The following is a 455,920-nucleotide window of genomic DNA, read 5'->3' as shown; positions in this document are numbered from 1 at the left end:
GCGCGGCGGCCGCGCGTGCGGCCGCCAGGGTGGCGGGTCGCCGCCAGGCGAACTGCTGACGCTTGCGCTTGACCCATCATCCATGGGGCGATGCCTGGTCGGCCGAGGCGGGGGCCGGGGCCGGGGCTGGGGCCGGTTGCGGTGGCGCATCCGGCTTGTTGGACAGGCCCCAGACCCAGGCGGTCAGGATCTTGATCTGCACCGGGGTCAGGACGTCGCCGTGCGCGGGCATGTGGTTTTCGCGGCCCTCCAGGATGGTTCGGACGATGGAGGCTTCGGAACTGCCGTAAAGCCAGATCTCGTCGGTCAGGTTGGGCGCGCCCAGCGCCTGGTTGCCCTTGCCATCGGCGCCGTGACAGGCCAGGCAGTACGTCTGGTAGCCCTGCTGGCCCCGCAATGCGCGTTCCGGATCCGCTCCGAGCCCCGACAGCGAACGCACGTAATGCGCGATGTCGCCGGCCACGTCGGGGGCGATGACGGACTTCCAGGGCGGCATGATGCCGATGCGGCCATTGGTGATGGTCTGCATGATGGTTTCGGGCGAGCCGCCATACAGCCAGTCGCTGTCGGCCAGATTGGGAAAGCTCGGGCCGCCCTTGGCGTCGGAACCATGGCACTGCGCGCAGGTGTTCAGGAACAGGCGCTGGCCGATTTCACGGGCGCCCGCGTCCGCCGCGATCTGCGGCACGGTCATGGTCTCGAAGCGCGCATAGATGGGGCGCACCGCCGCGGCCATCCTGGCCTGCTGCTGCGCCACTTCGTCGGCGCTGCTGTAACCCAGCTGGCCTGGGTACGAGCCCAGGCCGGGCATGAGGAACAGGTAGCCCAGCGCGACCCCGCACGCCAGCAGGAACATCCAGGTCCACCAGCCGGGCACGGGGTTGTTCAGTTCGGTGAGGTCGCCGTCCCAGACATGGCCGGTGTTTTCCACCTGGCCATCGACCGGCCGGGCGCCGAGCCAACGGCGTTGCGAGTACAGCAGCGTCACGCAGAAGACCACGCCGCCGACCGCGATGATCGAAATGAAATACCCCCAGAAGCCATCGATGAAATCGCTCATGAACGATCCGCTCCGTCTTGGTGAGTCGGCCCGAATTCATCCGGCAATGCGAACGGCAACATGGCCGATTCGCTGTTGGCGCGCTGGCGGCCGCGCGAGCAGGCCCACCAGACGATGCCGACAAAGGTTGCCATCGAGACGGCGGTGACGATCGCGCTCAGGAATGCCATGATCAGTCTCCGGTGGCCGCGGGTTGCACGGCGCTGGCCGGCGGCTGCGCGGCCTTCCTGGCTTCCTCGGCCTTCCTGGCCTGCTGCGCCTTGCGCACGCCGACGCCCAGCCCTTGCAGGTAGGCCACCAGCGCGTCCTCTTCGGTCTTGCCCTCGATGGCCTTGGGCGCCGCGGCGATCTCCTCGTCGGAGTACGGCACGCCCAGGGCGCGCAGCGCGCGCATCCTCTGGTCGACGTTCTGGCCGGTGATCACGGTCTTTTCCAGCCACGGATAGGCCGGCATGTTGGATTCCGGCACCACCTGGCGCGGGTTGCGCAGGTGGATGCGGTGCCACTCGTCGGAATAGCGTTCGCCTACGCGCGCCAGGTCCGGGCCGGTGCGCTTGGAGCCCCACAGGAAGGGATGGTCGTACATGGATTCCGAGGCCAGCGAGTATGGCCCATAACGTTGCACTTCGGCCGCCAACACCCGAATCTGCTGCGAGTGGCAGCCGACACAGCCTTCGCGGATGTAGACGTCGCGGCCCATCAGGCGCAGCGGGCTGTAGGGTTCGACCCCCGCGACCGGCTCCGTGGTGCTGTGCTGGTAGAAAAGCGGCACGATCTGCACCAGCCCGGCGAAGGACACCACCAGGATGCTGGCGATGATCATCCAGCCGATGTTCTTCTCGAGCGTCTGGTGGGAGAAAAAGCCTTGTTGCTTGTTGGCCATGATGTCCTCGTCAAGCCGTGGCCAGCGCGCCGGCGGCATGCGGGTCGTCCCGCGGAACGGCGGGGTCGACCGCCGTCGCGCCGCGCACCGTCTTCCAGACGTTCCAGGCCATGATCCAGATGCCCGACAGATACAGCGCGCCACCGAGCAGGCGGATCAGGTAATACGGCACCCGCGTCTTGAGTTCCTCGACGAAGCTGTAGACCAGCGTGCCGTCGGCGGCGGTGTCGCGCCACATCAGGCCCTGCTGCACCCCGGCGATCCACATCGCGGCGATGTACAGCACCACGCCGATGGTGGCGATCCAGAAGTGCAGTTCGATGGCCTTGACGCTGTGCATCTTCTCGCGGCCATACAGGCGCGGGATCAGGTAATAGAGCGAGCCGAACGAGATCATCGCCACCCAGCCCAGCGCGCCGGAGTGCACGTGGCCGATGGTCCAGTCGGTGTAGTGCGACAGCGCGTTCACGGTGCGGATCGCCATCATCGAACCTTCGAACGTGGCCATGCCGTAGAACGACAGCGCGGTCACCATGAACTTCAGGATCGGATCGGTGCGCAGCTTGTACCAGGCGCCCTGCAGCGTCATGATGCCGTTGATCATGCCGCCCCACGACGGCGCCAGCAGGATCAGCGAGAACGCCATGCCCAGCGACTGGGTCCAGTCGGGCAGCGAGGTGTACAGCAGGTGGTGGGGTCCGGCCCACATGTAGGTGAAGGCCAGCGCCCAGAAGTGGACGATGGACAGGCGGTACGAGTAGATCGGACGGCCGGCCTGCTTGGGCACGAAGTAATACATCATGCCCAGGAAGCTGGTGGTCAGGAAGAAGCCGACCGCGTTGTGGCCGTACCACCACTGCACCATGGCGTCCTGCACCCCGGCGTAGGCCGAGTACGACTTCCACAGCGTCACCGGCATCTCGATGTTGTTGAAGATGTGCAGGATGGCGATGGTGAGGATGTACGAGCCGAAGAACCAGTTGGCCACGTAGATGTGCTTGGCGCGGCGTTTGATGATGGTGCCGAAGAACACGATGGCGTAGGCCACCCAGACCAGGGTGATCAGGATGTCGATCGGCCATTCCAGTTCGGCGTATTCCTTGCTGCTGGTGTAGCCTAGCGGCAGCGTGATGGCGGCGGCCACGATGACCACCTGCCAGCCCCAGAAAGTGAAGGCGGCCAGCCAGTCACAGAAAAGGCGGGCCTGACAGGTGCGCTGGACCACGTAGTACGAGGTCGCGAACAGCGCGCTGCCGCCGAAGGCGAAGATCACGGCGTTGGTGTGCAGCGGGCGCAGGCGGCCGTAGCTGAGCCAGGCGGTGTCGAAGTTCAACTGAGGCCAGATCAGCTGCGCGGCGAGAAAAACGCCCACCGTCATGCCGACGATGCCCCAGAACACCGTGACCAGTGCGAACTGCCTGACGATCCGATAGTTGAAGGTATCGGCCTTGCTTGCGGTGGCGGCGTAATCGTTCATTACTCCCCCTTTTTTCAGAACAACAGCTTCAAGTTTCAATGATGGGGGGCGATATGAATATGGGATTCGATCCGAATCAGTCGCTGCCGCGAGTCCGGGGAGTCCATGCCTGGCAAAACACATGGCGGCATTCCGCGGTGCCGGCATGATCAGCGGTGAACCGCCGGCCCGTCGTCGTCGCGCAGGATGGCCGAGCCGGCGTTGTCGGTGTCGTCGTATTGGCCGTTGAACACCGCCCACCACAGCGATACTCCGATGGCCAGCACGAACAGCAGCGAGAGGGGCAGCAGCAGGTAGAGAACGATCATGATGCGGGGCCTGGCGCATGGGCCGACGCCAATGTCGCGGGCCAATCGCGGCGGGCCAACCGCCAGGCGTTGCACGCCACGGCCAACGATGACGCCAGCATGGTGATGGCCGCCAGCCAGGGCGTGACCCAGCCGACCAGCGCCAGCGGCGTCATCAGCAGGTGCCAGACCAGCGAGCCGTGCAGGTTCTGGCGCGCCTTGCGTTGCGCCTGGGCCAGCAGCGCGTCCAGCGCGGCGTCGGGCATGGACGGATGCGCCGCCAGCGCCGAATGCGCCGACGCCATGGCGGTGGGCACCGCCATCGACATGGCGCACGGGCAACTCATGACCAGCAGCGCCACCATCACCGGGATGCTGTGGGCCGGATCGATCCAGGCCCAGGCCGCCGCCGCGCCCAGCGCCAGCGCCACCTGCGCCATCACGAAGCGCGACGCCAGCCGGTCGGCGCCCGCGCCCAGCCGCTGGCGCTGGGCCTCGACCCGGGCATGGCGCTGGCCGCCGGCGGTGCCGCCGAACGACTGGCGCGCGCACAGCTCCAGGTAGCGCGCGGTCAGCAGGAAGGCGACGAACATGGTGACCGAATCGAAATAGACCTCGCCGTGGCCAGTGCAGGTGGCGTAGACGCTGGGAATGAAGGCGGCGACGATGCCCAGCGCCACCGGCACGTCCATGCCGGCGCGGCCCTGGCGCAGGTTGGCGCCGGCGTGGCGCCAGATCGGCCAGGCCGAATACAGCACCACCGGCACCGTCAGGGCCAGGCTGGCCCAGTTCATCAGCACGATGGCCCAGTCGAGCGTGTCCAGGGCGTCCTTGGGGATGCCCTCGTGGCGCAGGTAGCCGGGCCAGGCCAGCATCATCACCTGCATCATCGCCAGCCAGGCCAGCGACAGGCGCAGCAACGCATGCCGGCGCTGCCGCCTATCAGCGTCAGGCAGACTTTCGGGCAGGGCGAAAATCGATCGGCGTGGCATGCAGTGGAGGAAGCTGAAATGGCCGCCGGGACCCGGTCCTAGCGCTCGGCGCCCTGCGCCAGCTTTCCGCCGGACGGCGGCGCATCGCTGCCAAGCACGTGGCCGTTGATTTCAAGGCCGTACAGCGAATCCTCGGAGTCGTGATATTTGGCGCGGGTCCTGGCCACCGATTCGGTATAGCGTGGGTCTTGCGGACGCTCGTGCGCATTCATGAAGTAGGCCACATCCCAGGCTTCCTGATCGCTCAGCAGGCCGCCACGGCCCAATGGCATGTTGACCTTGATGAAACCGGCGGCGTTCTTGATCTGATGCATGCCTGCGCCCCAATTGAAGGAATCGGGCCCCCACAATGCCGGGAAGACCCAGTGTTCGCCATTTTTCTGGCCCTGGCCCTGATCGCCGTGGCATACGGCGCAGTTGCGCGCGTAGACCTGGCTGCCACGCAGGTAGTCAGCCTTCTGCGCCGGCGCCGGTAGCTTGGGATAACCGTGGCCCTTGAGTGGCACGCCGGTGGGAGCCTTGTCGGCCAGCCAGAACATGTATGTCTGCAGGGCGATCAGGACCGGGTCGTCAGCCGCCGGGGGCTTGCCGTTCATGCTGAAGCGGAAACAGCCCTGCAATCGTTCAGCGAGCGTATTGACGTGGCCGTTCTTGGCGCGATATGCGGGGTACATCACGTAGGCTGCCCACATCGGCGCGGCGTCGGGTCGACGGCCCGCGTCCAGGTGGCAACTGGAGCAATTCAGATTGTTCCCTGCGAATTGGGAGGCGTTCTGCGGCGTATGAAGGAAAATCTGCTCGCCGCGGCGGACGGTCTTGCCGAACTCCGTGTCGGGTAGCGACGCGGCCGAGGGCGGTGTGAAGGCCGGCCGGGTGTCCGGCCGCGGCGGGGCCGCCACAAGGGAAGCGGCGGGCGTTCGATCAGCAGGCGTATTGGCTGTCTGCGAGGGAGCGAGGACGGAGGGCAAAGTCGAGCCGCCGTTCCGGATTGCAGTGGTCAGAACGACCGCGCCCATGACACACAGGGCAAGCACGGCAACCTGCAGCGGTCGCGGACGGGAGCGTGACGAGATCATGGTTTGGCTTTCGCAGCGGTGCTGGCTTGTGTGGCGAGCGGGTCGGCGGTCTTGGGCAGACCGGCGTAGTAGGCCGACACCGCGTCGATTTCTGCGTCGGTCAAGCGAGTGGCGACGGAGGCCATCAGATCCAGCGGACCCGGCGGACGCCGGTTTTCGCGCCATAGGCGCAGTTGTTCCGCGATGTAGGTGGCGGGCTGGCCCGCCAGGCTTGGGAAATGCGCGCCCACGCCGATGCCGCCGGGGCCATGGCACTGGTTGCAGGCGGGTATGTTCCTGTCCCAGGCGCCGCGGACGGCGAGCCAGGCGCCGACGTCGTCGGCCTTGGGCGACTGCAGCGCGGTGGCGGCCAGCCGATCGGTGTCCAGAGGCAAGGGGAGCGAGGCGTAGAACCGCGCGACGGCTTCGCGTTGCGCCGGCTCGAGGGTTTTGGCGATGGCTGCCATGACCGGACTCACTCGCGAGCCGCTGGCGATGGCGTCAAGCTGTTCTTTCAGATAGGCGGCGCCAGCGCCCGCCAACCGCGGAAAGTTGGCCGCTGGATTGCCTTCTCCGTGAGCGCCGTGGCAGAGCATACAGGCGGGCGCGCCATTGGCGCCCTGGGTGCTTATGGATAGTCCGTCAGGTGCGCCGTGAGCCGTGCCAGGCAGCACAGACAGCACGCTGATGGCGACAATCGCTGCGCCCGCCCAATGGGCGACGGAGGGAAGGCGGGGGGACATGAAGAGAAGCTCTGCCAAAGATTTTGGCTCGACTATATTTTCAAATGCGGCGGCATAGAACCGTTGTGCATGAAAGGTAAGACACAAAGATTGTTTGGAGGCAGACGCCATGTATCCGTTGCCAGCGCTTGGTTGTCAGCCGGCTCCAGGATGGCGAGCACTTGAAGTGGGGCCGCCGCCACGTCGGCTTTGAGAAAATTCTTGGTTTTGGCAGTAATACGGAATTCTATGATCGGCGGCATGATCGTAGACCCCCGTACCCGGGAAGCCCCGACGGCGGCGGCGCCTGGCCTGTCCATGCTGTTGCTGCACCTGTTCGCCGTCGCGCTCGCGGGCTGCATCCTGGTGGGGACCGCGCTGTACGCCTACGGGGCGTTCACCGCCGAAGTCTCGAAGTACCGCCGCCGCATGAATGCCGGCGCCTACAACGCCCAGTTGTATTTCGATCAGCGCGAGGCGCTGCTGCGTTCCGTGGCCGCCTCGACCGTGCGCAACAGCCGCCGCCTGTCGTTGTCGCAGATGCCCGAAACGCTCGGCCCTACCGGCCAAATCCGCGTGGCGCCGCTGGCCGATGCGGGCGGCGCCTTTGAATGGGCGCTGATCCTCACCCCGCGCGACCGCGTCAACGTGGCGCAATTGCGCGCCCACATCGTCTATGTCCCGCCGTCCGGCGGCGCGGCCACGCGGCTGGCGATGCCGGCCGATGGCGGCGCCGCGCCGATGTCCGCCGACACCGCCCGCTGGCTGGCGCAGGCGCTGCGGCTGCGCAGCGCGCGGCCGGGGCCCGACGGCCGCACGCCGATCGTCTGGCTGCGGCCGCCGATGGATGCGGCCAACCGCCTGTTCCTCTACACGCCGGCCGACGTCGCGGGCGAGGAACGCACCTGGATCGGGCTCGAGGTGGGCGGCCTGGGCGCGGTGCTGGACCCGGTGGAGTGCGCCAGCGGCGAGGCCAGCTACGCGCTGTATGACGGCGACGGCGCCATGGCCCTGCATGGCGGCAAGCTGCCGCCGCGGGTCGAGGAGACGCCGGCCTACCTGTCGCACGATTCGTTCCGCCTGCGCGGCGCGGGCTGGTGGCCGCAGACGCTGGTGCTGGTCAAGTCGGTGGGCGAGGCGGGCTGGCGGCTGGCCTATTACGTGCCGATCAGCGACCTGATCGAGGATGGCGCGCCGGCGTTCCAGGCGGCCGCGGGCGTGGCGCTGGCGCTGCTGGTGGCGGTGTTGCTGGCGGTGCGCCATCTGCGCAACCACCTGGTGAAGCCGGCGCAGCGGCAGTACGCGGCGCTGGTGGACAGCGTGGCGCTCAACCGCAAGATCGTCGAGGTGGCGCCGGTGGGCCTGTGCCTGTTGCGGCGCGCCGATGGCGCCGTGCTGCTGTCGAACGCCGCCGCCCGCCAGTGGCTGGGCGAACGGGGCCACTGGCGCGAGACGCTGCTGCGGGCGGGCGCCGAGACCGGCGGCGAGGAATGCACGCTGGAGAACGGCCGCAGCGCCTACGTGGCGTTCGCCGCCACCACCTATCAATCCGAGGACGTCGTGCTGTGCGGCATCAGCGACATCACGGCACAGAAGAAGGTCGAGCACGCGCTGCGCCAGGCCAAGCTGGCCACCGACCAGGCCAGCGCATCGAAGGCGATGTTCTTTGCCACCATCAGCCATGAAATCCGCACGCCGCTCTACGGCATCCTCGGCACGCTCGAACTGCTGGCCATGAGCGGCCTGAGCGCGCCGCAGCGGCAGTACCTGGACACGATCCAGCAATCGTCGTCGACGCTGCTGCGCACCATCAACGGCACGCTGGACCTGTCGCGCATCGAGGCCGGCCGCGAGGAACTGGAGATCGGCGCGTTTTCGCCGGCCGAGCTGGTCGAGCAGGTGGTGGCGAACTACGCGGCGCGCGCCGCCGCCAAGGGGCTGACCCTGTACGCGCTGACCGAGGTCGGGATGCCGCTGACGCTGCGCGGCGACGCGGTGCGCATCCAGCAGATCCTCAACAATCTGGTCTCCAACGCGGTCAAGTTCACCGAGGCCGGTCGCGTGGTGCTGCGCGCCTGCGTCGCCGCCACCGGCGAGCCGGGGCAGGTGCGGCTGCGGTTCCAGGTGGCCGACACCGGCCCGGGCATCCGCCAGGACCACCGCGCGCGGCTGTTCGAACCGTACTTCCGCGTCCCGGCGGGGCAGGGCGGCGACAGCGGCGGCACCGGCCTGGGGCTGACGATCTGCCGGCGCCTGTCGGACCTGATGGGCGGCGGTTTGTCGGTGGTCAGCGAGGAAGGGCTGGGCACCAGCATCGCGTTCTGCCTGACGCTGGCGGCGGACGAGCCCGTCGGCGCGGCGCCGGTCACGCTGGCGCAGCGGCCGGTGTATGTCGACGGCGCGGTGCCCGAAGTGGTCGACAACGTGCGCGGCTGGCTGAGCGCGTGCGGCGCGGTCGCGCTGCCGTACCGCCAGGCGGGCGACGCCGCCGGGCTGGCGGACGCGGTGCTGGTGCGGACCTGGCCGCCGTCGACGCCGGCGCCGCGGTGGCGGCAGCGGCAGGTCAGGGTCTGGGCGCCCGGCGCGAGCCAGGACGCCTTCATGGCCGATGCGGCCGACGGCGTGGCGAGCGCGTCCGATCCCGTCAGCATCTGCCGCGCCGTGCGCATGGCGCAGGACGGCGCCGAACCCGGCACGCCCGGCGTGGCAGGGGGCGCCTCGCGCCCGCTGGACCTGCGGGTGCTGGTGGTCGAGGACAACGCCATCAATCAACGGATCCTGCGCGAGCAGCTGGAACACCTGGGTTGCGCGGTGACGCTGGCGAGCCAGGGCGACGACGCCTTGCGGCGGTGGCGCGCGCAGCCGTTCGACCTGGTGCTGACCGACCTGAACATGCCCGTGCTCGACGGCTACCAGCTGGCGCGGGCGCTGCGCGACGCGGGCCACGCCGGCCCGATCATCGGCCTGACGTCGGGTTCGAGCGCCGAGATCGCGCAGCGCGGGCTGGCCGCGGGCATGGATCAGGTGCTGGGCAAGCCGTTGCCCTTCCTGGTGCTGGCGCAGACCCTGCACGGGATCGCGAAGGATCCGACATGACCTTGCTGGCCGCCTGCCGGGCGCTGGTCCTGGACGATCATCCGTTGCAGTGCCTGGCGCTGCGCGACCTGCTGCGACAGGCCGGCGTCGGCCATGTCGACACCGCCGAGAGCGCCGTCGCCGCGCTCGAATGCCTGCGTCTCGCGCGCTACGACCTGGTGCTGACGGACATCCGCATGCCTGGCATGGACGGCGCGCAATTCATCCGCGAGCTGGCCGGACTGGCGCGGCCGCCGATGCTGGCGGTCGTCACGGGATGCGAGCGTGCGCTGGCCAACAGCATCGGCTTGATGGCCCGGGAAATCGGCCTGCCGCTGCTGGGCGTCTTCGTCAAGCCGGTCACGGACGAGCAGATCGCCGGCATGGTGGCGCAGTGGCATGCCCGGGCATCGGGGCGGGCGGCGGCGCGGCCCGGTGGCGCGGGCTACGCGCCGACGCGCGACGAGGTGGCGGCGGCCTTGCGCGATGGCGACATCCAGGCCTGGTTCCAGCCCAAGCAGTCGCTGGCGTCCGGCGCCATCGTCGGGGCCGAGGCGCTGGCGCGCTGGCGCCATCGCGACCAGGGCCTGTTGATGCCGGGCGCGTTCCTGCCGGCGGTGCGCCGCCACGGCCTGGAGCATGAACTGCTGATCCGCATGCTCGACGACAGCCTCGCGGCCAGCGGCGCCTGGCGCCGCGCGGGCTTTCGCATCCCGGTCTCGATCAACCTGCCGGTGCGCCTGCTGGACCGTCCGCGGCTGCCGGATGAATTGCTCGCGCGGGTCGTTGGGCGGGGCCTGGCGGCCGAGGACTTCACCTTCGAGCTGCTGGAAGACGACATGACGGTGGCGCCGGGCAATTATCATATGGGCGCCAGCCGGCTGCGGCTGCAGGGCTTCGGCCTGGCGCAGGACGACTTCGGCAAGGGCTACAGCTCGCTCTACAGCCTGATCTCGACGCCCTTCACCGAATTGAAGATCGACCGCGCCTTCGTTCACGGAGCCCCCGCGGACGAGTCCCGCGCGGCGGCGTTGCTGTCCGCGGCGCAGCTCGGACGGCAACTGGGGCTGCGGGTTACCGCCGAGGGCGTCGAGACCGAGGCAGAGCGGCAACTCTTGCGGCGCATCGGCTGCGATTGCGCGCAAGGCTTCCTGATCTCGCCGGCAGTGGACCCGGCGGCGTTCAGCGCGTTGCTGGGCGCGCAGCCCCTTTCCCATCACCCGATTCCACTTGTGAATCCCCGTGACCCGCGTGAGCCGGTCCGCGCCCCGCGCATGGCGCGGCGCCGGCCGGGCGCGTCCGGGCAATGACGCATCCATGAAACTGGACACACCGTTGATAAGAGTCATACGCGCATCGCGCCGATTGAACATCGTCCTGTTCGCCATCCTGTCCCTGCTGCTGGTGCTGGGCGGCGTGCTTTATTGGGGCGGACAGCGCATCCTGCAGCAGGAAGAGGAAAAACTGCGCACCGACTTCACCGTGCTGGTGGGCTATGTCCACGCCCACGAGACCGTGTTGCAAGGCCTGTATGCGCAGGGCCTGAACCCCGACGGGCGGCGGCTGGTGGCGGCGACACGGGTCAGCGAGACCGCCGGCTTCGAGCGCGCGTCGTGGGCGTTCTACGATGGCCAGCACGCGATCGCGGCGATGCCGTTTTCGCTGCTGTGCCAGAGCCCGGATGCGTGCCCGGTGGCGGGCGGCGTGTTCACCGGCATCGGCGATTACCTGTCGGACTTCTACGCCACGCGCTGGGCCGCGTCGGTGTATCCGGCGGCGCCGCTGTTCGTCATTTCCCCGAGCCAGCAGCTCAGCATGAGCGTGCCCGCGATCGCCACCATGTCCGGCTACGAGCCGCTGACCCGGCAGACCTTCCTGGCGGTGGTGGACGCGGTGCAGCGGGCGGCCGGGGCCTCCGACCCCGAGGACCGCTCGGGCAGCGAGGGACCGAGCGTCCTGTGGGTGCGCGACAAGCACCTGCCGGACGCGATGGTCGGCATGCTGCCGGTGATGCTGCCCCTGAACGCGCGCGGCGCCGAGCCCGCCACGCGGCGCAATGTCTACGCGGTGTCGTTGCTGAGCCGTGGCCGCGTCAGCATTTCCGAGCGGATCCGTCAGATGCCGCTGTTCGACCGCTTCTGGCTGGTGCGCCAGGGCGGCGAGGTGCTGTTGGGCGAGGGCGCGCCGCCGGTGATGGCGCCGGGCTTCCATTTCGGCCGCGACGGCCTGCTGCTGCGCATCGCCGACAAGAGCGGCCAGTGGACCGGTTACTACCAGCTGGCATACAGCGGTTTCTTTCGCGCCAACATGTGGTTGCCGGCCGCGGTGCTGCTGATGCTCGGCCTGGGGCTGGCGGCCGGCTGCGGCTACCTGTTCTGGTACAACCGGCGCGTCATCCATCCCGCCGAGACCGCCCATCTCGACATGGTCGAGAGCGAGGAATTCAACCGCACGGTGCTCGACACGGCGCCGGTGGCGCTGTGCGTGCTGTCGCGGCTGGAGGGCCGCATCGTGTTCGGCAATGCGCTGGCGGCGCAGTGGCTGGGCATCGGCGTGGGCGAGCAGCTGCGCGATTCGGCCGAGACCAACAAGCTGCTGCGCCAGGTGCTGGGCGCGTCCGGCCCGGGCACCCTCGAGACCTTCCGCACCCATGACGGGTGCACGCTGTTCGTCGCGTTCGCGCCGACCCGCTACAAGAAGCAGGATGTGGTGCTGTGCGCCTTCGCCGACATCAGCGCGCGCGCCGAGATGGAGCAGACGCTGGCGCAGGCCAAGCAGCAGGCCGACCGCGCCAACGAGGCCAAGTCGACCTTCCTGGCCACCATGAGCCATGAAATCCGCACGCCCCTGTACGGCGTGCTGGGCACGCTGGAGGTGTTGTCGCTGACGCCGCTGAACGAGGCGCAGCGCCGCCACGTCGACCGCATCCAGGATTCCTCGGCGATCCTGCAACAGCTCATCAGCGACATCCTCGACATCACCAAGATCGAATCGGGCCAGCTGGCGTTGCAGCGCGAGGGCTTCGACCCGCGCGAACTGGTCGAGAACTGCATCGCCTCGTACGCCGGCGTGGCCGAGCGCAAGGGGCTGGTGATCTACAGCGGCATCGATACGGCGACGCCGGCCTGGGTGATGGGCGACGGCGGCCGGATCCGGCAGATTCTCAACAACCTGGTCAACAACGCCATCAAGTTCACCGATTCCGGCCACGTGGTGGCGCGGCTGCGGGCCGACACGCTGGAGGGCGGGCGCGCGCGCCTGCACTTCCAGGTGGTCGACAGCGGCGTCGGCATCCGCGAGCAGGATCAGGCGTGCCTGTTCGAGCCGTTCTACCAGATCGACGGCGGCTCGCACCTGGTGCGGGGCGCGGGCATTGGCCTGTCGATCTGCGCGCGGCTGGCGGCCTTGATGGGGACCGCCATCCAGGTGACCAGCGAGCCGGGGCTGGGCAGCAGTTTCTCGATCGCCATCGACCTGGACCTGGCCGAGGCGCCGCCTGGGCCGTCGCCGCGGCTGCACGGGCTGCGCGTCTACGTGCGCAGCGCGCGCCGGGCGCTGAGCGTGAACCTGTGCGAATGGCTGGAGCATTGGGGCGCGCAGGCGAGCGTGGCGCCGGCCGCGCTGCCGCCGGACGAGACCGGCGAGCGCGTGCTGCTCGACGTGCAGATCGGCGCCGACGCGGCCGCGCCCATCGACTGGGACGGACCGGTGGTGCTGGCGGGCGGCCAGGACGACGCCGGCACGGCATTGCACCGCGCCGACCGACACTACCTGAACAGCATCGGCTTCGCGCTGGAGCGCTGGGCCAGCGGCGACGCCGCCGTCGCCACCCGGCAGGCCGCCGCGCCGCACTACGCGCCGCTGAACCTGCGGATCCTGGTGGCCGAGGACAACCCGATCAACCAGGTGACGATGCGCGACCAGCTGCAGCAACTGGGGTGCGAGGTGACGCTCGCGCCGGATGGAGCCGAAGCGCTGGCGCAATGGAACATCGGGCCGTTCGACGCCGTGCTGACCGACGTCAACATGCCGCGCATGAACGGCTACGAACTGGCCAGCGCGTTGCGGGCGCAGGGCGTGGCGGTGCCGATCATCGGGGTCACGGCCAATGCGCTGAAGGACGAGGAAGCCCGCTGCAGGGCCGCGGGCATGAGCAGCTGGCTGGTCAAGCCGCTCAAGCTGAGCCTGTTGTGGAGCGAGCTGCGCGCGCAACGCGGTGGGAGCGCCGAGGCGGGGCCGCCGCCTTCGGCCCCGGAAGCCGCGGCCGCATCCGCCACCGCATCCATCGCCGTCGCCTGCGCCGCGGGGGCGCCGCCGCTCGTCGGCAAGTACCGCGAGGTCTTCCTGCAGACCATGAACGAGGACCTGGCGCGGCTGGAGCGGGCGCTGGCCGCCGCCAATGTGCGTGACCTGAAGGCGGTGCTGCACCGGATGCGGGGCGGGTTCGGCGCGGTCCAGGCGATGGCGCTGTACCAGCAGGCCGAGGCGGCGGAAGCGCGGCTGGGCGCCGGCAAACGGCTGAGCGACCCGGCGCGCGGGCAGGTGGCGGCGCTGGCCGATGCGCTGCGCGCAATGCTGGCGGCGTTGTGAGCGCGCGAGTTCAGCCCAGCGCGTGCAGCAGCGCGCGCGCCTGCGCCACGACGTCGTCGTCGTTGGGGCGGAACACCACCGGCAGCGCCTGCGGCAGGCGCGTGAAGTGCGCCTGGCTGCTGCGGGCATAGGCCGGGTCGTAGTGGCGGTCGATGAGTTCACGCGCCAGTTCGGTGCGGCGGCCTTCGTCGACCAGGCGCAGCCAGCCGCCGACGGTGTCGCGGCTGTGCAGCCCGACCAGGCGCTGCAACTGCGACTTGAAGCCGGCCGGATCATCGAATAGCTGCGCGTAGTCCTGCTGCAAGAACCGCGCGCGGTCTTCGCGGCTGGCGCTGACGGCCACGCAGGCGCCCTGGTGCAGGGCGGCCAGCAGCGTGTCGGGCAGCGCCACCGCGCCGATCTTGCGGCTCTCGGCCTCGACGAACACGGGCCGGTCCGCATCCAGCGCGCGCAGCCGCGCCGCCAACTGCGTGTCGAAGCCCTTCTGCGTCGGTTGCGGCACGCCCGGCCGGGCGCCCAGCAGCGAGCCGCGATGCGCCGCCAGCGCCTCCAGGTCCAGCGTCTGCGCGCCGGCCTGCGCCAGGGCGTGCAGCAGCCGCGTCTTGCCGCTGCCGGTGGGGCCGGTCAGCACCACGAAGCGCAGCCCCGTGGGCAACGTTTCCAGCGATTGGAGGATGGCACGGCGGTAGGTCTTGTAGCCGCCGTCGAGCTGGCGCGCGCGCCAGCCGATCATGTTGAACATCACCGTCATGGAGCCCGAGCGCTTGCCGCCGCGCCAGCAATACACCAGGGGACGCCAGCTTTGCGGGCGATCGGCGAAGGTGGTGTCCAGATGGTTGGCGATGTTGCGCGCGGCCAGCGCGGCGCCCAGGCGCGTGGCCTCGAACGGCGATTGGCGGTACAGCGTGCCGACCCGGGCCCGTTCCTCATTGCTGAACACCGGCGCGTTCAGGGCGCCGGGGAGGTGGTCATCGGCATACTCGAGCGGCGTGCGCACGTCGATGATGTCGTCGAAGTCATCGAGCCGGTCCAAACCGGCCAGCAGGTGTTTCAAGGCGGGGCCATCCAGGAGGGAATGGCGAATTTTCGCACGGCGGCGGGCCGGGCTCGCGCCGGGGGGCGGAACGCGGGGGGCGTTTCTGGGACCGTGGGAAAGACCGAGCGCCGGGCGGGCATCGCTGCCCGCCCGGCGCTCGCGGGACGCTGTCGCCGTCAATGGAAGGCGATCAGGCGTCCAGGCGGCCGTCGATCAGGCGCTGAAGGTCAGCGCGTTGGTCAGGTCGCCCATCGGCTTCTGGCCGCGCGCGGTCATGGCGTCGTCGCGCGCCTTCAGGCCGTCGAGCGTCGGCAGGTCGAACAGGCGGGCGGCCAGGCGCAGGATCGAGCCGGTGTCGTAGATGGTGTGGTCGACGGTGCCCTTCTTGGCGAAGGGCGAGACCACCAGCGCCGGAATGCGCGTGCCGGGGCCCCAGCGGTCGCCCTTGGGCGGCGCCACGTGGTCCCACCAGCCGCCGTTCTCGTCGACGGTGATCACGACCACCATGTTGTCCCACTGCGAGCTCTTGCGCAGGCTGTCGACGATGTGGGCGATGTGGCGGTCGCCGGAATCGACGTCGGCGTAGCCCGCGTGCATGTTCAGGTTGCCTTGCGGCTTGTAGAACGTCAGCGGGGGCAGCTTGCCGGCTTCGGCGTCGGCCAGGAACTTGTTGGTCGACGACAGATCGCCGAGGCCGCCGTCACGCAGGTGCGCGGTGCGCGCGGCGGTGCCGGGACCGGTGCTCTGGAAGTAGTTGAAGGGCTGGTGGTGCGCCTGGAAGTTGGGCGACGACGGGAAGCCGGTGCTGGCGGTCGAATCGATCGCCGCCTGCCAGCCGCCCGCGTACCAGGCCCAGTCCAGGCCCTTGGCCGTCATCAGGTCGCCGATGTTGCTGTGCGTTTGCGGCAGCATGAACACCGAAGTCGGATCGGCCTGGGTCGGGTTGGCGGCATCGCGCGAGAACGCGGGCCAGTACGGAGGGCCCATGGTGTTCACGCCATAGCCGTCCGGCGTCAGGGCGCTGGCGCCGAACTGCGGCGCGCCGGTGAGCGCGCTGGCCGGCGAGGTCGGCTTGGGTTGCAGGTTGGGGTCGGTCGGATCGGCGCTTTGCAGCTGGGCGATCTGGCCGCGCACGTTGATCGAGGCGTTGGCCAGGTCCGGGTAGAACGGCGGACGGCCGGCGACCAGGTATTGGTGGTTCAGGAACGAACCGCCGAACGCGCCCTGGAAGAAGTTGTCGCACAGCACGAATTCCTGGGCCAGCTTCCACAGGCGCAGGTTGTAGGCGGAGTCGCTGTAGCGGCCCATGACCAGCGCGCCGGAGTCGGCCCAGGCGACGAAGCGGTCGTTCTTGCCGCCGTTGATCTGCATCTGGTTCTGGTAGAACACGTGCCACAGGTCGCGCGTGACCACGCCTTGCGGCAGCGGCTCGCCTTGCGGGCCGCGCAGGTCGAACGGCGCGTTGGGCAGGTTGTTCATGTAGGGCGCGTTCTCGGCGACCTGGTAGGTGACGTGGTTGGCCTGTTGCGAGGTCGGCACCATGCCGCCCCACACCGGCGGCAGCACCGACAGCGTCGTGCCGTCGCGGTCCTTCTGCGTGTAGTCGGCGGCGGTCAGCGCGGACAGCGGCTTTTCCACGCCGGGGAAGTTCGAGAACAGGTTGTTGAAGCTGCGGTTTTCCGCGAAGATCACGACCAGCGTCTTGACGTTCTTGCGCAGCTGCGTCGTGAGGTCCGGCGCGGGCGCGGCCGGGGTGTTGTTGTTGTCGTCGTCATCGCCGTCGCCGGAACAGCCGGACAGCGCGCCCATGGCGGCGGCGCTCGCGCCGAGCGCGGCGATACCGGTCAGGAAGCCCCGGCGGGTGGCGCGAACGGGAGTGCCCGCATCAGCGTGATCGGCGGCCGTCGACGTCGCGGCAGCCTGCGCGTTCGCGCTCTTTTCTTTTTCAGACATGGTTGTAGACCTTGCGGAGAGGGCGGCGCCCTGTCATTGCGCCACGAGGGTTGCCGGATGACAGCCGGCATTCACGGCGAGTAGCCTAGGTTTGCGACGTTGTATCAATGTGACCATCGGCTGTCGGCAAGCTGTACGCCAGGGAGACTGCCGCGAAATTCCCTTAGACTTGTGCCATGGCTGAAATCCGAGTGAAAGCAATGACCGACCATTCCGCAGGCGAATCCGCGCGCCAGGCGTCGCCTCGCACCAAGCCGCCCGAGGTCCGCCTGGATGAATTGATGGGCGCGGCGCAGGCGCTGTTCCTGGAAAAAGGGGTCGACGCCACCACCATCAGCGAGATCACGGAAGCGGCGGGCGTGGCCAAGGGCACGTTCTATGTCTACTTCCCGTCCAAGCACGAAATGCTGCAGGCGCTGGCCGAGCGCTACGTGCGCGAGTTCGTCGCGCAACTGGAAGGCGCGATCGCGGCCTGCGAGCCAGATGACTGGATCGGCAAGCTGCGCGCCTGGGTGCAGGCCAACGTCGCGACCTATCTGCGCACCTATCGGGTGCACGACATCGTTTTCACGCATCAGCATCACCACGCGCGCGAGGGGCATACCGGCAACGACGTGGTCAGGCAGCTGCACGGCATCCTGCAGGCGGGGGCCGAGGCCGGCGCCTGGCGCGTGGACAATCCGCGCATGATGTCGCTGCTGATCTATGCCGGCGTGCATTGCGCCACCGACGACGCGATCCTGTCGAAGCTGCCGGATTCCACCGACTTCGCGCGCGGCGTTGCCGACGCCTATCTGCGCATGCTCGGCGTGGCCGTGTAGACGCCGCGGTTTGTCAGGACGGCAGCCACGCCGCATCGATATCGCCGGCCCGGGCCAGGGCCCGCAGCTGCGCCGGCGATCCCGTGGCGACAAGACGCCCGTCGCGCATCAGCAGCAGCCTGTCGGCCACCCGCAGCGCGGTGGCGGCATCGGCCATGGCGATGACGGCGCGCAAGCCGTGTTCGGCGGCAATGCGCCGCAGCATCAGCGCGATGTCGGCCTGGTGGCATGGCGCGAGCGCGCGCTCGGGCTGATCCATGAGCAGCACGTCGGGCTGGCGGATCAGGGCGTGCGCGATCAGCAGGCGCTGGCGCGCCTCGGCATCCAGTTGTTCCACCAGCCTGTCGGCGGCCTGCGCCAGCCCGACCTGCCGCAGGCAGGCGCGGACCGCCTGGATTTCGCGCGTGCCCACCGCCCAGCGGTCGCCTTGCTTGTGCGCCAGCAGCAGGGCCTCGAAGGCGCGCAACGACGGCACCGCGGCGGCATGCCGCTCCACCATGATGACGCGGACGGGGGCTTCGTCCTGCGCCAAGTCGCGCGCGATGCGGGACAGCAGGCGTGTCTTGCCGGAGGCGGCGGCCCCCAATACCACCGTGAGCGCGTTGGCGGGCAAGGGGCCGGGATGCAGCGGCCCCGCCGTTAGCGACGGCACGATACGTTCGCCGGTGGCGGCCGGCATCGAGGCAAAGGGAGCGATCATGGTGGCGAGGGGAGCAAGGGGCGCACGGGCGGCGCGGGGTTAAAGAAATATAGATAATGACTGACCGCCAGTCAATGAGAATGAGAGTGGTTGCCGATGGCGGGCCGCCGTGGGCCGCCGTGGGTCGTCACGCTTGAGCCATGCATGGCAAGCGACTTGCACGCTTTGCGAAACAACGCTATGATGCAAGGCTTGCTTTTTAACGCGCCCGTAGCTCAGCTGGATAGAGTACCTGGCTACGAACCAGGGGGTCGTAGGTTCGAATCCTGCCGGGCGCGCCATCGAATTCCTTTGCTTGTTTTGTCATCACCGTTGCCGTAACCCGGCGCGGGAAATGGCAAAGAAAAAAAGGCATGCGATGGAATACTCAGGTCGAGCGCTTGAGTGAAAAAGACAAGAGCAGTGCAGTGGTGAAATTATTCTGATATAATCTTGCCTCTTTACCGGAGCGCCCGTAGCTCAGCTGGATAGAGTACCTGGCTACGAACCAGGGGGTCGTAGGTTCGAATCCTGCCGGGCGCGCCAACTCATTTGGATGGATATCACCACCGGATGAGTAAATCGGTAAAAAAAAACGCGTGAAAAAACGCGGCGAAAATGAAAAGGCCTTTGATCCTGGATCGAAGGCCTTTTTGCTTTTATCAGTGCGTGGCAGTGGCGCTCGCATCAGCGCTGGCCGGGGCGGCGGTTCCGGCCTTGGTATCGGCGGCGACGTCGTCATCTTCCAGTCCCCAGTTGCCCACGGTGTACCAGTCGTCGCCCAGCAGTTCGGCCGGGTGCATGGTGCGATCCGAGCCGTTGCCACAGGCCAGCTCATCGGTGGAACAGTAGCGGTCGCAGCCCCAGCAGATGCGTTCCGGGTGCTTGGGATGCAAGGGAAATTTCTTGGCCATGCTTCAGTCTCCTTGAATCCAGCGTAACGCTGCCCGGGAGCCTGGGGATTGATCTGGCGCAAGCCGCGCCGGGTGGCAACAGTCCACCACCGATTTGCGGACCGTCACGAATCCATGTTATAAACACGCCTCTTTAGCGCGCCCGTAGCTCAGCTGGATAGAGTACCTGGCTACGAACCAGGGGGTCGTAGGTTCGAATCCTGCCGGGCGCGCCACCTCATTCGATACGCGTCGATTCGTCGGCGTGGTGCTTGAAAAAAAGCAGAAAAAAAGCCTGGCCTTGCGCCGGGCTTTTTTGTTTTCAGCGTGCCGGAGATCTCGTCCGCATTCAAGATTCTCCGCATTGAGCCGCGCCAGGCGCGACGGCTTATTTCTGGATGTCCTGCCGCTGGCGCTGATAGCTGTCGTACGACGTGGACGCCGAGCCCATGCAGCGCTGGCGTTCCTGCGCGTCGGCGATCCTGTTGCATTCATTGCGTTGCCAGGCCTGGCCGGAATCGTAGGCCTGGCGCGACGAGCAGGCGGAGGTGAGCGTGGCGGCGGCCACGCACGCGAGCATCAGGGTGTAGCGCATGCGGTTCTCCCGAGAATGCGCTGAGTGTACATTCGCTTATTTGCACGGACACCATGAGCCGCATCGAGATCAGACTTGCCTGCCTGGACGACGCCACGCGCGTCGCGCCGCTGTTCGACGCCTACCGCCAGTTCTACGCGCAGCCGGCCGATCCGGCGGCCGCGCTGGCCTTCGTGCAGGCGCGGCTGGCGCGCCATGAATCGGTGATCCTGCTGGCCGAGGACGCCGAGGGCGCCGCGTTGGGTTTCTGCCAGTTGTATCCGTCGTTCTGCTCGGTGATCGCCGCGCCCATCTACGTACTGTATGACCTGTTCGTGGCGCCGGGGGCGCGCAAGAGCGGCGCCGGCCGCGCCTTGCTGCGGCAGGCCGAGGCGCATGCCCGCGCCGGCGGCTACGCCCGCATGGACCTGACCACCGCCCGGACCAACCTGCCGGCGCAGGCCTTGTATGAGTCGCTGGGCTGGGAACAGGATCAGGTGTTCCTCACCTACAACCGCCACCTGGCGGCGTAGGCGGGTCCTGGCCGGCGTTGCCGGCCCGGGCGCGGGTTTTACCAGACGCGGTACACGCGGCCGGTCTGCGCGCCCTCGACGCTGCGGCTGTAGGCCAGCGCCACGCGTTGGGCGGGCGCGGCCTCGAAGCCCAGGAAGTAGGGGCCGTAGCCTTCCCACGATTCCTGCAGCACGGTCGGGCTGACCGAGTTGATGCGCGCGCCTTGCAGTTCCACCGCCGCGCCGCGCACGAAGCCATCGATGGCCGAGTTGACGGCCGACGCGTTGGCGCCGAAGCGGATCGGCTCGTCGCTGACGATGCCGCTGGTCAGCGTGATCGAGCCGCCCTGGTTCAGGTAGTGCTGGCCGATCAGCGCCAGGTCGACCTGGCCCAGCAGCTTGTCGTGCAGGCCGATCTTGAACTGTTCAGCCGTCATTTCCGCCAGCGGGCCGAAGTGCAGCGTGCCGGCGGTGGAGACGATGGCGTCGACCTTGCCGATGCGTTCGAACAGGCCGCGGATGCTGTCGCTGCGGGTGATGTCGACCTGGTATTGGCCCTGGGTCTTGCCGACGGCGATGATCTCGTGGCGCTGGCCCAGTTCGTGGGCGACGGCGCGGCCGATGGTGCCGCTGGCGCCGATAAGTGCGATTTTCATGGGGACTCCTGGATTTGATGGGGCGCGCGGCATGGACGCCAGCGCATGAAAGCATTCTGCGATTTCCATTCCTGTGGAAAAATCCGGGAATGGTTGGAACACTTCATACCCAGGGTGCGTAATTCATGGACCGTCTGCTCAGCATGGAAGTCTTCGTGGCGGTGGTCGAGCTGGGCAGCCTGACGGCGGCGGCCACGCGCCATGAGATGTCCGCCGCCATGGCGGCCAAGCACATCAAGGGCCTGGAGGCGCGGCTGGGGCTGCGGCTGATGAACCGCACCACGCGGCGCCAGAGCCTGACCGAGGCGGGCCAGGCGTACTACGCGCGCTGCAAGGAGATCCTGGCCGACATCCGCGACGCGGAGCAGGGCGCCGAGGCGTTGCGCGTGGCGCCGCGCGGCAACCTGCGCATCACGTCGACGGTCTCGTTCGGTTCGTTCGCGCTGGCGCCGGCGATCGCCGACTACCTGGATCGCTATCCGGACGTCAGCGTCGAACTGGCCTTGAGCGATGCGGTCGAGGACCTGGTGGCCTCGCGCTACGACCTGGCGGTGCGCATCGGCGAGCCGCGCGATTCCGGCCTGGTGGCGCGCGCCATCGGCCGCTACCAGATGATCATTTGCGCCGCGCCGGCCTACCTGGCGCGCCATGGCACGCCCGAGACGCCGGCCGACCTGGCGCGGCACCAGTGCCTGGACTTCTCGTACTGGAGCCGCCGCACGGGCTGGCGGCTTGCGGACGGCGAGGGCGCGCAGGCCGACTATCCGCCGACCAGCCGCTTCGTTTCGAACAACGGCCAGGCGCTCAGGCAGGCGGCGCTGGCCGGCTTCGGCATCGTGCTGCAGCCCGAGCTGCTGCTGGCCGAAGACGTGCGCGCCGGCAAGCTGACGCCGATCCTGCAGCCGTACTGGCCGGACGCGCGGCCGGTCTCGCTGCTGTATCCGAAGGACAGGCAGGCGTTGCCCAAGCTCACGACGTTCGTCGAGTTCGTCGTGGCGCGGTTCACGGGGAAGGGCGGGCGGCGCTGAGCGGCTTCAGCCGCGTCGTCGGTCCACCGCCGTCAGGCACAGGCCGGTCTTGAGCAGTTGGTAGACCTGGCCGCCGAGCCAGGCGACCTTTTCGCCCGAGCTGGTGCGGCAGACGCAATGCGCCTTGGGGTCGAAGCGGGATGTGCCGAGCGCGGAGTAGGCGTCGGGGTCCGACACGAAGCGTTCGATGCGATACAACGTGCCGTCGGGGGCCGTGGCCAGTACATCGGTCAATCGTCTTGCGGTTCCGAGCATTTCAGGTACCTCCCCATGCGCGGCCATTCTTACGCGGCGCCAAAGTTGCTCGAACATCTCCATCGTTCAGGCTCAGGCGGCCCGCATCAATGGAAATGCCCTCCTAACGATGAATCATCGAGTTGGTCAGGCGTGACACCCAGCGCTGCCGAGATGCGGTCCAGGATGATCTGGCGCGGTCGCGGACGCGGCCTTTCCAATTCGATATAGATGGAGTGATCCACCCCCAGGCGGGCAGCCATGTCAGCGGTGCTGATGTTCAGGTGCTCGCGCCAGGCGCGTATCAGGCTCCAATCGTTGCCGGTTTTTAGTCTTGCTACAGCTGATGGTACGACGTTTTTTTGCGCCGCGTGTGATTCTTGCGCGGCAGCGGGACGGCAGGCATCGCGCACCGTGTTGCGGGCCTTGGCGTTCTTGCGTGCCTCGGCCATGGGGGGCGCGGCGCCGGGTTCTGCGGTGAAGATGACCCCGCCATTGACCTGACGGTACAGATTATCGCCGATCCAGGCCAGGGCCTCGCCATTGTCGAGCATGCATTCGCAATCCAGGTGGTAGTTGCTGGGAATGCTCTCGAGTTTGGCAATGGTTTCCGTGGTCGTGGCGTGCCGCACCACGCGGTGGAGGACACCGTCGGGTGAACGCACGAACACGTCGGGAAGTCTCCAGGAAAACGGAATGATGATCTCCATGGCTGCAATGGTTCGCTACCACTGTATCCCTCTGCGTGCGCGATGGAATTTGGGGTTTCCCCTGCATCGCGGACGTTTGTCCATGGTAGTCCTGATTCACTCAAAACATCTTCACAAATCTTCACGCGGCAGCCGGCTTTGGCGCGCTGGCGCGCCCGCAAAATGGCGGATTCGATGCCAGGGTTGCCGTGATGTTTTCCGTTGGAGCGGGCGCCTTTCGGACTGCGCCAACCGTGCCGCGCGGCCGCGTGCTGGCGGGGTGGGCCGCGGGCCTTTCGTGCGCCTTTCATGTGCTGGCCGCCTGCCTGTTGTGGTGGGCCGCGAGCGAGCGCGAAGCGCCGCCGACAACGGCATCGATCCGCCAGGACGATTTCTTCGTGACGCTGTTGCCACCCGTGCCCGCGCCGCGGCCGTCCACGTCATCGGCGACGTCCGCCGTGGCGCCGCCGATCGCGCCGCCTTCGCCCGCATCCGCCGAGTCCGCCAAGGCGTCTTCGCCCGTGTTGCCGAAGTCGTCCGCGCCGCCCCCTTCCGAGCCTGCGAAGCCCTCCGCGCCGCTTCAGGCGCCGCCCGCCAAGACACCTGCGGCCAATGCGCCCGCGGCCAATGCGCCGGCGGTGGCGCGTCCGCCGCCCGCGGCCGCCGGCGCCGCATCGCCCGCCGCGCCGCCACGCGATTTCCGCTGGCGTGACGAGGATGCCGCGGCGCAAGGCCTGCCGCGCGCGCGGGGCGAGGCGAGGGTGGACCTGGCGCCCAAGACGCGGGCCGAACCGTCGGCGCTGGCCAAGGGAATCGCGCAAAGCGCGCGGCCGCCTTGCCGCGACGCGCATGCCCATCTGGGGTTGCTGGCGTTGCCGTTCCTGCTGGCCGACACGGTGCGTGACGACGGCTGCAAATGGTGAGGCGGCGGCCGCGCGTCGCGGTGTTGCCGGCCGGGCTCAGAAGCCGGCGGCGGCCAGCAATCGCGGCATGACGTCGGCGGCCGCGCCGCGCAGGTTGAAGTCGGCGTGCGCGTCCAGCGGCGTGGGCGCCGGGTTGACCTGCACCACGGTCGCGCCGCCGCGCGCGGCGCGCAGCGGCAGTTCCGCCGCGGGATACACCAGCGCCGAGGTGCCGATGCTGAAGAACAGGTCGCAATCGTCGCACGCCTGCTGCGCCGCGCGCCAGGCATCGGCCGGCAGGCTTTCACCGAACCAGACCACGCCCGGCCGTATCGACGCGCCGCATTCGACGCAGGCGGGCGGCGTGATCGCGCGTTCTTCGGCGGGCGCGTCGCGGCCGTCGTCCGGCGCGCGCGGCGCGAAGCGGGCGGCGTGTCCGCAGGCGCTGCAGCGCGGCGCATGCAGGCTGCCGTGCAGGTGGATCACGGCGTCGCTGCCGGCGCGTTCATGCAGGTTGTCGACGTTCTGGGTGACCAGGGTCAGCGCGGGAATTTTCCGCGCCAGCGCCGCGATGGCGCGGTGGACCGCGTTCGGCTCGGCGCGCGCGACCTGCGCGCGGCGCCATTCATACCAGCCCCACACCAGGTCAGGCTGGGCCGCGAAGGCCTCTGGCGTGGCCAGGGCGCGGGCGTCGAAGCGCGCCCACAAGCCGGTGAGCGGATCGCGGAAGGTGGCGATGCCGCTTTCGGCGGACACGCCGGCGCCGGTGAAGACGGTCACGCGCCGGGCGCGCGCCAGCTGGTCGGCGAGCGCGGGCGGAATGGAGGGAAGCTCGGTTGCCATGCGGGGAATGCGGTGAAGGACGGGTTCGATACGCTGCACGCGTGGCCCCCGGGCTGTCAAGCGCGCAACGGCGCGCGGACGGGGCATTGCGGCGCGCATCCCAAATGATGGATACTGGATAGTCAAATTGGGATGTTCAATGGCATGGCCCGAGCGGCCGCGCCCGATCCGGAGAGATGCAATGCCCGAAGCCACCGCCGGCCTGGACCGGCTGCGCCATTTCATTGCCACCGCGACCCGCCTGGCCACGCCCGACGGGCTGGCGCAGTCGCCCGAACTGCAGGCCGCCTTCGCCGCGCTGATCGCGCACGACGACTGGCTGCCCGAGGCCTGTACCGCGCCGCATCCCCAGTACTACCAGCAGTACCTGCTGCATTGCGATCCGCTCGAACGCTTCTCCATCGTCAGCTTCGTGTGGGGCCCGGGCCAGCAGACGCCGGTGCACGACCACGAGGTGTGGGGCTATGTCGGCATGCTGCGCGGCGCCGAGGTCAACCAGCGCTACACGCGCGGCACCGACGGCCGGCTGGCGCCGCGGGGCGAGCCGGAGACCCTGCGTCCGGGCGACGTCGAACGCCTGTCGCCGCAGGAGGGCGACATCCACCGCGTCTCCAACGCCTTCGATGACAAGGTCTCGATCAGCGTGCACATGTACGGCGGCAACATCGGCGCGGTGTCGCGCCATGTCTACGACCCGGCCTCGGGCCAGGCCAAGCCGTTCGTGTCGGGCTATTCGGCGCCCAGCGTGCCCAACCTGTGGGACCGTTCGGCGGCGGTGCGCGCGGCCCTGCCCGCCCCGGGCCACTGAGGCCTGTTCGCCGGCCGCGGCCCGTGCTATGTTCGCGTCCTAAATATTGGGAAAACCAAAAAAATGGACAAGACACTGCTCAAGGGGTTGATGGTGTTGGAGGCGGTCACGGACGTGGACAATCCGCCCCGCACCATCGATGCGCTGGCCGCCCGGGTCGGGCTGACGCGCAGCAATACCCACCGTACCCTGCAAACGCTTATCCACGCCGGCTACGTCGTGCGCGACGAGGATGGCGGCGGCTATCGCGGCGCGGTGCGCCTGTTCGAGCTGGCGGCGCGCCAGCTCGCGCAGCTCGACCTGCGCCGGCTGGCCGCGCCGTTCATGCGCACGCTGGCCGACCAGACCGGCGAGACCGTGCACCTGTCGGTGCTGGACGGCTTCGACGTGGTCTACGTCGACAAGATCGACAGCCCGCAGCCGATCCGCGCCTATTCCATGGTGGGCGGCCGCGCGCCGGCCTACGCGGTGGCCACCGGCAAGGCGCTGCTGGCCTACCAGGCCGAGGGCTATGTCGAGCGCTACGCCGACCGGCTGGCGCGGCATACGCCGGCCACGCTGGTGTCGATGCCGCTGCTCAAGGAAGAACTGCGCAAGGTGGCGCGCACCGGCTACGCGGTCAATCGCGGCGAATGGCGCGAGGGCGTGGGCGGCCTGGCCGTGGCGCTGTTCAACAGCCTGGACCAGCCGGTGGCGGCGATCGGCATCTCCGGCCCGCTCGACCGCCTGAGCGCGGCCCGCATGAAGCAGCTGGCGCCGGACGTGGCGGCGTGCGCCCAGACGCTGTCCCAGGGCATGGGGTATCGCCGCGGGTTTCTCGGGCAATGACGGCGCTGCCCGAGCGGGGCGTGCGTCTTCGTAAATCCTAAATAATAGGATTCGATTTTCAATTAATGGTTTACCGCGGATTCTTCGCGGTGCTATGCTGGCCCGCGGCCTGGCGCCGCGTTTTCGCATCCGGAAAGAACGCAGGCAGGCGACACGATGCCACGGTATCGCGCGCGGCCTCGGATTCTTTTCCTCATTCCAAATACTGAATTGGCATAACGAGAGGTCGACCATGACATCTGGTTCGGCATTGGCCGGCATCACCGTGCTCGAGATTTGCAATGTCGCCGCGGGGCCGTTCTGCGGCATGCTGCTGGCGGACATGGGCGCGGACGTGATCAAGCTGGAGAACCCGGAGGGCGGCGACACGCTGCGCAGCTGGCCGCCGCTGAGCCAGGGCTACAGCGAGAACTTCGCCTCGCTCAACCGCAACAAGCGCTCGGTCACGCTGAACCTGAAGGATCCGGCCGACCTGGCCCTGGCGCGCGAACTGGCCGCCAGCGTTGACGTGCTGATCGAGAACAACCGGCCCGGCGTGATGGACCGCCTGGGCCTGGGCTACGCGGCCTTGCGCGAGGCCAATCCGCGCCTGGTGTACTGCTCGATCTCGGCCTATGGCCAATCCGGCCCGCGCGCCCAGGAGGGCGGCTTCGACCTCACCATCCAGGCCATGAGCGGCCTGATGAGCGTCACCGGCGAGGCCGGCGGCGAACCGGTCAAGTGCGGCGTGCCGGTGGCGGACTTCTCGGCCGGCCTGTACGGCGCCTTCGCCATCGCCTCGGCGCTGCGCGCCGCCCAGGCCAGCGGCCAGGGCACGCATATCGACGTGCCGATGCTGGGCGCCACGCTCGGCATCGCGGCGCTGCAGACCTCGGAGTTCTTCGGCAGCGGGCGCGATCCGGTCAAGCTGGGTTCGGCCCACCCGCGCAACGCGCCGTACCAGGCGTTCCGCTGCAAGGGCGGCTATTTCGGCATGGCGGCCGGCAACAACGCGCTGTGGAAGGGCGTGTGCGCGACGGTGGGCCGCGAGGACCTGCTGGCCGATCCGCGCTTTACCGATACCAGCGCCCGCGCCCGCAACCAGGACGCGCTGCGCGAGATCCTCGAAGCGATCTTCGCGGCCGACGACGCGGCCACGTGGCTGGCGCGGTTCCGCGCGGCCGGCGTGCCGTGCGCGCCCATCAACACCTATTCCGAAGTGCTGGCGGACCCGCAGGTCGAGCACATGGGCTGGGTGCAGCCGCTGGAACTGCCGAACGGCGTGGCCACGCGCACTTTCGGCCTGCCGGTGCGCTTCGACGGCCAGACCACCGCGCTGCGGCGTCCGCCGCCCGCGCTGGGCCAGCACAACGACGAGGTGCTGGGACCGCTGCGCGGCAAGGGGCGGGGCGCATGAGCGCGGCGCTGCAGGTCGAGCGGCGCGGCGCCACGCAGGTGCTGACGCTGGCGCGCCCCGACAAGATGAACGCGCTGTCGGCCGAGCTGGTCGAAGCGTTGATCGCGGCGGTCGACGCGGCGCCGGCGCAGGGCGCCGAGGTCATCCTGCTGCGAGGCGCGGGCCGCAACTTCAGCGCCGGCTTCGATTTCGGCGATCTGGACGCGCAGAGCGAGGGCGACCTGCTGCTGCGCTTCGTGCGCATCGAGACGCTGCTGCAACGCGTGGCGGCCTCGCCCTGCCTGACGGTGGGGTTGGCGCACGGCCGCAATTTCGGCGCGGGCGTCGATCTGTTCGGCGCCTGCAAATGGCGCGTCGGCGCGCCCGAGGCGAGCTTTCGCATGCCGGGCCTGAAATTCGGGCTGGTGCTGGGCACGCGCCGCTTCGCCGCGCTGGTGGGGGCCGAACGCGCCCGCGCCATCCTCGAACAGGCCAGCACGTTCGGCGCGGCCGAGGCCTACCGCGACGGCTTCGTCAGCCACGTGACGGCGCAGGAAGCCTGGCCCGAGATCGAACGGCAGGCCGAGCAGGCCGCCGCCGCGCTGACCGGCGCGGCCCGCGCGCAGCTGTATGCGGCCCTGTCGGCCGAGCAGCCCGACACCGACCTGGCGCGGCTGGTGCGCTCGGCCGCCGAGCCCGGCCTGAAGGCGCGGGTGGCGGCGTACCTGCAGGCGCGCTGACGCCGCCGGCCCGGCCGGCGCGACGATAAGAAAATCGAGGAGGCAGCATGGGTTCGGGATTCAATCAAACGCACAAGCAGCGCTCGCTGGCCGAGCTGGCGGCGCTGGTGCCGGACGGCGCGTCGGTCGCGCTGGGCGGCAGCTTCCTGCACCGGGGGCCGTTCGCCTTCGTGCGCGAACTGATCCGGCAGGGACGGCGCGACCTGGAACTGGTCAAGCAGTCGCCGGGCTACGACGTGGACATCCTGTGCCGCGCCGGCGCGCTGCGGCGCGTGCGCGCCGGCATCGTGGCGATGGAAGGCAATTTCGGCCTGGCGCCGTGGTATCGCAAGGCCATCGAGCGTGGCGAAGTCGAGCTTGAGGAACATGCCTGCGCCAGCCTGACGGCGGGGCTGCGGGCGGCCGCCTACGGCGTGCCGTTCCAGCCTTGCGGCGGCCTGCACGGCAGCGCGCTGCCGGTGCTGAACGGCTGGCATTGCCTGGACGACCCCTATGGCAGCGGCGAGCGCACCTGGGTGATTCCGGCCGTGCGGCCCGACTTTGCCGTGATCCAGGCATCGGAGGTGGACGCGCGCGGCAATGTGCGGGTACACGGCACGGCGCATTGGGACCGCATCATGTCGCGCGCCGCCGGCAGCGTGCTGGTGGTGGCCGAGAAACTGGTGGACAGCGCCGTGTTCGAGGCGCAGCCCGAGGCCACGCTGGTGCCGTACTTCATGGTGCAGGCATTCACGGTGCTGCCGCGCTCGGCCTGGCCCGGCTCATGCTGGCCGGACTACGCCATCGACTATCCGGCGGTGGAGGCCTACATGGACAAGCAGGGCGACCTGGCGGCCCACCTGGCCGCGGCGCCCGAGGCGAAAGCGGGAGCGGCGCATGGCTGAGCAATGGTCGGGATTCTCGTACATCGTCACCAACCTGGCGCGCTTCATCCGGCCCGACGAGATCACCTTCAGCGGCGTGAACTCGACCCTGCCGATGCTGGCCTGCCTGCTGGCCAAGCGCGCCTACGACTGGGACTACGTCTACATCAACGTGGCCGGCGGGGTCGATCCGCGGCCGTCCCACATTCCGCTGTCCAGCTCCGATCCGGTGCTGGCCGAGCATTCGGCGTCGATCTTCGCCAACGAGGATTTCTACGACCTGTGCACGCGCGGCCGCATGGACCTGGCGTTCCTGGGGGCGGCGCAGATCGACGGCGCGGGCCGCGCCAACAACTCCTGCATCGGCGACTGGCATGCGCCCAAGGTCCGCCTGCCGGGCGGTGGCGGCGGCGCCGTGATGACGCCGACGGCGCGTCGCTGCTGCACCTGGCGCACCGAGCATTCGCGCCGCGTGTTCGTCGAACAGCTGGATTTCGTCACGTCGGGCGGCGGCTTCGCGGGCGTGGCGACGCCGATCGCGGTGTTCATCAAGCGCGACGGCCGATTGGCGTTGCAGTCGTGGCACCCCGAGTCCAGCCTGGAGGAAGTGCGCGCGCGCACCGGGTTCGACTTCGACGCGCAAGGGGCGGAGCCGACGCCGCCGCCGACCGAGGCCGAGCGGCGCGCCTTGCGCGAGCTGGATGAGGATGGGCAGTTCGAGCGCGATGCGGCGGTGACGTTGCGCTAGAGGCGCCGCGCACGGCCCGGGCGAGTCAGTGGCCCGTGCCGCCGCGTAGGCGCGCCAGTTCGGCGGACAGTTCGGCGACCAGCGCCTGTGCGCGCGCCAGGGGATCGTGGCCGGCGGCGGATTCGGCGGGGGTGGAAGCCGGCGGCGCGGGTTCGCGCAGGCGCGGTTGCACGCTTTCGTGGCCGACGCTGACGTCGACGTCGAACACCAGTTGCTCGGCGCGGTGCCAGGTGCTGAACCATTCCAGCGGCCGGCCGTGCTGGTCCATGCCCTGGCCTTCCAGCATCAGCAAGGGCGTGCCGGCGGCGGTCTGCAGCAGGCCGGCGAGCGCCGCGTCGGCGGCCACCGCGCGGATCTGGTTGCGGCCGGCGCCGGGATGCAGGCCGAAGCGCCGGGTCAGCACGCCGTGCAGCGAGGCGTCGGCCAGGTCGTCGGCGCGCAGACCGGGCACCGCCGCGGCGGGCAGCCAGGTGCGCACATAGGCCAGCGGCGCGTCGGCCACGTGGCGCAGCCGTTCCAGCAGCAGCAGGTCGGCGCTGCCGAAGAATTCGGCGACCGCGGCCGGCGGTTCGGCCGGCGCCAGGCCCAGCACGCGGGTCTTGAGCGCCACGCCGGATTGCGCGAACTGCTCGTACAGGCCGGTGGAACGCTGCACCAGCCGGCGATGCTCGCGCGGCGCGGCCACCACCGCCGGACGGCCGGCCTCGCGCTGGATCAGCCCTTCCGTCGCCAGCGCCGACAGCGCCTGCCGCACCACGCTGCGCGCCACGCCGAAGCGCTCGCACAAGGCGGCCTCGCTGGGCAGCAATGCGCCAGCGCCGAGCTTGCGGGTACGGATATAACCGCGCAGCAGCGCCGCCACCTGGGCGTGCAGCGGCACGTCGCCGGAACGATCCAGCGCGGGCAAATCTTCAGCGTTGGCGGGCGCCATGCAATCAACCTCCTGTTTGGGCCCGCGCAGTTTCCCATACATGCGTCCAGCCCGGGGCCAGATGCGCGGCGCGCTCGGCGGCCAGGATCAGACTGTCTTCGCGGGCGATGCCCTGGCCCGCGATGTCGAACGCGGTGCCGTGATCGACGGACACGCGCACCACGGGCAGGCCGACGGTGATGTTAACGCCGTCGTCGCCGTAGACGGCCTTGAAGGGCGCGTGGCCCTGGTCGTGGTAACAGGCGATCACGAACTGCCACTTGCCGCGCACGGCCTGCGGGAACAGCGCGTCGGCCGGGATCGGGCCGGCGGCCAGGATGCCGGCGGCATTGGCCTCGGCCACGGCGGGCGCCAGGATGTCGGCGTCTTCGGTGCCGAAGATGCCGTTCTCGCCGGCGTGCGGGTTCAGGCCCGACACCGCCACCGGACGGTCGCCGCGGCCCAGGGCCTTGGCGAACGAGCCGGCCAGGCGCAGCACCGCGCGCATGCGCGCCGGCGTCAGGTCCTCGATGGCCTGGCGCAGCGACACGTGGGTGGTGGCGTGGAAGATGTAGAGGTCGCCGGCCGACAGCACCAGCGAGAAGGTCTTGACGCCGAATTCATGCGCCAGCAGTTCGGTGTGGCCGGGCCACTTGTGGCCGGCGGCGTGCATGGCGGCCTTGTTCAGCGGGGCGGTGACGATGCCGTCGACTTCACCGGCGCGCGCCAGGGCGCAGGCGGTGGTGACGAAGCGCACCGAGCCGTCGCCGGCGGCGGCGCTGATCTCGCCCAGCTTGACGTCGGCCAGCGACGGGCCGGCCTGCAGCACTTCGATGGTGCCGGGGGTGTTGGTGGCGTCGGCGGGGCGCTCGACGCGGCGCACGATGGCGGGATCGCCGCCCAGGCCGCGCACGGCGTTGACCATCACGTCGACGTCGCCGATCACGACCAGGCGCGCCTTCTGGCGCAGTTCGTCGTGGCCCATCAGCATCTTGGCCGTGATTTCCGGCCCGATGCCGGCCACGTCGCCGAGAGTGACCGCCAGCAGGGGCAGCTTGGGGGCGGGGGTTTGTGTCATCGCTTGAATCTCCTGTCGCGGATCGCGCGCACGGCGCGAACCAGTACGTCTTCGGTGCCAAAGCCGCCGGCCTTGGTCACCACGGGCAGGCCGTCGGCCGTGCCCCCGGTCAGCGTGCCCAGGGGCACGCCGCCCATTACTTCATCCACCAGGGCGATGCCGCCGGCGCCCAGCGCCAGCAGCACCTGGCGCGCGCCGTCGCCGCCGGTGGCGACCACGCCGGCCGCGCGGGTGGCGCCAATGGCCTGCGCGGCCAGCGAGCCCAGGCGTTGCGCCACGGTGTCGGAATCGAGCCCCGCGAGCTGGCCTTCGGGGGCCAGCAGCAGCAGGGGGGCGGCCTCCGCCGCGCCGTCCCGCGCCTGGGCCCGCAGCAGCGGTTCGCTCCAGGCGCGCCAGGCGGCGTCGTCGGCCAGGTCCGCCAGCGCGGGCGCCCAGGTGCGGGCGCCGGCGGCTTGCAGCGCGGCGGCCTGCGCGCGCGCGGCGCTGTGTTGCGAGGTTACGACCACCACGACCGGCGCGGTCTGGTCGGCGCCGGCCCAGACGCGGGCCAGCGGCACCGCCAGGCCGCCCGCGCCCACCGGCAGGGCGCGCCGGCCCAGCAGGCCGATGGCGCGCGCCAGCCGTTCCAGGTCGGCGTCGTCGCGGGCGTCCACCACCACGGTGGCGCCGGCCTGCGCGATGCGCGCGGCCAGCGATTCGGGCGTTTCGCCGGGAAAGGCCGCGACGTGGGCGCAGCCCAGCAGGGTCGGGATATGGCTCTCGGTCACGGGCGTGACCGGGTCGGTGGCGGCCGAGGTCTCGGTGACCGGCAGGCCGCTGACCATCAGCACGCCGTCTTCCACGGTGCGGCCGGTAGCCGGGAAGGCCGGGCACACCACCGCGATGGCGTCATCGCCCCAGGCCTCGCGCGCCGCGTCGATCTCGGCCTTGAAGGCGCCGCGCAGCGTCGAGTCCACTTTCTTGTACAGGCGCGCGACGCCGGCGGCGCGCAGCCGCTCGACGTTGCGCCGGATCTGCGCGCCGGCTTCGGGCGCGGGCAGGGCGCGGCTGTGGGTGGTGACGGCCAGCACGTCGACGTCGTCGGCGGCCGGCGCGGCCAGCGCCTCGTGCGCGCCGTCGATCGACAGGCGGGTGGTCCAGCCGGCCCGCACGAACTGCACGGCGGTGTCGCCGGAGCCGGTCAGGTCGTCGGCGACGATGGCGATGGCGGGATTCAAAGGGCCTCCCCGCGCGCCTCGCGGTAGCCGCCGGCCGCCGTCTCGTCGGCGGCGTCCTCGGATTTGAGTTCACCGGCGCGTTTGAGGAAGTACGACGCCAGCACCGGCGCCAGGATGGAACTGATCAGCACACACGCGGCGACCTGCGCGGTGGCGGTCGAGACGTATTGCTGGAAGTTGGGGTCGGCGGCCGCGACCACGGCGGGCGTGGCGATGGCGTTGCCGGCGGTGGTGCCAGCAGCGAAGCCCAGGCCGCTCTTGCCGCCGCGGCGCAGGATCAGGCGATAGCCCAGGTAGACCAGGCCGCCGGTGATGGGGCTGATGATGAGGCCCAGGATCAGGCCGCTGATGCCGCCGCTGACGACCGCGCCGAGGTTGATGCCGGTGCCCAGCGCAAAGGCGAAGAACGGGATGACGATGTTGGGCACGGGCTTGAGCACGTCGCGCCACTTGGGGTCGAGGTTGCCGACCACCACGCCCAGCAGGAACGGCACCAGCGCCGCCACCAGGGCGATCATGGGGATGTCGGCCAGGCCCGAGGCGCCCAGGAACAGCAGGCTGAAGAAGGGGCCGTCATTGACCGCGCTGGCGACGTAGGCGCCGCGGTCGCGGGCATCGCCGTACTGGCCGGTGTAGGCCAGCCACAGGCCGCCGTTGCTGTTGTCGAAGGCGGCCAGCATGGCCAGGATCGACACGCCCAGCACGCCGTCCAGGCCGACGTAGCTGCCCAGGATGATGATGAGGGTGGCCGGAACCAGCGTCTTCATCAGCAGGATGGTGCCGGCGGTGGCCAGGATCGGGCCGCCGGTGCGGGTGTTGACCTGGGTGCCGGTGGCGAAGATCAGCAGGGCGATCAGCGGCAGGGCGCTGTTCTTGAACAGGGCGGTGGTGAAGCCGCCGATGGCCAGCGCGTCGGGCGCGAAGGTGCCGATCAGCGAGCCCAGGATCAGCGGCACCAGCATCAGGCCGCCGGGGATTTTCTGCATCGTGCCAAAAAAGGGCGAGCGGGTGGTTTCGGTCGTCACTATCTCAGTCTCCAGGGGGATTTTCTCGCGGCGCAGACGTTCATGCGTGCGTCTGTCAGGGGGTTGAAAGCCGCCAGTGTACACCTGTACGTACAGCATGTACGTACAGGGTCTTCCCGTGTGGCGCGAGCGCGACGTCCGTCCGCCGGCTCAATCCAGCCCGACGAAACCGCCGGTCTGGTGGCTCCACAACCGCGCGTACAGCCCGCCCTGGGCGATCAGGCTGGCGTGGGTGCCGGATTCGACGATGCGGCCGCCGTCCAGCACCACCAGCCGATCCATGCGGGCGATGGTGGACAGGCGGTGGGCGATGGCGATGACGGTCTTGCCCTGCATCAGCGCCTCCAGGCTTTCCTGGATCGCGGCCTCGACCTCGGAATCGAGCGCCGAAGTGGCCTCGTCCAGGATCAGGATGGGCGCGTCCTTGAGCAGCACCCGGGCGATGGCGATGCGCTGGCGCTGGCCGCCCGACAGCTTGACGCCGCGCTCGCCGACGTGCGCGTCCAGGCCGCGGCGGCCGTCGCCGTCGACCAGCGCGTCGATGAATTCGGCGGCGCGGGCGCGCTCGATGGCGTCGCGCACCTGCGCCTCGGTGGCGTCGGGCCGTCCGTACAGCAGGTTGTCGCGGATCGAGCGGTGCAGCAGCGAGGTGTCCTGGGTGACCACGCCGATCTGCGAGCGCAGGCTTTCCTGGGTGACGCCGGCGATGTCCTGGCCGTCGATCAGGATGCGGCCGCCTTCCACGTCATATAGGCGCAGCAGCACGTTGACCAGGGTCGACTTGCCGGCGCCGGACGGGCCGATCAGGCCGATCTTCTCGCCGGCGCGCACCGTCAGGTCCAGGTGCGGGATGATCGGGCGGCCGCTGCCGTAGTGGAACGACATGTCCTCGAAGCGCACCTCGCCCTGGGTGATGCGCAACGGTACGGCGTCGGGCCGGTCGAGCACCTGGCGCGGCTGCGCGATGGTGGCCAGGCCGTCCTGCACCATGCCGACGTTTTCCGAGATGCCGTTTACTTCCCACATGATCCAGGCGGACATGTTGTTGATGCGGATCACCAGGCCCAGCGCCAGCGTGATCGCGCCCAGGCTGATGCTGCCGATGCTCCACAGCCACAGCGCCAGGCCGGCAGTGCTGGCGATCAGCACGCCGTTGAGCGTGTTGATGGAGACGTCCATGGCGGTGATGACGCGGGTCGACAGGCGCTGCTTCTCGGTCTGCTCGGTCATGGCCTGGCGCGCGTAGTCTTCCTCGCGGCGGGCATGGGCGAACAGCTTGAGCGTGGAGATGTTGGTGTAGCCGTCGACGATGCGGCCCATCAGCTTGGAGCGCGCTTCCGAGGCGATGACGGCGCGCGCCTGCATGCGCGGCACGAAGTACGCCAGCATGCAGCAGTAGATGGCGATCCACAGCACCAGCGGAATCACCAGGCGCCAGTCGGCCTCGGCGAACAAATACAGCGCGCTGGCCGCGTACAGGATGACGTGCCACAGCGCGTCCACCGATTGCACCGCCGAATCGCGCAGCGAATAGCCGGTCTGCAGCACTCGGTTGGCGACGCGGCCGGCGAAGTCGTTGTGGAAGAACGCCAGGCCCTGGTTGAGCACGTAGCGGTGGTTCTGCCAGCGCACCAGCGTGGTCAGGCTGGGCGAGATGGTCTGGTGCGAGAGCAGGTCGTGCGCCGCGATCGACAGCGGCCGCAGCACCATCACCACGAACGCCATCCACACCAGCGTGTAGGCGTGCTCGCGGAAGAAGTCGGCCGGCGGGGTGTGCTGCGCCATGTCGACCAGGTCGGCCAGGAAGCTGAACAGCGCCACCTCCACCAGCGCGCCGGCCAGGCCCACCAGCAGCAGGATGGCGAAGATCGGCCAGACCTGCCGCAGGTAATAGGCGTAGAAGCGCAGCACGCGGCCCGGCGGGGTGATGTCGGGGGCGTCGCGGAACGGGTCGATCAGGCTTTCGAAGTAGCGGAAGACGGGATTCGAGGCAGCGGGTGGTTTGGCGCCGGGCATGGGAGGTCCGTAGAAGGAGGCCGCCCAAGCGTATCAGGGTATCCCCTTAAAAATAAAGGGCCCGCGCGCCGTCAACCGTATTGCGCGCGCCGCGTCCCGCCCTCCCGGCGGCTGGCCTTTTCCGACACGATGTTGTCCTGCGCCATGCGCCGGCCGCGCTGCTCGATGCGGGTCAGCAGGTCGCGCAGCAGGGCGACTTCGGCGGCGTCCAGGTCCTGCACCAGCAGATCGTTCAGGCGCAGCACTTCCGGCAGCAGGGCGCGGTAGCGGTCCAGGCCGTCGGCGGTGGCCTCGATGCGCACCACGCGCCGGTCGACGCTGTCGGGCAGGCGCCGCAGCCAGCCCTTTTCGCACAGCGCGCCCAGGGTGCGCGAGGTGCGCGCCAGGTCGAGCTTGGCGGCGGCCGCCAGCTCGGCCGAGGTCATGATGCCGCCCTCGACCGCGCAGGCCAGCAGGCGCCATTCGCGCCGGGTGATGCCGAAGCGGCCTTCGCACAGGCGCACGAAGACGGGGTTGGACTGCGCCCAGGCCTGGTACAGCTGGTACATCAGCATCCCGGCCAGGGGGTGTTCGACGGGGTGGTTCATATCGTTATGCCAAGTACTGGATTAGATCAAGCAATCTCCACGGCGCTACAGTCTTCTCGCCTATCCAGGCCGAGGCCCGGCATACAGAAACATAACCGACAGCGGGCCGTTGTCACCAGGGAGACTACCGTGCGTAATTGGATATCCTGCGCCGCGTTCGCGGCGCTTGCGGCGGCTTCGGCCATGCCCGCCTGTGCCCAGCAGGCGCCGCTGGACGGCGCCCTGACCATCGTGGTGGGCTACCCGCCGGGCGGCAGTTCCGACCGCATCGCGCGGCTGGTGGCCGACCGCCTGAAGGACCGGCTGGGCGTCACCGTGGTGGTCGAGAACAAGACCGGCGCCGGCGGCCGCATCGCGGCCCAGGGCCTGCATGCGCTGGCCACGCGGCAGAACGTGCTGATGCTGGCCAACCCCGCGGTGATGGTGGTGGCGCCGCTGGTCTACGCCGAGCCGGGCTACGACGCCCGCCGCGACTTCCAGCCGGTGTCGCTGGTCAGCCGCTACAAGTTCGCGCTGGCGGTGGCGGCCAATTCGCCGATCCGCGACGTGGCGGGGCTGCGCCAGTGGCTGCGCGACAACCCGCGCCAGTTCTCGGTGGGCGTGCCGGCCACCGGCAGCCTGCCGCACTTCTTCGCGCTGATGCTGGGCCGCCAGATCGGCCAGGAGCCCGAGGTGGTGGGCTACCGCGGCTCGGCGCCGCTGATCTCCGAACTGATCGGCGGCGTGCTGCCGCAGGCGGTCGATACGCTGGATACGCTGCTGCCGCAGCACCGCGCCGGCAAGATCCGCATCCTGGCGACCTCGGGCGAGGCGCGCGATCCGCTGCTGGCGGACGTGCCGACCTTCCGCGAGGCCGGCGTGGACCTGGCGGCCGACGGCTGGAACGCGTTCTTCGCCTCGTCGGCGATGGCGCCGGCCAAGGCCGTCCGGCTGGGCGAGGACATCGCCGCCGTGATGCGCGAGCCGGCCATGCAGCAGGCGGTGCGCGAGTCTTACCTGGAGCCGGTGGCGGCCGACGCCGCCGCCACCGGGCGCGAGCTGGACGCCTACCGGGCCCAGTGGGAGCCGGCGGTGAAGGCCTCCGGCTTCACGGCGACGCAATAAGGCGGGCAACGATGAGCACGGTGCAGAATGTGTTGTTCATCATGGCCGACCAGCTGCGGGCGGACCACCTGAGCTGCTATGGCCATCCCTATTTGCAGACGCCCAGCCTGGACGCGCTGGCCGCGCGCGGCGCGCGCTTCGACCGCGCCTTCGTCAATTCCGGCGTGTGCGGCCCATCGCGCATGAGCTATTACACGGGGCGCTACCCCTCGCGCCACGGCGCCACCTGGAACCGGGTGCCGCTGTCGGTCAACGAGATCACGCTGGGGGAATACCTGGCGGGGCAGGGGCGCGACCTGGCGCTGGCGGGCAAGACCCACGTCATTCCCGACCGCGCCGGCATGGAACGCCTGTCGATCGACGGCGGCTCCGAGCTGGGCGCGCTGCTGTCGCGCGGCGGCTTCATCGAGGTCGACCGCTACGACGGCCACCACGAACCCGGCAAGGAAAGCGGCTACCCCGCCTTCCTGCGCAGCCAGGGCTACGACAGCGCCGACCCCTGGACCGATTACGTCATCGCCGGCGTCGACGCGCATGGCCGCGTGGCCAGCGGCTGGAACATGCGCAACGTGCACCTGCCGTCGCGGGTGGCCGAGCCGCATTCGGAAACCGCCTACATGACCGACCAGGCGCTGCGCTTCATGCAGCAGCGCGGCGGCCAGCCCTGGGTGCTGCACCTGAGCTACGTCAAGCCGCACTGGCCCTACATGGCGCCGGCGCCCTACCACCAGCGCTATACGGCCGACCAGTGCCTGCCGGTGCGCCGCAACCGCGAGGAACTGGCCGGCGCGCATCCGGTGGTGGCGGCCTACCGCCAGCACGAGGAAAGCGTCAGCTTTTCGACCGACGAGTGCGTGCGGGTGGTGCGCCCGGCCTACCAGGGCCTGATCCGCCAGCTCGACGATCACCTGGGGCGGCTGTTCGAGTACATGGAAGGCGCGGGCCTGATGCGCAACACGCTGATCGTGTTCACGGCCGACCACGGCGACTTCCTGGGCGACCACTGGCTGGGCGAGAAGGAACTGTTCTACGACACCGTGCAGCGGGTGCCGTTCATCGTCATGGATCCGTCGGCGGCGGCCGACGCCACCCGCGGCCAGGCGCTGGCCGACATGGTCGAGAGCGTGGACCTGGTGCCGACGGTGCTGCGCGCGCTGGACGCGCCGCGGCCCTGGCACCGGCTGGAGGGGCGCGAGCTGCAGACCGTGCTGCATGGCCGGGGGGCGGACGAGCCCTGGCGCGACTGCGTGTTCTCGGAACTGGACTACAGCTTCCGCCAGGCGCGCATCCTGCGCGGCAAGACGCCGCAGAACGCGCGCGCCTGGTCGGTGCGCACCGATCGCTGGCGCTACGTGTACTGGCTGGACGAACCCGAGCAGCTGTATGACCTGCAGGCCGACCCCGACGAGTTCGAGGACCTGGGCGCCAGCGCCGATCACGCGCCGGTGCGGGCGCAACTGCGCGAGCGGCTGTTCGACTGGATGCTGCGCGGCAAGCGCCGCACCACCATGAGCGATGCGGCGGTCGAGCAGGGCACCAACGCGCACAAGCGCGCCGGGGTGTTCTTCGGGCAATGGTGAGCGGCCAGGGCCGCGCCGCGGGCGGCGGCAAGCGGGCTGTCGCCCGCCGCCGCGCCCGGGCCGGCGTCAGGCGCCGGCCGTGTCCTTCTGCGGCGCGGCCGCGGCCGGCTTGAGCTCGCGCCGCAGGATCTTGCCGACGTTGGTGCGCGGCAGGTCGTCGCGGAACTCGACGTAGCGCGGCACCTTGTAGCCGGTCAGCTGGGTGCGGCAGTGCGCGATCAGCGTCTCGGCATCCAGGTTGGGATCCTTGCGGATGACGTACAGCTTGACCGCCTCGCCCGAGCGTTCGTCGGGCACGCCGATGGCGGCTACCTCGCGCACGCCGGGATGCAGCGCGGCGGCGTCCTCGACCTCGTTCGGATAGACGTTGAAGCCGGACACCAGGATCATGTCCTTCTTGCGGTCGACCAGGAACACGTAGCCGGTGTCGTCGACGTAGCCGATGTCGCCGGTGCGCAGGAAGCCGTCGGGCGTCATGACCAGCGCGGTCTCGTCGGGCCGGTTCCAGTAGCCGCGCGTCACCTGCGGGCCGCGCACGCAGATCTCGCCGCGTTCGCCCACGCCCACTTCGTGCCCGTCGTCGTCGCGGATCGACAGATCGGTGGACGGCACCGGCAGGCCGATCGAGCCGGTGAAGACCTGCACGTCCAGCGGATTGATGGTCACGGCCGGCGAGGTCTCGGTCAGGCCGTAGGCCTGCGCCAGCGCCCGGCCGGTGACGGCCAGCCAGCGCTCGGCCACGGCCCGCTGCACCGCCATGCCGCCGCCCATCGTCAGGCGCAGGCGCGAGAAATCCAGCTTGGCGAAGTCGGGATGGTTCAGCAGGGCGTTGAACAGCGTGTTGACGCCGGTGAAGGCGCTGAACGGCACCTTGCCCATTTCCTTGATCAGCCCGGGGATGTCGCGCGGGTTGATGATGAGCAGGTTGCTGGCGCCGATCTTCATGAAGGCCAGGCAGTTCGCCGTGAGCGCGAAGATATGGTAGAGCGGCAGCGCGGTGACGATGCACTCCTGGCCGTCCTTGACCAGCGGCTTGATCCAGGCATGGGCCTGGGTCACGTTGGCGGCCAGGTTGCCGTGCGTCAGCATGGCGGCCTTGGCCACGCCGGTGGTGCCGCCGGTGTATTGCAGGCAGGCCAGGTCGTCCTGGGTCAGCGCGACCTCGTCGAACGGCGCGTCGCGTCCGGCGCGCAGCGCGTCGCGCAGGCGCACGGCGCCGGGAATCGACCAGGCCGGCACCATGCGCTTGACGCGCTTGACCACGAAGTCGACCAGCCGGCCCTTGAGCGGGCTGAGCAGTTCGCCGATGGAGGTCACCAGCACGCGCTCGATGGCGGTGCCGGGCAAGGCCTTCTGCACGGTGGCGGCGAAGTTGTCGGCCACCACGATGGCGCGCGCGCCCGAGTCGGCCAGCTGGTGCTCGAGTTCGTGGGCGGTGTAGAGCGGGTTGCAGTTGACCACCACGCAGCCGGCCCGCAGCACGCCGAACAGGCACACCGGATACTGCAGCAGGTTGGGCATCATCAGCGCCACGCGGTCGCCCTTGCGCAGGCCGCTGGCGTGCAGCCAGGCGGCGAAGTCGCGCGTCAGGGCGTCGAGTTCGCCGTAGCTCAGGGTCTTGCCCATGCTGATGTACGCGGTCTTGTCCGCGAAACGCCGGCAGCTGTCGCGCGCGATCGAGGCCAGCGTGGTGGCGTCGTCCAGCTCGATCTCCGCGGGCACGCCCGGGGGGTAGCTCTTTTGCCAGATTCGTTCCATCTTCACGGGGTTCTCAGTAGGGCTTTTTTCAGGGAGGACTGCGCCGGGTTGTCGCCCAGCCAGACCCGCAGCAGGGCGCGGGCGAAGGCGGGGTCGTCGATGCGGCCGCGCTGCTTGCCGTTGTCGGTGATCGTGACGCCGCGGGCGTCGAAATCCAGGTCGATCACGTCGCCTTCGCGGGCCGAGCCGATTTCGGCCATCAGGGCCGACAGCCGGTTGGCGTGCTGTTGCAGGGCGGCGTGCTCCTGCTTGTCGGTATTGTCGCGCAATCCTTCCTGCAGCGCCGCGTCCAGGCTCTTGCTGTCGACATCGCGCAAGAGCTGCAGCCGCATGCGGCGCGGTTCATTGCTGTCGATCAAGGCCTTGGCGTCCTGGCTCCTGGCGCTGGCGTACAGCGCCGCCACGTAGACCTTGACGACGAACTTGGTGCGCAGGCCGGCGCCGTTGAGCACCAGCGCATGGCCGCCCTCCGACAGCTGCCCGGGGACGCGCACGCCGGCGACCTCGACGTCGGCGGCCAGCGCGGGGGCCGCCGCCAGGCAGGCGGCCAGGATCAGGCTCAGGGCGGTGGCACGCCCTCCGGGGATGATGTCACGCATGGGTCTCCTCCAGTCGTTTTCTGCTTGTAGTACTTCTTGTCGGCGATGTAGATCGTGCGTTCCACGACGGCGTAGACGACGCCGTCCTTGTCCTTCAATTCCACGGTGTAGGTCCGGGTGGTCTCGTGGCTGCGGGCCAGCGCGGCCCGTATGTCCGCGATTTCTCCCGGCGGCAGCCGGAAGTCCACATACAGCGTGGTGTAGGCGGGCTTGCGGTAGCGGATGGACGCCGCCTTGTCCCACACGATGTGGTCCGCGCCCAGCGCGGCCATCAGCATGGTGGGGTGGGCGCCGTCGGTCACCGCGAACAGCGAGCCGCCGTACATGGATCCGACGATGTTGCGCGTGCGCCGCAGCAGCGGCAGCTTGATGCGGATGTGCTGGAAATCGTGCGACACGTGCAACACCCGGCCGCCGGTGGCGCGGAACGCCGGATGCAGGTTGAATCCCACCCGCATCAGGCGCGCGCGCCAGGCCGGCGACAGGCGTTTGAACCAATAGGGCTTCACGGCTTTCCTATCCGGCCTTGGTCACATGGCCTCGAACAGGCCCGCCGCGCCCATGCCGGTGCCGATGCACATCGTCACCAGGCCGTACTTGCCGCCGGTGCGGCGCAGGCCGTGCATCAGCGTGGCGGTGCGGATCGCGCCGGTGGCGCCCAGCGGGTGGCCCAGCGCGATGGCGCCGCCCAGCGGGTTGACCTTGGCCGGGTCGAGCTTGAGTTCGCGCATCACCGCCAGCGATTGCGCGGCGAAGGCTTCGTTCAGTTCGATCCAGTCCAGGTCGTCCTGGGCGATGCCGGCGCGCGCCAGCACCTTCGGGATGGCGGCCATGGGGCCGATGCCCATGATCTCGGGCGGCACGCCGGCCACGGCGAAGCTGACGAAGCGCGCCAGCGGGCTGAGGTTGAACTCGCGCAGCACGCGCTCGGACACCAGCACCACCGCCGCGGCGCCATCGGACATCTGCGAGCTGTTGCCGGCGGTGACGCTGCCGCGGGCGGCGAACACCGGTTTCAGGCGCGCCAGGCCTTCGGCGCTGGAGTCGGGGCGCGGGCCTTCGTCGATCTCGACCAGGCGGCGGCTTTCGCGCACGTCGCCCTTGGACCCGCCGGGCAGCCGCGTCACCACTTCGAACGGCGTGGTCTCGGCGCGGAAGTGGCCGGCGGCGATGGCGGCGTTGGCCTTCTGCTGCGAGGCCAGCGCGAACGCGTCCTGGTCTTCGCGCGACACCTTCCATTGCTCGGCGACCTTTTCACCGGTCAGGCCCATGCCGAAGGCCATGCCGATGTTCTCGGGGTGCGAGAAGATGGCCGGGTTGAGCGACACCTTGTTGCCCATGATCTGCGGCATGGCGCTCATGGACTCGGTGCCCGAGCCGATCATGATGTCGGCTTCGCCGGTGCGGATGCGGGCGGCGGCGTCGGCCACCGCCTGCAGCCCGGAGGCGCAGAAGCGGTTGACGGTGACGCCCGCCACGCTTTGCGGCAGGCCGGCCAGCAACAGGCCGATGCGCGCCACGTTCATGCCCTGTTCGGCTTCCGGCATGGCGCAGCCGGTGATGACGTCGTCGATGCGGACCGGGTCCAGCCACGGCGTCTGCTTCAGCACACCCTGCAACGCCGCCGCCAGCATGTCGTCGGGCCGGGTGGTGGCATACACCCCATTGCGCTTGCCCACCGGCAACCGCGTCGCCGCAACGATGTAGGCCTCTTGAATCTGCTTGCTCATATCAATTCCTCGTATCCATAACAGTCACCCTGTGCCTGCAAGGAGCCCCCGTCAGCGGGGCCGCGCGGATCCGGCTCCGCCGGTCCGCCGCCGGCGCCCCCTGGGGGAGGCGCCGCAGGCGCTTCGGGGGGGGATCAGTTCCGCAATGGCTTGCCGGTGTCGAGCGTGTGGCGGATGCGGGCCTGGGTCTCGGGCGTGCGCAGCAGCGCCACGAATTCCTTGCGTTCCACCGCCAGCAGCCACTCCTCGTCGACCTTGGCGCCGGTCTCGATCTCGCCGCCGCAGAGCGCCACCGCGGCGCTGCGGGCCACGCGGTAGTCGTGGGCGCTGATCATGCCGCCCTCGCGCATGTTGACCAGCACCATCTCGAAGTTGGCGATGCCGTTGCGGCCGGCCACGGGCACGCCCTGCAGCCGCGGCGGCGGCACGTAGCCGGCGGTGGCGGCGGCGCGCGCCTGGCCGATGGCCACGAACAGCAGCTCGCCCGGATGGAACAGCACGACGTCATGGGCGCGGGCGAAGCCCAGTTCGACGGCCTCGATGGCGCTCTTGGCGACCCGCGCCATGGCGATGGTCTGGAACACCGGCTGCAGGAACGGGAACACCTCGCCGGGCGTGGCGGTGGTGGCCGCCAGCGCCGCGGCGCGGCCGGCGAATTCCTTGCTGCCGCCGCCGGCCGGGATCAGGCCGACGCCGGCCTCGACCAGGCCGATGTAGCTTTCGAGCGCCAGCACGCGGTGCGAGGCGTGCATCAGGAATTCGCAGCCGCCGCCCAGCGCCATGCCCTGCACGGCCGCCACGGTCGGGATCTGCGCGTACTTGAAGGCTTGCGAGGTGCGCTGGAATTTCTCGACGGTGGCTTCCAGCATGTCCCATTGGCCGGCGGCGCAGGCTTCCGAGACCTGCTGCAGGTTGGCGCCCACGGCGAACGGCGCGTCGTGCCAGATCACCAGGCCGTCGAACTCGCGCTCGGCGCGGGCCACGGCCTGCAGGATGCCTTCCAGCACCTCGGCGCCCAGCGTGTGGTTCCTGGACGTGACCGACAGGATGGCGATGCCGGCGTCGACCTCGGGCAGGTTCCACAGGCGCACGCCTTCGTTTTCCCACACCGTGGTGCCGCGGTCGTCGGCGCCTTCGCCGAACACGCGCTCGGGGAACAGCTGGCGCTGGTAGACCGGCAGCGCCGAGCGCGGGTGCAGCTTGCCGCTGCGCGCGGAATACGAGCCGGCGGGCGTGTGCACGCCCTGGCGGTCCGCTTCAAGGGCCCAGGCCGGCAGCGGCGCGTCGCTCATTGCGCGGCCGGCGGCGATGTCTTCAGCGACGGCGCGGGCGATGGCCTGCCAGCCGGCGGCCTGCCAGGTCTCGAACGGGCCCTGGGCCCAGCCGAAGCCCCAGCGCATGGCCAGGTCCAGGTCGCGGGCGTTGTCGGCCACCTGGCCGAGCTGCACCGCGCTGTAGTGGAAGATGTCGCGGAACAGGCTCCACAGGAACTGGGCTTGCGGATGCTCGCTGGCGCGCAGCGCGGCGAAGCGCTTGGCCGGATCGCGTTCCTTGAGCAGGGCGGCGACCTCGTCGGCCAGCTTGCCGGCGCTGGGGCGGTAGTCCTGCGCCTGCAGGTCCAGCACCTGGATCTCGCGGCCGGCCTTGCGGTAGACGCCGGCGCCGCTCTTCTGGCCCAGCGCGCCCTTGGCGATCAGGGCCGACAGCCAGGCGGGCAGCGTGAAATAGCGGTGCCAGGGATCGTCCGGCAGATTCTTGTCCATGGTGCCGACCACGTGGGCCAGCGTGTCCAGGCCGACCACGTCGGCGGTACGGTAGGTGGCGCTCTTGGGGCGGCCGATCTTGGGGCCGGTGAGGGCGTCGACCTCGTCGAAGCCCAGCCCCAGGCGCTGGGTGTGGTGCATGGCCGCCAGGATCGAGAACACGCCGATGCGGTTGGCGACGAAGTTGGGGGTGTCGAGCGCGCGGATCACGCCCTTGCCCAGCGTGGACGTCAGCCAGGTCTCGAGCTGGTCCAGCACCGGCGCCTGGGTGTGCGAGGTGGCGATGATTTCCACCAGCCGCATGTAGCGCGGCGGATTGAAGAAGTGGATGCCGCAGAAGCGGTCGCGCAGCGCGGCCGGCAGGGCGTTGGCCAGCGCGTCGATCGACAGGCCGGAGGTGTTGGAGGCGATGATGGCGCCGGGGGCGACGTGCGGCGCGATGCGCTCGTACAGCGCCGTCTTCCAGTCCATGCGCTCGGCGATCGCTTCGATGATCAGGTCGCAGCCGCGCAGCTGTTCGATATGGTCGTCGTAGTTGGCCGGGGTGATCAGGGCCAGGCGGGCGGGGCTGGCCAGCGGCGCCGGCTCGAGCTTCTTCAGGCCGGCCAGCGCTTTCTTGACGATGCCGTCGCGGTCGCCTTCGGGCGCCGCGAGGTCGAACAGCGTGACGGGCACGCCGGCGTTGGCCAGGTGGGCGGCGATCTGCGCGCCCATGACGCCGGCACCCAGCACGGCGACGTGTTTGACGACGAACTTGCTCAAGGAAGTCTCCTGAAAATGCGGGCGGAAGACGGGACCGGCCCGTCATCCGCCCCGGCAGGGCTAGAAGCGGGACGACAGCTGCAGGCCGAAGATGTGGCCGCTGCTGTCATAGGTGCCCGCGACGCGGCCCTTGGTCAGCTGGTTGCCGGACGTGGTGTCGATGTCCGTCTTGCGCAGGTAGAGATAGGTGTAGCCGAGGTCCAGCGTGGTGTTCTTGGTGGCTTGCCACTGCACGCCCGTCGAGAACCAGTAGCGGTCGTTGTCGGGCAGCGAGGTGGGACGGTCTTCGGCCTTGTGGACCGGCGACTGGTCATAGGCCAGGCCGAACTTCCACTTCCAGTCGGGCGCGAACTTGTAGGACGTGCCCACGGCGATGCGCCACGTGTCGCGGAAGTTCAGCGGCAGGTCGTCATCGCGCGCGCCGGTGCCGGAGTTGCGGATCTTCAGGTCGGGGATGCTGCTCCAGCCCGTCCACGAGATGTCGCCCAGCAGTTCCCACTTCTCGTTGAGCTGGTGAGTGGCGCTCAGGATCAGCGTGTCGGGCAGGTCGACCGAGGCCTTGGCGTCGAACGACACCGACTGGCGGGTCGGGCCGATGTTGTCGATATCGGTGTCGCCCTTGGCGGTGTGCTTGATCTTGGAGCGGTACGACAGGCCGATGCGCGTGTCTTCGGTGGGCTGCAGCATGAAGCCCACGTTCCAGCCCCAGGCGTCGCCCTTCAGGTTCAGGTCGGCGTCGCCGTTGGTGATAAAGGTGCCGCCGCCCGGCAGCGCCACGGGCACCACCGTCTTCTTCTTGTAGGTGGCGTCGATGTGCTGCCAGTTCACGCCGAAGCCCATCGAGAACTTGTCGTTGACCTTGTAGGCGATCGAGGGGTTGACGTTGATCGTCTTGATCTCGAACTTGTTCGAGTGGTATTGGCCTTCCCAGCCCTTGTCGTACTCGGTCATCAGGCCGAACGGCGCGCCGATGCCCAGGCCGATGAACCACTTTTCGCTCAGCTGCCACGAGCCGTACAGGTTGGGCACGACGCCCAGGTTGCCGGCGTCGCCGCCATCGCCGCCGGTGGGGCGGGTGCCGCCCAGCGCCGTCGGGTTGCGGCTGTTGCCGTTGTCCGAGAACTTGAACGAGGGCTTGATCAGATTGACGCCGCCCGAGACATTGATGCCCGGCAGGTAGGTCATGCCTGCCGGGTTGTAGTAGATGATGCTGGCGTTTTCCGGATTTGCCGCCGAGCCCGCGTAAGCGTTACCCAGGCCGCTGGCATTCTGCTCCAGGAGCTGAAAGCCGGCGCCGTGGGCGGCGCTGGTGGCGCCCAGGCCGACCACAATGGCGGACAGGGTGCTCAGGGACAATGAACGTCTGCTCATGGTACTGCCTCCTCATGTTGGATAGGTATGTCTCTATGGCACTGCCGGTCTCGTCGTCCCGGTCTATCCGGCTCAAGGGGGTCCAGGCCGGTTTGCTTTGTTACCGCTTTACTGCTGTTACTGCTTGCCGTTACTGCGGCGTCAGGCACTACTGCGACTGCTCTGGTAATGCAGGGGGCCGCCCGTGAACGGCGCGAACCCGGTTCCGAAAATCACGCCGGCGTCGGCCAGGTCGGCGTCGGCCACCACGCCGGCCTCGACCCGCTCGCGGGTGGCGTCGATCAAAGGCTGGATCAGGCGTTCGGCCAGGCCGTCGGGGGCGCGGGCGCCGCCCTGGCTGTCCTTGACCGGCTTGCCGTCGCGCCAGGTGTAGAAGCCGCGGCCGCTTTTCTTGCCCAGGTCGCCGCGCGCCAGCTTTTCGGCCAGGCAGCGCGGCGGCTCGGCGCCGCCGGCCAGTTCCTGGCCCGCCGCGCGGGCGATGTCCAGGCCGACGGTGTCCGCCAATTCGAGCGGTCCCATGGGCATGCCGAAGGCCACCATGGCCGCGTCCACGGCGGCGGGCGATAGGCCGTCGTCGATATTTCGCATGGCCTGAAGCATATACGGTGCCAGCACCGCATTGACCAGGAAACCGGGGGCGCTACGCACCGGCAGGGCCAATTTTCCGATTTGTCCTACAAAGGCGCAGGCGCGTGCCAGCGTGTCGGCGGCGGTGCCATCCGTGTGCACCACTTCCACCAGCGGCATCTTGGCCACCGGGTTGAAGAAGTGGATGCCGACCAGCCGTTCGGGCCGGGCCAGCCCGGCGCTCAAGGTTTCCAGCGACAGGCTGGAGGTGTTGGTGGCCAGCAGCGCATCGGCCTTCATGCGCGGTTCCAGCGACTGGTACAGGCCGCGCTTGGCCTCGGGATTCTCGCTGATGGCCTCGATCACCAGGTCGGCCAGCGGCACGCCGCCGCCGGTCGGATCGGGCACCAGCCGGTCGAAGGCGGCGCGGGCCGCGCGGCGGTCCTTCAGGCGGCGCGAGAACAGGGTCGCGGCGCGCTTGATGGCGGGCGCGATGCGGGCCATGTCCTGGTCCTGCAACGTCACCGTCATGCCCTTGAGCGCGCACCAGGCGGCGATGTCGCCGCCCATCACGCCGGCGCCCACCACGTGCACGTGGCGCACCGGGGCGATGCCGGCCTGGCGGCCGTTGGCCTTGAGGCGTTCCTGCAGGCGGAACACGCGCAGCAGGTTGCGGGCGGTGTCCGAGGCGATGATGCCGTCGATCAGCGCGGGGGCCTGCAGGGCGTTGCCGCCGTGCTTTTCCCACAGGTCGACGATGGCCGGGGCGGCGGGGTAGTGGCGCAGCGGATCCTTGGCGGCGATCTGCTTGCGGGCGCGGTTGGCGGCGATTGCCTTGAGCGGCCAGCGGTTGAGCCAGGCGCCCAGGCCGCGCGCGCGGCGCGGCGGCTTGCCGGACAGCACCATGCCGCGCGCCGCGGCCTGCAGCAGGCGGGTCGGCACGCGCGCATCGACCAGGCCGAGCGCGGCGGCGCGGCGCGCGTCGGCGCCGCGGCCGGTCAGCATCATGTCGAGCGCGGCGGGCGCGCCGATCAGCGCGGGCAGGCGCAGCATGCCGCCCCAGCCCGGGAAGATGCCCAGCATGACTTCGGGCAGCGCCAGCGAGGCGCCGGGCGCGTCTTCCACCAGCCGGTAGCGGCAGGCCAGCGCCAGCTCCAGGCCGCCGCCCAGGCAGTGGCCCTGGATCAGCGCCAGCGTCGGGTAGCGCACCGCCGCCAGGCGGTTGAACAGGTTCCAGCCGCGCGCCACCAGGGCGCGGCCCTGTTCCGGCGTATTCAGTTCGGCGAATTCGTTGACGTCGGCGCCGACGATGAAGCCGGTCGGCTTGCCCGAGCGGATCACCAGGCCCTTGGGCGGCTGCGCGTCGAGCGCGTCCAGCACCGCGGCCAGTTCCGCCATGGTGTCGGCGGACAGCGCGTTGACGGCGCTGCCGGCGCGGTCGAAGGTCAGCCACGCCAGGCCGTCGGCGTCGCGCTCCAGGCGCCAATGGGAGAGCGTATCCAGCGTGATCATTGGCGGTCCTCCAGGGTTTCGACCAGCATCGCGCCGCCCAGGCCGCCGCCGATGCAGATGGCGGCCATGCCACGCCGCGCGCCGCGGCGCTTGAGCGCGTCCAGCAGGTGCAGCACGATGCGGGCGCCGGAGGCGCCGACCGGATGGCCGATGGCGATGGCGCCGCCGTCCACGTTCAGGCGGGCAGGGTCGAGCGCGCCCCAGGCGGGCGTGCCGAAGTGCTCCTGGCAATAGGCGTCGTCCTGCCAGGCCGCCAGGCAGCCTAGCACCTGGGCGGCGAAGGCCTCGTTGATTTCCCACAAGTCCAGGTCATTGAGGCCCAGGCCGTGGCGTTGCAGGATCGGGGTGGCGGCGTGCACCGGGCCCAGGCCCATCATGGCCGGGTCGAGGCCGGCCCACTGGCTGTCGACGATGCGGCCCAGCGGCCGCAGGTTCCAGCGCTGCACGGCTTCCTCGGAGGCCAGCACCAGCATCGCGGCGCCGTCGGTGACCTGCGAGCTGTTGCCGGCGGTGATGTTGCCCCAGGGCTTGTCGAACACCGGCTTGAGCTTGGCCAGCTTTTCCGGCGTGGAGTCCTCGCGCACGCCGTCGTCGTCCGGGTACAGCTTGCCCTGGGTGTCGATCAGCGGAGAGATCTCGGCGAAGGCGCCGTTGGCGCGTCCGGCCAGGGCGCGCGCATGGCTCTGCGCCGAATAGGCGTCCATGGCCTGGCGGCTGATGCCGAAGCGGGTGGCGACGTTCTCGGCGGTCTGGCCCATCGACAGGCCCACCACCGGGTCGGTCAGGCCCTTGAGCAGGCCGATGACCGGCGCCAGGTGGCGCAGACGCAGGCGGCCGAGCGTGGCGAGCCTGGCGCCGATGCCGCGCGCGGCGTACCAGCTGGCCAGCCAGCGCACCATGTCGTCCGAGAACAGCACCGGGGCATGCGACAGGGCGTCGGTGCCGCCGGCCAGCACCAGGTGCGAGCGTCCGGTCTGGATGTTGGCGATGGCCGAATCCAGCGCCTGCATGCCCGAGGCGCAGTTGCGCATCACCGTCCAGCCGGGCACCTTGTTGCCGCAGCCGAGCCGCAGCGCGATCACGCGGCCGATATTGACTTCGTCGGCCGAAGGCGCGGCGCAGCCCACGATGACCTCGTCCAGGTCCGTGGGCGCGTAGGGTTGGCGCAACAGCAGGCCGCGGCCGGCCTGCACGGCCAGGTCGCCGGCCGCGAATGGGCCGGGGCCCGACCGCGCCTTCAGGAAGGGCGTGCGGGCGCCGTCGACCACGTATACCGGTTTGAATGCCATCCGATCTCCTCTGCGTGTTGACTGGCGCCCTCAGGCTGCCTTGCGTTCGTCCGCGGGTTTGACCGCGCCGGTGACGCCGAGGTCAAAGGGGAAATCATCCACTTTCACCACGGTATCGCGCAAGGTATTACGACGCTTGACCACCGCATATTCTTCGGCGGTGATGCCGCCGGCGGCGAACGCGGCGTCGGCCAGGTCGCGCACATTGGCTTGCGGGTTGCCTTCGAGCGCGCCGCTTTTCTCGAATTCGCGGATCTTCGATTCGATCGGTTCGGCCTCGAGCGTGGCCGCCAGCGCCTGTTCGATCGCGCCGACCGGTTCGTCGGCGCTCGCGGGCAGGTGGCAGCCGGCGGTCAGGCGGTCGCGGGTCGCGCCCGGGTTGATGAGCAGCCGCGCCACGTCCTGGCCCAATTGGTCCGACGGCAGCGCCTGCGGCCGGCCCCAGGGGAAGACGATGCGGCGCAGGCTCCAGGCGACCAGGCGGTTGGGGTAGTTTTCCAGCACGCCGTCGATGGCGTCCTGCAGGCGGAACAGCGCATCCTGCACCGACCAGTGCACCAGCGGCGCGTCGGCGTCCTGGCGGCCTTCGTCCTCGAAGCGCTTGAGCGCGGCGCTGGCCAGGTACATTTGCGAGAGGATGTCGCCCAGGCGCGCCGACAGGCGTTCGCGGCGCTTGAGGCTGCCGCCCAGCACCAGCATCGAGGTGTCGGCCAGCAGCGCGAAGGCGGCCGAATAGCGGCTCAGCAGCTGGTAGTAGCGCTTCATCCCGGGCGCGACGTCGGCGTCGATGGCGACCAAGCGGCCGCCGGTCAGGGCGGTGCCCAGCGCGCGCAGCTTGTTGCGCGCGACGAAGCCGACGTGGCCCCAGAAGGCGCGGTCGAAATCATCCAGGCCCTGCTTGCTGTCGGGCGACTGCGCCGCGCGCATCTCGGCCAGCACGTAGGGATGGCAGCGGATCGCGCCCTGGCCGAAGATGATCAGGCTGCGGGTCAGGATGTTGGCGCCTTCCACGGTGATGCCGATGGGGATCTGCTGGTAGGCGCGGCCCAGGAAGTTGGACGGTCCCAGGCAGATGCCCTTGCCGCCGATCACGTCCATGCCGTCGTTGACGACCTGGCGGGCGCGTTCGGTGACGTGGTATTTGACGATGGCCGACACCACCGAGGGCTTCTCGCCCAGGTCGACGGCGCCGGCGGTCATGCTGCGCGCGGCGTCCATCATGTAGGTGTGGCCGCCGATGCGGGCCAGCGCTTCCTCGACCCCTTCGAACTTGCCGACCGGGGTGCGGAACTGGCTGCGCACGCGGGCGTAGCCGCCGACCGCGCGGGCCGTCAGCTTGGACATGCCGGTGTTGGACGACGGCAGCGAGATCGAGCGGCCGGCCGCCAGGCATTCCATCAGCATGCGCCAGCCCTGGCCGGCCATGGCCGGGCCGCCGATGATGAAGTCCAGCGGCATGAAGACGTCGTGGCCGCGGGTCGGGCCGTTCATGAACATGGCGTTCAGCGGGAAGTGGCGGCGGCCGGTGTCCACGCCCGGATGGTCGTGCGGCACCAGCGCGCAAGTGATGCCCAGGTCCTTCTTGCCGCCCAGCAGGCCGTCCGGGTCGTACAGGCGGAAGGCCAGGCCCAGCAGCGTGCAGACCGGCGCCAGCGTGATGTAGCGCTTGTCCCAGCTGACGCGCATGCCGATCACTTCGCGGCCCTGCCATTCACCCTTGCAGACGATGCCGCTGTCGGGGATGGCGGCGGCGTCGGAACCGGCCCACGGGCTGGTCAGCGCGAAGGCCGGCACTTCCTCGCCGCGCGCCAGGCGCGGCAGGTAATGGTTCTTCTGTTCATCGGTGCCGTAGTGCAGCAGCAGTTCGGCCGGCCCGAGCGAGTTGGGCACCATCACCGACACCGCCAGCGCCGACGAGCGCGTCGACAGCTTGGTCACGATCTCGGAGTGGGCATAGGCCGAGAAGGCCAGGCCGCCGTATTCCTTGGGGATGATCATGCCGAGGAAGCCGCTGCGCTTGAGGTAGTCCCAGACCTCGGCGGGCAGGTCGAAGCGTTCCTGCGTGATGTTCCAGTCGTTGACCATGCGGCAGGCTTCTTCGGCCTGGTGGTCGAGGAAGTGCTGTTCCTCGTCGGTCAGGCGCGGGCGCGGATAGGCCAGCATGCGCTTCCAGTCGGGGCGGCCTCGGAACAGCTCGCCTTCCCACCACACCGTGCCGGCCTCGAGCGCGTCACGCTCGGTATCCGACATCTGCGGCAGCACCTTGCGGTAGAGATTGAAGATCGGCGTCGACAGCAAGGCGCGCCTGACCGGGCGCACGCCCAGCAGGACGACGGCCAGCAGCGCGATGACGACCAGCGCGACGATGACTGCGTTCATTTCCTTGTCTCCTTTCTCGAATTCTCTGGAACCGCCGCACCGCGCTGACCCAAGCGAGCCTAGGCGGGGTGCTGCGGCAGGGGAGCGCGCAGGCCGCCGAGCAGGAAGCTCATCAGGCGGGGCAGCAGCAGCTCGGGGTTATCGGGTTGCTCGGCTTCGTCCAGCGTCCAGCCGGTCACCGAGCGCAGCAGGTCGGTGCCGATGATGGCGTAGGAGGTGGCGCCGAGCATGAATTGAAAACGCCACACGATCTCGGCGCGCGGCACGTCGGGCAGCGCGGCGAAGAAGGCATTGCGGTAGCGCTCGAGCACGTCGGCGTATTCCTCGGCGAAGAGCGCGCGGATGAAGCCGGCCGGGTCGGTCATGGTGCGCTCGAGCAGCGGCAGGAAGGTGCTGCCGGCCTGTTCGGGGTCGGCGGCCAGCCGCAGCAGCGTGCCGAAGAAGGCGTCGACGATCTGCGACGGCTTGAGCGGCTTGCCCTGGGCCTGCGCTTCCAGTTCGTCCAGCAGCCGCAGGCGTTCGCGGTTGAGGACTTCCAGGCGGCGCTTGAGCACGGCCTGCACCAGCGATTCCTTGGAACCGAAGTGATAGTTGACCGAGGCCAGGTTGACGCCCGCCGCGCCGGTGATCTGGCGCATGGACGTGCCGTCGTGCCCCTGCTGCGCGAACAGGGCTTCGGCGGTGTCCAGGATCGATTCGCGGGTACTGGAGGATCTGAGTTCTTGCATTGGGTTGAATTCAAACGTTCGTTTGAAAGAAGTATGCGTAAAAGATGACAAGGATGCGACCCCGGCAATCCCGAATAGGGTTTACCCCTAAAAGTTGAGATGACACGGCGCTCGTTCCTTTGCATGAGAGGTCCTGCCGTTGACCGAGGCGGCGCGCCTCGTGTCGTCCAAATGGCGCTGCGCCGTTTGGCCTCGGACGTGCGTCCTAGGATGAAAGCCGTCTGGAAGGTCGCAGCGAAACGCCGCAGTATCACAGCGAGGACTTGATAGCGTGGCACCGTGGATGCGCCTGGCGAGCCCGATCGCCGTTCCGGTGCCGCAGGCCATATCGACCTGACACAGGAGCAGGAGACATGAAGACCTACAGAGTGGGGCTGTTGATCGATGGAACCGACCAGCCCGGCTGGATCCACGACATGGCTGAGTGGCTCGCGCGCAGCCAGGATTTCGATCTGTCCGCACTGCTGGTCATGGAGAAGGACGCCGCCGGTCCCGCGCCGCGCTTGGGTGCCAAGGCGCTGTTCGGCACGCTGTCGCGGCTGGAGTCGCGCCTGCTGCCGGCGCGGCAGCGGCAGATGCTGACCTGCCGCGACCTGCGCGACGGCCTGCCTGCGTCGACCACCGTGCTGACCCTGCCGCCCGGTCCGCAGGACAACGGGCGCGATGACGGCGTGGCGGCGCTGGGACTGGACCTGGTGATCATGCTGGGCGCGCTGCCGCCGCCGCGTGCGCGCGTGGCGAGCTGGACGCGGCACGGCATCTGGCGGCTCAGTTATTCCGATATCGCCGTATCCACCAGCCGCTATGCGGGTTTCTGGGAGGTCTACCAGCGCGAGGACCACACCACGGTGAAACTGTGGCGCGTGGGCGCCAGCACGGAAGAGGACGTGTTGCTGGACCAGCGCAGTTTCAATACCGAGGTGTTCTGGCTGAAGAACCAGACCCGCGCATTCAGCCTGGGCAACTTCATGGTCTACGACGCGCTGCTGGCGCTGGCGCGCGCGCGGCCGGGCGCGGCGCCGCCCGGCATGCAGATCATGAGCGGCCAGCGCCGCGACGATCCGGCCGAGTGGGACAGCGCCGCCTATATCGCGCGCCAGGCCTGGTTAATGACGGATTTGATTGTGCGGCGCGTCATGGGGCGCAATGTGCGTTGGCGGATCGGTATGTTCGCGTCGACCCGGCAGCAGGCAGTGGTATCCGAGGCGAAGGTATTGCAACCACCCAAGGGGCGTTTTTTTGCGGATCCATTTGTTTATATGCGGGGCGAAAATCCATATATATTTTTCGAAGATTACGATTTTCACTCGCGCAAGGGCACAATCTCGGTCGCCACCTATGAAAACGGGGCTTTCCAGCTACTGGGGACGGCCTTGAACCTGCCCTATCATTTATCGTTTCCGTATATATTCGAATACGAAGGCGTCACCTACATGGTGCCGGAAACGTGCGGAAATCGCAGCATAGAATTATGGAAATGCACGGAATTTCCATTGAAATGGGAATTGGATTTGACCCTGATGACCGATGTTTCGGCTGTCGATACCATTATTTTCAAACGCGGTGAATACTGGTGGCTATTAACCAATATCGACCGCACCGACGGCCAGAATCACTGCGATGAATTGTTCGCCTTCTTCGCCGACTCGCCGCGCTCGAGCCACTGGACGCCACACGCCTGCAACCCCATCGTGCGCAATCCGATGCGGGCGCGCAACGCCGGAATCGTTGTCTCGCCTGGCGGAGAGGTGATCCGCTGCGCGCAGTACCAAGGTTTCTGCCACTACGGCAAGGGCGTCTCGTTGAACCGGATCGAAGAACTGTCGCCGTCGACCTACGTCGAGACGGATGGCGAAATCCACTACGCCGGCTTCCTGAAAAAACGCCATGCTTCAATGCACCATTGGCATCATCAGGGTGGGCATACGGTATTTGACTTCGCATATATGGAGTAAATGACGCGAGCTACCGAAAAATAAAAATGTTACCTATATTTCGATTGCAGCGGAACGCCACGGGCATAATGTGTCGGTGGAAACATATCGACAAGTCTGTCGCCAAATATCGCCTGGTCTTGCTTCCATTTGAGGTGGCGCCGGCGCCGCCCCGTTTCATCTGTCCGTGCCCGGGATCCAGCCCTGCCGGCGCACGCCCGCTGGCGTGTCAGCGGCCTGGGGACTGGCTTTCCGCCCAGGCGGGCTCGGTGGAAACCCTAGCGGATGAAAGGATGAGAGAGGTGTCTCATCCTGTTTTATGAGAACGTTTACAGCTAACGAATGATTTCTGTTTTTGTCGGATTATATCGCTAGCCAGCGTCTTGATTTTGCCAATTTCGAACCATAAGATGGGTTCATGCCATCCGTTATGTTGGCTACGAAAGTCTCCCAACCCAAATGGCCCGGTGCAGCGTCATTAGATATTCCGGGAATCGCGGACCACCCCCGCGGGGTTGGAAAAAAAATAGTCTTCAGCACAGCGAAGATCCCTTCTAGGCCTGTTGAACAACCGGGAGGACACCATGGCCAAGATGGTCCTGATTGAAGCCCATCCGCTCCTGCGGCTGGGGTTGTGGCAGATTCTGAGCAAGTTGGACGATGTGTGGGAAATCGAGGGAATGGGGTTGGCCGATGTCTCGAAGGCCAACGGGGCGCATGCCGGCGCAGATCTTCTGATCTACGGCTTGCCCGTGGACAGCGAGGAAGCCTGGAGCACGCTGCATGAGATCCAGCGTGAACTCAGCCCGAAGCGCATCCTGCTGCTGACCGATGTCATGCCGCTGCCGATGCCGGTGCAGGGCTTGCCCGGCGCCAGCGTGTACGGTTGCCTGATGAAGACGGCGTCGGTGGAGATACTGGAAGCGGCCATCCGCCTGGTCATGGCGGGCGGGCAGTGCTTCCCGAGCGAGCAGGCGTTGCAGGCGCCGGCGCAGGCCAGCTGCGTGCTGCCGGCGCGCGAGGCCGACGACGGCGGCAAGGGCACCATGCCGATCAGCGCGGGCGCGCAGTTGCTGCAGATCACGCCGCGCCAGTACGAGGTATTGGTGTTGCTGGCCAGGGGTTACCCCATCAAGACGGTCAGCCGCATGCTCAACATCTCGGTCGCCACCGCCAAGACCCATGCCTGCACGCTGTACCAGCGCCTGCACGTCAAGAACAAGGGCGAGGCCGTGTACGCGGCGCTGCAACGCGGCGCCACGCTGGAATGGCATGAGCCCAATGGCCGCGACGTGGAAGCCGGGCAGCTGTATGGGCGCAAGCTGGGCTGAAGAACCGGGGCTGCCAGCCCCGGTTCGCGCGGTTTGCCAGGCGGTGCGCGGCCCGCGCCCATCGGCCTGGCCGGGCGCTCCCCGCCATCCCGCCTAGGGCATTCACTGCAGCATCGGCGGTCGCCGTGCCGCAGCATTCCTCCTCCAATCATCCTCCTGTACGAGATTCAGCGAACGTAGCCGCTGATAGCATGGGTTGTGTCCGCAAGCATGGGTTGAGACGGCGAATCACAATGCCCGCCCGAGCCACCCCGCGCAGCGGACGAGATTCCCGTGAGCCTGGTGACGCGCCGGAACCGTCGTCGCTGCCGTGCGCCGCCTTGCCATGGGAACCGTGTCTGGGCCCTGTGTCACAAGGTTCCCCCCGGGATGACAACCGTTCTGATCGAAGACTACGCGCTGCTTCGTGTCGCAATCCAGCATGTGTTGGAGCGCGTGCGCAATGCCGAGGACATCCTGGCGATCTCGCCAGCCCATCTCTTGAACATGCCCGGCTCGATCAACCGGCCGGTGGAATTGCTGGTCGTCGGCTGCAGCGGCGTGGCCGAGCCCGACATCGGCCTGCTGTCGCAGGCGATGGCGCTGTTCATGCCGCGCCTGGTGCTGGCGTTGTACTCGGTGCTGGACCAGCACGTCATGGCGGCGTGCGCGCGGGCCGGCGTGGCGGGCTATCTGCCCAAGGCCTCCAGCCCTGATGCGCTGGCGGCCGCCGTCAGCCTGGTGCTGGCGGGCGGGGAGTGCTATCCGCAGCCAGCGGCGCGGCCATTGGGCATCTCGCAGACGCCGGTGCCTGAATTACGTGAGCTGACGCAGCGGCAGGAGGAGATCCTGCAACTGCTGGTGCAGGGCAAGACCATGCGCGAGATCGGCCAGCAGGTGGGCATTTCGGTGGCCACGGTCAAGAGCCATGCGCGCACCCTGTACTGGAAGCTGAACGCGCGCAACCAGGCCGAGGCGGCCTACATCGCCGTGCAGATGGGCCTGGTGCGCGGCAGCGGCAAGCCCGGCGAACCTGCCTGAGGAACCCCATGAAAAAAGGCGGCGCGCCCGCAAGCGCGCCGCCCTGGATGGCGCCTGGCCGTGATGGCGGCGTCAGCGTCCGGTATCGCGGCGCACGGCGCTGGCGGGGCTGGGCGCGGCCGGCGCGGCGACGGGATCGACCACCGCGGCGAATTCCCGTTCGGCGGCCGCCAGCACCGCGTCGATGTGCAGATAGCGCAAGGCGTGGCGGCGCGCGGCGGTGCCCAGGGTCTCGCGGATCTGCGCATTGTGGGCCAGCTTGCGCACGGCCTCGGCCATGGCCGCGGCATCCTCGGGCGGGGTGACCAGGCCGCAGTGCGCCACCACGCCGGCCAGCTCGGTGCCGCGGGCGGCGCCGCACACCACGGGACGGCCGCTGGCCAGCATGCCGGTCAGTTTGGACGGCATGACCAGATCGGCGGCGCCGGCGCGTTGCGGCAGCAGGTGGATGTCGGCGGTGTTCAGCAGCGCGCCCAGCCGTTCGCAGGGCTGCAGGTCGAGAAAGCGCACCCGCGCCAGGCCCTCGCACTGCGCCTGCAGCGGCGCGCGTTCGGGGCCCTGGCCGCAGAACACGAACCACAGGCGCGGCTCGTGCTGCAGCAGCCGCGCCACCTGCGCCAGCGTCTGCAGGCCCTGCTTGCCGCCCATGTTGCCCGAATACAGCGCCACCACCGCGTCGGCCGGGATGCCGAGCTCGGCGCGCAGGTTGCCGGCGCGATCGGGGGCGATGGCGTTGACGTCGATCCAGTTGGGCAGCAGCACCGCGCGTTGCGGGTCGATGCCCTTGTACAACGCCAGGTCCTGCATGCGGCGAGAAATCGTCGACACGCGGTCGAAGCGCCGCATCAGCCAACGCTCGGCGCGCTGCACCAGGCCGCGCAGCCGCGCGCCCTTGAGCAGGCCCAGGTCGAAGGCGGCGTCCACTTCATAGTCCTGGATATGCAGCCAGGCGCGCGCGCCGCACAGCCGCGCCGCCAGCCACGCGGCCGGGGCGCAGAAGAGGGCGGGCTCGACCACCAGGATCAGGTCGGGCCGGCCGGCCGCCGCGCGCAGCAGCGACGGCAGGCTCGAGAGCGCGAAGCTGGCCAGGTGCAGCAGGCGCTTGGCGCCGCCGGGCTTGCGCGGCACCCACAAGGGGGCGCGCCGGACATCGACGCCGGCGCGGGTCTCGCGGCGGTAGCGGCCGGCGTGGTAGCCATCGTGGACCTGCCATTGGGGGTAGTAGGGCGGGGCGGTGACGACGCTGACCTGGTGGCCGCGTGCGGCCAGCCATTCGGCCATTTCCGCGTTGTACTTGCCGATGCCGGTCAATTCCGGCGCGTAGTTGATGCTGTACAGAAGTATCTTCATGCTGGCGGCTCCACGCGGGGTTTGACGGGACGGCAGGGGTTGCCCAGGCACACCATGGCCGGCGGCAGGCTGCGGAACACCGAGCTGCGCGCGCCGACCACGGCCTCGCGGCCGATGGTGACGCCCGGGCCGACGAACACGTCGGTGGCGACCCAGGCGCCGTCCTCGATGCGGACGGCGCGTTCGCGCAGCGGGAAGTCGGGCTTGCCGGCGTCGTGGTCGGCCGCGCACAGGTAGCTGCGCTGCGACACCACGGCATGGGCGCCGATATGGATCGGCCCCAGGCTGTAGATCACGGTGTCGTCGCCGATCCAGGCGTAGTCGCCGATTTCCACCTTCCAGGGATAGGTCACGGTGGCGCTGGGCCGGATCAGGACCTTGCGGCCGACGCGGGCGCCGAAGCAGCGCAGCAGCCAGCGCCGGAAACCGTAGGCCACCTGCGGCGACCAGCGGAACAGCGACCCCTGCACCAGCCACCACAGCTGCACCGTCAGCGCCGAGCGGCCGCGCTGTCCGGGCGCCAGGGCGAACTGGTCGAGCCGCTGCAGGGCGCTCATTTGGCCGCTCCGGCGACCGTTCCCCCCTGTTGGCGCTCCTCGGGCACGGCCAGCCGCGCCTTGCGGATTTCCTCGGTCTTGATGCGGATCTGCCAGTAGTACATGGCGCGGGCGATGGCGTAGTCGAAGCCGGCGCGGCCGTCCAGCAAGCCCAGGCGCAGCACGTACGAATGCAGGAACGAGATCGCGGCCTTGAACGGCATGGCCTGGAACACGCGCTTGAGCAGCGCCCGCGCGCCGACGTTGGCCTCGCGCGGGTCGTTCATCAGGCCCTTGGTGCGCAGGTTGGCCTCCCAGTCGGAGTAGCGGTTGTGCTTGTCGAAGTAGTGGTACAGCGAGTCATGGTCGTTGTGCACCATGCGCGCCCGCAGCGCGAAGGTCTCGCCCTGCACCTGGGGCTGGTAATGGCCCTCGACTTCCCACATGTGGGCCACGTCCAGGTCGTCGTAGTCGAGAAAGCGCGAGCGGTCGCGCGCCAGCAGCGCCAGCTTGTAGACGCGATGGCCATGGCGCAGCTTGCGGCCGCAGAACACATAGTCGAACGGCACGAAGGCGCCGCCGGCGCCGGCGGCGAAGCGCGGCAGCGCGGCGCGGATCTCGGCGGCCAGTTCGGGCGTCATCTCCTCGTCGGCGTCGACGTACAGCACCACCGGGTGGGTGAAGGGCAGCTGCTCCAGGCACCACTGCTTCTTCTTGGGATACTTGCCGTTCCACTGGAAGTTGCTGACCTTGGCGCCGAGCGCGGCCGCCATGGCGCAGGTGGCGTCGGTGCTGTTGGAATCGACCACGAAGACTTCGTCGAAGTCGGCCAGCGCCTTCAGGCACTTGGCGATGTTGCGTTCCTCGTTCTTGGTCATGACGACCACGGATACCGGTATCTTGGACATGAGGCTTTCCTTTCAGGAGGCGCCGCGCCGCATCAGCGGCTGGAACAGATCGATGACGTCGCGGCAGTGCCGCTCCAGTGAAAAGGCGTCGGCGCGCCCGGGGCCGTCGGCCGCCAGTCTCGCGCGCATGTCGCCGTCGTAGGCCAGGCGGCGCACCGCCGCGGCCAGGGCCGCCGCGTCGCCCACCGGCACCAGCAGCCCGTAGCGGCCGGCGTCGAGGATCTCGGCCGGCCCGTGCGGACAATCGGTGGATATGACGGGTACTCCCAGGCAGAGGGCCTCGACCAGCACGTTGCCGAAGCTCTCGCGCACCGAGGTCAGGGCGAAGGCGCCGGCGCTGGCGATCACGGGAAACGGGTTGTCGATGTGGCCGGCCAGCGTCACCGGGCTGCGCGACTCGCGCGCGTCGATGCGCTTTTGCAGGGCGGCGTGTTCCGAGCCTTCGCCCAGGATGGTGAAGCGGATGCCGGGGTCGTCCAGCAGCGCGGCCGCGTCGATCAGGGTGGCGTAGTCCTTGACGGCCTCCAGGCGGCCGACCGCGACCACGTGGTACGGCGTGGCCGCCGGCTCGGACGCCGGATGCGCCGCGCTCTGCTCGCGCACGTCGTCCAGCGGCACGCCGTTGTAGATGGTGCGCACCTTGCCGCGCAGCGGCGGGAACATGCTGACCAGGTCTTCCTTGACGCCGCGCGACACGCCGACGACGGCGTCGTGGCGGCGATAGGTCTGGCTCACCAGCCAGCACTTGAGCCGCCGCATGCGCGACGCGCCGTAATGGATGGCGGGGCTGCTGTGCTCGAAGGCGACGGTGGCGAACTTGCCGCGCAGCAGCTTCTTGGCCAGCACCACCAGCATGTTGCACAGCAGGCCGTGCGAGCAGACGATGGCGGGCCGGTCGCGGCGGATCTGCCGCAGCAGCCGCCAGAACGCCAGCGGCAGCATCAGCCGCAGCGAGGTGGGCGACTCGATCACCGGCAGGGCCCGCGTCACGCGCGGATTGGCGACCGGGTATTCGCGGTTGCGCGAACGCAGCAGGAACAGCGCGGCGTCCACGCCCCGTTCGGGCAGGGCATCGGCGATGAAGGCGACACATCTTCCGACGCCGCCGTGCAGGTCCGGCGCGACAAACAGGACATCAGGCATGGGGCAGTACTCGCGGTAGCGGCCGGCGCTGGGCGTCCGGACGGAGGCTGGGAGCCGCGGGTGCGGGCGGAGGCACGGGCATGGCCCGCGCATTGCGTATCAGCGACAGGCAGTAGCACAGCAGGAAGCCGGTGAAGGCGGTCTTGGGGGCGTACGCCAGGCCCCCCGAGAGCGAGTCGATGAAGATGTAGATCGGCGCCGTGGCGAGCAGGTAGCGCCGATGCAGTTCGAGTCCGGGATGGGCGTAGCGCCGGAACAGCGACAGCAGCAGGATCAGCAGGGGCGGCAGCATGATCATCACCGTGCCGACGATGCCGAACTTCATCAGGTAGAAGGCCCAAGAGTTGTGCGCGAAGGTGCTCAGCTCGAAGCCGTTCTCGCCCATCACCCAGCTGCGAAAGCCCGCGCCCTTGCCGAACACCGGACTCTCGGCGAACGAGTCCATCTGGCCCTGCATCTCCTGGATGCGGGCGCCGTAGCTGGAGTCCTCGTCCAGGCGCTCGACGCTGAAGACGCGGTTGGTCAGCACGTCCAGGTAGCCGATGCTGGCGAACACCAGGATGCCGGCCACCGCCGCCGGCGCAAAGATCAGCACCACCCGGCGGCGCACGTCCGAGCCGGCCGCCAGCATCACCGCCAGCAGCACCGACACCATCAGCTGCAGGTACTGGCTGCGGTTCAGCGAGAACACCAGCGCCAGCAGCATGTACACCGTCAGCGCATAGGCCTTGGGGCCGGACACGTTGAGCGTCTTGCGAAAGTACAGCAGCGACACCACGCCGAACGGAATCGCCCAGACGCCGAGCCGCACGTTGCGCAGCGGGTTGGCGACGCTGAAGCCCTGCAACTGCTCCAGCAGCATCAGCGTGGCCACGGCCAGGCACGCCGCCACGATGTATTTCTGCAGCAGCGCGTACGCCGCCGGGCTGTCGATATCCTTGTAGCAAAGGAACGGCACGCTCAGGAAGTAGAAGACGATGCGCAGGTCGCGCGCCACGTCGCCCGTTTCGATGCCGGGATGATGCAGCGAAACCAGCAGCAGGTAGATCACCGTCAGCACCTGCAGGCCCAGCAGCATGCCGAGCGTGCCGCGCGGCAGGGCATAGGCGGCGGGGTCCGCCAGCCGCAGCGCCTTGACCACCAGGATGGCGACGAACAGCACGTCGAACGGCGACAGCTTGAAGCTGCCGACCCCGAGGATGAAGTGGTCGTCGTTCAGCGCCAGCGCGGTGAAGGCGAACAGGCCCAGCAGGTGCAGCGTGGAAAGACGGCGGTGCGGATGCATGGCGGCTCCATGGCTGGGTGGGGTCAGTGCGCGGCCCAGTCGTCGCGTCCGAACAGCTTGATGGCCAGTTTCTCGACCAGGTATGACAGGTCGCCCTGGCGCGCGTGCGCCGCCACCTGCGACGCCCGGCACGACAGGCCGAACAGCTTGCCCATGCCCGGTTCGGTGCGGCGGATGCGCTCGACGATCTGCTGGCGTTCCTCCAGCAGCACGTCCTGCATCAGCGCGGTCTTGGTCTCGTCATGGGCGGTGTAAACGCCCATCGCGTCCGGCACGATCTGGTTGCGGCCTTCGCGCAGCAGGCGGCTCCACAGCTCCAGGTCCATGCAGTAGCGCATGCTTTCCTGCAGCAGGCCGTGCTTGAGCAGCAGGTCGCGGCGGAAGATGGCCGACTGGTTCGGGATCGAGGCCTTGACCACGGTCAGCGTGCCGCGGTTGACGGGGGTGTAGTGGATCTTGCGGAAGATGTGGTTGTCGGCGTCGGCCACGAACAGGTTGCCGCTGACGATCGGCGCCCGGCCCCGCGCCGCCGCCGCGCCCAGCTTGCGCAGCGCGCCCGGGTAGTACAGGTCGTCGGAGTTCTGCCAGCCGACGTAGTCGCCGGTGGCGCGCTCGAAGCCCTTGTTGATGGCGTGCGACTGGCCGCGGTCGGGCGCGCTTTCCCAGTGGGTCAGGTAGCGCTCGTACTTGCGGATGATGTCGACGCTGCCGTCGGTCGAGCCGCCATCGATGATGATGTATTCCAGCCGCGGATAGCCCTGGTTCAGCACCGACACGATGGTGCGTTCCAGGAAGCGGGCCTGGTTGAACGAGGGGGTCACGATGGTCAGTTTGGGCAACAGGCCGCCGGCGATCGGCGCGGGCGGACGCAGCTCGCTCACGAAGTCGATCAGTTGACGCGAGTACTCGTTGTGACGCTTGCGCATATAAGACCTCAGCATGTTCACTACCGGGTGGCCGCAGGCATTGCGCCCGGGTAGTCGGGCCGGGATTGACGGATGGCGAGCGCCACGCCGGCCAGCGTGATCGCCGCGTAGGCCATGCGGCCCCAGGCCGCGGCATGCTCGCCCGCCGCGTGCACCAGGACGGCCATGACGCACAGCATGGCCAGGCCGCCCAGGCCGTTGAGAATGGCGACCGCGCGCGAGTTGCCCAGCCCGAGCAGGGAAAAATGCGCCGCGGCGTTCAGCGACAGCAGCCCGGAGGCGGCGATCAGCAGACGGAAGGTGCCCAGGTGGCCCTCGGCCACCGCATGGCCCAGCAGCAGGTCCAGCAGTGGCTGGCTGACCGCCAGCACCACCAGGGTGGCGCCGGCCGACAGCAGCAGGTTCCACCACATCAGGCGGCGGATCTCTTCTTCGGCGGCGCCGGGGTGCGGCGGCGACGCGGCCAGGCGGCAGACGCGCGGCATGGCCTTCTGGAAGATCGCCACCGAGGCGGTGTGGATCATCTGGCCGACCTGCACGCCGACCGTGTAGATGGCCAGTGCGGCCGGGCCCATCAGGCTGCCCACCAGCACCCGGTCGACCGAGCCGAACGCCAGGGCGCTCAGGCTGTTGAGCCAGGACCAGCGCGAGAACTTGAACGCCGCCAGCATCGCGCCGCGGTCGCGCACCGGGCGCACCAGCGCATGGCCGTAGCGGCGCGCGAACACGCGCATCTTGACCGAGCCGGCCAGCAGCAGGCCGACCGCCTGGGCCAGGCCGGTCCAGGTGGGCGAGGCGGTCAGCCAGGCGGTGGCGCAGGCCAGGGCCATGGTGCCGCTGCGGCTGAAGACCTCGCACAGCGCGGTGGCGCGGAAATCCTCGCGCCCCTTGAGGCAGCCGGACATCAGCTGGTCGTATTGCTGCGTCAGGTAGACCGCCAGCGCCGGCATGGCCAGCAGCGTCACGGCGACCCCGCCGAAGGTGGCGGCGGGCCAGCCCAGCCACACCACGCCCCACAGCAGCGCCGCGGCCGCCGTCACCACGCCGAGCGCGCAGCCGATCAGCGACATGGCCACGCCGGCCGCGCGGTAGGCGCCGCCCGGCTCGTGCATGCGCTCGGACACCAGCTTGGTGGCGGTCACCGCGGCGCCGAGGTTGGCGGCATTGCCGAAGCCGGCCAGCGCGATGATCATCGAGTACTGGCCGAAGCCCACCGTGCCCAGCTGGCGGAACAGGATGGGCAGCGCCACCAGCGCCGCGACCGGGCCGATGCCGTATTCCACCAGCCCCCAGAACGAGGCATTGCCGGCGACGTGCTTCCTGATGAGTCGGTACATCGGTAGGCCTGTGCTCGGTTGGCGTGGCGCTCAGGCCACGGGCAGCGGCGGACGCGCCTGCTCGCGCAGGAAATGGCCATAGGCCAGCGTCACGCCATGGGTCAGCGAGATCTCCGGTTTCCAGCCCAGCGCGCGCACCCTGGACGAGTCCATCAGCTTGCGCGGGGTGCCGTCGGGCTTGCTGGCGTCGTAGACGATGTTGCCCTGGTAGCCGACCACCTGCGCCACCACCCGGGCCAGCTCGGCGATGGACAGGTCCTGGCCGGCGCCGATGTTGTACATGCCCTCGGCCGTCGGGGTTTCCATCAGCATCACGCAGGCCCGCGCCAGGTCGTCGACGTACAGGAATTCGCGCAGCGGCTTGCCGCTGCCCCACAGCGTCACGCTGTCGTCGCCGGCCTCGCGGCCTTCGTGGAACTTGCGGATCAGCGCCGGCAGCACGTGGCTGCTGTGCAGGTCGTAGTTATCGTGCGGGCCATACAGATTGGTCGGCATGGCGCAGACGAAGTGCGCGCCGTACTCGCGCTGGTAGGCCTCGCACAGCTTCAGGCCGGCGATCTTGGCGATGGCGTAGGGCTCGTTGGTGGCTTCCAGCGGGCCGGTCAGCAGCGCGTCCTCGCGCAGCGGCTGCGGCGCCTCGCGCGGATAGATGCAGGACGAGCCCAGGAACAGCAGCTTGCGCACGCCGGCCGCGTAGGCGGCGCGGATCACGTTGCACTGGATCATCAGGTTGCGATAGAGGAAGTCCACCGGATGGTTCTGGTTGGCCAGGATGCCGCCGACCTTGGCGGCCGCCAGGTACACCACGTCGACCGGCGTGGTCGAGAAGAAGCGGTGCACCTGGTTCTGGTTCTCCAGGTCCAGTTCGCTGTGGCTGCGCGTGATGACCTGGCGGTAGCCGCGGCCCTGGAGTTCGCGCACCAGCGCCGCGCCCACCATGCCGCGATGGCCGGCCACGAACACGCGTTGATCCTGATGGCTCATGGCGGGCTACTCCTTGTAGGCGTAGATTTCGTAGCCGTTCTGCTCCACCAGGGCATCGCGGCGCGCGTCCTTCAGGTCGCTCTCGACCATCTCCTTGACCAGCTGGGCGAAGGTGGTGCGGGGCGACCAGCCCAGCTTTTCGCGCGCCTTGGTCGGATCGCCCAGCAGGGTCTCGACCTCGGTCGGGCGGAAATAGCGCGGGTCGACCCGCACGATGACCTGGCCGGCCTTGATGTCGTGCACCGGGCTGAACAGCACCGTGGCCGTCTCGGTCAGGCCTTCGCCTTCCCACGCCAGCAGGATGCCCAGTTCGCGCGCGGCGGTATTGATGAATTCGCGCACGCTGTACTGCATGCCGGTGGCGATGACGTAGTCCTCCGGCGTGTCCTGCTGCAGCATCAGCCACTGCATTTCGACGTAGTCGCGCGCATGGCCCCAGTCGCGCAGCGCCGACAGGTTGCCCAGGTACAGGCATTCCTGCAGGCCCAGCACGATGCGGGCCAGGCCGCGGGTGATCTTGCGCGTCACGAAGGTCTCGCCGCGCTTGGGCGATTCGTGGTTGAACAGGATGCCGTTGCAGGCGTACATGCCGTAGGCCTCGCGGTAGTTCACGCTGATCCAGTACGCGTACAGCTTGGCCGCGGCATAGGGGCTGCGGGGATAGAACGGCGTGCTTTCGCGCTGCGGCGTTTCCTGCACCAGCCCGTACAGCTCGGAGGTCGAGGCCTGGTAGAAGCGCGCCTTGTCTTCCAGCTTGAGGATGCGGATGGCTTCCAGCAGGCGCAGCGTGCCCAGGCCGTCGGCGTTGGCGGTGTACTCCGGCTCTTCGAACGACACCCCGACGTGGCTCTGCGCCGCCAGGTTGTAGATCTCGTCGGGTTGCACCGATTGCACGATGCGGATCAGGCTGCAGGAGTCGGTCATGTCGCCGTGGTGCAGCACGAAGTTGCGCGGCTGGTCATGCGGATCCTGGTACAGGTGATCGATGCGCGCGGTATTGAACAGCGACGCGCGCCGCTTGATGCCATGGACTTCATAGCCCTTGGCCAGCAGGAACTCGGCCAGGTATGCGCCGTCCTGTCCGGTGACGCCGGTAATCAGTGCCCGTTTTGGCATGGTTTTATCCTTAAGACTTAGTCACTGCACGAAAAGAGCCGAAGGCTGCGGAACCGATGTTCAACGAGATTACTGTCGCACCCGCCGCGGAGATATCGGCCAGAAGGTCTAAGAGATCAGCTTGTCGATAGGCAAAAAAGGACTGGATGGTTTCGTCCAGCGCGCCCAGCGCCGTCACCGTGGCCAGCGCCGTCAGCGCGGGGCGGCGACGCACCGAGGCGTAGATCAGCACCGTCAGAAAGGCGTAGGCCGCAAGGTGCAGGCGCTTGTCGCCGAAGGTGGCCGACATCTCGGCCGCCAGGCCCGGCAGGTTGCCCACCGTGACCAGCGCCAGGAAGAACAACGCGGCCGCGGGCAGGCAGACCCGCGCCACGCCCGGGCGCCAGAAGGATGAGGCCGCGCGCCGGGGATCAGACACGGCCGTACATGTCCTGGAAACGGACGATGTCGTCCTCGCCCAGATAGGCGCCGGACTGCACCTCGATGATTTCCAGCGGGATCTTGCCGGGGTTCTCCAGGCTGTGGACCTCGCCCAGCGGGATGTAGGTCGACTGGTTCTCGGTCAGCAGGTATTGCTTGTCGCCGTTGTAGATGCGGGCGGTGCCCGACACCACCACCCAGTGCTCGGCGCGGTGGTGATGCATCTGCGAGGACAGGCGCGCGCCCGGCTTCACGGTGATGCGCTTGACCTGGTAGCGCGGCCCCTGACCCACCGAGTCATACGAGCCCCAGGGCCGCTGCACCTCGCGGTGGTGGTTGAGTTCGCGGCGGTGCTGGGTCTTGAAGACCTCCACCAGGCGCTTGACGTCCTGCGAGCGGGTCTTGTGCGCCACCAGCACGGCGTCGGCCGTTTCGATCACCACGATGTCGTCCAGCCCGACCGAGGCCACCAGCCGGCTGGTGGCGTGGATGAGGCAGTTGCGCGAGTCCTCGACCATTACGTCGCCGCTGGTGGAGTTGCCCTCGGCCGTCTTGCGGGCGATGCCCCAGACCGCGTCCCAGGCGCCGACGTCGCTCCATGGCGTGGCCAGGGGGATGACCACGGCGCTGTCGGTGCGTTCCATGATGGCGTAGTCCATCGAGTCGCTGGGGCAGGCCTCGAAGGCCGGACCGTCCAGCTGGAACAGGCTGTTCTCGCCATGGCCGGCGGCCACCGCCGCGCGCACCTGCTGCAGGATGCGCGGCGCCAGCCGTTCCATCTCGGCCAGGAACACCGAGGCCTGGAAGGCGAACATGCCGCTGTTCCAGTAGTAGCTGCCGGACTCGATGAAACGCTGCGCCACTTCGGGCGAGGGTTTCTCGACGAAACGGCGCACGCGCCGCGCCGGCGCCAGGTCGTCGGACTCGGCCGCCTGGATGTAACCGTAGCCGCTCAGCGGCGCCGTGGGCGTGATGCCGAAGGTCACCAGGGCGCCCTGGCGCGCGGCCTGGTAGGCCTCGGCGAAGGCGGCGGCCAGCACCGGGCCATCCTCCAGCACGTGGTCGGACGGCATGATCAGCATGACCGGATCCTCGCCGTCGCGCATCGCCCGCAGGGTGGCGGCGACGATGGCCGGCTCGGTATTGCGGGCGTGGGGCTCGAGCACGATCTCGGCGTCCTGGATGCCCAGTTCCTGCGCCTGTTCGGCCGCGATGTAACGGTGGGCGTCGTTGCAGACCAGCATCGGCCGCGCCTGGGCGCCGGCCGAGCCGAGCCGCAGCAGGGTGTTCTGCAGCAGGCTGCGGTCATCGGTCAAACGGATGAACTGCTTCGGCAGCAGTTCGCGCGACAGGGGCCACAGGCGCGAACCCGAACCGCCGCAAAGGATGACGGCCCGATAGGGGGGATGAGGGTGGGTCATGGCGCTGACTCCTTGAAGTAGGCCTGGGTGTTCGGATGCGCGCCGGGATCGGCGGCGATGGCCGCCGCGGACTGCCAGCGGTAGCGGCGGTGCTGGCCCAGCGGCAGGCTGGCGATGTCCAGCGTCAGGTCGGCCTCGTAGGCGAGGACGACGTAATGGGTGGAGCGGCCGGGCTCGCCGGCGAAATTGGTGTCGTAGAAGTGTTCGTACACGCCGCGCGGCCGCCAGGCGTGGGGCGGCAGCGTCACCCCCAGTTCCTCGCGGGCGATGCGCTGCAGCGCCCGCGCCAGCGTCTCGTTCTTGCGGATGCGGCCGCCGGGCACGAACCAGGCGCCCTGGGCCGGCGGGTTGCTGCGCAGCCCGGTCAGGTAGCGGCCCTCGGCGTCGCGCAGCAGCAGGTCGATGGACACCAGCGGCAGCATGTCCACCGCGCGGCGGAAGTCATCCTGGGCCAGCAGGCCGGGGGCCGGCGCGGCGGGGCCGGGCGCGAAACGCACGCGCGCCGGGACGATCAGGGGCCAGCCGAGCGGTTCAGTAGACATTTCGGCCCGTCCATCCGGACACCGCCGTGCGGGCGATGATGATCAGGTCCATCCGGAACGTCCAGTGCTGGATGTAATAGATGTCGTGCTCGACGCGGTCGCTCATCTTGCGCAGCGTGTCGGTCTGGCCGCGCAGGCCGTTGACCTGGGCCCAGCCGGTGATGCCCGGCTTGACGCGGTGACGCATCATGTAGCGCTGCACCAGGTCCTTGTAGAGCTCGTTGTGCTCCAGCGCGTGCGGGCGCGGGCCGACCACCGACATGTCGCCGCGCAGCACGTTCAGGAACTGCGGCAGTTCGTCCAGGCTGGTGCGGCGCAGGAAACCGCCGATGCGGGTGATGCGGGCGTCGTTGCGGGTGGCCTGGGTGACCACGCCGTGCTCCTGGTGCACGGTCATGGTGCGGAACTTGTAGACGTGGAACACCTTGCCGTCCACGCCCAGGCGCGGCTGGGTGAACAGCACCGGGCCGCGCGAGGTCAGCTTCACCAGGCAGGCCACCGTCAGCATCACCGGCGACAGCCCCACCAGCGCGCACAGCGCGAAGGCGCGGTCGAAGGCTTCCTTGGCCAGGCCGCGCACGCCGGCGGCCGGCAGGCTGTTGAGCTGGATGGCGGGCAGGCCGAGGAATTCGCCGATGCGGTGGCCCAGCAGCTGGATCGACATCACGTCGGGGATCCAGCGGATGTCCACCAGGTCGTTGCGCAGGTGGTAGAGCACCTCGCGCAATTCCTGGCCGGCCTCCATCGGCAGCACGATCCAGACTTCGCGCACGTCGTGCTCGCGCACGAAGCCATGCAGCGCGTCCAGCTCATGCAGGCGCCGGACTTGCGGCGGCAGGTTCTCGTGGGCCTCGGCGTAGATGCCGGCGACCTCGTAGCCGGCCTCGCGGTAGCGTTCGACGCGGCGCCACAGGTCGTGGCCGAGCGCGCCGAAGCCGACCAGCAGCACGCGCTTGCGGTCCAGGCCGCGGTCGCGCGCCGCGCCCAGGATGGTGTAGGCCGCCAGGCGCACGCCGGCCAGCGCCAGGGCGACGGAGCCGAACCAGGTCGCCGCCCACAAGCGCGATACCGCCGCGCTCTGGTGCATGAGAAAACTGACCAGAATGCCCAGCGCGAACACCAGGGCCCAGGCCGCCAGGCTGCGCACCACCAGGTCGGTCAGGCGCCGGCCGCGCCACGACACATAGAGGCGGAAGGCCGGGAACAGCGCGATGACGCCCACGCCGCACAGGTAGATCAGGAACAGGTGGATCTGCGGGGGATCCGCCATCGCCTCATCCGAGAACTTGAACTCGGTGACGGCGAGGCCGCAGATGATGACGATCGCGGCATCCAGCAGCCGGTACAGATAGCTGGATCGATTCGCTCTCGCCGACGTGTCCGTAAGGGACGGGTCCATCGCGTACTCCTTTGTTCGGGGAGTCGCCCTGCGGCCGCGGGGAAAACAACGGTGCACCGCCGCAAAGCATGTGGCTACCGTCGAAATCTTATTGAGTGCCCGGCGCACCCGAAACCTCCAAACGATGTAGGAGAAGGCTTAGGGCATCCGTCGAATGTGCGGGGGCTGGAAAAGAGAGTGGAATGTCGCAACCCGTTACGCATCGGGCTCCTTTCCAAGCAACGAAGTCATTCACAGTGGATTCGCCATGACGACATTTTTCGGAACGTTGAGCCGAGCCATCGCAGCGATCGCGCTCGTGTCCTCGCTGGGCGCCTGCGCCCTTTCTCCCGGCATGACCTTCAACGCCAAGCACCTGGTGGATCCGCTCGATCCAAACTCGGTGGCGCAGATCAAGGAGATCACGCCTTCCCTGGTGCTGGACGACAACCGCGCCCGCCAGGCGCTGCTGGACAACGACGGCATTTCGCGGCTGGTCGACAAGGCCGAACCCTATCGCATCGGCCCCGGGGACATCCTCTCGATCGTGGTCTGGGATCACCCCGAGCTCGTGCTTCCGACGCAAACCTACGCCATCGGCACTGGGGTGACCGAACTAGCCTTTGGAGACACCGCATCGGGCATTCCGGGGTATACGGTCTCCTCCACTGGATATATCCAATTTCCCTATACGGGACTGCTGAAAGTGGCGGGGTTGACTGAACTCCAGGCGCGCAATCTCATAGTCAATAGTTCGGGCAAATACATCCAGGACCCGCAGATCACGGTGCGCGTGCTGGGCTATCGCAGCAAGCGGGTCTACGTCGAAGGCGAGGTGAAGACGCCAGGCACGGTGGCGATCAACGACATTCCCATGACCTTGCTGGAAGCGATCAACCGGGCGGGCGGCGTACTGCCCACGGGGGATCGCAGCAGCGTCTATGTCATCCGCGAAGGCAAGAAGACGCGCGTGAATCTGCCCGCGTTGATCGACCGCGGCCAGGACCTGAATCAGGTCATGCTGAAGTCGGGCGACATCGTCCGGGTGACTCCGAGGGATGAGAGCAAGGTGTTCGTGACCGGCGAAGTGACTGTGCCGTCCACGATCGTGATGCGCGACGGCAGATTGACGTTGAATGAGGCGCTGGGCGTGGCGGGAGGGCCCAACCAGCTGACCGCCGACTCGTCGCAGGTGTTCGTGGTGCGCAGCACCGAGCAGGCCACGCCGCTGGTGTTCCACCTGAACGCCGCCTCGCCGCAGGCTTACGCGGTGGCGGAGAAGTTCGAGTTGCAACCCAAAGATGTCGTCTTCGTGGATACGGCGGCGCTGGTGCGGTGGAACCGCTTCATCAGCAATCTGTTCCCGAGCGCGCAAACGGTACAGACCGTGCATTCCATCAAGTAACCCTGGAGAGCTGCATGCCGTTGCCTATCGAATCGTTCGAGCCCTCCGTCCCGGCTCGCCAGCAGGAAACCCCGCTGTCCTCGCACGTGGACGCCATCTTCTCCAACCGCTGGCTGATCATCGCCATCACCCTGATCGCGCTGTTGGGGGCCGTCGCCTACGTCATGGTGACTCCCTCGGTCTATTCGGCCGACATCATCGTCCAGGTGGAGGAGGAGCTGCCGCAAGGCCAGAGCCGCAGCCTCCTGGGCGACGTGTCCGCCATCTTCGACACCAAGGCCGAGACCTCCGGCGAAATGGAAGTGTTGCGTTCGCGCATGGTGGTGGGGCCGGCCGTCGACAAGTTCATGCTTTACATCCACGCCAAGCCGCGCTACTTCCCGGTGGTGGGCGAATGGCTGGCGCAACGCCACGAGAGCCTGCCGTATCCGTCCGGGCTGCCCCGCGGCGGCTACGCCTGGGGCGGCGAGTCGATCTCGATCTCGCAGCTGGACGTGCCCAACGAATGGCTGGGCAAGCCCTTTCGCATCACCACCCTGGGCGAGGGCGCCTATAGCCTGAACGACAAGCTCACTGGCGCCACCTTCAACGGCACCGTCGGCAAGCCCGAGCATTTCCTGCTGCCCGGCGGCGGCGCGCTGGACGTGCACGTCGATGCGCTCAACGGCCGGCCCGGCACGGAGTTCACGGTCTCGCGCACCTCGCGCCTGGCGGCCATCGAGGACGTGCAGTCGCGCCTGGGCATCTTCGAGCGCGGCCGCACCTCCGGCGTGATCGGGGTCACGCTGGAAGGCAACGATCCGGTGCTGACCACGGCGGTGCTGAACCAGATCGGCCAGGAATACGTGCAGCAGAACGTCAACCGCAAGTCGGCGCAGGCCGAGAAGTCGCTGGCCTTCCTCGACCAGCAGCTGCCGCAGCTCAAGCGCGAGCTGGACGCGGCCGAGACCAAGTACAACTCGCTGCGCAACAAGCGCGGCACCATCGACCTGAGCGAAGAGGCCAAGCTGATCCTGGCGCAGTCGGTGGACGCCCAGACCAAGGTGATGGAACTGCGCGCCAAGCGCCAGGAACTGATCACCCGGTTCGCGCCGACCCATCCGAGCATCGTCGCCATCGACCGCCAGATCGCCTCGCTGACGGGCGATGTCAACCGCATCGGCAACAACATCAAGCAACTGCCCGACCTGGAGCAGGACGTGGTGCGGCTGGTGCGCGACGTGCGCGTCAATACCGAGCTGTACACGGGCCTGTTGAACAACGCCCAGCAGCTGCGCCTGATCCGCGCCGGCAAGGTCGGCAACGTGCGCATCCTGGATGCCGCGGTGCAGCCGGACAAGCCGGTGCGCCCCAAGGCCGCCATCATCATCGCCGTGGCCACGGCCATCGGCCTGATCATTGGCGTGCTGTGCGCCTTCGTGCGCAACGCGCTATTCGGGGGGCTGTCGGAGCCGGACGACGTCGAGCGCTACACCGGCCTGCCGGTGCTGGCCGCGATTCCGCACAGCGACCTGCAGGACAAGCTGTGGCGCCGCAGCCGGCGCAAGAACGCCACGGTGCCCGCGCTGCTGGCGCAGAGCCAGGGCAACGCGCCGCCGATCGAGAGCCTGCGGTCGTTCCGCAACGTGCTGCAGGCGTCGCTGCGCCAGTCGGCCAACAACATGGTCATGTTCACCGGCCCGGTGGCGGGCGTGGGCAAGTCGTTCCTGTCGGCCAACTTCGCCTTTATCCAGGGCGGGGTCGGCAAGCGCGTGCTGCTGATCGACGCCGACTTCCGCAAGGGCCAGCTCAATCGCTATTTCGGCGTGCCCAAGGAAGACGGCCTGTTCGAGGTGTTGTCGGGCACGCTGCCGCTGGAACGGGTGCGCAAGCACAGCGTCTCCGAAGGCGTGGACTTCATCGCCACCGGCGCGGTCAGCTTCGATCCGTCGGAGCTGCTGGCCTCGCCGATCTTCGGCCAGACGCTGCGCGAACTGGCCAGCCAGTACGACATGGTCATCCTGGACACGGCGCCGGTGCTGTCTTCGCCCGATGCCGCGGTGGTCGGCACGCATGCCGCGGCGGTCATGGTGGTGGTGCGGTCGGGCATGAATACCGTGGGCGAGATCCGCGAAACCGCCAAGCGCCTGATCCAGGCCGGCGCGCCGGTCGACGGCGTGCTGTTCAACGGACTCAAGCTGATGCCCGAGCGCTTCGGGTTCCGCTCCAAATATGGCGGATACCGCTATTCGCGGGCGGCCTACTACGGTGATTTCAAGCAGAACGGCCCCAAGTAACCCCCGCGGAGAACTGGCATGCATGGAACGTTTGGCTGGGAAACGCCGCAGATCCTGGATGCGGTCTTCAAAGCGTACGACATACGCGGCACGGTGCCCGACGAGATCGACGCCCGCTTCGCCCACAGCCTGGGCATGGCGGCCGGGGTGCGGGCGCTGGAGCTGGGCGCGCGCGCCATGGTGGTGGGGCGCGACGGGCGCCTGAGCAGCGTGGAGCTGGCGGCGGCGCTGCAGGCCGGGCTGCGCTCGGCCGGCCTGCACGTGATCGACATCGGCATGGCGACCACGCCGATGGTCTATTTCGCGGCCCGCCTGATGGACACCGGCGCCGGCATCGCCGTCACCGGCAGCCACAATCCGCCGGCCCACAACGGCTTCAAGATCGTGCTGGACGGCGCCTCGCTGTACGGCGACGGCATCACCGCGCTGCGCGACGCGATGCGCCTGCCGATCGAATCGGCCAGCGTGGCCGGCGGCCGCACGCAGATGCAGATCCAGCCGTGCTACGCGGCGCGGCTGGTGGGCGACATCCGCCTGGCGCGGCCGATGAAGATCGCCATCGACTGCGGCAGCGGCGTGGCCGGCGCGGTGGCGCCGGCGCTGTTCCGCGCCCTCGGCTGCGAGGTCACCGAGCTGTTCTGCGAGGTGGACGGGGCCTTTCCCGGCCATCACCCGGACCCGGCCGATCCGCAGAACCTGCAGGACCTGATCTATTGCCTGCGCTACTCCGACTGCGAGGTCGGACTGGCGTTCGATGGCGATGGCGACCGGCTCGGCGTGGTGACCAAGTCGGGCCAGATCATCTGGCCCGACCGCCAGCTGATCCTGTTCGCCCGCGACGTGCTGGCGCGCAACCCGGGCGCCGAGATCCTCTACGACGTCAAGTGCAGCCGCCACGTGGCGCGCGCCATCACCGAGGCCGGCGGCAAGGCCACCATGTGGAAGACGGGCCATTCGCTGATCAAGGCCAAGATGCGCGAGACCGGCGCGCTGCTGGCCGGCGAGATGAGCGGCCACATCTTTTTCAAGGAACGCTGGTACGGCTTCGACGACGGCATCTACGCCGCCGCCCGGCTGCTGGAGATCCTGTCCGGGGCGCCCAATCCGTCGGCGCTGCTGGAGAGCCTGCCGCAGTCCTGCGCCACCCCCGAAATCAAGCTGGAAACCACCCAGGGCGAGCAGTTCGAGCTGGTCGAGGCGCTGCGCGCCGGCGGCCAGTTTCCGGGCGCGCTGTCCATCAACGACCTGGATGGCGTGCGCGTCGACTACGCCGACGGCTTCGGCCTGGCGCGGCCGTCCAACACCACGCCCACGGTGGTGTTGCGCTTCGAAGGAGACTCCGTGGCCGCCCTGGCCCGCATCGAGGAGGACTTCCGCAATGCGTTCCGGCGCGTTGCCCCCCATATCCGTTTACCGTTCTAAGGAGCATCACGCGATGGGTAATGCGAATTTTGCGAGAGAGGCCGAGGCCGCGGTTGAGGCCGACAGCCTCGCCGCCAGCCTGGAATGGCGCGCTTTCGCGCAAGCGGCGCACGGCGCCGCGCTGGACGCGGGCGCATTGAAGGTGATCGAGGCGGCGGGCCTGTGCGTGGACCTGACCATGCAGCGGCAATCGCCCGCGCTGGAGGCGGCCGCGCTGGCGCTGCTGCGCGCCCGCGGGCTGGACGCGGCGCGGCAGGCGCTGTTCTCCGGCGGCCCGGTCAACTGGACCGAGGGCAAGCCGGCCTGGCACACCGCGCTGCGCGCCGGCCGCACCCGCGAACAGCCGGACGGCCAGGACCGGGACTCGGTCTGCGAGTATTCGCGCATGGCCGATTTCGTGCGGCACGTCGACCAGAACGCCGACTTCGCTACCGTGCTGCACATCGGCATCGGCGGCAGCGACTGGGGCCCGCGCCTGGCGATCCAGGCCTTCGGCGGCCCGGGCCAGCGCCGCCAGATCCGCTTCGTCTCCAACATCGACGGCCATGCCTTCCATGACGCGGTGGCCGGGCTCGACCCGCGCCGCTGCCTGGTGGTGGTGTCGTCCAAATCCTTCACCACGGCCGAGACCCTGCACAACGCCCGCGCCGCCATCGCCTGGCTGCGCCAGGGCGGGGTGGCCGACCCGTCGGCGCACCTGGCGGCCGTGACCGCCAACGCGCCCGCCGCGCGCGCCCTCGGGGTGCCGGCGAGCCAGGTGTTCCGCATGTGCGACTGGGTCGGCGGACGCTATTCGGTCTGGTCGGTGGCCGGGCTGTCGATTGCGCTGACGGTGGGCGCCGACGTGCTGATCGGCATGCGCGCCGGCGCCGAGGCCATGGACCAGCATTTCCAGCAGGCGCCGCTGGGCGCCAACGCGCCGGTGCAGCTGGCGCTGGCCGGCCTGGTCAATTGCAGCGTGCTGGGCCACGGCTCGCTCAATATCGCGGCCTACAGTGCGCGGCTGCTGCACCTGGTGACCTACCTGCAGCAGCTCGAAATGGAATCGCTGGGCAAGCGCGTCGGCGGCGACGGCGCCGCGGTGGACGTGCCGACCGCGCCGATCATCTGGGGCATGCCCGGCACCGACGGCCAGCACACTTTCTTCCAATGGCTGCACCAGAGCGCGCATGGCGCGCCGGTCGATTTCATCGCCAGCCTGCAGGGCCACCCGAACAGCCCCGACGCCCACCGCATGCTGCTGGCCAATTGCCTGGCGCAGCGCCAGGCCCTGTTGCGCGGCAAGGACCTGGAGCAGGCGCTGCTGGACGTGGCCCATGTCGAGGACCCCGGGCAGGCGCTGACGCTGGCGCACCACATGGTGCATCCGGGCGGGCGGCCATCCACGCTGATCGTGCTGCGCCAGCTGGAGCCGCGCGCGCTGGGCGCGCTGCTGGCGCTGTATGAGCACAAGGTGTTCGTGCAGAGCGTGGTGTGGGGCGTCAATCCGTTCGACCAGTGGGGCGTGGAACTGGGCAAGCGGCTGGCCACCGGCATCGAGCGCGAGCTGGCGGTGCCGGTGGCGGCCGGCGTGGTCGACTGGGGCCACGACGCGTCCACCTCGTACTGGATCGACCGCTATCGCGGCCACGCCCAGGCGCCGCAACCGCGCCATGCCCGGCTGCCCGGCGTGGCGGCGCATCTGTGACGGGGAGCCGGCCATGAGCGAGATGCGCGTGCTGGTCACGGGCGGCGCCGGCTACATCGGCGCCCACACCCTGGTGGCGATGCTGGCCGCCGGCCAGCGGCCGCTGGTGCTGGACAACTTCAGCAACGGCAGCCCGGAGGCGGTGCGGCGGGTCGAGCGCCTGTGCGGGACGCCGATCCCGCTGGTCGAAGGCGACATCCGCCAGACCGGCCTGGTGCAGGCCTTGCTGGCGCGCGAGGCGCGGCGCGGCGAGCCGGTGCAGGCGGTGCTGCACCTGGCCGGCTGCAAGGCCGTCGGCGAATCGGTGGCCGACCCGCTCAAGTATTACGACAACAACGTGGCGGGCTCGATCGCGCTGCTGCGCGCCATGCGCGACGAGGGCGTGACGCGGCTGGTGTTCAGCTCGTCGGCCACCGTCTATGGCGAGCCGCGCTCGCTGCCGTTCACCGAGGCGCATCCGCTGGCGCCGGCCAATCCCTATGGCCGCAGCAAGCTGATGGTCGAGCAGATGTTGCGCGACCTGTGCGCGGCCGAACCGGGCTTCGGCGCGGTCACGCTGCGCTACTTCAATCCGATCGGCGCGCATCCCAGCGGCCAGATCGGCGAGAGTCCGCGCGACGTGCCCAACAACCTGTTCCCGTACATCACGCAGGTGGCGGTGGGGCGGCAACCGTTCCTGAACGTGTTCGGCGACGACTACGCCACCGAGGATGGCACCGGCGTGCGCGACTACCTGCACGTCATGGACCTCGCGCAGGGCCACGTTCAGGCGCTGGCCTATGCCACCGGCCATCCCGGCTTCGTCGCGGTCAACCTGGGCACCGGGCGCGGCACCAGCGTGCTGGAACTGGTGCACGCGTTCGAGCGCGTCAGCCAGCGCCGCATCCCGCTGCGCACCGGGCCGCGCCGCCCCGGCGATATCGAGCGGATGTGGGCCGACCCGGCGTTGGCGGCGTCGCTGCTGGGCTGGCACAGCACCCGCGGGGTCGAGGCCATGTGCGCCGACGGCTGGCGCTGGCAGCAGGGCAACCCGCGCGGCTACGACACCGATCCGCCGGCGGCATAACCCCAACGCCGTGTCGGATGGGTTCCGCGAAGCGGGCCGAGCGGTTACAGTTGACGGATATATTGCAAAGCAGCATCGCCGCGCGGCCCCGCCGCCGTGGGCGATGCACCGTCATCGAGGCCCCCTCATGTTCGATTCTCTTCCGTCTGCCGTTCCGTCCGGCGCCCAGCAGGGGCTGTTCCTATGAGCGGCCCGGCCTATCTTCCTTCCGCCCACTGGAACCTGGACAGCATCGTCTCGGGCCTGCGCGAGGCGCGCGTGGCCTGGCGCGGCCCGCGCGGCCGCCTGCGCGAAGACGCCGGCCTGCGCGAGTTCCCGTCGCAGGAAAGCCTGCGCCAGATCATCAAGGACCTCTGTGGCGCCTTGTTCCCGATGCGCCTGGGGCCCATCGACCTGCGCGAGGAAGTCGAGGATTTCTACGTTGGCCACACCATCGGCGCGGCGCTGGACGCGCTGCTGCACCAGGTCGGCCTGGAGCTGCAATACGTCGGCCGCGATGATCCGGTGCTGCTGGCCGATTCGCAGCAGCGCGCCATCGAGATCGTGCGCCAGTTCGGCGCCGAGCTGCCGCGCGTGCGCGCCGCGCTCGACCTGGACGTGACCGCCGCCTACCAGGGCGACCCGGCCGCGCACAGCGTCGACGAGGTGCTGCTGTGCTATCCCGGCGTGGCCGCCATGATCCACCACCGCCTGGCCAACGTGCTGTACCGCCTGGGCGTGCCGATGCTGGCCCGCATCGTGGCCGAGATCGCCCACGCCGACACCGGCATCGACATCCACCCGGGCGCGACCATCGGCCGCAGCTTCTTCATCGACCACGGCACCGGCGTGGTGATCGGCGAAACCGCCATCATCGGCGACCGCGTGCGGCTCTACCAGATGGTCACGCTGGGCGCCAAGCGCTTCCCGCCGGGCGAGAACGGCGAACTCAAGAAAGGCCTGGCGCGCCACCCGCTGATCGAAGATGATGTGGTCATCTACGCGGGCGCCACCATCCTGGGTCGCGTCACCATCGGCAAGGGTTCGACCATCGGCGGCAACGTCTGGCTCACGCGCAGCGTGCCGCCGGGCAGCAACGTCACCCAGGCCAGCCTGGTCAGCGACATGCCGGATTGCGGCCTGGGCGGCTGATACGGCGTCCGCGTTTCGGCTGGGCGGCCCTGGCGCCGCCCGCTTCTCGCCTGGGCGGCACTGACGCCCGGGATTCGATACGGGAGCCTGGATGGACACACGTGTTTCGGATCTGGCCGCGCTGCGCGGCTTCGTCGACCGCCACCCGCGGCTGTTCGTGCTGACCGGGGCGGGCGTCAGCACCGATTCCGGCATTCCCGACTACCGCGACACCGACGGTGAATGGAAGCGTTCGCCGCCCATGACGCTGCAGACCTTCATGGGCACCGAACTGGCGCGAGCGCGCTACTGGGCCCGCAGCATGGTGGGCTGGCGCCGCTTCGGCAAGGTGCAGCCGAACGCCTCGCACCGCGCGCTGGCGCAATTGCAGCAGCGCGGGCGGGTGTCGGTGCTGGTGACGCAGAACGTCGACGGCCTGCACGAGGCCGCCGGCAGCCGCGACGTGCTCGACCTGCACGGCCGGCTCGACCAGGTGCGCTGCATGAACTGCGACTGGCGCGGCGGCCGCGACGCCTGGCAGGACGCGCTGCACCAGCACAACCCCGACTGGATCGCCTTCGAGGCCGACGACGCGCCCGATGGCGACGCCGACCTGGAGGGCGTGGACTTCGCCTCGTTCCAGGTGCCGCCCTGTCCGGTCTGCGGCGGCATCGTCAAGCCCGACGTGGTGTTCTTCGGCGAGACCGTGCCGCGCGAGCGCGTCGACCGCGCCAATGCCGGCCTGATGGCGGCCGACGCCGTGCTGGTGGTGGGCTCGTCGCTGATGGTCTATTCGGGCTACCGCTTCGTCACCGCGGCCTCGCGCAATGGCATGCCGATCGCGGCCATCAACCTGGGCCGCACGCGGGCCGACAACCTGCTGACGCTCAAGGTCGAGCTGCCCAGCGCCATGGCGCTGGAGGCGCTGACGGCGGCCTAGAAAGAGACGGGGTGGGGACAGAGCGGCGGCCGGTTTTTGACCGGTTTAACCAAGTGCCCGCCCTGTAAGGATTTTTTTGCGCCGTTACAGACCTTTCCATAGGGTTGTCCACAGATACTGTGGATAATTCCTAGGGATTACCCCGATTTTGCGAGGATTTCCCGGCGCGTTGGCGGCGAATGTCAAGTCTCGGCGTCGGGAATCGCGTCGCCCAGCAGGGCCTTGCGCGCCGCGTGCCAGCTGCCCGCGTCCGGGGCGTACAGCAGGCCGCCGCTGCGGTGGGTGGGCTTGTAGGGCGAGCCGTCGAAGCGCGCCGCGTAGCCGCCGGCCTCGCGGTGCAGCAGCCAGCCGGCAGCGTGGTCCCAGGCGGTCAGCTGGTTGTACAGCGCGATGTGGCTGTGGCCGGCCGCCAGCATGCGGTATTCGTGGGCGGCGCAGCGCAGGCAGGCGGTGCTGCCCAGGCGCGACAGGTTGCCATTGACCATGGTGCGCAGCGGCTCGGGCAGGAAGCCCGTGGAGATCAGGCCGTCCATGTCCTCGGGCGGGGCGGGGCTGGCGACCGCCAGTTTCGCCTGCTTGCCGTTCTCGTATTCCATCCACGCGCCTTCGCCGCGCACCGCCAGCGCGCTGTCGCGGTTGACCGGGTCGTAGATCACGCCGGCGATCACGTCGCCGCGATGGCAGGCGGCGATCATCATGCCGAACAGCGGCAGGCCGGCGACATAGTTGCGGGTGCCGTCGATAGGGTCGATCAGGAACGCCAGGTCGGCGTCCACCAGCATGTTGAGCAGGGCGGGGTTGCGGGTCGAGGCTTCCTCGCCGATCAGCACGGCGCCCGGATGCAGCTTGGACAGGCGCGCGGCGATCAGGCGCTCGGCGGCTTCGTCGGCATCGGTCACCAGGTCGCGCGGCGAACTCTTGTCGCGCACGCTGCCCTCGGGCAGGTTGCGAAAGCGCGGCATGACCTCCGTCTGCGCGGCTTCGGCCAGGATGCCGGCCAGCTTGCGGGTGTCCTCACGGGTAAAAGATCTGCTCATAGTCGCTTGTCCAGGGAACGCGCAAATCTATCACGCCTGGGCTGCATTTGATCGCGATTTATAACCGTATGAACTTAAAGGGGATTTTGTACCTGTGCAGGAGTTATCTGCCAGGTTGTCCACAATTCCTGGGGATAAACGGGACCGGAGCCCCGTTTATCCGCCCCGGGCGGGCGCCCGGGGGGAGGGTGGGCGCGCTCAGGCGCCCAGGTCGACGCAGAGGTACTTGATCTCGAGGTATTCCTCGATGCCGTACTTCGAGCCTTCGCGGCCCAGGCCGGACTGCTTGACGCCGCCGAACGGGCCGACTTCGTTGGAGATCAGGCCGGTGTTGATGCCGACGATGCCGTATTCCAGCGCCTCGGACACGCGCCAGATGCGGGCGTAGTCGCGGGTGAAGAAGTAGGCGGCCAGGCCGAAGATGGTGTCGTTGGCCATGCCGATGACTTCGTCTTCGGACTCGAAGCGGAACAGCGGCGCCACCGGGCCGAAGGTTTCCTCGGTCGCGAAGCGCATCGACTGGGTCACGTCGCGCACCACGGTCGGCTCGAAGAACGTGCCGCCCAGCGCGTGCGGCTTGCCGCCGGCGATGACCTTGGCGCCGTGCGCGGTGGCGTCGGCGATGTGCTCCTGCACCTTCTCGACCGCGCTGGCGTCGATCAGCGGACCTTGCGTCACGCCGTCGCCGAAGCCGTCGCCGACCTTCATGGCGTCGACCTTGGCCACCAGGCGCTTGGCGATTTCCTCGTACACGCCGGCCTGCACGTAGATGCGGTTGGCGCAGACGCAGGTCTGGCCGGCGTTGCGGTACTTCGAGGCCAGGATGCCGTCGACCGCGCGGTCCAGGTCGGCGTCGTCGAACACGATGAACGGCGCGTTGCCGCCCAGTTCCAGCGACAGCTTCTTGATGGTGGGGGCGCATTGCTCCATCAGCGTGCGGCCGACTTCGGTCGAGCCGGTGAAGCTCAGCTTGCGCACCACGTCGCTTTCGCACAGCGCCGCGCCGATGTCGCGCGAGCTGCCGGTGATGACGTGGAACACGCCCGCCGGCACGCCGGCCTCTTCGGCCAGCACCGCCAGCGCCAGCGCGGTCAGCGGCGTCTGCTGGGCCGGCTTGACCACCATGGTGCAGCCGGCGGCCAGGGCCGGGCCGACCTTGCGGGTGATCATGGCGGCCGGGAAGTTCCACGGCGTGATGGCGGCGGTGACGCCGATCGGCTGCTTCAGCGCCAGCAGGCGCTGGCCGGCCTTGGGGCTTTGCAGCACGTCGCCGTCGATGCGCTTGGCTTCCTCGGCGAACCACTCCAGGAACGAGGCGGCGTAGGCGATTTCACCGGCGGCCTCGGTCACGGGCTTGCCCTGTTCCGAGGTCATGATGGCGGCCAGGTCCTGCTGGTTCTGCATCATCAGCTGGGCCCACTTCAGCAGGATCGCGGCGCGTTCCTTGCCGGTCTTGGCGCTCCAGGCGGGCAGGGCGGCCTCGGCGCTGGCGATGGCCTGCTCGGTTTCCTTGCGGCCCAGCTTGGGCACCGACACGATGGTCTTGCCGGTGGAGGGATTGTCCACGGGGATGGACGGGCCGTTGCCGGCCGTCACCCACTTGCCGTCGATGTAGCAGGCGTCGCGCAACAGTTCAGGACGCGACAGGGGATGAGTCAACGAAGTCATTGCAAAAATCTCCTTGATGGGAACGCGGCCGGCAAAGCGGACGCGGGCGCGGCGCGCATCCCTGGGCGGAATCCGCCGGGAATGCTCGCCACGCCCGCAATCGTCATGCCTGCCAGCCGAAAAACCGGATGATCGGGTCTCGCGGCCTCAGGCGGCCAGGGCTTCGGCCAGGATGGCCAGCGCGCGGTCGAACTGGGCGTCGGGGATGGTCAAGGGGTACAGGAAACGCAGGACGTTGCCGTACACACCGCAGCTTAGCAAGATCAGGCCTTGCTCGATGGCGCGGGCCTGCACCTTCTTGACCGCCTCGGCGTCGGGCTTGCCGTTGGCGTCGTTCAGTTCCACCGCGACCATCGAACCCAGGCCGCGCACGTCGGCGATGCCCGGCACCTTGGCGCGCAGGCTCTCGAGGTGGGCGCGCAGCTTGTCGCCCAGTTGCACGGCGCGTTCGCACAGCTTTTCCTCGGCGATCACGTCCAGCACGGCGTGGGCCGCGGCCACCGCCAGCGGGTTGCCGGCGTAGGTGCCGCCCAGGCCGCCCGCGGCCGGGCCATCCATGACGTCGGCGCGGCCGACCACGCCCGAGATCGGGAAGCCGCCGCCCAGGCTCTTGGCCATGGTGATCAGGTCGGCCTGCACCGAGTGGTGCTCCATGGCGAACAGCTTGCCGGTGCGGCCGAAGCCGGTCTGCACTTCGTCGGCGATCAGCAGGATGCCGTGTTCGTCGCAGACCTTGCGCAGGGCCGTCATCAGTTCGGGCGGGGTGATGTTGAAGCCGCCTTCGCCCTGCACCGGTTCGATGATGATCGCGGCGACGCGCTTGGGATCGATGTCGACCTTGAACAGCAGGTCCAGCGCCTTGAGCGAGTCGGCCACGCTGATCGACTGGGTGCCGTTGGGGAACGGCACGTGGTAGATGTCGCCCGGCATCGGGCCGAACGACAGCTTGTAGGGGGCGACCTTGCCGGTCAGCGCCATGCCCAGCATGGTGCGGCCGTGGAACGAACCCGAGAAGGCGATGACGCCCGAACGGCCGGTGGCCGAGCGCGCGATCTTGATGGCGTTTTCGACGGCTTCGACGCCGGTGGTGAAGAAGGCCGACTTCTTCAGGCCGTCGATCGGGGCCAGGCGGTTGATGCGCTCGGCCAGCGAGACGTAGCCTTCGTACGGCACGATCTGGTAGGCCGTGTGGGTGAAGTTGTCGAGCTGGGCGCTGACGGCGGCCTTGACCTTGGGATGCAGGTGGCCGGTGTTCAGCACCGCGATGCCGCCCGCGAAGTCGATGTATTCCTTGCCGTTGGCGTCCCACAGCGTGGCGTTCTCGGCGCGCACGGCATAGAAATCGCACATGACGCCGACGCCGCGCGGCGTGGCCAGGGAACGGCGGGTATTCAAATCCTGATTCTTCATCTCAGCCTCGAATGGCAAGTGGGCGGTAAAACCCTACTTTAATGCTACTATGGCCCCATTGGTGGGAACCACTTTTATAAATCAGGTAGAACCAATTGCGGTCCATCGTCGGAGACTTGCTACAGCTGCGCCTGGCCGATGCCGCGGGCGGGCCGATGAACAAGCGCCTGTACCACGGTATCCGCGAGGCCATCCTGGATGGTTCCATTGCCGCCGACTCGCGCCTGCCCGCCTCGCGCGACCTGGCTACCGAGCTGGGCATCGCCCGCAATACCGTGGTGCACGTCTATGGCCAGTTGCTGGCCGAAGGCTATACCCGCAGCCTGCAGGGCAATGGCACCTTCGTCAACGCTTCGCAGCCCGACTCCTACCTGGCCAGCGGCCGCCAGTCGCGCCGCGCGCCGGTGCCGCAGCCGCGTCCGGCGCTGTCGGCGCGCGGCGCCGCCATCGTCGACGGCGTGTCGGCCTCGCCCTACCAGTGGGGCGCCTTCATGCCGGGCGTGCCCGACCTGACCGAATTCCCGCACAAGAAGTTCGGCCGCATCTTTTCCGCGCTGTGGCGCAATCCCGCGCCCGACCTGCTGACCTACGCCTACGGCGGCGGCCTGCCGGCGCTGCGCGAAGCGCTGGCGCAGCACCTGGCGCTGACGCGCTCGATCGATTGCGACCCCGACCAGATCCTCATCACCGAAGGCTCGCACCAGGCCATCGACCTGGCCACCCGCATCCTGGGCGAGGCTGGCGAGACCGCCTGGGTCGAGGACCCGGGCTACTGGGGCGCGCGCACGGTGCTGCAGGCCAACGGGCTGCACACGGTGCACCTGCCGGTCGACGAGGAAGGCATGCGCCTGCCGGACGCCGACGCGGCGCCCGGCATGGCGCCGCCGCGCTTCATCTTCGTGACGCCGTCGCACCAGTATCCGCTGGGGCCGGTGATGTCGCTGGCGCGGCGCCGGCAACTGCTGGCGGTGGCGCGCCGCCACGGCAGCTGGATCATCGAGGACGACTACGACAGCGAGTTCCGCTTCTCGGGGCGGCCGATCGCCTCGCTGCTGGGGCTGGAGCCGGACGCGCCCGTGATCTACATGGGCACCTTCAGCAAGACCCTGTACCCGGGCCTGCGGGTCGGCTACCTGGTGCTGCCCAAGCCGCTGACCGCGGCGTTCCAGGCGGCCCACGCCGAGCTCTACCGCGAAGGCCACCTGATGACGCACGCGGCGCTGGCCACCTTCATCGCCGAGGGCCACTACGCCGCCCACATCCGCCGCATGCGCATGTTGTACGCGCGCCGCCGCGCCATGCTGGTCAACCTGATCGAACGGCGCCTGGGGCCCGAGTGGCTGCACCGCGACGCCAGCCTGGCCGGCCTGCACCTGGTGCTGACGCTGCCGCCGCACCTGGACGACCTGCGGGTGGTCGAGGTGGCGCGCCGCAAGGGCGTGCTGACGCGGGCGCTGTCGCGCTACTACGTCGGCGCCGAAGGCCGCCGGCCCGGCCTGCTGCTGGGCTATGCCTGCGTGCCCGAGCACGACATCGCGCGCAAGTTCGAGGTGCTGCTCGAAAGCCTGGCCGAGGTGGCGCGCATGACGCCCGCCGCGCCGGCGGTGGAAGTGGCGCAGCCGGCCTGACGCGGGCGCTGAAAGCCGGCGGCGAACCGGGGGGGCGTCCCACGGCCCGCGCGTTCGGATCGCGCCGGCCCCCGTCAGTCCAGGCGGTTCTGTCCGCCGCCCAGCGCCGCCGCGAACGCCGTGGCGTTGCGCATGCCCTGGTCCTCGAAGTTGGTGTTGAACACCGCGTGCGCCTGTCCGCTTTGCCGCGCCAGTTCCTGGAAGCGGCGCGCCAGTTCGGCCAGCTCGGCCTCGGAATATTCATATTGGAAGCGCCCCGACGACGCGGCGCCGTTGGCGTTCCAGGTGGCGGCGTTGCGCCCGTGCAGGCGCAGCAGCGTCAGGTCGGGGTGGGTGCATGCCCACACCGCCGGCACGCTGTTGTCGAACCCCTGCGGCGCGTCCACCACGGTATGCACCAGGCCCAGCTCGCGCTCGAACGCCAGCGTGGCGTCCGTGGCCGGGGCCGAGTCGAACCAGCTGCGGTGGCGGAACTCGACCGACAGCAGGTGTTCCGGCAGGCGCCGCGCGCATTCGGCCACCAGCGCGTGGCCGCGCGCGTCGCGCCGCAGCCAGGGCGGGAACTGGAAGTGCACCGCGCCCAGCTTGCCGGCCATGCGCAAGGGTTCCAGCGCCAGCGTGTAGCGGCGCCAGAGTTCGTCGCGCAGGTCGCCCGGCATGGCGTGGTGGTAGATGACCGGCTCGGGCCAGTCGTCCAGTTCGCGGCGGATGTCGGCCGGCAGCGACGCCAGCGGCGTCTGGTGGCCGGTGAAGAGCCGGTAGGCCTTGATATTGAAGACGAAATCGTCGGGCGTGCGCTGCGCCCACAGATAGGCGTTGTCGGCGCTGGGCAGGGCGTAGTAGCTGGAATCGACCTCGGCCAGCCCGAAGCGGCTGGCGTAGAAACGCAGCCGTGACTGGGCGTCATGCGCCTCGCGCGGGTAGAAGCGGCCGCACGCCAGCAGCGTGGGGTCGGTCCAGGAAGCGGTGCCGGCAAGCAGGCGCATGGGAAAACGGGCGTAGCGGGAGCGGGAGGCGATGCGGTTATGATACCTGGATATATACCCAGGTATCGGGCCGCGCCGAGCGCGCCCGCCGCCGTCCATCCCGCGCCCCATGTCCGACCAGAATCCCGCCAACCCGTCCAGCCGTCCCGATCCCCTGGCCGACCTCAACCCCGCCCAGCGCGAGGCCGCCGAGTTCGGTGTCGGCGGCGCGGGCGACGACGGCCCGCTGCTGGTGATCGCCGGCGCCGGCTCGGGCAAGACCAACACCCTGGCGCACCGCGTCGCCCACCTGATCCTGAACGGCGCCGATCCGCAGCGCATGCTGCTGCTGACCTTCTCGCGTCGCGCGGCCCAGGAAATGGAACGGCGCGTCGGCAGCGTGCTGCAGCGGGTGATGAACCTGCGCGGCAGCCAGCAGGCGCCATCGCTGCCATGGGCCGGCACCTTCCATGCCATCGGCGCGCGCCTGCTGCGCGACTGCGCCCAGCGCATCGGCCTGTCCGAGGCCTTCACCATCCATGACCGCGGCGATGCCGAGGACCTGATGGGCATGGTGCGCCACGAGCTCGGCCTGTCGGCCACCAAGTCGCGCTTTCCGCTCAAGGGCACCTGCCTGGCGATTTACTCGCGCGTGGTCAACAGCCAGACGCCGGTGGCCGACGTGCTGCACGGCACTTTCCCGTGGTGCGCGCAATGGGAAGACGAACTCAAGAACCTGTTCCGCGCCTATGTCGCCGCCAAGCAGGACCAGCAGGTGCTCGACTACGACGACCTGCTGCTGTACTGGGCCGAGATGATGGGCGACGCGGCCATCGCCGCCGATGTCGGCGCGCGCTTCGACCACGTGCTGGTGGACGAATACCAGGACACCAACCGCCTGCAGGCCGCCATCCTGCTGGCCATGAAACCCGATGGCCGCGGCCTGACCGTGGTGGGCGACGACGCCCAGTCGATCTATTCGTTCCGCGCCGCCACGGTGCGCAACATCCTCGACTTCCCGGCCCAGTTCCCGCAGCCGGCGCGCGTCATCACGCTGGACCGCAACTACCGTTCGACCCAGCCCATCCTGACCGCCTCCAACGCCGTCATCGGCCTGGCGGCCGAGCGCTACGCCAAGGATCTCTGGAGCGACCGGCCGTCGTCGCAATTGCCCGAGCTGGTCACCGTCAGCGACGAGGCCGGCCAGGCCCGCTGGGTCGCCGACCAGGTGCTGGCGCAGCGCGAGGGCGGCGCCACGCTCAAGTCGCAGGCCGCGCTGTTCCGCACCTCCAGCCACAGCGCCGCGCTGGAACTGGAACTGACCCGGCGCAACATCCCCTTCGTCAAGTTCGGCGGCCTGCGCTTCCTGGAAGCGGCGCACGTCAAGGACCTGCTGTCGCTGCTGCGCTGGGCCGAGAATCCGCGCGGGCGCATGGCGGGGTTCCGCGTGGCCCAGTTGCTGCCCGGCATCGGCCCGGCCACCGCCGGCAAGCTGATGGACGCCATGGCGCAATCGGCCGAGCCGCTGCGCGCGCTGCGCGAATTCAAGCCGGGGGCGGCGGCGCAGGCGGAATGGGGCGCGTTCGCCGATACCTACGCGGCGCTGGCCGACCCCGGCCTGCGCTGGCCGGCCGACGTCGACCTGGCGCTGCGCTGGTACGCCGGCCAGCTCGAACGGCTGTACGACGATGCGCGGGTGCGCAAGACCGACCTGGACCAGCTGGCGCGCATCGCCGCCGGCTATCCGTCGCGCGAGCGCTTCCTGACCGAGCTGACGCTGGACCCGCCCGACGCCACCAGCGACGAATCCGGCGCGCCGTCGCGCGACGAGGACTACATGATCCTGTCCACCATCCACTCGGCCAAGGGCCAGGAATGGAAGGCGGTGTACGTGCTGAACGTGGTCGACGGCTGTATCCCGTCCGACATGAGCACCGGCAGCGCCGAAGAGATCGAGGAAGAGCGGCGCCTGTTGTACGTGGCCATGACGCGCGCCAAGGAACGCCTGCAGCTGATCGTGCCGCAGCGTTTCTACGTGCACCAGCAGACCGGCATGGGCGACCGCCATGTCTACGGTTCGCGCACCCGCTACATCACCAACGCCATGCTGCCGCTGTTCGACCACCTGCCCAAGCCGCCCGACCTGCCGGCGCGCGAGGCCAAGGCGCCGCAGGCCCCCAGCGTGGACGTGGCCAAGCGCGTGCGCAACCTGTTCGCCTAGCGTCGTCGGCCGATCCCGGGCGGCCCGCGCGGGCGCGCCGGTGGGCTATCATCGGCCGATACGTTGCACCCGCAGGGCTCGCATCGCCAGAGGATGTCTATGTCTACCGAAGAGAATGCCGCCGCCGCTGCGCCCAAGAGCGAAGTCGTGGCGTCCATCGCCTATGTGAATGGCCGGCGCGACCACGAGGTGCCCATCGAGGAGGTGGGCAAGCACGTCGATCCCAAGCACGGCATGCTGTGGATCGGCCTGCGCAATCCCAGCCCCGAGCGGCTGGCGGACGTGGTCAATCAGCTTGGCGCCTGCGACAAGAACCAGGAAGAAATGCTGGAATCGCACCGCCGGCCCAAGATCATCGACTACGGCAACATGGTGCTGATCGTCGCCATCACCGTCGAGGTCGAGGCCGAGCGTCCCATCTTCGGCGAAACCCAGTTCCTGATTGGCGAAGGCTTCCTGGTGACCGTGCGGCGCGGCGCCACTGCCGGCCACAGCCCCCTGCGCGAACGGCTCGAAGCCGCGCCCGACCTGCTCAAGCGCGGCAGCGATTACGTCGCCTCCGAATTGCTGGATTGGCTGGTGGACCGCTATGTGGCGGCGGCCGGCAAGATCGAATCGGTGGTCGAGGGCGCCGAACAGAAGCTGCTGATCCGCGGCGCCAAGGATTCGGACATCCGCAAACTGTACCGCCAGCGCCGCGACCTGCTGCGCATCCACACCGTGGTGTCGCCGCTGGCCGAGATCTGCCGGCGCCTGGCGCGGGTCGAGATGTCGGCCGTGGACGAGCACGCCCGGCCGTATTTCGGCGAGGTGGCCGACCGCGTGCTGCGGGTCGACGAGCTGTTCAATTCGCTGCGCGAGTCGCTGGCGTTCGCCTTCGAAGCCAGCCTGATGATCGGCCAGGCGGCGCAGAACGACACCACCCGCAAGCTGGCGTCCTGGGCCGCCATCCTGGCGGTGCCCACGGCCATCGCCGGCATCTATGGCATGAACTTCAAGTTCATGCCCGAGCTGGAGTCGCCGTTTGGCTATCCCGTCACGCTGGGCGTGATCGTCTCGGTCTGTTCGTTCCTGTACTGGCGCTTTCGCAAGTCTGGCTGGCTCTAGCGCGGCCCCGGCCGCGACCGTGACGGCGCGGGCGCACGAGGCCGCCCGGCGCCGCCCGGGCTGTGGCAAACTGCCTGCGTTTTCCTCTTCGGAGCCCGGCCCGTGCGCGGCAATTCCCCCTTTCGCGGCGGCAGCAAGCTGACCGCCCTCGTCGTCGCCCTGATCCTGGCGGCGGCGGGCGCTATCGTCAACTGGCTGCAGCCGTCCCGCCAGGGCGGCGAGCGTCCGGCCGAACGGCCCGGCGCCAGCGCGCCGGCTTCGCAGGGCCGGCCGGGCGCGGCCCAGGCCGGCGCCGTGCCGGCCGGCAGCTATACCCTGACCGGCATGATCGTCAACGTGGCCGACGGCGACACCGTGACGCTGCGCGCGCCCGACGGCCAGCGCCGCATCCGCATGGACAGCATCGACGCGCCCGAGGAAGGCCACGGCGCCGACCAGCCCGGCCAGCCCTACGCCGAGGCCTCGCGCCAGCACCTGGCCAGCCTGGTGGCCGGCAAGGCCCTGACCGCCCAGTGCTACCTGAAGGACCAGTACGGCCGTGACGTCTGCGCGCTGATCCTGGACGACGGCCGCTCGGCCAACCGCCTGCAGGTCGAGGCCGGCTACGCCTGGGCCTACACCGCGCGCCAGGGCGAATACCTGAACGACAAGGCCATGCCCGACCTGCAACGCCAGGCCAAGGCCGCCGGCCGCGGCCTGTGGGCCGGCAAGGAACCGATGCAGCCCTGGAAGTGGCGCTACGACTGCTGGCGCCAGCGGCAGTGCGGCTGATGGCCGCGGGGTAATCCGTCCTGGTGTGTGCGCGAAATCGCGTCCGCAAGTTCCCTAGGGGGATGCCAGGGTACTGGGGCGGATGCACCTTTGCTATCCTCTGTCGCACTGAATTGAAGGAAAGGTTTCCATGCGTGCTTTGATGCGGCTCTGGGCGGCGGCCATGATGCTGTTGCTGGCGTTGGCGGGCTGCTCCCGGGAGGGCAGTCCCATCAACAGCCCCTATCCGACCGGCGCCGAAGGCCAGAACACGCTGTATTCCGCTTTCGTCAAACGCTCGCCCAAGTACCTCGACCCGGCCAGCTCTTATTCCACCGACGAAACCCCATATACCTACAACATCTATGAGACGCTGTACGGCTACCACTATCTCAAGCGGCCCTACGAACTGATTCCGCGCGCCGCGGCCTCGATCGACCCGCCGGTCTACCTGGACGCGCAGGGCAAGGAACTGCCGGCCGACGCGCCCGGCGAGCAGATCGCCCAGAGCGTCTACGACATCAAGATCAAGCCCGGCATGCGCTTCGCGCCGCATCCGGCCTTCGCCCGCAAGACCGACGGTGGCTACGACTACTTCCCGATCGCGCCCGAGGAACTGGCCGACAAATTCGCCATTCCCGATTTCCCGCGCACCGGCAGCCGCGAACTCACCGCCGACGACTACGTCTACGCCTTCCGCCGCCTGGCCAGCCCGCGCGTGGTGTCGCCGATCTATTCGCTGATGGCCGAATACGTGAGCGGCCTGAAGGACTACGGCGACCGCCTGCGCGAGCGCGACAAGGCGCTGCGCCGCGATCTGCCGGGCGGCGCCGGCGCCTCGTGGCTGGACCTGCGCGAGGCCGATGGCTTCACCGGCGTGCAGGCGCTCGATCCGCACACGCTGCGCATCCGCGTCAACGGCAAGTATCCGCAGTTCAAATACTGGCTGGCGATGACCTTCACGGCGCCCGTGCCCTGGGAGGCCGACCGCTTCTACAACCAGCCCGGCATGGCCGAGCACGACCTGTCGCTCAATACCTGGCCCGTCGGCACCGGCCCCTACATGCTGGCCGAGTCGCTGCAGAACCGCCGCCACGTGCTGGCCCGCAACCCCAACTTCCATGGCGAGCCCTATCCCTGCGACGGCGAGCCGGGCGACCGCGCGGCGGGCCTGCTGGCCGATTGCGGCAAGCCCACGCCGTTCATCGACCGCGCCGTCTTCAGCGTCGAGAAGGAAGCCATTCCGCTGACCGGCAAGTTCATGCAGGGCTACTACGACCTGCCGCAGATCGAGCGCGGCGAATACGGCGTGGCCATGCTGGTGGCCGCCGGCGACAGCCAGGACAAGGCGCGCAAGTACGCCGAGCATGGCATCCGCCTGCCCACCACGGTCGAGACCGCCAACTGGTACATGGGCTTCAACTGGCTCGACCCGGTGGTGGGCAAGGGCGACACGCCCGAGCAGGCCGAGAAGAACCGCAAGCTGCGCCAGGCCATCAGCATCGCCTTCGACTGGGAAGAGTACGTGGCGGTGTTCGAGAACAGCCAGGCCTCGGTGGCCTACGGCCCGGTGCCGCCCGGCGTGCTGGGCTACCGCGAACCGCCCGAGGGCGTGAACCCAGTGGTCTACGACCTGGTCGACGGCAAGCCGGTGCGCAAATCCATCGACACCGCGCGCAAGTTGCTGGCCGAGGCCGGCTACCCCGATGGCCGCAACGCCGTGACCGGCGCGCCGCTGGTGCTGTACTACGACTCCATGACCGGCGGCGGCTCCAATCCGCAGTTCGACTGGATGCGGCGGCAGATGGCCAAGATCGGCGTGCAGATGGACGTGCGCTCGACCGACTACAACCGCTTCCAGGACAAGATGCGGCGCGGCTCGGCGCAGATCTTCCTGTGGGGCTGGAACGCCGACTACCCCGACGCCGAGAATTTCCTGTTCCTGCTGTACGGCCCCAACGCCAAGGCCAAGAACGGCGGCGAGAACGCCGCCAACTACGACAGCCCCGAATACGACAAGCTGTTCGAGCAGATGAAGTTCCTGGACGACGGCCCCGCAAAGGAAGCCCTGATCCAGCGCATGGTCGCCATCGTGCAGCGCGACGCGCCGTGGATGTTCGGCTACTTCCCGATGTCGGGCGGCGCCTACCAGCAGTGGGTTGGCAACGCCAAGCCCACCCAGATGGTGCGCAACACGCTGCAGTACATGAAGATCGATGCCGCCCTGCGCGAACGCAAGATCGATGAATGGAATTCCCCCATCTGGTGGCCGGTGGGCCTGTTCGTGCTGCTGATCGCGCTGGCGATCTGGCCGTCCTACGTGGCGCTCAAGCGGCGCGAACGCCAGACCGCCTTCGCCCAGGCGTCCCGCAAGGAGCATCAATCATGATCGGCTACGTCATCCGCCGGCTGCTGTACGGCGTGCTGATCCTGATCGGCGTGAACCTCTTCACCTTCATCCTGTTCTTCGCGGTCAACACGCCCGACGACATGGCGCGCCTGGCCATCGGCGGCCAGCGCATCAGCCAGGACGCGGTCGAGAAATGGAAGGTCGAGCACGGCTACGACAAGCCGCTGTTCTACAACGCCCAGGCCAAGGGCGCGTCGCAACTGACCGACACCGTGTTCTACCAGCGCTCGGTGCCGCTCCTGGCGATGGACTTCGGCGCCTCCGACGGCGGCCGCGACATCGGCCGCGAGATCCAGACCCGCATGGGGCCGAGCCTGGCGCTGGCGGTGCCGACCTTCTTCCTGGGGCTGTTCGCCAGCATCGTGTTCTCGCTGACGCTGGTGTATTTCCGCGCCACCCGGCTCGACTTCTGGGGCGTGGTGGTGTGCGTCATATTGCTGTCGATCTCCAGCCTGTTCTACATCATCGCGGGGCAGTGGATGTTCGCCAAGCTGCTGCGGCTGGTGCCGTTCTCGGGTTTCGAGGGCGGCCTGGACATGGTCAAGTTCCTGGCGCTGCCGGTGCTGGTGGCGATCGTCTCGCGCCTGGGGCCCGAGGCGCGCTTCTACCGCACCCTGTTCCTGGAAGAGATCGGCAAGGACTACGTGCGCACCGCGCGCGCCAAGGGGCTGGCCGAGCGCGTGGTGCTGTTCCGCCACGTGCTGCGCAACGCCATGCTGCCGATCTTGACCAGCACGGTTGCCGCCTTGCCGCTGCTGTTCATGGGCAGCCTGATCGCCGAATCGTTCTTCGGCATCCCGGGCCTGGGCAGCTACACCATCGACGCCATCAACGCGCAGGACTTCTCCATCGTGCGCGCCATGGTGTTCCTGGGCGCGTCGCTGTACATCGTGGGGCTGATCCTGGCCGATATTTCCTACACGCTGGCTGACCCCCGCGTCCGATTCGAGTAGCCGCCATGCCCAAGTTCGTATTCCTCTGGACCGACATTGCGCTGTGGCTGATGGTGCTGGGCGCGCTGGCCTATGCCTGGCACGTGCGGCGCAGCCCGAACCTGCGTTCGACCTGGTCGCGGGTGGCGCGCGACACGCCGGCGATGTGCTCGGCGGTGGTGCTGGCGGCGTTCGCGCTGGTCGGCCTGCTCGATTCCGTCCACTATCGCCCGCAACTGCCGCCCGCGCCGGGCGTCGCCGCCGACGCCGCGCCGGTCTACGCGCCGGCGGTCAAGTCGGCGCTGGATGGCCTGCTGCGCGGCAGCGTGCTGACCCAGCCCGAAAAGACCTACTCCAGCCCGCTGGCGGTGCGCCAGTTCACCAAGGAGACCCTGCTGGTCGACGACAAGCCGGTGCGCGACTTCCCGCGCTTGCGGGCGGCCGGCACGCACCTGGCCGACCCCGACCGCGACCACCTGGGCGACGTCTATTACCGCCTGGGCCTGGGGCTCGCGGCGGGGCTGGCCGTGTCGCTGATCGGCGCCGGCCTGCTGTTCGCCTGCCTGGCGCGGCGCGGCGGCGCGGCGACGGCGGCCGAGGCCCTGCTGGGCGGGCGCGCCGAGGTGCCGTGGCGCGCCATGGCCATCACCTTCACCCTGCTGTGCCTGGTGACGGGGGCGCTGGCCGGGCTGTCCAGCGGCTACCACGCCCTGGGCACCGACCGCATCGGCAACGACGTGCTGTGGCAGGCGCTCAAGAGCATCCGCACCGCGCTGGTCATCGGCAGCCTCACCACGCTCGCCATGCTGCCGCCGGCCATCGTCTTCGGCATCGCGGCCGGTTATTTCAAGGGCCGCGTCGACGACGCCATCCAGTATCTCTACACCACCATCACCTCGATCCCGGGCGTGCTGCTGGTGGCGGCCTGCGCCCTGATGATGCAGGTCTACATCGACAACCACGCCGACCTGTTCGACACCTCGGCGGCGCGCGCCGACCTGCGCCTGTTCCTGCTGTGCATGATCCTCGGCTTCACCGGCTGGGCCGGGCTGTGCCGGCTGCTGCGCGCCGAGACCCTCAAGCTGCGCGAGCTGGAATACGTGCAGGCCGCGCGCGCCTTCGGCGTCTCGCACTGGCGCATCATGACGCGCCACCTGCTGCCCAACGTCGCGCACCTGGTGCTGATCACCGTGGTGCTGGAGTTCTCCGGGCTGGTGCTGTACGAGGCGGTGCTGTCGTACCTGGGCATCGGCGTCGATCCCAGCATGAATTCGTTCGGCTCGATGATCGATGGCGCGCGCCTGGAAATGTCGCGCGACCCGATGATCTGGTGGAACCTGATGACCGCGTTTCTCTTCATGCTGGCGCTGGTGCTGGCCGCCAATCTGTTCGCCGACGCCGTGCGCGACGCCTTCGATCCGCGCACCCGCCGCTACAAGCCGGGCCGCCTGCCCGGCATGGGCTGGTTCGGCCGCCGCCCGGGGGCCGCGCTGGCGGCCGATGCCCGATCCACCAAACCGGGAGACGCGCCATGAGCCAGGATATCCGCCAAGACGCCCCCTTGCTGGCCGTGCGCGGCCTGGACGTCGACATCGCCGGCGAAAGCGGCATGACGCACGCCGTCAAGCGCCTGCAGCTGGCCATCTCGCAGCGCGAGACCTTCGCCCTGGTGGGCGAGTCCGGCTGCGGCAAGAGCATGACCGCGCTGGCGCTGCTGCGCCTGCTGCCGGACGCCGGCCGCATCGTCGGCGGCCAGATCGACCTGGATGGCGAAGACCTCAACCGCCTGCCCGAGAGTGCCATGCGCGGCGTGCGCGGCGGCCGCATCGGCATCATCTTCCAGGAACCTTCCACCAGCCTCAACCCGGTGATGCGGGTCGGCGACCAGATCATCGAAACGCTGGTGGCGCACACGCCGCTGCGCGGCGCCGCGGCGCGGGCGCGCGCCATCGACTGGCTGCGGCGGGTCGGCATCCCCGAGCCCGAGCGGCGCGTGGACGACTATCCGTTCCAGTTCTCCGGCGGCCAGAAGCAGCGCGTCATGATCGCCATCGCGCTGGCGGCCGAACCCTTGCTGCTGATCGCCGACGAGCCCACCACGGCCCTCGACGTCACCGTGCAGGCGCAGGTGCTGGCGCTGCTGGCCGACATCCAGCGCGAGATCGGCATGGCGGTGCTGCTCATCACCCATGACCTGGCGGTGGTGCGCAACGTCGCGCACCATGTGGCCCTGATGCGTGGCGGCGAGATCGTCGAAAGCGCCAGCGCCGAGGAATTCTTCCGCGCGCCCAAGCACCCCTACGCGCGCCAGCTGTTCGACGCCATTCCCACCTTCGAGAAGCGCGGCGTGCCGCTGAGCGAGGCCGGCCGCGCCGCCCTGGGCGCGGATGCGGCCGTGGCGCGCAAGCGTCCGCGCGAGCCCGGCGTGGTGCTGGACGTGCAGGACCTGAAAGTCCATTACCCGGTGCGCAAGGGGCCGTTGCGGCGCGTGGCGTCGTGGGTCAAGGCGGTCGACGGCGTGACCTTCAGCCTGCGCGCCGGCGAGACCCTGGCGCTGCTGGGCGAGTCCGGCTGCGGCAAGACCACCACCGGCAAGGCGCTGCTGCGGCTGATCGACGGCGCCCGCATTTCCGGCCGCGCCATGCTGCAGGGGCAGGACCTGCTGACCGCCGACCGCGCCCGGCTGCAGCGCCTGCGCCAGGACATCCAGATCGTGTTCCAGGATCCCTACGCCTCGCTCGATCCGCGCATGCGGGTCGGCGACATCCTCGACGAGGGCCTGGAATCGCTGCGCCGCGGCATGAGCGCGCAGGCGCGCCGCGACCGCGCCGTCCGGCTGGTCGAACGCGTCGGCCTGCCGGCCAATACGCTGGCGCGCTATCCGCACGAGTTCTCGGGCGGCCAGCGCCAGCGCATCGCCATCGCGCGGGCTTTGGCGGTCGAACCCAAGGTGCTGATCTGCGACGAGCCGACCTCGGCGCTGGACGTGTCGGTGCAGGCGCAGATCCTGGACCTGCTGCGCGAGTTGCAGGACGAGCTTGGCATCGCCTACCTGTTCATCACCCACAATTTCGGCGTGGTCGAGTACCTGGCCGACCGCATCGCGGTGATGGAGGGCGGCCGCATCGTCGAACTGGGCGAGGCCGACGCCGTGCTGCATGCGCCGCGCCAGGACATGACGCGCCGGCTGCTGGAAGCCGTGCCGCGGCTGCAATTCGGCCAGGCCTGATCCGGCGCCTTCCCTCGCCGCCGAGGCGGGGGCGCGCCGGAATCATGCGATACTGTCCTTTCGAACACCGCGAAAAACGATCCCGCGCGTGACGCCGCCGCCCGGCCGCGTGCCGCCCGGATCGCGCACACGTCACCCGGCCCGCCAGGCCAGGTCGGCCAGCGATTCCCCCGACAACCGTCGGAACGTCCCGAGTCATCGCGCCCTTGGCGCACATGGCTCGTTTCACTGGAATACGCCATGGACCGACCCTTCGCACCCCCGCTTTCCCTGCAACACGCCACGATCGCCATTGTCGGCGCCGGCCTCGGCGGCCTGACGTTGGCCCGCGTCCTGCACCGCCATGGCATTGCCGCCACGGTCTACGAGGCCGACGCCTCGCCCGAGGCGCGCACGCAGGGCGGATTGCTGGATATCCACCCGCACAACGGCCAGGCCGCGCTGCGGGCCGCCGGCCTGTACGAGGCCTTCCTGCCCCTGGTGCGGCCAGGGGAGGACGCCAAGCGCGTGGTCGACCGCCACGGCCGCGTGCTGCTCGACCGGCCGGGGCAGGGCCAGGCCCGGCCGGAGATCGACCGCGGCGACCTGCGCCGGCTGCTGATCGATTCGTTGCCGCCGCCCGCGATCCGCTGGGGCCACAAGCTCACCGCCGTCGCGCCGCAGGCGCCGGGCCGGCACCGGCTGGCCTTCGCCAACGGCGCGGCGGTCACGGCCGACCTGCTGGTCGGCGCCGATGGCGCCTGGTCGCGGATCCGTCCGCTGCTGTCCGACGCCGCGCCGGCCTACGTCGGCACGACCTTCTTCGAGACCACGCTGTTCGACGGCGACCGCCGCTATCCGGACAGCGCGCGCGCGATCGGCCACGGCACCCTGATGGCGGTCGAACCCGGCCAGGGCATCCTGGCGCATCGCTACGCCGATGGCACGCTGCGCAGCTACGCGGCCCTGAACTGGCCGCGGGCGGCGGTCGACGCGCTGGCCCGCGACGGCCAGGCGGCCATGCGCGAACGCATCGCCGCCGCGTTCGCCGGCTGGGCGCCGGCGCTGCGCGCGCTGGTCGCCGACAGTGATGTGGAGATCATCGCCCGGCCCCTGCACGCGTTGCCGGTCGGGCATCGATGGCCGCGCAGCGCCGGCGTCACGCTGGTGGGCGACGCGGCGCACCTGATGTCGCCGTTCGCGGGGGAGGGCGCCAACCTGGCCCTGTTCGATGGCGCCGAGCTGGGCCAGGCGCTGTGCCGCCATCCGGCCGACCTGGACGCGGCATTGGCGGCGTACGAACAGGCGCTATTCCCGCGCAGCGCGGCGGTGGCGGCGCGAACGGCGCAGAACCATCAGCGTTTCTTCGGCCCCGATGCGCCCGGCAGCGTCGTGGCGCTGTTCGCCGCGCATTGACGGGGGCGTTCCGAAACCACCCAATGAAAACCGCGCCCGGATCCTCGCGGATCGGGGCGCGGCGTGGCGAGGCTGGCGCCTCAGTCGTGGGCGTTGCGGGTCTCGAGCCAGACCAGGGTGTCGTGCCTCAGGGCGCGCACGCATTGCGCCAGGAAGGCATGCACCACTTCCAGTTCACCGGCGTCGTAGCGCCGGGCCATCAACACCACCGCCTCGGCCACCCACTGGCGTTCCTGGGCCAGTTGCTGGCACTGCTCTTCCACCGGCCGGATCACGATCATGCGGCGATCCAGCGGATGGCGGCCCCGTTGCACATAGCCAGCCGCTTCCAGGCGGTTGATCAGGGCGGTGGCGCCGCCGGAGCTGATGCCCATCAGCTGGGCCAGTTGGCCGGTGGGCAGGGCATCGAACTCCATCACCAGTTCCAGCGCTTTCAGATCCGCCAGGGGGATACCCATTTTCTCCGCCAGGGCCGATTGGCAGGCCGCGTTGTACACGGCGAACTGTCGGCCCAGCATCAGGGCGATATCGTCAAGCATTCCGGGCCGCAGATCGTTGTTGCGAGATTCAGGCATCACGGTCACATGCTCGTGGTGAACGATGGATTCTTGTTGCAGCATGGCGTCGCTCCCTCACGGATCCGGTTGATTACTTCTTGGCCGTCAGGCCGCCGAGCAGGCCGCCCAGCAGACCGCCGTTGTTGCCGCCGGTGCTGGCGTTGCCGCTGACGCCGGCCGTCACGCCGCCCAGCAAGCCGCCCAGGAGGCCGCCGTTGTTGGCCGAACCCGAGCCGCCGGCACCCGCACCCGCACCCGCACCTGCTCCGGCGCTGGCGCCGGCCGAGGCGTTGCCGCCGGTCAGGCCGCCGAGCAAGCCGCCCAGCAGACCGCCGTTGGCGCCCGCGGTGCCGCCCGCCGTGCCGCCCGCGCCGCCGGTCACGCCACCGAGCAGACCGCCCAGCAAACCGCCGTTGGCCGCGCCGCCCGTGGCGCCGCCCAGGTTGCCCGTCACGCCGCCCAGCAGGCCGGTCACCGGAGCCAGCAGGCCGCCGTTGCCGCCGGCCGCGCCGCCGGTCACGCCGCCCAGGATCCCGGTGATCGGGCTGAGCAAGCCGCCGTTGTTGCCGCCGACCGCGCCGCCCAGGCCCAGGCCGCTGGTCAGGGACGCGACCGCGCCGGTGGCATTGGCCAGGGTGGCGCCGAGCGGGTTGGGGTTGCCGGGGGTGGCGTTCAACAGGCCGCCGGCGCTGCTGACCGCGCCGCCCAGGCCTTGCAGCACGCCGTTCAGGCCGGCCACGTTGCCGCCAGGCAGTTGGGTGCCCAGGTTGCTGACCGTGCCGCCCAGCGTGTTGAGCAGGCCGGCGACCGGCGCGCCCAGCTTGGTGGTGGCGCCGACTTGCTGCGTCAGGCCGACCACGGTGCCCGCCAGGGGGCTGGCCGTCGGGTCGAGCGCCTTGCCGATGCCGCCCAGGGTCGGCTGCAGGCCGAGCGGCAGCACGTTGTCGACGGTCTTGCCGACATTACCCAGCGCGGGTTCGAGCAGCGGCTTGGAGGGGCCGCCCAGCACGCCGCCGGTAACGCCGCCGACCAATTGGTTGACGGGGTTCAGCAACCCGCCGGGGCCGGACAGGCCCGCGGTCAGCGCGCCCACCGCGTTGGTGGCATTGCCCAGCACCGTGGTCAACGGCTGCGGATTCTTGGGATCGGCATTGAGCAGGCCACCGGTGCTGGCGACCGTCTTGCCCAGGCCTTCCACCAGGCCACCGACGCCGGCGCTCAGGCCGCCGGGCAGGCCGGTGCCCTTGACCGTGGTGCCCAGGCCTTCGACCAGGCCGCCCACTTGCTTGACGGTGCCGTCGACGGGCTTTCCCAGGCCGGTGGTGGCGCCCACTTGCTGCGTCAGGCCGACGACGGTGTCGACGACCGGCTTGACGGTGGGATCGAGCGCCTGGCCGACGCCGCCCAGCGTGGTGCCCAGATTCAGGGGCAGGGTATTGTCGACGGCCTTGCCGGTATTACCCAGCGTGGTTTGCAGCAAACCGGTGGTGACCGGGTTGTTGGGGTTATTCGGCTCGTTCGGGCCGCCAGGGCCGCCAGGGCCGCCGGGGTTGCTGGGATTATCGGTGCCAGGCAGGCTGGCAGAACTCTTGTGACCACCACCACCGCCGCCGCATGCGGCCAGCGCGCTCATCAGAGCGGCCGCCATAACGGTGGAGGTCAGAATACGTTGTACGCGCTGCGTGTCAATCTTGGCATTCATGGCGAGCTCCTGTGGGGGAAGTGTCAGGCGTCGAAACTGCCCGATACATCCCTACATGCATAAACCATGCCAATATTTTTCAAACGCGATTCCGGTATCTGTTCAGGTCGTTTTTAGATAAGTAAAAATCCTTATAAATCAATGACTTGAATTTAAAACAGAGGGTTTGTACCAATATTGGGAATCCCCCATTTTTACGATCACGCCTGACCTGCGAATGTTACGTCCGGGCCCGTTTGAGCCGTTACGTTACGGCCCACGTTACGTAACGTGGTGTATGGAACAGGCAAAAAAAAGCGCCTGTCGAAACAGGCGCGGGTACTTTGGCGCGATCGCGGCGCGGCCGCCGGCGGCGCGCTAGAACGCGTCGTAATACAACGAGTAATTGGCGTTGAAGCGCACGTCGCGGTCATTGTTTATGGTGGCCGAACCGATCGGCTTGGCCACGTTGAAATCAAACAGGTAGTACTTGTCGTCGGTAAAGCGCAGCCCCAGCGCCACAGACGACAGGTGCCGCTGGTTCAGCTGCTGCAGGCTGGAATTGTTGTACCAGGTGCGGGCGTAGTCGATCAGCGCATAAGGCTGCACGTTGGACAGGTACTGCCAGCCGATACCGAAGCGGCGATTAACTTCGGCGGAAACGCCGACGCCTTTATCGCCGCTCTGCTCGCCTTGCGGATAACCCATCGCATACCGCCAGCTGCCGTACGACACCTGTTCCGACGAGGGCAGGATATTGCTGGAGTACTGGGCGGCGCCGGACAGCGTCAGGCCGAACTGCGCCGGCAGCGTGAAGGTCTGCTTGGCGTTGAGGTTGTAGCGGGTGAAGTCCAGGTCCAGGATCGGCACGGCCGAATAGCCGTAGTTGGTGTTGATCTCTTTCTTGGCCCCGGCGCCGGTGAAGCCCCGGGCCACCGCCAGCGTGACGTCGGTGGTCTTGGACTCGGACACCTGGATATAGCGCATCTCGAGGTTGGCGGCGCGCACCTGGGCGTCCTGCTGCAGCCAGCGGTCGGAATTCTTGGCCTCGTAGCGGTCCTTCGAGTTGGCCGCGTAGACCCCGAGCGTGCCGGTCAGCGAACGGGTGTTGTTCAAGAGGAACGGATAGCTGACGCCGATGCCGATGCGGTCGTTCTTGACCCGGCGGTTGAAGCCCAGGTATTCGATCGCCTCGTCCTTGGGCCGGGCGTCGTAGTGGTAGCCGTCGACCTTGACCGCCAGGCCGTCGTTGCCCAGCGGCACGCGGATTTCACCGGAAATGTATTTGACGTCGTCGGTGTTGAACGGCACCGACGCCGTCAGCTTGACCTGTTCGCCCAGCGGCGTGAGGCTGTTGGTGGCCAGGTTCACCAGCGGCTGCATGCCCGTGCCCAGGTCCGCCACCCCGCCGGTCAGGCTGACCGGCTGGCGCGAGGCCGCCAGCACCAGCTCGGTGGCGCCGTCGGCGCGCCGCGGCAGGTCGAGCGACGGCGTGAACTTCACGCCCGGCACCGTGCGCATCAGGTTCAGCACGCGTTCCAGCGTCGCCTGCTTCAGCGGTTTCTCTTCCTTCAGCGGCTCGGCCAGCGATTCCAGCCGGTCCTGGGCGTTGCCGAGATCGCCCTCGATGCGCACCGTGCCGATATAGCCTTCGACCACGGTCACCACCACCAGCCCGTTGGCGAAAGTCTGGTTCTGCACCAGGGCGAACGACAGCGGATAGCCGCGGTCGCGGTACAGCTGGGTGATCTTGTCGACCTGCTGCACCAGCTCGCCCAGGCTGATTTCCTTGCCGGACAGCGGCGCCAGCAGGGCGGAGACTTCCTCGAACGGCATGGCATGCACGCCGGTGACGTCGAAATGCTGGGGCACGATGCGTTGCGCCAGCCGGGCCTGCAGGGCCAATTGTTCGGGAGTGGGGGCCTGGACCACCGGCGGCGGCTGGGTGGCGCTGGGTGGCCGTTCGATCTGCGGCAGCGCATCCACCGGGTTGCCGCGCAACGGGCCGTCGGCGCGTGCCGTGCCGACGGCGGCCAGGGTGCAGATAAGGGCGAGGGAAAGCGGACCTGCGGGAAGCGTGCGTCTCATGCCTGGTTGTCTCTCTTTTGCCGCTGGCGCCGTTTAAACAGGGCACCCGTATTAAGGGTCTGGATAAAGGCTTAAATATATGGGGCCGCTATATAAGTAAACCGGTGGCGCGCCGCTCAGGCGGTATGTTGCCAGCGCGCCGAGGCAATGACAAATTATTTCATTGTGACTGGCCGGAAACGTGGATATAACAACAGAGCGACATACAAGGCAATCTTTTCACGGCCGGATTCAGGGTTTACCGGTACATTGAAAAATGACCCTGGCTAATTTCCGAGTATTCGTTACAAGTAAGCTGTCGCACTGTTGCGAATACTGGTATAAACCCTGATGTGTATTAATTGTTAATAGATAAGACTATATAAACGTATCAAAACACATCGGGTTTACCGGCTCTCGGGAGTCCACAGATGGACCAGGATGACCGCAACAAAATCGTCGCACGTCGGCCTGCCGCAAGCGCCTGCCGACCGCCGGCTCACAGGGGCCGCGCATGAACCCGGGCGATATCGTTCCCCTTTCCTTCAACGCCGGCCTGGTGGCGCTGTCGTTCCTGATCGCGGCGCTCGGCTCCTACGTTGCGCTGCTGGCCGCGGTGGGTATCCGCGCCGAAATGCAGGACGGCGAGATCCGCATCGGTTACATCATCATCGGCGCCCTGGCGATGGGCGGGGTCGGCATCTGGAGCATGCATTTCATCGGCATGCAGGCACAGGACTTGCCGTTCGCAGTGGGTTACCAGGTCGGATTGACCGCGCTCAGTTTCCTGGTGGCGGCGGGTTTTTCCGGCTGGGCCTTCTGGTATGTGGGCCGCGACCGCTTCACATTTATGCGCTGCGTGGTGGGTGGCCTGGCCGCCGGCCTTGGCGTGGCGGCGATGCATTATGTGGGTATCAGCGCCATGCGCATGCCCGCGGTATTTATCTGGAATCTGCCGATGGTTGTTTTATCGGTATTCATAGCGGTAATTGCCGCGTCAGCCGCATTGTGGCTGGCTTTCAATACGCAGAATGAGTTCCAGCGCATCGCGGCGGCCATTTTGATGGCGATCGCGGTATGCGGCATGCATTACACGGGGGCGGCGGCCGGCACGGTGGTCTGCACCACCCCGCGCGATTTTTCCAGCATGCACATCGGCGGAGTGATGCTGCCGTACATCGCGTTCGCGCTGTCGTTCGTCATGTTGCTGGTGATGCGCTGGCATTTGCAGCGAGCCTCGCGCCGTTTCCGCGCGCGCCTGGCGCAGCGCATCGACTCGATCATTGAATCGGCCCCCGTGGTCGATCCGGGCAGGACGCCCGGCTCGACACTGGGACCGGGTTGAGGGTCCGTTGGTAGTGACGGACCTGGCGGTACCCCGGAGACGCGAAGGTGTGGAACACGCCAGCGCGCCGACAGCACCGGGTTTAGGGGGCCACGCCGCTCCTGCGGCATGGCTCGATCATCAAGCGAGACCTGAGGAGCTCGACATGAAAGCGAAACTTGCGCAGTTCTGGAACGATGAAGAAGGTATTACCGCCCTGGAATACGGGCTGATCGCGGGCACCATCGCGGTGGCGCTGGTGGCGGCTTTGGCGACATTCACGGGCGCGCTGAGCGGCCTGTTCACGTCGCTGCAGGCCAAGCTCGCCAACGCGTCCAAGTGAGGCCGAAGACCCCGGTCGTCCAAGTGAGCCTGGCCTTGGCCAGGCGGCGCCGGACGGCCGGGTCTGCCGCCCCGCCGGGCGTGGAGCTGATGTTGACGACACTTCCCGCGCAGCGATTTCGGGCGGTTGCGGATTGACGGCGTTGCGCGCATCGGCTCCTGCGTACTGCGCGCCCATGTATTGCCAGATTGAACCCGAAACCGTCAGAAGGTCCTGCCTTGTATCCAGGGGAAGTGCTGTGGTGGCTGTTGTTCGCATGCTGGAATCTGGTGTTGATATACACCGATCTGCGCTATCGCCGCGTACCCAACACGCTTATCGTCGCGGGGTTCGCGGGACAGGCGCTGTGGCTGCTCGCGGCGTGGCTCGCGCCAGCCTGGGGCTATCCACCGCGCTGGGCCGGCTGGTCCATGGCATTGGCCGGATTCGCGCTGGCCTTGCCGTTCTTCCCGCTCTGGCTCAAGCGCCTGATGGGCGCGGGCGACGTCAAGGCGATCGCCGTGCTGGGGCTGCTGACGGGCTTCGCGCCCCTGGTCATGACGCTGGTGGCCGCGAGCCTGCTGGCCGGGCTGCATGCCTTGCTCTACCTGTTTCTTTCCCGAAGCTGGGCCTTGCCGCTTCGGGCTCGCCAGATCCCCTACGGAACCTACCTGGGCGCGGCCGCGCTCAGCGTGGTGTTTATTCCCTTGAATTCGGACTGGTATTCGTGGTGTTTTTCCTGGTGTTCTACGCGATCCTGACGTACGCCCTGGTGTTCACCGCGCAGCATTCGGTCACCCTGGCGGCGCAGGACGGCGCCCGCAAGGTCCTGCAATGGCAGCCGGGCGCCACCTCGCTGACCGTGCGCGCCAACGCCGGCCGCGACACGGCGCTGGACCGCTCCAGCTGGATCACCACCATGTCCTCGGCCGCGGTGGCGGTGGCGGTGTGCGGCGCCAGCGGCACGCTCAGCAGCACCGCCGGTGGCGCCTGCAGCGGCCAGCCGCTGAGCGCCGACCAGATCGAGGTGACGGTCAGCTATCCCTACGGCGCCAATCCGCTGATCCCGAATTTCCCGTTCCTGGCGCAGGCGCTGATGCCGCCGTCGAGCGTGCTGTCGGCCCGCGCCACGGTCCGCCTGGGCAACGGCCTGGACGGAGGCAACTGACATGAACGCGCGCCATGCCCCTGGCCATCCCCGCGGTCGCAAGCGCGGCCAGCGAGGCATTGCCGCGCTCGAGTTCTCGCTAATGGTGACGATGCTGCTGATGTTCGTCTGCGCCGTCGTCGGCTACGGCGTGCTGTTCTGGATGCAGCAGCAACTGGCCTCGGCCGCCTCGGAAGGCGCGCGCGCGGCGGTCCATGCGCGCTTCGCCGGCCAGGCCGACGTGCCCGGCGCCGCCTGCACCGCGGCGATGAGCGTGTTCGGCACCGGCTCGGCGGTGGCTTGCGCCACCACCAGCGCGCCGTGCGCCTGGAGCGGCTCGGGCGGCCAGACGGCCCAGTGCAGCACGGTCGCCATGACGTTCAACGTGCAGGCCTGGCCGGTGCTGTCGACCTTCCAGGCCTTGATCGCCATGTTGCCCGGGACGGACAAGAACTGGATACCGACCCGGCTGTCGTCGAAGGCCATCGTGCAAATCTCCCAAGGGACACCATGAGCAGTCTGAGCAAAATCATCGCGGGTGTGTTGTTGGCGGCGGGCCTGGTGCTGGCGTTCGTGGCCTGGCGCCTTGCCTCGGAGCCGTCGGCCCCGGCGCCGGTGCCGAGCGGCCCGGTGGCGACGGCTCCGGCCACGCCGGCCGAGCCGCCGGCCAAGCGCTATCCGGTGGTGGTGGCGGCGGCGCCGATACCGGCCGGCACGCGCATCGACGCCGACAAGATGCTCAAGGTGGACCAATGGCAGGTGGCGCTGTCGGGCGGCTACAGCTCGCCGACGCCGTTGCAGGGCGCCTATGTGCGCGTGGACGTCGCGGCCGGCGACCCGCTGCTGCCCGGCATGCTGGCGCAGGGGCTGGGCCGCCAGCTCAAGCCGGGCGAGCGCGCGGTGGCGATCGCGGTGGACGAAGTGGTGGGCGGCGGCAATCGCATTGCGCCGGGCGACCTGGTGGACGTGTTCTTCATGCTGGAGAAGGGCGTCGAGGTCCAGGGCGGACAGGCCCGCTTGCTGCAATCGCAGGTGCGGGTGCTGGCGTATGGCGCGTCTTCGGTGGATGGCCCGGAGGAGAAATCGGCGCTGCCGGGACCGCCCGGACAGCCCGCCAGGACCGCCGTGCTGGCGGTGCCGGTGGAACAGGTCAATGAGTTGATGCTGGCCAGCCGCTCCGGCCGCCTGCAACTGGCGCTGCGTCCGGTCGGCGACGACGGCAAGCCCGATACCCAGCTGTTCGCGCAGCGCGGCGCGGTGCTGCCGGCGCGGCCGGACCTGACGCCCGAGCAGCGCGAACAATTGCTGAGCGGCCCGAACCGCGCCTACGCCGGCGAAAGCCTGGCGCAGCTGGATGGCACCGTGCCCGTGCCGGCCGCCAAGCCGGCCCCGGTCCGCGCCACCGGCGGCGGCGGGGGCGGCCGTACCGTCGAAATCCTGCGAGGAGACAAATCCGAGCGCGTGCGCTATTGAAACGTGGCTGCGCGTGGCCTGGTGCCGCCCGCGGCTGGACCTTACCTGCCAAACCAGATCCAGCACAATGAAGAGATTCCAGCGCACCACCCTGATCTGCGTCCTGTCGGCCGCAGCTGCAATGACCTACGGCGTGGCCGGCATGGCGCAGACCGCCATCCAGTCCGACCCGGGCGCCAGCGCGCCGGCCCGCGACATCGCGGTCGCCGTGAAGGGCCAGCAGACGCTCATGCTGGACGGCGCGCCCGCCCGCATCGCCATCGGCGATCCCGAGGTGGCCGACGTCAAGGTGCTAGCGGCCTCCGGCAGGCGGCAGGCCTCGCTGCTGCTGTACGGCAAGAAGCCGGGCACCACGCAATTGCAGATCTGGACCGGCAACAACGCGGCGCCGCAACTGTGGACCGTGCGGGTGGCGGGCAACGTGCAGCAGGTCATGGCCGGACGCGGCATGGCCGGCGGCGCCAACGTCGACGTGGCCGGCGACCGCGCGGTGGTGTCGGGCCAGGCCGATTCGCCCCTGTCGCACCAGGCCTCGGTGGCCGCGGCCGGCGCGGTGGTGGGCGACAAGAACGTGGTGGACGTCTCGACCGCCGGCACCGGCGGCGTGGTGCAGGTCGAGGTCAAGGTGGTCGAGGTGTCGCGCTCGGTCATGAAGCAGGCCGGCATCAGCTTCGCCGGCCGCGCCGGCCCGTGGGGTGGCACCAACTCGATCACGCCCGATGGCTTCCCGGCGCCGCTGGGCTTCAGCAAGAGCGCGGCCCTGGCTTCGGGTTTCTCGCTGTTCTACGACTCCAACGATTTCAGCGCGCGCCTGCGCCTGCTGCAGAACAACGGCATGGCGCGCGTGCTGGCCGAGCCGACGCTGGTGGCCCTGACCGGGCAGAGCGCCAGTTTCCTGGCTGGCGGCGAACTGCCGATCCCGGAGGCCGGCGGCCTGGGGACGACCACGGTGACGTTCAAGCCGTTCGGCATCGGCCTGACGGTGACGCCGACGGTGCTGTCGCGCGAGCGCATCGCGCTGAAGGTGGCGCCCGAGGCCAGCGAACTGGACTATAGCAACGCCATCGCCGTTTCCAGCGGCACCAATACCACCACGTTGATTCCGGCCCTGCGCACGCGCCGCGCCGACACCACGGTCGAGCTGGGCGATGGCGAGAGCTTCGTCGTCAGCGGACTGGTGTCGCGCCAGACCAAGGCGCTGGTCAACAAGGTGCCGATGCTGGGCGACCTGCCCATCATCGGTTCGTTTTTCCGTAGCGTCGATTACACCCAGGAGGATACCGAGCTGGTGATCGTGGTGACGCCGCGCCTGGTGCGGCCCATTGCACGCGGCGTGACCTTGCCGCTGCCGGGGGCCAAGCAGGAGGCGGCCGACTCCACGTTCAACGCTTGGGGCTATTACCTGATGGGTCCAGCGGGTGGGCAGCAGATGCCGGGTTTTTCACGGTGAGCGATATGAAGACACATGCCAGGGAGTGGGTTGGCTTGCAGAACAGCAACCGGTTTTTATTTTGTTCCAAGGGTGACGGCGTGGCCGCGCAACTCGGGCAGGCGCTCGGCGACATGGGCATGCTGACCCAGGAAGTTCCGGGTGTCGAGGAACTGGGGCGGCGCCTGGCCGAAATCGAGCCGCAGGTGGTGTTCCTGGACTTCACCCTGAGCGAGGACGAGCCGGGCAAGCTGTTCAAATCGGCCGAGTTGGCGCGCCTGCTGGCGCGCATCGCGCCGGCGATTCCGCGCGTCGCGGTGGGGCTGCTGAGCCAGCCGGAAGGCGCCATCGCCGCGTTGCGCGCGGGCGTCAGCGATTTCGTCGACCCGACCGTGGCGCCGCAGGAAGTCAAGGACGTGGTGCAGCGGCTGCTGGACCTGCCGGCGGGCGGCGGCCGCATGGATGGCTCGCGCCGCAGCGTGCTGCTGCTGGGCGCGCGTCCGGGCGTGGGCACCAGCACGCTGGCCGTTCACCTGGCCGGCATGGTGCAGGATCGCCTCAAGCAGCAGCATGGCTCGCGCGCCGCGGCCGCGGGCGCCAAGGGCGCCAAGCCGGCCGCCGACAATGGCAGCCAGCTGCCCCTGAACAGCCGGGTGGCGCTGATGGACCTGGGCTGGCCGGTGGGCGATTGCCAGCTGTACCTGAACATCGGCGGCGATTTCGATTTCGCCGAGGCGGCGCGCAACCTGCGGCGGCTGGATTCGACCTTGCTCAGCTCGGCCATGTCGCACACCGCCAATGGCCTGAGCGTGCTGGCGCTGCCGCGCGACCTGGGCCAGATGCGCGATGTCTCGCAATCCGATTCGCTGCTGGTGTTCGAGCGCATGCGCCAGCACTTCGGCGTGGTGGTGGCCGATTCCGGCGGTTTCTCCAACCCCGAGTTCGTGGCGGGCCTGGCGCGCGCCTCGGAACAGAACTGGATCGTCACCGACCAGAGCGTGGGCGCGCTGGTGTCGCTGGCCGGCCTGCTGCAGGAGCTGGAGCAGTTGCACGTGGACCGCCGCAGCCTGGGCCTGGTCGTCAACCGCTACGACGAGCGCTACGGCATGACGGCGCAGCAGATCGCCGAACGCTTCCAGCTGGAGCTGATCGGCACGCTGCCGGACCGCACGCTGGCGCTGATGGTGTGCACCAACCAGGGTCACCTGCTGCACGAGGAGGCCGAGCGCGATGTCTACGTGCGCGCGGTGCAGGCGCTGGCCGAGAAGCTGAGCGCGGAAGAGAACACCCCGGGCGGCCGGGCAAGCTGGCTGGCCACGTGGCTGCCCGGCGTGCACCGCCGCATGGTGGTCGAGTAACGGAAGGCGGCGGAATCCCACATGATCATGACAGCGACCATAGAATTCGGCGGCGATGGCGATAAGGGTTTCGCGTCGTCCAACCGCTTCCAGGAAGTAAAGACGGCGGCCTACGAGCACCTGCTTTCCCGCATCGAGGAGCTGGGCGCGGAGTTCGGCCGCTGGGCGCGCTCGGCGATCCAGGAGTTCGTCGATATCGAGGTGGCCAGCTTCGTGCGCCTGCGGCGGGTGCCGATCAACGAAGGCGAGATGCGCCAGATCGCCGAGGCCCTGACCAAGGAATTGGCCGGCCTGGGGCCGCTGGAGGACCTGCTGGCCGATCCCGCGGTCGAGGACATCCTGATCAACGGCTACGACAACGTGTTCGTGTCGCGCCGCGGCGTGCTGGCGCGCGAGACGCTGCGCTTCACCGACAACCAGCACGTGCTGCGCATCGTGCGCCGCATCCTCGCGCCGATCGGCCGCCGGCTGGACGAGTCCAGCCCGATGGTCGATGCGCGCCTGCCCGACGGCGGCCGCCTGAACGTGGTGATCGAACCGCTGGCCGTGGACGGCCCGATGGTCTCGATCCGGAAATTCCGCCAGGATCCGCTCAAGCCGGCCGACCTGCTGACGCTGGGCACCTTCGACGAGGAAATCTACCGGCTGCTGCACGAGGCGGTGAAGAATCGCTGCAACATCCTGGTGTCCGGCGGCACCAGCTCGGGCAAGACGTCGCTGCTGAACGCGCTGGCCTTCTTCATCTCCGACACCGAGCGCGTGGTGACGGTGGAGGACACCGCGGAACTGTCGCTCAACCACCCGCACGTGGTGCGGCTGGAGTCGCGCCAGGGCGGCTTCGACGGCAGCGGCGCGGTCAGCATCCGCGAGCTGATCCGCAACAGCCTGCGCATGCGCCCGGACCGCGTGGTGGTGGGCGAAGTGCGCGGCGCCGAGGTCATGGACATGCTGCAGGCCATGAACACCGGCCACGAAGGCTCCATGGCCACGATCCACGCCAACTCGCCGCGCGAATGCCTCTACCGGATCGAGATGCTGGCGGGTTTCGCCGGCTTCCAGGGCAGCGAAGACAGCCTGCGGCGCCAGATCGCCAGCGCGCTCGACTTCATCGTGCAGATCGGCCGCCTGTCCAACGGCAAGCGGCGCGTGCTGTCGGTGACCGAGGTCACCGGCATGGGCGACAACGTGATCTCGACCCAGGAGCTGTACCGGCACGAAACCTTCGCCACGCCCGAGGGCGAGGAAAAGGACCGCTGGAACTGGCTCGGCATCCATCCGCACACCCCCAAGCTGGCCAAGATGCGCAACGAGCAGCGGCCGGCCGACAACGCGCCGCCCGAGTCCGACGGCGGCGGCTTCTGGAGCAGGAGGCGCTGATGCTGCAAGCCGGGGTGTTCGCGGGTCTGGCGCTGGTGCTGGCGTTGGCGGCGGTGCTGCTGTGGCGCCATGCCAACAGCGGCCAGCGGCGCGCCGCCAGTTCCGCCTTTCTCGAAGACCAGCTGCGGCGCGGCCGCGGCGCGCCGGTCAGCGGCAAGATGCCGTTCGCGCACGGCGCCCGCGCGCTGCGCAGCGGCTTCTCGCGCTGGGACATGCTGCTGCTGCAGGGCGGCGTGCGCCAGAGTCCGGCTTTCTACGCCAAGCTGACGCTGCCGATCCTGCTGGGGGCGTTGCTGGCCTGGGCCTTCCTGGGCTGGCTGTCGGGCGTGGTGGCGCTGGTGCTGCTGACCGTGTTCGCCTATTTCCTGCTGTGGCTGCGCGCCGACCGGCGCCAGCGCCGCCGGGTGTCGCAACTGCCGGCGTTCCTGGACAACATCGTGCGCCTGGTCACCATCGGCAACAGCATGGCGTCGGCCTTCCAGACCGCCGCGGCCACCACCGACGAACCGCTGCGCGAGGTGGTCGAGACCGCCGCCGCCCTTAGCCGTTCGGCCAAGGAACTGGACGCGGCGCTGGTGCAGGTTTCGCGCCAGTACGACATGAAGGAACTCTACATGGTGGCGGCGGTGGTGTCGGTGGCCCTGCGCTTCGGCGGCCGCAGCGACCAGGTGCTCGAACGCATGGCCGCGTTCATGCGCGACATCGGCCAGGCGCGCGCCGAACTGTCGGCCAGCTCGGCGGAAATCCGCCTGTCGGCCTGGATCCTGGCGCTGCTGCCGCTGGGCATCGCCGGTTTCATCATGGTGGCCAACAACGACCTGTTCATGGGCCTGTGGGTCGACCCGCTGGGCTTCAAGATGCTGATGACGGCGGTCTGCCTGCAGCTGGGCGGCTCCTACATCCTGTATCGCATGGCCAAGGCCATCTGAGGACGACGCGGATGCAAGCGATCGAATCCTGGAATGTCTCGACCGTGCTGGCGGTGGCGCTGATGCTGGTGGCCGCCGCCATGCTGATCCTGGGCCTGAGCATGACGCGGCGCCTGCGCGGGCAGGACCGCAGCCGGCAGGTGGTGGAGCAGGCGCTGGCCACGCGCGAGGGCCGCGTCAAGGCGGCCGCCGCGCCCGCCGCCGAGGGCGCGCAGGGCAGGCTGGCCGCGGCCACGCGCGCGGCCGACTCGTTCGGCAAGCGCCTGAGCGAAGGCCGTTTCGCCGAAGCGCTGCTGGCTGGCGAGGACCGCAAGCTGGTGGACATGGCGGGCTACGAAAACCCGGCCACGGCGCGGCTGCGCTTCATCGTCGCGCGCTTCACCCTGGCGCTGCTGCTGCCGGCGGCGGCCGTGGCGCTGGACCTGGGGCGCAATGTCGGCGGTTCGTCGCTGGGCCTGTTCGTGGCGGCCTTCTTCGGTTTCGCCATCGGCTACATGCTGCCCAAGTGGTTCGTGCGCCGGCGCCTGTCGCGCCGCCGCAAGCAGGCCGCCAATGAGCTGCCGCTGCTGATCGACCTGTTGCGGCTGCTGCAGGGCGTGGGCCTGTCGATCGACCAGAGCCTGCAGGTGCTGACCAAGGAATTCGACCAGGTGCTGCCGGTGCTGGCGTACGAGCTGCGGCTGGCGTCCGAACTGTATGTGCGCGGCCGCACCCGCGAACAGTCGCTGGCACGGCTGGCGGCGGGCTTCGACAACGACGACCTGTCGGCCATCTGCCGCCTGATCGCCCAGGTCGACCAGCACGGCGGCGCGGTGCAGGAACCGCTGAACCGGTTTGGCGAGCGCCTGCGCGAGAAGCGGCGCCTGGAACTGAAGGAAAAAGTGGGCAAGACCACCGTCAAGATGACGGCGGTGATGATCGTGACCCTGTTGCCGGCGCTGTTGATCGTGACCGGCGGGGCGGGGTTTGTGGCGGTATTGCGCGGCTTGTCGCGCATGGGGGGGATGTAATGGCGGGCGGTATGGAAAGCGCGCGGCGCGCATGGCGTTGGACCCTGGTGGCGGCGGTGGTTGCCGGCGCCGGGACGTTGGCGGGTTGCCAGAGCAACAACGCCGAGACCGCCTGGCAGTTGATCCAGCAACAGCAGCAGGAACAGGCGCTGGCGCGCCAGCGCGAGGACGAGGCGGAGAACCGCCGCAAGCCGGCCGAGCCGGAGATGATGCTGTCGATGATCGCCGAGTCGCAGCGCCAGGAGCGCTATTTCGCCTCGCTGGCCTACATCGAGGCGTTCCAGCAGAAGTTCGGCAATGATCAACGCATCGCGGTGCTGCGCGCCGAGGCGCTGCGCCAGACCGGCCAGACGGCCTCGAGCGAGCAGGCCTACCGCGCCCTGATCGGCACCGCGCAGGCGGCCGACGGCTGGCACGGGCTGGGCCTGATCGCCGGCTCGCGCGGCCAGTTCGAGCAGGCCGCCGACGACTTCGCCCGCGCCGCCAAGCTGGCGCCGATGGACCCGCGCATCCTGGGCGACCTGGGCTACGCGCGGCTGCGGGCCGGCGACCCGGCCGGCGCCCGCGTGCCGCTGGGCCAGGCGGCCGAGCTGGCGCCCGAAAGCGGCAAGGTGCTGGCCAACCTGGCGCTGCTGCTGCTGGTCGAGGGCGAGCCGGTGCGGGCCCAGCACGTGATGGACCGCGCCAAGCTCGGCGACGAGGCGCGCGGCCAGGTCCTGCGGCTGGCCTCCGAGATCCGCAGCCAGAGCGCCGCGCCGCGCGGCGTGGCCCCGTCGGCCGCGGCGGCCGATCCGTCGGCGACCCGGGTGTCCCGTGGCGAAGGCATCGTCATGCCGGTCATGAGCCCCTTGATGGACAGACTGGGCAACGGCCCGATCATGCGCTAACCAGGAATCCCAACATGTCTCGAACCGTACGCTTCGTTCCGTTTTCCCTGGCGCTGCTGGTGGCCGCCGCCATGCCCTGGGCCAGCCAGGCGCAGTCGAACGCGCCGCTGACCGGCGGCGCCATGAGCGGCGGCGTGGCCCAGGCCTCGCCCGTGTCGCCGGTGGCGCCGGCGGCCGCGCCTGCCGCCGCGCCCGCGGCGCAAATGCCGGCGCGGCCGGTGGTGCAGCAGGTGCAGACCCCGATGCCGCAGCCCGCCGCGCAGCCCGCGCCGCAAGCGGCGGCCGAGGCGCCGGAAGCCTTCGGCGACATCACCCGCGGCCTGCTGGCGGCGCAGGCCGACGGCCGCCGCGCCGGCGCCGCGCTGCCGGTGCTGGGCGCCGCGTCCACCGCCGCCTGGAACCGCTACGTCGACAGCTTCACCCGGCCGATTCCGGAGTGGTTCACCAAGCGGGTGCAGACCAACAACACCAACTAGGGCCCGTCTCGTCGAGTCAGGGAGCCGCGATCATGCCAGCCACTCATCTTCGTTCTGCGTTCCTGCCGCGGCAGCGCGGCAGCATGACGGTGGCCATCGTTTTCGTGGTCATCGTCGGCCTGGTGCTGCTGGGCGTGGCCCAGCTGGGCTACGCCTACTACATGAAGCGCGAGATGCAGAAGGCCTCGGACCTGGCCGCGCTGTCGGCGGTGCAGGTGCTGGGCATGGGCGCGCCCGCGGACTGCACCCGCGCGCAGGCGGCGGGGCGGGCCGCGGTGCTGGCCAACGTGCCCAACATCTTCGACACCTTCTCCGCGGCCGACGTCACGGTCGAATGCAAGGTGTGGGACACCACCCGCGCCGACGCCAGCGGCATGTACGTGTTCGACCCCGCCAGCGGCCAGGTGCCGAACGCGCTGCGCATCACCATCAACAAGACCCTCGCCAGCCTGATCCCCAGCTTCTCCGGCGGCACGGTGGGCGGCACCCAGGTCCAGGTGATCTCGGTGGCCACCAGCACCCAGCCGGTGGCGGTGTTCACCGTCGGCTCGCGCCTGCTGCGCCTGCAGAAAGGCGGCCTGCTGTCGCAGCTGCTGTCCACCGTGGGCGCCACCCCGGCCCAGCTCGACATTCTCGACGCGGCCGGCCTGGCCACCGTCAACATCACGCCGTCCGGCCTGCTGGAGGCGCTGGGCCTGCCGGTGTCGGTGGCCACCGGCGTGGGCACGCCATCGCAGCTGGCCGCGCTCAACAACCTGACGCTGGGCCAGCTGCTGCAGGCCACGCTGACCGTGATGAACAAGGCCGGCAACACCGCCGGCGCCAGCCTCGGGCTGCTGTCCAACGCCATCAACGTGGTGTTGAACGTGATGCCGGTGAACCTGCCGGTCAAGCTGTTCGGCAACGGCGGCATCCTCGACCTGAACGTGGTGGGCGGCGACATCAACTCGGCGCTGCAGGCCAACATCAACGCGCTCAACGTGCTGGAGACCGCGCTGGTCATCGCCAATGGCCAGAACCTGGTCAACCTGGGCCTGAACGTGCCGCTGCTCGGCGTGCAGTCGCAGGTGCGCATCGTCGAGCCGCCCACCATTGGCGTGGGCGGGGTGGGCACGCAGGCCACCAGCGCCGGTATCCGCGTCTACCTGCGCGCCAACACCAGCAACATCCCGCTGGTGGGCCCGCTGCTGGCCAATACGCTTGGCACCAAGATCGACCTGCCCGTCATCATCGACGTGGCGCAATCGACCGGCACCGTGTCCAAGCTGTGCCAGGCGCCGCTGACCGAGTCGCAGGCCACCATCGACGTGACCTCGTCGGTCGCCAATATCTGCCTGGGGCGCTTTCCCGGCATGGCCTCGGCGGTCGACAACGTGCAGGCCAATTTCCTGTCCATCACCAACAGCTGCCAGCCCAGTTCGTTCGCGGCGATCCAGCGCTACCAGATCCTGAACGTGCTCGGCATCCTGCCGCTGACCAGCAAGGTCACGCTGCCGATCTTCAATTCGACCGCGCCGGTGCCGGTGACGCTGACCGAGCCGCCGTCGCCCAACTCCACCGCCACGGTCAACGCCACTTCGATCAACCTGGGCGCGCTGGCCTCGAACCTGGCCGACGCCGTGGTCGGCGGCATCCTCGGCGACCTGGTCGGCACCGGCACGCCGCTGACGCCGGAGCAGCGCACTTCGCTGGCCACCACGCTGGTGGGCGGCGGCGGCAACAACGCCGGCAAATCCATTTCGCAGGTGGTCAACGACATGCAATGGTCCTCGACCGCGCTCAACCAGCTTGGCCAGCGCATGTCCACCGGCGGCCTGACCGGCGTGCTCGGCGGCACGCTGCAGCTGGTGGGCAACCTCCTCAATTCGTTGTTGCTGGCGCCGCTGAGCGACGTGACCTGCCTGTTGGCGATCACGCCGGACGCCATCCGCCAGTGCCGCGTCAACGCGGTCTCGTCGCTGGCGCTGAGCGGCGGCAACCAGGTGGGCGGCGTGCTGTCCATCGTGGTGACGCTGCTGCAGCCGCTGCTGGGCATGTTGTCGACCCTGCTGCAGCAATTGCTGGACATGCTTGGCCTGAGTGTCGGCCAGACCGATGTATCGCTGCTGTCGGTGGACTGCGGCAAGCCCCGCCTGGTGTATTGATGATGAAGCCCCTGATTTCCGCCCCTTCCTGGCCGGCCCGGTGGTCGCCATGACCCAGAAATTCTCGCGCGAAGAGTTCGACGTCTACGTCTGGGAGGGCACGTCCGACATCGCCAGCCGGGCCGAGCGCTGCCTGGCCGGCATGGACGTGTCGCTGGTGCGCGCCGATGCCGGCACCGCCTTTCCGCCGCCGCGCGATCCGTCGCGGCCCGCGGTGGCGCTGGTGTCGGTCTCGGTCATGGGCGACAACCGCTTCAGCGGCTACGACTGGCTGTCGGTGCAGGCCATGCCCGTCATCTGGGTGGCGTCCGAGGCCCGTGGCCGCGATCCGCGTTATTACCCGCCGGAATATTCCTATACGCTGCCGCTGGCCTTCACCACCACGGACCTGCGCAAACTGTTGTTCGAGCTGCTGGGCACGATCGACCAGCTCAACCGCGCCGCGCCGCGCCGCGAGCAGCCGCTGATCGCCGTGTCGGAGCCGATGCGGGCGCTGCTGGCCGAGGCCGACATGTTCGCCGACTGCCGCAGCAACGTGCTGATCCACGGCGAGACCGGCGTCGGCAAGGAGCGCATCGCGCGCTTGCTGCACGACCACGCCGCCTGGTCGGACGGCCCGTTCGTCGCGGTCAACTGCGGCGCCATCCCCGAAGGGCTGTTCGAGGCGCACTTCTTCGGCCACGCCAAGGGCGCCTTCACCGGCGCCGTGGGCGCGCACAAGGGCTATTTCGAGCAGGCCAACGGCGGCACGCTGTTCCTCGACGAAATCGGCGACCTGCCGCTGTACCAGCAGGTCAAGCTGCTGCGCGTGCTGGAACAGAGCGCCGTGACGCGGCTGGGGTCGACCGTGGAGGTGCCGGTCGATTTCCGCCTTGTGGCGGCGACCAACAAGGATCTGCGGGTGCTGGTGGGCCAGGACGAGTTCCGTGCCGACCTGTACTACCGGCTGGCGGTGATCGAGCTGCGCATTCCCAACCTGGAGCAGCGCGGCCCCGAGGAAAAGGCGGCGATCTTCCGCGCCTTGCTGGAACGGCTGGGCGCCGAGGGCGAGCCGCCCGGCTGGCTGCTGGAACGCGTGGCGCGGGCGCGCTACGCCGGCAACGTGCGAGAGCTGTCCAACGTGGCCGAGCGCGTGGCCATCGTGCGGCGCCAGTTCCAGGCCTGGGACCAGGCCCGCATCGAGCGCATTTTCGACCAGTTGGCCGAGCCGCTGGGCGGCCCCGCGGCCTTGGCGGCGGCGGGCGCCAATACCCAGTGCGAACCGCCGGTCTTCAGCGACGCCGAACGCGCCGAGCGCGCCCGCATCCTGGCCGCGCTGGACGTCAACGGCTGGCGCCGCCAGGACACCGCCAATACCCTGGGCATCAGCCGCAAGGTGCTGTGGGAGAAGATGCGCAAGCTGCATCTGGGCGGCGGCCAGGGCGAAACCGCCGACGGCATCGTCGAAGCGTCGTGAGGCGCAATAGGGAATGTCCCAGGGCGCGCGACACTATCGCCCCGTGTTATTCACGCGCGTCAGCTTCAAACGGAATAAATTGCTATAGTTCCGCAACGATTTTTTTGGGGAAGGCATGAACGTCCACTTTATCCGTGCCGCCGCTCGCATGGCGCTGTTGGGTACGGCCCTGTCCGGTCTGGCCGCGTGCGCCATCGCGCAACCCGAGCCCCCGCGCCCGACGGTGCAGCAGGTCGAGGACAAGCAAGCCGCCTCCACCCCGGTCACCCCGCCCGCGCCGGCGCCCGCCGCGCGCCCGTCCTCGACGGTGGCCGAGCTGCAGGCACTGATCCAGAACCGCCAGGTTTCCGAGCTGCGTACGACCTACAACGGCACGTACGGCGCCAGCCTGCTGTTCAAGCCGGACGACCTGACCTACTACGTGGCCCTGTTCCAGCAGAAGGATTTCTGGCGCGTGCTCAAGACCAAGTCGGACAAGCAGGCCGAAGCCACCTACCGCGCGTTCGCCGCGCAATCGGTGGAACTGGCCGACGTGGACATCCAGCGCATCAAGCTGCAGGCCGAATACACCCACGCCGAAAAGCTGCTGGCCAGCCGCAACGCCGAACTGAGCACGCTGCAGGCCGACCGCACCCTGCGCATGCAGCAGGAAGAGCAGGTCGCCGCGCGCCAGGAGCAATCGCGCCAGGAAGCCACCGCGCTGGCCGATCAGCAGAAGGACGTGCGCCAGCAACTGCGCGACCTGCAACGCCAGATCGACGCCTTGCAGGCGCAGCAGGCGCAGATCCAGTCGACGGCCGCGCCCAAGCGCGGCAAGTAAGCGCCAGGCATGGAAAAAACGGGCCCACGGGCCCGTTTTTGTTTGACCCCGCGCTTTCTTGTATTCTGGCCGCTAGCCCCCATATCCCTCCCATGGCTCTCAAAGTTTTCGACCTCCAGTGCGAGCACGGCCACATCTTCGAAGGCTGGTTCGGTTCGCACGAAGACTATGACGCGCAGCAGGCGCGTGGCCTGGTGTCGTGCCCGGTCTGTGGCTCGGCCAGCATCACCAAGCGCCTGTCGGCCCCGCGCCTGAACGTGGCGCACCTGCACGCGCCCGCCGCCCAGCCGGCGCTGCCGGCCGGCGCCTCCGACGCCGAGAAGATGGCGGCCCTGCAGGCGGTGGTCATGCGCCAGGTGCGGGCCGTGCTGCGCAACACCGAAAACGTCGGCGCCCGCTTCGCCGAGGAAGCGCGCCGCATCCACGAGGGCGACGCCGACGAGCGCCCCATCCGCGGCACCGCCACGCGCGAAGAGCGCGAAGCCCTGGCCGAGGACGGCATCGACGTCATGGCCGTGCCCGACTTCCTCGACGACGAACGCCTGCAGTAGCCGCGTTCGCCGCCGCCGGATTTGCGGCCGCGCAAGGCAAAAAAAAGCGCCAGACCCCGAAGGGCTGGCGCTTTTTCGTACCTGCCGCCGGATCAGTTGTTGACGCGGCTGCGGTATTCGTTGGTACGCGTGTCGATTTCGATCTTGTCGCCGATGGCGCAGAACAGCGGCACGTTCAGTTCGTAGCCGGTGTTGATCTTGGCGGGCTTGGTCACCTTGCCCGACGTGTCGCCACGGACGGCCGGTTCGGTGTAGGTGATTTCGCGCACGAGCGTCGTGGGCAGTTCCACCGAGATGGCGCGGCCGTCGTAGAAGACCACTTCCACGGGCATCGCTTCTTCCAGGTAGTTCAGGGCGTCGCCCATGCTCTCGGCTTCGATTTCGTACTGGTTGTACTCTTCGTCCATGAAGACGTACATGGGATCGCCGAAGTAGGAGTACGTGCACTCCTTGCGATCCAGCTGGACGACTTCGAACTTTTCGTCGGCCTTGTAGACCGATTCGCTGGCCGAGGCGGTCAAGAGGTTCTTGAACTTCAGCTTGACGACGGCGGCGTTACGGCCCGACTTGTTGTATTCGGCCTTCTGGACCACGAGGGGATCCTTGCCGACCATGACCACGTTGCCGACTCGCAATTCCTGAGCGGTTTTCATCGATAAAACTCCGGGGGGAAAGGGTGCACTCGCCGTGCTTGCAGAAAGCCGCCGCAAATGCGGGCGCCAGGCAACGGGGCGGGCCCGCCATCTGAGCCCGCGGGCCCTCGAAACAGGCCCGCACACTCGGCTTCATGCACACCCCGGGAGGCGTCATAGTTGAGGCGCCGACAATCCAGGGCGACTCAGAAAACTCTCTATTCTAGCGTTTCTTGACCAACTCTGCGCAAAAATCGGCCAGATTTTCCGCCAGATCGGGGCGGCCGGCCTGCGCCGCGTCCCAGTCGCGCGCCGCCTGCGTCCAGGCCTGCCAGGCGGGCGGCGCCAGGGCGGCGCCGATGGCGCGGGCCGCGGCGCCGGCGTCGGGCAGGTTCCAGGCGCGGATGGTGGCGGCCGCGGTTTCCGGGGCCGGATAGCGCGCCAGCCAGGCGTCCAGCTTTTCCAGGTGCACGTTCTCTTCCTGGGGGTAGATCTGCCAGACCAGCGGCCGGGCGGCCCAGGCGGCGCGCACGAAGGAGTCCTCGCCGCGCACGAAATTCAGGTCGGCGCACCACAGCACGCGGTCGAAATCGGGTTGCGCCACGAACGGCAGGCGCGCCACCACCGGACCGCCGGCCCGCGCGCAGGCCGCCTCGAGCCCGGGAGCGACGCCTTCCGGCGCCAGCAGCAGGGCGGGGCGCGCATCGGCCGCCAGGGCCTGCGCCAGGCCGTCGACCGGGGCGCTGGGGTAGCAAAACAGGGACACGGTGCGGGCGCCGTGGCGCCGTTGCGACAGCAGGGGCTCGGCCACGCCCAGCCCGCGCAGGAACGCCGCCTGCGCCTCGGGATCGGCCTGGAAGGCGTCGCGCTCGGCCGACAGGCCCGGTTCGCGCAGCAGGCCGCCGGTCGCGGGCGTGAACCCGGGAAAGAAAAAGTGCTTCACCAGCCCATCCGGCCGCTGCGACGGCAGGCCGTGGCAGCTTTCCACCCAGGCCTCGGCGCTCAGGTATTCCAGGTTGATCCAGGCCGGATGGCGCTGGCGCATGCTGTCCAGGAAGGCCTCGGGCGGATCGCAGGCGAAGGCCTCGATCACCACGTCGCGGGCCGCCAGCGCCGGATCCGGCGTGTCGGTCCAGCGCACGATGTCCACTTCTTGCAGCCGCTGGCGCGCGGCGCTGGCGTCGATGCCGGGCTGGATGCGCGCGAAGCTGGCCAGGTCGTCCACCCACAGGCGCACGTCCCAGCCACGGCCGTGCGCCAGCCGGCGCGCCAGGCGCCAGCAGACGCCGATGTCGCCGTAGTTGTCGACCACGCGGCAGAAGATGTCCGCTTGCATCGACGCGCTCAGTGGAACTTGGCGGGCGCCGCCTCGGCGTCTTCGGGCAGCTCGGCGTGCACCAGTTCGCCCAGGGGATTGGGGAAGTAGGGCGCGCCGCAGTCCTCGCAGTATTCCGGCGGCAGCACGCCAGGGATGCGACGCACGTCGCTCACGCCGTATTCCTTGAGCAGCGCCGCGATCTCGTCGACCACGTCGGGCTGGCCCTCGTCGGCCGGCAGGTCTTCCTCGCGGCCGTACAGCGGCCAGACGCAGCCGTAGTAGACGTCGTTGCTGTTGCGCGCGGTGAAGCTGACGCGGTATTCGTCGACCCGGCTTTCGCCGCAGCCGGCGACCACGGCGCGCAATTGGGAGGCCTCGAGATTGACCGCGCCTTCGAGCCAGCTGATGGCGGCGCGCAGCGACAGCGGCCGCACGCGGCGGTCGGCCTCGCGGTTGCTGACATAGTAGGCGTCGGGCAGCAGGGCTTCGAAACCGCAGCCGGGCAGCAGGCCGGCCAGCGTCGGCTGGGCCTGCGCGGCCCATTGCGCCAGGCAGGCGTCGCGGCTGGCCTCGGCGTCGCCGATCTGCTCCTGCCAGCGGAACACCGGCGCGAACTCGGGCACCGCCACGGCCGCCACGATGTAGCGCGTGTCGGCCAGCATGTTGGCGGTCTCGGCCTCGGCGTTGAGCGCCGGCTTGGTGGTCTCGGCGCCGAGCGCCTGCGAGCCCAGGCGCTGCAGCCATTGCCAGGTCTCGGCGAAGGTGCGCGGCATCTGGTCCACGCTCACCAGCATCGGCATCAGCGCGCTGCGGGCCTGGCTCGACAGCACGTGGCCATGCAGCTGCGCCAGCAGGGCCTGTTGGGCGCTGGCCGACACGGGGCCGGTCGGAATGGCATAGCGGGTCCAGGCCACGATGGGCGCGACGATCAGCAGGATGTCGTAGCGCACGCCGTTCTTTTCGATCTTCATCGATTCGGACAGCGTTTCGGCCTGCTCGATCAGGACTTCGTAGGCGCCCACGTCGCCCTGGGCGAGATGGTCCAGCGCGGCTTCCAGCGGGGCATCCTGGCCTGCCTTGAGCAGCTTCGGAATCGCTTCGCCAAGCTGATTCTCCCAGTACACGTCTTCGACGCGGCTGCCCGAGCGGTTGAGCGACTGGGCAAGCGTGATCAGGCGGGTGGCGTCGCGGGTCAAGCGGGGAGCGGATTGGCTGCGGGATCGGGCCATAACTTCGGAGGACGTCCAGTAAGTGTGTAACGACGTAGTTTAACGCCCGCCACGATCATGGGCGGCGACGCGCGCCACCGTGCCGGCCGGCCCGCGGCCTCTCGCCATATTGGTGCTGATCTGGCAACAGATCATCCCTTTTGCAGGGGTTTATTGCAGATTCGAAACGGCTGAAAATACCTGCATCACACTTGTTTTCTGGAGGCATCGCCATGCGCTGGCCTACGCTTTTCGTTTCCCACGGTTCTCCCATGCTGGCCGTCGAACCCGGCCTGACGGGCCCGGCCCTGGCCGCCTGGAGCCAGGCCCAGGGCCGCAAGCCGCGCGCCATCCTGGTGGTCTCGCCGCACTGGATGGGCCACGGCCTGGCCCTGTCCACCCGCGACCAGCAGGTGGCCTGGCACGACTTCGGCGGCTTTCCGCCCGAGCTCTACACGCTGCAATACGCCGCGCCCGGTTCGCCCGAATTGGCGGCGCGCACGCAGGCCCTGCTGGCCGAGGCCGGCATCGCCGCCGACCGCGATCCGCGCCGGCCGCTGGACCATGGCGCCTGGGTGCCGCTGCGCTACCTGTATCCCGAGGTCGACGTGCCGGTGGTGCAGCTGTCGCTGGACATGGGCCGCGACGCCGCCGGCCAGCTGGAACTGGGCCGCGCCCTGGCGCCGCTGCGCGACGAGGACGTCCTGATCATCGGCTCGGGGTCGCTGACGCACAACCTGCGCGACGTGCGCATGCCGCAGAACGCGCCGGCCACGCCCTACGTGCCGGCGTTCCAGGACTGGTATGCCCGCCACCTGGCCGCGCACGACGTGCCGGCGCTGCTCGACTGGCAAGCCCGCGCGCCCGGCGCGCGCCAGGCCCATCCGCACGACGACCACCTGATGCCGCTGTACGTGGCGCTGGGCGCGGGCGGCGAACAGGCCACGCGCCTGAACGACGAGGTGTCGTATGGCGCGTTGGCGATGGATGCCTACGCGTTCCAGTGAGCGCGCGCCGCCGCCGGCGGCCGCGCGCGCCCGCTACGTCACGACCCGGGCCGCCAGCAGGTCGATGAAGCCACGCACCCGCGCCGGCAGCGCGCGCGACGCCGTCAGCGCCAGGATGGGGCGGGGCGGCAGGGTCCAGCCGGGCAGCACCGGCAGCAGGACGCCGTCGCGCACGAGCCTGGCGGCGCGTCCGCGCGTCAGCGGCCCGATGCCCAGGCCGTCGCGCAGCAGGTTTTCCACCGCCAGCTGATTGTTCAGCACCAGCAGCGGCGAGACGTCCACCTGCGTGCGGGCGTCGCCGTTGGCCAGCGCCAGTCCCGGCCCGGCGTCCGGCATCAGGAGGCAGCGGTGCCGCGCCAGGTCGGCGGGATGCGCCGGCTCGCCGAAGTCATGCAGGTAGGCCGGCGAGGCATACAGCTGATAGCCGGCCATGCCGATGCGTCGCCGCACCATGCGGCTCGCGCGCGGTGGTTCGGCCGTCGCGATGCAGACATCGTAGGGTTCGGTGGCCAGGTCCGGCAGTTCGGCCGAGCAATGCAGCTCGAAGCGCACGCCGGGATGGCTGGCGCAGTAGTCGGCCAGCGCGGCTTCCGGAAAATAGGCGCTGAAATCGACCGGCGCGCAGACGCGCAGCTGGCCGGTGGGGCGGGCCATTTCCTCCTCGAGTTCGCCGCTGATCGCGCGGGCGCGATCGACCACTTCCGTGATCCGTTCCAGGTAGCGCTGACCGACGTCGGTGAGCGCCAGGCGGCGGGTGCTGCGATGGAGCAGCTTGACGCCGATCTGGCTTTCGAATTCCGAGATCCGGCGCGATAGCGTCGAGGCCGGCACGCCGGTGCTTTCCGCCGCCCGCGTGAGCGAGCCCAGCGCCGCCACCTGGACGAACAGGGCCATGTCGCGCATGCGATCCAGTTCTTTTTTCATGGTCGTTCCGCTTCGATGTCCACAGGCGGTCGGCGCCTATTCCCTGTAGTCCTGTTCGCCGGCCTTCCAGTACCCCTTGGCCGAGACGCGCGCGGGATCAAAGCGCAGGCGTCGCAGCCAATGCGCGCGCCAGGCCTTGACCCAGCCGGCCTGGCCGGCCAGCCAGACCTGGCCGGGACCGTCGGGCGCGAGCGCCGGCGCCTCGTCTTGGCCGGGGGGCTCGCTGTGCGCGGCCCATTGCGGGGTGTGCGCGCTGGCGATGGCGGGCCAGTCGGCGTCTTCGCCCGCCGGGTGGCGTACCCCCAGGACCTGGATGCCGGACGGCAGCGCTTCGATGATGCGGCAGGCCGCCGGCCAGGCGGAGGCGTCGGCGCCGAGCCAGACCCAGCGCGCGTCGGCCTGCAGCGTGAAGCCGCCGTCGCGCGGTCCGGCGATCGCGACGGCATCGCCGGGCCGGGCGCGGCGCGCCCACGCCGAGACGGTGCCGGCGGTGTCGTCATGCATCACGAAGTCGAGCTCCACGGTGGACGCGTCGAAGTCGATCGCGCGCAGCGTGTAGGCCCGGCCCGGCACGCCGGGCGGAAATACCTTGACCCAGGCGCCGGGCTGGTCGACGCCGGGGCGCGCCAGCCAGGCGCTCAGTTCGGGGCCGCCGAGCGTCAGCCGGCGCATGTCGCGCGCCACATCGCGCGCCCGCAACACGATGCAGGGCACGTCGCGGCGCGGCAGGGGAAAAGGTCGCATGTCGGATCTCCTTGGGGCGGTAAGCGCGGCGGCCGTCAGGCCTTGGCGGCGCGGGGATGGCGGGCCAGCCAGACGAGCGCGATCGACAGCGCGAACGCCAGGCTCGACCACAGGAAGAAATCGTTCAGGGCCAGCATGTCGGCCTGCGTCTTCAGGCCATTCCAGATCACGCCCCATGACTGCGGCTCGTCCAGGCCCGCGCCGGCCAGGGTGGCCAGGGTGTCCTGCACGGCGGGCCGGGCGGGCGTGGCGCTGTCGATGAGCACGTTCTGGTAGTAGCGCGAGCGTTCGTCCCAGTAGGTCGACGCGAGCGAGGCGACCAGGCTGCCGGCCATCATGCGGATGGCGGTCTGCAGGCCGGAGGCGGCGGCGATGCGTTCGGGCGGCAGACCGGCCAGCGACAGCGACACCAGCGGCGTGAGGAACAGGCCGATGCCGATGCCCTGCAGCAGGCAGGCCAGCGAGATCAGGCCGACGCCGACATCGGTGGTCATGGACGCGCGCCACCACGCCACCAGCGACCACGCCACGAAGGCCAGGCTGGCGAATACGCGGGCGTCGCCGCGCTGCACCCAGCGGCCCAGCAGCGGCGCCAGCAAAATGCCGAACACGCCCATCGGCGCCGTGGCCAGGCCGGCCCAGGTGGCCGTGTAGCGCATGTCGGTCTGCAGCCACAGGGGGATCAGCACCAGCGCCGCGAAATACAGGCCGAAGCCCACCGCCACGGCCAGCGTGCCCATGGCGAAGTTGCGGTGGCGGAACAGGCTCAGGTCGACGATCGGATGCGCTTCGCCCAGTTCCCAGATGATCAGGAACACGAAGCCCAGCGCCGACAGCAGCGCGGTGGTGACGATGAACGGCGAGGCGAACCAGTCCAGCGTGCGGCCACGGTCCAGTGTCAATTGCAGGCAGCCGATGGCCACGGCCAGCAGGATCAGGCCGCGCAGGTCCACCGGCAGCCGGGTGCTGGCCGTGTCGCGGCCGCGGAACATGGTGGCCGTCACGGCGACCACGGCGATGCCGACGGGCGCGTTCACCAGGAAGATCCAGGGCCAGCTGAAATCATCGGTCAGCCAGCCGCCCAGCACCGGCCCGGCCACGGGGCCGGCCATGTTGGTCATGGCCCACATCGACAGCGCCAGCGTGCGCTTGTCGGGCGGGAAGATGGCGACCAGCAGCGCCTGGCTCAGTGGCACGATGGGGCCGGACACCATGCCCTGCAGCACACGGAAGGCCAGCAGCGATTCGAAGTTCTGCGCCACGCCGCACAGCACCGATGCCAGCGTAAAGGCCGCCACCGACAGCACGAACAGCCGCACCTGCCCGAGCCGGCGCGAGAGCCAGCCGGTCAGCGGGATGCAGATGGAGTTGGCGATGGCGAAAAAGGTGATGGCCCATTCGCCGATTTCCGGGCTTACGCCCAGGTTGCCGGAGATGGTGGGCACCGAGACGTTGGCGATGGTGATGTCCACCACCGCCATGAAGGACGCCAGGCTGATGGCCACCGCCGCGATCACGCGCGGCAGCCCGGACATCGGTTCGATGGGACGGGGCGTGGCCGACATCACTGCCATCCCTGGCCGGCCTGCGCCAGCGTGTCGGCGGCCTGGCGCTGCTGCCGGTAGATGTCGGTGGTCTCGGCGCGCGCCGCGCTCGCCTGCGACGGGTCGCAGCGCGCCGTGTCCACGGTCACCTCGGCCGACAGCCCGATGCGCAGCGGATGGTCGGCCAGGTCCCTGGGCTCGAGATTGATGCGCACGGGCACGCGCTGCACCACCTTGATCCAGTTGCCGGTGGCGTTCTGCGACGGCAGCAGGGCGAAGGCCGAGCCGCTGCCCGCCATCACGTCGCCGACGTGGCCGCGATAACGCACCTTCGAGCCATGGGCATCGACGGTGACCATGGCCGGCTGGCCGGGGCAGATGCCGGCCAGCTGGATTTCCTTGAAGTTGGCGTCGATCCACATCTGGTCCAGCGGCACCACGGCCATCAGCTTGTCGCCGATTGCCACGCGCTTGCCCAGTTGCACGCTGCGTTGCGCCACCATGCCGCCGACCGGCGCGCGGATGGTGGTGCGCTGCGCGTCCAGCGCGGCGGCGCGCAGGCGTTCCTGGGCCAGGGCCACGTCGGGATGGGTCTCGGGCGTCACGCCGTCCACCAGGGCCTGGGCGGCGCGTTCGGCGGCCTGCGCCACCGCCAGCGCGGCGCGGGCGGTGTTGAGCGCGTCGGCGGCGTGGCGCGCTTCTTCCGAGGTGATGGCGCCTTGCGCGGCGATGCCGCGGCGGGCGGAGACGTCGGCCTGGGCACGGTCCAGTTCGGCCTGGCGCCGCGTGACTTCGGCGGCGGCCTGGTCGCGGCTGGCGAACAGCGCCAGCACGCGGCGCCGCGCGCGCGCCAGGTCGGCGCGAGCGCCGGCCAGCGCGATCTGGGCGTCGGCGGGATCCACCTCCACCAGCGTCTGGCCGGCGTTGATGCGGTCGGCGTTGTCGGCCCAGATGGCCGAGACGGCGCCGGCGACTTGCGGCGTGATGGCCACGACGTGGCCGTTCACATAGGCGTTGTCGGTGGTCTGGCTGGCGGCGCCGGCCAGGAATGTCCAGGCGGCCCAGCCGGCGCCCGCCAGCAGGGTGGCGCCGCCGGCGAGCATCAGGCGGGATTTGCGGGTCGAGGTCCGCGAGTCGGGAGTTTGCGTGGCAGTCATTTCAGGGCTTCGTTGTCAGAGGATTGGGAGGGCGACCAGCGGCCGCCGAGCGCGCCGGCCAGCGCCGTCTGGGCCAGGCCCAGGTCGAGGTCCGCCGCCGCCAGCGCGCTGTCGGCGCGCAGGCGGGCCAGGTCGGTGTCGATTTCGTCCTGGCGGGCGGACAGGCCGCGGCTGGCGCGCACGGCCTGCAGCCGCGCCAGCGTGGCGGCCTCGCGCAGCGAGACGCGGGCAGCGTGGCGCTGGGCGCGGGCCTGCGCCAGGCCGGCCAGGCCGTCGGCGACTTCCTGCAGGGCGCGCACCACGGTGGCGTCGTAGTCCGCCACCGCCAGGTCGTAGCCGGCGATGCGGTCTTGCAGTCCGGCGCGCAGTCGGCCGCCGTCGAAGATGGGCAGGGTCAGCGCGGGGCCGATGCCGGCCGCCAGGCTGTTGCCCTGCAGCAGGTGCGACAGGCCCAGGCTCTGCAGGCCGGCAAAGGCCTTCAGGTCGATATCGGGATAGAACTCGGCCTTGGCCGCGTCGATGCGGCGGTCGGCCGCTTCCAGGCGCTTGCGCTGCGCCAGCACGTCGGGCCGCAGCCCCAGCAGGCGCGCGGGCAGCGCCGCGGGCAGGGCGGGATCGGCGCGCAGCGCCAGCTGGGGGCGGCTCAGCGCATCTGCGTAGCCCGGGGCCTGGCCCGCCAACGCGGCCAGCGCGTGGCGTTGGCGTGCGATCTCGCGGTCCAGTTGTTCGACCTGGGCATCCAGCTGCGCCAGGCGGCTGCGCGCGTCCGCGACCGGGGCGTCGCTGCCCAGGCCGGCCTGGCGTCGCGCCTGGTGCAGGTCCAGCGCTTGCCGTAGCCGCTCGCGCTGTTGCAGCGCCAGCTGGTGCAGGCGGAAGGCGGCATCCAGGCGCAGGTAGGCGGCGGCGATGCCCTGCTGCAATGCCAGCTGCGCATCGGCATGGGCCAGGGCCGCGCCGTCGGCATCGAGCCGGGCGGCATCGGCCAGCGCGCGCCATTTGCCCCAGACATCCAGGCGCAGGCGCAGCGAGGCCAGCAGCGAGCCGCTGCCACCGGTGTTGTCGGCATAGGGCGCGCCGTAGGTGTAGTGGCCGGGGTAGCGGTCGGCGGTGACGGTGGCGCTGGCATCCAGCGTTGGCCGGCGCGCCGCGTCGGCGCTGCCGACGACGGCTTCGGCCTGGCGCAGGCGTGCCTGGGCGGCGCGGATGCCGGGCGCCTGCCGTTGCGCGTCCGCCATCAGGCGGTCCAGTTGCGCGTCGCCCCAGGCGCGCCACCAGGGCGCGCCGTCGTCGGATGTGTCGCGGACGGCGGCGGCGATGTCGCGGCCGGCATCCAGCGTGGCGGGGTCAATGGGTTTGCCGGCGGGCCGCAGGCCGCCGTGGCTGGCGCACCCGGCGACGCTGATGAGCGCCGCCAGCGCGGCGGCCAGCGGGGCATGCCGCAACCGCGCGCGGCCGGCGGGGCGATACCGTGTTGAGTGAATCATGGCGTGCTTCCGTGTTGAACTGGCCGCCATGGTGCCGCTGCGCTACAGTTGCGTATATGGACAAGCTGATAAGTAATAGTTGCGTTGGGTGCAATCCATGGATATGAACCTGCTGGTCGCGCTCGATGCGCTGCTGGCCGAAGGCAGCGTCACCGGCGCCGCCGAACGCCTGCAATTGAGCGTGCCCGCCATGAGCCGCACGCTGGACCGCGTGCGCCGCATGATGGGCGACCCGCTGTTCGTGCGGGCCGGGCGCGGCCTGGTGCCGACGCCGCGCGCCGAGGCGCTGCGCGAACCCGTGCGGGCCCTGGTCGCCCAGGCGCAGGAACTGCTGGCGCAGGACGCGGTGTTCGATCTCGGGACGCTGCGGCGCGTGTTCACGATCCGCGCCGACGATGGCGCCGTCAGCACGCTCGGGCCGGCCTTGCTCGACACGCTGGCCAAGGAAGCGCCGCGCGTCACGGTGCGCTTCATCTCGCAGGGCAAGCAGGACGTGCTGTCATTGCGCGAGGGCGCCATCGACCTGGACATCGGCGTGATCGAGGACATGGGGCCGGAGATCGTGCGCCAGCGGCTGTTTCCCGACCGCTTCATCGCGGTGTTCCGGCCGACCAACCCCCTGGCGCGCCATCGCAAGCTGACGCCCGAGCGCTTCGCCAAGGCGCGCCACGCCACCGTCTCGCGCCGTGGCGTGCTGAGCGGACCGGTGGACATCGAACTGGGCAAGGTCGGCCTGGCGCGCCACATCAGCACCGTCACGCATTCCTTTGCCGAGGCGCTGGCGATCACGCGCAATTCCGACCTGGTCGCCACCGTGCCCGACCTGCTCACGCTGCACCTGCGCGACGACCTGGTGATGCGCGCCTTGCCCTTCGAGACCCCCGCCGTGACGATCTCGCAGGCCTGGCATCCGCGCTTCAATGAAGATCCCGCCCACCGCGCGATCCGGCAGATGGTGCACCGGATCAGCCAGGCCATCAGCGGGCGGTGACGCTGTCGGCGTTGGTCACCGTGGCCAACGTTTGGTTACCCCATGCGGTCCCAAATGCTCGAGTGTCTATGCATAATGGCAGCCGCCCGCATCGCGGGCGTTTCCTTGTTCTGGACGCATGCCGGCGCCTGCCGGCCGGGAGTGTAGAGATCGTGAATGCGCATATCGTGAAATCCGCGTGTCTGGCCCTTGTCACCGCCACGCTGGCGGCGGCCTCGTCCGCCTGGGCCGAGGACGTCAAGGGATCGCGCGACCATCCCGCCCTGACCCGTTTCACGGGCGCCGAGATCCGGGCCTACGAGTTCAAGGAGTACGACGAGGCCGTGATGCCCGACCGGCCGATCACGCGGGAAGACGAGGCCAAGGGCCTGACGCTGGAAGGCAAGCTGACGCGCATCGCCTATCGCATCGACGGCAAGAAATCGGCGCTGGAGGTCTACCGCAACTACCAGGGCGCGCTGCAGGCCGGCGGCTTCAAGACCCTGTTCGAATGCAAGGGCGACGAGCAGTGCGGCGGCGACTTCCAGTCGTTCGTGCTGAACAGCGGCAAGGTCAGCCAGCCGGGGCAGGGCGACGCCGCGTTCGGCGGCAAGTACTACGCCGTGCTCGCCAGGAAGGAAGCGCCCACCGGTGACATCTACGTGTTCCTGGACGTGATGGACGACAATTCCAACAACATCACGCCGGTGTTCCAGCAAGTGATCGAGACCAAGCCGATGCAGACCGGCCAGGTCAAGGTGCTGGACATGGCGGCGATGCAGAAATCGCTGGCCGAATCGGGCCGCGTCGCGGTCTACGGCGTGTACTTCGATACCGACAAGGCCGAGGTCAAGCAGGAATCCAAGGCCGCGCTGGACGAGATGGGCAAGCTGCTCAACGCCAACCCGAAGCTGAAGGTCTACGTGGTCGGCCACACCGACAACCAGGGCACGCTGGCCGGCAACCTGGACCTGTCGCAAAAGCGCGCCGACGCCGTGGTCAAGGCGCTGGAGGCGGGCTACAAGATCCCGGCCGCGCGCCTGTCGGCGCGTGGCGTGGCCTCGCTGGCGCCGGTGGCCGCCAACGACGCCGAGGCCGGCCGCGCCAAGAACCGCCGGGTCGAACTGGTCGCCCAATGACGGCCTGACGCGCCGCGATGGCATGAAAAAGGGCCCCCACGCCGCGCCTTCGGCTTGCTGCCCCCCGAGGGGGCTTTTCATCTTGAGGCGGCTCGGCGATGAAAAAGGGCCCCCACGCCGCGCCTTCGGCTTGCTGCCCCCCGAGGGGGCGTTTTTCATCTTGAGGCGGCTCGGCGATGAAAAGGGGCCCCCACGCCGCGCCTTCGGCTTGCTGCCCCCCAAGGGGGCGTTTTTCATCTTGAGGCGGCTCGGCGATGAAAAAGCCCCTGGAACCTCGCGGTTCCAGGGGCTTTGCCTTTGCGGCCGGCGCGTTACGCGGCCAGCAGCTGGCGCAGCACGAAGGGCAGGATGCCGCCGTGCTGGTAGTAGTCGACCTCGATCGGGGTGTCGATGCGCAGCAGCACCGTCACGTCCTGCTTCGAACCATCCTTGCGGGTGATCGTCAGCGTCACGTCCTGCATCGGCTTGATGCCGTTTTCCAGGCCCGAGATGTCGTAGGTTTCCTCGCCGGTGATGCCCAGCGACTGCACGCTGTCGCTGCCCTTGAACTGCAGCGGCAGCACGCCCATGCCCACCAGGTTGCTGCGGTGGATGCGCTCGAAGCTGCGCGTGATGACGGCCTTGACGCCCAGCAGCTGGGTGCCCTTGGCGGCCCAGTCGCGCGACGAGCCGGTGCCGTACTCTTCGCCGCCGAACACCACGGTGGGCGTGCCGGCCGCGACGTACTTCATGGCCGCGTCATAGATCGACATCTGTTCGCCGGTCGGCTGGAACAGGGTTTCGCCGCCTTCGAAGCGGCTGCCGTCCGGACGCGCCGGGATCATCAGGTTCTTGATGCGCACGTTGGCGAAGGTGCCGCGCATCATGATTTCATGATTGCCGCGGCGCGAGCCGTAGCTGTTGAAATCGGCCTTCATGACGCCGTTTTCCTTGAGCCACTTGCCCGCGGGCGAGGTTTCCTTGATGGAGCCGGCCGGCGAGATGTGGTCGGTGGTCACCGAGTCGCCGAACACGCCCAGCGCGCGGGCGTTCTTGACGGTCGGCATCGCGCCCGGCGTCATACCGAAGCCGTCGAAGAACGGCGGCTCGGCGATGTAGGTCGAGTCGGGCCAGTTGTAGGTCTCGCCCGTGACTCCCTTGATGTTCTCCCACAGCTTGCCGGGGTTGCTCTTGACCTGGCCGTAGTTGGCCTCGAAGGCCTTCGGGTCCAGCGCGTACTTGAGCAGCGCCTCGACTTCCTCGGTGGTCGGCCAGATGTCGCCCAGCCAGATGTCGCCGTTCTTGCCGCGGCCGACCGGTTCGGTCATCAGGTCGCGCGTCACGGTGCCGGCCAGGGCGTAGGCCACCACCAGCGGCGGCGAGGCCAGGAAGTTGGCCTTGATGTTCGGGTGGATGCGCGCCTCGAAGTTGCGGTTGCCCGACAGCACCGCCGAGCACACCAGGTCATTGCTGGTGATGACGTCGTTCAAGTCGGGCGTCAGGTCGCCGGCGTTGCCGATGCAGGTGGTGCAGCCGTAAGCGGCCACGTCGAAGCCCAGCTTTTCCAGGTAGGGCAGCAGGCCGGTCTTGGTCAGGTACTCGGTGACCACGCGCGATCCGGGGGCCAGCGAGGTCTTGATGTGCTTGGGCACCTTCAGGCCGGCTTCCACGGCCTTCTTGGCCAGCAGGCCCGCGGCCAGCAGCACGCTGGGGTTGGAGGTGTTGGTGCACGAGGTGATGGCGGCGATCAGGATGTCGCCGTTCTTGACCTTGGTGCCGGTGCTGGTGGTGAAGGTCTGCTGCAGCTTCTCGGCCGGCTGGTTGAAGCCATTCTCGGCGACCGGCTTGGAGAACAGGTCGATGAAGGTGCTCTTGACGTTGCCGATCTCGATGCGGTCCTGGGGACGCTTGGGGCCGGCCAGCGACGGCGCCACGGTGGACAGGTCCAGCGTCAGCAGCTTGGTGAAGTTGATGTCCTTGGCGGCGGGCACGCCGAACATGTCCTGGGCCTTGAAGTAGGCCTCGAACGCGGCGATTTCCTCTTCCGTGCGGCCGGTGCCGCGGAAGTAGTCGATGGTGCGGCCGTCGACCGGGAAGAAGCCCATGGTGGCGCCGTATTCGGGCGCCATGTTGCCGATGGTGGCGCGTTCGGCCACCGACAGGCTGGCCGTGCCTTCGCCACAGAACTCGACGAACTTGCCGACCACTTTTTCACGGCGCAGCATTTCGGTGATGGTCAGCACCAGGTCGGTGGCGGTGACGCCGCCGCGCAGCTTGCCCTTGAGTTCCACGCCGACCACGTCGGGGGTCAGGAAGTACACCGGCTGGCCCAGCATGCCGGCCTCGGCCTCGATGCCGCCCACGCCCCAGCCGACCACGCCGATGCCGTTGATCATGGTGGTGTGGCTGTCGGTGCCCACCAGCGAGTCGGGGTAGTAGACGTTGTTCTTCTTGTCCTGGTGCACGCCGCGCGCCAGGTATTCCAGGTTCACCTGGTGGACGATGCCGAAGCCCGGGGGCACCACGCCGAAGGTGTCGAAGGCCTGCATGCCCCACTTCATGAACTGGTAGCGCTCCTGGTTGCGCTTGAATTCCAGCTTCATGTTCAGGTCGAGGGCGTTCTTGGTGCCGAAGTAGTCGATCATGACCGAGTGGTCCACCACCAGGTCGACCGGCACCAGCGGCTCGATGCTCTTGGGGCTCTTGCCCATCTTGTCGGCGACCGAGCGCATGGCGGCGATGTCGGCCAGCAGCGGCACGCCGGTGAAGTCCTGCAGCACCACGCGGGCCACCACGAACGGGATTTCATCCTCGCGCTTGGCGTTGGCCTGCCAGTTGGCCAGCTGGCGCACGTGTTCCTCGGTGACCTTCTTGCCGTCGCAGTTGCGCAGCACGGATTCCAGCACGATGCGGATGGAGACCGGCAGCCGCTGCACATCGATGCCCAGGGACTTGCCCAGCGCCGGCAGCGAATAGTACTGACAGGACTTGTTGCCGATCTTGAAATTCTTGAGTGTGTCGAGGGTGTTGTGCGGCATGATGGACTCCGTGGTTTTGCCCGCGTAAAGCCGGCATTTTCAGGCGTTTCGGCGCGTTTGTCATTCCGGGTGACAGCAGCGCGATGAGCTTTATGTCTTATATCTTATATAAGACTTGAGGGGCGCGTCAAAGTTCCGGCCCGCGCCCCCGGGGGGCGGGTCGCGCGGCGGCGCCGCCACCCCATACTGTGGAGCAGCCGTGCCGTCCCTGCAAGTCCCCTTTTTTTAACAAAAAAGTCCTACAGGCGCGTGGCGGGGGGCGGGCGACGGGCCGCCGCCGCTCAGGCCAGCAGGGTCGGCATTTCCGCCACCGCGAAATCCAGGAACCGGCGCAGGGCCAGCGGCGCGCCGCGGCGCGCCGGCATCACCGCGTAGATGCGGGCCGGCGCGGCCTGCCAGCCGGGCAGCATGTGGATCAGGTCGCCCTTGGCCAGGGCGCCGGCGCACAGGTAATGGGGCAGCAGCGCCACGCCCAGGCCGGCCCGGGCCATTTCGCGCAACGCCGCCAGGTTGCTGCTCAGGCAGCGCGGCAGGTATTGGACCGACTCGGCTTCGCCGGCCGGGCCGGTGAAGTGCCAGCTCTGCGGGCTGTCCTGGGTGGCATGGGCCAGGAGCGGCAGGGCGTTCAGTTCGCGCGGATGGCGCGCCGCCGCCTGCGCCATGGCCGGGGTGCCCACCAGGATCAGCGGCACCGGCGCGAGTTCGCGCGCCACCAGGCGGGAATCGGTCAGCGAGGCGCCCTGGGCGCGGAAGGCCAGGTCGTAGCCTTCGCCCACCAGGTCGATGATCTGGTCGCGGGTGTCCAGCAGCACCCGCACGCCGGGGTGTTTCAGGCAGAAGCGCGCCACCAGTTCGCCCAGCAGCGTCACCGCCAGCGCCGACGGCGCCGTCATGCGCAGCAGGCCGCTGGGCGTGTCGCCCATGGCCGCCGCCAGGTCGAAGGCGCTGCGGGCCTCGCGCGCCATGGCCAGCGCGTGCACGTAGATCTGCTCGCCCATGGGGGTGAGCGACACCCGCCGGGTGTTGCGCTGGAGCAACCGCAGCCCCAGGCGCGCCTCCAGTTCGGCCACGCGCCGGCTCAGCTTGGAGCGCTGCATGTTCAGCACCCGGGCGGCGGCGGAAAAGCCGCCTTTCTCCACCACCTCGCTAAAGAGCAGCAGGTCGTCGAGATGATGGAGATAGGAGTGCATGGGGTTTACGTGGGTGATTGTCCTACTTAACAGGACAATTATTCCTGAAATTGGCCTCTACTGTGCTGGCGGCAGAACCCATAAGCTCTGCGCCACGTAAAAACCTGGCAGCACACCCTTGACCATCCGCCTCAGTCCCCCCGTCGCGCGGCCCTTCGAACCGGCCGGCGACGCCTGTTCCATCCGCCAATTCCGCCATACCGATTTCCCCCTGGGCATGTCGCCGCTGGTGCTGGTCGACCATTTCGTCATGACCGGGCCGACGTTCGCGCCCCATCCCCACGCCGGCATGTCGGCCGTGACCCTGCTGCTCGAAGACAGCCGCGGCGTCATGCGCAGCCGCGACAGCGTCCACAACGACCACGAGATCCGGGCGGGCGACCTGCACTGGACGCTGGCGGGGCGCGGCATCGTGCATACCCAGCAACCGGTGGGCGAGGCGCGCCTGAACGGCCTGCAACTGTTCGTCAACCTGCCGCAGCGGCTCAAGGAGCTGCCGCCGGCGACGTCGCTGCTGCGCGCCTGGGAAATGCCGGTGCTGCAAAGCGACGCCGGCCGGGTGCGGGTGGCCGCGGGCCACTACGACGGCTGGGACGCGCCGCTGGAAACGCCCGAGCCGTTGCTGATCCTGGATGGCTGGCTGCGTCCGGGCGCGTCGCGCCTGGTGCGCTTGCCGGCCGGTTGGAACGCCTGGCTGTACGCGGCGCAGGGGGAACTGGGCGTGCGGGCGCGCCACCAGACCACGCCACCGCGGGCGTCGCCGGACGCCGTCCCGGCCGAACCCTCGCCGGCGCCGGTGGCTGCGTTCCGGTCGCCGGGACGCACGCGGATCGCCTGCAAGCCGGTCGCCGACCCCGACTTCGCGGTGCTGCCGCCGGGCGCGGCGTTGGCCGCCTCGGCCGACAGCGAGGGTCTGCTGCAGTTGATCGCGTCTGGCGCGCCGGTCCACTTCATCCTGGTGGCCGGGCCGGCCATCGACGAGCCGGTGATCCAGCGCGGCCCGTTCGTGATGGCGGACGCGCGCGCCCTGACGCGGGCCATGGCGGCCTATGAAGCGGGCGAGTTCGGGCAGTTGCGCCAGGAAAGCGGCGTTCCGGGTTAAGGCGTTCGCGGTCAAGGCGTTCCCGGCTAAGGCGGTGGGCCGGCGGCGGCCGGCCCGGCCCCGTTGCTCCATAGCAACAGAAACAGAATTCTATATAGGGGACGCAATGAGAATGATTCCCTTTTATTTAGAATCTCTAACGCACGATCTCAATACCCCTTGGAGAACGGGCTCGACAAGGCCGGGATGACCGGCTCCGCGGCAGTTCGAGTGGCAGGCCGTTACCCGCGCGTGACCCCATCGGGATTTTTGCGATTTCCTGCTTCTCGCGAAGCGCCCGCCTACAGACTCCCGATATGAAATTACGAACCCTTGCGTGCGTGGTTGCGGCCCTGCCGTACACCGCCATTGTCCACGCCCAATCCGCCACGCCCGCCAACGGCTCCGTCGTCTCGATGGACGCGATCAAGGTCGAGGCCAGCGCCGACGCCTCGGCCGGCGGCCTGGCCGAACCCTATGCCGGTGGCCAGGTGGCCCGTGGCGGCCGGGTCGGGGTGCTGGGCACGCAGGACATCATGAGCACGCCGTTCAGCATCACCAGCTACACCAACGAGCTGATCCAGGACAAGCAGGCGCGCAGCGTCGGCGACGTGCTGCAGAACGATCCGGGCGTGCGCGTGGCGCGCGGCTTCGGCAATTTCCAGGAGTCGTACTTCATCCGCGGCTTCATCCTGAGCTCCGATGACGTGGCCTACAACGGGCTCTACAGCCTGCTGCCGCGCCAGTACATCGCCACCGAACTGTTCGAGCGCGTTGAAGTGCTGCGCGGCGCCTCGACCTTCCTGACCGGCGCCTCGCCCGGCGGCGATGGCATCGGCGGCACGATCAACCTGGTGCCCAAGCGTGCGCCCAACGAGCCGCTCACCCGCTTCACCACCGGCGTTTCCAGTGGCGGCCAGTTCTCGGTGTCGACCGACATCGCGCGCCGCTTCGGTCCCGGCGACAGCACCGGCATCCGCCTGAACGTGGCCAACCGCAGCGGTGACACCGCCATCGACGACGAACACTCGCGCACCAGCCTGGTGTCGCTGGGCCTGGATTGGCGCTCGGCGGATACGCGCCTGTCGGCCGACATCGGCTGGCAGGAAAACAAGCTCAAGCGCGCTCGTCCGAATGTGTCGTTGCGCGGCGTGACCAGCGTGCCGGACGCGCCGGACGCCAGCTCCAACTACGCCCAGCCCTGGTCGTATTCGAACGAGCGCGACGTGTTCGGCACGGTGCGCGCCGAGCACGACTTCAGCGACAAACTGACCGGCTGGGCCGCCTTCGGCATGCGCCGCAGCGACGAGGCCAACTCGCTGGGCAACGTCACGGTGACCAACGGCAGCACCGGCGACGGCAACTTCTACCGTTTCGACAATACGCGCAAGGACAGCGTGAACACGGGCGAACTGGGCCTGCGCGCCAAGGTGCGCACCGGTCCGGTCGGCCACGAGTTCGTCGCTTCCGCGTCCTTCTTCGACCTCAAGAAGAAGAACGCGTATGTCATGGACTACCTGAACACCTTCCCGACCAATATCTACAACCCGGTCACCTACGACCGTCCGGCCTACAGTTCCAAGGCGCTGTTCGGCAACGACCTGGACGATCCCGCGCTGCAGGGCCGCACCCGCCTGAGCAGCTATGCGTTCGGCGACACCCTGTCGTTCCTGGACGACAAGGTGCTGCTGACGCTGGGCATCCGCCACCAGCGCCTGTCGCAGCGCGACTACGCCTACAACACCGGCAAGGAACAAAGCGCCTACGACGCCAGCCGCAACTCGCCCGCCGCCGGCATCGTCTTCAAGGTGACGCCGAGCGTGTCGCTGTACGCCAACTACATCGAGGCCCTGGTGGCCGGCGATACGGCGCCGCAGACGGCCAACGGCAAGCCCGTGCCCAACGGCGGCCAGAGCCTGCAGCCGTACGTGTCCAAGCAGAAGGAAATCGGCGTCAAGTACGACGGCGGCGGCCTGGGCGCCGGCCTGGCGCTGTTCTCCACCGACAAGCCGCGCGCGGCCTACAACGCCAGCAACGAATTCACCGCTTCCGGCAAGGATCGCCACCAGGGCGTCGAGCTGACCGTGTTCGGCGAACCGGTCCAGAGCGTGCGCGTGCTGGGCGGCCTGACTTTCCTGGACGCCAAGCAACGCTCCACCGGCAACAGCGCCATCGACGGCAACCGCGTCATCGGCGTGCCGCGCTTCCAGGCCAACCTGGGCGCGGAATGGGACATCCCCGGCGTGCAGGGCCTGGCCGTGGATGGCCGCGTGGTCTACACCGGCGCTTCCTACGCGGATGACGCCAACACCCTCAAGGTGCCCGGCTGGACCCGCTTCGACGCCGGCCTGCGCTACATGATGGACGTCGACGGCCACCTGGTGACGCTGCGCGCCCGCGTCGAGAACATCGCCAACCGCAACTACTGGTCGTCGGTGGGCGGTTACCCCGGCAACGGCTACCTGGTGCTGGGCGGCCCGCGCACCTTCTTGCTGAGCGCCAGCATGGACTTCTGATCGCCGGCTGACCCGTTGCGAGACGGGGGCCGCGACGCCCATGGCACAACGCCCCGCCGGCGCAACCGGCGGGGCGTTGTCGTTTGCTGGGCGCGGCCCGCGGCATGTCTCCGCCGGGGGGGCGGTCGCGCCAAGCCGTGCAGGGCAGGTGCCATGCTGGTGGCTGCCCCGCACCGCAAACGAGATGTTGCGGAACTCAGGTCATCAGCCAGCCGCCCGCCACGTCCAGCACCTGCCCGGTCACGAACCGCGCCTGGTCCGAGGCGAAGAACAGGCAGGCGTCGGCCACTTCCTCAGGCGTGCCGAGGCGGCGCAGCGCGGTCACGTCGGCCACCGCGTCGTTGATCTCCTTGGGTACGCTTTTCAGCAGCGGCGTGCTGATGCGGCCGGGCGCCAGGCCGTTGACGGTGACGTCGTGCTCGCCCAGTTCCGCGGCCCAGTGGCGCGTCAGGCCCAGCAGCGCGGCCTTGGTGGCGGCGTAGTGCGCGGCGACGATGTCGCAATAGGCCTTGCCGGCCACCGACGACATGTTGATCACGCGTCCCTGGCGCTGGCGCACCATGTGCGGTGTGGCCAGGTGGGTCATGTAGAACACGCTGTTCAGGTTGACCGCCACCACCTTGTCCCATTCGCCCGGCGTCATCTCCCACACCTTCAGCGCGCGGCCGTCGGTCTTGGGCGAGATGCCGACATTGTTGACCAGGATGGTGGCCGGGCCGAGGTCGCGGGTGATGCGGTCGTAGGCGGCCTGGCATTGGTCGAAGTGCGAGACGTCGGCGTGCACGAAGGTCACGGCATGGCCGCGTTTTTTCAGTTCTTTTTCGTAGGCCTGTCCGCCCTGCGAATTGAAGTCGATCAGCCCGACCTTGCCGCCTTCGGCCAGGAAGCCCTCGACGATGGCCGAGCCGATGCCGCCGACGGCGCCGGTGACGATGATGACCTGGTCCTGGAAGCGCGCGCTCATGCCCGCACCTTCAACATGATCTTGCCGATGTGCTTGCTGCTTTCCATCAGCGCGTGGGCCTGGGCCGCCTGTTCCAGCGGGAACACCGCGTGGATCAGCGGCCGGCAGCTTCCCTGTTCCATCAGCGGCAACACCTTGTCGGCCAGCGCCCGGGCGATGGCGCCCTTGTCCTCGTCGGAGCGCGGCCGCAGGGTGGAGCCGGTAAACGACAGCCGCTTTGTCATGATGGGCAGGGCGTCGATCTCGGCCTTGCTGCCTTCCAGGAAGGCGATCTGCACCAGCCGGCCGTTGACCGCCAGCAGGCGGATGTTCTTGTTGATGTAGGCGCCGCCGACCATGTCGAGGATCACGTCCACGCCCTGGCCGCCGGTGGCCTGGCGGATCTCGGTCTCGAAGTCGGTGTCGCGGTAGATCAGCGCGTGGTGGGCGCCGGCCTTCAGGCAGGCCTCGGCTTTTTCGCGGTTGCCCACGGTGGTCCAGACTTCGGCGCCGAAAGCGCGCGCTAGCTGAATCGCGGTCAGGCCGATGCCGCTGGAACCGCCATGCACCAGGAACTTCTCGCCGGCCGCGAGGCGGGCGCGCTCGAACACGTTGGTCCAGACGGTGAAATAGTTTTCCGGAATGGCGGCGGCCGACAGCAGGTCCAGGCCGCGCGGCACCGGCAGGCAATGGCGTTCATCGGCCAGGCAGTACTGGGCGTAGCCGCCGCCGGGCGTCAGGGCGCAGACCGGGTCGCCGACGCGCCACTGCGTGACGTCGGGGCCGACGGCGGTGACGGTGCCAGCGACCTCCAGCCCCAGGTAGGGCGAGGCGCCGGGCGGCGGCGGGTACGAGCCCGAGCGTTGCAGCACGTCGGGGCGGTTGACGCCGGCGTAGGCGACCTCGATCAATACCTGGCGGCCGGTGGGGGCGGCCATGTCGCGTTCGGCCAGGCGAAGGCAATCGGGCGCGCCGCCCGTGCCGTGGTCGATGAATGTGCAGCGTAAAGACATGAATGCGGTCCTTCGGATTCAGTGGCCCAGATAGGCCTTCTTGACATGGGGATCGGCCAGCAGCTCGGCGCCGGTGCCGGTGCGCACGATGGCGCCGTTCTCCAGCACGTAGCCGCGGTCGGCCAGGCGCAGGGTGCGGAACACGTTCTGTTCCACCAGCAGCACCGTGACGCCGTGGGAAGTGACGTCGCGGATGATGTCGAACATCTGCTGCACCAGCAGCGGCGACAGGCCCAGCGACGGTTCGTCGAACACCAGCAGCTTCGGATCGGCCATCATGCCGCGCGCGATCGCCACCATCTGCTGCTCGCCGCCGGACAGCGAGCCGGCGTACTGCGCCAGGCGCTCGCGCACCCGCGGGAAGATCTGCAGCACTTCCTCCAGCTTGCGCTGCACGATCGGGCGGGCGGCGCGCTTGTACGAGCCCATCAGCAGGTTGTCGCGCACCGTGAAGTGCGGGAACAGCTGGCGGCCCTCGGGGATCATGGTGATCCCGGCGTCGACGATGTCGTAGGGCGTGCGGTTGGTCAGGTCGCGGCCTTCGAACTCGACCCGGCCGGCGGTGGCGGCGACCACGCCGCACAGCGTCTTCAGGGTGGTGGTCTTGCCGGCGCCATTGGCGCCGATCAGCGTCACGATCTCGCCGGCCCGCACCTCGAAGTTCAGGCCGTTGAGCACCTGGCTCTTGCCATAGCCCGACGAAAGATCCGAAACCTTAAGCATCCTGGTACTCCTTGCCCAAATAGGCTTCGATGACGGCGGGGTTCTCGACCACGTCCTTGGGCGCGCCGCTCACCAGCACCGCGCCTTCGTTCAGCACGATGATGCGGTCGGACAGCGCCATGGTGGCCTGCATCATGTGCTCGATCAGCAGCACCGACACGCCCGAGTCGCGGATGCGGCGGATCATCTTGATCGACTTCTCGATGTCGGTGGGATTCAGCCCCGCCATGACCTCGTCCAGCAACAGGATGCGCGGCCGGATCGCCAGGGCGCGGGCGATCTCCAGCCGCTTCATGCCGCCCACCGTCAGGCTGCGGGCCTCGGTGTTCAGGTACTTGAGCAGGTCGGTTTCCTCGGCGACCTTTAGCGCGATCTGCTCGGCCTCGTCGCGGTCGGCGGTGCGGATGAAGGCGCCCAGCATGATGTTTTCCAGTACCGTCAGGCCAGTGAAGGGCTTGGCGATCTGGAAGGTGCGGCCCAGGCCCTGGTGCGCGAACTCGTCCGGCGTGCTGCACGAGACCCAGTTGCCGCGCGCGTCCATCATCGACACCGTGCCCTTGTCCGGCGACAGAAAGCCCGACAGCAGGTTGAACACGGTGGTCTTGCCGGCGCCGTTGGGGCCGATCATGCCCAGGATCTCGTACTGGTTCAGCGTCAGCGAGACATCGTTGGTGGCGCGCAGGCCGCCGAAGCTCTTGAACAGGTTCTCGGCCTTGAGCACCGGCTGCTCGCGCCGCGCCGCATCGGTCGAGCGGGCTGCCTCGGCCAGCTGGCGCCGGGCGCGCGGCGTGCCCAGGTACGGCAGCCGCGCCAGCGCGCGCTCGATCGCCGGGCCGAAGGCGCCGGCCAGGCCGCGCGGGATGGTCAGCACCACCGCCACCAGGATCAGGCCGTAGATCAGCCCGTGCATGCCGTTGCCCACGCTCGACAGCCAGCCGCGCGCCAGTTCGGCGATCGGCAGCACCAGGAAGGTGCCGGCGATGGGGCCGGCCACCGTGCCCAGGCCGCCGATCAGCGCGAACATCGCCACCTGGATCGACAGCTCCAGCGAAAAGGCCGAGCTGGGATCGACGAAGGTCAGGTAGGTGATGTGGAAGGTGCCGATCACGCTGGTCAGCATGGCCGACACCACCGCGGCGATGATCTTGACGCGCACAGTGTGGATGCCGACCGCCAGCGCCGCGTCCTCGCGTTCGCGGATGGCGATCAGGTAATGGCCGATGCGCGACTTGCGGATGTACCACGAAACCCAGGTCACCAGCAGGAACAGGCCGAAGGCGATGATCACGTAGTTGATCTTCTCGCGGAACACGATCCAGGCCCAGCCGATGTTCAGCGGCAGGCTGATGCCGCTGGAGCCGCCGGTCCAGCTTTCCTCGTGGATCACCAGCAGCCGCACCACTTCCAGGATGGCGATGGTGGCCAGCGCGAAGAACGGGCCGCGCAGCCGCAGCGTGGGGTAGCTGATGATGATGGCCACCACGGCCGAGATGAGCGCGCCCGCCAGCATGCCGAACCACGGCGAGATGCCGAAGTTCTGCGTCAGCAGGGTGGCGGTGTAGCCGCCGATGCCGTAGAACACCGCGTGGCCCAGCGACAGCTGGCCGGCGTAGCCGCCGACGATGTTCCAGGCCACCGACAGCGCGGAAAAGACGAACAGCAGGACGAACAGGTTGGTCCAGAAGGGCGTGCCCGTGACGACGGGCACGATGAACATGACGATCAGCAGGATCAGGCTGACGTAGGCTTTGGGGCTTCGAAAGTCGGGAAACACGTCTCGCTCCTTGTGGCTCTGATCACTCTGTGCCGACGCCGAACAGGCCGGTCGGACGCAGGACAAGGATCAAGAGGAAGATCCCGAAATAGACGACCTCTTTCAGGTCGGGGGCGATGTAGTAGCCGGCCAGCGTATCGACGATGCCGATGATCATGGACCCGGCCACCGCGCCGTACAGGCTGCCCAGGCCGCCCAGCACCACGATCACGAAGGCGGTCAGCACGAAATACGTGCCCACCGTCGGGAACACCGGGTACTGCGGCGCCAGCAGGCCCGCGGCGATGCCGACGAAGGCGGTGCCCAGGCCGAAGGCGATGGCGTAGACGTTGTTGACGTTCACGCCCATCAGCGTGGCGGCGTAGCGGTGCTGCGCCACCGCCCGCAGCGCGCGGCCCAGGTTGGTGCGGTGCATGAACAGGTGCAGCAGCACGGCCAGGCTCAGCCCGACCACGAAGGTCACCAGCTGGCCGGTGACCATGGAGTAGTTGCCGACGTCGATGGCGCTGGTGCCCAGTTGCACCGGGGCGCGGAACACGTTGGCGCCGAAGATCACCAGCGCCAGGTTCAGCAGGATGGTGGACACGCCCACCGTGGCGAAGATCTGGATGTGCTGGTCGGCGTTGAGCAGCGGCTGGATGATGCCCTTCTGCGTCAGCGCGCCCAGCGCGAACAGGATGACCGCCACCGGCACCAGGCCGATGTACGGATGCACGCCGAACTGCGCCGCGATCAGATAGACCAGGTACATGCCGATCATCAGGAATTCGCCGTGCGCGAAGTTGACGACGCGGACCACGCCGAAGATCAGCGTCAGCCCCAGGCTGATGATGGTGTAGGCGCCGCCCAGCAACAGGCCATTGATGACCAGTTGAATGAATATATCCATGGTGCAACCTCTAAGAGCGGGGTGCGCCCCGGCGCCGCGGCGTGGCCGACGGAACCGGGGCCCGCGGGCCCCAGTGAAACGCCGGACGCCCCCGAGCGTCCGGTTTGCTGGCTTGCCGTGCCGGGCCTGCCGGTTGGCGGCCCCGGCGTTCTATTTCTTGAAGACGGGCTTGCCGAGCGCGAGGTTGTCCGGCGAGATGGTGACCAGCTTGCCGTCCTGCCACTGCATCACGTAGAAGGTCGAGGCGTTGTTCTGGCCGTCCTCGCCGAAGTCGAAGGCCCAGCCGTTGGCGGTCTGGCCGGCGGGCTTCTTGTACGCCAGCACGGCCGCGCGGATCTTGTCCTTGTCGGTCGACTTGGCGGTGGCGATGGCTTCGAAGAAGGCCTTGGCGCCGACGTAGTTGGTCAGGCTGTGGCCGGACTGCGGATCGCTCTTGTAGGTGGCCTTGTAGGCTTCCAGGAACTTGTCCAGGCCCGGCGCGCCGGCCGGGTTGATGGACGATTGCGGGAAGTCCAGGTCGAACACGCCGTTCATGTCGGCGCCCACCGCCTTGGCGGTGTCGGCCAGCGAGTAGCCGCCGCCGGCGCCGATCACCACCTTGGGCTTGAAGCCGGCGGCGCGCGCCTGGCTGAAGTACAGGATGGCGTCGTTCTGGTAGGCGGTCTGCAGCACCACGTCGACCTTGGCGCCCTTCAGGCGCAGGATCAGCGACGACAGGTCGACCGTCTTGGCCGAGTAGGGCAGCACTTCGGCCACGGTGTAGCCGAGCTCCTGGGCGCGCTTTTTCTCGGTGGCGGCCACGTCGGTGCCGTAGGGGCCGTCCTCGTGGATGATGCCGATGCGAACTTCCTTGGGGTTCAGGCCCATGCCCGGCCCGATGATGTCGTGCAGGGCGTTGACCACCGACACGCCGTACAGCGCGGTGTTGGGGTTGCTGCGGAACAGGTACTTGTAGCCGCGCGTGGTGATCTTGTGGGCGGTGGCGCCCAGCTCGAAGTAGGGCACGCCGGCCAGTTCGGTCACGGGCGAGGCCGCGTACGAGATGCCCGAGGCGTAGCTGCCGAACACGCCGACCACGTTCGACGAGATCAGGCGCTTGGTCTCGGACACCGCCTGGGTCGGGTCGACCGCGTCGGCCTTGATGATCTGGATCTTCTCGCCGTTGATCCCGCCGGCGGCATTGATTTCGTTGACGGCCAGTTCCAGGCCGCGATAGCTCTCTTGTCCCAGCAGCGCCAGGGCGCCGCTGAACGGGAAGAGGGCGCCCACCTTCATGTCGGCCGCCGCGGCGCCGCTGGCCATGGCGCCGCACAGGCCCAGCGCGATGGCGAATTTGTTGATCTTGAACACGGTCTACGCTCCTTTGTGGGATTGGGATGCGGACTGCTTTGTGAATCGTCCGTCTGTTTTTGAATATATGATATATGCGCCGGCGGGGTGTGAAAACCTCGTCCTGGATTCTAGTGCCGGACTTGTCCGGCTGAATCGGGGATTTCCCTCAAGCCGCATGAATAAAGCGTTTGCGGGCAGTTTTGCATTGGGGGAAGGGCCAAATTCCGCTGGGCGGGTCCTGTTTCGAGGACCCTTTTCGGGCGTGGATCCTGGCAAGAAAGTTCCTCTTTGAATCATATATCCTATATGATCGAAAGGCGTTTGAGCATAAGAATCCAGGAGACAAGAGCATGTTCGAGGAAGTGGATTTCGCCGGAAAAAAGGTACTCATCACCGCCGGCGCCGATGGGCTGGGCCTGGAAATGGCGCAGGTGTTCCACCGCGCCGGGGCGGCGGTGCTGGTGTGCGACGTCAACCGCGAGCGGCTGGCCGCGCTGCCGGCCGAATTGCCCGGCGTGCGCGCGGTGCATGCCGACGTGTCCGACGAAGCCAGCGTGGCGGCATTGTTCGAGGCGGTGCGGCAGCAACTGGGCGGCCTGGACATCCTGGTCAATAACGCCGGCGTGGCCGGCCCCACCGGTTTCGTCGAGACGCTCTCCAAGGCCGACTGGGACCGCACTCTGGCGGTCAACATCACCGGCCAGTTCCTGTGCGCGCGCCAGGCCATCCCGCTGCTCAAGCAGTCGCGCGCCGGCGTCATGATCAACCTGTCGTCGGCCGCGGGCCACCTGGGCTTTGCCGGGCGCTCGGTCTATTCGGCGTCCAAGTGGGCCGTGATCGGCTTCACCAAGTCGCTGGCGATCGAGCTGGGCGGCCACGGCATCCGCGTCAATGCCATCCTGCCGGGCGCGGTCGAAGGGCCGCGCATCCGCGCCGTGATCGAAGCCAAGGCCAAAACGCTGGACAAGCCGGTCGACGAGATCGCCGCGCTCTACGAGAACCAGGCGGCGCTGGGCCGCATGGTCACCGCGCGCGACATCGCCAACATGGTGCTGTTCAATGCCAGCGAGGCCGCCCGCAGCGTCACCGGACAGGCCATCGTGGTCGACGGCTTCACTCAGAAGCTCTACTGATGGCGGCCGACCCGCAGCGGCGCCGCGCCGCCATCATCGGCACCGGCCTGATCGGCCAGGCCTGGGCCATCGTGTTCGCGCGCCAGGGCTGGCAGGTGCGGCTGTACGACGTCAACGCCGCCATGCTGGCCGAGGCCGGCGCGCTGATCCGGCGCCAGCTGGACGAATTGCAGGCGCACGGCCTGCTGCGCGACGCGGCGGCGGCCGCCGCCCGCATCGAAGTGGCCGCCAGCCTGCCGGAGGCGCTGGCCGGCGCCCGCTACATCCAGGAGAACTCGCCCGAGCGGCTCGATCTCAAGCGCGACCTGTTCGCGCAGCTGGACGCGGCGGCCGAGCCCGACGCCATCATCGGCAGTTCCACCTCCAGCATTCCCGCCAGCGAATTCACCGAAGGCCTGCCCGGCCGCCAGCGCTGCCTGGTGGCGCATCCGGTCAACCCGCCGTACCTGATCCCGGTGGTGGAGCTGTGCCCGGCGCCGTGGACCAGCGAGGCCGCCATGCGGGCGGCGCGCGACATCATGCTGGACATCGGCCAGAAGCCCGTGACGATGCGGCGCGAGATCGAGGGCTTCATCCTCAACCGCCTGCAGGGCGCGCTGCTGCACGAGGCCTTCCGCCTGGCCGCCGCCGGCATCGCCAGCGCCGAGGACATCGACACCACCGTCAAGGACGGCCTGGGCCTGCGCTGGTCGTTCATGGGGCCGTTCGAGACCATCGACCTGAACGCGCCCGGCGGCATCGCCGACTACTGCGCGCGCTACGGCGGCCTGTACCAATCCATCGGCGCCACCCAGGGCCAAGCCGTGCCCTGGGACGGCGCCCTGGTCGAGGCCCTGGCCGCCGAGCGCCGCGGCCTGCTGCCGGCCGACGACCTGACGGCGCGCCGCTACTGGCGCGACGAACAACTGATGCGCCTCATGCGCCACAAGCAACAGCAAGACAACGGAGACGAAAATGGCTAAACCCAAGCAGAAAGTCGTGATCACCTGCGCCGTGACGGGCGCCATCCACACGCCCAGCATGTCGCCGCACCTGCCGGTGACGGCCGACGAGATCGCCGAGGCCGCCATCGGCGCGGCCCGCGCCGGCGCCGCCGTGCTGCACCTGCACGCGCGCGACCCGGAAACCGGCAAACCGTCGCAGGACCCGGCGCTGTTCGAGCCGTTCCTCAAGCGCATCAAGGCCGAGACCGACGCCATCATCAACATCACCACCGGCGGCAGTCCGCACATGACGGTGCAGGAGCGCATGCGGCCGGCCACCACCTTCAAGCCGGAGCTGGCGTCGCTGAACATGGGGTCGATGAACTTCGGCCTGTTCCCGATGCTGGGCCGCTTCCAGGACTTCAAGCACGACTGGGAGCGCGAGCACCTGGAGAACAGCCGCTCGCTGATCTTCCGCAACACCTACCAGGACATCGAATCGATCCTGGAGCTGGGCAACGCCAACGGCACCCGCTTCGAATTCGAGTGCTACGACATCAGCCACCTGTACAACCTGGCGCACTTCGTCGACCGCGGCCTGGTGAAGTCGCCGCCGTTCATCCAGTCGGTGTTCGGCATCCTGGGCGGCATCGGCCCGCACCCGGAAGACCTGATGCACATGAAGCGCACCGCCGACCGCTTGTTCGGCAACGAGTACGAATGGTCGATCCTGGGCGCCGGCCGCAACCAGATGCCGCTGGCCACCATTGGCGCGGCCATGGGTTCGAACGTGCGGGTGGGACTGGAGGATTCGCTGTGGATCGGGCCGGGCCAGCTGGCCGAGTCGAACCGCTCGCAGGTCGAGCGCATCCGCACCATCCTGGAAGCGCTCAACCTGGAAGTGGCCACGCCGGCCGAGACCCGCGCCAAGCTGGGCCTGAAGGGCGGCGACAACGTGGCGTTCTGACACGCGCCGGCCGCGCCAGCGCCGCATTGCGGGGTGACGCCCCGACGCGGCGCATGGCTCGCGGGCCTTGGCGCCGGACGGAAGGTCCGGCCGGGCGCGGGTCAGGCGTGGCGGCGCAAGGCGTTGACGAGGGTCTTGATGTCCAGCGGGCGATCGAAATTGGCGGCATGGCGCGCGGCCAGCGTCAGCTCGGCGGCCCGCGCCAGTTCGGCGTCCGACGGCGCGGCCGCGCCCAGCGCGCTCAGCGTGGTGGGCAGGCCGACCTGTTCGTACCACTGCGTCAGGGTGGCCAGCATGCCGTCCTGGCGCGCCTCCAGGTCGAGCTGCACCAGCAGGCCGACGGCCACCTGCAGCCCGTGCGGCGCGTGGGCCAGGCCGGCGATCTTCGGCAGGCCGCGCGTCAGCGCGTGGGCGATCGACAGCCCGCCGCTTTCGAATCCCAGGCCGCTCATCAGGATCATGGCTTCCACCACCCGTTCGAACGCGGGCGTGGGCTGGCCGCTGCCGGCCGCCGCCAGCGCGTCGGCGCCGTCGGCCAGCAGCGTGCGCAGGCAGCCGTCGGCGATCAGCTGGGCGGTCAGCGGCGGGACGCCGTCGTACATGTTGCGCCCGCCATTGCGGGCGCATTGCTCGGCCTCGAATTTCTTCGAGATGGCGTCGCCCAGGCCGGCGCGGAAGAACGCCGCGGGCGCGGTGGCGATGACGGCGGTGTCCACCAGCACGATGGTCGGGTTGAACAGCATGTGCTCGACCGCCAGGAGATTGTGATGGGCGTCGTACAGCACGTAGTTCTTGCTGGTGGGCGCGTCGTTCGACGCCACCGTGGGCACGGTGACCAGATGGCAGTGCTCGGCCTTGGCCACCGCCTTGCCGGCGTCCAGCGCCTTGCCGCCGCCCACCGCGATGACCATGTCGATGCCGGCGGCCGCGGCCTGCGCGCGCAGCGCCGCGATCGAATCGGGCGTGATGTCGCCTTCGACCGGCAGGGCGGTCAGCGCCACGCCGTGGGCGCCGCACAATGCTTCGATTCTCGGGCCCAGCACGCCCTGCACGTAGCGGTCGATGACCAGGGCGGCGCGGCGGCCGAACAGGGCGGCGTATCCGCCCAGCGCGTCGAGCGCGCCGGCTCCCTGGATGTAGCGGCCGGGAGCACCGAAAATCTTCAGCATCGAATCTTCCTATTTGCGAGGCCCGGGCGGGCGGTAGTCGAGTTCTTTTTCGCGTTCGACCAGCCAGTCGATCATGATCTTGCCGCCCCACACCAGGTCGGCCTGGATCGCCTTGGTGGCGGCTTCCGGGTCGCGCGCCTCCAGCGCGGCCAGCACCGCCTCGTGGCGGTGTTCGTCCTGGGAGTAGTCGAGCCCGGCGGTCTTGATGTGGAACACTTTGAGGATCGGGCCGGTGATGACCCAGAACGATTCCACGGTGTTGCGCAGGATGGGCTTGTTGCTGGCTTCCAGGATGCCGAAGTGGAACTTGCGGTTCAGGTAGCTGGCGCGCTTGGGGTCGGTCGAGGTGCAGGAGATGAAGTCCTTCTGCAGCGCGATCAGGTTGTCCAGCTGCTTGCGCGTGATGTTCCTGGCGGCCTCGGCCGCGCCCATGCCTTCCAGGTGGAAGCGGATCTGCTGGATCTCGCGCAGCTTTTCCGAATTGACATAGGGCACGTAGACCGCGGTGGCGGCCTGCATTTCCAGGCCCTGTTCGCTGATGAGGCGGAAGATGGCCTCGCGCACGGGCGTGATCGAGACGCCCATTTCCTGGGCCAGCTCGCCAATGATGAGGCGCTCTCCGGGTTCGTACTGCCCGTTGATCAGGGCGTTACGGATCTCGTTGTAGACCTTGACGGAGAGGTTCTCTTTTTTTACCGGTTTAAGGCTGGGCATGACGGTCGAGGCTTGCGGGTTCGATGGAATGGACGGAAGCCGTGAAACGGCGCCCGGCTGAATTCTATCCCGCCCTGGCCAATTCAAGCGCGATGGGTATATTATATATCATATATTCTAATGAGCGAAGGAGACGCCATGCGCCAGGACCGGGGAGACCCAAGCGAAGACGAGGTCCGGATGTTGCGGGAAAAAGCCCGCCACATCCGGTTGGAAACCATCAGGCTGATCGAGATCGCCAAGGTCGGGCACTACAGCTCGGTCTTTTCGTGCGCCGAGATCTTTGCCGCGCTGTACTACGACGTGATGCGGCTGCGGCCGGGCGAGCCGGCCTGGCCGGACCGCGACCGCTTCCTGATGGGCAAGGGCCACGCGGCGGTGGGGCTGTTCCCGGTGCTGGCCGACCACGGCTTCATCCCGCACGAGTTGCTGGACGGCTACACCCGCCTGGGCAGCCCGCTGGGCGACCACCCCGACATGACCAAGGTGCCGGGCGTCGATTTCAGCTCCGGCTCCATCGGCCACGCGCTGTCCAACGGCGCCGGCATGGCGCTGGGCGGCCGCATGGGCCAGCGCGACTTCAATGTGTTCGTGATGCTGGGCGATGGCGAGATGCAGGAAGGCCAGGTGTGGGAAGCGGCGCTGTTCGCCGCGCACCACAAGCTGTCGCGCCTGGTCGCCATCATCGACCGCAACGGCTACCAGCTCGATGGCAAGGTCGACGACGTGATCGGCGTGGAATCGCTGCGCGACAAGTGGCAGGCCTTCGGCTGGGAGGTGCACGAGGTCGACGGCCACGACCTGGTGGCGCTGACCGCGCTGCTGCGCCGCCTGCGCGCCGACGAGGCGCGCGCGCGGCCCGCCTGCGTCATCGCCAGGACCATCAAGGGCAAGGGCGTCTCCTATATGGAAACCGAACCCGGCTGGCATCTGGGCTACCTGGCGCCGCAGGACGCGCAGGCCGCCATCGACGAAATCATGACCCGCGAGATCTGAATGGCACAGGCACAGACGCTTTCCCCCGATTCCTGGCAGTACCGCGCGCTGAACGCGGTGAACCCCGGGCTGTCGTATCTTTCCGACGCGCTGATCGACCTGGCGCGGGCCGGGCACCCGGTGATGGCCGGCTCGGCCGACCTGCAGTATTCCAACGGCCTGAACCGCTTTGCCTCGGCCTATCCCGACCGCTACGTGCAGTTCGGCATCTCCGAGCAGAACATGGTGTCGGCGGCGGCCGGCCTGGCCACCACCGGCGCCATGCCGTTCGTGGCCACCTTCGCCTCGTTCCTGGGCCTGCTGTGCTGCGAACAGATCCGCATGGACGTGGCCTACACCAAGCTGCCGGTGCGGCTGATCGGCCATCACACCGGCATCAGCCTGGGTTTCTACGGCACCTCGCACCACGCCACCGAAGACATCTCCACCATGCGCGCCATCGCCGGCCTGACCGTGGTGTCGCCGGCCGACGGCCCGCAACTGGCCGCCGCCATCAAGGCCTCGGTGGACTGGCCCGAGCCGATCTACTTCCGCATTGGCCGCGGCCGCGATCCGCAGGTCTACGAGGACGGCACGCCGTTCACCTTCGGCCGCGCCATCGTCCATTCGCGCGGCAGCGACCTGAACATCATCGCCTGCGGCATCACGCTGCACGCGGCGCTGCAAGCCGCCGCCCGGCTGCGCGAGGACGGCCTGTCGGTGGGCGTGATCGACATGCCCACCATCAAGCCGCTGGACCGCGAGGCGGTGCTGGCGGCGGCCGGGCAGGCGCGCGTCCTGCTGACGGTGGAAGAGCACAATGTGATGGGCGGCCTGGGCTCGGCGGTGGCCGAGGTGCTGGCCGATGCCGGCAGCGGCACGCGGCTGCGGCGCCATGGCATCTACGACGAGTACAGCCTGATCGCCCCGCCCACCACGCTGTATGCGCATTACCGGTTGGACGGCGCCGGCATCGAGGCGGTGGCGCGCGAACTCATCCGGCGATAGGGCATGCCAGCATTCAAGGGCGCCGGACGCCGGCGCCACGAAACGGAGACAGAGCAATGAAGGAAATCAGCGGCAATACCCGCCTGTTCGGCATCCTTGCCGACCCGATCTACCACGTCAAGACCCCGCAGCGCATGAACGAGCATTTCGCCCGCATCGGCTTCGACGGCGTGTGCGTGCCGTTCCATGCGCGGCCGGACAACCTGGCCGAGGTGGTGGCCGGGCTGCGCCGGCTGGAGAACCTGGGCGGCCTGATCGTCACCATGCCGCACAAGGCGGCGATCCTGGCGCTGGCCGACGACGCCACGCCGGTGGCGCGCAAGATCGGCGCCGCCAACGTGGTGCGGCGCGAGGCCGATGGCCGCCTGGTGGCGCACATGCTGGACGGCGAGGGCTTCGTGCGCGGCCTGCGCACGAACGGCGTGGCGCCCGAGGGCAAGAGCGCCTACCTGGCCGGCGCCGGCGGCGCGGCCAACGCCATCGGCTTCGCCCTGGTGCAGGCGGGCGTGTCGCGGCTGACCATCGCCAACCGCACGCCGGCCAAGGCCGAGGACCTGAAGGCGCGCATCCTGTCGCTGCATCCCGGGGCCGACATCACGGTCGGCACGGCCGATCCGTCGGGCCATGACCTGGTGGTCAACGGCACCTCGCTCGGCATGAAGCCGGACGACGCGCTGCCGCTGGACACCACGCGGCTGACGCCCAACCAGCTGGTGTGCGAGGTCATCATGCAGCCGGCCGACACGCCGCTGCTGGTGGCGGCGCGGGCGCGCGGCTGCAAGGTGCATTACGGCGCGCCGATGCTGGCCGGGCAGATCGAGCTGATGGCGGAAATGATGGGCGTGGCGCCGGCCGCGCAGTCGTGAGACGGAATGATGGGTGACTACGACTTCATTATCGCGGGCGGCGGCACCGCCGGCTGCATCCTGGCCAACCGCCTGTCGGCCGATGGCCGCCACCGGGTGCTGATGCTGGAGGCCGGGCACGAGGCGCGCAGCATGTGGATCTCGATCCCGGCGGGCTTTTCCAAGCTGCTGGTGAACCCGGACTACAACTGGCGCTTCGCCACCGAGCCGGAGGACAACGTCTACGGCCGCACCATCGCCGTGCCGCGCGGCAAGGGCCTGGGCGGCTCGACGCTGATCAACGGCATGATCTACGTGCGCGGCCGGCCAGAGGACTACGACGGTTGGGAGGCCGCCGGCGCCACCGGCTGGGGCGGCGGCACCGCCGAGCGCGTGTTCCGCAAGATCGAGTGCTTTGAGCCCGGCGGCGAGACCCGCGGCAAGTCCGGGCCGATGCACCTGGAGGAAGTGGCCGAGCGCTTTCCGGTGTCCGACGCCTTCCTGCGCGCGGCCCAGGAAGACGGCCTGCCGCTCAATCCCGACTACAACGCCGGCCGCCAGGACGGGGTCGGCTATTACCAGGTGGTGCAGCGCCGCGGCCGCCGCTGGAGCGTGGTGGATGGCTACCTGAAGCCCGCCGCCGGCCGCAAGAACCTGACGGTGGAGTGCGGCGCGCACGTGACGCGGCTGCTGTTCGAGGGCAAGCGCTGCGTCGGCGTGGCCTACCGCAAGAACGGCCAGGAATTCACCGTGCGGGCGCGGCGCGAGACGCTGCTGTGCCTGGGGGCGGTGCAGTCGCCGCAGCTGCTGGAGCTGTCGGGCGTGGGCAACCCCGCGCTGCTGCGATCCTTCGGCATCGCGCTGGTGCACGCGCAGCCGCAGGTGGGCGAGAACTACATCGACCACTTCGCCACGCGCATGAACTGGCGGGTCAGGAACACGGTGACGCTCAACGAGATGTCGCGCGGCTGGCGCCTGGCGCAGCAGGTGGCGCGCTACTACACCCGCCACAAGGGCATCCTGACGCTGGGCACGGGCCTGGTGCACGGCTTCGTCAAGAGCGCGCCGGACCTGCCGGCGGCCGACGTGCAGTACTTCTTTGTGCACGCCAGTTACGCCAACGCGGCCGAGCGCATCCTCGACCGCGCGCCGGGCATGACCATCGGCGTGGCGCAGCTGCGGCCGGAGTCGGTGGGCTCGATCCACCTGAAATCGGCCGACCCGCTGGCCGCGCCGTCGATCCGGCCGAACTTCCTGTCGGCGCAGGTCGACCGCGACAGCCTGGTGGGCGGCATGCGGGTGGCGCGGCGCATCGTGCAGCGGCCGGCCCTGCAACACTATGTGGAAAGCGAGTTGAGCCCGGGGGCGGCGGTCGACAGCGACGAGGAGTGGCTGGATTTCGCGCGCCGCAACGGCCAGACCATCTACCACCCGATCGGCACCTGCCGCATGGGCACGGATGCCGGCGCCGTCACCGACCCGCGCTTGCGCGTCCATGGCATCGCCGGCCTGCGGGTGGTGGATGCCTCGGTGATGCCGAAGATGGTGTCCGGCAACACCCAGGCGGCGGTGATGATGGTGGCCGAGCGCGGCGCCGAGATGATCCTGGAGGATGCCGCCGCCGCGTGAGAGGGCGGCGCCCTCGCGGGGCAAGCGCCTTCAGTTCAACCGTGGCGGCTGCGGTGCAGCGTCAGCTTGCCGATGCGGTCCCAGTCCCAGGCGATGCCCAGGCCGGGTTCTTCCGACGGGATGGCCCGGCCGTTCTCGATGCGCATGCCGTGTTCGGTCACCATGTCCAGCTGCGGGATGTATTCCAGCCAGCGGCTGTTGGGCACCGCGCAGCACAGCGCCACGTGGATTTCCATCAGGAAGTGCGGGCACACCGGCACGTTGTAGGCCTCCGCCATGTGCGCCACCTTGAGCCATGGCGTGATGCCGCCGATGCGGCCCACGTCCACCTGCACGATGGAGCAGGCCTCGCTCTGCAGGTAGTCCTTGAACTGCGACAGGCTGTAGAGCGATTCGCCCACGGCGATGGGCAGGGTGGTGGACTGGCTCAGCCGGCGATGGGCTTGCACGTCGTCGGCGTGGATCGGTTCCTCGAACCAGGCCAGGTCCAACGGCTCGAAGCAGCGCGCGCGGCGGATCGCCTCGGGCAGCGAGAAGCCCTGGTTGGCGTCGGTCATGATGTCCCAGCCGGCGCCGACGGCGGCGCGCACCGCCGCCAGCCGCGCCACGTCCTCGGCCACGTGCGGCCTGCCGACCTTGATCTTGGCGCCGCCGAAGCCGCCTTCGCGCGCCTTCAGCGCCTCGTCCACCAACTGCGACGGCTCCAGGTGCAGCCAGCCGCCTTCGGTGGTGTACAGCGGGATGTCGGGCCTGGCGCCGCCGGCCAGCCGGTGCAGCGGCAGCCGGGCGCGGCGCGCGCGCAGGTCCCACAGCGCGGTGTCGATGGCGGCCAGCGCGATCGAGGTCAGCGCGCCCACGGTGGTGGCGTGGACGCGGTACATCAGGTCGCGCCAGAGCCGTTCGATGTCGTCGGCCTCGCGCCCCAGTAGCAGGGGCGCCAGGTGGTCGTCCAGCAGCCGGATCACCGACGAGCCGCCGGTGCCGATGGTGTAGCTGTAGCCGGTGCCGATGACGCCATCGGCGTCGGTGATGCGCACGATCGGGGTTTCCTGGCGCTCGAAGCTCTGCACGGCGTCGGTGCGCCTGACCTTGGGTTGCAGGTCGACCTGCAGGATGTCGACGGAAACGATGCGGGCCATGGGGTCTCCTGTGCGGGGTCAGCCGCCGGTCTTGGTGACTTCCTGCGGCAGGTCGACGCCGTGGAATTGCTTGTAGATGGTGTTCAGTTCGCCGTTCTTGAGGTTGGCGCGCACCCAGCCGTCCAGCTTGTCCTTGAGCGCCGGCTCGTTCTTGCGCAGGCCGATGGCCAGCATGTTCAGGCGCATCACGAACTTCGATTCCATCTGCTTGGCGGGCGCCTTTTCATTGATGGTACGCAGCAGGGCGGGCGCGGTGGCGAAGATGTCGGCCTGGCCGCTGACGACCGCGGTGATCGAGGTGGCGTCGTCGTCGAAGCGGATGATCTGCGCGTCCTTGGGCGCGATCTTGGTCAGCTCGGTGTCGTTGGTGGTGCCGCGGGTGGCGATGACCTTCTTGTTGGACAGGTCGGCCGCGCTGGTCAGCTTCATGCCCTTGGGCGCGCCGACCACCGCCAGGATGGCGGCGTAGGGCGTTGAGAAGTCGATGACCTTCTGGCGCTCGGGCGTGACCGACATGCTGGAGATGACGATGTCGGCCTTGCCGGTCTGCAGGAATGGCACGCGGTTGGCGCCCGTGGTGGGCACGATTTCCAGCTCGACGCCCAGGCCCTTGGCCAGCAGGCGCGCGGTCTCGACATCGGAGCCGGTGGGGTTGAGCGCGGCGTCCTTCATGCCATAGGGCGGCACGCCCAGGTCGATGGCCACGCGCAGTTTTTTGGCCTTCATGATGTCGTCGAGCTGGTCGGCGTGGGCGGCGCCGGACAGGGCCAGGCCGCCGATCAGGGCCAGGCCGACGAAAGCGGCGCGCAGGCGCGGCGGGAATACGGGCTTGTTCATGCGGGTTGTCTCCAGTGTCGTTGTTATCGGGGCAGGGACGGGGCCGGCGGCCCTACAGTCCGCTGCCCAGGAACTGCCGCAGTTCCGGCGTGGCGGGGGCCGACAGCATGCTGGCCGGCCCCTGCTCCCAGACCTGTCCTTGGTGCATGAAGATGACCTTGTCGGCCACTTCGCGCGCGAACGCCATCTCGTGCGTGACCAGGATCATGGTCATGCCCTCGGCGGCGAGGTTCTCCATCACCTTGAGCACTTCGCCGGTCAGTTCCGGGTCGAGCGCCGAGGTCACTTCGTCGAACAGCATCACCTTGGGCTGCATCGCCAGCGAACGGGCGATGGCCACGCGCTGCTGCTGGCCGCCCGACAGTTGCTCGGGATAGGCTTCGGCCTTGTCGGCCAGGCCGACGTGCGCCAGCGCCTGCATGGCCTGTTCGCGCGCCTGGGCCGGCTTGACGCCCTTGACCGAGCGCGGCGCCAGCGTGATGTTCTGCAGCGCGGTCATGTGCGGGAACAGGTTGTAGCTCTGGAACACGATGCCCACGTCCTTGCGTAGCGCGCGCAGGTCCAGGCCGTCGCTGTCGTGCAGCGCGTGGCCGCAGACGCGGATGGTGCCGGCGTCGGTGGTCTCGAGCCGGTCCATGCAGCGCAGCGCGGTGCTCTTGCCCGAGCCGCTCTTGCCGATGATGGCCGCGACCTCGCCGCGGTTGACGGAAAACGACACGCCGCGCAGCACGTGGGTGCCGCCGAAGCGCTTGTGGACCTGGTCCAGTTCAACGACGGGATGCATTGAGTCTCCTTTCCAAGGTACGGCTCCAGCGTGACAGCGGGTAGCACATGAGGAAGTACAGGACGGCGGCGCAGCCGAAATAGACGAAGGGCTGGAAGGTCGAGTTGTTGAGGATCTTGGCGTTGTAGGCCAGCTCCGGATAGCCGATCACCAGCGAGGCGATCGAGGTGTTCTTGATGATCTGCACCAGGAAGCCGACCGTGGGCGGGGTGGCGATGCGCAGCGCCTGCGGCAACACCACCTTGGCCATGCGCTGCAGCCGCGACAGGCCCAGGCATTCGGCCGCCTCCCACTGGTTCTTCGGCACCGCCTGGATGCAGCCGCGCCAGATCTCGCCCAGGAAGGCGCTGGAATAGATCGTCATGGCCAGGCCGGCCGCGGCCAGCGCCGACAGCTCGCCCAGGCCGAACAGGCTGGGACCGAAGAAGCACAGGCCCATCAGCACCAGCAGCGGCGTGCCCTGGATCACCTGGATGTAGCCGGCGGCCGCCGCGCGCAGGGCGCGGCGTGGCGACACGCGAGCCAGCGCCAGCAGCAGGCCGGCCAGGCCGCCGCCGGCGAAGGTCCAGGCCGACAGCTTGACGGTGCCCCAGGCGCCTTCCACCAGGTACCAGGCGTGTTGCTCGGGAATGAAGAAAGCCATGGCGCGTCCCCTTACAGCGGCGTGCCGAGCTTGCGCCGGCGCGGGAACACGACCTGGGCCAGCAGCCAGAACCCCAGCCGCATCAGCCACGACAGCGCCAGGTACACGCCCCACAGCACGATGAAGACCTCGAAGTTGCGGTAGGTGTCCGACTGGATGCGGTTGGCCACGCCCAGCAGTTCCTCCGCGCCCACCGCCGACATGATGCTGGAGGCCAGCATCAGCAGCACGAACTGGCTGGTCAGCGACGGATAGACGCGCTCGACCGCGGGCCGCAGCACCACGTGCCAGAACACCTGCAGGCGAGAGAGCGCCAGGCATTCGCCGGCCTCGAGCTGGTCCTTGGGGATGGACTCGATGCCGGCGCGCACGATCTCGCAGGTGTAGGCGCCGATGTTGATCACCAGCGCCAGCACCGCGCCCGCCATGATCGGCATGGTGAGCCCGGCGCTGGACAGGCCGAAGATGAGGAAATAGGCCTGGATCAGCAGCGGCGTGTTGCGGATCAGCTCCACATAGCCGCCGGCCAGGGCGCGCAGCCAGCCCAGCCGGCTGTTGCGCGCCAGCGCGCACAGGGTGCCGAGGATGAAACCCAGCACCGTGGCGCAGAACGACAGCTTGACCGTGACCCATGCGCCCTGCGCGAGCAGGGGCCACTGTTCAAGCACCGAGGCGAAATCAAACGTGTAGTTCACTGTGTCTCACTCCTTCGGCGGCGCGGCGCGTCAGGCCGCGCGGCTGAGCGGCAGGCAGGACGGGCCGATCGGCTCGAACGCCTTGTAGGTGAGGATGAACTCGCGGTGGCCCAGGTCCTCGGACTTGCTGGGCGCGCCGTTGGCGACCGCCTGGACCTGGGCGTGGATCTCCTCGGCCACCTCCTGCAGCGAGCCGCGGCCCTCCAGGATGCGGCCGGCGTCCACGTCCATGTCCTCGCCCAGGGCGCGGTAGGTGTCGGGGTTGGCGCAGACCTTGATCACCGGCGACACCGCCGAGCCCACCACCGAGCCGCGCCCGGTGGTGAACAGGATCACGTGCGCGCCACAGGCGATCAGCTCGACGATCTCGGCGTTGTCGCTGATGTTGGGAAAGCCGAAGCGCGGTTCGCCGTCGGGCACCACGTCCAGCAGGTAGAGGCCGCCGAACGGCGGCACGTCGCCCGGCTTGATGATGCCGTCGATGGGCGAGGCGCCGCTCTTGGCGTAGGCGCCCAGCGATTTTTCCTCGATGGTCGATAGGCCGCCGTCGGCGTTGCCGGGCGCGAAGCTGCCGTGGCCCATGATGCTGTAGTAGCGCGCCGCCTTGTTGACGCAGGCCACGATCTCCTCGCCCAGCTCGGACGTGGCGGCGCGGCGCCGCATGTGGAATTCGCAGCCGACCAGTTCGCCGGTCTCCTCGAAGATACAGGTGGCGTCCTGCGCGATCAGCATGTCGAAGGCGCGGCCCACCGCCGGGTTGGCGGTGATGCCGCTGGTGCCGTCGGAGCCGCCGCAGATGGTGCCGATCACCAGTTCGTCGATGCCCATCGGCACGCGCTGCTGCCGCGCCAGGTCCTGGGCGGTGGCGCGGACCCAGGCGCGGCCCTCGGCCACCGTGCTGCGGGTGCCGCCGCGCTGCTGGATGGTGAGGGTGTGGACCGGCCGGCCGGAGTCGGCGATGGCCGCTTCCAGCTTGCGCTTGTTCATGCTTTCACAGCCCAGCGACACCAGCAGCGCTGCGCCGACGTTGGGATGGGTGGCGATGGCCGTCATCATGCGTTCGGCATAGGCGTTGGGGTAGCAGCCGGGAAAGCCCACCAGGTGCACCTGCACGTCGCCGGCCAGGTCGCGGAAATCCAGCGCGATCTCGCGCGCCACGTGATGGGCGCATTCGACCAGGTAGGCGACGACGACCACGTTGCGGATGCCTTTGCGGCCGTCGGCGCGCGGATAGCCCTGCAGGGGCTGGGACAGATCGGTCATGGCGGAGCCTCAGTGCCGGTCGGTGAAGGCGCGGCCTTCTTCCAACGTGTAAGTGGGGGTGTAGTCGCTGTCGAGGTTGTGGGTGTGGATGTGGTCCCCGGCCGCGACGGCGGTGGTCAGGCTGCCGATGATGGCGCCGTACTTCAGGATCTTTTCGCCGGCCGGCATGGCGCGGCGCGCCAGCTTGTGGCCCAGGCCCAGCGGCGCGGCGATGACGGCGCTGCCGTCCTCGAGCTGCACGCGGGTGCCGGCGGCCAGGGCGCGGCGCACGATCAGGCAGTTGTCTTCGGGGGAGATCAGCAATAGCTGAGGGTCCAGGGAGGCTTGTCTCGTCATGTTTTTTAGCGCTCGTTGTTTTGCATATAAAAGCAAGTTTCATATCTGTGGTCAACACAGGTTTGCCCTGATTTCTGAAAATCAGGATGAAATTCGGGTAATTACTGAGCATGAATGCCGACATTCCCGTTGCCTGATCTTGGAATTCCCGTATATTTCGTTTTATGAGTGAAAAGTTAGTTTCATAAGACAAATGCGGCGGCACGCAAAAACGCGCCGCCGCCCGGGTTCCCCCCACCGACGAGAAGAGACATGACCCTACGTTTGCAAGACAAGCGGGCGCTGGTCACGGCGGCCGGCAACGGCATCGGCCGCGCCAGCGCCCTGGCCCTGGCGCGCGAGGGCGCCCAGGTCTGGGCCACCGACATCAACGAGGCCGCGCTGGCCGACCTGGCCCGGGAGGCCCGCGAAGCCGGCCTGGACGGGCTGCGCACCCGCGTGCTGAACGTGCGCGACGGCGCCGCCGTGGCCGACTGCGCGCGCGAAACCGGCGCGGTGGACGTGCTGTTCAATTGCGCCGGCTTCGTCCACGCCGGCTCGGTGCTGGATTGCGAAGAGGCCGACTGGGACTTCAGCATGGACCTGAACGTCAAGACCATGTACCGCACCATCCGCGCCTACCTGCCGGCGATGCTGGAGCGCGGCGGCTCGATCATCAACATGGCCTCGGCCGCCTCCAGCGTGAAGGGCGTGCCCAACCGCTTCGTCTATGGCGCCTCCAAGGCCGCCGTGATCGGCCTGACCAAGGCGGTGGCGGCCGACTTCGTGGCGCGCGGCATCCGCTGCAACGCCATCTGCCCCGGCACGGTCGAGTCGCCCTCGCTGCGCGAGCGCATCGCCGCCCAGGCGCGCCAGCAGGGCAACGACGAGGCCGCGGTGCGCGCCGCCTTCGTGGCGCGCCAGCCGATCGGCCGCGTTGGCCGGGTCGAGGAGGTCGCGGCGCTGGTGGTCTACCTGGCCAGCGACGAATCCGGCTTCACCACCGGTACCATCCAGGTTATCGACGGCGGCTGGTCCAACTGACCCGCCGGCCCGCTTTCTTTTCCTTCAAGGACTCCGCATGAAACTCGTACGCTACGGCCAACCCGGCCAGGAAAAACCCGGCCTGATCGACGCCCAGGGCGCCCTGCGCGACCTGTCGGGCGTGGTCGCCGACATCGACACCGCCGCCATCGCCCCGGCGACGCTGGCCCGATTGGCCAAGCTCGACCCCGCCAGCCTGCCGCGCGTGGACGGCGCGGTGCGCTACGGCTGCCCGGTCAACGGCGTGGGCAAGATCGTCTGCGTCGGCCTGAACTACGCCGACCATGCCGCCGAGTCGGGCCTGCCGGTGCCGGCCGAGCCGGTGCTGTTCCTCAAGCCCAGCTCGTCGCTCAGCGGCCCGGACGATCCGGTGATCATCCCGCGCGGCTCGGTCAAGACCGACTGGGAAGTGGAACTGGGCGTGATCATCGGCAAGAGGGCGTCGTACGTGGAAGAGAGCGAGGCCATGGACTACGTGGCCGGCTACACCGTGGTCAACGACGTGTCCGAGCGCGAATACCAGATCGAGCGCGGCGGCCAGTGGGACAAGGGCAAGGGCTGCGACACCTTCGCGCCGGTCGGCCCGTGGCTGGTGACGCGCGACGAGATCGCCGATCCGCAGGACCTCGACATGTGGCTGGAGGTCAACGGCCACCGCTTCCAGAACGGCAGCACCCGCACCATGGTGTTCGGCGTCAAGACGCTGGTCAGCTACATCAGCCGCTTCATGTCGCTGATGCCGGGCGATATCATCAGCACCGGCACGCCGCCGGGCGTGGGCCTGGGCCAGAAGCCGCCGGTGTACCTGAAGGCGGGCGACGAGATGCGCCTGGGCATCGCCGGGCTGGGCGAGCAGCGCCAGGCCCTGCGGGCCTGGACCCGGGCCGAATAAAATCGGGTTTCAATCCAACGCCGACGCCATGACCGCTTCCAAGATTTCCCCCGCCGATTCCACTCCGACCGAGGCCGACGCCGCGGACTCGCCGGGCGCGCAACGCTACGCCGCGCCCGCCCTGGAAAAGGGCCTGGACATCCTGGAGGCGCTGGCGGCCAGCCCGGCCGGCTATACGCTGGCCGAGCTGGCGCAGAAGATCGGCCGCAGCGTCAGCGAGATCTTCCGCATGGCGGTCACGCTGCAGCGGCGCGGCTTCGTGCAGGTCGACGACAACGACCGCTACACGCTGACGCTGAAGATGTTCGAGCTGGCGCACCGCCAGCAGCCGCTCAAATCGCTGGTGAGCGTGGCGCTGCCGCTGCTGCGCGAGCTGGCCAACCGCGCGCGCCAGTCCTGCCACCTGGCGGTCTACCAGGCGGGCCGGGTGGTGGTGATCGCGCAGGTCGACAGCCCCGAGCGCTGGTCGTTCGGCCTGAAGGTGGGCGTGATGATGGGCCTGACCGATACGTCCTCGGGCCACGTGCTGCTGGCCTTCCGCGACGAGGTCGAGCGCACCCGCATGCTGGCGGCGCACATCAAGGTCGAAGGCGAGCTGGAGTCGGATCCGGGAGAACTGTTCCCGATCCTGGCGGACGTGCGCAAGAACGGCTGCGCCTGCATGGCCAGCCGCCAGATCCGCGGCATCACCAACGTCGCGTATCCGGTGATGGGCGTGGGCAACCACGTCATCGCCGCCATCAACGTGCCGCACATCGAACGCATCGACCGCAAGGAATCGCCCAGCATCGCACAGGTGCAGGAGATCGTCGGCAACGTCGCCAAGCGGCTGTCGACCCTGATGGGCTACAGCGGCTACCTGCCGGAACAGGCGTAGGAGCGGCAACGGCGTGAGCGGGGCGGCGCGCGCCGTCTTCGCCGACGCCTACAGCGCCCGCACCGGCACGCACAACTCGCACACGAAGCGCCCGCTGGCCGGATCCTGGTCGGCGGGCCGGAAGCGCTCGAACAGCGGCCGCTCGTCGCATTGCAGGCCGCTGCCCGGCAGCCATTCGCGGCACAGCGTCATCCAGGCGTCGGCGATCCGCGCGGGCGGCGCATTGAACGTGGCGGCCGCATAGCGGCCGCCGGGCAGCGTCGTGAGCAGCGCCTGGCCGCTCGGCTGGAAGCCCTCGGGCACCTCGACGCAGGCGTCATAGCGGCACTTGGCCGGCGCGGTGATGGCCGGATCGTCATGGCCGACGCCGAAGCACTCGGCATTGTCCAGGCCATGCGACAGCATCCAGGGCCTGACCACGCCGCGCCAGAAGTCGCCGATGGCGGGGCCGTAGGGACCGATCTTGCGCAGGTAGGCGACGCGGGTCGCGGGCAGGTCGATGAGTCTGACTTCCATGGTGGGCTCGCTGAAGGAAACGGAGCCGTCATGGTCGCGGGATTGCCCGTCCGGCGCCTGACCGGGCTTGCGGTCGGCCTGATCAGGATTGCTGTCCGCGCCGCGCCGGCGCAGGCGGCGCTCCTGGATGTCGGCCAGGCGGCGGGCGTCGGCGCCAGCGCGCCAGGCCGTGGGGGTGCTGCCGAACTTCTGCTTGAAGGCCCGCGCGAACGCTTCGCCGGAGCCGAAGCCGGTGGCCAGCGCGATGTCGAGCACGGCGTCGGCGGGACGGCAGCACAGCAGGAAGGCGCCGTATTCCAGGCGCCGCCGGCGCGCGTAGTCGCCCAGCGTTTCGCCCATCCAGGCGGCGAACACGCGATGGAAATGGAAGCGTGAGAAATTGGCCACGTCCGCCAGCTGCGCCAGGTCGAGCGGCGCGTCCAGGTGGCGGTCGATGTGGTCCAGCACCCGGTTCATGCGGCGCGCGTACTCGGCGCGGTGCAACGGCGAGGAAGAGGCGGAATCGGTCACGGCACGCGGCGGGAAAAGGGGAGGAAAGGCCAGGCGCGCCGGAAGGGGCGCCTGGCCGCGACTATAGATGATGGGACGCGGCCGCGCACGCCGCTACACCGCGTACACCACGCGATGCGCTTCCGTCGGCAGCGGCAGGTCCCAGCGGTGCAGCATGCCCAGCAGGGCCTTGTTCGGCAGCGACGAGTCGCGCCGGGCATTGCGCCGCAGCAGTTCGGCGCGCGGCTGTTCCAGGTACACCAGCTCGACCTCGGCGTGGTACGCGTACAGCAGGTCCAGCGTCTTCTTGCGCATCAGCGGGGTCAGGTTGGTGGCGTTCCAGACGAATGGCCGCCGCTGGCGCAGCAGGGTCTTGGCCTGGTCGATCGCCAGGTGCGCCACCTTGCCCTCGTTCTTGCCGTGCGGCAGGCCGAGCGCCTCGCGCGCATCGTCGAACGACACCACCGGCAGGTCGGGGTGATGCGCCGCCACCCAGCTGTTCTTGCCGCTGGCCGGCAGGCCCGACATCACGATGACGCGCGAGCCGGGCTCCTGGAACAGGGCGTAGTCGGGATGCACGTCGGCGCCGCGAAAGTAGCTGACCGCGGTGTGCGCATCGGCAAAACGCCGCGGCTGGCCGTAGCAGTCTTCCTCGCGGGCCGCTTCGCGGAACAGCGCGATGTTGTCCAGCACCTGCTGCTGGTCTTGGCAGATGCGGCCGCGCATGTCGGCCTCGGCCAGCATCGCCAGCAACGGAATGCTCAGTTGCCACGACAGCTCGCGCACGATGAACTCCACCGATTTGCCGCGGCGCGAGCCGGACAGCGCGAAGAACGGCACCTGGTGCACGGCGATCAGGCGGCAGACCGCCTCGCGGATGGCGAACGGCACGCCCGCGTCCCACAGCGCGATGCGCGCGTCGATCGCGCCCCGGGCGGAATGGCCCAGTTGCGAGATGGCGCCGCTGACCGGGTCGATCACCGTGGTGCCATGCTTGGCGATGTCGTGCAGCAGCGCCGCCAGGAACACGATCTCCTGATCGGCGCGGCGGGCCGCCTGGTACTCGGGCAGCGCCAGCAGGGCCTCGACCACCATGCGCGTGTGGGTCCAGACGTCGCCCTCGCCGTGATAGCGCGGATCCTGCGGCGTGACCTTGGCCAGCTCCAGCGCCGGAAAGGCCGCCAGGCAGGCCGCGAAGTCCGGCGCCTGGCCGGGGGCGGGCGCCAGGGCCCGCAGTTGTGCGTCGTTCATGATGTCTCCTTGTCGCCGCGCAGCGTGTCCCAATCCACGCGCGGCCGCGGGGCGTACAGGTCGACGCCGGGGGCGAGCTGGTTGGGGACGTAGGGCTGCTCGGAATGGTGTTTCTCGGATGCCAGGATGGCCTGGACGAAGTCGGCGCGCACCCACTTGTAGCGGCCCAGCGTCCTGCCGTCGGCCTCGACCTTGAGGTACAGGCCTTCGGAAAGATCCGACTTGTCGCATTGCTTCCAGGCCAGCGCCAGGTCCAGTCCTTCGCGCCGCACGGTGGCCTCGAACGCGTCGCGCCACCGCGCCGTCTTGGCCAGCGACGGCCGCAACAGGGCCTTCAGGTCGGCCAGGCGCGCGGGCGCGAGGCCTTCATACAGCACCGGCACCGACAGCACCGGGCCGCCAGCCAGCAGCGCGCGCCGCGCCGCGGTGGACAGGAAGTCGCCAGTGCGGCGGTCGAGCACGTCGAACTCGAAGAAGTGATGCGGCAGCGCGTCGTAGAACACCGAGTGTTTCTTGGACAGCGTCTCGCCATACATCACGTAGCGGTCTTCGAGCCGTTGCAGCAGCCAGTCGGCGTGGGCCTGGGCCCAGGCCTTGATGAAGTTGAACTGGCGCTCGCGTCCGCCGCCCACCAGGTAGTGGCCGCGCGATTGCAGCAGCAGTTCGCCCGCGGCGCTGAAACTGATGCCGGTGTTGGCGCCATCCAGTTTCTCTTCCACCACCAGGTGCAGGCCGCGCAGGTCGCGGTAGGGCACGTGGTCGTGGCCGTGGTCGCCCTCCTGCAGCCGCGAACCTTCGAGGTGCGGGGTGCGGGGATAGCGGAACAGTTCAAGGGATTGCGCACAGGCGCGGAAATCCGGTGTCATGGGTCTTCTCCAGGAAAAGTGGGGAAGCCGACGACACGGTCTTACGGGGGAGGAAAGCGAGGGGATGTGTTGCGCTTTCCGGAACCGCGCCTGCCGCGTGTTGGGCTCAAGACCTGCAAAGTCGAGCCACGAGAATGGGCAGGCTGACCGCGATTACCGGAAGGTAGTCGTCGGCGTTCAGGCGAATTGACGAATGGCAGACACGTTGGCACCCGGAAAGAAAGGGGTTGTCGAAAAGCAAGGGCGCATCCTAAGGCAACGGTGACGACGCTGTCAACGCCGTGTCCGCCGGGTGTTGCCCGGCGGACACGCGGCGCGGCGGCCAGATCCGTGCCGGCATGGCGTGGCGCTGGACCCCATTGCCGTATCACGGCGCTATCACATTTCTATCACATTGGTGATAGCTTCATGTCACAGCCGCGTCACCTGCAGCACCGCGTCGGCGAAGGCCTGGGGCGCTTCCTGCGGCAGGTTGTGGCCGATGCCGCCAGTGACGTCGACGTGCCGGTATTTGCCGGTGAACTGGCCGGCGTAGGCGGCGGGCGCGGGGTGTGGCGCGCCGTTGGCGTCGCTTTCCAGCGTGATGGTGGGCACCGCGATCTTCGGCGCCACGGCCAGGCGCTGTTCCAGCGCGTCGTAGCGCGCTTCGCCGTCGGCCAGGCCCAGTCGCCAGCGGTAGTTGTGGATGACGATGGCGACGTGGTCGGGGTTGGCGAACGAGCGGGCGCTGCGCGCATAGGTGGCGTCGTCGAAATGCCATTGCGGCGAGGCCAGTTGCCAGATCAGCTTGTTGAAGGCGTCGACGTTGGCGGCGTAGCCGGCCGCGCCGCGCTCGGTGGCGAAATAGAACTGGTACCACCACTGGAACTCGGCCTGCGGCGGCAGCGGCTTGCGGTTGCCGGCCTGGCTGCCGATCAGGTAGCCGCTGACCGACACCAGCGCCTCGCATCGCTCGGGCCACAGCGCGGCCATGATGTTGGCGGTGCGCGCGCCCCAGTCGAAGCCGGCGATCACGGCCTTGTCGATCTTCAGGGCGTCCATCAGGGCGATGATGTCGACCGCCACCACCGCCTGCTCGCCGTTGCGGGCGGTATCGGCCGACAGGAAGCGGGTGGAGCCGTAGCCGCGCAGGTACGGCACGATGACGCGGTAGCCGGCGGCGGTCAGGCGCGGCACCACGTCGATGAAGCTGTGGATGTCGTAGGGCCAGCCGTGCAGCAGGACCGCGACCGGGCCGTTGGCCGGGCCGGCGTCGACGTAGCCGATGTCCAGGTCGCCGGCGCGGATCTGGCGGATGGCGCCGAAGGTGGCGCCGGCGGCGCTGCGCGCTGGGGCGGGGGCGGTCTGCGCCAGCGCGCTGGCGTTCAGGCCCAGGTTCAGCAGGCTGGCGCCGGCCAGGGCCGAGGTGGTGCCGAGCAGGCGGCGGCGTTGGGTGTCGATGGGGGCGGGCATGGCGAGGTCTCCGAAAGGTTGGGGAAAGGCTGCAACCGGGTTGTAGCCAGCCTCGCGCCGCCGCGGGTGTCGCAATGTACGGCCCGGGCGGGGCGATACATTACGACGCGAATCCGGCCGGCCGGCGCGGCTTGGCCGTCGGGGAAAGACGCTCGTCGATGAATCTTGCGTGACACCTGGTTGTGCATTCGGCGCGGACTTGGCATGATCCGCGCCATGGCAACGGACCCGACCTCCCGCATGACGCCCGCGCGAGCCCGCCGCCCGGGCCGGACCGCCTGGCGGCTGGCCCTGGGACTGGCCGCGCTGGTGGCCGCCGCCTACGCGGCGACCACCGTGATGGAGATCCCGCCGCCGCACACGCTGTGGCGGCTGGAGGTGTCGGCGCCGTCGCGCCGCGGCGACCTGCTGCCGGTGCGGCAGGTGCCGGCTTCCGCCACGCCCTCGGCACTGGCGTCCAGTCCATGGCCGCCGCCGGCGACGGTGCCCTGGAAGGGCGCCGAGATACCGTTCACCCGATTCCTGCAGGACACCGCCACCAACGCGCTGGTGGTGCTGCGCGACGGCCAGCTGGAATACGAGTGGTACCGGCCGGGCGTGCGCGCCACCGACACGCAGTCGTCCTGGTCGATGGCCAAGTCGGTGGTGTCGCTGCTGGTGGGCCAGGCGATCGCGCGCGGCGAGCTGCGCGAGGACGACCGCCTGACCGCGCTGCTGCCCGAACTGGCGGGCGCCGGCGACTACGACCGCGTCACGCTCGGGCACCTGCTGGACATGGCCTCGGGCATCGACGTGTCGGAGAACTACCGCGCCTACTGGCCCTTCACCGGCACCGCGCGCATGTACCTGACGCGCGACCTGGCCGGCTTCGTGCGTGATCATCGCCAGATGCATTTCACGCCGGGCAGCGACGGCGATTACCGCAGCATCGATACCCAGCTGCTGGGCATGGCGCTGACGCGGGTGACCGGCAAATCGTTGGCCGACCTGCTGGCCGAGCGCATCTGGGGGCCGATGGGGGCGGAGTCCGCCGCCACCTGGAACCTGGACCAGCCCGGCGGCGTCGAGAAGGCTTTCTGCTGCCTGAACGCCACGGCGCGCGACTTCGCCCGGGTCGGGCAGCGGGTGCTGGAAGCGGGGCAGGGCGGCGGCCTGGTGCCGGCCGCCTGGGTGGCGCGCATCGCGCATCCGGCGCCGCATGCGGTCGATGGCTGGGGCTATGCCGCGCAATGGTGGCAGCTGGATCCGGCGGGCGGACCGGATTTCGCGGCCGTCGGCATCCACGGCCAGTACCTGTACGTCCATCCCGGCCGGCGCGTGGTGATCGTCAAGCTCAGCGATTACGGCGAGAACCAGGACGAGCGGGAGACCTATGCCGCGCTGCGGGCGATCGCCGACCGCTGAGGCGACGCCGCCCGGGGTGGCTGGGCGCGATCCCCGCGCCCGCTACAGCAGCCCCGAGGTCAGCGCCTTGAGCGTGGCGGCCGCGCGGGTCGAGCATTCCAGCTTGCGGAACACGCTTTCGACGTGGGTGCGCACGGTGCTGGGGCTGATGTTCAAGGCGCGCGCCGCTTCCTTGTTACTGGCCCCCAGGCTGATCTGCCGCAGCACCTCGAGTTCGCGTTGCGACAGCGGCGAGGCGACCCGGCGCGGAGCGGCGGTCTCGCCGCCCGCCGCGGCGATGGCGGCCTCGGCCACGTCGGCGTCGTAGCGGCCGGCGGCGGCGTCCTGGCGCAGTTGGCGCGCCGCGTCGGCCAGCGCGAACGCCGGACGCCAGGGGCGGTCCTCGAGCAGCGCCTGCAAGCTCACGCAGGTGGCCAGCACGCGCTGCGGCAAGCCCAGGGCCGCGCCCGCCGCGCCGCGGAAATAGCCGCTGCCGTCGAGCCGTTCGTAGGCATACGAAGCCAGCTCGGCGGCCTGGCTCAGGTCTTTGATCTGGCGCGCCGCGCGCGCGGTCCAGTAGGGCATCAGGCGCACCTGCTCCCACTGGTCCGGCGACAGCTTGCCGGCGGTGTTCCACAGGCGGTTCGGCAGCGCGGCGCGGCCGATGCCATGCACCAGCGCGGCGGCCTGCAGTTGCGCCTGCGTCGCCGCGTCCAGCTCCAGCCGCGCGGCGGTGGTCACGGCCAGCGCCGCCACCCGGCGCGAATAGCCGGCCAGCCAGGGCAGCTTGAGTTCGGCCACGTCGGCCAGCAGCGTCAGCGCGGCCGGGGCGCCGGCGCGTTCGCCGGCCAGGTTCCAGTCGGCGCCGTCGGGCGGATCGGCATCGATCCGGTCGAGCCAGGCCGGGCCGTGGCGCACGGCCAGCGCGGCGATGTCGGCGGGATACTTGGCGCCGGCCTGCTGGCGCAGGAAGTCCAGCGCGCTGTCGCGGCCATGGGCGCGGCTGAGGATCTCGAGGTCGCTGGCGGCGTTGACGATGAACGCCAGCGGCGAGACGGCGCCGCCGTCCAGCGCCAGCGGCATGCCCTTGCCATCGTGGCGCTCGAAGGCGTGGCGCAAGCCGGTCACGACCGCGTCGGGCATGCCCAGGCTGACGGCGACGTCGCCGGAAATCTCGCAATGGATCAGCGCCAGCGGCACGATCAGCGACTGCGTGCGCGCGTCCAGCGGCGGCAGGGTCTGCGCCATCATGGCTTCGCGCGAGGCGATGTCGTCGCCCAGCAGTTCGGCGAAGCCGCCGGCGTTGGCGGTGCAGCCGGACCAGCGCAGCAGCGCCACCGCGCGGGCGTGGTCTTGGCCCGCGGGATCCGCGCCGTGCGCCGCGGCCAGCAGGCCCGCCAGGCAGGCGGTGCGGCGCGAATGGTCGGTGGCCCGGCCCATGCTGAGGTCGCCGATGAAGGCCATGGCCAGCACGGCGTCGGTCAGTTCAATGGCGCTATCGGCGATCATGGGGCCAGGCGGGGCGGTAAATGGGGGTGGTGGCAAAAGCGGAGGGGCGCGAGGGCGGGGACCGGCGCATCGGTCAATCATCCGATACCGCGCGACCGGCGGGAAAACGACACTGGCGTCAACCAAGCGCCACGTCGGCGTTTGATCCCGAAAAAGGAATCTCCATGAAGCGCCATATTATCGCAGCCTCCCTCCTGGTCGCCGGCCTGTTCGCGGTGCCCGCCTCGCAAGCCCTGGCCGCCGGACCCGATTCGGCACGCCCCTCCGTCGTGATCGTGCACGGCGCCTTTGCCGACGGCTCGGACTGGGCCAAGGTGGTCGCCCTGCTGCAGGCCAAGGGCGTGCAGGTGCAGGCGGTGCAGAACCCGCTGGAATCGCTGGCCGGCGACGTCGCCGCCGCCAACCGCGCCATCGACAACCAGCCCGGCAAGGTGGTGCTGGTCGGCCACTCGTGGGGCGGCACGGTGATCACCGAGGCCGGCAACCATCCCAAGGTCGCCAGCCTGGTCTACGTGGCCGCGTTCGCGCCCGACGCCGGCCAGTCGGTGGCGACGCTGACCGAAGGCACCCCCAAGGCGCCGGGTTCGGACAGCATCGGCGCCGACAGCCACGGCTGGTTGAGCCTGTCGCCCCAGGGCCTGGCGCGCGACTTCGCGCAGGACGTGCCGGCCGCGCAGGCCAAGGTGATGGCGGCCACGCAAGGCCCGATCAAGGCCAGCGCCTTCGGCGAGCCGGTGTCGACCGCGGCGTGGAAGACCAAGCCGTCGTGGTTCGTGGTCAGCAACCATGACCGCATGATCCTGCCGGCGCTGCAGCACCAGATGGCCAAGCGCATCGGCGCCAAGGTCACCGACCTGCAGACCAGCCACGTGCCGCAGCAATCGCAGCCGGAAGCGGTGGCGCGGGTGATCCTGGACGCGGTGGCGAGCGTGAAGTGAGACGTTCGTGACAGCCCGGTGAGCTGACATCGGGCAGGCATCCATGAACGCCGCGCGTCCGTCGGGACGCGCGGCGTTTCAGCATCCGGAGGCCAGTTGTTCCAGCGGCGCGAGCCGCAGCACGTACAGCGTGCCGCGGCGGCTGGCGATGATGCCTTCGCGGCGCCACTTGGAGAAGATGCGGCTGAGCGTTTCGGCGCGCATGCCGAGCTTGACCGCGATCTGCGAATGACTCAGGGGCAGCGCCAGCGGCTGGTCGGCCTGGGGCTTGCCGGCGCGCAGCACGTATTCGGCCAGCCGTTCCTCGGCCGAGCTGGAGGTCAGCCAGTCGATCTGGTCGGTATGGTGGCGCACCAGGTTGGCGCCGTGCGCCATGACGCGGCAGGCGAAGCGGGCGTCATCCAGGCACAGCTGGCGGAAGGCATCGGCCTGCAGCAGGCAGCCCGTGCCCGCGGTGCGGGCGCGCACGCTGTGCAGGTGGCGCGGCGTGGTCTCGAACAGCGTCAGCGCCGACAGCCAGCCGCCCGGCCCGACGTGGCCGAAGACCTTGTCGCCGCCGTCGGCGGTGTAGCGCAGGCCCTGCACCGATCCCTCGCACACCAGCAGGCACGAGGTCGCGGCCTGGCCTTCCGAAAACAGCGTGTCGCCGGCCTCGAACCGCAGCCAGCGGCTGCGTCCGGCCAAGGCCTCCAACGCCGCGTCGCCGACGCCGTCGAACCACGGATGGCGGCGCAGCGCCGCCGTCAGGAGGGACTTTGACGAATTGACAATAGTCATTTGAGGGAGCGGCCCCGCCGCTTAGAATTAAATAAGATTGATTCTTATTTGTAATGGTACCACCGCGTCGTCCGGCCAGGCCGGCCGGCGCCCGTAGACCCTCATTCCCCATGGCTATCCGATTCCTGTGCAGTGCCGCGATCGCGGCGCTGGTCCTGTTGCCGCCTGCCGTCCTGGCGGCGCCCGTCGCCTTTACCGACATGCTGGGCAACCCGGTGCCGCTGGCCGCGCCCGCGAGCCGCGTGGTCACGCTGCCGATGCCCGCCGGCTCGCTGCTGATCTCGCTGGATGGCGGCGCGCAGCACCTGGCCGGGATGCACCCCAATGCCCATGAACTGATGAAGGACGGCCTGCTGGCCCGCATCTTCCCTGCGCTCGCCGCCGTTCGGACCGACATCACGCGGTCCGGCTTCGCGCCCAACGTCGAAACGCTGCTGCGGATCCAGCCGGACCTGGTGTGGCAGTGGGGGCACATGGGCGACGACCTGATCGCGCCGCTGCGCAATGCCGGCCTGCCGGTGGCGGCGCTGCTCTATGGCAACGAGGCGCGCACCCGTGAATGGATCCGGTTGATGGGCCTGTCGCTGGGGCAGGAGGCGCGCGCCTCGGCGCAACTGGCGTGGCGCGACCAGGTGCGCGCGGACATCGCCAAGGTGACCCACGGCCTGCGGCCGGACCAGCGTCCGGGCGTGCTGTACCTGGCGCGCTACGCGCCGCAGCTGCGCGCCTCGGGCGCCGGCACCAGCTTCGACGATGACATCCGCCTGGCGGGCGGCCGCAACGTGGCGGCGGCGATCGGCAGCGGGCAGACCATCAACATCGAACAGCTCATGGCGTGGGCGCCGGACGTGATCCTGCTGAACAACTTCGAGCCGGGGCTGACGCCGGCCATGCTGTACCAGGATCCGTTGTTCGCCGACATCCCGGCGGTGCGCAACCACCGCGTCTACAAGATCCCGGCCGGGGGCTATCTGTGGGATCCCCCCAGCCAGGAATCGCCGCTGTACTGGCAATGGCTGAGCCAGCTGCTGCACCCGGACCGCTTCGACTGGCCGCTGCGCGAACACATCGCGCAGGCCTACACGCGGCTTTACGGTCAGACGCCCGACGCGGCGGATATCGACACCGTGCTGCACGCGCGGCAGAACCAGGGAGCGACCGGCTATGACCGCCTGCGCTGAATCCGTGCCGCTCGAGGCGGGCGTGGCGCGCCGCCGCCTGGCCTGGCCGTGGCTGCTGATGGCGCTGGCGTTGCCGGCGTCGATGCTGGCGGCGTTGTGCGTGGGGCGCTATCACTTGCCGCTGGCGCATGTGTCCAGCGTGCTGGCGGGGCTGGCGCTGCCCGATGGCCTGGCCGGCTGGCTGCCGGCCGTCAGCGGGGCCGAGCAGCGCGTGGTGCTGCAGGTGCGGCTGCCGCGCGTGCTGCTGTCGGTGCTGGCCGGCTCCAGCCTGGCGCTGTGCGGCGCGGCGCTGCAGGGCGCGTTCCGCAATCCGCTGGTGGGGCCGCAGATCCTCGGCATCTCGTCCGGCGCGGCGTTTGGCGGCTGCGCGGCGATCCTGCTGTTCTCGTCGCTCTGGGCGACGCTGGGGCTGGCCTTCGCCGGCGGGCTGCTGGCGGTGGCCATCGTCTATCTGCTGGGGCGCTCGCAGGGGCGCACCACCATCCTGATGCTGGTGCTGGCGGGCGTGGTCACCAGCGCCTTCTTTTCGGCGCTGATCTCGCTGGCCACGTACTTCGCGGATCCCAACGACAGCCTGCCGGCGATCGTGTTCTGGCTGATGGGCAGCTTCGCCACGGCGTCCTACGTCAAGCTGGCCGCGGCCGCGCTGCCGATCGTGGCGGGCATGGGCCTGCTGTATGCGCTGCGCTTTCGCATCAACGTGCTGTCGCTGGGCGACGAACAGGCCAGCGCCATGGGCATCGCGGTCGAGCCGCTGCGCTGGCTGCTGCTGGGCTGCGCCACGCTGGTGGTGTCGGCCAGCGTGGCGGTGTCGGGCACGGTCGGCTGGGTCGGGCTGGTGGTGCCGCACATCGCGCGCATGCTGGTCGGCCCCGACCATCGCGCGCTGCTGCCGGCCAGCGCGCTCATCGGCGGCACCTACATGGTGTGGGTCGACACGGTGGCGCGCAGCGCCACCAGCGCCGAGATTCCGCTCGGCGTGATCACCGCGCTGATCGGCGCGCCGCTGTTCGCCTGGCTGTTGCGCCGCACGCAGGGCGGGGGAGCGCACCATGCTTGAACTCGATCGCCTGGCGGTGCAGGCCGGCGGCCGCCGCCTGCTGTCGGACCTGTCGCTGCAGCTGCGGGCCGGACTGATCCTGGCGGTGCTGGGGCCGAACGGCCGCGGCAAGACCTCGCTGCTCAAGACCCTGCTGGGCCTGCGGGCACCGGCCGCCGGCACGGTGCGGCTGCAGGGCCATGCGGCCTATGTGCCGCAGCGCACCGACGCGCTGTTCGCCTACGACGTGCTGGCGATGGTGACGATGGGCCGCGCCCGCCACTTGCGTTGGTATGCGTCGCCCGGCCCGCGCGATCGCCAGATCGCCCGCGACTGCCTGCGGGCCGTGGGGCTGGAGTCTTTGGCCGAGCGGCCGTTCCAGGCCTTGAGCGGCGGCCAGCAGCAACTGGTGTGCATCGCGCGGGCCATGGCCAGCGCCAGTTCCCTCATCGTGCTCGACGAACCGGGCGCGGCGCTGGACCTGCGCAACCAGGACATCATCCTGTCGCTGCTGCGCCGGCTGGCGCGCGAGCAGGGCCTGGCGGTGGTGTTCTCGACCCACCAGCCGCAACACGCGCAGCACATCGCCGACCAGACGCTGCTGATGCATGACGACGCCTGCGAAGTCGGCCCCACCGACCGCATGTGCACCGACGAACGCCTGAGCCGCCTGTACCGCATGCCGGTGCGGGTGGCGTCGCTGAGCGGCGAGGCCGGCGAGGTGCGCGGCGTGATTCCTCTTTTCCGTTGATCCATGATGACCTCCATCGTCTACCTGAACCACTGGAGCGGCAACGGCCCCGCCGCGCTCACCGGCGGCGAGCGGCCGCGCGCCGTGGCCGAACCGCTTTACGCGCTGGACCGGCTCGACCTGGCGCGCGTGCGCGCCTTGCTGGTGCCCGCCAACGTCGACCAGCGTTACCTGCTGGGGCAGCAGGGGCGGCTGGAAGCCTACCTGCTGGCCGGCGGCGCCATGGTGTTCAACGGCCACGTCGCCTATCCGTTCCTGCGCTGGCTGCGGCCGTTCGTGCCGGGCGCCGCGCGCGGCCTGGACGGCCTGCGGGTGCATCGCGCCGCCGCGCATCCGGTGTTCGAGGGCGTGGACCCGGAACACCTGACCTTCCGGCGCGGCGTGGCCGGCTTCTACGCCCGCGGCGGCAATCCGCCGCCCGATGGGGCGCGGGTGCTGAACACCCTGGGTCCGCAGGCGCTGGCGGTGGATTGGGTGCTGGCGCTGCCTGGCGGCGGCCGCCTGCTGACGCACAGCGGCAACGACCTGTGGATGTACGCAGGCAGCGCCGACAGCGCCGGGCGCATCGTGCCGCAGCTGTTCGACTGGCTGTGGGGAGACGCGGCATGACATCCGCCATGACTGCGCGCACGCCTGTGATCGCGGCGCTGGACGCCGGCACGTATTACCACCACCGCACCTTCCACACGCCGGAACTGATGCCATATCTCGACCGCCACCTTTACCTGCCGGAGCTGGATGACGCCGCCCTGGCGGGCTGCGATGCCCTGATCGTGTCGTGCCGCACCAATCCGGACCTGCTCGTGCCGCACCGGGAACGCTTCGCCCGCTTCCTGGCGGCGGGCAAGACGCTGGTGGCGATGGGCGAGACCGGCGCGCACCGGTGGCTGGACGGCGTGCGCTGGACCGATTGCGAAGTGAATTTCTGGTGGTGGAAGACGCCGGGCGCCGATTCGGGCCTGCGGCTGGCGCACCCCGCGCACTCGCTGTTTTCCCACCTGACGCTGGCTGACGCCACCTGGCACCAGCACGGCACCTTCACGCCGCCGCCCGGCGCGCGGTCGTTGATCGACAAGGCCGGCGCGGGTTCGGTGCTGTACGAGGACCGCCATAGCACGCCGGGGCGCCTGATTGTGACCTCGCTGGATCCGATGTACCACCACGGCAGCTATTTCATGCCCGCCGCGTCCCGTTTCCTGCGTGGCTTCCTGCCCTGGCTGAAAGCTTCGACTCCCGCCGCCTGATGCGGCTTCGCCCGACCCCTGGTCCTTTCTATCGCGTTCTCGTATGTCACGTCCTTTCCCACTTTCGCCCCTTGCCCGCGCCGGTCTGCTGAGCGCCGCGGCCATCAGCGCGCCGGCGGCCGCCGCCGAGGCGCCGCAACTGCCGGCCATCCAGGTCAGCGCGGAACGTCCGGCCGACGACGGCCGCCTGCAGCCGCTGGGCGCCACGCCCGCGCCCGCCACCATCGACCACGCGGTGACGCAGCCGGTCACCGTGATCGAGCGCCAGGACATCGATCGTCTCAACACCGACAGCACGCTCGACCTGTTGGGCCGCGTGCCCAACGCCACCGTCAGCCGCAGCGGCGGCATCGCCGGCACGATCTTCCTGCGCGGCCTGAACACCAACGACATGCGGGTGCCGATGTTCATCGACGGCGACCGCTTCCGCGGCCGCAACACGCTGCAGTTCATGCTGATCAGCCCGACCGAGATCGAACAGGTCGAGGTGGTGCGCGGCCCGAATTCATCGCGCTTCGGCAGCGACGGCCTGGGCGGCCTGATCAACTTCGTCACCAAGCGCGGTCATGGCAACCTGGATCAGCCGTTCAGCCTGAACGGCGGCGAGGCCTCGGTCACCTATCGCAGCAACGGCCACGGCGTGCAGAGCAACGTGGCGGTAGAAGGCGCGGGCGACGGTTTTGACCTGCGCGTCTATGCCACCGGCCGCCGCGCCAGCAACTACGACAGCGCCACGGGCGAGGTGCCCAACAGCGACTATCGCGGCGCCGGCGGCGGCATCGTGCTGGGCTACATGCCCGACGCCCGCCAGCGCATCGAGGCCAGCGCGCGCGTGGCCTATGTCAAGGATGGCGCCGCCGGCACCGTGCCGCCGTATCCCGCCGCCAGCAGCCGCCGCGATCCCAATCGCGTCAAGCAGGCCCGGCTGGCCTACAGCGGCGAATTCGACGGCGCCATCAGCGCGCTCAAAGCCAGCGTCTACGTCAACGAATTCGATACCTGGATGTCGGCGCGCAACCAGACCAACCCGGCGCGCCTGGTCGAGACCCGCAGCCACGTGGTCGGCCCGGTGGTCTATGGCGGCAGCGTGGCCGCGACGGTGCCGTGGGCCCAGACCATCACCACCTTCGGCCTGGACTTCATGCACGAACGCCGTCCGGGATCGGAAAGCCGCAGCGACATCACCGTGTACCGGCCCAACGGCACCTCGACCACCACCAGCACGCCCTATGCCAAGACCGGCCCCAACCAGTACCAGACCAACGTCGGCGCGTTCGTGACGACGGAATGGAAGCCGGCGCCCAAGTGGACGGTGACCGCCGGCGGCCGCTTCGACTGGTTCCGCTCGGACGTGGGCCTGGATGTGCTGCCATCGCCCAACCTGCTGCCGGCCTTCCGCGCCGCGCAGGACAGCAAGCAGACCGCCACCACCGGCAGCCTGGGGCTGTCGTATCGCGCCACCGACGTGGTCGAGCTGCTGGGCAGCGTGGGCACCTCGTTCCGCATGCCCTGGACGTCCGAGATGTTCAGCGCCGGCTATACCGGCACCAGCTACACCATTCCCAACCCCGAGCTGAAGCCCGAGCGCGGCAGCACCATTGAGGCCGGCACCCGCCTGCACTTCGACACCGCCACCGTCGGCCTGACCGCCTTCCGCAGCGACTACCGCGACTTCCTGGAGAACGCCACCACGACCTACCTGGGCCTGCCCGCAACCCAGCGCCGCAACGTCGGCAAGGTGCGCATCCAGGGGGTGGAGACCGACTGGCGCTGGCAGCTGACGCGCACCGTCAACCTGTACGGCAACGCCAGCTACCTGCATGCCACCAACCGCAACACCGACCGGCCGCTGGCGTCCATCGCGCCGCTCAGCGGCATCGTGGGCCTGCAGTACGTGGGCGCCAACGAGGCCTATGCGCTGAGCGGCGAGCTGCAATGGGCCAAGGGCCAGAGCCGCTACGACGCGCGCACCGAGTACCCGGCCGCGGGCTATGGCGTGGTCAACCTGTATGCGCAGCTGCAACTGGACCGCCTGGGCCTGCCGCAGCTGGGCAATACCCAGTTGGTGCTGGGCGTGAACAACCTGTTCGACCGGGCGTATCGCACCGCCGCCACCTCGTCCAACGTGGCCTATGCCATGACCGACCTGAATCCGCTGTTGGAACCGGGACGCAGCTTCAGCCTGACGCTGCGCACGCGTTTCTGACAGCCATCTTGTCGGCCGGCCGCGCGTCGCGGCCGGCCATTCTTTTATGGAGACCTTCATGACCATCCCGACCATTCCTGCCGGCAGCGAACTGCGCGTGCAAGGCGAACACGGCCCCATTCTGATTCCGTTCGAGGCCGTCATGGCCTACCACGGCCACGGCGCGCTCGCCATGCTGGCGCTGATCTTCCAGGGGCTGCGCGGCGCGCTGGCGCGGCTGGAGGCGGACGATGCGCCGATTCCGCGCGGTGAATTGAGCGTGGTCAGCGGCCACCCTGGACCCGGCGTGCGCGATGCGTTTGAATTTGCGACACGCGCCGTGACCCGCGGCTGTTACCAAGTGGATCTGTCGCTGCCCGAGGCGCGCTACAGTCGGGCGGCGGACAAGTCATACAGTTTCTGGCTGACGCGCGGTCAGCGGCGGGTGCAGGCGGTACTGCGCGAAGGCGTGCTGCCGCCGGAGTTCTTCGCCTTGCTGGGCGATCCGGCGCCGCAAGCCCAGCGTGAGCATGCGCGGCTGCGGGCGCGTATCGCCGAACGGGTGCTGGGACAGGCCCCGGAGGCCTTGTTCGTGTTTCGCGACCAAATGACCGCACACTGAGGGGCGGCGGGCAAGCCGCCGGTGATTTAGGAGCAATCCGATTTCCGGCCCCGCCATGCCTCGATACAGTGGCGCCAAGCAAGTTTCCTGGCTTGGCGCGCGCGCGGAACGGTCGCCGCGGTGGCGCTTTCCGCCCAATTCCGGCGGGGCCTCGTTCTTCGGCCTGTTCGATTGCCACCGCGATGAATGGTGCTCCCGAATTACGCAGTTCCCCTGACGAGCCAGGCACCGCGCCGCCACCGGCGGTCGCGCTGACCCTGGCCGAAGGGCTGAATACCTCGGCATTGTTGTCGATGTGGCTGCTGGCAAGGTCCAGCGAGCCGTTGCGTTCCACGGTGGTGCTGGCGCTGATGCGCACGCATGGCTGGACCAGCCTGCGCGCCTGGCGTCACTGGCGGGGGTATTCCAAGGCGCACATGGCGCGCCGCCTCGACGTCCATCCCTCGACCTATGAGTTGATCGAGGACGGCACCGTCGACCTGGGGCCGTGGCTGCTGCCGGCGGTGGAAAAGCTGCTGCTGGATTGAGGGCGGCGGGCAGGGAACCGTTTGCCCCGCGGTCGGTCTACAGACTACGGCTCAGCCGCGGGCCATTCTCTCGACGGCGCATTCAAGGAAGCTCACATGTTCGGTATTGGAATCGCCCTGGCCATTCTCGGGGCTGTTTGCCTGCACGCCGTCTATGGCACGCATCGGGCCGGTTGCGAGCGTCGCGACACGTATGCGCTGGCAGGCCTGGGGGCCGTGGCGTCCAGTGGCGGTGCCTTGCTGCTGCTCTAGTTTCCCTTCGCCTTCATTCTGCGCCGCGGCCATGCCGCGGCGTTTTCATTTCGCGACCCGGGTTTCGCTCTCCCTGGTCGCGCTGATCGTGCCCTGACGCAATCGCCAACGCGCGTTTTCAGATTTAGGAGCATTCCGATTTCGGCATGAAGTCGCTGCCGATACAGTGCGGTCCATGATGTTTCTTCGTGCGATGCGCGCCCCGGATCGGGGTTGCCGGCCGGTTCGATGGCCCTCGACAGACATCGCGTTCAGCCGCCGCCCACATGCATTAGCCAGGTTCCGGCGCGCAACATCCAGACCCGCGCCGGGCATCGTCACGCGGATATCCAGGCAGGCCGTCGCAGCAGTGGCCGCTGACCATGAATCAGCAAGTGAGCGTATTGTGAAGACCCAACCCTTTGCGGCCGCCAGTCTTGGCGTTCCCACCCACGGCACCGCTGCGCCTCGGTTTGGCGCAGGCATGATGGCGCAGGCCTTTTCCCCGTCGCTGGGCAAGCGTGTTCGAGCGATGTTGCGACTGGCCTGCCGGGTGCTGGGGTTGAAGCGCCGCAAGGGGCTGGGGCTGGCCTTGCTGGGCGCCATGGCGGTGGCGTTGATGGGCGCGGCGCCCGCGCAGGCGGCCAATGGCATTCACATCAACGCGAATGCCAGCGGCCCATGCGTCAGCATCAATGATCCGCAGTCGGTCTATATCGTGGGGGGCAGCACCGACGTGTACCTGCGCGAGAACGTCAACTTCACGGATAACGCGGCGCGCTGCAACCCTGTCAGCGGCGCCGATCAGTATGGCTACATCCTGTTTTCGCCGCGGGTCGACGTTACCGGCGTTGGCGCCACGTCGTTGACGCTGGGGGGGCAATTGTCCGTCAACAGCGGTCTCATCAAATTGGGCGATGACACGACCGGTCTGCGCATCGGCAATTGGAGTACCACGGCCGATCCGCTGGGGCTTTCGATCGGGAACGGCGCGCAGGCACAGAAATGGGGCATTGGCCTGGGCATGCTGGCCCGGGCCACGGGGGCCGAGGCCGCGACGACGGCCGGCAACAATACGCAGGCCTCCGCGAGTTATTCCACCGTGCTTGGCGTCGCCAGCAGTGTCAGTTCCTCGCATGCGAGCGCATTGGGAGCCAGCTCGGTCATCAGGGGGGAGTACGCCGTCGGCGTCGGCCGGTTCGCGCAGACCATCGCCGACAATGCCATCGCGCTCGGCAGGGCCACTGAAGCGCTCGCCGTTGACAGTGTCGTGATCGGCATGAGCGCCTATGGCGCCGACGGGGCGGCTATCGCCCTGGGCGGCGGCTCGCGAACCCAGGCGGCGGTCGCGCCGCAGGGTGTCCTGCTGCTCGGGGTTTCTCCCGCCTTCAGCGCCACGCACCTGGACGGGGTCGTCAGTGTCGGCAGTGTCATTCGGAATCGCCAGGTCATCAACGTCGCGCCCGGCGCGGTCCATGCGCAAAGCACGGATGCGGTGAACGGAGCGCAGTTGTTCGCCGCCTATGACGCGATCAATATCCTGGGCGCGACCGACCAGGCGCAGCAGGCCGCCATGGCCCGCAACGCGGCCGGCCTGGCCGCCGCGCGTGGGGAGCAGGCCGCGACGTCGGCTTCGTTCGCGCGCGCCGTTGGCGGCGGCGCCACCGTCGACGCGCAAAACCGCGTCGTCATGCCTGGTCCGGCGGCCAGCGCGAGCGGCGCGGCGGAGCCGCCCGCCACGGTGCTTGGCGCAGTCGCGGCGCTGGACCGCGGGATCAATCAGCAGGACGAGATGCTGGGAGAAACGTTCGACCAGGGCATGGCGTTGATGGACAAGGCTGATCGTGTGGCATCGCCGTTGCTGGGCCTGGGACCGGACGAAACGGTCGCGGGTCGTATCGACGATGTGAAGAAGGCGTTGCTGATGTGGGATCCGGTGGGTGGCGTCTATACGGCTACGCCGGTGCCCGATGAACAGCGCCGGATCTCGAACCTGGCGGCGGGCCAGGCGGCGACGGACGCGGTCAACAAGGGCCAGCTGGACCAGGCGATCACGGCGTTGCAAGACAGCAGCCTGGTGCGCGAGAGCGATGGCCAACTGCGGGTGGGTCAGGATTCCAGCGCCGCGAGCGTGAATCTCGCCGGTAGCGCGCCGCGACGCGATGCCAATGGCAATCCGGTGGTGGGCGCGGACGGCCAGCCGGAGACAGCCGCGGTGGATCGCCAGGTGACGGGCGTGGCGGCGGGCGTGAACACCAATGACGCGGTCAACAAGGGCCAACTCGACGGCGTGGCGCAAGCGGCCGCGGCGGCGCAAGGCGCGGCGGGGGATGCGCGCCAGGCGGCCGATGCGGCCGGCGCGGCGGCGTCGGCGGCGCAGCGCACGGCGGACGCCGCGCAAGGCGCGGCCGCTGGCGCGCAGCAGGCCGCCACCACGGCGCAAGGCGCCGCCGCGGCGGCGCAGTCGGCGGCCGATAACGCCAACGCCAAGTTGGCCGGCATCGGTGCCGGCGAGACGGTGGCCGGCCGTATCGAGCAGGCGGCCACGGCCGCCACCGATGCCGCCGGGCGCGCCGCCGGGCAGGCGCTGGCCGATGCCTTGGGGGGAGGGTCATCGGTGGGCGCGGATGGCAAGGCCAGCGCGCCGGCCTACGCGATCAGCCAGTTCGGCGCCGACGGTACGCCGGCGCAGGCACGGACCGCGACCAATGTCGGCGACGCGGTGGCGGCGCTGGATGCCAACGTCATCAAGGTCAATGAGCGCGTGCAGGCCCAGGATGCCAGGCTCGCCCCGTTGACGCAGGATCTGGCCGAGCTGCGCGACGACAGCCTGTTGTGGGACCAGGGTGCGCAGGCATTCAGCGCCAGTCATGGCGGCGCGTCGCCCAACCGCATCATCAATGTGGCCGATGGCCAGGCGGACACCGACGCGGTCAACAAAGGCCAATTGAGCACGGTGTCCCAATCCGTGGATGCCGCGGCGGTCGCGGCGGGCGCGGCCCAGTCGGTGGCGGACACGGCCCGGGATGGGGCGAACCGGGCGCAGCAGGCGGCCATGGCGGCGCAGGACACGGCTGCCAGCGCCCGGCAGGCTGCCGAAGCGGCGGATGGCGAAGTCGCCAGGACATGGCAGGCCGCCCAGGCGGCGCAAGGCGCCGCCGGGCAGGCGCAGCAGGAGGCCGCCTCGGCGCAAGGACGGGCAACGGATGCGCAACAGCGCGCCGAGACGGCTCGGCGCGCGGCCATTGACGCCGGGCAAGCCGCCGGTTCCGCGCAAGAGGCGTCGGCGCAAGCCCGCGATCTCGCCAGCGCGGCGCAGCATTCGGCCACGGCCGCAAGCGGGGCTGCCGTGGCGGCGGAACAGGCGGCAGGGGCGGCGCGCGTATCGGCCGATGACGCCAGCGCCAGGCTGGCCGGTATTGGCGAAGGCGAGACGGTGGCGGGGCGTATCGCGCAGGCGGCCCAGGCCGCGGTGGCTGCGGCGGGGCAGGCCGCGAGCCAGGCGCTGGCCGGCGTCCTGGGCGGCGGCGCCACGGTGGGCGCGGACGGCAAGGCGAGCGCGCCGGCCTACGCGATCAGTCAGTTCGGCGCCGACGGTACGCCGGCGCAGGCACGGACCGCGACCAATGTCGGCGACGCGGTGGCGGCGCTGGATGCCAACGTCATCAAGGTCAACGAGCGCGTTCTGGCGCAGGGCGCCGACGCCGCGAAGCTGACGCAAGACCTGGATGGCCTGCGCGACGATGGCCTGCGCTGGGACGCCGCTGGCGGGGCATTCAATGCGGCGCGCGAGGATGGCTCGTCCAACCGGATCGTGCAGGTGGCGGCGGGCGTGGCCGCCTCGGATGCGATCAATCTGGGGCAGGTGGCGTCGGTGGCGGGCACCGTCGCGGCGGCGGCGGACGTGGCGGGCACGGCCCGGCAAACCGCGGATGCCGCGCAGGTCGTGGCGTCGGCGGCCGCGCAGTCCGCCGACACCGCGCAAAGCGCGTCAGCCGCCGCGCAACGGTCGGCCGATGCGGCCAATGCCAAACTGGTCGGCATCGGCGAGGGCGAAACAGTGGCCGGGCGCATCGCGCAAGCGGCGGCGGCCACCAACCAGTCGCTGGCCGATGCGCTGGGCGGCGGCGCCGCGATCGGCGCGGACGGCGCCTTGCAGGCGCCCGCGTACGCGGTGACCGCGATCGGTCCGGACGGGCGGGCGCAGGCGCCGGCCACGGCCGCCGGCAATGTGGCTGACGCGGTCAGACAGCTGGATGCGAGCGTGGTGGCGGTCAACGACAACGTCAACAAGGTCGGCGCCGACGTGGCACAGGTGCGTGACCAGCTGGACGCGGGTGAATTGGGCCTGGTGCGGCAGGACGCGGCAACGCGTGACATCACGGTGGCGCGGCAGGCCGACGGCACGCGGGTGACGCTGGCGGGCACGGACGGCGTGCGCACGCTGTCCGGGGTGAAGGAAGGCGAGGTCAGCGCGGCCAGCACCGAGGCGGTGGTGGGGGCGCAGTTGTTCCGGGTGAACCAGGACCTGCTGGCCAACAGCCAGGCGGTGGGCGATCTGGAGGCCCTGACCGGCCAACAGGGCGTGACGCTGACGGCGTTGTCGGATCGGGTGGACAGCGGCAATGTCGGTCTGACGCGGCATGACCCGTCGGGCAACCGGGTGACGCTGGCGGCCGACCGGGGCGGCGATACGGTGGATGTGTCGGGCACGGATGGCGCGCGGCGGGTGACCGGCCTGCGCGATGGCGACATCGCGGCGGGCAGCACCGACGCGGCCACGGGCGGGCAGTTGCACGCCGTGACAGAACGCATCGACCAGCTCGATGCGCAAGCCGCGGGCATCGCGATCGACAGTCGTGGCGATGGCAGCGACCGTGCGCAGGTGAAGGCGGGCGGCCGCGGCGTGGCGGTGGGCGCCAGCGCGCAGGCCATGGGCGATAACAGCGCGGCGGTGGGCGCGGATGCGCGGGCCGCGGGCGCCAATGCCACGGCGATGGGCGCCAATGCCGCGGCGCAAGCGGCGGGCAGCACGGCCGTTGGCGCCAACGCCACGGCGAGCGCGCCAGGCAGCGTGGCGCTGGGCGAGGGCGCGCAGGCCACGCGCGCCAACACGGTGTCGGTGGGCGCGTCAGGCGCCGAACGCCAGGTCACCAATGTCGCCGCGGCCACGCACGGCACCGATGCGGTCAACCTGCGCCAGGCGATCCAGCTATCGCGCCAGGATGCGAACCAGGCGCGTCAATTGGCCAACCGCCATACCGACAGCCGCATCGGCCAACTGCGGCGCGAGACCCGCGCCGGGGTGGCGTCGGCGATGGCAATGGCGGCCTTGCCCGCCACCTCGACGCCGGGCAAATCGATGGTCGCCATGAGCGCCTCCAGCTATGGCGGCCAATCCGCCGTCGCGGTCGGGGTGTCGGCGCGCTCGCGCAGCGGCACCTGGGTCTACAGGCTGTCGCTCTCGGGCGCCGCGGGCGGCCAGACCGGCGCCTCCGCGGGCCTGACCTATGCCTGGTGAGGCGGGTTTGCGGATTTCGGAGCATTCCGATTTCGGCGGCCGTCTCGCATCGATACAGTGCAGTCATTCCCAGGCCCGCGCGGGATAGCGCTACGCGGGTGTTTAGACCGGCGCCACGACCGTGGCCGCCCGACCAGAACCAGCAAGTGAGCGTATTGTGAAAACCCATTCGATTGCGGCCGCGACGAGCGGCATTTCCTTCAACGGCGGCGCCAGGAGTGCCCGCGCCGGGCGGACGCCGTGTGGCCCGCTGGGCAAGCGCGTGCGCGCGATGCTGCGGCTGGCGTGCCGGGTATTGGGGCTGAAGCGCCGCAAGGGGCTGGGGCTGGTCTTGCTCGGCGCCTCGGGCCTGGCCTTGATGGGCGCGGCCCCCGCGCAGGCGGCAAACGGCATCCACATCAATGCGAACGCCAACGGCCCGTGCGTCAGCATCAATGATCCCCAGAGCGCCCCGTCGGGGGGGACGGATTTCAATCGCTATCTGCAGGCGAACGTCAATTTCACGGATTCCACCGAACGGTGCGACTCGGGCCGGACCAACCAGAAAGACTCGGTCTTGTTCTACCGCCCTTCGGGCGTGGCGGGGGTAGGCGCCACCTCGCTCATGCTGGGCGGGGACCTGTCGGTCAACAGCGGCTATATCAAGCTGGGCGATGAGACGACCGGTCAGCGCATTGGCGATGCGAACACCAAGGCCGCCGGACAAGGCCTGGCCATCGGCAACGGCGCCGAGGCGGCGTACCGGGGCATCAGTGTGGGGCGCCAGGCCAAGGCGACCGGGAGCGATGCCGCGCTCGCCCTGGGCAACAACGCGCTTGCCGGCGACGTCTATGCCACCGCGGTCGGCGCGGATGCCAGCGCCACGGCCAATCGGACCACCGCGTTTGGCGTCGGCGCCACGGCCAGCGCGGATAGCGCGACGGCGGTGGGGGCCACCGCGCAAGCCTCGGGGGCCAATGCCTTCGCGGCAGGCAAGGACGCGAAGGCGCAAGGCGTGGACAGCGTGGCGATCGGTCGGGGCGCGACCGCCACGCAGAACCTCTCGGTGGCCTTGGGGGCCGGCTCGACCACGCGGGCGTTCCAGGCGCCGGCCGCCGCGGTGCTCAATGGCAAGTCGTACGCCTTCGACAGCCAGAACCTGCAGGGGGTGGTGAGCGTGGGCAGCCCGACGTCGACCCGGCAGATCGTCAACATGGCCCCGGGCGAGGTCAGCGCAAGCAGCAAGGACGCGGTCAACGGCTCGCAGCTGTTCGCGGCCTATGACGCCATCAATGGCCTGGGCGAAGTGGACAAGACGCACCAGGCCGCGATCGACCGGGGCACCGCGGACGTGGCCGCCACGCGTGCCGCCCAGGCCGCCGCGACCGCGTCGGTGGCGCAGGCGATCGGCGGCGGCGCGAGCGTCGGCGCGGGCGGCACGATCGTGATGCCGACCGTGTCGTTGAGCAGCCTGGGGTCGGGCCAGCAGCAGCCGACCACCCTGATGGGGGCCATCACAAGCATGGATGGCGTTTTGCGGGACCATGGGGCCGCCCTGGGCGAGGTCAGGCAGATCGTCGACGTGGCGGATGCCAAGGCCAGTCAGGCCGAGCGTCAGTTGCAAGGCTTCGGGGCGGACGAAACGGTCGCCAGCCGGATCGACGACGTCAGGAAGAACAGCCTGGCGTGGGACGCGGACCAGAATGTGTACAACGCCGGCAACGCCACCGCCGGCCAGAACCGGATCTCGAACCTGGCGGCGGGCCAGGCGGCGACGGACGCGGTCAACAAGGGCCAGCTGGACCAGGCGATCACGGCGTTGCAAGACAGCAGCCTGGTGCGCGAAAGCGATGGCCAGTTGCGGGTGGGACAGGATTCCAGCGCCACGAGCGTGAATCTCGCCGGCAGTGCGCCGCGACGCGATGCCAATGGCAATCCGGTGGTGGGCGCGGACGGCCAGCCGGAGACAGCCGCCGTGGATCGCCAGGTGACGGGCGTGGCGGCGGGCGTGAACACCAATGACGCGGTCAACAAGGGCCAACTCGACGGCGTGGCGCAAGCGGCCGCGGCGGCGCAAGGCGCGGCGGGGGATGCGCGCCAGGCGGCCGATGCGGCCGGCGCGGCGGCGTCGGCGGCGCAGCGCACGGCGGATGCCGCGCAAGGCGCGGCCGCTGGCGCGCAGCAGGCCGCCACTACGGCGCAAGGCGCTGCCGCGGCGGCACAGTCGGCGGCCGATGGCGCCAACGCCAAGTTGGCCGGCATCGGCGCCGGCGAGACGGTGGCCGGCCGTATCGAGCAGGCGGCCACGGCCGCCACCGATGCCGCCGGGCGCGCGGCCGGGCAGGCGCTGGCCGATGCCTTGGGGGGAGGGTCATCGGTGGGCGCGGATGGCAAGGCCAGCGCGCCGGCCTACGCGATCAGCCAGATTGGTCCTGACGGCACGGTCGCGGCGCAGGCGCAGGCCGCCAGCAACGTCGGCGCTGCGCTGACGGCGCTGGATGCCAACGTCATCAAGGTGAACGACCGCGTGTTGGCGCAGGACGGCAAATTGAACACGCTGACGCAGGACCTGAGCGGCCTGCGCGACGACAGCCTGTTGTGGGACCAGGGTGCGCAGGCATTCAGCGCCAGCCATGGCGGCGCGTCGCCCAACCGCATCATCAATGTGGCCGATGGCCAGGCGGACACCGACGCGGTCAACAAAGGCCAATTGGACACGGTGGCGCAGGCCGCCGGCGCTGCCCGGTCGGCGGCGGACACCGCCCGCCAGAGCGCCGAGGCTGCTCAGAATACGGCGGCCGGCGCCCAGACGGCCGCCGATACCGCCCAGGGCGTGGCGGTGGCCGCGCGGCAGGCCGCCGAAGCGGCCCAGGGCACGGCGGCGGATGCCCGCCAGATGGCGGACGACGCGCAAGGAACGGCCCGCGGCGCGCAACAGACGGCACAGGTGGCCGGGGAGACGGCGGCGGGGGCACAGCGCACCGCCGAAGCCGCGCAGGGAGCCGCGCGCGATGCGCTGCAAACCGCCGACGCGGCGCAGGGGATGGCGGTCGAGGCCCGGCGCACGGCGGACGCGGCCGAGGGCACGGCCACGGCCGCCCAGCAGATTGCCGCCACGGCGCAAGGCACGGCAGCGGCGGCGCAACAGGCGGCCGATAGCGCCAACGCCAGGCTCGCGGGCATCGGCGCCGGCGAGACGGTGGCGGGTCGTATCGAGCAGGCGACTCAGGCCGCGGTGGCCTCGGCGGGGCAGGAAGCAAGCCAGGCGCTGGCTGGCGCCCTGGGCGGCGGCGCCGCGGTGGGCGCGGATGGCAAGGCGAGCGCGCCGGCGTACGCGATCAGCCAGATCGGCCCCGATGGCACGGTCGCGGCGCAGGCGCAGACCGCCACCAATGTCGGAGACGCGGTGGCGGCGCTGGATGCCAACGTCATCAAGGTCAATGAGCGCGTGCTGGCTCAGGACGGCGCGCTGACGCAGTTGACGCAGGACCTGCGTGACCTGCGCGGCAACAGCCTGCAATGGGACGACGATGCGCAGGCCTTCAACGCCAGGCATGGCGACACGGCCGTGAACCGCATCCTCAATGTGGCCGATGGCCAGGCCGGCACCGATGCGGCCAACAAGGGCCAATTGGATACCGTGGCACAGGCCGCGGGCGACGCCCGGTCCGTCGCGGATGCCGCGCGGCAGAGCGCTGTCCAGGCACAGGACGCCGCCACTGGCGCGCGCGACACCGCGCAGGGGGCGCAGGCGGCGGCGAGCGCGGCGCAACAGTCGGCCGACTCGGCCAACGCCAAACTGGTCGGCATCGGCGAGGGTGAAACGGTGGCCGGGCGCATCGCGCAAGCGGCGTCGGCCACCAACCAGTCGCTGGCCGACGCGTTGGGCGGCGGCGCCGCGATCGGCCCGGACGGCGCGTTGCAGGCACCTTCGTACGCGGTGACCGCGATCGGTCCGGACGGGCGGGCGCAGGCGCCGGCCACGGCCGCCGGCAATGTGGCTGACGCGGTCAGGCAGCTGGATGCGAGCGTGGTGGCGGTCAACGACAACGTCAACAAGGTCGGCGCCGACGTGTCGCAGGTTCGTGACCAGCTGGACGCGGGTGAACTGGGCCTGGTGCGGCAGGACGCGGCAACGCGTGACATCACGGTGGCGCGGCAGGCCGACGGCACGCGGGTGACGCTGGCGGGCACGGACGGCGTGCGCACGCTGTCCGGGGTGAAGGAAGGCGAGGTCAGCGCGGCCAGCACCGAGGCGGTGGTGGGGGCGCAGTTGTTCCGGGTGAACCAGGACCTGCTGGCCAACAGCCAGGCGGTGGGCGATCTGGAGGCCTTGACCGGCCAACAGGGCGTGACGCTGACGGCGCTGTCGGATCGGGTGGACAGCGGCAATGTCGGTCTGACGCGGCATGACCCGTCGGGCAACCGGGTGACGCTGGCGGCCGACCGGGGCGGCGATACGGTGGATGTGTCGGGCACGGATGGCGCGCGGCGGGTGACAGGCCTGCGCGATGGCGACATCGCGGCGGGCAGCACCGACGCGGCCACGGGCGGGCAGCTGCACGCCGTGACAGAACGCATCGACCAGCTCGATGCGCAAGCCGCGGGCATCGCGATCGACAGTCGTGGCGATGGCAGCGACCGTGCGCAGGTGAAGGCGGGCGGCCGCGGCGTGGCGGTGGGCGCCAGCGCGCAGGCCCTGGGCGATAACAGCGCGGCGGTGGGCGCGGATGCGCGGGCCGCGGGCGCCAATGCCACGGCGATGGGCGCCAATGCCGCGGCGCAAGCGGCGGGCAGCACGGCCGTCGGCGCCAACGCCATGGCGAGCGCGCCAGGCAGCGTGGCGCTGGGCGAGGGCGCGCAGGCCACGCGCGCCAACACGGTGTCGGTGGGCGCGTCAGGCGCCGAACGCCAGATCACCAATGTTGCCGCGGCCACGCACGACACCGACGCGGTGAACCTGCGCCAGGCGAGCGGCATTGCGCGCCAGGAAGCCGGCAAGGCCCTGGAACAGGCCAACCGCTACACCGACAGCCGCATCAGCCAGCTGCGCAGCGAGGCCAACGCCGGCATCGCGTCGGCGATGGCGATGGCCGCGTTGCCGTCGACCTCGACGCCGGGCAAGTCCATGCTGGCGATGGGCACATCCCTGTACGGCGGCCAGTCCGCGATCGCCATGGGCATATCGGGGCGCTCGCAAAATGGCGCGTGGATGTACCGGGCGTCCAGTTCCAGCACCAAGGATGGCGACATCGGCGCGGCGGTGGGCGTGGGCTACGAGTGGTAGCCGCCTGGGGCATGCGCGATGTCCGAGCCGTTCAGACGGCGTCCAGGTGGTCGCGCAGCTTGAACAGATCGTTGTTCGACGAGACGCCCAGCTTTCTGAACGCGGACGCCTTCTGGCTGCTGATGGTCTTGATGCTGCGGTTGAACTTCAAGGCGATCTCGCTGACGGTCATGCCTTCCAGATAGCAGCGGATCACATCCCGCTCGCGCGTCGACAGCGCCGAGCCGATGTCCGCCTGGGCATCTCGTTGCGCGCCGTCTTCGCCCGTCGTGCCCGTGCCCACATACACCGACCCGCGTGCCACGACGTCGATCGCGTTGATCAATTCGTGCATCGGCTGGCGCTTGCCGACGAAGCCGCTCGCGCCGGCGCGTAGCGCCTGCGATACGCGCGCCGGATCGGGATGGGCGGAAAACACCAGGACACGGGTGGCGGGAAACTTCGACCGCAGCGCCTGGATCAAGGACGCGCCGGCGAGTTGCCGCGGGCCCAGCACATAGTCCACCAGCACGATGTCCACCGGTTGCGCGCGCAGTCCGTCGATCAGCGCCTGGCTGCAGCCATGCACGCCGGTCAGCTCCAGGTGCATCTCGGAACTCAGGCGCACGATCAGGCCGGTGCGGACGACCGGATGGTCGTCCAGGAGGGCAATGCGCAAACGCTTGAAGGATCTGCTGGTCACGATGGATGGCCGTTGGGTGAAAGAAGGCGGCGCGTGCCCGGGAGCCTTGCCGCGTGAGGACGATGGCCGCTCGCGCGGCATCCCGGACGGCACTCTACGCAGGCTTGCCGGGCGCCTGAATCGGAGCACTCCTAAATGCTTGGATGCCAATACGGATTTAGTCCTAATCCGATGTGCGAGCACCAGGCGTGTTGCTACAGTCCGGCCCATTCCGCCCCAGCCAATCCCAGTGAGGAAAACATGGCGCCGCTCAAGGCCAACGCAGATTCCCGTCTTCACACGCTTCGCGTGCTATTGCTGATGCGAGAGGGGCCCTTCGTGCGGCGCACCGGCGCGGTCCTGGAAGGGCTGCGCGTGCGGCGTTGCACGCAGGCGGCCACGCTGGCCGCCGTCGCCTCGGTGCTGCGCGCACAGGAAACCGATGTGATCGTGGCCGAAGTGCACGCTGACTTCAGCGAAGGCCTGATGCTGCCCAGCCTGCTCAAGGAACTGAGCGCGGCAGGCCGCCTGGAGCGCGTGCCGCGCGTGTTGTGGGTGGGCGAGGCACGGCAAGCCAACGGAACCTCCGGCGCTTCGCTCGAGCCGGCGGCGGGGATGCGCCAGGGCTGGTGCGAGAACCTGAATGGCGTTTCACTCAACGCGCTGGCGTCGCACGCGCGCCTGGCCCGCGCCGCCGGCATCCCCGTCGAGATCGCGGGCGCGATCGAGGGTGACGGCTTGCGCCTGGCATTGGACGCGTTGCCCGACATGGCGGGCGCCGTCGAGCCGGTGCGCGCGCCGGCGGCGCCGGATGAAGAGGACGTGATCGCCGCGTTGGCCTCGGGCGAGGGACTGCGGGTCGTTTTCCAGCCGCAGTACGACTTGATGACGCGGCGCATGGTGGGGGCCGAGGCATTGATTCGCTGGCGCCATACGCGCCTGGGCGACGTGCCGCCATCCGTGCTGATTCCGATCGTGAACCGGCTGGGGCTGGATCTGTTGCTGTTCAGCCATATCGAGAAATGCGCCATCGAGACTTTGCTGGCGCTGGATCGGGCCGGTGTCGATATCCCGCTGGCGGTGAACGCGTCGGCCAATACGCTCTGCGCGCCCGGGCTGGCCGAGCGCCTGTCCAGCAAGATGCTGCGCGCCGGCCTGCCGCCGCGGCGGCTGAAGCTGGAGTTGACGGAGGACATGGCCGCCGCCGATGCGCTCTGCCTGTCCGCGTCGATCGCGGCGTTGCGGGCCAAGGGCTTTCAGGTATCGCTGGACGACTTCGGCGCCGGCGCCGCCACGCTGGCCTTGCTGTCGCAGATGCCGTTCGACGAAATGAAGATCGACGGCGCGTTGGTGCGTGCCGTGGCCCAGGCGCCGGCCTCGCGCGAGATCATCACGGGCATCGTGGCGCTGGCGCGCCTGTTCGACCTGCGCCTGGTCACCGAGGGCATCGAGGATGCCTCGACCATTGCGCTGCTGTGCCAGCTCGGTTGCCGCATCGGCCAGGGCTATGCATTGGCCTATCCCATGGAAAACGCGGAATTCCTGAGCAGCGCCGCCCAGCCGCCCGCTGCATAAGGCGAGGCTTGGCGGTCCCGGGGCCTTGCCATTCTTGACATTTGCCTCGCGGGCGTTAGGAGCAATCCGATTTTCGCCGGGAGGGGCGTTCCCTACAATTTTCGGGTGGCGATTGATCGCCCGCTTCCCGGCCCGCGATCGGCGCAGCCAGGAGGATAAACAGGGACGCATTCAAAGAAAATAATGTCGATTTGTTGCCAGCCATATCATGCTGATGCTATCAATAGGACTAATCCTAAAAATACGTCCGGCACTTTGCGAGTTCCAGATCCGCTATGAAACGCATACGCATTGCCTTGCTTGACGATCATGCGGTCGTGCGGCACGGACTGGTCAGCCATCTGGCCGCCGAACCCGACATCGAAGTGGTGGGCGCGTACGAGAGTAGCCGGGAGTTGATGCGCGCCCTGGCCCAGAGCCACGCCGATATCCTGCTGCTGGATTTTTCGCTGGGACGCGACGAACTGGACGGGGTTTCGCTGATCCGGGCGCTGCGCGCGCGCTTTCCCGATTGCCGCATCCTGGTGCTGTCCACCCATCACGAGCCCGCCACGGTCTCGCTGGCCTTGCGGGTCGGCGCCCGGGGGTTCGTCGGCAAGGGCGAGGACATGGGCAACCTGATGAAGGCGATCCGCGCGGTGAGCGCGGGCGCGATCTACCTGAGCGCCGAGATGTCCTACCAGGTGGCGGACGCGACCCTTTCGGGAACGATGGCGGAGGGCGACGAGGCCGACGACCCCTTGCGGGAAGCATCGCTGTCGGCGCGCGAGCAAGAGGTGATCCGCTGCTTCCTGGCGGGGATGACGGTCACCGAGATCGCCGAGAAATTCCACCGCAGCATCAAGACGATCAGTTCGCAGAAGGCGGCCGCGTTCCGCAAGCTTGGCGTCACCTCGAACAACGATCTGTTCCGCATCCGCCAGACCTTCGAATGAGCCAGCGCGTGGGCAACGTCCTGAGGTGGGCCGTGGCGGTCTGCCTGACCCTGGCGGCGGGCGCGACGGCCGCGCAGGCGTCGGCCGACTTCGTCCTGACGCCTGTCGAGCAGGCCTGGATCAAGCAGCATCCCGTGTTGCGGGTCAGTGTGCTGAAAGAGCTCGAACCGATCGAATACCTGAAGGATGGCGGCCTGCATGGGCTGTCGGCGGAGTTCCTTGGCGAGATTGCGCGCAAGACGGGGCTGCGTTTCGTCTATCTGCCCGCCGACACCAGCCAGGAACGGGTCGACATGGTGACGCGGGGCGAGGCCGACCTGATCTCGGCCATGCGGGTCAACGGTGACGTGGCGGCGCGTTCCGGCTTCCTGCACACCGACCCGTATCACATCAGCGCGGGCATCGTCATCACCCGCGTGAAAAGGCCCTTCCTGTTCGAGCCCGACCAGCTCAATGGCATGACGGTGACGTTGCCGTACCTGGATCGCTACCGCGACGAATTGCGGCGCAAGGCGCCGGATGCCAAGCTCATCAACGGCGGCTCGTCGCGCCGGATGCTGGAGCAGGTGGCCAGCGGCGAGGCCGACGCGGCCGTCGGCACCGAGGCGTTCCTGGTGCCTTACCTGTATCGCGGTTACCAGGGCCAGTTGCAGATCTCGGGCGTGCTGTCAGCGATGACAACCGAGATCGGCATGAGCGTGCGCGCCGACCAGGCGGTGTTGCACGGCATCCTGCAGAAAGCGCTGGGTTCGATATCGCCGGAGGATATCCGGCGGCTGCACGAGCACTGGCTCGACGAGCACATGAACGAGGACCCGACCTTCGCCGACATCACCCAGCACTTCTGGCACGAGCTGGTGCTGGCGGGGCTGGTGCTGGTGTTGCTGGCCAGTGTGGCCGGGGTGACTTACCGCATGCGCCTGAAGGCGGTGCGCAACGAACGCGAAAAGACCATGTTCCTGGCCGTCATGAGCCACGAGATTCGTTCGCCCATGAATTCGGTGCTGGCCGCCGTGGAACTGCTGTGCAATACGCCGCTGGACAAGCAGCAGCGGCATTACGCCGAACTGGCCAACCACGGCGCGCAATCGCTGCTGACATTGATCGACGATGTGCTGGACGTGACCAAGCTCGAGGCCGGACAGGTCAAACTGGAGCCCGAGCCGGTGAATATCGCCACGCTGGTGCGCAATGTGGTGGACCTGCACCAGTTGCGCGCGCGGGAACGGCATATCTCCCTGAGCTATGACGGCGACCCCGAGCCGCCCCTGTTGATGCTGGACGAGGCCCGGCTGGGCCAGGTGCTGAACAACCTGGTGTCCAACGCCATCAAATTCACCGAGAGCGGCGGCGTGACCGTGCGCTACGCGATCCAGGATAGCGAGATCCCCCGCCACCGCGAGCTGCGCCTGTCGGTCAGCGACACGGGCATCGGCATCCCGGAAGACGCGCAAGCCAAGCTGTTCCAGCCGTATGCGCAGGCGGCGCGTTCGTTCAAGCGTTCGGGGGGCACGGGCCTGGGGCTGGCGATTACCCGCGACCTGGTGGTGCTGATGCTGGGCAAGATCGCAGTGGTCAGCAAGCCGGGCGCGGGCACCACGGTCGATGTGTCGTTGCCGGTGTTGGCCGCGCCCAGGAATGCCGTCGTGGCGGAGCCGGTCGCGCGCCAGCCGGCCGGGGCGCGGCGGGCGCACGGCCTGCGCGTCCTGGTCGTGGAGGATACGCCGGCCAACCAGGCCGTGCTCCAGGCCCAGCTGGAAGGCTTCGGCTGCACCGCGGTGATCGCGCAGGATGGCGTGCAGGCGCTGGCCTGCTTTGCGCAGGGAGTCTATGACCTTGTGCTGATGGATTGCGACCTGCCAGACCAGGACGGCTATGCCCTGACGATGCGCCTGCGCCTGATGGAGCGCGAGGCTGGCCATTCACGCTGTCCGATCATCGCGATCTCGGCCTCGACCGGCGCCGAGCATACGGCCCGGTGCTTCGACGCGGACATGGATGGCATCCTGGGCAAGCCGATCCGGATGCGCAAGTTGCAGGACGCCATTGAACTCTGGTGCGGGGTCGAACTCGATCCGATCGCACAGCCGGCGCAAGGACGCGGCATGTTCGGTCCCGAACAGGTGGTGGAGGCGTTGCAGCGCGACCTGCATGCCTTGCTGGAACTGGCCGCGTTGCGCGATGTCGACGGCGCCCGGCGAGCGGCCCATCGCCTGCATGGCGCCGCGCTGACGGTCGAGTGGCCGGAAGTGGCGCGGCCCGCGGCTGCGCTGGAGCGGATGCTGGCCGACGCGCAGCCGTGGGGCGGGTCGGCCTGGGACGAGCAACTGCAAGCCTTGGCGAAAGCCTTCCGCGACAGCCGTCCGTTGCTGTCGCCCGACGCGGATGCCGAATCCGCCGCGGCATAACGCGCGCCGCGCCGGACAGGTCGCCCACGGTCCACGCGTCGTCCTGCCGGGGCAGGACGACACCGCCGTTACAGTGCCCGGCTGTGCTGACCGGCGCCCAGGGCGCCGCCGCGCTGGCGCGCCGCCTCGCGTTCAGGCGTGGGCAGGTAGATGGCGCACAGCAGGTTGGCGCCGGCGATGATGGCGAACATCAGCGCCATCGGCTGCCAGGTCAGGCCGAAGGTGTGGGCCACCCACAGGCCCACCAGCGGCGTGGTGCCGCCGAAGATCGCGCCGCACAGCTGGAAGCTGAGCGAGATGCCGGTGTAGCGCATCTCCACCGGGAAGGCCAGCGGCAGGTAGGGCGCCAGCACCGCGTAGTAGGCGCCGATCAGGAAGATCGCGGTGAGGATGCCGATGGCGATGTTCTGGATGTCGCCCGTCAGGATCAGCATCATCATCGGCACGGCCCACAGCGTCGACAGCGCGGTGACCCAGATCAGGAAGCGGCGCTCGCCGATGCGGGTGGCGATGTAGGAGGCGATCGGAAAGCTGATCAGCTCGACCACGCCGGCCCAGGTCACCACGTCCAGGATCTGGCTGCGCGTGATCTTCAGGTAGGTGGTGGTGTAGGTGATCATCAGGGTGGTCACGAAGTAGAACCCCGAGATGCCCAGCAGGCACAGGCCGATGCCCAGCAGCAGCGCGCGCTTGCGTTCGCGCAGCACCAGGCGGATGGGGGCGGTGCTTTCCTTCTTCTTTTCCTTCAGGCGCGCTTCCAGCTCGGGGCTTTCGTTGACGCCGCGGCGGATGACGAAGGCCACCAGCACCAGCACGCCGCTGATGATGAAGGGCAGGCGCCAGCCCCACGACAGGAAGTCCTCTTTCGGCAGGTCCGACACCAGGCGGAACACGCCGGTCGCCAGGATCAGGCCGATGGGGCTGCCGTACTGCGGCGCCGAGGCCAGGAAGGTGCGCCACTTGGGCGGCGCGTGTTCGGCCGCGATCAGCACCGCGCCGCCCCATTCGCCGCCCACCGCGATGCCCTGCACCAGCCGCAGCGCCACCAGCAGCACCACGGCGGCCAGGCCGATCGAGTGATACGACGGCAGCAGGCCGATCAGCGTGGTCGCCACGCCCATCAGCAGCAGCGTGATGACCAGGCTCTGCTTGCGCCCGACGCGGTCGCCCAGATGGCCGAACAGCACCGCGCCCACCGGCCGCGCGAAGAAGCCGATCGCGAAGGTGCCGAGCGAGGCCAGCGTGCCCATGAAGGGATCGTTGGTGGCGAAGAACACGTCGCCGAACACCAGGGCGGCCGCCGTGGCGTAGCAGTAGAAGTCGTACCACTCGATCATGGTGCCGAAGAATGCCGCGGCCGCGGCCCTGACCGGCTGTCTGCGGCCGTTTGAGTCGTTCATTTCATTCCCCTTGTTGGTCGCGGCTTGCCTGTCGGCGCCGCATTGAATACGGCGTTGACGATAGCAACTACTGGCTATATCTTGTATAGCCACAATCCAATCAGACATAGGTCCACTTCATGAAGGAAGTCCTGCTCGCCGATCTGCTCTCGGGCGCGCTGTCGCGCGAATCGGCGGATCCGCTGCAAAAGCAGATCTACGACATCGTGCGGCGCGGCGTGCTGGACCACACGCTGGTGGCGGGGCAGCGCCTGCCGTCGTCGCGCGTGCTGGCGCAGGACCTGGGCATTTCACGCATCACGGTGACGCTGGCTTACGAACGGCTGATCGCCGAGAACTACCTGAGCGCGCGCGGCGGCAGCGGCACCTTCGTCGAGAAGACGGTGGACCGGCCGCTGCTGCCGCCGGCCTCGCCCGAGCACGTGCAGCGCCACGTGCCGGGCCTGTCGACGCGCGGCGAGACCATCGCCGGCGGCGCGGCCGGGCTGGGCCAGCACACCGGCGCCTTCGTGCCGGGCGTGGCCGACGCCAGCCTGTTTCCGTTCCACCTGTGGCGCCGGCTGGTGTCGCGCCACCTGGGCAAGTCGAACCTGGCGCTGTCGGGCTACGCCAAGGACGGCGCGGGTTTCCTGCCGCTGCGCGAGGCCATCGCCAGCTATCTGCGGCTGGCGCGGGCGGTGGTGTGCGAGCCCGAGCAGGTCATCGTCACGGCGGGCACGCACCAGTCGGTCGACCTGTGCGCCCGCATGCTGGCGGGGGCAGGCGATACCGCGCTGGTCGAAAGCCCGTGCCACTGGGCCTTTCCGCCGGTGCTGGGAGCGGCCGGGGTGCGCGCGCACGCGGCGGTGGTCGACGAGCAGGGCCTGGACCTGGCGGCCAGCAAGCTGCCGCGCCGCGCCCGATTGCTGATCACCAGCCCGTCGCATCAATACCCCACCGGCGTGGTGATGCCGCTGGCGCGGCGGCTGGAACTGCTGCAGGCGGCGCGGGCGCGCGGGTTGTGGGTGCTGGAGGACGACTACGACAGCGAGTTCCGCTACGACGGCGCCCCGATTCCGTCGCTGCAGGGCCTGGATGCGGACGGCCGCGTGATCTACATGGGCACGTTCAGCAAGACCATGTTCGCCGGCCTGCGCATGAGCTACATGGTGGTGCCGCCGCAGGTGGCGGCGTCGTTCTCGCGGGCCTGCGCCAGCATCTACCGGCCGGGCCAGCTGCACCTGCAGGCGGCGCTGGCCGACTTTATGGCGGACGGCCATTTCTCGCACAACATCAAGCGCATGCGCACCGAGTACGCCGGCCGCCAGATCGTGTTGCGCGACGCAATCGCGGCGCGCGTGGGCGATCAGGTGCAGTTGTCGCAAGCGCGGGCCGGGCTGCATGTGTATGCGCGGCTCGACCGCAAGGTGTCGGTGCCGCGCCTGGCCGAGGCCGCCCGCGACGAGGGCATCGTGCTGGGCCAGCCGCATTACCTGCCCGATGCCGCGCGCGCGGCGGCGCCGGCGGTGGTGCTGGGCTATGGCGGCGTGCCGTGCGAACGCATCGACGACGGCGTGGCCCGCTTCGCGCGGGCGCTGGGCCGCGTCACCGAGGCCCGGCCGGCGCGCCGCGCCAGGCGCTGAACCGGCGCGGTGGCCGCGGCGGTGCGGGTCGCGCCAGGCCGCCGCGTCCGCTTGCCGCCTACAGTTCCGCCAGCGTCTCGTCCGCCGCCGCCAGCAGCAGGTCGGCATGCTCCCGCGCGAACGGCAGTTGCGGCCGCAGCTTGAGCACGTTGCCGTGCAGGCCGGTGGCGCTGAGCAGCACGCGGCGCTGGCGCATCAGGTTGACGAAGCGATGCGTTTCTTCCTTGGCCGGTGTTTTCGCGGCGCGGTCGCGCACCAGCTCGACGCCGATGAAGAGGCCGTCGCCGCGCACGTCGCCGATCAGCGCATGGCGTTCGGCCAGCGCGCGAAAGCCGTCGCGCAGGTACTGCCCGGTGCGCGCGGCGTTGGCCTGCAGCCCTTCGTCCTCGATCACCGAGAGCGTGGCCTGGGCCGCGGCGCAGGCCACCGGATTGCCGCCGAAGGTGTTGAAGTAACGCGCCTCTCGGCCGAAGCGTTCCAGGATGTCGGGGCGCGAGACCATCGCGGCGATGGGGTGGCCGTTGCCCATCGGCTTGCCCATGGTGACGATGTCCGGCACCAGGCCGTGGCGCTGGAAGCCCCACATGCACGAGCCGGTGCGGGCGAAGCCGGCCTGCACCTCGTCGGCGATGAACAGGCCGCCGGCGTCGCGGATGGCCTGCACCGCCGGCGCCAGGAAGCCGGCCGGATCGCTGTAGACGCCGTCGCTGGACAGGATGGTGTCGACCAGCAGCGCGGCCGGCTTGATGCCGTGGCGCCGCATGTCGTCGATGGCGGTCTGCACCTGCCGGCCAAACCATTCGCCCAGCGTGGCCGGATCATGGCGGTAGCTGTCGGGCGCGGCCACGGCGCGCGTGTCCACGCCCAGCGGCACGGCCTGGCCGAGCGACGGCGAAACGGCCGCCACGGCGGCGGTGACGCCGTGGTACGCCAGCTGCGTGACGATCACGCCGGTGCCGCCTGTGTGGCTGCGCGCCACGCGCAGCGCCAGGTCGTTGGCCTCGCTGCCGGTGCAGGTGAAGATGACCTGCGACAGCGGCTGCGGGAACGTCGCCAGCAGGCGCTCGGCGTAGTCGAGCACGCCGTCGTGCAGGTAGCGGGTGTGGGTGTTCAGCACCGCCGCCTGTTCGGCGATGGCGCGCACCACGCGCGGGTGGCTGTGGCCCACCGACGCCACGTTGTTGTAGGCATCCAGGTAGCGCTGGCCGTCGGCGCCGTGCAGCCACACGCCCTCGCCGCGCACGATGTGCAGCGGCTGGTCGTAGAACAGGCGGTAGGCCGGCCCCAGCACGCGCTGGCGGCGGGCGATCAGGTCGCGTTCGGCCTGCGGCAGCGCGTCGGCCGCGGCGGGGTCGAAGGCGTTGAGCATGGCTTGGTCTCGGCTCATACAAGAGTCTCCATCGGGGTCTGGCTGGCGGCCAGCAGGATGTCGCTGGCCTGCTGCCGGGGCAGGGCGTCCAGGCGCGCCAGGCCGGTCCAGGCCAGGCCGTTGTTGCGCAGGATGTACTGGCGGTTCTCGGGGTGCTGTTGCGCGCGCCAGCCGGTGATGGCCACCGTGATCAACAGGCGCGTGGCGATCAGGTCGGGCAGCAGCGCGATTTCGGTTTCGGTCAGGGGCAGCGTCTGGTGGTAACTCGCCAGGCACTGGCGCAGGCCCGCCGACAGCGGGTCGGGGGCGTCGTCCAGCAGGTAGGCGGCAGCCACGGCCAGGTCCTGCGCCAGGGGGGCGCGCACCATGTCGCCGAAGTCGAGCAGCGCTGCGATCTGTTCGGGGTCATCGCGCGCGACCATGACGTTGTAGGGATTGAGGTCGTTGTGGATGACCTGGCGCCGCAGCCCGCCCAGGCGCGGCCGCAGGTCATCGACGAAGCGTTCGAGCAGGCGTTCGGCCAGCCGCCGGCGGTCCGCCTCGGGGATCTTCGGCAGCAGGTCGGCGATGCGCTCGGCGTGCTGCAGGTCCCACAGCAGTTCGTGGTCGGCCATGGCGTGATCGAAGCTGGCCAGAGCCAGGTCGAACTGCGCCAGGGCGCGGCCCAATGCGCGGTATTGCGCCGGGCTGCGCGCCACCTGGTGCAGCGGCACGCCGTCCACGAAGGTCATCAGCCGCAGCGCGCGGCGCGCGCCGTCGCCGGCGTCATGCCAATGCACGTAGTCGCCTTGCAGACCCGGGATCAGGCGCGGCACCGGCGGTTCGCCATCGGCCCGCATCAGGCGCAGCTGCGCCTGGGTGTGGAAGTCGGTGACCGCCGGGTCCTCGGCGGGGTGGGTGGCCTTGAGCACGTAGGCGCCGCCGTCGGCCGCGCGCAGCAGGAAGTTCTGGTCGCGTTCGCTCGACAGCAGGGTGGCCTGGGTCGTCAGGCCGTAATGGCGCAGCGCCAGGGCTTCGGCCTCGGCCAGGGACAGTTTGGGCGGCTCGGCCGCGAACAGCGCCTGGCCGGCGCTGGAGGGGTTGCTGCGGCTCATGCTTGGCGCTCTTCCAGTCCGCACCATTCGGCGATGAACAGCGCGATGGTCTGGGTGACCTTGCGCACCGATTCCAGGTTGACCGCCTCGTCGTAGCCGTGCGGCATGCGGCATTCCGGGCCGTAGACGATGGCCGGGGTGTCGGCGTACAGGCCATAGAAGCGGGCGTCGGTCGCGGCCGAGGTGGCGTATTCGCGCAGCGGTTCGCCGAACACCTGTTCGTGCGCGGCGCGCAGCGCGGCCTCGGCCTCGTCGGCGTTCTGCAATTCATAGCCCTCGGCCATGAAGCCGTGGTAGATCACCTTGGGCGGGTGCTTGGCCAGGAACGGATCGCGCGCCGCCGCCTGGGCCACGAAGGCTTCGATCTCGGCGCGCGCGGCTTCCAGGCTCTGGCCGGGGTAGACCGCCACGCGCATGTCGAAGGTGCACCAGGCCGGCACGCTGGACGGCCAGTCGCCGCCGGCGATCTTGCCGAGGTTGAAGCGGATCGGGTGGGGGTGGTCGCAGAAGTGGCGGTGGTCGCACTTGTTGGCGTTCCAGCGCGTTTCCAGTTCGTCCAGCGCCTGGATCAGGAAGATCGCCTTCTGGATGGCGTTGGCGCCGGCGCCGGTGAAGGCGGCCGAGGCGTGCTGGGGGTCGCCTTCGACCTGCACCTGGAACCACATCGGCCCGACCTGGGCGCGCATCAGCATGGGCAGCAGCGGTTCCGGAATGAAGGCGGCGTCGGCGCGGTAGCCGCGCGCCAGGCAGGCCAGGGCGCCGTTGCCGGTGCATTCCTCTTCCACCACAGATTGCAGGAACACGTCGCCGGCCGGCGCCAGGCCGATCGCGGCCAGCGCGTCCATGGCCGACAGGCAGGCCACCAGGCCCGATTTCATGTCGCCGGCGCCGCGGCCGTGCATCCAGCCGTCGACGATGGCCGGGTCGTAGGGGTCGCGGCTCCATTGCGCCAGCGGGCCGACCGGCACCACGTCGATGTGGCCGTTCAGGATCAGCGAGCGGCCCTTCAGGCTGCGCGCGCGGTGCGCGCCGACCACGTTGTAGGCGTTGTCATAGGACACCGCCACCGGCGAAAATCCCGGCAGATGGCGGATGGCGTCGACGTCGATGCGCCAGCGGTCCACCGCGTAGCCGCGTTCCGCGTAGCGCGCCGCCATGAAGTCCTGCGCGGTGGCTTCCTCGCCGCGTTGCGAGGGCAGGCGCACCAGTTGCGCCGTCAGTTCGGTCTGGGCCGCGAAGCCCGCGTCCACGGCTTGGAGTATGCGCTGCCGGAGCGCCGGGGTCAGTTCTGGCATGGATGTGCTCGAGTTTGACTGTCAATCCGGCCATCCTAGGCAAAATTGGATCGGTGAAAAATAGCCAATCCTGGTTATTTGATATAGCCACTTTCGGTGCACGGCGCCCCGGCGCCGCCGCCCGCGTCAGTCCGCCAGCAGTTCCTCCAGCTTCGCCTTGAGCGAGGTGGCGCGCTCGGGGGCGCGCGCCAGCCCCGAGCGGGCAAAGGCGTGCGCCCGTGGCGTGTCGCCCAGGTGGCGGGCGATGCGGGCCAGGTTCAGCGTCCTGGCCGGGTGGATGGCGTCGGGATCGGTCTGCCGCAGCAGCCGCTCGCAACTGGCGGGGTAGGCGTCGTAATCGGCGAAGAAGGCATGGCCCTGGCGCGTCCATTCGCTGACGATGAATGCGACGTTTTCCTCGGCGCTGGCCGCGTCGGGGCCATAGGCCCAGCCGAACGCGGGTCCGGGCGGCGGGTCGATGCGCTCGCGGAACACGCAGTGCGATTCCTCGATCTCGGCCGGGGGCACGAAGGCGCCGCCTTCGCAGGGCAGGAAATCGTAGTGCGCGCCCAGGTTCAGGTAGCAGGCCTTGCCGCCGCTGGCGCCCTGCACGTTGAAGACGTGCACGATGGGGCCGCGGATGCGCCGCAGGGTCTGGCCCGAGCCTTCGAACCCCTCGGCCTTCAGAACGGGATAGAGGTGTTTGGTCAGGAGCTTGAGGAACGCGGTGCGGGTCATCGTGATCGCCATGTCGGATCGCCTGTGAGAGGGGCGGGGCCATTGGACCGCGGATGCGGGCGCGACGTGCGCCAAATCATGTCAGATGCAACGGGAATTGCCCCGGGGCGGCAACCCCGGGGGGGCGGTCACAGCAGGAACAGGAGCGATGCGGCCACCACGGTTGGCGCCAGCGCGCCGGCCAGCAGCCCGGGCATGCTGACCGCGCCGTTGTTGAAGCCGCCGCGCAGCAGCGCCACCCCGGCGGGGTTGGGCGCGTTGGCGATCACCGTCAGGCCGCCGCCAGCGACCGCGCCCGCCACCAGCATGTATTGCGCCTGGGCGGAAATGCCGTCGATCAACGATCCCAGGTAGGTCAGGGCGGCATTGTCGGTGACGGCGGTGAGGGCCAGCGCGCCGAAGAACAGCACGCGCGGTTCGAGTCCGCTGACGATGGGCTGCAGCCACCATTGCTGCATGCCGCCCAGCACCACCAGGCCGGCCAGGAAGAAGCCGACCAGCAAGGCCTCCTTGATGATGAGCCGGCTCTGGTGCGCCTTGTAGGCCTGGGTATAGCCCAGGAAGAACAGGAACAGCCCCAGGAAGATGATCGGATGGTGGGCGAACAGGACGATCGCCGCCAGGAACAGCAGGTGCACCGCGATGACCGTGGACGACATCGGCCTGGCGGTGTCGCCAAGCGACATGACGTCGCCGGAGTGCAGGTGCGGGCGCAGCAACCAGGTGACGGCGGTGGCGTTGATCAGCACGGCCAACGCGGCCTTCCAGCCGAACATCTTGAGCATGAAGGCGCTGTCCCAGCCCCAGGTGGCGGCGACCATCAGCACGGGCGGGGCCGCGTAAGAGGTCAAGGTGCCGCCGATCGAGATGTTCACGAACAGCACCCCCAGCGCGAGGTATTTGAGCCGCTCAGGCATGCCGCGGTGAAAGACCTGCGGCGCCAGCATCATCGCCGCGATGGTCATGGCGGCCGGTTCGGTGATGAGCGAGCCGGCCAAGGGCACCAGGGCCAGGCACAGCCAGGCCTTCGCCGTCCGGTCCGCCACCGGCAGCCAAGCGGCCAGGCGGTCCACCAGCCGCATGACCGCGGTGAGCACGGGCAGCGACGCGGCGATGACCATGACCACGAAGACAAAGGCGGGTTCGGTGTAGTTGCGCGATTCGGCATAGCCGAGCGCGGCGTCGCCGGAGGCGGCGAAGGCCATCAGCAGCAGCAGGATGGCGGCCCAGAAGCCGAACACGACCTCGACTTCGCCCAATAGGTGCAGCAGGCCTTCGTGGCGCTTGCTGCGATGCGCCAGCCGCAGGAAGAGGGGGGCGGAAAAGGTATGCAGCAGGGCGATCGCGAAAACGACCGCGGCAATGATTTCAATCGGCTTGTCTGTCACGCGCGAGATTCCTTGATCGTGTTTTCATGCCCGCGCGACTTCGATCCACAGCCGCGCCATCACCACGTGCCGCACCAGATCATACAGGTGCGCCGGCGCGTCCGCGGGAACCAGGACGCGGCGGATCAGCGCCTGCAGATCTACGCGCAGGCACGGCTGCGGCGGCGGGATATCGCGTTGGCGCACCGTGGCCATCAGGCGGATGAGGTCGAGCGACGGCATGTCGATTTCGAGCTCGGCGTTGGCGGGCGGCAGCACGGCGTCGCGCAGCGCCTCCAGCGTCGAGCAGATGTAGACGCCGGAAGGGTCCAGCTCGTCGCCTTCCAGGTGGCGGTGCCAGTCCTGGGTGCCGATGAGCGTGGCGCTGGCGCCGGCCATGGGCGGCTCGAAGCGCAGCCGGCTGAACTCGAGCAGTTCCATCAGCTCGACGAATGACAGCGCGCGGGCAACCTTCAGCGTGTGATCGTGGCCCGCGACGCGCGCGTGGCCGTCCTGCAATCCCCTCATGGCGTACTCCCGGTGTTGCGGCGGGGCCGCCCCGCGGCGGCCCCGTGTCCTGCCTTTTTTGTGATCAGGCCTGAGCCTGCGCGATCGCGCGCACCTTGCGCCGGTTGCGCACGGTGGAGTAGGCCAGCCACAGCGCCAGCGCGAAGATCGCGTAGACGAAGGCGGCGCTGATCGGGCGGTCGATGAAGATGCTCATCTGGCCGCGCGACAGCAACAGGGCGCGGCGGAAGTTCTCTTCGACCATCGGCCCCAGCACGAAGCCGAGCAGCAGCGGCGCGGGCGAGAAGTGCAGCTTCAGGAACAGGTAGCCGACCATGCCCAGCACTAGCACCATGCCGACGTCGAACAGGCTGTTGTTGGTGCTGTAGACCCCCACGCAGACGAAGAACAGCGCCGACGGGAACAGGTACTTGTACGGCACCTTGAGCAGCTTGGCCCACATGCCGATCAGGGGCAGGTTCATGATGACCAGCATCACGTTGCCGATCCAGAAGCTGGCGATCAGGCCCCAGAACAGGTCGGCGTGCTCGGTCACCATCTGCGGGCCGGGCTGGATGCCATGGATGATCAGCGCGCCGAGCATCAGGGCCATGACCGAGTCGCCGGGGATGCCCAGGCTCATGGTCGGGATGAAGCTGGTCTGCGCCGCCGAGTTGTTGGCCGCCTCGGGGCCGGCGATGCCTTCGATGGCGCCGTGGCCGAAGCGGTTGGGTGTCTTGGACACGCGCTTCTCGACCGCGTACGACATGAACGACGCGATGGTCGCGCCGGTGCCCGGCAGGATGCCCAGGATCGCGCCGATGGCGCTGCCGCGCGCGATCGGCATCGCCGATTGCTTGATGTCGCCCGGTTCGGGGCGCACGGACATCTTGGCCGAACTGCCGACCGTGGTGGCCTTGCCGATGCGGTTGACGTTGGCGAAGAAGTCCGCCAGGCCGAAAAGGCCCATCGCCAGCGCCACCAGCTGCACGCCGTCGCTCAGTTCAATCACACCGAAGGCGTAGCGGATGGTGCCGGTGTTGACGTCGGTGCCGACCACGCCGATCAGCAGCCCCAGGAACACCATGGCCACGCCCTTGATGGCCGAACCCTTGGCCAGGGTGGCGCCGGCGAACAGCCCCAGCATCATCATCGAGAAATACTCCGCCGGGCCGAACTTGAAGGCGACCTCCACCAGCACCGGCGAGAACAGGATCATGATGATGATGCCGACGCTCGCGCCGATGAACGAGGCCAGCACCAGCATGAACAGCGCCGAGCCGGACTTGCCGCGCCGCGCCAGCGGATTGCCGTCCAGGCAGGTGACGGCGTGGGATGGCGTGCCGGGCAGGTTGAGCAGGATGCAGGTGATGCCGCCGCCGTACTGGGCGCCGTAGTAGATGCCGGCCAGCATCATCAGGGCCGCGACCGGGGTCATGGCGTAGGTGAGCGGCAGCAGGATGGAGATCGCGGCCAGCACGCCCATGCCGGGCAGCACGCCGATCATGTTGCCCATGAAGACGCCGAATATCGACCAGAGCAGGTTGTCCCACTGGAAGGCGACGGTGAAACCGTGCAGAACGTTATCGAACAATTCCATGGCTTATCCCCAGCGCAGCATCGGGAACTGCAGCTGCAGCGCCCAAGAGAAAACGAGCGCGCCGAACAGCGTCATGGCGGCGGCGAGAATCGCGGCGGACTTGTACGTGTTCGACGTATCGCCCAGCGCGGATACGAACACCAGCGCGAAGGTGGCGGGCAGGAACCCGAGATACTGGCCGATCACGATGAACAGCGCGATGCCCGCGGCGATGCACGCCATGCCGCGCAGGCGTTCGCGCCGGGTCGGTTGCGGCAGCTGTTCCTCGATCTGTTCTTCCTGGATTTCGTCGGGATCGGGGCTGAACGGGATCAGGATGCCCAGGGCAACCAGGAAACATCCCACCAGCATCGGAAAGTACCCCGGCCCCATGCGTGCCAGTTCGCCGATGTTGTATGAGGTGGCCTCGAAGAGGGTCAACGCGCCGCAGAGGGCGATGAATGCGCCTCCCCACAGATCGCGCTTTCTAGAGAATATGGTGCTGCCCATGGCGTGCTCCCCGTTTTTTGTTGATGACAAGACCGCGGGCCGTGATTGCGCATGACCCGGGGAGCGGGGACTTTAAGAAGAGCGCCTTGCATTTTGCTTTCGAGCGGAGGCGCCGTTTTTACGGGATAACCATGAGGCCGTCCACCTCGCGATGCAGCGAGGTCAACAGGGCTGAACAACGTTCAATCTCGATGTTCACGAAAGTGAACATTGCGGGTCGGAAACAGCGGAAAATTCCGGTCGGCACGATTCTTGCCCGGCACCGCCGTGCTTTCGAAATCTTGCAAATTGGTGGGCCCGATCGACCACGGCATAATCACGTTTTCGCTGTCTGCGCCGTCGATCATGCTTCGCTTGCCGCTCACCGCGCGGATCCCGCTCGCGGTCTCTCTGCTGTTCCTGGTCATTTCGGCCGCGCTGATCTCGCTGGCGCTGCATGGCCTGTCGCGCCAGTTCGACAGCCAGGTCTCCAATCTCGGGCAGGTCTACCTGGACGGATTGTCGGCCGCGATCCTGCCGGCGGTGCGGGCCAATGACAGCGAGCAGATGACCGAGGTGCTCAACCGCGCGCTCGACACCCATCTGGGCGTCGTGGACCGCACGCTGGCGGTGATCACGGCCGACCATCAGCTGCTGGCGCACGTGGCGCGTTACCCCGAGGTCGAGCCGGTGCCGCTGGCGATCCTGCGCGAGCCCTCCGGCAGCCTGGTCAGCCTGCGCTCCGAGGGCGTCTGGACCTGGCGGCTGCTCGACAGCGCGCAGCCGCAACTGGGCACGGTGGTGGCCAACCTGGACGTCAGCGAATTCCTGCAGCAGCGGCGTGAATTGGCGCTGGAACTGGGGCTGGTGGGACTGGCTATCAGTGTGCTGGGGGCCGTGCTTTGCTATGGCATGGCGCGCCGCCTGCAACGCCCCATCATCTCGTTGACCGAGGCGTTGCGCGCCGGGCGCGAGGACCAGCCGCGAGCGATGGCGGTGCGCACCGGCGATCCCGAGCTGCAGGAGTTGCTTGCCGCCTACAACTGGATGGTGGAAAGCGTGCGCGAGCGCGAGGCCTTCGCGCAGCGCCATGCCCATATCGAGCGCGAAGCCATGCTGGGCCGCATGTCCGCCGCGCTGGCGCACGAGGTGCGCAATCCGCTGGGCGGCCTGCGCACCGCGGTGCAGACCCTGCGGCAGTTCGGCGACCGCGCCGACGTGCGGCAGGAATCGCTCGGCTTCATCGACCGCGGGGTCGAGGCGCTGCAGGCGGTGGTCGATGCCAGCCTGCGCACGTTCCGGCCCGGTACGGCTCGGTTGCGCCGCGAGGACATCGAGGACATCCCGCTAATGGTCCGGTCACAGGCGGGCAAGGGCGGCGTGACGGTGTCGCTGGCCTGCGCCGGGATGGGCGCAGAGGCATTGCCGCTGCCGGCCGGACCGGTGCGCCAGGTGCTGCTGAACCTGGTGCTGAACGCGGTGCAGGCGTCGCCGCAGGGCGGCCATGTGCGCATCGCTGCTCGCGCCGGGCGCCAGGCGCTGGCGCTGCACGTGATCGACGACGGCGCCGGCCTGCCGCCCGATGCGCGTTCGGCGCTGGCTGGCGGACCGCATGGCGGCGATGGCATGGGGCTGGGCATCGTCGCCGAGTTGGTGCGGGCCCTGCATGGCCGCTTGTGGGTCCGCAGCCTGGACCCGGGAACGCGGATATCCGTCCGCATTGCCTTGCCGCCCGAGGAGAAATCGCAATGAACGAGACACAGGTGTTGTTGATCGAGGACGATCCGGTGCTGGGCGGCGCGCTGCTGCAGCGCTTGCGGCTGGAAGGGCTGTCGGCGCAGTGGGTGCAGAGTTGCGCGCAGGCGGTGGAGTGGTTTCGCCGCTCGCGCCAGCGGCCCGCCTTCGTGCTGGCCGATATCCGCCTGCCCGACGGTTCAGGCGAGGATCTTTACCGCCGGCTGATTCCCCATCTGGCACAGGCAACCGTGGTGTTCGCCACCGCCTATGGCGAGATCGCCCAGGCGGTGAGGCTGGTGGCGGCTGGCGCCAACGACTATCTGACCAAGCCTTACGACACCGATGCGCTGGTGGCGCGCATACGCGCGGTCATCGCCGCGCAACCCGTGGGCGCGGCGCGCGAGGTGCATGAAAATCCGTTCGCGCTGGATGAACCGGCCAGCCCGTTGGCGCACGATCTGGAGCGGCTGGCCGCGAGCGACTTGCCGCTGCTGCTGGAAGGCGAGACCGGCACCGGCAAGGATCGGGCCGCGCGCTATGCTCACGCGCGCTCGCCGTTCGCGGCGGGGCCGTTCGTGGCCGTCAACTGCGCGTCGCTGCCGCCCGATCTCGCCGAAAGCCTGCTGTTCGGCCATGCGAAAGGCGCGTTCAGCGGCGCCAACACGGCGCGCGAAGGCCTGTTCTCGCAGGCGCGGTCAGGCACGTTGTATCTCGACGAGGTGGCGGAACTGGCGCCGCGGACGCAGTCCGCGCTGTTGCGGGTACTGGAAAACGGCGAATACCGGCCGTTGGGCGACCCCGAAAGCACCCGGACCCGCTGCCGCGTCATGGCCAGCACCTGCAGCATGCTGGACACCGAAGTGGCCGAGGGTCGGCTGCGGCCGGATCTGTACTATCGGCTGGCCGTGGCGCGCCTGACGCTGCCGCCGCTGCGCGAGCGCCAGGCCGCCATCGCGCCATTGGCCGCCCGCCTGCTGGACGAACTGGCGCAGGCGAACGGTATCCGGCTGTCGGCCGAAGCGCTACGCGCGCTGGACGATCACGACTGGCCGGGGAACATCCGAGAGATGCGGAACCGGATCGCGCGCGCGGTGGTCCAGGCCGAGGGGACCGAGTTGTCCGCCAGCGATCTGTTCCCCGAGCGCAAGCTCGGCGGCGCGGCGGATCTGGCGACCCGGCGCACCCATGCCGAGCAACGCGCGATCCAGCAGGCCATCGCTGAATCCGGCGGACACCTGGGCAGCGCCGCCAAGCGGCTGGGCATTTCGCGCACGACGTTGTGGAAGAAGCTGCGCGCCACCCGCGACGACGAGCCATCCCAGTCCTAGACCAGGCGTGCCAGGCGTCAGGCACGCCAATTGCTGCGGGTCGCGATAGCCGTCCGGCGGATTGTCAGCGTGGCCGGCGGCGGCGACAATCAGCCTAGGCGGCAACCGATTCAGCGGATGGGGCGCGGACCTGGCCCCGAAGGAGAGCGGCATCATGGCGACGCGAACCATCTGGAAAGGGGCGATTTCGTTCGGGCTGGTGCACATCCCGGTGGGCTTGCACACGGCGACGACCGAATCGGGCGTGGACTTCGACTGGCTCGACAAGCGCTCGATGGATCCGGTCGGCTACAAGCGCATCAACAAGCGCACCGGCAAGGAAATCGACAAGGACAACATCGTCAAGGGGGTGGAGTACGAGGACGGCCAGTACGTCATCATCTCCCCCGAGGAGATCAGCGGCGCCTATCCGCGCACCACGCAGACCATCGAGATCCAGCAGTTCGTCGATGCGGCCGAGGTGCCGTTCGTGTACCTGGAGCGGCCCTACTACCTGGCGCCGATCGACAAGGGCCAGAAGGTCTACGCGCTGCTGCGCGACACGTTGGCCAAGAGCGGCAAGATCGGCATCGCCAAGGTGGTGATCCAGACCAAGCAGCACCTGGCCGCGCTGATCCCGGCGGGCGACGCGCTGGTGCTGAACCTGATGCGCTGGGGCGACGAGGTCAAGGCCGCCGACGACCTGGACCTGCCCAAGTCCGGCGCCAAGGCCACGAGCCCCAATGCCAGCGAACTGAAGATGGCGCGGATGCTGGTCGAGGATATGTCCGGCCATTGGGATCCGGGGCAGTACAAGGACGAGTTCAAGGCCGCTGTCATGGACCTGGTGGCGCGCAAGGTCAAGGCGGGCAAGACCGAGACGGTGGTCGAGCCGCAGGAGGAATCGCCGGCCTATGCCGATAACGTCATCGACCTGACCGAGTTGCTGCAGCGCAGCCTGAAGGGGCGCGCGCCGGGCAAGGCGTCGAACGGCGGCGGGTCTCGGACGGCGGCGAAGAAGACCGCCAGGAAGGTGGCCAGCAAGGCGGCAACCAAGGCGACCAACAAGGCGACCGCGAAGACAGCGACGAAGGCTAAGGCGGCAGGCAAGGCCGGCACCTCGGCCAAGACCCGCAAGGCGGCCTGACCATGGCCGATACCCTGGCGAAGTACCGCGCCAAGCGCGATTTCAAGGTGACGTCGGAGCCGGCCGGCGGCGGCGAGGCCAACGCGGCCGCGCGCGCCTTCGTGATCCAGAAGCACTGGGCCAGCCAGCTGCATTACGACTTCCGGCTGGAACTGGACGGGGCCATGAAGAGCTGGGCCGTGCCCAAGGGGCCCAGTTTCGACCCGTCGGTCAAGCGCATGGCGGTGCAGGTAGAGGACCATCCCATCGCCTACAACCGCTTCGAGGGCGAGATTCCGAAAGGCCAGTACGGCGCCGGCAAGGTCATCATCTGGGACCGGGGCACCTGGACGCCGGTGGGCGACCCGGCCGACGGCTACGAACGCGGCCATCTCAAGTTCGACCTGCACGGGGTCAAGCTGCGCGGGCGCTGGGCCCTGATCCGCATGAAGGGGCGGGGATCCGAGAAGCAGCCGCCCTGGCTGCTGGTCAAGGACCGCGATGCCGCCGCCCGCGCCGAAAGCGAATTCAGCGTGGTCGACGAGCAGCCCGACAGCGTGGTGTCGGCGCCAACAGCGCGGGCGCGCCGGGTGCCCGAGGCGGCGCCGGCCGCACTGCCGGATCCGGCCGCTTCGCCGCCGCCCGAGGCAAGCGAGTCGCATCTGCCTGGCGTGGCGGCGCCATTGCCCGACCTGCTCAAGCCGCAACTGGCCACGCTGGTCGAAGGCGTGCCGCGCCAGGCCGACCAGGATTGGATCTACGAAATGAAGTTCGACGGCTACCGCCTGCTGGCGCGGCTGGACCACGGCGAGGTGCGCCTGTACACGCGCAACGGCCACGACTGGGCGCCGAAGCTGCCGCACCTGGCCGCGGCGCTGCGGCGCATGCCGCTGGAAACCGCGTGGCTGGACGGCGAGATCGTGATGCTGGCCGACAACGGCGCGCCCAGCTTCCAGGCCTTGCAGAACGCCTTCGACGGCGAACGCACCGGCGGCATCCTGTTCTATGTGTTCGACCTGCCTTACGTGACCGGCCGCGACCTGCGCGGCGAGCCGCTGCGGGTGCGCCGCGCGGTGCTGGCGCGGGTGATGGAGGCGGCCGGCGGCGACCCGCTGCGTTTCAGCGACGCGTTCGACGCGGCCCCGGCCGACCTGGTGGCCTCGGCTTGCAAGATGGGGCTGGAGGGCATCATCGCCAAGCGCCTGTCCTCGCCGTATGTGTCGCGCCGCAGCGACAGCTGGATCAAGCTCAAGTGCGCGCGGCGCCAGGAATTCGTCGTGGTCGGCTACACCGATCCCAAGGGCGCGCGGGTGGGGCTGGGCGCGTTGCTGCTGGCGTATCACGACGAGGCCGGCCAGCTGGTGTATGCCGGCAAGGTCGGCACCGGGTTCGACGACGCCGGATTGGCCGCGCTGCGGCAACGGCTGGCGGCGCTGGAGACGCGCCAGGCGAGCGTCAAGGCCGGCGGCATTGGCCGCGGCGCGCACTGGGTGCGGCCCGAACTGGTGGCGGAAGTGTCGTTCGGCGAATGGACGGAATCGGGCCATGTGCGCCATCCCGTGTTCCGTGGGCTGCGCACCGACAAGCCGGCGCGCGCGATTACCAGGGAGGCGGCGATGGGAGCGGATGCGATGCGAGAGGCCGGGGCGGGCGGAACGACGCGGCAGGGCAGCAAGGCGACTGCCAAGGCGGCAGGCAGTACCACGGCCAAGGCCGCTGGCAAGACGACCGGCAAGACGGCCACGACGGTGGGCCGCCAGGCCGCGCGGAAGGCGCCCGGCAAGGCCGCGAAGCGCGCTACCGCTGGCAAGCTGACCCACCCAGAACGCGTCATCGACCCGTCCACCGGCCTGACCAAGCTGGATCTGGCGCGCTACTACGGCCTGGTGGCGCCGATGCTGCTGCGTCACCTGAAGGACCGCCCGGTCTCGTTCCTGCGCGCGCCGGCCGGCATCGAGGGCGAGTTCTTCTTCCAGAAGCACCTGGAAGCGCCGATGCCGGGCGTGAAGCCGTTGCCGCAGGCCCTGGATCCGGACCACCCGCCCTTGATGGAAGTGCCGACGCCGCAGGCGGTCATGTCGGCCGCGCAGATGAACGTGGTGGAGTTCCACACCTGGAACGCCGTCAAAAGCGCCATCGGCAAGCCCGACCGCATGGTGTTCGACCTGGACCCCGGCGAAGGCGTGGCGTGGGACGCCGTGCGGCGCAGCGCGCAATTGCTGCGCGTGCTGCTGACCGAGATCGGCCTGCGCGGCTGGCTCAAGACCAGCGGCGGGAAGGGCCTGCACGTGGTGGTGCCGCTGCGCCGCCAATACGACTGTGACACGGTCAAGGCGTTCTCGCAGGCCATCGTGCAGCACCTGGCGCGCACGCTGCCGCAGGTGTTCGTGGCCAAGAGCGGCCCGAAGAACCGGGTCGGCCGGATCTTCGCCGACTACCTGCGCAACGGCTTCGGCGCCACCACGGTGGCGGCCTGGTCGGCGCGCGCGCGGCCGGGAATGGGCGTGTCCGTGCCGCTGGCGTGGGAGGAACTGGAGCAGGTCCGCGCCAGCGACCAGTGGACCATCGCCAACATCCACGAGCGCCTGGATGTGGGCGATACGCCATGGGACGACTATGCGCCGCAGGCCATCGCCGGCGCCATGAAGGCGATGGACTTCACGCCGGGTCGATGACCGGCCGGCGCGGCGCGGTCAGTCGTCGCCAGCCGCCGCCAAGGCAACGGATTCGCGCGTGCGCGTGCCAATACCGAACACCTGCGCCACGATGCCCATGGCGACGATGACGCCGGCCAGGATCGAGGTGTAGACCACTTCGTTGCGGTAGGTGCCCTCGATCACCATGGTGACGAGCGCGGCGATGATGCAGACGATCACCGCGTACGTCAGCCACGGGAACAGCCACATCCTGAATTCCAGCCGCACGCCGCGCGCCTGCAGGCGCTGGCGCATGCGCAGCTGCGAGCAGGCGATCGCCAGATAGACGAACAGCGCGATGGTGCCGGTGGCCTGCATCAGCACGTCATAGACGTCCATCTTCGAGGTCGCCATCATCCAGACGGCGGCGAAGGCGAACAGGCTGGAGATGATGACGCCGACATAGGGCGTGCCGGTCTTGCGGCCGGTGATCTGCATGACGCGGTGGGCGTCGCCGCGCCTGGCCAGCGAGTAGAGCATGCGCGAGGCGGTGTAGAGCGCCGAGTTGAAGCAGCTGCACACCGAGGTCAGCACGATGAAGTTGACGATCAGCTGCGCGTGCGGAATGCCCAGCGCGTCGAGCGCGACGTTGTAGGTGCCCTGGGTCGGCTCGGTCAGGCCGGGGGCGTTGTACGGCACCAGGCAGACCACGATGAAGATCGAGCCCACGTAGAACAGGCAGATGCGCCACACCACCGAGCGCGTGGTCTTGATGATCTCGCGGCCCGGATCGGCCGATTCGGCGGCGGCGACGGTGACGATCTCGGCGCCGATGAAGGCGAACATCACGCCCAGCAGCGCCACCACCACCGACTTGGGGCCGTTGGGCATGAAGCCCTGGCTGGTCAGGTGGCTCCAGCCGTTGGCGTCGCCCCACGGCCACACGTGCGCCAGCGCCAGGCTGCCCATGACCAGGAACAGGACGATGGCCACGACCTTGATGAGCGCGAACCAGAATTCGAATTCGCCGTAGTTGCGCACGTTCAGGAAGTTGACCACCAGCAGCGACACCGTCACCAGCAGCGCGTAGCCCCAGGCCGGCGCCATCGGGAACCAGCCGTGCAGGATCTGCCCGGCGACGTAGGCTTCCCAGCCCATCAGCAAGGCCCAGAAGTACCAGTAGAGCCAGCCGATGGTGAAGCCGGCCCAGCGCCCGATGGCGCGGTCGGCGTAGGTCGAGAATGAGCCGGTGTCCGGCTGCGCGACCGCCATTTCACCCAGCATGCGCATGGCCAGGATGACCAGGATGCCGCCGCCGATATAGGCCAGGATGACGGCCGGCCCGGCCAGGGCGATCTGCTTGCCGGAACCCACGAACAGCGCGGCGCCGATGACGCCGGCGATGGACATCATCGTGAGATGGCGGGACTTGAGGCCGCCCTTGAGTTCGGTATTGGGGGTGTTCTCCAACTTCTTCTCCTCTCCAGATGCGCGGGGGCCATGGCGTGCTCGCCATCGGAATGGAAAAGAGGCATGTCCCCTGCCGGTTTATCGCTTTTTGCTATTAAGCGTAGGAGCATACGCCCCATGCGAGCGGGGTTGGCGCGGGTGCCATGTCCTGTTGCAAGTGCCAGGTTTTGTTGCGCGTGGACGAGGGAATCAGACCGATGGAGGGACGCGCGATGCGTTGGGCACGCAATCGGCGCCCGTGTCCTGCATCAGGCACAACGCCACGGGCGCGTCGCACAGCAGGTCCGCGATGTCGAGCGTCGCTGCCTGATGCCGCCGGTCCGACACGATCTCGAGCAGGCCGCCTTCGATGCCGGATGGCAGGAGCACCCGGGTGTCCGCCCAATAGGCGCGGGCGGTCTTGGCATCGTCGCACGCATAGCCGGCGATGGCGGTGGCGCAATGGCGGGGCGCGATGACCAGCAGCGCCTGGCGCGCATGCTGGCGCAGGAAGGCCAGCAGGTGCGGCGCCTGCGGGCCTTGTATCTCGACGGGGATCAGCGCGCCCTCGCGCAACAGCGCGGGATGGCGGGCGCGCAGCGCCAGCGTTCGCTGGATCAGGGCCTGCTTGACCGCCCCGCTGCGCCATGCGGCGGCGCGGGTGTCGATGGCGCCTTCGCTTGCCGCCCGCGCCAGCAAGGCCGCGCGCTCGCCATAGTCCACGGGCCGGCGGTTATCGGGATCGACCAGGCTGAAATCCCACAACTCGGTGCCCTGGTACAGGTCGGGCACGCCTGGCAGGGTGTTGCGCAGCAGTGTCTGGGCCAGGCCGTTGATCAATCCGGCGGGCGCCAGTTGCCGGGCGAAATCGCCGATTTCCCGCAACAGCCCGCGGCCATCGGGCGAGTCCAGCAGATCGTCGAGCACATGGCGGGCCGCGTTTTCATAGGGCGCGTCGGGCGCGGTCCAGCGCGTGTGCAGCTTGGCTTCGCGCAGCGCCTTCTGCTGCCATTGCGCCACGCGTTCGATAAAGGCGGCGACGGCGTCGTCGTCCAGCGCCGCGGGCGCCAGCGGCCACGCGCCGACCAGCGTCTGCAGCAACAGGTAGCGATCGGCGCGCGAGGGCATGTCGTCGTGGCTGGCGAGGCGGTCGATCCAGCCGCGCGCGCGGGCAATCCACTCCAGCGGGATTTCGGTCAGCGCGGCCAGGCGGGCGCGGCTGTCTTCGCCGCGCTTGTGGTCGTGGGTGGCCGTGGCCAGCAAGGCCTCCGGATGCCTGCGCGCGCGCGCGCCGCAGGCATCCAGGAAGGCCGGCGCTTCCAGGGAGAAGACGGCGGGGGATGAGCCAACCTCGTTGCGCGACAGCAGGGGACCATAGCGGTAGAACAGCGTGTCTTCCAGGGCCTTGGCGGCCAGCGGCGGGGTGAGCTGCTGGAAATGGCGCAGCGCCCGCGAGCGCGCGCTGCGTAGCGCGTTGGCGGCGATGTCTTCCTGCGGCTCGCCCGGAGAACCGTCCAGCCATCGGTCCAGCAGGTCGAGCAAGCGGCCATCGGGACTGTCGGGCGGCGCGGGCAGGCTGGCGCGCGCGCCAGCCAGCGCGATCTGCCAATGCTGCCGATCGATCGCGCCGCGACCCCCATCCTCGGCATAGCTGCGGTAGGCGGGAAACGCCGCCAGCAATGCGCTCAGCACGCGGTCGATGGCGGGGGCTGTCCAGTCGCGGGTGCGCAGGTCCAGCCGCGCGATCCGGGTAAGCGCGCGCACCAGCACCAGCCGCTCCGCGGCGAAATGCCGCGCCAGCATCAACTGGCGTGCCCGCAGCAATTGGGCCGCTGGCGGCTGGCGGTCATCGGCGAGGGCCTGCCAGAAGGCTTCCAGCGGCGCGCGCGCGGCGGGCGCGTGCAGCAGCGCGCCCACCTGGTCCATGAAGTCGTAGCCGGTGGTGCCTTCCGCCGGCCAGCGCGGATCGAGGGGCTCGCCCGGGGCCAGTATCTTCTCCACGACCAGGTAGGGCGAGGCCGCCAGCCCGGCCTGCGCCCGCGCGCAGGCGGCTTCGGCCATGGCGGCGCGCAACCGCCGCAGGTACGCGCCCGGCATGGCCAGGCCGTCGATATGGTCGATGCGCAGGCCGTCCAGCAGGCCCTCGCCAAACAGGCGCAAGGGCAGGGCATGCACGGCGTCGAACACGACGTCGTCCTCGACCCGCACGCCGACCAGCTCGGTGATCTCGAAGAAGCGCCGCCAGTTGATCTGGTCGGGCGCGGTGCGCCACCAGGCCAGGCGGTAATGCTGGCGTTCCAGCAATTGGTGCAGCCGGCGCCGGCCTTGCGGCGTAGCGGGCGCGTGGGCCTCGCAGGTCCTGGCCGGGTGTTGTTCGGGTTGCGGCGCCTGCTCCAGGGGATAGTGCTGGCCGCCGACGGCGATGGCGTAGCCGTGGCCGGGGGTGTAGGCCAGCGTGATGGCGCCGTTTTCCAGGCAGATACCGTAAGGCTCCGGTAGTACCGGCAGCAGGACCTTGCCGCGCAGCGCGGGGTCGGGGGCGCGCCAGTCGATGTCGAAGCAGCGAGAGTGCGGACTGCGTTCGCCATGGCGCAGCACATCGGACCACCAGGCGTTGGCGACGTCGGCGGCCATGTGGTTGGGCACGATGTCGGCGATCAACCCCAGGCCGTTCGCGCGGGCGGCGGCCGCCAGGCGCCGCAGCGCCGCTTCGCCGCCCAGCTCGACATTGACCTGGCCGTGGTCGATCACGTCGTAGCCATGGGTGGAGCCGGCGCGCGCCTGGGTGATGGGCGACAGGTACAGGTGGCTGATGCCGAGCGCGGCAAAGTAGGGCAGTTGCGCGCGGGCGTCATCCAGCGTGAAGCCCGCGTGCAATTGCAGCCGCACGGTGGCGCGGGGGCGGTTGTCGGCGGCCGGCTGGCGCGGGTCGGCGGCGCTCATGGCTTGCGTCCTCGCAAGGATTGCAGCGGCGCCAGGCGTTCGCGCACCGCGGGATCCGCCAGGCAGTCCGCCGCCGCCAGGGGCAGGCGCTGGCGCCAATTGGGATGGCGGCTGTCCGCGCCCGGCAGGTTGGGCTGGTCCACCGCGCCGATGGCGTCTTCCAGCGGCACCAGCGCCAGCGGGCAGGGCGTGGCGGCGACGAACGCCAGCAGCGAGGCGCAGGGCGCCTGCGCCGGGGCGGGCGCGTCGGGCAGCTGCGCATGGCCGCGCACGGCCTGCCACAGGCGCTCGCGGTCGGCATCGCGTTGCGCGCGCAGGTCGGCTTCGCTTTCGTCGGCGCCGAGCAGGCCCAGGCCGGCGCGCCAATCGAGGTCGCGGCCTCGCCACCAGCCGGTGAGCGTGGGCAGGTCATGGGTGGTCGTCATGGCGGCGGCGGCAGGCGGCCAGGCATCGGGCGCGAGGAAAGCGGCCGCGGCGCCCGGGCCGGACCGTTCGCGCATGAACCACAGCACATCCATGCCCAGCAGTCCGTGATCGCCCAACGCCTCGTCAAAGCCTTCGGGCACGGTGCCCAGGTTCTCGCCGATCACCAGCGCCTGGTGGCGCCAGGCCTCCAGCGCCGTCAACCGCAGCAGCGTGCGCAGCGGATAGCGCAGGTAGGCGCCCTCGCCGGCGGCGGCGCCCGCGGGAATCAGCCACAGCCGCGCCATGCCCAGGATATGGTCGATGCGCAGCCCGCCAGCCTGCGCCAGGCCGGCGCGCAGCAAGGCGATGAAGGCGGCATAGCCGGATTGGCGCAGCGCTTGCGGCGACAGCGCGGTCAGGCCCCAGGCCTGGCCTTGCGGGTTGTGGATGTCGGGCGGCGCGCCCACGCCGGCCTGGCGCACCAGGTCGGCCTGGTGGCTCCAGGCATGACTGCCGGCGGGGCTGGCGCCGATCGCCAGGTCGGCGATCAGGCCCACCCGCATGCCCGCGCCCCTGGCCGCCTGCTGGGCCTGCGACAGGCTGACGGCGGCCAGCCATTGGGCGAAGATGTGGAAGTCCAGTTCGGCGCCCTGCGCCTGCGCGAACGCGCGCGCCTCGGCGAAGCGCGGGTTGCGCAGTCCAGCGGGCCACGCGCTCCAGGCGCGGGGCGCGCCGGGCATGCGGCCCTGGTGTTCGTGCAGCGCCTCGAACAGCGCGTGGTCGTGCAAGGATTGCCCGCCCGCCGCGCGAAACGCCTGCAAGGCGTGGCGTTGATCCGGCGTCGCCAGCCGCTCGAAGTCCTGGTGCAGTTCGCGCAGCAGCCGCTGGCGCGCGCGCGCGGCCTGTGGCCAGTCGATCAGGTCCTGGCTGTCCAATGCCTGCAGCGCCTGTTGCGCCAGCGGCCCCATGCGCGCCAGCGCGGTGCGCACCGGCATGTCGCCCAGCACGGCGGCGGGATCGGCGTACAGCGTGTTCAGGAACAGCCGGCTGGAGGGCGAATAGGGGCTGTATTGTTCGGGTTCCGCGGCGAACATCGCGTGCACCGGACTGATCGCCAGCGCGTCGGCGCCCGCGGCGCCGGCGCTCACGGCGAGCTCGCGCAGCGCGCCGAAATCGCCATAGCCGTGGGTCGCGTGGACGGGATCTTCCGCGCCGCGCCGCAGGCTGTAGACCTGCGCCGCCAGGCCCCAGGCGCGCGGCCGGGGCTGCCCCAGCAGCTGGGACGGCGTCGGCGCGCTGGCGGGCGCCACCGCCAGGAGAGCGGCGCCGATGCGCGTGGTCAAGGTGTAGTAACCGGGAACCGGCGGGACGGCGATCTCCGGCATGCCGGCGGCGTCCGTGGCGGTTTCCCCGGCCAGGGGCCGGGCATGCGCGGCGCTGATCTCATAGGGGCCGGCGCAGGCCGGCGGCATCTTCATCCTGCCGCCCGCGATGCCGACCAGCATGGCCGGCAACCGCGCCTCGCCGCGCGCGCCATCCAGCCGCTGCTGGCTGTCGCGGATGTCGGCGTCGCTGTCGGCGGGCAGGTCCATGGCGCGCAGCAGGGCGCGCAAGGTCTCGGGCGCGACGACGCGCGCCTGCTGGCGGGCATCGGTCCAGTGCTCGGCCAGCCCGGCGGCCTTGGCCAACGCGGACAGCGCGGCGGTCATGGGGTGTTCTCCAGCAGGTAGACCGCGCTGTTGCCGCACACGCTGCCCGTGCGCAGCGCGTCGAAGGCGCCCGGCAGGGATTCGAACAGCAGATCGCAGGCCGTCGCGGCCGGCGACAGGTCGGGCGGCAGAGACTCGCGCGCGTCGCCCAGGTTGACGTAGAGCGAGAGCACGGCGCCGTCGCCCAGCCGCCAGCGGGCCAGCACGGTGGCGGCGCCCAGGGCCAGCGCGCCCAGGCTCGCCGTGCCGCGCAGGCGCGGCGCGATCAGTTGCCGGCGCAGGTGCAGCAAGGCCTGGTAGTAGGTGCGCCAGGCCCGGGCATCGTCGCCGTCTTCGGCGGTCCAGGGCTGGCTGCGGGTGTAAGTGTCGAGGGCGCCGGGGTCGGGCGCCGCGGCCGGGTCGTTGTCGTCGAATCCGTCGAAGGACGAGAACTCGCGCCGCCGGCCTTCGCGCACCGCCCGCGCCAGCGCGGGATCGGCATGGCTGGTGAAATAGAGGAAAGGCGCGGTGCTGCCGCATTCCTCGCCCATGAACAGCAGGGGAATCTGCGGCGCCAGCAGTTGCAGGGCGACCGCCGCGCGCAGGCGGTCCGCCGACGGCACCAAGGTGGTCAGGCGTTCGCCCCGGGCGCGGTTGCCGGTCTGGTCATGGTTCTGCAGGAACAGCACGAAGGCGGTTGGCGGCAAGTGGGCGCAGGGCTCGCCGCGCGGCCGGCCGCCGCGGTAGGCGGAGGGCTGGCCCTGATATAGCCAGCCCTGTTCCAGGCATTGCGCCAGCGCCTGCGCCGGATACCGGGTGTAGTCGGCGTAGTAGCCTTGGGCTTCGCCGGTCAAGAGATGATGCAGCACATGGTGCGCGTCGTCGTTCCATTGCGCGTCATAGCCGGCGCCCAGCAGCGAGGCGCGGTTGTCGTCGTTCTCCACCACCAGGTGCACGTGGCGTTCGGGCAACTGGCCGCGCACGTGGCGGGCCAATTCCTCCAGCCATTCGTGGCCGACGATGGCGTGCACCGCATCCAGCCGCAGGCCGTCGAAACGGTATTCGCCAAGCCAATGCAGCGCGCTTTCCTCGAAGTAGCGGCGCACGGCGGCCTGGCGCAGGTCGATGGCCGCGCCCCACGGCGTGCGCACGTCGTCGCGGAAGAACGGCGCGGCGTATCGCGGCAGGAAGTTGCCGTCGGGGCCGAAGTGGTTGTAGACCACGTCCAGCATGACGCCCATGCCCAGGCCATGGGCGGCGTCGACCAGCGCTTTCAGTTCCGCGGGCGTGCCATAGGCCGTGTCGGGCGCGTACGGCAGCACGCCGTCATACCCCCAGTTGCGCGGCCCCGGAAAGTCGGCCAGCGGCATCAGTTCCAGCAGGGTGACGCCCAGGTCGGCCAGGGCCGGCAAGCGCTGGCGCAGGCCCGCGTAGCCGCCCGCCAGGCCGACGTGGACTTCGTACAGCACGCTTTCCTCCCAGGGCCGTCCGCGCCAGCCGGGATGCCGCCATGGGTAGGTGTCGGGGCCGGTGACCAAGCTGGCGTCGTGGACGTCGCCCGCATGCTGGCGCGAGGCGGGGTCGGGGACCCGCAGCGCATCGCCGACGCGATAGCGGTAGCGCGTGCCCGCGCCGCAAGCCACGTCCACCTGCGCATATCCTTGCGCGTCGGGATGCAGCGCGATCGGATCGCGTCCTTCGATCAGCAACGCCAGGCCGGGCGGCGCGGACGGGGCCCACAGGCGAAAGCGGGTGCGGCCGTCGGGCAGCGGCAGGGCGCCGAAGGAAAAGGGTTCGGGCCATGCCGTCATGGGGCCTGCTCCGGGATGTGGGCGGCGGCCAGCAACACCAGGCTCTGGGCCTGGACCGTGACCTCGCTCTCGTTGAGGGGGGCGGCCGCGGTCGGCGCGGAAGAATCCAGTTCGCGGATCCAGGCCTGCGTGGGCGGCGGCAGCGTGAAACTGACCGGTTCCGGGCCCGGATTGAGCAGCATCAGGGTGATGTCGGCGCTGCCGTCGTCGCGCAACGCGGCGCGGCGCAGGGCCATGGCCTTGGCGGCGCCGTCTTCCCAGGAGGCCGGCTCGATCGTTTGGCCGTCGGGGTTGAACCAGGCGATGGCGGCCACGCCCGGGCAGATCTCGCGTGCCGCATCGCCATAACGCGCGGCCCGCAGGGAAGGATGGCCGCGCCGCAAGGCCAGCGCGCGCGCCACCGCCTGGCTCAGCGCACGGCCTACCTCGCCCTGGGCCTGGGTCCAGTCGAGCCACGACAGCGGATTGTCCTGGCAGTAGGCATTGTTGTTGCCGTCCTGGGTATTGCCGAATTCGTCGCCGGCCAGCAGCATGGGCGTGCCATCGGACAGGCACAGCGTGGCCAGCAGCGCCCGCTGCACGCGGCCGCGCCGTTCCAGCACCGCCTCGTCTTCGCTGGGGCCTTCCTCGCCCCAGTTGCTGCTGTAGTTCTCGGGATGGCCGTCCTCGCCGTTTTCGCCGTTGGCCTCGTTGTGGCGGCCGTCATAGCTGACCACGTCGCGCACGGTGAAGCCGTCGTGCGAGGCGACGAAATTGACGCTGGCCCAGGGGCGGCGGTGGCGGCGGTCGAAGACGTCGCGCGAGCCGGTCAGCCGCGCCGCCATGTCGCCGCGCTGGCCCTCGTCGCCGCGCCAGTAGCGCCGCACGGTGTCGCGGTAGCGGTCGTTCCATTCGGCGAAGCCGGGCGGATGGTTGCCGAGCTGGTAGCCATCGGGGCCGATGTCCCAGGGTTCGGAAATGAGCTTGACGCCCGCCAGCTCCGGGTCCTGCAGCAGCGCGTCGAAGAATCCCGAACCCGGATCGAAGCCGGTGCCTTCCCGGCCCAGCGTGACGCCCAGGTCGAAGCGGAAGCCGTCCACGCCATAGGACCGGACCCAGTAGCGCAGGGAATCGGCCACCATCTGTAGCACCCGGGGATGGGACAGGTTGACCGTGTTGCCGCAGCCGGTGTCGTTGATGTAGTGGCGTTCTTCGCCTGGCACCAGGCGGTAGTAGCTGGCGTTGTCCAGGCCGCGCCAGGACAGCGTCGGCCCCAGTTCGTTGCCTTCGCAGGTGTGGTTGTAGACCACGTCCAGGATGACTTCCAGCCCGGCCGCGTGCAGCCGGCGAATGGCCTGGCGCAGGTCGTTGGGGCCCTGTTGCAGGTACGACGGCTCGGGCGCGAAGAACGACAGCGTGTTGTAGCCCCAGTAGTTGTGCAGCCCGCGCTCGAGCAGGAAGCGGTCCTGCAGGAAGGCATGCACCGGCAGCAGCTCGACCGCGGTGACGCCCAGGCGTTGCAGGTGTTCGATGAAGCGCGGGTCGGCCAGCGCCGCGCTGGTGCCGCGCAGCGGCTGGCGCAGGTCTTCGCGCAGCATGGAGGCGCCGCGCAGGTGCACCTCGTAGATGACGCTGTCGTTCCAGGCGGTGCGCGGCGGCTTGCTGTTGCCCCAGTTGAACGGCAGATCCTCCACCACCACCGCCTTGGGCATGGCGGGGGCGCTGTCGCGCCGGTCCATCGCCAGGTCGGCGCGGGCATGGTTCAGGCGGTAGCCGAACAGCGCGTCGCTCCAGTTGACCGGGCCGCTGAGCTGGCGTGCGTAGGGATCCAGCAGCAGCTTGTGCGGATTGAAGCGGTGGCCATTGCGCGGATCGTACGGGCCATGGGCGCGCAGGCCGTAAAGCAGGCCGGGCTGGGCATCGGGCAGGTAGCCGTGCCAGATCTCGTCGGTGCATTCCGGCAGGTCGAAGCGGCGCAGTTCCTTGCGGCCGCGGGCGTCGAACAGGCAGACCTCGACGCGCGTGGCGTTGGCCGAGAACACGGCGAAGTTCACGCCCAGGCCGTCGCTGGTCGCGCCCAGCGGATAGGGGTTGCCAGCGGTCATGCGGGTCAACAGGGAGGGATCCATGGTCATTCGCCTTCGTGCCTGAAGTAAAGGGTGGACAGGGGCGGCAGGGCCAGCGCCAGCGACTGGGCATGGCCATGCGCGGGTATCGGCTGGGTGCGCGCCCGCCCCAGGTTGCCGCCGCCGGCGCCGCCGTAGGCGCCGGCATCGGTATTCAGGACCTCTGCCCAATGGCCGGCCAGGGGGACGCCGACGCGGTAGTCGGCGCGCGCCACCGGGGTGAAGTTGCTGATCGCCAGCAGTTGCGCCGTGCCATCGCTGCGCAGGAAAGCGACCACGCTGTTGTCGGCGTCATCCAGCACCACCCAGGCGAACCCGGCCGGGTCGGCATCGCGCGCATGCAGCGCGGGCTGGGTCCGGTACAGCCGGTTCAGGTCGCCGACCAGGCGCTGCACGCCCTTGCGCGGCGGGTCGTCCAGCAGGTTCCAGTCGATCGGCATATCGTGATTCCATTCGGCGGCCTGGGCGATTTCGCCGCCCATGAACAGCAGTTTCTTGCCGGGATGGGCCCACATGTAGCCGAGGTAGGCGCGCAGATTGGCCAGGCGCGCGGCCGCGTCGCCGGGCATCTTGTTCAGCAGCGAGCCTTTGCCATGCACCACTTCGTCGTGCGACAGCGGCAGGACGTAGCGTTCGGCATAGGCGTAGACCATGCTGAAGGTCAGTTCGCCGTGGTGGTACCTGCGATGCACCGGGTCTTCGCGCAGGTAGCGCAGGGTGTCGTGCATCCACCCCATGTTCCACTTGTAGTGAAAGCCCAGGCCGCCGTCCGCCACCTGGGCGGTCACGCCGGGCCAGGCGGTCGATTCCTCGGCGATCATGATCGCGTCGGGGGCCTCGTCGCGCACCGCCTGGTTCAGCGCGCGCAGGAAATCGACGGCTTCCAGGTTCTCGCGGCCGCCGTGGCGGTTGGGTATCCACTCGCCGGGTTGGCGGCTGTAGTCGCGGTACAGCATCGACGCCACCGCGTCCACGCGCAGGCCGTCGACGTGGAAGCGTTGCAGCCAGTGCAGGGCGCTGGCGATCATGAACCCGCGCACTTCGGTGCGCCCCAGGTTGTAGACCAGGGTGTGCCAGTCGGGGTGATAGCCTTCGCGCGGGTCGTCGTATTCGTACAGCGCCGTGCCGTCGAAACGCGCCAGGCCGTGCGCGTCGTCGGGAAAGTGCGCCGGCACCCAGTCCAGGATCACGCCGATGCCGGCGGCATGGCAGCGGTCGACGAAATGCGCGAACGCCGCCGGCGGCCCGAAGCGCGCGCTGGGCGCGAACAGGCCCAGCGGCTGGTAGCCCCACGAGCCGCCGAACGGATGTTCCATGATAGGCATCAGTTCAACGTGCGAAAACCCCATCGACGCGGCATAGGCCGGCAGCTTGTCGGCCAATTGCCGCCAGGGGCAGGCGCCGGTGTCGTCCGTGGCCAGCCAGGAGCCCGCGTGGACCTCGTAGATCGCGATGGGCGCGTCCGGTTCGTGGCGCGCCCGGCGGGTCCGCATCCAGTCGCCGTCGGTCCAGGGATAGGGGGCGCCGTCATCCACGACCGAAGCGGTGGCGGGCGGCAGTTCGGCGCGGCGGGCGTGCGGGTCGGCCTTGAAGCGGATGGCGCCGGTCGCGTCGGTGACCGCGAACTTGTAGGCGGCGCCCGGCTCGACGTCGGGCACGAACAGTTCCCAGACGCCTGCCTCGTGGCGCAGCCGCATCCCATGGCGGCGCGGGTCCCAGCTGTTGAAGTCGCCGACCACCGCGACCCGGCGCGCGTTCGGCGCCCAGACCGCGCAGCGCAACCCTGCGATGCCTGCGACCGTGGCGGGCCGCGCGCCCAGCCATTCGAGGGCGGCGTGCCAGCCGCCGGCCGCGAGTTCCCGCAAGGCGTCGGCGGGCAGCAGGGGGCCGAAGGCATACGGGTCATGCGTGCGCTGCAGCGCGCCAGGCCACTCGATGTCCAGCCGATACGAGTCGGGCTCGCCGGCACGGCCGGGGCCGGCGGCGCCGCTGAACAGGCCATCGCCGTCATCGTGCAGCGGGTGGCGCGTTTCCTGTGGCCCGACCACGCTGACCGATCTCGCGCCGGGCGCAAGCACCCGCACCGTGCCGTCATGCGGGCCGAGGACGGCAAAAGGGTCGCCATGCTGGCCGCTGACCAGCGCGGCGCGTTGCGCGGGGTCGAGCGCGGGCGGCGTGGCGCTGGCGGCGGCCGGCGGCGGGGAGGCGTTCGCGCGGCCGGGGGCGTCGTGGGGGGATGCGGGGCGGCGGCTCATGGCGTCGGGTCCTCGGCGTCGAGGGCCGCGTTCCGCAGCAGCGTGTGCGCCAGGCCGCTCAGGGCGCACAGCGGGATGGACAGCCAGTCGGGCCGGTGGCCGGCCTCGTAGCCGATTTCGTAGGCGGCCTTTTCCAATTGCGCCAGTTGCAGCAGGGTGCGCCAGGAGGGCGCGGCCACCGTGGCGGTCTCTTCATAGCCCTGCAGGAAGGCTTCCGCCGCGCGGGCGCGAAAGCGCGCCAACAGCGCATCGCGCAACTGCGATGGCGAGTTCGTCGCAACGGGCGGCTCCACCGGCGAGGCGTTGGCGTCGGCCGGCGCGCCGCCCAGCGGGTCCTGGCGCGCCACGGCGGCCGCGGCGTAGTCGAACGAACGCAGCATGCCCGCCACGTCCTTGGCGGGCGAGGCCAGTTGCCGGCGCACCGCCAGCGGGTGGTCGGGTTCGCCCTCGAAGTCGATCAGGTAGGCGTCGGTCTGCGCCACCAGGACCTGGCCCAGGTGCAGGTCGCCATGCACCCGGATCAGCGGGCTGCCGGTGAGCGCCTGGGCCATGCGTTCGACTTGCGCCGCCAGGCGCTCCTGATGCTCGAACAGCCACTGGGCGCAGGCGCGCGATGGCGCTTCCAGCGTGTCGAGCCGGGCATGCAGCGCTTCGCTGGCGCGCGCGAGCTGCGCGGTGACGCGGGCGGCGAAGGCGTCGGCCTCTTCCTGCGATGCCTGCGCCGGCGCGAAGGCCGGGTCGTCGGTCGGCTGCGACAGGACCTGGTGCAACTGCGCCACGCGCCGGCCGATGGTGGCGGCCAGGGTGGCGTAGCCCTCCAGGCTGGCCTCGAATTGTTCCGGGCTGTCGCCGCCGAGCAGCGCCGTGGCCAGGGCGCGCTTGAGAAAGTCCAGGGTCCAGCTCCACGCATCGCCCTCATTGGCGATGAATGCGTACAGCACGGCCAGCGTGCAGGGCGTGCCTTCGCTGTCGGTGCGCCGCACCTCGCCCAGCAGCGCGGGAATATTGGCGTAGCCCGCGCGCGTCAGGTGACGCGTCATTTCCACTTCGGCCGACAGCCCGGGCTGCGCGTTGCGCAGCAGCTTGAGGATGGCCCGGCCGGCAATCACCACCGAGCTGTTGGACTGCTCGCCGCTGATCCACTGCAAGGCCGGCTCTGCGCCCAGGTCCATCGCGGCCAGGCCGGGCTCGGCGTGGCCGCGGATCACGCCGGGCCGCTCGCCCGCCTTGCCGCCCTGGCTGCCATCCCATTCGCGGCCGGTGCGCAAGGCGTCGACCACGCCCAGCACGAAGCCGGGCTGCAGGAAGGCGTCGGCCAGGATGCCGACCTCGGGCCCGCGCCGCACCCGGGCGATCGGGTACTGCACCGGCGCGGCCTCGTCCCACACCAGGGCGAACGGCACCTGCACCCGCTGCCCGTCTTCGGTATCGGCGGGCTCGGCTTCGGCCCAGTAATACTCCGCGCCATCGGCGCCGAAGGGCGTGGCGTAGGCCAGGCGCGCACGGGCCGGCGGCGTGGCGCCGGGAAACCAGCGCTGGCGCGCCAGGTATTCGGGCAGCACCTCGGTCTCCAGCGCGGCGCGCGAGGCGTCCGTCAGGACGGCGTTGGCATGGCCGCGCAAGACCAGCGTGACCAGTTCCGGCATGCGCTCGGGCAGGCTGGCGTGCCAGCCGGGCGGGGCGGCTTCGGCGCTCAGGTCCATCCAGTAGAAGCCGTAGGGCGGCAGCGTCAGCAGGTAGGGCAGTTCGCCGATCGCCGGAAACGGCGTGCCGCCCAGCATTTCGACCGGCACGCGGCCGTTGAAGGCCTGCAGCGGCAGTTCGACCGGCTGGGCGGCGTTGGACAGGTTGGCCACGCACAGGATGGTGGTGTCGCGCCATTGCCGCAGGTAGGCCAGGATCTTGCGGTTGCCGGCCTGGATGAAGCGCAGCGTGCCGCGGCCGAAGGCATGGGTCTGGCGGCGCTGCGCCAGCATGCGGCGGGTCCAGTTCAGCAATGAATGCGGGTCGCGCTGCTGGGCCTCGACATTGACGGCCTCGTAGCCGTACAGCGGCCCCATCAGCACGGGCAGCGGCAGCCGTTCGGGATCGGCGCGCGAGAAGCCGCCGTTGCGGTCGGGCGACCACTGCATCGGCGTGCGCACGCCGTCGCGGTCGCCCAGGTGCACGTTGTCGCCCATGCCCAGTTCGTCGCCGTAGTACAGCACCGGCGTGCCCGGCATCGACAGCAGCAGGCTGTTCATCAGCTCGACCCGGCGCCGGTCGCGTTCCAGCAGCGGCGCCAGGCGGCGGCGGATGCCCAGGTTGATGCGCGCGCGCGGGTCGGCGGCGTAGACGCTCCACAGGTAGTCGCGTTCGCGGCTGGTGACCATCTCCAGCGTCAGTTCGTCGTGGTTGCGCAGGAAGATGGCCCACTGGCAGGTGGCGGGGATGTCCGGGGTCTGGCGGATGATGTCGGTGATGGGAAAGCGGTCTTCCTGCGCGATCGCCATGTACATGCGCGGCATCAGCGGGAAATGGAACGACATGTGGCATTCGTCGCCATCGCCGAAGTACTCCTGCGCGTCCTCGGGCCACTGGTTGGCCTCGGCCAGCAGCAGGCGTCCGGGATACTCGGCGTCGATGACGGCGCGGATGCGCTTGAGCACCTGGTGGGTCTCGGGCAGGTTCTCGTTGTTGGTGCCTTCGCGCTCGACCAAGTAGGGCACGGCGTCCAGCCGCAGGCCATCAACGCCCATGTCGAGCCAGTGCCGCATCACCGCCAGCACTTCCTTGAGCACCTGCGGGTTGTCGTAGTTCAGGTCGGGCTGGTGCGAGTAGAAGCGGTGCCAGAAGTAGGCGTTGGCGACCGGGTCCCAGGTCCAGTTCGATTTTTCGGTGTCGCAGAAGATGACGCGGGTGCCGGCATAGGCCTTGTCGTTGTCCGACCAGACGTAGAAGTTGCGCGCGGCCGAGCCGGGCCGCGAGGTGCGGGCGCGCTGGAACCACGGATGCTGGTCGGAGGTATGGTTGACCACCAGCTCGGTGATGACGCGCAGGCCGCGCGCATGGGCGGCGCGGATCAGCCTGCGCACGTCGGCCACGGTGCCGTAGTCGGGATGCACGCCGCGGTAGTCGGCGATGTCGTAGCCGTCGTCGCGGCGCGGCGAGGGATAGAACGGCAGCAGCCAGATCGTGTCCACCCCCAGGTTGGCGATGTAGTCCAGCTTGGAGATCAGCCCCGGCAGGTCGCCGACGCCGTCGTCGTTGGAGTCGAAGAACGACCTCACGTGCAATTGGTAGACGACGGCGTCCTTGTACCAGAGGCCGTCGTCCTGGGGCGGGGTATCACTGTTCATGGTGGCAGGCTCCCTGGCGGCGTCAACCATGACGCGACAGCCGCCAGATGCGGTAGGGTTGATCGGGGGACAGCGCCACCTCGCGGGCGCCGCCTTGCCAGGATTCGCGCTGGCCGCCCAGCAGGTCCTCGGCCACCAGTTCGGCCGACCACGGCGGGCAGAACAGCGCGTAGGGCGGCTCGACGCGGGCGGTCTGGGGGTGGAACGGGTCCAGGCTGATGGCCGCCAGGATCACGTTGCCCTGGCCGGGCGTGGCCTTGGCGAAGGCGATGACGCGGTCGTTGCCGCTGGCGGCCAGCGTCAGGCCGCGGTGGCTTTGCAAGGCGGGGTTGGCGCGGCGCAACTGGTTCAGGCGCGCGATCTCGGCGCGGATGTTGCCGGGCTGGCGCCAGTCGCGCTGGCGCAGCTCGTACTTTTCGGAATCCAGGTATTCCTCCTTGCCCGGCACCGGCGCGGCCTCGCACAGCTCGAAGCCGCTGTAGACGCCCCACAAGCCCGACCCCAGCGCGGCCAGCGCAGCGCGGATGAGAAAGCCGGGGCGTCCGGAGGTCTGCAGGAACACCGGGTTGATGTCTGGCGTGTTGACGAAAAAATGCGGCCGGAAGAAATCCGCCGCCGGCGGCTGCGAGAGTTCCCGCAGGTAGTCCTCCAGCTCGGCCTTGTCGTTGCGCCAGGTGAAGTAGGTGTATGACTGCGTGAAACCCACTTTCGCCAGCCGGTACATCATCTTTGGACGGGTGAAGGCCTCGGACAGGAACAGCACGTCGGGATGGCGCGCATGGACCTCGGCGATCAGCCACTGCCAGAAAGGCAGCGGCTTGGTATGGGGATTGTCGACGCGGAAGGTGCGCACGCCCTGTTCCGCCCAGAACAGCACGATATCGCGCAGCGCGCGCCACAGGCCGAGCTTGCGGGCGCGCTTGGGGGCGGGGCCGTAGAACGCCACGTTGACGATGTCCTGGTACTTCTTCGGCGGATTCTCGGCGTAGCGCAGCGACCCGTCGGGCCGCCACGAGAACCAGTCCGGGTGCCGCGCCAGCCACGGATGGTCGGGCGAGCACTGGATGGCGAAGTCCAGGGCCATCTCCAGGCCATGGCCGCGCGCGGCGCGGACCAGCCGCAGGAAGTCCTCCAGCGTGCCCAGGCGTGGTTCGATGGCGTCATGGCCGCCAGCCGCCGACCCGATCGCATACGGGCTGCCGACGTCATCCGGCTCGGCCCGCAGGCTGTTGTTGCGACCCTTGCGGTTGGCCTGGCCGATGGGGTGGATCGGAGGCAGGTAGAGCACGTCGAAGCCCATTTCGCGGATGTCGGGCAGGCGCTGGATCACATCGTCGAAGGTGCCGTGGCGGCCGGGCTCGTCGGCCTGCGAGCGGGGAAACAGCTCGTACCAGGCGGCGTGGACCGCGCGCGCCCGGTCGACCCAGACGGGGCAGGGCGCGGACAGCGATTCGAATGGGCGGCTGTCCAGGCTGCGCATGGCCTGCGCCAACGCCGGGCTGAGCAGCATCTCGATCTGATCGGCCTCGGGCTCTTCGCCTTCGCGCCGGACGCCGCAGACCTTGAGGGCGCGCTTGACCAGCCCGGCGCCGGGACCGGATGCGCCGCCCTGGCCGGCGCGCTGGTCGGCCTCGCGCAGCAGTTGCAGACCTTCCTCGCGCTCGAGCCGCAGGCTGGCGCCGGCCTCGTGCTTGACTGCGAACTCGTGCTGGAACGTCGCCCAGCCGTCATGCCAGGCGATGACCTGGAAGGTGTGCGGGCCGATCCGGCTGGGGCGGAAGGCGGCGCGCCAGCGATCGTTGCCGCTGGGCTCCAGCGGCACGCTGCGCCAGCCGGCTTCGTCGTCGGCGCGCCAGCGCAGTTCGGCGGCCAGTCTGTCATGGCCGTCCATGAAAATGTCGGCCTCGACCTCTACCTGCTCGTGGACGCCGCATTTGACCGCAAAGGCCCCGCCGTCGACCGCGGGAGTGACTCGCTCGATCGCCACGCGCGCCTGGCCGCTTTCGCCGCGCGCGGCCGCGGCCGTGCGCGGCGCGGCGCGCACCGGCGACGCGGCGGACAGGAGATAGCGGGCGCAGCCGGCCGGCGCCAGGGCGTCGTCGGGGGGCGTCTGGTCCTGCGGCGAGAGGTCGCCTGGCGGCAGCAGGCCGGCCGCCAGGTCCCGGTCCAGGCGCGCGGTGGCCTTGTCGTCGGGGTTGAGCGCCAGCAGCACCGCGCCGTCGGCGGCCGCGTCGCGCGCCAGCAGCGTGGCGCCGCCGTCGCGGCCTACCACGAGCCGAGGCGGGCCGGCCATCAAAGTCTCCTGGAGCCAGGCGTTGATGTCGCCGGCGCCGCTGATGTCGTCGGCGAGCCAGCCGCAGCCGCTTAGCGCCGCGCTCCAGGCGCGCCGCGGGTCCGCGCCGGTTCGATGGGGCGCGGCCGGGTCCGCGCAGGGGCCGTCCAGCGCGCAGGTGGGCGCGATCACCGGCGCGATCGATTGCAGCCGGTCCCATTCCTCGGCCAGCCATGGCGCCCGGTAATCCCACCAGGGCAGCGATGAAAACACGCCATCGAAGGCCGCGTCGCGCAAGCCCGCCAACATGGCGGGAGCCAGGCCCGGCGTCCAGGCCAGGCATTGCAGTTCGCGATTGGCCTCGCGCGATGGCGCGAACAGCGCGCGCCAGGCGTCCGGCCCGAGGACGGGCGGCACGTGCACCACATAGCCGCCCACGCCGCTGCGCGTCCAGCGCCGCAGTCGCGCGGCCCAGGCGGCGATGAAGCCGGCCGGCGGGCCTTCGCGCAATTGCCGGACGCCCCGTTCGCTGGCGGGCAGCCGCGGGTCGCGCGCGGGATCATCGACGGGATCGCGGTACCAGGCGTCGGGGGCCGTGTCGTCGTGGGCATCGCGGGCCACGCGTTGCAGTTCCAGGCGCAACAGCAGCGTCATGCCGTGTCCGGCGACGCTGTGGGCGTCGCGCGCCAGCCGGGCATGCAGCGCTTCGGTGCCGCCGTCGGCGGTCGCGGCCTGGTCGGCATCGCGCGGCGCCAGCGTCAGCGCGCCGGCGGGACACAGCCAGGGGACGGGCACCAGCACGGCGTTGAAGCCCGCGCGGCGCGCGCTCGCCAGCAATGACTCGCGGGTTCCGTCGCCTGTTGCCGGCAAGCCGGCCCGCGCGTAGTAGATGCGGGGCCGGCTGGCGTGGGCCGAAGGCGCGTGCGGCGTGGCCATGGCGGCTCCCTACAGCGGCACGGGGGCCGCGAGCGATGCGGACTGGCGCGCGCGCCGCGGGGGCGCCGCGGCGCCGGCCGTGGCCGCTTGCGGGGCCGCGCTGGCCGGCGCCTCCGGGTGGCCGCTGAGCGAATCGAACAGCGCCAGGTATTGGGCCATTGCCGGCCGCCAGCTGAAGTCCGCGGTCATGGCGTTGCGCTGCATGGCGCGCCATACGGTCGCGTGGCCGCGCAACCGCACGGCGCGGGCGATGGCCGCGGTCATCTCGGCGGGCGCGCTGCCGTCGAACAACACGCCGGTGGCGCGGGTCATGGCGGTCAAGGGCTGTTGCGGGCCCGGATCCGCGATCGTGTCGGCCATGCCGCCGACGCGCGAGCCGATCGGCAACGTGCCATAGCGCATGGCATAGAGCGGCGTCAGGCCGAACGGCTCGAAACGGCTGCCATGCAGCAGCACGTCGCCGGCCGCGTGCAGGCGGTGGGCGCGGGCCTCGTCATAACCGATGCGCACGGCGCAGCGCCGCGGATAGCGCTGGCCCAGGTCGCGCAGCGCGCTTTCCAGGTGCCGCTCGCCCTGGCCCAGCACCGCCACCTGCAACTGCGGATGCGCGTCCAGCGCCTGCGGCAGGGACTGCGCGGCCACGTCGGCCATTTTCTGGCCGGTGAGCCGGCTGCACATGATCAGCAGCACTGCCTCGGGATCTTCCCGCAGACCGTATTCGTGCTGCGCGGCGGCCTTGCACAGCCGCTTGTTGGCCAGGTTGGCCGGGCCGTAGCGCAGCGGTCCCAGGTGCGGATCGCGCGTCGGGTTCCACAATTGGGTGTCGATGCCGTTGGGAATGGCCACCAGATCGGTCACGCGTTCGCGCAGGACGCCGTCGAGTCCGCAGCCGAACTCCGGGGTCAGGATTTCGCGGGCGTAGCGCTGGCTGACGGTGGTGATGCGATCGGCATAGCGGATTCCGGCCTTCATGAAATTCAACTGGCCCCAGGCCTGTGCGCCATCCTCGCCGCAAAAGGGGGCGGCAATGCCGAGCGCGGGCGCATCCTCGATCGGCGCCTGGCCCTGGAAGGCGAGGTTGTGGATGGTCAGCACACTCTTGACGTCTTCCACCCGCGCGGCCCGCAGCAGCAGGGGGATCAAGGCGGCATGCCAGTCGTGGGCGTGCACCACGTCGGGGCGCGGCAGCCCGGGCAGCCCCTGGGCGATGCGCACCGCCGCGTGCGACAGGGCCGCGTAACGCAGGGCATTGTCGCCATAGGGCTGGCCGCTGTCGTCGAGGTAGAGGCCTTCGCGGTCATAGAGCGCGTCGTTCTCCAGCAGCAGGAACGACAGCCCCGACTGGGGGCATTCCCCGGCCAGCAACTGGGCGTCGCCGCCCGGCAGGCCGGCCAGCCGGGCCACCGTCCGCGGCGCCCGCAGCCGGTGCGCGACGCCACGATAGGCCGGCAGCAGCAGCGTCGGCCGGGTCTGCGCCTGGGCCAGCGCGCGGGCCATGCCGGTGATGGCGTCGCCCAGGCCCCCGGTCTTTGCCAGGGGGAATGCTTCTGCCGCCACGATGAGGATACTTGTTGTCGCCATGCTCGCTCCGGAGTCGGCGGATGGTCCCGGGAACCGGGGCCCTATCCGCAAGACTTACCGCTACGCAAGCGGCATGCCTGGCGGCGCTACGGAGGAGGGCCGCGAAAAGGCGGCCATGCGCGCGTCGTTGTTGCCGCCCGTTTGTAATCATGGGCCGGGCTGCCGGTTGGTATCCGGCAGCCGATGGCGCCCGCGCCAGCCAAGGCGCGCCTCGACCGCGGCGAACGCCAGCAACGCCAGGCACAGCGGCGCCAGCGCATACAGCGCGCGGTAGCTCAACGCCGCGCCCAGCACTTCCGCCGCCGGCAGGCGTGATGACAGCGCCGCCACGAAGATCGCCTCGGTGGTGCCGAGCCCGCCGGGCACGCGGGTGACCACCGCCGCGAAGCTGGTGCACAGCAGAATCCCCAGCACCACGGGATAGCTGACCTTGGCCTGCAGCAGCAGGTACATGATGGCGCCCATCAGCAGCCACGACAGCGCCGCCGTCACGCTTTGCAGGACCGCCATGCGCCCGCCGGGCAGGCTAACCCGCTGGCCCATCCAGACCGCCGTCCGGCGCCTGGCGCGGGCGCAGATCCACACATACAGGGCGGCCGCCGCCAGCAGCCCCAGGCCCAGCAGGCGCAGCATGCCGCCGCCGATCTCCCAGCCGGCCGGCACCACGATCGCGCCGCTGGCGAACACCACGCCCGCCACCCAGCCATAGCCGATCCAGTTGGACACCGCCGAAAACACCGCCACGCGGGTGGCGGTAGCCTTGCGGCAACCCAGCCGGGCATACAGGCGCAGCCGCGTGCCCAGGCCGCCCAGCAGCACGCCCAGATTCAGGTTCAACGCATAGCTCAGCATGGCCACGCCCAACACCTTGGGCCAGGGCAGGGTGTGGCCGGTATAGCGCCGGCCCAGCAGATCCATGGCGGCGTACGCCAGATAGGCGGGTGGCACCAGGGCCGCCGCCAGCAGCCGCGTCTGGCGGGGAATGCGGCGCACGGCCTGCCACACGCCGGGCCAGTCGACCGAGCTGCCGAAGTAGGCAAGCAGGCCGACCGCCAGCGTCAGCACGGCCCAGGGCAGGATCCGCTTGATGCGCGGCCAGCGGTGGCGGGCCACGCGCGCCAGGTGCGAGCGGTACAGGCTCATGGCGCCTCGCTCTCGTGCTGGCCGTTGCCGTCCACGGTATGCAGGCGCGGTTTGTGCGCGGGCAGCGCGCCGGCCCAGGCCGGAAAGCGGCGCAGGAAGTGGAACACCACCACGCCGACCCACAGTCGGCGCAGGCGCCGCCGCGAGCCCGGCCGCATGCGCACCGGCGCACAGTCCTGCGCGATGAGGCGTTCCAGGCTGGCGCGCAGGGCGGCGTTCAGGGCGCTGTCGCGCGCCACCACGTTGGCTTCCAGGTTCAGCGCCAGGCTGAGCGGATCCAGGTTGCTGGAGCCCACTGTGGACCAGTCGTCGTCGACGCAGGCGACCTTGGCGTGCAGCGGGCGCCGGCGGTATTCGAAGATATCGACGCCGGCGTCGATCAGGTAGTCATAGAGCATGCTGGCGGCCAGTTGCGCCACCAGCATGTCGGGCTCGCCTTGCAGCAGCAGCCGCACGCGCACGCCGCGGCGGGCGGCGTTGGCCAGGTCGCGCAGCAGGCGGTAGCCGGGAAAGAAGTAGGCGTTGGCGATCAGCACGTCGTGGCGCGCGGCGCGCAGGCCGGCACGGTAATAGCGTTCGATGTCGGTGGCGTGGCCGTGGTTGTCGCGCACCACCAGGCGGCCGCCGCCATCGCCCGCCGGCATCGCTTCCAGGCGCGCGGCCCGGCGCCGTCGTGGCGGGCGCGCGCCGAGGGCGGCGCGCGCATGATCCGCGATATCGGCGGCCAGGGGGCCGTCGACCCGCACCGCATAGTCCTGCTTGGCTTCGGGGCCGTAGTCCGGCAGGTGGTCGGCCGAGAAGTTCATGCCGCCCACGAAGGCGCAGGCGCCGTCCACCGCCACGACCTTGCGATGCATGCGGCGGAACAGGTTGGTGCGCACCCCCAGCAGCCGCGGACGCGGATCGAACAGGTGCACGCGCACGCCGGCGTCGGTCAGCGGCGCCAGGAATTCCTCGGACAGCAGGTCCGAGCCGTAGCCGTCCGCCAGCAGGTCGACGCTGACGCCGCGGCGCGCGGCGGCGACCAGGGTCTGCCGCAGGTCGCGGCCGACCTTGTCGTCGAACAGGATGAAGGTCTCGACCAGGACCTCGTGGACGGCGGCGTCCACGGCGGCGCGCACGGCGGGGAAATAGGCCTCGCCATTCTCCAGCAGCGTATAGCGGTTGCCGCTGCGCCAACCGTTCGGGGGCAGCGTCATAGCGCCACTTCCGCGGCGATCGGCACATGGTCGGACAGGCCCGCCCAGACCCGCGAGGCCAGCGGCACGGGCCGCCAGTCGCGCACATTGCGCACGTAGATGCGATCGAGCCGCAGCACGGGCCAGCGCGCCGGAAAGGTGCGGGCGGGCCGACCCAGCCGCGATGTGAAGACTTCCCGCACCTGGCAGTCGCGCAGCAGGCCGTCGGCCTCCTGCCGCCAGTCGTTGAAATCGCCGGCGATGAGCAGCGGCGCGCCGGCCGGCACGTCGCGCGCCACCAGGCGGCACAGGCTGGCGATCTGCCTGGCGCGATGGCGGGCGCGCAATCCGAGGTGGACGCAGATCGCGTGGACGGCGCCGGCGGTTCCTGGCAGCTCGAGCACGCAATGCAGCAGTCCGCGGCTTTCGTGCCCGCCGACGCTGACGTCGTGGTTCTCGAAGCGCGTGATCGGGTAGCGCGACAGCACGGCGTTGCCGTGATGGCCCGCCGGGTAGACGGCATTGCGGCCATAGGCGAAATCGCGCCACAGCGTATCGGCCAGGAACTCGTATTGCGACGCCGCCGGCCAGCGGGGCGCGGCCCGCGCGGCCATGGCCTGGTGTTCGCCCACCACTTCCTGCAGGAACACCAGGTCCGGGGCGGCCATGCGCAGGGCGTCGCGCAGCTCATGCAACATGAAGCGGCGGTTGAAACTGGTGTAGCCCTTGTGGATGTTGACGGTCAGGACCGTCAGGGGGGCGAGGGGCTCGGCGGCCAAGGGGCTCTCCGGGTAGCGGGAATCTTTGCCCGCTAGCAAGTCCCGTGCCCGGCGCGCCTCGTTCTACAAGCCCAGGCCCAGCAGCATCAGGAAGGCGCCGAACAGCACGAAATGCGTCATGCCCTCGATCGCGTTGGTCTGGCCGTCGTTCAGATTGATGGCGGCCACCAGCAGCGTCACCAGCATCATCAGGGTCTGCAGCGGCGTCATGGCGATGTCGAAGCGCTGGCCCGACACCAGCGCCAGCGCTTCCATGGCGGGCACCGTCAGGATGACGGTCGAGAGCGACGCGCCCAGGGCGATATTGACCACCGATTGCATGCGGTTGGCCAGCGCCGCGCGCAGGGCGGTCAGCATTTCCGGGGCGGCCGAGATGGTGGCCACGATCAGCGCCACCAGGCCCGCGGGCACCTCGATCCCGGCCAGGCTGCGATTCAATGAATGCGACATCAGTTCGGCCAGCGCGCCCACCGCGACGATGCCGGCCGCCATGACGAGGATCGACTGGCGCCGGCTCGGGTAGCCGGAGGCCGGCGACGGCTGGCGGGTCTTCTTGTCCGGGTAGCTGTAGCTGAAGAAATAGCTGTGCGGACCTGTCTGCATGCGCAGGAAGACGCCGTACAGCAGCAGCATCGCCACGATGGTGAAGCCGCTGTAGGCGCGCCAGCGGTCCTCGGGAACGAACTCGGGGATGATCATCGACACCGTCACGGCGGTCAGGATCATGACACTGTAGGTGCGCGCGGAATCATCGTTGTAGGCCTGTTCGCCGTGCTTGAAGCCGCCGATCAGGGCGGCCACGCCGAGGATGCCGTTGATGTCCAGCATGACCGCCGAGTAGATGCTGTCGCGCACCAGGGTGGGCGAGCCCGCCTTGGACGAGACGATGGCCAGCACGATCACTTCCACCAGCACGGCGGATAGCGTCAGGATCATGCTGCCGTAGGGATCGCCCAGCTTGCGCGCGATGCGTTCGGCGTGGCGCGCCACGCTCAGCGACGCGGCCAGGATGGCCACCACCAGCAGCGCCGTTTCGATCAGGCCGGCGGTCCGTCCGTAGTCGGCCAGGCGGGCGTCGGCCGCGTACCCCGCCATCGCGATGGCGCAGGCCAGCAGCAGGTATTTCTCGGACTGCAGAATGGATTTCATCGGGATTCGGCGGACCGCAACAGTGCGAGGCTAGCACGCGTGGGGCCGCCCCGGGGCAATGGATGGGCACGAGGCTTGCTGCACGGCAGGCCTCGCCGGCCCGGATGGAACCCCCATGACAAGCAACCGCGTACCACGGCGAAAGCCGTCGTCGAAACGAACGTCTCCCGCGCGGGGGGACGGCCATGGCAATGCGGTATCGCGTTTCTTCGATCATTTTGCCGCGCACGTCACGAAATGGGCGGGTTCGCCCGTGGCATTCGGGGCGGCGCTGATCGCGGTGGTGGCGTGGGGACTGTCCGGTCCGGCGTTCGGCTATTCCGAAACCTGGCAACTGGTGATCAACACCGGCACCACGATCGTCACCTTCCTGATGGTGTTCGTGATCCAGCAGAGCCAGAACAAGGACAGCGAGGCCGTGCACCTGAAGCTGGACGAACTGTTGATCGCGCTGCGCGGCGCGGACGAAAGACTGGTCGATGCCGAACGCCTCGATGAAGACAAATTATTGGCGCTGGCCGCGGCCTGTACCGCGCGCGCCCGAACCCAGCGGCGCCAGCGCGCCCGCAGCCGGAGGCGGCCATGACCGACATCCTGCCCACCGTCCGCAAAGGGCAATACGCCGGCCAGCTGGACCGCGACACGTTCCGCGCGCGATTCATGGGCCGTTTCCGCGACCCCGCCTTCCGGGCCGAAGACGCGGCCCTGGCCCGGCTCGAGGCGATCGCCTGGGACGCCTATGCGGCCGGACGCAAGGCGCCCGAGACGGTAAAGGCAGGTCCGGACTACGCCGATCCCGATTACGACCTGTCGGTCGAATGGAAGGACACGCGCGACCGCCTGGCGCGCGCCGCCAGTGCGCAGCAGGACCCGCAGGCCCCGTCGCGCGTGCTGGTGATCGTCGGCGCGGCGCGCAATGACGGCACCTGTCCGGGCGAGGTGTCCAAGAGCTGGCGGCTGGCGTTGCTGGCGCAGGAAGAACTGCGGGCCGCCGGCATCCACGTCGACCTGCTCGATCTCAGCCGGCTGACGTCGGAATACGAATACCGCATCCATCCCTGCAAGGGCTGCGTCTCGACCGCGATGCCGTTGTGCCATTGGCCGTGCAGCTGCTATCCCAACCACGCGCTCGGCCAGGCCAACGACGCCATGGCGGGCATCTATGAGCAGTGGGTGGCGGCCCACGGCGTGATCCTGGTGGCGCCGACCTACTGGTACCAATCGCCCAGCCCGTTGAAGCTGATGATCGACCGGCTGGTGTGCGCGGACGGCGGCAATCCCGACCCCACCTCGACCGGCGGCAAGGATCCGTTCAAGGCCAAGCAGCTCGAACTGGCCGGCTGGCCCTATCCCAAGCATCTGGCCGGCCGCGCCTATGGCCTGGTGGTGCATGGCGACGTGGCCGGCATCGAGAGCCAGCGGCGCGCGCTGGCGGACTGGCTGGACTGGATGGGGCTGGTCGACGCCGGGGCGTCCGCCCGGCTGGAGCGTTATATCGGCTATTACCGGCCCTACGCCACCAGCCACGAGGAACTGGACGCCGGTGCGGCCGTGCGGCAGGAAGTGCGCAACGTGGCGCGGGCGCTGGTCAATTTCCTGCCGCGCCTGCGCCGAGGCGAGCTCGCCGGGCTGCGGGACGGGATCCGCGACCCCCGGCCGAAATGAGCGTAAGGCGCGATGCGCGACGGGGACGGGTGAGCCGTACGCATGCGGCGGCTCGCGGCGGACGCGGCACGGCGGTTGCTGGAGACAGCGGACGGCCACCCCCCGTGGCCCGCCTGTCACCGTGCAGGGAACCCATCGGAATCACTCAGGAGTCAGCCATGACACAAAAGACTTTGCAGGACCTGTTCATCCATGAACTGTCGGACATCTACAGCGCCGAAAAGCAATTGACGCGGGCCCTGCCCAAAATGGCGCGCGCGGCCAGCGAGGCCAAGCTCGCCGAAGCCTTCACCTCGCACCTGGAGGAAACCCGGGGCCAGGTCGAGCGCATCGACAAGATCGTCGAGGCCACGGGCCTGCGGCTCAAGCGCATCAAGTGCGCGGCCATGGAAGGCTTGGTGGAAGAGGGCCGCGACGTCATCGAGGACGTCGAAAAAGGCCCGGTGCTGGATGCGGCCCTGATCGCGGCGGCGCAGAAGGTCGAGCATTACGAGATCGCCAGCTACGGCACCCTGTGCACCTTTGCCAAGCAGCTGGGGCAGAACGACGCGCTGGCGCTGCTCAAGGAAACGCTGGCCGAGGAGAAGGCCGCCGATGAAAAGCTGAACATGCTGGCGCTGGAACAGACCAACGCCAAGGCGGCGCGCGCCGGCAAGGCCGCGTGATCCGGCAAGACGATCAAGGAGACCGCCATGGGCAACACCACGACCCAGCCAGACGCCCCGGAACCCGGCCGCAAGCCGCCGGCCCGGCCCGATACATCGCCCGCCGAGTCGCCCGACCCGCCGCCGCGAGACGACGAGGCGGACCGGCGCGGCCGTTGGCCGCCGGACAGCCTGCCCAACCCGATGCCCGGCGTCGACCCGCAGCAGACGCCGGGCATCGACCGGCTCGGCGATGCCGGCCCGCGACAGCAAGCATGGGTGCGCAGTGCACGCGCGCTCTAGGAACCCGCCATGGACATGTACGCACCGACCCCAGCCGTATCCTCCCGCCCCGCGCGCCGTGCGCGGCAACCGGCGCTTGCGTCCGGGCGCGCGCCCGCGCGTCAGGCGCTTGCGCGCATTCCGCTGAATGGGTTTTCTCATGCCCTGCCTGCGCCGCTGGCCGCGAGCCTGGCGCGGCGCCTGGCCACGGCCTCGCGCCAGCAATGGGTGCAACGCCTGTGGGCCGGCGACGCTTCGCTGTGGACCGGCCATGACGAAGGCCGGTGGCTCGGCTGGTTGCGTCCGGGCGCCGCGGGTGGCCAGGGCCGCCTGGCGGCCACCTGCCGTCGTCTGTGCGTGGCGGGGTTCACCGACGCGGTGATGCTCGGCATGGGCGGCGCGACGTTGGGCGCCGAGGCGCTGGCGCAGACCCTGGGCGTGGCGGGCGGCGGGCTGCGCCTGCACATTCTCGATTCCACCGACGTGGCGCAGATCCTGGCGTTGCAGGGCCGGCTCGACCTGGACCGCACGCTGTTCGTGGTCGCCAGCAAATCGGGCAACACGCTGGAATCCGGCATGTTGGCCGCCTACTTCGAGCAATGCCTGGCCCGGCGACTGGGGCGCCAGGAGGCCGCGCGCCGCTTTGTCGCCATCACCGACCCCGGTACGCCGCTGCATGCGCGCGCGCGGGCGGCCGGCTATGCCGCCATTTTCGCCGGCGATCCCGCGGTGGGCGGACGCTACTCGGTGCTGTCGCCGTTCGGCCTGGTGGCCGCGGCGCTGCTGGGCCACGACCCGGCCAACGTGCTACGCGCCGCCGAACCCATGCGGCGCGCCTGCTCGACGCATGGGTTCGGCGGCGCGCGCAACCCTGGCCTGCTGTTGGGGGCGCTGCTGGGCGAGGCGGCGTTGGCCGGATATGACAAGGTCACGCTGCTGGCCGACCCGGGCCTGGAAACGCTGGCCGGCTGGCTGGAACAGCTGCTGGCGGAATCCACCGGCAAGGCCGGCAAGGGGCTGGTGCCGGTGGCGCATGAACCGTTGGCCGCGCCTGGCGACTATGGCCGTGACCGCCTGTTCGTGCACTTGTCGAACGGGCCTGGCGCCGAGGCCGGCCTGGCGGTGCTGGCGCGCGAACTGGCCGCGGCGGGCCATCCGCTGTTGACGTGCCAGCTGGGGACGGGCCTGTCGGTGGCGCAGGAATGCTTCCGATGGCAGATCGCCACCGCGGTCGCGGCCGCCGTGCTCGGCGTCAACCCATTCGACCAGCCCGACGTCGAGGCCAGCAAGGCGCGCACGCGCCGCCTCGCGGCGGCCCCTGATGCGGATGCCCGCGGCGGCGCCTGCGCGCTGCTGCGGGTGGATGGGCCGCTGGCCTTTCACGGTGCCGCATCGCCAGCCGCCTCGGGCGCGGCATTGCTGGCCGCGCTCGCGGCGCGGCGGACCGCCGGCGGCTACGTGGGGCTGCTGGCATACCTGCCGCGCGACGCCGCGTGCGAACAATGGCTGGCGGCGGCGCGGGACGGCGTGCGTGCCGCCACCGGCGCGGCCACGCTTGGGGGATTCGGCCCACGCTACCTGCATTCCAGCGGCCAGCTGCACAAGGGCGGCCCGGCCGGCGGGGTGTTCCTGTTCGTCATCGCGGACGCGCCGCGGACGCTGGAGGCGCCGGGCCATGGCGCGAGCTTCGGCGCCACGCAGACCGCGCAGGCGCTGGGCGACATGCAGGAATTGACGGCGCGCGGCCGTCCCTGCCTGCGGGTCCATATCCGCGGCGATCTCGCCACCGGCCTGGCGCGCCTGGATGCGCTGCTGCGCCAGGCCTTGGGCGCGGGGGCCGGCGCCCGTTGCGCGCAACGTTCGATGCCCGTGGCCATTTCCGGCCCGGGCCTGTTCACCGGAGACATGCCATGAAGATTTCCAGACTCATCGTTACCACGATCACCGTCAACGCCTTGGCCTTGGCCTCGGCCGGCGCCTGGGCCCAGTCCCATTTGCCGGAACCACCCACGACGGCGCCCGGCAGCACCGCGCCGACGCCCAAGCCCATGCCCAAGGCGCAGCCAGGGCAGGGAAAGGCGCAGCCGCAGCCGAAGGCGCAGCCCGGGCAGGGCGGCTCACGCGCCGTGCCCAAGTCGCAGCCGCCGCAAGGCGAGCCGCGCCCGGCCAAGGATGACCGTCCGGCCCGGCGCCTGGATGGCGAGGGCGGCACCGACAGCCGCGGTCCGGCGCGTGGCCAGGGCGGCACCGGCTCGACCGGTCAGGGCGGCATGCCGGGTTCCGGCGCCTCCGCCGGTTCCGGCGGCACCACCGAGACGCGCTGAAGCAGGACCCGACGGCGGCGCGGGATCACGCCGCCGCTTCCTCCTCGCGGGCCGCGCGCCGCGCCAGGTGCAGGATGCTTTCGGGCAGCGCCAGGGCGATGCCGGCGGCATGCAGGTCGCGCATCACGCCCAGGTAGATCGCCTGCTGCAGGTCCATGTAGCGGTTGTAGTCGGCGCTCATGACGTAATACACCGCCTCGAATTCCAGCGCGCTTTCGCCCAGCCGCGCCAGGTGGGCGCGGTCGAAGCGGGTGTCCGGCTGTTGCTCGATCTGCGCGCGGATCAGGGCGGGGATGGCGGCGACCTGTTCGACCGGCGTACGGTACGTCACCCGGATCGAGAACACGATGCGCCGTTGCTGCATGCGTTTGTAGTTCTGGATCGTCTGCTTGAGCAGTTCCGTGTTCGAGCAGACGATCTGTTCGCCGCCCAGGCTGCGGATGCGGGTGGTCTTGAGGCCGACGTGTTCGATGCTGCCCGCCACCGCGCCGAAGACGATGAAGTCGCCGGCCTCGAACGGCTTGTCCAGGCCGATGGAGATCGATGCGAACAGGTCGCTCAGGATGGTCTGCACCGCCAGGGCCACCGCCACGCCGCCGATGCCCAGGCTGGCGACCAGCGCGGTGATGTTGACCCCCACGTTGTCCAGCATCGCCAACAGCACGATCACCCATACCAGCGCCCGCAGCAGGAAGGAGAGCAGGGTGGCGGTAATCGAGCCGGCGCGCCCGCGCGCCGCGACCGCATGGGTCAGGCCGACTTCGATGCCGCGATCCAGCCACAGCGCCAGTTGCAGCGCGATCAGCACGAACCACAGGTGGCCGGGTCCGGCCCGGCCGGGCAGCGGCGCACCCACCAGGTCTGCCGCCAGCAGCAACGACGCCAACGCCAGGACCACCCAACTGGTGCGCAGCAATACGCGTGACGCCGCGCCGGCGGCGCCCCGGCCTGTCGGCTGCGCCAGGCGGTCGAGCCGCGAGCGGGCCAGCCGCAAGGCCAGCATCATCAGGAAACACACGGCGGCGCCCACCGCCAGCGCCGCCAGCCACAAGGCAACGGGATGGCCGGCAAGCGCGGCGGGGTCGGAAAACCAGCGGGTAAGCATGTCGTCTCCGGAGGCGGAAGTTCCATCGCGCAGCAACCGCCGTGCCGGGGCGCGGCCCATGACAGGCCTCGTTCTTCGAAATGCGGGCGATACGATCAGTGAGGCGTGCTCCAGATCGATGCCTGCCGGTATTGTTCGGCCCGCGCCAGCGTCCGATAGAAATCGGCGCCGGCGCAGATCAGCGCCTCCATCTCGCGCGGCGTGAGCTTGTCATTCAGCGCGGCCAGGTATTCCGCATAATCGGAAAGCACCTCGGGCCAATCGCTGAGCGGCCGGTCGGAAACGGAGGTAGCCAGCATGCGCGCCAACAGCTCATCGCGGTCCATACGTCAGCCATGTCCGTGGCGCTCAGGGCTTCTCGGTCGCCTGCTTCACTTATCGGTCGCCTGTTTCAGGGTCTTGGCCATCTGCAGATGCTGCTGCAAGGTCGGCAGCGTCTGGATGGCGAACTGCTTCACATCCGGGTCCTTGACCTCGTTGGAAGCCTTCTCGAACAGCTTGACCGCATTCTCGTGCGCGTCCACGCCGATTTCGTCGGCATAGGCCTTGTCGAAGCCTTCGTCGCGCAGGCCCAGCGCCTTCAGCCGGGCCTTCTGCACCAGGGACGGCTCGGTGGGCACCTCATAGCCCTTGCCCTTGGCCAGGGCCGCCAGTTGCTGCCCGGCCTTGCCGTGGTCGTCGATCATTTTCTGCGCGAACGTCTTCACATCGGGGCTGTGGCCTTTCTCCAGCGCCATCTTGCTGCCTTCGACTTCCAGGTGGCCGGCCTGGGCCGCGCTTTCCAGGAAATCGCGATCGCCGCTGTCCAGCTTGGTGGTCGCCGGCGCGGCGGGCGCGGCTTGCGCCATGCTGGCCTGTGGACCGCCCAGCGCGAACAGCAGCATGGAAAGGGTGGTGAGATGGCGGATGCTCATGGCGTACTCCCGGTGGGGTTGGCGTGCGCGGCGCATCGGATATGGCCGCGCAGTCATCCAGCAATCCATGTTCCCGGCCTGCAGGGTTCATGCCGCGGGCGAGCGGCCGGGGAGGTACGAAAAGACCGGTACTTTTTACCGAATCCCGCCCGATCGCTACAGCCGCGGTCGCGAGCGTTGTTCGTCCTGCCAGCCGCTTTCCCAGGCGCGCACCTTTTCCAGCCACTGCCTGAGTGGCTCCCGGGTGCGGGAGGGCAGTGATTCCTGCTTGAGGTAGGGGCAGTCCAGCTTCCAGGCGCCCTGCATCGCGGCGACAGCCCCTAGCCTTCGGATGTCTTCATACATCGAATCTCTCCAAAAGGATGGGTGGAACGTCCAGCTTGCGCGCGCTGAGGACAGGCGTCGATGGTTATTACCGAACGACACACTGTTACGGGGCGTGGCGTCGGCTCGACGGTTCCGGCGCATCAGCGATGCCGCCATTGCGCACCGCATCGGGAGGGGATCGCGACACGCCCGCCTCGGCGCCGTCGACGACGTCATCGGGGCGGATGTCGGCGCCGGGATCGTCGTCAGGGGTGCGCGGGTTGGTCGTGGGGCGGGCGCCAGTGCCCTGCGCGTCGCTGTCGCTGTCGCGCGAGGACGATGGCAGGTCGCTGGGCGAATCCGAGGAATCGCTGGGGCCGGCGGGGGAAGAGGTGACGGAGTCGGGATTCGATGACATGGGAAAAGTCCTGGAGGTGGGGGGGAAGCGGCGGCCTCAGCCCAGCCGCCGGACCAGTCGCGCGACGCGAGCGATGCCGCCCGTGCCGCTGGCGGCGCGGCCGACCAGGGTGGTGCCGGCCAGTGTCCAAAGCATGCGGCGAAGCGGCGTCGTGCCGCGCATGCCGCGTAGCATCAGCCATGCGCCCAGGCCCAGCACCACCAGGTGTTCGCCGGGCAGGTCGGGGCGGGCGGCGTCGAACTCACTCAGGCGCCGAAGCGGGCGGGCGGCGGTGACGGGGCCGTCATCCGGACGCGGATCGTCGGCGGTCGAATCCGCCGGTTCGATGTCCTCGTCGGGGACATCGTCATTGCCTTTCTTCCCAGCATCATCGGGAACGGCCGGTTGTGGCGGGCGGTTAGCGGGTGTCGAAGGCGTTGGCGTGCGTGACATGGCGGCTCCTGAGGCGAGGCGGGATGATCCCCTCATCGCCAGCAAGCGCCGCTCCCGGGAAGCGCCGCAAACCGCCGGCCGGTCGCCGCGCTAGAAGCGCGGATGCTTGCCGAACGGCACTTCGGCGTCGCTCGGCGGGTCGAAGGTGGCGGTGTCGCCGTTCAAGTCGGCGACGTGGATCTGCGCCAGGCGGGTCGCGGCTTCAATGGCCGTCTGGGCGGACGAGAAGTGTTCTTCGATGGCGATCCGTTCCCCCGGCGCGTCGGCGCTCGCGCCCGGCGCGATCAGCGTGTAGCCGATGCGCCAGACGTCATTTTCCTGTTGCGGGTGTTCGATCTGGAAGTCCCATTTCGCTTGTTCCATGATGGCTCCTGGATGGGCGTTGAGGCCGAGGCGCGGCGGCGGGCACGGCGCCTCGGGGGGGCGGGCGGTCAGCGCGCCAGTCCGGACAAGGGGATGTCGAAATCGAACGGCAGCCGTTCCGTCTTGCCGGGAACCAGGGCGTCGAGTCGCGCGATCCTGCCTTGAAAATAATACGCCACCTGCGCGCCGCCGTCGGCCCCGGTCAGGCCGATGCGGCCGACTTCGCGCAGCGTGCCGCCGCTGGCGTCCGTGGCGTTCAGGATAAGGTCCTGGCGCGCTTCGGGCAGGCGCGCGGGGTCGAGCAGCACCAGGTTGTCGTTGACCGCGACGCCCGGCGGCAGCGCGTCCAGCGGCAGCGGCTTGCGCTCGATCGTGGCCATGTTCAGCACCGACAGCCGGCCTTTCGCGCGAACGGGCATCACCGGAAAACGACGCGGGTCGAAGGCAAAGCCGTCCTGCACGCGTTCGTAGGCCTCGCCTTCGCGCGCGTCGATCGGCCGGCCGCGGGCGTCCAGGAAGGTGATGGTGGCGGCGTCCGCCAGGCCGAAGCGCGTGGCGTTGGGGATGAAGCGGTCACTCAGCACGTCGGGATAGCCGAAGCGAATGACCGGCTTGTCGTCGCGCCGCACCAGGGCGACCGACACGCTGGCGGCCACGGCCCGCGGCTCGATGTCGGGCCGCAGCCTGGGCGTGTCGTGGTCGTAGACCGAGCCGGCCAGCGTGAGCGGGGTCAGGCCGACGCCTTCCAGGGTCTGCCCGAGCGGCAGCACCGAGGCGGACAGGCGCCGCGTCAGCGTGGGGCCGCCCGGCACCAGCAGCGTGACGCGCACGCTGGCGATCTTGCCCTTGAAGCCGAAGCGGGCCACCAGTTGGCCGTTGGCGTCCTTGAAGCCGGCCCTGGCCAGCAGGGTGGCGGTGTCGGGCACGGTGAGCTGGCCCGCGGCCGCCTGCGCGCTCAACTGGTCGAACTGGCGCAGGCCGCGCGCGAGCTGGTCGCGCGTGTCCCACAGGCGCAGGTGGTTCAAGAGCACCTGGCCCGCGGCGTCGCGCGCCTCGATGATGACGGCGTCGCTGCTGAAGCCGCGCGGCGCGCCGCCGCCGTTCTGGGTGACGCCGATCGTCACGCTGTGATCGTCCATCGCCTGCAGCGTGAAGGCGTAGTCGCCCAGCCGGCGCGGCTTGCCCAGCGCGGCGCGGGTGAAGTCGGCGTGCGGAGTGGCCTTGGGCAGCGCGATGCTCAGTTCGCCGTCGAGCGATTCCGGCAGGCCATGCTGGCCGTCGGGTTGCGAGATCGTCAGCAGCTGCCCCTGCTTCTGCACCGAGATGGCGACGCCGGCGCCGGCGGGCTGGGCGGTCGGTACCACGCTGCCATCCAGGAAGCGGATCGCCGACCAGTTGAAGGTGTGCGGATAGGGCAGCACAAACGGCTCGACTACGCCGATGTCGCCGCGCGCGTTCAGCACGCCGACCACGCCCGCGGCGTAGACGTCGGCGAGGCGGCCGGCGTCGCCGTAGTCGCCGATGACCGCCAGCCGCGAAGTGGCGAGCACCGTCTGCGCCGGCGGCTCCCGCAGCATGTCTGCGCTGCGCTGCTGCTGGTGCAGGATGAACAGCATCTCGCTCAGGGCGCGGCGGGTGGGCGCGTCGCCGACGGCGGCGATACGGGCCATGCGTGCGTCGTCGACGACGACAACCGGCGCGGCGGGCGCGCCGTGGGCGGCAGGGGCCAGGCACAGGCTTGCCCCAAGGCAGAGGCCGGCCACGATGGCGGGCAGACGCGTGGCGCTCACGAGCGGGACGCCTCCCGGGTCAGCCGGTGCCACCACCAGTCGTCGAGCTCGGGACGCGATTCGAAGAACGGCCGCCAGTCCTCGACGCTCGCGGCCGGATCACAGGGCTCGGCGCGCAGATAGGGGCGGTTGCGGTCGGTGGCGCAGGGGCCGCTGCCGCGCAGGTGCAGCGGCGGATCGCCGGGGCCGTGCACCGTGAACGTGGTGGCGTCGGCGCCGTCGATGATCTTCTTCTCGTCCAGGTACCAGACGTCGGTGTCGTCGGTGGCGTAGTCGTGGCCCAGTTCGCGGAAGGTCGCGGGGCGGGCGCCTTTGAGGCGGGCGCCGTAGAAATAGACGGATTCGCGGTCGCGCGCGAGGATGCTGCCGTCGCGCCGGAAGTCGCAGGAATGGTCGCGGTAGTTGAGGCTGACCTGCGCCACGATCTCGAAGGCCGCGGGGCTTTTCGTGCGGATCGTCTTGCCGGTGATGTAGTAGGCCCGTTCGCGGTCGCGCGCATAGCGCAGGTTGAGCGCCTCGAAGGTGGCGATATCGGCGCCCTCGACCTCGTACCAATACGTCTTGCGTTGCGCGCCGTATTCGCCCTGGCCGTAGACGCGATGCCGGTCGTGCAGCCAGCGGCCGCCGAAGGCCTTGAAGCTGCCGGCATCGACATCGAGCGGGTTGCCCTGCTTGTCCGCCAGCCGCTCGCCATTGAAATAGACATGCGCGCCGTCGTGGGTATAGCAACACAGCGTGGCCTCGGGATGCGTGGCGACGCAGGTCAGCGGCCAGCCGCAATCGGCGAAAGGCCCGATGTGGGGCGCGCGCCGCACGGCCTCGCGCACGTGCCAGGTGGTGCGCAGTTCGGCGGGCGCGCCGTCGGGCAGGCGCCAGCGGGGCGGCAGCACCAGTTGGCAGATGGCGGCGTCGTCCAGCCCGTCGAAATAGGCGCGCCGGGCGCGGCCATCGTACGTATACGGAAACCATCGGTAGGCTTCGCGCAGCGGCGCCCACTCCTGCTCGGTGAGGCCGATGCGCGGCAGCACTTCCTGGAGGGTGCGGCCGGTGGCCAGAAACAGGTTGGCGGCCTCGAAGGTGTCGTAGGGGATGACCGGTACCGACCGGGTGCCTGTCTGGTAGTCGGATCGTTCAGCCAACGGTCAAGCTCCTGAGTGGAACGGCATCGAGACCGCCGCGGCCAGGAGGGTCCGGCGCGGCGCGGGGGGCGCGAGCGGCAGTCAGGATAGCAAAGGACGGGCGAGGCTTCGCATCACGATTTACAACAAATGTTTCGATATGGATCGAATGGTGCACCGCGTTCCGGCGTGCGTTATCGTGGGCGGCGCGTCCCGGCGGAGCCGCGCTGGCGTTGCAGGATTGGGCAGGAATCTCGGCGGATTGCACTACCGGCGCCGGAAGCGATTCCGGAGAATGTCCCTTTTGGACAAGCACCAGGGAGTCTTCAATGCTTGTGAAAGCCTATGGCGCCTACGCCGCCGACAAACCGCTCGAGTCGCTCGAGATCACCCGCCGCGCCACCGGCGCCCATGACGTCCAGATCGACATCGCCTACTGCGGCATCTGCCACTCCGACCTGCACCAGGTGCGGGCCGAATGGGAAGGCACCCAGTATCCCTGTGTGCCGGGCCACGAAATCGTCGGGCGGGTCGCCGCCGTCGGCGCGCACGTCCAGGGATTCAAGCCGGGCGACCTGGTCGGCGTGGGCTGCATCGTCGATAGCTGCAAGCACTGCGCCGAGTGCGCGGACGGCTTCGAGAACTACTGCGACGGCATGGTCGGCACCTACAACGCGCCGACCGCCGACGAGCCGGGCTGGACGCTGGGCGGCTACACCCAGAAGATCGTGGTGCACGAGCGCTACGTGCTGCGCGTCAGCCACCCCGCCGAGCAACTGGCCGCGGTGGCCCCGCTGCTGTGCGCCGGCATCACCACCTATTCGCCGCTGCGCCACTGGAATGCCGGCCCGGGCAAGAAGGTGGGCGTGGTGGGGATCGGCGGGCTGGGGCACATGGGCATCAAGCTGGCGCATGCGATGGGCGCGCACGTGGTGGCCTTCACCACGTCGGAATCCAAGCGCGAGGCCGCGCGCGAACTCGGCGCCGACGAGGTGGTGGTGTCGCGCAACCCGGATGAGATGGCCGCGCACCTGCAGAGCTTCGACTTCATCCTCGACACCGTGGCGGCGCCGCATGACCTGGACGCCTTCCTGGTGCTGCTCAAGCGCGACGGCGCCATGACGCTGGTGGGCGCGCCCGCGACGCCGCATCCTTCGCCCAACGTGTTCAACTTCATCATGAAGCGCCGTTCGCTGGCCGGCTCGATGATCGGCGGCATTCCCGAGACGCAGGAGATGCTGGACTTCTGCGCGCGGCACGGCATCGTCGCCGATATCGAAATGGTGCGCGCCGACGAGATCAACGCCGCCTACGAGCGCATGCTCAAGGGCGAGGTCAAGTACCGCTTCGTGATCGACAACGCCACGCTGGCGGGTTGATGCGCAGGCCGGCGCCGGACATGAGGATGACGACATGACGCACGGGCGATGGCACGGGTGGCTGCGCTGGCTGGCCGGCACCGCCGCCATCATCGGTATGTCCGGCGCCGCGCAGGCGGCGCCCGGCAACGGCGACTTGATGGCGGCGATCGCGCGCGAGATCGTCGACTGCGGCGAGCTCGACGGCATCGCGTGGCAGGAGGTCTCGGCGGTGTTCGCCGTAGACGAGGACGGCGACGTCAACCAGAGCTACGGCTATGCCTACGACGCCGACGGCGCGCCGCATGCCGTCGCCTTTCTCTATGACCCGGTCGAGCGCGCGGTCAGGCGCTACCGCGAATGGCTGCGCCCCCAGCACGACAAGGGTTTCATCAAGATGCTGTTCCAGTTCAACCGGGTCACGCGCAAGGTCAACGCCGAATTCGAATACGACGACCCGGCGCGCTGGCAGGTGACGCCCGCGAACGTCGATCGCGTGACGGCGTCGTTGCGGCCCAAGCTGGGCCCCTGACAGGGCGCGCCGGCGATCCTGGCGAATCCGGCCTGCCGCCGCTCCGGGCGGGCCCGATGCGGGCCTGGGCCTGCCCGTCTCAGGCGCGGACTGGCCGGCGTTCGGTGCCGAGCACCAGGTCATCGAACAGCGTCGGTCCCCCCATCTGCCCGCCCTTGAGCATCAGCTCCAGCCCGTCGGTCAGCGGATCGTCGCTGCGCGCGACGCTGACGGTGACGCCGGGCGCGAGCGTGCCGTGAAATCCCAGGCCCCATAACCCCAGCGCCAACGCGGCGTGGCTGGACGTGTCGCCGCCGGCGATGCCCAGGCGCGTGAGCCGGCGGCCGGCGGCCGCGCTGGCTCGCACGATGCCGGCCGCCAACTGGCCCGTGGCGCGCGCGGTGGCGGCGGTCCGCGCCGGCGACAGGGGCTGGTCCGGCGCATCGGTATGCAGCAGCACGTTGTGCCCCTGGGCCAGGGCGCCGGCCGCGGCCTCGATGCGCGCCCGGGCATACGCCGGTTCGCCCAGCAGGCGCTCGACGCTCAAGGGATGCCGCGCATAGCGCTGGCAGGCGCCGATCTGCCGGGCCGTGACCGGCGACAGGCTGCCCGCCACCACCAGCACCGGGCCCTCGGCGGGCGCCAGCGTGGGGGGCGCGGACGCGGGGGCGAGTCCGGCGGCGTGCGTCAGCGCCTGTTGCACGCTGCTGGGGCCGACCGCCAGCAGCGGCAGCCCCGCGGCGGCGCGCCACAACAGCCGGCCGATCAGCGGCAGTTGTTCGTCGTCCACCAGGTCCAGCAGCAGCGGGCCGTCGACCGTGTTCACGATGTCGTCGATCCAGTCGTCGGCCGCGCGCAGGTCGGCGGGGCCGCGCAGCGGCGGGTAAGCGGTGTGGGGCAGCGACTCGATGCCGTCCAGCCCTTGCAGCGCCAGATGGCGGCGCAGGTCGGCTTCGTGCATGGGCGTGACGGGATGCGCGCGCATCACCGGGTGCCGGTCGATGCGGTGGACGTCGGGGGCGGCGCCGGCGCGCGCGAACAGGTTGGCGAAGCTGCAATAGCGCCCGATGCCGGGCTGGCCGCCGACGATGGGCACGAGCGGATTGAGCATGTGGCGCCGCAGCTCGGCCACGGCCGCGCCGATGCTGCCCACGTGCGGGGCGCTGTCGAAGGTGGAGCAGCACTTGTAGTGCAGGATGCGCGTGCCGGTGGCGGCCAGGAAGCGACCGGCGGCGCGCAGCTCGGCCGTCATCTCGTCGGGCGCCATGCCGCGCGCCGCGCCGGCGATGCCCAGGGCGTCCAGCGGGCCGGCGCGCTCAAGCTGCCCCGGCGTCGGCACGCCCAGGAACAGCAGGCTGCGCCAGCCGGCCAGCGCCACGTGCGCGAGGGTGTCGGTGGCGCCGGTGAAGTCGTCGCCGTACCAGGTGACGCGCGGCGCGGCGGCGCGGACGGGGCCGTCCGTCATGCGCGCGACCCGAAGTGTTCCAGCGCGCGCCGCAGCTCGGGCGCCTCGGCGGCGAAGGCGGCCAGGTCCTGGCCGGCGCGCACCGCCTGCCAGGCCTGGCGGATGCTCTGCACGCCGGCCGCCGGGCCGTCCGGATGCGCCAGGATGCCGCCGCCGGACATGAACAACAGGTCGTCGGTGCGCACCGCGGCCCAGGTGGCGGGCACCGTGCCGGCCCACTGGCCGGACGAGAACGCCGGCATCACCGCGTCGTCGATGCCCGGCGTGAGCGAGGCCAGGCAGTCGCGCGCGCTCTCGACCACTTCCGCGTCCGGCTGCGAGAACTTGCCCTGCAGGCCATGCACGTGCATGTGATCCACGCCGGCCAGGCGCCACAGCGTCTGGTAGGCCTGGAAGCCGATGCCCAGCAAGGGGTGGCGCGACAGCGCGCCGTAGCCGTTGCGATGGCCGTGCAGCGCCAGCGGCGTGTGGCGCCGCAGGGTCTGGATGGCGGAGTAACCGCACCAGTTCAGGCTGGCCATCACGCAGCTGCCTTGCTCGCGCTCGATCAGGTCGGCGTGGCGCCGCATGGCGTCGGTTTCGTCGGTGATGTTGAAGGCCACCATGACCTGGCGGCCGGTGCGCTCGCGGTGCGCCCGCACCACCGCCATCACGGCGGCCACGCGTTGCGCCAGCGGCGCATGGGCGGGGTTGGCGCAGACCTCGTCGTCCTTGATGAAGTCCACGCCGGCCGCGCACAGCCGCGCCACCAGGTGCGCGGTCTGCTCGGGCGACAGCCCGACGTTGGGCTTGATGATGGTGCCCACCAGCGCGCCATGGGCCACGCCGGTCAGCGCGCGCGTGCCGGCCACGCCGACGCGCGGCATGTCGAACTGGGCGCGGTAGTCGGACGGCAGTTCCAGCTGCTCCAGGCGCAGGCCGGTCACTTCGCCCAGGTCGTACAGGTTGCCGCCGACCGTGGCGGCCAGGGTCGGCAGGTTGGGGCCGATGTTGGCGACGGGAAAGGCGATGCGCACCCGGGCGCGGCGCAGCACGGTGGGCATGCCGCCCGGCTGGCGCGCGAGCCAGGCGTTGGGCAGGCTGGCGTGGCTGGTGGCGTCGAGTTCCCGCACCGATTCGACCTGGGCGCGGGCGCGCGCCCGCAGCTCGTCGGTCTCGCCCTCGACGCGGGTGAAGGTGCCGCAGGACTGCTCGCCCGCCATCACCTCGGCGACGCGCGCGGGGTCCAGCGGGGTTTCGATCAGGTAGGTGGCGCGGATGACTTGGGTGTTCATGGGTACGGCCGGGTCCGTAGGGGGTCTCAAAGCTGCTTCAGGTCGGGGAAGGGGCGGACCGGATCGCGGCCGTCCCAGTCGCGCGCGCTGTCGCGGATCAGGTCGAACAGGCGGCCCTTGGGGCCGGCCACTTCGGACAGCTCGATGACGGTGCCCGGGTGGTACTCGGTGTCGAAGTAGATGAAGCGGCCTTTCTCGCCGACCTCGCCCTGCATCTTCGGCACGAAGCCCTGCGCCAGCAGGCGCGCCAGGTCGGCGTCGTAGTCCTGGGTCCAGTACGCGACGTGCTGCAGCCCGGTGCGGCCGGCCTGCAGGAAGTCGCGGTACATCGACGGCACGTCGTTGCGGGTCTGGATCAGTTCGACCTGCACGAAGCCCGAATTGGCCAGCGCCACCGAGTTGTGCGGCTCGTACGGCGCGCCGTCGTAGCGGTAGTTCACGATCGGCACCTTGGGGTTGTAGAACCAGGGGCCCACGCCCAGCGTGCGGCTCCAGTAGTCCATGGCGGCCTCGATGTCGGGCACCACATAACCGAGTTGGCGGATTTCGCCCAGGAAACGACTCATGATGGATTCTTGTGTAGGAAGTGGCGGGAGTGCGCGGCCCGGGGCGGGCCGCGCGGCGTTCATGACGCGGATTTGAGAAAACCGATCGATATCCAGGGGAAGGCGGCGACGATGACCAGCCCGACCAGCAGCGCGGCGATGTAGCCCCAGATCGGGCGGATGCCCTCGTCGGGATCGACCCGGCTGATGGCGCAGGCGCCGTAGTAGCCCACGCCGAACGGCGGCGCGAACAGGCCGATGCCCATGGCGAAGATCACCACCATGGCGTAATGCACCTCGTGCACGCCGGCCTGCGCGGCCACCGGGAACAGCAGCGGCCCGAACAGCACGATGGCGGGAATGCCTTCCAGCACGCTGCCCAGGATGATGAAGGCCACGATCGACACGGCCAGGAAGCCGTAACTGCCGCCCGGCATGCCGGCCATCAGCCGCGCCAGGTCGCCGGAGAAGCCCGATTGCGTCAGGGCCCAGGCCATGGCGGTGGCGCAGCCGACGATCAGCATGATGGCGCCGGACAGCGAGGCGGTCTCGATCAGCATGGGCTTGAGCCGCGCCAGGTCGAAGCGCCGGTAGATCAGCGCGCCCACCACCGCCGAGTAGACGATGCCGATGGTCGAGACCTCGGTGGCGGTGGCCACGCCCTCGACCACCGCGGCGCGGATCACGAAAGGCAGCGCCACGGCCGGCAGGGCGATGACGAAGAAGCGGCCGATCTCGCGCGGGGCGAAGCGCTGCGCCAGGCTCAGGTCTTCCTTGCGGTAGCGCCACCACACCACCGAGCACAGCGCCAGCCCCAGCACCACGGCCGGCAGCAGGCCGCCGGTGAAGAGGGCGGCGATGGACACGCCGGTGACCGAACCTATGGTGATCAGCACGATCGACGGCGGAATGGTCTCGGTCTGCGCGCCGGTGGCCGACAGCAGCGCGACCAGGTCGCCGGGCTTGGCGCCGCGCTTGCGCATTTCCGGGAACAGCACCGGCGCGATCGCCGCCATGTCGGCGATCTTCGAGCCGGAGATGCCCGACACCAGGTACATCGCCCCGATCAGCACGTACGACAGGCCGCCGCGCACGTGGCCCAGCAGGCTGGCCAGGAACTGGATCATGGCGCGCGCCATGCCGGTCATCTCGATCAGCGAACCCAGGAAGATGAACAGCGGCACCGCCAGCAGCATCAGGTGCGACATGCCTTCGTCCAGGCGGCCCACCATCACCAGCATCGGCGTGTTGGTGGTCAACGCCAGGTACGAGAAGGTCGCCAGCGCGAACGAGAACGCGATCGGCACGCCCGCGAACACCGTGGCCGCGACGATGCCGACGAAGAAAATCACCAGGTTGAGCTTGCCCAGTCCGGTAAACAGCGGCTGCGCCAGCCAGAACGCCGCGACCATCGCCGCCGCGCCGGCCAGCGCCAGCAGCAGGTGAGGCAGGGTCTGCGTGCGCAGCAGCCGCAGCAGCGCCACCACCGCCATCAGGCCCATGCCGACCGGAATGGCGGCGGCGCGCCAGGCGTTGCTCAGCTCCAGCGCGGGCGTGATGATGAAGTGTTCCTCGTGCGCATACTCGATGGCGGGCGCCAGGATCAGGAACAGGAAGGCGAGCGAGGCGGCCAGCGCGCCGGCCTCCAGCTGCGCGCGGCGCGCCGGGCCGATGTGGTTGACCAGCGCCGTCATGCGCATGTGCTCGCCGCGGCGCAGCGCCACCACGGCGCCCAGCATCGACAGCCACAGGAACAGGATCGATGCCAGTTCATCGGACCACACCAGCGGGCTGTGGAACACGTAGCGCGCCACCACGCCGGCGAACAGCACCAGGATCTCGACCAGCACGATGGCGGCGGCCGCCAGTTCGACCAGGCCGCCCAGCGCCGCGTCCAGCGCATCGCCCGCGCGCCGCAGCGGATGGGCCGGCAGCGCGGGCGCGGCGGCGTGGGAAGAAGAGAGCGAGGACATGGGCGCGGCCTCAGGCGAGCTTGCCGACGGCCTGCTCCAGCAGGCCCCAGGCTTCCTGGCCGAAGCGCTGCTGCCATTCGCCGTAGAAACCGGCCTTGCGCAGCTGGTCGCGGAAGCTGTCGGCGGCGGGCTGGTTGAACGTCAGGCCCTTGCCTTCCAGGTCGGCCTGCACCGAGGCGTTGAGCTTCTTGATGTCTTCGCGCTGCGCCAGGCCGGCCTCGTTGATGCCGCGCGCCACCACCGTCTTCAGGTCCTGCGGCAGGCCTTCCCACATGCGGCCATTGGCGATGAACCAGTAGCCGTCCCAGATGTGGTTGGTCAGCGAGCAGTACTTCTGCACTTCGTACAGCTTGGCCACCTGGATGATGGGCAGCGGGTTCTCCTGCGCGTCCACCACCTTGGTCTGCAGCGAGGAATAGACCTCGCTGAACTGCAGGCTGGCCGGCGCCGCGCCCAGGCCCTTGAACATCGAGATGGGCAGCGGGCTGACCGGCACGCGGATCTTCAGGCCGTCCATGTCGGAGGCCTTGGTGACCGGCGCCTTGCTGCTGGTGGTCTGGCGAAAGCCGTTGTCCCACATCTTCTCGAAGGCGTAGAGGCGGCGCTGGGCGATGGCGGCGCGCACGTGGGCGCCGAGCGCGCCGTCCATGGCGCCCCAGACCTGGCCGTAGTCCTTGAAGGCGAAGCCGACGGCGTTGATGGCGGCCACCGGCACCAGCGTGGCGATCACCAGCGCCGACGGCGTGAAGAAGTCGATGCCGCCCGAGCGCACCTGGGCCAGCATGTCGGTGTCGCCGCCGAGCTGGTTGTTGGGGAAGATCTTGATGTCGACGCGGCCGTTGCTTTCCTTGAGGATGCGGTCGGCGGCTTCCTGGGCGCGGATGTTCAGCGGGTGCGAGACGGGCAGGTTGTTGCCGTACTTCAGCGAATAGTCGGCGGCCCGGGCGATCAACGGGAAACCGCCGCCCAGGGCGGCCGCGGCGGGAAGGGCGCACAGGCGGCGCAAGGCACTGCGGCGGGTGAGCAGCTTCATGGTTGTCTCCAGAATCTTGGTTATGATGTTTTTTGAGGTGCCGCAGAAGTCCATCGCGCTGAGGCATGACGGACAATAGTGAACCGGCGCCCGCATCGTCAAACCCCAACAATGATGGTTTTTGATGTGAATAAGCCTATTCGAGAACGCAAGCTGGCGACCCTGGCCGAGGTCGCGGCGCTGGCCGGCGTGTCCACCGCCACGGCCGACCGCGTGCTGAACCGGCGCCCCGGCGTGCGCAACAGCACCGCGCAACGCGTGCTCAAGGCCGCGGCCGAACTCGACTACCTGCCCGAGGCCGATCTGTACGCCGCCATGGCGCCCGAGCCCATGCGGCTGGTGATCCTGCTGCCGCGCGGCAGCAACCGCTTCCTGCGCATGCTGGGCGACAGCGTGAGCTACGCGCACGAGCATTTCGCGCCGCTCAACGCGCGCTGCCAGGTCGACTATGTCGAGAGCTTCAACCCCGAGGCCCTGGCGCAGGCGCTGCTGCATCACGGCCGGCGCGCCGACGGCATCGCCTTCATGGCGCTGGAGCATCCGGTGGTGCGCGAGGCGGTCAATGCGCTGGCGCAGCGCGGCGTGCCGACGGTGACGCTGATCTCCGACCTGGCCAACAGCGCGCGCGTGGCCTACGTGGGCCTGGACAACCGCGCCGCCGGCCGCACCGCCGGCTACCTGATCGCGCGCTTCATCGGCCCGCGCGCCGCGCACGTGGCGCTGATCGCCGGTTCGCGCCACTACCGCGCCCACGAGGAACGCGAGGGCGGCTTCCTGCAGCTATACGCCGAGCAGTTCCAGGCCATGCAGGTGGTGGACCTGCGCGAAGGCTACGACGACGCGCAGCGCAACTACGAGCAGACGCGCCAGCTGCTGGAGCAATACCCGCAGCTGGCCGGCATCTACAACATCGGCGGCGCCTCCGACGGCGTGGCGCGGGCGCTGAAGGAAGCCGGCCTGCAGCACCGCGTGGTGTTCATCGGCCACGGCCTGACGCCGGACACGCGCGCGCTGCTGATCGACGGCACCATGGACGCCGTCATCACGCAAAGCCCGGTCGAGGCGCTGATGAGCTGCGTGCGCATCTTCTGCAACGTGCGCGACAAGCGCAGCCCCATGAGCGGGGTGGAGATGAACCGCAGCCAGGTGATCCTGCGCGAGAACCTGCCGTGACGGGCAGAAGCCGGCGCTGTCGTCATTTTTGCTATAGTCGGCCGAAATCGTTTTCGTCCCGATGCGCGGGATGAGGCGGCAATCTTCGCACGCGAGACGGGAAGGGCATGAAGCAGCGGATGAACATCGTGGCGTTGGCGCGCCATCTGGACCTGGCCGTGTCGACGGTGTCGAAGGCGCTCAATGGCCGTGCCGACGTGAGCGAGGCCACCCGCGAGCGGGTGCGCGATGCCGCCAGGGCGCTGGGCTTCTCGCCCGATCCGGCCGCGCGCCGCCTGCGCAAGGGTGCTTCGGAGACCATCGGCTTCGTGCTGTCGCCGCCGCAAAGCCAATTCGCCCACCCGTTTTTCCTTGATCTGCTGCTCGGCATCGAGCAGGCGCTGGAGCCGACGCCGTACCAGTTGGTGATTGTCGCGGGCCGTTCGGTCGAGACCGAGCTGGACAGTTTCCGCCGGCTGGTCGAGCGGCGCCGCGTCGATGCCGTGATGTTCGGCCGCACGCGGCGCGACGACGAGCGGATCCGCTACCTGCAGGAGCAGGGCATGCCGTTCGCGACGCTGGGGCGCAGCGAGACCGGCGCGCCGTTCCCCTATGTCGATATCGATCGGACCGTGGCGGGACGCGACGGCACGGCGCGCTTCATCGGCCTGGGGCATCGCCGCATCGGCTTGCTCGCGCCGCCCGGCTATCTGATGTTCAGCCATCACCTGACCGAAGGCTATCGGGCGGCCCTGGAGGCGGCCCGGCTGCCGTTCGATCCCGGCCTGGTGGCCGCGTGCGGCCTGGCCGAGGCGGACGGGCTGGCCGGCGCGCGGCAACTGCTGGCCTTGCCCGACCCGCCCACCGCCTTCATGTGCGGCAACGACCTGATCGCCTGCGGCGCGATGCGGGCGATCGTCGAAACAGGCCGGCGCCCGGGCGTCGACGTCGGGGTGATCGGCTGCGACGACCATCCGCTGGGACCCTACCTGACGCCGCCGCTGACGACGTTTTCGGCGTCCGCGAAGGCGGCGGGGGCGCGCATGGTCGAGTTGCTGCTGAGCCATATGAATGGCACGCCGGCGGCCGCGTTGCAGGAAGTCTGGTCGCCTGAGGTGATCCTGCGGGCCTCGCACGGCGGCGCCGTGGGTTGACGGCCGGCCGGGGCAGGGGCCGCTGAGGGGGGGGCGCTTGACAGCGGAACGGTGTCGGCGGTACTTTTTCGAAAACGTTTTCGAACCTTCCTCTGCCATCTATCGTCGAGAAATCCCGGCAAGAATCGCATCGGAACAGGATCCTGCCTGCAAAAGGCAGTTTTTTTGATCTGTTTTCGAAAACGTTTTCGTTAAATCATCATCAGGCAATCTCCCAGGCGTCGCGGCTCTCGGTCCTGGCCCTTGCGCGGCGCACGGGGCGAGCCGCGCCGCCTGGCATTGCGTTGGCAAGGAGCCATCCATGAGTTTTCAAAGCATCAACCCGGCGACGGGACAACTGATCAAGGAATTCCCGCTGCAATCGGACGCCGAGGTGTTCGCCGCGCTGGAAACCGCCGACAGGCGCTACCGGGAGGACTGGCGCCTGCGTCCCGTCGCCGAGCGGGCGGCCATCGTGGCGCGCGCCGCCGCGATCCTGCGGGCCAAGCGCGACGAGTACGTCACCTATCCCACGCTTGAGATGGGCAAGGTGACGCGCTTTGGCTACCTCGAAATCGACCTGGTCGCCGACATCCTGGACTACTACGCCAAGCACGGCGAACGGTTGCTGGCGGCGCAGGCGCTGCCGGGCGAACCCGGCGCGACGTTGCTGTCCGAGCCCATTGGCGTGATCCTGGCCATCGAGCCCTGGAACTTCCCCTATTACCAACTGGTGCGGGTCGCCGCGCCCCAGCTCATCGCGGGCAATGTGGTCATGCTCAAGCACGCGGAGAACGTGCCGCAGTGCGCGCTGGCGTTCGCGCGCCTGTTCGAGGAGGCTGGCGCGCCGGCGGGCGTGTACACCAACCTGTTCTGCAGCGTCGACCAGATCGGCCGGCTGATCGAGGACTTTCGCGTGCGCGGCGTGGCCCTGACCGGCAGCGAACGCGCGGGCGTCTCGGTCGGCGAGCGGGCGGGGCGCAACCTGAAGAAGGTGATCCTCGAACTCGGCGGCAGCGATCCCGCGATCATCATGCCGGGCGCGTCGCTGGATCATGCGGTGGAGCAGGTCGTCATGGGCCGCACGTTCAACTCGGGCCAGGGCTGCGTCAACATCAAGCGCGTGATCGTGATCGGCAAGGCGCGTGGCGAGCGCATGCTGGCCGCGCTGAAGGAGAGATTCGCCGCGATCCCGGTCGGCGATCCCACGGACCCTGCGACGTTGCTCGGGCCGCTGGTCAGCGAACGGGCGCTGCAGGGCCTGCTCAAGCAGATCGACGATGCGATCGCCGCGGGCGCGCGCCTCGTCCAGGGCGGCAAGCGGGTGGCGCGGCCCGGCTTCTTCCTGGAGCCGACCATCCTGACCGACATCGCGCCGGCCAATCCGCTCTACATCCAGGAGGCCTTCGGCCCGGTGCTGTCGTTCTATGTCGTCGAGACCGAGGAAGAGGCGCTGCGCCTGGCCAACGCGACGCCGTATGGCCTGGGGGCATACGTCTTCGATGCGGACGTGGAGAATGCCAGGCGGGTCGCCTCGCATATCGACGCCGGCATGGTCTACATCAACTCGTGCTTCGCGGATTCGCCGGGGCTGCCGTTCGGCGGCGTGAAGAATTCGGGCTTCGGCCGCGAGCTGTCGGAGATCGGCATGGGTGAGTTCCTGAACCGCAAGCTGATCCGTGTCAGCCAGCCGGGCTGACACGGCGCGGGGCCGCGCGGGCGGGTAGCGGCCGCGTGGCCCCGCGCGCTGCGTGGCGCGGGCGCGGCCACGGGCATCGAGGCACGCCGCGCCTGCCGCGGCGTGCCTGCGGCTTATTGGCCGCGGGCTTCAGGACGGAAGGCGCGGAACGCCGTCCACATTTCGCGGGCGAAGATCGCTGGTTGCTCGAAGGCGGCGAAATGGCCGCCGGCCTCCACGCGGTTCCAGTGGAAGATCCGGTTCCAGGCTTGCTCCGCCCATTTGCGCGGCGGATTGAAGGTTTCCGACGGGAACAGGGTCGCGCCCATCGGGAGGTCGATCTTGCCGCCGCCCGAGCGGCTGGAAGAGAAGAAGGTGTGGCTGCGGATCGTCTCGCCCACCCCTTCCCAGTAAAGCCGCGACGCCGACGTGCCCGTGCCGGTGAACCAGTAGAGCGAGATGTCGTCCAGCATCTGGTCGCGGCTGAGGGCATCCTCGGGCTTGCCGCCGTTGTCCGTCCAGTCCCAGAACTTCTCGTACATCCACATCGCCAGCGCCAGCGGCGAGTCGTTCAGCGCGTAGCCGATGGTTTGCGGACGGGTGTTCATCTGGTCCGCGTAGCCGGTGCCCCGGGTCACGAAGTACTCGATGCCGGCCAGGGCCTTCATCTCTTCCTTGGTGGGATTGGCGGGCAGTTCGGCGGGCACGACCATGGGCAGGTTCACGTGCGCCGCCAGCAGCCCCCGCGGCTGTTGGCTGGCCAGCGCCGTGGTGATGGCCGAGCCCCAGTCGCCGCCCTGGGCCACCCAGTGCGCATAGCCCAGGCGCTCGGTCATCAGCACGGACCAGGCGCGCGCGATGCGGGCGGGATTCCAGCCCAGATCGCGCGGCTTGTCCGAAAAGCCATAGCCCGGAATGGCCGGCACCACGACGTGGAAGGCGTCTTCGGCCTGGCCGCCGAAGCGGGTCGGATCGGTCAGCCGCTCGATCACGTCGAGGAATTCGGCGACCGACCCGGGCCAGCCGTGCGTCAGCAGGATCGGCATGGCGTCGGCGTGCGGCGAGCGCGCGTGGATGAAGTAGATGCCGACGCCATCGATCCGCGTGCGGAATTGCGGGAAGTGGTTGAGGCGGGCCTCGAAGCGGCGCCAGTCGTGGCGGTGGCGCCAGTGATCGATCAGGTCCTGCGCGGCCGCCAGCGGCACGCCCTGGGACCAGTCGTCGACCAGTTCGCGATCCGGCCAGCGGATGTGGTCCAGCCGCAGCTTGAGATCGTCGATGGCGGCCTGGGGCACGTGGACCTCGAAAGGAACGACGGCGTCGGTCGCCGGGGGCAGGGTGTAGAGGGAATCGGGGGAAAGGGCGGGAACTTGCATGGAAACTCCAGATCAGGCGGCCGCAAGTGCATGCGCGGCCAGGGAAAAATGTTTGTATCGACCGCTACAGTATTGCCCCGGGATCGTGCCTGTCAATTATTTTTTAGCGACTGCTACATTTATGCTACGCTGCGCCATGGCCAGAAAAATTGCATTCGACTACGACCAGGCCGTCGCCACCGCGACGACGATGTTCTGGGAGCGCGGCTACGCGGAAACCGGGCTTCGCGATCTGCTCAAGGCCATGGGAATCGGCGAGGGCTCGTTCTACAACACGCTCAAGAGCAAGAAGCAGCTGTACCTGACCTGCCTCGACCGTTACGAGGACGAGGTGGTGGCCGTCCGCCTGCGGGCGTTGGCCGGGGCGCCGGGCGCGGTGGCCGGCATTCGCGCATTCTTCGCCGCCGCCTTCGACCTGCTCGACGACCCGCGCACGCCATCGCGGCTGTGCATGCTGGCGGCGATGGAGACCCAGGCCGTGCTGGACGATGACGACCTGCGCCAGCGGGCCGCGCGAGGCCTGTCGGACCTGCACGCTGCGTTCAGCGCGCGCTTGCGCGACGACCAGGCGGACGGGCGCCTGCCGGCATCGCTCGATGTGCCCATGGCCGCGTCGGTCATCGTGACGTTCCTGCAAGGAATGTGGCGCGTGGCGCTGGTGGCTTATGACCGCGCGGATCTCGAGCGCCAGCTGGAGGGCATGTTGCGGGGCCTGGGGCTGGCGCCGGCTCGCTGATCCGCGTGACTGTCGCCGACAAGCGGCGGCCGTTGCGTCTTGAGAAATCTGTTGCGTTTCCCCAGGAGGTTCATCCGCCATGCATGCACACCCGATCCGTCACGCCGTCGCCGCGGCCTTGCTGTTGCTGGCCATGCACGCGCAGGCCCAGGAGGGGCTGCCCGCGCCCGTCAACGGCATCACCTTCGAGGAATGGGCCGCGGGCAATGCCCGCCTGGCCAGCAACCAGCCCCTGGACGGCGTGCTGAAGATACTGAAGGTGGACGAAGGCCAGTGGAAACAGGCCGACGCCGCCTTCATCGAGGAACTGAAGCGGCGCGATCCCGGCTCGCCCACGTTCATGCGCTACGGCGAAGTGTTCGCCAACCCGGCCGTGGGGCGTTTCGCCAACGCCGGCGAACAACCCAAGGTGGAGGGCAAGCTGGCCACCTATGACGACTATGCGCGGCTGCAGGCGGACATGAGCGCGGGAGTGAAGGCGGGCAAGGATCCGCAGGCCATCCTGAGGGAATACGGCCTGAACACCTACCAATACTCGCAGGAGAGCGGCAAGTGGGTGCGGATGATGGCCACGGTCAATGACCCCGCCGAACTGGAGCGCCTGGCCGCGATCCGGGAAAAGTACCAGCGCGAAGCGCGGTCCAAGTATGGGTTGCCCGCGGCCGAGTGAGGGCGGACGCAGAGGCGGGCCTGAGCCTGCCTGGGGGACTTGCAGCCCCCTGCGCCAGGTATGACGCTTGCTGGTGTTGTACGGATCGAGCCATCGCCGGCCTATGCCGATCGAGCCGATGCGTACAAGGAGATATCCATGCCAGGCAAGAAATCCAGCAAGGTCGGCAAGCACGGCGCTGTCGATACCGCTTTCAACAACACGGACAGCGGACCCGCCGAGCCGCCCGGCAAAGGCGCCGTGCCCGCCGCGATGCAGCGGGCCGCCGCGGTGGCGGCGACCGCGCAGGCGCTGCCGCATCACCCCGACAAAGAGAAGGAATACGGCGAGGCGGGCGCGCGCTGTCCCTATCGAGGCGTGTCCGTCGCGACCGATGCCGCGGCGGCGGGCAGCTCATTGTCCGAACGCCAGTACACCGACAAGACGGGGGAGCCCTCGGCGGCTGGCGTCAACGCCGTCGATGGGCGGCTCGCGCGCGTGCGCGCGGATGCGCAGGGGCAGGCGCTGACCACGAACCAGGGCGTGGCCGTGAGCGACAACCAGCATTCGCTGAAAGCGGGCCTGCGGGGCCCCGCGCTGCTCAAGGACTTCATCCTGCGCGAAAAAATTACCCACTTCGATCACGAACGCATTCCGGAACGCATCGTGCACGCGCGGGGATCCGCCGCCCATGGCTACTTTGAATGCTATGAGCCGCTGGCCGACCTGACGCGGGCCTCGCTGTTCGCGGAGAAAGGCAAACGCACGCCGGTGTTCGTGCGCTTCTCGACCGTGGCCGGCGAGCGTGGCTCGAAGGATACGGCACGCGATGTGCGCGGATTCGCGGTCAAGTTCTACACCGACGAAGGCAATTGGGATCTGGTGGGCAACAACATGCCTATTTTCTTCATCCAGGACGCCATGAAGTTCCCGGACCTGGTGCACGCCGTCAAGCCCGAGCCGCATCACGGCATGCCGCAGGCGGCTTCGGCGCACGACACCTTCTGGGATTTCGTGTCGTTGATGCCGGAGTCGACCCATATGCTGATGTGGCTGATGTCGGATCGGGCGATTCCGCGCAGCTATCGCATGATGCAGGGCTTTGGCGTGCACACGTTCCGGTTCGTCAACGAACAGGGCCAGTCGCAGCTGGTGAAATTCCACTGGAATCCGGTGGCGGGCACGCATTCGCAAGTCTGGGACGAAGCCGTGAAGGTGGCCGGGGCCGACCCTGATTTCCACCGGCGCGACCTGTGGGAGGCGATCGACGCCGGCCATGGCCCGGCGTGGGAATTGGGCGTGCAGGTCTTCACCGAGGAAGACGCGGAGCGCTTCAGCTTCGACGTGCTGGACGCCACCAAGATCGTGCCGGAGGAACTGGTGCCGGTGCGCCCCATCGGCCGCATGGTGCTGGACCGCAATCCGGACAATTTCTTTGCCGAGACCGAACAGGTGGCGTTCTGTGCGGCGCATGTGGTGCCGGGCATCGACTTCACCAATGATCCGTTGCTGGCCGGTCGCATCCATTCCTATGTGGATACGCAGATCTCGCGGCTGGGGGGGCCCAATTTCCACGAGATCCCGATCAATGCGCCGCTGGCGCCGGTGCACAACAACCAGCGCGACGGCATGCACCGCCAGGCGGTGCACCGTGGGCGCGTCGCCTACGAACCCAATTCGCTGGGGGGCGGCTGTCCGTTCCAGGCGGGCATGGAGGGCTTCGTGTCCTTTCCGGAACCGGTGGCGGGCGATGAGCTGCGCGGCCATCCCGAGCGATTCGCCGAGCACTACAACCAGGCCACGCTGTTCTACGACAGCCAGGCGGATTGGGAACAGCGCCATCTGGCGGATGCGTTCGCGTTCGAATTGAGCAAGGTCACGGTCGCCGCCATCCGCCAACGCATGGTGGCTTCGCTGCGCAACGTGTCGGACGACCTGGCGCGGACCGTGGCCGACAAGCTCGGCATGGCGTTGCCCGATCCCATGCCGCGGGCCTTGCGCGACGTGCCTGCCGCCGAGGTGACGCAATCCCCCTCCCTGTCGCTGGCGGCGCGTCCTGGCGAGGTGGGCGTGACGACGCGCAAGGTCGCCATCCTGGTCGCGGAAGGCGTGGACGGCGCCGCCGTGTCGGCGGTGGCGCAGGCCCTGATGAAGGCTGGCGTGGTGGTGCGGCTGGTGGGGCGGCGCATCGGCGCGGTGGCCACGGCCGACGGCGCCACGCTGGACGCCGATGCCTCACTGGACAATCAGCCGTCCGTGCTGTTCGATGGCGCCGTGGTGCCGGCCGGCGCCGCCGCGCTCGAACGCTGGCGCCAGGATGGACGGGCCCTGGAATTCCTGCGCGACAGCTATCGCCACGGCAAGACGCTGCTGGCGCTGGCGGAGGGCAGCGGTTTACTGGAGGCCGCGGGCATCGACCCGGCATCGCCGGACGCCGGCCTGGTGGTCGGCGATGCGCCCGCGCCAGCCACGACGGCCTTCATCGAGTCGCTGGCGCGGCACCGGCATCCGGAGCGCGAGACCTGTCCTCCGCGCGTATGACCGCCGCGGCCGGAGGCTGGTCCGCTCCGGCCGCCGTGCGTAGCGCCGTGGCAAAGCCGCCTTCCACGCGCGAGTAGGGGCGGGCGCTGGTCGTGACGCGAGGCAGGGCGCTCCAGGCGACGGAGCAGCCCGCCTGCACCATCCGGTCCACCAGGCTCTGGTCCTCGCTGCAGGCCAGGGCCGCGAAACCGCCGGTGCGACGGTAGGCCTGGGCGGCGATGCCGAGGTTCGCGCCATGCACGTGGCGGTGGCCGTCGTGGTCCTGGTAATGGGCCGCAAAACGGCTTTGGGCGGCATGGGCGCGAATCCCGTGCGCGGCCCAGCCCGAGACGCCCACCGTGCCGCAAACCACTTCCGCGCCCAGGGACAACTGGTCCACCAGCCAGCGCGGCGACACCACGGTGTCGGCATCGGTGTGCGACAGCCAGCGCGCGCCGGCGTCCAGCAGCAGCTGGGAGCCGGCCGCGCGCGCGGCGCCGACGTTGCGCGCATGAATGGCGAGGCAGTGCACCGGCCAGGCGGCGGCCAGCCTGGCGGTGGCGTCGCGGCAGTGGTCCAGCACCACCACGATCCGCACCGGCTCGGCCAGCAGCAGGGGATGGCGCGCTGCACGGGTGACCGCGCGCAGGCACGCGGCGATATGGCGCTCTTCGTCATGGGCGGGGATGCAGATGCCGATCATTGGTCCGCTTCCCCGGTGGCGAAGTCCATGGCCCAGGCATCGAGCCTGAAGGCCGATTCGGTATGGCTGAACAGCGGCGTGGCGCCAGACAGCGCGCCCAGGCGGTCATGCAGCGCGTCCGTCGGTTGCCGCCGGTCGTCGAAGTGGCCGCGCCAGTGGCAGGCGATGAGTTCAGCCCCGGGCCGCAGGCTGGCGCGGGTCTGCGCCAGGAAGCGCGCCAGCGCGTCATCGTCCAGGTAATAGCCCATTTCCGAGATCACCATCAGGTCGAAGCCGCCGGGCGGGACCGCGGGCCAGGCGTCGGGCAGGTGCAGGGCCATCGCCTCCACCCCTCGGGCATGATTGGCCAGCATGTGCTCGCGGCAGCGGTGGATGGCGGTGGTGGCCACGTCGACGGCGGTGACCCGCCGGCAGCGCCCGGCCAGCGCCAGCGTCATGTCGCCGTTGCCGCAGCCTACTTCCAGCGCGTGGCCATAGCGGGCGCGTCCCAGGCTGGCCAGCAGCAGCCCGCGCTTGCGGCGCTCGTACCAGGCGCCGCGCACGTTCCAGGGATCGTCGAACGAACGGTACAGCGCTTCGAAATGCCGGGCTAGAGCGTCCATGTCGATTCCTCCGCCGCCGCGACCATTTCGCCGTGCGCGGCCTGGTCGCGTTCGGCATGGCTCTGGCGAATGTAGAGCGGCAGATCGGCCATGACCTGCGCCAGCGCCGGGTCCTTGCACAGCGGGCCGGCGCCCAGCGCGCGGGCGGCGCGGGTCATGATGTCCTCGGCCGCCGCCTCGACCGCGAGCCGGGCGCGGGCCGTTGCCACCGCACAGCCGTCATGGGGATTGGCGTCGATCGCCGCGGCGGCCGAGCGCAGGGCCCAGCGCGCCTGGCAAAGCGCCACATCCGCCGCGCCCAGATGGGCCAGCAGGAAGGGATCGGCGCGGCCCGTGGACGCGCTGGCGCGCAGCCGCTGGAAAACGCGGGCCAGGCCGCCGTACCAGCAGGCCGCGACGCCCGCGCCGCCGTGCAGGAATCCCGGGCGGTCGACGTACGCGCCCGGCGCGCCGAGCGGTGTGCCCCGCACCTGATGGAATGACACATCGACCGTCGCGCTATCGCGCATGCCGGGGGCGAGCCAGGTGCCGGGCAGGATCGTCACCCCCGGTTGCGCCAAGGCCACCGCCGCCAGGCCGGGCGCGCCTGCCGGCGTCCATCCGCTGACCAAGGCGTGGCTCGCGCCGGCGGCGCCGGAACACCAGGTCTTGGTGCCATCGAGCAGGACCTGGCCGTTGGCAGCGGGGGCCATGACCAGCCGCTGGCGCGCGGACTCCGCGCACCAGACGCCCCAGATGCTTGCCGGCGGCGGGGGCGTGGGCGCCGCAAGCTCGGCCAGGATCGCCAGCGCGTCGGTGTGTCCCTCGAAGCGCTTGGCCAGCGGCAGGTCGACGGCGGCCACGGCGGCAAGCGCCTGCCAACGCGTCAGCGTCTCGCCGCCGCCCGGCAAGGGCAGGCGGTCACAGCCCGCCTGCACCAGTCCGCGCAGGATCGCCTCGGATCCGAGCGTGGCATCGGCTTCGGCCAGCACGGCGCGCAGACGGTCGAGGTGGAACGAGGGCGAGCGCGCAATCGGGGGCATGGGACGGTTCGCAAGGAGGGGGAGTGCCCACTCAGCAAATGGCATGCCCGGGCCTCGTCTCGCGTCCCGCGTCCCCGCGCTGACGTCGGCAGCCGGTCAGGCAGGCGCGGGCCGTGGGAACCCGTATCGGTCCCGCTTCGGATCGACGGCCGGGGCGATCACGCCCCCGTTTCGGCGCGGTGGCACACCGCTTCGATGTTGTAGCCGTCGGGGTCCAGGATGAACGCGCCGTAGTAATGCGGGTGATATTGCGGGCGCACCCCTGGGCCGCCGTTGTCGCGACCGCCGGCCGCCAGCGCCGCACGATGGAAGGCCTCGACCTCGGCACGGCTGCGGGCGCGAAAGGCGATATGCACGCGTGGCGTGCTGGGCGTGCCCTGGTGGATCCAGAATTCGCCGCCCGGGTCGCCGGCGTCGTCGGGGGCGCCCACGCCAAACCCCATGCCGGTGGCTAGCGTCTTGCGCGGCACGTGGCCCATGGCCGCGAGCGCGCGCAAGTAGAAGTCGCGGCTGCGTTCGAAGTCGCTCACGTGAATTTCGACATGATCCAGCATGCTGCTTTCTCCGATGAGGCGGCCGCCGGGGCCGGGCCCCCCAGCATAGGCCGGACAAGCGGGCAGGGGCGCTTCGATTTGCAACGTCGAATCGCGCGACGGCCGCGCGGCGCGCCGCGCCGCCCGCCAACCTGCTTCAGTACTGATAACGCAGCGTCAGCATCACGCTGCGTGGCTGGCCGTAGTAGTTCTGCCGTGCGGCGCCGCCGAGCTTCTCGTAGTACTTGCGATCGAACAGGTTGTCGACCGTGAGCGTACCCTCGATGTGGCGGTTGTAGCGGTAGCCGATCTGGGCCGAGACGAGGGCGTAGCTGCCCTGGTCCCAACGTACCTTGCCACTCTGCAGATAGTTGCCGCTATTCCAGCGCACGCCCGTGCCCACGCTGAACCCCTCCATTGCAGGCTGGGTGAAGCGGTAGCGCGTCCAGAGGTTGATGGCGTGGCGCGGGGTGATCGTGCTGTACGAGAGACCTTCGGTGCCCGGGGCCGCCTCCAGGTACTTGGTCTGCGTGTAGGCATAGCCCGCCACGATGTCCCAGTTCGACAGCAGCGAACCGCTGACCTCGGTCTCGAAGCCCTGGCTGCGCACCTTGCCCGCCGCCACCGAATACATCGGATTGTCCAGGTCGGTCATCGCCCGGTTGCGGTCCAAGATCTGGAATAGCGCGGCATGCGCGTTCAGTCTGCCGTCCATGAACGCGCCCTTCAGGCCTGTCTCGATCTGGCGTCCTACGCGCGGCGCCAGCGTATTGCCCTGCGCGTCGATATCGGTCTGCGGCTGGAAGATGCTGGTGTAGCTCGCATAGGCGGACAACTGGGGGGTGAGGTCGTACACCACCCCGGCATACGGCGTGGTGCGCGCCGCGATGCGTGTCTCGGTCTGGCTGAAGTCGCCGAAGTACTGGTTGGCGTTGCGCGCGTCGTTCTTCCACCAGGCCAGGCGGGCGCCGGCGATGATCTTCAGATGGTCGGTCGCCTGGATATTGGCGCGCGTATACAGGCCGAACTCGCTGGTGCGCCCGTCATTGCCGTTGACCTGCTCCATGTCGGGCCGCGGCATGTCGATGACCGGCTGGTACACGTTGGTCGGGAATACCGTGCCGCCGCCGTAGGTGAACTGCTTGCGCGTGTAGCTGTAGTCGGTGCCCACCAGCAGGCTGTGCTCGCGGCCGAAAGCCTCGATCGGCAGGTTCAGATTGGCGTCCGCGCCCGTGGTTTTCCAGTGGTTGCGGTACGACCAGGCGATCAGGTTGGTGTCGCCGTTGAGCGGATTGACGGCCCGGTTGGGCCAGGTGGTCAGGCGCGTCGGCGTGTCGGTATCGCGATGGAACACGCTGGCCTTCACGACGCCGCCGCCAGCGAGGCGGTGCTCCAGGTCCGCGAAGATCTCGGTGGTGTCCTCTTCGATCTGGTTCCACGCCGCGCTGAGATTGGTGCCGCGGCGTATGTCGAGCAGCGAGCCATCGGCATAGGCCGGCAGGCCGAACGCGGGGGTGGAGCGGGCACGTTGATACGCCACGCCGGCCGCCAGCGTGGTGTGCGGCGTGAGGTCGGCCTCGACGATGCCGTAGAGCGTGGGCCGGGTCGAATTCACCCGGTCCACGAACGAGCCGCGATCTTCGTAGGCGGCGATGAAGCGTCCACGCACCTTGCCTTCGCTGTCGAAGGGCGTGCTCAGGTCGGCCACCGCTCGGTAGTAATCCCACGATCCGACGCTGGCCTGCGCGCCGAAGGCGAATTCCTGCAGCGGGCGCTTGCGCACGAGGTTCACGCTGCCGCCCGGTTCGCCGGTTCCCTGATACAGGCCGGACGGGCCGCGCAGCACTTCGATGCGATCGTAGATGGCGAGGTCGAAGCCCGCCGACAGGTTGCCCGCGCCCGCGGGCGAGCGCATGCCATCGACCTGGATCGAGTCGAGCGTATAGCCGCGGGAGATGAATCCGGAGATATTGCCGCCGCTCGCGAGCGTCTCGACGGTGATGCCGGTCACGTTGCGCATCGCGTCCGACAGGCTGTTGAGGTTCTGGTCATCGAGCTGCTGGCGCGTCACCACCGACACCGACTGCGGGATCTCCCGGAGCGTCTGCGCGCCCTTGCCGAGCGTGACCGCGTTGCTGGCGTACGAACCGGTGCCTTCGCTGGTGGCGCGCTCGGCCGCGCCGGTGACGGTCACGGCTTCCAGTTGCGTGACCCCGCCCTGCGAGGCGGCCTGCAAGGCATAGGTGCCCGCCCCGCTGGGCGCGGCGCGATAGCCGCTGCCCGCCAGCAGGCGGTCAAAGCCCTGCTGCACGCTCATCTCGCCCGAGATGCCCGGACTCTGGCGGCCCGCCAGCCAGGCGGGGTCATAGACGATCTGCACGCCCGCCGCGGCGGCATAGCGCGCCAGCACGGTATCGAGCGGACCCGCGCCGATCGCCACGCTCCGCATCTGCGAGGCCGGCGCCGCGCCGGCCCGCGGCGCGGACTGCGCGCCCGCCGTCGCGCTTGCCATGGCCGTGCACCAGAGCGCCGACCAGATCATTGCCTTGCGGGATCCCTTGCCCCGCGCTGCGCGTACACGTGCCATCACTCTTTCATCCTTTCATCGTCAAGCAGGAAGCGCCCGCATCCCCTCGATGCGGTCTCACTTCCTACTCCGCACGACAACGAAAAAGTGATCACCTCGATGCGAATTATTTTTTTTCCCGGCCCGTCTTGGCGGCCGCTCAGGCGTCCGCCGGCCCGACGGACACCCAGTAGCGCGTGACGCGCCGCACCGCGATCGGCAGGCGTTCGGCCAGGGCGCGCAGGGCCGCATCGGTATCGCGCAGCGACAACGCGCCCGACACGCGCAGCTCGGCGACCTCGGGCGCGCAGCGCAGAATTCCCGGACGATGGCGCGCGAGTTCCGCCACCACGTCCGCCAGGCGCTGGTCGCGCACCACCAGCATGCCTTGCTCCCAGAGCGCCGCGCTGTCGTCCACCGGCGCGAGCGCGCCGGCCCCGTCGCGGGTGAAGCTGCCGCGCTGCCCCGCGTCGATGCGCACCGCGGCGGCATGCGCCGGGCGCGCCAGCACCGCGTGCTCGAACACCATGACCTCGGTGCGATCATCGATCAACCGCACCGAGAAGCGCGTGCCCAGGGCCTGCACCTCGCCCTGCGGGGTCTGCACCACGAACGGCCGGTACGCGCGCTGCGTCTCCTGGCCGGTGGTCACCAGCACCTCGCCCGCCACCAACACCAGGCGGCGCTCGGCGTCGTTGTAGCGCAGGTCGACGGCGCTGCCGCTGTTCAAGACCAGCCGCGTGCCATCGTCGAGCGTGCGCGTCAGTTGTTCGCCCGCGGCGGTGCGCAGGTCCGCGCGCCAGGCGGGCGCCTGGCGCCACGCCATCCAGCCGGACGGCACCGCCACGCCAAGCCCGAGCGCCGCGCGCAGCACGGCGCGGCGGCCCTGCCGCTTGCGGGTCGCGCGCAGCACGTCATGGCCGATCCGGGCGGGCAACCCCTCGAACACGCCCAGCACCTGCTCGGCGCGGCCCCAGGCCTGCGCGTGGGCCTCGCCCTGCGCCAGCCAGCGCTCGAACGCCCGTTGGGTGCTCGCGTCGGCGGGCTCGTAGCGCAGCCGGATCACCCAGCTGGCGGCTTCCTCGAGCAGTTCGTCGCTCGGCGCGGCCGTCATGGCGTTGCCGCCCGGAGACGTGCGTGGGCGGCCAGCGTTGCGCTTCGCTCGTGACTGAAGACCCGACAGGCGGGGAGGATTACCAGCGGCGCGCTCATGCGGCGATGGCCATGCAGGCCATCAAGGCCTTGTGCAGATGGCGCCGGACCGTGATCACGGGTTTGCCGGTCTGTTCGGCGATCTCCCGCAGCGTGAGCCCGTCGAGCTGGGCGAGCAGGAACATGTCGCGCGTGGCCGCGGGCAGGCGTTGCAGCATGGCGTCGATCGCCACCAGCGTCTGCACGATCATCAGGCCCGCTTCTGGCGACGGCACCTGCGGTTCGGGCAGGTGCGCGATCGTTTCCAGATAGGCCTGCTGGACCGCCCGGCGGCGCCAATGGTCAATCAGCAGCCCCTTGGCGATGTGCGTGATCAGCGCGCGCGGCTCCTCGCGCAAGACGGGCGGCCGGCGCGCGGCCATCAGCCGCACGAACGTGTCGTGCGCCAGGTCGGCCGCGTCGCCGCTATCGCCCAGCTTGCGATGGAGCCAGCCTTGCAGCCAGCCATGGTGATGGCGATAAAGCTGCTCGACGGCGGGGAGGGAAATGGGGTCGGGGGATTGCAAGATGCCCGGTAGTGTAGCTAATGCGAATAAGAAACACTATTGATTGTGGGGAAAGAGGACGCTTCACGCGGCGTGGGCGCAACAGACCGCGGCGGAGTGGTGCTCAGGGATTCCCCCAATCACATTCTCCTTGCGGAAAATCAATGCTCTATAGGACACTTTGTGTCATAGCCGCAATCAAGCGGCGGACACAAGGGGAATCCCATGAAGCGCATCATCATGGCCGCCGCGTTGGCGCTGGCCGCAAGCAGCGGCGCGCAGGCCGCGTTTCCGGATCATCCGATCCGGCTGGTGGTGCCGTTCGGCGCCGGCGGCATCACCGATATCGTGGCGCGCCAGGTCGGCAAGGGCATGGGCGACGCGCTTGGGCAGAGCGTGGTGGTGGAGAACCGGCCCGGCGCCGGCGGCGTGATCGCGGCGCAGGTGGCGGCGACGGCGCCGGCCGACGGGTATACGATTTTCATGGGCACGGTGGGCACGCAGGTGGTGAACCCGCTGATCTACGCCAAGCTCAGCTATGACCCGGAAAAGTTCGCGCCGGTCGGGCTGGTGTCCGGTTCGCCCTATCTGCTGGCGGTGCGCGGCGACCTGCCGGCGGCGAATTTCGCGGACTTCGTGGCGTACGCCAAGGCGCATCCGGCCAAGCTGAATTTCGGTTCGGCCGGCACGGCCAGCTCGCCGCACCTGGGGCTGGAGCTGCTGAAGCTGACGGCGGGGGTGGACATCGTGCACGTGCCGTTCAAGAGCGGCAGCGAGGCGGTCAACGCGGCCATCGGCGGGCAGGTGGACGTGGTGATGGACGCCAGTCCGGTGATCATGCCGCACGTGGCGTCGGGCAAGCTGCGCGCGCTGGCGGTGGCGGCGGACCAGCGGTTGCCGTCGGCGCCGCAGGTGCCGGCCGCGGGCGAGGCTGGCGACGCGGGGCTGCAGATCAGTTCCTGGAATGCGTTCTTCGCGCCGGCCGGCACGCCGCCGGCGGTGCTGGAAAAACTCAACGCGGCGCTGCGCCAGACGCTGGCCTCGCCGGAGTTGAAGACGCGGCTGGCGGCGCAGGGCACGCAGCTCTATACCGGCGCGCCGGACGAATACCAGCGCTTCATCGCGGCCGAAAAGAAGAAGTGGGCCGAGATCGTCAAGCGCGCCGACATCAGGATGGATTGACCATGACGACACATCCCCTGGCGGGACAGCCGCTGGAACTGGCCGATACGCTGCGTTCGGGCAACGCCTGGAAGATCCGGCTGGCCTGCGGCTACATGGGGCTGGCGCTCACGCGCCGCACCTTCGACATCGTGCAGGGCGACCTCGAGACCGAGGCCTTCGGCCGCATCAATCCGTGGCGCCAGGTGCCGGCGCTGCGCACGCCGGAGGGCGTGTGGCTGGCGGAGTCGCAGGCGATCCTGTGGTATCTGGGGCAGGGCACGCCCTGGCTGCCGGACGGGCGGCTGGCGCAGGCGCAGGTGGCCAGCTGGCTGAGTTTCGAGCAGACCCAGCACATGCATGCCTTCGCGCAGCCGCGGCTGCTGATCCACCTGCGCGGCACGGCGCGGGTGGATGACCCGGCGATGGTCGAGTGGCGCCGCGCCGGCATGCGCGCGGCGGCATGGATGGAGGCGCATCTGGCGGGGCGCGATTTCCTGGTGGGCGAGGCGCCGACCATTGCCGACATCGCGCTCTATCCCTACACCAGCATGGCGGAGCAGGGCGGCTACGACCTGTCCGCCTTGCCCCACATCAACGCCTGGCTGGCGCGCATGCGCGCCCTGCCGGGCTTTACGCCGTTGTTGGAAACGGCATAGCGAGGAGTCAAAGATGGCCGATACGATGCACTTGGGAAAGGATGAACTGATCGCGCGGGCCAAGGCCGAGATGCAGCGCCAGTTCGACACGCCCGACTGGACGCTGCGCGAGCGCCTGGCGCTGACCTGCCGCATCCTGTTCGACGGCGGGCACGATTCGGGCCTGGCCGGCCAGATCACGGCGCGCGCGCCGGAGCCCGACCGTTACTTCACGCAGCGGCTGGGCCTGGGCTTTGACGAGATCACGGCCGGCAACCTGCTGCTGGTGGACGAGGACCTGCGGGTGCAGGAGGGCGGCGGCATGCCCAACCCGGCCAACCGCTTCCATTCTTGGATCTACCGGGCGCGGCCGGACGTCAACTGCATCATCCACACGCACCCGCTGCACGCGGCCTCGCTGTCGATGCTGGAGGTGCCGCTGGAGGTCTCGCACATGGACAACTGCCCGCTGTACGGCGACGTGGCGTTCCTGAAGGACTGGCCGGGCGTGCCGGTGGGCAACGAAGAAGGCGAGATCATCTCGGCGGCGCTGGGCGACAAGCGCGCCATCCTGCTGTCGCACCACGGCATGCTGGTGGCGGCGGGCACGGTGGAAGAGGCCTGCGTGCTGGCGCTGCAGTTCGAGCGCGCCGCGCGCATGCAGCTGCTGGCGATGGCGGCCGGCAAGATCCAGCCGATTCCGCCGGCGCTGGGGCACGAGGCGCACGACTGGATCCTGACGCCCAAGCGCTCGCAGGTGGGCTTTTCGTACTACGCCCGGCGGGCGTTGCGCCAGCATCCGGACGTGCTGGCATAAGGGCCCCGCGGCGCCGCAAGGCGCCTGCGCGCGGGGGCATGCCAGGTGCCCCGGCGTGCCGGCGCGGGCGGGGCAACGGGTGCGCCGGGCGGGCCGGCTCGACGGCGGGGCGGGTTTCGGGCATGCTTACCGGTCGTTACCGCGACTTTTCCCGCCCATGATCGACCTGCCTCACCGCCTGCGCGCGCTACGCCGCCAGCAGTCCCTGTCCCTGGAACAGCTGGGCGAGCGCACGGGCCTGACCAAAAGCTACCTCTCCAAACTGGAGCGGGGCCTGAGCGAGCCTTCGATTTCGACCGTGCTGCGGCTGGCCGAGGCCTATGGCGTGGGCGTGTCGCAACTGGTGGGCGGCGACGGCGCGGCGCAGGATGAAGTCGTCAGCCTGGTGCGGGTGGCCGACCGCGAGGTGTTGCAGCGTCGCGGCCTTGGCAACGAATACCACTATGAATCGCTGGCCGGGCGCCGCAAGGTCAAGGCCATGGAGCCTTTCATCGTGCACCCGCCGCGCGAATTTCCCGATGCCGCCGCGGTCTTTCCGCATCCAGGCGAGGAATTCCTGCTGGTGCTCAAGGGCGCCATCGAGGTCCAGGTCGGCGAACGCGAGTTCCGCCTGGACGCTGGCGATTCCCTCTATTTCGATTCCGAACTGCCGCATCGCATGCGCACGGTCAGCCGCGGCGCGGCCGAGGTGCTGGTGGTGGCGGCGCATTGATTCCAAGGAAAGCGCAGTGAAGCATGATCAATCGCGGCTGGTCCGCATCGATGCAGGCCCGATGAAGAACCCGGTGCCGGGCAAGCCCAAGCGTCCCCTCTCGGGCGACGCGGCGTTCCGTACCGTGACCGCCTTCGAGGGCAACGGCGGCCGCGCCGAGGCCGGCGTGTGGGAAAGCACCGCCGGCAGTTTCCAGTCCAACACCACCGGCTACATCGAGTTCGGCTATATCGTCGAGGGCGCGGCGCGCCTGGTCGATCCGGACGGCACGGTGCACCAGCTGACCGTGGGCGAGGCCTTCGTGATGCCGGAAGGCTATACCGGCCGCTGGGAAGTGGACCAGTTCGTCAAGAAGATCTATTTCATCAGCCGCACGGCCTGAGACCCGCTCGACGATCGCCCGCCGCGGCCCGCGGCCCGGACAGGGCCGGGCAGGCACGCGTGACGGCGCGCGCCCGGTTACGGCGCCGGCCGCTGCGGATAGGCCGAGGTGCCGAAGGTGTTGCCCATGCGGTTGCCGATGGTGGCGGGCGTGGGCAGGCCCATCTGGTTGGGCGGCTTCTGCGTGATGGTTTCCGAGCCCAGCGTGGGCGGCGGCTTGGGCGCGGCGTCGGGCGCCATTTTCTGGTTCAGGCAGTCATACGACAGGGCGCGATAGCCGTTGACTTCGGTGTCGATGCAGGCGCCGCCGGGCGCGGGCTTGGCCGCCGGCGGGGCGGCCTGCGGGACCGGCGTGGCCGTTGCCTGGGCGCCCGCCGCCAGGGGCGTGGCCGCCAGCGCCGCCAGCAACAGCAGGCAGGCGCGGCGCGAAGAGGGGCTGTGTGTGCGCATGCGGGCTCCTTTGAAAAGGCCCGGCGGCCTGGGGCCGCCATGCCATCAGTATAGGGACGGATGAGGCCGCGCAGGTGACGATTGCGTGGCGGCCCGCCGTGTCGCGGATGTGGCGTGTCACGATTGCGTCATTCGCGCGTCCTAGCATGGCGCCTTTCCTTCAAGGCGGGTGCGCGGGCACCCGCGACAACGGCCATGCCTGGCATCTTTCCTCCATGTTGGCGTCGATGACCTTCGCCTGTCCGCCGGGCAGGGGCTGGATGCGGCACGCCTGCCTGGCGTTGGGGTTGTGGGCGTTGGCCGGCGCGGGCCGCGCCGAGGCGCCGCCGCGCGAGATGGCGTTCGCCATTGCCGCGCAGCCGCTGGACCAGGCGTTGGCGCAATACAGCCTGGACAGCGGCCTGACGGTGCTGGTCGACAGCGCCCTGACCGCCGGACGCCACGCGCCCGCGGTGGTCGGCACCTATACCCCCGGAGATGCCTTGCGCAAGCTGCTGGCGGGGTCGCCGTTGGCGATCCGCTACGCCAGTTCGCATTCGTTCACGCTGGTGGCGGCGCCGCGCGAGACGGCTGCCGCGCGCGCGGCCAGCGCGGCGCGGCTGCGCGACACGCCGTACGCGGCCGCGCTGCAAGGCGCGCTCAAGCGGGCGCTTTGCAAGGGGCAGGGCGCCGAGCCGGGCCACTATCGCGCCCTGGTCAAGCTGTGGTTCGACAAGGCCTGGCGCGTCGACCGGGTGGATTGGGTTTCGGATACCGGATCGGTCCCGCTGAACCGGCGGCTGGAGGCCGCGTTGCGCGGCGTGACGGCCGGACCGCTGCCGGGCGGCATGCCGCAACCGGTGACGATCCTGCTGCAGGCAAGCGATGTGGATGACTGCGCCGCGCTGCGAGGGGCGAGCCATGCGGGATGACAAGCCGGCCGGTTCCCTGCGCGCGTTGTTCCTGGAGCGCTACAACGATTTTCGCAGCCAGCTCAAGCGTCGCCTGGGGTCGGACGACCTGGCGCACGATGCCATGCAGGAAGCCTTCCTGAAGGTCAACGACATGCCCTCGAGCTCGTCCATCCAGCAGCCGGCGGCCTACCTCTTTCGGGTGGCGGTGAACATCGCCGAAGACCAGCGCCGCCGCGATTCGCGACTGCTGACGGGGGTGGAGATCATTGAACTGGTCGGCGCGACGGACGAGGTCGAGGATCCCGCGCGCATTGCGCAGGGCCGCAGCCAGATCGAGGCGTTTCGCCGCGCCCTGCGCCAGTTGCCGGAGCGCACCCAGCAGATGCTGCTGGCCGCCCGGGTGCACGACGTGCCGCATGCCGAGATCGCCCGGCGCTATGGCGTGTCCGAGCGCATCGTGTCCAAAGAGCTCAAGCGCGCGCTGGCCCACTGCGGCAAGGTGCTGGAAGCCCTGGAGGTACCCGCGCGGGACGCGGGCGAGGAAGACGAATCATGGCGCTGATGATGCTGCCGGGAAGGCGCAAGGGCGGACGGGCATCGCACGATCGCGATGCGCGCCATTGGCTGCTGACGCTGACTTCGGGCGCCGCCACCGAGGCGGATGCGGAGGCGTTCCGCGCCTGGCTGCGGGCGGACCCGGGGCACGAGGCGGCCTTTGCCGAACAGAAGCGGCTGTGGCGGGCGCTGGGGCCGGCGGTGCGCGAAGAAGCGGCGGCGCGGGCCACGACGCGGCGCCCATCGCTGTCGGGCCGGCGCGCGTTCCTGGGCGGCGCGGTGGCGGCGTCGGCGGCCTATCTGGCATGGCGGCCGCCGTTGGGGCTGTGGCCCGGACTGGACGAGCTGGGCGCCGATTACCGCACGGCGACCGGCGAGCAACGCCGGGTGGCGCTGGGCGATGCGCTGGAATTGGAACTGAACACGCAGACGCGCATCAATGTGCGGTCGGCGGCCGGGGCTTCGGCGGGCGCGGTGATCGAGCTGGCCGCGGGCGAGGCCGAGGTCCGCGTCGGCCGGCAGGCCGATGCGAATCCCGCCATGCCGGCGCCGCTGGCGCAGGTGGTGGCGGGGGCCGGACGCGTCTCGGCGCGCGAGGCGCTGTTCAACCTGCGCTATCTGGGCGGCGAGGCCAGCCTGTGTTGCCTGGCCGGTAGCGTGCAACTGGCGCACGCGCAGGGCACCTACGAGGTCGTCGCGGGCCAGGAATTGCGCTACGACGACCGCCGGGTGATGCCGCCGGCGAAGGTGGACACCGAAGCCGTGACCGCCTGGCGGCGCGGCTGGCTGGTGTTCGACCGGGTGCCGCTGGCGGACGTCGTGGACGAGCTGAACCGCTACCGGCGCGGCCGGCTGGTGCTGCTGAACGCGCAGCTCGGCCAACGCCGGGTGCAGGCGCGCTTCGCGCTGGCGCAGGTGGCGGATGCCGAGCAGCTGATCCGCGACGCCTATGGCGCCGAGGTGACCCGGCTGCCGGGCGGCGTGGTGCTGCTGTCCTGAGCCGGCCGGCAACGCGAGCCGCTGGGGTTCGTGAATTATTTATGACAGGGTTCTGGTCGGCATTTTTCCATCCGTCTGTCTTGTTCTAGGTGGCGAACACCGCGATTGGAATAAGGAAAGACGATCATGCAGGCACGGTTGGCGCAACGCGGCGGTAAGGCATTCATGGCGCACGAGATGGGGCGCCGCCGTCCAGACTGGCGCCCGACGCCGCTGCGCCAGGTGCTGGCGGTACTGCTGATCGCCGGCGGCTGGAGCGGCACGGCGCAGGCCCAGGCGCGGGCCTTCAGCCCGGGCTGGTTCGCCGACAAGAACGCGGTGCAGTCGACCGCGCAGCGCACCGGCCGCATGCCGGATGGCTCGCTGGCCGGCATCGGCAACAGCGCCCGCCAGCAGGCGCAATCGCGCCAGCAGCTGCAGCGTTCGCTGGACAACCTGAACCGCACCGCGGCGGCGGTGGCCGCGCAACAGGCGGCGCAGGCGGCGGCCCGCGCGGCCGCGGCGGCCAGCGGCACGGACGTGCCGGACGGCCTGGCGCCCGGCGGCTTGTGGGTGGCCGAGGGCGCGCTGGCCAAATGGGAAGGGGCCAAGGCGCCCAAGCCCGGCGCCGAAGGCGGGCGCCAACTGGTGACCATCGAGCAGACGCAGTCGCGCGCGATCCTGAACTGGGACACGTTCAACATCGGCCGCAACACCACGCTGCAGTTCAAGCAGGGCGCGGACGACGCGGTGCTGAACCGGGTGGTCGGCGCGTCGGCCAAACCGAGCCAGATCCAGGGCGCGATCAAGGCCGACGGCACGGTGCTGGTGGTGAACCAGAACGGCGTGATCTTCAGCGGCACCAGCCAGGTCAACGCGCGCAACCTGGTGGTCGCGGCCGCCACCATCACCGACGCGCAGTTCCGCGACAAGGGACTGTATGCCGACAACGGCGCCCAGCCGACCTTCCTGGACGCGTTGGGCCGCGTCGAGGTGCAGGCCGGCGCGCGCATCGCGACCGCCGCGTCCACCACCTCGACCTCGGGCGGCGGCTACGTGCTGCTGCTGGGCAAGGAAACGACCAACGCGGGCGCCATCGACACGCCGGGCGGGCAGACGCTGCTGGCGGCGGGCGACAGTTTCGTCATCAAGCGTGGCCAGGGTACGGCGGGCAACCTGCTGTCGACCACCAAGGGCAACGAAGTCACGCCGGCCGGCGTACCCGGGCGGGTCGAGAACAGCGGCCTGATCCAGGCCGCCATGGGCGACGTGACCCTGACCGGTGGCGACGTGACGCAGCGCGGGGTGCTGCTGTCGAGCACGTCGGTGGACACGCGCGGCACGCTGCACCTGACCGCGGCCGGCGCGGACGGCGCGATCACGCTGGCCGAGGGAAGCGTCGCGGCGATCGTGCTGGACTCGCGCGGCGCCCTGGCGCTGGACAGCCAGCGCGACGGCCTGCGCGCGCCGCCGGCGGTGTCGACGTCGTCGTCGTGGCTGTCGGCCGGCGCCGATCGGCGCGAACTGTCGCGGGTGGAGATCAGCAGCACCGGCACGGTGGATTTCGCGCCGGGCTCGATCACGCTGGCCACCGGCGGCCAGATCGCCGTCCACGCGGCGCGGCGCAGCCTGCTGCGCGATGGCGCCATCCTGGACGTGGCGGGCGCGGTGGGCGTGGCGGTCGCCATGGAGAACAACAACCTCAAGATCAACGTACAGGGCAACGAGCAGCGCGACGCGCCGGTCAACCGTGAAAGCGGCAAGCTCAACAGCAATGACCTGTGGGTGGACATCCGCGACCTGGTGCTGGTGCCCGCGGGCACCAACGGCTACGCCACCGACCGCTGGTATACGGCCGGCGGGCTGCTGGAGGTCAGCGGTTACCTGGGCACGCAGGGGCATGCCGTCAACGAATGGATGGCGCAGGGCGGCAACGTCGAATTCACCGGCGGCGACGTGGTGACGCGCGCCGGCTCGCAGATCAACCTGTCCGGCGGCACGCTCGACGTGCAGGACGGCATGATCCGCCAGAGCTGGCTGCGGGGCGTGGACGGCCGGCTGTACGAGGCTTCGCGCGCGCCGGGCGACCTGGCCTACACGGGGCTGTACCAGGGCTACGAGGCCCGCAGCGAACGCTGGGGCCAGACGCGCCGTTTCTATAACCCGCTGATCGCGCCGCTCGAACGCTTCGAGACCGGCTACACCGTGGGCCGGGACGCGGGCCGCCTGCTGGTCGGCACCCGCGGCGCGGTGCTGGAAGGGGAGCTGATCGGCGCCACCTTCCAGGGCGACCGCCAGAACGTGGCCGCGCAGGCCGGCCTGGACGGCTATCAGCAATCGCAGCGCGCCGTGGCGCGCGGCGCGCAACTGGTGGTCGGCACCTACACGCCGTACTACAACAAAGCGACCGGCGCGATGCAGTACGCCCTGGGCCGCAGCGAGGACACCGTGCGGCAGGTGGTGCTGTCGGACCGGGTGGCGGCGATCGCCGCCGGCCTGGAACTGGGCGGCGCGCTGCCCGCCGACCGCAATGGCGTCCTGCTGCTGGACACCACCCGCCTGAACGGCTTCGGGCTGGGCGCGGTGCGCATCGCCGCCGAGGACATCGCCGCGCAATCCGATCTGACGGTGGCGCCGGGAGGCGACATCACGCTGTTCGCGAGCCGGGTGTCGGTGGACGGCACGCTGAGCGCGCGCAGCGGCAGCATCCGCCTGGGCAACGTGCTCAGCCAGGTGACGCCGTCGGGCCCGAACGATACCTCGATCGGCGCCACCCCGTCCGATCGGCTGACGCTGGGCGCGCGCGGGCGGCTGGATACGTCGGGCCTGTGGAGCAACCTGGCGCTGGCGCCGGGCATGACCGGCGCCATGCCCTATCTGAACGGCGGCAGCGTGTCGCTGCGCGGCACCGGTGACATCCTGCTGGAGCGCGGCAGCGTGATCGACGTCGGCTCGGGCGCGGCGTTGCGCGCCAAGGGCAAGCTGACCGGCGGCAAGGGCGGCAACGTCACGATCGAAACCGTGATGAGCGGCGCCGCCACGGGGCGCCTGGACCTGGGCGCCGACCTGCGCGGCTATGGCGTGGACGGCGGCGGCACCCTGTCGCTGACGGCGGGCAAGGTGGTGCTGGGCGCGATGCCGGCGGACGCCGGCGCCGACGTGCTGGCGCTGGCGGAGCCGTTCTTCCAGCGCGGCTTTGCGCGCTACGAGATCATCGGCAGCCGTGGCGTGGCCGTGGCCGACGGTGCCCGCATCGATGTGGCGATGCCGGTGTACCGGCCGGCCCCCGAGGCGGGCGGGGCGCCGACCGGCGCCGATAGCGCCACGGTGCTGCAAGCCTGGCTGCCGCCCGTCTATCTGCATGACGCGGTGGCGGGGACGGCAACGCGGCGGCGCGGCGCCAGCCTGTCATTGCAGAGCGGCCGCACCCTCGCGCCGTTGGGCGCCGATACCGATACGACACTGATGATCGGCCTGGGCTCGCAAGTGACCGTGGACCCGGGCCAGACCATCAAGTTGCGCGGCGCTGGCCAGATCACGGTGCTGGGCGGGCTGACGGCGGCGGGCGGCAAGATCGATATCCGGCAGTTGCGCCTGGGTGACATCGATGTGGCCGACTCGGTCGAGACCGCCGACGGCCAGCTGCACAATCGTTCGATCTGGATCGGCGAGCGGGCGGTGCTGGACGTGGCCGGCCGGGCGCAGTCGGGCATCGACGCGCAGGGCCGCCGCTATGGCGTGGCGGATGCGGGCGGCGTGATCGTGCTCGGCGGCGAGATCAACCACGACCGCGCCACCGCGACCGCGGCGGATGCCTACGTGATCGTGCGGCCCGGCGCGGTGCTGGATGCGTCCGGCGCCGCGGTCGACGTGGATATCAATGGTGTCGGCCCGTTGCGGCTGGAGCGCGATGGCGGCCGCATTTCCCTCAGCTCCTACAACGGCCTGCACCTGGACGGCACCCTGATCGCGCGCGCCGGCGGCGCCAGCGCCGCGGGGGGCACGCTGGACATCGCGCTGGAGACGCCGCTGTACCGCACCTGGGGCGATACCGTCGCCGGCATGGCGGTGCAGGTGCCGCGCGAACTTGTGCTGGCGGCTGGCGCGGGCAGCCTGCTGGACGCCGCCCTGACGCCTGGCGCGGCAGCGGCCGGCCTGCGCTACGGCCAGACGCGGCTGGATGCCGCGCGGCTGGTGGCCGGTGGCGGTTTCGACAACCTGGGGCTGCTGGCCAACGGCCAGATGTCGTTCGACGGCGCGGTCGACGTGGCGGTGGCGAACAGCCTGCGCCTGTACGCGGGCGTTTTCTCCGTGGCGCCGGGGGCCGAGGCGCGGACCCACGTGAACCTGTCGTCGTCCTATGTGCGCCTGTCCGGGCCGGGTCAGTACTACATCACCAACGGCACGCTGCGCCCGCGCGTGCTGTTCGGCGATGCGCCCGGCGTGGGCGCGGGCGGTTTCACGGTGCGCGCCGGCAACCTGCTGGAGGTGGGCAACAATGTCTCGTTCGGCACGCAGGGCACCATCAATCGCAGCGTGGGCGGCGCGCTGGCCGTGTCCCGCAATGGCTTCGACCGGGTGACGCTGAACAGCGGCGGCGACCTGCGCTTCCTGTTGAACAACGATGACCAGCCGCGCACGCGCCTGTGGACCCGGGGCGACCTGGACCTGGTCGCCGCGCAGCTGTATCCGGTGACGGGAGCCGAGGCCGAACTGCTGGCCGGCTACACCCGCAACCCGCAGTCGGGCGTCAATATCTTCGATCCCGCCCGCACGCTGCGGGTGGGCCGCGCGGGCGGCGCGACGAGCGCGCTGCCGCCGGTGCCGTATTCGGCGTTCGGCACCTTGCGCCTGGCCGCCGCCAACGTGGAGCAGGGCGGCGTGCTGCGGGCGCCGCTGGGCGCGATCGTGCTGGGCGACGTCAGTGGGGCGGTGGGCACGCAACGACTGACCCTGCTGCCGGGCAGCGTCACCTCGGTCAGCGGCGCCGGCCTGGTGATGCCGTATGGCGGCACCACCGATGGCGTGTCGTACAAATTCAAGGGCAACGAGGTGGCGCTGGTCGGAGTCGGCGGCGCGGTGGGCCAGGGCGGGGGCGCCTCGCTGCGCACCGGGATCACGCTGGGGTTCCGCGATGTGGATGCGCTGCCGGGGTCCTTGCTGGACCTGTCCGGCGGTGGCGAGCTGACGGGCGCCGGCTTTGTCTCCGGCCGTGGCGGCTCCACCGACGCGCGCTATTACCCGCTGGTCCGCAACGATCCGAAGGGCGGCTTTACGCTGCCGGGGCTGGCCACCAATCCCGTCTATGCCATCGTGCCCGGCGCGCAGCCGGGTTACGCGCCGGTGGGGGGCGACGCCGGCGCCTCGGCGCCGGGCGTGGGACGGCAGATCACCCTGGGCGATGGCGTGCCCGGCCTGCCGGCCGGCACCTACACCCTGATGCCGTCCACCTACGCCTTGCTGCCCGGCGCCTTCCGGGTCGAGATCAACGGCCTGGCGGCGGCCGGCGCGGCCATGGCGCCGCAGCGGCTGCGCAATCTGTCCTGGGCCGCCAGCGGCACCCTGTCGACCCAGGGCGCCGGCGCGGCCGACCGCCTGGCCAGCCAGGTGATCCTGACGCCGGCGAACGTGCTGCGCACGTATTCGCAGTACAACGAAATGAGCTATGCCAGTTTCGTGCGCGCCGATGCGGTGACGCGCGGCGTGCCGCGCGCCATGTTGCCGGCCGATGGGCGCACCTTGCGGCTGGCGATCCATGCCGGCTCGCAGGACGGACAGGCCCTGCGCTTCGAGGGACTGGCCGATTTCAAGGCGGCGCAAGGCGGTTTCGGCGGCGCCGCCGCGCTGGGCGGCGGCAGTCCCTCGATCGAGATCCTGGCGGCGGGCCAGGCGCCCACGGCGGGCTTCGCCGGCGCGTCGGTGCATGCCGACGCCTTGGCGGCGCTGGGCGCCAACCGCCTGGTGGTGGGCGCATTGCCGGTGGTGCTGTACGGGCAGGGCGGACGCTTTTATACCTTCCAGGGCGGCGCCAACGAGGTGGTGATGCGCGCCGGCGCGCAACTGGCCGCGCCCGAAGTGCTGATCTCGGCGCTGGCCATCGAAATCGAGGCGGGGGCGGGCATCTCCACGCTGGGGCGCGGCGCGCCGTCGGCGGATTCGAACAGCGGCTATGCCTTCCAGCCCGGCGCCACCGGGCTGCTGGCGGTGTCCAATGGCCGCCTGGACGTGCTGGCGCCCGACAGCCTGGCGGCGGGCGCCATCCGCATCGGGACCTGCGCGGGGGCCGCTTGCGAGGCGGCGACGAAGCTGTATTCCGAGGGCACCATCGCCATCGCCACCAACGGCCTGTTCGACCTGGGCGAGCAGGTGCGCTATGGCACCCGCAACCTGGCGCTGGCGGTCGGCGCCGTCAATGTCGGCACCACCACGGCGCTGGAACAGGCCGCCGCGCGCGGCGTGTTGCCCAGCGGCCTGACGCTGAACCAGGGGATCCTGGCGCGCCTGTTGCGCGGCGACACCAGCGCCGGCGCGCCGGCGCTGGAAGTGCTGACGCTGACGGCACGCGACTCCGTGAATTTCTACGGCACGGTGGCGCTGGATACGCGCGATCCGGCCACCGGCCAATACGCCATGGCGACGCTGGCGCTGGGCACGCCGGCGCTCTACGGCTATGGCGGAGCCGGCGACGTGGCGTCGATCCATGCCCGCAACCTGGTCTGGAACGGCGCCGTGCGGGCGCCCGGCGCGGTCGCGGCGGGCGGCGCGGGCACCGGCAGCGGGGCGCTGCGTATCGAAGCCGAGCGCATCGAATTCGGCTACGGCCAGGGCGCGCAACCCAATGGCCTGGACGACAACGCCAGGTTGGCGCTGGGCTTTGCCGGCGTCACCCTGAACGCCACCGACCGCATCACCGCCAACCATCGCGGCAGCCTGGCGGTGTACCAATCGCAGGGCGCCTACACCCCCGGCGCCGGCTATGCCTACAGCGGCGGCAATCTCACGCTGGACACGCCGCTGCTGACCGGCGCGGCGGGCTCCGTCAACCGCATCACGGCGGGCGGCAATGTGCGTCTGCTGGCCGTGCCGGCCGCCGCGGGCGCGCCGGCGGCGCAGCAGACGGTGCAGGTCCTGGGCGCCGAATTGAGCCTGGCCGGCGCCAATGTGCGGGTCGACGGAGTGATCGCCCTGCCCAGCGGCAAGCTGACGCTGCAGGGCCGCGACAGCGTGCTGCTGGCCGACGGCTCGACGCTGGACCTGGCCGGCCGCGCCATTGCGTTCAACGATGTGTTGCGCCATAGCTGGGGCGGCGAGCTGATCCTGGAGAGCAGCCAGGGCAGCATTCGCCAGGAGGCCGGGGCGCTGATCGACCTGTCGGCGCGCTACAACGACGCGGGCAACCTGCGCGCGGTGGCATTGGCCGCCGCCGACGGCCAGGTGGCGCTGCTGGGCCGCATCCTGGGCACCAGCACAGGCCGCTACGACGCGGGCGGCACCGAGGTGCCGTACCGCGCGGGCGGTGTCGAGATCCGGGCCCAGCGCCTGGGCGCGGCCGGCAACCTGAATGCGGATTTCGAGGCCCTGAACCGGCGCCTGAACGACGGCGGCGTGAGCGGCGCGCGCAGCTTCCAGATCAAGCAGGGCAGCCTGACGCTGGGCGATGCGCTGCAAGCCAACGACATCAACCTGTCCATCGACGGCGGCAGCCTGACCGTGGCGGGCCGGGTGGATGCGAGCGGCGAGCGCGTCGGCCGCATCCGGCTGGCGGCGCGCGACGGCCTGACGCTGGCCTCCGGCGCGGTGCTGGACGCGCATGGCACCGTGCTGCGCGTGGACAGCTATGGCCGCATCATCGACGCGCCGAACCGCGCGGTGGTGGAACTGAACTCCGGCCAGGGCGTGCTGACGCTGGCCTCCGGCGCCCGCATCGACCTGCGCCACGGCACCGCCGCCGCGGCCGGACGGCAGGACGGCGTGGCGCGCGGCACGCTGGAACTCATCGCGCCGCGTATCGACGCCGCCGGCAACACGGGGCTCAACGGCACCGGGGTGGCGGGCTCGGCCGCGATGTATGGCGACGTCGCCATCGAGGCGCGCGGACCGCTGGCGATCGACGGCGCCAAGACCATCAACCTGACCGCCATGCAGCGCTATGACGATGCCCGTCCCGGCGACCCCGCGGACCGCGCGAGCGGCCGCGATTACCAGATCATCGACCAGGCCTACCTGAAGGCCAAGGACGACGACAGCCGGGAATTCATCCGCCTTGCCCTGCTCAATGGCAATCTGCTCGACGCCAAGCTGGCGGGCCTGAACAACGCCACCTACCGCGATGTGTTCCATCTGCGTCCCGGCGTCGAGATCGTCAGCAAGACCGCCGACGGCGACCTGGTGGTGCAGGGCGACCTGGACCTGTCGCGCTATCGCTATGCCAGCCTGAACCCGCGTTCGCCGATGACCTCGGCCTACGGCTCCGGCGAAGCCGGCGCGCTGATCCTGCGGGCCAAGGGCAACCTGGATGTCTACGGCAGCATCAACGACGGCTTCGAGCAGCCGTCGGCCTCGCCCGACGATGACAACGGCTGGGTGCTGATGCCCGGCGCGCAACCCTATGGCGGCGATGTCGTGCTGCCGCGTGGCGGGGTGGAGCTGGCCGACGGCACCGAGTTCCCCGGGGGCAAGACGCTGAACTATCCCTTGCCCTTGCAGGCAAGCACGCTGGCGGCCGGCACGCGCCTGCCGGTGGAGGCGGCGCTGAACCAGCCGCTGTCGCTGGCCGCCGGCACCGTGCTGTCCGGCGACCTGCGGGACGGCGGCGGCCAGCTGCTGTACGCCGCGGGCACCGTCCTGGACCGCGCGCTGGACCTGCCGGCCGGCACGCGGCTGGGCGCGGGGACGCTGCTGACCGGCGGCACCGCCCTGAAGCCGTTCACCTGGCCGGCCAACGTCGCCTTGCCCAACCGCCACACCACCCAGGGCTACGAGCCCAATGTGCTGCTGATGGCGGGCAGCATCACGCTGCAGCAGGGCGCGTTGATTCCCTCGCAGACCAAGCTGGTGTTCCCGGCGGGCACGGACTATGTGGAACTGCGGCCGGGCACGGCGGCGGACCAGCGCCGCAACTGGGCGCTGGCCAAGATGCTGCCGGCCGGCAGCCAATCGTGGTCGCTGCAACTGACGGCGGGCGCCGACCTGGACGCGGCCGATCCGCGCCAGGTGCTGCCGGGCGTGGGCGCGGGCAAGTTGACCTTGGCCGATACCCACTACAACGCCAGCCTGGTGAAGGGCGCCAGCCTGGTGTGGGGGCCGAGCGCGGAGCCGTCCGGCTTCGAGCCGGGCAAGCCGGTGCCGGAGGATCTGATCTGGCTGTGCGATCTGGAGCCGGGGCTGTGCGTGCCGCCGCCGCGCTGGGTCTGGGCCAAGGACAACTGGTGGGGCCACCCCGAAGGCTCGCCGGTGGCCGATGCGGACCTGGGGATCTGCGAGGGATTCGCGGACCAGTGCGTCGAGAACAAGCAGTCGACCACCGTGGTCTCGCACGCGCAGAACTTCAGCGTGCTGCGCACCGGCACGGGCGACCTGAACCTGGCGGCGGGCGGCGATATCAGCCTGATGTCGGCCTACGGCGTCTACACGGCGGGCACGCAGTCGGCCAACGTGGCGCCGGGCTACCAGTTGCCGCGCGGCCGATTTGGCAGCACCGTGCTGGGCGCGGACTACGCCACGCTCTACGAACCCTTCGTCACCGCCGGGACGGGCTATCAGGCCTGGTATCCGGAGGCCGGCGGCAATGTCGGCCTGTACGCCGGCGGCGCGCTGCGCGGCGACGTCTGGGGCAAGACTATCTCGGGCACGTATGACGGGCGCGAGCTCGATCCCAGTGTCGGCATCGGCAACTGGCTGTGGCGCCAGGGCAGCGGCAGCGCCAATGGCGGCGACACGCCCACGGCGTGGTGGATCAACTTCGGCAGCTATGCGCCGGCGCGGCCGGAATTCAAGGACTCCACGCCTGTGCTGGTGGGCTTCACGGGCTTTGGCGCGCTGGGCGGCGGCAATGTCAGCGTGCGCACGGACGGCGATGCCGGCAACATCGAGGCGCGCGGATCGAACACGTATCCGCGCAGCCAGGGCCTGGTCGTCGCGGTGGGCGGCACGGGCCGCGTGGCGGCCGACGGCAGCGTGCTGCTGACGGGCGGCGGCGACATCGATGTCCGTATCGGCGGCCGCCTCAATCCGAACCAGAACGCGCGCGGCCAGGTGTCCTCCACCGGCGGCGCGGCGCCGTACTACGGCGCGCCGGCGCTGGATCTGCAGGGCGCCCTGATCAATCTGCGCGGCGACGTCAGGATGACGGGCGGCGCGATCGGCGGGCTGGACCTGCAATACGGCAACAGCGCCAACCAGCAGGATGCCAAGGACAGCCGCGGCTACGACCCCTACACCGCCACGCTGGCCAGCGCCACGGGCGGGCTGGTGCTGATCCCCGGCGACGCGGTCATCCGGCTGGACACCCGCGGCGACCTGGTGGTGGGCGGCGCCAGCGACCCGGGCCGCGTGGCCGTGCCGAACAGCACGCCGTTCCGGCTGCGCGATGGCACGCCGGTGACCGGCGGCGGCAACAGCTGGTTCTCGCTGTGGACGGAGAACACCGCGATCGAACTGTCGAGCGCGGGCGGCAACCTCACCCCCAGCCGGCAGACCTCGCACAGCGCCCAGGGCCTGGCCCTGCAGACCGGGCGCAACACGTCGGCGTCGGACGGGCGCTATCTGTATCCGTCGATCCTGCGGGCGACGGCCTACGACGGCAGCATCTACGCGGGCACGTCGGCGGCCTACCTGAACGCCGAATCCACCGGCGTGCCGTATTCGTTGACGCTGGCGCCTGGGGCGCGCGGGCAGCTGGAACTGCTGGCGGGCGATTCGATCTACGCGGGCGGCTACGCCATCAACCGCTCGGGCGCCGACCCCGCCAGCGTGGCGGGCGTATACGCCCCGGCTTTCGCCGGCTACACCTCGCAGGCCAGCGCCGTCATCGCCCTGGGCAATCAGGGCAACGGCAGCCAGGTCGAACGCGGCCAGCATTTCCCCCTGTTCTATTTCGGCCCGCCGACGGCCAGCGCGGCGGGATCGGGCGCGGTGACGCGCCTGTACGCCCGCGATGGCGACATCGTCGGACTGCGCAGCGGCGAAACGCTGACCTTGCTGAAGGGCGCAAACATCGGCCAGACCTGGTACGAGGCCGCGGGACCGGTCTGGATGATGGCCGGGCGCGACATCGTGGCATCGGGCACCGGCCCGGGCGTGCTGCTCGACGTGCCCAGCAGTAATGGCTACAGCCTGGGCGGCGGTGGCGGCGCTTCGGTGGGATCGAGCGGCAACCTGTTCCTGCACCGCGATGCGAACGATGTGTCGCGGGTGTCGGCCGGGCGCGACATTCTCTACAGTTCGTTCCAGGTGGCCGGACCGGGCGCCCTGGAAGTGTCGGCGGGCCGCCATGTGCTGATGGCCGACCGGGCATCGATCGTCAGCCTGGGCGCGGTGCTGCCCGGCGATCGCCGTCCGGGCGCATCGATCGCGGTGCTGGCGGGCGTGGGCGCGGCCGGGCCGGACTACGCCGGATTCCTGGAACGCTATCTGGATCCGCGGATGGCCGATCCGGGCCGTCCGCTGGTGGACCAGGGCCTGGCGTTCAAGACCTATGAGGCCGAGCTGCTGCTGTGGCTGACGCAGCGCTACGGCTTCGCCGGCAGCGCCGAGGACGCGCGCGCCTATTTCAACGCGCTGCCCGCCGAACAGCGCAGCCTGTTCGCGCGCCAGGTCTATTTCGCCGAGTTGCGCGCCGGCGGCCGGGAATACAACGACAAATCCAGTCCGCGCCACGGCAGCTACCTGCGGGGCCGCCAGGCCATCGCCGCGCTGTTCCCCGACACCGCGCCGGGGGCCTACCAGGGCGATATCACGCTCTATGGCGGGGCTGGCATCCGCAGCACCTTCGGCGGCGATATCCAGCTGCTGACGCCGGGCGGACAGCAGGTGTTCGGCCTGGAAGGGGCCGCGCCGCCCGCCAGCGCCGGCATCATCACCCAGGGCGAGGGCAGCATCCAGCTCTACGCGCTGGGCAGCATCCTGCTGGGCCAGAGCCGCGTCATGACGACCTTCGGCGGCGGCATCACCGCCTGGTCGGCGCAAGGCGACATCAACGCCGGCCGCGGCGCCAAGACGACCGTGCTGTACGCCCCGCCCAAGCGGGTCTACGACTCGGTCGGCAATGTGACGCTGTCGCCCAATGCGCCCGGCACCGGCGCGGGCATCGCGACGCTGGCGCCGCTGCCGGAAGTGCCGGCGGGCGACGTGGACCTGTATGCGCCGCTGGGCACCATCGACGCGGGCGAAGCCGGCATCCGGGTGTCGGGCAACGTCAACATCGCTGCCCTGCAGGTGGTCAATGCCGCCAACATCCAGGCCCAGGGCGAGAGCAAGGGCGTGCCGGTGACGGCATCGGTCAACACCGGGGCGATGTCGTCGGCCAGCGCCGCGGCGGCCTCGGCGGTGGGCGCGGCGCAGGAGTCGGCGCAACGCGCCCAGAGCCAGGCGCGGCAGAACCAGCCGTCCGTGATCAGCGTGCAGATCCTGGGGTATGGCGAGGAGCCCGTGGCCGGCGCCAGCGTGGCGCCGCCGCCGGGGCCGAGCGCGGCCGCGAACCGCTATGACGCCGCCAGCGCCGTGCAGGTGCTGGGCGCCGGCTCGCTGGACGACAGCGAGATGCGGCAACTGAGCGCGCAGGAGCGGGGCAAGCTGGCGATGTGAGCCGCGCCGGCGGCGTGATGCGTCCGTGACGGTTGTCCGCCCGATGGCCGGCAACCGTCACGAGCGCGTCACCCGACCGTCATATCCGCTCGCTACCATGCCGCTTCCGCCCTGCGTCCGGCCACCGCCGGCGCGCAGTGGCCACGCCATCTTAGAGACATCGGGGTGTTATGACAGTGACGCAGACGCCTGGGGCCGCTTGGGCGTTCGCCTGCTGGTTCGCGTTCGGCCTCGCGGTGCTGCCGCCGGCCGCGCTGGCCCAGCAGCGGGCGGCGGACACGGCGTTGATCCCGTTCGACATCGCCGCGCAGCCGCTGGACGCGGCCCTGGCGGCCTACACCCAGGCCACGGGCATGGCGGTGTTGGTGACCAGCCGCCTGACCGCCGGCCGCCAGGCCAGCGCGGTGCGTGGCCGGCTGGCGCCGCGCGAGGCCTTGCGCCTGTTGCTGACGGGCACCGGCCTGCAGGCCCGCTACACCAGCGCGTCCGCATTCACCCTGGTGGAATCGGCCGCGAGCGCGCCCGCGCCGCGCGCGCCGGCCACCGCGCCGTCGGCGGCGGCGGTGACGCGCTATGCCGGCGTATTGCAGAACACCGTGACGCGCGCGCTGTGCCAGTGGACCGGCGCGCAGTTCGGCCGTTACCGCGCCTCGCTGCAGCTGTGGATCGGCCGCAACGGCGTGGTGCGCCAGGCGCGGGTGCTGTCGGGCACCGGCGACGCGCGCCGCGACGAGGCGCTGGCCGGGGTGTTGTCCGGGCTCATCATGGATACGCCGCCGCCGGCCGACTTGCCGCAGCCGGTGACCATCGTGCTGGCGCCGCGGCCCGACCCGCGCGCCGATTGCCGCCTGGCCGGCGCCGCGAGCTGAGCGCCATGTCCATGACCGGCGACGCCCTGCGCAACCTGTTCCTGTCCAAGTACCAGGAATTCCGCAAGCGCCTGCGCATCCGGCTGGGGTCGGAAGACCTGGCCAACGACGCCATGCAGGAGGCCTGGCTGCGGGTCGACAGCCTGGCCGAGACCGCGCCGGTGGAGTATCCGGCCGCCTATCTCTTCAAGATCGCCTCGAACATCGCCGAGGACCAGCGCCGCGCCAATGCCCGCATCCTGTCGATGGCCGAGATCGAGGAGCTGTACGACATGGCCGACGAGGCCGCCGGCCCGGCCCAGGTGGCCGAGGGCCGCGAGCAGCTGGAGGCGCTGGAGGCGGCGCTGGCCGAACTGCCGCGCCGGCGCCAGGCGATCGTGATCGCGGCGCGGGTCGACGAGGTGCCGCACCGCGAGATCGCCGAGCGTTTCGGCATTTCGGTGCGGACGGTGGAAAAGGAATTGCGCGCGGGGCTGGAGCACTGTTGCGAGAAATTGGAAAAAAAGTATGTCCAGCGCTACGGTCCCCAGGCCCGGGAAACGTCTTAGCATCATGACGACCCTTTTCAGACGCTCCCGCCCCGGCGGCGACCCCGCGGCCGCGCTCAAGCGCGAGGCCCAGGCGTGGGTCGTGCGGCTGGCCTCGGGCCAGGCCAGCGTGGCCGATGGCGAGGCCTTCCGCCGCTGGTGCGGGCAGAGCGCCGAACACGCGCGCGTCTTCAAGGAAACGCGCGGCGCCTGGCAGCAGCTGGCGCCGGCCGCGCGCCTGGCGCAGGCCGCGCAGGCGCGCCGCGCCCGCGTCACGCGGCCGGCGCGGCGCGCGTTCCTGGGCGGCGCGGTGGCGGCCTGCGGCGCGTGGCTGGCGTTCAAGCCGCCGCTGGGCCTGTGGCCGGCGGTGGATGAACTGACCGCCGACGTCCGCAGCGGCACGGGCGAGCAGCGCCGCGTGGCGCTGGCGGGCGACGCCAGCGTGCAGCTGAACACCCAGACCCGCATCAACCTGTCGCGCAGCGGCCAGGCGCAGCAGATCGATCTGCTGGCCGGCGAGGTCGAGCTGCTGACGGCCGGCCAGCCGGTCAGCCTGACGGCGGGCGCGGGCCGTGTCAGCGCCACCTCGGGGTGCGTCAACGTGCGCTACACCGATGGCCAGGTGCGCGTGACCTGCCTAGAAGGCAGCGCCCGCGTCAGCCTGCGCCAGGAGTCGGTGGAATTGACGGCGGCGCAGCAGGTGGTGCTGGGCGCCGGCGGCGCCAGCGGGCCGCGGCGGGTGGACCCCGACCAGGTCACGGCCTGGCGCCGCGGCGTGCTGGAATTCAACAACGTGCCGCTGGCGCAGGTGGTCGACGAGATCAACCGCTATCGCCCCGGCCGCATCGTGCTGGTGAGCGACCGGCTGGCGGGCAGCCTGGTGCAGGCGCGCTTTTCGCTGGACCAGCTGGCCGATGCCGCGCTGTTGATCCGCGATGCCTACGGCGCCCAGGTCACGTCGCTGCCCGGCGGCATCGTGTTGCTGACCTGAACGCCGCCACGCGCGGCGCGGATCGTCCAAAACGTGAAATATGAATTTTTTGTGAAAAGGCGCAGTCGATGACGCTTGAAGCGGTCTAGGCACCCATGCGCAGAACTGCCCGGTCCGCGTCGCCGTTTTTTCCGGCGTACCGGTCCTGGCGCTGCAGATGCCAGATCCGATTCCACGAAGGAAAAGCCGTCATGCCCAGCCGTAATCACGCCCTCGTTTCCCGCAGTCCCCAGCGGCGTTCGCGCCGTCCCGCCTGGCGCCTGGCGCCGCTGACCCAGGCGTTGGCGGTGTTGCTGGTGGCGGGCGGCTGGAGCGGCGCGGCGCAGGCCCAGGCGCGGGCCTTCAGCCCGGGCTGGTTCGCCGACAAGAACGCGGTGCAGTCGACCGCGCAGCGCACCGGCCGCATGCCGGATGGCAGCCTGGCCGGCATCGGCAACAGCGCCCGCCAGCAGGCGCAATCGCGCCAGCAGCTGCAGCGTTCGCTGGACAACCTGAACCGTACCGCGGCGGCGGTGGCCGCGCAGCAGGCGGCGCAGGCGGCGGCCCGCGCGGCCGCGGCGGCCAACGGGGGGGGCGTGCCGGACGGCCTGGCGCCCGGCGGCCTGTGGATCGCCGAGGGCGCGCAGGCCAAATGGGAAGGCGCGAACAAGCCCACCACCGGCACCGAAGGCGGACGCCAGCTGGTGACCATCGAGCAGACGCAGTCGCGCGCGATCCTTAACTGGGACACGTTCAACATTGGCCGCAACACCACGCTGCAATTCAAGCAGGGCGCGGACGACGCGGTGCTGAACCGGGTGGTCGGCGCGTCGGCCAAACCGAGCCAGATCCAGGGCGCGATCAAGGCCGACGGCACGGTGCTGGTGGTGAACCAGAACGGCGTGATCTTCAGCGGCACCAGCCAGGTCAACGCGCGCAACCTGGTGGTCGCGGCCGCCACCATGAGCGACGCGCAGTTCCGCGAGCGCGGCATCTACGCCAACGCCGACGGCACCATCGCCACCTTCCAGGACGCGCTCGGCAAGATCGAGGTGCAGCCCGGCGCGCGCCTGGCCACCGCCACGCCCGGCAGCGCCACGCGCGGCGGCGGCTATGTGCTGCTGGCCGGCAAGGAAGTGCTCAACGCCGGCGAGATCAGCACGCCGCAGGGCCAGGCGCTGCTGGCCGCGGGCGACAGTTTCATCATCCGCCGGGGCCAGGGTTCGGACAGCAATGTCGCGTCCACCACCCGCGGCAACGAGGTGCAGACGGCCGGCGACGGCCTGGCGCGCAACACCGGCCTGATCCAGGCGCCGCAAGGCGATATCACCCTGGCCGCGCGGCGCGTGGAGCAGGCCGGCGTGCTGGTGTCGACCACGTCCGTGGATGCGCGCGGCACCATCCACCTGGACGCGCGCGGCACGGGCGCGGCCGTGACGCTGGCCGAAAGCGCGGTCAGCGCCATCCTGGTGGACGCCAGCCTGACCACCGCGCTGGACGGCCAGCGCGGCAGCCTGCTGCAGCCCGTCGTGGGCGGCAACACCGCCCTGGTGGCGGGCGACGAATTCCGCCGCGACCTGTCGCTGCTGCGCATCAGCAGCCAGGGCACCGTGGATTTCCAGGGCGGCTCGCTGTCGCTGGCCACCGGCGGCCAGGTGGCGGTGAAGGCCGACGGCCGCGCGCTGGTGCGCGACGGCGCGCGCATCGACGTGAGCGGCGCGGTCGGCGTGATCGTGTCGATGGAATCCAACAACCTCAAGATCAACCTGCAGGGCAACGAGCAGCGCGACGCGCCGGTCAACCGCGACAGCAAGCTGCTGAACAACAGCGAGGTGTGGCTCGACCGGCGCGACCTGGTGCGCCTGGCGGCGGGCAGCGGTGGCAACGACGCCGACCGCTGGTACACCGCCGGCGGCCTGCTGGAAGTGGGCGGCTATCTGGGCACGCTGGGCGTGCCGGTGAGCCACTGGCTGGCGCAGGGCGGCGTGGTGCGCTTCGATGGCGCCGAGGTGGTGACGCAGGCCGGCTCCGCCATCAATCTGTCGGGCGGGACGCTCGACGTGCAGAGCGGCGAGATCCGCCAGAGCTGGCTGCGCGGCGAGGACGGCCGCCTGTACCTGGCCGACCGCGCGCCGGGCGACCTGCTCTACAGCGGCCTGTACCGGGGCTACGAGGCGGTGTCGCGGCGCTGGGGCGAGAACGCCACGCGGCGCTTCTACAACCCGTTGATCGCGCCGCCGACTCGCTACGAATCGGGCTATACCGTGGGCCGCGACGCCGGCACGCTGGTGATATCGACCCGCAACGCGGTGCTGGACGGCGATCTCGTCAGCGATACCTACCAGGGCGACCGCCAGACGCGCGCGCCGGTGGCTGGCCAGGACGGCTACAGCCAGTCGCACCGCAACGCGGCGCGCGCGGCGCAGTTCGTGGTGGGCTCCTACAAACCGTACTACGACACCGCCGGCAACTTCCTGCGCTACCAGCTGGGCGCGACCGGCACGGCGGCCGAGGTGGCGGTGGGCAAGGGCCTGGGGCAGCGTTCCGCGGGCCTGGATCTGACCGACGCGCTGCCCGCCGACCTGCGCGGCAAGCTGACCCTGGATGCCGATCGCCTGAACGGCTTCGGCCTGGGCGCCATCCGCCTGGCCGCCGGCCGTGGCATCAGCGTCGATGCCACCTTGCGCAGCGCCGATGGCGGCGAGATCACGCTATATGCGCCCACCATCGACATCAACGCCGATCTGGTCAGCCGTGGCGGCCTGATCCAGGCGGGCAATACGCTGCGCCAGCCGGGCGAGAGCGGCCGCCTCGAAGAGGTCACGTTGCCGCCGGCCAATGGTGCCAAGGCCGCGCTGCGCGTGGCGGGCGGCGTCGTGCTGGATGCGCGCGGCGTGTGGAGCAACCTGAAGCAGGATCCGGCCGCGCAGCGCGGCCTGGCGGTCATCGATGGCGGCCGCGTGTCGCTGCGCGGCAGCGGCGACGTGGCGCTGGCGGCGGGCAGCCTGATCGATGTGTCGTCGGGCGCGGCGCTGCTGACCAGCGGCGCGGTGCAGGGCGGGCGCGGCGGCAGCGTGACGCTGGAGGCCAATGCGGTCAGCACGCAGGCCGAGTCGGGCGGCAAGGTGTCGCTGGCCGGCGTGGTGCGCGGCTATGGCGTCAATGGCGGCGGCGCCCTGAGCATCGCCAGCGGCGGCACCCTGGTCCTGGGCGGTCCGGCCGACGGCCTGCCGGTCAATGTCGTGCGGCTGGATCCGTCCTTGTTCCAGGCCGGCTTCGCCAGCTATGACATCAACGGCCATGGCGGCCTGCGGGTCGCCGAGGGCGCGAATCTCGACGTTGCCATGCCGGTATGGCGCATGCGCCGTGAAACCGGCGCGCTGCCGCCGACGGGCACCGACCCGGCCGAGGCCCTGCTGCTGTGGACGCCGCCGCTGTACGCGGAAGATCCCAAGCGCGGCAAGCTGACCCAGCGCGGCGGCGCCAGCCTGGCGCTGCGCTCGGACCGCGCGACCGTCGGCGGCGTGCTCGAGATCGGCGAGGGCGCGCGGGTCGCGGTGGATCCGGGCCAGTCGATCCGCTTGGTCGGCGGCGACCAGATCACCGTGCTGGGGCGCCTGGTGGCGCCGGGCGGCCTGATCTCGATCCTGGATACGCGGGTGGATTCGCAGCAGAACTACACCCCCAAGGCCAACGGCCGTTCGGTGTGGATCGGCGAGCGCGCGGTGCTGGACGTGGCCGGCGACAGCCACGTCGCGCTGGCCACCGACGGCCGCCGCTACGGCGTGGCGCGCGCCGGCGGCAATATCGAGATCGGCGGCATGCTGGACTGGGAAGTCGACGCCTTCGCCCCGCGCCGGCCGATGGACCGGCACCTGATCCTGCGTCCCGGCTCGCTGCTGGACGCATCCGGCGCGCAGGCGCTGGTGGACCTGCCCGGGCGCGGCGCCACGCTGCTGGCCTACAACGGCGGCAGCATCGTGCTGGCGTCGGCCAACAGCCTGTACCTGGACGGCGACTTGCGCGCCGCGGCGGGCGGAGCGGGCGCGGTGGGCGGCACCCTGGGCGTGGCGCTGTCGCCCGCCTTCTATCTGAGAAACCTGGCCGAGGCCGAGGTGCTGACGCCACGGGTATTGACGCTGGCGCAGCGCCAGGCCGGTTCGTTGCTGTCCGCCGATCTGCGTCCGGGCGAACTCGGCGGCAACCTGCGCTACGGCGTCGGCGGCCTGGGCGTGGACCAGGTCCAGGCCGGCGGCTTCGGCAACCTGGCGCTGTTCGCGTCGATGCGGGCCGAGAACAGCCTGACGCTCGCCATGCCGCAGAGCCTGCGCCTGTCGGGCCCGCTGATGCTGGGCCAGGACGCGCCCGCCGGCAGCCTGGTGCAGCTGTCGGCCCCGTACATGTTCCTGAATCACGCAGCCTATGCGCCGCCGCTGGGATCCGACAGCGTGGTTCAAGTCGGCGTGGTGACGCCGCAGTGGCTCAAGCGCGGGCATCGCCTGGTGCTGGACGCCGGCATGATGGATCTGCGCGGCATGCGCGATTTGCTCAGCTTCGATGATGTCCAGGTCAACCTGACCGGCGACCTGCGCCTGACAGGCGTGTCCATGGGCCAGGACTTCAATGGCAATACGCTGCTGGCCGCGCCCAACCGCCTGACCATCACCGCGGCGCAGATCTACCCCACCACGCGCGGTGGCGGCGGGATCGCCGCGGGCGAATACTACGGGCAGGGGGGCGGCGGCGCGGTGAAGAATCCGGATGCGGTGCTGACGATCCGGCGCGCCACGGAGGGCATGCCCGACATGCCGTATTCCGCCTTCGGCGCGGTGACCTTGTCGGGGCCAAATATCATCCAGGGCGGCGTGGTGCGCGCGCCGCTCGGCTCGATTCTGTTCATGGGGCCCGAAGGCGCGCCGTCCAGCGTGCGTTTCCTGGCCGGCAGCGTGACGTCGATCAGCGGCCAGGGGGTGGTCATGCCCTATGGCGGCACCACCGACGGCATCAAGTACCTGTACGGCGGGCAGGAGATCCGGACCACCGGCGTGGGCGGCAATGACACGAACGGCGCGCCATCCCGCATGATCCAGATCAACATGAAATCCATCGTGGCCGACGCCGGCTCGCTGCTGGACCTGTCCGGCGGCGGCGAACTGACCGGCGCCGCGTTCGTGCGCGGACGCGGCGGCTCGGTGGACGTGCTCAAGTACGCCATGGCGGACGCCAATCCCGGCTTCGGTTTCAGCAAGTCGGGCAATGCCGTCTATGCCATCGTGCCCGGCTTCGGCGGCGACTATGCGCCGGCCACGAAAGACGCCGCCATGCCTGCGTACGGCCAGCGCGTCACCATCGGCGCCGGCGTGCCGGGCCTGCCGCCCGGCACCTACACGCTGTTGCCCGCCAATTTCGCCATGCTGCCGGGCGCGTTCCGCGTCGAGGCAGGCGCGCCGGGCGTGTTCGACGCCGCGCAGGCCGCGCCGACCCGCGGCGGCTCCTGGGTGACCACGGGCCGGATGACGGCGCCGGGCGTCAACCCGGGCGCGGTGCCCGCCAGCCAGCTGCTGGTGACGCCGGGCGACGTGGTGCGGCGCCACGCGCAATACAACGAGACCTCGTACAACGCCTTCCTGGTGGCCAACGCGGCGCGCACCGGCACGCCGTTGCCGATGCAGCTGGCCGACGCGGGCATGCTGCGCCTGAAGCTGACGCCTGGCGCGGGCCGCGAAGGCACGCCGGCCCTGTCGTTCGGCGGCGAGGCGCGCTTCTCCGCGGCGCCGGGCAGCACCGGCGCGGGCGGCACCCTGGCCGTGGACGTGCGGGGCGGCGGCCTGGAAATCCTGGGCCCGGGGCAGGCGCCGGCCCTGGCGGGCCCTGGCGTGGCCGTCTCCGCGGACGCGCTCAACGCCTTGCGTCCGGCCCGCATGGTGCTGGGGGGCGCGATAGGCGCCTCCACCCAAGCCGATTCGCTCGGCGCGATCAGCCTGGCCGGCGACGCCCAGCGCGTGCTGGTGCGCGGCGGCGCCAGCCTGTACGCGCCGGAGATCGCGCTGGTCTCGCCCAACAACGGCAATATCACCATCGAGCAGGGGGCCGTCCTGTCCACCGTCGGGCTGGGGCCGGCGCCGCAGGACGCGCGTGGCGGCTATTACTATTCGGTCCAGACCAACGGCGCGTTGGTCCTGTCCAATGGGCTGGTCAACCTGCGGCCGCCGACGCAAGACGGCCGCGTGGCCATCGACATCGGCGCCTGCGCGGGCGTCTGCTCGGGAACCACGCGCCTGGTGTCGGAAGGCACCCTGGGCGCGGCCACCAACGGCGCCTTCATCTTGCGCGACAACGTCGAGTACGGCACGCGCAACCTGATGCTGAGCGTGTCCGGCCTGAACCTGGGCTCGCCGCAGGCGCTGGCCCAGGCGGCTGCGGCAGGACAATTGCCGCCCGGACTGGCGCTGGACCAGGATGCCCTGGCGCGGCTGCTGCGCGGCAATACGGCGTTGGGCGCGCCCGCGCTGGAAAGCCTGATCTTCAATGCCGCCGAATCCATCAACGTGTATGGCGCGGTGACGCTGGACACCCGCGCCGCGGCCGGTCCCTCGGCCTTGCGGCGGCTGGTGCTGGGCGCGCCGGCCGTGTATGGCTATGGCGCGGCGGGCGACACGGCGCGCATCAGTGCGTCGGAATTCGTCTGGGCCGGCTCGGTCAGGGCCTCGACGGCCGGCAACGTGCCGTTGGGCTACGACCAGCCCGCGGCGCCGGGCGGCGCGGTGCTGGATCGCCTGGGCAACGGCAGCCTGACCATCGCGGCCGATGTCATCCGCTTCGACTACTCGCCCTACACGGTGCCGGCCTCGCTGGTGCCGGCCAACCGGCTGGCGCTGGGCTTTGCCGCGGTCAACCTGGAGGCCGCCCAGATGATCACGGGCGTGTCGACCGGCAGCCTGCACGTCTATCACAAACAGAACGGCTATGTGGCGCAAGAAGGCTGGCGCTACCAGGGCGGCGATCTGACGCTGCGCACGCCGCTGTTGACCGGAGAGGCGGGCGCGACGCTGGCGTTGCGCGCCGGCGGCACGCTGGCGCTGGCGGGCACCGGCGCCGTGGCGCCCGCCCGCGACGTGCTGGGCGCCACGCTCGATCTGAAGGCGCAGCGCGTCGCGCTGGATTCGACCGTGGCGCTGCCGTCGGGCAAGCTGACCGTCAAGGCCGATGGCGACATCACCTTGGGCGCGGGGGCGCGCATCGACCTGGCGGGGCGCGCCTTCACGGCGTTCGATACCACCCGCTACAGTTGGGGCGGCGACCTTGAACTCAATAGCGTGACGGGCAATATCACGCAGGCGGTCGGGTCGGTCATCGACCTGTCGGCGCGCAACCAGCGCGGCGGCCGCATGCAGGCCTTGGCGCTGGGCGCGGCCGGCGGCCACATGGCGCTGGACGGCGTCATCCTGGGCGGGGCCAGCGGCGAGCACGACGCCGGCGGCACGCGCGTGCCCTATGACGGCGCCGAGATCACCCTGCGCGCGCAGACGCTGGCGGATTTCGCCGGGCTGAATCAGCGGCTGAACCAGGGCGGCGTCAGCGGCGCCCGCCGCTTCCAGCTCAAGCAGGGCGACCTGGTGGTGGGCGACGAGTTGCGGGCGCGCGTGGTCGAGATCAGCGTCGACGGCGGCAGCCTGACCATCAATGGCCGCATCGACGCCAGCGGCCGCCAGGTCGGCAACATCCGCCTGGCGGCGCGTGACGACCTGCGCATCAACGGCCTGCTGGACACGCATGGCGCGCGCCTGCGCCTGGACAGCTATGGCAAGGTGATCGACGCCGCCAACCGCGCCATCATCGAACTGACCTCGCGCGACGGCATGCTGGCGCTGGACGCCGGCGCGCGCTTCGACCTGCGCGCCGGCACCGACGACCCGAGCCGCCTGGGCGGCCGCCAGCTCGGCACGCTCGACCTGAACGCCCGCCGCCTGGGCGGCGGCGGCGAGCGCGGCGCCATTGCCGGCTCCGGCGACGGCGCCAATGACGTGGCCATCCGCATCACGGGCACGCCGCAGATCCTGGGCGCCAAGACCGTCGCCGTGAACGCCTTCCGCCGCTACGACGACGCGCCGCTGGCGCCCAAGCCCGACGTCAGCGGCAAGACGCCGCAGCTGATCACGCAGGCCTACCTGGACGGCATCGACGGCGAGAGCCTGGCCTACATGAACGCCGCGCTCGGCAATGGCGCGCTGACCGCCCGCCTGGCGGCCCTGGGCCCGTACCACCTGCGCCCCGGCGTCGAGATCGTCAGCGCCACGCCCGATGGCAACCTGACGGTGTCGGGCGACATCGACTTGTCGAACTACCGCTACGGCCCCAACGCCAACCGCACGGTGGCCGCGCTGCGCGGCTACGGCGAGCCCGGCAAGCTGGTGCTGCGCGCCGGCGGCGACCTGGCCATCCACGGCAGCATCAACGACGGCTTCGCGCCGCCGCCCGAGACGATCGACGACAGCGGCTGGAAGCTGGTCGAAGGGCGTTTCCTGGGCAATGGCCAGACGCCGTTCGGCGAGGATCTGGTGGTGCCCATCGATGGCGTTCAGCTGGAAACGGGCACGGTGTTCCCGGCCGGCCGGGCGCTCAATTACGACCTGCCGGCGCAGGCCGCCACGCTGCCGGCCGGCACCGTGCTGCCGATGGCGGCGACGCTGAACGGCCCGCTGGCGCTGCCCGCCGGCCTGGTGCTGACCGGCGACCTGACGCTGGCCGACGGCCGCGTGCTGCGCGCCGGCTCGGTGCTGCAGGAGGCGCTGACGCTGGGCGCGGGCGTCCGCCTGGGCGTGGGCTTCACGCTGCGCAACGAGGCGGCGCTGCAGGCCTTCACCTGGCCCAAGGGCGTGGCGCTGCCGGCGGCTCTCAAGGCCAGCGCGCGCCTGGACCTGGCGCGCGGTTCTTTGATCCCGTCGCAGACTTTCATCGAACTGCCGGGCCATCAACCCATCAACCTGCGTCCCGTCGGCCCGGACGGCCGGCAGGGCCGCAACTGGGCCCTGGCGCCGATGCTGGGCGAGGGCGCCAGCGCCTGGAGCCTGATGGCGGTGGCGGGCGCCGACCTGATGGCGGCCGACATGGCGGCGCGCCGGCCGGACGGGCAGGGCGACATCATCCTGGCCGACACGCACTACGGCCGGCTGGGCTTCGGCAACAAGACCGTCACCAATGTCTTCATCGGCGAGCGCGGGCTGACGCAGCTCGCCATCGACGAGTTGGGACTGGACCAGTCCCTGCTGGGAACCTCGCCAAAGGCCATTGCCGAAAGCTTCTTCATGACGGAGGACGACTTCTGCAACGGCACGGGCTATTGCGAGGCGGGCAAGCGCAAGCTGACGGCGGCGGGTTCGCTCTACTGGTTCGGCGACGAGTCGGGCAAGGGGCGCTACGTGGCGGAGCTGGAGGCCGAGTGGGGCGTTTCGGAGGAGGAATTCTGCGGGGCGGTCAGCTATTGTGAAGGCGGCGGCCGCACCGAGACCACCGTCACGCGCGACTACCGCTACGCCGACCGCGCGCCGCTGTTCAGCGTGCTGCGCACCGGCACGGGCGATATGTCGCTGCTGGCCGGGCGCGACGTCGGCATGGCGTCGGTGTACGGCGTGTACACGGCCGGCGCGCCCTCGTCGCTGGGGGCCGCGCTGGACGCGCGCTTCAACCTGCCGCGCGGCACCACCGTCGATGACGCCGTGCTGGGCACCGTCCAGTACGACGGCAAGTACGACGCGGCGCTGGCCGCCTACCGCGCCTGGTACCCGGACCAGGGCGGCAACCTGACCGTGGCGGCCGGCCGCGACATCTATGGCGACGCATGGAGCAAGAATTCCATGAACGCCCAGCCCTACGGCAGCCAGGACGCCGACTTCTCCAAGTATCCCAGCGCGGCGGTCAGCAACTGGCTGTGGCGCCAGGGCAGCGTGGGCATGCCGGGCGTGACGGACATCGCGTCGAGCTGGTGGATCAACTTCGGCGCGTATGCCAGCAATTCGGTCACCAACCGCGAGCAGCCCCGCGTGGTGGGTTTCACCGGCTTCGGCACCCTGGGCGGCGGCAATCTCAGCATCAGCGCCGGACGCGATGCGGGCGTGCGCGATGCGCGCGGCGACGCCCTGCTCAATAACAATCTGGCATCCGGCCGTTCGCAGGCCCTGGTGGCGGTGGTGGCCGGCACCGGCCGGGTGGTCGGTGGCGACCTGGTATTGACCGGCGGCGGCGATATGGACCTGCGCATCGGTGGCGCCTACAACCCCAATCTGCGCGCGATGCAGCAGACCGACGGCACCGCGGGCACGGGCACCGGCTATGCCGGCAACTTCGAGGATGTCGATCTGAACGGGCTGCTGGTCAATCTGCGCGGGCAACTGGCGTTGACGGCGGGCCGCGTCGGCGGCATCTCGCTGTTCTATGGCGACGGCGCTCAGCTGCGTGCGCCCGATATGTCCGCGGTGGGCGGCGGCAAGCCCATGGGCGGACCGCGCCTGCTGCTGGGCGATGCCGTGGCCTCGCTGGATACGCGCGGCGACCTGGTGCTGGCCGATGCGCCGGATCCCGGCCGTGTGTACCAGATCAACACCAGCCCCTATGTCCAGGGCAGCCTGTCCAAGGGCGGCGGCGCCGAAAGCTGGTTCACGTTGTGGACGCCGGCCACGGCCATCGACCTGTTCTCGGCGGGCGGCAACCTGACGCCGCTGACCACCAACAATACCTTCAAGCCGGGCACGGACCTGCTGACCGATGACACGACCCGGCTCGGCGGGCCGCGGCAGATGAGCTACCTCTATCCGTCCAAGCTTGGCGTGACGGCGGCCGGCGGCAATATCATCCTGGCCGCCACCGCGCGCGATGCGGAAAACGTCAATCACGTGCTGTTGCTGGCGCCGTCTTCCAGCGGTGAATTGTCGATGCTGGCCGGCGGCTCGATCTTCGCCGCGGGCGCCCATGCGGTGTCGATATCGGGCGCGGACACGCCACTGCCGACACCGTGGCGCCCCGGCTTCATGGCCGTCAATGGCGGCGAGAACAACACCCAGACGATTTCCAATATCTCTGTCGAAGGCAACGGGATCTGGCAGAACTCGCCCAAGCCCCTGTTCGTGTTCGGGCCCAACACGCCGCTGGATGCCTCGCCGCGTCAGGGGGAGGGAGAGGTGGCGCGTTTCCATGCCGTGAATGGCGATATCGTCGGCCTGCGCACCGGCGCCGAGACGCGGCTCGCGACAACCAGCCTGCAGGGCCGGTCCAGAACCGTGCTGACCTGGTACGAGGCCGCATTGCCGGTCTCGGTGCGGGCGGGACGCGACATCCTCGGGATGAGCGCGCTGGGCCTGCACAGCAACGCCAACGACCTGTCGCAGGTGATCGCCGGGCGCGACATCTTGCAGGCCGATCTGAAGGTGGCCGGCCCTGGCACGCTGCTGGTGCAGGCGGGCCGCAACATCCGCCAGGACGACGTGGCCAGCATCGTCAGCGTCGGCGCCATCGTGCGCGGCGACGCGCGCCCCGGCGCCAGCGTTGCCGTGCTGGCGGGCGTCGGCCCGCAGGGGCCGGACTACGCCGGCCTGCTGGCGCGCTACCTGGACCCGGCGCGGGCGCTGGCCGCCGGCCAGACGCTGGGCGCCAATCCGGACGGCGTAGTGCAATCCTACGCCGGCGAGCTGTCGCTGGCCGGCTGGCTGCGCCAGGTGTATGGCTACCAGGGCGACGAGTCGGGCGCGGCGGCCGAACTGGCGCAGCGCCAGGCACAGCTGGATGCCGAGGTGGCGGCCGATCCGTCGCGCAAGCGCCGCGACCTGATGCAGGACTATCGCCAGGAAAGCGAGCTGCACCTGGTCAACTGGCTGCGCGCGCATCATGGCTACGACGGCGGCGAGGACGGCGCGCGCGCCGCGCTGGATGCCCTGGCGTCCGAACAGCAGGGCATCTATGCGCGCCAGCTGTACTTCGCCGAACTGCGCAAGGGCGGCCGCGAGTACAACGACCAGGACGGCCCGCGCAGCGGCAGCTACCTGCGCGGCCGCCGCGCCATCGCGGCGCTGTTCCCGCAGACCGGCGCCGAGGGCGCGCTGCGCCTGTACCAGGGCGACTTCACCATGTACGGCGGCGCCGGCCTGCGCACGCAGTTCGGCGGCGACATCCAGCTGCTGACGCCGGGCGGACAGCAGGTGCTGGGCATCGAGGGCGCGGCGCCGCCGGCGACGGCGGGCGTGGTGACGCAGGGGCAGGGCGACATCCAGCTGTACGCGCTGGGCAGCGTGCTGCTGGGACAGAGCCGCATCATGACCACCTTCGGCGGCCACATCCAGGCATGGTCGGCCGAGGGCGACATCAACGCCGGCCGCGGCGCCAAGACCACGGTGATCTACACGCCGCCCAAGCGCGTCTACGACGCCCTGGGCAACGTCACCCTGGCGCCGACGGCGCCTTCCACCGGCGCCGGCATCGCCACGCTGGCGCCGATCGCCGAAGTGCCGGCGGGCGACGTCGACCTGATCGCGCCGCTGGGCACCATCGACGCGGGCGAGGCCGGCATCCGCGTGTCGGGCAACGTCAACGTCGCGGCGCTGCACGTGGTCAACGCGGCCAACATCCAGGTGCAGGGCGACAGCAAGGGCATCCCGGTGACGGCGGTGGTCAACACCGGCGCGTTGTCCTCGGCCAGCGCGGCGTCCTCGGCCGCGTCCGGCGCGGCCGAGGACTCGGTGCAGCGCGCCCGCCAGCAGTCGCGGCAGAACCAGCCGTCGGTCATCAACGTGCAGATCCTGGGCTATGGCGAGGAGCCGATGGCCGGCGCGGGCGCGACGCCGCAGCCGCGCGCGGCCACCCCGTCCTACCGTCCCGACGGCGTGGTGCAGGTGCAGGGCGTGGACAGCGGCGGCTGACCCCCGGGGTTGCAACCGGTCGGCAAAAAGCCGGCCGGTTGTCATGCCGCCGTCATCAAGACGACGTGCGAAAAGCGCATGAGGGCCCGGCGAAAGCCGGGCCCTGATTCTTTCTTGCGCACCTTTTCCCCGGGGCCGCGCTGTTTCATGAAATTTTTCTTACAACGCGCAGTCCGCGCCGTCCGGGAACGTCTAGTAACAAGCAGAAGCTGTAGACGCGGGTATGCGGGCAGAAAGCCGTAACAGGATTGTCGCAAGCGCGCTGCACGGTAGCGGCCGGTGCCAGACCGGCTATCACACAAGGAACTGAGTGCATCGCTATGCATGATTTCGAGAGCAGGGGCGGCGCGCTGCGCGCCATGATGCGCAGCGCGCCGGGAGCGGTGGTGCTGGCGTTGGCCGCGAACGTGGCCTGGGCGCAGCCGGCGCCGGCCGCGCAGGAGGCGCGTCGCGTCAACATCAACGAATACATCGTGCGCGGCAACACCGTGCTGGACGCGCGCGATATCGAGAAGGCCGTCTATCCCTACCTGGGGCCGGACCGCACGCTGGCCGACATCGAGTCGGCGCGCGAGGCCTTGCAGACGGTCTACCAGGAACGCGGCTACCAGTCCGTGTACGTCGACCTGCCCGAGCAGCAGGTGGCCGACGGCATCGTGTTCCTGCAGGTCGCCGAAACCAAGGTCGGCCGCGTGCGCGTGGTGGGCGCCAAGCACTATTCGCCGCTGACCATCCGCGACGAGGTGCCGGCGCTGCAGGAAGGCGAGGTGCCCAACTTCAACCAGGCGCAGGCCGAGCTGACCAACCTGAACAAGGGCGCCAGCCGCCAGGTGGTGCCGCTGGTCAAGGAAGGCCGCATCCCGGGCACCATGGACGTCGACCTAAAGGTCGAGGACAAGAATCCCTGGCACGCCAGCCTGGGTCTGAACAACGACTACAGCGCCGACACCACGCGCCTGCGCAGCACGGCATCGCTGGGCTACGACAACCTGTGGCAGCTGGGCCATTCGGTCAGCCTGACGTTCTTCACCGCGCCGCAGGAAACCGACAACGCCAAGGTCTGGTCCGGCTCGTACTCGATGCCGCTGGACAAGCAATGGAGCCTGCAGTTCACCGGCTACAAGAGCGACAGCAACGTCGCCACCATCGGCGGCACCAACGTGCTGGGCAAGGGCTACTCGTTCGGCATGAGCGCCATCTACACCATGGCGCCGCAGGGCGACTGGTACAACTCGCTGTCGGTCGGCCTGGACTACAAGAAGTTCGACGAGACCACGCGCTTTGGCGGCAACGAAGACCTGATCCCGCTCAAGTACGTGCCGTTCACGTTCTCGTACAACGGCTACCGCTATTCCGAGGCCTCGCAGAGCAGCGTCGGCCTGTCGATCGTCGGCGCCAGCCGCTCGTTCTTCGGCCTGGGCAGCGACTGGAAGGAATTCGACGACAAGCGCTACCGCGCCAGCCCCAGCTTCGCGCTGCTGCGCGGTGACGGCACCCACACGCAGAACCTGTTCGGCGACTGGCAACTGGGCCTGCGCGCCGGCTTCCAGCTGTCGTCGGGCGCGCTGGTCTCGAACGAGCAATTCTCCGCCGGCGGCAGCACCAGCGTGCGCGGCTACCTGGCCGCCGAGCGCACCGGCGACGACGGCTTCCTTGGCTCGGTCGAGTGGCGCACGCCGTCGCTGGCGCGCTGGCTTGGCAGCAACGTCAACGAATGGCGCTTCTATGCCTTCGCCGACGCGGCCACGCTGCGCCTGCGCGACCCGCTGCCCGAGCAGGATTCCAGCTATTCGCTGGCCAGCGTCGGCCTGGGCACGCGCCTGCAGGTGCTGGACTGGCTGTCCGGCTCGCTGGACTGGGGTTATCCGCTCAAGGACGGCCCCAACACCAAGAAACACGATCCCCGATTGAACTTCAGCGTCCGCGCCAGCTTCTGAGCGCGCGCGAAACCGTATTTACCCCGGAGTCCTGACCATGCAACGCTTATTGATGCTCCTACTGACCGTGCTGGCCGGCATACTGCCGTCCGCCGCCAACGCCTGGTGGCAGCCTGACTGGCAGTACCGCAAGCAGATCACCGTCGACAGCACGCCGCAAGGCTCGCCGCTGGGCGGCGCCGCGGGCCGCACGCCGCTGCTGGTGCGCCTGCATACCGGCAACTTCACCTTCGACGGCATCAACGAGAAGGGCGCCGACATCCGCTTCGTGGCCGGCGACGACCAGACCGTGCTAAACCACCAGCTGGAAGCCTTCGATCCGCTGCTGGGCATGGCGCTGATCTGGGTCGACCTGCCGGAACTGGCCGACGGCCAGCGCCAGGACATCTGGATGTACTACGGCAACCAGAAGGCCCCGGCGTCCGCCAACGGCCAGCTGACGTTCGACCCCAACTACACGCTGGTCTACCACTTCGACGGCGCCGCTGGCGCGCCGCCGCGTGACACCACCGGCAACAGCAACAACGCCCAGACGCCCATGGCCGCCGCGGTCGACGGCGTGATCGGCCGCGCCGCGCAATTCGCCGGTGGCGCGCCGCTGATGCTGCCCGCCAGCCCCTCGCTGGCCGTGCCCGCCGCGGGCGCCTTCACCTTCAGCGCCTGGGTGCGCGCCGACCAGCCGGCCGGCGAACAGCTGGTGTATGCCCGCCGCGACGCCGGCAACGCGCTGCTGATCGGGATCAACCAGGGCGTGCCCTTTGTCGAAGTGAACGGCCAGCGCAGCCAGCCCGGCCAGTCGCTCACGCCCGCCGCCTGGCAGCACCTGGCCGTGACGGCCGACGGCAGCCGCGTCACGCTGTACGTGAACGGCCGCGCCACCTCGTCGCTGGCCGCCAGCCTGCCGCCGCTGAACACGCCCGCCGCCCTGGGCGGTGACGTGCCGGCCCCGGCCGTGGCCGCCGCGCCCGCCGCCACCCCCGCCAATGGCGAAGCCGCCGCGCCGGCCGAAGCGGCCGCCGCCCCGGCGCCGCACGTGTACGCGCCGTTCGTCGGCGCCATCGACGAAGTGCGCCTGTCGCGCATCGCCCGTCCCGCCGCGCTGATCCTGGCCGACGCGATCTCGCAGGGCGCCGAATCGCGCCTGGTGGCCTACGGCAGCGACGAGGAACAGTCGGGCTTCGGCTTCGGCGGCCTGGGCTTCCTGCTCAAGGCGGTGCCGATCGACGCCTGGGTCATCATCGCCATCCTGGTGCTGATGATGGTGCAGTCGTGGATCATCATGATCCGCAAGAGCCGCAACGTGGCCCGCGTGGCCCGCGCCAATGAGGTCTTCCGCGAGTCCTTCGCCAAGGTCGGCCAGCGCCTGGAACTGCTGGCCGACGACAAGGCCCTGGCCACCCGCCTGGAGCACGCCTCGCTGTGGCGCCTGTACCGCGTGGCCATCAATGAAATCCGCACCCGCCGCGAGCAGGGCGCCGACACCAGCTCGATCTCGGCCGCCACCATCGAGGCCATCCGCGCGTCGCTGGATGCCGTGCGCACCAAGGAAAACCAGCTGCTGGGCGCCAAGCTCGGCGTGCTGTCCAACGCCATCGCCGGCGGCCCGTACATCGGCCTGCTGGGCACGGTGCTGGGCATCATGGTGGTGTTCCTGGGCACCGCCATGGCCGGTGACGTGAACATCAACGCCATCGCCCCGGGCATGGCCGCCGCGCTGCTGGCCACCGCCATGGGCCTGTTCGTCGCCATCCCGGCGCTGTTTGGCTACAACCGCCTGATCTCGCGCAACAAGGAAGTCAGCGCCGACATGCGCGTGTTCGTCGACGAATTCGTGACGCGCCTGGCCGAAGTGCATGGCGAAAGCCAGGCCCAGGAAGCCGCCCACCACAGCGCCGCCCGCGCGCCCGCCGCCAGCCGTCCGGCCGTGCGCGACGCGCAGCCGGCCGCCGCCGAAGCATAAGGAGAGGATTGCCATGGCTTCCGTATCCGCTTCCCAGGACGATGACGACGACGCGCCCGTGGACGGTATCAACATCACGCCGCTGGTCGATGTGCTGATGGTCGTGCTGGTCATGTTCATCCTGACCGCCACGGCGCAGATCGCCGGCATCAAGGTCAACCTGCCCAAGGCCAGCTCGTCCATCGCCCTGTCGCAGCCCAAGACCAAGGCGATTTCCGTCAACGACGCGGGCCAGGTGTTCCTGGACGCCTACCCGGTGACCCTGCCCGAGCTGGAAGACCGGCTGCGCACGGAGAAGGCACTGAATCCCGACTTTCCGGTGATCGTGCGCGGCGACTCCGCCGTGCAGTACCAGAAGGTGGTGGAAGTGCTGGACCTGCTGCGCCGGCTGGAACTGGCCCAGGTCGGGCTGGTCACCGGCAAGCCGAAATAGGGGCCGAGGCGACTGTCATGCCGCACCACGCATCCGATTCCCCGCGCACCCCCCATCCCGCGCGCCGCTGGCTCAAGCTGGCGGCGGTGGCAGTGGTGTTGATCGCGGCCGCCTACGCGCTCTGGCGCTGGGCCAACGACATGGCCGGGGTGCGCCGCGACGCGCCCAAGGTCACCGCGATCATCCCGCTGCCGCCGCCTCCGCCGCCGCCGCCCGAGCCGGAAAAGCCGCCGGAGCCCGAGCAGCCCAAGGAAGAGCCGGTGGCCACGCCCGAACCCGAGCCGCAGCCCACGCCCGAACCGCCCAAGCCGCAAGACGAGGCGCCGCCGCGTCCGTCCGACGACCTGGCCAACCCGATGCAGATCGACGGCGATGCCCAGGCGGGCAGCGACGCCTTCAACATCGGCGCCGGCCAGGGCAAGGGCATGGCGGGCGGCGGCGGTGGCCGCGCCGGCAACGCCACCTACAGCCAGTACCTCGCCTACGCGCTGCAGAAGATCCTGCGCGAAGACGAGCGCACGCGCAATCTGACCTTCCGCCTGCAAGCCAACATCTGGCTCACGGCCAGCGGCCAGATCACGCGTGTCGAACTGACCCGTTCCAGCGGCGATGCCGACGTCGACGCCCGCGTGGTGGCGGCGTTGCGCGCGGTGCCGGGCCTGGATGAACGTCCGCCGGCCTCGGCCAGCATGCCGATCCGGGCATCGCTGACCGGCCGCCGCCCCTCCTGAAGTGCTGAATTGAACCGATCCTGGAGTGCCAAGAGAATGAAGTTCCAATTGAACCGGTTGGCGGCATCGCTGGCCCTGGCCGCGGCGGGCGCCGCCGCGCTGCCCGGCGCCGCCACCGCCGCGCCCGCCCCGTCCGAGAACGCCACCATCAACCTGATCCGCCTGCTGGTGCAGCAGGGCGTGCTCAAGGCGGACCAGGCCGAAGCCCTGGTGGCCCAGGCCGAAGCCGAGGCCAAGGCCGCCCGCGCCGCGCCGCAGGACCGCGGCGGCGCCGTGGCCCAGGCCGGCGACGTGCGCGTGCCCTACATCCCGCAGACCGTGCGCGACCAGATCCGCGACGAGGTCAAGGCGGAAGTCATGGTGCAGGCCAAGGAAGAAAACTGGGCCCAGCCGAACACCTTCCCCGACTGGGTGTCGCGCATCACCATCGACGGCGACGTGCGCGTGCGCGACGAATCGCGCCTGTACTCGGGCAGCAACAGCAATGAAATCGTCGATTTCGCCAAGCTCAATTCGAAGGGTCCGTACGACCTGAACCGCAACACCAACAACAACTACCCGCCGATGCTGAACACGCGGGAGGATCGCCGCAACCAGCTGCGCATCCGCGCCCGCCTGGGCGTGCGCGCCGAGATCTCGGAATCCTGGTCGGCCGGCATCCGCCTGGCCACCGGCAGCGACGACAGCCCGGTCTCGACCTCGCAGACCCTGGGCGGCGGCATGGGCAAGAAGGACATCTGGCTGGACCAGGCCTACCTGACCTACCGCCCCGCCAAGTGGGCCACGGTCACGGGCGGGCGCATCGCCAATCCGTTCGAGTCCACCGACATGCTGTTCTCGAACGACCTGAACTTCGACGGCATCGCCGCGATCTTCAAGCAGCCGCTGGAAGGCCGCGACGTGACGCTGTTCGGCACCCTGGGCGCGTTCTCGACCGAGTACGGCTCGAACGGCTGGAACTCCTCGTCGTTCTCGGAAGGCAAGAGCGAGGACAAGTGGCTGCTGGCCGCGCAGGCCGGCGCCGACTGGAAGATCGACAACCGCAACAGCGTGCGCGGCGCGCTGGCCTACTACCACTTCGACAACATCGCCGGCAAGCGCTCCAGCGCCTGCTCGCCGTGGGCCGGCCAGGAAAACTGCGACACGGACTGGTCGCGTCCGGCCTTCATGCAGAAGGGCAACACGCTGTTCCTGCTGCGCAACATCACCTCCAACCCGCTCGATCCGGCCAACACGCCGCAGCCGCAGTACGTCGGCCTGGCGTCCAAGTTCGACCTGCTGGACCTGAACCTGCGCTGGGACACGCGCGTGTTCGACGGCCTGGGCCTGCGCCTGAACGCCAACTACATCCGCAACCTGGCCTACAGCAAGGGCAAGATGTGGAAGCGTTCGGAAGGCAACATCGTCAACAACTTCGGCGAGAATGGCGAAGTCGAGAGCGGCCCCAACGCCTGGATGCTGCAGGCCACGCTGGGCCGATCGTATGACCTGAAGGAAAAGGGCGACTGGCTGGCCTTCGTTGGCTACAAGTACATCCAGCCGGATGCGCTGCCCGACGCCTTCAACGATTCGTCGTTCCACCAGGGCGGCACCAATGCCCGCGGCTACTACATCGGCGGCGGCTATGCCTTCGACAAGAACGTGTACGGCGTCCTGCGCTGGATGAGCACGCGCGAGATCTACGGCGCGCCGCTGTCCATCGACACGATGCAGTTCGAGATCAACGCCAGGTTCTGAGGCCATGGACATGCATACCTTATGGGATGAATTGCGCCAGCCTCAGGCGCTGGGGCGCGGCCGGCGGCTGGCCGCCGCCGCGGCCCTGTGCGCCGCGGGCCTGAGCGTGGCGGCGCCGGCACAGGCCGAGAGCATGGAAGAGCGCCTGCGCGCGCAGTTGCGCAGCACCACCCAGCAACTGCAGCAGCTGCAGAGCGAGCAGGCCCAGGTCAACGCCGCCAAGGCCGCGGCCGAGGCCCAGCGCGACGCTGCCCAGAAAGAGCTGGAGGCGCTGCGCGGCCAACTGGCCAAGGCCAAGGGCCAGGCCGACAAGCTGGCCGAGCAGCAGGGCGCCGTCATGGAAAGCGCGCAGGCGCAGGTGGCCGCCAGCCATGCCCAGCTGGGCAAGTTCAAGGGCGCCTACGACGAGCTGTTGACGCTGTCGCGCGCCAAGGAAGCGGAACGCCAGACCCTGGCGCGCTCCCTGGCGCAGCGCGAGACGGAGGCCAAGGCCTGCGTCGCCAAGAACCGCGAGATGTACGAGGCCGGCAAGGAGATCCTGAACGCCTACGAACGCATCGGCACCGGCGGCATCCTGGCCATGAAGCAGCCGTTCGCCGGCAGCGCGCGGGTCAAGTTCGAGGAGCAGGCGCAGGCATACGGCGACAAGCTGTATGACGCGCAGGTCGGCGCCACCGCGCCCGCCGCTGCGCCGGCCCAACCCTGATATTGCAAGACCTGTCTTATTTTTTTCATCTAGGAAACCTGTAATGACCGACTCCAGCCTGATTCTCGACGTCAACGCCGAACGCCTGCAGGACCTGCTGCAATCCGCCGGCTACCGCGTCACCGTGTCCGAGCAGAACGGCATGGTGCAGCTGTTGAGCGCCAGCCAGGGCGTGGGCTTCGCCGCCCGCATGGGCAACCCCGCCGCCGAGCCCGGCCGCTACCTGGACTACACGTTGAGCTGCGCGCTGCGCGTGCAAGGCGAACTGCCGGCCGGCCTGGCCGACCGCTGGAACGTGGAAAAGCGCTTCGCCCGCCTGACGGTGCAGGGCGTGTTCCTGGTGCTGGAACTGGACGTGATCCTGGCCGGCGGCGTGTCCGAGAACTACCTGCGCGCCACCGCGGAACTGTGGGATCGCCTGCTGCAGGAATTCCTGCTGTTCCTGCGCGCCAACGCGACCGCCGAGGCCGGCGCTGAAGACGCCGCCGCCGCAGAACCGCAGGAAGAAGCCGCCACCGAGGCGGCGAACTGATCCATCCGCCAGGCACGGGGCCTGGCGTTCGGGACGGCGACGTCCCCAACCCGGCCGCCGTTCCCGGCGAATGGCGCATTCAAGCAAGCGAGGTTTCGACCATGAAGATTCTTTCCAACCAGCCCGCCCGGTTGCGGCTGACGGCGGCGGTGCTGCTGATCGCGGTGCTGGCCGGCGCCGTGGCGCTGATGCGCGGCAATCCGGCCCAGAGCAGCGAGTCGACGCCCGCGCCGGCCAAGGCCGCGGCCGCGCCCGCCAAGGCCGGCGCCGCGGCCGCGCAAGCCGCGCCGGCAACGCCGCCCGAGGCCAAGGGCCCCGCCGTGGCCACCCTGGGCGCGGTGCAGGTGGACCGTGACGAACTGGTGCGCCAGATCCAGGCGCTGCCGCCCGAGGCCCGCGCCCAACTCAAGGGCGACCGCGCCGCGCTCGATCAGTGGCTGCGCGGCCGCCTGGCCGAAAAAGCGCTGGTCGAGCAGGCCCGCGCGCAGGGCTGGCAGGACCGTCCCGAGCTCAAGCGAGCCTTCCAGGCCGCGCAGGAACGCATCGTGCTGCAGACCTACCTGGATTCGGTCAGCCGCGCGCCCGACGACTATCCGGGCGAGGCCGACCTGCAGGCCGCCTACGAGCGCGCCAAGCCGCAACTGGCGCAGCCGGCGATGTACCGCGTCAGCCAGATCTTCCTGCCGGCCGCGGTGGGCGACAGCGATGCCGTGGCCGCCGCGCGCAAGCAGGCGCAGGACCTGGTCAAGCGCGCCCAGGCGCCCAAGGCCGACTTCGCCGCGCTGGCCAAGAGCTATTCGCAGGACGCCACCACCCGCGCCCAGGGCGGCGACATCGGCTATGTGCCGCTGTCGCAGCTGACGCCGGAAATGCGTCCGGTGATCGAGCCGCTCAAGGCGGGCGAGGTGGCGGCGCCGGTGCAGTCGGCGGCGGGCTTCCACATTCTCAAGCTGGTGGATCTGCGCGCGGCCAGCGTCGCGCCGTACGAGCAGGTGAAGGACGCGTTGCGCAGCGCGCTGCGCACCCAACGCCAGGAATTGGCGGCGCGCGCATATCTGGAGGGGTTGCTGAATGCAGGAACCGTCAGCATTGATGGTGCGGCCCTCAATGCCGCCTTCGACCAAACCGCGGCTGCCGCAACGGCCCAGCCGGCCCTCGCCGCCCGCGCCGCGCCCTGAGGCGGCCGGCATCGCCGCGGCGCTGGAGGCGCGCCTGAGCCAGGCCCTGGGCCAGGCCGGGCCGCCCGCCAGCCTGCAGTGCGCGGCGGCCTTGCTGCAAGCCTTGCGCGCCACCTTCGCCGGCGACCTGCTGCACTGGCTGGCGCTGGTGCCGCAGGGGGAGCCGGGCAGGCCGCGCGACCCCAACCGCGACCACAGCCTGGACCTGGCCGACCTGCGCGTGCTGTACCGGGCGCTGCGGGTGGCGTGGCTGGCCGAGCTGGTGTTCGGCGGCGCCGACGGCGCGCGCCGCTGGCTCTGCAGCCCCAAGCGCCGGCTGCACGGCCGGGTGCCGCTGCTGTTGTGCCAGCACGGGCGCTACGCCGTCCTGATCGAGCAGTGGTTGATCAACATCGACGAAGGAAACGGCCCATGACCGCGCTCTGGCGCTTGAGCAACAGCCAGGACCTGATGCCGCGCGCCCGCCCCGCGGGCCGCTGGCATGCCGCCGGCGCGGCGGTGGTGGTGCTGGACGCCACCCCCGCCGCCGCCGTGTTCGCGCGCCTGGCGCAGGCCGAGGTGGCGCATCCGCGCGCCTTGCCGCGCAACTACTTCCTGCTGGAAGTGGTGGTGCCGGCAACGGCCGTGGCCGAGCCGCGGCCGCCGGCCGGCTGGCAGACCGACCTGCAGGCCTCGCGCGCCTTCGGCAACGCCTGGCTGGCGCGCGGCGACGCGCTGCTGCTGAAAGTGCCGTCGGCCGCCGGTGGCCACCAGTACCTGCTGAACGCCGACCATCCGCAGCTGGCGCAATGCCAGATCGTGTCGTCGCTGGGGTATCCGTTCGCGCCGTACCTGGCCGGCATCGACGACGCGGTGCTGGACGGCGCCGGCTGGCTGGCGTCGGCGCGCGATTGAGGCGCGGACGGGCTGGCGGGCGGGGGGGCCTTCGCCCCGGGGACTAGAATAGGGCGCATCCGTTTCTCCCCGGGAGCCCACCGTATGACCGCCATTCCCGCTGCCCCGACGCCCGGCGCAGCGCTGCCCGCCGTGACCGCGCGGGTGGACATCGTCTCGATCCAATCCCAGGTCGTCTATGGCTGCGTCGGCAACAACGCCGCCATGCCGATCTTCCGCCAGGCGGGCCTGCGCGCCATCGCGCTGCCCACCGTCATCCTGAGCAATACGCCGCACTATCCGACGCTGCATGGCGGCGCGGTGCCGCTGGACTGGTTCGAGGGCCTGTTGCGGGGGCTGGACGAGCGCGGCGTGACGCGGGTGGCGCGGGCGGTGGTCTGCGGCTACCTGGGCCAGCCCGGGCAGGCGGACCTGCTGGCGCAATGGCTGCCGGCGCTGCGCGCCGCGCGGCCGGACCTGCGGGTGCACATCGACCCGGTCATGGGCGACCGCAACGACGGCCTGTACGTGGATGCCGGCCTGGTGGCGCAGTACCGCCGCAAGCTGGTGCCGCACGCCCACGGCATGACGCCCAACCATTTCGAACTCGAGCAGATGGTCGGCCGGCCGCTGGCCTCGATCGACGAGGTCGCGGCAGCCGCGCGCGAACTGATCGCCGAAGGCCCCGACTGGATCGTGGTCACCAGCGCCGCGCCGCTGGCGGCCGCGCCCGGCACGCTGCAGCTGGCCGTGGTGACGCGCGACGCCTGCGAGGTGCTGAGCCATCACGAGATCGCCATTCCGCCGTCGGTGCATGGCACCGGCGACGTCTTCATGGCCGCCATCACGGCCCGGCTGCTGGCCGGCGACGCGCTGGTCGAGGCGGCGCGGGCGGCCGCGGCGGCGGTCACCGGCGCCCTGGCCCGCACGCGTGAGCTGGGCTGGGAAGAGCTGGCGGTGGATGGGTGACCCCGGCGGGCCGCATCAATACGTCTTGTACGGCAGGAATTTGCCGCTCATCACGATCTGCACCCGGTCGCCCTTGGGGTCGGCCTCGCGCGTCAGGTCCATCCTGAAGTCGATGGCGCTCATGATGCCGTCGCCGAACTCCTCGTTGATGAGCGCCTTGAAGGTGGTGCCGTAGACGTTGATCAGCTCATAGAAGCGGTAGATCAGCGGATCGGTGGGCACGCTGGTGGGCAGCGAGCCCTTGTAGGGCACCACTTGCAGCTGCACCACCGCGTCGGCGGGCAGGTCCAGCAAGCGGGCGGCGGCCACGGCCTGTTCCTCGGTCAGGGTCATCTGGCCCAGCAGGGCGGCGGTGGTCCATTCCTTGCTCTGGCCGACGGCCTCGGCGATGGCGGCCCAGGACAGTTTCTTTTCCAGGCGGCGGGTAACGATCAGTTCGGTGACTTCGGCGCGGGACATCATGGGGGTTCACTCCTTGTGGGAAGCCTTGTCGACCAGGAAGTCGACGAGATGGTTGCGGATTTCGTAGTAGCGCGGCTCGTGGTGCAGGCTGGCCCGGGTGCGGCCGCGCGGCAGGTCGACCTCGACGGACTCGGCGATGCGGGCATGGGGGCCCGCGCTCATCAGCAGGATGCGGTCCGACAGCAGGATGGCCTCGTCCACGTCGTGCGTGATCATGAAGACGGTCTGGCGCGTCTGCTGCACGATGGCGCGCAGTTCGTCCTGGATGGTGCCGCGCGTCAGCGCGTCGAGCGCGCCGAAGGGCTCGTCCAGCAGCAGCATGCGCGGCTGGATGGCGAAGGCCCGGGCGATGCCCACGCGCTGCTTCATGCCGCCCGACAGCTCGCAGGGCTTCTTGTCGGCGGCGCGCGCCAGGCCGACCATGTCCAGGTAGCGCAGGCTGTGCTCGCGCACCTGGCCGCGGGAATACTGTGGCCAGCGCGAACGCACGCCGAATTCGACGTTCTGCAGCGCGCTCAGCCAGGGCAGCAGGGCGTGCGCCTGGAACACCACGCCGCGCGCCAGCGACGGGCCGGCGATCTCGCGACCGTCCATGATGACGACGCCTTCGCTGGCCTCGTCGATGCCGGCCAGGATGTTCAGGATGGTGGTCTTGCCGCAGCCCGAGTGGCCGATGACGCAGACGAACTGGCCCTGCCCGATGTCGAAGTCGATGTTCTCGAACACCGGGGCGGCCGCCTGGCCGTTGCGGCCCGGGTAGCGCTTGGCCAGCGCCTGTACTTGCAGAAAGGGTTGGCTCATGGCGTTCACTCCCGGTAGCTGACCAGGCGCGCGGCGCGCGCCAGCACGGTGTCCAGCAGCATGCCGATCAGCCCGATGAACAGGATGGCGCAGATGATGTTGGCGATGGACAGGTTGTTCCATTCGTTCCACACGAAGTAGCCGATGCCGGTGCCGCCGATCAGCATTTCGGCCGCCACGATCACCAGCCAGGCGATGCCGACCGAGATGCGCATGCCGGTCATGATGGTGGGCGCGGCCGCCGGCAGGATGACCTGCAGGGCGGTGCGCAGCCGCGGCACTTCCAGCGTGCGCGCCACGTTCAGCCAGTCCTGCCGCACGTTGCCCACGCCGAAAGCCGTGTTCACCAGCATCGGCCAGAGCGAGCAGATGAAGATCACGAAGATGGCGGAGGTGTCGGCGTCCTTGATGGTGTAGAGCGCCAGCGGCATCCAGGCCAGCGGCGAGATCGGCTTGAGCACCTGGATGAACGGATCGAAGGCGCGGTAGACCGTCTTCGACATGCCGATCAGGAATCCCAGCGGAATCGCCGCCAGCGCCGCCAGCAGGAAGCCTGTCAGCACCCGCGCCACCGAATACGCCAGCTGCACGCCGATGCCCTTGTCGTTCGGACCGCGGTCATAGAAGGGATCCCGCAGGTGCTGCCAGAGCCGGGCGCCGACCTCGGCCGGGCCGGGAAAGGGCGTCTGCGAGCCGCTGGCGGCGGCATTGCCGACCAGCGCCGCATAGGCCGGGTCGACCGTCGCCGCGCCGGCGGCGGGGCGGGTGGCGACGTGCCACAGCAGCAGGAACAGCAGGAATAGGGTGACGGACAGGAAGGTCGCCCGCCAGGGTCGCTCGGCCTGCATCAGGTCCTCCGGATCTTGAAGCCGGCCAGGTAGGCCTCGGGTTCGGCGGGATCGAAAGGCTTGCCCATGATGCTGAAGGTCTTGTTGGCCTCGGCGGGCGGGGTCAGGCCGGCCTCGCGCATCAGGCGCACCGCGTCGGTGGCCAGGAAGACCTCGCTGGCGATCTTCTGGTAGTCCACGTCGCCCTTGACCTGGCCCCAGCGCTTCATCTGCGTCAGGATCCACACCGCGAACGAACCCCAGGGCATCGGATCGAAGTCGATGCGGTCCGGATCGGTCAGCACCTTGCCCAGGCCGTCGGCGTAGGTGCCGGTCAGCACCTGCTCGACCACGGTGACCGGCTGGTTCAGATAGTTGGGCGCGGCGATGGCGGTGGCGATCTCCTTGCGATGGGCGGGGGCGCGGGCGTAGGCGGTGGCCTCGATGATGGCCTTGAGCAGGGCCTGGTAGGTGTTGGGCTGGGTGGTCACGAATTCGCGGCTGGCGGAGAACGCGCAGCACGGATGGCCGTCCCAGATCGCCTTGGACAGGGTATGGATGAAGCCCACGCCGTCGTACACCGCGCGCTGGTTGACCGGGTCCGGCGCCAGGAAACCGTCGATGTTGTCCGCGCGCAGGTTGGCCACCATCTCCGGCGGCGGCACGGCGCGGATCTGCACGTCGGTATCCGGATCCAGGCCATGTTCGGCCAGGTAATAGCGCAACAGGTAGTTGTGCATGGAGTAATCGAACGGCACCGCGAACTTGAAGCCTTTCCAGTCCTTCGGATCGCGCCGGTCCTTGTGCTTCATCGACAGGGTGATGGCCTGGCCGTTGATGTTCTCCACCGCCGGCATGGTCCACGGCACCGCGCGGCTGGCGCCCACGCCCAGCGTGATGGCCAGCGGCATCGGCGACAGCATGTGGGCGGCGTCGTATTCGCCGGACATGGCCTTGTCGCGGATCAGCGCCCAGCCGGCGGTCTTGACCACCTCCACGTCCAGCCCCTGCTTGCCGTAGAACCCCATGGGGTGCGCCATGATGATGGGCGTGGCGCAGGTGATGGGAATGAAGCCGACCTTCAGCTTGCGCTTCTCCAGCGGACCGCCTGATTGGGCAAAGGCCTCCTTGGCCGCGGCCAGCGGGAACAGCGCCGAGACCGCGGCCAGCGCGGTGCCGCCGCCCACCGCGCGCAGGAAGCGGCGGCGCAGCGCGTCCCGCGGGAACAAGGCGCGCATGACGGCGCCCTCCACGGCGCGGTCGAGCGCGCCGCCGTCCGCCGCCGCGCTCTCGGCGCGCGCGTGTTCGGCCTGGGATGCATGGCGGCCGCAGGCGCAGGCCAGGCGGCTGCCGGGATCGAACGGATTGCTGAACAGGGACATGGAAGCCTCCAGGGTTCGGAATGCCTCCATCTTGGCGTTCGCCGCCGCCGGCCGGTATCGCCGGTTCGACGATATCCGTGTAGGGGTCGCACTACATGGTGCGTGGTCGCGCCGGGCCGGTGCGCGTCCCGCTCAACGCGCACCCAGCTGGTGCGCGCGGGCGTATTCCACCAGCTCGACCAGCGTGCGCACGGCCAGCTTTTCGAAGATGCGGGCGCGGTACGTGGAAATGGTGTTCACCGACAGCGCCAGCTGTTCGCCGATGGCCGACACCGATTTGCCGGCCACCAGCAGCTGCAGCACCTGGAATTCGCGGTTGGACAGCAGCTCATGCGGCGGCCGCGTGCTGTCCTGGCGCACGGTGTGCGCCAGCAGCTCGGCCACGGCCGGCGTGACGTACATCCGGCCGGCCGCCGCATTGACCAGCGCCGCCAGCAGTTCGTCCGGGTCGCAGCCCTTGTTCAGGTAGGCATGGGCGCCGGCGCGCAATGCCCGCACCGCGAACTGGGATTCCGGATAGACCGACAGCATCACCACGCCCAGCGCGGGATGGTCGGCGCGCACCGTCTTGAGCACGTCCAGGCCGTCGCGTTCGCCCAGCGCCACGTCCAGCACCATGGCGTCGTAGCGTTCCTGGCGCAGCGCGCGCAGGGCGGCGGGGGCGTCGGCGGCCTCGCTCACCAGGCCGACGCGCGCGTCTTCCTGCAGGATGCGGGCCAGGCCGCGGCGGATGATGAGGTGGTCGTCGACGATCAGCAGGTTCAGGGGCATCGCGCCGTCTCCTCAGGCCGCTTGCGGGTTCAGTCGCAGGCGGGCGCACATGCCGGCGCCGGGCGCGCTGTCCAGCTCCAGGTCGCCGCCGATGGCGCGGGCCCGTTCGCGCATGCCCAGGATGCCGAAGGTCTGGCGCGTCTCGGGCAACTGCATGCCGACGCCGTCGTCCTCCACCGCCAGCAGCAGGCCGTCTTCGCCCCAGACCGCGCTGACGCTGACGCTGCGCGCCCGCGCGTGGCGCTGCACGTTGGTCAGCAGTTCCTGCACGATGCGGTAGACGGCGATTTCCGCCGCCGGCTCCAGCCGGCGGCGCTCGGTGTCGGGCGGGCACAGGTAGCGGCAGCGCAGCCCGCTGCGCGCCTGCAGGTCCTGCAGCAGGGTTTCCAGCGCCGCCCACAGCCCCAGGTGATCCAGCACCACCGGCCGCAGGTCGTTGAGGATGCGGCGGGTGGCGTCCATGGCCGTCTGCGTCACTTCCAGCATGCGGTCCAGGTGGGCCTGCAGGGGCGGTTCGCCCGCCAGTTGCCGGCGCAGCCAGTTCAGGTCCAGCTGCAGCGCGGTGAACGAGGCGCCCAGATCGTCGTGGATGTTGCGGGCGATGTGGGCGCGCTCCTCCTCGCGCAGCGTGCTCAGGTGCGAGGCCAGCCGCCGCAGCGATTCATGGGCGGCGCTCAGTTCGGCGGTGCGCACCTGCACCCGCGCTTCCAGCTGCGCCCGGGTGGCTTGCAGTTCGCGTTCGATGCGCTTGCGCGCGGTGATGTCCGAAAACGTTACCACCGCGCCCACCACCTCCTGGTCGTTGCGGATCGGATACGAGGCATACTGGGCGTCGAAGCAGGAGCCGTCGCGCCGCCACAGCACCTCGTCGTCGACCCGCTCGCCGCGGCCGTCGCGAAACGCCTTGAAGATGCGGCAATCGTGCACCGGCATCAGGCTGCGGTCGGCGTGCGAGTGGTGGATCAGATAGTGCATGTTGCGGCCCACCACCTCGTCCGGGGTGTAGCCCAGCATCGCCGCGCCGGCGCCGTTGATGAAAATGCAGCGGCCCCGCAGGTCGATGCCGTAGATGCCTTCGCCGGCCGATTCCAGCAGCATTTCCAGCTGGCGGCGCCAGGCCGCGTGGTGCGACAGGTGTTTCAGATCCGCGAACATAGCCGTTTGACGGGCCTGTCCGGCCCGTTTCCCCTGTTTCGGGCGATGTTTGCCCTGTTTTTCTGTCCGGGCAGTGTACGGCAGGCGGGTCCGTTTCAACGCATTTATCAAACACACCGTTCCGCCAGGCCGAACAAGCGGGGTCCGGCGGGCGGGTAAAATCCAGGGTTGTCCACCACGCTGGGAGCAAGAGTGCAGCCGGTCATATCAGTTCAGGGCCTATCCAAGCGATACGCCTCGGGATTCCAGGCGCTGAAAAGCGTCGACCTGGAAATCCAACGCGGCGAGATCTTCGCCTTGCTCGGCCCCAATGGCGCCGGCAAGACCACGCTCATCAGCATCATCTGTGGCATCGTCAACCCGACCGAAGGCCGGGTGCTGGCCGACGGCCACGACATCCTCACCGATTTCCGCGCCGCGCGCACCGCCATCGGCCTGGTGCCGCAGGAAATCTCCACCGACGCCTTCGAAAGCGTGTGGAACACGGTGACCTTCAGCCGCGGCCTGTTCGGCAAGCCGGCCAACCCCGAATACATCGAGAAGGTGCTGCGCGACCTGTCGCTGTGGGACAAGAAGGACAGCCGCATCATGGCCCTGTCCGGCGGCATGAAGCGGCGCGTGATGATCGCCAAGGCGCTGTCGCACGAACCCAAGATCCTGTTCCTGGACGAACCCACCGCCGGCGTCGACGTCGAGCTGCGGCGCGGCATGTGGGACATGGTGCGGCGCCTGCGCGAGAACGGCGTCACCATCATCCTCACCACCCACTACATCGAGGAAGCCCAGGAAATGGCCGACCGCGTCGGCGTGATCCGCAAGGGCGAGATCATCCTGGTCGAGGAAAAGGACGCGCTCATGGCCAAGCTGGGCAAGCGCCGCCTGACGCTGACGCTGAAGGCGCCGCTGCCGGGCATCCCGACCGCGCTGGAGCCGTTCCACCTGGAACTGTCGGCCGATGGCCGCCAGCTGGTCTACACCTACGACAACCAGGGCGGCGGCGAGATCTCCGGCCTGCTGCGCCGCCTGACCGAACTGGACATCGAATTCACCGACCTCAATTCCTCGGAAAGCTCGCTCGAGGAAATCTTCGTCAGCCTGGTGCACGGACAATCATGAATTTCTACGCAATCCGCGCCATCTACCGCTTCGAAATGGCCCGCGCCTGGCGCACGCTGATGCAGAGCGTGCTGTCGCCGGTGATTTCCACCTCGCTGTACTTCGTGGTGTTCGGCTCGGCCATCGGCTCGCACATGGTGCAGATCGACGGCGTCAGCTACGGCGCCTTCATCGTGCCCGGCCTGATCATGCTGTCGCTCCTGACCCAGAGCGTGGCCAATGCCTCGTTCGGCATCTACATGCCGCGCTTCTCGGGCACCATCTACGAGATCCACTCGGCGCCCATTTCGTACCTGGAGATCGTCGCCGGCTACGTCGGGGCGGCGGCTAGCAAGTCGATCATCCTGGGGCTGATCATGCTGGCCACGGCGCGCCTGTTCGTGCCGTTCGAGATCGCGCATCCGTTCGCGATGCTGGGCTTCCTGCTGCTCACGGCCATCACCTTCAGCCTGTTCGGCTTCATCATCGGCGTCTGGGCCGACGGCTTCGAGAAGCTGCAGATCATCCCGCTGATGATCATCACGCCGCTGACCTTCCTGGGCGGCACCTTCTACTCCATCAAGATGCTGCCGCCGTTCTGGCAGGCCGTGACGCTGTTCAACCCGGTGGTCTACCTGGTCAGCGGCTTTCGCTGGGCGTTCTATGGCGTGGCCGACGTCAACGTCGGCATCAGCGCCGCCATGACGCTGGTGTTCCTGGCGGTCTGCCTGGTGGTGGTGCGCTGGATCTTCAAGACCGGCTATCGCCTGAAGACCTGAGCCGTGCCTTGGCGTGGCCGCCCGCCAGGGCGGCCCGCATCCGGCCGGCGCATGGCGCCGGCGCGTGCTCGACGGCGTGTATTTGACGGCTCGATTGCTCGTTCGACGGCTCGATTACTCGGGCACGGGCGCCTGCCGCGCCAGCCCGCCATGGGCGTCCAGCAGCCGTTCGCGCCAGGCGGCCACGGGGTCGTCGGCCGCCAGCAGTTCCAGCGCGCTGGTGCAGCGCGCCCACATGAAGAAACCGAACACCGCGTAATCCGCGTAGGCCGGCTGCTGGCCGCCCAGGTACGGCTGCCGCGCCAGCATCTGGCGCAGCGGCAAGAGCGAGGCGCGCAGGGCCGCCAGCTGTTCCTCCTGCATGGCGGGCAGGTCTTCGAGCGGGCCGAAGCGCTTTTCGCGGGTGTGGCGGAAGTAGTCCTTGTCCTTGGCGTCGATCAGCGCGTGGATTTCCGGCAGCAGCAGCCGCGCCAGCGTCGGCACCAGCGTGGTGTCGGCCCAGCTGTTGGCGAACAGGCTCAGCGCGCGGCCGGTGTCGCCGCCGAACAGGGACGGGCGTTCGGGAAAGGTGTCTTCCAGGTAGCAGGCGATCTGCCAGGAATCGCTGATCACGTGGTCGCCGTGCACCAGCACCGGCACCAGCTTCTGGCCCGAGAATTCGATCGCTTCCTTGTCGGTGAAGCGCCACGGCACGGTATTGGCGGACAGCCCCTTGTGGGCCAGCGCCATGCGCGTTTTCCAGCAATGGGGGCTGAAGCGCAGCGTCGGATCGGCGCCGGCCAGGTCGTACAGGGTGAGATCGGGGGTCAAGATGCCGCGCTCCTTGGAAGTATCCCGGACAGGTTCGACTAGGATACCGCCAAGGCGCGGCGAAGCGGGGAAAAGGGGCGGGGCCTACTGTACGGTCGCGCCGGCCTTGCCCATCTTCATCAGGCGCTCCTTGAGCTGCGGGTTCTGCTGCACGGCCTGGCCGATGCCATTGAACTCCTGCACGGATAGCCCGTCGGCCTGCACCAGCTTGACCATCTTGGCGTCGGCTTCCTGGATCACCTTCTGTTTTTCCGCGTCGGTCTTGGCGGCATCGACCTTGGGTCGGTATTCGTCCACCACGCCCGACACCTTCTGCGAGGCGGACGCGAAGCGCTGCAGTTGCTGGTCGGTGGGTTGCACCGCGGCCGGCGCCATGGGCGTCTGGCTGGCGGGCGGGGCGTTCTGCGCCAGGACGGGGGCACCGGACAGCGCGGCCGTCAACGTGATGGCCGACAGGATTGCGGTTTTGGAATACGGCATGAAACCTCCTTGTTCCGGATGAATGTCCGACCATGATGGCAATGCACCCGGGGGGGCTTCAAGTTTCGCAATGTGTTTTCCTGTGTCGGCAGGCCACGACGGGCCGGCCGCGCACAGGAGAGCGGCGCCCGGAGGCGCCGCGGAAACGTTTACGCGCAATTCTGTGACGTCTTTAAACGGGGGCGCGACCCTTTTTAGACGAGTTCGAGCGCGATCGCGGTGGCTTCGCCGCCGCCGATGCACAGCGTGGCGACGCCGCGCTTGCCCTGGGTGGCCTTCAGGGCGCCCAGCAGCGACACCATGATGCGCGCGCCCGATGCGCCGATGGGGTGGCCGACCGCGCAGGCGCCGCCATGGATGTTGACCTTGTCGCGCGGGATGCCGTGTTCCTTCATGGCGGCCATGGTGACCGCGGCAAAGGCCTCGTTGATCTCGAACAGGTCGACGTCGGCGGTCTTCCAGCCGACCTTGTCGTAGAGCTTCTTGATCGCGCCCACGGGCGCGGTGGTGAACCATTCGGGTTCCTGCGCGAAGCTGGCGTGGCCGACGATGCGCGCGATCGGCGTGCAGCCGAGCTTCCTGGCCGTCGATTCGCGCATCAGGACCAGCGCGGCGGCGCCGTCGGCATTGCCCGACGAAGAGGCGGCCGTGATGGTGCCGTTGGCGGCGAAGGCCGGCTTGAGGGTGGGGATCTTGTCGACGTTGAGCTTCTGCGGGCGCTCGTCCTGCTCGATCACCGTGTCGCCCTTCTTGGACTTGATGGTGACGGGCACGGTTTCCCATTTGAGCACGCCGTCGCGGGCGGCCTGCTGCGCGCGCGAGACAGACTCCACGGCGAAGGTGTCCTGCTCTTCGCGGGTGAAGCCGTACTTGGCGGCGCAGTCCTCGCCGAACGTGCCCATGGCGCGGCCCACCTGATAGGCGTCTTCCAGGCCATCGAGCATCATGTGGTCGTACATCGTCGCGTGGCCCGCGCGATAGCCGCCGCGCGCCTTGGTCAGCAGGTAGGGGGCGTTGGTCATGGATTCCATGCCGCCCGCCACCACCACGCCGTAGGTGTCGGCGATGATGCCGTCATGCGCCAGCATCGCGGCCTGCATGCCCGAGCCGCAGACCTTGGACACGGTGATGGCGCCCACCGACGACGGAATGCCCGCCTTGATCGAGGCCTGCCGCGCCGGCGCCTGGCCCTGGCCGGCCTGCAGCACGTTGCCCATCAGCACCGCGTCGACCTGCGCGGGCTTGAGTCCGGCGCGTTCGAGCGCGGCGCCAATGGCGATGGCGCCCAGCTCGTTGGCCGACAGCGTTGAGAATTCGCCCTGGAAGGCGGCCAGCGGGGTGCGCACGGCACTCACGATAACGATGGGATCAGACATGTGAACGCTCCTTGAAGACAGGGAAAAACCGTCAGGGGAAGATGCTTCAATGACCAATTTCCAAGGCAGTATAGACGTGGCCTTGTGCGCTGCGATAGCCGCATTGGAAGAGGTGACCCGGCCCGAATTCCGCGGTGGCCGCGCGCAGCAGGCGCAGTTCCAGGCGCTGCGCCGCCGGATCGATCCGGGTGATGGTGACGTCGGGAAAATCGAACGCCACGCGCGTGAGCGGCTGCATGCATTTGTAGAACGCCTCCTTGGCCGAGAACAGCAGCGTGGCGAACTCGGCGCGCGTCAGCGCGCCCGCGTCGAAGTGGCGCTCCTCCGGCCGCATGCAGACCGATTCGATGGCTTCGACTGCGCTGGCATCGGCGATGGCCTCGATGTCGATGCCGATCGCGCGTACGTCGCGCCGGCGCGCCACCGCCACGCCCACCAGCCGCCGGCTGTGGCTGATCGATCCGACAAAGCCGTCGGGCCAGATGGGTGAGCGGTCTTCGGCGACGCCGACCTGCGTGACGGGCGCGTCCAGCGAGGCCAGCAACTGCGCCGCCAGCCGCCGGCCCGCCTGGAATTCGGCCTGCCGGCGCTGTCCTGGAGGCAGGCCGCCGGGCGCGGTGGCGCCGGGGGTGATCCATGCCAGCCGCTGCGCCAAGCGGGCGCTTAAAGGGAGCGCGGGCAGCGGCTCGATCCGGCCGTCGGTCATGGCCGGCCGCCGCGGATGCGAGGGGCGAAAAGGGATGTCGCGAGCAGGTGCATGAAAGAAATGAAACGCCGTTGGAACGCACCGGGATACGACCGGGAAAACCCGCTTGAAACCGCTGGAAAAAGCCCATTCCAGGTGCCGAAAGCTTCTTATACACTGGCGCCTCGAAGCCCGCACGGACAAGATGCGGGCCGCCACAAAAGCGCAGCGGATTCCGTTGCGCAACGGCAAAACCGGCACGCTATCCGGGGAGACAATATGAGTGACTTTCACCTGACATTGCTCGCCTTCAAGGAATCTCCCGCGCCGCAAGTGATCTGCAGCGCGCGCAAGATCTCGGAATGCAATCACTCCTTCGCGAATCTGTTCGGCTACACGCGCAGGGAACTGGTGGGCAAATCGATTCTGCAGCTTTATCCCTCGCTGTCCGATTTTCACCAGATCGGCCAACGCTGCCTCAAACACCTGGAAAGCAATTGCTACTACGAAGACGAGCGCTTCATGCAGCATCGCAGCCGCGAGGTGTTCTGGGCGCGCGCGCGCGGCATCACCATGACGCCGGAGGACCCCTTCGACCTGATGATCTGGAGTTTCGAGCGCATCGCCGACAACTGCCTGCGCACGGCCAACCTGACGCGGCGCGAGCGGGAAATATCCGCTTACGTCGCCAACGGCCTGAGCTGTAAGGAGATCGCCATGCGGCTGGATATCTCCTACCGCACGGTGGAGGTGCATCGCGCCCGCATCATGCGCAAGCTGGACGCGAAGAACACCGCCGAACTGGTATCCAAGATCATCCTGGTCGACAACATGGCGTGACCGGCGCCGCGCGTTCCGCTTCATTTTCCCAGCATCATCTCGGGCAGGATGGTGACGATGACCGGGAAAAAGAACAGGATCAGCGTGGTGACCACCTCCATGATGACGAACCACCAGGCGCCGTGGAAGATCCGCGTCAACGGCGTCTGGCGGTCTATGCCCGCGATGACGAACACATTCAGCCCGACCGGTGGCGTGATCAGGCCGATCTCGCACATCTTCACGGCCAGGATGCCGAACCAGATCGGGTCGAAGCCCAGCGACACCACCGTGGGGAACATGATCGGCAGGGTGATCACCAGCATCGAGAAGGCGTCCAGGAACATGCCCAGGGGGAAGTAGGCCAGCAGCATCAGACCCACCACCAGCAGCGGCGGGATGTCCGAGGACACGATCACCTCGGCGATCTGCTGCGGAATCTGCACCAGGCTCAGGAACAGGCTGAAGATGCCCGCGCCCAGCATGGTGAACAGGATCATCACGGTGGTGGTGACCGCGTTGCGCAGGCTTTCGACCAGCTTGGCGCCCAGCTCGCCGCGCGCCTGCCGGGCGCACAGCAGCATGATGAACGCGGCGAACGCGCCGACCGCGGCGGCCTCGGTCGCCGTGACGAAGCCCAGGTAGATGCCGCCCAGCACGATCACGAACAGCACCAGCACCTGCCAGCCGTTGCGGACCGAGGCGACGCGTTCGCGCCAGGGGCTCTTGGGCAGCACCGTCGCGGCCATCTGCGGCGAAGCGCTGATGACGCGAATGCCCAGGATGAACACCAGCGTCGACAGCAGGCCCGGCAGCACCCCGGCCACCAGCATCTTGCCGGCCGAGACCTCGGTCAGGGCCGCATAGAAGATCAGCAGCACGCTGGGCGGGATCAGCACGCCCAGCACGCCGCCGGCCGCCACCGCGCCGGCCGACAGGCGCGGGTCGTAGCCGGCGCGCTTCATCTCGGGAATGGCCACCGCGCCCACCGTCGCCGCGGTGGCCACGCTGGAGCCGGAGGTGGCGGCGAAGCCGGCGCAGGTCAGCACGCTGGCGATGGCCAGCCCGCCCGGCATGTGGCCGACCCATTTGCGCGCCACGTCGAACAGCTTGCGTCCCACCCCCGCGTGGTGGGCGAAGGCGCCCATCAGGATGAACAGCGGGATGACGGTCAGCAGGTAAGAGGCCGACTGCGCGTAGGAATACGATTTGAGCCGGTTCAGCACGAAGGCGCTGTCCTCGACCAGGATCAGGCCGGTGATGCCCGCCAGCGCCAGCGCGGCGAACACCGGCGCGCCCAGCAGCAGGAACACGAAGATCAGGCCGGTGGCGACCAGGGTGATGGTGACGTCGTCCATGGAGGGGTTTCCCGCGGAAAGTATCAGTGCGAGGCCAGCGCCGGCGTGGCGCGGGCAACGGGTTCGGCGCGGCACAGGCTGCAGCCGGCCTGGGCCAGCATCTGCAGCGCGCCGAACCACAGGCCGATGGCCACGATGGCCTTGGTCCACCAGATCGGCACTTCGACGTAGCCCCAGCGGAATTCACGGATCTCGATCGACTCCAGCGCTTCGCTGGTGGCCGGATAGGCCAGCGTGGCCAGCACCACGGCGGCGGCGAGCCAGGCCAGCGCATCCATCCATTGCGCCACGCGCGGCGGCACCTTCTTGTGCAGCAGCGTGACGCGGATGTGGGCGTCGTCCATCTGGGTCCAGCCCAGGCCGAGGAACACGATCACCACCAGGCTCAGTTCGGACATCTCGAACACGCCCGGAATGGAATGGCCGTAGATGGCCCGCACGACGGCGTCGAGCGTGATGCCGAACATCAGGAACAGCAGGAACAGCGTGGCGATGGCGCCGAACAGGTTGTAGAGGGCGCGCAACACCACGCCCAGGCGGGAGGAATAGTCCATGGATGCTCTGCCGGTGGGCGGCCCGGCCGTTGGCCGGGCCGCGGGGGAAGGAAGCGGCCGTCAGGCCTCGGCGGCCAGTTCGTCGAAGCGCTTGAGGCTGCCCTGTTTGTCGTACTTGGCGATGGCGTTGTTCACCAGGGTCTGCATCGCCAGGCCGTCCAGGCCGGCGGGTTTGGCCACCCGGTCGACCCAGCCGTCGGTCTGGGCCGGTTGCACCAGCGCCCGGGCCTGGTCCTTCTCGGCCTGCGGCAGGGACGAGAACTTCGTCCCCTCGGCCTTGGCGGTCTTGACGTACTGGCGCGCCGCGGCCTCGTAGATGCGGGCGTATTCGCCGCCATAGATCTCGCCGACGATCTGGTCGCTGACCTGCTTGACCGGGTCGGGGAAGTTGTTCCACACGCGGGCGTTGATGATGGTCGCGGCCGGGCCGTGCGGGCCGTCGCCGATGTCGGTGAAGTACGGCGCGATCTCGTGCAGCTTGTAGGCCACCGCGGTGATGAAGTCGAAACCGTAGACGCCGTCGAGCACGCCGCGTTCCAGCGCGGTGTAGACCTCGGGCGCGGCCATCGGCACCGCGGTGCCGCCCAGGCGTTCGATGACCTCGTTGGCGGCGCCGTAGCCGCGGATGCGCTTGCCGCGGATGTCCGCGATTGAGTTGATCGGCTGGCGCGTCACCAGCGGCGCGTAGTACCAGTTGGTCCAGTACAGCACCTTGCTGTTGTAGCGGCGTTCCCATTCATCGCGCAGGGGCTGGTATTCGGCGTAGACGTCGCGGCACAGCCATTGCAGCGCGTCCGAGCGGTGCATGCGGTAGTACCAGTCCAGCCCGCGCGTGACCGGCAGCTGCGACTGGTAGTAGCCCGGCGAGATCAATGACATTTCCGACGTGCCGTCACGCACGGCCGACAGGTGCTCGCCCACCTTGTTCAGGGACTGCGCCCAGTAGCGGCGCACCTTGACCGCGCCATTGGTGCGGGTCTCCAGCTGTTTCAGGTACCACTCGTCCAGCCGCGACGGGCCCGAGGTCTCGCTGATGTAGCTGTCGAACTTGAGGGTCACCGGCTTGGCGGCGGCGGCCGCGCGGCCGGTCCAGATGGCCGGGGCCGAGGCGCCCGCCAGCAGGCTGGCCGCCTTGATGAAATCGCGTCTTCTCATGCTCTCCTCCTTGGGGGATTCCGGCTTCTGGTGCGCCGGTTGATCGGCCGGGCCTGATGGCGGCCCTAGCCGGTGGATTCGGCACTGCGCAATGCCTCGCGCAATGCGGTCTTGAGAATCTTGCCGTAGCTGTTCTTGGGCAGTTCTTCGTGGAACACGTAGCGCTTGGGCTTCTTGAACGAGGCGATCTCGCCGCGGCACCAGGCGTCCAGCTCCTCGGGCGCCAGCGTCGCGCCGGGCCGCGAGACCACGAATGCCACCACTTCCTCGCCCCATTGCGCGCTGGGGGCGCCGACCACCGCCACCTCGCGCACGCCGGGGTGGCGGGCCAGCGTCTCCTCGACCTCGCGCGGATAGATGTTGGAGCCGCCGGAGATGATCACGTCCTTGCTGCGGTCGGTCAGCGTCAGGAAGCCCGAGTGGTCGAGCCGGCCGATATCGCCCGTGCGCAACCAGCCGTCCACCAGTGTCTCGGCGGTGGCGGGGTCATTGCGCCAATAGCCCTGCATCACGGCGTTGCCGCGCACCAGCACCTCGCCCTCGGTACAGAACGGCACCGCCCGCAGCGCGGCGTCGACCACGCGCAGTTCCATGCAGCTTTGCGCGGTGCCGACCGAGGCCAGGCGCGCCGCGCGCTCGGGGTGGGCGGCGTCGGCGATCACCTCGCGCGACAGCGCGGTGATGGTCATGGGGCTCTCGCCCTGGCCGTAGATCTGCACGAAGCGCTGGCCCAGCACCGCCAGGGCCTCTTCCAGGTCGGCCAGGTACATCGGCGCGCCGCCGTAGATGATGGTCTTGATGCCGCGGCCGTCGCGGCCGCCGGCGCGCGCCTGCTCCACCAGGCGCTTGATCATGGTGGGCGCGGCGAAGAAAGACAGCGGACCGGTCTGCTCGGCCAGCGCGAGGATCTCGGCGGGCTCGAAACCGCGCGACTCGGGCACGATGTGGCGCGCCGCCTTGCGTACGTACAGCACGTGGTAGAGCCCGGCGCCGTGGGACATGGGCGCGGCGTACAGCATGCCGTCGCCGGGCTCCACGGTTTCCACGTCGACCGCGTAGCACAGCCCCATGGCCACCAGGTTGCGGTGGCTCAGCATCACGCCCTTGGGCCGGCCGGTGGTGCCGGAGGTGTAGAACAGCCACGCCAGCGCCTCGGCGGCCAGCGCCGCGGGCGGGGCCCAGGGGCCGGGCGCCGCGCAGGCGGCCGCGTAGCCGGCGCCGTCGATCTCCAGGTGGCGGCAGCCCGCTGGCAGGCAGTCCGCCGGCAGGTCGTCGAGCCGGTCGGTGAAGACCACGCTGACGTCGGCGTTGGCGGCGATCCAGCCGACCTCTTTCGGATGCAGCTTGGGGTTGATGGGCACCGCCACCGCGCCCAGCCACCAGGCCGCGTACAGCAGCTCCAGGTATTCGACGCGGTTGCGCGCGAACAGGGCCACGCGGTCGCCCGGGGCCAGGCCGTGCTCGCGCCGCAGCCAGTCGGCCAGGGCGGCGGCGCGGCGGGCGAAGTCGCGGTAGGTGGCGTGCAGTGTCAAACCGCTGTAGAGGGCCGGCCGCGCGCCGTGTTCCAGCGCGGCCGCCTGCAACCAGTTGGCGATGTTCATGCCGTCACGCCCGCACGGCTTCGAGCACCGACGCGTAGTTCGCGACGGCCATGCCACCCATGTTGAAGACCAGCCCGAGTTCGGCGCCGGGGCATTGCATGTCGCCGGCGCGGCCGGTCAGCTGGCGGTAGGCCAGGGCATGCATCGAGACGCCGGTGGCGCCCACCGGATGGCCCTTGGCCTTGAGCCCGCCCGACAGGTTGACGGGCAGGTCGCCGTCGCGCCGCACCGTGCCTTCGGCCAGCACGCGGCGGCCTTCGCCCGGCGCGGCCAGGCCCATGGCCTCGTAGATCAGCAATTCGGCGATGGTGAAGCAGTCGTGCACTTCGGCGAAGTCCAGGTCCTGCAGCTGGATGCCGGCGTCCGAGTAGGCGCGCTGCATGGCGCGGTGCGGCCCTTCGAACGCCAGCAGGTCGCGGCCTTCCAGCGGCAGCATGTCGTTGACCTGGGTGGCGGCGCGAAAGCGCACCTGGCGCGCGTAGCGCGGCGCGCGCCGCTCGCAGGTCAGGACGACGGCGGCGGCGCCGTCGCTGATGGGCGAGCAGTCGGTCATGCGCAGCGGCGACGCGATCATGGGATTGCGTTCCGAGATCGTGTTGCAGAAGTCGGCGTCCAGCTCGCGCCGCAACTGCGCCAGCGGATTGCGCAGCGCGTTGGCGTGATTCTTGGCGGCGATGGCGGCCATGACCGGCAGCGGATCGTCATAGCGTTCGGCGTATTTCTCGGCCAGGCGCGCGAACTGCTGCGGGAAGCTCATGCCGCTTTCACGCGGGTCGTTCTTGTAGCCGGCGCCGGCCAGGGCCTCGGTCACTTCCGGGGTGGTGCGCGACGTCATCTTCTCGACGCCGATCACCAGCACGGTGCCGGCCGTGCCCGATTGGATCGCGCGCAGGCCGGCGTGGATCGCCGCGGATCCCGAGGCACAGGCGTTCTCGCAGCGGGTGGCGGGCTTGAAGCGCAAGGCGGGATGCGCCTGGTGCACCAGCGAGGCGGGAAAGGCGTCGGGCACCATCCCCGCGTTGAAATGCCCCAGGTAGATGGCATCGATCTCGGCCGGGTCGACGCCGGCGTCCTCGATCGCCTCGTTGGCCGCCATCACGATGAGCTGCTCAAGATTCAGAGCGTCCAACTTGCCGAACGGCGTATGGCCGCTGCCCACGATCGAAACGCCCGAGTGATCGAACATGTCCTCTCCCCATGCACGGTGATGTGCGGCGGTGGTGTGCTTGTGCGAATCAAGTGTAGGACTGCCTCAATACGTATCTCTATACGTGCATCCACGTACGCGAATACGTAGTGGATCGCGGTTCGCGATGGCTCGTACGTACCGCGATCGCCGCCTCGCGAGCGCTGGAATCCGGCCGCGCCGAGGTGGCCATATGACGCATGAAATACGACGTAGAGGCCCGAATCCAGGCGCTTGCCGGCAAGTTCACCTGTGTTCTATCCGCTGCTTGAGACAGCCGATCGCAAGCCGGCTCGATGCGGATTTTTGCTCGAAGAAATGGGGGTGTACGTACGTGTTTGGAGGCAGTGACGCGTCTGGAATTTTCAAATCATCTGTATAAGAATTCGTCGACGCGAGCATGCGGGCGGCAGGCAACGCACTAGAAAAAAACGTGCTGCCGCCAGGGTCAGAATGTCTTTCATAGGAAGAACAGATCATGACGGGTTTCGTATCGCTTTTGGTTGGAGACGGCAGTGTCCTGGTTCGTTGCGGCGAACTGCTGATGGCTAAGGGACACCGCGTACAGGCAGTGATTTCAACGGATTTGACCGTGCGCGCGTGGGCCGCCAAGGCCGGCATCCCGCAGTACGCCCTGGAAGACGCGGTCAAGCCTGAATCCCGGTTGTCGGCCGACATCCTCTTCAGTATCGGCAACTACGCGGTGATCCCGGACGCGCTGCTCGAGCGCGTGCGGCGCATGAGCATCAACTACCACTATGGCCCGTTGCCGGAATACTCGGGCCTGCACGTACCGGCCTGGGCGGTGTACGACCGCGCCACCGACTACGCCATCACCTGGCATCGCATCGGCGAGATCATCGACGGCGGCGGCATCCTCAAGCGGGTCGCGGTGCCGATCGAATCGGCCGATACGGCCCTGTCGCTGGGCCTGAAGTGCGACGAGACCGCCATCCAGAGCTTTGGCGCGCTGGTCGACGACCTGGCCGCCGGCCATGAAAGCGAGACGCCGCAGGACCTGTCGCGGCGCCGCTATTTCTCGCGCCATTCGCAGTTCTCGGCCGAAGGCCTGATCGACTGGCACCAGGACGCGGAACAGATCGCGGCCATGGTGCGCGCCACCGACAACGGGCCGTTCAGCAGCCCGCTGGTGTGGCCCAAGGCGCTGATCGACGGCCGCGTGCTGGCCGTGCGCAAAGTCAGCATCGAGGCGCGCGCCGCGGGCGCGACGCCGGGCGATGTGGTGGCGGCCGACGCGTTCGGCGCCAGCATCGCCACCGGCAACCGCGCGCTGCGCCTGGAGGCGCTGTGCACGCTGGAAGGCGAGGACGTCGCCATCGCCGACCTGGTCAGCGCCGGCAGCCTGCAGGCTGGCGCGCGACTGGCCTCGGTCAGCGAGCAGGCCCGCGCCCAGGTCACGGCCGCCGGCACCGCCGCGTCAGGGTCGACGGCCTACTGGCGCGGCCAATGGACCGCCTGGCAACCCTATCGCCTGCCGTACGCGCGGCCGGCGGCGGCCGAGACCAATACGGCGCCGATCGTGGGCAAGCTGCCCGCCGCGCCGCAGGGCGCGAGCCGTGAGCAGGCGTTCATCGAACAGGCCGTGGGCGGCCTGTGCACCTTCCTGGCGCGCGCCTCGGGCGCGGCCGACGTCCACCTGGCGGTGGCGCTGCCGCGCGCCGAGGTGGCAGCGGACTGCCGCGACGTGTTCTGCGCGTGGGCGCCGGTGCTGGCGCGCCTGGATACGTCGGCGGCGCTGTCGGCCAACCTGGCCGCCGTCGCGGGCGCCCTGGCGCAGGCGCGCCAGCATGGCCTGATCCGGCGCGACCTGATCGGCCGCGACGCCTCCCTTGCGGCGCGCCATGCGCGCGGCGAATTGACGCCGGACGTGCTGGTGTCATGCCAGGTGCCGGCGGCCTATGCGGCGGACGAAGACCGGCCGGCGCTGGAATTCGTGCTGCTGGCCGGTAGCGAAGCCTTTGAGCTGCATTTCAATCCGCGCAAGATCGCGCGCCGCACCGCGGCCCAGCTGGCCGCGCAGGTGGCCGACTGGTGCCGCCGCGTGCCGGCCTCGGCCGATCGCGCGCTGGGTGACGTCGAGGCGCTGTCGGCGGGCGAGCGGCAATCGCTGCTGGAGCAGTTCAACGCCACCGGCGACGCCGCCACGCTGGGCGCGGTGGTGCATGAACTGTTCGAGCACGCCGCCGCCCAGCACGAGGGCAGGGTGGCGCTGCGCTGCGCCGACCAGGCCATGTCCTATGGCGAACTGAACGCCGCCGCCAATCGGGTGGCCGGCGTCCTGCGCGCCAAGGGCATCGGCCGTGGCCAGCTGGTGGGCGTGTGCCTGGACCGTTCCATCGACATGGTGGTGGCGCTGCTGGCCGTGCTGAAGACGGGCGCCGCCTACGTGCCGGTCGACATGGCGTTCCCGGCCGAGCGCATCCGCCAGATGCTGGAGGCCGCCCAGCCCGCGCTGCTGATCGCGCCGCCGGCGGCGCGCGACGGCAGCCTGAGCGCCTGGGCCGAACGCTGCCTCGACCTGGGCGCGGCGCTGGCCCAGGCCGGCGACGACAGCGCCAACGCGCCGCGCGCGGCGCAGGCCGACGACCTGGCCTACGTCATCTTCACGTCGGGATCCACCGGCAAGCCCAAGGGCGTGGAAGTCACGCACGGCGCGTTGGGCAACTTCCTGCTGTCGATGCGCGCCGCGCCGGGCTGCGAGGCCGACGACAGCCTGCTCGCGGTGACCACGATCTCCTTCGATATCGCGGCGCTGGAACTGTTCCTGCCGCTGATCAGCGGCGCCAGCGTGGTGATCGCGCGGCAGCAGGAAAGCCTGGACGGCCAGACGCTGCTGGACCTGATGCGCCGCCACGCCGTCACCATGATGCAGGCCACGCCCACCACCTGGCAGCTGCTGCTGCAATCGGGCTGGCCGCGCGCCGTGTCGCTCAAGCGCCTGCTGTGCGGAGGCGAAGCCCTGCCGCGCGCGCTGGCGGATGAACTGCTGGCGCGCGCCGAGTCGGTGTGGAACATGTACGGCCCGACCGAGACCACCGTCTGGTCCAGCGTCTGGCAGGTGCGGCCGGGCGAGGACATCGTCATCGGCCAGCCCATCGCCAACACCCAGTTGTACGTGCTGGACGCCAACCTGGCGCCGGTGCCGGCCGGCTTTGCCGGCGAGCTGTGCATCGGCGGCGCCGGCGTGGCGCGCGGCTATCACAAGGACCCGGCGCAGACGGCGGCGCAGTTCGGCGCCAACCCGTTCGCGCCCGGCGCCCTGTACCGCACCGGCGACCTGGCCTGCTTCAAGGAACCGGGCAGGCTGGTGGTGCTGGGCCGCAACGACGGCCAGATCAAGCTGCGCGGTTTCCGCATCGAGCTGGGCGAGGTCGAGGCCGCCGTGGCCAGCCACGACGACATCGGCCGCGCCGTGGTGGTGGGCCGCAACGACCAGCTGGTGGCCTACTGCCTGCGCAACAGCGCCCCGGTCAGCGCCGGGCAGGACCGCCGCGCCGAGACCACTGCCGTGACCGAATGGCGCGACGTCTGGGACCGTGCCTACGAGCCCGGCGCGGCGGATCCCACCTTCAATACCGCCGGCTGGCACAACAGCTATGACGGCCTGCCGTTCGCCGCCGACGAGATGCGCGACTGGCAGCAGCGCACCGTCGACCGCATCCTGTCCACCGGCCCCGAGCGCGTCTTCGAGGTCGGCTCGGGCACCGGCCTGGTGCTGTTCGGCGTCGCGCCCAAGGTCGCCCAGTACCGCGCCATCGACGCCTCCAGCCAGGCGGTCGACCAGATCAACCGCCACCTGGGCGGCTTGCCGCAGGCCTCGTGCGAACACCGCCTGGCCAACGACCTGCCCGAGGTGGCGCCGGGCAGCTTCGACACCGTGGTCATCAACTCGGTGGCGCAGTACTTCCCCAGCGCGGGCTATCTGCTGTCGGTGCTGGACTGGGCCACCCAGGCGGTGACCGAGGGCCGCATCTTCGTCGGCGACGTGCGCGACCTGTCGCTGCTGGAGGCCTTCCACGCGGACGTGGCGAATTTCCAGGGCCTGTGCAGCCTGTCGGCCGACGAACTGCGCCGGCGCGCCCAGCGTGGCCTGCGCGCGGAACGCGAGCTGGCGCTGGCGCCTGAGTTCTTCGCCAACCTGCCGGCGCTGTATCCGCGGATCTCGCGCGTCGAAGTGCTGCTGCGCGACGGCGCCTACGTCAACGAGATGTCGCGCTTCCGCTTCGACGTCATCCTGCACATCGGCGCGCCGGCCGCCGGCCGCGCCAAGCCGCAACGCCTGGTCGCGCTCGACTGGCGCGGCGACGGGCTCGACCTGGCGGCGCTGGCGCGCAGCCTGGGGCAGGGCGGCAAGCCGCTGGCCATCGCCAACATTCCCAATGGCCGGTTGGCCGACGTGCACCAGCGCGTGGGCCACGTGCTGGAGGCCAAGGCCACGGCCGAACCGGGCCAGTGGGTCGACCCGCGCGACCTGGCGCAGGCGGCCGAGGCGGCGGGCTACCGCATGGCCATGTTGCCGAGCCGCTCGCGCGACATCTGGGCTTTCGACGCCGTGTTCTGGCCGGCGGGCGAACAGCCCGACCTGACCTGGCAGGCGCCGCGGGCCGCCGATCGCGAAGCGCTGGCGCGCCTGGCCAACCAGCCGGCCGCCGGCGCCCCGCCGCGCCCGGCGCTGCAACGCGTGCTGCGGCCGTGGCTGGAAGCGCGCCTGCCGGGCTACATGATCCCCGACTTCTTCGTCGAGCTGGACGAGTTTCCGCTGACGCCGAACGGCAAGATCGACCGCAAGGCGCTGCCCGAGCCCACCGAGGTGATGCTGGAGCCGGCGGTGCAGCCCACCAACGAGCTGGAACAGCAGTTGCAGGCGGTCTGGGCCGAGGTGCTGGGGCACGACCGCATCGGCATCAACGACAGCTTCTTCAAGATCGGCGGCAATTCGCTGCGGGTGGTGCGGGTGCAGGCCGAGCTGCAGAAGCTGCTGGGCCGCAATGTGTCGACCTCGACGCTGTACGAGCACTTCACCATCAAGGACCTGGCCGCGCACCTGGCCGGCAACAGGAAGGCCGCGCTCAACACGCCCAAGCGCCGCAACGCGCTGGCCGACGAGCCCATCGCCATCGTCGCGATGGCCTGCCGCCTGCCGGGCAACGTCAACAGCCCCGAAGACCTGTGGAACCTGCTGGAGCGCGGCGGCGACGGCATCGTCGAAGTGCCGCGCGAACGTTGGGACGCGGCGGCCATCTATGACGCCGATCCGGACGCGCGCGGCAAGTCGTACTGCATGCGCGGCGGCTTCGTGACGCCGATCGACCTGTTCGACGCGCCGTTCTTCGGCATTTCGCCGCGCGAGGCGCGGGCGCTCGATCCGGCCCAGCGCATGATGCTGGAAGTCACCTCCGAGGCGATCGAGCAGGCCGGCTATTCGATGGACCAGCTGCGCGGCAGCCAGACCGGCGTCTTCATCGGCATCGGCAAGGGCTACCACGAGTACGGCTTGGCGCTGGCTGGCGGCCTGGCCGACCTGGACGGCTATGTCGGCACCGGCTCGGCCGGCAGCACCATGTCCGGCCGGGTCTCGTACGTGCTGGGCCTGGAAGGGCCCAGCATGACGGTGGACACCGCCTGCTCGTCGTCGCTGGTCACCACCCACCTGGCCTGCAATGCCTTGCGCCAGGGCGAGTGCGACCTGGCGGTGGCGGCCGGCGTGACGCTGATGCTGTCGCCCGACCTGCACGTGGAATTCAGCCGCCTGCGCGGCATGTCGCCGGACGGCCGCTGCAAGTCGTTCTCGTCCAGCACCGACGGCACTGGCTGGAGCGAAGGCGCCGCCGTGGTGGTGCTCAAGCGCCTGTCGGACGCGCAGCGCGACGGCGATCCGGTGCTGGCGATCCTGCGCGGCACCGCGGTCAACCATGCCGGCCACAGCGCCAGCCTGACCACGCCCAGCGGTCCCGCGCAGCAGCGCGTGATCCGCCAGGCGCTGGCCATGTCGGGGCTGCAGCCGTCGGACATCGACTACCTGGAAGCGCACGGCACCGGCACCAAGCTCGGCGACCCGATCGAGGCCAACGGCCTGGCCGCCGTGTTCGGCGGCAGCCACACGGCCGAGCGGCCGCTGTGGGTCGGCTCGGTCAAGTCCAACCTGGGCCACACCCAGGCGGCGGCCGGCCTGGCCGGCGTCATGAAGGTGGTGCTGGCCATGCACCACGACAAGCTGCCCATCACGCTGCACGTGGTCGAGCCGACCCCGGCGGTCGACTGGGCCGCGGCGCAGATGGCGCTGGTGCAGCAGGAACAGCCGTGGCTGGCGGGCGAGCGCCCGCGCCGCGCCGGCGTCAGCTCGTTCGGCATCGGCGGCACCAACGCCCACGTGGTGGTGGAGGAACCGCCCAAGGCCGCCGCGCCGGCCCGCGCCGCCAAGCCGGCGGCGACGCCGGAGTCGCTGCCGTTCGTGCTGTCGGCCTTCACCGTGCCGGCGCTGCGGGCGCAGGCCGACAAGCTGCACCTGCACATGGGCATGAACATCCAGGATCGCTTCCTGGACGTGGCGACGTCGCTGGCCACCACCCGCACGCACTTCCGCAAGCGCCTGGTGGTGTTCGCCAAGGGCAAGTCCGACCTGCTCGACGCGCTGGCGTCGTACGGCCGCACCGGCGAGGTGCCGGCGGGCGCCGTCAGCATGGTGGATGACCGCGACCGCGAATGCCGCCTGGCCCTGCTGTTCACCGGCCAGGGCAGCCAGCTGCCGCGCATGGGCCACGGCCTGTACCAGTCCAACCCGGTGTTCCGCCAGGCGCTGGACGACATCGCGCAGCGTTTCACCACGCTGGAAAAGCCGCTGCTGGAGGTGATGTTCGCCGAGGCAGGCAGCGACGACGCCGCCTTGCTCAACCGCACCGACTTCACCCAGCCGGCCCTGTTCGCGCTGGAGGTGGCGTTGTGGCGGGTGTGGGAAAGCTGGGGCGTGCAGCCCGAGCTGTTGCTGGGCCACAGTATCGGCGAGATCGCCGCCGCCCATGCCGCCGGCGTGTTCGACCTGGACGACGCCTGCCGCCTGGTGGCTGCGCGCGGCCGCCTGATGCAGGCGTTGCCGGCCGGTGGCGGCATGGCCTCGCTGGAGGCCAGCGCGGCCGAGGTCGAGGCCGCCCTGGCGGCGCTCGGCCTGGCCGCCAAGGTCTCGCTGGCCGGCCTGAACGCGCCGCAGCAGACGGTGGTGTCCGGCGACATCGGCAGTATCGAGCAGGTGGTGGCGCACTTCAAGCAGCAACAGCGCAAGGCCAAGCGGCTGGAGGTCTCGCACGCGTTCCACTCGCATCTGCTGGAACCGATGCTGGGCGCCTTCCGCCAGGTGGCGCAGTCGCTCAACTACGCCACGCCGAAGCTGGCCCTGGTCAGCAGCCTGACCGGCGAAATGGCCAGGCGCGGCGAGATGACGCAGCCGGAATACTGGGTGCAGCAGGCACGCCAGGCGGTGCGCTTCAACGCCGGCATGCGCACGCTCCACCAGCAGGGCATCAATGCCTTCCTGGAACTGGGTCCGCAGCCGGTGCTGTCCGGCATGGGCGCGGCCTGCCTGGCCGACGACGGCCCGGTGACGTGGGTGACCTCGCTCAACCCGGCCAAGGACGAGACCCAGGCCATGCAGAAGGGCCTGGCCGAGCTGCACGTGCTGGGCGCGGCGGTGGACTGGCGCGGCTTCTTCGCCCCGTATGGCGGCGAACGGGTCAAGCTGCCCACCTACGCCTTCCAGCGCGAACGCTACTGGCTCGAGCCCATGCCCACTCGCGCGGTCGGCGCCGGCCTGAACGACGCCAACCACCAGCTGCTGGGCGGCGGCGTGCAGATCGCCGGCACCGACATGACGATGTTCACGACGGTGGTGGCGGCCGACGAACCGGCCTGGGTGCAGGAGCACCAGGTGATGGACGCGGTGCTGATGCCGGGCACGGCGTTCTTCGAGGCGATGCGTGCCGCGGGGCGGCAGGTCAAGGGCCAATGGGACCTGGCCGATGTGATCATCCTGGCGCCGATGGTGCTGGCGCCCGGGGTGTCGCTGCGCATGCAGATCACGGTGGGCGCGGAATCGGGCGGGGCCCGCACGGTGCACGTCTACAGCGCGCCGGAGTCGGACGACGCCGGCGAATGGCAGCTGCACGCCGAAGGCAAGCTGGTGCCGGCCCAGGCCGCGCGCCAGGATTCGGTCGAACTGCCGCCGCCGGATGGCGATCCGATCGACGTGGCGGCGCTCTACCAGGACCTGCATGAACTGGGCTACGGCTACGGCCCGACGTTCCAGGGCATCAATGCCGCCTGGCACGTGGACGGCGATGTCTGGGCGCGGGTGGCGCTGCCGGAGGCCGCGGTCTCGTCGGCCATCCGCTATGGCCTGCATCCCGCGCTGCTGGATTCGTCGATGCACTCGCTGCTGCTGACCCAGCGCCTGAAGGCGCAGGTGGGCGACGATGTGTTCGTGCCGTTCGAGGCCGAACGCCTGTCGGTCTGGAAGGACGGCCTGGCCGAGGTCTGGGTCAAGGTGGCGGAATTCGAGATGGGCGAGGGCGAGTTCTGGGCTTCGCTGGACCTGTACGACACCAGTGGCGAGCACGTCGGCCGGCTGCAGCGCCTGCATGCGCGCCGCATCGACCGCGCGGCGCTGCGGCGCCTGGCGTCGGCCGGCATCGACCGCTTCCTGTTCCGCACGGAATGGCTGCCGGTCGAGGCGCAGGAAACCGTGTTCGGCGGCACCTGGGGCTTGATGGGCGGCAGCGGCACGCCGTGGGCCGACGAGGTGCGTACCCGTCTGATGCAGGCGGGGGCGCAGGTTGTCGACATCGCCCAGTTGAACGAGGCCGAGGCCTGCGATGGCGTGATCCAGCTGTGGGGCGGCGATGGCCAGGTGGTCGAACCGTCGCACCGCCAGGCCGCCAGCGCGCTGGTGCAGGTGCAGGAACTGGCGCTGGCCGGCTTCGCCAAGCCCGTCATCTGGTTGACGCGCGGCGCGGTCGGCACCAGCAGCGACGATCCGGTGTCCGATCTGGGCGCCAGCCCGTTGTGGGGCCTGTTGCGCACGGCGCGCAACGAGCATCCGGAACTGGCTCTGCGCATCGTCGACCTGGGCGAGACCGCGGCCGACCTGGACACGCTGGCCGCCGCGCTGGCGCTGGAGGGCGAACCCGAGTGCGCGCTGCGGGGCGCCAAGGTGCTGGCGCCGCGCCTGAAGAAGGCACCCGCCAACGCCGGCCTGGTGTTGCCGGCCGAGGGCAACTGGCGGCTGGAGATCGCCACCAAGGGCCGCCTGGACCAGCCGCTGTCGGTGAAGACGCTGGTGGACGAGCCGCTGGCGGCGGGCGAGATCCGCGCCGCGGTCAAGGCCACGGGCGTGAACTTCCTGGACGTGCTGAACGCCCTGGGCATGGTCGAGATCCCGGCGTTGGGCCTGGAGTTCGCCGGCGTGGTCACCGAAGTCGGCAGCGCCGTCAAGCACCTGAAGCCGGGCGACCCGGTGCTGGGGCTGGCGCGCGGCGCCTTCGGTTCCGCCATCGTGGTGGACGCGCGGCAAGTCGTGGCCAAGCCCGACAACCTCAGCTTCGAGGAAGCCGCGACCATCCCTATGACCTTCCTGACGGCATGGTATGGCCTGCACGTGCTGGGCAATATGCAGCCCGGCGAGCGCGTGCTGGTGCATGCCGCGGCCGGCGGCGTGGGCATGGCGGCGGTGCAGCTGGCGTTGCTGCATGGCGCCGAGGTCTACGGCACCGCCAGCGAACCGAAGTGGCCGGCGCTGCGCAAGCTGGGCCTGGCCGATGACCATATCGGCACCTCGCGCAGCCTGGACTTCGCGCAGACCTTCGCCGAGACGGCGCCGGGCCGCGCGTTCGACATCGTGCTCAACTCGCTGGCGCGCGAGTTCATCGATGCCAGCTTCGCCATGCTCAAGCCGGGCGGCCGCTTCCTCGAAATGGGCAAGATCGACCTGCGCGACCAGGCCTGGGTCGAGGCCAACCATCCGGGGGTGACCTACCGCGTCTACAACCTGCCCGAGGCCGGCGTCGAGCGCATCCAGGAAATGCTGGGCGCCATCGCCGCGCTGTTCGCCGAGGGCAAGCTCAAGCCGCTGCCGCTGCGCACCTTCCCGCTGGACAGTGCCTCCGACGCGCTGCGCTTCATCGCCCAGGCCCGCCACGTGGGCAAGGTGGTGCTGGTGCCGACGCAACGCCGCGGCATGGTCGATCCGGACGGCGCGGTGCTGGTCACCGGCGGCCTGGGCGGCCTGGGCCGCTACGTGTCGAAGTGGCTGGTGCAGAACCACCAGGTGCGCGAGCTGGTGCTGACCTCGCGCAGCGGCATGCGTTCGCCGGATGCCGAGGCCTTTGTCTCCGAGCTGGCCGAGCTGGGCGCCCGCGCCACCGTGGTGGCGTGCGACGCGGCCGATGCCGAGGGGCTGCAACGGGTCATGGGCGAGTTCGGCGAAGGCCGGCCGCTGCGTGGCGTGGTGCACGCGGCGGGGGTGCTGGACGACGGCATGCTCGCCGGCCAGACGCCGGAACGCTTTGACACCGTGCTCGCGCCCAAGGTCGACGGCGCATGGCACCTGCACCGCCTGACGCAGGACCTGCCGCTGGACTTCTTCGTGCTGTTCTCGTCGATCTCCGGCGTGACCGGCACGCCGGGCCAGGGCAATTACGCCGCCGCCAATACCTTCCTGGACGCGCTGGCGCATCACCGCCGCGCCAAGGGCCTGGCGGCGACCTCGGTGGCCTGGGGCGCCTGGGACGGGCAGGGCATGGCCGCGCGGCTGAGCGACGCCGACAAGACGCGCTTCAGCCGCCAGGGCATGGAGGCGCTCGGCCCGACCGAGGCGCTCGACCTGTTCGAGAGCGCCGTGATGAGCGATGCGCCGATGGCCGTGGCCGCGGCGCTCGACCTCGGCCGCCTGCAACGCACGCTGGAGGACAACAACGGCGGCAGCGCGCCGGCCCTGTACCGTGAGCTGTTCAGCCGCGCGGCGGGCGCGCGCGGCGCGGGCGGCGGCGGGGGCGGCGGCGCCGGCCTGCGCAAGCTGCTGGTGGAGACCGCGGTCGAGCAGCGCGAGGCCGCGGTGCTGGAAGCGGTGCGCGCCGAAGTGGCCAAGGCGCTGGAGTTCTCCTCGCCGGAGGATGTGGACGTCAGCCTGCCGTTGCAGGATATCGGCATCGACTCGCTGACCGCGGTGCTGCTGCGCAACCAGCTGTCGGACATGACCGGCCTGGCCTTGCCCGCCAAGATTGCCTTCGACCATCCCAACCTGCGGGCGCTGAGCCAGTTCCTGCTGGAGAAGCTGACCGAGGCGGGGCTGGACAGCCAGGAGGCCTCGGCCGAGGCTGGCGCGACGGCCAAGGAGGCGGCCGGCGGCCGTCGCCTGGACGATCGCGTGGCGCGGCGCGGCTACCTGGAGCCGGAATTGCAGTTCGACAACGTCATGACGATGGAGGCGGAACCGGAAGCGGTGTTCGTCACCGGGTCCACCGGTTTTGTCGGCGCCTTCCTGCTGCACGAACTGCTGCGCGCCAACATCATCGCCTATTGCCTGGTGCGGGCCGACGACGCCGAGAAGGCCATGGCGCGGCAGGTGGAGATCCTGCAGAAATACGATCTCTGGAAGCCGGAATACGCGGCCCTGCTGAACCCGGTGGTCGGCGACCTGACCCAGCCGCTGTTCGGCCTGTCCGAGCACGAGTTCGACCAGCTGGCCGGCCAGGTGGACGCGATCTGCCATTCGGGCGCGCTGGTCGACTGGATGCTGCCGCTGGACAACTACCTGGCGCCCAACGTGGTCGGCACGCACGAGGTGCTGCGGCTGGCCTCGCGCGGGCGCGGCAAGACGGTGCACTTCGTCTCGACCGCCGCGACGCTGCCGCGCCACCAGGGCTACGAGGTGTCCAAGGATGAGCGCGAGTACGGCTACCTCAGCTCCAAGTACATGGCCGAGCAGATGGTGGCGGCGGCGCGCTGGCGCGGGGCGCGGGCCTCGATCTACCGCCTGCCGTTCGTGGGCGCCAGCGCCACCAGCGGCCATTTCCGGCTGGACCGCGGCGACTTCCTGCACAACCTGATCTCGGGTTGCATCGCCATGGGCAGTTTCCCGCTGCTGGGCTCGGACATCGGCGGCGTGCTGCCGGTGGACTACCTGGCCGGGGTGATCGCCCAGGTGATGACCCGCGACCAGGACCGCATCGGCCAGGACTACGACTTCGCCAACCCGCAGGCGCCCGGCTTCAACAGCCTGGTGCAGTACATCCGCGGCGCGGGCGTGCAGGTCGGCAGCGTGCCGTTCGAGCAGTGGAAGGACGACGCGCTGGCGTACGCGCAGGCCAACCCCAAGAGCGCCATCGCGCGCATCGCGGCGGTGCTGGACGGCCTGGGCGTGCAGAGCGACCTGGAGCAGATGTTCGATTGCTTCCCGGTGGGGCGGCAGGTATTCGGCGGCGAGGTCTATCCGTGCCCGCCGGTCGATGCCAGGCATGTCCAACCCTATGTGGAGCGGATCGTGGCCGCCATGCCGGCCGCGCAGCAAGCGCAGGAGTTGTCGCCGGTATCCCAGCCGGCTTGAGCAAGTTCGACCCGTCGCCGGGGCAGCGCCATCCAGGCGCTGCCCGCCGGGCGGCGTCCTCAGACCGATTTCCACGACCCGTGGAGGATTTGAATGACTACCCTCGAATTGCAAGAGCAACCACAAACCGCCGCCCCGCAAGAAGCCCAGGGCACCGGCATCTGGCAGAAGACCGGCACCTTCCTGAACGAAGCGGCCGGCGTGCATGCCCGCCACCTGGTGCGCGTGCTGGACCGCTACACGGCGGATCCTGCCGCCGTGGCCTCGCGCCTGCCGCCGAACCGCGCCCTGAACACCTGCTGCTTCTACCCCGAGCACCAGCCCACCCAGGTCATTCCCATGAACGTGGATGCCGACCTGGCGGGCAAGCTGCGCCGCGAACTGCGGCTGCAGGCCAAGGTGGCGGGCAGCTTCTCGGACACCTCGGTGGGCACCTATTTCCCGCTTTCGACCATGTTCGAGAACAGCGCCCTGTTCATCCCCTCGGCCAAGCGCTTCTACGACCGCAACCAGGACAAGGTGATGGAGCACTTCCCGCAGGCGGCCACCACCGTGGTCAACGCCTTCGTGGTGCCCAAGGGCAAGAAGCCCTACGGCACCCATTCGGCCAGCGGCATCGCGCTGCAGATCCCGTCGCTGGTCAAGAAGGGGCTGGGCTTTCCCAAGCACTACAAGAGCTTCCACACCGCCCTGACGCCCACGCCGCTGACGCGCCAGCCGTTCGTCATCTTCGAGGACGCCGAGGTCGAGGCGCCCAACCTCAACTTCGTCTACATGAAGATGCTGGACATGGACCTGGAGCCCGAGGAAAGGGCCGCCATCGACAAGGCCCTGTACCTGTACACCGAAGGGCTGCTGTCCGAGATCGACCTGCCCACGGTGCGCGATTTCCTGATGGCCAAGTACTGGGAAAAGAAATACGCCGACAAGCCGTCCTCGGGCTGGTTCTGCGACTCCAAGGTGGGCCAGGCGCTGTTCTTCGACAACTACCGCGCGCATGCCGACAGCACCTTGCCGCAGGCCACCGAAGACCGCGTCACCATCGATTTCCGCTGCTTCTCCAAGGTGGAGTATCCGGCGGGCATGACCAGCGGCCTGGATTTCATCGTCGACCCCAAGGAGCGCGCCTACCAGACCAAGCGCAAGCGCGCCGGCATCGAATTCCTGCTGACGGCGCTGGGCTACCACGACATCGACGAATTCCTGAAGATGATCTTCGGCTCGCCCTACGGCCACATCAACCCGTTCGAGCTGCTGACCGACCTGCAGTTCGGGGTCTACAACAAGACCAGGCATCATCTGCTCGACCAGAACCTGGACGCGCACTACGAGCGGGTCGAACGCCTGTACGAGCAGATCGAGCGCGACGGCGAATACGTGCTGCCGGAGCGGGCGCGCCAGTGCCTGGCGGCGATGGCGGGGAGCTGAGCATGGCGCAGCCGACCCCCGACGCGAACCAAGATCCGGCCTTCGCCGCCATCCTGGACAGGTACTTCGCCATCACGCGGGTGCCGTATGACGAGTTCACCCGCGCCTTCCTGCGCCGTTGCCAGTCGTTCTCGGTGAAGGCCGACGGCGGCGTCTACAAGTACTACCGGCGCGGCGCGGGCCCGACGGTGGTGCTGGCGCATGGCATCCACAGCCACCTGGGCAGCATGGTGCCGATCGCCGAGCAGCTGCTGGACCTGGGCTACGAGGTGGTGCTGTTCGACATGCCGGCGCATGGCGAGGCCGCCGGCAGCGGCACCGACCCGGTGCAGGTGCGCGACTTCATCCGCAAGGTCTGCGCGCGCCTGGGCGAGGTCCACGCGGTGGTGAGCCATTCGCTGGGCGGGCTGTGGGCGTTGTCGGCCATGCACCAGGGGTTTCGCGCCGATGCCTTCGTCTCGATCTCCACGCCGTCCACCACGCGCTTCCTGGTCGAGAAGTTCGTCCAGCTCAACCAGCTGGACGGCGAGGTCGAGACCCGGCTGTGCGCCGAACTGGAGCGCCGCTACGGCGCCACGTTGTGGACCGACTACGCGCCCCGGCACATCGCCGGCGCGCTGGACGTGCCCGGCCTGGTGATCCATGGCGCCAACGACGACTTCGTGCCGCCGGCGCACGCGCAGGAACTGTATGACGCGTGGCCGGGGGCCACGCTGGAGATCGTCGATGGCGCGGGCCACTTCGAGATCCTGGGCCTGAGCGCCGTGGGCAGGCGGGTCGGGGCCTATCTGCAGGAGGCGCCGGTGGCCGCCGCGGCATGACCGGCCCGCCCCGGCGCCGGCGGGGCCGGGGCGTTTTTTCCATAAAACGCTTTTGACAGGACTTGGGATCTCAGATGAAACACGCGACGCAAGTAGAAACCCTGCGGAAAATGTTCAAGCTGCGCGAAGTGGACCGCGACGAGGACATGCTGGGCCGGGTGGTGCAAGTGCCGGCCAGCGTCTATATGGACAATGGCGTGCTGGAGCGCGAACTGGACACGGCCTTTCGCGACTATCCGCTGGTGGTGGGCGCTTCGAGCCAGGTGCGCGAGCCGGGCTCGTACCTGCTCAGCCCCTGGGACCGGCTGCCCTTCGTGGTGGTGCGCGACAAGGGCGGCGCGCTGCGCGCCTTCCTGAACGTCTGCCGCCATCGCGGCGCGCGCCTGGTGTCGGGCAATGAAAAGGAACTGAAGTTCTTCACCTGTCCCTTCCATGGCTGGGTCTACGGCCTGGACGGCGAATTGAAGGGCGTGACCAAGCCCTACAACTTCCCCGAGCTGGACTGCGGCAAGCACAAGCTGGTGGAACTGACGGTGACCGAGCGCTCGGGACTGGTCTGGCTGCATCCCACGCCGGGCGCCAGCATCGACCTGGACGCCAGCCTGGGCGCCGACATGAGCGACGAGATCGCCGGCTTCAAGCTCGACGAACTTTCCCTGCACAGCCGCAAGGTCAGCACGTTGAACGCCAACTGGAAGCTGCTGCTCAAGACCTACCTGGAGCGCTACCACGTGCCCATCCTGCACAAGAACACCATCGGCCCGGTGTTCGAGAAAGGGGTGATCGCGCACGTCGAGCACGGCCTGCACATCCGCATCGCCGCGGCCAAGACCAACCTGATGGACGCGGCCTCGGCCGATCCGCAATCATGGCGCATCCTGGACTACGCATCGGTGTTCTACACTCTCTTCCCCAATACGTTCCTGATCAACCACGCCAACATCGTGTCGCTCAATTCCTTCTATCCGATCGCGCCGGACAAGACCATCTGGACCCACGACATGCTGTACCGCGAGGCCGATTACGCGGGCGAGGAAGGGCAGGCGACGCTGGCGCAGCGTTTCGGCAACATCGACGCGGTGTTCCATCGCGAGGACTTCGGCATCGTCGAAGGCGTGCAGGCCGGCCTGCGCTGCGGCGCCAACCCGCAGCACACGCTGGGGCTGGAAGAGGGGTTGCTGGGCATGTTCCAGCACAACATCGACCGCGTGACCGCCTGACGGAGTGCCCGACATGACCGGCATCGATTGGGTCTTTCTCTTCGGCACCGCGGCCATCCTGCTGACGCCGGGGCCCACCAACACCCTGCTGGCCGCGGCGGGGCTGGCGCAGGGCTTGCGGCGGGCCGCGCCGCTGGTGGGATTCGAGCTGGCTGGCTACCTGGTCGGCATCACGGCCTGGGGCCTGTTCCTGGCCTCGGCGCAGACGGCCTATCCCTGGATCGGCATCGTGGTGCGGGTGGCCAGCAGCGTCTACCTGGCTTATGTCGCAATCAGGATCTGGTGCGCGGCGGGCGAGGACGTGACCACCCGCAGGGAGCCCATTGGCCCCTATGCCTTGTTCATCGCCACCTTGCTCAATCCCAAGGGCCTGGTGTTCGCCTCGACCCTGTTCCCGGCGCATGCCTTCGAGCACGTGCCCGGGTACCTGGCGGCGATGGCGCAGTTCGTCTGCCTGCTGGTGCCGATCGCGTTCATCTGGATCAAGTTCGGCGCCGTGCTCGCCGGACAGCGCATCGGCTTCATCAACCCGGAAAGATTGCAGCGCACCGCCGCGCTGGTAATCGGGGTATTCTCTGTATCGATTGTTGGGTCCGCCGTTCGCTTGTCTCTGCTACCAGGATAAAACGACGTATGACGACTGAAAACAAGCTCTCCGCCGTTGCCGCCGCCGACACGGGCGCCGCGCGCAAGCCTCGCAAGAAACCCTTCATCGCCAGCGTCATCGGCGCCGTGTTCGGCTTTGCCGGCACCGTGGCGCCCGGCGCCACCGCCAAGGTGGTGCAGAAGCTGCTGTTCACGCCGGCGCGGCTCAAGCCCTCGGAACCCGGGCGCACCGTGCTGGCCCAGGCGCGCGCCGAACCGCACGAGATCGACGGCCAGACGGTCTATTACTACGTATGGGGCGACAGCGGTCCGCGCGTGCTGCTGGTGCACGGCTGGGGCGGCGACGCCGCGCAGATGACGGCCTATGTCGAACCGCTGCGCCAGCGCGGCTACCAGGTCGTGGCCATCGATATGCCGGCGCATGGCCGCTCGACCGGCAAGCAGGCGTCGGTGCGCCATTTCGAGCCCTGCGTGGCCCACGCCGCGCAGGCCTATGGGCCGTTCCACGGCGTGATCGCGCATTCGCTGGGCGCGGCCGCCGTCACCTTCGCCCTGTCGCGCGGCTTCAGCGTCGAGCGCGCGGTGTTCCTGGGCCCGGTCAGCCGCTACGACAGCGTCTGGGAATACTCGCGGCGCATGATGAACCTGCCGCCCAAGGTCATGCCGCTGGTGCTCAAGCGCGCCCAGGACTGGCTCGGCATCACCTTCCCCGAGATGGAGCCGGCCCGGCTGGCGCCGTCCATGAAGACGCCGCTGCTGATCGTCCACGACCGCGGCGATCGCGAAAGCCCCTTCGACGATGCGGCGGTGCTGGCGCAGGCCTGGCCGGGCGCCGAACTGGTGGCCACCGAGAAGATGGGGCACACCCGCGCGCTGCGCGATCCGGCCCTGGTGGCGCAGGTGGTGGCCTTCGTCGCGCAATAGCCGGCGGCGCGGCGGGGCGCCCGCGCCGCGCTAGGCCAGCACCATGCTCAGCAGCACCAGCGCCAGCAGCGCGACATAGACCCGCGCGTGCAGCCGGTCGGGAATGCGCGGGATCAGCGGCGCCGCCAGCCGGATCCCCGCCAGCGAGCCCAACGCCAGCGCCGCGAAGGCCAGCAGATCGACATAGCCGATGATCCACGGCGCCAGCGGGGCGGGCAGCGCGCGCGCCGCCGCCATGTAGGCCAGCGTGCCGACAATCGCCACCGGCAGCGTCAGCGGATTGGCCATGGCCGCGGCCTTGGCCATCGGCAGGCCGCGGCGGCGCAGCAGCGGCACCGTCATCACGCTGCCGCCCACGCCGAGAAACGTGGCGATGACGCCGATCACCACGCCGCCGCCGACCGTCACGCCCTGGCCCAGCGGCCGCGCCGCGCGCGCCTCGTGCTGCGCCATGAAGCCCTGGCGCAGCAGGCAGTCGAGAATGGTCACGGCCTGATAGGCGATGAAGGCATAGCGCACCACGTCGCCGCTGGCGCGGGTGGCGGCCCAGGCGCCCAGCAGCGCACCCGCGCCGATGAAGGCGGCCAGCGGCCAGACGTAGGCCCGCACGATGTTGCCGGCGCGCTGGTGCTTGCGGGTCGCGGCCACCGAGTTGACGATCATCACGCAGGTCGAGGTCGCCACCGCGATGTGCATCGCCGCCTGGCCGATGGCGTCCTGCGCGCCGTGGGTGGCGGTCAGCACGCCGTACAGCACCGGCACCACCACGAAGCCGCCGCCAAAACCGAACAGCACCGTGGTCACGCCGCTCAACGCGCCGAACAGCGCCAATGTCACGTACAGCATTGCATGTGTCCTTTCCGGGGAAAACGCCACGATAGGGCGGCCGGCGGTGGCTTGCTTTCGAGGATTGGACAATAATGTTTGCATTCCGGCCAATCCCCGTCATGCGCAACAGCCACATCGACCTGCACGACCGCCTCGACCGCGCGGTGGTCGCCATCGGCAACGACTATCCGCCCGGCCACCTGCTGCCGGCGCACACGCACCGCCGCGCCCAGCTGCTGTACGGCGCCACCGGCGTCATGCACGTGGTCACCCGCGACGGCAACTGGGTGGTGCCGCCGCAGCGCGCCGTGTGGATCCCGGCCGGCGTGGCGCACCAGGTGCGCATGCAGGACGTCAGCACCCGCAGCGCCTATATCGAACCGGGCGCGGCCCGCGCCGGCAGCGCCGCCTGCGAGGTGGTCGAGGTGTCGCCGCTGCTGCGCCAGCTGCTGCTGGCGGCGGTCGACATGCCGGCCGACTACGACCCGGCCGGCCGCGACGGCGCGCTGGCGGCGCTGCTGCTGCACGAGGTGACGCGCGCGCCGGTGCTGCCGCTGCACATTCCGCTGCCGCGCGACAAGCGCCTGGCGCCGCTGTGCCGCGCCTTCATCGCCGCGCCCGACGTGCGCCAGTCGCCCGAGGCCTGGGCCGGGCGCCTGCACATGAGCCCGCGCACCTTCAGCCGCCACTTCCGCCAGCAGACCGGCATGGCGTTCTCGGCCTGGCGCCAGCGCGCCTGCGTGGTGCTGGCGCTGGCGCGGCTGGCGGCCGGCACGCCGGTGACGGCGATCGCGCTGGACTTCGGCTACCAGAGCCCGGCGGCGTTCTCCACCATGTTCCGGCGGGTGCTGGGCCGTCCGCCCACCGGTTATCTGCACCAGCCCGAATGAGTCGGCGGCGTTGGTACTATGCCGGCACCCCATCCGGCGCGACGCTTCCATGACGACTCCGCATTCCCCGTTATCCATCGGCATCGCCGGCGCCGGCAGCGCCGGGCTGGCGACCGCGCTGGCGCTGGCCCGCGCCGGGCATCGCGTGCGCGTGTTCGAGAAGCACCACGGCTTCACCACGGCCGGCGCCGGCCTGCTGCTGCAGCCGCCGGGCGTGCGCGGCCTGGACTCGCTGGGCGTGGACATCGCCGCGCTCGGGGTCGGCGCGCCGATCGACCGGTTGCTGGGGTTGTCGCATCGCGGCTGGCGGGTGGTGGACATCGACTATCGCGGCGATGGCGCGCGCGCCGTGACCCGCGCCGCGCTGGGCGGCGTGCTGTTCGAGGCGGCGCAACGCGCCGGCGCGCAATTCTCGTTCGGCTGTCCGGTGCAACGGCTCGACACGGCGCAGGGCCGTGCCCGCGTGCGGCATGGCGGCGGCGAATCGACGTTCGACGTGTTCGTGGTGGCCGACGGCGCGGCTTCGGCGCTGCGCGAGCAGGTCGGCCTGGCGGCCCGCTCGCGGGTCTACCGCTGGGGCGCGCTGTGGGGCCAGTTCTGGGTGCCCGAATGGGATGGCGCGTCGCAGCTGCTGCAACGCTTTGCCGGCACCCGCGAGATGATGGGGCTGCTGCCCACCGACCTGGGCCCGCGGGGCGTGCGCCTGTCGCTGTTCTGGAGCATCCGCCACGATGCCCTGCCGGCCTGGCGCGCCGCGCCGATCGAGGCCTGGAAGGCGCGCCTGCTGCAATTGTGGCCCGAGGCCGAGCCGGTGGTACGGCAGATCGGCGGCCACGACGACCTGGCGGTGGCCACCTATCGCCATACCTGGCCGCGCGCCTTGGCGCGCGGGCCGTACTGCGCGGTGGGCGACGCGGCGCACGCCATGAGCCCGCAACTGGGGCTGGGCACCACGCTGGCGGTGCTGGACGCGCTGGCGTTGGCGCGGGCGCTTGGCGAGCACGGCGCGCAGGCGGGGCCGGATCGCTATGCCCGCAGCCGGCTGATGCCATCGCGCCTGTACCAGACGCTGAGCCGCGCGCTGACGCCGTGTTTCCAGGCGTCCGGTCCGGGACTGTGGCGCGACCTGGTGTTTGCCGGCAGCCTGATGATGCCGGGCGTGCGCGGGTTGATGAAGCGCGGCCTGCTGGCCATGCCGCAGGCGCGCGAGCGCCGCGCCTGATACGGCGTCAGGCGCGCCTCAGGCGGCGCCCGCGCCGTACCAGAGCACGGCGAAGAAATGGCAGACCGTGCCGGCCAGCACGAACAGGTGCCAGACGAAGTGGCCGTAGCGCCAGCGGTTGTCGAACACGAAGAACACCACGCCGCCGGTATAGGCCAGTCCGCCGGCCAGCAGCCACCACAGGCCGCCGGTCGGCACCAGCTCCAGCATCGGCTTGACGGCGATGACCACCAGCCAGCCCATCGCCAGGTACAGCCCGGTGGACAGGGCGGGGCGGTCGAGCCGCTTGCTGGCCTTCAGGCCCACGCCCAGCAGCGCCATGCCCCACACCAGGCCGAACAGCGTCCAGCCCCACGGGCCGCGCAGCGCGCCCAGCGCGAAGGGCGTGTAGGTGCCGGCGATCAGCAGGTAGATGGCCGAGTGGTCGAGCACGTTGAACAGGCGCTTGGCGCGGTTGTCGGGCAGCGCGTGGTAGATGGCCGAGGCCAGGTACAGCAGGCACATGCTGGCGGCGAAGATCGCCGCGCCCGCGATGAAGGCGGCGTCGCCCTGGCGCACGGCCGCGACGATCAGGATCGGGGCGGCGGCCAGCGCGCCGGCCGCGCCCAGACCGTGGCTGATGGTGTTGGCGATTTCCTCGCCCAGGGTCTGGCGGCGGTCGTTCGGGAACATGGTTTGCTGGTGGGGGTAATTGGTCTTAGGGTTTCTACCATAAGGGTTTTGCGTCGCCGCCTCAAGCCGGCCGTGAGCGCAGGACGGCGCGTCTTGATTTTCTGCAAACAGGACGGCCGCCGCGGCGCTCGAAAAGCTGCGATGGCAAGTTACTGTGTGATACATTTCTCTCGCTAAATCAGCCGCCCGCAGAGGCGGCGCTTTGGCTGCGTACCGCGTTATCGAAGGGCTGCGCATCCGGCGAGCCCGCACAGACTCTTCAAGGGGAGGCGCTTCTATGATTCCGGCAATCGGCCTGATGGTTGGGGCATACATCGTCACGCGCATGACCGCGACGCTGACCCGGCCAGGCACCAGCAAGGTCGTCAAGGTGCTCTCCATCATCACGATCGCGGTGGCGCTGGTCTCCTGTCTGGAATTGCTGACGAGCGGCGCGGCGATCCAGTCCGGGCGGTTCTGAGCCGGGCCGGTCCCGGAGCATGATCAATGGCGCGCAGTCTTACCCATCTGTTTTTCACCGCCGCGAAGAAGCTGAGCCGCATGCAGCGCGCGGCCCTGCGCATCGCGGCGCCCAAGCGGGTGCGGCAGCGCGCCGCGCCGGCGCGGCCGGCCGCCACGACCCGCCCGGCCGCGCACAGCGCCACCGGCGTCGCGGCCCCCAGCCTGGGCAGCGGCCGCTGGGAAGCCTCGCGCCAATTCACCGACGCCCATGGCCGCGGGCTGTCCTTCGCCCGCTACACGCCGCTGGCCGCGCCGCGCCAGGGCATGCCGCTGGTGGTGATGCTGCACGGCTGTCGCCAGACCGCGCTGGCGTTCGCGCGCGGTTCGCGCATGAACCAGTGGGCCGACGCCGGCGGATTCATGGTGCTGTATCCGCAGCAATCGATGACGCGGCAGGTGCAGCGCTGCTGGCGCTGGTTCCAGCCCGACGCGCAGCACGGCGGCGCCGAGGCCGACCTGATCGCCGCCCTGATCCAGGCCGAGGTGGCGCGCCACGGGCTGGACCCGGAACGCGTCTACATCGCCGGCCTGTCGGCCGGCGCCAGCATGGCCGCGCTGGTGGCGCTGCGCCATCCCACCCTGATCGCCGCGCTGGCGATGCATTCCGGGCCGGTGCTGGGCGACGCCCACAACGCCGCGGCCGGCCTGAACACGATGCGCCGCGGCTCGGTCAAGCCGTTGCTGCCGCTGTTGCAGGGCGTGGCGGATCCGGCCGCGTTCGCGCTCGGCATGCCGGCCATGATCCTGCAGGGGCAGATGGATCCGGCGGTGGCGCCGCGCAATGCCAGGCAATTGTTCGAGCAGTTCCGCGCCCTGAACGGGCTGGCGGCGGACGAGCCGACGGTCGAGCGGGTGCTGGGCCTGGGCACCGAGAAGGCCTATCGCCGCGTCGATCTGCTGCGGGGCCGCAAGATCGTGCTGCGGCTGTGCGAGATCACCCGCGTCGAGCACGGCTGGAGCGGCGGCGATGCCTCGGTGCGCTATCACGCGCGCAGCGGCCCCGACGCCTCGGCGCTGATCTGGCGGTTCTTCCAGGGCCAGCGGCGCGTGGCCGCATAGGGCCGCATAGGGCGGCGCGGCCTCCCGGCAGGGCGCGGGGATGGCCGGACGCGGGCCGGCGCGTTATTGTTCAGAAAACGGAAACAGACATGTCGTCCCTGGCGCCGGCCGGCCGTCGCTGCGCGGCGCTAACATCGCGCCACGCCCGCAGACCTGGCGCCGTTCCCGGCGCCCGGCCGGGCAAGCCTATTTGGAACTCATCATCATGTCCCTGTCCATGTACCAGGCCTCGGTGCCTGTCTTCATCCGCGGTTTGAGCGTGCTGGCCACGCTGCTGGAAAAGGGCGCCGCCCACGCGGCCGCCAACGGCATCGATCCGGCCGAGCTGGTCAACGCCCGTCTGGCCCCCGACATGTATCCGCTGTCGGGCCAGGTGCAACGCGCCAGCGACGCCTCGAAGTTCGCCACTCAGCGCCTGTCGCAGGTCGAATCGCCCAAGTTTCCCGACGAGGAAACCACGTTCGAGCAACTGCAGAAGCGCGTCGCCGACACCATCGCCTACCTGCGTTCGGTGCCGGCCGAGGCCCTGGACGGCGCCGAGGGCCGCAAGGTCACGCTCAGCTTCGGCGAGTTCAAGCCCGAGTTCCAGGGCGACGCCTACCTGCTGACGTTCGCGCTGCCGAACTTCTATTTCCACGTCACCACCGCCTACGACATCCTGCGCCACGCTGGCGTGCCGATCGGCAAGCTGGACTTCCTGGGGCCGTACACGGCCTGACGCGGCGTCCGGGCGGCCCTGACGCCCGCGCCCGTCCGGACGAGCGTCGGACGGGCGCTCGCAGCGGCGCTTCAGCCCTGCTTCCTGGACGGGTCGCCGCAGCCTTCCATCTCGCCCATCTGGGCCATGTTGCGCTGGATTTCCTCGGGCGTCAGGTCTTCCTTGTGGGTGGCGATCGACCAGCGATGGCCGAACGGATCCACCACCTGGCCGTAGCGGTCGCCCCAGAACATGTCCGCCGCCGGCATGGTGACCTGCGCGCCCGCCGCCACCGCCTGCTTGATCGCGGCATCCACATCCTGCACGTACAGGTGCAGCGTCACCGGCGAGCCCTTGAGCGCCTTGGGCCCCAGGCTGCCCCATTCGGGGAAGTCATCCATCAGCATCACCACCGAATCGCCGATGCGGATCGCGGCGTGCATCACCTTGCCGCCGGGAGCCGGCAGGCGCGTCAGTTCCTCGGCGTTGAACGCCTTGCGGTAGAAGGCAATCGCATCCGAGGCGCCTTCGCACACGATGTGCGGGGTCAGGGTGTGCATGCCGTCGGGAATCGCTTTCTTTGCGGGGGTGGCCATGATGTGTCTCCGAAAACCGGGAAGGGGGTGGGGTACTTGGGGGCGGGTCGCGGGGGCGCCTGCGCGTTCCGGCCCGTCCTGTTCCCACGACGAATGGGCGGCGCCGGGATCGACAGGCCGCCGCGCTTTTTTTTCAACCGCGGGCCGACTTGGCCACCAGGGTGCTGAAGCCGCCCCAGCACATGCGCTTGAAATCGAACACGCCCTCGCAGGACATGCCCGTCAGGCGCGGGTCGGCCATGACCTTGGCGTTGATGCGGTCGCGTTCGGCCTTGCTGGCAAACGCGATCCACGAAAACACCACCGTCTCGCCCTCGCGCGCGCTGGCGGCGGCGCTGAACGAGCCGAAGCCCTCGCCGTCGATATCGTCCGCCACGCACTCGCGGAATTCCAGCGCGCCGTATTCCAGCCAGATCGAGCCGGCCAGCTCGGCCATCTTGCGATAGGCCTCGATGTTGGCCTTGGGCACGCTCAGCAGGTAACCATCTATGTACTGTTCCATCAGATGCTCCTTGACTCCGTGTTGTTGTACGCGCCGCCCGCAAGCCCGCATCGTCGCGGCGGCCGCGCCGGCAGCGATGCCGGTAGATGTCACTGTATCGGGATCGGCGGCGCTTTCAGATAGGCGATTGCGACATTCTTGAGGGTGGATTGCGACAGGTCTGTCGGCGTATGCTTGGCGGCATGAAAAACATCGCCTTCCTGCTGCCGTCCGGCGCCAATATCGCGTCGCTGGAAACGGCCCGGCACGGTTTCCTGGTGGCCAACGAATACCTGGCCGCGCAGGGGCGCGCGCCGCGGTTCCAGGTGCGCACGCTGGCCGCCACGCGCCAGGTCAGCCTGGACGACGGCCGCATCACGGTGCAGGCCGACCTGGTGCTGGACGAGGCCCGCGATATCGATATCTGTATCGCGCCGCCGTTGCTGGGCGCGGTGTCCGACGTGGTGCTGTCCAACCGCGAACTGGTCGAATGGATCGCCCGCCACTACCGCGGCGGCGGCGAAGTGGCCAGCCTGTGCCTGGGCGCGGCGCTGCTGGCCGCCGGCGGCCTGCTCGACGGCCAGCAGGCGGTGGTGCACTGGGCGGCGCGCAACCTGTACGCCAGCCTGTTCCCGGCGGTGGATTGGAGCATCGACCGCGTGGTCCATTCCGGCAATGGCATCTACACCAGCGGCGGCGCCTTCTCGGCCGCGCACCTGGTGCTGCACCTGATCGAGAAATACACCGACCGCGACACCGCCATCTGGTGCGCCAAGTACTTCCAGCTCGACTGGAGCCGCCAGAGCCAGCTGCCGTTCTCGGTGTTCATGGGCCAGAAGGCGCACGCCGACCAGGTGGTGCGCGCGGTGCAGGATTTCATCGAAACCCGCTACACCGAGAAAATCACCGTCGAGGACCTGGCCGACCGCCATGCGCTCGGCCGCCGCACGCTCGAACGGCGCTTTCGCCAGGCCACCGGCAACAGCATCGTCGAGTACGTGCAGCGCGTGCGCGTCGAGGCCGCCAAGCGGCGCCTGGAAAGCTCGCGCAAGAGCGTGTCGGAAGTGATGTACGAGGTCGGCTACAACGACACCAAGGCCTTTCGCGACATCTTCAACAAGTACTGCGGCATGTCGCCGGTGGGCTACCGCGAGCGCTACCAGTAGCCGGGCCGCCAGCGGCCGCCGTCAGCCCGCGCGCCGTCGGCGGAACGCCAGCCACGCCACGAACCCGGTGAACGCCGCCACCAGCACGCAGATGATCCAGAAGCCGTGATGGTCGTCCGACAGCGGGATGCCGCCCACGTTCATGCCGAACAGGCCCGCCATGATGTTGATCGGCAGCGCCAGCACCGTCACCAGCGTCAGCGTGAACAGGGTGCGGTTGTTCTGCTCGTCCAGCCGCGCCGTCATTTCTTCCTGCAGCAGCTTGATGCGTTCGACCAGGCCGGCCATGTCGCCCAGCACCACCGAGAATTCCTCGGTGGATTCGCGCAGTTCCTGCACGTCGCGCGGCCGCAGCCAGGCGGGCGGCCGCGCCAGCAGGCGGAACACCGAGCCCGGCTCCGGCGCCAGCGTGCGCTGCAGCCGCACCAGCACGCGGCGGGTGGCGGCCAGGTCCAGGCGCCCCGGGCCGCCGCGCGCGGCCAGGAAATGATCCTCGATGCCGTCGACATCGACGCTGGCCTTGCGCACGATCTCCATCATCAGGTCGGCCTGGTCGCGCATCAGGTGCGCCAGCAGTTCGGCCGGCGATCCGAACGGTTCGCCGCGCCGCACATGCTCGCGCAGGCGGTCGAGCGAGCGCAGCGGCTTGCGGCGCAGGGTCACCAGCAGCTTGCGGTGGGCGCAGACCCACAGGGTCGAGACCTGCGCCGGGGTGCGGTCGAAATCGAAGATGACGTCGTTGAAGACCGCCACCAGCGCGCCCTCCTGCTGCTCGATGCGGGTTGAATGGGCCTCGCCGCCCAGCATTGCGATGAAGGTGTCGGGCAGGTCCAGGTGGGCCTGCAGCCAGCGCACGCAGCCGGCCTGCGACAGGTTCAGGTGCAGCCAGAGAAAGGCGCCGTCCTCGGGCGCGTCGCCATCCTGCGCGATGCGCGCCAGCAGGTCGGCGACCGCGGGCGAGGCGATTTCCGTGGCGGGGCCGCCGCCCTTGAACCGGAACGCGCAGATCAGGCCGGAGATGTCGGATTGGTAGTCGGCCGCTGCCGCTGGGGTCGTCATGATGCGCGATGGTGACGCCGCAATGTGACAGTCCCGCGACAACGGGCCGCCGGCCCGCCATCCCCGCTGTGCCGGGGGACCGCGCCACGGGGAAACCCGATATAAAACTTTGCACAGCCTCCATGATCCAGCGTTATGCATGGGCCTCGCGGGCTTGCCGGACGGATCGGGAATTCGCCGTTGAATCAATGTGTTAGCCGTGGCGGGTGGTGGCCGCCCGAGGCCCGGCGCGGCCGCTTCCGGCCGTTTCCCAATTGCCCGGGCGCATGCATGATGGTGCCTCCTGTCGGGCCCGCCACGGCGCGCCTGTCCATGCATTGGGACATTCTTGATGACTGACTTCGATCTGACCTTGCACAATGGCCGCATCGTCACGGCCGATGCCGACTTCGTCGGCGACATCGGCATCGTCGACGGCGCCATCGCCGCGATCGCGGCGACGCTGCCGGCGGGCCGGCGCGCCATCGACGCGGCCGGCCGGCTGGTCATGCCGGGCGGCATCGACAGCCACTGCCACGTGGAGCAGCTGTCCAGCATGGGCGTGCTGTGCGCCGACGACTGGCACACCGCCTCGATCTCGGCGGCCCACGGCGGCAACACCACCATCGTGCCGTTCGCGGCGCAGCATCGGGGCCAGTCGCTGCGCCAGGTCGCCGACGCCTACGCCGCCTCGGCCGCCGAGAAATCGGTGATCGACTACAGCTACCACCTGATCATCTCGGACCCCACGCCCGAGACGCTCAACCGCGACCTGCCCGAGCTGATCCGCGCCGGCATCACCTCGTTCAAGGTCTTCATGACCTACGACAAGCTCAAGCTGGACGACCGCCAGCTGCTGGACGTGTTCGCCATCGCCGCGCGCGAGGGCGCGCTGCCGATGGTGCATGCCGAGAACAACGACGTTATCAGCTGGATCGCGCGCCACCTGCTGGCGGCCGGCCACACCGCGCCCAAGTACCACGCCGTCAGCCACGATCCGATCGCGGAAAACGAGGCCACCCAGCGCGCCATCAGCCTGGCCGCGGTGCTGGAAGTGCCGGTGCTGATCGTGCACGTCTCGACCCAGGGCGGCGCGCAGGCGATCCACGCCGCGCAGACGCTGGGCGCGCCGGTGTACGGCGAGACCTGCCCGCACTACCTGCTGCTGACCGCCGAGGACATCGACATCCCGGGCGTCGAGGGCGCCAAGTTCTGCTGCAGCCCGCCGCCGCGCGACCCGGTGTCGCAGCAGGCGCTGTGGCAAAGCCTGGACAGCGGCACGCTGGCGCTCTTGTCGTCCGACCACGCGCCGTACCGCTACGACGAATCCGGCAAGCTGCCGGCCGGCGACGCCACCACGTTCAAGCAGATCGCCAACGGCCTGCCGGGCCTGGAAGTGCGCATGCCGCTGCTGTTTTCCGAAGGCGTGCGCAGCGGCCGCCTAACGCTGCAGCAGTTCGTGGCGCTGACCTCGACCAACCACGCCCGCATGTACGGCCTGTACCCGAAGAAGGGCACGTTGGCGGTGGGCGCGGACGCCGACATCGCGATCTGGGATCCGGAAAAGACCGTGACCCTGCGCGCCGCCGACCTGCACGACGCGGTCGGCTACACCCCCTATGAAGGCCGCCAGGTCACCGGCTGGCCCACCACGGTGATCAGCCGCGGCGAGGTGATCGTGGACGACGGCGTGCTGCGCGCCGAACGCGGCCGCGGCCAGTTCATCGCCCGCGGCCTGCCCGCCCCGCTGCAGAAGGCGCGCGAGATCAGCCCGCGCGCCGCCTTGCTGCGCAAGATTTTCCCGGCCGTGATCGAGTCCTGAGCGACACGGCCCTCAACGCATAGCGATAGAACCCCCGGAGACTGACATCGTGAGCAACGCAACCCATGCGCGCAAAATGGACCTCGCGGTCGCCCAGATGGGCGCCGTCAACCTGGCCGACACCCGCGCGGTGGTGGTCCGCCGCCTCGTCGAGATGATGCGCGAAGCCGCGGCCCGCAAGGCGGAGTTCGTGGTCTTTCCCGAACTGGCGCTGACCACCTTCTTCCCGCGCTACTGGATGGAAGACGCCGAGGCGGTCGATCGCTTCTTTGAAAAGAGCATGCCCAACGCCGACGTGCAGCCGCTGTTCGACACCGCGCGCGAACTCGGCATCGGCTTCTACCTGGGCTACGCCGAGCTGACTCCGGAAGGGCGCCAGTTCAACACCGCCATCCTGGTGGACCGCCAGGCCAGGATCATCGGCAAGTACCGCAAGATCCACCTGCCCGGCCATTCCGACCACAAGCCCGAGGCGCCGTTCCAGCACCTGGAAAAGAAGTTCTTCGAAGTCGGCGACCTGGGCTTCGGCGTGTGGGAAACCAACGACGTCAAGATCGGCATGTGCCTGTGCAACGACCGCCGCTGGCCCGAGACCTACCGCGTGATGTCGCTGCAGAGCGCCGAGCTGATCGTGCTGGGCTACAACACGCCGTCGCTGAACATCCACTGGAACGAGCCGGCGCACCTGCGCACCACCACGCACGAGATCGTGCTGCAGGCCAGCGCCTACCAGAACGCGGTGTGGGTCGCCGCCGCCGCCAAGTGCGGCCACGAGGATGGCCACCACATGATCGGCAGCTCGATGATCGTGGCCCCGTCGGGCGAGATCGTGGCCCGTTCCAGCGGCGAGGAAGACGAAGTCATCACCGCCCGCATCGACCTGGGCATGGGCCAGACCTTCCGCGACCACGTCTTCAACTTCGCCAAGCACCGCAGCCCGCAGCACTACAAGCTGATCATTGAGCGCACCGGCGCCGGCGAGCCGCTGCCTGTTGCGGCAATCGACTAAGCCCGCTTGAGGATTGCCTGCGTCATCGCGGGCAATTCCTTTTTGACGATCTGGGAAAACTGCGTCAGGAAGGCCTTGGCGATGGACGGGGGCGGCTCGATCCGGGAATGAGACACGTACACGAACAGCGGAATCGCCGGCTCGATGCGGCGCACCACCAGCCCGTGCATCAGGGCGTCCGTGAGGCCATACGAGTCCACCAGCGCCACGCCGACGCCCTGGCGCACGAACGAGCACGCCGTCTGCGACGAACGCACCTCGATCGCCGGGGCCAGGAGGTTGTGGCCCTGCGGGTCGAGATGCGCGCAAAGCGTCTCGCCCAGCGGCGTGTCGCGGCTGTAGCCCACCAGCATCTCGCCGGCCAGCATGGCCGGCTGGATCACGTTTTCGCGCGCCAGGCGGTGGCCCGCCGGCAGCACGCAGACGATTTCGCCCAGCGCCAGCTCGGTGGTGATCAGGTTGGGATGTTCCGGCTTGAAGATGGAGATGGCGATGTCGGCGTAGCCCAGCAGCAGCTGCGGCAGCAGCGCGTCCATGCCCAGCGGCCGGTAGCGGATGCGCACGCCGGGGTTGCGGGCGCAGAACTTCGCCGTCGCCGCCGGGATCAGCCATTCGCCGAAGCTGGGGCTGGACACCACGCTGACCAGTCCGCCGCCATGGCCGGCCAGGCCCGCGGCCATGTCGTTCAGGCGGTTGACGCCGGCCTGGATCGATTCCACTTCCTGGAACAGCTTGCGGGCTTCCTTGGTGGGATGCAGGCGGCCCTTGAAACGCTCGAACAGCGCGTAGCCCAGGCGCAGCTCGATCGATGCCAGCACCCGGCTGATGGCGGGCTGGGTCACGTGCAGCAGCCGCCCGGCCGCGCTCAACGAGCCCGTGATCATGATGGCGTGGAATACCTCGATCTGGCGCAGATTCAACGGCGCGGAAGACCGGACCTTTCCGGGTAATTCAGACATGCTGCTTGATTTCCTCTTGACCTGGGCGATGCTCGGATGCTTCCCGGCCCGCCTCTAATGCAAGGATTCTACTCAATCGTGCCCAACGCCCGCATTCTCCTCGTAAACCCGAATTCCCTGGACAAGGTGACCGAGGCCATCGGCCGCGCCGTCCAGCCGTTTCGCCACCTGCCGCTGGATTTCCGCTGCCTGACCTCCACCGGCGGGCCGGCCGGCATCCAGAACCAGGCCGAGGCCGACGCCAGCATCGCGCCCATGGCCGAGCTGGTGCGGCGCGAGGCCGCCGACGCCGACGCCGTCATCGTGGCCTGCTTCAGCGATCCGGGGCTGCACGGCCTGCGCGACCTGGCGCCGGTGCCCGTGCTGGGCATCGGCGAGTGTTCGGTGCTGACGGCCATGAGCATCGGCACCCGCGTCGGCGTCATCGCCATCGCCGGCGCCGCCATCCCGCGCCACCTGCGCTACTTCCGCGCCATGGGCGTGGCCGACCGCATCTGCGGCGAACTGGCGCTGGACCTGCGCGTCAGCGACCTGGCCGACGCCGAACTGGCGTTCCAGCGCATGGCGGCGGTGGGCAGGACCCTGCGCGACGCCCATGGCGCCGACGTGCTCATCATGGGGTGCGCCGGCATGGCGGACCTGCGCGCGCGGCTGGAAGAGGCCTGCGGCCTGCCGGTGGTGGAGCCGACCCAGGCCGCCGTGGCCATGGCGGTCGGGCGGATCTTCGGCCGCGCCTGAACGGCCCCGGGGGCGGCAGGGCATCGGCCATGCGGGCGCCATGGCGCCCGCATGGCCGATTTGGCGTTACGCCGCCTGCTGCACGTAGTGGCCGGCGGCCACCTGTACCAGTTGCGTCACGATCGGGTCGTCGCCCACCTTGCGGATCGGGCTGGGAATGTCGCGCGCCGCGCGCACGCTGCGCTGGTGGCGCCGGGCGGGGTCGGGCACCGGCACCGCCGACAGCAGGCGCTGGGTGTAGGCGTGGCGCGGCCGGTGCAGCACCTCCTGGGTGGGCCCGATCTCGACGATCTGGCCCATGTACATCACGGCCACGCGGTGGCTGACCTTTTCCACCACCGCGATGTCGTGCGAGATGAACAGGTACGACAGGCCCATCTCGGCCTGCAGTTCCTTCATCAGCTCGATGACGCGCGCCTGCACCGACACGTCCAGCGCCGACACCGGCTCGTCGGCCACGATGATCTTGGGATTGACGCTCAGCGCGCGGGCGATGCACAGGCGCTGGCGCTGGCCGCCCGAGAACTGGTGCGCGTAGCGGTCCAGGAACTCGCGCGGCAGGCTGACCCGCTCCAGCAACTGGGCGGCGCGCTCGCGGCGCTGCTCGCGGGTGTGGCCGCCATGCACCTTGAGCGGTTCGCTGACCAGGTCCCAGGCGTGCAGGCGCGGGTTGAGCGACGCATACGGATCCTGGAAGATCATCTGGATGTGGCGCCGCATCGCGCGCATCTGCTCGGGCGTCATGTGGGTGACGTCCTGGCCGGCCAGGCGGATCGAGCCCGCGCTCGGCTGCACCAGCTTCATCAGCAGGCGTCCGGTGGTCGACTTGCCCGAGCCGGACTCGCCCACCAGGGCCAGCGTCTCGCCGGCGCGCAGGTCGAACGACACGCCCTCTACCGCGTGCACGTTGGCCACCACCTTGCCGAACGCGCCGGCCTTGACCGGGAAGCGCTTGGCCAGGCCCGACACTTCCAGCACGGGCGGGCGCTCCTGCACCACGGCCTCGTCGGGGGAGCCGTCGCCCAGCCGCGGCACCGCGGCCAGCAGGTCGCGGGTGTAGGGTTGCGTGGGCGCCTCGAACAGCGCCGCGGTGGCGCTTTCCTCGATCTTGTCGCCGTGCCGCATCACCACCACGCGGTCGGCGATCTCGGCCACCACGCCCATGTCGTGCGTGATGAACAGCACGGCCATGCCGACCTCGCGCTGCAGGTCGCGGATCAGGTCGATGATCTCGGCCTGCACCGTGACGTCGAGCGCGGTGGTCGGTTCGTCGGCGATCAGCAGCTGCGGCCGGCAGGCCAGCGCCATGGCGATCATCACGCGCTGGCGCATGCCGCCGGACAGGTCGCCCGGATACTGCGTCATGCGGCGTTCGGGTTCGGACATCTTCACCGCCACCAGCATGTCCTGCGCGCGCCGCCAGGCCTCCTGGCGCGAGATGTCCTGGTGCAGCAGATAGACTTCGGCCAGCTGGTCGCCCACCGTCATCACCGGGTTGAGCGAGGTCATCGGTTCCTGGAAGATCATCGAGATCTCGTTGCCGCGGATGCGCCGCAACGCCGATTCCTCCAGCCCGAACAGGTCCACCTCGCGGCCGTCGCGCGGCACGAAGCGGGCGCTGCCGCCGGCGATGCGGCCGCCGGCGCGCTCGATCAGGCGCAGGATCGACAGCGCCGTCACCGATTTGCCGGAGCCGGACTCGCCCACCAGCGCCACCGTTTCGCCGCGGCCGATGGTGAAGTCCAGCGACTTCACCGCCCGATACGGCCGGGCGCGGGCGCCGAACTCGACGCTCAGGCCCTGCACCGCCAGTAAGGTCTCGGTCATGGGGAGTCTCCGTCAGGCGCGGCTGGGAAAGACGCGCGGCGACATGGCGTCGATGTCGCGGCCGGCGTAGTCGCGCTGCGCCACGGTCGCGATGGTGTGCGCCTGGGCGCGTTCCACTTCCTGCATGGCGCGCTCGATGTCGATGGTCAGCAGCTTACCGTCCTTGACCACCTGGGCGCCGTCCACGTAGACGTCGCGGATGGCCCGGTCGCCGGCCGAGTAGATCAGGCTGCGCAGCGGCTCGCGGCCAGGCCGCATGTACGGATGCGACAGGTCGACCAGCGAGAAGTCGGCCTTGCCGCCGACCGCGATGCGGCCGATGTCGTCGCGGCCCAGCATGCGGGCGCCGTTGATGGTGGCGGCGTTGAACACTTCCTCGGTGGAGGCGGCGCGGAAGTGGCCGGCCTGCAGGCGGGCCACATAGCAGGCCAGCCGCATTTCATCGAGCATGTTGTGCGGGAAGGTATCGGTGCCGATGCCGACGTTGATGCCGGCGCGCAGGTAGCGGCCCAGGAAGCTCAGGGCGATGCCGCGCCGCACGAACACCGTGGGACAGTGCGCCACGTGTGCGCCCGAGCGTTGCAGCAGGCCGAAGTCGTCGGCGTGCGGCCAGTACAGCGCGCGGTGGTCGTTCAGGAAAATGCCGTGGCCGATGATGAGGTCGCCATCCAGCAGGCCCTGGTCATCGAGCCATTCGATCGGCGTGCGGCCGTGGCGGCGCGTCATCTCCGAGAACTCGACCACGCTCTGCGCGGCGTGGATCTGCATCGGTATGCCCAGGCGGCGCGCGGCTTGCTGCGCTTCCTTGAGCAGTTCGGGCGAGCAGGTGTCGACCTGCGAGGGGCACAACATGGCGCCCAGGCGGCCGCTGGGGTGGTTGATGGCGCTGTCGGCCACGGCCAGGGCGGCCTCGAACGACTTCTGCGCCGCCGCCTCGTCCCAGGTGTATTCGACCGAATGGCCGTCCGTCGTGCGCCAGGCGGCCGAGCGGAACATCGGGCCCAGCACGCCGCGGATGCCGGCGGCGGCGACCACGTCGGCCCAGCCGGGGCGCGGCAGCGACATGTCGACGAAGGTGGTCACGCCGCTCAGCAGCATTTCCGCCATCGCCACCTGGTTGGAATACTGCGCCGTCTCGATGCCCGAGCGGAACACCGGCATGTATTCGTACAGGGAACTCTGGCCCAGCTTGTCGCTGCCCAGCTCTTCCAGCAGGCCGCGGTTGCCGGGCTCGGAAGAGGGGTGGCTATGGACGTTCACCAGGCCCGGCATCGCCATCAGGCCGTTGCCGGCCACGACCTGGTCGGCCGGCCCGGCGTAGCCCGTGCCGGCGTGGATCACGGTGTTGCCGCGCATCACCAGGTCGGCGTTCTCGATATAGACGTGCGAGCCCAGCGCCTCGTCCCAGGCCACCAGGGTGGCGAGGTTCTTGAAATGGGTGATGCTGGCTTGATTGGTGTCGCTCACGGGAGACTCTCTGTGCTGCGGAATCAGGGGAAGGGCGGCGCGGCCGGGGCCGCGCCGCCCGTTGCGGCTTACTTCAACTCGATGTCCAGGCCCTTGTAGGCGGCGGCGCCGAAGATGCCGTGCGCGCGCATCGGCTTCAGGCGCGGCCCGCCCACCAGGTACAGCGAGTCGTGGTACAGCGGAATCCACGCCGCGCCGTCGGAGATCTTGGTCAGCGCCTTGGACAGGATGGCGTCGCCGCTCTTGGCGTCCAGCGCCTCGCTGCCCTCGGCCAGCCAGCGGTCGGTGTCGGCGTCCTTCCAGTTCATGCGGTTCGGCGTCGGGATGCTGTTGGACAGGAAGTAGCTGTTGAGCGCTTCGCCCGTGCTCATGTAGCCGAAGCTCATGCTGAATTCATCGAATTCCTGCGTGGCCAGCTTGCCCCAGGCCGAGGTCGAATCGAACAGCTGCACGCGCAGGTCCGCCCCGACCTTCTTCATGTCGCCCTGCACGGCTTCCATGATGTCCTTCCAGTAGCCGGTGATGCCGTAGTGCAGCAGCGAGAGCTTCTGGCCGTCCTTGTAGCGGTAGCCGTCCTTGCCCATCTTCCAGCCGGCCTCGTCCAGCAGCTTGTTGGCGGCGGCCGGGTCGTAGCGGTAGGCGTCGTTGGCGCCGGCCGGCGTGCCGGTGGCCAGCATGCTGGTGGCGGGCACGGCTTCGCCGAAGGTGATGGCCTCGGTCAGCGCCTTGCGGTTGATCGCCAGGTTGAGGGCGCGGCGCACGTTCACGTCCGTCAGCATCGGCTTGTCGATCTTGAAGCCCAGGAAGAAGGTCCAGTAGAACGGGTCGGCCTTGCTGACGAACAGGCGCTTGTCGGCCTTCAGGTCCTTGATGGACCACTGCGGCAGGTAGCGCGACAGGTCGGCCTGGCCGCTTTGCAGCGCGGTCAGGCGGGTGCTTTCCTCGGGCACGATCTTCCAGATGATCTTGTCGACCTTGGGCGTCGGGTCCTTGTAGATCGCCGGGCCCCACTTGTAGCCGGCGTGGCGGGTCAGCACCACTTCATTGCGCGGCGACCAGCTCTGGAAGCAGTACGGGCCGGTGCCGTCGAAGGCCTTGACGCCGTAGTCCTGGCCCAGCGCCTTGACCTGGTCGATGTTGATGACCGAGTGCATGTAGTGCGCCATCTGCTGCAGCAGCTCGTTGTAGGGCTTCTTCAGCTTGTAGACCACGGTGACGTCGTCGGGCGCGGTGATGCTGTCGACCGGGCCGGCGCGCCAGCGTTCCAGGCCCTTGGTCTCCGGGTCCAGCCAGCGGGTGTAGCTGGCCACCACGTCCTTGGCGGTCATCTTGCGGCCGCTGCAGAAGGTGACGTCGTCGCGCAGGTTGAAGGTGTAGGTCAGGCCGTCGGGCGAGATGGTCCAGCTCTTGGCCAGCGCCGGCACCGGCGTCTTCATGTCGTAGTCCAGGCCCACCATGGTGTCGGCGGCCATGAACAGCACCTCGGCGGCGCCGCGCGCGGTGGTGCGGTGCGGGTCGTACTTGTCGGTGTCCAGCTCGCGCAGGATCAGGACGGTCTTCTCGGCCTGCGCCAGCGCCGGCGCGGGCGCGGCCAGCAGGCAGGTCAAGGCCAGCGGCGCGAGGGCCAGTCCCTGGATGATCTTCATGATGTGTTTTCCCCTGTGTGGTTTGTGGTGTGGCCGGACGAGCCGCGGTTCAGAACCGCAGCTTGGGATCGAGCGCGTCGCGCAGGCTGTCGCCCAGCAGGTTGAAGGCAAGCACGATGAAGAAGATGGTCATCGTGGGAATGGTCGAGATGTGCGGGAAGATCTGCAGGAACTTGCGGCCGTCGGCGGCCATGCTGCCCAGTTCGGCGAAGGGCGGCTGCGGCCCCAGGCCCAGGAACGACAGCACCGAGCCCAGCAGGATCGTGTGGCCCAGCTGCAGGGTGGCGTAGATCATCAGCATCGACGAGCAGTTCGGCAGCAGGTAGCGCGTGATCAGGTAGAAGTTGCCGAAGCCCATGGCGTGGCCGGCTTCCATGTATTCCTGCTTCATCACCACCATGGCCGAGCCGCGCGCGATGCGCGCCATGCCGGGAATCGCCGAAATTCCCAGCGCCAGCACCATGCTGGTGGTGCCCGGGCCCATCAGCGCCGACAGGCTCAGGCCGAACAGGATCGCCGGGAACGACAGCAGCACGTCGACCACGCGCATGATGACGCCTTCCAGCGGGCGGTAGTAGGCGGCCAGGATGCCGAGCAGGGCGCCCAGGCCCGAGCCGCCGATCACCGCCAGCACGCTCAGCATCAGCGTGGCGCGGATGCCGTAGATCACGCGCGACAGGATGTCGCGGCCCTGCACGTCGGTGCCCAGCAGGTAGCTGACGCCATCGGCCGAGGTCCAGCCCGGCGCTTTGCGGGCGATGGCCATGTTGGTGGAATACGGATCGTGCGGCGCCAGCCAGGGCGCGAACAGCGCCACCAGCACGATCGCGATCACCGCCAGCAGCGACAGCAGCAGGATCGGATCGCGGCGCAGGCGCGACGCAATGCGTGTCAGCGGCGTGGCCATGGCCTGGGGCGGCAGTCCGCCCATCGAGGAAGTGGTGCCTGCGCTCATGATTTGTTGCCTCGCGGATCCAGATAGCCGTAGAGCAGATCCACGATCAGGTTGATGAGGATGAAGCCCAGCGCGGTCACCAGGATCGCGCCCTGGGCCAGCGGGAAGTCGCCGGCGAAGATGGCGCCCACCGCCATGCGGCCCACGCCCGGCCAGGAATAGATCTGTTCGGTGACCACCGCGCCGCCCAGCAGGTTGCCCACCTGCAGGCCCACCAGCGTCACGATCGGCAGCAGCGCGTTGCGCAGGGCGTGGCGCAGCAGCACGCGGCCTTCGCCGGCGCCCTTGGCGCGCGCGGTGCGCACATAGTCGCCGCTGAGCGTCTCGATCACGGCGGTGCGGGTGATGCGGGCCACCGGCCCGATCAGCACCGAACCCAGCGTCAGCGCGGGCAGCGCCAGCGATTGCAGGCCGGCCAGGGTCCAGATCGGGCCGTTGCGGCCGATGTACGGCAGGATGCCGGCGCCGCCGATGTGCTGCACCAGCAGCAGGCCGACCCAGAACACCGGCAGCGACACGCCCACGACCGACAGCGTCATGACGAAGCGGTCGGTCAGCTTGCCGCGGCGGTAGGCGGCCAGCGTGCCCAGCAGGATCGCCAGCGGGATCGACCAGACCACGCTGGCCAGCATCAGCTCGGCCGTCGCGCCGATGGTGCTGCCGATCTCGTCGATGACCGGCACGTTGGAGATCATCGAGCGGCCCAGGTCCAGGTGCAGCAGGCGCCACACGTACAGCGACAGCTGCTGGACGATCGATTTGTCCAGGCCCAGTTCCTGGCGCACCTGCGCCAGTTCCTCGGTGGTGGCGGTGGGGCCGGCGATGACGGCGGCGGGGTCCGCCGGCGCGACCTGCAGGAGCACGAAGCACACCACCACCACGCCCAGCAGGACGGGCAGCGAGATCGTGAAGCGGTTGAGGATCTGGCGGATCATGCGAGGCCCGCGCAAGTCATATGGGGTGGCTCGATGCGCGGTCCGCCGGTGGCGGGCCGCGTGGGGGAAAGGTGAACTGGTCTCGGCATGACACGACCTCGTCTCTGTGTGCGTCCAGGTGCTGCGGTGGCCAAAGAATGCCAGCGCGCCCTGGCGCCGGGGACCCAGGGAAATCCACTATGGGAGGACCGCGACGGATTTGCGTTATATCTTTCCAAGCAATTGAAATCAAAGGAAGTTTTCCGTTTTTGGGGCGAGGGGCGCGGCGCCTGCGATAACGGGGTGTTATGACGCCTGCCTAAAGATTGATAGACGGCGCGAGGGCCTGGAATCCGCGGGATGCCGCGCAGGGGGCCTTGCGCCCGCATATCCATAGTTGGAATCCTTCGTTGGCGCCGGCCGGCGCGGCTCTTAGCCTGTTCCCTGTGTAAAGCGGGCGTTCGACACCGACGGGGTGGCCGAGGCCGGCGCCGCGCGGCGCCGGACGCCCGCGGGCTTTGTGGAGCGTGCGGTTTGAAGTTCTCTCGTTTCTGGACCCGGGTGCAAGGCCTGGCGGCGGTATTCCTGTTGGGCGCGATGGTTCCGGCCAGCGCCGCCTATCCCGACAAACCCGTGCGGCTGGTGCTGCCGCTGGCCCCGGGCGGCGCCATGGACGTCCTCGGGCGCGGCCTGGCCGAGCGGCTCGGGGCGCTGTGGAAGGTGCCCGTCATCGTCGAGAACCGCGCCGGCGCCGGCGGCAACATCGCCGCCGACCAGGTGGCGCGCGCCGCGCCTGACGGCTATACGCTGCTGTTGACCGGCGACATGCTGGTGGCCAACCAGACCCTGTTCCAGGGCACCATCAACTACGACCCGGTCAAGAGCTTCGCGCCCATCAGCATCGTGGCGGCGACGCCGCCGGTGATCGTGGTGCGCGCCGATTCGCCCGTCCGCGATATCGCCGGCCTGCGCGTGGCGGCCAGTCAGCATGTCGTCAACATCGGCACCCCGGGCTATGGCAACAGCAACCACCGCGCGCTCACCCGCCTGCAGCAGCAATTGCCGGGCACCGTGCAGCACGTGCCGTACAAGGGCGCGGGGCCGGCGGTGGTGGCGCTGCTCGGCGGCGAGATCGACGCCGCCGTGGTGGCGTTGCCGGCGGTCTCCAGCCTGATCGCCAACGGCCAGGTGCGCGCGCTCGCCGTGCTGCAGGACAACCGCAGCGACACCGTGCCGCAGGTGCCGACGGCGGCGCAGGTCGGCCTGAAGATGGATGGCGACACCGGCTGGTTCGGCCTGCTGGCGCCGGCCGGCACCTCGCCGGACGTCGTCGACGACGTTTGGCGCGCCGTGCGCCAGGCCGTCAACGAGCCGGACTTCCGCGCGCGCCTGCTGGCCATCGGCTTCGAGCCGATCGCCGACCAGCCGCGTGCCTTTGCCGACCGCATCGCGAGCGATGCCCGCAAGTTCCCGGCGCTGCTGCGTGACAGCGGCGTGGCCCTGCAATGACGCTTTGCTGACGCGCACGAGGCCGCCATGCCCATCCTGAACATCGGCAACGCCGAACTCCATGTCGACATCCAGGGCCAGGGCGACGCCGTGCTGGCCCTGGCCCCCGGCGGCATGCTGTCGCATCGCGAGCTGTGGCGCGTGACGCGCGACGGCCGGCCGCGAGAGTATCCCGACCCGGTCGCCGCGCTCGCCAGCCGCTACCGCGTGATCGCCCCGGACCAGCGCAACGCCGGCCGCTCGCGCGCGCCGGTGCTGGCCAGCGACGGCTGGACCACCTACGCGCGGGATCACCTGGGCCTGCTGGACGCGCTGGGCGTGCAGCGCTTCCACGTGATCGGCTCCTGCATCGGCTCGTCGTTCGCGCTCAAGCTGTGCGAACTGGCGCCCGAGCGCGTGGCGTCGGCGATCCTGCAGCAGCCCATCGGCATCGCCGGGCAGGAGGGCAAGCGCGGGGAGTCCTTCGACCAATGGGCCGACACCCTGCGCGAGCGCGATCCCGCCATCGACGACCACGCGCTGGAGGGCCTGCGGCACAACCTGTTCGGCGGCGATTTCGTCTTCAGCGTCAGCCGCGACTTCGTGCGGCGAAACCCGATTCCGCTGCTGATCCTGGGCGGCAACGACCCGCTGCATCCGCGCGCCGTCTCGCTGGAACTGGCACGACTGGCGCCGGCGGCCACCCTGGTCGAGGACTGGAAGGCGCAGCCGCAACGCTATCTGGACGCCATCCAGGACTTTCTCGCGCGCCACCCGGCCTGAGCGGCGCGGCCGCTACGAGGCCGCCAGGGCCTGGCGGGTCCGGCGCGCCAGGCGTTCGAGCAGGGCGCTGGCCAGGCAACCGGCCAGCGCGAACGCCACCGCCACCCACAGGGCCCAGGTAGCGCCGGCGCGAGCATTGAAGGCAAAGCACGCCGCCACGAACGCCGCGCCCATCGTCTGGCCCAGCAGCCGCGCCAGGCCGGACAGGCCGCTGGCCACGCTGGCGCGGTGCGCCGGCACGCTGAACATGATGAAGCGCTGGTTGGGCGACAGGAACAGCCCGAAGCCGGTGCCGCACAACGCCATGGGCAGCATCACCGCCCACATCGGCGCGCCGGCCGGCAGCGCGCTCACGGCCAGCAGGCCGGCGGCCAGCAGCGCCAGGCCGATCGCGCCCAGCAGGCTGGCGGACATGCGGTCCGACCACTTGCCCGAGAATGGCGCCAGGCAGGCGCCCATCACCGGCCAGGGCGCGATCAGCATCCCGACCTCGGCGATGTCGCGGCCCAGCGTCTGGTTCAGCAGGAACGGCAGCGCCACCATGGCCGCGCCCTGCGCCGCGAAGGCCAGCACGCACACCAGCACGGCCATCGAGAAGGGCGCCAGGCGCAGCAGGTCCAGCGGCACGACCGCGTGCGCGCTCAGGCGTTCGCGGCGCAGCAGCAGCGCCCAGCTCAGCGCGCCGCAGGCCCAGATCAGGGCGGTGGCCCCGTCCGGTTGCGCCGCGCGTTCCAGGGCCAGCACGGCCAGCCCGAACGCCAGCGCGCACAACACGGCCGCGCCGGCGTCGAGCGCCTTGCCGTCGCCTGGCAACCTCGGCAGGTGCCGGCCGGCCAACAGCAACGCCACCAGGCAGAACGGCACGTTCACATAGAACAGCCAGTGCCAGCTCAGCACCGTCAGCATCGCCGACGCCAGCACCGGCCCGCCGGCCAGCGACGCGGCCGCGATCATGGCGTTCAAGCCCATGCCCCGGCCCAGTTCCTCCTTGCGGTAGATGGCGCTCACCAGCGCCATGTTGCAGCCCATCAGCGCCGCGGCGGCCAGGCCCTGCGCCGCCCGCGCCGCCTCCAGCGACCACAGCGACTGCGCCGCGCCGCACCAGACCGAGGCGGCCAGGAACAACCACAGCGCCGGCAGGAACACCCGCCGGTGGCCGATCTTGCCCGCCAGCGCGGCAAGCGGCAGCATCGTCGCCACCATGACCAGCTGATAAATGGTGACCACGCCGATCACGTCGGCCGCGCTGACGCCCAGCTGCGACGCCATCGACGGCAGCGCCGTGTTGGTCATGGAAGTATCGAGCGTCGCCATCGAGATCGACAGGGACACGGCCAGCATCGCGTAGCGGCGCGCGGCGGGTGTCAGGGGAGTGGGGGAGGAAGCGGGGGAAGCAGGCATCGCGGCACGCAGGGAGGCTGAAAAAGGGAGACCGAAAACGGGAAAACGGCCCCAGTATGAAAGTCACGCTTCTTGCGGTGAATAGCAAAATCCGGAAAGCAGCCTTGCAGATATGAAATACTGAAACCGTTCAGGATTGCCGCGGAAGGCGGCGAAAGCGAGGGCAGGGTGAACCGATCGGAAGGCATGGCGCTGCTGGTGGCGGCCGTGGACCAGGGCAGTCTCAGCGGCGCCTCGCGCGTCAGCGGGATTTCATTGGCCTCCGTCAGCCGGCGCATCAGCGCGCTGGAGGAGCGCGTGGGCACCCGGTTGCTGGTGCGCTCGACCCGCGCCCTGCGCCTGACCGAGGCGGGGCAGCGCTATTACGCCGAGGCCAAGCGCCTGCTGGCCGAGATGGACGAACTGGAAAGCAGCATGCGGATCGATGCCGCCGAGCCCTCGGGCCGGCTGCGCGTCACCGCGCCGACGCTGTATGGCCGGGTGCATCTGCAACCCTTGCTGGCGAAGTTCCTGGTGCAGCATCCCAAGGTCGCGCTCGACCTGCATTTGCTGGATCGCCCCGTCAACCTGCTGGAAGAGGGCATCGACCTGGCCGTGCTGGTCGGCGAACAGCCCAGCTCCAGCCTCGTCGCCCGGCGGCTCGGGTCGATCCGCTGGGTCCTGAGCGCGGCTCCCGATTACCTGGCGCGCCATGGCACGCCCGCCAGCGTGCAGGACCTGGCGCAACACGATGGCCTGGTCTACAGCCATCTGGCGACGGAGGATGCGTGGACGCTGATGGACAAGGGCAAGTCCATGACCGTGCGAGTGCGCACCCGCATGCGCTCGAACACCGTGGACGGCGTCGTCACGGCCGCGGCGGCCGGCGCCGGCATCGTCTATGCGCCGGCCTGGGCGATCGCGGACCACGTCGCCGCGGGCCGCCTGCAGCCGCTGCTGGTGGCCTCGGAAACCCCGCCCCGGCCGGTGTTCGCGTTGATGACCCACCAGCGGCTGATGGCGGGCAAGGTGCGGTCACTGGTGGAATTCCTTGCCCGGCACCTGCGCGAGAAATCCTTGAATGACCTGTGAGGCCGGGCGAGGGCGCGAGGCGTCCGGCCGGGGCTGAGAGAAGGTCAGCGTCCGTTCGCCAGCCTGCCGCGCAGGCATGCTGACGTTCAGGGACCGGGGTTGATCCACGGTTCCCGCAACCGGAGCCATGGCATGGCAGTGCCCCAAGACAAGCAGGAATTGCTGGATGCGATTCGCGTCACCTATGAGAAACTGGCCGCCGATCTGGCGAGCGTGCCGCCCGACCGCGCGCACGACGCCACGCTGGAAGGACACGCGCGTGGCACGACGATGAGCGTGGCCGATCTGGTCGCCTACCTGGTCGGCTGGAACCTGCTGGTGCTCAAGTGGTGCGAGGCCAGGGCCGAGGGGCGGGCCGTCGATTTCCCCGAGACGGGTTATCGATGGAACGAGCTGGGCCGCCTTGCGCAAAAGTTCTATGCGGATCACGCCGGGCAGCCGTATCCGGCGTTGCTGCAACAGTTCGCCGCGGTGCAGGCCCGCATCGTGGCCTGGGTGGCGCAGGCCAGCGACGCGGCCCTGTATGGTTCCCCCTGGTACGAGAAATACACCCAGGGCCGCATGATCCAGCTGAATACGTCTTCGCCTTACGCCAATGCGCGCGGCCGGTTGCGCAAGTGGAAGCGGGCCAACGGACTGGCGTGATCCCGGGCGCCGCCAGCCCGGGGCTCGGCGGCCGCCGTGGCGACTCGCCCCACAAATGCCTCCCGCGCTTGAACTTTGAGGATCGTGATGCCGGAAATTGATCGTCCAGCTCCCCTGGTCGACCCCTTGACACGAAACCAACCAACTAGTAGATTGTCTACCTCGTAGCGCCGTCGAGGCCGTTGCGTCGGCCGCCGGACGATCCCTCCGGCGCCGCCAACGACCCCGCGGCATATCTTCCCGCAATCCAGGCAATGCCCATGAATTTGGAACTTTCCCCCCGCGCCACCGAGATCGTCGAGCAGACCCGGTTGCTGCTTGCCACCGGCGGCTATCACGGGTTCAGCTATGCCGACATCTCCGAGCGGGTGCGCATCGGCAAGGCCAGCATTCATCACCATTTCCCGACCAAGGCCGACCTCGTGCTGGTCGTGATCAAGCGGCATCGCGAACAGGCCCGCACGGGGCTGGCGGCGCTCGATCAACATGTCGAGGATCCGCAGGCCCGGCTGACGGCCTACACCGAGTATTGGGCTGCCTGCATCCGCGACGGCAGCATGCCGATGTGCATCGGCGCGATGCTGGCGGCCGAGTTGCCGATGATTCCGCAGCCGGTCGCGGACGAGGTCCGCGCCTATTTCGGCGACCTGTCGGCCTGGCTCGGCTCGGTGCTCGCGGCCGGCGCCGCCAAGGGCCAGTTCCGTTTGCGCGACGGCGTGCAGGTCGAGGCGCAGGCGTTCATGTCGACGATCCACGGCGCGATGCTGACCGCGCGGGCGCTCGGTTCGCCCGAGGCTTTCGCGTCGATCGCGCGGGCGGCCATCAAGCAGTTGGCGCCGCCGGCCTGAGCATTGCCGCCGCGCGCCGCAAGGTGCGCTTTTTTTGTTCTGCTGTACCGATCAACTAGTTGGTTGTTTTCGATTCACCCCGGGCCTGCCGGTCCACCCCTGTCCCCCCCGCGCCGCTGCTGTCTTCAGCCGGCAGGCAATTTCAAGGAGTCTTAGCCATGCCCCATCCCATTTCGCCCCTCGGGGCCGCGCACACGCTCATCAGCCTCGTCCCCGCCTTCGCGGGCCTGTACAGCTTCGTGCGCTACCGCGGCATCGACAGCGCCACGCCGGTCGGCAAGGTCTATCTGGGCGGCCTGCTGGTGGCGGTGCTGACGTCGTTCGGCCTGTCCAGCACGGGCGGGTTCAACCCCGGGCATGCGCTGGGCATCCTGGCGTTGCTGTCGGTCGCGGGGGCGCTGTTCCTGTCGCGCCTGTCGCCGCAATCGGCGGCGCGGGCCCATCTGTCGCAGCTGGGGTTCGCGTTCAGTTTCTTCCTGATGTGGGTGCCGGGGATCGCGGAGACGCTGACGCGGCTGCCGGTGTCGCATCCCTTGGCCGACGGGCCGCAGTCGCCGCTGGTGCGCGGCGCGCTGGCGACGTGGTTCGCGATCTTCGTGCTGGGCGCCATCACGCAGCAATGGTGGATCCGTTCGCAGCGCCGCGGCGTGCCGTCCCGCTAGCCAAGTGATGCCGCGCGCGACGGCGCGCGCGGCCAAGGGAGTCGCCATGAGCGCCAACGTCATCGAACCGATCGACCCGCTGCGCATCGACGCGGTGCGTGACCCGTACCGTCTTGAACGCCTGCATGCGCAATCGCGGGCCGATCGCGCGATGCGCACGCGGGCAGCGGAATTCGCGCGTATCCACGCCGCGCACGCGCAGGCCGTGTCGGCGCCGCCAGCGACCGCCGCGTTCCAACCTGCGCCACCGGCCGCGTCCACCGCCACAGCGTCATCCGCGCCGCCCGCCGCGGCGCCGAAAAAGGACGCGCTAGGCATCGCGCTGGAACCCTTGCGCGACCAATACACGGCGCATTGCCTGAAGCTCGCGATCCAGGCGTTCCGTGATGAACAGGCCCGGCTGCAGGCGCGCACCGTCGCGACCAACCGGGCCGAACGCGATGCCCAGGCGGCGTTGCAGGCGCGCGCCGAGGCCGCCAATGACCTGGGCACGATCCAGGGCCTGCTGCCGCAACTGCCATATCGCTTCGTGGCGGGGCTGCCGGCGATCCTGCCGTCGCAGACCGTGGCGGCGCCCGGCCCCGCGCCCATCACGGTGGGGCCGGTGGCGCAGGCCGCGGCCTTGCGCAATGCCACCGACGATGCGCTGGCCGGCGATCCCGCCCAGCGCGCCCGCAACCGCCGCCCGCGCCCCAGCGAGGAATGACGCGCGGCCGGCGCAACGCCGGCGGTACGCGCCCAGCGCAGCCGTAACGGGCGCGGCCACAGCGGTCCGCGTCGCGGGCACATCGCAGACACGCACAAGCGCGGCCGCCAGGGCATGCCGGCCCGCGCGCGCCCCGGCTTCGCATTCAGCGTGCCGTAAATCACCTTTCAAATCGCCTCCAAACCTAGGGTTAGTTCGCGTATCCGGCCATTTTCGGAAGGACTACATTGACTCATTCCTTGGAACCAAGTCTCATTTTTTGGAACTTCATGGCCTCACTCGAAAACGCAGCCATCATTCTTCGCCTGATCAACAAGCTCAATCGCAAGGTCACGGTGACGGACCTGGTTGACCACCTGGAGATGCCGAAAAGCTCGGCGTCGCGCCTGTTGGCGCAGATGAAGGAACTGGGGCTGCTGGATCGTGAGGAAAGCACCCGCGCCTACGGTCCCGGGGTGATGATCCTGGAGCTCTCGCGGATGGTGCGCGAGACCACCTCGCTGTCCGCGCAGATGCAGGACGCCCTCAAGCGCCTCAGCGCGCAAAGCGGCCACACCGGCTACATCTCGGTGCTCGAGGGGCGCGACATCATGGTGCTGCACGTGCAGCAGGGCTCGCATCCGCTGCGCGTCACGACCTATCCCGGCCATCGCTCGCCCAGCTGGGCCACCTCGACTGGCCGCGTGCTGCTGGCGCGCGACAGCGACGACAAGGTGGCCAAGCGGCTGGGCAAGCAGTTGCCGTTCATCTCCGACGAGGCGCCGCGCACGGTGCCGGACGTGCTGGCCCGGCTGCGCGAGGTGCGCGAGTCCGGTTTCGCGGTGGCGATCAACGAAGCCATTCCCGGCGTGGCGTCCATCAGTTGCGCGGTGAGTGATCCCGTGTCGATGGAGCGCTTCGCCATGTGCCTTTCCTTTCCGGCGGCCCAGGCCGATGCCGCCAGCGTGCAAGCGCTGGCCGCGGACCTGCTGACGGAAGCCAGAAGCCTCGGCCGGATCGTCTGCGATCCGGCCTGGGGATCCCCCGTTCATGCCCTCCACGAGTCAGCACCATGATTGATTCCACCCCCCGCCACGCCGCCCAAGGCGGCGCCTCAGTGCAAGAAGACCCGCACCCGAGAGCGCTCTCGCTGTCCAACCTGGTCCTGTTGGCCGCACTGAGCGTGTTTGGCGCAGTGATCGGCATCCAGCTGATCGTGACGCTGGGCGTGACGCCCAATACGTCCATCATCGGCGCGCTGGTGGCGATGATCCTGGCCCGCGTGCCGATGCGCCTGCTGCGTTCCTACCGCTCGGTCCACACGCAGAACCTGGCGCAGACCGCCATCTCCTCGGCCACCTTCGGCGCCGCCAACAGCCTGCTGCTGCCGCTGGCCATTCCCTATCTGCTGGGCCGCCCCGACATGGTGCTGCCGATGTTCCTGGGCGTGGGGCTGGCGATGCTGCTGGACGCCTACATGCTGTACCGCCTGTTCGGCAGCTCGGTGTTCCCGGCCACCGGCGCCTGGCCGCCGGGCGTGGCCGCGGCCGAAGCCATCAAGGCCGGCGACCAGGGCGGCACGCAGGCCAAGCTGCTGGGCCTGGGCATCGTGGTGGGCGCGGTGGGCTCGTGGTTCAAGATCCCGATGTCGGCGTTCGGCGTGGCCTTCATCGGCAACATCTGGGCGCTGGGCATGTTCGGCCTGGGCCTGCTGCTGCGCGGCTATTCCGAGCCGCTGTTCGGCATGGACATCAACAAGCAGTACATCCCGCACGGCGTGATGATCGGCGCCGGGCTGGTGGCGCTGATCCAGGTGGCGATGGTCATGCGCAGCAAGGCCGGCCCCAAGGCCAGCGGCCCGACCGGCCCCAGCGTCGGCAGCAGCCTGCGCCTGGGCGGGGTGGGGTACATCCTGCTGTCCGCTGGCATCTCGCTGCTGGCGGGGCTGTATGCCGACATGCCGGTGCCGATGCTGTTGGGCTTCATCCTCTACGCCGCCTTCGCCGCGCTGGTGCACGAACTCATCGTCGGCATCGCCGCCATGCACTCGGGCTGGTTTCCGGCGTTCGCGGTGGCCCTCATCACCTTGCTGCTGGGCCTGTTGATCGGCTTTCCGCCGCATGCGCTGGCGATCCTGTGCGGCTTCTCGGTGGCGACCGGCCCGGCCTTCGCGGACATGGGCTACGACCTCAAGGCCGGCTTCATGCTGCGCGGCAACGGCGCCGACATGGCCCTGGAACTGGAAGGCCGCAAGCAGCAGCTGATCGCCGCCATGCTGGCGTTCCTGATCGCGATCCCGGTGGTGTATTTCAGCTACGACGCGCTGTTCGCGGGCGGCCAGCTGCCGCCGGTGGCCAAGGTCTACGTGGCCACCATCAATGCCGGAGCCACGCCCGGCATCGCGCAGATGCTGCTGGTGTGGGCCATTCCCGGCGCCATCATCCAGCTGATCGGCGGCCCCAAGCGCCAGCTCGGCGTGCTGCTGGCCACCGGCCTGCTGATCGCCAACCCGCTGGCCGGCTGGGCCGTGGCGGCGGGCATCGCGCTGCGCCTGCTGATCGAGAAGGTCGGCGGCGAAAAGCACCGCAACCACATGGAAGTGTTTGCCGGCGGGATCATCGCGGGCGACGCCATCTTCAGCTTCTTCAGCGCCGCCATCACCTCTCATTTTGGCAAGAAGTGATTCTCCCTTCTTGTCGTTTCACCCCGAAAGGAAATCCATCATGAGTCTTTCCCAGACATTGCAGGCCTTCGAGGCGCTGGACAGCGCGCACGCCTCGGGTCAAACCGTGGTCAAGCTGCTCGAAAGCTATCCGGACGTGAGCGTCACCGTCACCAAGATCACCGGCGCCAACGGCTCCACCGATTTCGTGCGCATCGTGATTCCCGGCGCCCAGGGCAAGCGCGCCGGCGGTTCGGCGCCCACGCTCGGCATCGTCGGCCGCCTGGGCGGCATCGGCGCCCGCCCGGGCCGCATCGGCCTGGTGTCCGACGGCGACGGCGCGGTCGCCGCGGTGGCCGCCGCGCTCAAGCTGGCGCACATGCAGGCGCAGGGCGACGTGCTGGCCGGCGACGTGATCATCGGCACGCACATCTGCCCCGATGCGCCCACCCGCCCGCATGAACCGGTGGATTTCATGGACTCGCCGGTCGACATGAAGGCCATGAACGAGCAGGAACTCAGCGCCGAGATGGACGCGGTGCTGTCGATCGACACCACCAAGGGCAACCGCATCATCAACCACAAGGGCTTTGCGCTGTCGCCCACGGTCAAGCAGGGCTACATCCTGCGGATGTCGGAAGACCTGCTGCGCATCATGGAGACGACCACCGGCCGTCCCGCCGCCACCTTCCCGATCTCGCTGCAGGACATCACGCCCTATGACAACGGCGTGTACCACGTGAACAGCATCATGCAGCCGTCGGTCGCCACCGCGGCGCCGGTGGTCGGCGTGGCCATCACCACCGAGAGCGTGGTGCCGGGCTGCGGCACGGGCGCCAGCCACGAGGTCGACATCGCGTCGGCCGCCAAGTTCGCGGTCGAAGTGGCCAAGGAATTCACCCAGGGCAAGTGCCAGTTCTTCGATCGCGACGAGTACGCGAAGCTGCTCAAGCTCTACGGTTCGCTGGCCCATCTGCAGGGCGAGCAGGCCGGCCAACACTGAACGCAACGCACCGGAGCGCCACCATGTCCGCCACGGCCAAGCTCGGCACCATCACCATCGGTCAGGCCCCCCGGCCAGACATCACGCCGATTCTCGAACGGCACCTGCCGCCCGGCACCGCCTGCGTGCACGCGGGCCTGCTGGACGGCCTGGCGCGGGACGAGATCGAACGGCGCTATGCGCCGCGGGCGGGCCAGGCCACGCTCATCACGCGGCTGCTGGACGGTTCGTCGGTGGTGGTGGACAAGGCCGCCATGCTGGCGCTGCTCAGGCAGAAGATCGCGGCGCTGGAGGCCCAGGGCTGCGCCTTCGTGCTGGTGCTGTGCACCGGCGCGTTCGACGACCTGCGCGCCGCGAGCGCGTGGCTCATCGAGCCGGACCTGATCGTCTCGCCCACGGTCGCCGCCCTGGCGGGCGCGCGGCAGGTTGGCGTGATCGTGCCGCTGGCGTCGCAGGTCGCGTCCGAGGCGCACAAGTGGCACGCGCTGCAACGCGCGCCGCTGTGCGCGGTGGCGTCGCCCTATGCCGACGACAGCGCGTCCCTGGCCGAGGCGGCGCGCGAGCTCGAGCGGCAGGGCGCCCAGGTGCTGGTGCTCGACTGCATGGGTTTCGTCGAACGCCACCGGGCGGCCGCCGCCGCGGCGTCCGGCCTGCCTGTGCTGCTGTCGAACGCGGTCATTGCGCGGTTGACGGCGGAATTGCTGGCGGGGGCGGATTGACGCGGAGGCAGTGAGCGGCGCGCCGCTCGCGGGCGGGAGGACGCGGCCGTCGACTGGCTTGTTTCTGCCGGCGGTCGACCGGCTTGTTTCTGCCCGCCCGCCCCGTCGGTCGCCCGGTCGGTCAGGCCGGCGGTCTGGCATGCTGCCGGTCTTGACGGCGGTTCGCTTGTAACGTATCTTTTTGCGCAGTTACTAGCCAGGGTCCGTCCATGCACTCCCGTTTCGACCGATTCCGCGCCACCCCCCTCGGGCAGCAGCTCGAGGCCCTGATCGACGAGCCCGGCCGCTACCTCGAGTACGCGGCGCTGTCGCGGGTCGGCGTGGCCGCCGTCGCCGCCATCAGCGACGATATCGAGACGGTGTTTCCCGAAGTCGCGGCGGACACCACCGCGCGGCAGTTCTGCGGCGCGCTCGTGGCCGACCTGATGCGGCGCCATGGGCACGAGGTGGTGCAGGCGCGCGGCCGCGTGGCGGGCGCGATCTTCAGCTATGGCGCGGTGTTCAGCCCGCGGCCCGTGGCGCTGCCGTTCGCCGGGGTCATCGACGGACTGGCGCGCCTGCCGGACGTCCTGGCCGGCCTGATGGCGCGCGTGCCGGCGCCGTGGCGCACCCGCCGGCCCGAAGGCACCGGATTCTCGGCCACCGAACACGTCTGCCACCTGCGCGATTTGGATACCGTGTTCGCCCAGCGCATCGCGGCCATCCTGGCCGCGCCGCTGCCGCGCATCGATTCCGTGGATGGCACGGCCCTGGCGGCCGAGCGCGATTACCAGGAGCAGGACCCGGACGCCGCGCTGGCCTCGCTGCGCCGCGGCCGGGCGCAGCTGTGCGCCTCGCTGCGCAAGCTGGACGCGGCGGCCCTGGCGCGGTGCGGCCTGCGCGACGGCCTGCACCGCATGACGCTCGAGCAGATCGCGCGCGAGCTGCTGGACCACGACCGCACCCACGTCCAGGAACTGGAAGAACTGCTCGCCGAACTGGCCCCGCCGGCCTGCCGCGGCCCTGCGGCGGCGCCTGGGACATGACGGCCAGTGAGCCGGGCGCATCGGCTATATTGCCAGCGCCCCTTTTTTTCTCGCGGGCCGTCGCCGGCCCCCACTGAATCCCATGCCCGAAAAACCCGTCGAACCGCAAGCCGTCCTCAGCCCCAACGCCCGCTACGCGATCTTCATCGTCGCCACGCTGAACCCCGGCGCCGACAACGCCGCCGCCGTGCGCGCCTGGTGTGAAGACGTCGGCAACCTGGTGCGCACCGTCGGCACGCGCGCGGTCGCGGCCGACCTGTCCTGTGTCTGTGGTTTCGGCTCGGCCGCCTGGGATACGCTGTTCGGCGCGCCGCGGCCCGCCGGCCTGCATCCGTTCCGCGAGATCGGCACGGGCGAGCGCGTCGCCGTGTCGACGCCGGGCGACATCCTGCTGCACATCCGCGCAGAAGCCATGGACGCCTGTTTCGAGCTGGCCACCTTGCTGGTGGCCGCGCTGGGCTCGGCGGCGACAGTGGTCGACGAAGTGCACGGCTTTCGCTATTTCGACCGTCGCGCCATCATCGGCTTCGTCGACGGCACCGAGAATCCGCAGGGCTTCGAACTGCCCGGCTACACCCTGATCGGCGACGAGGACGAAGCCTTCGCCGGCGGCAGCTACGTGCTGGTGCAGAAGTACCTGCACGACATGGGCGCCTGGGAAAAGCTGTCCACCGAACAGCAGGAACTCATCATCGGCCGCCGCAAGCTCACCAACGTCGAGCTGCCCGACGACGTCAAGCCGTCGTACTCGCACAGCGCCCTGACCACCCTGGAAGAGGATGGCCAGGAGATCAAGATCCTGCGCGACAACATGCCGTTCGGCCGCGCCGGCGCCGGCGAATTCGGCACCTATTTCATCGGCTACGCGCGTTCGCCCAAGCCGATCGAACAGATGCTCGAGAACATGTTCGTCGGCCGTCCGGCCGGCAACTACGATCGCCTGCTCGACTACAGCCGCGCCGTCACCGGCAGCCTGTTCTTCGTGCCGTCGGCCGAGCTGCTGGACGAGCTGGCCGAACGCGAAGGCTGATCGGCCTCAGTCGGGGATCTGCGGCTCCACCAGCCGCATCAGCTGCGCCAGCGATTCCTGCCAGCCCAGGTAGCACATCTCCGGCGGAATCACCGCCGGGATGTTCTCCTGCACCACCGTCATCTCCGTGCCGCAGGAGACCTTGCGCAGCGTAATGGTGGTCTGCATCTGCCCGGGCAGGTTCGGATCGTCGAACTGGTCCGTGTAGCGGATCTTCTCGCCCGGCACCAGCTCCAGGTATTCGCCGCCAAAGTCATGGGCGTGGCCGGTGCCGAAATTACGGAACGACATGCGGTGCTTGCCGCCCACCCGGGCGTCCAGTTCATGGACCTCGCAGGTGAAACCATAGGGCGGCAGCCAGCGCACGATGGCGTCGGGTTCGAGGAAAGCGCGGTACACGCGGTCGGGGGTGGTGCGCAGGACGCGATGCAGGGTCACGGTGCCAGTCGTCATGATGAATCCGCCTTTGAAGGGAAGTTGAGCGTACTGGGTCGACGTTCGAGCATCCCGCGGATCGACATGACTGGCATGGGGATAAACCCTAAGGTGTCCTGGCCTGGGCCTAGGACAGCCTGTGCCGTGGTCTGTCCGGCTATAGCTTCTTCCGCTCTCCGAGCTTGTCTATCTGCACTTCGGCTAGCTGGAGAAGGAGCGCGTAGCGGTCGAAGGCAGGATGCTTCGCTTCTGTTTCAGACGGAAGCGTCAACAGGCTTTGACAGAGGCTGAGACCCTTTTCAATGGCGCGGCCTCTTGGCAGCCACTCGAACAGCGGCCAAGCAACTGCTCCGGGCCGAAATCTGGACTCAAGTAGACCGTAGGCACAATCGCAGGTTTTCTCGAATGGGGTTGCTGTCGGCTCGAGCAATTGCTGTAATGCCAACGCTCGGGAAAATGCGACTATCTGAGCGGGTGATGGGGTGCCATTGCCTTCCAGAAACCGATTGATGGTGGCCGGGGCCGCCCGCAACTCCGCCGGAGTGACCGTCTCCCACCAGCCTGCGGAAGGGGGCGAATTGTCCTGCCTTTGGTAATCGGTCATTCGGCAATCTCCTGCCCACGGAGTCTAAGAAGGATGGCTCGCGCAAGCGCGTCCCGATCCACAGCCCTCAGTGCGCTATTGACGTGGCATAACGAAAAACGATATCCGGTCGTATCCGAGTGCCGCAGGTAGTCGTGGGCACTCTTGTGGAAGTGGTGGCTGTCCAGGGCGGTATCGCGCTTGTCCAGCAGCCATTTCCTCGGCCTGGGCCAGGTTGGGAGAAACCAGCGGCGAATTTCGTGGTGGATTCTCTGGGTGGTTCCACCTTGGTGCGGTTGGAGTAACTGGGGCGCGATGCCAAGCCCGGTCGCGGCGGCTTCGGCGGCCATCCAGCGTAATGCAATGTCCGATCGTTCACTGGCATCGGCCGGATATCCTCCTCCAACGTCCGCATGAGCGCCGGGAAACCAGACTTGCTTGAGATCACCGTGGCTCCCGGCTTTCCAAAGCAATGGCTCGAACAAGCCGCGCAACTCATGCAGTGCCAAGGCATGCCTGGCCGTGATGACGGCCGGGGGCACTTCGACCTGATGATATTCCGTGTAGGGAGCGGTCAACCAGGACAGGCGCGAGGGCAGGCCGAGTGAGGCAACCGTGTCCCAAACGCCGAGAAAGTGGATGGGGAGAAAGTATTCTCCATCCTGCGAGACGGCTCGTAATCCGGTCAGTTTTTCCAATTTGTTGGCCAGTCTGGCGTGTTTGGAATTCGCGCCCGACTCATATATTTCATAGGCATTCTCCAGCTCATCGAGATGGTTTGAGAGTAGCAGCCCGACTTGGCTTATGAAACCAGCCAGCGACCGAGCCGCGAATGCTCCGCGGCTGAATCCGAACAGAAAGACCCGATCACCACGCTTCTTGCTGTAGTGTTTGCAAAGAAAGCGGTATGCCGCCTTTATCCTCGAGGTGGTGCCTTTCCCAAAGCCGCCACCAATCGCGGATCGAAGCAGGGGTCCCATGCGCGAGGGAAACTCCCGCCGGAGCAGTTGATTCAACTCGTGGGCATAGTCGTCGTCAAGCCCGCTGCCCTGAGCCTGAGGCTTCTTTCCAACCCCTTGAATGTAGAGCTTGAACTGCTCACGCCCGGCGACGACACCGTCGGGTGTGGCATCGAACAATTTGCGTACGTTGGTGGCGTGAGCGGATCGATCGCTGTTCCAAGTGCCGTCGATGAATATGCAGAGGTTTCTGGGAACTTGAGTGGGAATCCGGTTGCTGGCCGTGGCTTTTTTCGACGTGCTCATGTCTATTGTTTCCCAGTGATGCGTGGCGGGGGCTGGTCATCACCGTTTCCCTTCCCGGACCGGTTATTGAACTGGGCTACAACTTACCTCAAAAAAAAGACAGAGCGCAGCAAACCGGATACTCCGTTTCGGTCACGCGGGCTCTCGCAGCAGCACATCCTCGTAGAAGGCGCCGATCGGCAGCGCGCGGTCGCGCACCTGGATCTCCAGCACCCAGATGCCGTCGGCGGGGATGAAATCCGCCTGCGCCAGCTGGTGCTTGCCGTACAGCGCGTGCGGAAAATCCGCCACCCGATGACCCGGGATTTCGCGCACCAGTTCGCAGCCGTGCCGGCGGGCATGGTCCTCGGCGCGGTCGTACAGGGCGGCGCCGGTCAGGCCCCGCAGCCAGTCCTCGCGGGTGCGCTCGAACACCTGGCGCGCGGCCTCGGCGCAGCGCTCGCGGTCGGCGTCGGCGCCCAGCACGAACGTGTCGCCGTAGTCGCCCTCGTAGCCATCCCAGACCGGGCCGATGTCCACCACGAACACGTCCTCATCGCGCAGGCGGCGCTGGAAATCGGTGGGCTGCACCGCCGGCGATTGCGAGTCCGGGCCGAACCGCACGTAGGTGGGATGCCAGTTGTGCGAGGAGCCCATGCGGCGCAGGTGCGCGTCGGCCGCGTCGACCGCCTCGCGCGTGGTCATGCCGGGCCGCATCAGCGCGGCGATCTGGCGCACCGCGTCGCGGGAACGGCGGCGCGCCGCGAGGATGCCGTCCAGGGTGAAGTGGCTGCCGACCCGTTCCCACGGATGGGCGGGGGCGGCCGGCGCGCCGGCGGCGGCCGCTTCCCCCGAGGGCAGGAACGCCTCGGCGTGGAAGCGGTCGCGCGCCAGGCCGGCCGCGCCCAGCCGCTCGCGCGCCGCGCGCACCATCGCGGGGTTGCCGCAGGCGTAGACCACGGCGCCGGCCCAGTCATGGCCGGCGGCCAGGGCGGCGTCCTGCACGTGCCAGGGCCGGGCGGCGTCCGCCCCGGGCGTTTCCGACAGCACGGCGTGCCAGGCGAAGCCGGCGCCCTTGCCCTGCAGCGCATTGAGCAGCGGGCCCGCGTAGCAATCGTCCTCCGTCCTGCCGCCCCAGTAGAGCGTGACGCGCTTGAAGCGCGGGTCCCGCAGCGCCTCCATCAGGATCGGGTGGATGCCGGCATAGCCGGTGCCCGTGGCCAGCAGCACCAGGTGTTCGATATCCGCCGCCCAGCCGTCGGCCGGCCAGACGCACGCGCCTTGCGGGCCTTCCAGGGCCAGCGTATCGCCCGGCATCAGGCGCGGCAGGATGCGTTCGGTGAAGCCGCCGCCGGGCATGCGGCGGATATGGAATTCGAGCTGCGCCGGGCCGGCGGCGGCGGGCACGTTGGCGATCGAGAAAGGGCGGTGGCTGCCGTCGTCCAGCAGGAAGCGCACGTGCTGGCCGGCCTGCCAGGTGAAGGCGGCGTCGCCGCGCACTTCGATGACCAGCCGGGTGACGTCGGCCGTCAGCGGCGCGCGCGACAGCACGGTGGCCTCGCGTCGCTGCATCGGCTGGGGCGGGGCCTGCCAATGCGGGAACTTCAGCGTCAGGTCGCTGGTGGCGCGGCATTGGCACATCAGCAGTTCGTCGTCGGCGGGGACGTAGGAACGCTCGTTGGGCGGCGTGATGCGTTCGTGCTGGCCGGCGGTGACCACCGCCCGGCAGGCGCCGCATTCGCCGCGCTGACAGGAGAAGGGCACCGCCGCGCCCTGGGCCAGCGCGGCGTCCAGGATCGAGGTGGCGCCATCGCAGGAGAAATGGCCGTTGGCGAGCGTGATGGTGTAGGTGGACATGGCACGGTTCCGAAAGACGGGTCGATGGGCGTAATGTAGGGATAGAATGGCTGGGTGAAATAGGGCCATTTCCATGAATATGAGCAAGCCACTTATATGAGCAAGCCACTTGTGCGCGATGCCCGGCTGGAATCCAGCCTCGACCTGCCGGTCGACCCGCCGCGCGCGGGAGAGTCCAAGCAGGCCTGGGTGTACCGGCAGATCCGCGAACGGATCCTGCGCGGCGTGCTGCCCTCGGGCGGGCGGCTGCCGTCCACCCGCGACCTGGCGGCGCGCTGGCACGTGGCCCGCTCCACGGTCGAGGCGGCGTACGACCAGTTGCGCGGCGAGGGGTATACCGCCGGCACGGTCGGGTCCGGCACCTACGTGGCGGCGGTCATCCCCGACAATTTCTTCCGTCGGGGCCTGCCGGGCGACGGCGGCGTCGCCAGCGCGCCGCGCGCGGCCGCGACGGCTGCCCGGGCTGCCGCCGTCGCGGGCGGGCCGGCCGCCGCGCCAGCCGGCAGCGCCGATCCGTCGGCGCCGTCGCCGCGCCGTGAAGCATCCTTCATGGCGCGCAGCGCCGATGCCTCGCTGTTCCCCATGGAAACCTGGCGCAAGGGCCTGATGGCCAGCGCCCAGCGCGTCACGCCGGCGCAACTGGCGCACGAGGATCCGCTGGGCTGGCATCCGCTGCGCGAGCAGATCGCCCGCTACCTGGGCGCCGCGCGCGGCATCGCCTGCGACGCCGGCCAGGTGGTGGTGCTGACCGGCATCCGCGACGGCCTGGACCTGAGCGCGCGCCTGCTGCTGACGCCGCAGGACAAGGTGCTGGTCGAGGATCCCGGCTATCTCAACGCCGAGCCGCTGTTCAGCCAGTACACGCGGCGCATCGTGCCGATCGCCATCGACGAGCACGGCTTTTCGGTCGCGCGCGCCCGGCGCCAGCGCGGCGCCCGGCTGGCGCACGTGACGCCGGCGCATCAGTCGCCCACCGGCGTCACCATGCCCGTGTCGCGCCGCCTGGAACTGCTGGACTGGGCCGCGCAGGCCGGCTGCTGGATCCTCGACGACGACTACGACAGCGAGTTCAGCTACGACGGCGCGCCCCTGGCGGCGCTCAAGAGCCTGGACGGCGGCGACCGCGTGATCCACTTCGGCAGCTTCAACAAGACCCTCTTCAATGCCCTGCGCATCGGTTATGCGGTGGTGCCGCGGTCGCTGGCGCCGGCGTTCTCCCGCGCGCTCTACGTCACCGGACGTTCCTGCAGCGTGATCGAGCAGATGACGCTGGCGGCATTCCTGGAGGACGGCGGTTTCGCGCGCCACGTGCGCAAGGCGCGCTCGGTGTACGCCGCCCGCCGCGACCGCGTCATGGCCATGCTGCGCGAGGCGGTGGGGCCGGCGCCGCTGCGCGTCAGCGGCGAGCAGACCGGCTTTCATTTGGTGTGGTGGCCGCCGTCCGGCTTCGACGTCGCGGCCCTGCTGGCCCGTGCCCGTGACTGGGGCGTGGGCATCCAGCCGGTCGCCGACTTCTGCCGGCGGGTGTCCTGGCCGGACGGCGTGGTCATCGGCTACAGCGCGCGGCAGGACGCCGACCTGGACCGGCTGGAGGCGCTGCTGCGCGAGGTCACGCGCCGCTAGCAGGGGGCGTGGGACAGGCCTTGGCACAGACGGGCGCCCGCTCGCCAGGCGCGGGCGGTTTTCGTAGCAAAATGCCGCACGGCGTGTCCGCGCACGCCGCCGACTTTCACCGCACTCGATTCACCGCATTCCAGGATCCTCCATGCCGCAACTCGATCTCTACCAGGTAGACGCCTTCTCCGCCGCGCCCTTCGGCGGCAATCCCGCCGCGGTGGTGCCGCTGGACGCCTGGCTGCCGGACGCCACGCTGCAACGCATCGCCGAAGAGAACAACCTGTCGGAAACCGCCTACGTCGTGCGCCGCGGCGACCAGTACGACCTGCGCTGGTTCACGCCCGCGGTCGAGGTCGATCTGTGCGGCCACGCCACGCTGGCGACGGCCTGGGTGCTGTTCGAGCAACTCGGCGCCAAGCACGAGGTGCTGCGTTTCGCCACCCGCAGCGGCGAGCTGCAGGTGCGCCGCGCCGGCGATGGCCTGGCGATGGATTTCCCGGCCAGGCAGCCGGTGGCCGAGGCCGTGCCGCCCGGCCTGTTGCAGGCCTTGGGGCTGGCCGAGGCGCGGGCGCTGTACCGCACCGACGACTACCTCGTCGTGATCGACGACGAAGCGCTGATCGACGGCCTCAAGCCGGACTTCGCCGCGCTGGCGGCCTTCGACGTGCGCGGCGTGGCGGTGACCGCGCCGTCCGCGCGCCACGATTTCGTGTCGCGCTGGTTCGGCCCGCGGGTCGGCGTGAACGAAGACCCGGTGACCGGTTCCGCGCACACCTCGCTGGCGCCGTACTGGGCGCAGCGGCTGGGCAAGACGGTCCTGAGCGCCGAGCAGGGCGGGGCGCGCAAGGGCCAGCTGCGCTGCGAGGTGCGCGACAACGGCCGCGTCATCATCAGCGGCCAGGCCGCCTTGTACTTGCGCGGCACGATTTTCCTCTGATGCGGCGCGGCGCCGGCCGCCATTACCGAAAACCTATCGCCTCATCAGCACTTCAAATACGCCCCGCGCCGGGGCGCGCCTAGAATCTGCCGTCACAAGATCAAGGACCGGCGCGCCCCGCGCCGCCGGTCACGACAACGAGGAGACGCAGGGCATGGATGCGGTGTGGATAGTGGCGATCGGCGCGGCCGCGGCGGGCTTCGTGCAGGGGCTGTCGGGCTTTGCCTTCGGCATGGTGGCCATGTCGTTCTGGGCCTGGGTGCTGGACCCGCGGCTGGCGGCGGCGCTGGCGGTGTTCGGCGCGCTGACCGGACAACTGCTGGCGGTGTTCTCGGTGCGCCGCGGCTTCAACTGGCCGCTGCTGTGGCCCTTCCTGCTGGGCGGGCTGGCCGGCATTCCGCTGGGCGTGCTGGTCCTGCCGCACCTGGACATGGACTGGTTCAAGGCGGTGCTGGGCGCGCTGCTGGCGCTGTGGTGCCCGGTGATGCTGATGGCGCAGCGCCTGCCGCGCATCGGCGGCAACCGCTGGGGCGACGGCGCGGTGGGCCTGGTGGGCGGCGTGCTGGGCGGCATCGGCGGCTTCGCCGGCAGCGTGCCGACGCTGTGGTGCACGCTGCGCGGCTTCAACAAGGACACGCAGCGCGCCGTGATCCAGAACTTCAATCTGTCGATGCTGTCGGTGACCATGGCGATCTACCTGGCCACCGGCATCGTCACGCGCGACATGGCGCCCATGTTCGCAGTGGTGGCGCCGGCCATGCTGATCCCCACGCTGCTCGGCACGCGCCTGTATATCGGCATTTCCGAAGTGACGTTCCGGCGCATGGTGCTCGGGCTGCTGACCTGCTCGGGCCTGACGCTGCTGGCGTCGTCGGTGCCGCAGCTGCTGGCGCGCTAGCCGCGCCGGCATCAAGCGCCTTGCATTGACCGCCCCAGGCACGCCGGGCTATGGTCGCCGGATCATCAAATTCGGCTTGAAGATCATGAATCCTTCCCGCATGCTGCCCGGCACGCGCGCCCTGCGGACGTTCGAGGCCGCGGGCCGGCTGCTGAATTTCACCCGCGCCGCGGACGAGGTGGGCCTGACGCCCGCCGCGGTCAGCTACCAGATCAAGGAAATCGAGGACCAGCTCGGCCTGGTGCTGTTCACGCGCAACAGCCGCAGCATCCAGCTGACGCCGGCCGGCGCGGTGCTGCTGGAAGCGACCGCCGATGCGCTCGACGGCCTGCGGCGCGCCGTCGGCCGCGCCCAGCGCATGGCGCGCGGTGCCGGCCACCTGCGCCTGTCGCTGGAAGCGCGCTTCGCCACCCACTGGTTGCTGCCGCGCCTGGCGCGTTTTCGCGCGGCCCATCCGGGCCTGGAACTGACCTTCGACATCAGCGACCAGGTGCGCGATTTCGAGATCGACGATATCGATGCCGCGATCCGCTTCGGCGCCGGCCGTTACCCCGGCGCGCGGGCCGACCGCCTGTTCGCCACCACGCTGGCGCCGATCGCCAGCCCCGCCTTGCTCGCCAGCGGACCGGCCATCGCGTCGCCGCGCGACCTGGCGCGCTACCCGCTGAGTCACGTCGATTGCGTGGCCGATGGCATGGTCTGGCCAGACTGGAAAATGTGGCTGGCGGCGGCCGGCGTCGGCGATGTCGACGCCAGCCGCAGCCTGGCGTTTCCAGATTCCAGCCACGTGGCGCAGGCGGCGCTGGACGGCAGCGCCGTGGGCCTGCTGGAACCGGCCATGGTGGCCGCCGATCTCGCCAGCGGGCGGCTGGTCAGGCTGTTCGATATCGACGTCGGCATGGCGCCGGACTTCGCCTATTACCTGGTCTATCCGCAGGGCAGCGCGGACGACGCGCGGGTGATGGCGTTGCGGGAGTGGCTGGCGCGGGAATCCTGCGCTACGGCAGCGCCACCGCTTCCCTGACGCTCGCCGCCAGCATCTGCGCGGTCGCCGCGGACAGCGTCCAGCCCAGGTGCCCGTGGCCGGTGTTGTAGAACACGCCGGGGCGCTTGCCCGGACCGACGCGCGGCATCATGTCGGGCATCATCGGCCGCAGTCCGCACCACGGCACCACGCGCGCGGTGCGCACGCCGGGAAAGTGGCGGCGGGTCCAGTCGACCAGGGGCTGGATGCGTTCGGCGCGGATGTCCAGGTTGAAGCCATTGAACTCGGCGGTGCCGGCCACGCGGAAGCGCTCGCCCAGGCGGCTGGTGACGATCTTGGCGGCTTCGTCCAGCAGGCTCACGGTGGGCGCGGCCGCCTGGCTCGCGGCGTCGTCCAGGTGCACGCTGATCGAATAGCCCTTGACCGGGTAGATGTTCAGGCGGTCGCCCAGCTGCCGCGCGAACTGGCGGCTGGCGGCGCCGGCGCAGACGACGATGGCGTCGGCCTCGTGCTGTTCGCGCCGCGCGCCGTCCTCGCGCGCCACGTCCAGCACGTAGGGCAGGCCGTCGCGGCTGATGGCGCGGATGTCGGCATCCTGTTCGAAACGCACGCCGCGCCGCAGGCACGCCTGCGCCAGGCCGCTGGTGAACTTGTGGATGTCGCCGGTGGCGTCGGACGGCGTGTAGAAGCCGCCGTGGCAGGGCGTGCTCAGCGTCGGTTCGATGCCGCGGATTTCCTCCGGCGTGACGGCGTGCCGTTCCAGCCCGCCCTCGCGCAGCAGCGCGTTGGCGCGGCGCGCGGTCTCGAAGCTGGCGGCGTCGTGGTAGATGTGCAGGATGCCGCGACGTTGCAGGTCGAAGTCGATGCCTTCCTCGACCGCCATGGCGTACAGGTGCTCGCGCGCCTCGATCGCCATGCGGGTGGTGGCGATGGTGTTCTGGCGGTAGTTGCGGATCTGCCCCATGAACTGGGCCAGCCACGAATACTTGTGCCAGCTCGGGCGCGGGTTGAGCAGCAGCGGCGCGTTGTGGCGGCCGAGCCAGCGCAGGCCCTTCATGACGGTGGCGGCGCTGTTCCAGACTTCGGCGTTGCTGGCGGACAGCTGGCCGCCGTTGGCGTAGGACGTCTCCATGGCGGGATAGCGTTGGCGGTCGTAGACGGTGACGTCGTAGCCCAGTTTGCTCAAGGCGTAGGCGGACGTGACGCCGGTGATACCGGCGCCAATGATGGCGATGCGGGGCATGATGGCTCCAGATGGCGTGGCCACGACCCAATGATCGTGGCACCCCATCTGTCTCTGTACCTGAGAGCTTCACCCGGGCGCGGCGGCGCGGGTTCCCCTTCGGTGGGCGCCAGGCGCCTCTCTCCAGATTGTCTAGACCGCGCAGTCCTGTTGCCTGAGAGTTTCCGGGGCGGTTGCTCCGTCGGCGCCCGCCACGGGGGACGGGACTCTTCTGCGGGGTTTTGAATCGACGAAACCGAGAATAGCCAAAATTCGTCGGGCGCGGCACTCAGGGTTAATACCAGGGTGGCGCGGGATTGGCTCTACACTGGGCGCCGACCCGCCGGCACGCGCCGGCCAAGAAAACGATAGGACGATCTCGCATGCGCGCTCCGGCAATGCCCCGTGTTTTCCCGCGGCCCAAGACCCTGACATCGGCCCTGGCCCTGAGCCTGGTGTTGGCCGGCGCCGCCTCGGCTAGCCCGGCCGCGACGCAGGCCGCCTCCCCAGCCGCCAGCGCACAGGCGCCCGCCGCCAGGTCATCCACGGCGCCGGCTGCCGCACCCGCCAAGGCCGATCGCGCCACGGCCGCCGTCGACGCCGCGGTGGCCGACGTCATGCGCCAGTACGGCATCGCCGGCATGGCCATCGGCGTCAGCCGCGACGGCGAGCAGCGCTTCTTCAACTACGGCGATGCCTCGCGCGAGCCGCGGCGCGCGGTCTCCAGCGACACGCTGTTCGAGCTGGGATCGATCAGCAAGACCTTCACCGTCACGCTGGCCGCCTACGCGCAGGCCACGGGCCGCCTGTCGCTGGCCGACAGTCCGGCCAAATGGGTGCCCGAATTGCAGGGCAGCGAATTCGCCAAGATGACGCTGGTGAACCTGGCCACGCACACCGCCGGCGGTTTCCCGCTGCAGGTGCCGGACGCGGTGCAGACCATGGCGCAGCTGATGGACTACCTGAAGGCGTGGACGCCGCAATACGCGCCCGGCACGCGGCGCACCTACGCCAACCCCAGCATCGGCATGCTGGGCGTGGTGGCGGCGCGCGCGCTGGGCGAGCCCTACGTGGTGGCGATGGAGCAGCAGCTGTTTCCCAAGCTGGGGCTGCGCGACACCTACCTGGAAGTGCCGCCGCGCAAGATGCCCGACTACGCCCAGGGCTACGACAAGCAGGACGCGCCGGTGCGCGTGAATCCGGGCGTGCTGGCCGACGAGGCCTACGGCGTGAAGTCCAGCGCCCGCGACATGCTGCGCTTCGTCGAGATCAACCTGGGCACCGCGCCGGTCGACGCCACGCTGCAGCGCGCCATCGCCGAGACCCACACCGGCTATTACCAGCTGGGCGCGATGACGCAGGACCTGATCTGGGAGCAGTACCGCTATCCGGTCTCGGTGGACGATCTGGTGCACGGCAATTCCGCCAAGGTCGCGTTCGAGACCCTGCCGGTCCAGGCGCTGCAACCGCCGCTGGCGCCGCAGCAGGCGGTGTGGATCAACAAGACCGGCGCCACCAATGGCTTCGGCGCCTACGTGGCGTTCGTGCCGTCGCGCAAGCTCGGCATCGTGATCCTGGCCAACCGCAACTATCCCAACGAGGCGCGGGTGCGGTTGGCGTTGAGGGTGCTCAAGGCGCTGGCGCCGTAAAGGCCGCGCCGGCCGGCGGGCGCCCGCCGCCGGCGTTCATGACCTGCCGGTTGCGGCTGTCTCGCCAGCCGTCCTGGCGCCATCGAACTTCGGCAGCAACCCCATGATCTCCAGCCGCGCGCACAGCTCGCCCAGCCGCCGCAGCTTGTACGCCTCCACGTCCATGCCGGCATAGTCGTAGAAGCCCTGGCCTTCGCGCAGGCCGTTACGCCCCTGTTCCATGTTGCGTTCGATGATGGCCGGGGCCGCGAAGCGCGGGTCGAGCGCGCCGGACAGGTAGCGCGAGGCGTAGTAGAGGATGTCGCCGCCGCCCCAGTCGATGAACTCCAGCAGTCCCAGCACCGAGAAGCGCAGGCCGAAGCCCAGTCGCACGGCGGTGTCGATGTCCTCGGCGCTGGCCACGCCTTCCTCGACCATGCGGGCGGCCTCGTTCATGGCCAGCGCCTGGATGCGCGGCACGATGTAGCCGGCCGCCGGGGCGCATTGCACCGGCGTCTTGGCGGCCAGACGCAGCACCGCCAGCAGCTCCTGCAAGGCCGCGTCGGCGGTCTGCGGGCCGCGGCTCACTTCCACCAGCGGAATCAGGTAGGCGGGGTTGAGCCAGTGCGCGTTGAGGAAGCGGCCGGGCTCGCGCACCATGCCGGCCAGCTCGGTGACCAGGAAGGTCGAGGTGGTGGAGGCGATGACGCTGTCCGCCGCGCAGACCTCGCCGAGCCAGGCGAAGGTGTCGCGCTTGATGTCCAGTTGCTCGGGCACCGCCTCGAACACCACGCGGGCGCGGGCCACGTCGGCCACGGCGTCCTCGCGCGCCACCAGGCGCACGCGGCCCAGCGCGGTGTCGGCCTGGGCGTCGTCCAGCAGGCCCAGCCGCACCAGCGTGCCCAGTTCGCGCCGCAGTCCGCCCAGCACGCGGGCGAAGGTCTCGGCCCGCTCGCCGCGCGCGCGCGGCTTGATGTCGATCAGCGTGACCTCCAGTCCGGCATGCAGGTACGACAGGGCGATGCCCATGCCCATGCGGCCGGCGCCGACCACGCACAAGGTCCGTTCCATGGTCAGCATCCTTGCGCGAGCAGCGCGGCCATGTCGGCGCGCGACAGGGTGTCCAGCCCCAGCGCTTCGAGCGTGCGGCCCTCGGCGTACAGGTCGCGGCCGGTGACGGCCGACGCCACGCTCAGCAGGCCCTGCGCCACCGGCGTGGGCACGCCGGCCCAGCGGCCGGTCGACACCAGGAACGACAGGCCCAGGCGCGTGTCCTCCAGCATGTAGCGGTGCGTGCCCAGGTCGATGGTCTCGCGCCAGTCGCCGCTGTCGGTCAGCTTGCCGTGGGCGCCGCGGCCGTACATCCACTCGTCGCCCTCGCTGGCGTAGTGGTCGGCCAGCGGAAAGTGCGGCGCGGCGTAGCCGAGCGCGGCGCGGATGGCGATGCGTTCGGCGTCCAGCGCGTCGGTCACGCGGCGGATCGACGGCTGCGTGCCTTCGTTGTGGATGTCCCAGCGCTCGAAGTGTTCGAGCGGACCGGCGTTCATCAGGATCAGTGGCGGATGGATCACCGGGCCGGCATTCATCAGGGCGCCCGACAGCGCGTCCTCGATCGGCTCGATGCTGGGGTAGGCCCGCGCCAGCGTCTCGAACGCGGGGCCGGCCAGGCGGCGGGGGAAAACGCCGGTGGGCAGGCGGGTGGCGTAGGCGCTGATGACGACGCGGTCGCCATGCTTGCGCGCCAGGTAGGGCAGCGTGCCGGTCTCGGCGAAGGCGACCTCGGCGCGGTTGCCGGCGTCCTTCAGGGCGCGGGCGAACAGATAGCTGCCGAAGGTGCCGGGCGGCAGGAACACCACCTGGCCGTCGCGCAGGTGCGGCGCCAGTTCGGGCGCCAGCGCGGCGTGCGTGGTGGACGGCAGCGGAATCACCAGCAGCGCCGCGTCCTCGGTGGCGCTGGCCAGGTCGGCGGCCAGCGCGATCTGGCCGGGCGCGTCGCCCAGCGCGATGCGGCGCGTGCCGCGATAGTCGGTGACTTCCAGGGCGCCGTCGCGGCGCAGGCCATCAAAGGCCGCGCCGTCGCGGCGCCACAGGCGTACCTGGTGTCCCTTTTCCGCCAGGTCGGCGGCCGCCGCGTAGCAGCCGTGGCCGCCTCCAATAACACCGATGCGCATGATCAAGCTCCTTCGAGAGAGCTTCGATGCTATCGACGGCGCGCGGGCGAGGCTGCGCCGCACGCGCAAGTTGCATACGGAATCGGCAACGAAATCGGCGCGGGCGGGGCGGTGCCGTCATGCCGCGACGCGGCGGGGGGCCGCGCGGCGTGGCGCCGCGCGCGTCAACAGGCGCGGGCGCGGCGTTGCTTGAGCGTTTCGGACGGCAGGCAGCCGTAGCGCTTGCGGTAATGCGTGGCGAAGTGGCCGAAGCTGGTCACGCCGCAGCGCAGCAGGATGTCGGTGACGCTGTCGCCGTCGCGCGCCTCGACCAGCGCCGCGTGCGCCCGCGCCAGGCGGCGGTTGCGCAGGTAGTCGCTGGGGCTTTGCTTGAGGAACTGGGCGAAGCCGTTCTGCAGCGTGCGGATCGAGACGCCGCAATGGGCCGCCAGGTCGGGCAGGGCGATGGGGGCGTCGATGTGGTCTTCGATGTAGTCGCGCGCCCGCCGCACGTGCAGCGGCAGCGGCTGGCGGCGGTCGGCGCGCAGGGCCTCGGAGTAATTGTGCGGCAGCTGCATCAGCAGCAGCGACGCCAGGTAGTCGGAAAAGCCCGCCGCCAGCGTCTGCGTCACGCCCTCGATGGCGGGATGGCGGTACAGCCGGCACAGGTAGTCCAGCGTCTCCTGCACCGCGGCCAGGCCGGGCGAGCCGGGCGCGGCTTCCAGGTCGAACACCAGCGCCTGCCGCAGGGGGCGCTCCAGCAGCTGCTGCAATTGCCGTTCCAGCGCCTCGCGCTCAATGCGCAGGATCAGGCTGCGGCAGTCCTGGCCGATGCGCAGGATGCTGCGCTCGGACGGCGACGAGATGGTCAGGCCGCCCTCGCGCAGGGCGGCGCTGCGCTTGCCCAGCGTGACTTCGCCCGCGCCTTGCAGCGTGACGCGCACCAGGTAGTAGCGGGCGATGTCGCCGGCATCGATCTCGACCTCGGCGCCGTAGTGCAGGTCGAACAGCGCGGCGCTGCCGAAGAACACCCCGTACAGGCGCGATTGCAGCGGTTCGCCCGGCGCCACGCACATGCGGTGCGACCACAGGTGCTGGCTGACCTGGTCGGTGATTTCGGAGACATTGCCCGAATCCAGCAGGCAATGGCGTTGCAGCGGATAGGTATCGTGGAACATGCTTTCCTGCGCCCCGGGAATAGCCGTTGCGCGCCCGGTATAGAGCCGGCCGGCGCAAAGGCCTACAACAGATGCAGCCATCGAAATGGCGAACCAGACAGCGGGACGCCGCCGCCCTGAAAGGGGGCGCGATCCCGATGCGATACAAGGGAAAAACATGACGGCCGATACCGGAAACGACGCGGCGCAAAAGCGCTATGCCTACGAGTGGTATGTCGTCCTGATCTGCATGCTAGCGTACATATTTTCGTTCGTCGACAGGCAGATCCTGGCCCTGATGATCGAGCCCATCAAGCGCGACCTGCAGCTCTCGGACACGCAGTTCAGCCTGCTGCACGGACTGGCCTTTTCGCTGTTCTACGCCTTCATGGGCATCCCCATCGCGCTGCTCGCCGACCGCTATTCGCGGCCCCGCATCATCGCCATCGGCGTGGCCTTCTGGAGCGTGGCGACCGCCGCCTGCGGCCTGTCGAAGAACTTCGGCCAGATGTTCCTGGCGCGCATCGGCGTGGGCGTCGGCGAGGCCGCGCTGTCGCCGGCCACCTACTCCATGCTCAGCGACATGTTCCCGCGCCACAAGCTGGGCCGCGCGGTGGGTATCTATTCGATCGGCTCGTTCATCGGCGGCGGCCTGGCGTTCCTGATCGGCGGCTACGTCATCGACCTGCTCAAGAGCGTGGACAGCGTGCACGTGCCCGGGGTGGGCGAACTGCGGCCGTGGCAGGTGACGTTCTTCATCGTCGGCCTGCCCGGCGTGCTGGTGGCGCTGCTGATCCTGCTGACCGTGCGCGATCCGCAGCGCAAGGGCCTGCGCCACGACGCCAGCGGCCGCGTGCAGAAGCCCACGGCGGGCGAGGTGTTCCGCTTCCTGGGGCGCCATCGCGGCACGTTCTGCTGCCACTACCTGGGCTTCTCGTTCTACGCCATGATCCTGTTCTGCCTGCTCGGCTGGACGCCGGCCTTCTACATGCGCAAGTTCGGCATGTCGCCGGTGGAGGCGGGCTACATGCTGGGCACGGTGGTGCTGGTGGCCAACACCGCCGGCGTGTTCTGCGGTGGCTGGCTGATGGACTGGCTGGCGCGGCGCGGCTACAGCGACGCGCCGCTGCGCGCCGGCGTCATCGGCGCGATCGGCATGGCGCTGCCGGCCGTGGCCTTCACCCAGGTGGACGGGCTGTGGCTGTCGGTGGGCCTGCTGCTGCCGGCGATGTTCTTCGCCTCGTTCCCGATGCCGACCTCGACCGCGGCCATGCAGATCCTGCCGCCGAACCAGCTGCGGGCCCAGGTGTCGGCGCTGTTCCTCTTGATCTCCAACCTGGTCGGGCTGGGCCTGGGCACCACGGCGGTGGCGCTGCTGACCGACCGCCTGTTCCACAACCCGGCGGCGGTGGGGCATTCGATGTCGCTGCTGATCGGCGTGGCCACGCTGGCCTGCATCGGCCTGCTGGCGGCCGGCTGCGGCAAGTACCGGCGCAGCCTGGCGCGGGAAGAGGGCGAGCGCGCCACCGAAACGGCGACCGCGGTGCCGGCGCCGGCCCGCGCGCCGGCCGGGCAGACGCCGTGAGGCGGAACCTGGGCGCCGGACTGCGCCTTTGTCCTGGCGCAAACCTGTCGGACCCATGCCTGTCCCGCGGCGCGCCGCTGCGGCGATAATCGCGCGCATGACCTACCAATTACTCAAAATGCTGCATGTCGCCGCCGTGGTCGCATGGCTGGGCGGCTCCCTGTTCGTGTCGCTGTTCCTGCTGTCGTCGCAACCGCCCGACAGCGACGAGGCGCCCAAGGAACGCAAGATGCTGGGCGCGCTGCGCCGCTGGACGCTGTGCGTGACCACGCCGGCGATGGTGCTGGCCTGGCTGGTCGGCCTGCACCTGGCGGTGACCTTCGGCTGGTTCGCGATGACCTGGATCTGGATCAAGATCGCGCTGGCGCTGGTGCTGTCGGGCCTGCTGGGCGTGCAGAGCGCCGCCTTGCGCCGCCAGTCCCAGGGCAGCGCGAAGCGCGCGCCGCTGGTCGATCTGTACGCGCCGCTCACGGTGGTGGCCGCTGCGGTCATCGTGACGCTGGTGGTGGTCAAGCCGTTCTGAGATATGGCGCGGCGTGACCATGGGGCGCCGCCACTTATGCGCCGACGCCATATCCAAACACCCCTGTAATAACGACTCAACCAACTATTCGTTCGCGCGCGCAGGGGCCATCCCTAGAATCGTCTGCTCATAACCGTATCGACTGAGAGGCGATTTCCATATGACTCCCCGTACTTACACCGCCCGCGCGGGCACGTTGGCCAAGGCCCTGCTGGGCGCCGTGCTGGCCGCCGCCGCCATGTTCCACGGGCCGGCTTTCTCCGCCGATCCCAAACCGCTCAAGGTCGGCGTGCGTGGCGGCGTCGATGAACAGATCTGGGAGGTGGTGGCGCAGGTCGCCAAGAAGAACGGCCTGGCCGTCGAGCCGGTGATCATCACCGGCACCGCCAGTCCCAACGAGGCGCTCAACAACGGCGACCTGGACGCCAACGCGTTCCAGCACATCCCGTTCCTGAACGACCAGATCAAGCAGCGCGGCTACAAGCTGGTGTCGGTCGCCAATACCCTGATCTCGCCGATTGCCTTCTATTCGAAGAAGTACAAGTCGCTGCAGGCCCTGCCCGAGGGCGCCAAGGTCGGCATCCCCAACGACCCCAGCAACCAGACCCGCGCGCTGGTGATCCTGCGCGACCAGGGCCTGATCACGCTCAAGGACGGCTTCGACCCGGCCACGGGCACCGCCACGCTGGCCGACGTGACCTCCAACCCGCGCAAGCTCGACTTCGTCGAAAGCGCCTCGGTGGTGCTGGCGCGTTCGCTGCCCGACGTCGACACCGCCGCCATCGTCAACAGCTTCGCCTACCAGGCCGGGCTGATCGCCACGCGCGACGGCATCGCGGTCGAGAAGAAAGAGAACAACCCGTACGTCAACATCATCGCCGTGCGCGAGAAAGACAAGAACGCGCCCTGGGTGCCCGAACTGGTCAAGGCCTACCACTCCGAGGAAGTGCGCCAGTTCATCCTGAGCAAGTACGAAGGCTCGGTCATCCCGGTCTTCTGAGCCGGAAGGCACGGCGTCGCCGGCCGGCGCCGCCTCCATCCTCGCTCGCGGGGCGGCAGGCGCCGCCGCGCGGGCGGCTCGGGAACACAGCATGATGCAACACGAAATCCCCCTGGCGGATCCGGCCCTGCGGCCCGCCGCCGACGCGGCGCCGGACGCCCACATCGTTTTCGACGGACTGCAGAAACGCTACCAGGGCCCGCAGGGCACGGTAACGGCGCTGGCCGATATCTCTTTTTCCATCGGGCGCGGCGAGGTGTTCGGCATCATCGGCCGCAGCGGCGCCGGCAAGTCGACCCTGCTGCGCTCGATCAACATGCTGGAGCGGCCCAGCGCCGGCCACGTGCGGGTGGACGGCGTGGACGTCGGCAGCCTGGACGAGGACGCGCTGGTCGGCCTGCGGCGCCGCATCGGCATGATTTTCCAGCACTTCAACCTGCTGTCGGCCAAGACGGTGGCGCAGAACGTGGCCTTGCCGCTGCGCGTCGCGGGCGTCAAGCCGGCCGAGGCGCGCGCCAAGGTCGAGGCGCTGCTGGACCTGGTCGGGCTGCGCGACAAGGCCGACACCTATCCGTCCAAGCTGTCCGGCGGCCAGAAGCAGCGCGTCGGCATCGCCCGCGCGCTGGTGCATGACCCGGAAATCCTGCTGTGCGACGAAGCCACTTCCGCGCTCGACCCGGAAACCACGCAGTCGATCCTGGCGCTGCTGCGCGACATCAACCGCAAGCTGGGCCTGACCGTGGTGCTGATCACGCACGACATGGCGGTGATCCGCGAGGTCTGCCACCGGGTGCTGGTGCTGGATGGCGGGCGCAATGTCGAGCATGGCGAAGTCTGGCGCGTCTTCGGCAATCCGCAGGCCGACGCCACCCAGGCCTTGCTGCGGCCGTTGCAGCACGACCTGCCGGCCGACCTGGCGGCACGGCTGGTGCCGGACCTGGCGGGCCGCCCGGGCGTGGCGGTGCTGCGGCTGCGCTTCACCGGCCAGGGCCGGCCGCAAGGGGTGTCGCTGCAGGCGCTGGCCGCGCTGGGGCCGGGCGCGACGCTGCTGCATGGCGGGCTGGACCGCCTGCGCGGTCATGCCCAGGGCAGTCTGCTGGTGTCGGTGCCGGCCGCCGTTCTACAGGAAGAGGCCGCGCGCGCCGCGCTGGTGGCCGATCAGATAAAGGTGCTGGGTTATGTCGCTGCCGATGCTTGATAAATACCTGCAGGCGTTCCTGCAGACGCTGGCCATGGTGAGCGTGTCCACGGTCATCGCGATCGTCGCCGGCCTGGCGCTGGCGGTGGTGCTGACCGTGACCGCGCCGGGCAACCTGTATCCGCGGCCGCGCCTGAACAAGGCGCTGTCGATCACGGTGAACACGTTCCGCGCCATCCCCTTCATCATCCTGCTGGTGGCGATGCTGCCGTTCACGCGCATGCTGGTCGGCACCACGCTCGGCACCTGGGCCGCGATCGTGCCGCTGTCGGCCAACCTGGTGCCGTTCTTCGCGCGCATCGCCCAGGTCAGCCTGAACGACGTCGACCATGGCCTGGTGGAAGCCGCCCGCGCCATGGGCTGCCGCCGCTGGCACATCGTGCGCCACGTGCTGCTGCCCGAGGCCCTGCCGGGCATCATCGGCGGCATGACCGTCAGTGTCATCGCCATGATCAACGCCTCGGCCATGGCTGGCGCCGTGGGGGCCGGCGGCCTGGGCGACCTGGCCATCCGCTACGGCTACGAACGCTATGAAACCCGCGTGATGTTCGAAGTGATCGTGATCCTGATCGCGCTGGTCTCGATCGTGCAATTCACCGGCGAATGGCTCTCGCGCCGCGCCGACCACAAGCGCTGACGGCGGGCGCTGTCCGCCCGCCCGAACCGATTCCTGGAGATTTCCCATGTCCGACTCGCAACACCACGGCTTTGCCACCCGCGCCATCCACCTGGGCTACGACCCGCTGGACGAGCAGGGCGCGCTGTCGCCGCCGCTCTACCTGACGTCCACCTACACCCAAGACAGCATCGAGGCCTTCGACCGCATCCGCCTGGGCGAGCAGTCAGGCTATGTCTACGGCCGTACCCGCAACCCGACCCAGGCGCTGCTGGAAGAACGGCTGGCCTCGCTCGAAGGCGCCGAGGCCGGCGTGGTCACGGCCTCCGGCATGGCGGCGATCTCGGCCACGCTGCTGTCGCTGCTGCAAAGCGGCGACGAGATCGTGGTCGACCAGATCGTCTACGGCACCGCCTTCACGCTGTTCGCGCAGGGCCTGCCGCGCCTGGGCATCAATGCCGTGTTCGCCGATTTCACGCGGCCGGAGACGGTGGCCGCCGCCATCGGCCCCAAGACCCGCGCCGTCTACTTCGAGACGCCGGCCAACCCCAACCTGCGGCTGGTCGACATCGCCGCGATCTCGGCCATCGCGCGCGGCAAGGGCCTCTTGACCATCGTCGACAACACCTTCGCCACGCCGGTGCTGCAACGTCCGCTGCAGCACGGCGCCGACATCGTGCTGCATTCGGCCACCAAGTACCTGGGCGGCCACGGCGACCTGCTGGCCGGCGCGGTGGTCGGCCGCAAGCAGCACATCGATGCGATCCGCCTGCAGGGCCTGCGCTACTTCACCGGCGCGACGCTGTCGCCGTTCACCGCCTTCCTGGTGCTGCGCGGCCTGAAGACGCTGGAGCTGCGGGTCGAGCGCCACAGCGAATCGGCGCTGAAGGTGGCGAAGTTCCTGCGCGAGCACGCCGCGGTGGCCGACGTGTTCTACCCAGGCCTGGCGGGCACCGCCGGCGCCGAGATCGCGCAGCGCCAGCAGGCGGCCGGCGGCGGGCTGGTGGCGTTCGAACTGAAGGGCGGGCTGGCCGCGGGCCGGCGGTTGCTGAACAGCCTGAAGCTGGCGCGCATCGCCGTCAGCCTGGGCGATCCGGAAACGCTGATCCAGCATCCGGCCACCATGACGCACGCCAGCTATACCGCCGAAGACCGCGAGAAATACGGCCTGTCGGAAGGGCTGCTGCGCTTGTCGGTCGGGCTGGAAACCGCCGCCGACATCCTGGCCGATCTCAAGCAGGGGCTGGATCAGGCAGGGAACTGACGCGTGATCGCGCCCGGCTCGCCTTCGCGTCCGGGCGCCGACGGGTCGCGTCAGCGCAGCACCGAGGTCAGACTGTCGAACTGCTGCGACTCCAGCCGCGCGCGTTCCCCGGTCAGCTGGCGCACCGCCAGCTGGTGCGCGCGGAAGCGGTTCAGCAGGCTGTCGCGGTCGAACACGATCTCGTTGTGCTCCACGCGCCACGAGCGGCGGTTGTCGTCGAGCAGGTTGATCATCTTCTCGAACTCGTCCAGGGTCTGGCGCTCCAGGTCCCAGTTGCGGGCCAGCGTCGCCTTCTGCTGCGGGCGCGCCTTGATCGCGCCTTCGACCATGCGGTCCTTCTGCTGATCGCTCAGGTCGAGCGAGCGGATGGTGATGGGCACGTCGGCCAGCAGCCGCTGGTTCTGCTGGCTGTACTTGCGCACCACGCGTTGCGACTGCTCCAGGATCAGCCGGCTTTCCACCATGCCGCGGTCGCGCGCCAGCCGGTTGGGAATGAAGAGGTCGGACAGCCGCACTTCGTCCAGTTCCTTCATGTAGGCGCGGTACTGCGCCACGCGTTGCCCGAGGATGAGCTTCACGCCGCGCTCGATCTCGCCGTAGACGCCTCGCGCCTTGGGCGTGGCGTCGATGTCCGGCACGTCGCCGGGCGGATGGTCGGGAGCGTTGAGCGCGGCGCGCATCCATCCGCCGGTGCGGCGGATCTCGGCCAGCGCGGTGGCCTTCTGCGTCTCGCGGTAGGCCGAGAAGCCGGCCAGGGCGGCGGCCGCGACCGCCAGCAGCAGGCCGGTGGCGAAGGCCGCGCGCATGCGGTGCAGCGGCGTGCGAAAGCGCTTGAACAGCGACATGACCAGGATCACGACGGCGGCGGGCAGCAGCAGCGAGATGGCGCTGCCGACCGCGCTGCCGAAGCGGTAGCCCATCGATTCGGCCGTGGTGGGGGCGCTGGACGCGCCGTCGGGCTTGAAGATCACCACCAGCACCCACAACCCGATGTACAGCAGCCAGGTCCACGTCCGCAGGGCGCTGCTTGGCCGCGGCAGGCCGGGCGCGGCCGACGTCGGGGGCGGCCGCGGCGCGTCGGCGTCGTCCGGGCTCAGGGTGGGTTCTCTACGCGTGTGCACGGCGGGCGGCAGCCACGAAATATTTAGACGCAGATGTTACCGTGGGGGCTTTTCAGGCGCAATGTGGATCGCGCCGCCAGGCCACCCAGATGCCTTCGCCCTCGAAGTGATGCAGGCCGCGCTTGGCCACGGCCAGCCCGTCGCGCAAGGGCTGCAGGTCCAGGCCCGGCATGTGGCGCAACAGGGCCGGGGGCAGGGCCGCGAGGTCGAGATGTTCCTGGCCGAACGCGACCGCCATCAGCGAGCCTTCGTCGCGGACCCGCACGTACCACAGGCCTTCCATGTAGTCGCCGACCCACGGGTCGGGAAACAGCGCCTGGGTGAAGTGGAAGCCGAACTCCTCGATGGCCTCCCACGGCCAGAACTGGCGCCGGCCGCCGGCGTCTTCCGGGCCCATGGCGCGGGTGAAGCCGCTGTCGTCGAAGCGGATGGTTTCGGCGTAGGGATCGGGCGGCGCGGGCGGACCGACGAACAGCCGTTTGAGCAGGGACCACATGGCGGCAAGGGGGCAGTCGAAAGAGGACAGCGGGCAGTGTACCGGCGCGCAATACTGCGGCAATGTTACAAGCATTGATCCACGTCAACGCCCGGCCCCGGCACGCCAGTTAGGGTAGATGTTTTTTCCTGACGGGTCGCCGGCGACTGGCCGGCCGCCGCGGCTCGGACTTCACGCGCAGCAAGGATTGCAACGATGACAGACAAGACCCCGCAAGCTTCCGTATCGCCCGGCGAGAACAAGGACGACGCCGTGTCCCCGCGCGCCGCCAAGCGCACCGCCGCGCCGCGCAAATCCGCGCGATCCGCCCCGGCCGCCAAGCACGCGCCGGCCGCAACGCGGTCCGCCGGTGGCGCGGCGGCGCCCAAATCCGCGCGCGCCGCCCGCGCCGCCCAGCCGGCCAAATCCACCAAATCCGCCCAGCCTGTCCAGCCGCCGGCATCCGCGCTGGCGACGCCGGCTGGCCTGCCGGCCATCGACCCGGCGATCCAGGCGCGCAAGCGCGTCAATGCGCGCGAAGTCGCCGCGCGCCAGGAAACCTCGGCGGTGCTGGCCGACATCGCCCGCCGCTACCAGATCGGCGAATCGGGCGAGGCCCATGCGGCGTTGCGCTCGGTGATCGAGGAACTGTCGCCCGACGACGCGGTGGCGGTGCATCGCGCGCTGCTCGAAGCCAACGCGCAGGCGCCGGCCGTGCGCCGCAACCCCGACGAGGAACTGGCGACCGACTGGCGCGAAGGCATCTATCCCTACCGCCACCGCATGCTGCGGCGCAATTACGAAAAGCAGAAGTACGCGTTGCAGGTCGAGCTGCTCAAGCTGCAGGCCTGGGTCAAGGCCACCGGCCAGCGCGTGGTGATCCTGTTCGAAGGCCGCGACGCGGCGGGCAAGGGCGGCACCATCAAGCGCATGATGGAACACCTGAACCCGCGCGGCGCGCGCGTGGTGGCGCTGGAAAAGCCGTCCGACACCGAGCGCGGCCAATGGTATTTCCAGCGCTACGTGCAGCACCTGCCCACCGCCGGCGAGATCGTGATGTTCGACCGCTCCTGGTACAACCGGGCCGGCGTCGAGCGCGTGATGGGATTCTGCTCGCAAGACGAATATCTGCAGTTCCTGCGCCAGGTGCCCGACTTCGAGCGCCACCTGGTCACCAGCGGCATCCACCTGGTCAAGTTCTGGTTCTCGGTCAGCCAGGAAGAGCAGCGCCGCCGTTTCCTGCAACGCAAGGTGCATCCGCTCAAGCAATGGAAACTGAGCCCGGTGGACCTGGCCTCGCTCGACAAATGGGACGACTACACCCGCGCCAAGGAAGCGATGTTCGCGCACACCGACACGGCCGACGCGCCCTGGATCGTGGTGAAGTCCGACTGCAAGAAACGCGCCCGCCTGAACGCCATGCGCTACGTGCTCAGCCGCCTGCCGTACGAAGGCAAGAGCGGCGTGCCGGAGCTGGCGCTGGATCCGTTGATCGTGGGGCGGGCGCTGTGAGTAGGCTCCGCATAATCTGCCTTCGAGCCTTCGGCTAGCGCCCCACCGCCCAAGCCGGGCGCCGCCGGCGGGCCGCGGGAATCCCGTCGCCTACTTGCCCCGCATCTGATCGATCAGCCGCCGGTCGCGCTTGGTCGGCCGGCCGGCCGCGATGTCCAGCGCCGGCTCGGGCGCCAGGCGCCGCATTTCGGCGGCGCGTTCGCGCGCCGCGGCGCTTTCCGGGGTTTCCTCGTACAGCTGGCGCGCCACCGGCGCCGGGCCGCGCACGCCGCTGACCGCCACCACGCGCACGTGCGTGGCCGGGTCTTCCTTGCGGATGCTGACGACGTCGCCGGCGCCGACCTCGCGCGCCGGCTTGGCGGGCTGGCCGTTGACCTGCACGCGGCCCTTGCCGATTTCGTCCACCGCCAGGCTGCGCGTCTTGTAGAAGCGCGCCGCCCAGAGCCATTTGTCGAGCCGTATCCTGTCCATCGTCATTGCCGCCGTCAATCGGGTCATCAGTCGGACATGATAGCGGTTCGCGTCAGCGCGGCACTTCGCGCAGCAGCGCGGCGAAGGCGCTGGCGGGCAGCGCGCGGCTGAACAGGAAGCCCTGCATCGCGTCGCAGCCTTCCTCGATCAGCATCTGGCGCTGCGCCTCGGTCTCGACGCCCTCGGCCAGCGTGCGCATGCCCAGCGAATGCGCCAGCCGCACCACGCCGCGGATCACGGCGGTGGCGGTCGGCACCTTGCCCAGCGCCCAGACGAACGACTGGTCGATCTTGAGCGTGTCGATCGGCAGCCGCACCAGGTAGGCCAGGCTCGAATAGCCCGAGCCGAAGTCATCCAGCGACGCCGAGATGCCGGCCTCGCGCAGCGCCGCGAGGATGCCGGAGGCCTTCTCGACGTCGCTCATCAGCGAGTTTTCGGTGACCTCCACGTCCAGCAGCGTCGGCGGCACGCCGTGCACCTGCGCCAGGCGCACGATGGTGTTGGCCAGGTCGGGCGCCACCAGCTGGCGCGCCGACAGGTTGAACGAGATGCGCGGCACCGGCAGGCTCTCGGCCAGCCATTCGCTGATGTGCAGGCAGGTGGCGTTGGCCACCCATTCGGTCAGCGCCGACTCCATCGGCGAATCCAGGATCACGTCCAGGAACGCGGCCGGCCCCAGCAGGCCGCGGGTGGGGTGGCGCCAGCGCAGCAGCGCCTCGGCGCCGCACAGCGAGCCGTCGTGCATGCTGATCTGCGGCTGGAAGTGCAGTTCGAACTGGTTGTTGGCCAGCGCGCCCTGGATGTCGCCGCGCAGCGACAGGCGCGCGCCCAGTCCCTGCATCAGTTCGCGGTGATAGACCCGCACCTGGAAGCGGCCGGCCGATTTGGCCGCGTACATCGCCGCGTCGGCGTAGTTCAGCAGCATCTCGGCCGATTCGCCGGGCGAGTTCATCAGCGCGATGCCGATGCTGGCGCCCAGCGAGACCGAGCGGCCGTGGATGTCGCTGGGCGTCGACAGGGCGTTCAGGATCGAATTGGCCAGGGCCTCGGCCGCGCGCTCGTTGGTGCCGCGCAGCACCAGCAGGAACTCGTCGCCGCCGACCCGGGCGCAGAAGATCTCGGGCGTGAGGAACTTGCGCAGCCGCTCGGCCACGTCGCACAGCAGCAGGTCGCCCTCGGCGTGGCCGAAGGCGTCGTTGACTTCCTTGAAGCGGTCCAGGTCCAGGAACAGCACCGCCAGGGTGGGGCCCTGCGCGGCCAGCGCGGGCTCGGCCTCGGCGATGGCCGCGGACAGCGTGTCCATGCACTGGCGCCGGTTCGGCAGGCCGGTCAGGTAGTCGTGGGTGGCCTGGTACTTGAGCTGGGCGGTCGCTTCGCGTTCGCGCGAGACATCGCGGAACAGGACGGCCAGGCCGCGCTCGTGCGGAAAGGCGCGCGCCTCGAACCAGCTGGCCAGCGGCGCGTAGTAGCCGGTGTGATGCGTGGGCTGGCCGGTCTGCATGGCGCCGCGACAGGCGTCGTAGTAGCCGGTGCCGACCAGGTCCGGACAGCTGTCCCACAGGCCGTGTCCCACCAGGTCCAGCCTGCTGCGTCGCAGCAGGCGTTCGGCGGCCGGGTTCAGGTAGCGCACGCGCCAGTCGCGATCGAGCGACAGGAAGCCGTCGGCCAGGCCGTCGAGCGTGGCGCCGTCGGCGCCGGCCGCGATGCCGGCGTCGGCGGGTGGGGGGAAGGAGGAGGGCTCGTTGCTGTCGTGGTTCATCTCGCTGCGGATTTCCCTGAGCACGCTTGAAGTGCTGTTGTATCGCATCGGGGAGCCGCCGTAAAACCAAAAAAAAGGGCGCCCCGAAGGGCGCCCAAGACCGGCATTCCGGTTGACGGGCGGCATGCGCCCGGCAGTACTCAATCCAGTTTCAGGTCGGCTTCCTTGACCACGCGCTGCCACTTGGCGATCTCGGCGCGGCGGAACGTGTCCAGGTCGGCGGGCGTGGAGCCGATGGGCTCGGCGCCGATGCCTGCGAGCTGTTCGGCGATCTGCGGGTCCTTCAGCACTTTGGCCAGCGCCTGCGACACCTGGTTGACGATCTCCGGCGGCGTGCCGGCCGGCGCGAACACCGCGTTCCACTCATAGGTTTCGTAGCCGGGCACGCCGGATTCGGCGATGGTGGGCAGGTCCGGCGCCGCCTTGGAACGTTCCGAGCCGCCCACGGCCACCGCGCGCAGCTTGCCGTTCTTCACGTGCTGCCAGGCCGAGCCCATGCTGGCGAACATCACCGGCACCTGGCCGGACATGACGTCGATCATGGCCGGGCCGCCGCCCTTGTAGGCGACGTGCTGCAGCTGGGTCTTGGCCAGCAGGTTGAACAGTTCGCCGGCCAGGTGCTGGGCCGAGCCGGGACCGGCCGAGGCGAAGTAGACGTGTTCCTTGCTGTCCGGCTGGCCCAGGCGGATCAGGTCGGCCACGGTCTTGACCTGGTACGACGGCGTCACCACCAGCACGTTGGGCACGCGCAACAGCAGCGACACCGGCGCGAACGCGGTCAGGGTGTCGAACTGCATCTTGGAGTGCAGCGCGGGGTTCTGCGCGTGGTTGGAGGCGTCCAGCATCAGCGTGTAGCCGTCGGGCTGAGCCTTGGCGACCACGGCGCCGCCGATCATGCCGCCGGCGCCGCCGCGGTTTTCGATGACCACCGGCTGGCCCAGTTCAGCCGCCAGCTTGGGGCCGATCAGGCGGGCCACCACGTCGACCGTGCCGCCGGGCGGGTAGGTCACCACCAGCGTGATGGCGCGCTCGGGGTAGGCGGCGGCAGCCGTGCCGGCGGCGCCAGCCAGCAGACCGGCGGCAGCCAGCAGGCTGGCGCGGCGCGCGAGGCGTTTGAACAGAGGGGTCATCGGAATTCTCCTTGGAATTGGAACAGCCGCAACGGTGTCTCGGCGAGTACGGCGCGCCGTTGCGTGGGGTCGTCGATCCAGTCGTCCAGCCACTGCGTTGCCGCGGGGTAGGACGCCAGGTGGCGATGCTCGGTGTGGGGCCAGTCGCTGCCCCACATGAGGCGGGCGGGCGTGTAGGCGTCCAGCAGTTGCCGCGCGGCCTCGCGGCCGGCGCCGGTACAGGCCGGCGCGGTCCAGTTGCGGTAGGGGGCCGACAGCTTGACCCAGACCTGGCCGCTGGCGGCCTGCCGCAGCAGGTAGTGAAAGCCAGGGTCGGCCACGCCGAGCGCCGGGTCGGGACGGCCGAAGTGGTCCACCACCACGCGGCAGCCGGCCTGCAACAGCGCCGGCATGATATCGGCCAGGCGCGCGGCCTGCACGTGGATCTCGACGTGCCAGCCCAGCGCGTTGACGCGCGCCAGCAACTGTTGCCAGGGCGGCGTCCGCAGGTCGGGCAGGGCCAGGCCGATCAGGTTGAGCCGGATGCCGACCACGCCGGCGGCGGCCAGGGCCTGCAGCGCGGCGTCGTCGATTGCCGTGTCCACCACCGCCACGCCGCGCAGCCGCGCCGGCGCGGCGCGCAGCGCCTGTACCAGGTGGCTGTTGTCGGTGCCCAGGAAGCTGGGCTGCACCAGCACGCCGTGCGACAGCCCGTGCGCGTCCAGCAGGCCCAGGTATTGGGTCAGTGGGGCGTCGTAGTCCGGGGTGTGGCGGCGCGTGTCCGCCAACGCCAGGCCCTGCAGGAATACGTGGGCGTGGCTGTCGACGGCGAGGCCGGTGACGGAGGGGGGCAAGGCAGTCTCCTGGGCGGGGTCCGTGCCCCGCGCGTTCTGTAAGGTTCTGTAAGCGGGATTCTATGTAGACAAGGTATAGTTTTCCATTCTGGAAAATTGCTTTATTTATATTGGATTGATATGGAAACCCGGCATTTGCGCTACTTCCTGGCGGTGGTGGACCACGGCAGCGTCAGCCGCGCCTCGGAATGGCTGGGCATCGCCCAGCCGGCGCTGAGCCAGGCCCTGGGCCGCATGGAAAAGGACCTGGGCGTACGCCTGTTCGAGCGCTCGCGCCAGGGCTCCACGCCGACCCCCGCGGCCGAGGCCATCCTGGAGGACGTGCGCGCCAGCGTCGCGCGCATCGACGCCGCCGCGCGCCGGGCCCGCGAGATCGGCCGCGGCAGCGCCGGCCAGTTGACGGTGGGGCTGGTGTCGTCGGCGCTGTTCAACACGCTGCCACGGGCCTTGCGCGAGATGCGGCGGCAGGCGCCCGGCGTGCGCGTGATCCTGCGCGAGATGAGCAACGCCGAGCAGGCCGAGGCGCTGCAGACCGGCGAGATCGACATTGGCCTGATGCACACGCCGGTGGCGGTGGGCGGCCGCATGCGCGAACGCCAGCTGCTGCGCGACCGGCTGGTGGCGGCGGTGCCGGACGAGTTCGACGTCGACCCCGACGGCCAGGTCTCGATGGCGCAGATCGCCCAGGCTGGCCTGGTGATGTATCCGCAATCGCAGCTGCCGGCGTTCTACGCCGACATCCTCGACGCCATGCGCAAGGGCGGCCACGACGCCCACGTGGCGCAGGAAGCCAACCGCACTCTGACCGTGCTGGCGTGCGTGGCCGGCGGCTGCGGCGTGGCGCTGCTGCCCAGCTGGATCCGCTCGATGGATTTCCGCGGCGTGCGCTTTTGCGAAGTGCGCGACGGCGAGCGCCTGCCCAGCTTCGACCTGAGCGCGATCTGGCCGGCCCGCTCGGTGCCGACGCTGGCGGACCTGTTCGCCAACCTGGACCTGGGCGGGCACTGACCTTTCACTGCGCATTCAATCGCGCCGACGAACACTTAAGCCACGCTTAAGACGGCGTTTTCCCCGGAACCGCGACGCCTCCGCCGCTCTAAACAGGAACGACGTGAGAGGGGCTGTTCATGGATCTGAACTGGCAGCAGCAGCTGTGGGAAAGCGCGCTCTGGCTGGCGCGCGCGTTCGCCATCAGCGCGGTCGCGCTGGCGCTGGCGGCGATGGTGCTGGCGCGCTGGACCGATTGGGGGCGCAAGTTCTGGCGCCTGGCCTGGCCCTACCTGACGCCGCGGCACAGCTGGCGGCCGCTGCTGACGCTGGCCGCGCTGTTGTTCCTGGCGATGTTCGCGGTCCGCATGACCGTGCTGTTTTCGTTCTGGTACAACGGCTTCTACAGCGCGCTGCAGGCGCTCGACCCGAACGCGTTCTGGCGCTTCCTGGGCATCTTCTCGGTGCTGGCCACCGTGCACGTAATCCGCACCCTGATCGACAGCTATGCCGGCCAGGCCTTCGACATCCACTGGCGGGTCTGGCTCAACGACCGCCTGACGCGCGACTGGCTCGGCGCGCGCGCCTACTACCGCGGCCACTTCGTCGGCGAGCCGGTGGACAACCCCGACCAGCGCATCGAGCAGGACATCGCCCTGTTCGTGAGCGGCTCGCGCTCGCTGGCGATCGGCGCGCTCAGCGCGGTGGTATCGCTGGTGGCGTTTACCTCGATCCTGTGGAACCTGTCGGGCGCGCTGGAGGTGGCCGGCGTCGAGATTCCGCGCGCCATGGTGTTCATGGTGTACCTGTACGTGATGGTGGCCACGCTGTTCGCGTTCCGCATCGGCCGGCCGTTGATCCTGCTGAACTTCCTGTCCGAACGGCTCACCGCCAATTTCCGCTATGCCTTGCTGCGGCTGCGCGAAAACGCCGAGAACGTGGCCTTCTACCAGGGCGAGGAGGTCGAGCGGGTGACGCTGTGGACGCGCTTCTCGGCCTACATCGCCAACCTGTGGGCGCGGGTCTACCGGGGCCTGAAATTCGACGGCTTCAACCTGGTGGTGAGCCAGATCGCGGTGGTGTTCCCGTTCCTGCTGCAGGCGCAGCGCTTCTTCAGCGGCGCGATCAAGCTGGGCGACGTCATGCAGACCTCGCAGGCGTTCGGCCAGGTGCAGGATTCGCTGTCGTTCTTCCGCACCTCGTACGATTCATTCGCGCAGTACCGCGCCACGCTCAACCGCCTGGCCGGCTTTCTCGACGCCAACGCGGCGGCGCGCGAGCTGCCCGCGATCGAGGCGCAGCCGCTGCCCGACGCGCTGGAGATATCGGGCCTGGACGTGTCGCGTCCCGATGGCCACGCGTTGCTGCGGCAGCTGGATCTGTCGCTGCGTCCGGGGCAGGCGCTGCTGATCAAGGGCCCGTCCGGCAGCGGCAAGACCACCTTGTTGCGCGCGCTTGCGGGCTTGTGGCCCTACGCCCGGGGCGTGGTGCGGCGTCCGCAGGGCACGGCGGCGCTGTTCCTGTCGCAACGCCCCTATCTGCCGCTGGGCAAGCTGCGCGATGCCGTGGCCTATCCGGGACAGGCGCACGCCGGCGACGATGCGCGCCTGGCGACGGCGTTGCGGCTGGTGAACCTGGGGCACCTGGCCGGGCGGCTGGATCACGAGGCCGACTGGTCGCGCATCCTGTCGATCGGCGAGCAGCAGCGGGTGGCGTTCGCCCGCGTGCTGTTCAACCGGCCGGCCATCGTGTTCCTGGACGAGGCCACGTCGGCCACCGATGAAGGGTTGGAGCACATGCTGTACGGCTTGCTGCGCGAGCACCTGCCGAGCGCCATGCTGGTCAGCGTCGGCCACCGCAGCACGCTGGATGCGTTCCATACCCATCGGCTGGACCTGGATGGAATGGGCGGCTGGACGATGGGGCCGCTGGCCGCGGCGCCCGGTCCGGTATTGACGTGGGCGGCGGCCTAGCGGGCTGACACGGGCACGGGCGGCGCCCGCCGTGCCCGGCGCCTGTCAGGTGCCGACCCGCAGCGGGCCGGTCAGCTTGCGCAGCGCCGCGATCACGCTTTGCGCGGTGATGCGGCCGGTCTTGGGATTGGCCGACGGGATGTTCTGGATCTCCATCGAGAACGAGGCCGAATCGGACACCACCTCGACGCGGTGCACGTTGCGCTCCAGCGAGGGATCGGCCCAGATCTCCAGCGTGGTGCGGTCCGGGCCGATGCCGGCCAGCGACACGCTCACCGCCACGTTCAGGTTGGCCGGGAAGCCCACCGCCGCCTCGCGCGGCGAGCCGCGGAAGATCAGGCGCGGCTCGGTGATGCCGTCGATGTCGATGTTGTTGTCGGTCAGGTAGGGCGCGCCCAGCAGGCCGCGCACCGGCTTGCGCGTGATCATCGTGACGGAGTGGATCTCGCCTTCGGCGGCGGCGGTGATCGCGTCCAGGCCCAGGATGGCGCCGGACGGCACCAGGATCTGGCCCTGGTGGCGGCGCGCCAGCTCGATCAGGTCGTCGTGGCGCAGCAGCGCGCCGGAGCTCAGCACCACCAGCTTCTTGCCGGCCTTGAGCACCGGCTCGGCCAGTTCGCGGAACACGGCGGCGGGGGCGCACTCGACCACCACGTCGCAATGCTCGGCGAGCTCGCCAATGGTGGTGAACACCGGCTTGGCGTTCTGCCAGGCCACCGCGGGCGCGGCCTTGGGGTCGCGCACGGCCACGGCGGCCAGCGTCAGGCCGGGCAGGCCGGCATCCAGGGATTGCGCCACGGCCTGGCCGATGGCGCCGAAGCCGGCGATGCCGACGCGGTAGCTGTTCATGGAAGATTCCGGAGTTGGGGCGCGAGGCGCCGTCAGGTTCGCAGGCCGGCCGGCGGCAGCGTGGCCGGCCAGGGTCGGCGGTCACTGTAGCGAGGGGGCGGGCGGGCGTCAATCATCGCGGGGCTTACACTCGCGGTCTGCGCCATGCATTCATCGCCAAGGAGAAGGGCCATGCGAATTTCCGCCGAAACCCCCGAGGATATCGACGCCATCTTCGCGTTGACCCAGCAAGCCTTCCAGGACCATCCCCACAGCCAGCAGACCGAGGGCTACATCATCGACGCCCTGCGCGCGGGCGGCGCGCTGACGCTGTCGCTGGTGGCGCGCGAGGGCGGGCGCGTCGTGGGCCATATCGCGTTCTCGCCGGTGAGCGTCAGCGATGGCGCGGCCGACTGGTACGCGCTGGGGCCGGTGGCGGTGCTGCCGGCGGAGCAGGGCCGCGGCATCGGCAAGGCCCTGATCGAGGCTGGACTGGCCGCGCTCAAGGCGCAAGGCGCCGCCGGTTGCGTGGTGGTGGGCGAGCCGGCGTACTACACGCGCTTCGGCTTCGCGCGGATGCCGGCGTTGACCTATGCCGGCGTGCCGGCGCAGTACTTCATGGCGCAGGCGTTCACGCGGCCGGCGGCCGGCGAGGTGACGCACCACGCGGGTTTCTCCGCCGCCGGTCCGGTGCGCGGCTGAACCGGCGCTGCGCTTGCGGCGCGGCCGCATCCGCCCGCGGCCCGCGCGTATCAGGCGATCGCGGCGCGCGGCGCGAACTCGCGCCCGCTGTAGTCCCGCGCCACTTCGATCTCGCCGCGCGCCAGCCGCGCGGACCATTCATCCAGCACGCGGCGTTCCTCGGCGCCGACGTCCGCGCCCAGCACCAGCCGCAGCGCATCGCCCGCTTCCAGGCCGAAATGCGTGACGGCGCCGACCCGCAGCGCGCCGGCGGCGTGATCGGCCGCGGCGCGTTCCACGCACAGGCCCGAGTCGGCCAGCGCCGACGCCAGGTACACGGCCGGATCGCGCGCCACCCAGTCCAGCACATTGCCGATCTGCCACAGGCCATGGCGGCGGCAGGCGCGGCTGATGCCGTCGCGGCCGCCGTCCATCATCGCGAACACCACGCGGGCGCCGTCGGCGGCCAGCGCGTCGGTCCAGGCCTCGGCCAGGGCCGGGTCGTGCTGGTTGCCGCAAAAGCCGGTCAAGGGATCGCGTCCGCGCACGCGGCGCACGCCATCGGCATACGCCGCGCGGCCCTTCAGCCCGGGCCGCACGCGCTCGCCCGACAGATGCGCGGCGCCGTCGCGCAGGCCCGCCAGCACGCCGGCCAGGAAAGCGCTGTGCTCCTGCAGGATTTCATAGGATGCGACGTTGGCGGCGTGACGGCTGCCCTGGGTGATGGCGAACTGCGTGCGCCCAAAGCGCGGCGCCACCCGCGCCACCGGCACGTCGCCCTGGCCGCCATGCACGATGACCAGGTCCGGGTCGGCGGCGCACAGGTCCGCGAGGCGTTCGGCGCGCGCGTCGGGGTCGTGGGCCGTGATCCATTCCACCTGCAATGGCTGGCCCGCGCGCGCGGCGCGCGTCGCGCCGGCCACCGCGGCCTCGTTGAAGCCGCCGCGGCCGGGTTGACCGAACAGCACCAGCAACCGGCGCGCGCTCACAGGCTGGCTCCGGTGGCGCGCACCACCGGCCCCCAGGCCTCGGCCTGGCGCCGCACGAAATCGGTGAATTCGCTGGACGACTTCTGCTCCAGCACGAAGCCCTGGCCTTCCAGCTTGGCGCGGATCTCCGGCGTTTGCAGCACCTGCGCCAGCGCCGCGTGCAGGCGTTCGCTGACGCCGTCGGGCAGGCCCGCCGGGCCGGACAGGCCGACGAAATTCTCGGCCACCAGGCCGGGGTAGCCCAGTTCGCCCACCGCGGGAATCTCGGGCGCCTGCGGCACGCGCTGCGGCGTGGTCACCGCCAGCAGGCGCAATTGGCCGGTGCGCAGGAACGGCAGGTTCTGCGGCAGGGCGTCGACCGCCACGCGGATCTGGCCGCCGAGCAGGTCGTTGCGCATCGCGCCCGAGCCCTTGTACGGAATGTGTTCGAGCCGCGCGCCTGTCTGGCGCGCGTACAGTTCGCCGACGATCTGGCCGACCGACGCGAGGCCGCCGCTGCCGTACTGCACCGGCGCGGGCTGCGCCTTGATCCACTCGGTCAATTGCGCGAAGGTCTCGACCGGCACCGACGGATGCACCACGAAGGCGGTGGGCACCGCGCCCAGGTAGGCCACGTGGCGGAAGCTGGCCAGCGGGTCGTAGTGGTGTTGCGGCATCAGCGCGGGCGAGATCGACAGCGGCGCCGAGTTCGACATCAGCAAGGTGTAGCCGTCGGCCGGGGCCTGCGCCACCTGCGTCGCGCCGATGGTGGAGCCGGCGCCGGGACGGTTGTCGATGACGATCGACTGGCCCAGCAGGTCGCCCAGCGCGGGCGCGATGACGCGCGCGGCGATGTCGCTGGCGCCGCCCGGCGGAAAGGTCACCACCAAGCGGATGGGCCGTTCGGGCCAGGCGGCGGCGCGCGCCCGGCGCGGCCGCGCAAGCGGCAGGGCCAGCGTGCTGGCAAGCAGGAATCGGCGGCGGGTGATCGGCATGGCGGGTCGGCGCTTTGGCGGCAAAGGGCCGTACTGTAGGAAACCGCGCCGCGTCCCACAAAGACTTTATGGCGGTTTGCTTATGCCCGCCGTACATCGCGGCGGACGCGGCGCGCGCATTGCACGCGCGCCGCTTGGGGGGGCGCCTGTGGCGCCGCCTGTAGCGCCGCCGGCTGCGCGCCGGCGGCACGGGGCCCGTGGTCAGCTGCCCTGCTTGGCCTTGGCCATGTAGTCGACCGTCAGGTTCGACAGGGCGCGCACGCCGTTGATGAGCCCCGATTCGTCCACGTAGAAGCGCGGCGAATGGTTGGGCGCCGCGGTCTCGGGATTGACGTCCTTGGGCGTGACGCCGAGATAGAAGAACATGCCCGGCACCTTCTCCTGGTAGAACGAGAAGTCCTCGGACGCGGTCGACTTCGGTTGCAGGCCGTAGTTGCCTTCGCCCGCCACGCGCCGCAGCGTCGCGCCCATTTCCTCGGTCAGGCCGGGGTTGTTGACGGTGGCGTTGTAGAGCTCCACCACCCGCACGTCCGCCTTGGCGCCCGCGCTTTGCGCGATCTGCGTGGCGGTGCGCGCGATGCGCTGGTGGATGTCCTTCTTCATGCCCTCGTCATACGTGCGGATGGTGCCCGTCATGGCCACGCTGTCCGGCACGATGTTCATGCGGTTGCCGCCATGGATGGCGCCCACGGTGATGACGGCCGGCTCCAGCATGCTGTTGATCTGGCGGCTGGGAATGGTCTGCAGGCCCAGGATGATCTGCGAGCTGACCACGATCGGGTCGATGCCCGACCAGGGCCGCGCGCCGTGCGTCTGCTTGCCGGTCACGTCGATCCAGAACTGGTCGGCCGCGGCCATCGCCGGGCCGCTCCGCCACGACAGCTTGCCCACCGGATAGCTGCTGGACACGTGCAGCCCGAAGATCGCGTCGACCTTGGGATTGTCCAGCACGCCTTCCTGCACCATCATCTTGGCGCCCCAGATCTTCTTGCCGTCCGGCTCGAAGTCGGCCGGGCTTTCCTCGGCCGGCTGGAAGATGAACTTGACGCTGCCGGGCAGCTGGTCCTTCATGCCGGCCAGCACTTCGGCGGTGGCCATCAGGATGGCGGTATGGGCGTCGTGGCCGCAGGCGTGCATCACGTCCACTTCCTTGCCCAGGTAGGTGCCCTTGGCCTGGGAAGCGAACGGCACGTCGACCTGTTCCTTGACCGGCAGCGCGTCCATGTCGGCGCGCAGCGCCACCACCGGGCCGGGCTTGCCGCCCTTGAGCAGCGCCACCACGCCGGTACCGGCCACGCCGGTCGTCACTTCCATGCCGAGCGCGCGCAGGTGGTCTGCCACCAGCTTGGCGGTGCGCGTTTCCTGGTTGCCCAGTTCGGGGTGCTGGTGGATGTCGCGGCGCCAGGCGATGAGCTTGTCTTCGATGGCCTTGGCGCGCTGGTCGATCTGCGTGGCCAGTTCCGGCATGGGCGCCGGCGCCAGCGGCCCTTGCGTGCCGGGCGCGCTTTGCGCGGCGGCGGGGCCGCTCAGCGCCAGGTGCGCGGCCAGCGCCAGCGGCGCCAAACGGAACAGGATCTTGCGGTGTTGCATGGCATGTCTCCTCTTGGTTGTTAACCTGTTATTGGGCGGAGATATTACCGGAGCGCTACCGCGGCGGCGTGCTTGTTACGCCTGCTTAAGAACGGCCTGATTTGATTCCGGGCGTTGGAATTCCATGCGCTGGAATTCCGCGCCAAGCCTGGGTTTCATGCGCGCGCTCGGGCATTCATTCAGGCCGCGCGCAACACCGGCCGCGCGCCGCGCGTGACCCACAACAGCAGCAGCGCCGCCAGCAGCGAGGCCGCGCCGGCGCCGGCCATCGCCGCATGGAAACCGCCCGCCAACGCATCGGCGAACAACGCCGCCACGCCATCGGGTTGCGCCGGCAGCACGTGCTGGGTGACCGCGATGCGCGCCACCGCCTGCGCGTCCGGCTGGCCCAGCCGCGTCAGCGCCGCGGCCAGGCTGTCGACCGCGCGGCCGCTCATCAGCGCGCCGAGCAGCGCGATGCCGATGGTCATGCCGGTCTGGCGCAGCGCGTTCATGGTGGCCGAGGCCATGCCGGAACGCTCGCGCGGCACGGTCGCCATCACCGCCATGCTGGTGGCCGGCACCGCCAGCCCCATGCCCAGGCCCAGCAGCACCATCAACGAGCCCGACAGCGCATAGGGCGTGTGGGCGTCGAAGCTCATCATGCCCAGCATTGCCGCGCCGACCATGCCGTAGCCGGCGATCATCAGCCGCGGCAAGCCGAAGCGCAGGTTCAGGCGGCCGAACACCGTCGACACGATCCCGGTGGCCACGAATTGCGGCGCCAGCTGCCAGCCCGCTTCCAGCGGCGACAGACCGCGCACGTGCTGCAGGTAGAGCGAGAAGAAGAACAGGCTGCTGTAGGCGCCGAACCCCATCACGAACGACGCGAAGTTGGTGCTGGCGAAGCCGGCGTCGCGGAACAGGCCCAACGGCAGGATGGGGCGCGCCACGGTGTGCTCGACCCACAGGAAGGCGATCAACCCGATCGCGGCCACGGCCAGCGCCGCCAGCGTGCCGGGCGCCTGCCAGCCGTGTTCGCCGGCGGCGATCAGGCCATAGGTCAGCGCGCCCAGCCAGATCACGCTCAGGGCCTGGCCGGCCGGATCGAAGGCGGCGTGCTCGGGATGCGCGCTTTCCTGGATGCCCCAGGCGCCCAGCGCGATCGCCACCACGCCCACCGGCAGGTTGATCAGGAAGATGCTCTGCCAGCTGAAATGCGCCACCAGCAGGCCGCCCAGCATCGGGCCGACGATCAGCGAAATGGCATTGCACGAGGCCCACAGGCCGATGGCGCGGGCGCGTTCGCCGGGATCGGGAAAGGCCTGCGTCAGCAGCGACATCGCGCCCGGGATCAGCAGCGCGCCGGCCACCCCCTGCACCGCGCGGCCGGCCAGCAGCAGCGGCAGATTGTCGGCCATGCCGCAGAACGCCGAGCCCAGCGTGAACAGCGCCACGCCCGCCAGCCACGAGCGCTTGCGGCCGTAGCGGTCGCCCAGCGGGCCGGCCGACAGCATGAAGGCCGACAGGAACAGGGCGTAGGCGTCCACCACCCATTGCAGGCCGGCCATGTCGATGCGCAGCGCGGCCTGCATGGTGGGCAGGGCGACGTTGACGATGCTGATGTCCAGGATGGTGATGAAGCTGCCCAGGTTGACGGCGAACACCAGGGCGCGGCGGCGATTGGGGGTCATTGCGGATGGCCGGGAAAGGGGGGAAACCGTATTCTATTAATCGACTGACCGTCGGTCAATAATTAAAAAGACGCATTTCCAAACGGCGCGCCAGGCCCGTCCTCTACACTGGAGATCGTTGAAAATGAAAGGATTCCCGCTCGCGATGGCCCCTTCCGCCAAGTCCGCCACCCGCTCCACCGCCGCCCCCGCGCCGCGCACCAAGCCCGCGCCGGTGCGCCTGAACGAATTGATGGCCGCCGCCGAGGATCTGTTCGTGCGCCAGGGCGTCGAAGCCACCACCATCGACCAGATCGTGGCGCAGGCCGGCGTGGCCAAGGGCACCTTCTATCATTACTTCTCGTCCAAGGCGGACGTGCTGGCGGCGCTGCGCATGAAGTTCTCGCAGGGGTTCCTGGACCGCATCGACGCGGCCATGGCGGCCTGCGCGCCGGACGACGGCGTGGCGCGGCTGCGGGCCTGGACGCGCGCGGGGGTGCACGCCTATTTCGACGGCTACGCGCTGCACGACGTGGTGTTCCACGACGTCAACCATCCGCATCGCGGCGCGACCGAACGCGCGGCGGTGCTGGCGCAGGCCGAGGCCATGCTGCGCGCCGGCCAGGCGGCCGGCTGCTGGCGGCTGGCGCAGCCCGCGCTGACCGCCATCCTGCTCTACCACGGCATGCATGGCGCCGTGGATGACAGCATCGCGCGTGGCGCGACCGACGCCGAGGCGCTGGCCGCCAGCCTGATCCCGCCGTTCCTGCGGCTGGTGGGCGCGCCTACTGCAGCTTGATGCCCAGTTCCTTGATCAGCGGCGCCATCTCGGCGCGATCGGCGGCGATGGTGTCGGCCAGTTCCTGCGCGCTGCCGCCGATCGGAATCATGCCCAGCGTCGCCATCTGCGCCCGCATCGCGGGCTCCTTCAGGATTTCCGCCACCGATTGCTGGATCCGCGCCACGCGGTCGGCCGGCACCCCGGCGGGCGCCATCAGGCCGATCCACGGCTGCGGCGCGTAGTCGCCCATGCCCGATTCGCGCAGCGTGGGCGTGTCGGGCAGGCCGGGAAAGCGTTCCGGGCTGGTGATGGCCAGCGCGCGCAGGCGGCCGCTGTCGATCAGGCCCTTGGAGCTGGACGGCGCGTCCAGCCCCACGTCGAGCTGGCCGCCGATCAGGTCGTTCTGCGTCTTGCCCGACGAGGACGACGGGATGTACAGCGCCTTGATGCCGGCGCGCCGCGCCGTCTGTTCCCACACTAGGTGGAACGCGGTGCCGATGGAGAACGAGCCCACCGTCAGGTTGCGCGTCTTGCTCTCGCGCACGAAGTCCTGCCAGGTCTTGATCGGGCTGTCGCTGGGCACGATGAAGATGAACGGCGTGCGCGCCACCAGCGCCACCGGCTGCAGGTCCTTTTGCGGATCGAAGGGCAGGTGATCGACCGCGAACGGCACGATGGTCACCGACGAGGCCACCACCATGCCCAGCGTGTAGCCGTCCGGCGCCGACTTGACCAGCGCGCCGGTGCTGATGATGCCGGACGCGCCGGGCTTGTTCTCCACCACCACCGCCTGGCCCCAGGCGGTGGACAGCTTGCTGGCGAGCACGCGCAGCATTACGTCCACCGGCCCGCCCGGCGGATTGGAGACGATGATCTTGACCGGCTTGTCCGGATACGCCGCGCCGGCGGCCGCGGGCAGCAGCAGGGCGAGCGCGATGGCGAGTTGCTTGAGCATTGGTATTCCCCTTGTCGATGTTGGACGCGCCGGGTCATGCGCCCGGCGCGGTGCTTCAGGCCAGCGGTTCCAGGTGCGGCGCGGGCGGCCAGGCGGGCGCCTCGCCGCGGATGAAGGCGATCCAGGCGCGTTGCGTGGTCCGCGCCAGCGCGGCGGCCTGCGCCGGCGCCAGGCCGCGCAGCATGGGCGCGGCGGCGAAGGCCTCGAGCGTGCCGAAGGCGAATGGCAGCTCGATGCAATGGCAGGCCTGGAAGCGCGCCGTGGGCGCCACGTCGAAGCGCGCCAGCCACGCCTGGCGGCCCTGGGCGGCGGCATCCGCGGCCCACTGCCGCGAGGGCGCGCCGAACACGGCTTCGCTGGCCAGCGCGCAGTCGGGGCCGTCGCCGCCGGGAAAGGCGGCCATTTCGTCGCGGGTGTAGCTGACCAGCACGTCGGCGCGGCCGGCCGCCTGCCACAACGCCGGGGCGATGTCGGCGGGCAGCACCGCGCCATCGAGCACCGGGCCGAACAGGCTGCGGCGGCTGCCTTCGGCCTGCAAGGCCGCCGTCACCTCGGGCGCCTGCTGCGCGGCCAGCAACCGCTCGACCGGCAGCGCGCGGGCCTGTTCGAGCGTGTCGGCGCCGGCGGCGGCCAGGAACACCCGGCCCAGCGCCGCGGCCTGCGCGCTGCTGCGAAAGCCGCGGCCCAGCGCGGCGCTTTGCAGGATGGCGCGGCCAAAGCGCGGCCGCCGCGCCAGCATGGCGCAGATCGACGAAGCGCCGGCCGACTGGCCCATCAGCGTGACGCGGGCCGGGTCGCCGCCCAGGTCCTGGATGTGGTCCAGCACCCAGTCGATGGCGCATTCCTGGTCCAGCAGCCCGACGTTGGCGGTCTGGCCCGGGAGGTGCAGCCAGCCCAGCGCGGCGAGCCGGTAGTTCACCGCCACCACCACCACGTCGCCCAGCGCCGCCAGGCGCGCGCCGTCGTACCAGTCGAGCGCGCCGCCGCCGCTTTGCCAGGCGCCGCCATGCAGCCACACCACCACCGGCCGGCGGCGCCCGTCGGCGGCGGGCGTCCACACCGTCAGGTGCAGGCAGTCTTCGGATTGCGGCGCGTCGAAGTCGCCCATGGCGCCGCGCAGGCGCGAGGGCAGTTGCGGCGCCACGCTGCCGGGGCGGGTGGCATCGCGCGGCCCGCGCCAGCGGGCCGGCACGGGCGGCGCGAAGCGCAGCGCGCCCACGGGCGGTGCGGCGTAGGGGATGGCGCTGAAGCGGCAGACGCCGCCCTCGCGCAGGCCGGTCAACCTGCCGGTGCGCAGGTCGGCCTGAACGGTGTCAGTCATGGTCTTGTCCCTTGTCGTCCTGGTTTCCGGCGGACGGCGTGCAGGGCCGCCGTCCGCTCGGGACTATGGTAGGGACGAATGGGGGCGGGCAGGCATGCCGGTTTCGATCCGGGCCATGCGCAACCCGCATACCTGCGCGGCCGGGCCTACTTCAGGATGCGCGCATCCATGCTGTTGTCGGCCAGCGCCTGGGCCTGCGCCTGGCTCATGCCCAGGTGCTCATACAGCGCGTGGAAGTTCTCGGTGACGTAGCCGCCGAAATAGGCCGGATCATCGGAATTGACCGTGACCTTCACGCCGGCGTCCAGCAGCGACAGGATGTTGTGCTGCGACATGTGCTCGAACACGCGCAGGCGGGTGTTCGACAGCGGGCACACGGTCAGCGGGATCTGTTCGTCGATCAGGCGCGCCATCAGGCGCGGGTCCTCGGCGGCGCGCACGCCGTGGTCGATGCGCAGCACCTTGAGCAGGTCCAGCGCTTCCCAGATGTACTCGGGCGGGCCTTCTTCGCCGGCGTGGGCCACGGCCGGCAGGCCTTCGGCGCGGGCGCGGTCGAAGACGCGCTGGAACAGGCGCGGCGGAAAGCCCTTTTCGCTGCTGTCCAGGCCGACGGCGATGAAGGCGTCGCGATACGGCAGCGCTTCTTCCAGCGTGTGCATGGCCTGTTCCTCGGGCAGGTGGCGCAGGAAGCTGAGGATCTGGCCGCTGCTGATGCCAAGCTTCTTGCGGCCGTCTTCCAGCGCCTGGCTGATGCCGTCCAGCACCACCTTGAACGGCACGCCGCGGTCGGTGTGGGTCTGCGGATCGAAGAAGGGCTCGGTGTGCACCACATTCTGCTCGTGGCACTTGACCAGGTAGTCCCAGGTCAGGTCGTAGAAGTCCTGTTCGGTGCGCAGCACGTCGGCGCCGCGGTAGTACAGGTCGAGGAATTCCTGCAGGTTGCCGTAGTCGTAGGCGGCGCGCAGGGCGTCCATGTCCGGCCACGGCAGCGCCACGCCGTTGCGGTGGGCCAGCCGGAACAGCAGCTCGGGTTCGAGCGTGCCTTCCAGGTGCAGGTGCAGTTCCGCCTTGGGCAGGGTGTTGAGCCAGTCGTACATGGGCGCTCCTAAGAAGAAGATTGGATGGCCTGGGCCAGCGTGTCGGCGAAGGCGCGGGCCTGGCGGGTGCTGGGCCGGTCGCGGCGCCAGATGGCCGCCAGCGGCGAGCGCCGCAGGGCGGGGCGGGGCGCCAGCACCACCACCTCGCCGCGCGCGGCGCGCACCGCCGCGACGCTGCCGGGCAGCATCCACAGGTAGGGTCCGACCGTCAGCAGTTCGCGGCCGAATTCCAGAGACAGGGCGCCGATCATATCCGGAATCGGCAGGCCCTCCCGTAACAGCAGCATTTCCAGTTCGCCGCGGATGCGGCTGCCGGGCAGCGCCGTGATCCACGGGTACGCCACACAATCGGCCAGCGTCGCTTCGGGCCGCTCCGCCAGCGGATGGCCCGGCGCGCAGGCCAGCACCACGGCGTCCTCCAGCAGGTTGGCCGAGCGGTAGATGCTCGGATCGACCGTGGACGAGAAGCGGCTGATCAGCACGTCCAGCGCGCCGGCGTCCAGGTCTTCGATCAGGCGCTCGTGGGTGCCGATCTCCAGCGTCAGCGTGATGCGCGGATGCCGTTCGCGAAAGCGCGACGCGGCCTGCGCCACCGGCCAGCCGGCGAACATCGAGAAGCAGCCCACCGTCAGGCTGCCCTCGTCGCCGCGCGACAGCGCCGCCAGGTCGATCTCGGCCTTGCGAAAGCCGGTCAGCAGCTGGCGCGCGTGGCGGCACATGGCTTCGCCCAGCGGCGTACAGCTGGTGCCGCGGGCGGTGCGCTCGAACAGGCGGGCGCCCACCAGTTCCTCGATCTCGGCGATGGCGCGCGACAGGCCCGACTGCGTGCTGTGCAGTTGCGCCGCAGCCTTGGACAGGTTGCCCAGCTCGGCGACCGTCAGCACGATCTCCAGGTGCCGGGTGCGGAGTTTTCCTTTGAAGGGCGTCATGGCGGGCGGGGCAGTGGCGATGCGCCGATTATTCTCCGGCGCCGCAGCCTTGGCAACGCGGGGGACGGGTTTCGGTATAGTTGCTCGCCATGGAGACGGACGGGAGCGGGCGATGACGGCGGGATCTGGCGCGAGACTGGCCCTGGCCGCGCGGCGGTTGGCGGCGATGGCGGCATTGGCGGCCCTGGCCGGATGCGGCGTGTCGACGGTGGACGAGGTGCGGGTCGACTGGCCGCCGTTCAAGGACGGCGCGCCGCTGGTGCTGCCGTCGGACCCGGCGCAATGCCCCGACCTGTCCGGCAGCTACCGCGCCGCCGGCGAGCTGCGCGCCGGCAAGGCCGATCCCGGCGTGGCCGACTTGCAGCGCCTGCTGGCCAACACGCTCGGCCTGGCCGGCTTGCGCGATACCGCCGCACGGACCTGGCGCCCCACGGCGGCAGCCAGCGTGACTTTCCGCGCCGCGCCGGACGGCTGGCGCATCCAGGCCGACGACGGCCAGGGCGACGGCAGCGCCGACCTGCTGCCGCTGCGCGCTGGCCGGGCCGGGGCGGATGCGGCGGCGGATGAGCGCTCGCCGGACCCGTTCGGCCTGCAACGCTTCAGCGGTTGCACCCAGGGCCGTTTCTGGATCAGCGCCCGTCGCGACTGGCGCCAGCACGAGTCGATGGGCATGTACCGCACCATGGCGCTGCTGCGGCCGCTGGCGGGCGGGCTGCTGGTGAGCGTGCAGCGCGAGTCGCAGAGCATCGGCCTGCTGCCCTGGTATTCGTCGGACGAGGACCGTTCGCAATATTGGTTCGCGCCGCGCTAGGAGCCATCGCTTGAACGCTGTTGCCGCCGCCATGCCCGCCCGCTTCGTCTCCGGACCGTTGCGCGGCCATGTGCTTGAAATGGTGCTGACCGGCTGGGCCAGCATGCTGGCGGTGTTCGCCGTGGAATTCCTGACGCTGCTCTATCTGGGCACGCTGCGCGATGAGGCCGTGCTGGCGGCGGTGGGCTTCGGTTCGATGACGCTGTTCACCATCACGTCGATCTGCATCGGCGTGACCGTGGGCGGTGCGGCGCAGGTGTCGCGCGCCCTGGGCGCTGGCGACGCCATGCGCGGGCGCCGGCTGGCGGCGGCCTCGCTGGTGCTGATGGCCGCGGCCACGGTGCTGTCGGCAGCCGTGTTCCTGCTGGCGATCGGGCCGTTCACGCGGGCGGTCGGGCTGGCGCCGGATGTACGGGCGCTGCTGCTGTCCTATGTGGCCATCACCGCGCCGTTCTCGGTGGCCATGGGCCTGGGCATGATGCTGTCCAACCTGCTGCGCGCCGCCGGTCGCGGACGCCAATCGATGTGGGTGCTGCTGGCCGGCACCGCCACCGTGGCGGTGCTGGATCCGCTGGTGATCTTCGTGTTCGACGGCGGCATGCGCGGCGTGGCCTGGGCCGGCGGCGTCGGCCGCGTGGCGACCGTGGCGCTGGGCGCCTGGCTGGTGTTCGGCCGCTACCGGCTGGTGGCGCGGCCGGCGCGCGCGAGCCTGCGCGCCGACCTGGCCGCCGTCGGCGGCATCGCGCTGCCGGCGACGCTGAGCGCGCTGGCCACGCCGGCGGCCGTCGTCTTCACCGCGTCCACCTACGCCGGATTCGGCCCCAGCGTCATGGCCGGCGCCACGGTGGTGGACCGGGTGCTGCAGCTGTCGTATTCGCTGTTCTTCGTGTTGCCGGGCGCCATCGGCCCGATCCTGGGCCAGAACCTGGGGGCAGGGCAGTGGCCGCGGGTGCGGCAGACCGTGCGCATCACGCTCGGCCTGGCCCTGGCGTACGGCTTTGGCGCGGCGACGCTGCTGGCCTTGCTGGCGCCGTGGATTCCCGACCTGTTCCAGGTCACCGGACCGGGCCGCGACCTGGTGCTGGTCTTCTGCCGCTACGCCAGCTTCATCTGGGCGCTGAACAGCGTGTTCTTCGTGTCCGTGGCGGTCTTCAACAACCTGGGCTACGCCACCTATGCCACCGCCATCGGCTGGCTGCGCGCCACCGTCGGCACCCTGCCATTCGTGTGGGTCGGCGCCTATTACGGCGGCGCGCAGGGCGTGCTGCTGGGGCAGACGCTGGGCTTCGCCCTGTCGAGCCTGCTGGCGCTGGCGCTGTGCCGGCGCGTGCTGCGCCAGCCGCCGGCCAGCCTGGCGCCCGGCGCGGCCTGAGACGGGCGCCCCGCGGTGGTTCCGGCCCGACCACGGGCCGGGCGTCGCGGCCGTTCCAGCATGGCCCGCGGGGGCAATCCACGGTCCGGCGGCGCCCCGTCCAGGTCATTCGATTTCGGCGGCCGGTCGCGGTACGATCCGGGCTGACTTCGATTTTTCAGGATAGCCATGCGACAGCGTCTCCTTCGCGCCCGGATCGATCCCCTTGCGCGCGCGGTCCTCGCCGCCGCGCTGAGCCTCGCCGCTTGCGGCGCCGCCCAGGCCCAGTCGCCTTCTTCCGCCACCGGCACGCGCAGTCCCGGGGCCCAGCCGACCCCGTCCGGCCCGACGCTGACGCCCAAGCGCAGCTTCGACGACCCGTCCACGCCTGCCCCGGCCGCCGCGCCCGCGCCCGTGCCCGTGGTCACGCCGGACGATACGCGCGCCGCCCCGCCGACGAACGTCCACGCGCCGGCGCCCGCACCGGCCCCCGCGCCCGCCACCGCGGCCCCGGCCGCGCAGCCAGCCGCCGCGCCGGCCCAGGTTCCCGCCGCGACCGCCGCCCCGGCAGCGCCCACGGTCATCATCCCGACCGAGCTCGACACCAAGGCGTGTATCGCCAAGCTGCGCAAGGGCGCCACCGCCAACGGCCTGACCCTGGCCGATTGGGACAAATACACCGCCAAGGCCAAGCTGCTGCCCACCACCGTGGCGTCCGCCCAGGGCCAGCCCGAGGGCCGCGAAAGCTGGTGGGACTACATCGCCAAGACCGTCGACGACGAACGCGTCAGCGACGGCCGCGCGGTGCTCGCCAAGTACGGCAAGCAGCTGGGCGACATCAGCCAGCAATACCAGGTCGACCCGGCCACGCTGGTCGCCATCTTCGGCATCGAGACCAACTACGGCCGCCAGGTCGGCAAGACCGACGTGCTCAATGCCTGGCTGACCCGCGCCTGCACCGAGAACAAGACGCTGTGGGAAAAGAACGCCTACGCCTCCGTGCGCCTGCTGCGCGACGGCGTGGTGCCGGCCGACAACTTCGTCGGCTCCTGGAGCGGCGCCTTCGGCATGACGCAGTTCATCCCCACCTCGTTCTACGAGTTGGCGGCCGACGGCGATGGCGACGGCAAGATCGACCTGTACAACTCGCTGCCCGACGCCCTGGCCTCGACCGCGAACCACCTGCGCAAGCGCCGCGCCAAGTGGACCCACGGCCTGCCGGCGGTGGTGGAAGTGCGCGTGCCGGCCGACGTGGCCGCCGCCATCCCGCCCGCGCCCGATGCCGAATACGTCGGCTCGCAGGACCGCCGCACCATCGCGCAATGGGCCCAGGCCGGGCTCAAGCAGGGCGACGGCTCGGCGCTCAAGCTGGCCAGCGGCAACGACCAGCAGGCCTACCTGTTCGCGCCCACCGGCGCCAAGGGGCCGGTGTTCCTGGCCACCGTCAATTTCGACGCGATCCTGCACTACAACCAGTCGCGCCGTTATGGGCTGGCGGTGTCGCTGCTGCTGAACCGCCTGCAGGGCGGCCCGGCGCTGGCCACGGCCTGGCCGACGGACGATCCCGGCCTGTCGCGCGCGCAGATCAAGGAAGTGCAGGAGATGCTCAACGCCCGCGGCTATGACGTCGGCACCGCCGACGGCATTCCCGGCGCCAAGACCCGCGACGCGGTGCGCGCCGAACAGGAAAAGCGCAACCTGCCGCAGGACGGCCGCGTCGGCAAGCGCATCTACGACGCGCTCAAGGCCAAATGAGCGCCGCCGATTCCGCGCAAACGGTCGACCGCAGCGGGGCGGTGGTCTCGGGCACCCAGGGCTACGGTGAGAACGCCGCGGCCCTGGCCGAGCAGTACGAGAGCATCGCCTTCGCCGACGTCCACCGCGACGTGGCGCACCTGATCCCGGCGACGCCGTCGCGCATCGCCGACATCGGCGCCGGCTCGGGCCGCGACGCCGCCGCGCTGGCCCGCATGGGCCACCAGGTGGTGGCGGCCGAGCCCACGCCCGAGCTGCGGCGCGAAGGCCAGCGGCGCCATGTGCTGCCCAACCTGGAATGGGTCGACGACGCCCTGCCGGACCTGCCCGGACTGCGCGGGCGCGAGTTCGACGTCATCATGCTGACCGCGGTCTGGATGCACCTGGACGCGGACGAGCGCGCGCGCGGCATGGCGGCACTGGCGGCCCTGCTGGCGCCCGGCGGGCAGATCCTGATGTCGCTGCGCCACGGCCCGGTGCCGCCAGGCCGCCGCATGTTCGACGTCTCGGCCGAGGAAACCATCGCGCTGGCGGCCGGCCATGGCCTGTCGGCGCATCACTGCGTCACGCGCGAAGACATGCTCGATCGCGCCGACGTGCGCTGGAGCTTCCTGGGCCTGCGGCGGGGGTAAATGGGTATGATGCAGGGCATCCCGTGTGCCCTGTGTCCGCATCATGCCGTCCGCCCTGTTGCCCGAATCCTTCGTCACCCAGCGCCTGCGCGCCGAGCGCATGACGCCGACCCACCTGCCTTTCATCACCGGGATGCACGCCGACGCCGCCCTGATGGCGACCATGGGCGGCACCCGCGACGCCACCGCCAGCCGGCGCTACGTCGAGCAGAACATGCTGCACTGGGCCGAGCACGGCTACGGCATGTACGTGCTGACCGAGCGCGACAGCGGCGCGCTGGCGGGCCGCGCCGGCCTCAAGCTGGCGCTGTCGGGCAAGATCGAACGGGTCGAAGTGGCCTACGCCTTTCCGCCTTCCTGTTGGGGCCGGGGCTACGCCTCGGAAATCACCCGCGCGCTGCTGGCGCTGGGCTTCGAGCGCCTGCCGGTGGACGCGCTGAGCGCCGTGGCGGTGCAGGCCAACGCCGCGTCGATGCGCGTGATGGAAAAGTGCGGAATGAATTGGATCGAGACCACCGGCGAGGGCGAGGCGCGCAAGCTGCGCTACGAAATCCGGCGCCAGCAATGGCGCGCGCTGGCGGACGCCGATCAGCGCTAACATGCGGGGATGAGTTCCCCGCATACCCCGAACACCGCATCGCCCGTCGATAACGATCCGCCCCCCGTGCCGCCCGAGGCGCCCGCGCCCGAGGAATGCTGCAACAGCGGTTGCATCCCCTGCGTCTACGACACCTACAACGAAGCCATGGATGAATACCGCGCCGCGCTCAAGGCGTGGCGGGCGCGGCATGGCGAGGTGGGTTGAGGTTGCCCAATGAAAAAGGAGCCCGCATGGGGCTCCCTGGCGGTTACGGCCTCAGGCCATCCCGGTGCGGGCGGTTGCCTTACCCCGCCAGCTTCATATGAATGATCGGCCGCGGCCGGCCGGCCGCGTCGGTCTCCGAACGGCCCACGTCGACGAACCCGTAGTGCTTGTAGAACCCATGCGCTTGCGGGTTCTGTTCGTTGACGTCGACCCGCAGGCTGCCGTGCAGCGACAGCGCGAAATTCAGCAGGCGGCGTCCGGCGCCCTTGCCGCGCTTGTTGGCATCGACGAACAGCATCTCGACCTTGTTGTCGTTCAGGCCCATGAAGCCGGCGACCTCGCCGGCATCGTCCTCACAGACCCAGACCCGCACCGACGGCAGGTAGGTGTTGAGCACCTGCGGGTACATGGCCTGGATTTCCTTTTCGGTCAGGAAAGTATGGGTGGCGCGCACCGACCGGAGCCAGATATCCACCAGGGCGAGGTCGTCGCCGTGGTTGCGTTCTCGGATGTTCATGTCAGACGGGCGGCGTTAGTGTCCGGCGCGGTGGATGTCGGTCGCCGCCAGGACGGTTTCCATTTGCACAGTATGCGCGAAAACGAAGCGGTCCCCGTACACGGTTTCATCCGGAAACTCGGAGATCAGCGCCATCGGCAGCTCTTCCCGGTCGGTTTCCGTGACCTGCACGGGGATGCCGTTCAGCACATCGAATCCGGTTTCGAGCGCGTGCGCGTGGAATAGTTCAAGCTGGCGCGCATTGAATTCGACCAGGCCGGGCACCTTGCGGGCCAGCCGCGCCGTCACGCCCTCGATCAGGCGGCGGGCGCGTTCGCTCCAGCCCGGGTGGTGGCGCAGCACCAGGAAGAATCCCTTGGGGATGGTCCACAGCTCGAAATTGCGCGGCAGGTAGCCCGAAAGGGGGCGGGTCCACTCGTGGGCCGGATAGCCGTGCAGGTTGATGTGCAGCTGCGCGCCGCTGATGGCATGGGCCTGGTGGCGGCCTTCGCGTTCGAAGAACGGCGCGTGCTCGCGGTAGGCGATGTCGTCGCCCAGCGCGCTGTAGCGCGAGGCGTGCAGCATGTGGCGCGGATGCTGTTCGCGCAGGCGGTTAAAGAGCGCGTAGCCGTCCGGGTTCTCGGAGGCGATCAGCGCGAAGTGCGCGTCGCCGCGCGCCTTCAGCGCCTGCGCCGCGCGCAGCGCGCCGACCACGCCGGAGGTTTCGTTGGCGTGCTGCGCGCCCGAGATGAAGACCGCCGGGCCCGAGCCGCGCAGATAGGTGCCCAGCACCGGGCGGCCCTGGCGCGAGACGGCCTGGAAGGCGTCGCCGCCCAGCGCGGCCATGCAGCCGGCGATCTGCGCGGCCGCCAGCGGCTGGCGCAGTTCGGCCAGCGGCGCGTCGAGCGCCGCGGGCGTCACCGGCGCCGGCGGCGCGAACGGCTCCAGCGTCACCAGCACGCGCGCCGCGCCGTCGTGGCGGCGGATGTCGGGAATGATCTGGCCGGGTTGCAGGCCGCGGTCGCCGGAGGGGCGGCCGGAGTGGTGCTGGAAGTGTTCCAGCAGCGTGAAGTACAGGTCTTCGTGCAGCGCCTCGAAGGTGCTGACGATCTCCTCATCCACCGGCAGGGCGAAGTCCATGCCGGGCAGGTCGACGCGGATTTCCAGGCGGTCGAAGTACGGCTCGTGCGCGCCCCAGGGATGGTTGCGCACCGTGTCGACGATGCTGCGGAAGGCTTGCTGGTATTCGGTGGACTGGGCCGCGTCGGTCTGCATGGCGCCGTCGGCGTTGCGCACGCGCAGCCAGCCGGTGGGCGACAGTTCGGGCGTGCCGTCCTGCGCCTGGCCGAGCTGGTTGGGCGCGAACACGCGCGCCTCGCGGCGGCTGCCGTCGGCGTAGGCCAGGGCGACGTCGTAGTGCAGGTCGGACGCGCCCGGCTTCATCGTCACGCGCACGCCCGGCAGCAGCGCCACCAGCGGATAGGCCTCGAGCGTGAAGCGCTTGGCCTGGGCGTTTTCATGCAGCGGATAGCGCAGGTCGACCGACACCAGGCCGTCGCGCTCGACCTCTTCCAGGAAGTAGTGCAGCAGCGGCTTGTAGGCGCTGCGAAAGCGCGCCGTCACGCCGGCCTGGGCCAGCCGCGCCTCGGCCTCGCGGCGCGCGTCGACGCCCTCGAACAGCCAGCCTTCGACGGCCGCGCCGCGCCAGGCGGGGGCCTTGTAGGCATGGATCCAGGCGTCCAGGGTGCGGTCGAATGTCTTTTCCAGTAATGCCATGATCTTCAGATTTTTCCAGTCGGGTCCAGACGGTCGCGCAGCCAGTCGCCCAGCAGGTTCAGGCCCAGCACGGTCAGCATGATCGCCAGGCCGGGAAACACGCTCACCCACCATGCCGTCTGCATGTAGGTGCGGCCATCGGCCAGCATACCGCCCCAGCTCGGGATCATCGGATCCACGCCCAGGCCCAGGAAGGTCAAGCTGCTTTCCAGCAGGATATTGTTGGCGACGTTCAGCGTCATCAGGATGACCAGCGGACCCAGCAGGTTGGGCACGATGTGGTGGCGGATCATGGCCAGGTCGCGCACGCCGAAGGCGCGCGCCGCCAGCACGAACTCGCGTTCGCGCAGCGCCAGCACCTGGGCCCGCACCAGGCGCGCATATTGCACCCACTGCGAAATGATCATGAAGAAGATCACGTTGAACAGGCCGCCGCCGAGGATGGCGATGAAGGTGATGGCCACCAGGATGAACGGCAGCGCCAGCTGCACGTCGGCGAAGCGCATCACGATCATGTCCCAGAAGCCGCGGTAGTAGCCGGCGATCAGGCCCATGACGATGCCGAGCAGCGCGCCGCCCAGCACCGACGCGAAGCCCACCAGCAGCGAGATCTTGCCGCCGACGATGACGCGCGCCAGCACGTCGCGGCCCAGCGGGTCGGTGCCGAACAGGTGGGCGGCGCTGGTGAAGGGCGCCATCAGGCGGGCGGTCAGGTCCATGGACTCGCCGCCATCGGGGAACAGCCAGCCCGAGGTCAGCACCAGGACGATCATGACGCCGGTCAGCGCGGCGCCCAGCACGAATTCCAGCGAGCGGTAGCGGCTGCGCGGCTTGGCGGCCTTGGGGGCGGCGGGGGAAGTAGTGGTCTGCATGGGGCTCAGCGCGTGCGGATACGGGGATCGACGATGCCGTAGGCGATGTCGACGATCAGGTTGACCAGGACGATGACGGCGGCCAGCACGGTGACCGTGCCCTGCAGCACCGGGTAGTCGCGGCCGGAGATGGCGTCGAACGCCAGCGTGCCCAGGCCGGGCCAGTTGAACACCATCTCGATGACGACGATGCCGCCGATCAGGCCGCCGAACTGCAGCCCCAGGTAGGTGATGAGCGGAATGGCGCAGTTGCGCAGCGCGTGCTTGTACAGCACGATGCGTTCCTTCAGGCCCTTGCTGCGCGCGACCATGATGTACTGGGCCGACAGCGTCTCCAGCATGGTGGTGCGCACCAGGCGGATGTTGGTGGCCGACAGGATGATCGCCATGGTCAGCGACGGCAGCACCAGGCTGGCCGGACCGCTCCAGCCCGACGGCGGCAGCATCGGGAAGGTGATCGACAGCAGCAGCACCAGCATCAGCGCCAGCCAGAAGTTGGGGAACGACAGTCCCACCAGCGACAGGATGCGGATGGCCTGGTCGGTGGGCTTGCCGCGCTTGATGGCGGCCTGGATGCCCAGCGGCAGCGAAAGCAGGATCGAGGCGATCAGCGAGGTGAACGCCAGCATCAGCGTGGCCGGCAACGCGTCGCCGATCAGCTTGGCGACCGAGGTGCCGCCCATGAAGCTGCGGCCGAAGTCGCCGTGCAGCAGGCCCTGCATGTAGCTCAGGTATTGCTCGTGGAACGGGCGGTTCAGGCCCAGCGCCTGGCGGATGTTGGCCAGGTCCTGCTCGGTGACGCTGCCCGAGCCCTGGCTGAGCATCAGCGCGGGGTCGCCGGTCAGGCGCACGGCATAGGAGACGAGCAGCGTCACGGCCACGATCACGAAGACCGCCTGCAACACGCGTTTAATCAGAAATCCGGTCATGAGGCTCCGCCAGGGCTTTCGCCCCGGCGAATCAGTAGGGTTAATGCTTCAAATGCTTCAAGTGCGTCACACAAATCACGATGCCCAATCAAGCACCGCCCCCCCTAGCGGGATGCCGGGGAGCCGGCTTTGCCGGTCCCCTGGCATGCCCCCTTTGAGGGGGGAAGCGCGCAGCGCTTCGGGGGTGGGCTTTACTCTACGGCAGTTTCCAGGAACCGGAAGCGGATGTCGCCCGGCACTTCCAGGCCCTTCACGCGCTTGTTCACGCCGACGATGGTGTTCAGGCTGTACAGCGGCAGTTCCAGCGCCTGGTCGGCCACGTAGCCGGCGATCTCCTGCAGCATGGCTTCGCGCTTCTTCACGTCATAGACGGTGCGTTGCGCTTCCAGCATGGCGTTCAGCTTGGGATCGTTGTCGTACGGGTTCCACTTCTGGCCCGAGTGGTACATCAGGTAGGCCGTGTTGTCGTAGTCGTAGGTCCAGCCGCCCCACTGGTTCTGCCACATCTCGCCGGTCTTGCCGCCGGGGATGATGTCGTTGAGCAGCACGCCGGTCTCATACGGCTTGATGGTGGCGCGCACGCCCACCGCCTGCAGGTAGCCCGACACCGCCTGGGCCACTTCGCGGAAGTTCGAATCGCTGCCGCGCACGTCGATCTGCACCGTCGCGCCCGGCTTGATGCCGGCGTCGGCCAGCAGCTTCTTGGCTTCGGCGGGGTTGAAGGGCAGGGGCTTCTGCTCGGGGTTGTAGCCGAACGACTGCGGACCCTGGAAGCTGGCGATGGTCTTGGCCTGGCCCAGCAGCAGCTGCTTGACGATGGTGTCGCGGTCCACCGCCATGATCAGCGCGCGGCGCACGTCGCGGTTCTGGGTGATGCCGTTCTTGGTGTTGTAGCGCAGCGCGAAGGCCACCGGGCCGCCGGTCGAGATGACGTCGGCGTTGCCCGACTTCTTGACCGTCTCGATCAGGCCCAGCGGGATCAGCGTGGCGATGTCGACGCGGCCGGCCTGCAGCTCGGCGACCTGGGTGCCGGGCTCGCTGATGAAGCGGTAGAGCACCTTGTCCAGCTTGGGCTTGCCGCCCCAGTAGTCGTCATTGCGCGCCAGGGTCACGTTGACCTTGGGCTGGTAGCTCTCGAACTTGAACGGGCCGGTGCCGACCGGGTGGGTGTTGAAGTTCTCTTCGCCCTTTTCCTGAATGTACTTGGGCGGCACGATCATGGCGCCGTAGCCGGCCAGCTTGGTCAGCAGCACCGGGTCGGGTTGCTTGAGGATGAAGTCGACGGTGTACTCGTCCACCACCTTGACCTCGCCGATCGAGTCGTAGTTCGACTTCTGCGGGCCCTTGGCGCCTTCCGCGCCCAGCAGGCGCTCGAAGGTGAACTTGACGGCCTCGGCGTTGAACGGCTCGCCGTTGTGGAACTTGACGCCCTGGCGCAGCGTGAAGCGCAGGCGCTTGTTGTCGTCCAGGTATTCCCACTTGGTGGCCAGGCCCGGTTGCAGCTTCAGGTCGGCGCCGCGCATGGTCAGGCCGTCGTACAGGTTGCTGCCGACCGAACCCCAGAACGTCACGAAGGTGTCGATCGGATCCCAGCTGCCCGGGTCCTGGTTGATGGCGACGTTGAGCGTGCCGGCGGCCTGGGCGGTCGACAGGACCGCGGGCAGCGCGCCGCCCAGCGCCAGGGCCAGGGCGGTGGCGGTGAAGGTTTTGCGTAGGGAGAGCATGTTCAACTCCAGGGACGGGAAATCGGCCGGGCCGACGTGTGTGTAAGGGGGGAGGTTCAGGCGGCGCGGGCCACGCGGTGGCCGGGCGCGAATTCAACCAGGGGAATGATCGCCGGCTCGTCGCCCACGCGCCGCACCGGGCTGGGGATTTCGCCCTCGATCAGCGAGGTGTCGATGTGGCGGCCGGGCTCGGCCACCGGCACGGCGGCCAGCAGCTTGCGGGTGTAGGCGTGCTGCGGCGATTCGAAGATCTGGCGGCGCGTGCCCAGTTCCACGATCTGGCCCAGGTACAGCACCGCCACGCGGTGGCTGACCTTCTCCACCACCGCCATGTCGTGGGTGATGAACAGGTACGACAGGCCGCGGTCCTTCTGCAGGTCCATCAGCAGGTTCAGGATCTGCGCCTGGATCGACACGTCCAGCGCCGACACCGATTCGTCGGCGATGATCAGCTTGGGGTCGCTGGCCAGGGCGCGGGCGATACAGACGCGCTGGCGCTGGCCGCCCGAGAATTCATGCGGATAGCGGCGCGCGTGCTCGGGCTTCAGGCCCACCTGTTCCAGCAGCTCGCCGACGCGGCGCGCGATGGCGGCCTCGTCGGTCAGCAGGCGGTGCGTGCGGATCGGTTCGGCGATGCTGAAGGCCACGGTCTTGCGCGGGTCCAGCGAGGCGTATGGATCCTGGAAGATGTACTGGATCTCCTGGCGCAGGCGCTGGCGGCCGGCGGCGTCCATCGAGAAGATGTCCTTGCCGTTGTAGCGCACTGCGCCGGAGGTCGGCGCCACCAGCTGCTGCAGGGTCTTGCCGATGGTCGACTTGCCGCTGCCCGATTCGCCCACCAGCGCCAGCGTCTCGCCGGGGTAGACGTCAAAACTCACTTCCTCGACCGCGTGCACGCGATGGGTGACGCGGCCGAACAGGTTGTGGCCCACGTCGAAGCGCGTGGTCAGTTTCTCGACGCGCAGCACCGGCTCGTCGTAGCGCGCCGTGTCCTGCTCGCGGGTCTCGCCCACTTCGCGCAGCGTGTCGCCTTCCAGCACCGTCTGCGGCGTGCGCAGCGGCAGGTCGCGGCCGGTCAGGCTGCCCAGGCGCGGCACGGCGGCCAGCAGGGCGCGGGTATAGGGATGCTTGGGCGCGCGGAAGATCTCTTCCACCGGACCCTGCTCGACCTTCTTGCCGCGCAGCATCACCACCACGTCGTCGGCCATCTCGGCCACCACGCCCATGTCGTGCGTGATGAAGATCACGGCCGTGCCCAGGTCGCGCTGCAATTCGCGGATGGTGTTCAGGATCTGCGCCTGGATCGTCACGTCCAGCGCCGTGGTCGGCTCATCGGCGATCAACAGGCGCGGCTGGCACGACAGCGCCATCGCGATCATGACGCGCTGGCGCATGCCGCCCGACAACTGGTGCGGGTAGCGGTCCAGCAGCTGCTCGGCGTCCGGCAGGCGCACCTTTTCCAGCAGCGCGCGCGCCGCCTTGCGGGCGGCCGAGCGCGACAGCTGCTGGTGCAGCATGATGGCCTCGATGATCTGGTCGCCGATGGTGAACACCGGGTTCAGCGAGGTCATCGGCTCCTGGAAGATCATGGCGATGTCGTTGCCGCGGATCGCGCGCATCTGCTCGTCGGACGCGGCCGTCAGGTCGACCTCGCGGTCGGCGCTGTCGCGGAACAGGATCTGGCCCGTGGCGATGCGGCCGTTGTTGTAGTCCGTCAGCCGCATGATGGCCATGGACGTGACCGACTTGCCCGAACCGGACTCGCCGACGATGGCCAGCGTCTTGCCCGGCCGCACGTCGAAGTCCAGGTTCTCGACGGCGCGGAACACGCCGTTGTCGGTATTGAAGTCCACCGAGACGCCGCGCACGGAGAGCAGCGGCTGGGCGGAAGAGGCGGAAAGGCTAGACAACGTGGATTCTCACAGCGAGGTGGCGGCGCGGGCGGCCTGGTCGTACAGGCCCGACAGGGCGCGCAGGGTATTGGCCAGCTGGTGGCTGGCATCGTCCGCGGCGGGGGAGTCGATGAAGGGTTTCACCAGGCATTGCTCGCGCACTTCGGCGTAGCGCTGGATGGCGGCCGCGCCGGCATCGGTGGCGGTGTAGATCACTTCCTTGCCGGTCTTGGCGCTTTGCACCACGCCCAGCCGCTCCAGCTTCTTGAGCGAATAGTTCACCAGGTGGGTGTCTTCGACATTGAGCGTGAAGCAGATGTCCGCCAGTTTCTTGCCGCGGCCGCGGTGGAACACGTGGTTCAGTACCAGGATGTCCAGCGAGGTCAGCTCGGGCAGCCCGGCACAGGCCATGCAGCGGACCATCCAGCGGTTGAAGGCGTGCGAGGCGATGATCAGGCCGAACTCCACCTCGGACAGCTCCGGGGCGGAAGAGGCGAGATGGGAGGAGGAAACAATGGCGTCCCGGACGGAAACAGACATGGGTGGCAGTTGGGGACGGATCGACAATAAAACGTTGGCGAATTATTGACGATTTGTAGATATGCAGGCATCCGGGATAACCCGTGGATATAAGCCGCCCCGGGAGACATGACTGCAAGTAATTCAAGCGGCGGCGCCGCCGTGGCCGTCCGGAAACCCGCCGCCGGGCGGCGTCACATTGCGTCCGTGGATGTCCTGACGGCCAGGTTGCCCGCGCGTGCGCCGCGGCTATCCCGCGTGGGCCATTGCTACGTCGTGCCCGCGGACTCGTGCAGCAACCCCAGGTCGGGCGGCCGGTTCTCGATGATGGCTTCCATGCTGAAGAAGCCCGTCACCGTGGACAGCTCGAAATCGGTGATCAGCTTCTGGTAGAAGCGGTCGTACCCCGCGATGCCGCGGCAGACCACCTGGATCAGGTAGTCCCAGTCGCCGCCGATGCGATAGAACCCGGTCACTTCAGGCAGGCGCTCGACGTGCTTGCGGAAACCGTCGGCCCATTCCTTGGCGTGGTGGCTGGTGCGGATCATCACGAACACCGTCAGGTCCAGCCCGAGCTCGGCCAGGTTCACCTCGGCGCGGGTGCCGCGGATGATGCCGCAGGCGTTCAGCCGCTGCAGCCGCCGCCAGCACGCGTTCTGCGACAAACCGACGCGGTCGGCCAGCTCGCGTTGCGACAGCGAGCCCTCGCGCTGCAGGCAGGAAATGATATTCAGATCAAACTTGTCAATTTTTTCCATAATCCAGTTCAAATGATCTGTTTTTGGCTATTTTAAGGAAAATTTAGGTGAGGTTTCAAATTTCCTTCCATCGTATGATATTTCGCTAACTTTCCTGCCAGACGTTTCCCCGTATCCGCACCATGTCTACCCAAGCGACCCCGGCCATCACAGGGCCGTTGCGCCAGTTCCAGCAATCCCTGCAATCCTCCGACATCGTCGCCAGCCTGGCCGACGGGCTGATCGGCAAGGACGCCGTCATCGAGGGACCCTTCGGCCTCAAGCCGCTGGTCTACGCCGACTACGTGGCCTCGGGCCGCGCGCTCATGCAGGTCGAACGCTTCGTGCTCGAGCACGTGCTGCCGTACTACGCCAATTCGCATACCGAGGCCTCGTTCTGCGGCGGCTTCATCACACGCCTGCGGCGCGAGGCGCGCGCCGTGGTCGGCCGCTGCTGCGGCGCGGGCGACGAGCATGCCGTGATCTTCTCCGGCTCCGGCGCCACCATGGGCATCAACCGCCTGGTGCACCTGTTCGGCGTGCCGGCCGCGCTGGCGGCGGGCCGCAAGGTGCGCGTCGTCATGGGGCCCTACGAACACCACTCGAACATCCTGCCGTGGCGCGAATGCGGCGCCGACATCGTCGTGCTGGCGGAAAGCCCGCAAGGCGGCCCGGACCTGGCCGCCCTGGACGCCGCGCTGCAGGCGCCGGACGACACGCTGGTCATCTGCGCGCTGTCGGCCGCCTCCAACGTCACCGGCATCGTCACCGACGTCGAAGCCATCACCCGCCGCGTCAAGCGCGCCGGCGCCCGGATGATCTGGGATTACGCCGGCGGCGCGCCGTACCTGGACATCCGCATGACGCCTGCGGCCGATGCGGCCATCGACGCCATCGTGTTCTCGCCGCACAAGTTCATCGGCGGTCCTGGCGCGTCCGGCATCCTGATCGTGCGACGCGATGCCGTGGTTTGCGCCACGCCCACCTTCCCGGGCGGCGGCACCGTCAAGTTCGTCTCGCCCAGCGGCCACGACTACAGCGCCAGCCTGGAGGCGCGCGAAGAGGCCGGCACCCCCAACGTGGTCGGCGACATCCGCGCCGCGCTGGTGCTGCTGGTCAAGGACGCGCTCGGCGCCGAGCTCATGGCGCGGCGCAATGCGGCCTTCGTGCAGCGCGCGCTGGCCCGCTGGCAGGATGACCCCCGCCTGGAACTGCTGGGTTCGCTGAGCGCCCCGCGCCTGCCGATCTTCTCCTTCCGCGTGCGCAACGGCCAGGGCGGCTACGTGCACCAGCAACTGGTCACGCGCATGCTGAGCGACCGCTTCGGCATCCAGGCGCGCGGCGGCTGCGCCTGCGCCGGCCCGTACGTGCATCACCTGCTGGAGATCGACGAGGCCGAGTCGGCGCGCATGCGCCAGGCCATCCTCGATGGCCGCGAGATCGAAAAGCCGGGCTTCATCCGCCTGAACTTCAGCGTGCTGCTGTCCGACGCCAAGGCCGACTTCATCCTCGACTCGGTGCTGGCACTGGCCGCCGACGCCACCGACTTCGAAAGCCGCTACGACTTCGATCCCGGCCGTGCCATCTTCTTCCCGCGGCCGGCCCCGGCGGCGGTCGCCTGACGCGGCAGGCCGTCATCCGTAGCGGTGGCGCGGCCCGCGTTGCGCCGCGGCCGCGCTATTGCTTCATGTACGGACCGCAGGTGTCGATCCAGGCGGTCTTGCGCGCGGCCAGGTTGTCCGGCTGGCTCTGCATTGCAGTCACGGTCTTCTCGGGGAATTTTCCGCCGTCGCGCGCGCACTGCTCGTAGTCATCGACCAGCTCGAACTCCATGTCCAGCAGGTCCAGCCGGCCCTGGCACAGCGGCGCGTTCAGCTCCTGCCAGTTGGCGGTCTCGCGTCCCTTCTGCACCTTCACGGCCTCCTGATAGCGGGCCATGCTGGCATCGAACCGCGCCACGCATTCCTCGGCCGCGTGGGCGGCGCCCAGGGGCAGGGTGGCGGCGAGCAGGAGCAGGGCGGACAGGGGGCGAGGCAGGATCATGGGCGGGGGCTTCCGGCGCGGCGGGGCCGCGCGATTAATGCGATGGGCGCATCATAACTGCCGGGCGCCGCGCCGCCGGGTTCAGGCCGGGGTTTGCACCGCGACGCGCAGCGCGGGCGCCTCATCCGCCCACTCCACGCGATTGCGTCCGGACATCTTGCCGCGGTACAGCGCGGCGTCCGCCTGCCGCATGATGTCGTCCAGCGCCTGCGTGCCGGCAAAGCCGTGCGACACCCCGATGGTCGCGGTGCAGCGGATCGGCCCCTGCGCGCGGCCGCCGGGCACCTGGGCGTGGGCGATCGCCTCGCGCAGCCGCTCCGCCAGGTGCATGGCGCCTTCGTGGTCGCTGCCGAGCGCCACCACCACGAACTCTTCGCCGCCCAGCCGGCACACCAGGTCGCCCTGGCGCACCGTGTGCTGCAGCACCTGCGCCACCCGGCTCAATACCTGGTCGCCGATCTGATGGCCGTGGGTGTCGTTGATCTGCTTGAAGCGATCGATGTCCACGATCAGCAGGCGCGAGGGGGCGGCGTGGCGGACCCGGAAGTGCGCCTCCAGCCCGTCCATCAGGCCGCGCCGGTTCAGCAGGCCCGTGAGCGGATCGCGCGTGGCCATGGTGCGCAGTTCGTCGGTCAGGCGCCGCAGGATCAGCCACACCACGGCCGGCGGCAGCACCGTTCCCAGGAACGACATATAGAGGTAGAACGCCGTCTGGAACGAACTCTGCATGTCCAGGGCCGGCATGCCGCCATCCAGGATCAGGACGAACTTCGCCGCGTTGAGCGCGCAGATGCCGCCCACCAGGAAGGAGAACACGATCATCTCCAGGCGCAGGTCGCGGGCGAAGGTGCGCGCGCCGTAGAGCAGCGCCAGCGTCATCGCCAGGAACAGCAGCGCGCACGAGGCCGCCAGCAGCGCATGCCGCGCCGCCGTGCCCCACACGGCTTCCACCAGCACTTGCGCGGCGGTGTAGACGGCCGCCACGGCCAGCATCGGGTACAGCACGGGAATGGGCCGGTTGAAGAACCGGATCGCGCCGAAGACGTAGGCGATCGGGGCGCACAGCGTCAGCGTGTGGTTGACGATGCTCATGCCCCACGAGCCGGGCGGCGGGGCCAGCAATTGCAGGATGTAGGCGATGCCCAGCAGCAGGTGGCCGGCGGCGAACACGTCCGTGCCCATCTTCTTGTCGCGCAGCCGCCGGCTGATCAGCAGGAACATGGCGCAAAAGCAAAGCAAGTGCACGCAGAGCATGCCGAGAATGACGGAAGCAACCATGGCGTGGCGCGCTCGGGAGGGGGGCGGCAGGAACCGCAATCGCTGGAGGATGGCGGCCGCATGCGCGTGTTGGCATCGCAAACCGCCGCGTTGAGCCGCGTTGGCGCCAGATGGGCCCTTTTAGGCTCGCGAAGTGTAAGTGGAAGTTTCACGCAGCGTCAAGGTTGGAGGCGCGATGCGGCGCCGGGCGGGCGCTGTCCTGCGCGGCCGTGTGCTGCATGGAAAACCAGTATGGCAATCGCTCCAAACGCGTCTACCATCGTTCACACGTCAAGGAATCGAAGATCCAATCCACGCACGCGAAATTGGACGCGCCCTCCGGCTGAAGTTCTGTTTTATCAACACGTTACGTTGGAGATGAAAGAGAATGACCGACACCCTCATCCAGGTCGACCTGACCCAGTCCCCGTACGAGAACAAGCAGATCCACAACCGCTGGCACCCGGACATCCCGATGGCCGTCTGGGTCAAGCCCGGCGACGATTTCATCCTGGAAACCTACGACTGGACCGGCGGCGCCATCAAGAACGATGACAGCGCCGACGACGTGCGCGACGTCGACCTGTCCACCGTGCACTTCCTGTCCGGCCCCGTCGGCGTCGAAGGCGCCGAGCCCGGCGACCTGCTGGTGGTGGACCTGCTGGACATCGGCGCCAAGCCCGACAGCCTGTGGGGCTTCAACGGCTTCTTCAGCCGCACCAACGGCGGCGGCTTCCTTACCGATCATTTTCCCCATGCGCAGAAATCCATCTGGGATTTCCACGGCATGTTCACCTCGTCGCGGCATATCCCGGGCGTCAATTTCGCTGGGCTGATCCATCCCGGCCTGATCGGCTGCCTGCCCGACAAGAAGCTGCTGGACACCTGGAACCAGCGCGAGCAGGCGCTGATCGACACCAACCCGAACCGCGTGCCGCCGCTGGCCAATCCGCCGGCGCCCAAGACGGCGCACATGGGCGCGCTGCAGGGCGCCGACCGCGACCGCGCGGCGGGCGAGGGCGCGCGCACCGTGCCGCCGCGCGAGCACGGCGGCAACTGCGACATCAAGGACCTGTCGCGCGGCGCGCGGGTGTTCTTCCCGGTCTACGTCAAGGGCGGCGGCCTGTCGGTGGGCGACCTGCATTTCTCGCAGGGCGATGGCGAGATCACGTTCTGCGGCGCCATCGAGATGGCCGGCTGGGTGCACATGCGCGTCACGCTGATCAAGGGCGGCATGGACAAGTACTCCATCCGCAATCCGATCTTCAAGCCCAGCCCGATCACGCCGGCCTACAAGGACTTCCTGATCTTCGAAGGCATCTCGGTGGACGAGGGCGGCAAGCAGCACTACCTGGACGTGAACGTGGCCTATCGCCAGGCCTGCCTGAACGCCATCGAATACCTGAAGAAATTCGGCTACTCGGGGGCGCAGGCCTATTCGCTGTTGGGCTGCGCGCCGGTGCAGGGGCACATCAGCGGGGTGGTGGACATTCCGAACTCCTGCGCCACGCTGTGGCTGCCGACCGAGATCTTCGATTTCGACATCCAGCCGTCGGCGTCGGGGCCGGTCAAGCACGTCAAGGGCGGCGTCGATATGCCCTTGTCGCGCGACCGCTGAGGCCGGGACGAAGGAGACCCCTATGCCCATGTATGACTACGCCTGCGCCGACTGCGGCGAGTTCGCGGCGCTG

General features: G+C 69.6%; 373 protein-coding genes, 3 tRNA genes and 2 riboswitches (2 of these 378 only partly in view). Of the genes, 183 read left to right on the top strand and 193 right to left on the bottom strand.

Features of this window, described 5'->3' with window-relative positions:
* The 9 genes from ccoG to AC1HFW_RS15245 all read right to left on the bottom strand — a co-directional run.
* Positions 1-84, bottom strand: partial view of a cytochrome c oxidase accessory protein CcoG gene (ccoG, locus tag AC1HFW_RS15285; protein ID WP_479284193.1) — the start only. 1,407 nt of this gene lie to the left of the window's left edge; 84 of the gene's 1,491 nt are visible here — the first part of the coding sequence; the start codon lies at positions 82-84; its stop codon lies off the left edge, out of view.
* Positions 77-1,060: a cytochrome-c oxidase, cbb3-type subunit III gene (gene ccoP, locus AC1HFW_RS15280; protein ID WP_479284189.1), complete on the bottom strand. Its 984-nt coding sequence runs from the start codon at positions 1,058-1,060 to the stop codon at positions 77-79. Before ccoP ends, ccoG begins: the two co-directional genes overlap by 8 nt.
* Positions 1,057-1,233: a cbb3-type cytochrome oxidase subunit 3 gene (locus tag AC1HFW_RS15275; RefSeq protein WP_116520052.1), complete on the bottom strand. Its 177-nt coding sequence runs from the start codon at positions 1,231-1,233 to the stop codon at positions 1,057-1,059. Before AC1HFW_RS15275 ends, ccoP begins: the two co-directional genes overlap by 4 nt.
* Positions 1,233-1,943, bottom strand: a complete 711-nt coding sequence (ccoO, locus tag AC1HFW_RS15270) for a cytochrome-c oxidase, cbb3-type subunit II (RefSeq protein WP_479284187.1) — start codon at positions 1,941-1,943, stop codon at positions 1,233-1,235. Before ccoO ends, AC1HFW_RS15275 begins: the two co-directional genes overlap by 1 nt.
* 10 nt (positions 1,944-1,953) lie before the next feature.
* Complete coding sequence (gene ccoN / locus AC1HFW_RS15265; protein WP_479284184.1) at positions 1,954-3,420, bottom strand: cytochrome-c oxidase, cbb3-type subunit I; 1,467 nt, start codon at positions 3,418-3,420, stop codon at positions 1,954-1,956.
* Between the two features lie 149 nt (positions 3,421-3,569).
* On the bottom strand, positions 3,570-3,728 hold the full coding sequence (gene ccoS, locus AC1HFW_RS15260; RefSeq protein ID WP_061073861.1) for a cbb3-type cytochrome oxidase assembly protein CcoS: 159 nt from the start codon (positions 3,726-3,728) through the stop codon (positions 3,570-3,572).
* Complete coding sequence (locus AC1HFW_RS15255) at positions 3,725-4,699, bottom strand: hypothetical protein (protein WP_479284181.1); 975 nt, start codon at positions 4,697-4,699, stop codon at positions 3,725-3,727. Before AC1HFW_RS15255 ends, ccoS begins: the two co-directional genes overlap by 4 nt.
* 38 nt (positions 4,700-4,737) lie before the next feature.
* A complete protein-coding gene (locus AC1HFW_RS15250; protein ID WP_479284179.1) occupies positions 4,738-5,775 on the bottom strand; it encodes a c-type cytochrome in 1,038 nt (345 codons plus the stop codon).
* Entirely contained in the window at positions 5,772-6,497 is a 726-nt protein-coding gene (locus AC1HFW_RS15245) for a c-type cytochrome (protein WP_104021857.1), read from the bottom strand. The genes AC1HFW_RS15250 and AC1HFW_RS15245 overlap by 4 nt, the downstream gene beginning before the upstream one ends.
* Before the next feature lie 240 nt (positions 6,498-6,737).
* Here AC1HFW_RS15245 and AC1HFW_RS15240 point away from each other — a divergent pair, with 240 nt between their 5' ends.
* Genes AC1HFW_RS15240 through AC1HFW_RS15230 form a run of 3 tightly spaced genes read left to right on the top strand, consistent with a single transcriptional unit; the run spans position 6,738 to position 14,141 of the window.
* On the top strand, positions 6,738-9,572 hold the full coding sequence (locus AC1HFW_RS15240; protein WP_479284176.1) for an ATP-binding protein: 2,835 nt from the start codon (positions 6,738-6,740) through the stop codon (positions 9,570-9,572).
* The gene (locus AC1HFW_RS15235; RefSeq protein WP_479284173.1) at positions 9,569-10,861 is read left to right on the top strand and encodes an EAL domain-containing response regulator; all 1,293 of its coding nucleotides are present in this window, start codon (positions 9,569-9,571) and stop codon (positions 10,859-10,861) included. Before AC1HFW_RS15240 ends, AC1HFW_RS15235 begins: the two co-directional genes overlap by 4 nt.
* 55 nt (positions 10,862-10,916) lie before the next feature.
* Positions 10,917-14,141: a hybrid sensor histidine kinase/response regulator gene (locus tag AC1HFW_RS15230; protein ID WP_479284171.1), complete on the top strand. Its 3,225-nt coding sequence runs from the start codon at positions 10,917-10,919 to the stop codon at positions 14,139-14,141.
* 10 nt (positions 14,142-14,151) lie between these two features.
* On the opposite strand, the gene mnmH is transcribed toward AC1HFW_RS15230, so the two are convergent.
* Both mnmH and acpA read right to left on the bottom strand, forming a co-directional pair.
* Positions 14,152-15,195, bottom strand: a complete 1,044-nt coding sequence (gene mnmH, locus AC1HFW_RS15225; RefSeq protein WP_479284169.1) for a tRNA 2-selenouridine(34) synthase MnmH — start codon at positions 15,193-15,195, stop codon at positions 14,152-14,154.
* 195 nt (positions 15,196-15,390) lie between these two features.
* Positions 15,391-17,130 (bottom strand): acid phosphatase, encoded by a 1,740-nt coding sequence (gene acpA / locus AC1HFW_RS15220; protein WP_479284166.1) that lies wholly within the window; start codon positions 17,128-17,130, stop codon positions 15,391-15,393.
* Between the two features lie 200 nt (positions 17,131-17,330).
* On the opposite strand from acpA, the gene AC1HFW_RS15215 reads away from it, so the two are divergent.
* Positions 17,331-17,951, top strand: coding sequence for a TetR/AcrR family transcriptional regulator (locus tag AC1HFW_RS15215; RefSeq protein ID WP_006390344.1), 621 nt, complete (start codon positions 17,331-17,333; stop codon positions 17,949-17,951).
* A gap of 13 nt (positions 17,952-17,964) precedes the next feature.
* On the opposite strand, the gene AC1HFW_RS15210 is transcribed toward AC1HFW_RS15215, so the two are convergent.
* A complete protein-coding gene (locus AC1HFW_RS15210; protein WP_479284164.1) occupies positions 17,965-18,651 on the bottom strand; it encodes an ATP-binding cassette domain-containing protein in 687 nt (228 codons plus the stop codon).
* A 204-nt stretch (positions 18,652-18,855) separates the two neighbouring features.
* Between AC1HFW_RS15210 and AC1HFW_RS15205 the strand changes: the two genes are divergently transcribed.
* Positions 18,856-18,932: transfer RNA gene (locus AC1HFW_RS15205), tRNA-Arg, on the top strand.
* A gap of 167 nt (positions 18,933-19,099) precedes the next feature.
* Positions 19,100-19,176: transfer RNA gene (locus AC1HFW_RS15200), tRNA-Arg, on the top strand.
* Between the two features lie 116 nt (positions 19,177-19,292).
* Here AC1HFW_RS15200 and AC1HFW_RS15195 read toward each other — a convergent pair.
* The gene (locus AC1HFW_RS15195; protein ID WP_479284163.1) at positions 19,293-19,544 is read right to left on the bottom strand and encodes a DUF3079 domain-containing protein; all 252 of its coding nucleotides are present in this window, start codon (positions 19,542-19,544) and stop codon (positions 19,293-19,295) included.
* Positions 19,545-19,682: 138 nt separating this feature from the next.
* Between AC1HFW_RS15195 and AC1HFW_RS15190 the strand changes: the two genes are divergently transcribed.
* Positions 19,683-19,759 (top strand) — tRNA-Arg (locus tag AC1HFW_RS15190).
* Between the two features lie 152 nt (positions 19,760-19,911).
* Here AC1HFW_RS15190 and AC1HFW_RS15185 read toward each other — a convergent pair.
* Positions 19,912-20,118 carry a hypothetical protein gene (locus AC1HFW_RS15185; protein WP_006390341.1) on the bottom strand — a complete coding sequence of 69 codons (207 nt, stop codon included), beginning with the start codon at positions 20,116-20,118 and terminating at the stop codon, positions 19,912-19,914.
* A gap of 53 nt (positions 20,119-20,171) precedes the next feature.
* On the opposite strand from AC1HFW_RS15185, the gene AC1HFW_RS15180 reads away from it, so the two are divergent.
* Positions 20,172-20,630, top strand: a complete 459-nt coding sequence (locus tag AC1HFW_RS15180; protein WP_006390340.1) for a GNAT family N-acetyltransferase — start codon at positions 20,172-20,174, stop codon at positions 20,628-20,630.
* Positions 20,631-20,668: 38 nt separating this feature from the next.
* On the opposite strand, the gene AC1HFW_RS15175 is transcribed toward AC1HFW_RS15180, so the two are convergent.
* The gene (locus AC1HFW_RS15175; protein WP_061073870.1) at positions 20,669-21,265 is read right to left on the bottom strand and encodes a short chain dehydrogenase; all 597 of its coding nucleotides are present in this window, start codon (positions 21,263-21,265) and stop codon (positions 20,669-20,671) included.
* Positions 21,266-21,390: 125 nt separating this feature from the next.
* Here AC1HFW_RS15175 and AC1HFW_RS15170 point away from each other — a divergent pair, with 125 nt between their 5' ends.
* Positions 21,391-22,293, top strand: a complete 903-nt coding sequence (locus tag AC1HFW_RS15170; RefSeq protein ID WP_035359238.1) for a LysR family transcriptional regulator — start codon at positions 21,391-21,393, stop codon at positions 22,291-22,293.
* 6 nt (positions 22,294-22,299) lie between these two features.
* Here the strand turns inward: AC1HFW_RS15170 and AC1HFW_RS15165 are convergent, their stop codons facing one another.
* Positions 22,300-22,527, bottom strand: coding sequence for a hypothetical protein (locus AC1HFW_RS15165; protein WP_006390337.1), 228 nt, complete (start codon positions 22,525-22,527; stop codon positions 22,300-22,302).
* A 107-nt stretch (positions 22,528-22,634) separates the two neighbouring features.
* Positions 22,635-23,237, bottom strand: a complete 603-nt coding sequence (locus AC1HFW_RS15160; protein ID WP_479284160.1) for a helix-turn-helix domain-containing protein — start codon at positions 23,235-23,237, stop codon at positions 22,635-22,637.
* Positions 23,238-23,527: 290 nt separating this feature from the next.
* On the opposite strand from AC1HFW_RS15160, the gene AC1HFW_RS15155 reads away from it, so the two are divergent.
* The gene (locus tag AC1HFW_RS15155) at positions 23,528-24,139 is read left to right on the top strand and encodes a hypothetical protein (protein WP_479284159.1); all 612 of its coding nucleotides are present in this window, start codon (positions 23,528-23,530) and stop codon (positions 24,137-24,139) included.
* 36 nt (positions 24,140-24,175) lie between these two features.
* On the opposite strand, the gene AC1HFW_RS15150 is transcribed toward AC1HFW_RS15155, so the two are convergent.
* Positions 24,176-24,961 (bottom strand): SIR2 family NAD-dependent protein deacylase, encoded by a 786-nt coding sequence (locus tag AC1HFW_RS15150; RefSeq protein ID WP_479284157.1) that lies wholly within the window; start codon positions 24,959-24,961, stop codon positions 24,176-24,178.
* A 181-nt stretch (positions 24,962-25,142) separates the two neighbouring features.
* Between AC1HFW_RS15150 and AC1HFW_RS15145 the strand changes: the two genes are divergently transcribed.
* The 6 genes from AC1HFW_RS15145 (at position 25,143) to AC1HFW_RS15120 (ending at position 30,323) form a co-directional block, all read left to right on the top strand.
* On the top strand, positions 25,143-25,769 hold the full coding sequence (locus tag AC1HFW_RS15145) for a cysteine dioxygenase family protein (protein WP_479284155.1): 627 nt from the start codon (positions 25,143-25,145) through the stop codon (positions 25,767-25,769).
* Between the two features lie 63 nt (positions 25,770-25,832).
* The gene (locus AC1HFW_RS15140; protein ID WP_006390331.1) at positions 25,833-26,597 is read left to right on the top strand and encodes an IclR family transcriptional regulator; all 765 of its coding nucleotides are present in this window, start codon (positions 25,833-25,835) and stop codon (positions 26,595-26,597) included.
* A gap of 232 nt (positions 26,598-26,829) precedes the next feature.
* Positions 26,830-27,993: a CaiB/BaiF CoA transferase family protein gene (locus AC1HFW_RS15135; protein ID WP_238890550.1), complete on the top strand. Its 1,164-nt coding sequence runs from the start codon at positions 26,830-26,832 to the stop codon at positions 27,991-27,993.
* Positions 27,990-28,712, top strand: coding sequence for an enoyl-CoA hydratase/isomerase family protein (locus AC1HFW_RS15130; RefSeq protein WP_241075538.1), 723 nt, complete (start codon positions 27,990-27,992; stop codon positions 28,710-28,712). Before AC1HFW_RS15135 ends, AC1HFW_RS15130 begins: the two co-directional genes overlap by 4 nt.
* 47 nt (positions 28,713-28,759) lie before the next feature.
* Positions 28,760-29,596, top strand: a complete 837-nt coding sequence (locus tag AC1HFW_RS15125; RefSeq protein WP_061073875.1) for a CoA transferase subunit A — start codon at positions 28,760-28,762, stop codon at positions 29,594-29,596.
* Positions 29,589-30,323, top strand: coding sequence for a CoA-transferase subunit beta (locus AC1HFW_RS15120; RefSeq protein ID WP_061073876.1), 735 nt, complete (start codon positions 29,589-29,591; stop codon positions 30,321-30,323). The genes AC1HFW_RS15125 and AC1HFW_RS15120 overlap by 8 nt, the downstream gene beginning before the upstream one ends.
* A 25-nt stretch (positions 30,324-30,348) precedes the next feature.
* Here AC1HFW_RS15120 and AC1HFW_RS15115 read toward each other — a convergent pair whose 3' ends face one another.
* From AC1HFW_RS15115 to AC1HFW_RS15090, 6 genes are all read right to left on the bottom strand, one after another.
* On the bottom strand, positions 30,349-31,254 hold the full coding sequence (locus AC1HFW_RS15115) for a GntR family transcriptional regulator (protein ID WP_241070287.1): 906 nt from the start codon (positions 31,252-31,254) through the stop codon (positions 30,349-30,351).
* A gap of 4 nt (positions 31,255-31,258) precedes the next feature.
* Positions 31,259-32,311, bottom strand: coding sequence for a 4-hydroxythreonine-4-phosphate dehydrogenase PdxA (pdxA, locus tag AC1HFW_RS15110; protein WP_006390323.1), 1,053 nt, complete (start codon positions 32,309-32,311; stop codon positions 31,259-31,261).
* Positions 32,308-33,528 (bottom strand): D-threonate kinase, encoded by a 1,221-nt coding sequence (gene dtnK / locus AC1HFW_RS15105; protein WP_479284151.1) that lies wholly within the window; start codon positions 33,526-33,528, stop codon positions 32,308-32,310. The genes pdxA and dtnK overlap by 4 nt, the downstream gene beginning before the upstream one ends.
* The gene (locus tag AC1HFW_RS15100; RefSeq protein WP_006390322.1) at positions 33,525-34,553 is read right to left on the bottom strand and encodes a 2-keto-3-deoxygluconate permease; all 1,029 of its coding nucleotides are present in this window, start codon (positions 34,551-34,553) and stop codon (positions 33,525-33,527) included. The genes dtnK and AC1HFW_RS15100 overlap by 4 nt, the downstream gene beginning before the upstream one ends.
* Before the next feature lie 150 nt (positions 34,554-34,703).
* Positions 34,704-36,569: an ABC transporter ATP-binding protein gene (locus AC1HFW_RS15095; protein WP_061073878.1), complete on the bottom strand. Its 1,866-nt coding sequence runs from the start codon at positions 36,567-36,569 to the stop codon at positions 34,704-34,706.
* Between the two features lie 71 nt (positions 36,570-36,640).
* Positions 36,641-37,156 (bottom strand): MarR family winged helix-turn-helix transcriptional regulator, encoded by a 516-nt coding sequence (locus AC1HFW_RS15090; protein WP_479284150.1) that lies wholly within the window; start codon positions 37,154-37,156, stop codon positions 36,641-36,643.
* A 183-nt stretch (positions 37,157-37,339) separates the two neighbouring features.
* Between AC1HFW_RS15090 and AC1HFW_RS15085 the strand changes: the two genes are divergently transcribed.
* Together AC1HFW_RS15085 and AC1HFW_RS15080 are read left to right on the top strand one after the other, a co-directional pair.
* A complete protein-coding gene (locus AC1HFW_RS15085) occupies positions 37,340-38,260 on the top strand; it encodes a tripartite tricarboxylate transporter substrate-binding protein (RefSeq protein WP_225856757.1) in 921 nt (306 codons plus the stop codon).
* An 11-nt stretch (positions 38,261-38,271) separates the two neighbouring features.
* Positions 38,272-39,840: a sulfatase-like hydrolase/transferase gene (locus AC1HFW_RS15080; protein ID WP_479284148.1), complete on the top strand. Its 1,569-nt coding sequence runs from the start codon at positions 38,272-38,274 to the stop codon at positions 39,838-39,840.
* Between the two features lie 66 nt (positions 39,841-39,906).
* Here the strand turns inward: AC1HFW_RS15080 and AC1HFW_RS15075 are convergent, their stop codons facing one another.
* The 10 genes from AC1HFW_RS15075 to AC1HFW_RS15030 form a co-directional block, all read right to left on the bottom strand.
* Positions 39,907-41,598, bottom strand: coding sequence for an AMP-binding protein (locus AC1HFW_RS15075; RefSeq protein ID WP_116519918.1), 1,692 nt, complete (start codon positions 41,596-41,598; stop codon positions 39,907-39,909).
* Positions 41,599-41,600: 2 nt separating this feature from the next.
* Positions 41,601-42,197: a chalcone isomerase family protein gene (locus AC1HFW_RS15070; protein ID WP_479284147.1), complete on the bottom strand. Its 597-nt coding sequence runs from the start codon at positions 42,195-42,197 to the stop codon at positions 41,601-41,603.
* A complete protein-coding gene (locus AC1HFW_RS15065) occupies positions 42,158-42,706 on the bottom strand; it encodes a DUF4442 domain-containing protein (RefSeq protein WP_006390315.1) in 549 nt (182 codons plus the stop codon). Before AC1HFW_RS15065 ends, AC1HFW_RS15070 begins: the two co-directional genes overlap by 40 nt.
* A gap of 21 nt (positions 42,707-42,727) precedes the next feature.
* Complete coding sequence (locus AC1HFW_RS15060; RefSeq protein WP_006390314.1) at positions 42,728-43,927, bottom strand: acetyl-CoA C-acyltransferase; 1,200 nt, start codon at positions 43,925-43,927, stop codon at positions 42,728-42,730.
* Positions 43,928-44,061: 134 nt separating this feature from the next.
* A complete protein-coding gene (locus AC1HFW_RS15055) occupies positions 44,062-46,452 on the bottom strand; it encodes a 3-hydroxyacyl-CoA dehydrogenase NAD-binding domain-containing protein (RefSeq protein ID WP_479284146.1) in 2,391 nt (796 codons plus the stop codon).
* Positions 46,453-46,512: 60 nt separating this feature from the next.
* Positions 46,513-47,823 carry an OmpP1/FadL family transporter gene (locus AC1HFW_RS15050; RefSeq protein WP_035359229.1) on the bottom strand — a complete coding sequence of 437 codons (1,311 nt, stop codon included), beginning with the start codon at positions 47,821-47,823 and terminating at the stop codon, positions 46,513-46,515.
* A 141-nt stretch (positions 47,824-47,964) separates the two neighbouring features.
* A complete protein-coding gene (locus tag AC1HFW_RS15045; protein ID WP_479284145.1) occupies positions 47,965-49,902 on the bottom strand; it encodes a 3-hydroxyacyl-CoA dehydrogenase NAD-binding domain-containing protein in 1,938 nt (645 codons plus the stop codon).
* A complete protein-coding gene (locus AC1HFW_RS15040) occupies positions 49,899-51,191 on the bottom strand; it encodes an acetyl-CoA C-acetyltransferase (protein WP_241073129.1) in 1,293 nt (430 codons plus the stop codon). Before AC1HFW_RS15040 ends, AC1HFW_RS15045 begins: the two co-directional genes overlap by 4 nt.
* A gap of 30 nt (positions 51,192-51,221) precedes the next feature.
* Positions 51,222-53,570 (bottom strand): acyl-CoA dehydrogenase, encoded by a 2,349-nt coding sequence (locus AC1HFW_RS15035; RefSeq protein WP_479284143.1) that lies wholly within the window; start codon positions 53,568-53,570, stop codon positions 51,222-51,224.
* A gap of 59 nt (positions 53,571-53,629) precedes the next feature.
* Positions 53,630-54,298, bottom strand: a complete 669-nt coding sequence (locus AC1HFW_RS15030) for a TetR/AcrR family transcriptional regulator (protein ID WP_061073888.1) — start codon at positions 54,296-54,298, stop codon at positions 53,630-53,632.
* Between the two features lie 353 nt (positions 54,299-54,651).
* Between AC1HFW_RS15030 and AC1HFW_RS15025 the strand changes: the two genes are divergently transcribed.
* The 3 genes from AC1HFW_RS15025 (at position 54,652) to AC1HFW_RS15015 (ending at position 58,583) form a co-directional block, all read left to right on the top strand.
* On the top strand, positions 54,652-56,253 hold the full coding sequence (locus AC1HFW_RS15025) for a glucosamine inositolphosphorylceramide transferase family protein (protein ID WP_479284141.1): 1,602 nt from the start codon (positions 54,652-54,654) through the stop codon (positions 56,251-56,253).
* A gap of 563 nt (positions 56,254-56,816) precedes the next feature.
* A complete protein-coding gene (locus tag AC1HFW_RS15020; protein WP_479284139.1) occupies positions 56,817-57,563 on the top strand; it encodes a response regulator transcription factor in 747 nt (248 codons plus the stop codon).
* A 369-nt stretch (positions 57,564-57,932) separates the two neighbouring features.
* Positions 57,933-58,583 carry a response regulator transcription factor gene (locus tag AC1HFW_RS15015; protein ID WP_479284137.1) on the top strand — a complete coding sequence of 217 codons (651 nt, stop codon included), beginning with the start codon at positions 57,933-57,935 and terminating at the stop codon, positions 58,581-58,583.
* A gap of 72 nt (positions 58,584-58,655) precedes the next feature.
* On the opposite strand, the gene AC1HFW_RS15010 is transcribed toward AC1HFW_RS15015, so the two are convergent.
* The 13 genes from AC1HFW_RS15010 to AC1HFW_RS14950 form a co-directional block, all read right to left on the bottom strand.
* A complete protein-coding gene (locus AC1HFW_RS15010) occupies positions 58,656-59,933 on the bottom strand; it encodes a WcaI family glycosyltransferase (protein WP_479284135.1) in 1,278 nt (425 codons plus the stop codon).
* Positions 59,930-60,490 carry a putative colanic acid biosynthesis acetyltransferase gene (locus tag AC1HFW_RS15005; protein ID WP_006390302.1) on the bottom strand — a complete coding sequence of 187 codons (561 nt, stop codon included), beginning with the start codon at positions 60,488-60,490 and terminating at the stop codon, positions 59,930-59,932. Before AC1HFW_RS15005 ends, AC1HFW_RS15010 begins: the two co-directional genes overlap by 4 nt.
* Positions 60,487-61,377, bottom strand: coding sequence for a glycosyltransferase family 2 protein (locus AC1HFW_RS15000; RefSeq protein WP_479284133.1), 891 nt, complete (start codon positions 61,375-61,377; stop codon positions 60,487-60,489). Before AC1HFW_RS15000 ends, AC1HFW_RS15005 begins: the two co-directional genes overlap by 4 nt.
* Positions 61,378-61,389: 12 nt before the next feature.
* The gene (locus AC1HFW_RS14995; protein ID WP_479284131.1) at positions 61,390-62,520 is read right to left on the bottom strand and encodes a glycosyltransferase; all 1,131 of its coding nucleotides are present in this window, start codon (positions 62,518-62,520) and stop codon (positions 61,390-61,392) included.
* The gene (locus AC1HFW_RS14990; protein ID WP_116519928.1) at positions 62,513-63,805 is read right to left on the bottom strand and encodes an O-antigen ligase family protein; all 1,293 of its coding nucleotides are present in this window, start codon (positions 63,803-63,805) and stop codon (positions 62,513-62,515) included. Before AC1HFW_RS14990 ends, AC1HFW_RS14995 begins: the two co-directional genes overlap by 8 nt.
* Before the next feature lie 23 nt (positions 63,806-63,828).
* Positions 63,829-64,731, bottom strand: coding sequence for a glycosyltransferase family 2 protein (locus AC1HFW_RS14985; RefSeq protein WP_006390298.1), 903 nt, complete (start codon positions 64,729-64,731; stop codon positions 63,829-63,831).
* Between the two features lie 20 nt (positions 64,732-64,751).
* Positions 64,752-66,068, bottom strand: a complete 1,317-nt coding sequence (locus tag AC1HFW_RS14980) for a lipopolysaccharide biosynthesis protein (protein WP_479284128.1) — start codon at positions 66,066-66,068, stop codon at positions 64,752-64,754.
* 30 nt (positions 66,069-66,098) lie between these two features.
* On the bottom strand, positions 66,099-67,052 hold the full coding sequence (locus AC1HFW_RS14975; RefSeq protein WP_006390296.1) for a GDP-L-fucose synthase family protein: 954 nt from the start codon (positions 67,050-67,052) through the stop codon (positions 66,099-66,101).
* A 6-nt stretch (positions 67,053-67,058) separates the two neighbouring features.
* On the bottom strand, positions 67,059-68,168 hold the full coding sequence (gene gmd, locus AC1HFW_RS14970; RefSeq protein WP_006390295.1) for a GDP-mannose 4,6-dehydratase: 1,110 nt from the start codon (positions 68,166-68,168) through the stop codon (positions 67,059-67,061).
* A 10-nt stretch (positions 68,169-68,178) separates the two neighbouring features.
* The gene (locus AC1HFW_RS14965; protein WP_225856577.1) at positions 68,179-68,586 is read right to left on the bottom strand and encodes a VanZ family protein; all 408 of its coding nucleotides are present in this window, start codon (positions 68,584-68,586) and stop codon (positions 68,179-68,181) included.
* A complete protein-coding gene (locus tag AC1HFW_RS14960) occupies positions 68,579-70,009 on the bottom strand; it encodes a mannose-1-phosphate guanylyltransferase/mannose-6-phosphate isomerase (RefSeq protein WP_479284126.1) in 1,431 nt (476 codons plus the stop codon). Before AC1HFW_RS14960 ends, AC1HFW_RS14965 begins: the two co-directional genes overlap by 8 nt.
* Positions 70,006-70,467: a GDP-mannose mannosyl hydrolase gene (locus AC1HFW_RS14955; RefSeq protein WP_225856758.1), complete on the bottom strand. Its 462-nt coding sequence runs from the start codon at positions 70,465-70,467 to the stop codon at positions 70,006-70,008. Before AC1HFW_RS14955 ends, AC1HFW_RS14960 begins: the two co-directional genes overlap by 4 nt.
* 73 nt (positions 70,468-70,540) lie before the next feature.
* Positions 70,541-71,950 carry an undecaprenyl-phosphate glucose phosphotransferase gene (locus AC1HFW_RS14950; protein WP_238890512.1) on the bottom strand — a complete coding sequence of 470 codons (1,410 nt, stop codon included), beginning with the start codon at positions 71,948-71,950 and terminating at the stop codon, positions 70,541-70,543.
* Positions 71,951-72,197: 247 nt separating this feature from the next.
* Between AC1HFW_RS14950 and AC1HFW_RS14945 the strand changes: the two genes are divergently transcribed.
* From AC1HFW_RS14945 to AC1HFW_RS14915, 7 genes are all read left to right on the top strand, one after another.
* Positions 72,198-73,334, top strand: coding sequence for a polysaccharide biosynthesis/export family protein (locus tag AC1HFW_RS14945; protein ID WP_061073898.1), 1,137 nt, complete (start codon positions 72,198-72,200; stop codon positions 73,332-73,334).
* A 14-nt stretch (positions 73,335-73,348) separates the two neighbouring features.
* A complete protein-coding gene (locus AC1HFW_RS14940; RefSeq protein ID WP_061073899.1) occupies positions 73,349-75,610 on the top strand; it encodes a GNVR domain-containing protein in 2,262 nt (753 codons plus the stop codon).
* Between the two features lie 18 nt (positions 75,611-75,628).
* Entirely contained in the window at positions 75,629-77,032 is a 1,404-nt protein-coding gene (locus AC1HFW_RS14935; RefSeq protein WP_006390288.1) for a phosphomannomutase/phosphoglucomutase, read from the top strand.
* 13 nt (positions 77,033-77,045) lie between these two features.
* The gene (gene pgi, locus AC1HFW_RS14930; protein WP_479284122.1) at positions 77,046-78,719 is read left to right on the top strand and encodes a glucose-6-phosphate isomerase; all 1,674 of its coding nucleotides are present in this window, start codon (positions 77,046-77,048) and stop codon (positions 78,717-78,719) included.
* 13 nt (positions 78,720-78,732) lie between these two features.
* The gene (gene galE, locus AC1HFW_RS14925) at positions 78,733-79,785 is read left to right on the top strand and encodes a UDP-glucose 4-epimerase GalE (protein WP_035360708.1); all 1,053 of its coding nucleotides are present in this window, start codon (positions 78,733-78,735) and stop codon (positions 79,783-79,785) included.
* Between the two features lie 183 nt (positions 79,786-79,968).
* Positions 79,969-80,916, top strand: coding sequence for a serine O-acetyltransferase EpsC (gene epsC, locus AC1HFW_RS14920; RefSeq protein ID WP_006390285.1), 948 nt, complete (start codon positions 79,969-79,971; stop codon positions 80,914-80,916).
* 91 nt (positions 80,917-81,007) lie between these two features.
* Positions 81,008-81,835 carry an NAD-dependent protein deacetylase gene (locus AC1HFW_RS14915; protein WP_479284119.1) on the top strand — a complete coding sequence of 276 codons (828 nt, stop codon included), beginning with the start codon at positions 81,008-81,010 and terminating at the stop codon, positions 81,833-81,835.
* Between the two features lie 182 nt (positions 81,836-82,017).
* Here the strand turns inward: AC1HFW_RS14915 and AC1HFW_RS14910 are convergent, their stop codons facing one another.
* The 3 genes from AC1HFW_RS14910 to AC1HFW_RS14900 all read right to left on the bottom strand — a co-directional run bounded on the left by AC1HFW_RS14910 (position 82,018) and on the right by AC1HFW_RS14900 (position 85,950).
* Positions 82,018-82,872, bottom strand: coding sequence for an inositol monophosphatase family protein (locus tag AC1HFW_RS14910; protein ID WP_479284118.1), 855 nt, complete (start codon positions 82,870-82,872; stop codon positions 82,018-82,020).
* A 198-nt stretch (positions 82,873-83,070) separates the two neighbouring features.
* The gene (locus AC1HFW_RS14905; RefSeq protein ID WP_061073902.1) at positions 83,071-84,540 is read right to left on the bottom strand and encodes an NAD-dependent succinate-semialdehyde dehydrogenase; all 1,470 of its coding nucleotides are present in this window, start codon (positions 84,538-84,540) and stop codon (positions 83,071-83,073) included.
* A gap of 147 nt (positions 84,541-84,687) precedes the next feature.
* Complete coding sequence (locus AC1HFW_RS14900; RefSeq protein ID WP_479284116.1) at positions 84,688-85,950, bottom strand: 4-aminobutyrate--2-oxoglutarate transaminase; 1,263 nt, start codon at positions 85,948-85,950, stop codon at positions 84,688-84,690.
* A 95-nt stretch (positions 85,951-86,045) separates the two neighbouring features.
* Here AC1HFW_RS14900 and pdxR (AC1HFW_RS14895) point away from each other — a divergent pair, with 95 nt between their 5' ends.
* On the top strand, positions 86,046-87,578 hold the full coding sequence (gene pdxR, locus AC1HFW_RS14895) for a MocR-like pyridoxine biosynthesis transcription factor PdxR (RefSeq protein ID WP_479284114.1): 1,533 nt from the start codon (positions 86,046-86,048) through the stop codon (positions 87,576-87,578).
* A gap of 74 nt (positions 87,579-87,652) precedes the next feature.
* On the opposite strand, the gene AC1HFW_RS14890 is transcribed toward pdxR (AC1HFW_RS14895), so the two are convergent.
* The gene (locus AC1HFW_RS14890; RefSeq protein ID WP_006390279.1) at positions 87,653-88,564 is read right to left on the bottom strand and encodes a DUF72 domain-containing protein; all 912 of its coding nucleotides are present in this window, start codon (positions 88,562-88,564) and stop codon (positions 87,653-87,655) included.
* A 109-nt stretch (positions 88,565-88,673) separates the two neighbouring features.
* On the opposite strand from AC1HFW_RS14890, the gene AC1HFW_RS14885 reads away from it, so the two are divergent.
* From AC1HFW_RS14885 to AC1HFW_RS14850, 8 genes are all read left to right on the top strand, one after another.
* Positions 88,674-90,764: an ATP-dependent helicase gene (locus tag AC1HFW_RS14885; RefSeq protein ID WP_479284112.1), complete on the top strand. Its 2,091-nt coding sequence runs from the start codon at positions 88,674-88,676 to the stop codon at positions 90,762-90,764.
* Positions 90,765-90,863: 99 nt separating this feature from the next.
* Positions 90,864-91,871 carry a magnesium and cobalt transport protein CorA gene (locus tag AC1HFW_RS14880; RefSeq protein WP_061073904.1) on the top strand — a complete coding sequence of 336 codons (1,008 nt, stop codon included), beginning with the start codon at positions 90,864-90,866 and terminating at the stop codon, positions 91,869-91,871.
* A 102-nt stretch (positions 91,872-91,973) separates the two neighbouring features.
* On the top strand, positions 91,974-92,642 hold the full coding sequence (locus tag AC1HFW_RS14875) for a thermonuclease family protein (RefSeq protein ID WP_479284110.1): 669 nt from the start codon (positions 91,974-91,976) through the stop codon (positions 92,640-92,642).
* Positions 92,643-92,772: 130 nt separating this feature from the next.
* Positions 92,773-95,010, top strand: a complete 2,238-nt coding sequence (locus AC1HFW_RS14870) for an ABC transporter substrate-binding protein (RefSeq protein WP_085943696.1) — start codon at positions 92,773-92,775, stop codon at positions 95,008-95,010.
* The gene (locus tag AC1HFW_RS14865; RefSeq protein ID WP_006390274.1) at positions 95,007-95,984 is read left to right on the top strand and encodes an ABC transporter permease; all 978 of its coding nucleotides are present in this window, start codon (positions 95,007-95,009) and stop codon (positions 95,982-95,984) included. Before AC1HFW_RS14870 ends, AC1HFW_RS14865 begins: the two co-directional genes overlap by 4 nt.
* Before the next feature lie 5 nt (positions 95,985-95,989).
* Positions 95,990-97,498 carry an ABC transporter permease gene (locus AC1HFW_RS14860; protein WP_479284107.1) on the top strand — a complete coding sequence of 503 codons (1,509 nt, stop codon included), beginning with the start codon at positions 95,990-95,992 and terminating at the stop codon, positions 97,496-97,498.
* Between the two features lie 8 nt (positions 97,499-97,506).
* A complete protein-coding gene (locus tag AC1HFW_RS14855) occupies positions 97,507-99,192 on the top strand; it encodes an ABC transporter ATP-binding protein (RefSeq protein WP_104021858.1) in 1,686 nt (561 codons plus the stop codon).
* 240 nt (positions 99,193-99,432) lie between these two features.
* Positions 99,433-100,587: an FAD-dependent oxidoreductase gene (locus tag AC1HFW_RS14850; RefSeq protein ID WP_479284105.1), complete on the top strand. Its 1,155-nt coding sequence runs from the start codon at positions 99,433-99,435 to the stop codon at positions 100,585-100,587.
* An 80-nt stretch (positions 100,588-100,667) separates the two neighbouring features.
* Here the strand turns inward: AC1HFW_RS14850 and AC1HFW_RS14845 are convergent, their stop codons facing one another.
* From AC1HFW_RS14845 to AC1HFW_RS14835, 3 genes are all read right to left on the bottom strand, one after another.
* Positions 100,668-101,207 (bottom strand): MarR family winged helix-turn-helix transcriptional regulator, encoded by a 540-nt coding sequence (locus AC1HFW_RS14845; RefSeq protein ID WP_006390271.1) that lies wholly within the window; start codon positions 101,205-101,207, stop codon positions 100,668-100,670.
* Positions 101,208-101,235: 28 nt separating this feature from the next.
* A complete protein-coding gene (locus AC1HFW_RS14840) occupies positions 101,236-102,846 on the bottom strand; it encodes a collagen-like triple helix repeat-containing protein (RefSeq protein WP_479284103.1) in 1,611 nt (536 codons plus the stop codon).
* Between the two features lie 357 nt (positions 102,847-103,203).
* Positions 103,204-104,913, bottom strand: coding sequence for a ShlB/FhaC/HecB family hemolysin secretion/activation protein (locus AC1HFW_RS14835; RefSeq protein WP_035359213.1), 1,710 nt, complete (start codon positions 104,911-104,913; stop codon positions 103,204-103,206).
* Positions 104,914-105,406: 493 nt separating this feature from the next.
* Between AC1HFW_RS14835 and AC1HFW_RS14830 the strand changes: the two genes are divergently transcribed.
* The 17 genes from AC1HFW_RS14830 to AC1HFW_RS14750 all read left to right on the top strand — a co-directional run bounded on the left by AC1HFW_RS14830 (position 105,407) and on the right by AC1HFW_RS14750 (position 121,595).
* Complete coding sequence (locus tag AC1HFW_RS14830) at positions 105,407-106,237, top strand: MHYT domain-containing protein (RefSeq protein ID WP_006390267.1); 831 nt, start codon at positions 105,407-105,409, stop codon at positions 106,235-106,237.
* A 145-nt stretch (positions 106,238-106,382) separates the two neighbouring features.
* The gene (locus AC1HFW_RS14825; RefSeq protein ID WP_006390266.1) at positions 106,383-106,559 is read left to right on the top strand and encodes a Flp family type IVb pilin; all 177 of its coding nucleotides are present in this window, start codon (positions 106,383-106,385) and stop codon (positions 106,557-106,559) included.
* 233 nt (positions 106,560-106,792) lie between these two features.
* The gene (locus tag AC1HFW_RS14820; protein ID WP_479284100.1) at positions 106,793-107,299 is read left to right on the top strand and encodes an A24 family peptidase; all 507 of its coding nucleotides are present in this window, start codon (positions 106,793-106,795) and stop codon (positions 107,297-107,299) included.
* Entirely contained in the window at positions 107,266-107,706 is a 441-nt protein-coding gene (locus tag AC1HFW_RS14815) for a TadE family protein (protein WP_479284098.1), read from the top strand. Before AC1HFW_RS14820 ends, AC1HFW_RS14815 begins: the two co-directional genes overlap by 34 nt.
* Position 107,707: 1 nt before the next feature.
* Positions 107,708-108,199 carry a TadE/TadG family type IV pilus assembly protein gene (locus AC1HFW_RS14810; protein ID WP_479284096.1) on the top strand — a complete coding sequence of 164 codons (492 nt, stop codon included), beginning with the start codon at positions 107,708-107,710 and terminating at the stop codon, positions 108,197-108,199.
* The gene (gene cpaB, locus AC1HFW_RS14805) at positions 108,196-109,158 is read left to right on the top strand and encodes a Flp pilus assembly protein CpaB (RefSeq protein WP_479284094.1); all 963 of its coding nucleotides are present in this window, start codon (positions 108,196-108,198) and stop codon (positions 109,156-109,158) included. The genes AC1HFW_RS14810 and cpaB overlap by 4 nt, the downstream gene beginning before the upstream one ends.
* Before the next feature lie 67 nt (positions 109,159-109,225).
* The gene (locus AC1HFW_RS14800; RefSeq protein WP_479284093.1) at positions 109,226-110,608 is read left to right on the top strand and encodes a type II and III secretion system protein family protein; all 1,383 of its coding nucleotides are present in this window, start codon (positions 109,226-109,228) and stop codon (positions 110,606-110,608) included.
* A complete protein-coding gene (locus AC1HFW_RS14795; RefSeq protein ID WP_035359209.1) occupies positions 110,605-111,945 on the top strand; it encodes a pilus assembly protein CpaE in 1,341 nt (446 codons plus the stop codon). The genes AC1HFW_RS14800 and AC1HFW_RS14795 overlap by 4 nt, the downstream gene beginning before the upstream one ends.
* Positions 111,946-111,966: 21 nt before the next feature.
* On the top strand, positions 111,967-113,322 hold the full coding sequence (locus AC1HFW_RS14790; protein ID WP_054431924.1) for a TadA family conjugal transfer-associated ATPase: 1,356 nt from the start codon (positions 111,967-111,969) through the stop codon (positions 113,320-113,322).
* Positions 113,322-114,251: a type II secretion system F family protein gene (locus tag AC1HFW_RS14785; RefSeq protein WP_006390259.1), complete on the top strand. Its 930-nt coding sequence runs from the start codon at positions 113,322-113,324 to the stop codon at positions 114,249-114,251. Before AC1HFW_RS14790 ends, AC1HFW_RS14785 begins: the two co-directional genes overlap by 1 nt.
* Before the next feature lie 11 nt (positions 114,252-114,262).
* The gene (locus AC1HFW_RS14780) at positions 114,263-115,261 is read left to right on the top strand and encodes a type II secretion system F family protein (protein ID WP_104021744.1); all 999 of its coding nucleotides are present in this window, start codon (positions 114,263-114,265) and stop codon (positions 115,259-115,261) included.
* Positions 115,262-115,272: 11 nt separating this feature from the next.
* On the top strand, positions 115,273-116,148 hold the full coding sequence (locus AC1HFW_RS14775; protein ID WP_006390257.1) for a tetratricopeptide repeat protein: 876 nt from the start codon (positions 115,273-115,275) through the stop codon (positions 116,146-116,148).
* A gap of 14 nt (positions 116,149-116,162) precedes the next feature.
* Entirely contained in the window at positions 116,163-116,624 is a 462-nt protein-coding gene (locus AC1HFW_RS14770; RefSeq protein ID WP_006390256.1) for a DUF3613 domain-containing protein, read from the top strand.
* Between the two features lie 32 nt (positions 116,625-116,656).
* Complete coding sequence (locus AC1HFW_RS14765) at positions 116,657-118,768, top strand: pilus assembly protein TadG-related protein (protein WP_479284089.1); 2,112 nt, start codon at positions 116,657-116,659, stop codon at positions 118,766-118,768.
* 49 nt (positions 118,769-118,817) lie between these two features.
* Positions 118,818-120,224 (top strand): sigma 54-interacting transcriptional regulator, encoded by a 1,407-nt coding sequence (locus AC1HFW_RS14760; protein WP_006390254.1) that lies wholly within the window; start codon positions 118,818-118,820, stop codon positions 120,222-120,224.
* Between the two features lie 115 nt (positions 120,225-120,339).
* Positions 120,340-121,044: a DUF2968 domain-containing protein gene (locus tag AC1HFW_RS14755; protein WP_035359207.1), complete on the top strand. Its 705-nt coding sequence runs from the start codon at positions 120,340-120,342 to the stop codon at positions 121,042-121,044.
* Between the two features lie 92 nt (positions 121,045-121,136).
* On the top strand, positions 121,137-121,595 hold the full coding sequence (locus AC1HFW_RS14750; RefSeq protein WP_241073143.1) for a DUF1178 family protein: 459 nt from the start codon (positions 121,137-121,139) through the stop codon (positions 121,593-121,595).
* 92 nt (positions 121,596-121,687) lie between these two features.
* Here the strand turns inward: AC1HFW_RS14750 and efp are convergent, their stop codons facing one another.
* The 3 genes from efp to AC1HFW_RS14735 all read right to left on the bottom strand — a co-directional run bounded on the left by efp (position 121,688) and on the right by AC1HFW_RS14735 (position 124,774).
* Positions 121,688-122,248: an elongation factor P gene (gene efp, locus AC1HFW_RS14745; RefSeq protein ID WP_006225610.1), complete on the bottom strand. Its 561-nt coding sequence runs from the start codon at positions 122,246-122,248 to the stop codon at positions 121,688-121,690.
* A gap of 202 nt (positions 122,249-122,450) precedes the next feature.
* Positions 122,451-123,563 carry an elongation factor P maturation arginine rhamnosyltransferase EarP gene (gene earP, locus AC1HFW_RS14740; RefSeq protein WP_479284086.1) on the bottom strand — a complete coding sequence of 371 codons (1,113 nt, stop codon included), beginning with the start codon at positions 123,561-123,563 and terminating at the stop codon, positions 122,451-122,453.
* Between the two features lie 8 nt (positions 123,564-123,571).
* On the bottom strand, positions 123,572-124,774 hold the full coding sequence (locus AC1HFW_RS14735; RefSeq protein WP_006390250.1) for a DUF2863 family protein: 1,203 nt from the start codon (positions 124,772-124,774) through the stop codon (positions 123,572-123,574).
* A gap of 212 nt (positions 124,775-124,986) precedes the next feature.
* On the opposite strand from AC1HFW_RS14735, the gene AC1HFW_RS14730 reads away from it, so the two are divergent.
* Positions 124,987-125,760: a DODA-type extradiol aromatic ring-opening family dioxygenase gene (locus AC1HFW_RS14730; protein WP_083827787.1), complete on the top strand. Its 774-nt coding sequence runs from the start codon at positions 124,987-124,989 to the stop codon at positions 125,758-125,760.
* 33 nt (positions 125,761-125,793) lie between these two features.
* Here AC1HFW_RS14730 and AC1HFW_RS14725 read toward each other — a convergent pair whose 3' ends face one another.
* Genes AC1HFW_RS14725 through AC1HFW_RS14705 form a run of 5 tightly spaced genes read right to left on the bottom strand, consistent with a single transcriptional unit; the run spans position 125,794 to position 131,613 of the window.
* A complete protein-coding gene (locus AC1HFW_RS14725) occupies positions 125,794-126,684 on the bottom strand; it encodes a LysR family transcriptional regulator (protein ID WP_061073919.1) in 891 nt (296 codons plus the stop codon).
* Between the two features lie 36 nt (positions 126,685-126,720).
* Positions 126,721-127,428 carry a siderophore-interacting protein gene (locus AC1HFW_RS14720; RefSeq protein ID WP_479284083.1) on the bottom strand — a complete coding sequence of 236 codons (708 nt, stop codon included), beginning with the start codon at positions 127,426-127,428 and terminating at the stop codon, positions 126,721-126,723.
* 35 nt (positions 127,429-127,463) lie between these two features.
* A complete protein-coding gene (locus AC1HFW_RS14715) occupies positions 127,464-128,993 on the bottom strand; it encodes a DHA2 family efflux MFS transporter permease subunit (protein ID WP_006390246.1) in 1,530 nt (509 codons plus the stop codon).
* The gene (locus AC1HFW_RS14710; protein ID WP_225856578.1) at positions 128,993-130,129 is read right to left on the bottom strand and encodes an HlyD/EmrA/EmrK family protein; all 1,137 of its coding nucleotides are present in this window, start codon (positions 130,127-130,129) and stop codon (positions 128,993-128,995) included. Before AC1HFW_RS14710 ends, AC1HFW_RS14715 begins: the two co-directional genes overlap by 1 nt.
* Positions 130,126-131,613, bottom strand: coding sequence for an efflux transporter outer membrane subunit (locus AC1HFW_RS14705; protein WP_479284080.1), 1,488 nt, complete (start codon positions 131,611-131,613; stop codon positions 130,126-130,128). Before AC1HFW_RS14705 ends, AC1HFW_RS14710 begins: the two co-directional genes overlap by 4 nt.
* A gap of 97 nt (positions 131,614-131,710) precedes the next feature.
* Here AC1HFW_RS14705 and AC1HFW_RS14700 point away from each other — a divergent pair, with 97 nt between their 5' ends.
* Both AC1HFW_RS14700 and AC1HFW_RS14695 read left to right on the top strand, forming a co-directional pair.
* The gene (locus tag AC1HFW_RS14700) at positions 131,711-132,604 is read left to right on the top strand and encodes a LysR family transcriptional regulator (RefSeq protein WP_479284078.1); all 894 of its coding nucleotides are present in this window, start codon (positions 131,711-131,713) and stop codon (positions 132,602-132,604) included.
* A gap of 167 nt (positions 132,605-132,771) precedes the next feature.
* Positions 132,772-133,722: an OmpA family protein gene (locus tag AC1HFW_RS14695; RefSeq protein WP_479284077.1), complete on the top strand. Its 951-nt coding sequence runs from the start codon at positions 132,772-132,774 to the stop codon at positions 133,720-133,722.
* Positions 133,723-134,033: 311 nt separating this feature from the next.
* On the opposite strand, the gene acnA is transcribed toward AC1HFW_RS14695, so the two are convergent.
* Complete coding sequence (acnA, locus tag AC1HFW_RS14690) at positions 134,034-136,739, bottom strand: aconitate hydratase AcnA (RefSeq protein ID WP_238890470.1); 2,706 nt, start codon at positions 136,737-136,739, stop codon at positions 134,034-134,036.
* 281 nt (positions 136,740-137,020) lie between these two features.
* A complete protein-coding gene (locus tag AC1HFW_RS14685) occupies positions 137,021-137,929 on the bottom strand; it encodes a LysR substrate-binding domain-containing protein (RefSeq protein WP_479284075.1) in 909 nt (302 codons plus the stop codon).
* Between the two features lie 118 nt (positions 137,930-138,047).
* Here AC1HFW_RS14685 and AC1HFW_RS14680 point away from each other — a divergent pair, with 118 nt between their 5' ends.
* Both AC1HFW_RS14680 and AC1HFW_RS14675 read left to right on the top strand, forming a co-directional pair.
* A complete protein-coding gene (locus AC1HFW_RS14680; RefSeq protein WP_479284073.1) occupies positions 138,048-139,031 on the top strand; it encodes a pirin family protein in 984 nt (327 codons plus the stop codon).
* A gap of 296 nt (positions 139,032-139,327) precedes the next feature.
* Entirely contained in the window at positions 139,328-141,526 is a 2,199-nt protein-coding gene (locus AC1HFW_RS14675; RefSeq protein WP_479284071.1) for a TonB-dependent receptor, read from the top strand.
* Between the two features lie 196 nt (positions 141,527-141,722).
* Here the strand turns inward: AC1HFW_RS14675 and AC1HFW_RS14670 are convergent, their stop codons facing one another.
* The 6 genes from AC1HFW_RS14670 to AC1HFW_RS14645 form a co-directional block, all read right to left on the bottom strand.
* Positions 141,723-142,490: an SDR family oxidoreductase gene (locus AC1HFW_RS14670; protein WP_006390235.1), complete on the bottom strand. Its 768-nt coding sequence runs from the start codon at positions 142,488-142,490 to the stop codon at positions 141,723-141,725.
* On the bottom strand, positions 142,487-143,482 hold the full coding sequence (locus tag AC1HFW_RS14665) for an NAD(P)H-quinone oxidoreductase (protein ID WP_061073929.1): 996 nt from the start codon (positions 143,480-143,482) through the stop codon (positions 142,487-142,489). The genes AC1HFW_RS14670 and AC1HFW_RS14665 overlap by 4 nt, the downstream gene beginning before the upstream one ends.
* Before the next feature lie 18 nt (positions 143,483-143,500).
* Positions 143,501-144,205: an ABC transporter ATP-binding protein gene (locus AC1HFW_RS14660; protein ID WP_006390233.1), complete on the bottom strand. Its 705-nt coding sequence runs from the start codon at positions 144,203-144,205 to the stop codon at positions 143,501-143,503.
* Positions 144,198-145,979, bottom strand: coding sequence for a branched-chain amino acid ABC transporter ATP-binding protein/permease (locus AC1HFW_RS14655; protein WP_479284068.1), 1,782 nt, complete (start codon positions 145,977-145,979; stop codon positions 144,198-144,200). The genes AC1HFW_RS14660 and AC1HFW_RS14655 overlap by 8 nt, the downstream gene beginning before the upstream one ends.
* Before the next feature lie 22 nt (positions 145,980-146,001).
* Positions 146,002-146,868, bottom strand: a complete 867-nt coding sequence (locus AC1HFW_RS14650) for a branched-chain amino acid ABC transporter permease (protein ID WP_479284066.1) — start codon at positions 146,866-146,868, stop codon at positions 146,002-146,004.
* Between the two features lie 150 nt (positions 146,869-147,018).
* Positions 147,019-148,218 (bottom strand): ABC transporter substrate-binding protein, encoded by a 1,200-nt coding sequence (locus AC1HFW_RS14645; RefSeq protein ID WP_006390230.1) that lies wholly within the window; start codon positions 148,216-148,218, stop codon positions 147,019-147,021.
* A 332-nt stretch (positions 148,219-148,550) separates the two neighbouring features.
* Here AC1HFW_RS14645 and AC1HFW_RS14640 point away from each other — a divergent pair, with 332 nt between their 5' ends.
* From AC1HFW_RS14640 to kce, 3 genes are read left to right on the top strand one after another with little or no spacing between them, the layout of a single operon-like run.
* A complete protein-coding gene (locus tag AC1HFW_RS14640) occupies positions 148,551-149,333 on the top strand; it encodes an SDR family oxidoreductase (protein WP_006390229.1) in 783 nt (260 codons plus the stop codon).
* Positions 149,333-150,295 carry a 3-hydroxyacyl-CoA dehydrogenase gene (locus AC1HFW_RS14635; protein WP_479284064.1) on the top strand — a complete coding sequence of 321 codons (963 nt, stop codon included), beginning with the start codon at positions 149,333-149,335 and terminating at the stop codon, positions 150,293-150,295. Before AC1HFW_RS14640 ends, AC1HFW_RS14635 begins: the two co-directional genes overlap by 1 nt.
* The gene (gene kce / locus AC1HFW_RS14630) at positions 150,288-151,223 is read left to right on the top strand and encodes a 3,5-dioxohexanoate:acetyl-CoA acetone transferase (RefSeq protein WP_006390227.1); all 936 of its coding nucleotides are present in this window, start codon (positions 150,288-150,290) and stop codon (positions 151,221-151,223) included. The genes AC1HFW_RS14635 and kce overlap by 8 nt, the downstream gene beginning before the upstream one ends.
* Positions 151,224-151,324: 101 nt before the next feature.
* Here the strand turns inward: kce and AC1HFW_RS14625 are convergent, their stop codons facing one another.
* Both AC1HFW_RS14625 and AC1HFW_RS14620 read right to left on the bottom strand, forming a co-directional pair.
* A complete protein-coding gene (locus AC1HFW_RS14625) occupies positions 151,325-152,392 on the bottom strand; it encodes a glycerol dehydrogenase (RefSeq protein ID WP_241068371.1) in 1,068 nt (355 codons plus the stop codon).
* A 9-nt stretch (positions 152,393-152,401) separates the two neighbouring features.
* Positions 152,402-153,106 (bottom strand): GntR family transcriptional regulator, encoded by a 705-nt coding sequence (locus tag AC1HFW_RS14620; RefSeq protein WP_006387160.1) that lies wholly within the window; start codon positions 153,104-153,106, stop codon positions 152,402-152,404.
* A gap of 180 nt (positions 153,107-153,286) precedes the next feature.
* Between AC1HFW_RS14620 and AC1HFW_RS14615 the strand changes: the two genes are divergently transcribed.
* The 4 genes from AC1HFW_RS14615 to AC1HFW_RS14600 are packed head-to-tail and all read left to right on the top strand — an operon-like array spanning position 153,287 to position 157,563.
* The gene (locus tag AC1HFW_RS14615) at positions 153,287-154,102 is read left to right on the top strand and encodes a transketolase (RefSeq protein WP_006390225.1); all 816 of its coding nucleotides are present in this window, start codon (positions 153,287-153,289) and stop codon (positions 154,100-154,102) included.
* Entirely contained in the window at positions 154,103-155,089 is a 987-nt protein-coding gene (locus AC1HFW_RS14610) for a transketolase family protein (protein WP_479284061.1), read from the top strand. It begins immediately after the preceding gene.
* A 56-nt stretch (positions 155,090-155,145) separates the two neighbouring features.
* Positions 155,146-155,955, top strand: a complete 810-nt coding sequence (locus AC1HFW_RS14605; RefSeq protein WP_479284059.1) for a shikimate dehydrogenase family protein — start codon at positions 155,146-155,148, stop codon at positions 155,953-155,955.
* A gap of 9 nt (positions 155,956-155,964) precedes the next feature.
* A complete protein-coding gene (locus AC1HFW_RS14600; protein WP_479286505.1) occupies positions 155,965-157,563 on the top strand; it encodes a GMC family oxidoreductase in 1,599 nt (532 codons plus the stop codon).
* A 35-nt stretch (positions 157,564-157,598) separates the two neighbouring features.
* On the opposite strand, the gene AC1HFW_RS14595 is transcribed toward AC1HFW_RS14600, so the two are convergent.
* From AC1HFW_RS14595 to AC1HFW_RS14565, 7 genes are read right to left on the bottom strand one after another with little or no spacing between them, the layout of a single operon-like run.
* Complete coding sequence (locus tag AC1HFW_RS14595; RefSeq protein ID WP_006390221.1) at positions 157,599-158,702, bottom strand: mandelate racemase/muconate lactonizing enzyme family protein; 1,104 nt, start codon at positions 158,700-158,702, stop codon at positions 157,599-157,601.
* 18 nt (positions 158,703-158,720) lie between these two features.
* Positions 158,721-159,539: a transporter substrate-binding domain-containing protein gene (locus AC1HFW_RS14590; RefSeq protein WP_238890458.1), complete on the bottom strand. Its 819-nt coding sequence runs from the start codon at positions 159,537-159,539 to the stop codon at positions 158,721-158,723.
* Positions 159,540-159,591: 52 nt separating this feature from the next.
* Positions 159,592-160,323 carry an amino acid ABC transporter ATP-binding protein gene (locus tag AC1HFW_RS14585; RefSeq protein WP_006390219.1) on the bottom strand — a complete coding sequence of 244 codons (732 nt, stop codon included), beginning with the start codon at positions 160,321-160,323 and terminating at the stop codon, positions 159,592-159,594.
* Positions 160,307-160,966: an amino acid ABC transporter permease gene (locus tag AC1HFW_RS14580; protein ID WP_061073940.1), complete on the bottom strand. Its 660-nt coding sequence runs from the start codon at positions 160,964-160,966 to the stop codon at positions 160,307-160,309. Before AC1HFW_RS14580 ends, AC1HFW_RS14585 begins: the two co-directional genes overlap by 17 nt.
* Before the next feature lie 11 nt (positions 160,967-160,977).
* Positions 160,978-161,661 carry an amino acid ABC transporter permease gene (locus AC1HFW_RS14575; protein WP_061073941.1) on the bottom strand — a complete coding sequence of 228 codons (684 nt, stop codon included), beginning with the start codon at positions 161,659-161,661 and terminating at the stop codon, positions 160,978-160,980.
* A gap of 30 nt (positions 161,662-161,691) precedes the next feature.
* Complete coding sequence (locus AC1HFW_RS14570) at positions 161,692-162,924, bottom strand: UxaA family hydrolase (protein WP_479284057.1); 1,233 nt, start codon at positions 162,922-162,924, stop codon at positions 161,692-161,694.
* Positions 162,925-162,933: 9 nt separating this feature from the next.
* Positions 162,934-163,260, bottom strand: coding sequence for a UxaA family hydrolase (locus AC1HFW_RS14565; RefSeq protein WP_061073942.1), 327 nt, complete (start codon positions 163,258-163,260; stop codon positions 162,934-162,936).
* A 252-nt stretch (positions 163,261-163,512) separates the two neighbouring features.
* Between AC1HFW_RS14565 and AC1HFW_RS14560 the strand changes: the two genes are divergently transcribed.
* Genes AC1HFW_RS14560 through AC1HFW_RS14550 form a run of 3 tightly spaced genes read left to right on the top strand, consistent with a single transcriptional unit; the run spans position 163,513 to position 166,052 of the window.
* A complete protein-coding gene (locus AC1HFW_RS14560) occupies positions 163,513-164,283 on the top strand; it encodes an SDR family oxidoreductase (protein WP_061073943.1) in 771 nt (256 codons plus the stop codon).
* 37 nt (positions 164,284-164,320) lie between these two features.
* Positions 164,321-165,175 (top strand): fumarylacetoacetate hydrolase family protein, encoded by an 855-nt coding sequence (locus AC1HFW_RS14555; RefSeq protein WP_479284055.1) that lies wholly within the window; start codon positions 164,321-164,323, stop codon positions 165,173-165,175.
* Positions 165,176-165,203: 28 nt separating this feature from the next.
* Positions 165,204-166,052 carry an IclR family transcriptional regulator gene (locus tag AC1HFW_RS14550; RefSeq protein ID WP_006390212.1) on the top strand — a complete coding sequence of 283 codons (849 nt, stop codon included), beginning with the start codon at positions 165,204-165,206 and terminating at the stop codon, positions 166,050-166,052.
* A 48-nt stretch (positions 166,053-166,100) separates the two neighbouring features.
* Here the strand turns inward: AC1HFW_RS14550 and AC1HFW_RS14545 are convergent, their stop codons facing one another.
* From AC1HFW_RS14545 to AC1HFW_RS14530, 4 genes are all read right to left on the bottom strand, one after another.
* Positions 166,101-167,078, bottom strand: coding sequence for an AraC family transcriptional regulator (locus AC1HFW_RS14545; RefSeq protein ID WP_479284052.1), 978 nt, complete (start codon positions 167,076-167,078; stop codon positions 166,101-166,103).
* A 93-nt stretch (positions 167,079-167,171) separates the two neighbouring features.
* Positions 167,172-168,308: an AAA family ATPase gene (locus tag AC1HFW_RS14540; protein WP_479284050.1), complete on the bottom strand. Its 1,137-nt coding sequence runs from the start codon at positions 168,306-168,308 to the stop codon at positions 167,172-167,174.
* On the bottom strand, positions 168,305-169,174 hold the full coding sequence (locus AC1HFW_RS14535) for an RNA ligase family protein (RefSeq protein ID WP_479284048.1): 870 nt from the start codon (positions 169,172-169,174) through the stop codon (positions 168,305-168,307). The genes AC1HFW_RS14540 and AC1HFW_RS14535 overlap by 4 nt, the downstream gene beginning before the upstream one ends.
* Before the next feature lie 411 nt (positions 169,175-169,585).
* Positions 169,586-170,626: an alpha/beta hydrolase gene (locus AC1HFW_RS14530; RefSeq protein ID WP_479284046.1), complete on the bottom strand. Its 1,041-nt coding sequence runs from the start codon at positions 170,624-170,626 to the stop codon at positions 169,586-169,588.
* Between the two features lie 216 nt (positions 170,627-170,842).
* Here AC1HFW_RS14530 and AC1HFW_RS14525 point away from each other — a divergent pair, with 216 nt between their 5' ends.
* A complete protein-coding gene (locus AC1HFW_RS14525; RefSeq protein WP_479284044.1) occupies positions 170,843-172,030 on the top strand; it encodes a serine hydrolase domain-containing protein in 1,188 nt (395 codons plus the stop codon).
* Positions 172,031-172,072: 42 nt separating this feature from the next.
* Here AC1HFW_RS14525 and AC1HFW_RS14520 read toward each other — a convergent pair whose 3' ends face one another.
* Entirely contained in the window at positions 172,073-173,518 is a 1,446-nt protein-coding gene (locus AC1HFW_RS14520) for an HD domain-containing phosphohydrolase (protein WP_479284043.1), read from the bottom strand.
* A 164-nt stretch (positions 173,519-173,682) separates the two neighbouring features.
* Here AC1HFW_RS14520 and AC1HFW_RS14515 point away from each other — a divergent pair, with 164 nt between their 5' ends.
* Positions 173,683-174,456 carry an alpha/beta fold hydrolase gene (locus AC1HFW_RS14515; protein WP_061073948.1) on the top strand — a complete coding sequence of 258 codons (774 nt, stop codon included), beginning with the start codon at positions 173,683-173,685 and terminating at the stop codon, positions 174,454-174,456.
* A gap of 78 nt (positions 174,457-174,534) precedes the next feature.
* On the opposite strand, the gene AC1HFW_RS14510 is transcribed toward AC1HFW_RS14515, so the two are convergent.
* Positions 174,535-175,233 carry a Crp/Fnr family transcriptional regulator gene (locus AC1HFW_RS14510; protein ID WP_061073949.1) on the bottom strand — a complete coding sequence of 233 codons (699 nt, stop codon included), beginning with the start codon at positions 175,231-175,233 and terminating at the stop codon, positions 174,535-174,537.
* Between the two features lie 110 nt (positions 175,234-175,343).
* Here AC1HFW_RS14510 and AC1HFW_RS14505 point away from each other — a divergent pair, with 110 nt between their 5' ends.
* The 8 genes from AC1HFW_RS14505 to AC1HFW_RS14470 all read left to right on the top strand — a co-directional run bounded on the left by AC1HFW_RS14505 (position 175,344) and on the right by AC1HFW_RS14470 (position 182,782).
* Positions 175,344-176,414 (top strand): ABC transporter substrate-binding protein, encoded by a 1,071-nt coding sequence (locus AC1HFW_RS14505; RefSeq protein ID WP_479284041.1) that lies wholly within the window; start codon positions 175,344-175,346, stop codon positions 176,412-176,414.
* Complete coding sequence (locus AC1HFW_RS14500) at positions 176,398-177,474, top strand: FecCD family ABC transporter permease (RefSeq protein WP_479284039.1); 1,077 nt, start codon at positions 176,398-176,400, stop codon at positions 177,472-177,474. Before AC1HFW_RS14505 ends, AC1HFW_RS14500 begins: the two co-directional genes overlap by 17 nt.
* Complete coding sequence (locus tag AC1HFW_RS14495) at positions 177,467-178,204, top strand: ABC transporter ATP-binding protein (protein ID WP_479284037.1); 738 nt, start codon at positions 177,467-177,469, stop codon at positions 178,202-178,204. The genes AC1HFW_RS14500 and AC1HFW_RS14495 overlap by 8 nt, the downstream gene beginning before the upstream one ends.
* Before the next feature lie 3 nt (positions 178,205-178,207).
* Positions 178,208-178,813 (top strand): hypothetical protein, encoded by a 606-nt coding sequence (locus tag AC1HFW_RS14490; RefSeq protein ID WP_479284035.1) that lies wholly within the window; start codon positions 178,208-178,210, stop codon positions 178,811-178,813.
* The gene (locus AC1HFW_RS14485; protein ID WP_479284033.1) at positions 178,810-179,448 is read left to right on the top strand and encodes a hypothetical protein; all 639 of its coding nucleotides are present in this window, start codon (positions 178,810-178,812) and stop codon (positions 179,446-179,448) included. Before AC1HFW_RS14490 ends, AC1HFW_RS14485 begins: the two co-directional genes overlap by 4 nt.
* A 43-nt stretch (positions 179,449-179,491) precedes the next feature.
* Entirely contained in the window at positions 179,492-181,654 is a 2,163-nt protein-coding gene (locus AC1HFW_RS14480; RefSeq protein WP_479284032.1) for a TonB-dependent receptor, read from the top strand.
* A gap of 58 nt (positions 181,655-181,712) precedes the next feature.
* Positions 181,713-182,255, top strand: coding sequence for a hypothetical protein (locus AC1HFW_RS14475; protein ID WP_479284031.1), 543 nt, complete (start codon positions 181,713-181,715; stop codon positions 182,253-182,255).
* Between the two features lie 182 nt (positions 182,256-182,437).
* On the top strand, positions 182,438-182,782 hold the full coding sequence (locus tag AC1HFW_RS14470) for a helix-turn-helix domain-containing protein (protein ID WP_479284030.1): 345 nt from the start codon (positions 182,438-182,440) through the stop codon (positions 182,780-182,782).
* Between the two features lie 51 nt (positions 182,783-182,833).
* Here the strand turns inward: AC1HFW_RS14470 and AC1HFW_RS14465 are convergent, their stop codons facing one another.
* Complete coding sequence (locus AC1HFW_RS14465) at positions 182,834-183,067, bottom strand: hypothetical protein (RefSeq protein WP_479284029.1); 234 nt, start codon at positions 183,065-183,067, stop codon at positions 182,834-182,836.
* Positions 183,068-183,227: 160 nt separating this feature from the next.
* Between AC1HFW_RS14465 and AC1HFW_RS14460 the strand changes: the two genes are divergently transcribed.
* Both AC1HFW_RS14460 and AC1HFW_RS14455 read left to right on the top strand, forming a co-directional pair.
* Positions 183,228-188,534, top strand: a complete 5,307-nt coding sequence (locus tag AC1HFW_RS14460) for a YadA-like family protein (protein ID WP_479284028.1) — start codon at positions 183,228-183,230, stop codon at positions 188,532-188,534.
* Between the two features lie 157 nt (positions 188,535-188,691).
* On the top strand, positions 188,692-193,800 hold the full coding sequence (locus AC1HFW_RS14455) for a YadA-like family protein (protein ID WP_479284026.1): 5,109 nt from the start codon (positions 188,692-188,694) through the stop codon (positions 193,798-193,800).
* Positions 193,801-193,831: 31 nt separating this feature from the next.
* Here AC1HFW_RS14455 and AC1HFW_RS14450 read toward each other — a convergent pair whose 3' ends face one another.
* Positions 193,832-194,482 (bottom strand): response regulator transcription factor, encoded by a 651-nt coding sequence (locus tag AC1HFW_RS14450; protein WP_241075774.1) that lies wholly within the window; start codon positions 194,480-194,482, stop codon positions 193,832-193,834.
* A gap of 300 nt (positions 194,483-194,782) precedes the next feature.
* Between AC1HFW_RS14450 and AC1HFW_RS14445 the strand changes: the two genes are divergently transcribed.
* The 3 genes from AC1HFW_RS14445 to AC1HFW_RS14435 all read left to right on the top strand — a co-directional run bounded on the left by AC1HFW_RS14445 (position 194,783) and on the right by AC1HFW_RS14435 (position 199,379).
* Positions 194,783-196,036, top strand: a complete 1,254-nt coding sequence (locus AC1HFW_RS14445; protein WP_241075775.1) for an EAL domain-containing protein — start codon at positions 194,783-194,785, stop codon at positions 196,034-196,036.
* Positions 196,037-196,311: 275 nt separating this feature from the next.
* The gene (locus AC1HFW_RS14440; RefSeq protein WP_061073962.1) at positions 196,312-196,971 is read left to right on the top strand and encodes a response regulator; all 660 of its coding nucleotides are present in this window, start codon (positions 196,312-196,314) and stop codon (positions 196,969-196,971) included.
* On the top strand, positions 196,968-199,379 hold the full coding sequence (locus AC1HFW_RS14435; RefSeq protein ID WP_479284023.1) for an ATP-binding protein: 2,412 nt from the start codon (positions 196,968-196,970) through the stop codon (positions 199,377-199,379). Before AC1HFW_RS14440 ends, AC1HFW_RS14435 begins: the two co-directional genes overlap by 4 nt.
* 68 nt (positions 199,380-199,447) lie before the next feature.
* Here AC1HFW_RS14435 and AC1HFW_RS14430 read toward each other — a convergent pair whose 3' ends face one another.
* Positions 199,448-200,779: an MFS transporter gene (locus AC1HFW_RS14430; protein WP_238890428.1), complete on the bottom strand. Its 1,332-nt coding sequence runs from the start codon at positions 200,777-200,779 to the stop codon at positions 199,448-199,450.
* Between the two features lie 119 nt (positions 200,780-200,898).
* Between AC1HFW_RS14430 and pdxR (AC1HFW_RS14425) the strand changes: the two genes are divergently transcribed.
* Positions 200,899-202,401, top strand: coding sequence for a MocR-like pyridoxine biosynthesis transcription factor PdxR (pdxR, locus tag AC1HFW_RS14425; protein WP_479284022.1), 1,503 nt, complete (start codon positions 200,899-200,901; stop codon positions 202,399-202,401).
* Positions 202,402-202,459: 58 nt separating this feature from the next.
* On the opposite strand, the gene AC1HFW_RS14420 is transcribed toward pdxR (AC1HFW_RS14425), so the two are convergent.
* The 9 genes from AC1HFW_RS14420 to AC1HFW_RS14380 form a co-directional block, all read right to left on the bottom strand.
* Positions 202,460-203,788, bottom strand: coding sequence for an aspartate aminotransferase family protein (locus AC1HFW_RS14420; protein WP_479284020.1), 1,329 nt, complete (start codon positions 203,786-203,788; stop codon positions 202,460-202,462).
* Positions 203,785-204,864 (bottom strand): phosphotransferase, encoded by a 1,080-nt coding sequence (locus AC1HFW_RS14415; protein ID WP_479284018.1) that lies wholly within the window; start codon positions 204,862-204,864, stop codon positions 203,785-203,787. The genes AC1HFW_RS14420 and AC1HFW_RS14415 overlap by 4 nt, the downstream gene beginning before the upstream one ends.
* Entirely contained in the window at positions 204,861-206,159 is a 1,299-nt protein-coding gene (locus tag AC1HFW_RS14410; protein ID WP_198483039.1) for an ArgE/DapE family deacylase, read from the bottom strand. Before AC1HFW_RS14410 ends, AC1HFW_RS14415 begins: the two co-directional genes overlap by 4 nt.
* Positions 206,160-206,285: 126 nt before the next feature.
* On the bottom strand, positions 206,286-206,888 hold the full coding sequence (locus AC1HFW_RS14405; protein WP_479284016.1) for a DUF4304 domain-containing protein: 603 nt from the start codon (positions 206,886-206,888) through the stop codon (positions 206,286-206,288).
* Positions 206,889-207,004: 116 nt separating this feature from the next.
* Positions 207,005-208,264 (bottom strand): putative Na+/H+ antiporter, encoded by a 1,260-nt coding sequence (locus AC1HFW_RS14400; protein WP_479284015.1) that lies wholly within the window; start codon positions 208,262-208,264, stop codon positions 207,005-207,007.
* Positions 208,265-208,288: 24 nt separating this feature from the next.
* Positions 208,289-208,771 carry a hypothetical protein gene (locus AC1HFW_RS14395; RefSeq protein WP_479284014.1) on the bottom strand — a complete coding sequence of 161 codons (483 nt, stop codon included), beginning with the start codon at positions 208,769-208,771 and terminating at the stop codon, positions 208,289-208,291.
* 64 nt (positions 208,772-208,835) lie between these two features.
* Positions 208,836-210,350 carry a tripartite tricarboxylate transporter permease gene (locus AC1HFW_RS14390; protein ID WP_006390187.1) on the bottom strand — a complete coding sequence of 505 codons (1,515 nt, stop codon included), beginning with the start codon at positions 210,348-210,350 and terminating at the stop codon, positions 208,836-208,838.
* Positions 210,351-210,353: 3 nt separating this feature from the next.
* Positions 210,354-210,839: a tripartite tricarboxylate transporter TctB family protein gene (locus AC1HFW_RS14385; RefSeq protein WP_479284012.1), complete on the bottom strand. Its 486-nt coding sequence runs from the start codon at positions 210,837-210,839 to the stop codon at positions 210,354-210,356.
* A gap of 182 nt (positions 210,840-211,021) precedes the next feature.
* Complete coding sequence (locus AC1HFW_RS14380; protein ID WP_479284010.1) at positions 211,022-211,186, bottom strand: hypothetical protein; 165 nt, start codon at positions 211,184-211,186, stop codon at positions 211,022-211,024.
* Here AC1HFW_RS14380 and AC1HFW_RS14375 point away from each other — a divergent pair.
* From AC1HFW_RS14375 to ligD, 4 genes are all read left to right on the top strand, one after another.
* Positions 211,185-212,570, top strand: coding sequence for a sensor histidine kinase (locus tag AC1HFW_RS14375; protein ID WP_479284009.1), 1,386 nt, complete (start codon positions 211,185-211,187; stop codon positions 212,568-212,570). The two genes, AC1HFW_RS14380 and AC1HFW_RS14375, sit on opposite strands and share 2 nt — an antisense overlap.
* Positions 212,567-213,883, top strand: a complete 1,317-nt coding sequence (locus tag AC1HFW_RS14370) for a sigma-54-dependent transcriptional regulator (RefSeq protein ID WP_479284007.1) — start codon at positions 212,567-212,569, stop codon at positions 213,881-213,883. Before AC1HFW_RS14375 ends, AC1HFW_RS14370 begins: the two co-directional genes overlap by 4 nt.
* A 154-nt stretch (positions 213,884-214,037) precedes the next feature.
* On the top strand, positions 214,038-215,009 hold the full coding sequence (gene ku, locus AC1HFW_RS14365) for a non-homologous end joining protein Ku (RefSeq protein ID WP_479284005.1): 972 nt from the start codon (positions 214,038-214,040) through the stop codon (positions 215,007-215,009).
* 2 nt (positions 215,010-215,011) lie between these two features.
* Entirely contained in the window at positions 215,012-217,663 is a 2,652-nt protein-coding gene (gene ligD, locus AC1HFW_RS14360) for a DNA ligase D (RefSeq protein ID WP_479284003.1), read from the top strand.
* Positions 217,664-217,681: 18 nt separating this feature from the next.
* Here ligD and AC1HFW_RS14355 read toward each other — a convergent pair whose 3' ends face one another.
* The 13 genes from AC1HFW_RS14355 to AC1HFW_RS14295 all read right to left on the bottom strand — a co-directional run bounded on the left by AC1HFW_RS14355 (position 217,682) and on the right by AC1HFW_RS14295 (position 242,656).
* Positions 217,682-219,094 (bottom strand): amino acid permease, encoded by a 1,413-nt coding sequence (locus AC1HFW_RS14355; protein WP_479284001.1) that lies wholly within the window; start codon positions 219,092-219,094, stop codon positions 217,682-217,684.
* A gap of 189 nt (positions 219,095-219,283) precedes the next feature.
* On the bottom strand, positions 219,284-222,016 hold the full coding sequence (gene treY, locus AC1HFW_RS14350; RefSeq protein WP_479283999.1) for a malto-oligosyltrehalose synthase: 2,733 nt from the start codon (positions 222,014-222,016) through the stop codon (positions 219,284-219,286).
* Positions 222,013-224,130, bottom strand: a complete 2,118-nt coding sequence (malQ, locus tag AC1HFW_RS14345) for a 4-alpha-glucanotransferase (protein WP_479283997.1) — start codon at positions 224,128-224,130, stop codon at positions 222,013-222,015. The genes treY and malQ overlap by 4 nt, the downstream gene beginning before the upstream one ends.
* Complete coding sequence (gene treZ, locus AC1HFW_RS14340) at positions 224,127-225,920, bottom strand: malto-oligosyltrehalose trehalohydrolase (RefSeq protein ID WP_479283995.1); 1,794 nt, start codon at positions 225,918-225,920, stop codon at positions 224,127-224,129. The genes malQ and treZ overlap by 4 nt, the downstream gene beginning before the upstream one ends.
* Positions 225,917-228,028 (bottom strand): glycogen debranching protein GlgX, encoded by a 2,112-nt coding sequence (glgX, locus tag AC1HFW_RS14335; protein WP_479283993.1) that lies wholly within the window; start codon positions 228,026-228,028, stop codon positions 225,917-225,919. The genes treZ and glgX overlap by 4 nt, the downstream gene beginning before the upstream one ends.
* Before the next feature lie 2 nt (positions 228,029-228,030).
* Entirely contained in the window at positions 228,031-230,280 is a 2,250-nt protein-coding gene (glgB, locus tag AC1HFW_RS14330) for a 1,4-alpha-glucan branching protein GlgB (RefSeq protein ID WP_479283992.1), read from the bottom strand.
* Entirely contained in the window at positions 230,277-233,618 is a 3,342-nt protein-coding gene (gene treS, locus AC1HFW_RS14325) for a maltose alpha-D-glucosyltransferase (RefSeq protein ID WP_479283990.1), read from the bottom strand. The genes glgB and treS overlap by 4 nt, the downstream gene beginning before the upstream one ends.
* A gap of 22 nt (positions 233,619-233,640) precedes the next feature.
* Entirely contained in the window at positions 233,641-236,826 is a 3,186-nt protein-coding gene (locus tag AC1HFW_RS14320; RefSeq protein WP_479283988.1) for an alpha-1,4-glucan--maltose-1-phosphate maltosyltransferase, read from the bottom strand.
* Positions 236,827-236,835: 9 nt separating this feature from the next.
* On the bottom strand, positions 236,836-238,407 hold the full coding sequence (gene glgA / locus AC1HFW_RS14315) for a glycogen synthase GlgA (RefSeq protein ID WP_479283986.1): 1,572 nt from the start codon (positions 238,405-238,407) through the stop codon (positions 236,836-236,838).
* A gap of 147 nt (positions 238,408-238,554) precedes the next feature.
* Positions 238,555-239,550: a lysylphosphatidylglycerol synthase domain-containing protein gene (locus AC1HFW_RS14310; RefSeq protein WP_479283984.1), complete on the bottom strand. Its 996-nt coding sequence runs from the start codon at positions 239,548-239,550 to the stop codon at positions 238,555-238,557.
* Entirely contained in the window at positions 239,547-240,749 is a 1,203-nt protein-coding gene (gene clsB / locus AC1HFW_RS14305; protein WP_479283982.1) for a cardiolipin synthase ClsB, read from the bottom strand. The genes AC1HFW_RS14310 and clsB overlap by 4 nt, the downstream gene beginning before the upstream one ends.
* On the bottom strand, positions 240,746-241,507 hold the full coding sequence (locus AC1HFW_RS14300; RefSeq protein WP_479283981.1) for an endonuclease/exonuclease/phosphatase family protein: 762 nt from the start codon (positions 241,505-241,507) through the stop codon (positions 240,746-240,748). Before AC1HFW_RS14300 ends, clsB begins: the two co-directional genes overlap by 4 nt.
* 63 nt (positions 241,508-241,570) lie before the next feature.
* The gene (locus AC1HFW_RS14295) at positions 241,571-242,656 is read right to left on the bottom strand and encodes a calcium:cation antiporter (RefSeq protein ID WP_479283979.1); all 1,086 of its coding nucleotides are present in this window, start codon (positions 242,654-242,656) and stop codon (positions 241,571-241,573) included.
* Positions 242,657-242,771: 115 nt separating this feature from the next.
* Between AC1HFW_RS14295 and AC1HFW_RS14290 the strand changes: the two genes are divergently transcribed.
* The 6 genes from AC1HFW_RS14290 (at position 242,772) to AC1HFW_RS14265 (ending at position 247,571) form a co-directional block, all read left to right on the top strand.
* Positions 242,772-243,242 carry a low affinity iron permease family protein gene (locus AC1HFW_RS14290; RefSeq protein WP_116520012.1) on the top strand — a complete coding sequence of 157 codons (471 nt, stop codon included), beginning with the start codon at positions 242,772-242,774 and terminating at the stop codon, positions 243,240-243,242.
* On the top strand, positions 243,239-244,321 hold the full coding sequence (locus AC1HFW_RS14285) for a flavodoxin family protein (protein WP_479283977.1): 1,083 nt from the start codon (positions 243,239-243,241) through the stop codon (positions 244,319-244,321). Before AC1HFW_RS14290 ends, AC1HFW_RS14285 begins: the two co-directional genes overlap by 4 nt.
* 158 nt (positions 244,322-244,479) lie before the next feature.
* Positions 244,480-244,986 carry a YciE/YciF ferroxidase family protein gene (locus AC1HFW_RS14280; protein WP_035359166.1) on the top strand — a complete coding sequence of 169 codons (507 nt, stop codon included), beginning with the start codon at positions 244,480-244,482 and terminating at the stop codon, positions 244,984-244,986.
* Between the two features lie 27 nt (positions 244,987-245,013).
* Positions 245,014-245,268 (top strand): hypothetical protein, encoded by a 255-nt coding sequence (locus AC1HFW_RS14275; RefSeq protein ID WP_241069962.1) that lies wholly within the window; start codon positions 245,014-245,016, stop codon positions 245,266-245,268.
* Positions 245,269-245,277: 9 nt separating this feature from the next.
* Positions 245,278-247,161, top strand: coding sequence for a hypothetical protein (locus tag AC1HFW_RS14270; protein WP_479283974.1), 1,884 nt, complete (start codon positions 245,278-245,280; stop codon positions 247,159-247,161).
* The gene (locus tag AC1HFW_RS14265; protein ID WP_035359164.1) at positions 247,158-247,571 is read left to right on the top strand and encodes a hypothetical protein; all 414 of its coding nucleotides are present in this window, start codon (positions 247,158-247,160) and stop codon (positions 247,569-247,571) included. The genes AC1HFW_RS14270 and AC1HFW_RS14265 overlap by 4 nt, the downstream gene beginning before the upstream one ends.
* Positions 247,572-247,596: 25 nt before the next feature.
* On the opposite strand, the gene AC1HFW_RS14260 is transcribed toward AC1HFW_RS14265, so the two are convergent.
* The 9 genes from AC1HFW_RS14260 to AC1HFW_RS14220 form a co-directional block, all read right to left on the bottom strand.
* Positions 247,597-248,676 carry a mechanosensitive ion channel family protein gene (locus tag AC1HFW_RS14260; protein WP_116520016.1) on the bottom strand — a complete coding sequence of 360 codons (1,080 nt, stop codon included), beginning with the start codon at positions 248,674-248,676 and terminating at the stop codon, positions 247,597-247,599.
* Between the two features lie 95 nt (positions 248,677-248,771).
* Entirely contained in the window at positions 248,772-249,002 is a 231-nt protein-coding gene (locus AC1HFW_RS14255; RefSeq protein WP_116520017.1) for a DNA-3-methyladenine glycosylase, read from the bottom strand.
* 45 nt (positions 249,003-249,047) lie between these two features.
* Complete coding sequence (locus AC1HFW_RS14250; RefSeq protein WP_479283969.1) at positions 249,048-249,590, bottom strand: DUF4142 domain-containing protein; 543 nt, start codon at positions 249,588-249,590, stop codon at positions 249,048-249,050.
* A 156-nt stretch (positions 249,591-249,746) separates the two neighbouring features.
* Complete coding sequence (locus AC1HFW_RS14245) at positions 249,747-249,935, bottom strand: CrpP-related protein (protein WP_061073988.1); 189 nt, start codon at positions 249,933-249,935, stop codon at positions 249,747-249,749.
* Between the two features lie 85 nt (positions 249,936-250,020).
* Positions 250,021-250,314, bottom strand: coding sequence for a hypothetical protein (locus AC1HFW_RS14240; protein WP_241074890.1), 294 nt, complete (start codon positions 250,312-250,314; stop codon positions 250,021-250,023).
* A 36-nt stretch (positions 250,315-250,350) separates the two neighbouring features.
* Positions 250,351-250,746 (bottom strand): hypothetical protein, encoded by a 396-nt coding sequence (locus tag AC1HFW_RS14235; RefSeq protein WP_479283968.1) that lies wholly within the window; start codon positions 250,744-250,746, stop codon positions 250,351-250,353.
* Between the two features lie 90 nt (positions 250,747-250,836).
* Positions 250,837-251,109 carry a hypothetical protein gene (locus AC1HFW_RS14230; protein ID WP_061073990.1) on the bottom strand — a complete coding sequence of 91 codons (273 nt, stop codon included), beginning with the start codon at positions 251,107-251,109 and terminating at the stop codon, positions 250,837-250,839.
* A 68-nt stretch (positions 251,110-251,177) separates the two neighbouring features.
* Positions 251,178-252,899, bottom strand: coding sequence for a hypothetical protein (locus AC1HFW_RS14225; RefSeq protein WP_479283966.1), 1,722 nt, complete (start codon positions 252,897-252,899; stop codon positions 251,178-251,180).
* Positions 252,896-254,038, bottom strand: a complete 1,143-nt coding sequence (locus AC1HFW_RS14220) for a DKNYY domain-containing protein (protein WP_479283964.1) — start codon at positions 254,036-254,038, stop codon at positions 252,896-252,898. Before AC1HFW_RS14220 ends, AC1HFW_RS14225 begins: the two co-directional genes overlap by 4 nt.
* A gap of 308 nt (positions 254,039-254,346) precedes the next feature.
* On the opposite strand from AC1HFW_RS14220, the gene AC1HFW_RS14215 reads away from it, so the two are divergent.
* Both AC1HFW_RS14215 and AC1HFW_RS14210 read left to right on the top strand, forming a co-directional pair.
* Positions 254,347-255,396, top strand: coding sequence for an NAD(P)-dependent alcohol dehydrogenase (locus AC1HFW_RS14215; RefSeq protein ID WP_479283963.1), 1,050 nt, complete (start codon positions 254,347-254,349; stop codon positions 255,394-255,396).
* Positions 255,397-255,430: 34 nt separating this feature from the next.
* A complete protein-coding gene (locus AC1HFW_RS14210) occupies positions 255,431-255,907 on the top strand; it encodes a hypothetical protein (protein ID WP_479283962.1) in 477 nt (158 codons plus the stop codon).
* 79 nt (positions 255,908-255,986) lie between these two features.
* On the opposite strand, the gene AC1HFW_RS14205 is transcribed toward AC1HFW_RS14210, so the two are convergent.
* From AC1HFW_RS14205 to AC1HFW_RS14185, 5 genes are read right to left on the bottom strand one after another with little or no spacing between them, the layout of a single operon-like run.
* Entirely contained in the window at positions 255,987-257,351 is a 1,365-nt protein-coding gene (locus tag AC1HFW_RS14205) for a four-carbon acid sugar kinase family protein (RefSeq protein WP_479283960.1), read from the bottom strand.
* On the bottom strand, positions 257,348-258,625 hold the full coding sequence (locus AC1HFW_RS14200; protein ID WP_241074898.1) for a ribulose-bisphosphate carboxylase large subunit family protein: 1,278 nt from the start codon (positions 258,623-258,625) through the stop codon (positions 257,348-257,350). Before AC1HFW_RS14200 ends, AC1HFW_RS14205 begins: the two co-directional genes overlap by 4 nt.
* Positions 258,626-258,651: 26 nt before the next feature.
* Positions 258,652-259,191, bottom strand: coding sequence for a VOC family protein (locus tag AC1HFW_RS14195; RefSeq protein ID WP_006390135.1), 540 nt, complete (start codon positions 259,189-259,191; stop codon positions 258,652-258,654).
* 59 nt (positions 259,192-259,250) lie between these two features.
* Positions 259,251-261,143 carry a TRAP transporter large permease gene (locus tag AC1HFW_RS14190; protein ID WP_241069020.1) on the bottom strand — a complete coding sequence of 631 codons (1,893 nt, stop codon included), beginning with the start codon at positions 261,141-261,143 and terminating at the stop codon, positions 259,251-259,253.
* Positions 261,144-261,153: 10 nt separating this feature from the next.
* Positions 261,154-262,176, bottom strand: a complete 1,023-nt coding sequence (locus tag AC1HFW_RS14185; protein WP_061073998.1) for a TRAP transporter substrate-binding protein — start codon at positions 262,174-262,176, stop codon at positions 261,154-261,156.
* A 111-nt stretch (positions 262,177-262,287) separates the two neighbouring features.
* On the opposite strand from AC1HFW_RS14185, the gene AC1HFW_RS14180 reads away from it, so the two are divergent.
* From AC1HFW_RS14180 to AC1HFW_RS14170, 3 genes are all read left to right on the top strand, one after another.
* On the top strand, positions 262,288-263,349 hold the full coding sequence (locus tag AC1HFW_RS14180) for a LacI family DNA-binding transcriptional regulator (RefSeq protein WP_006390132.1): 1,062 nt from the start codon (positions 262,288-262,290) through the stop codon (positions 263,347-263,349).
* Between the two features lie 107 nt (positions 263,350-263,456).
* A complete protein-coding gene (locus AC1HFW_RS14175; protein ID WP_479283957.1) occupies positions 263,457-264,482 on the top strand; it encodes a LacI family DNA-binding transcriptional regulator in 1,026 nt (341 codons plus the stop codon).
* A gap of 301 nt (positions 264,483-264,783) precedes the next feature.
* Positions 264,784-266,160 (top strand): aldehyde dehydrogenase family protein, encoded by a 1,377-nt coding sequence (locus AC1HFW_RS14170; protein ID WP_479283956.1) that lies wholly within the window; start codon positions 264,784-264,786, stop codon positions 266,158-266,160.
* Between the two features lie 113 nt (positions 266,161-266,273).
* On the opposite strand, the gene AC1HFW_RS14165 is transcribed toward AC1HFW_RS14170, so the two are convergent.
* Positions 266,274-267,515 (bottom strand): epoxide hydrolase family protein, encoded by a 1,242-nt coding sequence (locus AC1HFW_RS14165; RefSeq protein ID WP_479283954.1) that lies wholly within the window; start codon positions 267,513-267,515, stop codon positions 266,274-266,276.
* A gap of 136 nt (positions 267,516-267,651) precedes the next feature.
* Here AC1HFW_RS14165 and AC1HFW_RS14160 point away from each other — a divergent pair, with 136 nt between their 5' ends.
* The 3 genes from AC1HFW_RS14160 (at position 267,652) to AC1HFW_RS14150 (ending at position 271,441) form a co-directional block, all read left to right on the top strand.
* Positions 267,652-268,251, top strand: coding sequence for a TetR/AcrR family transcriptional regulator (locus AC1HFW_RS14160; protein ID WP_479283952.1), 600 nt, complete (start codon positions 267,652-267,654; stop codon positions 268,249-268,251).
* A 79-nt stretch (positions 268,252-268,330) separates the two neighbouring features.
* Positions 268,331-268,921 carry a hypothetical protein gene (locus tag AC1HFW_RS14155; protein WP_479283950.1) on the top strand — a complete coding sequence of 197 codons (591 nt, stop codon included), beginning with the start codon at positions 268,331-268,333 and terminating at the stop codon, positions 268,919-268,921.
* A 138-nt stretch (positions 268,922-269,059) separates the two neighbouring features.
* Positions 269,060-271,441, top strand: a complete 2,382-nt coding sequence (locus AC1HFW_RS14150) for a catalase (protein ID WP_479283948.1) — start codon at positions 269,060-269,062, stop codon at positions 271,439-271,441.
* Here the strand turns inward: AC1HFW_RS14150 and AC1HFW_RS14145 are convergent.
* The 7 genes from AC1HFW_RS14145 to AC1HFW_RS14115 form a co-directional block, all read right to left on the bottom strand.
* Positions 271,380-272,123 (bottom strand): glycosyltransferase family 2 protein, encoded by a 744-nt coding sequence (locus tag AC1HFW_RS14145; RefSeq protein WP_241075900.1) that lies wholly within the window; start codon positions 272,121-272,123, stop codon positions 271,380-271,382. The genes AC1HFW_RS14150 and AC1HFW_RS14145 overlap by 62 nt on opposite strands.
* Positions 272,120-272,725, bottom strand: coding sequence for a class I SAM-dependent methyltransferase (locus AC1HFW_RS14140; protein ID WP_479283945.1), 606 nt, complete (start codon positions 272,723-272,725; stop codon positions 272,120-272,122). Before AC1HFW_RS14140 ends, AC1HFW_RS14145 begins: the two co-directional genes overlap by 4 nt.
* Positions 272,713-273,747 (bottom strand): acyl-CoA dehydrogenase, encoded by a 1,035-nt coding sequence (locus tag AC1HFW_RS14135; protein ID WP_479283943.1) that lies wholly within the window; start codon positions 273,745-273,747, stop codon positions 272,713-272,715. The genes AC1HFW_RS14140 and AC1HFW_RS14135 overlap by 13 nt, the downstream gene beginning before the upstream one ends.
* Before the next feature lie 158 nt (positions 273,748-273,905).
* Positions 273,906-274,301: a VOC family protein gene (locus tag AC1HFW_RS14130; RefSeq protein ID WP_479283941.1), complete on the bottom strand. Its 396-nt coding sequence runs from the start codon at positions 274,299-274,301 to the stop codon at positions 273,906-273,908.
* A 136-nt stretch (positions 274,302-274,437) separates the two neighbouring features.
* Entirely contained in the window at positions 274,438-276,792 is a 2,355-nt protein-coding gene (locus AC1HFW_RS14125; protein WP_116520064.1) for a TonB-dependent siderophore receptor, read from the bottom strand.
* A 214-nt stretch (positions 276,793-277,006) separates the two neighbouring features.
* Positions 277,007-277,960, bottom strand: coding sequence for a FecR domain-containing protein (locus AC1HFW_RS14120; RefSeq protein ID WP_479283938.1), 954 nt, complete (start codon positions 277,958-277,960; stop codon positions 277,007-277,009).
* Positions 277,961-278,054: 94 nt separating this feature from the next.
* Positions 278,055-278,564 (bottom strand): sigma-70 family RNA polymerase sigma factor, encoded by a 510-nt coding sequence (locus tag AC1HFW_RS14115; protein ID WP_116520032.1) that lies wholly within the window; start codon positions 278,562-278,564, stop codon positions 278,055-278,057.
* A gap of 204 nt (positions 278,565-278,768) precedes the next feature.
* Here AC1HFW_RS14115 and AC1HFW_RS14110 point away from each other — a divergent pair, with 204 nt between their 5' ends.
* The 5 genes from AC1HFW_RS14110 (at position 278,769) to AC1HFW_RS14090 (ending at position 282,253) form a co-directional block, all read left to right on the top strand.
* The gene (locus AC1HFW_RS14110) at positions 278,769-279,725 is read left to right on the top strand and encodes a Bug family tripartite tricarboxylate transporter substrate binding protein (RefSeq protein WP_061074009.1); all 957 of its coding nucleotides are present in this window, start codon (positions 278,769-278,771) and stop codon (positions 279,723-279,725) included.
* 2 nt (positions 279,726-279,727) lie between these two features.
* The gene (locus tag AC1HFW_RS14105) at positions 279,728-280,363 is read left to right on the top strand and encodes a glutathione S-transferase family protein (RefSeq protein ID WP_006390112.1); all 636 of its coding nucleotides are present in this window, start codon (positions 279,728-279,730) and stop codon (positions 280,361-280,363) included.
* A 13-nt stretch (positions 280,364-280,376) separates the two neighbouring features.
* A complete protein-coding gene (locus tag AC1HFW_RS14100) occupies positions 280,377-281,159 on the top strand; it encodes an aldolase (protein ID WP_061074011.1) in 783 nt (260 codons plus the stop codon).
* Between the two features lie 157 nt (positions 281,160-281,316).
* Complete coding sequence (locus AC1HFW_RS14095) at positions 281,317-281,871, top strand: helix-turn-helix domain-containing protein (protein ID WP_006390110.1); 555 nt, start codon at positions 281,317-281,319, stop codon at positions 281,869-281,871.
* Positions 281,872-281,887: 16 nt separating this feature from the next.
* Positions 281,888-282,253: a cupin domain-containing protein gene (locus tag AC1HFW_RS14090; RefSeq protein WP_054431821.1), complete on the top strand. Its 366-nt coding sequence runs from the start codon at positions 281,888-281,890 to the stop codon at positions 282,251-282,253.
* A 77-nt stretch (positions 282,254-282,330) separates the two neighbouring features.
* On the opposite strand, the gene AC1HFW_RS14085 is transcribed toward AC1HFW_RS14090, so the two are convergent.
* On the bottom strand, positions 282,331-282,702 hold the full coding sequence (locus AC1HFW_RS14085; protein ID WP_479283933.1) for a hypothetical protein: 372 nt from the start codon (positions 282,700-282,702) through the stop codon (positions 282,331-282,333).
* A gap of 146 nt (positions 282,703-282,848) precedes the next feature.
* Between AC1HFW_RS14085 and AC1HFW_RS14080 the strand changes: the two genes are divergently transcribed.
* The 19 genes from AC1HFW_RS14080 (at position 282,849) to pdxK (ending at position 324,259) form a co-directional block, all read left to right on the top strand.
* On the top strand, positions 282,849-283,613 hold the full coding sequence (locus AC1HFW_RS14080) for an STN domain-containing protein (RefSeq protein WP_479283931.1): 765 nt from the start codon (positions 282,849-282,851) through the stop codon (positions 283,611-283,613).
* Complete coding sequence (locus AC1HFW_RS14075) at positions 283,603-284,157, top strand: RNA polymerase sigma factor (protein ID WP_479283930.1); 555 nt, start codon at positions 283,603-283,605, stop codon at positions 284,155-284,157. The genes AC1HFW_RS14080 and AC1HFW_RS14075 overlap by 11 nt, the downstream gene beginning before the upstream one ends.
* Positions 284,148-285,149 (top strand): FecR family protein, encoded by a 1,002-nt coding sequence (locus AC1HFW_RS14070; RefSeq protein ID WP_479283928.1) that lies wholly within the window; start codon positions 284,148-284,150, stop codon positions 285,147-285,149. The genes AC1HFW_RS14075 and AC1HFW_RS14070 overlap by 10 nt, the downstream gene beginning before the upstream one ends.
* A gap of 126 nt (positions 285,150-285,275) precedes the next feature.
* Positions 285,276-297,932 (top strand): filamentous haemagglutinin family protein, encoded by a 12,657-nt coding sequence (locus AC1HFW_RS14065; RefSeq protein ID WP_479283926.1) that lies wholly within the window; start codon positions 285,276-285,278, stop codon positions 297,930-297,932.
* A 170-nt stretch (positions 297,933-298,102) separates the two neighbouring features.
* A complete protein-coding gene (locus AC1HFW_RS14060; protein ID WP_479283924.1) occupies positions 298,103-298,801 on the top strand; it encodes a secretin and TonB N-terminal domain-containing protein in 699 nt (232 codons plus the stop codon).
* A gap of 5 nt (positions 298,802-298,806) precedes the next feature.
* Positions 298,807-299,349 carry an RNA polymerase sigma factor gene (locus tag AC1HFW_RS14055; RefSeq protein ID WP_061074548.1) on the top strand — a complete coding sequence of 181 codons (543 nt, stop codon included), beginning with the start codon at positions 298,807-298,809 and terminating at the stop codon, positions 299,347-299,349.
* 4 nt (positions 299,350-299,353) lie between these two features.
* On the top strand, positions 299,354-300,319 hold the full coding sequence (locus AC1HFW_RS14050; RefSeq protein WP_061074014.1) for a FecR family protein: 966 nt from the start codon (positions 299,354-299,356) through the stop codon (positions 300,317-300,319).
* A gap of 191 nt (positions 300,320-300,510) precedes the next feature.
* Complete coding sequence (locus AC1HFW_RS14045) at positions 300,511-313,203, top strand: filamentous haemagglutinin family protein (RefSeq protein ID WP_479283922.1); 12,693 nt, start codon at positions 300,511-300,513, stop codon at positions 313,201-313,203.
* A 320-nt stretch (positions 313,204-313,523) separates the two neighbouring features.
* Entirely contained in the window at positions 313,524-315,140 is a 1,617-nt protein-coding gene (locus AC1HFW_RS14040) for a ShlB/FhaC/HecB family hemolysin secretion/activation protein (RefSeq protein ID WP_006390103.1), read from the top strand.
* Between the two features lie 37 nt (positions 315,141-315,177).
* The gene (locus tag AC1HFW_RS14035; RefSeq protein ID WP_479283920.1) at positions 315,178-317,100 is read left to right on the top strand and encodes a DUF2341 domain-containing protein; all 1,923 of its coding nucleotides are present in this window, start codon (positions 315,178-315,180) and stop codon (positions 317,098-317,100) included.
* Between the two features lie 13 nt (positions 317,101-317,113).
* Entirely contained in the window at positions 317,114-317,533 is a 420-nt protein-coding gene (locus AC1HFW_RS14030) for an ExbD/TolR family protein (RefSeq protein ID WP_054431806.1), read from the top strand.
* Between the two features lie 17 nt (positions 317,534-317,550).
* Positions 317,551-318,264 (top strand): TonB C-terminal domain-containing protein, encoded by a 714-nt coding sequence (locus AC1HFW_RS14025; protein WP_006390100.1) that lies wholly within the window; start codon positions 317,551-317,553, stop codon positions 318,262-318,264.
* 36 nt (positions 318,265-318,300) lie between these two features.
* Entirely contained in the window at positions 318,301-320,001 is a 1,701-nt protein-coding gene (locus AC1HFW_RS14020; protein ID WP_479283917.1) for a putative porin, read from the top strand.
* A gap of 10 nt (positions 320,002-320,011) precedes the next feature.
* The gene (locus tag AC1HFW_RS14015; RefSeq protein WP_241073457.1) at positions 320,012-320,707 is read left to right on the top strand and encodes a DNA repair protein; all 696 of its coding nucleotides are present in this window, start codon (positions 320,012-320,014) and stop codon (positions 320,705-320,707) included.
* Between the two features lie 43 nt (positions 320,708-320,750).
* A complete protein-coding gene (locus tag AC1HFW_RS14010; RefSeq protein ID WP_479283915.1) occupies positions 320,751-321,239 on the top strand; it encodes a YbjN domain-containing protein in 489 nt (162 codons plus the stop codon).
* Between the two features lie 101 nt (positions 321,240-321,340).
* Positions 321,341-322,417, top strand: a complete 1,077-nt coding sequence (locus AC1HFW_RS14005) for a peptidylprolyl isomerase (RefSeq protein ID WP_479283914.1) — start codon at positions 321,341-321,343, stop codon at positions 322,415-322,417.
* Positions 322,347-322,832: an MbcA/ParS/Xre antitoxin family protein gene (locus AC1HFW_RS14000; RefSeq protein ID WP_061074022.1), complete on the top strand. Its 486-nt coding sequence runs from the start codon at positions 322,347-322,349 to the stop codon at positions 322,830-322,832. Before AC1HFW_RS14005 ends, AC1HFW_RS14000 begins: the two co-directional genes overlap by 71 nt.
* Entirely contained in the window at positions 322,829-323,311 is a 483-nt protein-coding gene (locus AC1HFW_RS13995; protein ID WP_116522275.1) for an RES family NAD+ phosphorylase, read from the top strand. The genes AC1HFW_RS14000 and AC1HFW_RS13995 overlap by 4 nt, the downstream gene beginning before the upstream one ends.
* Before the next feature lie 84 nt (positions 323,312-323,395).
* Complete coding sequence (pdxK, locus tag AC1HFW_RS13990; protein ID WP_479283911.1) at positions 323,396-324,259, top strand: pyridoxine/pyridoxal/pyridoxamine kinase; 864 nt, start codon at positions 323,396-323,398, stop codon at positions 324,257-324,259.
* 15 nt (positions 324,260-324,274) lie between these two features.
* Here pdxK and cynS read toward each other — a convergent pair whose 3' ends face one another.
* The 6 genes from cynS to AC1HFW_RS13960 all read right to left on the bottom strand — a co-directional run bounded on the left by cynS (position 324,275) and on the right by AC1HFW_RS13960 (position 329,657).
* On the bottom strand, positions 324,275-324,718 hold the full coding sequence (cynS, locus tag AC1HFW_RS13985) for a cyanase (RefSeq protein ID WP_116522292.1): 444 nt from the start codon (positions 324,716-324,718) through the stop codon (positions 324,275-324,277).
* Between the two features lie 9 nt (positions 324,719-324,727).
* Positions 324,728-325,522 carry an ABC transporter ATP-binding protein gene (locus AC1HFW_RS13980; RefSeq protein ID WP_238890271.1) on the bottom strand — a complete coding sequence of 265 codons (795 nt, stop codon included), beginning with the start codon at positions 325,520-325,522 and terminating at the stop codon, positions 324,728-324,730.
* Between the two features lie 5 nt (positions 325,523-325,527).
* The gene (gene ntrB, locus AC1HFW_RS13975) at positions 325,528-326,370 is read right to left on the bottom strand and encodes a nitrate ABC transporter permease (protein WP_479283909.1); all 843 of its coding nucleotides are present in this window, start codon (positions 326,368-326,370) and stop codon (positions 325,528-325,530) included.
* Positions 326,370-327,731, bottom strand: coding sequence for a CmpA/NrtA family ABC transporter substrate-binding protein (locus AC1HFW_RS13970; RefSeq protein WP_479283907.1), 1,362 nt, complete (start codon positions 327,729-327,731; stop codon positions 326,370-326,372). Before AC1HFW_RS13970 ends, ntrB begins: the two co-directional genes overlap by 1 nt.
* A gap of 132 nt (positions 327,732-327,863) precedes the next feature.
* A complete protein-coding gene (locus AC1HFW_RS13965) occupies positions 327,864-328,502 on the bottom strand; it encodes a response regulator (protein ID WP_006390088.1) in 639 nt (212 codons plus the stop codon).
* A gap of 12 nt (positions 328,503-328,514) precedes the next feature.
* Positions 328,515-329,657, bottom strand: coding sequence for a sensor histidine kinase (locus AC1HFW_RS13960; RefSeq protein WP_006390087.1), 1,143 nt, complete (start codon positions 329,655-329,657; stop codon positions 328,515-328,517).
* Positions 329,658-329,849: 192 nt separating this feature from the next.
* Here AC1HFW_RS13960 and AC1HFW_RS13955 point away from each other — a divergent pair, with 192 nt between their 5' ends.
* Together AC1HFW_RS13955 and AC1HFW_RS13950 are read left to right on the top strand one after the other, a co-directional pair.
* Positions 329,850-330,773, top strand: coding sequence for an ABC transporter ATP-binding protein (locus AC1HFW_RS13955; protein WP_479283905.1), 924 nt, complete (start codon positions 329,850-329,852; stop codon positions 330,771-330,773).
* The gene (locus AC1HFW_RS13950) at positions 330,770-331,531 is read left to right on the top strand and encodes an ABC transporter permease (RefSeq protein WP_006390085.1); all 762 of its coding nucleotides are present in this window, start codon (positions 330,770-330,772) and stop codon (positions 331,529-331,531) included. The genes AC1HFW_RS13955 and AC1HFW_RS13950 overlap by 4 nt, the downstream gene beginning before the upstream one ends.
* 114 nt (positions 331,532-331,645) lie before the next feature.
* Here the strand turns inward: AC1HFW_RS13950 and AC1HFW_RS13945 are convergent, their stop codons facing one another.
* The 4 genes from AC1HFW_RS13945 to AC1HFW_RS13930 form a co-directional block, all read right to left on the bottom strand.
* Positions 331,646-332,341, bottom strand: coding sequence for a glutathione S-transferase family protein (locus tag AC1HFW_RS13945; protein WP_006390084.1), 696 nt, complete (start codon positions 332,339-332,341; stop codon positions 331,646-331,648).
* 84 nt (positions 332,342-332,425) lie between these two features.
* Positions 332,426-332,821, bottom strand: a complete 396-nt coding sequence (locus AC1HFW_RS13940; protein ID WP_006390083.1) for a DUF4168 domain-containing protein — start codon at positions 332,819-332,821, stop codon at positions 332,426-332,428.
* A gap of 194 nt (positions 332,822-333,015) precedes the next feature.
* Positions 333,016-334,197, bottom strand: a complete 1,182-nt coding sequence (locus AC1HFW_RS13935) for an acetyl-CoA C-acyltransferase (protein ID WP_479283904.1) — start codon at positions 334,195-334,197, stop codon at positions 333,016-333,018.
* 46 nt (positions 334,198-334,243) lie between these two features.
* Positions 334,244-334,903, bottom strand: a complete 660-nt coding sequence (locus AC1HFW_RS13930) for a 4'-phosphopantetheinyl transferase family protein (protein ID WP_006390081.1) — start codon at positions 334,901-334,903, stop codon at positions 334,244-334,246.
* 51 nt (positions 334,904-334,954) lie between these two features.
* On the opposite strand from AC1HFW_RS13930, the gene AC1HFW_RS13925 reads away from it, so the two are divergent.
* A complete protein-coding gene (locus AC1HFW_RS13925; protein WP_238890258.1) occupies positions 334,955-335,722 on the top strand; it encodes a LuxR family transcriptional regulator in 768 nt (255 codons plus the stop codon).
* A 20-nt stretch (positions 335,723-335,742) separates the two neighbouring features.
* Here AC1HFW_RS13925 and AC1HFW_RS13920 read toward each other — a convergent pair whose 3' ends face one another.
* The 5 genes from AC1HFW_RS13920 to AC1HFW_RS13900 all read right to left on the bottom strand — a co-directional run bounded on the left by AC1HFW_RS13920 (position 335,743) and on the right by AC1HFW_RS13900 (position 341,555).
* The gene (locus AC1HFW_RS13920) at positions 335,743-337,059 is read right to left on the bottom strand and encodes a TRAP transporter large permease (RefSeq protein ID WP_061074029.1); all 1,317 of its coding nucleotides are present in this window, start codon (positions 337,057-337,059) and stop codon (positions 335,743-335,745) included.
* Between the two features lie 23 nt (positions 337,060-337,082).
* A complete protein-coding gene (locus tag AC1HFW_RS13915; RefSeq protein WP_479283901.1) occupies positions 337,083-337,613 on the bottom strand; it encodes a TRAP transporter small permease subunit in 531 nt (176 codons plus the stop codon).
* A gap of 60 nt (positions 337,614-337,673) precedes the next feature.
* The gene (locus tag AC1HFW_RS13910; protein WP_006390077.1) at positions 337,674-338,768 is read right to left on the bottom strand and encodes a TRAP transporter substrate-binding protein; all 1,095 of its coding nucleotides are present in this window, start codon (positions 338,766-338,768) and stop codon (positions 337,674-337,676) included.
* A 65-nt stretch (positions 338,769-338,833) separates the two neighbouring features.
* Positions 338,834-340,369, bottom strand: a complete 1,536-nt coding sequence (locus AC1HFW_RS13905) for a class I adenylate-forming enzyme family protein (protein WP_241073405.1) — start codon at positions 340,367-340,369, stop codon at positions 338,834-338,836.
* Positions 340,370-340,373: 4 nt separating this feature from the next.
* Positions 340,374-341,555 carry an acetyl-CoA acetyltransferase gene (locus AC1HFW_RS13900; protein WP_006390075.1) on the bottom strand — a complete coding sequence of 394 codons (1,182 nt, stop codon included), beginning with the start codon at positions 341,553-341,555 and terminating at the stop codon, positions 340,374-340,376.
* 592 nt (positions 341,556-342,147) lie between these two features.
* Here AC1HFW_RS13900 and AC1HFW_RS13895 point away from each other — a divergent pair.
* The 6 genes from AC1HFW_RS13895 to AC1HFW_RS13870 all read left to right on the top strand — a co-directional run bounded on the left by AC1HFW_RS13895 (position 342,148) and on the right by AC1HFW_RS13870 (position 359,164).
* The gene (locus AC1HFW_RS13895; RefSeq protein ID WP_479283900.1) at positions 342,148-354,165 is read left to right on the top strand and encodes an amino acid adenylation domain-containing protein; all 12,018 of its coding nucleotides are present in this window, start codon (positions 342,148-342,150) and stop codon (positions 354,163-354,165) included.
* 93 nt (positions 354,166-354,258) lie between these two features.
* Complete coding sequence (locus AC1HFW_RS13890; protein WP_061074033.1) at positions 354,259-355,593, top strand: hypothetical protein; 1,335 nt, start codon at positions 354,259-354,261, stop codon at positions 355,591-355,593.
* A gap of 2 nt (positions 355,594-355,595) precedes the next feature.
* Positions 355,596-356,414, top strand: coding sequence for an alpha/beta fold hydrolase (locus AC1HFW_RS13885; RefSeq protein WP_479283898.1), 819 nt, complete (start codon positions 355,596-355,598; stop codon positions 356,412-356,414).
* Positions 356,415-356,488: 74 nt separating this feature from the next.
* Entirely contained in the window at positions 356,489-357,634 is a 1,146-nt protein-coding gene (locus AC1HFW_RS13880) for an aromatic ring-hydroxylating oxygenase subunit alpha (protein WP_035359151.1), read from the top strand.
* Positions 357,635-357,647: 13 nt separating this feature from the next.
* The gene (locus AC1HFW_RS13875) at positions 357,648-358,259 is read left to right on the top strand and encodes a LysE family translocator (protein WP_006390070.1); all 612 of its coding nucleotides are present in this window, start codon (positions 357,648-357,650) and stop codon (positions 358,257-358,259) included.
* Between the two features lie 8 nt (positions 358,260-358,267).
* Positions 358,268-359,164 carry an alpha/beta fold hydrolase gene (locus AC1HFW_RS13870; RefSeq protein ID WP_479283897.1) on the top strand — a complete coding sequence of 299 codons (897 nt, stop codon included), beginning with the start codon at positions 358,268-358,270 and terminating at the stop codon, positions 359,162-359,164.
* Positions 359,165-359,194: 30 nt separating this feature from the next.
* Here the strand turns inward: AC1HFW_RS13870 and AC1HFW_RS13865 are convergent, their stop codons facing one another.
* Positions 359,195-360,010: a sulfite exporter TauE/SafE family protein gene (locus AC1HFW_RS13865; RefSeq protein ID WP_479283896.1), complete on the bottom strand. Its 816-nt coding sequence runs from the start codon at positions 360,008-360,010 to the stop codon at positions 359,195-359,197.
* A gap of 101 nt (positions 360,011-360,111) precedes the next feature.
* Here AC1HFW_RS13865 and AC1HFW_RS13860 point away from each other — a divergent pair, with 101 nt between their 5' ends.
* Complete coding sequence (locus tag AC1HFW_RS13860) at positions 360,112-360,882, top strand: AraC family transcriptional regulator (RefSeq protein WP_479283894.1); 771 nt, start codon at positions 360,112-360,114, stop codon at positions 360,880-360,882.
* A 49-nt stretch (positions 360,883-360,931) separates the two neighbouring features.
* On the top strand, positions 360,932-362,104 hold the full coding sequence (locus tag AC1HFW_RS13855; RefSeq protein WP_479283893.1) for an FAD-dependent oxidoreductase: 1,173 nt from the start codon (positions 360,932-360,934) through the stop codon (positions 362,102-362,104).
* Between the two features lie 18 nt (positions 362,105-362,122).
* Here AC1HFW_RS13855 and trhA read toward each other — a convergent pair whose 3' ends face one another.
* Complete coding sequence (gene trhA, locus AC1HFW_RS13850) at positions 362,123-362,776, bottom strand: PAQR family membrane homeostasis protein TrhA (protein WP_061074039.1); 654 nt, start codon at positions 362,774-362,776, stop codon at positions 362,123-362,125.
* Between the two features lie 277 nt (positions 362,777-363,053).
* Here trhA and AC1HFW_RS13845 point away from each other — a divergent pair, with 277 nt between their 5' ends.
* From AC1HFW_RS13845 to AC1HFW_RS13835, 3 genes are all read left to right on the top strand, one after another.
* Entirely contained in the window at positions 363,054-363,236 is a 183-nt protein-coding gene (locus AC1HFW_RS13845; RefSeq protein WP_006396220.1) for a hypothetical protein, read from the top strand.
* Positions 363,237-363,262: 26 nt separating this feature from the next.
* On the top strand, positions 363,263-364,336 hold the full coding sequence (locus AC1HFW_RS13840; RefSeq protein ID WP_238890237.1) for an extracellular catalytic domain type 1 short-chain-length polyhydroxyalkanoate depolymerase: 1,074 nt from the start codon (positions 363,263-363,265) through the stop codon (positions 364,334-364,336).
* A 205-nt stretch (positions 364,337-364,541) separates the two neighbouring features.
* Complete coding sequence (locus tag AC1HFW_RS13835; RefSeq protein WP_035361785.1) at positions 364,542-365,054, top strand: DUF1993 domain-containing protein; 513 nt, start codon at positions 364,542-364,544, stop codon at positions 365,052-365,054.
* A 71-nt stretch (positions 365,055-365,125) separates the two neighbouring features.
* On the opposite strand, the gene AC1HFW_RS13830 is transcribed toward AC1HFW_RS13835, so the two are convergent.
* Both AC1HFW_RS13830 and AC1HFW_RS13825 read right to left on the bottom strand, forming a co-directional pair.
* The gene (locus tag AC1HFW_RS13830; RefSeq protein WP_116522291.1) at positions 365,126-365,629 is read right to left on the bottom strand and encodes a VOC family protein; all 504 of its coding nucleotides are present in this window, start codon (positions 365,627-365,629) and stop codon (positions 365,126-365,128) included.
* Positions 365,630-365,762: 133 nt separating this feature from the next.
* Positions 365,763-366,131: a DUF1428 domain-containing protein gene (locus AC1HFW_RS13825; RefSeq protein ID WP_061074042.1), complete on the bottom strand. Its 369-nt coding sequence runs from the start codon at positions 366,129-366,131 to the stop codon at positions 365,763-365,765.
* A gap of 170 nt (positions 366,132-366,301) precedes the next feature.
* Between AC1HFW_RS13825 and AC1HFW_RS13820 the strand changes: the two genes are divergently transcribed.
* Positions 366,302-367,276, top strand: a complete 975-nt coding sequence (locus tag AC1HFW_RS13820) for a GlxA family transcriptional regulator (protein WP_061074043.1) — start codon at positions 366,302-366,304, stop codon at positions 367,274-367,276.
* A 21-nt stretch (positions 367,277-367,297) separates the two neighbouring features.
* Here AC1HFW_RS13820 and AC1HFW_RS13815 read toward each other — a convergent pair whose 3' ends face one another.
* Positions 367,298-368,335, bottom strand: coding sequence for a transporter (locus AC1HFW_RS13815; RefSeq protein WP_006396206.1), 1,038 nt, complete (start codon positions 368,333-368,335; stop codon positions 367,298-367,300).
* Positions 368,336-368,666: 331 nt separating this feature from the next.
* Between AC1HFW_RS13815 and hydA the strand changes: the two genes are divergently transcribed.
* Together hydA and AC1HFW_RS13805 are read left to right on the top strand one after the other, a co-directional pair.
* On the top strand, positions 368,667-370,136 hold the full coding sequence (hydA, locus tag AC1HFW_RS13810; RefSeq protein WP_006396205.1) for a dihydropyrimidinase: 1,470 nt from the start codon (positions 368,667-368,669) through the stop codon (positions 370,134-370,136).
* A gap of 76 nt (positions 370,137-370,212) precedes the next feature.
* Complete coding sequence (locus AC1HFW_RS13805) at positions 370,213-371,145, top strand: N-carbamoyl-D-amino-acid hydrolase (protein WP_479286503.1); 933 nt, start codon at positions 370,213-370,215, stop codon at positions 371,143-371,145.
* Here the strand turns inward: AC1HFW_RS13805 and AC1HFW_RS13800 are convergent.
* Entirely contained in the window at positions 371,142-372,104 is a 963-nt protein-coding gene (locus tag AC1HFW_RS13800; protein ID WP_479283889.1) for a LysR family transcriptional regulator, read from the bottom strand. The genes AC1HFW_RS13805 and AC1HFW_RS13800 overlap by 4 nt on opposite strands.
* 57 nt (positions 372,105-372,161) lie before the next feature.
* Between AC1HFW_RS13800 and AC1HFW_RS13795 the strand changes: the two genes are divergently transcribed.
* Positions 372,162-372,842, top strand: a complete 681-nt coding sequence (locus AC1HFW_RS13795) for an aspartate/glutamate racemase family protein (protein WP_035360632.1) — start codon at positions 372,162-372,164, stop codon at positions 372,840-372,842.
* A gap of 66 nt (positions 372,843-372,908) precedes the next feature.
* On the opposite strand, the gene AC1HFW_RS13790 is transcribed toward AC1HFW_RS13795, so the two are convergent.
* The 5 genes from AC1HFW_RS13790 to AC1HFW_RS13770 all read right to left on the bottom strand — a co-directional run bounded on the left by AC1HFW_RS13790 (position 372,909) and on the right by AC1HFW_RS13770 (position 379,672).
* Entirely contained in the window at positions 372,909-374,669 is a 1,761-nt protein-coding gene (locus AC1HFW_RS13790) for an ABC transporter ATP-binding protein (protein ID WP_479283886.1), read from the bottom strand.
* A 12-nt stretch (positions 374,670-374,681) separates the two neighbouring features.
* A complete protein-coding gene (locus tag AC1HFW_RS13785; protein ID WP_479283884.1) occupies positions 374,682-376,136 on the bottom strand; it encodes an amidohydrolase family protein in 1,455 nt (484 codons plus the stop codon).
* A 68-nt stretch (positions 376,137-376,204) separates the two neighbouring features.
* Positions 376,205-377,782 (bottom strand): ABC transporter substrate-binding protein, encoded by a 1,578-nt coding sequence (locus AC1HFW_RS13780; protein WP_241068451.1) that lies wholly within the window; start codon positions 377,780-377,782, stop codon positions 376,205-376,207.
* 49 nt (positions 377,783-377,831) lie between these two features.
* The gene (locus AC1HFW_RS13775; protein ID WP_035360631.1) at positions 377,832-378,737 is read right to left on the bottom strand and encodes an ABC transporter permease; all 906 of its coding nucleotides are present in this window, start codon (positions 378,735-378,737) and stop codon (positions 377,832-377,834) included.
* On the bottom strand, positions 378,734-379,672 hold the full coding sequence (locus tag AC1HFW_RS13770; RefSeq protein ID WP_061074050.1) for an ABC transporter permease: 939 nt from the start codon (positions 379,670-379,672) through the stop codon (positions 378,734-378,736). Before AC1HFW_RS13770 ends, AC1HFW_RS13775 begins: the two co-directional genes overlap by 4 nt.
* Before the next feature lie 513 nt (positions 379,673-380,185).
* On the opposite strand from AC1HFW_RS13770, the gene AC1HFW_RS13765 reads away from it, so the two are divergent.
* Together AC1HFW_RS13765 and AC1HFW_RS13760 are read left to right on the top strand one after the other, a co-directional pair.
* Positions 380,186-381,160: a Bug family tripartite tricarboxylate transporter substrate binding protein gene (locus AC1HFW_RS13765; protein WP_006396196.1), complete on the top strand. Its 975-nt coding sequence runs from the start codon at positions 380,186-380,188 to the stop codon at positions 381,158-381,160.
* Between the two features lie 27 nt (positions 381,161-381,187).
* Positions 381,188-381,922, top strand: a complete 735-nt coding sequence (locus AC1HFW_RS13760; protein ID WP_061074051.1) for an alpha/beta fold hydrolase — start codon at positions 381,188-381,190, stop codon at positions 381,920-381,922.
* 12 nt (positions 381,923-381,934) lie between these two features.
* Here the strand turns inward: AC1HFW_RS13760 and AC1HFW_RS13755 are convergent, their stop codons facing one another.
* Positions 381,935-383,323 carry an MFS transporter gene (locus AC1HFW_RS13755; protein WP_479283879.1) on the bottom strand — a complete coding sequence of 463 codons (1,389 nt, stop codon included), beginning with the start codon at positions 383,321-383,323 and terminating at the stop codon, positions 381,935-381,937.
* Between the two features lie 168 nt (positions 383,324-383,491).
* Between AC1HFW_RS13755 and AC1HFW_RS13750 the strand changes: the two genes are divergently transcribed.
* The 11 genes from AC1HFW_RS13750 (at position 383,492) to AC1HFW_RS13700 (ending at position 393,673) form a co-directional block, all read left to right on the top strand.
* Positions 383,492-384,394, top strand: a complete 903-nt coding sequence (locus tag AC1HFW_RS13750) for a LysR family transcriptional regulator (RefSeq protein WP_035360628.1) — start codon at positions 383,492-383,494, stop codon at positions 384,392-384,394.
* Positions 384,395-384,526: 132 nt separating this feature from the next.
* Positions 384,527-385,039, top strand: a complete 513-nt coding sequence (locus AC1HFW_RS13745) for a ClbS/DfsB family four-helix bundle protein (RefSeq protein WP_479283876.1) — start codon at positions 384,527-384,529, stop codon at positions 385,037-385,039.
* 260 nt (positions 385,040-385,299) lie between these two features.
* Positions 385,300-385,887, top strand: a complete 588-nt coding sequence (locus AC1HFW_RS13740) for a TetR/AcrR family transcriptional regulator (RefSeq protein ID WP_479283874.1) — start codon at positions 385,300-385,302, stop codon at positions 385,885-385,887.
* A 158-nt stretch (positions 385,888-386,045) separates the two neighbouring features.
* Entirely contained in the window at positions 386,046-386,549 is a 504-nt protein-coding gene (locus AC1HFW_RS13735) for a hypothetical protein (RefSeq protein WP_061074062.1), read from the top strand.
* Between the two features lie 46 nt (positions 386,550-386,595).
* On the top strand, positions 386,596-387,255 hold the full coding sequence (locus tag AC1HFW_RS13730) for a hypothetical protein (RefSeq protein WP_479283872.1): 660 nt from the start codon (positions 386,596-386,598) through the stop codon (positions 387,253-387,255).
* A 269-nt stretch (positions 387,256-387,524) separates the two neighbouring features.
* Complete coding sequence (locus AC1HFW_RS13725) at positions 387,525-388,310, top strand: IclR family transcriptional regulator (protein WP_479283870.1); 786 nt, start codon at positions 387,525-387,527, stop codon at positions 388,308-388,310.
* On the top strand, positions 388,307-389,917 hold the full coding sequence (locus AC1HFW_RS13720) for an OPT/YSL family transporter (protein ID WP_006396184.1): 1,611 nt from the start codon (positions 388,307-388,309) through the stop codon (positions 389,915-389,917). The genes AC1HFW_RS13725 and AC1HFW_RS13720 overlap by 4 nt, the downstream gene beginning before the upstream one ends.
* A gap of 40 nt (positions 389,918-389,957) precedes the next feature.
* Positions 389,958-390,899, top strand: a complete 942-nt coding sequence (locus AC1HFW_RS13715) for a DUF1177 domain-containing protein (RefSeq protein ID WP_061074065.1) — start codon at positions 389,958-389,960, stop codon at positions 390,897-390,899.
* 23 nt (positions 390,900-390,922) lie between these two features.
* Positions 390,923-391,618 carry an AroM family protein gene (locus AC1HFW_RS13710; RefSeq protein ID WP_479283867.1) on the top strand — a complete coding sequence of 232 codons (696 nt, stop codon included), beginning with the start codon at positions 390,923-390,925 and terminating at the stop codon, positions 391,616-391,618.
* 209 nt (positions 391,619-391,827) lie between these two features.
* Positions 391,828-392,643, top strand: a complete 816-nt coding sequence (locus tag AC1HFW_RS13705; protein WP_479283865.1) for a DinB family protein — start codon at positions 391,828-391,830, stop codon at positions 392,641-392,643.
* Between the two features lie 82 nt (positions 392,644-392,725).
* Positions 392,726-393,673: a Dyp-type peroxidase gene (locus AC1HFW_RS13700; protein ID WP_061074068.1), complete on the top strand. Its 948-nt coding sequence runs from the start codon at positions 392,726-392,728 to the stop codon at positions 393,671-393,673.
* 6 nt (positions 393,674-393,679) lie between these two features.
* On the opposite strand, the gene AC1HFW_RS13695 is transcribed toward AC1HFW_RS13700, so the two are convergent.
* The 4 genes from AC1HFW_RS13695 to AC1HFW_RS13680 all read right to left on the bottom strand — a co-directional run bounded on the left by AC1HFW_RS13695 (position 393,680) and on the right by AC1HFW_RS13680 (position 397,792).
* Entirely contained in the window at positions 393,680-394,126 is a 447-nt protein-coding gene (locus tag AC1HFW_RS13695) for an SRPBCC family protein (RefSeq protein WP_479283863.1), read from the bottom strand.
* 139 nt (positions 394,127-394,265) lie between these two features.
* The gene (locus AC1HFW_RS13690) at positions 394,266-394,712 is read right to left on the bottom strand and encodes a hypothetical protein (RefSeq protein ID WP_479283861.1); all 447 of its coding nucleotides are present in this window, start codon (positions 394,710-394,712) and stop codon (positions 394,266-394,268) included.
* Entirely contained in the window at positions 394,709-395,956 is a 1,248-nt protein-coding gene (locus AC1HFW_RS13685; RefSeq protein ID WP_081105201.1) for a DUF2235 domain-containing protein, read from the bottom strand. Before AC1HFW_RS13685 ends, AC1HFW_RS13690 begins: the two co-directional genes overlap by 4 nt.
* A gap of 132 nt (positions 395,957-396,088) precedes the next feature.
* On the bottom strand, positions 396,089-397,792 hold the full coding sequence (locus AC1HFW_RS13680) for a M24 family metallopeptidase (protein ID WP_479283859.1): 1,704 nt from the start codon (positions 397,790-397,792) through the stop codon (positions 396,089-396,091).
* 96 nt (positions 397,793-397,888) lie between these two features.
* Here AC1HFW_RS13680 and pdxR (AC1HFW_RS13675) point away from each other — a divergent pair, with 96 nt between their 5' ends.
* From pdxR (AC1HFW_RS13675) to AC1HFW_RS13660, 4 genes are all read left to right on the top strand, one after another.
* On the top strand, positions 397,889-399,415 hold the full coding sequence (gene pdxR, locus AC1HFW_RS13675; protein WP_479283857.1) for a MocR-like pyridoxine biosynthesis transcription factor PdxR: 1,527 nt from the start codon (positions 397,889-397,891) through the stop codon (positions 399,413-399,415).
* A gap of 142 nt (positions 399,416-399,557) precedes the next feature.
* On the top strand, positions 399,558-400,346 hold the full coding sequence (locus AC1HFW_RS13670) for a PhzF family phenazine biosynthesis protein (protein WP_116520360.1): 789 nt from the start codon (positions 399,558-399,560) through the stop codon (positions 400,344-400,346).
* 154 nt (positions 400,347-400,500) lie between these two features.
* Positions 400,501-401,244: a sulfite exporter TauE/SafE family protein gene (locus AC1HFW_RS13665; RefSeq protein ID WP_006396174.1), complete on the top strand. Its 744-nt coding sequence runs from the start codon at positions 400,501-400,503 to the stop codon at positions 401,242-401,244.
* Positions 401,245-401,329: 85 nt separating this feature from the next.
* Positions 401,330-402,268 (top strand): LysR substrate-binding domain-containing protein, encoded by a 939-nt coding sequence (locus AC1HFW_RS13660; RefSeq protein WP_479283853.1) that lies wholly within the window; start codon positions 401,330-401,332, stop codon positions 402,266-402,268.
* On the opposite strand, the gene AC1HFW_RS13655 is transcribed toward AC1HFW_RS13660, so the two are convergent.
* Positions 402,243-403,472, bottom strand: coding sequence for a D-amino acid dehydrogenase (locus AC1HFW_RS13655; protein WP_006396170.1), 1,230 nt, complete (start codon positions 403,470-403,472; stop codon positions 402,243-402,245). The genes AC1HFW_RS13660 and AC1HFW_RS13655 overlap by 26 nt on opposite strands.
* A 44-nt stretch (positions 403,473-403,516) precedes the next feature.
* Positions 403,517-403,603, bottom strand: a riboswitch (glycine riboswitch).
* Position 403,604: 1 nt separating this feature from the next.
* Positions 403,605-403,696, bottom strand: a riboswitch (glycine riboswitch).
* Between the two features lie 138 nt (positions 403,697-403,834).
* Between AC1HFW_RS13655 and blaELC the strand changes: the two genes are divergently transcribed.
* Positions 403,835-405,100 carry an ELC family class C beta-lactamase gene (gene blaELC, locus AC1HFW_RS13650; RefSeq protein ID WP_479283851.1) on the top strand — a complete coding sequence of 422 codons (1,266 nt, stop codon included), beginning with the start codon at positions 403,835-403,837 and terminating at the stop codon, positions 405,098-405,100.
* 36 nt (positions 405,101-405,136) lie between these two features.
* Here blaELC and AC1HFW_RS13645 read toward each other — a convergent pair whose 3' ends face one another.
* From AC1HFW_RS13645 to AC1HFW_RS13635, 3 genes are all read right to left on the bottom strand, one after another.
* Positions 405,137-406,150, bottom strand: coding sequence for a 3-hydroxybutyryl-CoA dehydrogenase (locus AC1HFW_RS13645; RefSeq protein WP_479283848.1), 1,014 nt, complete (start codon positions 406,148-406,150; stop codon positions 405,137-405,139).
* A 2-nt stretch (positions 406,151-406,152) separates the two neighbouring features.
* Positions 406,153-407,250: an NAD/NADP octopine/nopaline dehydrogenase family protein gene (locus tag AC1HFW_RS13640; RefSeq protein ID WP_479283846.1), complete on the bottom strand. Its 1,098-nt coding sequence runs from the start codon at positions 407,248-407,250 to the stop codon at positions 406,153-406,155.
* Between the two features lie 164 nt (positions 407,251-407,414).
* Positions 407,415-408,407, bottom strand: a complete 993-nt coding sequence (locus AC1HFW_RS13635; protein ID WP_006396166.1) for an AraC-like ligand-binding domain-containing protein — start codon at positions 408,405-408,407, stop codon at positions 407,415-407,417.
* A 157-nt stretch (positions 408,408-408,564) separates the two neighbouring features.
* Between AC1HFW_RS13635 and AC1HFW_RS13630 the strand changes: the two genes are divergently transcribed.
* The 6 genes from AC1HFW_RS13630 (at position 408,565) to AC1HFW_RS13605 (ending at position 414,572) form a co-directional block, all read left to right on the top strand.
* Positions 408,565-409,971, top strand: coding sequence for a spinster family MFS transporter (locus AC1HFW_RS13630; protein WP_479283844.1), 1,407 nt, complete (start codon positions 408,565-408,567; stop codon positions 409,969-409,971).
* Positions 409,972-410,068: 97 nt separating this feature from the next.
* Positions 410,069-410,494, top strand: coding sequence for a CopD family protein (locus tag AC1HFW_RS13625; protein ID WP_035360619.1), 426 nt, complete (start codon positions 410,069-410,071; stop codon positions 410,492-410,494).
* A 160-nt stretch (positions 410,495-410,654) separates the two neighbouring features.
* Positions 410,655-411,494 (top strand): MetQ/NlpA family ABC transporter substrate-binding protein, encoded by an 840-nt coding sequence (locus tag AC1HFW_RS13620; protein ID WP_006396163.1) that lies wholly within the window; start codon positions 410,655-410,657, stop codon positions 411,492-411,494.
* 91 nt (positions 411,495-411,585) lie between these two features.
* Positions 411,586-412,692 carry a methionine ABC transporter ATP-binding protein gene (locus tag AC1HFW_RS13615; protein ID WP_061074081.1) on the top strand — a complete coding sequence of 369 codons (1,107 nt, stop codon included), beginning with the start codon at positions 411,586-411,588 and terminating at the stop codon, positions 412,690-412,692.
* The gene (locus AC1HFW_RS13610; protein ID WP_479283842.1) at positions 412,673-413,329 is read left to right on the top strand and encodes a methionine ABC transporter permease; all 657 of its coding nucleotides are present in this window, start codon (positions 412,673-412,675) and stop codon (positions 413,327-413,329) included. Before AC1HFW_RS13615 ends, AC1HFW_RS13610 begins: the two co-directional genes overlap by 20 nt.
* A gap of 46 nt (positions 413,330-413,375) precedes the next feature.
* Positions 413,376-414,572: a trans-sulfuration enzyme family protein gene (locus AC1HFW_RS13605; protein ID WP_006396160.1), complete on the top strand. Its 1,197-nt coding sequence runs from the start codon at positions 413,376-413,378 to the stop codon at positions 414,570-414,572.
* Positions 414,573-414,622: 50 nt separating this feature from the next.
* On the opposite strand, the gene AC1HFW_RS13600 is transcribed toward AC1HFW_RS13605, so the two are convergent.
* Both AC1HFW_RS13600 and AC1HFW_RS13595 read right to left on the bottom strand, forming a co-directional pair.
* The gene (locus tag AC1HFW_RS13600; protein WP_479283840.1) at positions 414,623-415,693 is read right to left on the bottom strand and encodes a GAS domain-containing protein; all 1,071 of its coding nucleotides are present in this window, start codon (positions 415,691-415,693) and stop codon (positions 414,623-414,625) included.
* 52 nt (positions 415,694-415,745) lie between these two features.
* Positions 415,746-416,189, bottom strand: coding sequence for a hypothetical protein (locus tag AC1HFW_RS13595; protein ID WP_006396158.1), 444 nt, complete (start codon positions 416,187-416,189; stop codon positions 415,746-415,748).
* A gap of 195 nt (positions 416,190-416,384) precedes the next feature.
* Between AC1HFW_RS13595 and ppk2 the strand changes: the two genes are divergently transcribed.
* Positions 416,385-417,680, top strand: a complete 1,296-nt coding sequence (ppk2, locus tag AC1HFW_RS13590) for a polyphosphate kinase 2 (RefSeq protein WP_241073792.1) — start codon at positions 416,385-416,387, stop codon at positions 417,678-417,680.
* A gap of 90 nt (positions 417,681-417,770) precedes the next feature.
* Here ppk2 and AC1HFW_RS13585 read toward each other — a convergent pair whose 3' ends face one another.
* The 4 genes from AC1HFW_RS13585 to AC1HFW_RS13570 all read right to left on the bottom strand — a co-directional run bounded on the left by AC1HFW_RS13585 (position 417,771) and on the right by AC1HFW_RS13570 (position 421,873).
* Positions 417,771-418,151, bottom strand: a complete 381-nt coding sequence (locus AC1HFW_RS13585; RefSeq protein WP_035360617.1) for an RNA-binding S4 domain-containing protein — start codon at positions 418,149-418,151, stop codon at positions 417,771-417,773.
* Positions 418,152-418,203: 52 nt separating this feature from the next.
* Positions 418,204-419,910, bottom strand: coding sequence for a sensor domain-containing protein (locus AC1HFW_RS13580; protein ID WP_240320198.1), 1,707 nt, complete (start codon positions 419,908-419,910; stop codon positions 418,204-418,206).
* A gap of 140 nt (positions 419,911-420,050) precedes the next feature.
* Positions 420,051-421,040 (bottom strand): tripartite tricarboxylate transporter substrate binding protein, encoded by a 990-nt coding sequence (locus AC1HFW_RS13575; RefSeq protein WP_006396153.1) that lies wholly within the window; start codon positions 421,038-421,040, stop codon positions 420,051-420,053.
* Positions 421,037-421,873: an amidohydrolase family protein gene (locus AC1HFW_RS13570; RefSeq protein ID WP_479283838.1), complete on the bottom strand. Its 837-nt coding sequence runs from the start codon at positions 421,871-421,873 to the stop codon at positions 421,037-421,039. Before AC1HFW_RS13570 ends, AC1HFW_RS13575 begins: the two co-directional genes overlap by 4 nt.
* Before the next feature lie 120 nt (positions 421,874-421,993).
* On the opposite strand from AC1HFW_RS13570, the gene AC1HFW_RS13565 reads away from it, so the two are divergent.
* Both AC1HFW_RS13565 and AC1HFW_RS13560 read left to right on the top strand, forming a co-directional pair.
* Positions 421,994-422,881 (top strand): LysR family transcriptional regulator, encoded by an 888-nt coding sequence (locus AC1HFW_RS13565; protein ID WP_035360614.1) that lies wholly within the window; start codon positions 421,994-421,996, stop codon positions 422,879-422,881.
* Between the two features lie 119 nt (positions 422,882-423,000).
* Complete coding sequence (locus tag AC1HFW_RS13560; RefSeq protein WP_479283836.1) at positions 423,001-424,833, top strand: ABC transporter ATP-binding protein/permease; 1,833 nt, start codon at positions 423,001-423,003, stop codon at positions 424,831-424,833.
* 45 nt (positions 424,834-424,878) lie between these two features.
* Here the strand turns inward: AC1HFW_RS13560 and AC1HFW_RS13555 are convergent, their stop codons facing one another.
* Positions 424,879-425,682, bottom strand: coding sequence for an aspartate dehydrogenase (locus AC1HFW_RS13555; protein WP_006396149.1), 804 nt, complete (start codon positions 425,680-425,682; stop codon positions 424,879-424,881).
* Between the two features lie 171 nt (positions 425,683-425,853).
* Here AC1HFW_RS13555 and AC1HFW_RS13550 point away from each other — a divergent pair, with 171 nt between their 5' ends.
* Positions 425,854-426,363, top strand: coding sequence for a GNAT family N-acetyltransferase (locus AC1HFW_RS13550; RefSeq protein ID WP_479283834.1), 510 nt, complete (start codon positions 425,854-425,856; stop codon positions 426,361-426,363).
* A gap of 50 nt (positions 426,364-426,413) precedes the next feature.
* On the opposite strand, the gene AC1HFW_RS13545 is transcribed toward AC1HFW_RS13550, so the two are convergent.
* The 4 genes from AC1HFW_RS13545 to AC1HFW_RS13530 form a co-directional block, all read right to left on the bottom strand.
* On the bottom strand, positions 426,414-427,331 hold the full coding sequence (locus AC1HFW_RS13545; RefSeq protein WP_479283833.1) for a BMP family ABC transporter substrate-binding protein: 918 nt from the start codon (positions 427,329-427,331) through the stop codon (positions 426,414-426,416).
* Positions 427,328-428,305: a Bug family tripartite tricarboxylate transporter substrate binding protein gene (locus tag AC1HFW_RS13540; RefSeq protein ID WP_479283831.1), complete on the bottom strand. Its 978-nt coding sequence runs from the start codon at positions 428,303-428,305 to the stop codon at positions 427,328-427,330. The genes AC1HFW_RS13545 and AC1HFW_RS13540 overlap by 4 nt, the downstream gene beginning before the upstream one ends.
* 201 nt (positions 428,306-428,506) lie before the next feature.
* The gene (locus tag AC1HFW_RS13535) at positions 428,507-429,895 is read right to left on the bottom strand and encodes an amidohydrolase (protein ID WP_479283830.1); all 1,389 of its coding nucleotides are present in this window, start codon (positions 429,893-429,895) and stop codon (positions 428,507-428,509) included.
* Between the two features lie 179 nt (positions 429,896-430,074).
* Positions 430,075-431,568, bottom strand: coding sequence for an MFS transporter (locus AC1HFW_RS13530; protein ID WP_241069731.1), 1,494 nt, complete (start codon positions 431,566-431,568; stop codon positions 430,075-430,077).
* Positions 431,569-431,713: 145 nt separating this feature from the next.
* Between AC1HFW_RS13530 and AC1HFW_RS13525 the strand changes: the two genes are divergently transcribed.
* Entirely contained in the window at positions 431,714-432,346 is a 633-nt protein-coding gene (locus AC1HFW_RS13525) for a TetR/AcrR family transcriptional regulator (RefSeq protein WP_479283827.1), read from the top strand.
* On the opposite strand, the gene AC1HFW_RS13520 is transcribed toward AC1HFW_RS13525, so the two are convergent.
* From AC1HFW_RS13520 to AC1HFW_RS13505, 4 genes are all read right to left on the bottom strand, one after another.
* A complete protein-coding gene (locus AC1HFW_RS13520; RefSeq protein WP_479283826.1) occupies positions 432,333-433,283 on the bottom strand; it encodes a Bug family tripartite tricarboxylate transporter substrate binding protein in 951 nt (316 codons plus the stop codon). The two genes, AC1HFW_RS13525 and AC1HFW_RS13520, sit on opposite strands and share 14 nt — an antisense overlap.
* Positions 433,284-433,338: 55 nt before the next feature.
* Positions 433,339-434,604: a carboxylesterase family protein gene (locus tag AC1HFW_RS13515; RefSeq protein ID WP_479283824.1), complete on the bottom strand. Its 1,266-nt coding sequence runs from the start codon at positions 434,602-434,604 to the stop codon at positions 433,339-433,341.
* Positions 434,605-434,750: 146 nt separating this feature from the next.
* Positions 434,751-435,701: an adenosine deaminase gene (locus AC1HFW_RS13510; RefSeq protein WP_479283822.1), complete on the bottom strand. Its 951-nt coding sequence runs from the start codon at positions 435,699-435,701 to the stop codon at positions 434,751-434,753.
* An 8-nt stretch (positions 435,702-435,709) separates the two neighbouring features.
* Entirely contained in the window at positions 435,710-436,630 is a 921-nt protein-coding gene (locus AC1HFW_RS13505) for a LysR family transcriptional regulator (protein ID WP_238890130.1), read from the bottom strand.
* Positions 436,631-436,742: 112 nt separating this feature from the next.
* On the opposite strand from AC1HFW_RS13505, the gene AC1HFW_RS13500 reads away from it, so the two are divergent.
* From AC1HFW_RS13500 to AC1HFW_RS13475, 6 genes are all read left to right on the top strand, one after another.
* On the top strand, positions 436,743-437,441 hold the full coding sequence (locus AC1HFW_RS13500; protein WP_479283820.1) for a hypothetical protein: 699 nt from the start codon (positions 436,743-436,745) through the stop codon (positions 437,439-437,441).
* A gap of 10 nt (positions 437,442-437,451) precedes the next feature.
* Positions 437,452-438,813, top strand: a complete 1,362-nt coding sequence (locus tag AC1HFW_RS13495) for an MATE family efflux transporter (protein ID WP_479283818.1) — start codon at positions 437,452-437,454, stop codon at positions 438,811-438,813.
* 168 nt (positions 438,814-438,981) lie between these two features.
* Entirely contained in the window at positions 438,982-440,547 is a 1,566-nt protein-coding gene (locus AC1HFW_RS13490; RefSeq protein WP_479283816.1) for a lytic murein transglycosylase, read from the top strand.
* Positions 440,544-441,179, top strand: a complete 636-nt coding sequence (locus AC1HFW_RS13485; protein WP_479283815.1) for a class I SAM-dependent methyltransferase — start codon at positions 440,544-440,546, stop codon at positions 441,177-441,179. Before AC1HFW_RS13490 ends, AC1HFW_RS13485 begins: the two co-directional genes overlap by 4 nt.
* A gap of 43 nt (positions 441,180-441,222) precedes the next feature.
* Positions 441,223-441,777 carry a GNAT family N-acetyltransferase gene (locus tag AC1HFW_RS13480; RefSeq protein ID WP_116520339.1) on the top strand — a complete coding sequence of 185 codons (555 nt, stop codon included), beginning with the start codon at positions 441,223-441,225 and terminating at the stop codon, positions 441,775-441,777.
* 9 nt (positions 441,778-441,786) lie between these two features.
* Positions 441,787-441,984, top strand: a complete 198-nt coding sequence (locus tag AC1HFW_RS13475) for an oxidoreductase-like domain-containing protein (protein WP_479283814.1) — start codon at positions 441,787-441,789, stop codon at positions 441,982-441,984.
* 79 nt (positions 441,985-442,063) lie between these two features.
* On the opposite strand, the gene AC1HFW_RS13470 is transcribed toward AC1HFW_RS13475, so the two are convergent.
* The 8 genes from AC1HFW_RS13470 to AC1HFW_RS13435 all read right to left on the bottom strand — a co-directional run bounded on the left by AC1HFW_RS13470 (position 442,064) and on the right by AC1HFW_RS13435 (position 450,950).
* Positions 442,064-442,501: an acetyltransferase gene (locus tag AC1HFW_RS13470; RefSeq protein WP_006396127.1), complete on the bottom strand. Its 438-nt coding sequence runs from the start codon at positions 442,499-442,501 to the stop codon at positions 442,064-442,066.
* A 15-nt stretch (positions 442,502-442,516) separates the two neighbouring features.
* A complete protein-coding gene (locus AC1HFW_RS13465; RefSeq protein WP_479283811.1) occupies positions 442,517-444,256 on the bottom strand; it encodes a M14 family metallopeptidase in 1,740 nt (579 codons plus the stop codon).
* A gap of 5 nt (positions 444,257-444,261) precedes the next feature.
* Positions 444,262-445,128: an ABC transporter permease gene (locus AC1HFW_RS13460; protein ID WP_006396125.1), complete on the bottom strand. Its 867-nt coding sequence runs from the start codon at positions 445,126-445,128 to the stop codon at positions 444,262-444,264.
* A 5-nt stretch (positions 445,129-445,133) separates the two neighbouring features.
* Positions 445,134-446,057 (bottom strand): ABC transporter permease, encoded by a 924-nt coding sequence (locus tag AC1HFW_RS13455; RefSeq protein WP_479283810.1) that lies wholly within the window; start codon positions 446,055-446,057, stop codon positions 445,134-445,136.
* Positions 446,058-446,248: 191 nt separating this feature from the next.
* Positions 446,249-447,781 carry an ABC transporter substrate-binding protein gene (locus AC1HFW_RS13450; protein WP_479283808.1) on the bottom strand — a complete coding sequence of 511 codons (1,533 nt, stop codon included), beginning with the start codon at positions 447,779-447,781 and terminating at the stop codon, positions 446,249-446,251.
* A 56-nt stretch (positions 447,782-447,837) separates the two neighbouring features.
* Positions 447,838-449,691, bottom strand: coding sequence for an ABC transporter ATP-binding protein (locus AC1HFW_RS13445; protein WP_035360605.1), 1,854 nt, complete (start codon positions 449,689-449,691; stop codon positions 447,838-447,840).
* 9 nt (positions 449,692-449,700) lie between these two features.
* Positions 449,701-450,213, bottom strand: a complete 513-nt coding sequence (locus AC1HFW_RS13440) for a winged helix DNA-binding protein (protein WP_149895280.1) — start codon at positions 450,211-450,213, stop codon at positions 449,701-449,703.
* A gap of 248 nt (positions 450,214-450,461) precedes the next feature.
* Complete coding sequence (locus tag AC1HFW_RS13435) at positions 450,462-450,950, bottom strand: Lrp/AsnC family transcriptional regulator (protein ID WP_479283806.1); 489 nt, start codon at positions 450,948-450,950, stop codon at positions 450,462-450,464.
* A 122-nt stretch (positions 450,951-451,072) separates the two neighbouring features.
* On the opposite strand from AC1HFW_RS13435, the gene AC1HFW_RS13430 reads away from it, so the two are divergent.
* Entirely contained in the window at positions 451,073-452,551 is a 1,479-nt protein-coding gene (locus AC1HFW_RS13430) for an aminotransferase class V-fold PLP-dependent enzyme (RefSeq protein ID WP_479283804.1), read from the top strand.
* Between the two features lie 55 nt (positions 452,552-452,606).
* Here AC1HFW_RS13430 and AC1HFW_RS13425 read toward each other — a convergent pair whose 3' ends face one another.
* Complete coding sequence (locus AC1HFW_RS13425) at positions 452,607-452,972, bottom strand: hypothetical protein (protein WP_241144186.1); 366 nt, start codon at positions 452,970-452,972, stop codon at positions 452,607-452,609.
* A gap of 81 nt (positions 452,973-453,053) precedes the next feature.
* Positions 453,054-454,250, bottom strand: coding sequence for a GGDEF domain-containing protein (locus AC1HFW_RS13420; RefSeq protein ID WP_479283802.1), 1,197 nt, complete (start codon positions 454,248-454,250; stop codon positions 453,054-453,056).
* A 367-nt stretch (positions 454,251-454,617) separates the two neighbouring features.
* Between AC1HFW_RS13420 and fmdA the strand changes: the two genes are divergently transcribed.
* The gene (gene fmdA, locus AC1HFW_RS13415; RefSeq protein ID WP_479283800.1) at positions 454,618-455,847 is read left to right on the top strand and encodes a formamidase; all 1,230 of its coding nucleotides are present in this window, start codon (positions 454,618-454,620) and stop codon (positions 455,845-455,847) included.
* Positions 455,848-455,869: 22 nt separating this feature from the next.
* Positions 455,870-455,920 carry the beginning of a zinc ribbon domain-containing protein gene (locus AC1HFW_RS13410; protein WP_006396115.1) on the top strand. The gene runs 282 nt beyond the window's last position, so 51 of the gene's 333 nt are visible here — the first part of the coding sequence; its start codon is at positions 455,870-455,872; its stop codon lies off the right edge, out of view.

The organism is Achromobacter sp. ISS7, from assembly GCF_056523125.1.
This window is presented reverse-complemented; position numbering and strand designations above follow the sequence as displayed.

What these genes read in the sequence shown, in the direction of transcription:
- ccoP (WP_479284189.1), bottom strand. Translation starts at nt 1,060, where the DNA reads ATGAGCGATTTCATCGATGGCTTCTGGGGGTATTTCATTTCGATCATC.
- ccoO (WP_479284187.1), bottom strand. Translation starts at nt 1,943, where the DNA reads ATGGCCAACAAGCAACAAGGCTTTTTCTCCCACCAGACGCTCGAGAAG.
- ccoN (WP_479284184.1), bottom strand. Translation starts at nt 3,420, where the DNA reads ATGAACGATTACGCCGCCACCGCAAGCAAGGCCGATACCTTCAACTAT.
- ccoS (WP_061073861.1), bottom strand. Translation starts at nt 3,728, where the DNA reads ATGATCGTTCTCTACCTGCTGCTGCCCCTCTCGCTGCTGTTCGTGCTG.
- AC1HFW_RS15255 (WP_479284181.1), bottom strand. Translation starts at nt 4,699, where the DNA reads ATGCCACGCCGATCGATTTTCGCCCTGCCCGAAAGTCTGCCTGACGCT.
- AC1HFW_RS15250 (WP_479284179.1), bottom strand. Translation starts at nt 5,775, where the DNA reads ATGATCTCGTCACGCTCCCGTCCGCGACCGCTGCAGGTTGCCGTGCTT.
- AC1HFW_RS15245 (WP_104021857.1), bottom strand. Translation starts at nt 6,497, where the DNA reads ATGTCCCCCCGCCTTCCCTCCGTCGCCCATTGGGCGGGCGCAGCGATT.
- AC1HFW_RS15240 (WP_479284176.1), top strand. Translation starts at nt 6,738, where the DNA reads ATGATCGTAGACCCCCGTACCCGGGAAGCCCCGACGGCGGCGGCGCCT.
- AC1HFW_RS15235 (WP_479284173.1), top strand. Translation starts at nt 9,569, where the DNA reads ATGACCTTGCTGGCCGCCTGCCGGGCGCTGGTCCTGGACGATCATCCG.
- acpA (WP_479284166.1), bottom strand. Translation starts at nt 17,130, where the DNA reads ATGTCTGAAAAAGAAAAGAGCGCGAACGCGCAGGCTGCCGCGACGTCG.
- AC1HFW_RS15215 (WP_006390344.1), top strand. Translation starts at nt 17,331, where the DNA reads ATGACCGACCATTCCGCAGGCGAATCCGCGCGCCAGGCGTCGCCTCGC.
- AC1HFW_RS15210 (WP_479284164.1), bottom strand. Translation starts at nt 18,651, where the DNA reads ATGATCGCTCCCTTTGCCTCGATGCCGGCCGCCACCGGCGAACGTATC.
- AC1HFW_RS15195 (WP_479284163.1), bottom strand. Translation starts at nt 19,544, where the DNA reads ATGGCCAAGAAATTTCCCTTGCATCCCAAGCACCCGGAACGCATCTGC.
- AC1HFW_RS15185 (WP_006390341.1), bottom strand. Translation starts at nt 20,118, where the DNA reads ATGCGCTACACCCTGATGCTCGCGTGCGTGGCCGCCGCCACGCTCACC.
- AC1HFW_RS15180 (WP_006390340.1), top strand. Translation starts at nt 20,172, where the DNA reads ATGAGCCGCATCGAGATCAGACTTGCCTGCCTGGACGACGCCACGCGC.
- AC1HFW_RS15175 (WP_061073870.1), bottom strand. Translation starts at nt 21,265, where the DNA reads ATGAAAATCGCACTTATCGGCGCCAGCGGCACCATCGGCCGCGCCGTC.
- AC1HFW_RS15170 (WP_035359238.1), top strand. Translation starts at nt 21,391, where the DNA reads ATGGACCGTCTGCTCAGCATGGAAGTCTTCGTGGCGGTGGTCGAGCTG.
- AC1HFW_RS15160 (WP_479284160.1), bottom strand. Translation starts at nt 23,237, where the DNA reads ATGGAGATCATCATTCCGTTTTCCTGGAGACTTCCCGACGTGTTCGTG.
- AC1HFW_RS15150 (WP_479284157.1), bottom strand. Translation starts at nt 24,961, where the DNA reads ATGGCAACCGAGCTTCCCTCCATTCCGCCCGCGCTCGCCGACCAGCTG.
- AC1HFW_RS15145 (WP_479284155.1), top strand. Translation starts at nt 25,143, where the DNA reads ATGCCCGAAGCCACCGCCGGCCTGGACCGGCTGCGCCATTTCATTGCC.
- AC1HFW_RS15140 (WP_006390331.1), top strand. Translation starts at nt 25,833, where the DNA reads ATGGACAAGACACTGCTCAAGGGGTTGATGGTGTTGGAGGCGGTCACG.
- AC1HFW_RS15135 (WP_238890550.1), top strand. Translation starts at nt 26,830, where the DNA reads ATGACATCTGGTTCGGCATTGGCCGGCATCACCGTGCTCGAGATTTGC.
- AC1HFW_RS15130 (WP_241075538.1), top strand. Translation starts at nt 27,990, where the DNA reads ATGAGCGCGGCGCTGCAGGTCGAGCGGCGCGGCGCCACGCAGGTGCTG.
- AC1HFW_RS15125 (WP_061073875.1), top strand. Translation starts at nt 28,760, where the DNA reads ATGGGTTCGGGATTCAATCAAACGCACAAGCAGCGCTCGCTGGCCGAG.
- AC1HFW_RS15120 (WP_061073876.1), top strand. Translation starts at nt 29,589, where the DNA reads ATGGCTGAGCAATGGTCGGGATTCTCGTACATCGTCACCAACCTGGCG.
- AC1HFW_RS15115 (WP_241070287.1), bottom strand. Translation starts at nt 31,254, where the DNA reads ATGGCGCCCGCCAACGCTGAAGATTTGCCCGCGCTGGATCGTTCCGGC.
- pdxA (WP_006390323.1), bottom strand. Translation starts at nt 32,311, where the DNA reads ATGACACAAACCCCCGCCCCCAAGCTGCCCCTGCTGGCGGTCACTCTC.
- AC1HFW_RS15095 (WP_061073878.1), bottom strand. Translation starts at nt 36,569, where the DNA reads ATGCCCGGCGCCAAACCACCCGCTGCCTCGAATCCCGTCTTCCGCTAC.
- AC1HFW_RS15090 (WP_479284150.1), bottom strand. Translation starts at nt 37,156, where the DNA reads ATGAACCACCCCGTCGAACACCCCCTGGCCGGGATGCTGATGTACCAG.
- AC1HFW_RS15085 (WP_225856757.1), top strand. Translation starts at nt 37,340, where the DNA reads ATGCCCGCCTGTGCCCAGCAGGCGCCGCTGGACGGCGCCCTGACCATC.
- AC1HFW_RS15080 (WP_479284148.1), top strand. Translation starts at nt 38,272, where the DNA reads ATGAGCACGGTGCAGAATGTGTTGTTCATCATGGCCGACCAGCTGCGG.
- AC1HFW_RS15075 (WP_116519918.1), bottom strand. Translation starts at nt 41,598, where the DNA reads ATGGAACGAATCTGGCAAAAGAGCTACCCCCCGGGCGTGCCCGCGGAG.
- AC1HFW_RS15070 (WP_479284147.1), bottom strand. Translation starts at nt 42,197, where the DNA reads ATGCGTGACATCATCCCCGGAGGGCGTGCCACCGCCCTGAGCCTGATC.
- AC1HFW_RS15060 (WP_006390314.1), bottom strand. Translation starts at nt 43,927, where the DNA reads ATGAGCAAGCAGATTCAAGAGGCCTACATCGTTGCGGCGACGCGGTTG.
- AC1HFW_RS15050 (WP_035359229.1), bottom strand. Translation starts at nt 47,823, where the DNA reads ATGAGCAGACGTTCATTGTCCCTGAGCACCCTGTCCGCCATTGTGGTC.
- AC1HFW_RS15045 (WP_479284145.1), bottom strand. Translation starts at nt 49,902, where the DNA reads ATGATCACGCTGGATACGCTCTCCCATTGGCGCCTGGAGCGCGACGCC.
- AC1HFW_RS15040 (WP_241073129.1), bottom strand. Translation starts at nt 51,191, where the DNA reads ATGGCATTCAAACCGGTATACGTGGTCGACGGCGCCCGCACGCCCTTC.
- AC1HFW_RS15035 (WP_479284143.1), bottom strand. Translation starts at nt 53,570, where the DNA reads ATGAACGCAGTCATCGTCGCGCTGGTCGTCATCGCGCTGCTGGCCGTC.
- AC1HFW_RS15030 (WP_061073888.1), bottom strand. Translation starts at nt 54,298, where the DNA reads ATGCAAGAACTCAGATCCTCCAGTACCCGCGAATCGATCCTGGACACC.
- AC1HFW_RS15025 (WP_479284141.1), top strand. Translation starts at nt 54,652, where the DNA reads ATGAAGACCTACAGAGTGGGGCTGTTGATCGATGGAACCGACCAGCCC.
- AC1HFW_RS15020 (WP_479284139.1), top strand. Translation starts at nt 56,817, where the DNA reads ATGGCCAAGATGGTCCTGATTGAAGCCCATCCGCTCCTGCGGCTGGGG.
- AC1HFW_RS15015 (WP_479284137.1), top strand. Translation starts at nt 57,933, where the DNA reads ATGACAACCGTTCTGATCGAAGACTACGCGCTGCTTCGTGTCGCAATC.
- AC1HFW_RS15010 (WP_479284135.1), bottom strand. Translation starts at nt 59,933, where the DNA reads ATGAAGATACTTCTGTACAGCATCAACTACGCGCCGGAATTGACCGGC.
- AC1HFW_RS15005 (WP_006390302.1), bottom strand. Translation starts at nt 60,490, where the DNA reads ATGAGCGCCCTGCAGCGGCTCGACCAGTTCGCCCTGGCGCCCGGACAG.
- AC1HFW_RS15000 (WP_479284133.1), bottom strand. Translation starts at nt 61,377, where the DNA reads ATGTCCAAGATACCGGTATCCGTGGTCGTCATGACCAAGAACGAGGAA.
- AC1HFW_RS14995 (WP_479284131.1), bottom strand. Translation starts at nt 62,520, where the DNA reads ATGCCTGATGTCCTGTTTGTCGCGCCGGACCTGCACGGCGGCGTCGGA.
- AC1HFW_RS14990 (WP_116519928.1), bottom strand. Translation starts at nt 63,805, where the DNA reads ATGCATCCGCACCGCCGTCTTTCCACGCTGCACCTGCTGGGCCTGTTC.
- AC1HFW_RS14985 (WP_006390298.1), bottom strand. Translation starts at nt 64,731, where the DNA reads ATGCGCAAGCGTCACAACGAGTACTCGCGTCAACTGATCGACTTCGTG.
- AC1HFW_RS14980 (WP_479284128.1), bottom strand. Translation starts at nt 66,068, where the DNA reads ATGTACCGACTCATCAGGAAGCACGTCGCCGGCAATGCCTCGTTCTGG.
- AC1HFW_RS14975 (WP_006390296.1), bottom strand. Translation starts at nt 67,052, where the DNA reads ATGAGCCATCAGGATCAACGCGTGTTCGTGGCCGGCCATCGCGGCATG.
- gmd (WP_006390295.1), bottom strand. Translation starts at nt 68,168, where the DNA reads ATGCCAAAACGGGCACTGATTACCGGCGTCACCGGACAGGACGGCGCA.
- AC1HFW_RS14960 (WP_479284126.1), bottom strand. Translation starts at nt 70,009, where the DNA reads ATGACCCACCCTCATCCCCCCTATCGGGCCGTCATCCTTTGCGGCGGT.
- AC1HFW_RS14950 (WP_238890512.1), bottom strand. Translation starts at nt 71,950, where the DNA reads ATGGACCCGTCCCTTACGGACACGTCGGCGAGAGCGAATCGATCCAGC.
- AC1HFW_RS14945 (WP_061073898.1), top strand. Translation starts at nt 72,198, where the DNA reads ATGACGACATTTTTCGGAACGTTGAGCCGAGCCATCGCAGCGATCGCG.
- AC1HFW_RS14940 (WP_061073899.1), top strand. Translation starts at nt 73,349, where the DNA reads ATGCCGTTGCCTATCGAATCGTTCGAGCCCTCCGTCCCGGCTCGCCAG.
- AC1HFW_RS14935 (WP_006390288.1), top strand. Translation starts at nt 75,629, where the DNA reads ATGCATGGAACGTTTGGCTGGGAAACGCCGCAGATCCTGGATGCGGTC.
- pgi (WP_479284122.1), top strand. Translation starts at nt 77,046, where the DNA reads ATGGGTAATGCGAATTTTGCGAGAGAGGCCGAGGCCGCGGTTGAGGCC.
- galE (WP_035360708.1), top strand. Translation starts at nt 78,733, where the DNA reads ATGAGCGAGATGCGCGTGCTGGTCACGGGCGGCGCCGGCTACATCGGC.
- epsC (WP_006390285.1), top strand. Translation starts at nt 79,969, where the DNA reads ATGAGCGGCCCGGCCTATCTTCCTTCCGCCCACTGGAACCTGGACAGC.
- AC1HFW_RS14915 (WP_479284119.1), top strand. Translation starts at nt 81,008, where the DNA reads ATGGACACACGTGTTTCGGATCTGGCCGCGCTGCGCGGCTTCGTCGAC.
- AC1HFW_RS14910 (WP_479284118.1), bottom strand. Translation starts at nt 82,872, where the DNA reads ATGAGCAGATCTTTTACCCGTGAGGACACCCGCAAGCTGGCCGGCATC.
- AC1HFW_RS14905 (WP_061073902.1), bottom strand. Translation starts at nt 84,540, where the DNA reads ATGACTTCGTTGACTCATCCCCTGTCGCGTCCTGAACTGTTGCGCGAC.
- AC1HFW_RS14900 (WP_479284116.1), bottom strand. Translation starts at nt 85,950, where the DNA reads ATGAAGAATCAGGATTTGAATACCCGCCGTTCCCTGGCCACGCCGCGC.
- AC1HFW_RS14890 (WP_006390279.1), bottom strand. Translation starts at nt 88,564, where the DNA reads ATGCGCCTGCTTGCCGGCACCGCTTCCTGGACCGACCCCACGCTGCTG.
- AC1HFW_RS14885 (WP_479284112.1), top strand. Translation starts at nt 88,674, where the DNA reads ATGTCCGACCAGAATCCCGCCAACCCGTCCAGCCGTCCCGATCCCCTG.
- AC1HFW_RS14880 (WP_061073904.1), top strand. Translation starts at nt 90,864, where the DNA reads ATGTCTACCGAAGAGAATGCCGCCGCCGCTGCGCCCAAGAGCGAAGTC.
- AC1HFW_RS14870 (WP_085943696.1), top strand. Translation starts at nt 92,773, where the DNA reads ATGCGTGCTTTGATGCGGCTCTGGGCGGCGGCCATGATGCTGTTGCTG.
- AC1HFW_RS14865 (WP_006390274.1), top strand. Translation starts at nt 95,007, where the DNA reads ATGATCGGCTACGTCATCCGCCGGCTGCTGTACGGCGTGCTGATCCTG.
- AC1HFW_RS14860 (WP_479284107.1), top strand. Translation starts at nt 95,990, where the DNA reads ATGCCCAAGTTCGTATTCCTCTGGACCGACATTGCGCTGTGGCTGATG.
- AC1HFW_RS14850 (WP_479284105.1), top strand. Translation starts at nt 99,433, where the DNA reads ATGGACCGACCCTTCGCACCCCCGCTTTCCCTGCAACACGCCACGATC.
- AC1HFW_RS14845 (WP_006390271.1), bottom strand. Translation starts at nt 101,207, where the DNA reads ATGCTGCAACAAGAATCCATCGTTCACCACGAGCATGTGACCGTGATG.
- AC1HFW_RS14840 (WP_479284103.1), bottom strand. Translation starts at nt 102,846, where the DNA reads ATGAATGCCAAGATTGACACGCAGCGCGTACAACGTATTCTGACCTCC.
- AC1HFW_RS14835 (WP_035359213.1), bottom strand. Translation starts at nt 104,913, where the DNA reads ATGAGACGCACGCTTCCCGCAGGTCCGCTTTCCCTCGCCCTTATCTGC.
- AC1HFW_RS14830 (WP_006390267.1), top strand. Translation starts at nt 105,407, where the DNA reads ATGAACCCGGGCGATATCGTTCCCCTTTCCTTCAACGCCGGCCTGGTG.
- AC1HFW_RS14825 (WP_006390266.1), top strand. Translation starts at nt 106,383, where the DNA reads ATGAAAGCGAAACTTGCGCAGTTCTGGAACGATGAAGAAGGTATTACC.
- AC1HFW_RS14810 (WP_479284096.1), top strand. Translation starts at nt 107,708, where the DNA reads ATGAACGCGCGCCATGCCCCTGGCCATCCCCGCGGTCGCAAGCGCGGC.
- cpaB (WP_479284094.1), top strand. Translation starts at nt 108,196, where the DNA reads ATGAGCAGTCTGAGCAAAATCATCGCGGGTGTGTTGTTGGCGGCGGGC.
- AC1HFW_RS14800 (WP_479284093.1), top strand. Translation starts at nt 109,226, where the DNA reads ATGAAGAGATTCCAGCGCACCACCCTGATCTGCGTCCTGTCGGCCGCA.
- AC1HFW_RS14790 (WP_054431924.1), top strand. Translation starts at nt 111,967, where the DNA reads ATGATCATGACAGCGACCATAGAATTCGGCGGCGATGGCGATAAGGGT.
- AC1HFW_RS14785 (WP_006390259.1), top strand. Translation starts at nt 113,322, where the DNA reads ATGCTGCAAGCCGGGGTGTTCGCGGGTCTGGCGCTGGTGCTGGCGTTG.
- AC1HFW_RS14780 (WP_104021744.1), top strand. Translation starts at nt 114,263, where the DNA reads ATGCAAGCGATCGAATCCTGGAATGTCTCGACCGTGCTGGCGGTGGCG.
- AC1HFW_RS14775 (WP_006390257.1), top strand. Translation starts at nt 115,273, where the DNA reads ATGGAAAGCGCGCGGCGCGCATGGCGTTGGACCCTGGTGGCGGCGGTG.
- AC1HFW_RS14770 (WP_006390256.1), top strand. Translation starts at nt 116,163, where the DNA reads ATGTCTCGAACCGTACGCTTCGTTCCGTTTTCCCTGGCGCTGCTGGTG.
- AC1HFW_RS14765 (WP_479284089.1), top strand. Translation starts at nt 116,657, where the DNA reads ATGCCAGCCACTCATCTTCGTTCTGCGTTCCTGCCGCGGCAGCGCGGC.
- AC1HFW_RS14760 (WP_006390254.1), top strand. Translation starts at nt 118,818, where the DNA reads ATGACCCAGAAATTCTCGCGCGAAGAGTTCGACGTCTACGTCTGGGAG.
- AC1HFW_RS14755 (WP_035359207.1), top strand. Translation starts at nt 120,340, where the DNA reads ATGAACGTCCACTTTATCCGTGCCGCCGCTCGCATGGCGCTGTTGGGT.
- AC1HFW_RS14750 (WP_241073143.1), top strand. Translation starts at nt 121,137, where the DNA reads ATGGCTCTCAAAGTTTTCGACCTCCAGTGCGAGCACGGCCACATCTTC.
- efp (WP_006225610.1), bottom strand. Translation starts at nt 122,248, where the DNA reads ATGAAAACCGCTCAGGAATTGCGAGTCGGCAACGTGGTCATGGTCGGC.
- earP (WP_479284086.1), bottom strand. Translation starts at nt 123,563, where the DNA reads ATGCAAGCGGACATCTTCTGCCGCGTGGTCGACAACTACGGCGACATC.
- AC1HFW_RS14735 (WP_006390250.1), bottom strand. Translation starts at nt 124,774, where the DNA reads ATGGCCCGATCCCGCAGCCAATCCGCTCCCCGCTTGACCCGCGACGCC.
- AC1HFW_RS14730 (WP_083827787.1), top strand. Translation starts at nt 124,987, where the DNA reads ATGCGCTGGCCTACGCTTTTCGTTTCCCACGGTTCTCCCATGCTGGCC.
- AC1HFW_RS14725 (WP_061073919.1), bottom strand. Translation starts at nt 126,684, where the DNA reads ATGAAAAAAGAACTGGATCGCATGCGCGACATGGCCCTGTTCGTCCAG.
- AC1HFW_RS14720 (WP_479284083.1), bottom strand. Translation starts at nt 127,428, where the DNA reads ATGCGACCTTTTCCCCTGCCGCGCCGCGACGTGCCCTGCATCGTGTTG.
- AC1HFW_RS14715 (WP_006390246.1), bottom strand. Translation starts at nt 128,993, where the DNA reads ATGTCGGCCACGCCCCGTCCCATCGAACCGATGTCCGGGCTGCCGCGC.
- AC1HFW_RS14710 (WP_225856578.1), bottom strand. Translation starts at nt 130,129, where the DNA reads ATGACTGCCACGCAAACTCCCGACTCGCGGACCTCGACCCGCAAATCC.
- AC1HFW_RS14705 (WP_479284080.1), bottom strand. Translation starts at nt 131,613, where the DNA reads ATGATTCACTCAACACGGTATCGCCCCGCCGGCCGCGCGCGGTTGCGG.
- AC1HFW_RS14700 (WP_479284078.1), top strand. Translation starts at nt 131,711, where the DNA reads ATGGATATGAACCTGCTGGTCGCGCTCGATGCGCTGCTGGCCGAAGGC.
- acnA (WP_238890470.1), bottom strand. Translation starts at nt 136,739, where the DNA reads ATGCCGCACAACACCCTCGACACACTCAAGAATTTCAAGATCGGCAAC.
- AC1HFW_RS14685 (WP_479284075.1), bottom strand. Translation starts at nt 137,929, where the DNA reads ATGCACTCCTATCTCCATCATCTCGACGACCTGCTGCTCTTTAGCGAG.
- AC1HFW_RS14675 (WP_479284071.1), top strand. Translation starts at nt 139,328, where the DNA reads ATGAAATTACGAACCCTTGCGTGCGTGGTTGCGGCCCTGCCGTACACC.
- AC1HFW_RS14670 (WP_006390235.1), bottom strand. Translation starts at nt 142,490, where the DNA reads ATGAGCGCGCGCTTCCAGGACCAGGTCATCATCGTCACCGGCGCCGTC.
- AC1HFW_RS14665 (WP_061073929.1), bottom strand. Translation starts at nt 143,482, where the DNA reads ATGTCTTTACGCTGCACATTCATCGACCACGGCACGGGCGGCGCGCCC.
- AC1HFW_RS14660 (WP_006390233.1), bottom strand. Translation starts at nt 144,205, where the DNA reads ATGCTTAAGGTTTCGGATCTTTCGTCGGGCTATGGCAAGAGCCAGGTG.
- AC1HFW_RS14650 (WP_479284066.1), bottom strand. Translation starts at nt 146,868, where the DNA reads ATGGATATATTCATTCAACTGGTCATCAATGGCCTGTTGCTGGGCGGC.
- AC1HFW_RS14640 (WP_006390229.1), top strand. Translation starts at nt 148,551, where the DNA reads ATGTTCGAGGAAGTGGATTTCGCCGGAAAAAAGGTACTCATCACCGCC.
- AC1HFW_RS14635 (WP_479284064.1), top strand. Translation starts at nt 149,333, where the DNA reads ATGGCGGCCGACCCGCAGCGGCGCCGCGCCGCCATCATCGGCACCGGC.
- kce (WP_006390227.1), top strand. Translation starts at nt 150,288, where the DNA reads ATGGCTAAACCCAAGCAGAAAGTCGTGATCACCTGCGCCGTGACGGGC.
- AC1HFW_RS14625 (WP_241068371.1), bottom strand. Translation starts at nt 152,392, where the DNA reads ATGCTGAAGATTTTCGGTGCTCCCGGCCGCTACATCCAGGGAGCCGGC.
- AC1HFW_RS14620 (WP_006387160.1), bottom strand. Translation starts at nt 153,106, where the DNA reads ATGCCCAGCCTTAAACCGGTAAAAAAAGAGAACCTCTCCGTCAAGGTC.
- AC1HFW_RS14615 (WP_006390225.1), top strand. Translation starts at nt 153,287, where the DNA reads ATGTTGCGGGAAAAAGCCCGCCACATCCGGTTGGAAACCATCAGGCTG.
- AC1HFW_RS14610 (WP_479284061.1), top strand. Translation starts at nt 154,103, where the DNA reads ATGGCACAGGCACAGACGCTTTCCCCCGATTCCTGGCAGTACCGCGCG.
- AC1HFW_RS14605 (WP_479284059.1), top strand. Translation starts at nt 155,146, where the DNA reads ATGAAGGAAATCAGCGGCAATACCCGCCTGTTCGGCATCCTTGCCGAC.
- AC1HFW_RS14600 (WP_479286505.1), top strand. Translation starts at nt 155,965, where the DNA reads ATGGGTGACTACGACTTCATTATCGCGGGCGGCGGCACCGCCGGCTGC.
- AC1HFW_RS14595 (WP_006390221.1), bottom strand. Translation starts at nt 158,702, where the DNA reads ATGGCCCGCATCGTTTCCGTCGACATCCTGCAGGTCGACCTGCAACCC.
- AC1HFW_RS14590 (WP_238890458.1), bottom strand. Translation starts at nt 159,539, where the DNA reads ATGAACAAGCCCGTATTCCCGCCGCGCCTGCGCGCCGCTTTCGTCGGC.
- AC1HFW_RS14585 (WP_006390219.1), bottom strand. Translation starts at nt 160,323, where the DNA reads ATGCATCCCGTCGTTGAACTGGACCAGGTCCACAAGCGCTTCGGCGGC.
- AC1HFW_RS14580 (WP_061073940.1), bottom strand. Translation starts at nt 160,966, where the DNA reads ATGGCTTTCTTCATTCCCGAGCAACACGCCTGGTACCTGGTGGAAGGC.
- AC1HFW_RS14570 (WP_479284057.1), bottom strand. Translation starts at nt 162,924, where the DNA reads ATGACCGATCTGTCCCAGCCCCTGCAGGGCTATCCGCGCGCCGACGGC.
- AC1HFW_RS14565 (WP_061073942.1), bottom strand. Translation starts at nt 163,260, where the DNA reads ATGACGAGACAAGCCTCCCTGGACCCTCAGCTATTGCTGATCTCCCCC.
- AC1HFW_RS14560 (WP_061073943.1), top strand. Translation starts at nt 163,513, where the DNA reads ATGACCCTACGTTTGCAAGACAAGCGGGCGCTGGTCACGGCGGCCGGC.
- AC1HFW_RS14555 (WP_479284055.1), top strand. Translation starts at nt 164,321, where the DNA reads ATGAAACTCGTACGCTACGGCCAACCCGGCCAGGAAAAACCCGGCCTG.
- AC1HFW_RS14550 (WP_006390212.1), top strand. Translation starts at nt 165,204, where the DNA reads ATGACCGCTTCCAAGATTTCCCCCGCCGATTCCACTCCGACCGAGGCC.
- AC1HFW_RS14540 (WP_479284050.1), bottom strand. Translation starts at nt 168,308, where the DNA reads ATGAACGACGCACAACTGCGGGCCCTGGCGCCCGCCCCCGGCCAGGCG.
- AC1HFW_RS14535 (WP_479284048.1), bottom strand. Translation starts at nt 169,174, where the DNA reads ATGACACCGGATTTCCGCGCCTGTGCGCAATCCCTTGAACTGTTCCGC.
- AC1HFW_RS14530 (WP_479284046.1), bottom strand. Translation starts at nt 170,626, where the DNA reads ATGCCCGCCCCCATCGACACCCAACGCCGCCGCCTGCTCGGCACCACC.
- AC1HFW_RS14525 (WP_479284044.1), top strand. Translation starts at nt 170,843, where the DNA reads ATGGCAACGGACCCGACCTCCCGCATGACGCCCGCGCGAGCCCGCCGC.
- AC1HFW_RS14520 (WP_479284043.1), bottom strand. Translation starts at nt 173,518, where the DNA reads ATGATCGCCGATAGCGCCATTGAACTGACCGACGCCGTGCTGGCCATG.
- AC1HFW_RS14515 (WP_061073948.1), top strand. Translation starts at nt 173,683, where the DNA reads ATGAAGCGCCATATTATCGCAGCCTCCCTCCTGGTCGCCGGCCTGTTC.
- AC1HFW_RS14510 (WP_061073949.1), bottom strand. Translation starts at nt 175,233, where the DNA reads ATGACTATTGTCAATTCGTCAAAGTCCCTCCTGACGGCGGCGCTGCGC.
- AC1HFW_RS14505 (WP_479284041.1), top strand. Translation starts at nt 175,344, where the DNA reads ATGGCTATCCGATTCCTGTGCAGTGCCGCGATCGCGGCGCTGGTCCTG.
- AC1HFW_RS14500 (WP_479284039.1), top strand. Translation starts at nt 176,398, where the DNA reads ATGACCGCCTGCGCTGAATCCGTGCCGCTCGAGGCGGGCGTGGCGCGC.
- AC1HFW_RS14495 (WP_479284037.1), top strand. Translation starts at nt 177,467, where the DNA reads ATGCTTGAACTCGATCGCCTGGCGGTGCAGGCCGGCGGCCGCCGCCTG.
- AC1HFW_RS14490 (WP_479284035.1), top strand. Translation starts at nt 178,208, where the DNA reads ATGATGACCTCCATCGTCTACCTGAACCACTGGAGCGGCAACGGCCCC.
- AC1HFW_RS14485 (WP_479284033.1), top strand. Translation starts at nt 178,810, where the DNA reads ATGACATCCGCCATGACTGCGCGCACGCCTGTGATCGCGGCGCTGGAC.
- AC1HFW_RS14480 (WP_479284032.1), top strand. Translation starts at nt 179,492, where the DNA reads ATGTCACGTCCTTTCCCACTTTCGCCCCTTGCCCGCGCCGGTCTGCTG.
- AC1HFW_RS14475 (WP_479284031.1), top strand. Translation starts at nt 181,713, where the DNA reads ATGACCATCCCGACCATTCCTGCCGGCAGCGAACTGCGCGTGCAAGGC.
- AC1HFW_RS14470 (WP_479284030.1), top strand. Translation starts at nt 182,438, where the DNA reads ATGAATGGTGCTCCCGAATTACGCAGTTCCCCTGACGAGCCAGGCACC.
- AC1HFW_RS14465 (WP_479284029.1), bottom strand. Translation starts at nt 183,067, where the DNA reads ATGGCCGCGGCGCAGAATGAAGGCGAAGGGAAACTAGAGCAGCAGCAA.
- AC1HFW_RS14460 (WP_479284028.1), top strand. Translation starts at nt 183,228, where the DNA reads ATGCGCGCCCCGGATCGGGGTTGCCGGCCGGTTCGATGGCCCTCGACA.
- AC1HFW_RS14445 (WP_241075775.1), top strand. Translation starts at nt 194,783, where the DNA reads ATGCGAGAGGGGCCCTTCGTGCGGCGCACCGGCGCGGTCCTGGAAGGG.
- AC1HFW_RS14440 (WP_061073962.1), top strand. Translation starts at nt 196,312, where the DNA reads ATGAAACGCATACGCATTGCCTTGCTTGACGATCATGCGGTCGTGCGG.
- AC1HFW_RS14435 (WP_479284023.1), top strand. Translation starts at nt 196,968, where the DNA reads ATGAGCCAGCGCGTGGGCAACGTCCTGAGGTGGGCCGTGGCGGTCTGC.
- AC1HFW_RS14430 (WP_238890428.1), bottom strand. Translation starts at nt 200,779, where the DNA reads ATGAACGACTCAAACGGCCGCAGACAGCCGGTCAGGGCCGCGGCCGCG.
- pdxR (WP_479284022.1), top strand. Translation starts at nt 200,899, where the DNA reads ATGAAGGAAGTCCTGCTCGCCGATCTGCTCTCGGGCGCGCTGTCGCGC.
- AC1HFW_RS14420 (WP_479284020.1), bottom strand. Translation starts at nt 203,788, where the DNA reads ATGAGCCGAGACCAAGCCATGCTCAACGCCTTCGACCCCGCCGCGGCC.
- AC1HFW_RS14415 (WP_479284018.1), bottom strand. Translation starts at nt 204,864, where the DNA reads ATGAGCCGCAGCAACCCCTCCAGCGCCGGCCAGGCGCTGTTCGCGGCC.
- AC1HFW_RS14410 (WP_198483039.1), bottom strand. Translation starts at nt 206,159, where the DNA reads ATGCCAGAACTGACCCCGGCGCTCCGGCAGCGCATACTCCAAGCCGTG.
- AC1HFW_RS14405 (WP_479284016.1), bottom strand. Translation starts at nt 206,888, where the DNA reads ATGGCGATCACGATGACCCGCACCGCGTTCCTCAAGCTCCTGACCAAA.
- AC1HFW_RS14395 (WP_479284014.1), bottom strand. Translation starts at nt 208,771, where the DNA reads ATGAGGGGATTGCAGGACGGCCACGCGCGCGTCGCGGGCCACGATCAC.
- AC1HFW_RS14390 (WP_006390187.1), bottom strand. Translation starts at nt 210,350, where the DNA reads ATGGAATTGTTCGATAACGTTCTGCACGGTTTCACCGTCGCCTTCCAG.
- AC1HFW_RS14385 (WP_479284012.1), bottom strand. Translation starts at nt 210,839, where the DNA reads ATGGGCAGCACCATATTCTCTAGAAAGCGCGATCTGTGGGGAGGCGCA.
- AC1HFW_RS14375 (WP_479284009.1), top strand. Translation starts at nt 211,185, where the DNA reads ATGCTTCGCTTGCCGCTCACCGCGCGGATCCCGCTCGCGGTCTCTCTG.
- AC1HFW_RS14380 (WP_479284010.1), bottom strand. Translation starts at nt 211,186, where the DNA reads ATGATCGACGGCGCAGACAGCGAAAACGTGATTATGCCGTGGTCGATC.
- AC1HFW_RS14370 (WP_479284007.1), top strand. Translation starts at nt 212,567, where the DNA reads ATGAACGAGACACAGGTGTTGTTGATCGAGGACGATCCGGTGCTGGGC.
- ku (WP_479284005.1), top strand. Translation starts at nt 214,038, where the DNA reads ATGGCGACGCGAACCATCTGGAAAGGGGCGATTTCGTTCGGGCTGGTG.
- ligD (WP_479284003.1), top strand. Translation starts at nt 215,012, where the DNA reads ATGGCCGATACCCTGGCGAAGTACCGCGCCAAGCGCGATTTCAAGGTG.
- treY (WP_479283999.1), bottom strand. Translation starts at nt 222,016, where the DNA reads ATGAGCGCCGCCGACCCGCGCCAGCCGGCCGCCGACAACCGCCCCCGC.
- malQ (WP_479283997.1), bottom strand. Translation starts at nt 224,130, where the DNA reads ATGACCGCCGCGCTGTCCGCGTTGGCCAAGGCCGCCGGGCTGGCCGAG.
- treZ (WP_479283995.1), bottom strand. Translation starts at nt 225,920, where the DNA reads ATGACGGCATGGCCCGAACCCTTTTCCTTCGGCGCCCTGCCGCTGCCC.
- glgX (WP_479283993.1), bottom strand. Translation starts at nt 228,028, where the DNA reads ATGGATCCCTCCCTGTTGACCCGCATGACCGCTGGCAACCCCTATCCG.
- glgB (WP_479283992.1), bottom strand. Translation starts at nt 230,280, where the DNA reads ATGAGCCGCCGCCCCGCATCCCCCCACGACGCCCCCGGCCGCGCGAAC.
- treS (WP_479283990.1), bottom strand. Translation starts at nt 233,618, where the DNA reads ATGAACAGTGATACCCCGCCCCAGGACGACGGCCTCTGGTACAAGGAC.
- AC1HFW_RS14320 (WP_479283988.1), bottom strand. Translation starts at nt 236,826, where the DNA reads ATGGCCACGCCGCACGCGCCTTCGGCCCACGCCAGCCGGCCCCGCATC.
- glgA (WP_479283986.1), bottom strand. Translation starts at nt 238,407, where the DNA reads ATGGCGACAACAAGTATCCTCATCGTGGCGGCAGAAGCATTCCCCCTG.
- AC1HFW_RS14310 (WP_479283984.1), bottom strand. Translation starts at nt 239,550, where the DNA reads ATGAGCCTGTACCGCTCGCACCTGGCGCGCGTGGCCCGCCACCGCTGG.
- clsB (WP_479283982.1), bottom strand. Translation starts at nt 240,749, where the DNA reads ATGACGCTGCCCCCGAACGGTTGGCGCAGCGGCAACCGCTATACGCTG.
- AC1HFW_RS14295 (WP_479283979.1), bottom strand. Translation starts at nt 242,656, where the DNA reads ATGAAATCCATTCTGCAGTCCGAGAAATACCTGCTGCTGGCCTGCGCC.
- AC1HFW_RS14290 (WP_116520012.1), top strand. Translation starts at nt 242,772, where the DNA reads ATGACAAGCAACCGCGTACCACGGCGAAAGCCGTCGTCGAAACGAACG.
- AC1HFW_RS14285 (WP_479283977.1), top strand. Translation starts at nt 243,239, where the DNA reads ATGACCGACATCCTGCCCACCGTCCGCAAAGGGCAATACGCCGGCCAG.
- AC1HFW_RS14280 (WP_035359166.1), top strand. Translation starts at nt 244,480, where the DNA reads ATGACACAAAAGACTTTGCAGGACCTGTTCATCCATGAACTGTCGGAC.
- AC1HFW_RS14275 (WP_241069962.1), top strand. Translation starts at nt 245,014, where the DNA reads ATGGGCAACACCACGACCCAGCCAGACGCCCCGGAACCCGGCCGCAAG.
- AC1HFW_RS14270 (WP_479283974.1), top strand. Translation starts at nt 245,278, where the DNA reads ATGGACATGTACGCACCGACCCCAGCCGTATCCTCCCGCCCCGCGCGC.
- AC1HFW_RS14265 (WP_035359164.1), top strand. Translation starts at nt 247,158, where the DNA reads ATGAAGATTTCCAGACTCATCGTTACCACGATCACCGTCAACGCCTTG.
- AC1HFW_RS14260 (WP_116520016.1), bottom strand. Translation starts at nt 248,676, where the DNA reads ATGCTTACCCGCTGGTTTTCCGACCCCGCCGCGCTTGCCGGCCATCCC.
- AC1HFW_RS14255 (WP_116520017.1), bottom strand. Translation starts at nt 249,002, where the DNA reads ATGGACCGCGATGAGCTGTTGGCGCGCATGCTGGCTACCTCCGTTTCC.
- AC1HFW_RS14250 (WP_479283969.1), bottom strand. Translation starts at nt 249,590, where the DNA reads ATGAGCATCCGCCATCTCACCACCCTTTCCATGCTGCTGTTCGCGCTG.
- AC1HFW_RS14245 (WP_061073988.1), bottom strand. Translation starts at nt 249,935, where the DNA reads ATGTATGAAGACATCCGAAGGCTAGGGGCTGTCGCCGCGATGCAGGGC.
- AC1HFW_RS14240 (WP_241074890.1), bottom strand. Translation starts at nt 250,314, where the DNA reads ATGTCATCGAATCCCGACTCCGTCACCTCTTCCCCCGCCGGCCCCAGC.
- AC1HFW_RS14235 (WP_479283968.1), bottom strand. Translation starts at nt 250,746, where the DNA reads ATGTCACGCACGCCAACGCCTTCGACACCCGCTAACCGCCCGCCACAA.
- AC1HFW_RS14230 (WP_061073990.1), bottom strand. Translation starts at nt 251,109, where the DNA reads ATGGAACAAGCGAAATGGGACTTCCAGATCGAACACCCGCAACAGGAA.
- AC1HFW_RS14215 (WP_479283963.1), top strand. Translation starts at nt 254,347, where the DNA reads ATGCTTGTGAAAGCCTATGGCGCCTACGCCGCCGACAAACCGCTCGAG.
- AC1HFW_RS14210 (WP_479283962.1), top strand. Translation starts at nt 255,431, where the DNA reads ATGACGCACGGGCGATGGCACGGGTGGCTGCGCTGGCTGGCCGGCACC.
- AC1HFW_RS14205 (WP_479283960.1), bottom strand. Translation starts at nt 257,351, where the DNA reads ATGACGGACGGCCCCGTCCGCGCCGCCGCGCCGCGCGTCACCTGGTAC.
- AC1HFW_RS14200 (WP_241074898.1), bottom strand. Translation starts at nt 258,625, where the DNA reads ATGAACACCCAAGTCATCCGCGCCACCTACCTGATCGAAACCCCGCTG.
- AC1HFW_RS14195 (WP_006390135.1), bottom strand. Translation starts at nt 259,191, where the DNA reads ATGAGTCGTTTCCTGGGCGAAATCCGCCAACTCGGTTATGTGGTGCCC.
- AC1HFW_RS14190 (WP_241069020.1), bottom strand. Translation starts at nt 261,143, where the DNA reads ATGTCCTCGCTCTCTTCTTCCCACGCCGCCGCGCCCGCGCTGCCGGCC.
- AC1HFW_RS14185 (WP_061073998.1), bottom strand. Translation starts at nt 262,176, where the DNA reads ATGAAGCTGCTCACCCGCCGCAGTGCCTTGCGCCGCCTGTGCGCCCTT.
- AC1HFW_RS14180 (WP_006390132.1), top strand. Translation starts at nt 262,288, where the DNA reads ATGATGGTTTTTGATGTGAATAAGCCTATTCGAGAACGCAAGCTGGCG.
- AC1HFW_RS14175 (WP_479283957.1), top strand. Translation starts at nt 263,457, where the DNA reads ATGAAGCAGCGGATGAACATCGTGGCGTTGGCGCGCCATCTGGACCTG.
- AC1HFW_RS14170 (WP_479283956.1), top strand. Translation starts at nt 264,784, where the DNA reads ATGAGTTTTCAAAGCATCAACCCGGCGACGGGACAACTGATCAAGGAA.
- AC1HFW_RS14165 (WP_479283954.1), bottom strand. Translation starts at nt 267,515, where the DNA reads ATGCAAGTTCCCGCCCTTTCCCCCGATTCCCTCTACACCCTGCCCCCG.
- AC1HFW_RS14160 (WP_479283952.1), top strand. Translation starts at nt 267,652, where the DNA reads ATGGCCAGAAAAATTGCATTCGACTACGACCAGGCCGTCGCCACCGCG.
- AC1HFW_RS14155 (WP_479283950.1), top strand. Translation starts at nt 268,331, where the DNA reads ATGCATGCACACCCGATCCGTCACGCCGTCGCCGCGGCCTTGCTGTTG.
- AC1HFW_RS14150 (WP_479283948.1), top strand. Translation starts at nt 269,060, where the DNA reads ATGCCAGGCAAGAAATCCAGCAAGGTCGGCAAGCACGGCGCTGTCGAT.
- AC1HFW_RS14145 (WP_241075900.1), bottom strand. Translation starts at nt 272,123, where the DNA reads ATGATCGGCATCTGCATCCCCGCCCATGACGAAGAGCGCCATATCGCC.
- AC1HFW_RS14140 (WP_479283945.1), bottom strand. Translation starts at nt 272,725, where the DNA reads ATGGACGCTCTAGCCCGGCATTTCGAAGCGCTGTACCGTTCGTTCGAC.
- AC1HFW_RS14135 (WP_479283943.1), bottom strand. Translation starts at nt 273,747, where the DNA reads ATGCCCCCGATTGCGCGCTCGCCCTCGTTCCACCTCGACCGTCTGCGC.
- AC1HFW_RS14130 (WP_479283941.1), bottom strand. Translation starts at nt 274,301, where the DNA reads ATGCTGGATCATGTCGAAATTCACGTGAGCGACTTCGAACGCAGCCGC.
- AC1HFW_RS14125 (WP_116520064.1), bottom strand. Translation starts at nt 276,792, where the DNA reads ATGGCAAGCGCGACGGCGGGCGCGCAGTCCGCGCCGCGGGCCGGCGCG.
- AC1HFW_RS14120 (WP_479283938.1), bottom strand. Translation starts at nt 277,960, where the DNA reads ATGACGGCCGCGCCGAGCGACGAACTGCTCGAGGAAGCCGCCAGCTGG.
- AC1HFW_RS14110 (WP_061074009.1), top strand. Translation starts at nt 278,769, where the DNA reads ATGAAGCGCATCATCATGGCCGCCGCGTTGGCGCTGGCCGCAAGCAGC.
- AC1HFW_RS14105 (WP_006390112.1), top strand. Translation starts at nt 279,728, where the DNA reads ATGACGACACATCCCCTGGCGGGACAGCCGCTGGAACTGGCCGATACG.
- AC1HFW_RS14100 (WP_061074011.1), top strand. Translation starts at nt 280,377, where the DNA reads ATGGCCGATACGATGCACTTGGGAAAGGATGAACTGATCGCGCGGGCC.
- AC1HFW_RS14095 (WP_006390110.1), top strand. Translation starts at nt 281,317, where the DNA reads ATGATCGACCTGCCTCACCGCCTGCGCGCGCTACGCCGCCAGCAGTCC.
- AC1HFW_RS14085 (WP_479283933.1), bottom strand. Translation starts at nt 282,702, where the DNA reads ATGCGCACACACAGCCCCTCTTCGCGCCGCGCCTGCCTGCTGTTGCTG.
- AC1HFW_RS14080 (WP_479283931.1), top strand. Translation starts at nt 282,849, where the DNA reads ATGGCGCCTTTCCTTCAAGGCGGGTGCGCGGGCACCCGCGACAACGGC.
- AC1HFW_RS14075 (WP_479283930.1), top strand. Translation starts at nt 283,603, where the DNA reads ATGCGGGATGACAAGCCGGCCGGTTCCCTGCGCGCGTTGTTCCTGGAG.
- AC1HFW_RS14070 (WP_479283928.1), top strand. Translation starts at nt 284,148, where the DNA reads ATGGCGCTGATGATGCTGCCGGGAAGGCGCAAGGGCGGACGGGCATCG.
- AC1HFW_RS14065 (WP_479283926.1), top strand. Translation starts at nt 285,276, where the DNA reads ATGCAGGCACGGTTGGCGCAACGCGGCGGTAAGGCATTCATGGCGCAC.
- AC1HFW_RS14060 (WP_479283924.1), top strand. Translation starts at nt 298,103, where the DNA reads ATGACAGTGACGCAGACGCCTGGGGCCGCTTGGGCGTTCGCCTGCTGG.
- AC1HFW_RS14055 (WP_061074548.1), top strand. Translation starts at nt 298,807, where the DNA reads ATGTCCATGACCGGCGACGCCCTGCGCAACCTGTTCCTGTCCAAGTAC.
- AC1HFW_RS14050 (WP_061074014.1), top strand. Translation starts at nt 299,354, where the DNA reads ATGACGACCCTTTTCAGACGCTCCCGCCCCGGCGGCGACCCCGCGGCC.
- AC1HFW_RS14045 (WP_479283922.1), top strand. Translation starts at nt 300,511, where the DNA reads ATGCCCAGCCGTAATCACGCCCTCGTTTCCCGCAGTCCCCAGCGGCGT.
- AC1HFW_RS14040 (WP_006390103.1), top strand. Translation starts at nt 313,524, where the DNA reads ATGCATGATTTCGAGAGCAGGGGCGGCGCGCTGCGCGCCATGATGCGC.
- AC1HFW_RS14035 (WP_479283920.1), top strand. Translation starts at nt 315,178, where the DNA reads ATGCAACGCTTATTGATGCTCCTACTGACCGTGCTGGCCGGCATACTG.
- AC1HFW_RS14030 (WP_054431806.1), top strand. Translation starts at nt 317,114, where the DNA reads ATGGCTTCCGTATCCGCTTCCCAGGACGATGACGACGACGCGCCCGTG.
- AC1HFW_RS14025 (WP_006390100.1), top strand. Translation starts at nt 317,551, where the DNA reads ATGCCGCACCACGCATCCGATTCCCCGCGCACCCCCCATCCCGCGCGC.
- AC1HFW_RS14020 (WP_479283917.1), top strand. Translation starts at nt 318,301, where the DNA reads ATGAAGTTCCAATTGAACCGGTTGGCGGCATCGCTGGCCCTGGCCGCG.
- AC1HFW_RS14015 (WP_241073457.1), top strand. Translation starts at nt 320,012, where the DNA reads ATGCATACCTTATGGGATGAATTGCGCCAGCCTCAGGCGCTGGGGCGC.
- AC1HFW_RS14010 (WP_479283915.1), top strand. Translation starts at nt 320,751, where the DNA reads ATGACCGACTCCAGCCTGATTCTCGACGTCAACGCCGAACGCCTGCAG.
- AC1HFW_RS14005 (WP_479283914.1), top strand. Translation starts at nt 321,341, where the DNA reads ATGAAGATTCTTTCCAACCAGCCCGCCCGGTTGCGGCTGACGGCGGCG.
- AC1HFW_RS14000 (WP_061074022.1), top strand. Translation starts at nt 322,347, where the DNA reads ATGCCGCCTTCGACCAAACCGCGGCTGCCGCAACGGCCCAGCCGGCCC.
- AC1HFW_RS13995 (WP_116522275.1), top strand. Translation starts at nt 322,829, where the DNA reads ATGACCGCGCTCTGGCGCTTGAGCAACAGCCAGGACCTGATGCCGCGC.
- pdxK (WP_479283911.1), top strand. Translation starts at nt 323,396, where the DNA reads ATGACCGCCATTCCCGCTGCCCCGACGCCCGGCGCAGCGCTGCCCGCC.
- cynS (WP_116522292.1), bottom strand. Translation starts at nt 324,718, where the DNA reads ATGTCCCGCGCCGAAGTCACCGAACTGATCGTTACCCGCCGCCTGGAA.
- AC1HFW_RS13980 (WP_238890271.1), bottom strand. Translation starts at nt 325,522, where the DNA reads ATGAGCCAACCCTTTCTGCAAGTACAGGCGCTGGCCAAGCGCTACCCG.
- ntrB (WP_479283909.1), bottom strand. Translation starts at nt 326,370, where the DNA reads ATGCAGGCCGAGCGACCCTGGCGGGCGACCTTCCTGTCCGTCACCCTA.
- AC1HFW_RS13970 (WP_479283907.1), bottom strand. Translation starts at nt 327,731, where the DNA reads ATGTCCCTGTTCAGCAATCCGTTCGATCCCGGCAGCCGCCTGGCCTGC.
- AC1HFW_RS13965 (WP_006390088.1), bottom strand. Translation starts at nt 328,502, where the DNA reads ATGCCCCTGAACCTGCTGATCGTCGACGACCACCTCATCATCCGCCGC.
- AC1HFW_RS13960 (WP_006390087.1), bottom strand. Translation starts at nt 329,657, where the DNA reads ATGTTCGCGGATCTGAAACACCTGTCGCACCACGCGGCCTGGCGCCGC.
- AC1HFW_RS13950 (WP_006390085.1), top strand. Translation starts at nt 330,770, where the DNA reads ATGAATTTCTACGCAATCCGCGCCATCTACCGCTTCGAAATGGCCCGC.
- AC1HFW_RS13940 (WP_006390083.1), bottom strand. Translation starts at nt 332,821, where the DNA reads ATGCCGTATTCCAAAACCGCAATCCTGTCGGCCATCACGTTGACGGCC.
- AC1HFW_RS13935 (WP_479283904.1), bottom strand. Translation starts at nt 334,197, where the DNA reads ATGTCTGATCCCATCGTTATCGTGAGTGCCGTGCGCACCCCGCTGGCC.
- AC1HFW_RS13930 (WP_006390081.1), bottom strand. Translation starts at nt 334,903, where the DNA reads ATGACCGACGGCCGGATCGAGCCGCTGCCCGCGCTCCCTTTAAGCGCC.
- AC1HFW_RS13925 (WP_238890258.1), top strand. Translation starts at nt 334,955, where the DNA reads ATGAAAGAAATGAAACGCCGTTGGAACGCACCGGGATACGACCGGGAA.
- AC1HFW_RS13920 (WP_061074029.1), bottom strand. Translation starts at nt 337,059, where the DNA reads ATGGACGACGTCACCATCACCCTGGTCGCCACCGGCCTGATCTTCGTG.
- AC1HFW_RS13915 (WP_479283901.1), bottom strand. Translation starts at nt 337,613, where the DNA reads ATGGACTATTCCTCCCGCCTGGGCGTGGTGTTGCGCGCCCTCTACAAC.
- AC1HFW_RS13910 (WP_006390077.1), bottom strand. Translation starts at nt 338,768, where the DNA reads ATGAGAAGACGCGATTTCATCAAGGCGGCCAGCCTGCTGGCGGGCGCC.
- AC1HFW_RS13905 (WP_241073405.1), bottom strand. Translation starts at nt 340,369, where the DNA reads ATGAACATCGCCAACTGGTTGCAGGCGGCCGCGCTGGAACACGGCGCG.
- AC1HFW_RS13900 (WP_006390075.1), bottom strand. Translation starts at nt 341,555, where the DNA reads ATGTTCGATCACTCGGGCGTTTCGATCGTGGGCAGCGGCCATACGCCG.
- AC1HFW_RS13890 (WP_061074033.1), top strand. Translation starts at nt 354,259, where the DNA reads ATGACTACCCTCGAATTGCAAGAGCAACCACAAACCGCCGCCCCGCAA.
- AC1HFW_RS13885 (WP_479283898.1), top strand. Translation starts at nt 355,596, where the DNA reads ATGGCGCAGCCGACCCCCGACGCGAACCAAGATCCGGCCTTCGCCGCC.
- AC1HFW_RS13880 (WP_035359151.1), top strand. Translation starts at nt 356,489, where the DNA reads ATGAAACACGCGACGCAAGTAGAAACCCTGCGGAAAATGTTCAAGCTG.
- AC1HFW_RS13875 (WP_006390070.1), top strand. Translation starts at nt 357,648, where the DNA reads ATGACCGGCATCGATTGGGTCTTTCTCTTCGGCACCGCGGCCATCCTG.
- AC1HFW_RS13870 (WP_479283897.1), top strand. Translation starts at nt 358,268, where the DNA reads ATGACGACTGAAAACAAGCTCTCCGCCGTTGCCGCCGCCGACACGGGC.
- AC1HFW_RS13865 (WP_479283896.1), bottom strand. Translation starts at nt 360,010, where the DNA reads ATGCTGTACGTGACATTGGCGCTGTTCGGCGCGTTGAGCGGCGTGACC.
- AC1HFW_RS13860 (WP_479283894.1), top strand. Translation starts at nt 360,112, where the DNA reads ATGCGCAACAGCCACATCGACCTGCACGACCGCCTCGACCGCGCGGTG.
- AC1HFW_RS13855 (WP_479283893.1), top strand. Translation starts at nt 360,932, where the DNA reads ATGACGACTCCGCATTCCCCGTTATCCATCGGCATCGCCGGCGCCGGC.
- trhA (WP_061074039.1), bottom strand. Translation starts at nt 362,776, where the DNA reads ATGTTCCCGAACGACCGCCGCCAGACCCTGGGCGAGGAAATCGCCAAC.
- AC1HFW_RS13845 (WP_006396220.1), top strand. Translation starts at nt 363,054, where the DNA reads ATGATTCCGGCAATCGGCCTGATGGTTGGGGCATACATCGTCACGCGC.
- AC1HFW_RS13840 (WP_238890237.1), top strand. Translation starts at nt 363,263, where the DNA reads ATGGCGCGCAGTCTTACCCATCTGTTTTTCACCGCCGCGAAGAAGCTG.
- AC1HFW_RS13835 (WP_035361785.1), top strand. Translation starts at nt 364,542, where the DNA reads ATGTCCCTGTCCATGTACCAGGCCTCGGTGCCTGTCTTCATCCGCGGT.
- AC1HFW_RS13830 (WP_116522291.1), bottom strand. Translation starts at nt 365,629, where the DNA reads ATGGCCACCCCCGCAAAGAAAGCGATTCCCGACGGCATGCACACCCTG.
- AC1HFW_RS13825 (WP_061074042.1), bottom strand. Translation starts at nt 366,131, where the DNA reads ATGGAACAGTACATAGATGGTTACCTGCTGAGCGTGCCCAAGGCCAAC.
- AC1HFW_RS13820 (WP_061074043.1), top strand. Translation starts at nt 366,302, where the DNA reads ATGCTTGGCGGCATGAAAAACATCGCCTTCCTGCTGCCGTCCGGCGCC.
- AC1HFW_RS13815 (WP_006396206.1), bottom strand. Translation starts at nt 368,335, where the DNA reads ATGACGACCCCAGCGGCAGCGGCCGACTACCAATCCGACATCTCCGGC.
- hydA (WP_006396205.1), top strand. Translation starts at nt 368,667, where the DNA reads ATGACTGACTTCGATCTGACCTTGCACAATGGCCGCATCGTCACGGCC.
- AC1HFW_RS13805 (WP_479286503.1), top strand. Translation starts at nt 370,213, where the DNA reads ATGGACCTCGCGGTCGCCCAGATGGGCGCCGTCAACCTGGCCGACACC.
- AC1HFW_RS13800 (WP_479283889.1), bottom strand. Translation starts at nt 372,104, where the DNA reads ATGTCTGAATTACCCGGAAAGGTCCGGTCTTCCGCGCCGTTGAATCTG.
- AC1HFW_RS13795 (WP_035360632.1), top strand. Translation starts at nt 372,162, where the DNA reads ATGCAAGGATTCTACTCAATCGTGCCCAACGCCCGCATTCTCCTCGTA.
- AC1HFW_RS13790 (WP_479283886.1), bottom strand. Translation starts at nt 374,669, where the DNA reads ATGACCGAGACCTTACTGGCGGTGCAGGGCCTGAGCGTCGAGTTCGGC.
- AC1HFW_RS13780 (WP_241068451.1), bottom strand. Translation starts at nt 377,782, where the DNA reads ATGAAGATCATCCAGGGACTGGCCCTCGCGCCGCTGGCCTTGACCTGC.
- AC1HFW_RS13775 (WP_035360631.1), bottom strand. Translation starts at nt 378,737, where the DNA reads ATGAGCGCAGGCACCACTTCCTCGATGGGCGGACTGCCGCCCCAGGCC.
- AC1HFW_RS13770 (WP_061074050.1), bottom strand. Translation starts at nt 379,672, where the DNA reads ATGATCCGCCAGATCCTCAACCGCTTCACGATCTCGCTGCCCGTCCTG.
- AC1HFW_RS13760 (WP_061074051.1), top strand. Translation starts at nt 381,188, where the DNA reads ATGCCCATCCTGAACATCGGCAACGCCGAACTCCATGTCGACATCCAG.
- AC1HFW_RS13755 (WP_479283879.1), bottom strand. Translation starts at nt 383,323, where the DNA reads ATGCCTGCTTCCCCCGCTTCCTCCCCCACTCCCCTGACACCCGCCGCG.
- AC1HFW_RS13745 (WP_479283876.1), top strand. Translation starts at nt 384,527, where the DNA reads ATGGCAGTGCCCCAAGACAAGCAGGAATTGCTGGATGCGATTCGCGTC.
- AC1HFW_RS13740 (WP_479283874.1), top strand. Translation starts at nt 385,300, where the DNA reads ATGAATTTGGAACTTTCCCCCCGCGCCACCGAGATCGTCGAGCAGACC.
- AC1HFW_RS13735 (WP_061074062.1), top strand. Translation starts at nt 386,046, where the DNA reads ATGCCCCATCCCATTTCGCCCCTCGGGGCCGCGCACACGCTCATCAGC.
- AC1HFW_RS13730 (WP_479283872.1), top strand. Translation starts at nt 386,596, where the DNA reads ATGAGCGCCAACGTCATCGAACCGATCGACCCGCTGCGCATCGACGCG.
- AC1HFW_RS13725 (WP_479283870.1), top strand. Translation starts at nt 387,525, where the DNA reads ATGGCCTCACTCGAAAACGCAGCCATCATTCTTCGCCTGATCAACAAG.
- AC1HFW_RS13720 (WP_006396184.1), top strand. Translation starts at nt 388,307, where the DNA reads ATGATTGATTCCACCCCCCGCCACGCCGCCCAAGGCGGCGCCTCAGTG.
- AC1HFW_RS13715 (WP_061074065.1), top strand. Translation starts at nt 389,958, where the DNA reads ATGAGTCTTTCCCAGACATTGCAGGCCTTCGAGGCGCTGGACAGCGCG.
- AC1HFW_RS13710 (WP_479283867.1), top strand. Translation starts at nt 390,923, where the DNA reads ATGTCCGCCACGGCCAAGCTCGGCACCATCACCATCGGTCAGGCCCCC.
- AC1HFW_RS13705 (WP_479283865.1), top strand. Translation starts at nt 391,828, where the DNA reads ATGCACTCCCGTTTCGACCGATTCCGCGCCACCCCCCTCGGGCAGCAG.
- AC1HFW_RS13700 (WP_061074068.1), top strand. Translation starts at nt 392,726, where the DNA reads ATGCCCGAAAAACCCGTCGAACCGCAAGCCGTCCTCAGCCCCAACGCC.
- AC1HFW_RS13695 (WP_479283863.1), bottom strand. Translation starts at nt 394,126, where the DNA reads ATGACGACTGGCACCGTGACCCTGCATCGCGTCCTGCGCACCACCCCC.
- AC1HFW_RS13690 (WP_479283861.1), bottom strand. Translation starts at nt 394,712, where the DNA reads ATGACCGATTACCAAAGGCAGGACAATTCGCCCCCTTCCGCAGGCTGG.
- AC1HFW_RS13685 (WP_081105201.1), bottom strand. Translation starts at nt 395,956, where the DNA reads ATGAGCACGTCGAAAAAAGCCACGGCCAGCAACCGGATTCCCACTCAA.
- AC1HFW_RS13680 (WP_479283859.1), bottom strand. Translation starts at nt 397,792, where the DNA reads ATGTCCACCTACACCATCACGCTCGCCAACGGCCATTTCTCCTGCGAT.
- pdxR (WP_479283857.1), top strand. Translation starts at nt 397,889, where the DNA reads ATGAGCAAGCCACTTGTGCGCGATGCCCGGCTGGAATCCAGCCTCGAC.
- AC1HFW_RS13670 (WP_116520360.1), top strand. Translation starts at nt 399,558, where the DNA reads ATGCCGCAACTCGATCTCTACCAGGTAGACGCCTTCTCCGCCGCGCCC.
- AC1HFW_RS13665 (WP_006396174.1), top strand. Translation starts at nt 400,501, where the DNA reads ATGGATGCGGTGTGGATAGTGGCGATCGGCGCGGCCGCGGCGGGCTTC.
- AC1HFW_RS13660 (WP_479283853.1), top strand. Translation starts at nt 401,330, where the DNA reads ATGAATCCTTCCCGCATGCTGCCCGGCACGCGCGCCCTGCGGACGTTC.
- AC1HFW_RS13655 (WP_006396170.1), bottom strand. Translation starts at nt 403,472, where the DNA reads ATGCCCCGCATCGCCATCATTGGCGCCGGTATCACCGGCGTCACGTCC.
- blaELC (WP_479283851.1), top strand. Translation starts at nt 403,835, where the DNA reads ATGCGCGCTCCGGCAATGCCCCGTGTTTTCCCGCGGCCCAAGACCCTG.
- AC1HFW_RS13645 (WP_479283848.1), bottom strand. Translation starts at nt 406,150, where the DNA reads ATGGAACGGACCTTGTGCGTGGTCGGCGCCGGCCGCATGGGCATGGGC.
- AC1HFW_RS13640 (WP_479283846.1), bottom strand. Translation starts at nt 407,250, where the DNA reads ATGCGCATCGGTGTTATTGGAGGCGGCCACGGCTGCTACGCGGCGGCC.
- AC1HFW_RS13635 (WP_006396166.1), bottom strand. Translation starts at nt 408,407, where the DNA reads ATGTTCCACGATACCTATCCGCTGCAACGCCATTGCCTGCTGGATTCG.
- AC1HFW_RS13630 (WP_479283844.1), top strand. Translation starts at nt 408,565, where the DNA reads ATGACGGCCGATACCGGAAACGACGCGGCGCAAAAGCGCTATGCCTAC.
- AC1HFW_RS13625 (WP_035360619.1), top strand. Translation starts at nt 410,069, where the DNA reads ATGACCTACCAATTACTCAAAATGCTGCATGTCGCCGCCGTGGTCGCA.
- AC1HFW_RS13620 (WP_006396163.1), top strand. Translation starts at nt 410,655, where the DNA reads ATGACTCCCCGTACTTACACCGCCCGCGCGGGCACGTTGGCCAAGGCC.
- AC1HFW_RS13615 (WP_061074081.1), top strand. Translation starts at nt 411,586, where the DNA reads ATGATGCAACACGAAATCCCCCTGGCGGATCCGGCCCTGCGGCCCGCC.
- AC1HFW_RS13610 (WP_479283842.1), top strand. Translation starts at nt 412,673, where the DNA reads ATGTCGCTGCCGATGCTTGATAAATACCTGCAGGCGTTCCTGCAGACG.
- AC1HFW_RS13605 (WP_006396160.1), top strand. Translation starts at nt 413,376, where the DNA reads ATGTCCGACTCGCAACACCACGGCTTTGCCACCCGCGCCATCCACCTG.
- AC1HFW_RS13595 (WP_006396158.1), bottom strand. Translation starts at nt 416,189, where the DNA reads ATGTGGTCCCTGCTCAAACGGCTGTTCGTCGGTCCGCCCGCGCCGCCC.
- ppk2 (WP_241073792.1), top strand. Translation starts at nt 416,385, where the DNA reads ATGACAGACAAGACCCCGCAAGCTTCCGTATCGCCCGGCGAGAACAAG.
- AC1HFW_RS13585 (WP_035360617.1), bottom strand. Translation starts at nt 418,151, where the DNA reads ATGGACAGGATACGGCTCGACAAATGGCTCTGGGCGGCGCGCTTCTAC.
- AC1HFW_RS13580 (WP_240320198.1), bottom strand. Translation starts at nt 419,910, where the DNA reads ATGAACCACGACAGCAACGAGCCCTCCTCCTTCCCCCCACCCGCCGAC.
- AC1HFW_RS13575 (WP_006396153.1), bottom strand. Translation starts at nt 421,040, where the DNA reads ATGACCCCTCTGTTCAAACGCCTCGCGCGCCGCGCCAGCCTGCTGGCT.
- AC1HFW_RS13565 (WP_035360614.1), top strand. Translation starts at nt 421,994, where the DNA reads ATGGAAACCCGGCATTTGCGCTACTTCCTGGCGGTGGTGGACCACGGC.
- AC1HFW_RS13560 (WP_479283836.1), top strand. Translation starts at nt 423,001, where the DNA reads ATGGATCTGAACTGGCAGCAGCAGCTGTGGGAAAGCGCGCTCTGGCTG.
- AC1HFW_RS13555 (WP_006396149.1), bottom strand. Translation starts at nt 425,682, where the DNA reads ATGAACAGCTACCGCGTCGGCATCGCCGGCTTCGGCGCCATCGGCCAG.
- AC1HFW_RS13550 (WP_479283834.1), top strand. Translation starts at nt 425,854, where the DNA reads ATGCGAATTTCCGCCGAAACCCCCGAGGATATCGACGCCATCTTCGCG.
- AC1HFW_RS13540 (WP_479283831.1), bottom strand. Translation starts at nt 428,305, where the DNA reads ATGCCGATCACCCGCCGCCGATTCCTGCTTGCCAGCACGCTGGCCCTG.
- AC1HFW_RS13535 (WP_479283830.1), bottom strand. Translation starts at nt 429,895, where the DNA reads ATGCAACACCGCAAGATCCTGTTCCGTTTGGCGCCGCTGGCGCTGGCC.
- AC1HFW_RS13530 (WP_241069731.1), bottom strand. Translation starts at nt 431,568, where the DNA reads ATGACCCCCAATCGCCGCCGCGCCCTGGTGTTCGCCGTCAACCTGGGC.
- AC1HFW_RS13525 (WP_479283827.1), top strand. Translation starts at nt 431,714, where the DNA reads ATGGCCCCTTCCGCCAAGTCCGCCACCCGCTCCACCGCCGCCCCCGCG.
- AC1HFW_RS13520 (WP_479283826.1), bottom strand. Translation starts at nt 433,283, where the DNA reads ATGCTCAAGCAACTCGCCATCGCGCTCGCCCTGCTGCTGCCCGCGGCC.
- AC1HFW_RS13515 (WP_479283824.1), bottom strand. Translation starts at nt 434,604, where the DNA reads ATGACTGACACCGTTCAGGCCGACCTGCGCACCGGCAGGTTGACCGGC.
- AC1HFW_RS13510 (WP_479283822.1), bottom strand. Translation starts at nt 435,701, where the DNA reads ATGTACGACTGGCTCAACACCCTGCCCAAGGCGGAACTGCACCTGCAC.
- AC1HFW_RS13505 (WP_238890130.1), bottom strand. Translation starts at nt 436,630, where the DNA reads ATGACGCCCTTCAAAGGAAAACTCCGCACCCGGCACCTGGAGATCGTG.
- AC1HFW_RS13500 (WP_479283820.1), top strand. Translation starts at nt 436,743, where the DNA reads ATGACGGCGGGATCTGGCGCGAGACTGGCCCTGGCCGCGCGGCGGTTG.
- AC1HFW_RS13490 (WP_479283816.1), top strand. Translation starts at nt 438,982, where the DNA reads ATGCGACAGCGTCTCCTTCGCGCCCGGATCGATCCCCTTGCGCGCGCG.
- AC1HFW_RS13485 (WP_479283815.1), top strand. Translation starts at nt 440,544, where the DNA reads ATGAGCGCCGCCGATTCCGCGCAAACGGTCGACCGCAGCGGGGCGGTG.
- AC1HFW_RS13480 (WP_116520339.1), top strand. Translation starts at nt 441,223, where the DNA reads ATGCCGTCCGCCCTGTTGCCCGAATCCTTCGTCACCCAGCGCCTGCGC.
- AC1HFW_RS13475 (WP_479283814.1), top strand. Translation starts at nt 441,787, where the DNA reads ATGAGTTCCCCGCATACCCCGAACACCGCATCGCCCGTCGATAACGAT.
- AC1HFW_RS13470 (WP_006396127.1), bottom strand. Translation starts at nt 442,501, where the DNA reads ATGAACATCCGAGAACGCAACCACGGCGACGACCTCGCCCTGGTGGAT.
- AC1HFW_RS13465 (WP_479283811.1), bottom strand. Translation starts at nt 444,256, where the DNA reads ATGGCATTACTGGAAAAGACATTCGACCGCACCCTGGACGCCTGGATC.
- AC1HFW_RS13460 (WP_006396125.1), bottom strand. Translation starts at nt 445,128, where the DNA reads ATGCAGACCACTACTTCCCCCGCCGCCCCCAAGGCCGCCAAGCCGCGC.
- AC1HFW_RS13455 (WP_479283810.1), bottom strand. Translation starts at nt 446,057, where the DNA reads ATGACCGGATTTCTGATTAAACGCGTGTTGCAGGCGGTCTTCGTGATC.
- AC1HFW_RS13450 (WP_479283808.1), bottom strand. Translation starts at nt 447,781, where the DNA reads ATGCTCTCCCTACGCAAAACCTTCACCGCCACCGCCCTGGCCCTGGCG.
- AC1HFW_RS13440 (WP_149895280.1), bottom strand. Translation starts at nt 450,213, where the DNA reads ATGTCTGTTTCCGTCCGGGACGCCATTGTTTCCTCCTCCCATCTCGCC.
- AC1HFW_RS13435 (WP_479283806.1), bottom strand. Translation starts at nt 450,950, where the DNA reads ATGGAAAAAATTGACAAGTTTGATCTGAATATCATTTCCTGCCTGCAG.
- AC1HFW_RS13430 (WP_479283804.1), top strand. Translation starts at nt 451,073, where the DNA reads ATGTCTACCCAAGCGACCCCGGCCATCACAGGGCCGTTGCGCCAGTTC.
- AC1HFW_RS13425 (WP_241144186.1), bottom strand. Translation starts at nt 452,972, where the DNA reads ATGATCCTGCCTCGCCCCCTGTCCGCCCTGCTCCTGCTCGCCGCCACC.
- AC1HFW_RS13420 (WP_479283802.1), bottom strand. Translation starts at nt 454,250, where the DNA reads ATGGTTGCTTCCGTCATTCTCGGCATGCTCTGCGTGCACTTGCTTTGC.
- fmdA (WP_479283800.1), top strand. Translation starts at nt 454,618, where the DNA reads ATGACCGACACCCTCATCCAGGTCGACCTGACCCAGTCCCCGTACGAG.